This is a genomic window from Streptomyces sp. LS-MS-L19, assembly GCF_058382285.1.
Map to the genome: position 1 here is coordinate 5,001,269 of NZ_JBYCLL010000001.1, position 454,635 is coordinate 5,455,903.

General features: G+C 70.7%; 407 protein-coding genes, 5 tRNA genes, 3 pseudogenes and 1 riboswitch (2 of these 416 only partly in view). Of the genes and pseudogenes, 219 read left to right on the top strand and 196 right to left on the bottom strand.

Going from position 1 to position 454,635, the window contains the following annotated elements:
* Both AC2XR2_RS22405 and fxsT read left to right on the top strand, forming a co-directional pair.
* A protein-coding gene (locus AC2XR2_RS22405) for an FxsB family cyclophane-forming radical SAM/SPASM peptide maturase (RefSeq protein WP_491516118.1) crosses the window boundary here: on the top strand, positions 1–2,114 show its 3' portion. 292 nt of this gene lie to the left of the window's left edge; 2,114 of the gene's 2,406 nt are visible here — the last part of the coding sequence; the start codon falls outside the window, past its left edge; its stop codon occupies positions 2,112–2,114.
* Between the two features lie 73 nt (positions 2,115–2,187).
* Complete coding sequence (gene fxsT, locus AC2XR2_RS22410; protein WP_491516119.1) at positions 2,188–6,153, top strand: FxSxx-COOH system tetratricopeptide repeat protein; 3,966 nt, start codon at positions 2,188–2,190, stop codon at positions 6,151–6,153.
* A 72-nt stretch (positions 6,154–6,225) separates the two neighbouring features.
* Here fxsT and AC2XR2_RS22415 read toward each other — a convergent pair whose 3' ends face one another.
* Both AC2XR2_RS22415 and AC2XR2_RS22420 read right to left on the bottom strand, forming a co-directional pair.
* Complete coding sequence (locus tag AC2XR2_RS22415; RefSeq protein WP_491516120.1) at positions 6,226–7,104, bottom strand: alpha/beta fold hydrolase; 879 nt, start codon at positions 7,102–7,104, stop codon at positions 6,226–6,228.
* Positions 7,105–7,222: 118 nt separating this feature from the next.
* A complete protein-coding gene (locus tag AC2XR2_RS22420) occupies positions 7,223–7,669 on the bottom strand; it encodes an ATP-binding protein (RefSeq protein ID WP_330265797.1) in 447 nt (148 codons plus the stop codon).
* Between the two features lie 230 nt (positions 7,670–7,899).
* On the opposite strand from AC2XR2_RS22420, the gene AC2XR2_RS22425 reads away from it, so the two are divergent.
* The 9 genes from AC2XR2_RS22425 to AC2XR2_RS22465 all read left to right on the top strand — a co-directional run bounded on the left by AC2XR2_RS22425 (position 7,900) and on the right by AC2XR2_RS22465 (position 17,862).
* Positions 7,900–8,742: a hypothetical protein gene (locus tag AC2XR2_RS22425; RefSeq protein WP_491516121.1), complete on the top strand. Its 843-nt coding sequence runs from the start codon at positions 7,900–7,902 to the stop codon at positions 8,740–8,742.
* Positions 8,743–8,866: 124 nt separating this feature from the next.
* Positions 8,867–9,604 (top strand): YcnI family copper-binding membrane protein, encoded by a 738-nt coding sequence (locus tag AC2XR2_RS22430; RefSeq protein ID WP_491516122.1) that lies wholly within the window; start codon positions 8,867–8,869, stop codon positions 9,602–9,604.
* Between the two features lie 78 nt (positions 9,605–9,682).
* Positions 9,683–10,339, top strand: coding sequence for an SCO family protein (locus AC2XR2_RS22435; RefSeq protein ID WP_491516123.1), 657 nt, complete (start codon positions 9,683–9,685; stop codon positions 10,337–10,339).
* Positions 10,340–10,350: 11 nt separating this feature from the next.
* Complete coding sequence (locus AC2XR2_RS22440) at positions 10,351–10,809, top strand: copper chaperone PCu(A)C (RefSeq protein WP_381300329.1); 459 nt, start codon at positions 10,351–10,353, stop codon at positions 10,807–10,809.
* A 13-nt stretch (positions 10,810–10,822) separates the two neighbouring features.
* Entirely contained in the window at positions 10,823–12,784 is a 1,962-nt protein-coding gene (locus AC2XR2_RS22445) for a copper resistance CopC/CopD family protein (RefSeq protein WP_381300328.1), read from the top strand.
* A gap of 8 nt (positions 12,785–12,792) precedes the next feature.
* Complete coding sequence (gene efeB / locus AC2XR2_RS22450) at positions 12,793–14,076, top strand: iron uptake transporter deferrochelatase/peroxidase subunit (protein WP_491516124.1); 1,284 nt, start codon at positions 12,793–12,795, stop codon at positions 14,074–14,076.
* Between the two features lie 262 nt (positions 14,077–14,338).
* Positions 14,339–15,271 (top strand): prephenate dehydratase, encoded by a 933-nt coding sequence (gene pheA, locus AC2XR2_RS22455; RefSeq protein WP_381300326.1) that lies wholly within the window; start codon positions 14,339–14,341, stop codon positions 15,269–15,271.
* Between the two features lie 519 nt (positions 15,272–15,790).
* Entirely contained in the window at positions 15,791–17,068 is a 1,278-nt protein-coding gene (gene serS, locus AC2XR2_RS22460) for a serine--tRNA ligase (RefSeq protein WP_330265790.1), read from the top strand.
* Positions 17,065–17,862, top strand: coding sequence for an HAD family hydrolase (locus AC2XR2_RS22465; protein WP_491516125.1), 798 nt, complete (start codon positions 17,065–17,067; stop codon positions 17,860–17,862). The genes serS and AC2XR2_RS22465 overlap by 4 nt, the downstream gene beginning before the upstream one ends.
* Positions 17,863–17,972: 110 nt before the next feature.
* Here the strand turns inward: AC2XR2_RS22465 and AC2XR2_RS22470 are convergent.
* The 6 genes from AC2XR2_RS22470 to AC2XR2_RS22495 form a co-directional block, all read right to left on the bottom strand.
* Positions 17,973–18,060 (bottom strand) — tRNA-Ser (locus AC2XR2_RS22470).
* 242 nt (positions 18,061–18,302) lie between these two features.
* On the bottom strand, positions 18,303–18,500 hold the full coding sequence (locus tag AC2XR2_RS22475; RefSeq protein WP_330265788.1) for an SGM_3592 family protein: 198 nt from the start codon (positions 18,498–18,500) through the stop codon (positions 18,303–18,305).
* Between the two features lie 102 nt (positions 18,501–18,602).
* Positions 18,603–19,322: an ABC transporter permease subunit gene (locus AC2XR2_RS22480; RefSeq protein ID WP_020134090.1), complete on the bottom strand. Its 720-nt coding sequence runs from the start codon at positions 19,320–19,322 to the stop codon at positions 18,603–18,605.
* Between the two features lie 10 nt (positions 19,323–19,332).
* On the bottom strand, positions 19,333–20,244 hold the full coding sequence (locus AC2XR2_RS22485; protein ID WP_381300323.1) for an ABC transporter ATP-binding protein: 912 nt from the start codon (positions 20,242–20,244) through the stop codon (positions 19,333–19,335).
* Positions 20,241–21,149 carry an ABC transporter permease subunit gene (locus AC2XR2_RS22490; RefSeq protein WP_123761843.1) on the bottom strand — a complete coding sequence of 303 codons (909 nt, stop codon included), beginning with the start codon at positions 21,147–21,149 and terminating at the stop codon, positions 20,241–20,243. The genes AC2XR2_RS22485 and AC2XR2_RS22490 overlap by 4 nt, the downstream gene beginning before the upstream one ends.
* Positions 21,139–22,116, bottom strand: a complete 978-nt coding sequence (locus tag AC2XR2_RS22495; RefSeq protein WP_123765067.1) for an ABC transporter ATP-binding protein — start codon at positions 22,114–22,116, stop codon at positions 21,139–21,141. Before AC2XR2_RS22495 ends, AC2XR2_RS22490 begins: the two co-directional genes overlap by 11 nt.
* Positions 22,117–22,363: 247 nt before the next feature.
* Between AC2XR2_RS22495 and AC2XR2_RS22500 the strand changes: the two genes are divergently transcribed.
* From AC2XR2_RS22500 to AC2XR2_RS22535, 8 genes are all read left to right on the top strand, one after another.
* Positions 22,364–23,206: a M24 family metallopeptidase gene (locus AC2XR2_RS22500; protein WP_491516126.1), complete on the top strand. Its 843-nt coding sequence runs from the start codon at positions 22,364–22,366 to the stop codon at positions 23,204–23,206.
* Positions 23,203–24,960, top strand: a complete 1,758-nt coding sequence (locus AC2XR2_RS22505; RefSeq protein WP_491516127.1) for an SDR family oxidoreductase — start codon at positions 23,203–23,205, stop codon at positions 24,958–24,960. Before AC2XR2_RS22500 ends, AC2XR2_RS22505 begins: the two co-directional genes overlap by 4 nt.
* Positions 24,957–25,826, top strand: coding sequence for a metal-dependent hydrolase (locus AC2XR2_RS22510; protein WP_491516128.1), 870 nt, complete (start codon positions 24,957–24,959; stop codon positions 25,824–25,826). Before AC2XR2_RS22505 ends, AC2XR2_RS22510 begins: the two co-directional genes overlap by 4 nt.
* Positions 25,823–26,761: a MerR family transcriptional regulator gene (locus tag AC2XR2_RS22515; protein WP_381300319.1), complete on the top strand. Its 939-nt coding sequence runs from the start codon at positions 25,823–25,825 to the stop codon at positions 26,759–26,761. Before AC2XR2_RS22510 ends, AC2XR2_RS22515 begins: the two co-directional genes overlap by 4 nt.
* A 122-nt stretch (positions 26,762–26,883) precedes the next feature.
* Positions 26,884–27,432: an RNA 2'-phosphotransferase gene (locus AC2XR2_RS22520; RefSeq protein ID WP_330265781.1), complete on the top strand. Its 549-nt coding sequence runs from the start codon at positions 26,884–26,886 to the stop codon at positions 27,430–27,432.
* A gap of 25 nt (positions 27,433–27,457) precedes the next feature.
* On the top strand, positions 27,458–27,901 hold the full coding sequence (locus tag AC2XR2_RS22525) for a hypothetical protein (protein ID WP_491516129.1): 444 nt from the start codon (positions 27,458–27,460) through the stop codon (positions 27,899–27,901).
* A gap of 52 nt (positions 27,902–27,953) precedes the next feature.
* Positions 27,954–28,856, top strand: a complete 903-nt coding sequence (locus AC2XR2_RS22530) for an LLM class flavin-dependent oxidoreductase (protein ID WP_491516130.1) — start codon at positions 27,954–27,956, stop codon at positions 28,854–28,856.
* A gap of 117 nt (positions 28,857–28,973) precedes the next feature.
* On the top strand, positions 28,974–29,858 hold the full coding sequence (locus AC2XR2_RS22535; protein ID WP_185092913.1) for a Cof-type HAD-IIB family hydrolase: 885 nt from the start codon (positions 28,974–28,976) through the stop codon (positions 29,856–29,858).
* A 38-nt stretch (positions 29,859–29,896) separates the two neighbouring features.
* On the opposite strand, the gene AC2XR2_RS22540 is transcribed toward AC2XR2_RS22535, so the two are convergent.
* From AC2XR2_RS22540 to hisC, 5 genes are all read right to left on the bottom strand, one after another.
* Positions 29,897–30,961, bottom strand: coding sequence for a M23 family metallopeptidase (locus AC2XR2_RS22540; RefSeq protein WP_491516131.1), 1,065 nt, complete (start codon positions 30,959–30,961; stop codon positions 29,897–29,899).
* Between the two features lie 110 nt (positions 30,962–31,071).
* Entirely contained in the window at positions 31,072–34,563 is a 3,492-nt protein-coding gene (gene cydD, locus AC2XR2_RS22545) for a thiol reductant ABC exporter subunit CydD (protein WP_491516132.1), read from the bottom strand.
* A 12-nt stretch (positions 34,564–34,575) separates the two neighbouring features.
* Complete coding sequence (gene cydB, locus AC2XR2_RS22550) at positions 34,576–35,583, bottom strand: cytochrome d ubiquinol oxidase subunit II (protein WP_491516133.1); 1,008 nt, start codon at positions 35,581–35,583, stop codon at positions 34,576–34,578.
* 31 nt (positions 35,584–35,614) lie between these two features.
* Positions 35,615–37,123, bottom strand: coding sequence for a cytochrome ubiquinol oxidase subunit I (locus AC2XR2_RS22555; RefSeq protein ID WP_330265775.1), 1,509 nt, complete (start codon positions 37,121–37,123; stop codon positions 35,615–35,617).
* A 150-nt stretch (positions 37,124–37,273) separates the two neighbouring features.
* Complete coding sequence (gene hisC / locus AC2XR2_RS22560) at positions 37,274–38,353, bottom strand: histidinol-phosphate transaminase (protein WP_381300313.1); 1,080 nt, start codon at positions 38,351–38,353, stop codon at positions 37,274–37,276.
* A gap of 467 nt (positions 38,354–38,820) precedes the next feature.
* On the opposite strand from hisC, the gene AC2XR2_RS22565 reads away from it, so the two are divergent.
* From AC2XR2_RS22565 to AC2XR2_RS22575, 3 genes are all read left to right on the top strand, one after another.
* Positions 38,821–39,933 (top strand): LacI family DNA-binding transcriptional regulator, encoded by a 1,113-nt coding sequence (locus tag AC2XR2_RS22565; RefSeq protein WP_141205882.1) that lies wholly within the window; start codon positions 38,821–38,823, stop codon positions 39,931–39,933.
* A 295-nt stretch (positions 39,934–40,228) separates the two neighbouring features.
* Entirely contained in the window at positions 40,229–41,284 is a 1,056-nt protein-coding gene (locus tag AC2XR2_RS22570) for a metallophosphoesterase (protein ID WP_381300312.1), read from the top strand.
* 193 nt (positions 41,285–41,477) lie between these two features.
* Positions 41,478–42,338, top strand: coding sequence for a hypothetical protein (locus tag AC2XR2_RS22575; RefSeq protein WP_330265772.1), 861 nt, complete (start codon positions 41,478–41,480; stop codon positions 42,336–42,338).
* A gap of 147 nt (positions 42,339–42,485) precedes the next feature.
* On the opposite strand, the gene AC2XR2_RS22580 is transcribed toward AC2XR2_RS22575, so the two are convergent.
* Positions 42,486–42,656: a DUF4241 domain-containing protein gene (locus tag AC2XR2_RS22580; RefSeq protein WP_491516134.1), complete on the bottom strand. Its 171-nt coding sequence runs from the start codon at positions 42,654–42,656 to the stop codon at positions 42,486–42,488.
* A 51-nt stretch (positions 42,657–42,707) separates the two neighbouring features.
* The gene (gene thiC / locus AC2XR2_RS22585; RefSeq protein ID WP_491516135.1) at positions 42,708–44,543 is read right to left on the bottom strand and encodes a phosphomethylpyrimidine synthase ThiC; all 1,836 of its coding nucleotides are present in this window, start codon (positions 44,541–44,543) and stop codon (positions 42,708–42,710) included.
* A gap of 589 nt (positions 44,544–45,132) precedes the next feature.
* Here thiC and AC2XR2_RS22590 point away from each other — a divergent pair.
* The gene (locus tag AC2XR2_RS22590) at positions 45,133–46,788 is read left to right on the top strand and encodes a YibE/F family protein (protein WP_491518482.1); all 1,656 of its coding nucleotides are present in this window, start codon (positions 45,133–45,135) and stop codon (positions 46,786–46,788) included.
* A gap of 279 nt (positions 46,789–47,067) precedes the next feature.
* Here AC2XR2_RS22590 and AC2XR2_RS22595 read toward each other — a convergent pair whose 3' ends face one another.
* The 4 genes from AC2XR2_RS22595 to AC2XR2_RS22610 all read right to left on the bottom strand — a co-directional run bounded on the left by AC2XR2_RS22595 (position 47,068) and on the right by AC2XR2_RS22610 (position 49,457).
* Entirely contained in the window at positions 47,068–47,505 is a 438-nt protein-coding gene (locus tag AC2XR2_RS22595; RefSeq protein WP_330265768.1) for an SsgA family sporulation/cell division regulator, read from the bottom strand.
* 99 nt (positions 47,506–47,604) lie between these two features.
* Positions 47,605–48,339, bottom strand: a complete 735-nt coding sequence (locus AC2XR2_RS22600; protein ID WP_491518483.1) for an IclR family transcriptional regulator — start codon at positions 48,337–48,339, stop codon at positions 47,605–47,607.
* Positions 48,340–48,767: 428 nt separating this feature from the next.
* Entirely contained in the window at positions 48,768–48,980 is a 213-nt protein-coding gene (locus AC2XR2_RS22605; RefSeq protein WP_020119530.1) for a DUF5326 family protein, read from the bottom strand.
* A 159-nt stretch (positions 48,981–49,139) separates the two neighbouring features.
* The gene (locus AC2XR2_RS22610; protein ID WP_330265767.1) at positions 49,140–49,457 is read right to left on the bottom strand and encodes a cupin domain-containing protein; all 318 of its coding nucleotides are present in this window, start codon (positions 49,455–49,457) and stop codon (positions 49,140–49,142) included.
* A 57-nt stretch (positions 49,458–49,514) separates the two neighbouring features.
* On the opposite strand from AC2XR2_RS22610, the gene AC2XR2_RS22615 reads away from it, so the two are divergent.
* From AC2XR2_RS22615 to AC2XR2_RS22635, 5 genes are all read left to right on the top strand, one after another.
* The gene (locus AC2XR2_RS22615; RefSeq protein WP_330265766.1) at positions 49,515–49,892 is read left to right on the top strand and encodes a phage holin family protein; all 378 of its coding nucleotides are present in this window, start codon (positions 49,515–49,517) and stop codon (positions 49,890–49,892) included.
* 6 nt (positions 49,893–49,898) lie between these two features.
* Positions 49,899–50,390, top strand: a complete 492-nt coding sequence (locus tag AC2XR2_RS22620) for a low molecular weight protein-tyrosine-phosphatase (RefSeq protein WP_491516136.1) — start codon at positions 49,899–49,901, stop codon at positions 50,388–50,390.
* Positions 50,387–51,526, top strand: coding sequence for a cystathionine gamma-lyase (locus AC2XR2_RS22625; RefSeq protein ID WP_491516137.1), 1,140 nt, complete (start codon positions 50,387–50,389; stop codon positions 51,524–51,526). Before AC2XR2_RS22620 ends, AC2XR2_RS22625 begins: the two co-directional genes overlap by 4 nt.
* A 238-nt stretch (positions 51,527–51,764) precedes the next feature.
* A complete protein-coding gene (locus AC2XR2_RS22630) occupies positions 51,765–52,685 on the top strand; it encodes a LysR family transcriptional regulator (protein ID WP_381300307.1) in 921 nt (306 codons plus the stop codon).
* An 88-nt stretch (positions 52,686–52,773) separates the two neighbouring features.
* Positions 52,774–53,256 (top strand): NUDIX hydrolase, encoded by a 483-nt coding sequence (locus AC2XR2_RS22635; protein ID WP_330265762.1) that lies wholly within the window; start codon positions 52,774–52,776, stop codon positions 53,254–53,256.
* Between the two features lie 14 nt (positions 53,257–53,270).
* Here AC2XR2_RS22635 and AC2XR2_RS22640 read toward each other — a convergent pair whose 3' ends face one another.
* On the bottom strand, positions 53,271–54,665 hold the full coding sequence (locus tag AC2XR2_RS22640; protein WP_381300306.1) for a globin domain-containing protein: 1,395 nt from the start codon (positions 54,663–54,665) through the stop codon (positions 53,271–53,273).
* A gap of 216 nt (positions 54,666–54,881) precedes the next feature.
* Positions 54,882–55,514: an HAD family hydrolase gene (locus AC2XR2_RS22645; RefSeq protein ID WP_381300305.1), complete on the bottom strand. Its 633-nt coding sequence runs from the start codon at positions 55,512–55,514 to the stop codon at positions 54,882–54,884.
* A gap of 230 nt (positions 55,515–55,744) precedes the next feature.
* Between AC2XR2_RS22645 and AC2XR2_RS22650 the strand changes: the two genes are divergently transcribed.
* Positions 55,745–56,611, top strand: a complete 867-nt coding sequence (locus tag AC2XR2_RS22650) for a GNAT family N-acetyltransferase (RefSeq protein WP_491516138.1) — start codon at positions 55,745–55,747, stop codon at positions 56,609–56,611.
* Positions 56,612–56,684: 73 nt separating this feature from the next.
* Here the strand turns inward: AC2XR2_RS22650 and AC2XR2_RS22655 are convergent, their stop codons facing one another.
* A complete protein-coding gene (locus AC2XR2_RS22655) occupies positions 56,685–57,893 on the bottom strand; it encodes an MFS transporter (protein ID WP_491516139.1) in 1,209 nt (402 codons plus the stop codon).
* A gap of 130 nt (positions 57,894–58,023) precedes the next feature.
* On the opposite strand from AC2XR2_RS22655, the gene AC2XR2_RS22660 reads away from it, so the two are divergent.
* Positions 58,024–58,476 carry a GNAT family N-acetyltransferase gene (locus AC2XR2_RS22660; protein ID WP_381300301.1) on the top strand — a complete coding sequence of 151 codons (453 nt, stop codon included), beginning with the start codon at positions 58,024–58,026 and terminating at the stop codon, positions 58,474–58,476.
* A 12-nt stretch (positions 58,477–58,488) separates the two neighbouring features.
* Here the strand turns inward: AC2XR2_RS22660 and AC2XR2_RS22665 are convergent, their stop codons facing one another.
* Together AC2XR2_RS22665 and dnaB are read right to left on the bottom strand one after the other, a co-directional pair.
* On the bottom strand, positions 58,489–59,874 hold the full coding sequence (locus AC2XR2_RS22665) for a serine hydrolase domain-containing protein (protein ID WP_491516140.1): 1,386 nt from the start codon (positions 59,872–59,874) through the stop codon (positions 58,489–58,491).
* A gap of 85 nt (positions 59,875–59,959) precedes the next feature.
* Positions 59,960–61,435: a replicative DNA helicase gene (gene dnaB / locus AC2XR2_RS22670; protein ID WP_330265755.1), complete on the bottom strand. Its 1,476-nt coding sequence runs from the start codon at positions 61,433–61,435 to the stop codon at positions 59,960–59,962.
* Positions 61,436–61,895: 460 nt separating this feature from the next.
* Between dnaB and AC2XR2_RS22675 the strand changes: the two genes are divergently transcribed.
* Complete coding sequence (locus AC2XR2_RS22675) at positions 61,896–63,233, top strand: MATE family efflux transporter (RefSeq protein WP_491516141.1); 1,338 nt, start codon at positions 61,896–61,898, stop codon at positions 63,231–63,233.
* Between the two features lie 159 nt (positions 63,234–63,392).
* Here the strand turns inward: AC2XR2_RS22675 and rplI are convergent, their stop codons facing one another.
* The 4 genes from rplI to rpsF all read right to left on the bottom strand — a co-directional run bounded on the left by rplI (position 63,393) and on the right by rpsF (position 65,114).
* Entirely contained in the window at positions 63,393–63,839 is a 447-nt protein-coding gene (gene rplI / locus AC2XR2_RS22680) for a 50S ribosomal protein L9 (RefSeq protein ID WP_020134131.1), read from the bottom strand.
* Between the two features lie 18 nt (positions 63,840–63,857).
* Positions 63,858–64,094, bottom strand: a complete 237-nt coding sequence (gene rpsR, locus AC2XR2_RS22685) for a 30S ribosomal protein S18 (RefSeq protein WP_003949403.1) — start codon at positions 64,092–64,094, stop codon at positions 63,858–63,860.
* A 57-nt stretch (positions 64,095–64,151) separates the two neighbouring features.
* Entirely contained in the window at positions 64,152–64,748 is a 597-nt protein-coding gene (locus tag AC2XR2_RS22690; protein WP_381300296.1) for a single-stranded DNA-binding protein, read from the bottom strand.
* A 75-nt stretch (positions 64,749–64,823) separates the two neighbouring features.
* Positions 64,824–65,114, bottom strand: coding sequence for a 30S ribosomal protein S6 (gene rpsF / locus AC2XR2_RS22695; RefSeq protein ID WP_007383258.1), 291 nt, complete (start codon positions 65,112–65,114; stop codon positions 64,824–64,826).
* A 263-nt stretch (positions 65,115–65,377) separates the two neighbouring features.
* Between rpsF and AC2XR2_RS22700 the strand changes: the two genes are divergently transcribed.
* From AC2XR2_RS22700 to AC2XR2_RS22710, 3 genes are all read left to right on the top strand, one after another.
* Complete coding sequence (locus tag AC2XR2_RS22700; protein WP_037707238.1) at positions 65,378–65,692, top strand: hypothetical protein; 315 nt, start codon at positions 65,378–65,380, stop codon at positions 65,690–65,692.
* Positions 65,693–65,871: 179 nt separating this feature from the next.
* Positions 65,872–66,993 (top strand): peptidoglycan bridge formation glycyltransferase FemX, encoded by a 1,122-nt coding sequence (femX, locus tag AC2XR2_RS22705; protein ID WP_020134135.1) that lies wholly within the window; start codon positions 65,872–65,874, stop codon positions 66,991–66,993.
* Between the two features lie 74 nt (positions 66,994–67,067).
* Complete coding sequence (locus tag AC2XR2_RS22710) at positions 67,068–68,099, top strand: alanine racemase (RefSeq protein ID WP_330265752.1); 1,032 nt, start codon at positions 67,068–67,070, stop codon at positions 68,097–68,099.
* 79 nt (positions 68,100–68,178) lie between these two features.
* Here AC2XR2_RS22710 and AC2XR2_RS22715 read toward each other — a convergent pair whose 3' ends face one another.
* Entirely contained in the window at positions 68,179–69,681 is a 1,503-nt protein-coding gene (locus AC2XR2_RS22715; RefSeq protein WP_491516142.1) for a glycosyltransferase family 87 protein, read from the bottom strand.
* Positions 69,682–69,789: 108 nt separating this feature from the next.
* Positions 69,790–72,471, bottom strand: a complete 2,682-nt coding sequence (locus tag AC2XR2_RS22720; RefSeq protein WP_381300294.1) for a transglycosylase domain-containing protein — start codon at positions 72,469–72,471, stop codon at positions 69,790–69,792.
* Positions 72,472–72,822: 351 nt separating this feature from the next.
* Here AC2XR2_RS22720 and AC2XR2_RS22725 point away from each other — a divergent pair, with 351 nt between their 5' ends.
* From AC2XR2_RS22725 to AC2XR2_RS22735, 3 genes are all read left to right on the top strand, one after another.
* The gene (locus AC2XR2_RS22725; RefSeq protein ID WP_132835713.1) at positions 72,823–73,503 is read left to right on the top strand and encodes a PadR family transcriptional regulator; all 681 of its coding nucleotides are present in this window, start codon (positions 72,823–72,825) and stop codon (positions 73,501–73,503) included.
* Between the two features lie 44 nt (positions 73,504–73,547).
* Positions 73,548–74,630 carry an inositol-3-phosphate synthase gene (locus AC2XR2_RS22730; RefSeq protein ID WP_123761884.1) on the top strand — a complete coding sequence of 361 codons (1,083 nt, stop codon included), beginning with the start codon at positions 73,548–73,550 and terminating at the stop codon, positions 74,628–74,630.
* 88 nt (positions 74,631–74,718) lie between these two features.
* Positions 74,719–75,993, top strand: a complete 1,275-nt coding sequence (locus AC2XR2_RS22735; protein WP_491516143.1) for an MFS transporter — start codon at positions 74,719–74,721, stop codon at positions 75,991–75,993.
* Between the two features lie 104 nt (positions 75,994–76,097).
* Here the strand turns inward: AC2XR2_RS22735 and AC2XR2_RS22740 are convergent, their stop codons facing one another.
* Entirely contained in the window at positions 76,098–77,540 is a 1,443-nt protein-coding gene (locus tag AC2XR2_RS22740) for a CCA tRNA nucleotidyltransferase (RefSeq protein ID WP_381300291.1), read from the bottom strand.
* Between the two features lie 257 nt (positions 77,541–77,797).
* Between AC2XR2_RS22740 and AC2XR2_RS22745 the strand changes: the two genes are divergently transcribed.
* The 7 genes from AC2XR2_RS22745 to trxA all read left to right on the top strand — a co-directional run bounded on the left by AC2XR2_RS22745 (position 77,798) and on the right by trxA (position 87,472).
* A complete protein-coding gene (locus AC2XR2_RS22745) occupies positions 77,798–80,170 on the top strand; it encodes a DUF6049 family protein (protein WP_491516144.1) in 2,373 nt (790 codons plus the stop codon).
* 44 nt (positions 80,171–80,214) lie between these two features.
* The gene (gene murJ, locus AC2XR2_RS22750; RefSeq protein WP_491516145.1) at positions 80,215–82,512 is read left to right on the top strand and encodes a murein biosynthesis integral membrane protein MurJ; all 2,298 of its coding nucleotides are present in this window, start codon (positions 80,215–80,217) and stop codon (positions 82,510–82,512) included.
* Positions 82,513–82,631: 119 nt separating this feature from the next.
* Complete coding sequence (locus tag AC2XR2_RS22755) at positions 82,632–84,329, top strand: protein kinase family protein (protein ID WP_381300288.1); 1,698 nt, start codon at positions 82,632–82,634, stop codon at positions 84,327–84,329.
* Between the two features lie 22 nt (positions 84,330–84,351).
* Positions 84,352–85,077 (top strand): RNA polymerase sigma factor SigM, encoded by a 726-nt coding sequence (gene sigM, locus AC2XR2_RS22760; protein WP_491516146.1) that lies wholly within the window; start codon positions 84,352–84,354, stop codon positions 85,075–85,077.
* Entirely contained in the window at positions 85,074–85,958 is an 885-nt protein-coding gene (locus AC2XR2_RS22765; RefSeq protein WP_491516147.1) for an anti-sigma factor family protein, read from the top strand. The genes sigM and AC2XR2_RS22765 overlap by 4 nt, the downstream gene beginning before the upstream one ends.
* A gap of 168 nt (positions 85,959–86,126) precedes the next feature.
* Positions 86,127–87,095, top strand: a complete 969-nt coding sequence (gene trxB / locus AC2XR2_RS22770; RefSeq protein WP_123761892.1) for a thioredoxin-disulfide reductase — start codon at positions 86,127–86,129, stop codon at positions 87,093–87,095.
* A 44-nt stretch (positions 87,096–87,139) separates the two neighbouring features.
* Entirely contained in the window at positions 87,140–87,472 is a 333-nt protein-coding gene (gene trxA / locus AC2XR2_RS22775; RefSeq protein WP_003991504.1) for a thioredoxin, read from the top strand.
* 80 nt (positions 87,473–87,552) lie between these two features.
* On the opposite strand, the gene AC2XR2_RS22780 is transcribed toward trxA, so the two are convergent.
* From AC2XR2_RS22780 to rpmH, 9 genes are all read right to left on the bottom strand, one after another.
* Complete coding sequence (locus tag AC2XR2_RS22780) at positions 87,553–88,170, bottom strand: GNAT family N-acetyltransferase (protein ID WP_330265742.1); 618 nt, start codon at positions 88,168–88,170, stop codon at positions 87,553–87,555.
* Positions 88,171–88,496: 326 nt separating this feature from the next.
* Entirely contained in the window at positions 88,497–89,597 is a 1,101-nt protein-coding gene (locus AC2XR2_RS22785; RefSeq protein ID WP_491516148.1) for a ParB/RepB/Spo0J family partition protein, read from the bottom strand.
* Positions 89,594–90,667: a ParA family protein gene (locus AC2XR2_RS22790; RefSeq protein ID WP_330269670.1), complete on the bottom strand. Its 1,074-nt coding sequence runs from the start codon at positions 90,665–90,667 to the stop codon at positions 89,594–89,596. Before AC2XR2_RS22790 ends, AC2XR2_RS22785 begins: the two co-directional genes overlap by 4 nt.
* A gap of 265 nt (positions 90,668–90,932) precedes the next feature.
* Positions 90,933–91,649 carry a 16S rRNA (guanine(527)-N(7))-methyltransferase RsmG gene (gene rsmG, locus AC2XR2_RS22795; RefSeq protein ID WP_330265740.1) on the bottom strand — a complete coding sequence of 239 codons (717 nt, stop codon included), beginning with the start codon at positions 91,647–91,649 and terminating at the stop codon, positions 90,933–90,935.
* Between the two features lie 118 nt (positions 91,650–91,767).
* Positions 91,768–92,280, bottom strand: a complete 513-nt coding sequence (locus tag AC2XR2_RS22800; RefSeq protein ID WP_330265739.1) for a Jag family protein — start codon at positions 92,278–92,280, stop codon at positions 91,768–91,770.
* Positions 92,281–92,296: 16 nt separating this feature from the next.
* A complete protein-coding gene (yidC, locus tag AC2XR2_RS22805; RefSeq protein ID WP_491516149.1) occupies positions 92,297–93,598 on the bottom strand; it encodes a membrane protein insertase YidC in 1,302 nt (433 codons plus the stop codon).
* Positions 93,599–93,601: 3 nt separating this feature from the next.
* Entirely contained in the window at positions 93,602–93,955 is a 354-nt protein-coding gene (gene yidD / locus AC2XR2_RS22810) for a membrane protein insertion efficiency factor YidD (protein ID WP_030319557.1), read from the bottom strand.
* The gene (gene rnpA / locus AC2XR2_RS22815; protein ID WP_164433043.1) at positions 93,952–94,323 is read right to left on the bottom strand and encodes a ribonuclease P protein component; all 372 of its coding nucleotides are present in this window, start codon (positions 94,321–94,323) and stop codon (positions 93,952–93,954) included. The genes yidD and rnpA overlap by 4 nt, the downstream gene beginning before the upstream one ends.
* A 20-nt stretch (positions 94,324–94,343) precedes the next feature.
* The gene (rpmH, locus tag AC2XR2_RS22820; RefSeq protein WP_005482975.1) at positions 94,344–94,481 is read right to left on the bottom strand and encodes a 50S ribosomal protein L34; all 138 of its coding nucleotides are present in this window, start codon (positions 94,479–94,481) and stop codon (positions 94,344–94,346) included.
* Positions 94,482–94,865: 384 nt separating this feature from the next.
* Between rpmH and dnaA the strand changes: the two genes are divergently transcribed.
* The 9 genes from dnaA to AC2XR2_RS22865 all read left to right on the top strand — a co-directional run bounded on the left by dnaA (position 94,866) and on the right by AC2XR2_RS22865 (position 107,822).
* Complete coding sequence (gene dnaA / locus AC2XR2_RS22825) at positions 94,866–96,893, top strand: chromosomal replication initiator protein DnaA (protein ID WP_491516150.1); 2,028 nt, start codon at positions 94,866–94,868, stop codon at positions 96,891–96,893.
* Between the two features lie 880 nt (positions 96,894–97,773).
* Entirely contained in the window at positions 97,774–98,904 is a 1,131-nt protein-coding gene (gene dnaN, locus AC2XR2_RS22830) for a DNA polymerase III subunit beta (protein ID WP_053847949.1), read from the top strand.
* Between the two features lie 138 nt (positions 98,905–99,042).
* Positions 99,043–99,918 carry a phosphogluconate dehydrogenase (NAD(+)-dependent, decarboxylating) gene (gene gnd / locus AC2XR2_RS22835; protein ID WP_381299805.1) on the top strand — a complete coding sequence of 292 codons (876 nt, stop codon included), beginning with the start codon at positions 99,043–99,045 and terminating at the stop codon, positions 99,916–99,918.
* A gap of 52 nt (positions 99,919–99,970) precedes the next feature.
* Positions 99,971–101,092: a DNA replication/repair protein RecF gene (gene recF / locus AC2XR2_RS22840; protein WP_381299804.1), complete on the top strand. Its 1,122-nt coding sequence runs from the start codon at positions 99,971–99,973 to the stop codon at positions 101,090–101,092.
* The gene (locus tag AC2XR2_RS22845; RefSeq protein ID WP_449348734.1) at positions 101,089–101,676 is read left to right on the top strand and encodes a DciA family protein; all 588 of its coding nucleotides are present in this window, start codon (positions 101,089–101,091) and stop codon (positions 101,674–101,676) included. The genes recF and AC2XR2_RS22845 overlap by 4 nt, the downstream gene beginning before the upstream one ends.
* Before the next feature lie 351 nt (positions 101,677–102,027).
* Positions 102,028–104,100: a DNA topoisomerase (ATP-hydrolyzing) subunit B gene (gene gyrB, locus AC2XR2_RS22850; protein WP_330265733.1), complete on the top strand. Its 2,073-nt coding sequence runs from the start codon at positions 102,028–102,030 to the stop codon at positions 104,098–104,100.
* 42 nt (positions 104,101–104,142) lie between these two features.
* Positions 104,143–106,740 (top strand): DNA gyrase subunit A, encoded by a 2,598-nt coding sequence (gene gyrA, locus AC2XR2_RS22855; RefSeq protein WP_491516151.1) that lies wholly within the window; start codon positions 104,143–104,145, stop codon positions 106,738–106,740.
* A gap of 18 nt (positions 106,741–106,758) precedes the next feature.
* Positions 106,759–107,622, top strand: a complete 864-nt coding sequence (locus AC2XR2_RS22860) for a DUF3566 domain-containing protein (RefSeq protein ID WP_330265731.1) — start codon at positions 106,759–106,761, stop codon at positions 107,620–107,622.
* Positions 107,623–107,745: 123 nt separating this feature from the next.
* Positions 107,746–107,822, top strand: a tRNA-Ile gene (locus AC2XR2_RS22865).
* A 109-nt stretch (positions 107,823–107,931) separates the two neighbouring features.
* Here the strand turns inward: AC2XR2_RS22865 and AC2XR2_RS22870 are convergent.
* On the bottom strand, positions 107,932–108,249 hold the full coding sequence (locus AC2XR2_RS22870; protein ID WP_381299800.1) for a DUF6344 domain-containing protein: 318 nt from the start codon (positions 108,247–108,249) through the stop codon (positions 107,932–107,934).
* A gap of 340 nt (positions 108,250–108,589) precedes the next feature.
* Between AC2XR2_RS22870 and AC2XR2_RS22875 the strand changes: the two genes are divergently transcribed.
* Positions 108,590–108,718: a DLW-39 family protein gene (locus AC2XR2_RS22875; RefSeq protein WP_003999697.1), complete on the top strand. Its 129-nt coding sequence runs from the start codon at positions 108,590–108,592 to the stop codon at positions 108,716–108,718.
* 294 nt (positions 108,719–109,012) lie between these two features.
* Complete coding sequence (locus tag AC2XR2_RS22880) at positions 109,013–110,419, top strand: hypothetical protein (protein WP_491516152.1); 1,407 nt, start codon at positions 109,013–109,015, stop codon at positions 110,417–110,419.
* A 1,807-nt stretch (positions 110,420–112,226) separates the two neighbouring features.
* Here AC2XR2_RS22880 and AC2XR2_RS22885 read toward each other — a convergent pair.
* Both AC2XR2_RS22885 and AC2XR2_RS22890 read right to left on the bottom strand, forming a co-directional pair.
* Positions 112,227–113,127, bottom strand: a pseudogene (locus AC2XR2_RS22885) (serine/threonine-protein kinase); the annotation flags it as partial.
* A 239-nt stretch (positions 113,128–113,366) separates the two neighbouring features.
* Positions 113,367–113,915: a helix-turn-helix domain-containing protein gene (locus AC2XR2_RS22890; protein ID WP_031036313.1), complete on the bottom strand. Its 549-nt coding sequence runs from the start codon at positions 113,913–113,915 to the stop codon at positions 113,367–113,369.
* 183 nt (positions 113,916–114,098) lie between these two features.
* On the opposite strand from AC2XR2_RS22890, the gene AC2XR2_RS22895 reads away from it, so the two are divergent.
* A tRNA-Ala gene (locus tag AC2XR2_RS22895) sits at positions 114,099–114,171 on the top strand.
* Positions 114,172–114,255: 84 nt separating this feature from the next.
* Here AC2XR2_RS22895 and AC2XR2_RS22900 read toward each other — a convergent pair.
* The gene (locus AC2XR2_RS22900) at positions 114,256–115,224 is read right to left on the bottom strand and encodes a glycoside hydrolase family 26 protein (RefSeq protein WP_491516153.1); all 969 of its coding nucleotides are present in this window, start codon (positions 115,222–115,224) and stop codon (positions 114,256–114,258) included.
* A gap of 174 nt (positions 115,225–115,398) precedes the next feature.
* Positions 115,399–116,100, bottom strand: coding sequence for a DUF5324 family protein (locus tag AC2XR2_RS22905; RefSeq protein ID WP_381299797.1), 702 nt, complete (start codon positions 116,098–116,100; stop codon positions 115,399–115,401).
* A gap of 243 nt (positions 116,101–116,343) precedes the next feature.
* On the opposite strand from AC2XR2_RS22905, the gene AC2XR2_RS22910 reads away from it, so the two are divergent.
* Positions 116,344–116,871, top strand: a complete 528-nt coding sequence (locus tag AC2XR2_RS22910; RefSeq protein WP_330265726.1) for a peptidylprolyl isomerase — start codon at positions 116,344–116,346, stop codon at positions 116,869–116,871.
* Between the two features lie 177 nt (positions 116,872–117,048).
* On the top strand, positions 117,049–117,933 hold the full coding sequence (locus tag AC2XR2_RS22915; RefSeq protein ID WP_381299796.1) for a rhomboid family intramembrane serine protease: 885 nt from the start codon (positions 117,049–117,051) through the stop codon (positions 117,931–117,933).
* Between the two features lie 242 nt (positions 117,934–118,175).
* Here AC2XR2_RS22915 and crgA read toward each other — a convergent pair whose 3' ends face one another.
* The gene (crgA, locus tag AC2XR2_RS22920) at positions 118,176–118,430 is read right to left on the bottom strand and encodes a cell division protein CrgA (RefSeq protein WP_007383302.1); all 255 of its coding nucleotides are present in this window, start codon (positions 118,428–118,430) and stop codon (positions 118,176–118,178) included.
* 140 nt (positions 118,431–118,570) lie between these two features.
* On the opposite strand from crgA, the gene AC2XR2_RS22925 reads away from it, so the two are divergent.
* Genes AC2XR2_RS22925 through AC2XR2_RS22950 form a run of 6 tightly spaced genes read left to right on the top strand, consistent with a single transcriptional unit; the run spans position 118,571 to position 122,749 of the window.
* Positions 118,571–119,350, top strand: coding sequence for a DUF881 domain-containing protein (locus AC2XR2_RS22925; RefSeq protein WP_381299795.1), 780 nt, complete (start codon positions 118,571–118,573; stop codon positions 119,348–119,350).
* Positions 119,351–119,368: 18 nt separating this feature from the next.
* The gene (locus AC2XR2_RS22930; protein ID WP_491516154.1) at positions 119,369–120,076 is read left to right on the top strand and encodes a class E sortase; all 708 of its coding nucleotides are present in this window, start codon (positions 119,369–119,371) and stop codon (positions 120,074–120,076) included.
* A 16-nt stretch (positions 120,077–120,092) separates the two neighbouring features.
* Positions 120,093–120,290, top strand: a complete 198-nt coding sequence (locus AC2XR2_RS22935; protein WP_185093296.1) for a hypothetical protein — start codon at positions 120,093–120,095, stop codon at positions 120,288–120,290.
* The gene (locus AC2XR2_RS22940; RefSeq protein ID WP_491516155.1) at positions 120,287–120,925 is read left to right on the top strand and encodes an aminodeoxychorismate/anthranilate synthase component II; all 639 of its coding nucleotides are present in this window, start codon (positions 120,287–120,289) and stop codon (positions 120,923–120,925) included. Before AC2XR2_RS22935 ends, AC2XR2_RS22940 begins: the two co-directional genes overlap by 4 nt.
* Positions 120,922–121,995 (top strand): class E sortase, encoded by a 1,074-nt coding sequence (locus tag AC2XR2_RS22945; RefSeq protein ID WP_491516156.1) that lies wholly within the window; start codon positions 120,922–120,924, stop codon positions 121,993–121,995. The genes AC2XR2_RS22940 and AC2XR2_RS22945 overlap by 4 nt, the downstream gene beginning before the upstream one ends.
* A gap of 13 nt (positions 121,996–122,008) precedes the next feature.
* A complete protein-coding gene (locus tag AC2XR2_RS22950; RefSeq protein WP_381299793.1) occupies positions 122,009–122,749 on the top strand; it encodes a class E sortase in 741 nt (246 codons plus the stop codon).
* A gap of 76 nt (positions 122,750–122,825) precedes the next feature.
* On the opposite strand, the gene pknB is transcribed toward AC2XR2_RS22950, so the two are convergent.
* The 6 genes from pknB to AC2XR2_RS22980 form a co-directional block, all read right to left on the bottom strand.
* Entirely contained in the window at positions 122,826–124,820 is a 1,995-nt protein-coding gene (pknB, locus tag AC2XR2_RS22955) for a Stk1 family PASTA domain-containing Ser/Thr kinase (protein WP_491516157.1), read from the bottom strand.
* Positions 124,821–124,989: 169 nt separating this feature from the next.
* A complete protein-coding gene (locus AC2XR2_RS22960) occupies positions 124,990–126,462 on the bottom strand; it encodes a peptidoglycan D,D-transpeptidase FtsI family protein (RefSeq protein WP_381299791.1) in 1,473 nt (490 codons plus the stop codon).
* Positions 126,459–127,913 carry an FtsW/RodA/SpoVE family cell cycle protein gene (locus AC2XR2_RS22965; RefSeq protein ID WP_330265718.1) on the bottom strand — a complete coding sequence of 485 codons (1,455 nt, stop codon included), beginning with the start codon at positions 127,911–127,913 and terminating at the stop codon, positions 126,459–126,461. The genes AC2XR2_RS22960 and AC2XR2_RS22965 overlap by 4 nt, the downstream gene beginning before the upstream one ends.
* Before the next feature lie 27 nt (positions 127,914–127,940).
* Positions 127,941–129,506 (bottom strand): Stp1/IreP family PP2C-type Ser/Thr phosphatase, encoded by a 1,566-nt coding sequence (locus AC2XR2_RS22970; RefSeq protein WP_449348910.1) that lies wholly within the window; start codon positions 129,504–129,506, stop codon positions 127,941–127,943.
* A 98-nt stretch (positions 129,507–129,604) separates the two neighbouring features.
* A complete protein-coding gene (locus AC2XR2_RS22975) occupies positions 129,605–130,117 on the bottom strand; it encodes an FHA domain-containing protein FhaB/FipA (RefSeq protein ID WP_020134183.1) in 513 nt (170 codons plus the stop codon).
* Positions 130,118–130,127: 10 nt separating this feature from the next.
* The gene (locus AC2XR2_RS22980) at positions 130,128–131,003 is read right to left on the bottom strand and encodes an FHA domain-containing protein (RefSeq protein WP_330265717.1); all 876 of its coding nucleotides are present in this window, start codon (positions 131,001–131,003) and stop codon (positions 130,128–130,130) included.
* Positions 131,004–131,470: 467 nt separating this feature from the next.
* On the opposite strand from AC2XR2_RS22980, the gene AC2XR2_RS22985 reads away from it, so the two are divergent.
* Positions 131,471–131,554 (top strand) — tRNA-Leu (locus AC2XR2_RS22985).
* Positions 131,555–131,829: 275 nt separating this feature from the next.
* Here the strand turns inward: AC2XR2_RS22985 and AC2XR2_RS22990 are convergent.
* Both AC2XR2_RS22990 and AC2XR2_RS22995 read right to left on the bottom strand, forming a co-directional pair.
* Positions 131,830–134,271 (bottom strand): FtsX-like permease family protein, encoded by a 2,442-nt coding sequence (locus AC2XR2_RS22990; protein WP_491516158.1) that lies wholly within the window; start codon positions 134,269–134,271, stop codon positions 131,830–131,832.
* Positions 134,265–135,002 (bottom strand): ABC transporter ATP-binding protein, encoded by a 738-nt coding sequence (locus AC2XR2_RS22995; RefSeq protein WP_491516159.1) that lies wholly within the window; start codon positions 135,000–135,002, stop codon positions 134,265–134,267. The genes AC2XR2_RS22990 and AC2XR2_RS22995 overlap by 7 nt, the downstream gene beginning before the upstream one ends.
* Positions 135,003–135,604: 602 nt before the next feature.
* Between AC2XR2_RS22995 and AC2XR2_RS23000 the strand changes: the two genes are divergently transcribed.
* From AC2XR2_RS23000 to AC2XR2_RS23010, 3 genes are all read left to right on the top strand, one after another.
* Entirely contained in the window at positions 135,605–137,056 is a 1,452-nt protein-coding gene (locus tag AC2XR2_RS23000) for a DUF2252 domain-containing protein (RefSeq protein WP_449348740.1), read from the top strand.
* 208 nt (positions 137,057–137,264) lie between these two features.
* The gene (locus tag AC2XR2_RS23005) at positions 137,265–138,074 is read left to right on the top strand and encodes a J domain-containing protein (protein ID WP_330265714.1); all 810 of its coding nucleotides are present in this window, start codon (positions 137,265–137,267) and stop codon (positions 138,072–138,074) included.
* Positions 138,075–138,130: 56 nt separating this feature from the next.
* Positions 138,131–138,460 (top strand): rhodanese-like domain-containing protein, encoded by a 330-nt coding sequence (locus AC2XR2_RS23010; protein ID WP_449348911.1) that lies wholly within the window; start codon positions 138,131–138,133, stop codon positions 138,458–138,460.
* A gap of 193 nt (positions 138,461–138,653) precedes the next feature.
* Here AC2XR2_RS23010 and AC2XR2_RS23015 read toward each other — a convergent pair whose 3' ends face one another.
* Positions 138,654–138,836: a hypothetical protein gene (locus AC2XR2_RS23015; RefSeq protein ID WP_123762029.1), complete on the bottom strand. Its 183-nt coding sequence runs from the start codon at positions 138,834–138,836 to the stop codon at positions 138,654–138,656.
* Positions 138,837–138,906: 70 nt separating this feature from the next.
* Positions 138,907–140,049, bottom strand: a complete 1,143-nt coding sequence (locus tag AC2XR2_RS23020; protein ID WP_491516160.1) for an acyl-CoA dehydrogenase family protein — start codon at positions 140,047–140,049, stop codon at positions 138,907–138,909.
* 411 nt (positions 140,050–140,460) lie between these two features.
* Between AC2XR2_RS23020 and AC2XR2_RS23025 the strand changes: the two genes are divergently transcribed.
* Genes AC2XR2_RS23025 through AC2XR2_RS23035 form a run of 3 tightly spaced genes read left to right on the top strand, consistent with a single transcriptional unit; the run spans position 140,461 to position 143,281 of the window.
* On the top strand, positions 140,461–141,276 hold the full coding sequence (locus AC2XR2_RS23025; RefSeq protein WP_491516161.1) for a DUF5819 family protein: 816 nt from the start codon (positions 140,461–140,463) through the stop codon (positions 141,274–141,276).
* Entirely contained in the window at positions 141,273–142,526 is a 1,254-nt protein-coding gene (locus AC2XR2_RS23030; RefSeq protein WP_491516162.1) for an HTTM domain-containing protein, read from the top strand. The genes AC2XR2_RS23025 and AC2XR2_RS23030 overlap by 4 nt, the downstream gene beginning before the upstream one ends.
* Positions 142,523–143,281, top strand: a complete 759-nt coding sequence (locus AC2XR2_RS23035; RefSeq protein WP_491516163.1) for a TrmH family RNA methyltransferase — start codon at positions 142,523–142,525, stop codon at positions 143,279–143,281. Before AC2XR2_RS23030 ends, AC2XR2_RS23035 begins: the two co-directional genes overlap by 4 nt.
* On the opposite strand, the gene paaN is transcribed toward AC2XR2_RS23035, so the two are convergent.
* Positions 143,278–144,969: a phenylacetic acid degradation protein PaaN gene (paaN, locus tag AC2XR2_RS23040; protein ID WP_381299783.1), complete on the bottom strand. Its 1,692-nt coding sequence runs from the start codon at positions 144,967–144,969 to the stop codon at positions 143,278–143,280. The two genes, AC2XR2_RS23035 and paaN, sit on opposite strands and share 4 nt — an antisense overlap.
* Before the next feature lie 159 nt (positions 144,970–145,128).
* Here paaN and AC2XR2_RS23045 point away from each other — a divergent pair, with 159 nt between their 5' ends.
* Both AC2XR2_RS23045 and AC2XR2_RS23050 read left to right on the top strand, forming a co-directional pair.
* Positions 145,129–146,646: a 3-hydroxyacyl-CoA dehydrogenase gene (locus AC2XR2_RS23045; RefSeq protein ID WP_491516164.1), complete on the top strand. Its 1,518-nt coding sequence runs from the start codon at positions 145,129–145,131 to the stop codon at positions 146,644–146,646.
* Positions 146,643–147,233, top strand: a complete 591-nt coding sequence (locus AC2XR2_RS23050; RefSeq protein WP_330265706.1) for a TetR/AcrR family transcriptional regulator — start codon at positions 146,643–146,645, stop codon at positions 147,231–147,233. Before AC2XR2_RS23045 ends, AC2XR2_RS23050 begins: the two co-directional genes overlap by 4 nt.
* Positions 147,234–147,263: 30 nt before the next feature.
* Here AC2XR2_RS23050 and AC2XR2_RS23055 read toward each other — a convergent pair whose 3' ends face one another.
* A complete protein-coding gene (locus AC2XR2_RS23055; protein WP_330269666.1) occupies positions 147,264–147,749 on the bottom strand; it encodes an Lrp/AsnC family transcriptional regulator in 486 nt (161 codons plus the stop codon).
* Between the two features lie 190 nt (positions 147,750–147,939).
* Here AC2XR2_RS23055 and pdhA (AC2XR2_RS23060) point away from each other — a divergent pair, with 190 nt between their 5' ends.
* The 6 genes from pdhA (AC2XR2_RS23060) to AC2XR2_RS23085 all read left to right on the top strand — a co-directional run bounded on the left by pdhA (AC2XR2_RS23060) (position 147,940) and on the right by AC2XR2_RS23085 (position 155,170).
* The gene (pdhA, locus tag AC2XR2_RS23060) at positions 147,940–149,085 is read left to right on the top strand and encodes a pyruvate dehydrogenase (acetyl-transferring) E1 component subunit alpha (RefSeq protein WP_491516165.1); all 1,146 of its coding nucleotides are present in this window, start codon (positions 147,940–147,942) and stop codon (positions 149,083–149,085) included.
* A complete protein-coding gene (locus AC2XR2_RS23065) occupies positions 149,082–150,086 on the top strand; it encodes an alpha-ketoacid dehydrogenase subunit beta (RefSeq protein WP_449348743.1) in 1,005 nt (334 codons plus the stop codon). Before pdhA (AC2XR2_RS23060) ends, AC2XR2_RS23065 begins: the two co-directional genes overlap by 4 nt.
* Positions 150,086–151,465, top strand: a complete 1,380-nt coding sequence (locus AC2XR2_RS23070) for a dihydrolipoamide acetyltransferase family protein (RefSeq protein WP_491516166.1) — start codon at positions 150,086–150,088, stop codon at positions 151,463–151,465. Before AC2XR2_RS23065 ends, AC2XR2_RS23070 begins: the two co-directional genes overlap by 1 nt.
* A gap of 182 nt (positions 151,466–151,647) precedes the next feature.
* Entirely contained in the window at positions 151,648–152,616 is a 969-nt protein-coding gene (locus AC2XR2_RS23075) for an NTP transferase domain-containing protein (RefSeq protein WP_491516167.1), read from the top strand.
* The gene (locus tag AC2XR2_RS23080; protein ID WP_491516168.1) at positions 152,613–154,067 is read left to right on the top strand and encodes a molybdopterin molybdotransferase MoeA; all 1,455 of its coding nucleotides are present in this window, start codon (positions 152,613–152,615) and stop codon (positions 154,065–154,067) included. The genes AC2XR2_RS23075 and AC2XR2_RS23080 overlap by 4 nt, the downstream gene beginning before the upstream one ends.
* Entirely contained in the window at positions 154,064–155,170 is a 1,107-nt protein-coding gene (locus AC2XR2_RS23085; RefSeq protein WP_491516169.1) for a potassium channel family protein, read from the top strand. The genes AC2XR2_RS23080 and AC2XR2_RS23085 overlap by 4 nt, the downstream gene beginning before the upstream one ends.
* 29 nt (positions 155,171–155,199) lie before the next feature.
* Here the strand turns inward: AC2XR2_RS23085 and AC2XR2_RS23090 are convergent, their stop codons facing one another.
* Together AC2XR2_RS23090 and AC2XR2_RS23095 are read right to left on the bottom strand one after the other, a co-directional pair.
* Positions 155,200–156,048 (bottom strand): ABC transporter permease, encoded by an 849-nt coding sequence (locus tag AC2XR2_RS23090; RefSeq protein ID WP_491516170.1) that lies wholly within the window; start codon positions 156,046–156,048, stop codon positions 155,200–155,202.
* On the bottom strand, positions 156,045–157,043 hold the full coding sequence (locus tag AC2XR2_RS23095; RefSeq protein WP_491516171.1) for an ATP-binding cassette domain-containing protein: 999 nt from the start codon (positions 157,041–157,043) through the stop codon (positions 156,045–156,047). The genes AC2XR2_RS23090 and AC2XR2_RS23095 overlap by 4 nt, the downstream gene beginning before the upstream one ends.
* A 139-nt stretch (positions 157,044–157,182) precedes the next feature.
* Between AC2XR2_RS23095 and AC2XR2_RS23100 the strand changes: the two genes are divergently transcribed.
* Positions 157,183–158,163, top strand: coding sequence for an NAD(P)H-quinone oxidoreductase (locus AC2XR2_RS23100; protein WP_381299773.1), 981 nt, complete (start codon positions 157,183–157,185; stop codon positions 158,161–158,163).
* Here the strand turns inward: AC2XR2_RS23100 and AC2XR2_RS23105 are convergent.
* A complete protein-coding gene (locus tag AC2XR2_RS23105; RefSeq protein ID WP_491516172.1) occupies positions 158,160–158,888 on the bottom strand; it encodes a hypothetical protein in 729 nt (242 codons plus the stop codon). The two genes, AC2XR2_RS23100 and AC2XR2_RS23105, sit on opposite strands and share 4 nt — an antisense overlap.
* A gap of 136 nt (positions 158,889–159,024) precedes the next feature.
* On the opposite strand from AC2XR2_RS23105, the gene AC2XR2_RS23110 reads away from it, so the two are divergent.
* Positions 159,025–159,567: a bacterial proteasome activator family protein gene (locus AC2XR2_RS23110; RefSeq protein ID WP_330265697.1), complete on the top strand. Its 543-nt coding sequence runs from the start codon at positions 159,025–159,027 to the stop codon at positions 159,565–159,567.
* Between the two features lie 373 nt (positions 159,568–159,940).
* The gene (locus AC2XR2_RS23115) at positions 159,941–161,503 is read left to right on the top strand and encodes a protein kinase domain-containing protein (RefSeq protein ID WP_491516173.1); all 1,563 of its coding nucleotides are present in this window, start codon (positions 159,941–159,943) and stop codon (positions 161,501–161,503) included.
* Positions 161,504–161,579: 76 nt separating this feature from the next.
* Here AC2XR2_RS23115 and AC2XR2_RS23120 read toward each other — a convergent pair whose 3' ends face one another.
* Positions 161,580–162,806: a phosphotransferase gene (locus AC2XR2_RS23120; RefSeq protein WP_491516174.1), complete on the bottom strand. Its 1,227-nt coding sequence runs from the start codon at positions 162,804–162,806 to the stop codon at positions 161,580–161,582.
* Positions 162,807–163,324: 518 nt separating this feature from the next.
* Between AC2XR2_RS23120 and pdhA (AC2XR2_RS23125) the strand changes: the two genes are divergently transcribed.
* The 3 genes from pdhA (AC2XR2_RS23125) to AC2XR2_RS23135 are packed head-to-tail and all read left to right on the top strand — an operon-like array spanning position 163,325 to position 166,891.
* Positions 163,325–164,473, top strand: coding sequence for a pyruvate dehydrogenase (acetyl-transferring) E1 component subunit alpha (pdhA, locus tag AC2XR2_RS23125; RefSeq protein WP_381299770.1), 1,149 nt, complete (start codon positions 163,325–163,327; stop codon positions 164,471–164,473).
* A 2-nt stretch (positions 164,474–164,475) separates the two neighbouring features.
* Positions 164,476–165,456: an alpha-ketoacid dehydrogenase subunit beta gene (locus AC2XR2_RS23130; protein ID WP_330265693.1), complete on the top strand. Its 981-nt coding sequence runs from the start codon at positions 164,476–164,478 to the stop codon at positions 165,454–165,456.
* 10 nt (positions 165,457–165,466) lie between these two features.
* Positions 165,467–166,891 carry a dihydrolipoamide acetyltransferase family protein gene (locus AC2XR2_RS23135; RefSeq protein ID WP_491516175.1) on the top strand — a complete coding sequence of 475 codons (1,425 nt, stop codon included), beginning with the start codon at positions 165,467–165,469 and terminating at the stop codon, positions 166,889–166,891.
* 569 nt (positions 166,892–167,460) lie between these two features.
* Here the strand turns inward: AC2XR2_RS23135 and AC2XR2_RS23140 are convergent.
* The gene (locus tag AC2XR2_RS23140; protein ID WP_381299767.1) at positions 167,461–168,360 is read right to left on the bottom strand and encodes a D-alanyl-D-alanine carboxypeptidase family protein; all 900 of its coding nucleotides are present in this window, start codon (positions 168,358–168,360) and stop codon (positions 167,461–167,463) included.
* Positions 168,361–168,567: 207 nt separating this feature from the next.
* Between AC2XR2_RS23140 and AC2XR2_RS23145 the strand changes: the two genes are divergently transcribed.
* Together AC2XR2_RS23145 and AC2XR2_RS23150 are read left to right on the top strand one after the other, a co-directional pair.
* Complete coding sequence (locus AC2XR2_RS23145; RefSeq protein ID WP_330265689.1) at positions 168,568–169,218, top strand: GntR family transcriptional regulator; 651 nt, start codon at positions 168,568–168,570, stop codon at positions 169,216–169,218.
* On the top strand, positions 169,215–170,513 hold the full coding sequence (locus AC2XR2_RS23150; protein WP_381299765.1) for an MFS transporter: 1,299 nt from the start codon (positions 169,215–169,217) through the stop codon (positions 170,511–170,513). Before AC2XR2_RS23145 ends, AC2XR2_RS23150 begins: the two co-directional genes overlap by 4 nt.
* Positions 170,514–170,546: 33 nt before the next feature.
* Here the strand turns inward: AC2XR2_RS23150 and AC2XR2_RS23155 are convergent, their stop codons facing one another.
* Positions 170,547–171,371 (bottom strand): maleylpyruvate isomerase family mycothiol-dependent enzyme, encoded by an 825-nt coding sequence (locus AC2XR2_RS23155; protein WP_330265687.1) that lies wholly within the window; start codon positions 171,369–171,371, stop codon positions 170,547–170,549.
* A 182-nt stretch (positions 171,372–171,553) separates the two neighbouring features.
* Here AC2XR2_RS23155 and AC2XR2_RS23160 point away from each other — a divergent pair, with 182 nt between their 5' ends.
* Positions 171,554–172,327 carry a carbon-nitrogen family hydrolase gene (locus AC2XR2_RS23160; protein WP_449348751.1) on the top strand — a complete coding sequence of 258 codons (774 nt, stop codon included), beginning with the start codon at positions 171,554–171,556 and terminating at the stop codon, positions 172,325–172,327.
* Between the two features lie 12 nt (positions 172,328–172,339).
* Here the strand turns inward: AC2XR2_RS23160 and AC2XR2_RS23165 are convergent, their stop codons facing one another.
* Positions 172,340–172,837 carry an LURP-one-related/scramblase family protein gene (locus AC2XR2_RS23165; RefSeq protein ID WP_381299763.1) on the bottom strand — a complete coding sequence of 166 codons (498 nt, stop codon included), beginning with the start codon at positions 172,835–172,837 and terminating at the stop codon, positions 172,340–172,342.
* On the bottom strand, positions 172,834–173,817 hold the full coding sequence (locus AC2XR2_RS23170; RefSeq protein WP_491516176.1) for a GlxA family transcriptional regulator: 984 nt from the start codon (positions 173,815–173,817) through the stop codon (positions 172,834–172,836). The genes AC2XR2_RS23165 and AC2XR2_RS23170 overlap by 4 nt, the downstream gene beginning before the upstream one ends.
* Positions 173,818–173,869: 52 nt before the next feature.
* On the opposite strand from AC2XR2_RS23170, the gene AC2XR2_RS23175 reads away from it, so the two are divergent.
* A complete protein-coding gene (locus tag AC2XR2_RS23175; protein WP_381299761.1) occupies positions 173,870–174,265 on the top strand; it encodes a cupin domain-containing protein in 396 nt (131 codons plus the stop codon).
* 12 nt (positions 174,266–174,277) lie between these two features.
* On the opposite strand, the gene AC2XR2_RS23180 is transcribed toward AC2XR2_RS23175, so the two are convergent.
* The 6 genes from AC2XR2_RS23180 to AC2XR2_RS23205 all read right to left on the bottom strand — a co-directional run bounded on the left by AC2XR2_RS23180 (position 174,278) and on the right by AC2XR2_RS23205 (position 180,771).
* Positions 174,278–174,436, bottom strand: coding sequence for a hypothetical protein (locus AC2XR2_RS23180; RefSeq protein ID WP_330265683.1), 159 nt, complete (start codon positions 174,434–174,436; stop codon positions 174,278–174,280).
* Positions 174,437–174,467: 31 nt separating this feature from the next.
* A complete protein-coding gene (locus AC2XR2_RS23185; protein ID WP_449348912.1) occupies positions 174,468–175,508 on the bottom strand; it encodes a glycosyltransferase family 2 protein in 1,041 nt (346 codons plus the stop codon).
* A gap of 326 nt (positions 175,509–175,834) precedes the next feature.
* On the bottom strand, positions 175,835–176,083 hold the full coding sequence (locus AC2XR2_RS23190) for a DUF6458 family protein (RefSeq protein WP_391195593.1): 249 nt from the start codon (positions 176,081–176,083) through the stop codon (positions 175,835–175,837).
* 88 nt (positions 176,084–176,171) lie between these two features.
* Complete coding sequence (locus tag AC2XR2_RS23195) at positions 176,172–177,467, bottom strand: M18 family aminopeptidase (RefSeq protein WP_491516177.1); 1,296 nt, start codon at positions 177,465–177,467, stop codon at positions 176,172–176,174.
* A gap of 499 nt (positions 177,468–177,966) precedes the next feature.
* Complete coding sequence (locus AC2XR2_RS23200; RefSeq protein ID WP_491516178.1) at positions 177,967–179,793, bottom strand: acyl-CoA dehydrogenase; 1,827 nt, start codon at positions 179,791–179,793, stop codon at positions 177,967–177,969.
* Positions 179,794–179,922: 129 nt separating this feature from the next.
* A complete protein-coding gene (locus AC2XR2_RS23205) occupies positions 179,923–180,771 on the bottom strand; it encodes an intradiol ring-cleavage dioxygenase (protein ID WP_491516179.1) in 849 nt (282 codons plus the stop codon).
* Between the two features lie 139 nt (positions 180,772–180,910).
* Between AC2XR2_RS23205 and AC2XR2_RS23210 the strand changes: the two genes are divergently transcribed.
* Positions 180,911–181,387, top strand: a complete 477-nt coding sequence (locus AC2XR2_RS23210; RefSeq protein WP_330265677.1) for an SseB family protein — start codon at positions 180,911–180,913, stop codon at positions 181,385–181,387.
* A 75-nt stretch (positions 181,388–181,462) separates the two neighbouring features.
* Here AC2XR2_RS23210 and AC2XR2_RS23215 read toward each other — a convergent pair whose 3' ends face one another.
* Positions 181,463–182,200, bottom strand: a complete 738-nt coding sequence (locus tag AC2XR2_RS23215; protein WP_381299756.1) for a TetR/AcrR family transcriptional regulator C-terminal domain-containing protein — start codon at positions 182,198–182,200, stop codon at positions 181,463–181,465.
* Between the two features lie 238 nt (positions 182,201–182,438).
* Here AC2XR2_RS23215 and AC2XR2_RS23220 point away from each other — a divergent pair, with 238 nt between their 5' ends.
* Positions 182,439–183,929 (top strand): MFS transporter, encoded by a 1,491-nt coding sequence (locus tag AC2XR2_RS23220; protein WP_491516180.1) that lies wholly within the window; start codon positions 182,439–182,441, stop codon positions 183,927–183,929.
* Positions 183,930–184,048: 119 nt separating this feature from the next.
* Complete coding sequence (locus AC2XR2_RS23225; protein WP_391195601.1) at positions 184,049–185,020, top strand: pirin family protein; 972 nt, start codon at positions 184,049–184,051, stop codon at positions 185,018–185,020.
* Between the two features lie 16 nt (positions 185,021–185,036).
* On the opposite strand, the gene AC2XR2_RS23230 is transcribed toward AC2XR2_RS23225, so the two are convergent.
* Positions 185,037–185,768 carry a hypothetical protein gene (locus AC2XR2_RS23230; RefSeq protein ID WP_491516181.1) on the bottom strand — a complete coding sequence of 244 codons (732 nt, stop codon included), beginning with the start codon at positions 185,766–185,768 and terminating at the stop codon, positions 185,037–185,039.
* 140 nt (positions 185,769–185,908) lie between these two features.
* Positions 185,909–188,143: a SpoIIE family protein phosphatase gene (locus tag AC2XR2_RS23235; protein WP_491516182.1), complete on the bottom strand. Its 2,235-nt coding sequence runs from the start codon at positions 188,141–188,143 to the stop codon at positions 185,909–185,911.
* Positions 188,144–188,287: 144 nt separating this feature from the next.
* Here AC2XR2_RS23235 and aspS point away from each other — a divergent pair, with 144 nt between their 5' ends.
* From aspS to AC2XR2_RS23250, 3 genes are all read left to right on the top strand, one after another.
* Positions 188,288–190,051 (top strand): aspartate--tRNA ligase, encoded by a 1,764-nt coding sequence (gene aspS / locus AC2XR2_RS23240; RefSeq protein ID WP_491516183.1) that lies wholly within the window; start codon positions 188,288–188,290, stop codon positions 190,049–190,051.
* Positions 190,052–190,170: 119 nt separating this feature from the next.
* Positions 190,171–191,115, top strand: coding sequence for an intradiol ring-cleavage dioxygenase (locus AC2XR2_RS23245; RefSeq protein WP_381299750.1), 945 nt, complete (start codon positions 190,171–190,173; stop codon positions 191,113–191,115).
* A gap of 184 nt (positions 191,116–191,299) precedes the next feature.
* Complete coding sequence (locus tag AC2XR2_RS23250; RefSeq protein WP_491516184.1) at positions 191,300–192,649, top strand: pectate lyase family protein; 1,350 nt, start codon at positions 191,300–191,302, stop codon at positions 192,647–192,649.
* Between the two features lie 60 nt (positions 192,650–192,709).
* Here the strand turns inward: AC2XR2_RS23250 and AC2XR2_RS23255 are convergent, their stop codons facing one another.
* The 4 genes from AC2XR2_RS23255 to AC2XR2_RS23270 all read right to left on the bottom strand — a co-directional run bounded on the left by AC2XR2_RS23255 (position 192,710) and on the right by AC2XR2_RS23270 (position 198,398).
* A complete protein-coding gene (locus AC2XR2_RS23255; RefSeq protein ID WP_330265666.1) occupies positions 192,710–193,186 on the bottom strand; it encodes a hypothetical protein in 477 nt (158 codons plus the stop codon).
* 83 nt (positions 193,187–193,269) lie between these two features.
* Positions 193,270–194,985: a methionine--tRNA ligase gene (gene metG, locus AC2XR2_RS23260; protein WP_330265665.1), complete on the bottom strand. Its 1,716-nt coding sequence runs from the start codon at positions 194,983–194,985 to the stop codon at positions 193,270–193,272.
* A gap of 141 nt (positions 194,986–195,126) precedes the next feature.
* Entirely contained in the window at positions 195,127–196,386 is a 1,260-nt protein-coding gene (locus tag AC2XR2_RS23265) for a VWA domain-containing protein (protein WP_491516185.1), read from the bottom strand.
* Between the two features lie 446 nt (positions 196,387–196,832).
* Positions 196,833–198,398 (bottom strand): IS200/IS605 family accessory protein TnpB-related protein, encoded by a 1,566-nt coding sequence (locus tag AC2XR2_RS23270; RefSeq protein WP_491518484.1) that lies wholly within the window; start codon positions 198,396–198,398, stop codon positions 196,833–196,835.
* A 267-nt stretch (positions 198,399–198,665) separates the two neighbouring features.
* On the opposite strand from AC2XR2_RS23270, the gene AC2XR2_RS23275 reads away from it, so the two are divergent.
* Positions 198,666–200,711 (top strand): PhoX family protein, encoded by a 2,046-nt coding sequence (locus AC2XR2_RS23275; protein WP_491516186.1) that lies wholly within the window; start codon positions 198,666–198,668, stop codon positions 200,709–200,711.
* Between the two features lie 11 nt (positions 200,712–200,722).
* Here the strand turns inward: AC2XR2_RS23275 and AC2XR2_RS23280 are convergent, their stop codons facing one another.
* Positions 200,723–201,673, bottom strand: a complete 951-nt coding sequence (locus AC2XR2_RS23280) for a LysR family transcriptional regulator (protein ID WP_330265662.1) — start codon at positions 201,671–201,673, stop codon at positions 200,723–200,725.
* 147 nt (positions 201,674–201,820) lie between these two features.
* On the opposite strand from AC2XR2_RS23280, the gene snpA reads away from it, so the two are divergent.
* Positions 201,821–202,504, top strand: coding sequence for a snapalysin (gene snpA, locus AC2XR2_RS23285; RefSeq protein ID WP_381299746.1), 684 nt, complete (start codon positions 201,821–201,823; stop codon positions 202,502–202,504).
* A gap of 80 nt (positions 202,505–202,584) precedes the next feature.
* Here the strand turns inward: snpA and AC2XR2_RS23290 are convergent, their stop codons facing one another.
* Genes AC2XR2_RS23290 through AC2XR2_RS23300 form a run of 3 tightly spaced genes read right to left on the bottom strand, consistent with a single transcriptional unit; the run spans position 202,585 to position 206,237 of the window.
* Positions 202,585–204,510 (bottom strand): FUSC family protein, encoded by a 1,926-nt coding sequence (locus AC2XR2_RS23290; protein ID WP_449348765.1) that lies wholly within the window; start codon positions 204,508–204,510, stop codon positions 202,585–202,587.
* A gap of 22 nt (positions 204,511–204,532) precedes the next feature.
* The gene (locus AC2XR2_RS23295) at positions 204,533–205,480 is read right to left on the bottom strand and encodes an endonuclease/exonuclease/phosphatase family protein (RefSeq protein ID WP_491516187.1); all 948 of its coding nucleotides are present in this window, start codon (positions 205,478–205,480) and stop codon (positions 204,533–204,535) included.
* 10 nt (positions 205,481–205,490) lie between these two features.
* Positions 205,491–206,237: an alpha/beta fold hydrolase gene (locus tag AC2XR2_RS23300; protein ID WP_491516188.1), complete on the bottom strand. Its 747-nt coding sequence runs from the start codon at positions 206,235–206,237 to the stop codon at positions 205,491–205,493.
* Between the two features lie 75 nt (positions 206,238–206,312).
* On the opposite strand from AC2XR2_RS23300, the gene AC2XR2_RS23305 reads away from it, so the two are divergent.
* Positions 206,313–207,641 (top strand): aminotransferase-like domain-containing protein, encoded by a 1,329-nt coding sequence (locus tag AC2XR2_RS23305; protein WP_449348768.1) that lies wholly within the window; start codon positions 206,313–206,315, stop codon positions 207,639–207,641.
* On the opposite strand, the gene AC2XR2_RS23310 is transcribed toward AC2XR2_RS23305, so the two are convergent.
* Positions 207,550–208,377, bottom strand: coding sequence for a hypothetical protein (locus AC2XR2_RS23310; RefSeq protein ID WP_491516189.1), 828 nt, complete (start codon positions 208,375–208,377; stop codon positions 207,550–207,552). The two genes, AC2XR2_RS23305 and AC2XR2_RS23310, sit on opposite strands and share 92 nt — an antisense overlap.
* A 129-nt stretch (positions 208,378–208,506) precedes the next feature.
* Here AC2XR2_RS23310 and AC2XR2_RS23315 point away from each other — a divergent pair, with 129 nt between their 5' ends.
* Positions 208,507–209,025, top strand: coding sequence for an SH3 domain-containing protein (locus tag AC2XR2_RS23315; RefSeq protein WP_330265655.1), 519 nt, complete (start codon positions 208,507–208,509; stop codon positions 209,023–209,025).
* 71 nt (positions 209,026–209,096) lie between these two features.
* On the opposite strand, the gene AC2XR2_RS23320 is transcribed toward AC2XR2_RS23315, so the two are convergent.
* Entirely contained in the window at positions 209,097–209,528 is a 432-nt protein-coding gene (locus AC2XR2_RS23320) for a hypothetical protein (protein WP_330265654.1), read from the bottom strand.
* A 676-nt stretch (positions 209,529–210,204) separates the two neighbouring features.
* Here AC2XR2_RS23320 and AC2XR2_RS23325 point away from each other — a divergent pair.
* The gene (locus AC2XR2_RS23325; protein WP_491516190.1) at positions 210,205–211,392 is read left to right on the top strand and encodes a hypothetical protein; all 1,188 of its coding nucleotides are present in this window, start codon (positions 210,205–210,207) and stop codon (positions 211,390–211,392) included.
* A 48-nt stretch (positions 211,393–211,440) separates the two neighbouring features.
* On the opposite strand, the gene AC2XR2_RS23330 is transcribed toward AC2XR2_RS23325, so the two are convergent.
* The gene (locus AC2XR2_RS23330) at positions 211,441–212,676 is read right to left on the bottom strand and encodes an amidohydrolase (RefSeq protein ID WP_491516191.1); all 1,236 of its coding nucleotides are present in this window, start codon (positions 212,674–212,676) and stop codon (positions 211,441–211,443) included.
* Positions 212,677–213,313: 637 nt separating this feature from the next.
* On the opposite strand from AC2XR2_RS23330, the gene AC2XR2_RS23335 reads away from it, so the two are divergent.
* Positions 213,314–213,862, top strand: a complete 549-nt coding sequence (locus AC2XR2_RS23335) for a tellurite resistance TerB family protein (protein WP_330265650.1) — start codon at positions 213,314–213,316, stop codon at positions 213,860–213,862.
* A gap of 216 nt (positions 213,863–214,078) precedes the next feature.
* On the opposite strand, the gene AC2XR2_RS23340 is transcribed toward AC2XR2_RS23335, so the two are convergent.
* Positions 214,079–214,285, bottom strand: a complete 207-nt coding sequence (locus tag AC2XR2_RS23340; RefSeq protein ID WP_330269860.1) for a hypothetical protein — start codon at positions 214,283–214,285, stop codon at positions 214,079–214,081.
* Between the two features lie 90 nt (positions 214,286–214,375).
* Here AC2XR2_RS23340 and AC2XR2_RS23345 point away from each other — a divergent pair, with 90 nt between their 5' ends.
* From AC2XR2_RS23345 to AC2XR2_RS23365, 5 genes are all read left to right on the top strand, one after another.
* Positions 214,376–215,722: a helix-turn-helix domain-containing protein gene (locus AC2XR2_RS23345; RefSeq protein ID WP_491516192.1), complete on the top strand. Its 1,347-nt coding sequence runs from the start codon at positions 214,376–214,378 to the stop codon at positions 215,720–215,722.
* Positions 215,723–215,855: 133 nt separating this feature from the next.
* On the top strand, positions 215,856–216,869 hold the full coding sequence (locus AC2XR2_RS23350) for a permease (RefSeq protein WP_491516193.1): 1,014 nt from the start codon (positions 215,856–215,858) through the stop codon (positions 216,867–216,869).
* Positions 216,866–217,639: a TIGR03943 family putative permease subunit gene (locus AC2XR2_RS23355; RefSeq protein WP_491518485.1), complete on the top strand. Its 774-nt coding sequence runs from the start codon at positions 216,866–216,868 to the stop codon at positions 217,637–217,639. The genes AC2XR2_RS23350 and AC2XR2_RS23355 overlap by 4 nt, the downstream gene beginning before the upstream one ends.
* Before the next feature lie 548 nt (positions 217,640–218,187).
* Positions 218,188–219,102 carry a GAF and ANTAR domain-containing protein gene (locus tag AC2XR2_RS23360; protein WP_491516194.1) on the top strand — a complete coding sequence of 305 codons (915 nt, stop codon included), beginning with the start codon at positions 218,188–218,190 and terminating at the stop codon, positions 219,100–219,102.
* 57 nt (positions 219,103–219,159) lie between these two features.
* On the top strand, positions 219,160–219,897 hold the full coding sequence (locus tag AC2XR2_RS23365) for a GAF and ANTAR domain-containing protein (RefSeq protein ID WP_491516195.1): 738 nt from the start codon (positions 219,160–219,162) through the stop codon (positions 219,895–219,897).
* Between the two features lie 138 nt (positions 219,898–220,035).
* On the opposite strand, the gene AC2XR2_RS23370 is transcribed toward AC2XR2_RS23365, so the two are convergent.
* Together AC2XR2_RS23370 and AC2XR2_RS23375 are read right to left on the bottom strand one after the other, a co-directional pair.
* Positions 220,036–220,809, bottom strand: coding sequence for a hypothetical protein (locus tag AC2XR2_RS23370; protein ID WP_381303913.1), 774 nt, complete (start codon positions 220,807–220,809; stop codon positions 220,036–220,038).
* 84 nt (positions 220,810–220,893) lie between these two features.
* Entirely contained in the window at positions 220,894–221,439 is a 546-nt protein-coding gene (locus tag AC2XR2_RS23375) for a TetR/AcrR family transcriptional regulator (RefSeq protein ID WP_491518486.1), read from the bottom strand.
* Positions 221,440–221,553: 114 nt separating this feature from the next.
* Between AC2XR2_RS23375 and AC2XR2_RS23380 the strand changes: the two genes are divergently transcribed.
* Complete coding sequence (locus AC2XR2_RS23380) at positions 221,554–222,471, top strand: DMT family transporter (protein WP_491516196.1); 918 nt, start codon at positions 221,554–221,556, stop codon at positions 222,469–222,471.
* A gap of 121 nt (positions 222,472–222,592) precedes the next feature.
* Here the strand turns inward: AC2XR2_RS23380 and AC2XR2_RS23385 are convergent, their stop codons facing one another.
* Entirely contained in the window at positions 222,593–223,048 is a 456-nt protein-coding gene (locus tag AC2XR2_RS23385; RefSeq protein ID WP_491516197.1) for a hypothetical protein, read from the bottom strand.
* A gap of 142 nt (positions 223,049–223,190) precedes the next feature.
* Here AC2XR2_RS23385 and AC2XR2_RS23390 point away from each other — a divergent pair, with 142 nt between their 5' ends.
* Positions 223,191–223,424, top strand: a complete 234-nt coding sequence (locus AC2XR2_RS23390) for an Imm53 family immunity protein (RefSeq protein WP_491516198.1) — start codon at positions 223,191–223,193, stop codon at positions 223,422–223,424.
* Positions 223,425–223,474: 50 nt separating this feature from the next.
* On the opposite strand, the gene AC2XR2_RS23395 is transcribed toward AC2XR2_RS23390, so the two are convergent.
* On the bottom strand, positions 223,475–223,909 hold the full coding sequence (locus AC2XR2_RS23395; RefSeq protein WP_491516199.1) for an ATP-binding protein: 435 nt from the start codon (positions 223,907–223,909) through the stop codon (positions 223,475–223,477).
* Positions 223,910–224,135: 226 nt separating this feature from the next.
* Between AC2XR2_RS23395 and AC2XR2_RS23400 the strand changes: the two genes are divergently transcribed.
* The 3 genes from AC2XR2_RS23400 to AC2XR2_RS23410 all read left to right on the top strand — a co-directional run bounded on the left by AC2XR2_RS23400 (position 224,136) and on the right by AC2XR2_RS23410 (position 225,556).
* Positions 224,136–225,017, top strand: a complete 882-nt coding sequence (locus AC2XR2_RS23400) for a DUF5753 domain-containing protein (RefSeq protein WP_491516200.1) — start codon at positions 224,136–224,138, stop codon at positions 225,015–225,017.
* A 3-nt stretch (positions 225,018–225,020) separates the two neighbouring features.
* Entirely contained in the window at positions 225,021–225,209 is a 189-nt protein-coding gene (locus tag AC2XR2_RS23405; RefSeq protein WP_491516201.1) for a DUF397 domain-containing protein, read from the top strand.
* A 68-nt stretch (positions 225,210–225,277) separates the two neighbouring features.
* Complete coding sequence (locus tag AC2XR2_RS23410; RefSeq protein ID WP_491516202.1) at positions 225,278–225,556, top strand: type II toxin-antitoxin system VapB family antitoxin; 279 nt, start codon at positions 225,278–225,280, stop codon at positions 225,554–225,556.
* Positions 225,557–225,602: 46 nt separating this feature from the next.
* On the opposite strand, the gene AC2XR2_RS23415 is transcribed toward AC2XR2_RS23410, so the two are convergent.
* Positions 225,603–225,950 carry an ArsR/SmtB family transcription factor gene (locus AC2XR2_RS23415; protein ID WP_330265641.1) on the bottom strand — a complete coding sequence of 116 codons (348 nt, stop codon included), beginning with the start codon at positions 225,948–225,950 and terminating at the stop codon, positions 225,603–225,605.
* 81 nt (positions 225,951–226,031) lie between these two features.
* A riboswitch (cobalamin riboswitch) is annotated at positions 226,032–226,219 on the top strand.
* Between the two features lie 27 nt (positions 226,220–226,246).
* On the opposite strand from AC2XR2_RS23415, the gene nicT reads away from it, so the two are divergent.
* The gene (nicT, locus tag AC2XR2_RS23420) at positions 226,247–227,365 is read left to right on the top strand and encodes a Nickel transporter NicT (RefSeq protein WP_449348787.1); all 1,119 of its coding nucleotides are present in this window, start codon (positions 226,247–226,249) and stop codon (positions 227,363–227,365) included.
* Here nicT and AC2XR2_RS23425 read toward each other — a convergent pair.
* From AC2XR2_RS23425 to AC2XR2_RS23470, 10 genes are all read right to left on the bottom strand, one after another.
* On the bottom strand, positions 227,352–227,846 hold the full coding sequence (locus AC2XR2_RS23425; RefSeq protein WP_491516203.1) for a hypothetical protein: 495 nt from the start codon (positions 227,844–227,846) through the stop codon (positions 227,352–227,354). The genes nicT and AC2XR2_RS23425 overlap by 14 nt on opposite strands.
* A 111-nt stretch (positions 227,847–227,957) precedes the next feature.
* Positions 227,958–228,950: an ArsR/SmtB family transcription factor gene (locus tag AC2XR2_RS23430; RefSeq protein WP_491516204.1), complete on the bottom strand. Its 993-nt coding sequence runs from the start codon at positions 228,948–228,950 to the stop codon at positions 227,958–227,960.
* Positions 228,951–229,075: 125 nt separating this feature from the next.
* Positions 229,076–230,038, bottom strand: coding sequence for a nucleoside hydrolase (locus AC2XR2_RS23435; RefSeq protein WP_449348789.1), 963 nt, complete (start codon positions 230,036–230,038; stop codon positions 229,076–229,078).
* 37 nt (positions 230,039–230,075) lie between these two features.
* On the bottom strand, positions 230,076–231,308 hold the full coding sequence (gene thrS / locus AC2XR2_RS23440; RefSeq protein ID WP_491516205.1) for a threonine--tRNA ligase: 1,233 nt from the start codon (positions 231,306–231,308) through the stop codon (positions 230,076–230,078).
* Positions 231,309–231,526: 218 nt separating this feature from the next.
* Positions 231,527–232,231, bottom strand: a complete 705-nt coding sequence (locus tag AC2XR2_RS23445) for a TetR/AcrR family transcriptional regulator (RefSeq protein WP_491516206.1) — start codon at positions 232,229–232,231, stop codon at positions 231,527–231,529.
* Between the two features lie 65 nt (positions 232,232–232,296).
* On the bottom strand, positions 232,297–233,058 hold the full coding sequence (locus tag AC2XR2_RS23450; protein WP_449348792.1) for an SDR family oxidoreductase: 762 nt from the start codon (positions 233,056–233,058) through the stop codon (positions 232,297–232,299).
* 177 nt (positions 233,059–233,235) lie between these two features.
* A complete protein-coding gene (locus tag AC2XR2_RS23455; RefSeq protein ID WP_491516207.1) occupies positions 233,236–235,476 on the bottom strand; it encodes an RICIN domain-containing protein in 2,241 nt (746 codons plus the stop codon).
* A 326-nt stretch (positions 235,477–235,802) separates the two neighbouring features.
* Positions 235,803–236,246, bottom strand: coding sequence for a PH domain-containing protein (locus tag AC2XR2_RS23460; protein WP_491516208.1), 444 nt, complete (start codon positions 236,244–236,246; stop codon positions 235,803–235,805).
* Positions 236,247–236,277: 31 nt separating this feature from the next.
* Positions 236,278–236,496, bottom strand: a complete 219-nt coding sequence (locus AC2XR2_RS23465; RefSeq protein WP_381303943.1) for a hypothetical protein — start codon at positions 236,494–236,496, stop codon at positions 236,278–236,280.
* A 44-nt stretch (positions 236,497–236,540) separates the two neighbouring features.
* On the bottom strand, positions 236,541–236,789 hold the full coding sequence (locus tag AC2XR2_RS23470; protein WP_449348795.1) for a DUF8825 domain-containing protein: 249 nt from the start codon (positions 236,787–236,789) through the stop codon (positions 236,541–236,543).
* Positions 236,790–236,900: 111 nt separating this feature from the next.
* Here AC2XR2_RS23470 and AC2XR2_RS23475 point away from each other — a divergent pair, with 111 nt between their 5' ends.
* A complete protein-coding gene (locus AC2XR2_RS23475; protein WP_449348796.1) occupies positions 236,901–237,476 on the top strand; it encodes a dihydrofolate reductase family protein in 576 nt (191 codons plus the stop codon).
* A gap of 85 nt (positions 237,477–237,561) precedes the next feature.
* Here the strand turns inward: AC2XR2_RS23475 and AC2XR2_RS23480 are convergent, their stop codons facing one another.
* The gene (locus AC2XR2_RS23480; protein WP_449348797.1) at positions 237,562–238,506 is read right to left on the bottom strand and encodes an LAETG motif-containing sortase-dependent surface protein; all 945 of its coding nucleotides are present in this window, start codon (positions 238,504–238,506) and stop codon (positions 237,562–237,564) included.
* A gap of 91 nt (positions 238,507–238,597) precedes the next feature.
* On the opposite strand from AC2XR2_RS23480, the gene AC2XR2_RS23485 reads away from it, so the two are divergent.
* Together AC2XR2_RS23485 and AC2XR2_RS23490 are read left to right on the top strand one after the other, a co-directional pair.
* Positions 238,598–238,774: a hypothetical protein gene (locus AC2XR2_RS23485; protein WP_449348798.1), complete on the top strand. Its 177-nt coding sequence runs from the start codon at positions 238,598–238,600 to the stop codon at positions 238,772–238,774.
* 21 nt (positions 238,775–238,795) lie between these two features.
* Positions 238,796–240,457, top strand: a complete 1,662-nt coding sequence (locus AC2XR2_RS23490; RefSeq protein WP_491516209.1) for a glycoside hydrolase family 13 protein — start codon at positions 238,796–238,798, stop codon at positions 240,455–240,457.
* A gap of 22 nt (positions 240,458–240,479) precedes the next feature.
* Here AC2XR2_RS23490 and AC2XR2_RS23495 read toward each other — a convergent pair whose 3' ends face one another.
* A complete protein-coding gene (locus AC2XR2_RS23495; RefSeq protein WP_449353405.1) occupies positions 240,480–241,244 on the bottom strand; it encodes a DUF4142 domain-containing protein in 765 nt (254 codons plus the stop codon).
* Positions 241,245–241,444: 200 nt separating this feature from the next.
* Here AC2XR2_RS23495 and AC2XR2_RS23500 point away from each other — a divergent pair, with 200 nt between their 5' ends.
* Positions 241,445–242,119 carry a DUF6445 family protein gene (locus AC2XR2_RS23500; protein ID WP_449353403.1) on the top strand — a complete coding sequence of 225 codons (675 nt, stop codon included), beginning with the start codon at positions 241,445–241,447 and terminating at the stop codon, positions 242,117–242,119.
* A 32-nt stretch (positions 242,120–242,151) separates the two neighbouring features.
* On the opposite strand, the gene AC2XR2_RS23505 is transcribed toward AC2XR2_RS23500, so the two are convergent.
* Positions 242,152–242,610: a hypothetical protein gene (locus AC2XR2_RS23505; RefSeq protein ID WP_491516210.1), complete on the bottom strand. Its 459-nt coding sequence runs from the start codon at positions 242,608–242,610 to the stop codon at positions 242,152–242,154.
* Between the two features lie 184 nt (positions 242,611–242,794).
* Here AC2XR2_RS23505 and AC2XR2_RS23510 point away from each other — a divergent pair, with 184 nt between their 5' ends.
* On the top strand, positions 242,795–243,280 hold the full coding sequence (locus tag AC2XR2_RS23510) for a DUF7144 family membrane protein (protein ID WP_330265621.1): 486 nt from the start codon (positions 242,795–242,797) through the stop codon (positions 243,278–243,280).
* Between the two features lie 73 nt (positions 243,281–243,353).
* On the opposite strand, the gene AC2XR2_RS23515 is transcribed toward AC2XR2_RS23510, so the two are convergent.
* Together AC2XR2_RS23515 and AC2XR2_RS23520 are read right to left on the bottom strand one after the other, a co-directional pair.
* Positions 243,354–243,725, bottom strand: a complete 372-nt coding sequence (locus tag AC2XR2_RS23515; RefSeq protein WP_330265620.1) for a DUF6479 family protein — start codon at positions 243,723–243,725, stop codon at positions 243,354–243,356.
* 79 nt (positions 243,726–243,804) lie between these two features.
* The gene (locus AC2XR2_RS23520; RefSeq protein WP_491516211.1) at positions 243,805–244,584 is read right to left on the bottom strand and encodes a class I SAM-dependent methyltransferase; all 780 of its coding nucleotides are present in this window, start codon (positions 244,582–244,584) and stop codon (positions 243,805–243,807) included.
* A gap of 132 nt (positions 244,585–244,716) precedes the next feature.
* Between AC2XR2_RS23520 and AC2XR2_RS23525 the strand changes: the two genes are divergently transcribed.
* Both AC2XR2_RS23525 and AC2XR2_RS23530 read left to right on the top strand, forming a co-directional pair.
* Positions 244,717–245,367 carry a DUF4328 domain-containing protein gene (locus tag AC2XR2_RS23525; RefSeq protein ID WP_491516212.1) on the top strand — a complete coding sequence of 217 codons (651 nt, stop codon included), beginning with the start codon at positions 244,717–244,719 and terminating at the stop codon, positions 245,365–245,367.
* 110 nt (positions 245,368–245,477) lie between these two features.
* Entirely contained in the window at positions 245,478–246,572 is a 1,095-nt protein-coding gene (locus AC2XR2_RS23530) for a sugar ABC transporter substrate-binding protein (RefSeq protein ID WP_381303961.1), read from the top strand.
* 23 nt (positions 246,573–246,595) lie between these two features.
* Here AC2XR2_RS23530 and AC2XR2_RS23535 read toward each other — a convergent pair whose 3' ends face one another.
* Positions 246,596–246,754: a hypothetical protein gene (locus tag AC2XR2_RS23535; RefSeq protein WP_020134337.1), complete on the bottom strand. Its 159-nt coding sequence runs from the start codon at positions 246,752–246,754 to the stop codon at positions 246,596–246,598.
* A 201-nt stretch (positions 246,755–246,955) separates the two neighbouring features.
* Between AC2XR2_RS23535 and AC2XR2_RS23540 the strand changes: the two are divergent.
* From AC2XR2_RS23540 to AC2XR2_RS23550, 3 genes and pseudogenes are all read left to right on the top strand, one after another.
* A pseudogene (locus tag AC2XR2_RS23540) lies at positions 246,956–248,160 on the top strand (sensor histidine kinase).
* Positions 248,161–248,227: 67 nt separating this feature from the next.
* Positions 248,228–248,887, top strand: coding sequence for a response regulator transcription factor (locus tag AC2XR2_RS23545; RefSeq protein WP_381303965.1), 660 nt, complete (start codon positions 248,228–248,230; stop codon positions 248,885–248,887).
* Positions 248,888–248,992: 105 nt separating this feature from the next.
* On the top strand, positions 248,993–249,895 hold the full coding sequence (locus AC2XR2_RS23550; protein WP_330265615.1) for a CPBP family intramembrane glutamic endopeptidase: 903 nt from the start codon (positions 248,993–248,995) through the stop codon (positions 249,893–249,895).
* A 129-nt stretch (positions 249,896–250,024) separates the two neighbouring features.
* Here the strand turns inward: AC2XR2_RS23550 and AC2XR2_RS23555 are convergent, their stop codons facing one another.
* Positions 250,025–250,372 carry a hypothetical protein gene (locus AC2XR2_RS23555; RefSeq protein ID WP_381303967.1) on the bottom strand — a complete coding sequence of 116 codons (348 nt, stop codon included), beginning with the start codon at positions 250,370–250,372 and terminating at the stop codon, positions 250,025–250,027.
* A gap of 85 nt (positions 250,373–250,457) precedes the next feature.
* On the opposite strand from AC2XR2_RS23555, the gene AC2XR2_RS23560 reads away from it, so the two are divergent.
* The 3 genes from AC2XR2_RS23560 to AC2XR2_RS23570 are packed head-to-tail and all read left to right on the top strand — an operon-like array spanning position 250,458 to position 252,429.
* Positions 250,458–251,093 (top strand): RNA polymerase sigma factor, encoded by a 636-nt coding sequence (locus tag AC2XR2_RS23560; RefSeq protein ID WP_381303969.1) that lies wholly within the window; start codon positions 250,458–250,460, stop codon positions 251,091–251,093.
* A complete protein-coding gene (locus AC2XR2_RS23565; RefSeq protein WP_491516213.1) occupies positions 251,090–252,076 on the top strand; it encodes a CU044_5270 family protein in 987 nt (328 codons plus the stop codon). Before AC2XR2_RS23560 ends, AC2XR2_RS23565 begins: the two co-directional genes overlap by 4 nt.
* 35 nt (positions 252,077–252,111) lie before the next feature.
* Positions 252,112–252,429, top strand: coding sequence for an antibiotic biosynthesis monooxygenase family protein (locus tag AC2XR2_RS23570; RefSeq protein ID WP_491516214.1), 318 nt, complete (start codon positions 252,112–252,114; stop codon positions 252,427–252,429).
* A gap of 54 nt (positions 252,430–252,483) precedes the next feature.
* Here AC2XR2_RS23570 and AC2XR2_RS23575 read toward each other — a convergent pair whose 3' ends face one another.
* Positions 252,484–254,055 (bottom strand): right-handed parallel beta-helix repeat-containing protein, encoded by a 1,572-nt coding sequence (locus tag AC2XR2_RS23575; RefSeq protein WP_491516215.1) that lies wholly within the window; start codon positions 254,053–254,055, stop codon positions 252,484–252,486.
* Positions 254,056–254,182: 127 nt separating this feature from the next.
* On the opposite strand from AC2XR2_RS23575, the gene AC2XR2_RS23580 reads away from it, so the two are divergent.
* Positions 254,183–254,797 carry a phosphoribosylanthranilate isomerase gene (locus AC2XR2_RS23580; protein WP_381303977.1) on the top strand — a complete coding sequence of 205 codons (615 nt, stop codon included), beginning with the start codon at positions 254,183–254,185 and terminating at the stop codon, positions 254,795–254,797.
* Positions 254,798–255,031: 234 nt separating this feature from the next.
* On the opposite strand, the gene AC2XR2_RS23585 is transcribed toward AC2XR2_RS23580, so the two are convergent.
* Positions 255,032–257,893, bottom strand: coding sequence for a golvesin C-terminal-like domain-containing protein (locus AC2XR2_RS23585; protein ID WP_491516216.1), 2,862 nt, complete (start codon positions 257,891–257,893; stop codon positions 255,032–255,034).
* A 229-nt stretch (positions 257,894–258,122) separates the two neighbouring features.
* On the opposite strand from AC2XR2_RS23585, the gene AC2XR2_RS23590 reads away from it, so the two are divergent.
* Positions 258,123–258,626, top strand: a complete 504-nt coding sequence (locus tag AC2XR2_RS23590) for a signal peptide protein (RefSeq protein ID WP_491516217.1) — start codon at positions 258,123–258,125, stop codon at positions 258,624–258,626.
* Positions 258,627–258,727: 101 nt separating this feature from the next.
* On the opposite strand, the gene AC2XR2_RS23595 is transcribed toward AC2XR2_RS23590, so the two are convergent.
* Complete coding sequence (locus tag AC2XR2_RS23595) at positions 258,728–260,347, bottom strand: alpha/beta hydrolase (RefSeq protein WP_491516218.1); 1,620 nt, start codon at positions 260,345–260,347, stop codon at positions 258,728–258,730.
* Between the two features lie 238 nt (positions 260,348–260,585).
* Between AC2XR2_RS23595 and AC2XR2_RS23600 the strand changes: the two genes are divergently transcribed.
* The 4 genes from AC2XR2_RS23600 to AC2XR2_RS23615 all read left to right on the top strand — a co-directional run bounded on the left by AC2XR2_RS23600 (position 260,586) and on the right by AC2XR2_RS23615 (position 265,690).
* Entirely contained in the window at positions 260,586–262,787 is a 2,202-nt protein-coding gene (locus AC2XR2_RS23600; RefSeq protein ID WP_491516219.1) for an MMPL family transporter, read from the top strand.
* Between the two features lie 93 nt (positions 262,788–262,880).
* Positions 262,881–264,110 carry a sensor histidine kinase gene (locus tag AC2XR2_RS23605; protein ID WP_491516220.1) on the top strand — a complete coding sequence of 410 codons (1,230 nt, stop codon included), beginning with the start codon at positions 262,881–262,883 and terminating at the stop codon, positions 264,108–264,110.
* Positions 264,111–264,224: 114 nt separating this feature from the next.
* The gene (locus AC2XR2_RS23610) at positions 264,225–265,040 is read left to right on the top strand and encodes an inositol monophosphatase family protein (RefSeq protein WP_491516221.1); all 816 of its coding nucleotides are present in this window, start codon (positions 264,225–264,227) and stop codon (positions 265,038–265,040) included.
* A 119-nt stretch (positions 265,041–265,159) separates the two neighbouring features.
* On the top strand, positions 265,160–265,690 hold the full coding sequence (locus AC2XR2_RS23615) for a TerD family protein (protein WP_381305610.1): 531 nt from the start codon (positions 265,160–265,162) through the stop codon (positions 265,688–265,690).
* Positions 265,691–265,735: 45 nt separating this feature from the next.
* On the opposite strand, the gene AC2XR2_RS23620 is transcribed toward AC2XR2_RS23615, so the two are convergent.
* A complete protein-coding gene (locus tag AC2XR2_RS23620) occupies positions 265,736–267,103 on the bottom strand; it encodes a COG1361 family protein (RefSeq protein ID WP_449348812.1) in 1,368 nt (455 codons plus the stop codon).
* Positions 267,104–267,271: 168 nt separating this feature from the next.
* Here AC2XR2_RS23620 and AC2XR2_RS23625 point away from each other — a divergent pair, with 168 nt between their 5' ends.
* Both AC2XR2_RS23625 and AC2XR2_RS23630 read left to right on the top strand, forming a co-directional pair.
* Positions 267,272–268,144, top strand: coding sequence for a DUF2182 domain-containing protein (locus AC2XR2_RS23625; RefSeq protein ID WP_491516222.1), 873 nt, complete (start codon positions 267,272–267,274; stop codon positions 268,142–268,144).
* 144 nt (positions 268,145–268,288) lie between these two features.
* Positions 268,289–268,945: a DUF1326 domain-containing protein gene (locus AC2XR2_RS23630; RefSeq protein WP_381305619.1), complete on the top strand. Its 657-nt coding sequence runs from the start codon at positions 268,289–268,291 to the stop codon at positions 268,943–268,945.
* Between the two features lie 45 nt (positions 268,946–268,990).
* Here AC2XR2_RS23630 and AC2XR2_RS23635 read toward each other — a convergent pair whose 3' ends face one another.
* From AC2XR2_RS23635 to AC2XR2_RS23665, 7 genes are all read right to left on the bottom strand, one after another.
* Positions 268,991–270,238: an acyltransferase family protein gene (locus AC2XR2_RS23635; RefSeq protein WP_491516223.1), complete on the bottom strand. Its 1,248-nt coding sequence runs from the start codon at positions 270,236–270,238 to the stop codon at positions 268,991–268,993.
* A gap of 545 nt (positions 270,239–270,783) precedes the next feature.
* Positions 270,784–271,005, bottom strand: coding sequence for a hypothetical protein (locus AC2XR2_RS23640; protein WP_330265597.1), 222 nt, complete (start codon positions 271,003–271,005; stop codon positions 270,784–270,786).
* Positions 271,006–271,297: 292 nt separating this feature from the next.
* On the bottom strand, positions 271,298–272,254 hold the full coding sequence (locus AC2XR2_RS23645; RefSeq protein ID WP_491516224.1) for a hypothetical protein: 957 nt from the start codon (positions 272,252–272,254) through the stop codon (positions 271,298–271,300).
* A 43-nt stretch (positions 272,255–272,297) separates the two neighbouring features.
* A complete protein-coding gene (locus AC2XR2_RS23650) occupies positions 272,298–273,062 on the bottom strand; it encodes a polysaccharide deacetylase family protein (RefSeq protein ID WP_381305629.1) in 765 nt (254 codons plus the stop codon).
* Positions 273,063–273,267: 205 nt separating this feature from the next.
* Complete coding sequence (locus AC2XR2_RS23655) at positions 273,268–274,386, bottom strand: ABC transporter permease (protein WP_381305632.1); 1,119 nt, start codon at positions 274,384–274,386, stop codon at positions 273,268–273,270.
* Between the two features lie 185 nt (positions 274,387–274,571).
* Complete coding sequence (locus AC2XR2_RS23660) at positions 274,572–277,010, bottom strand: SpoIIE family protein phosphatase (RefSeq protein ID WP_491516225.1); 2,439 nt, start codon at positions 277,008–277,010, stop codon at positions 274,572–274,574.
* Between the two features lie 183 nt (positions 277,011–277,193).
* The gene (locus AC2XR2_RS23665) at positions 277,194–278,762 is read right to left on the bottom strand and encodes an XRE family transcriptional regulator (protein WP_491516226.1); all 1,569 of its coding nucleotides are present in this window, start codon (positions 278,760–278,762) and stop codon (positions 277,194–277,196) included.
* A gap of 205 nt (positions 278,763–278,967) precedes the next feature.
* On the opposite strand from AC2XR2_RS23665, the gene AC2XR2_RS23670 reads away from it, so the two are divergent.
* From AC2XR2_RS23670 to AC2XR2_RS23680, 3 genes are read left to right on the top strand one after another with little or no spacing between them, the layout of a single operon-like run.
* The gene (locus AC2XR2_RS23670; RefSeq protein ID WP_381305639.1) at positions 278,968–279,273 is read left to right on the top strand and encodes a hypothetical protein; all 306 of its coding nucleotides are present in this window, start codon (positions 278,968–278,970) and stop codon (positions 279,271–279,273) included.
* A gap of 13 nt (positions 279,274–279,286) precedes the next feature.
* On the top strand, positions 279,287–279,469 hold the full coding sequence (locus AC2XR2_RS23675; RefSeq protein WP_030319908.1) for a hypothetical protein: 183 nt from the start codon (positions 279,287–279,289) through the stop codon (positions 279,467–279,469).
* A gap of 12 nt (positions 279,470–279,481) precedes the next feature.
* Entirely contained in the window at positions 279,482–280,249 is a 768-nt protein-coding gene (locus AC2XR2_RS23680) for a hypothetical protein (RefSeq protein WP_491516227.1), read from the top strand.
* 82 nt (positions 280,250–280,331) lie between these two features.
* On the opposite strand, the gene AC2XR2_RS23685 is transcribed toward AC2XR2_RS23680, so the two are convergent.
* From AC2XR2_RS23685 to AC2XR2_RS23700, 4 genes are all read right to left on the bottom strand, one after another.
* Positions 280,332–280,634, bottom strand: a complete 303-nt coding sequence (locus AC2XR2_RS23685; RefSeq protein ID WP_123762070.1) for an SCO5918 family protein — start codon at positions 280,632–280,634, stop codon at positions 280,332–280,334.
* A gap of 90 nt (positions 280,635–280,724) precedes the next feature.
* Positions 280,725–282,173, bottom strand: a complete 1,449-nt coding sequence (locus AC2XR2_RS23690) for a DEAD/DEAH box helicase (RefSeq protein WP_449348820.1) — start codon at positions 282,171–282,173, stop codon at positions 280,725–280,727.
* A 178-nt stretch (positions 282,174–282,351) separates the two neighbouring features.
* Positions 282,352–282,555 (bottom strand): cold-shock protein, encoded by a 204-nt coding sequence (locus AC2XR2_RS23695; protein ID WP_007383480.1) that lies wholly within the window; start codon positions 282,553–282,555, stop codon positions 282,352–282,354.
* Positions 282,556–282,805: 250 nt separating this feature from the next.
* Positions 282,806–283,126, bottom strand: a complete 321-nt coding sequence (locus AC2XR2_RS23700) for a MerR family transcriptional regulator (RefSeq protein WP_381305647.1) — start codon at positions 283,124–283,126, stop codon at positions 282,806–282,808.
* A 711-nt stretch (positions 283,127–283,837) separates the two neighbouring features.
* Here AC2XR2_RS23700 and AC2XR2_RS23705 point away from each other — a divergent pair.
* A complete protein-coding gene (locus tag AC2XR2_RS23705; RefSeq protein WP_449348915.1) occupies positions 283,838–285,154 on the top strand; it encodes a phosphatase PAP2 family protein in 1,317 nt (438 codons plus the stop codon).
* Between the two features lie 12 nt (positions 285,155–285,166).
* Here AC2XR2_RS23705 and AC2XR2_RS23710 read toward each other — a convergent pair whose 3' ends face one another.
* Positions 285,167–286,459 (bottom strand): helix-turn-helix domain-containing protein, encoded by a 1,293-nt coding sequence (locus AC2XR2_RS23710; RefSeq protein ID WP_491516228.1) that lies wholly within the window; start codon positions 286,457–286,459, stop codon positions 285,167–285,169.
* A gap of 186 nt (positions 286,460–286,645) precedes the next feature.
* Here AC2XR2_RS23710 and AC2XR2_RS23715 point away from each other — a divergent pair, with 186 nt between their 5' ends.
* Positions 286,646–287,383 (top strand): DUF4232 domain-containing protein, encoded by a 738-nt coding sequence (locus tag AC2XR2_RS23715; protein ID WP_491516229.1) that lies wholly within the window; start codon positions 286,646–286,648, stop codon positions 287,381–287,383.
* Positions 287,384–287,388: 5 nt separating this feature from the next.
* Here AC2XR2_RS23715 and AC2XR2_RS23720 read toward each other — a convergent pair whose 3' ends face one another.
* Positions 287,389–288,327 carry a LysR family transcriptional regulator gene (locus AC2XR2_RS23720; RefSeq protein WP_381305656.1) on the bottom strand — a complete coding sequence of 313 codons (939 nt, stop codon included), beginning with the start codon at positions 288,325–288,327 and terminating at the stop codon, positions 287,389–287,391.
* Between the two features lie 134 nt (positions 288,328–288,461).
* Between AC2XR2_RS23720 and AC2XR2_RS23725 the strand changes: the two genes are divergently transcribed.
* Positions 288,462–289,706, top strand: coding sequence for an MFS transporter (locus AC2XR2_RS23725; RefSeq protein ID WP_491516230.1), 1,245 nt, complete (start codon positions 288,462–288,464; stop codon positions 289,704–289,706).
* 263 nt (positions 289,707–289,969) lie between these two features.
* Here the strand turns inward: AC2XR2_RS23725 and AC2XR2_RS23730 are convergent, their stop codons facing one another.
* Positions 289,970–290,623, bottom strand: a complete 654-nt coding sequence (locus tag AC2XR2_RS23730) for a TetR/AcrR family transcriptional regulator (protein WP_491516231.1) — start codon at positions 290,621–290,623, stop codon at positions 289,970–289,972.
* Positions 290,624–290,719: 96 nt separating this feature from the next.
* Here AC2XR2_RS23730 and AC2XR2_RS23735 point away from each other — a divergent pair, with 96 nt between their 5' ends.
* The 3 genes from AC2XR2_RS23735 to AC2XR2_RS23745 all read left to right on the top strand — a co-directional run bounded on the left by AC2XR2_RS23735 (position 290,720) and on the right by AC2XR2_RS23745 (position 293,993).
* Positions 290,720–291,751, top strand: coding sequence for a medium chain dehydrogenase/reductase family protein (locus AC2XR2_RS23735; RefSeq protein WP_491516232.1), 1,032 nt, complete (start codon positions 290,720–290,722; stop codon positions 291,749–291,751).
* 73 nt (positions 291,752–291,824) lie between these two features.
* Positions 291,825–292,886, top strand: coding sequence for a right-handed parallel beta-helix repeat-containing protein (locus AC2XR2_RS23740; RefSeq protein ID WP_449348825.1), 1,062 nt, complete (start codon positions 291,825–291,827; stop codon positions 292,884–292,886).
* 78 nt (positions 292,887–292,964) lie between these two features.
* The gene (locus tag AC2XR2_RS23745) at positions 292,965–293,993 is read left to right on the top strand and encodes a methyltransferase (RefSeq protein ID WP_381305669.1); all 1,029 of its coding nucleotides are present in this window, start codon (positions 292,965–292,967) and stop codon (positions 293,991–293,993) included.
* Between the two features lie 77 nt (positions 293,994–294,070).
* Here AC2XR2_RS23745 and AC2XR2_RS23750 read toward each other — a convergent pair whose 3' ends face one another.
* The 14 genes from AC2XR2_RS23750 to AC2XR2_RS23815 form a co-directional block, all read right to left on the bottom strand.
* The gene (locus AC2XR2_RS23750; protein WP_330265573.1) at positions 294,071–294,406 is read right to left on the bottom strand and encodes a TcmI family type II polyketide cyclase; all 336 of its coding nucleotides are present in this window, start codon (positions 294,404–294,406) and stop codon (positions 294,071–294,073) included.
* Positions 294,407–294,425: 19 nt separating this feature from the next.
* Positions 294,426–294,905: an SRPBCC family protein gene (locus tag AC2XR2_RS23755; protein WP_491516233.1), complete on the bottom strand. Its 480-nt coding sequence runs from the start codon at positions 294,903–294,905 to the stop codon at positions 294,426–294,428.
* Between the two features lies 1 nt (position 294,906).
* A complete protein-coding gene (locus tag AC2XR2_RS23760) occupies positions 294,907–295,164 on the bottom strand; it encodes an acyl carrier protein (protein ID WP_449348828.1) in 258 nt (85 codons plus the stop codon).
* A gap of 44 nt (positions 295,165–295,208) precedes the next feature.
* Positions 295,209–296,459 (bottom strand): ketosynthase chain-length factor, encoded by a 1,251-nt coding sequence (locus AC2XR2_RS23765; protein WP_491516234.1) that lies wholly within the window; start codon positions 296,457–296,459, stop codon positions 295,209–295,211.
* On the bottom strand, positions 296,456–297,724 hold the full coding sequence (locus tag AC2XR2_RS23770) for a beta-ketoacyl-[acyl-carrier-protein] synthase family protein (RefSeq protein WP_491516235.1): 1,269 nt from the start codon (positions 297,722–297,724) through the stop codon (positions 296,456–296,458). Before AC2XR2_RS23770 ends, AC2XR2_RS23765 begins: the two co-directional genes overlap by 4 nt.
* On the bottom strand, positions 297,721–298,170 hold the full coding sequence (locus AC2XR2_RS23775; protein WP_330265568.1) for a cupin domain-containing protein: 450 nt from the start codon (positions 298,168–298,170) through the stop codon (positions 297,721–297,723). The genes AC2XR2_RS23770 and AC2XR2_RS23775 overlap by 4 nt, the downstream gene beginning before the upstream one ends.
* 346 nt (positions 298,171–298,516) lie before the next feature.
* Positions 298,517–299,593 carry a SchA/CurD-like domain-containing protein gene (locus tag AC2XR2_RS23780; protein WP_381302806.1) on the bottom strand — a complete coding sequence of 359 codons (1,077 nt, stop codon included), beginning with the start codon at positions 299,591–299,593 and terminating at the stop codon, positions 298,517–298,519.
* 148 nt (positions 299,594–299,741) lie between these two features.
* Positions 299,742–300,473: a class F sortase gene (locus tag AC2XR2_RS23785; RefSeq protein WP_491516236.1), complete on the bottom strand. Its 732-nt coding sequence runs from the start codon at positions 300,471–300,473 to the stop codon at positions 299,742–299,744.
* A gap of 163 nt (positions 300,474–300,636) precedes the next feature.
* Complete coding sequence (locus AC2XR2_RS23790) at positions 300,637–301,140, bottom strand: hypothetical protein (protein WP_381302807.1); 504 nt, start codon at positions 301,138–301,140, stop codon at positions 300,637–300,639.
* Between the two features lie 237 nt (positions 301,141–301,377).
* Entirely contained in the window at positions 301,378–303,033 is a 1,656-nt protein-coding gene (locus AC2XR2_RS23795) for an FAD-dependent oxidoreductase (protein ID WP_491516237.1), read from the bottom strand.
* A 187-nt stretch (positions 303,034–303,220) separates the two neighbouring features.
* Positions 303,221–303,898, bottom strand: a complete 678-nt coding sequence (locus tag AC2XR2_RS23800; protein WP_381302809.1) for a response regulator — start codon at positions 303,896–303,898, stop codon at positions 303,221–303,223.
* A 223-nt stretch (positions 303,899–304,121) separates the two neighbouring features.
* Entirely contained in the window at positions 304,122–305,300 is a 1,179-nt protein-coding gene (locus AC2XR2_RS23805) for a sensor histidine kinase (RefSeq protein WP_491516238.1), read from the bottom strand.
* Between the two features lie 31 nt (positions 305,301–305,331).
* Positions 305,332–307,524, bottom strand: coding sequence for an MMPL family transporter (locus AC2XR2_RS23810; RefSeq protein ID WP_491516239.1), 2,193 nt, complete (start codon positions 307,522–307,524; stop codon positions 305,332–305,334).
* 135 nt (positions 307,525–307,659) lie between these two features.
* On the bottom strand, positions 307,660–312,081 hold the full coding sequence (locus AC2XR2_RS23815) for an Ig-like domain-containing protein (RefSeq protein ID WP_491516240.1): 4,422 nt from the start codon (positions 312,079–312,081) through the stop codon (positions 307,660–307,662).
* 184 nt (positions 312,082–312,265) lie between these two features.
* Between AC2XR2_RS23815 and AC2XR2_RS23820 the strand changes: the two genes are divergently transcribed.
* The 3 genes from AC2XR2_RS23820 (at position 312,266) to AC2XR2_RS23830 (ending at position 314,719) form a co-directional block, all read left to right on the top strand.
* Positions 312,266–313,177 (top strand): LysR family transcriptional regulator, encoded by a 912-nt coding sequence (locus tag AC2XR2_RS23820; protein WP_491516241.1) that lies wholly within the window; start codon positions 312,266–312,268, stop codon positions 313,175–313,177.
* Between the two features lie 123 nt (positions 313,178–313,300).
* The gene (locus AC2XR2_RS23825) at positions 313,301–314,002 is read left to right on the top strand and encodes an SDR family oxidoreductase (protein ID WP_381302814.1); all 702 of its coding nucleotides are present in this window, start codon (positions 313,301–313,303) and stop codon (positions 314,000–314,002) included.
* A gap of 90 nt (positions 314,003–314,092) precedes the next feature.
* Positions 314,093–314,719, top strand: coding sequence for a hypothetical protein (locus tag AC2XR2_RS23830; protein ID WP_491516242.1), 627 nt, complete (start codon positions 314,093–314,095; stop codon positions 314,717–314,719).
* Positions 314,720–314,741: 22 nt separating this feature from the next.
* On the opposite strand, the gene AC2XR2_RS23835 is transcribed toward AC2XR2_RS23830, so the two are convergent.
* The 3 genes from AC2XR2_RS23835 to AC2XR2_RS23845 all read right to left on the bottom strand — a co-directional run bounded on the left by AC2XR2_RS23835 (position 314,742) and on the right by AC2XR2_RS23845 (position 318,959).
* The gene (locus tag AC2XR2_RS23835) at positions 314,742–315,233 is read right to left on the bottom strand and encodes a hypothetical protein (RefSeq protein ID WP_491516243.1); all 492 of its coding nucleotides are present in this window, start codon (positions 315,231–315,233) and stop codon (positions 314,742–314,744) included.
* A 292-nt stretch (positions 315,234–315,525) separates the two neighbouring features.
* The gene (locus tag AC2XR2_RS23840; RefSeq protein WP_491516244.1) at positions 315,526–318,411 is read right to left on the bottom strand and encodes a PKD domain-containing protein; all 2,886 of its coding nucleotides are present in this window, start codon (positions 318,409–318,411) and stop codon (positions 315,526–315,528) included.
* Positions 318,412–318,605: 194 nt separating this feature from the next.
* Complete coding sequence (locus AC2XR2_RS23845) at positions 318,606–318,959, bottom strand: helix-turn-helix domain-containing protein (RefSeq protein WP_381302821.1); 354 nt, start codon at positions 318,957–318,959, stop codon at positions 318,606–318,608.
* A gap of 889 nt (positions 318,960–319,848) precedes the next feature.
* Here AC2XR2_RS23845 and AC2XR2_RS23850 point away from each other — a divergent pair.
* The 3 genes from AC2XR2_RS23850 to AC2XR2_RS23860 all read left to right on the top strand — a co-directional run bounded on the left by AC2XR2_RS23850 (position 319,849) and on the right by AC2XR2_RS23860 (position 322,110).
* Complete coding sequence (locus tag AC2XR2_RS23850; RefSeq protein WP_491516245.1) at positions 319,849–320,970, top strand: FAD-dependent oxidoreductase; 1,122 nt, start codon at positions 319,849–319,851, stop codon at positions 320,968–320,970.
* 433 nt (positions 320,971–321,403) lie between these two features.
* Positions 321,404–321,670, top strand: a complete 267-nt coding sequence (locus AC2XR2_RS23855; RefSeq protein WP_491516246.1) for a ribbon-helix-helix domain-containing protein — start codon at positions 321,404–321,406, stop codon at positions 321,668–321,670.
* A complete protein-coding gene (locus AC2XR2_RS23860; protein WP_381302824.1) occupies positions 321,667–322,110 on the top strand; it encodes a PIN domain-containing protein in 444 nt (147 codons plus the stop codon). The genes AC2XR2_RS23855 and AC2XR2_RS23860 overlap by 4 nt, the downstream gene beginning before the upstream one ends.
* Before the next feature lie 219 nt (positions 322,111–322,329).
* On the opposite strand, the gene AC2XR2_RS23865 is transcribed toward AC2XR2_RS23860, so the two are convergent.
* The 3 genes from AC2XR2_RS23865 to AC2XR2_RS23875 all read right to left on the bottom strand — a co-directional run bounded on the left by AC2XR2_RS23865 (position 322,330) and on the right by AC2XR2_RS23875 (position 324,709).
* Entirely contained in the window at positions 322,330–323,208 is an 879-nt protein-coding gene (locus AC2XR2_RS23865) for a LysR family transcriptional regulator (protein WP_491516247.1), read from the bottom strand.
* A 215-nt stretch (positions 323,209–323,423) separates the two neighbouring features.
* Entirely contained in the window at positions 323,424–324,362 is a 939-nt protein-coding gene (locus tag AC2XR2_RS23870) for a catalase family protein (protein ID WP_491516248.1), read from the bottom strand.
* Positions 324,263–324,709, bottom strand: coding sequence for a hypothetical protein (locus tag AC2XR2_RS23875; RefSeq protein ID WP_491516249.1), 447 nt, complete (start codon positions 324,707–324,709; stop codon positions 324,263–324,265). Before AC2XR2_RS23875 ends, AC2XR2_RS23870 begins: the two co-directional genes overlap by 100 nt.
* Before the next feature lie 489 nt (positions 324,710–325,198).
* On the opposite strand from AC2XR2_RS23875, the gene AC2XR2_RS23880 reads away from it, so the two are divergent.
* The gene (locus AC2XR2_RS23880; protein ID WP_491516250.1) at positions 325,199–326,044 is read left to right on the top strand and encodes an alpha/beta hydrolase; all 846 of its coding nucleotides are present in this window, start codon (positions 325,199–325,201) and stop codon (positions 326,042–326,044) included.
* 76 nt (positions 326,045–326,120) lie between these two features.
* Here the strand turns inward: AC2XR2_RS23880 and AC2XR2_RS23885 are convergent, their stop codons facing one another.
* Together AC2XR2_RS23885 and AC2XR2_RS23890 are read right to left on the bottom strand one after the other, a co-directional pair.
* A complete protein-coding gene (locus tag AC2XR2_RS23885) occupies positions 326,121–329,417 on the bottom strand; it encodes an FG-GAP-like repeat-containing protein (protein ID WP_491516251.1) in 3,297 nt (1,098 codons plus the stop codon).
* A 365-nt stretch (positions 329,418–329,782) separates the two neighbouring features.
* On the bottom strand, positions 329,783–330,844 hold the full coding sequence (locus AC2XR2_RS23890) for a 3'-5' exonuclease family protein (protein ID WP_491516252.1): 1,062 nt from the start codon (positions 330,842–330,844) through the stop codon (positions 329,783–329,785).
* Positions 330,845–331,062: 218 nt separating this feature from the next.
* Here AC2XR2_RS23890 and AC2XR2_RS23895 point away from each other — a divergent pair, with 218 nt between their 5' ends.
* The 5 genes from AC2XR2_RS23895 (at position 331,063) to AC2XR2_RS23915 (ending at position 337,362) form a co-directional block, all read left to right on the top strand.
* On the top strand, positions 331,063–331,614 hold the full coding sequence (locus tag AC2XR2_RS23895; protein ID WP_491516253.1) for a Uma2 family endonuclease: 552 nt from the start codon (positions 331,063–331,065) through the stop codon (positions 331,612–331,614).
* Between the two features lie 491 nt (positions 331,615–332,105).
* Positions 332,106–332,810, top strand: a complete 705-nt coding sequence (locus AC2XR2_RS23900) for a hypothetical protein (protein WP_491516254.1) — start codon at positions 332,106–332,108, stop codon at positions 332,808–332,810.
* A gap of 66 nt (positions 332,811–332,876) precedes the next feature.
* Positions 332,877–333,554 (top strand): PadR family transcriptional regulator, encoded by a 678-nt coding sequence (locus AC2XR2_RS23905; protein ID WP_491516255.1) that lies wholly within the window; start codon positions 332,877–332,879, stop codon positions 333,552–333,554.
* A 212-nt stretch (positions 333,555–333,766) separates the two neighbouring features.
* A complete protein-coding gene (locus AC2XR2_RS23910) occupies positions 333,767–334,507 on the top strand; it encodes an ABC transporter ATP-binding protein (RefSeq protein WP_381302833.1) in 741 nt (246 codons plus the stop codon).
* Positions 334,504–337,362, top strand: a complete 2,859-nt coding sequence (locus tag AC2XR2_RS23915) for an ABC transporter permease family protein (protein WP_491516256.1) — start codon at positions 334,504–334,506, stop codon at positions 337,360–337,362. Before AC2XR2_RS23910 ends, AC2XR2_RS23915 begins: the two co-directional genes overlap by 4 nt.
* Before the next feature lie 755 nt (positions 337,363–338,117).
* On the opposite strand, the gene AC2XR2_RS23920 is transcribed toward AC2XR2_RS23915, so the two are convergent.
* Both AC2XR2_RS23920 and AC2XR2_RS23925 read right to left on the bottom strand, forming a co-directional pair.
* Positions 338,118–339,638 (bottom strand): TerD family protein, encoded by a 1,521-nt coding sequence (locus tag AC2XR2_RS23920; RefSeq protein WP_381302835.1) that lies wholly within the window; start codon positions 339,636–339,638, stop codon positions 338,118–338,120.
* A 456-nt stretch (positions 339,639–340,094) separates the two neighbouring features.
* Positions 340,095–341,501 (bottom strand): restriction endonuclease, encoded by a 1,407-nt coding sequence (locus AC2XR2_RS23925; protein ID WP_381302836.1) that lies wholly within the window; start codon positions 341,499–341,501, stop codon positions 340,095–340,097.
* Positions 341,502–341,986: 485 nt separating this feature from the next.
* On the opposite strand from AC2XR2_RS23925, the gene AC2XR2_RS23930 reads away from it, so the two are divergent.
* Both AC2XR2_RS23930 and AC2XR2_RS23935 read left to right on the top strand, forming a co-directional pair.
* Positions 341,987–342,208 carry a type II toxin-antitoxin system VapB family antitoxin gene (locus AC2XR2_RS23930; protein ID WP_203615001.1) on the top strand — a complete coding sequence of 74 codons (222 nt, stop codon included), beginning with the start codon at positions 341,987–341,989 and terminating at the stop codon, positions 342,206–342,208.
* Complete coding sequence (locus tag AC2XR2_RS23935) at positions 342,205–342,615, top strand: PIN domain-containing protein (protein ID WP_381302837.1); 411 nt, start codon at positions 342,205–342,207, stop codon at positions 342,613–342,615. The genes AC2XR2_RS23930 and AC2XR2_RS23935 overlap by 4 nt, the downstream gene beginning before the upstream one ends.
* A 340-nt stretch (positions 342,616–342,955) precedes the next feature.
* Here the strand turns inward: AC2XR2_RS23935 and AC2XR2_RS23940 are convergent.
* Positions 342,956–343,026, bottom strand: a tRNA-Gly gene (locus AC2XR2_RS23940).
* A gap of 511 nt (positions 343,027–343,537) precedes the next feature.
* Between AC2XR2_RS23940 and dcd the strand changes: the two genes are divergently transcribed.
* Together dcd and AC2XR2_RS23950 are read left to right on the top strand one after the other, a co-directional pair.
* Entirely contained in the window at positions 343,538–344,113 is a 576-nt protein-coding gene (gene dcd / locus AC2XR2_RS23945) for a dCTP deaminase (protein WP_330265552.1), read from the top strand.
* A complete protein-coding gene (locus AC2XR2_RS23950; protein WP_491516257.1) occupies positions 344,110–344,625 on the top strand; it encodes a phosphoribosyltransferase in 516 nt (171 codons plus the stop codon). The genes dcd and AC2XR2_RS23950 overlap by 4 nt, the downstream gene beginning before the upstream one ends.
* A gap of 32 nt (positions 344,626–344,657) precedes the next feature.
* Here AC2XR2_RS23950 and AC2XR2_RS23955 read toward each other — a convergent pair whose 3' ends face one another.
* From AC2XR2_RS23955 to AC2XR2_RS23990, 8 genes are all read right to left on the bottom strand, one after another.
* The gene (locus AC2XR2_RS23955) at positions 344,658–345,098 is read right to left on the bottom strand and encodes a hypothetical protein (RefSeq protein ID WP_491516258.1); all 441 of its coding nucleotides are present in this window, start codon (positions 345,096–345,098) and stop codon (positions 344,658–344,660) included.
* A gap of 639 nt (positions 345,099–345,737) precedes the next feature.
* Positions 345,738–346,685, bottom strand: a complete 948-nt coding sequence (locus AC2XR2_RS23960; protein ID WP_381302839.1) for a YIP1 family protein — start codon at positions 346,683–346,685, stop codon at positions 345,738–345,740.
* A 59-nt stretch (positions 346,686–346,744) separates the two neighbouring features.
* Positions 346,745–348,160: an FG-GAP and VCBS repeat-containing protein gene (locus AC2XR2_RS23965; RefSeq protein ID WP_491516259.1), complete on the bottom strand. Its 1,416-nt coding sequence runs from the start codon at positions 348,158–348,160 to the stop codon at positions 346,745–346,747.
* A gap of 109 nt (positions 348,161–348,269) precedes the next feature.
* Positions 348,270–349,559 (bottom strand): FG-GAP repeat domain-containing protein, encoded by a 1,290-nt coding sequence (locus AC2XR2_RS23970; RefSeq protein ID WP_491516260.1) that lies wholly within the window; start codon positions 349,557–349,559, stop codon positions 348,270–348,272.
* Positions 349,560–349,806: 247 nt separating this feature from the next.
* On the bottom strand, positions 349,807–350,601 hold the full coding sequence (locus AC2XR2_RS23975; protein WP_491516261.1) for a WecB/TagA/CpsF family glycosyltransferase: 795 nt from the start codon (positions 350,599–350,601) through the stop codon (positions 349,807–349,809).
* On the bottom strand, positions 350,598–351,671 hold the full coding sequence (locus AC2XR2_RS23980; protein WP_491516262.1) for an NAD-dependent epimerase/dehydratase family protein: 1,074 nt from the start codon (positions 351,669–351,671) through the stop codon (positions 350,598–350,600). The genes AC2XR2_RS23975 and AC2XR2_RS23980 overlap by 4 nt, the downstream gene beginning before the upstream one ends.
* Complete coding sequence (locus tag AC2XR2_RS23985) at positions 351,668–352,993, bottom strand: O-antigen ligase family protein (protein ID WP_491516263.1); 1,326 nt, start codon at positions 352,991–352,993, stop codon at positions 351,668–351,670. Before AC2XR2_RS23985 ends, AC2XR2_RS23980 begins: the two co-directional genes overlap by 4 nt.
* Positions 352,994–353,008: 15 nt before the next feature.
* Positions 353,009–354,169, bottom strand: a complete 1,161-nt coding sequence (locus AC2XR2_RS23990) for a glycosyltransferase family 4 protein (protein ID WP_491516264.1) — start codon at positions 354,167–354,169, stop codon at positions 353,009–353,011.
* A 444-nt stretch (positions 354,170–354,613) separates the two neighbouring features.
* Here AC2XR2_RS23990 and AC2XR2_RS23995 point away from each other — a divergent pair, with 444 nt between their 5' ends.
* Positions 354,614–355,951 carry a sugar transferase gene (locus AC2XR2_RS23995; RefSeq protein ID WP_381302846.1) on the top strand — a complete coding sequence of 446 codons (1,338 nt, stop codon included), beginning with the start codon at positions 354,614–354,616 and terminating at the stop codon, positions 355,949–355,951.
* Here the strand turns inward: AC2XR2_RS23995 and AC2XR2_RS24000 are convergent.
* Positions 355,945–357,432 carry an oligosaccharide flippase family protein gene (locus AC2XR2_RS24000; RefSeq protein WP_491516265.1) on the bottom strand — a complete coding sequence of 496 codons (1,488 nt, stop codon included), beginning with the start codon at positions 357,430–357,432 and terminating at the stop codon, positions 355,945–355,947. The genes AC2XR2_RS23995 and AC2XR2_RS24000 overlap by 7 nt on opposite strands.
* Positions 357,433–357,675: 243 nt before the next feature.
* Between AC2XR2_RS24000 and AC2XR2_RS24005 the strand changes: the two genes are divergently transcribed.
* From AC2XR2_RS24005 to AC2XR2_RS24015, 3 genes are read left to right on the top strand one after another with little or no spacing between them, the layout of a single operon-like run.
* The gene (locus AC2XR2_RS24005; protein WP_491516266.1) at positions 357,676–358,626 is read left to right on the top strand and encodes a UDP-glucuronic acid decarboxylase family protein; all 951 of its coding nucleotides are present in this window, start codon (positions 357,676–357,678) and stop codon (positions 358,624–358,626) included.
* 3 nt (positions 358,627–358,629) lie between these two features.
* Complete coding sequence (gene galE, locus AC2XR2_RS24010; RefSeq protein ID WP_381302849.1) at positions 358,630–359,661, top strand: UDP-glucose 4-epimerase GalE; 1,032 nt, start codon at positions 358,630–358,632, stop codon at positions 359,659–359,661.
* Positions 359,662–359,681: 20 nt separating this feature from the next.
* Complete coding sequence (locus tag AC2XR2_RS24015) at positions 359,682–361,067, top strand: UDP-glucose dehydrogenase family protein (protein WP_491516267.1); 1,386 nt, start codon at positions 359,682–359,684, stop codon at positions 361,065–361,067.
* Positions 361,068–361,088: 21 nt separating this feature from the next.
* Here AC2XR2_RS24015 and AC2XR2_RS24020 read toward each other — a convergent pair whose 3' ends face one another.
* On the bottom strand, positions 361,089–362,042 hold the full coding sequence (locus tag AC2XR2_RS24020) for a glycosyltransferase (protein ID WP_491516268.1): 954 nt from the start codon (positions 362,040–362,042) through the stop codon (positions 361,089–361,091).
* On the bottom strand, positions 362,027–363,337 hold the full coding sequence (locus tag AC2XR2_RS24025; protein WP_381302852.1) for a glycosyltransferase family 4 protein: 1,311 nt from the start codon (positions 363,335–363,337) through the stop codon (positions 362,027–362,029). The genes AC2XR2_RS24020 and AC2XR2_RS24025 overlap by 16 nt, the downstream gene beginning before the upstream one ends.
* 145 nt (positions 363,338–363,482) lie before the next feature.
* On the opposite strand from AC2XR2_RS24025, the gene AC2XR2_RS24030 reads away from it, so the two are divergent.
* Both AC2XR2_RS24030 and AC2XR2_RS24035 read left to right on the top strand, forming a co-directional pair.
* Positions 363,483–364,946, top strand: a complete 1,464-nt coding sequence (locus AC2XR2_RS24030) for a tyrosine-protein kinase domain-containing protein (RefSeq protein WP_491516269.1) — start codon at positions 363,483–363,485, stop codon at positions 364,944–364,946.
* An 8-nt stretch (positions 364,947–364,954) separates the two neighbouring features.
* Positions 364,955–365,551: an arsenate reductase/protein-tyrosine-phosphatase family protein gene (locus tag AC2XR2_RS24035; protein ID WP_491516270.1), complete on the top strand. Its 597-nt coding sequence runs from the start codon at positions 364,955–364,957 to the stop codon at positions 365,549–365,551.
* 77 nt (positions 365,552–365,628) lie between these two features.
* Here the strand turns inward: AC2XR2_RS24035 and AC2XR2_RS24040 are convergent, their stop codons facing one another.
* From AC2XR2_RS24040 to AC2XR2_RS24050, 3 genes are all read right to left on the bottom strand, one after another.
* Entirely contained in the window at positions 365,629–367,527 is a 1,899-nt protein-coding gene (locus tag AC2XR2_RS24040) for a DUF4012 domain-containing protein (protein ID WP_491516271.1), read from the bottom strand.
* Positions 367,524–367,982: an LPXTG cell wall anchor domain-containing protein gene (locus AC2XR2_RS24045; protein ID WP_491516272.1), complete on the bottom strand. Its 459-nt coding sequence runs from the start codon at positions 367,980–367,982 to the stop codon at positions 367,524–367,526. Before AC2XR2_RS24045 ends, AC2XR2_RS24040 begins: the two co-directional genes overlap by 4 nt.
* 195 nt (positions 367,983–368,177) lie before the next feature.
* A complete protein-coding gene (locus AC2XR2_RS24050; protein WP_491516273.1) occupies positions 368,178–370,460 on the bottom strand; it encodes a (Fe-S)-binding protein in 2,283 nt (760 codons plus the stop codon).
* Between the two features lie 195 nt (positions 370,461–370,655).
* Here AC2XR2_RS24050 and AC2XR2_RS24055 point away from each other — a divergent pair, with 195 nt between their 5' ends.
* The 5 genes from AC2XR2_RS24055 (at position 370,656) to AC2XR2_RS24075 (ending at position 375,949) form a co-directional block, all read left to right on the top strand.
* The gene (locus AC2XR2_RS24055) at positions 370,656–371,699 is read left to right on the top strand and encodes an MraY family glycosyltransferase (protein WP_381299041.1); all 1,044 of its coding nucleotides are present in this window, start codon (positions 370,656–370,658) and stop codon (positions 371,697–371,699) included.
* 94 nt (positions 371,700–371,793) lie between these two features.
* A complete protein-coding gene (gene dnaK / locus AC2XR2_RS24060) occupies positions 371,794–373,635 on the top strand; it encodes a molecular chaperone DnaK (RefSeq protein ID WP_123762112.1) in 1,842 nt (613 codons plus the stop codon).
* The gene (gene grpE, locus AC2XR2_RS24065; RefSeq protein WP_330265530.1) at positions 373,632–374,279 is read left to right on the top strand and encodes a nucleotide exchange factor GrpE; all 648 of its coding nucleotides are present in this window, start codon (positions 373,632–373,634) and stop codon (positions 374,277–374,279) included. The genes dnaK and grpE overlap by 4 nt, the downstream gene beginning before the upstream one ends.
* Positions 374,280–374,315: 36 nt before the next feature.
* Entirely contained in the window at positions 374,316–375,497 is a 1,182-nt protein-coding gene (dnaJ, locus tag AC2XR2_RS24070; protein ID WP_356463722.1) for a molecular chaperone DnaJ, read from the top strand.
* A 5-nt stretch (positions 375,498–375,502) separates the two neighbouring features.
* Positions 375,503–375,949, top strand: a complete 447-nt coding sequence (locus AC2XR2_RS24075) for a heat shock protein transcriptional repressor HspR (protein ID WP_449348917.1) — start codon at positions 375,503–375,505, stop codon at positions 375,947–375,949.
* Between the two features lie 55 nt (positions 375,950–376,004).
* Here AC2XR2_RS24075 and AC2XR2_RS24080 read toward each other — a convergent pair whose 3' ends face one another.
* On the bottom strand, positions 376,005–378,434 hold the full coding sequence (locus tag AC2XR2_RS24080) for a PA14 domain-containing protein (protein WP_491516274.1): 2,430 nt from the start codon (positions 378,432–378,434) through the stop codon (positions 376,005–376,007).
* A 240-nt stretch (positions 378,435–378,674) separates the two neighbouring features.
* Between AC2XR2_RS24080 and AC2XR2_RS24085 the strand changes: the two genes are divergently transcribed.
* The gene (locus AC2XR2_RS24085; protein WP_330265527.1) at positions 378,675–379,778 is read left to right on the top strand and encodes a sugar ABC transporter substrate-binding protein; all 1,104 of its coding nucleotides are present in this window, start codon (positions 378,675–378,677) and stop codon (positions 379,776–379,778) included.
* 52 nt (positions 379,779–379,830) lie between these two features.
* Here the strand turns inward: AC2XR2_RS24085 and AC2XR2_RS24090 are convergent, their stop codons facing one another.
* From AC2XR2_RS24090 to AC2XR2_RS24100, 3 genes are read right to left on the bottom strand one after another with little or no spacing between them, the layout of a single operon-like run.
* Positions 379,831–380,673, bottom strand: a complete 843-nt coding sequence (locus AC2XR2_RS24090) for a transglutaminase family protein (protein ID WP_381299045.1) — start codon at positions 380,671–380,673, stop codon at positions 379,831–379,833.
* Positions 380,670–381,608, bottom strand: a complete 939-nt coding sequence (locus AC2XR2_RS24095) for an alpha-E domain-containing protein (RefSeq protein WP_381299046.1) — start codon at positions 381,606–381,608, stop codon at positions 380,670–380,672. The genes AC2XR2_RS24090 and AC2XR2_RS24095 overlap by 4 nt, the downstream gene beginning before the upstream one ends.
* Complete coding sequence (locus AC2XR2_RS24100) at positions 381,605–383,146, bottom strand: circularly permuted type 2 ATP-grasp protein (protein ID WP_491516275.1); 1,542 nt, start codon at positions 383,144–383,146, stop codon at positions 381,605–381,607. The genes AC2XR2_RS24095 and AC2XR2_RS24100 overlap by 4 nt, the downstream gene beginning before the upstream one ends.
* 381 nt (positions 383,147–383,527) lie before the next feature.
* On the opposite strand from AC2XR2_RS24100, the gene AC2XR2_RS24105 reads away from it, so the two are divergent.
* A complete protein-coding gene (locus AC2XR2_RS24105) occupies positions 383,528–384,598 on the top strand; it encodes a helix-turn-helix transcriptional regulator (protein ID WP_491516276.1) in 1,071 nt (356 codons plus the stop codon).
* On the opposite strand, the gene AC2XR2_RS24110 is transcribed toward AC2XR2_RS24105, so the two are convergent.
* Genes AC2XR2_RS24110 through AC2XR2_RS24125 form a run of 4 tightly spaced genes read right to left on the bottom strand, consistent with a single transcriptional unit; the run spans position 384,561 to position 388,628 of the window.
* Positions 384,561–385,616, bottom strand: a complete 1,056-nt coding sequence (locus tag AC2XR2_RS24110; RefSeq protein ID WP_381299049.1) for a helix-turn-helix transcriptional regulator — start codon at positions 385,614–385,616, stop codon at positions 384,561–384,563. The two genes, AC2XR2_RS24105 and AC2XR2_RS24110, sit on opposite strands and share 38 nt — an antisense overlap.
* Positions 385,613–386,608 carry a helix-turn-helix transcriptional regulator gene (locus AC2XR2_RS24115; RefSeq protein ID WP_381299050.1) on the bottom strand — a complete coding sequence of 332 codons (996 nt, stop codon included), beginning with the start codon at positions 386,606–386,608 and terminating at the stop codon, positions 385,613–385,615. Before AC2XR2_RS24115 ends, AC2XR2_RS24110 begins: the two co-directional genes overlap by 4 nt.
* A complete protein-coding gene (locus tag AC2XR2_RS24120; protein ID WP_491516277.1) occupies positions 386,605–387,591 on the bottom strand; it encodes a LuxR C-terminal-related transcriptional regulator in 987 nt (328 codons plus the stop codon). Before AC2XR2_RS24120 ends, AC2XR2_RS24115 begins: the two co-directional genes overlap by 4 nt.
* On the bottom strand, positions 387,588–388,628 hold the full coding sequence (locus AC2XR2_RS24125) for a helix-turn-helix transcriptional regulator (RefSeq protein WP_381299052.1): 1,041 nt from the start codon (positions 388,626–388,628) through the stop codon (positions 387,588–387,590). The genes AC2XR2_RS24120 and AC2XR2_RS24125 overlap by 4 nt, the downstream gene beginning before the upstream one ends.
* A 128-nt stretch (positions 388,629–388,756) precedes the next feature.
* On the opposite strand from AC2XR2_RS24125, the gene AC2XR2_RS24130 reads away from it, so the two are divergent.
* Entirely contained in the window at positions 388,757–388,918 is a 162-nt protein-coding gene (locus tag AC2XR2_RS24130; protein WP_381299053.1) for a hypothetical protein, read from the top strand.
* A gap of 5 nt (positions 388,919–388,923) precedes the next feature.
* Positions 388,924–389,259: a Rieske (2Fe-2S) protein gene (locus AC2XR2_RS24135; RefSeq protein ID WP_028809089.1), complete on the top strand. Its 336-nt coding sequence runs from the start codon at positions 388,924–388,926 to the stop codon at positions 389,257–389,259.
* 129 nt (positions 389,260–389,388) lie between these two features.
* Here AC2XR2_RS24135 and AC2XR2_RS24140 read toward each other — a convergent pair whose 3' ends face one another.
* Complete coding sequence (locus tag AC2XR2_RS24140; RefSeq protein WP_491516278.1) at positions 389,389–389,802, bottom strand: pyridoxamine 5'-phosphate oxidase family protein; 414 nt, start codon at positions 389,800–389,802, stop codon at positions 389,389–389,391.
* 126 nt (positions 389,803–389,928) lie between these two features.
* Here AC2XR2_RS24140 and clpB point away from each other — a divergent pair, with 126 nt between their 5' ends.
* Positions 389,929–392,526 (top strand): ATP-dependent chaperone ClpB, encoded by a 2,598-nt coding sequence (clpB, locus tag AC2XR2_RS24145; RefSeq protein ID WP_381299055.1) that lies wholly within the window; start codon positions 389,929–389,931, stop codon positions 392,524–392,526.
* A 71-nt stretch (positions 392,527–392,597) separates the two neighbouring features.
* On the opposite strand, the gene AC2XR2_RS24150 is transcribed toward clpB, so the two are convergent.
* Positions 392,598–393,086, bottom strand: a complete 489-nt coding sequence (locus tag AC2XR2_RS24150) for a hypothetical protein (protein ID WP_381299058.1) — start codon at positions 393,084–393,086, stop codon at positions 392,598–392,600.
* Positions 393,087–393,227: 141 nt separating this feature from the next.
* Here AC2XR2_RS24150 and AC2XR2_RS24155 point away from each other — a divergent pair, with 141 nt between their 5' ends.
* On the top strand, positions 393,228–393,758 hold the full coding sequence (locus AC2XR2_RS24155) for a YbjN domain-containing protein (RefSeq protein ID WP_381299059.1): 531 nt from the start codon (positions 393,228–393,230) through the stop codon (positions 393,756–393,758).
* A gap of 271 nt (positions 393,759–394,029) precedes the next feature.
* On the opposite strand, the gene AC2XR2_RS24160 is transcribed toward AC2XR2_RS24155, so the two are convergent.
* The gene (locus tag AC2XR2_RS24160; RefSeq protein ID WP_491516279.1) at positions 394,030–394,947 is read right to left on the bottom strand and encodes an alpha/beta fold hydrolase; all 918 of its coding nucleotides are present in this window, start codon (positions 394,945–394,947) and stop codon (positions 394,030–394,032) included.
* 115 nt (positions 394,948–395,062) lie between these two features.
* Here AC2XR2_RS24160 and AC2XR2_RS24165 point away from each other — a divergent pair, with 115 nt between their 5' ends.
* Positions 395,063–395,683 (top strand): TetR/AcrR family transcriptional regulator, encoded by a 621-nt coding sequence (locus AC2XR2_RS24165; protein ID WP_449348855.1) that lies wholly within the window; start codon positions 395,063–395,065, stop codon positions 395,681–395,683.
* Positions 395,680–396,231, top strand: a complete 552-nt coding sequence (locus AC2XR2_RS24170) for a GNAT family N-acetyltransferase (protein WP_491516280.1) — start codon at positions 395,680–395,682, stop codon at positions 396,229–396,231. The genes AC2XR2_RS24165 and AC2XR2_RS24170 overlap by 4 nt, the downstream gene beginning before the upstream one ends.
* A gap of 19 nt (positions 396,232–396,250) precedes the next feature.
* Here AC2XR2_RS24170 and AC2XR2_RS24175 read toward each other — a convergent pair whose 3' ends face one another.
* Positions 396,251–396,718, bottom strand: a complete 468-nt coding sequence (locus AC2XR2_RS24175) for an ATP-binding protein (protein WP_491516281.1) — start codon at positions 396,716–396,718, stop codon at positions 396,251–396,253.
* Positions 396,719–396,897: 179 nt separating this feature from the next.
* On the opposite strand from AC2XR2_RS24175, the gene AC2XR2_RS24180 reads away from it, so the two are divergent.
* Together AC2XR2_RS24180 and AC2XR2_RS24185 are read left to right on the top strand one after the other, a co-directional pair.
* Positions 396,898–397,815, top strand: a complete 918-nt coding sequence (locus tag AC2XR2_RS24180; RefSeq protein ID WP_491518487.1) for a helix-turn-helix domain-containing protein — start codon at positions 396,898–396,900, stop codon at positions 397,813–397,815.
* Entirely contained in the window at positions 397,769–397,909 is a 141-nt protein-coding gene (locus tag AC2XR2_RS24185) for a DUF397 domain-containing protein (RefSeq protein WP_491516282.1), read from the top strand. The genes AC2XR2_RS24180 and AC2XR2_RS24185 overlap by 47 nt, the downstream gene beginning before the upstream one ends.
* A 33-nt stretch (positions 397,910–397,942) precedes the next feature.
* On the opposite strand, the gene AC2XR2_RS24190 is transcribed toward AC2XR2_RS24185, so the two are convergent.
* Both AC2XR2_RS24190 and AC2XR2_RS24195 read right to left on the bottom strand, forming a co-directional pair.
* Positions 397,943–399,943 carry an RHS repeat domain-containing protein gene (locus AC2XR2_RS24190; RefSeq protein WP_491516283.1) on the bottom strand — a complete coding sequence of 667 codons (2,001 nt, stop codon included), beginning with the start codon at positions 399,941–399,943 and terminating at the stop codon, positions 397,943–397,945.
* A gap of 233 nt (positions 399,944–400,176) precedes the next feature.
* On the bottom strand, positions 400,177–401,367 hold the full coding sequence (locus AC2XR2_RS24195) for a pyridoxal phosphate-dependent aminotransferase (RefSeq protein WP_381299065.1): 1,191 nt from the start codon (positions 401,365–401,367) through the stop codon (positions 400,177–400,179).
* A gap of 251 nt (positions 401,368–401,618) precedes the next feature.
* On the opposite strand from AC2XR2_RS24195, the gene AC2XR2_RS24200 reads away from it, so the two are divergent.
* Both AC2XR2_RS24200 and AC2XR2_RS24205 read left to right on the top strand, forming a co-directional pair.
* Positions 401,619–402,389 (top strand): hypothetical protein, encoded by a 771-nt coding sequence (locus AC2XR2_RS24200; protein WP_491516284.1) that lies wholly within the window; start codon positions 401,619–401,621, stop codon positions 402,387–402,389.
* A 157-nt stretch (positions 402,390–402,546) separates the two neighbouring features.
* Positions 402,547–403,272: a hypothetical protein gene (locus AC2XR2_RS24205; RefSeq protein WP_491516285.1), complete on the top strand. Its 726-nt coding sequence runs from the start codon at positions 402,547–402,549 to the stop codon at positions 403,270–403,272.
* A gap of 1,697 nt (positions 403,273–404,969) precedes the next feature.
* Here AC2XR2_RS24205 and AC2XR2_RS24210 read toward each other — a convergent pair.
* Both AC2XR2_RS24210 and AC2XR2_RS24215 read right to left on the bottom strand, forming a co-directional pair.
* Positions 404,970–405,698, bottom strand: coding sequence for a hypothetical protein (locus tag AC2XR2_RS24210; protein ID WP_491516286.1), 729 nt, complete (start codon positions 405,696–405,698; stop codon positions 404,970–404,972).
* Positions 405,699–405,778: 80 nt separating this feature from the next.
* The gene (locus AC2XR2_RS24215; protein WP_491516287.1) at positions 405,779–406,612 is read right to left on the bottom strand and encodes a sigma factor-like helix-turn-helix DNA-binding protein; all 834 of its coding nucleotides are present in this window, start codon (positions 406,610–406,612) and stop codon (positions 405,779–405,781) included.
* 2 nt (positions 406,613–406,614) lie between these two features.
* On the opposite strand from AC2XR2_RS24215, the pseudogene AC2XR2_RS24220 reads away from it, so the two are divergent.
* The 18 genes and pseudogenes from AC2XR2_RS24220 to AC2XR2_RS24305 form a co-directional block, all read left to right on the top strand.
* Positions 406,615–407,664: pseudogene (locus AC2XR2_RS24220) on the top strand (tyrosine-type recombinase/integrase); the annotation flags it as partial.
* Positions 407,665–408,714: 1,050 nt separating this feature from the next.
* Positions 408,715–409,239, top strand: a complete 525-nt coding sequence (locus AC2XR2_RS24225) for a DUF2617 family protein (RefSeq protein ID WP_330265494.1) — start codon at positions 408,715–408,717, stop codon at positions 409,237–409,239.
* 88 nt (positions 409,240–409,327) lie between these two features.
* Complete coding sequence (locus AC2XR2_RS24230; protein WP_491516288.1) at positions 409,328–410,992, top strand: polyamine aminopropyltransferase; 1,665 nt, start codon at positions 409,328–409,330, stop codon at positions 410,990–410,992.
* Between the two features lie 116 nt (positions 410,993–411,108).
* Positions 411,109–411,987, top strand: a complete 879-nt coding sequence (locus tag AC2XR2_RS24235; RefSeq protein WP_491516289.1) for an SRPBCC domain-containing protein — start codon at positions 411,109–411,111, stop codon at positions 411,985–411,987.
* A 13-nt stretch (positions 411,988–412,000) separates the two neighbouring features.
* Entirely contained in the window at positions 412,001–412,792 is a 792-nt protein-coding gene (locus AC2XR2_RS24240) for an aldose epimerase family protein (protein ID WP_491516290.1), read from the top strand.
* Positions 412,793–412,802: 10 nt separating this feature from the next.
* The gene (pyrE, locus tag AC2XR2_RS24245) at positions 412,803–413,351 is read left to right on the top strand and encodes an orotate phosphoribosyltransferase (RefSeq protein ID WP_123762135.1); all 549 of its coding nucleotides are present in this window, start codon (positions 412,803–412,805) and stop codon (positions 413,349–413,351) included.
* 147 nt (positions 413,352–413,498) lie between these two features.
* The gene (gene fbaA, locus AC2XR2_RS24250; RefSeq protein ID WP_123762136.1) at positions 413,499–414,530 is read left to right on the top strand and encodes a class II fructose-bisphosphate aldolase; all 1,032 of its coding nucleotides are present in this window, start codon (positions 413,499–413,501) and stop codon (positions 414,528–414,530) included.
* Between the two features lie 58 nt (positions 414,531–414,588).
* A complete protein-coding gene (locus AC2XR2_RS24255) occupies positions 414,589–416,055 on the top strand; it encodes an MFS transporter (protein ID WP_381299069.1) in 1,467 nt (488 codons plus the stop codon).
* 169 nt (positions 416,056–416,224) lie between these two features.
* A complete protein-coding gene (locus tag AC2XR2_RS24260) occupies positions 416,225–416,638 on the top strand; it encodes a DUF3151 domain-containing protein (RefSeq protein ID WP_381299070.1) in 414 nt (137 codons plus the stop codon).
* Positions 416,639–416,813: 175 nt separating this feature from the next.
* On the top strand, positions 416,814–417,656 hold the full coding sequence (locus AC2XR2_RS24265) for a tryptophan 2,3-dioxygenase family protein (protein ID WP_381299071.1): 843 nt from the start codon (positions 416,814–416,816) through the stop codon (positions 417,654–417,656).
* Positions 417,649–418,884, top strand: coding sequence for a kynureninase (kynU, locus tag AC2XR2_RS24270; protein WP_491516291.1), 1,236 nt, complete (start codon positions 417,649–417,651; stop codon positions 418,882–418,884). Before AC2XR2_RS24265 ends, kynU begins: the two co-directional genes overlap by 8 nt.
* Positions 418,885–419,035: 151 nt before the next feature.
* A complete protein-coding gene (locus AC2XR2_RS24275) occupies positions 419,036–419,995 on the top strand; it encodes an alpha/beta hydrolase (RefSeq protein WP_491516292.1) in 960 nt (319 codons plus the stop codon).
* Between the two features lie 203 nt (positions 419,996–420,198).
* Positions 420,199–421,344 carry an alpha/beta hydrolase gene (locus AC2XR2_RS24280; RefSeq protein ID WP_491516293.1) on the top strand — a complete coding sequence of 382 codons (1,146 nt, stop codon included), beginning with the start codon at positions 420,199–420,201 and terminating at the stop codon, positions 421,342–421,344.
* A 40-nt stretch (positions 421,345–421,384) separates the two neighbouring features.
* On the top strand, positions 421,385–422,605 hold the full coding sequence (locus AC2XR2_RS24285; RefSeq protein ID WP_491518488.1) for an acyltransferase family protein: 1,221 nt from the start codon (positions 421,385–421,387) through the stop codon (positions 422,603–422,605).
* Entirely contained in the window at positions 422,598–424,043 is a 1,446-nt protein-coding gene (locus tag AC2XR2_RS24290; RefSeq protein ID WP_381299075.1) for a sensor histidine kinase, read from the top strand. Before AC2XR2_RS24285 ends, AC2XR2_RS24290 begins: the two co-directional genes overlap by 8 nt.
* Positions 424,040–424,759, top strand: a complete 720-nt coding sequence (locus AC2XR2_RS24295) for a response regulator (RefSeq protein WP_491516294.1) — start codon at positions 424,040–424,042, stop codon at positions 424,757–424,759. The genes AC2XR2_RS24290 and AC2XR2_RS24295 overlap by 4 nt, the downstream gene beginning before the upstream one ends.
* 122 nt (positions 424,760–424,881) lie before the next feature.
* Entirely contained in the window at positions 424,882–426,258 is a 1,377-nt protein-coding gene (locus tag AC2XR2_RS24300) for a sensor histidine kinase (protein ID WP_491516295.1), read from the top strand.
* Entirely contained in the window at positions 426,255–426,920 is a 666-nt protein-coding gene (locus AC2XR2_RS24305) for a response regulator transcription factor (protein WP_123762148.1), read from the top strand. Before AC2XR2_RS24300 ends, AC2XR2_RS24305 begins: the two co-directional genes overlap by 4 nt.
* 162 nt (positions 426,921–427,082) lie before the next feature.
* Here AC2XR2_RS24305 and AC2XR2_RS24310 read toward each other — a convergent pair whose 3' ends face one another.
* Positions 427,083–427,487 (bottom strand): ATP-binding protein, encoded by a 405-nt coding sequence (locus AC2XR2_RS24310; RefSeq protein ID WP_491516296.1) that lies wholly within the window; start codon positions 427,485–427,487, stop codon positions 427,083–427,085.
* 190 nt (positions 427,488–427,677) lie between these two features.
* On the opposite strand from AC2XR2_RS24310, the gene AC2XR2_RS24315 reads away from it, so the two are divergent.
* The 4 genes from AC2XR2_RS24315 (at position 427,678) to AC2XR2_RS24330 (ending at position 430,573) form a co-directional block, all read left to right on the top strand.
* Positions 427,678–428,556 carry a helix-turn-helix domain-containing protein gene (locus AC2XR2_RS24315; protein WP_491516297.1) on the top strand — a complete coding sequence of 293 codons (879 nt, stop codon included), beginning with the start codon at positions 427,678–427,680 and terminating at the stop codon, positions 428,554–428,556.
* Positions 428,556–428,768, top strand: a complete 213-nt coding sequence (locus tag AC2XR2_RS24320; RefSeq protein ID WP_381299080.1) for a DUF397 domain-containing protein — start codon at positions 428,556–428,558, stop codon at positions 428,766–428,768. Before AC2XR2_RS24315 ends, AC2XR2_RS24320 begins: the two co-directional genes overlap by 1 nt.
* Positions 428,765–429,973: a cytochrome P450 gene (locus AC2XR2_RS24325; protein WP_491516298.1), complete on the top strand. Its 1,209-nt coding sequence runs from the start codon at positions 428,765–428,767 to the stop codon at positions 429,971–429,973. The genes AC2XR2_RS24320 and AC2XR2_RS24325 overlap by 4 nt, the downstream gene beginning before the upstream one ends.
* 147 nt (positions 429,974–430,120) lie before the next feature.
* Positions 430,121–430,573 carry a DUF5707 domain-containing protein gene (locus AC2XR2_RS24330; protein ID WP_449348866.1) on the top strand — a complete coding sequence of 151 codons (453 nt, stop codon included), beginning with the start codon at positions 430,121–430,123 and terminating at the stop codon, positions 430,571–430,573.
* Between the two features lie 10 nt (positions 430,574–430,583).
* On the opposite strand, the gene AC2XR2_RS24335 is transcribed toward AC2XR2_RS24330, so the two are convergent.
* The 3 genes from AC2XR2_RS24335 to AC2XR2_RS24345 are packed head-to-tail and all read right to left on the bottom strand — an operon-like array spanning position 430,584 to position 433,326.
* Positions 430,584–430,841: a hypothetical protein gene (locus tag AC2XR2_RS24335; RefSeq protein WP_491516299.1), complete on the bottom strand. Its 258-nt coding sequence runs from the start codon at positions 430,839–430,841 to the stop codon at positions 430,584–430,586.
* A gap of 32 nt (positions 430,842–430,873) precedes the next feature.
* Positions 430,874–432,442, bottom strand: coding sequence for an ABC transporter permease (locus AC2XR2_RS24340; protein WP_491516300.1), 1,569 nt, complete (start codon positions 432,440–432,442; stop codon positions 430,874–430,876).
* Positions 432,439–433,326: an ABC transporter ATP-binding protein gene (locus AC2XR2_RS24345; RefSeq protein ID WP_491516301.1), complete on the bottom strand. Its 888-nt coding sequence runs from the start codon at positions 433,324–433,326 to the stop codon at positions 432,439–432,441. Before AC2XR2_RS24345 ends, AC2XR2_RS24340 begins: the two co-directional genes overlap by 4 nt.
* Positions 433,327–433,400: 74 nt before the next feature.
* Here AC2XR2_RS24345 and AC2XR2_RS24350 point away from each other — a divergent pair, with 74 nt between their 5' ends.
* Positions 433,401–433,892, top strand: coding sequence for a GbsR/MarR family transcriptional regulator (locus AC2XR2_RS24350; RefSeq protein WP_330265472.1), 492 nt, complete (start codon positions 433,401–433,403; stop codon positions 433,890–433,892).
* Here AC2XR2_RS24350 and AC2XR2_RS24355 read toward each other — a convergent pair.
* Positions 433,889–435,397, bottom strand: coding sequence for an APC family permease (locus tag AC2XR2_RS24355; RefSeq protein ID WP_491516302.1), 1,509 nt, complete (start codon positions 435,395–435,397; stop codon positions 433,889–433,891). The genes AC2XR2_RS24350 and AC2XR2_RS24355 overlap by 4 nt on opposite strands.
* 148 nt (positions 435,398–435,545) lie before the next feature.
* On the opposite strand from AC2XR2_RS24355, the gene AC2XR2_RS24360 reads away from it, so the two are divergent.
* Positions 435,546–436,931: an ethanolamine ammonia-lyase subunit EutB gene (locus AC2XR2_RS24360; protein ID WP_491516303.1), complete on the top strand. Its 1,386-nt coding sequence runs from the start codon at positions 435,546–435,548 to the stop codon at positions 436,929–436,931.
* Positions 436,928–437,728, top strand: coding sequence for an ethanolamine ammonia-lyase subunit EutC (gene eutC / locus AC2XR2_RS24365; protein ID WP_381299088.1), 801 nt, complete (start codon positions 436,928–436,930; stop codon positions 437,726–437,728). Before AC2XR2_RS24360 ends, eutC begins: the two co-directional genes overlap by 4 nt.
* A 123-nt stretch (positions 437,729–437,851) precedes the next feature.
* Here the strand turns inward: eutC and AC2XR2_RS24370 are convergent, their stop codons facing one another.
* Positions 437,852–438,700 (bottom strand): diacylglycerol kinase family protein, encoded by an 849-nt coding sequence (locus AC2XR2_RS24370; protein ID WP_381299089.1) that lies wholly within the window; start codon positions 438,698–438,700, stop codon positions 437,852–437,854.
* Between the two features lie 188 nt (positions 438,701–438,888).
* On the opposite strand from AC2XR2_RS24370, the gene AC2XR2_RS24375 reads away from it, so the two are divergent.
* From AC2XR2_RS24375 to AC2XR2_RS24385, 3 genes are all read left to right on the top strand, one after another.
* Positions 438,889–440,172: an adenylosuccinate synthase gene (locus tag AC2XR2_RS24375; RefSeq protein ID WP_330265467.1), complete on the top strand. Its 1,284-nt coding sequence runs from the start codon at positions 438,889–438,891 to the stop codon at positions 440,170–440,172.
* 139 nt (positions 440,173–440,311) lie between these two features.
* Entirely contained in the window at positions 440,312–440,881 is a 570-nt protein-coding gene (locus AC2XR2_RS24380) for a DUF4328 domain-containing protein (protein ID WP_491516304.1), read from the top strand.
* A gap of 128 nt (positions 440,882–441,009) precedes the next feature.
* The gene (locus AC2XR2_RS24385) at positions 441,010–442,818 is read left to right on the top strand and encodes a bifunctional metallophosphatase/5'-nucleotidase (protein WP_491516305.1); all 1,809 of its coding nucleotides are present in this window, start codon (positions 441,010–441,012) and stop codon (positions 442,816–442,818) included.
* 31 nt (positions 442,819–442,849) lie between these two features.
* On the opposite strand, the gene AC2XR2_RS24390 is transcribed toward AC2XR2_RS24385, so the two are convergent.
* Together AC2XR2_RS24390 and AC2XR2_RS24395 are read right to left on the bottom strand one after the other, a co-directional pair.
* Entirely contained in the window at positions 442,850–443,221 is a 372-nt protein-coding gene (locus tag AC2XR2_RS24390) for a peptidase inhibitor family I36 protein (RefSeq protein ID WP_381299092.1), read from the bottom strand.
* Positions 443,218–443,739, bottom strand: coding sequence for a hypothetical protein (locus tag AC2XR2_RS24395; protein WP_330265463.1), 522 nt, complete (start codon positions 443,737–443,739; stop codon positions 443,218–443,220). Before AC2XR2_RS24395 ends, AC2XR2_RS24390 begins: the two co-directional genes overlap by 4 nt.
* A gap of 257 nt (positions 443,740–443,996) precedes the next feature.
* Between AC2XR2_RS24395 and AC2XR2_RS24400 the strand changes: the two genes are divergently transcribed.
* Positions 443,997–444,290 carry a hypothetical protein gene (locus tag AC2XR2_RS24400; protein ID WP_381299094.1) on the top strand — a complete coding sequence of 98 codons (294 nt, stop codon included), beginning with the start codon at positions 443,997–443,999 and terminating at the stop codon, positions 444,288–444,290.
* Positions 444,291–444,311: 21 nt separating this feature from the next.
* On the opposite strand, the gene AC2XR2_RS24405 is transcribed toward AC2XR2_RS24400, so the two are convergent.
* The 3 genes from AC2XR2_RS24405 to AC2XR2_RS24415 all read right to left on the bottom strand — a co-directional run bounded on the left by AC2XR2_RS24405 (position 444,312) and on the right by AC2XR2_RS24415 (position 447,245).
* Positions 444,312–444,962: a putative DNA-mimic protein gene (locus AC2XR2_RS24405; protein WP_030319710.1), complete on the bottom strand. Its 651-nt coding sequence runs from the start codon at positions 444,960–444,962 to the stop codon at positions 444,312–444,314.
* 130 nt (positions 444,963–445,092) lie between these two features.
* Complete coding sequence (locus tag AC2XR2_RS24410) at positions 445,093–445,797, bottom strand: GntR family transcriptional regulator (protein WP_491516306.1); 705 nt, start codon at positions 445,795–445,797, stop codon at positions 445,093–445,095.
* A 92-nt stretch (positions 445,798–445,889) separates the two neighbouring features.
* Positions 445,890–447,245, bottom strand: coding sequence for an aspartate aminotransferase family protein (locus AC2XR2_RS24415; RefSeq protein ID WP_381299096.1), 1,356 nt, complete (start codon positions 447,243–447,245; stop codon positions 445,890–445,892).
* A 129-nt stretch (positions 447,246–447,374) separates the two neighbouring features.
* On the opposite strand from AC2XR2_RS24415, the gene AC2XR2_RS24420 reads away from it, so the two are divergent.
* From AC2XR2_RS24420 to AC2XR2_RS24430, 3 genes are read left to right on the top strand one after another with little or no spacing between them, the layout of a single operon-like run.
* Positions 447,375–447,980 carry a type 1 glutamine amidotransferase family protein gene (locus AC2XR2_RS24420; protein ID WP_491516307.1) on the top strand — a complete coding sequence of 202 codons (606 nt, stop codon included), beginning with the start codon at positions 447,375–447,377 and terminating at the stop codon, positions 447,978–447,980.
* A complete protein-coding gene (locus AC2XR2_RS24425) occupies positions 447,977–448,435 on the top strand; it encodes a MarR family winged helix-turn-helix transcriptional regulator (protein ID WP_330265458.1) in 459 nt (152 codons plus the stop codon). The genes AC2XR2_RS24420 and AC2XR2_RS24425 overlap by 4 nt, the downstream gene beginning before the upstream one ends.
* 58 nt (positions 448,436–448,493) lie before the next feature.
* Positions 448,494–448,754: a hypothetical protein gene (locus AC2XR2_RS24430; RefSeq protein WP_330265457.1), complete on the top strand. Its 261-nt coding sequence runs from the start codon at positions 448,494–448,496 to the stop codon at positions 448,752–448,754.
* A gap of 7 nt (positions 448,755–448,761) precedes the next feature.
* Here AC2XR2_RS24430 and AC2XR2_RS24435 read toward each other — a convergent pair whose 3' ends face one another.
* Positions 448,762–449,487, bottom strand: a complete 726-nt coding sequence (locus tag AC2XR2_RS24435) for an SLATT domain-containing protein (protein ID WP_381299098.1) — start codon at positions 449,485–449,487, stop codon at positions 448,762–448,764.
* 252 nt (positions 449,488–449,739) lie between these two features.
* Between AC2XR2_RS24435 and AC2XR2_RS24440 the strand changes: the two genes are divergently transcribed.
* The 4 genes from AC2XR2_RS24440 (at position 449,740) to AC2XR2_RS24455 (ending at position 452,010) form a co-directional block, all read left to right on the top strand.
* Entirely contained in the window at positions 449,740–450,087 is a 348-nt protein-coding gene (locus AC2XR2_RS24440; protein ID WP_330265455.1) for a YbaB/EbfC family nucleoid-associated protein, read from the top strand.
* A gap of 98 nt (positions 450,088–450,185) precedes the next feature.
* A complete protein-coding gene (gene recR / locus AC2XR2_RS24445; protein WP_381299099.1) occupies positions 450,186–450,785 on the top strand; it encodes a recombination mediator RecR in 600 nt (199 codons plus the stop codon).
* The gene (locus tag AC2XR2_RS24450) at positions 450,778–451,443 is read left to right on the top strand and encodes a DUF5063 domain-containing protein (protein WP_330265454.1); all 666 of its coding nucleotides are present in this window, start codon (positions 450,778–450,780) and stop codon (positions 451,441–451,443) included. The genes recR and AC2XR2_RS24450 overlap by 8 nt, the downstream gene beginning before the upstream one ends.
* Before the next feature lie 150 nt (positions 451,444–451,593).
* Entirely contained in the window at positions 451,594–452,010 is a 417-nt protein-coding gene (locus AC2XR2_RS24455; RefSeq protein WP_330265453.1) for an SsgA family sporulation/cell division regulator, read from the top strand.
* 27 nt (positions 452,011–452,037) lie between these two features.
* On the opposite strand, the gene AC2XR2_RS24460 is transcribed toward AC2XR2_RS24455, so the two are convergent.
* The gene (locus tag AC2XR2_RS24460) at positions 452,038–452,757 is read right to left on the bottom strand and encodes a TSUP family transporter (protein ID WP_381299101.1); all 720 of its coding nucleotides are present in this window, start codon (positions 452,755–452,757) and stop codon (positions 452,038–452,040) included.
* 116 nt (positions 452,758–452,873) lie between these two features.
* On the opposite strand from AC2XR2_RS24460, the gene AC2XR2_RS24465 reads away from it, so the two are divergent.
* On the top strand, positions 452,874–453,065 hold the full coding sequence (locus AC2XR2_RS24465) for a hypothetical protein (RefSeq protein WP_356462351.1): 192 nt from the start codon (positions 452,874–452,876) through the stop codon (positions 453,063–453,065).
* Between the two features lie 109 nt (positions 453,066–453,174).
* A complete protein-coding gene (locus AC2XR2_RS24470; RefSeq protein WP_330265450.1) occupies positions 453,175–453,675 on the top strand; it encodes an SgcJ/EcaC family oxidoreductase in 501 nt (166 codons plus the stop codon).
* Here AC2XR2_RS24470 and AC2XR2_RS24475 read toward each other — a convergent pair.
* A protein-coding gene (locus tag AC2XR2_RS24475; protein WP_491516308.1) for a sensor histidine kinase crosses the window boundary here: on the bottom strand, positions 453,641–454,635 show its 3' portion. The gene runs 346 nt beyond the window's last position; 995 of the gene's 1,341 nt are visible here — the last part of the coding sequence; its start codon lies off the right edge, out of view; it ends in the stop codon at positions 453,641–453,643. The genes AC2XR2_RS24470 and AC2XR2_RS24475 overlap by 35 nt on opposite strands.

The window sequence follows — 454,635 nt, forward strand, 5'->3', positions numbered from 1 at the left end:
TCTGCGCCCTCGACCTGCGCGTCCACACCAACGGCGTCACCCTCGACGAGCAGTTCTGCGAGCTGTTCGCGGAGTTCGACATCAAGGTCGGCGTCTCCCTCGACGGCGACCGCGCCGCCAACGACCTGCACCGCCGCTACCGCAACGGCCACAGCAGTCACCCCCAGGTCCTGCGCGCGATCGACCTGCTGCGCGGCCCCCGCTACCGGCACCTCTACGCCGGACTGCTCTGCACGGTCGACCTGCGCAACGACCCCGTCACCGTCTACGACGCCCTCGCCGCCCTCGCGCCGCCCCGCATCGACTTCCTGCTCCCCCACGCCACCTGGGACGAGCCCCCGCCCCGCCCCGGCAACTCGGCCACCCCGTACGGCGACTGGCTGCTGCGCGTCCACGACCGCTGGACCGCCGCCGGCCGGCCCATGGGCGTCCGGGTCCTCGACTCCGTGCTGCGCACCCTGCGCGGCGCGAGCAGCCTCACCGAGTCCCTCGGGCTGGCCCCGGTGGAACTCGCGGTCATCGAGACCGACGGCGCGCTCGAACAGGCGGACTCGCTGAAGACCGCCTACGACGGGGCGCCCGGCACCGGCATGAACGTGACGGCCAACTCCCTGGACGAGATGGCCGTCCACCCCGGCATCCAGGCCCGGCAGCAGGGCCTGGAGGGGCTGTGCGAGACGTGCCGGGGCTGCCCGGTCGTGCGCTCGTGCGGCGGCGGGCTGTACGCGCACCGCTACCACTCGGCGAACGGCGGCAGCGGGTTCATGAATCCGTCGGTCTACTGCGCCGACCTGAAACAGCTCGTCACCGGGATCCGCGACCGGGAGGAGCAGAGGACACCGATGCCCGAACTCCACCTGGAAGACAACCACTTCGACGAGATCGCCGCCGGTCTCGGCGGCACCGACGCGGTGGCCCAGCTGACCCGGCACGAGCTGACCGTCAACCGTGAGCTCCTCGCCGCCGTCTGGCACGAGAGCACGCACAGCGCGACCGGCGCGGCGGCCTGGGAGACCCTCGCGGCCCTCGACAGCGGGGCCCCCGAATCGGTGGACACGGTCCTGGCCCACCCCTATCTGCGCCCGTGGGCCCAGCGCGTCCTGCGCGGCGGCGAGAAGGCCGCGCGGATCGCGATGCGCGGGGTGGCGGAGCTCGCCGCGGCCGCCCTGCTGCGGGCCGGACGTGCGGGCACCGTGACCGTACCGACCCACGCGGGGGTGCTGCGGCTGCCGACCCTGGGCGCGGTGGCCGTGGACGAGGCGACGGAGGCGCGGGTCACCGGGAACGGCGACGGGAGCTTCACGGTCCGGGTCCAGGGGCGCGAGCACGTCGTGGGCCCCGGGTCCGCTGCGGACCAAGCCTGGCTGGCCCTGCGCCGGTTCGAACTGCCGGGCTGGTCCGTCGCCCTGGAGGACACGGACCCCTGGAGGGACCAGCACGGCTATCCGGTGACGGGGCGGCTGACCGACTCGGTGGCCGAGACCTGGCACCAGGACCTCGCCGGCGCGTGGGAGTGGATCCAGCGTGAACTGCCCGCGTACGCGCCCGGACTCGCCGCGGGACTGAGCGTCGTCACCCCGCTGCGGGACTCCGCCGCGGGAGCGGACATCAGCTCGGCGGCCCGGGACGCCTTCGGCGCGGTCGCCATCGCCCGGCCCGGCACGCCGGAAACCCTGGCGTGTCTGCTGGTCCACGAGTTCCAGCACGTCAAGCTGGGCGCCGTGTTCGATCGCGCGGACCTCTACGACCCGGCCTGCGAGCAGCTGTTCTACGCCCCCTGGCGCCCCGACCCGCGGCCGCTGGAGGGCCTGTTGCAGGGGACGTACGCGCACATCGCCGTCGTCGACTACTGGCGCGCGCGCCACCGCACCGCGCACGGCGACGAGGCGTACGACGCGGAGGTCCGCTTCGCCCGTTGGCGCGAGCAAACCGCGGAAGCGGTGGACACCCTGCTCGCCTCCGGCGCCCTGACCCCGCTGGGCGAGCGCTTCGTGACGGCCATGGGCGAGACCGTCACGGCCCGGCTCAGCGACCCGGTGAGCCCGGACGCCTCGGCCGCGGCCCGGGAAACGGCGGCGGACCACAAGGAGCGCGCGGCCGCACAACGGCCGTGACCGGCTTCGCCGCATTCCTCCCGCCTTGAGGCGATGGTTCCTACACTGAAGCCCCGATACGGCGGAGGGCTCCATGACCGGGAACCGCAAGGGTTCAGTGATCACCTTCTACTCGTACAAGGGCGGTACCGGCCGGACGATGGCGCTCGCCAACGTGGCCTGGATCCTGGCCGCCAACGGACATCGGGTGCTCGCCGTCGACTGGGACCTGGAGGCCCCGGGACTGCACAGGTTCTTCCACCCGTTCCTGAGGCCCTCCTTGCTGCAGGCCACCCCTGGCCTGGTCAACCTGATAGACGACTACCGCCGTGAGGCGCTGCGCGACCTTCCCGACCGCGAGCCGGACTGGCACCGCGCCCACGCCCGGGTCCGCCCCCACGCCCTCGCCCTGGACTGGGCCTTCCCCGAGCCCGGCTGCCTGGACTTCCTGTCGGCCGGGATGCGGCACCGCGACTACCCGCTCGTCGGCAACATGGACTGGGACCGCTTCTACAGCGACTACGGCGGCGGGCAGTTCTTCGACGCGATGCGTGAGGACATGGAGCGGCACTACGACTTCACCCTGATCGACAGCCGCACCGGCCACAGCGACCTCGCCGACATCTGCACCGTGCAGATGCCCGGCACCCTGGTCGTCTGCTACACCCTCAGCGACCAGAGCATCGAGGGCGCCGCCGCCGTCGCCCGGCACATCGAGGAGCTCTACGGCGACAAGGGCATCCGCGTCCTGCCGGTCGCCATGCGCATCGACGACGGCGAGCGGGACAAGGCCGACGCGGGCCGGGCCCTCGCGCGCGAGCGCTTCGACGGCCTCCCCCACGGCATGGACGCCGACGAACTCACCGCCTACTGGGGGTCGGTGGAGATCCCGTACCGCCCCTACTACGCCTACGAGGAGATCCTCGCCCCGTTCGGTGACCCGCCCCAGGTCGCCGGCTCCATGCTGAGCGCCTGCGAGCGGCTGACCTCCGTCGTCACCGGGGGCCGGGTGACCGCCCTGCCGCCCCTGGACGAAGCCAGGCGCAACCAGTACCTCTCGGCGTACACCCGGCGCCGCCCCCTGCCGCCGTCGAAGCTGCTGCTGCGGTACGTCTCCGAGGACCGGATGTGGGTGGAGTGGCTGGAGGTGGTGCTGCGCGAGGCGGGGTTCGAGGTGGTCTCCCAGGACGTACGGTCGACGACCACCCTGGAGGTCGGCGCCGAGTCGTTGCCGGGCGGCCGGCACCGGGTGCTCGCCGTGGTCTCCCCCGCGTTCCTCGGCTCCCGCACCGCGCAGGCCGCCTGGGAGGCCGCCGTGCACTCGGGCGGCTCGGCCGAGCACCAGCCCGTGGCGCTGCGGGTCGGGGACGTGCAGCAGATTCCGTACGCCGGCCGGGGCAGCGCCATCGACCTGGTGCGCCTGGACGAGGACACCGCCGCCAGCACGCTGCTGACCGGGCTGGGCCGTCCCGGTACACCGCAGCCGACGCCTCGCCCGCACGGTGTGCGCTTCCCCAACACCAGCACGAGCGTCTCCAACGTCCAGCCCCGCTACCCGTACTTCACCGGCCGTTCGACGATCCTGGAGCAGGTGCGCCGGCAGTTCGTCTCCGGGCCCGGCGGCATGCGGTTGCCGCAGGTGCTGCACGGTCTCGGGGGCGTCGGCAAGACACAGCTGGCGCGGGAGTACGCCAACCGTTTCAAGGCCGACTACGACCTGGTGTGGTGGGTCGACGCCGAACAGCCCGACCTGGTCCCGCCCAAGCTCGCCGACCTCGGCCGGCGGCTCGACCCGGGCATCGGCGACGACGTCAACGAGGCCGCCCTGGCCGCGTTACAGGCACTCCGGGCCGGACGGCCGTACAAGAGGTGGCTGCTGGTCTTCGACAACGTGGAGGACCTGGACCTGATCCTGAACCGGTTCGCCGAGGAGACCGCGCCGGTTCCGGACGAGGTCTACGGGCATCTGCTGGTCACCACCCGCACCAAGCCCGCCTCGACCCGGGTGCAGCCGGTGGAGGTGGAGGTGTTCACGCGGGAGGAGAGCGTCGAGCACCTCACCGGACGGGTGCCGGGACTGGGAGAGGCGGACGCCACTCTGGTCGCCGAGGCCGTCGGCGATCTGCCGCTGGCCATCGAGGTCGCGGCGGCCTGGCTGGAGGCGACGGCGACGCCCGTCGGCGAGTACATCGAGCAGCTGCGGGAGCAGAGCACCCGGGTGCTGTCGGTGAAGGCCGCCGTCGACGCGGTGGAGTACCCGTCGTCCGTGGGTGCCACCTGGAACATCTCGGTGACCCGGCTGCGCCACGAGTCCCCTGCGGCGGCCCGGCTGCTGGAGCTGTGCGGTTTTCTGTCCGCCGAACCGATCTCGATGACCCTGATCGGCTCCGACGCCATGATCAGGGCCCTGCTGCCGTACGACAAGGACCTGCGCGCCCGCTACATGCTCGGCAAGGTCACCCAGGCGCTGAACCGGTTCGCGCTGGCCAAGGTCGACTCCACCGACAACTCCCTCCAGGTGCACCGGCTGGTGCAGGCCGCGGTGCGCGACGGCATGGATGCGCGGGTGGCCGAGGAGACCCGCCATGAGGTGCACCGTGTCCTCGCCGCCGTACGGCCGCCCGAGGACGCGGTGGACGACCCCGCCAAGTGGCCCGAGTTCGAGGTGATCTGGCCGCACCTCGTGCCCTCCGGCATCCATGCGTGCGCGGAGGAGGAGCCGCGGCAGCTGATGGTGGACCGCGTCCGCTACCTGTGGAAGCGCGGTGAACTGCACCTCGCCCGCACGCTGGGCACCCGGATCCACGAGTTCTGGAGCACCGAGTTCGCGGACTCCGACGACCGGCAGATCCTCAGCCTGCGGTTGGAGCTGGCCAACGTCCTGCGCTCGCAGGGCGATTACCGGGCCGCGCGGGAGTTGGACGAGGACACGCTCGCCCGGCAGCGGAGGTTCCTCGACGAGGGCCACCCGTCCCTGCTGATCACCTCCGGCAGTGTGGCCGCGGACCTGCGGGCGCTCGGCCGCTTCGACGAGGCACTGCGGCTGGACCAGCGCATCCACCGCGGACTCCGCGAGATCTTCGGCGAGGACCACTCGCGGACCCTGAGCTCCGCCGACAACCTCGCCGTCGACCACCGCCTCACCGGGGACAGCGAGGCCGCCCGGCGGCTCGACGAGGACACGGCGTGCCGTCGTACCGCACTGTTGGGCCCGTTGCATCCGCACACCCTCATCAGCCGCAGCCACTACGCCCGCGACCTGCGCGAACTCGGCGAGTACGAGGATTCGGCGGAGATCCTGCGGGAGGTCCGGGAGCTGTTCGGGCAGGTGCTCCACCCGTATGTGCCGGAGGTGCTGCGGGTCGACAAGAGCCTCGCGGTGTCGCTGCGCAAGGCGGGGCGGCTCGCGGAGGCGCTGCACCTGAGCGAGCGGACCTGGGAGATCCACAGGCGCCACCGGGACCGGTACGGCCGCTCCCTTCCCGAGGAGCTGGCCTGCGGTCTCAATCTCGCCGCCGACCTTCTCGCGACCGATCCCGAGCAGGGGGCGCGGCGGGCGGTACGGCAGGTCACCGAGGTGCTGGAGGGGTACCGGAACTCCTTCGGGCCGGATCATCCGTTCACGATGTTCTGCGTCCACAACCTGGCGATCTGTCACCGGGCGCTCGGTGAGACCGGGACGGCCGCCGAGCTGGCGGAACAGGCCCGCACCGCCCTCGCCCAAGCCCTCGGCAACGACCATCCGGCCACCCTCGGCGCGGGGACCAGCCTGGCCAACGCCCTCGCCGACCTCGGTCGACTCGAAGAAGCCGAGCGCGGGGAGCGCCTCGCCGTGGCGGGGTTGCGCAGGCGGCTCGGGCCCACCCATCCCGACACCCTCGCCGCCATGGCCAACCTCGCGATCACCCTCCGCGCCCTGGGCCACGACGAGGAGGCCACCGAGCTCCACCAGGACGCGGAGACCGAACTGGTCCGGCGGCTGGGCGAGACGCATCCCCTGTGCGAGGCGACGACGGAGTGGCTCCGCATCGACCGGGATCTGGAGCCGCAGCAGGTGTGAGGTCCGGTGGGCGAGCCGGCGGGCCGCGGTGAGTGCCGCCGGTGTTCCGGCCGCCGGTCGGGGCGACCGTCGTCAGCCCTCCTCGTCCTGGTGCGCGGCCCAGCCGATGAACCGGGTCATGACGCGGAGGGCGCCGAAGTGGGCCGCGCCGGGTTCGACCTCGACGAGGGCGCCGGGGATGGTGCGGCCGAGCCAGCGGGTGTGTTCGACCGGGGCGAAGATGTCCTCCTCGCCGTGCCACAGGACGACGGGGGCGGCGATGCCCGAGAGGTCGAAACCCCAGCCCGTGCTGAACGCCATCACGTCGTCCACCCAGCCGTCCGCGGACCTGCGCAGCCCCTCGGCGAAGTTGCGCTCCAGCATGGCCTGGATGCCGGCGTCCGCGACGATCCGGCGGTCGGACTCCGGCAGCACGCCGCGCATCTCGGCGACGGTGGCCGCGGGATCGGCGCGGATCGTCAGCGAGCGCCGGCCCAGCGCGGCGGTCAGCCGGTGCCGGCCCGCGGCCGCGCTCAGGTAGGCGCGGACGTTCGCCTCCGTCATGCCGGCGAACCAGTCGAGATCGGCGGCGTCCGGAGGGGCGAGCCCGACCAGCGCCGCGGTCCGCGCCGTGCGCTCCGGGAGCAGTGCCGCGCAGGCCAGCGCGTGCGGGGCGCCCCCGGAGCGGCCCACCACCCCGAACCTGCCGATCCCGAGCGCGTCGGCGATCAGACGTACGTCCTCGGCGGCCGCGCCGACCCTGCGGCCCACGCTGCGGTCCGAGCCGCCGTATCCGGGACGGTCGAACGTGATCAACCGGACGCCCATGCGATAGAGGACGGACGGCCGGGGGGCGGGGCCGAGCCGGCTCCCCGGGGTGCCGTGCAGCAGGAACACCGGGCGGCCCGCGGGGTCCCCCCGCTCCTCGACCGACAGCCGCCGGCCGTCCTTCGCGCACACCGTCAACGACATCGGCGGTCCCCCAGGGCCCGGCGTTCCGATGACTGAGGCGACAGAGCGGGCGGTCCGGTCGGTGCGACCGGCACCGGGCGGTACGCGGACCCGGCCGGCCCTGAGCCGTGACGTCGGGTCACACCGCCATCAGCGGGGCGTCCTTCTTCCACTTCAGGATCTTGTCGAAGCTGACCACGGCCCCGCGGCGGCCCGGCTTGTTGCCGATGTGGACGTGGTCGGCGAGTTCCTGGATGAGACACAGGCCCCGGCCGTTCTCGGCCTCGCCGGGGACGGGGCGCAGCGGCTGGACCGGCTGGGGGCGGGCGAATCCGGGGCCGGAGTCGGTGACTTCGATGCGGCACTTCTCGCCGTCGAGGTAGGCGGTGACCCGGTACGCCGTCGAGGAGTCCTGCTGTCCGCCGTGCTCCACCGCGTTGGCACAGGCCTCGCTGAGGGCGAGGGAGAGGTCGTAGGAGACGTCCGGGTCGACGCCCGCGGTCTCCATGGTGCCGAGCAGCAGGCGCCGGGCGAGCGGCACGCTCGCAGCCTCGCGCCGCAGATGGAGTGACCACCAGATGCTCATGCTGCTGCCTCCTGGCCGCGGCTCGACATACCGTTACGTATTGCCGCGTGCGCCCGGGTGTAAGCGCATCGTGGACGTGATGCCGCCCATATGGGCGATGCGCGGGGCGCGATGGACGGTGTATGTGGGGCAGCGCGCACCAGAAGTGACCTTCCGGTCGTATGCCCCGTACGTCATCTTGTGGACCTGCCGTATGGCGCCGGTGAGCCCAGTGCGATGATGAGCCCGCCATGACTGCCCCCCACGCGCGTTCCGGAGCGGGTCTCCGGGTTCTGCGGGCCGCGGTGTTCGCCGCGGTCTGCGTCGTGCTGGCCGCGGCCGGTCACGCGATCGCCTCCTGCGCCACGGTCCCGCTGTGGACGCTCGGTGCCGGGTTCGTGGGGGCCGTTCTGGTCGTGGCACCGCTCGCCGGGCGGGAGCGCTCGCTCGGCGGCATCGCGACCCTGCTCGCGGCCGGACAGACCGTGCTGCACGTGCTGTTCGGGATGGGGCAGCACGGTACGGCCACGATGACGATGTCGTCGATGCCGCGGACCTCCGACGCCGCGCTGGTCCAGCAGGCCGCACGGCTGCTGTGCGGAACCACCGCGGCGGCGATCAGCCCGGCCCAGGCACAGCGGCTCCTCGTCGAGGCCCGGCTGTATCCCGCGCCGGGGACCGGTGTCAGGACGAGTACCGGGACGGGGGCCGGCGCGGCGCACGCCATGACCGGGTCCTCCGAATCATCCGCCCTCGCGCTGCTGCCGTCCCTCCCGATGATCCTCGGCCACGTCCTCGCGGCCGTCGCCGCCGGCTGGCTGCTGCGGCGCGGAGACCTGGCGCTGCTCCGCCTCGCCGAGTTGTCCGCGTACTCGGCGCATTCGGTGGCGGAAGGGGCGCTCGTACGGTCCCTGCGCGCGGCGTTCGCGCTGGTGCGCGCCCTGCGTGCCGGGCTGCCGGGGGCGCCCGAGGCCGGGCCGCGTGCGCCGCTGACGGCGTCCTTCGCTCCGCCCCGACCGCGCACCACGGCACTCCAGCACACGGTGATCCGCCGCGGGCCGCCCACCGCCGCCGGCCTCGTTCTCGCCGCCTGACGCGACGCGACCACCACTCCACTTCCCGAGGGACGTGACAGAGGGGCCGCCGTCGTGCGGCCCGCGCGTGCGCGCACGCGCATCTCCTCTCACCGGAACCCCTTTCGAACCGGAGTGCCCTTCCATGAAGGTTTCTCGTCTCGCCGTCACCGGCGCCGTAGCCGCCACCGCCGTGGTCGTCCTGTCCTCGCCCGCCTTCGCGCACGTCAGCGTGCAGGCCGAGGGGACCGCCGCCAAGGGCGGCTACGCGGTCGTGGACTTCAAGGTCCCCAACGAGCGCGACAACGCCTCCACCACCAAGCTCGAGGTCACCTTCCCGACCGACCACCCGCTGGCCTCGGTGATGCCGGAGCCGATGGCGGGCTGGAAGATCGAGGTCACCAAGTCCAAGCTCGCCAAGCCCCTCGAGCTGCACGGCGAGCAGATCACCGAGGCCGTCTCCAAGGTCACCTGGACCGCCACCGGCAAGGACGGCGGCATCCAGCCCGGCTACTTCGAGAAGTTCCCCGTCTCCATCGGCGCCCTGCCCGAGGACGCCGACGAACTGGTCTTCAAGGCGATCCAGACGTACTCCAACAAGGAGGTCGTGCGCTGGATCGAGGTCCAGGAGGACGGCGCGGAGGAGCCCGAGACGCCGGCTCCCGTCCTCGCCCTGTCCGCGGCCTCCGAGGACGGACACCACGGCTCGACGGCCGCCGAGGAGGCGGACGCCAAGACCGAGAACGCCGCCGCGACCACCGAGGCCGCCGACGGTGACAGCAGTGACACCACCGCCCGCGTCCTCGGCGTGGTCGGCATCGTCGTCGGCGCCCTGGGCGTGGCGTACGGCGTGCTCGCCGGCCGTCGGCGCAGCGACGCCTGACCTGTTCTCGCGGGATCCGCGCCGGGGTCGCACCGACCCCGGCGCACCCTGAAAAACTTACATCTGGGACATTTTGATATGCGCAAGAAGATGTTCGCCGCGGCCTCCCTGGTCGCAGCCGCCACCCTGACCCTCTCCGCCTGCGGCAGCGGTGACGACAGCGCCTCGCCCGTCTCCGTGGTCTCCGAAGAGGCCGGCTCGGACAAGGCCGCCACCGTCCTCGACCAGCCCTTCGAGAAGCCGGACCTGGTCCTCACCGACACCCAGGGCAAGAAGTACGACCTGCGGGCCGCGACCAAGGGCAGGCCCACCCTGATCTACTTCGGCTACACCCACTGCCCCGACATCTGCCCGCTGACGATGAACAACATCGCCGTCGCGAAGAAGCAGCTGCCCAAGGCGGAGCAGGACCAGCTGAGCGTCGTGTTCGTCACCACCGACCCGGCCCGCGACACCCCCACCGAGCTCGGCAAGTGGCTCAAGGGCATCGACCCCCGGTTCGTCGGCCTGACCGGTGACTTCGCCACCATCCAGGCGGCCGCCCGCACCCTCGGCATCTCCATCGAGCCGACCCACAAGGACAAGAAGACCGGCAAGACCGTCTCGGTGCACGGCACCCAGGTCGTCGCCTTCTCCCCGAAGACCGACGCGGGTTACGTCCTCTACGGCGAGGACGCCACCGTCGACGACTACACCAAGGACCTGCCCAAGATCATCAAGGGGCAGAACCCGTGAGGCGTACGGCGATGTCGGCAGCCGCCCTGTCCGGGGCCGGGGCCCTGGCCCTGGTCGGAGCCCTCGTCCTGGTCGGCTGCTCCGGCTCCGACGCCTCCGCCGACGACCTCACCGTCTCCGGCGCCTACATCCCGCAGCCCGTCTCCGCCGACATGGCCGCCGGCTTCCTGACCATCTCCAACCCCGGCTCGTCACAGGACGAACTGACCTCGGTCACCAGCGACGACGGCGACATCACGATGCACGAGACCAACGGCGGCACGATGGAGGAGGTCTCCCGCCTGCCCGTCCCGGCCCACGGTCAACTCGTGTTCAAAAGCGGCGCCAACCACCTGATGTTCGACAAGCTGAAGCGCAAGCCCGAACAGGGCCAGACGATCACCGTCGAACTGCACTTCGCCCAGTCCGACCCCGTCGTCGTGAAGATGCCGGTGAAGTCGGCGACGTACGTCCCCAAGACCGGACACTGAGGGAGGGACCACCTTGACGCAGACCATCGCCCCCCGCGTCCGGACCCTGGTGCTGCTGCTCCTGGCCACGGCCGGCCTGCTGCTGACCACGGCCGGACCCGCTTCCGCGCACGCCGCGCTCACCGGCAGCGACCCCCAGCAGGGGGTGGTGGTCGACAAGGCACCCGACCAGGTCTCCCTGACCTTCTCCGAGCAGGTCGCCCTGTCCAGCGACTCGCTGCGGGTCCTCGACCCCAAGGGCAAGGCCGTCCAACAGGGCAAGCCGTTCGAGGTCGGCGGCACCACCTACGGCGTAAAGGTCCACAGCGGCCTGCCCGACGGCACCTACACCGTCACCTACCAGGTCGTCTCCGCCGACAGCCACCCCGTCTCCGGCGCCTTCACCTTCTCCGTCGGCGCCCCCTCCACCACTTCCGTCTCGGTCTCCGGGGAGACCGCGGGCGGCGGGGTCGTCGGCTGGCTTTACGGCTTCGGCCGGTACCTGTCGTACGCCGGCTTCATCGTGCTGGTCGGCGGCGCCGCCTTCGTGCTCGCCTGCTGGCAGCGCGGCGCCGGAGTGCGGCCCATGCAGCGGTTCGTCGTCGGCGGCTGGCTGACGCTCACCGCGGCCACACTGCTGCTGCTCCTGCTGCGCGGCTCCTACACCAGCTCCGGGAAGGTCGGGGACGTCTTCGACCTGGACCTGCTCGGGAACGTGCTCCAGACCAAGTCGGGCGCGGCCCTCGTCTCCCGGCTGCTGCTGCTCGCGGCGGCGGCGCTGTTCATCTCCGTGCTCTTCGGCGCCTACGACAAGCGCGAGGACGAGGAGAAGCGGGACCTCACCTTCGGTCTCGCGATCGGCGGGACCGTCGTCGCGGCCGGACTCGCGGCCAGCTGGGCGATGGCCGAACACGCCTCGGTCGGCCTCCAGACGGGCATCGCCATGCCCGTCGACGTCCTCCATCTGCTCGCCGTCGCCACCTGGCTCGGCGGACTGACCGCGCTGCTCGTCGCGCTGTACCGCTCCGACGCACCGATCGAGTCGGCCGCCGTACGCCGGTTCTCCCAGGTCGCCTTCGGCAGCGTGGTCACGCTGGTGGCGACCGGCGTCTACCAGTCCTGGCGGCAGCTCGGCTCCTGGTCGGCGTTCACCGAGACCCGGTACGGACAGCTGCTGCTGGTCAAGATCGGGCTGGTGGCGGTCCTGGTCGGCATCGCCTTCATCTCACGGCGCTGGACGGCCCAGCTGGCCGACACCGTCGTACGACAGGGCAAGCGGGCACCTCAGAAGGAGCGGGTGGCCGCGAGTGCCTCCGGCTCCGCCAAGTCGGCCAAGGAGGCAGGCGGGGCGAAGGACTCCGGTGCCGCGAAGAAGGGCACCGGCGCGAAGGGCGACGGGTCCAAGCGGGCCGCTCAGCTCGCCCGGCAGCAGGCCGCGATGGACACCGCCCGGCAGAAGCGCACCCGGGACGCCGATCCGCACCGGTTCGGACTGCGCCGCTCGGTGCTCGCCGAGGCGGGGGTCGCGGTCGTACTGCTGGCCGTCACGACCGTGCTGACGCAGACCGAGCCCGGCCGTACCGAGGAGGACGCCAAGGCGGCCAAGGCGGCCGCCTCCTCGTCCTCTTCCTCGTCATCGGGAGAGGCCGGGTCCGGGGCGGTGACCCTGGACATGTCCTTCGACACCGGCGGCACGGACGGCAAGGGTGTCGTGACGGTCGACGTCGACCCCGCCCGCGTGGGCGGCAACGAGATGCACGTCTACGTCCAGCGGCCCAACGGCCGCGCCTTCGACATCCCCGAGGTGAAGGTCGCACTCACCCTGGAGGCCAAGAAGATCGGGCCGCTGGCCATCACCCCCGACCACATCACCACCGGCCACTGGTCGGCGAGCAACGTGCAGATCCCCATGGCCGGCGACTGGAAGATCGCCGTCACCGTGCGGACCTCCGACATCGACCAGACGACCGTCTCCAAGAACGCGCAGATCGGCTGACCCGCACCATGGCTGAACAGTCCCTCCCCGTCGCCGACCACAGCGCCTCGGCGGACGAGAGCACCTCGTCGGGACCGGGCATCTCTCGGCGTGCCCTGCTCGGCACCGCCGGCGCCACCGGGCTCGTGCTCGGCGCGGCCGGCGGGGCCGTGGGCTATGCGGCTGCTCCCGCCGCGGCCACTCCGCTGACCTCGGTGGGCAGCAGCGAGGTGATGTTCCACGTGAAACATCAGCCCGGTATCACCGAGGGCCTCCAGGCACGCGGCCACCTCGTCGCCTTCGACCTCACGCCCGGCGCGGGCCGCAAGGAAGCCGCGGCACTGTTGCGCCGCTGGTCGGAGACGGCTCGCAGGCTCATGGCGGGGGAGCCTTCCGGATCCGACGACACGGATGTCGCCCGCGACGCCGGACCGTCGTCCCTCACGGTGACCTTCGGCTTCGGGCACAGCTTCTTCTCCCGGACCGGACTGGAGAAGCAGCGTCCGGTCGCCCTCGACCCGCTGCCCGACTTCTCCTCCGACCAGCTCGACAAGGCCCGCAGCGACGGCGACCTGTGGGTGCAGATCGGTGCGAACGACGCCCTGGTCGCCTTCCACGCCCTGCGCGCGATCCAGAAGGACGCGGGCAGCGCGGCGCGAGTCCGCTGGCAGATGAACGGCTTCAACCGCACCCCGGGCGCCACGGACCGTCCCATGACGGCCCGCAACCTCATGGGCCAGCTGGACGGCACCCGCAACCCCAAACCGAGCGAGCCCGACTTCGACGAGCGGATCTTCGTCCCGGCGTCCGGCTCGAAGGACCCGGCGTGGATGGCGAACGGCTCCTACGCCGTCGTACGACGGATCCGGATGCTGCTCGACGACTGGGAGAAGCTGTCACTCGGAGCCCAGGAGGCCGTCATCGGGCGCCGGAAGGCGAACGGGGCGGCGCTGTCCGGGGGCACCGAGACGACCGCGATGGACTTGGAGAAGACGGACGCCAAGGGCGATCTGGTGGTGCCGATCAACGCACACGCCCGCATCACCCGGCCCGACCAGAACGGGGGCGCGGCCATACTCCGCCGCCCGTTCTCCTTCCACGACGGCATCGACGCGGACGGGGTGCCGGACGCCGGGCTCCTGTTCGTCTGCTGGCAGGCCGACCCACTGCGCGGCTTCGTCCCGGTCCAGCGCAAGCTCGACCGGGGTGACGCGCTCTCCCAGTTCATCCGCCACGAGTCGAGCGGACTGTTCGCGGTACCGGGCGGGGCGGCGAAGGGGGAGTACGTGGGGCAGCGGCTGCTGGAGGGGTGAGGTCTTGGGGGTGGGGTCTAGTGGGGTGGGGTTTAGTGGGGTAGCGGGCTGCCGGCGGGGTGAGGTCAGGCGGGGCGGCGGCGGGCTGCCGGCGGGCTCATGCCGGTCGCGGCTGCCGGTGGGACGAGACCACGCCGGTCGCGGCACCCCGGCCGGGCGAGGTCACGCCGGTCGCGGCACCCCCGGCCGGGCGAGGTCACGCCGGTTCACCCGGTCGTGAGACGGGCGGGCTCCGTTCCACAAGGGCCATTAGGGTGAGGTCATGCCAGCCAGCTATGCCTATCTCGGCCCTGAGGGCACCTTCACGGAAGTCGCGCTGCGGACGCTTCCCGAGGCGGCGACCCGGGAGCTGATCCCGTACGTGTCGGTGCAGTCCGCGCTGGACGCGGTGCGCGCGGGTGAGGCCGAGGCGGCGTTCGTGCCGATCGAGAACTCCGTCGAGGGCGGCATCACCACCACCCTCGACGAACTGGTCGCCGGCGCCCCGCTGATGATCTACCGCGAGGTGCTGCTGTCGATCACCTTCGCGCTGCTGGTCAGGCCGGGCACCGAGCTCACGGACATCAAGACGGTCTCCGCGCACCCGGCCGCCCAGCCGCAGGTGCGCAACTGGCTGAAGAACAACCTCCCCGACGTCCACTGGGAGTCGGCCGCCTCGAACGCGGACGCGGCCCGGCTGGTCCAGGAGGGCCAGTACGACGCGGCCTTCGCCGGTGAGTTCGCGGCCGCCCGCTACGGCCTCCAGGCGCTGGAGACCGGGATCCACGACGCCGAGAACGCCCAGACCCGGTTCGTGCTGGTCGGCCGTCCGGCCCGGCCCGCCGCTCCGAGCGGCGCCGACAAGACGTCCGTGGTGCTGTGGCAGCGCGACGACCACCCCGGTGGCCTGCGCGACCTGCTGGGCGAGTTCGCCACCCGCGGCATCAACCTGATGCTGTTGCAGTCCCGGCCCACGGGCGCCGGTATCGGCAACTACTGCTTCTGCATCGACGCCGAGGGCCACATCACCGACCGCCGGGTGGCGGAGGCGCTGATGGGGCTGAAGCGGATCTGCCGTGAGGTGCGGTTCCTCGGTTCGTACCCGCGTGCGGACAAGGAGCGGGAAGACCTGCTGGCACCGCTGCCGGGCACCTCGGACCAGGAGTTCATGGCGGCAGCCGACTGGGTGGCGCGGTGCCAGGACGGGCGATTCTGACCTGTCTTACCTGCAGATTTTAGTTATCCACAGGAGTTATCCACAGGCGAGCTTCTCGACCTGGGGACAAGTCGACACAGTATGGCCACCTTGTCGACAAATCGGCCTCCGAGCCCCATCCTCGTCCACCGGCGCGCACATCACCCTTCGTCCACTGTTTTCCCTTGCGCAATCCTTTGGGGCGACCACTTTCCACTCGAAAGTAGGGGTAAGCAGTGGTTTGATCCGTGAATCCGCAGCATGATCCCCAGGTTTCGGAGTGATCAATTCCGAAATCCACAGTTCCACCGCACACCCTGTGGATAACTCTTCGGAGGGTGTGGATCCCTGTGGACAACCGCGGCCCAAATCCCGGTCCACACAAGGGAGTCGAGTCAACCCGCCGCCCGCATCATGACCCGTCCCGGGGGTGGGCGCCCTTTTATTGACACAGTGAGCAATTGCCGCATAACGGTACGTAAACCGTGTCCGGTAATAGTGAGTCGTGGGCCCTGTCCCCGCACCGGTAGCCTTGACCGCGTGATTGACCTTCGCCTGCTCCGTGAGGACCCCGACCGAGTGCGCGCCTCCCAGCGCGCCCGTGGAGAGGACGTCGCCCTCGTCGACGCCCTCCTGTCTGCCGACGAGCGGCGCAGGTCGTCCGGCGTCCGCTTCGACGAGCTGCGTTCCGAGCAGAAGTCGCTCGGCAAGCTCATCCCCAGGGCCTCCGGCGACGAGAAGGCCGAACTGCTGGCCAAGGCCGGTCAGCTGGCCGCCGACGTCAAGGCGGCGGACGCCGAGCAGAACGAGGCCGACGAGGAGACCAAGCGCCTCCTGCTCCAGCTCGGCAACCTCGTCCACCCCGACGTCCCGGTCGGCGGCGAGGAGGACTTCGTCGTCCTGGAGACGCACGGCACCATCCGCGACTTCGGCGCCGAGGGCTTCGAGCCCAAGGACCACCTGGAGCTCGGCGAGGCGCTGGGCGCCATCGACGTCGAGCGCGGCGCCAAGGTGTCCGGCTCGCGCTTCTACTACCTGACCGGTGTCGGCGCCCTCCTCGAGCTGGCGCTCGTCAACGCGGCGATCGCGCAGGCCACCGAGGCCGGCTTCACACCGATGCTCACCCCCGCGCTGGTCCGCCCGCGCGCCATGGAGGGCACCGGCTTCCTCGGCCAGGCCGCGGAGAACGTCTACCACCTGGAGAAGGACGACTACTACCTGGTCGGCACCTCCGAGGTCCCGCTCGCCGCGTACCACATGGACGAGATCCTGGACGCCGACCAGCTGCCGCTGCGCTACGCAGGCTTCTCGCCGTGCTTCCGCCGCGAGGCCGGCACCTACGGCAAGGACACCCGCGGCATCTTCCGCGTGCACCAGTTCGACAAGGTCGAGATGTTCTCCTACGTCGCCCCCGAGGACGCGGAGAACGAGCACAAGCGGCTCCTGGAGTGGGAGAAGCAGTGGCTGACCGGCCTCGAGCTGCCCTTCCAGGTCATCGACGTGGCCTCGGGCGACCTGGGTGCCTCCGCCTCCCGCAAGTACGACTGCGAGGCGTGGATCCCGACCCAGGGCAAGTACCGCGAGCTGACCTCGGCCTCCAACTGCGACGGCTTCCAGGCCCGCCGCCTGTCCGTCCGCATGCGCGACGGCAAGAAGGTCCAGCCGCTGGCGACGCTCAACGGCACGCTGTGCGCCGTACCGCGCACCATCGTGGCGATCCTGGAGAACCACCAGCTGGCCGACGGGTCCGTCCGGGTCCCCGAGGTGCTGCGGCCGTACCTGGGCGGGCGGGAGCTGCTGGAGCCGGTCGCCAAGTGACCTTTCCCTACCGACTGATCGCGACCGACCTCGACGGGACGCTGCTGCGTTCCGACGAGTCGGTCTCACAGCGCACCCGGGACGCCCTCGCCGCGGCCACCGCCGAGGGCGCCGCCCACATCGTCGTCACGGGACGCGGCGTCCGCTGGACGCGGCACATCCTCGACGACCTCGGTTACCAGGGCCTCGCGGTCTGCGGACAGGGCTCGCAGGTGTACGACGCCGGGGAGCACCGTCTGCTGACCTCGGTGACGTTGGACCGGCAGCTGGCCGCGGTGGCCCTCGCGAAGATCGAGGCGGAGATCGGCCCGCTGTTCCTGGCGGCGAGCCGCAGCGGCCTCGACGGAGACGTGCTGGTCGGGCCGGGGTACGCGGTGACGGGCGCACTGCCGTCGGTGCCGTTCACGGACGCGTCCGACCTGTGGGCGGCCCCGCTGAGCAAGATCTACATTCAGCATCCGGAACTGTCGGACGACGAGCTGGCCAAGGCCTCTGTACGGGCCGCGGGCGGCTTCGTCACGGTCGCGCTGGCCGGCCCCGGCATCGTCGAACTGCTCCCGCTGGGCCTGTCGAAGGCGACCGGCCTGTCCCTGGCCGCCCGCCGCCTGGGCCTGAAGGCCGCGGACACGATCGCCTTCGGCGACATGCCGAACGACGTGCCGATGTTCCGGTGGGCGTCGTACGGGGTGGCGATGGCGGACGCCCACGAGGAGCTCAAGGCGGTCGCCGACGAGGTGACGTCCTCCAACGAAGAGGACGGGATCGCGGTCGTGCTGGAGCGGTTGCTGGGCTGACGCCCGAGGGGGGTCCGGCCGGGCCGGGAGCCCGTCGAAGGCCGCCGGAAGCGCCCTCTCGGGTCGGCCTCGGCCGACGAACCCGGCCGAGTCCCAGTGACGACGTCTCGCGGAGGATGCACGAATCGAACGTGCGCGGGCTTTCCAGGCCCGACCTTGGCTTAGCAAGCCAGTGCCTTACCACTCGGCCAATCCTCCGGGTGGGCGGCCTCACGCGAGAGCGACATCGCGTGCTCGAAGCGGCCGCCCCGGGCAGGTCCTGCGGTGGACTCGACGGTGGCGTAACTACACCGGAGTCCTCCGTCGGCTGCCCCGACGGGAGCTGGACGTACTGTCGTGCATGGACATCGTCCTGCTCCTCTCCCAGCTCGTGGTGAACACAACCATCGTGCCCGTACGCCGAGTTGGGCGCCACCGAATTAATGGGCCGGGTGTTCGAACTACCGGCGTCCCCAGCGCCTGCGGCGCTTGCTGAAGAACCACCCTGCGGGCGGCTCGTCGGAGCGCCAGGGCTGCGGCTCGGGGGACTCCTGGCGCCAGCGCGCGGCGAGCATACGGGCGCGGGCAGACGGCTCCGAGGTCTCGGCGGAGCGTATGAAGTCCTCGTCCAGCACGAGGTCGTCCCAGTCGTCTGCCATGCCCGTTCCCTTCAACTCGCAGCCGGACATTCCCCTTTGTCCAGTGTGCCCGGACAAAGGTGAAGTCCCTGTCAATAAGCCCGGCATCAGGGGCCGCGCCCGTTACTCCTCGCCCGCCAGCGTCAGCGAGCGCAGCTTCTGGCCCGCGTACCAGGTGGCGAGGACGGTCACCACGACCAGCAGCACCGTGGCCGTCGGCAGTCCGACGTCCGAGGTGACCAGGTCCCCGCCCGCGACCTTGTGGGCCACGGCCAGCGACCACTGCTGGACGCTCAGGGTGCGCGCCCCGGCGACCAGGGAGCCGAACAGGGCCTCCCAGACCAGCGCGTAGACGAGCCCGAAGACCACCGCGTGCCGGGACACCGTGCCCAGCAGCAGGAAGAGCGCGGCGTAGGCGATCGAGGAGACCAGCGCGGCCACGGTGTAGGCGACGGCGATCTGCTGGCCGTTGCCGTTGAGGATCAGGCCGGCGATGAAGGTGGGCAGCGCCGAGAACACCATCGTGACGGCGATCGCCACGATCAGCTTGGTGAAGATGATCGTCGGCCGCTTGATGGGCTTGGACAGCAGGTACACCACCGAGCCGTCGTCGATCTCCGGTCCGATCGCGCCGGTGCCCGCGATGACGCCGATGATCGGCACCATGGTGGCGAGCGCGAGCCCGCCCAGCAGGTCGGAGGCGGTCTGGTCGTCGGCGCCGACCAGGGCGCGCACGATCACGGAGATCACGATCAGCAGCAGGGGCAACGCCCCCAGGATGAGGGCCCGGCGGCGGCCGAGCAGGGCCCGGTAGGTGAGTCGGGCGACTGTGGGGTCGTACATCTTCGGCCTCCTACGCCGCGACGAGATACGAGAAGACGGACTCGAGGGACTCGTCGGACGGCGAGACCGTGAGCAGCCGGATGCCGTGGTCGCGGGCGACCCTGGGCAACAGCGCGGTGAAGCGGCCGAAGTCCACGGCCTGGATGTGCAACGCGCCCTCGGCCAGGTCGACTTCGATGCCGGACGTGGACGGGTCCGCGATCAGCGCGGCGGCGAGGGCACGGTCGTCGCTGGAGCGCACCAGGTAGCGGTGCGGGCGGTCCGTCATCAGGCGGCGGATCTTGCGGAAGTCACCGCTGGCCGCGTGCCGTCCGGCCACGACCACCTCGATGTGCCAGGCGAGCTGCTCGACCTCTTCGAGGATGTGGGAGGAGAACAGGACCGTGCGGCCCTCGTTGCCCATCCGCCTCAGCAGCTCCATGAGCTGCATGCGCTGACGGGGGTCCATGCCGTTGAACGGCTCGTCGAGCAGCAGCAGCGACGGCTCGTGGACCAGGGCGGACGCCATCTTCACGCGCTGGCGCATGCCCTTGGAGTACGTGGAGATCTTGCGGTCCTGCGCGTACTCCATCTCGACCGTGGCCAGCGCCTGCTGGGCCGCCTTGGCGCCGAGGCCGTGCAACTCCGCGTTGGCGACGACGAATTCGCGGCCGGTGAGGAAGTCGTACATCGCCTCGCGCTCGGGGACGATGCCGATGTGCCGGTAGATCTCCTCGTTGCGCCACACCTGCTGTCCGTCGAGGGTGACGGTGCCGGTGGAGGGGGCGAGGAAGCCGCCCATCATGTTGATGAGGGTGGACTTCCCGGCGCCGTTGGGGCCGAGCAGGCCGGTGACGCCGGGGCCGATCGTCATGGTGATGTCGTTGACGGCGACCACGTTGCCGAACCAGCGGGAGACATGGTCGATCTGGAGCGTGGTCACAGTCCCACCTTCTTGTAGCGGCGCAGCAGGAGGCCGTAGCTCGCGGCGATCAGACCGAGGACGGCGAGGACGTAGACGACCCCTTCGCCGTTGCTCGGGCCCACCGCGCCGGGGAACGCCGAGCTCGCGCCGAGGAACGCGGACTGGAGTCCGTCGATGAGCGTGACCGGGGAGAACAGGCCGATCCACGGGATGGCGGAGGTGCTGCCCTGGGCGTCGGCGATGGCCTGGAGGGTGGAGACCGCGCCGTAGGAGATGGTCATCACGGCGATCACGGCCGCGATGCCGAAGCCGCGCCGGGGGGTGACGGAGGCGATGACCAGGCCGATGCCGGCGAAGAGCAGCGAGAGCAGCGCCACGGAGACGAGTCCCTGCCCGAAGCCCTTGGTCTGGTCGGCGAAGTCGAGTTTGGCCAGCAGGGCGCCCACATAGAGCACGATCAGCGGGGCCGCGGTGAGGATGAACATGGCCGAGGCCAGCGCCGCGTACTTGGCGCGCACGTAGTCGGCGGTCTCGATGGGCCGCGAGAAGTACAGCGGCACGGTCTTGAAGCGCAGGTCGCGCGAGACGGACTGGGGTGCCTGCGAGGCAACGTACAGGCTGATGACGGCCTGCATGATGATCGCGTAGCGGGTGTAGTCGACGGGCAGGTCGTTGGCCTTCGTGGCGACCGCGACGGCGACCATGATGGCCGCGGGCACGCACATCACGACGAACAGCAGCATCGGCAGCACCTTGGACTTCACCGAGCGGCCGAGGCCGTAGGCGCCGCGCAGGGACTGCGAGTAGAGCGAACGGGTGGCGTAGGAGCGGCCGAGACGGGGGCCGTCGTAGCTGCGGTAGCCGATGTTGTGGATGCGGGTCTGGTCGCCCGAGGGGGCGGTGACCGGGTGCTCAACCGCCATGGCCGACGGCCTCCTTCCGCTTCTGGTCGTCGCTCGTGTCCTCGCTGGTGAAGACCTCCGAGATGTGGTGCCTGCGCTGCTCCATGCGCACCAGGCCGAGACCGAGGTCGGCGACGACGTCCCGCACGACGTCGTAGGTCTCCTCGCCCTGCGCGGTCAGCAGCAGGATGTGCCCGGCGCCCGGCAGACCGCTCGTGGAGTCGAGGACCTCCACCCCGCGCGCGTGCAGTGCCTCGCGCACCGCGCGGGTGCCGTCCGGGTGCTCGTCGCTGTCGGTGACCTCGAGGGCGAGGGTCGTCGTGGTCTGGGTGAAGTCGGTGGTGGAGCTGGACCGCAGCAGCTTGCCGCCGTCGATGACGACCACGTGGTCGCAGGTGCGCTCCAGCTCGCCCAGCAGGTGCGAGGTGACCAGGACCGAGATGCCGAAGTCGGTGTAGATGCGCCGGATCAGGCCCAGCATGTCGTCGCGGCCGACCGGGTCGAGGCCGTTGGTCGGCTCGTCCAGGAAGACCAGCTGCGGGTCGTGCACCAGGGCCTGCGCGAGCTTCACGCGCTGCTTCATGCCGGTCGAGTAGCCGCCGATGGGACGGTAGCGCTCCTCGTACAGGCCGACATGGCGCAGGGTGTCCGCGGTGCGCTCGCGGGCCGCGGTGGGCGGCAGGCCGGACATCCGGGCCATGTGCACGACGAACTCGGTCGCCGAGACGTCCGGCGGCAGGCAGTCGTGCTCCGGCATGTAGCCGACCCGCTCGCGGATGGCGGCGCCCTTGGTCGCGACGTCGAGCCCGAGCACTTCGGCACGGCCCTCGGAGGCGGGGGACAGACCCAGCAGGATCTTGATCATGGTGGACTTGCCGGCTCCGTTGGCGCCGACGAGTCCGGTCACACCGGGTCCGACGTCCAAGGAGAGCCGGTCAAGCGCGGTCACCCGGGGGAACCGCTTGCTCAGGCTTTCGGTCGCGATCACAGTCACGACATCGACAGTAGTGACGCGGACCACTCCGGTCGTCACCCCGCAGAGCTGCATCGGCATCAGACTCCAGACGTACGGGCACCTAGGGGTCACCCTGAGGTCGAACAACGCGGCCCGGGTTTTCCACATCGGCAGGCTTTTCCACAGCCCGATCCGGCCCTATTGACGCAGCCTCTGACAACTGTCACATTCGCCAGTGTCAAGTTACGGACACGTACCGCGGTCGACGGGACGGGGCGGCATGGCGACGGCAGTGAACAGCGGACTCTCCGTACGACTGCGGGGATTCAGGCGGGTCCAGCGGCTCGCGTACGAGTGCGCGGAGGCGGTCGCGGCCCGTCTGGAGCCCGGCGTGACCGAGCGGCAGGCCGCCCGGATGCAGCGCGTGTGGCTGCGCGAGCGGGGCGTACGGGACTGGTTCCACCTGCCCTTCGCCTGGTTCGGGGACCGCACCGCCTTCACCGGCTTCCGCGTTCCGCTGCAGTTCTTCCCCACCGACCGCCGGCTGGAGCCCGGGATGCCGTTCATCCTGGACATGGCCCCCGTGTACGAGGGCTTCACCGCCGACATCGGCTACTCCGGCGCGCTCGGCGTCAACCCCGTCCAGGACCGGCTGATGGCCGACCTGGAGGCGCATCGCGGGCTGATCCTGCGCGAGGTCCGCGAGCGGCGGCCGCTGCGCGAGATCTACGAGGACGTGGACCGGCTCATGGTCCGCCAGGGCTACGCCAACCGGCACCGCGCCTACCCCTTCGGCGTGATCGCCCACAAGGTCGACCAGGTCAAGCAGCGCCGCTGGTCACCGCACCTCTTCGGGTTCGGCACCCAGTCCCTCAAGGGCCTCGCGGCCGACGCCCTGCACGGCCACCGCGAGGGCTGGTCGCCCCTGTGGTCGCCGTACCGCTTCTCCGACCACCCGCCGCGGCCGGGCCTGTGGGCGGTCGAACCCCACCTCGGATTCCGGGGCACCGGCGCGAAGTTCGAGGAGATCCTGGTCGTCACCGACTCCTCGGACCCCGAACAGAGCGCCTTCTGGCTGGACGACGATCTGCCGCACGTGCGGCGCTGGGCGGAGGAGAAGTGACCTTGCTGCAAGGAGCGCGCGTGCGCCGGGTACGGACCGGCGGCATCGAGCTGTGCGTGGCCGAACTGGGAGACCCGCGGCAGCCGACCGTCGTCCTGGTGCACGGCTACCCGGACAGCAAGGAGGTCTGGTCCGAGGTCGCCACCCGCCTCGCCGACCGTTTCCACGTCGTCCTCTACGACGTCCGCGGCCACGGCCGCTCCACGGCGCCGAAGCCACTGCGCGGCGGATTCACCCTGGAGAAGCTCACGGACGACTTCCTGGCCGTCGCGGACGCCGTCAGCCCGGGCCGGCCGGTGCACCTGGTCGGGCACGACTGGGGTTCCGTGCAGGCCTGGGAGTTCGTCACCGTCGCACGCGCCGAGGGCCGGATCGCCTCCTTCACGTCGATGTCCGGCCCCTGTCTCGACCACTTCGGGCACTGGATCGACACCCGCGTGAAGCGCCCCACCCCGCGCCGGATCGGCCAGCTCCTCGGCCAGGGCGCCAAGTCCTGGTACGTGTACGCGCTGCACACCCCCGCCCTGCCCGAACTGGCCTGGCGCGGCCCCCTGGGCAAGGCCTGGCCACGCCTCCTGGAGCGCGCCGAGAAGGTCCCCGCCGACGGCTACCCGACCCCCTCGCTGCCCACCGACGCGGCCCACGGGGCCTGGCTGTACCGGGACAACATCCGCTCCCGGCTGCGCCGCCCGCGCTCCGACGCCTACGCACACGCGCCCGTGCAGCTCATCACGCCCCTGGGCGACGCCTTCCTCTCCGAGCGGCTCTACGACGGCCTGGACCAGTGGGTGCCCCAGCTGACCCGGCGCACCCTCCCCGCCAAGCACTGGATCCCCCGCTCCCGCCCCGACCAACTGGCCTCGTGGATCACCGAGTTCGTGACCTCCGTCGAGGGTGGCCGGACACCCGTGAAGGCGACCGGCAAGTACGCCGACCGGTTCGGCGGACAGCTCGTCCTCGTCACCGGCGCGGGCAGCGGCATCGGACGGGCCACCGCGTTCGCCTTCGCCGAGGCCGGCGCGCGCGTGGTGGCCGTCGACCGGGACGCCGAGGCCGCCGCCCGCACCGCCGAACTGTCCCGGCTCATCGGCGCCCCCGAGGCCTGGGCGGAGACCGTCGACGTCTCCGACGAAGCGGCCATGGAGAAACTCGCCGACAAGGTCGCCGCCGAGTACGGCGTGGTGGACGTCCTGGTCAACAACGCCGGGATCGGCCTCGGCGGCTCCTTCCTCGACACCAGCGTCGAGGACTGGAAGAACGTCCTCGACGTCAACCTGTGGGGCGTCATCCACGGCTGCCGGCTCTTCGGCCGGCAGATGGCCGACCGCGGACAGGGCGGCCACATTGTCAACATCGCCTCCGCGGCCGCCTTCCAGCCCTCCAGAGCACTGTCCGCCTACGGCACCTCCAAGGCGGCCGTCCTCATGCTCAGCGAGAGCCTGCGCGCCGAACTCGCGGGCCGGGGCATCGGCGTGAGCGCCATCTGCCCCGGCTTCGTCAACACCAACATCACCTCCACCGCGCGCTTCGCGGGCGTCGACGCCGACGAGGAGAAACGCCGCCAGAAACGCACGGCCCGCCTCTACGGACTGCGCAACTACCCACCGGAGAAGGTCGCCGACGCGATCCTGCGCGCCGTCGTGCGCAACCAGGCCGTCGTACCGGTCACCCCCGAGGCCCGCGGCGCGCACGCCCTCGCGCGCTTGGCGCCGAAAGCGCTCAGGGCGCTCGCCCGGCTGGAGCCGCCGCGGTGAGCCACGAGATCGCTCCGCGCCGGGTGTCCTTCGACTGGTCCCGCACACCCCTGCACTGGATCCCCGGCGAGCCCACCGCCACCCACGTCATCAACGTGCTGCACCTGCTGCTGCCCGCGGGGGAGCGCTGGTTCGTGAAGGTCTTCAAGGAAGGCCTGCCCCTGGTCCGCGACCCCGGGCTCCGCGCCGACGTCAAGGGGTTCATGGGCCAGGAGGCCACCCACAGCGTCCAGCACGCGCACGTACTGGACCACCTGGCCGCGCAGCGGCTCGACACCGCCGACTTCACCCGGCACGTCGACTTCCTCTTCGAGCGGCTCCTCGGCGAGCACCCGCCCCTCCACGCTCCCGTCCCCGCGCGTGAATGGCTGCGTTTCCGGCTCGCCGTCGTCGCCGCCATCGAACAGTTCACCGCCGTGCTCGGCGACTGGGTACTGGCCGCCGACGGCCTCGACCGGGCCGACGCCGACGAGGTCATGCTCGACCTGCTCCGCTGGCACGGCGCCGAGGAGGTCGAACACCGCGCGGTCGCCTTCGACATGTACCAGCACTGCGGCGGCACCGGCACCACCCGCTACGCCCGCCGGATCGCCGGCATGGCGGTGACCGCCCCGGTGATGCTGTACCTGTGGGTATGGGGCACGGCCTACCTGATGCGCCACGACCCCCAGCTCGCCGGGCAGCCCGGCTACTCCCTCAAGGAGCACGAAAAGGCCGTACGCAAAGGCCTGCTGCCGGCCTGGCGGGACCTCGGCGCGGCGATACCGCGGTACCTCCGGCGGTCCTACCACCCCTCGCGCGAAGGGTCGTTGAGCCGGGCCGTGGAGTACCTGAAGCGGTCACCGGCGGCGAGGGGGGCCGCGTGAGCGACACCGCCGCCTACCGCATCGAGGACCTCGCGCACCGCAGCGGCGCCACCGTCCGCACCATCCGCGCCTACCAGGACCGTGGCCTGCTCCCCCGCCCGGAGCGCCGCGGCCGCGCCAACATCTACACCGACACCCACCTCGCCCGGCTGCGACAGATCGCCGACCTCCTCGACCGCGGGTACGGCCTGGCCTCCATCAAGGAGCTCCTGGAGGCCTACGACTCCGGCCGGGGCCTGCGCGGGGTGCTCGGCCTGGTCGCCGAGGTCGACGGCCCGTGGACCGACGAGGAGGCCGGCCGGATCTCCCGCGCCGAGCTCGACGCGCGCTTCGGCGGCGTCCCCGACGAGGCCGCGGTCGCCGAGGCGGTGGAGCTCGGCGTCCTGGAACCGGTGCCCGGCGACGAGGACTCGTTCCTCGTGCCGAGCCCCCAAGAACTCGCGGTGGCCGTCGAGTTGCACGCCGCCGGGGTCCCGCTCTCCGCGATCTCGGGCCATCTGCGGGAGTTGAGGGGTCAGGTCGAGCACATCGCCGCCCGTTTCCTGGAGTTCACCACCGAGCATGTCTTCGCCCGCTACTTGCAGGATCCCCACGGTCCCACCGACGCCGAGGCGGCCGAAGCCGCCGCTCTCGTCCGACGGCTGCGGCCGCTCGCCCAGCAGACGGTGGACGCGGAACTCGCGCGCGCGATGCGGCTGTTGGCGGTACGACAGCTGCGGCAGCACCTGGGCTCCGGGGAAGGGGCCGGGGAGCGCTCTGCGTCACGTTCCGTGGCCGTGCCCGAGGAGACGATGCGGGCGGTGGAAGGGCTGGTTGGGGCGGAGAGGGCGGCGGAGTTCTTCGCGCTGGCGGCTGAACGGGAGGTGCGGGCAAGGGCGTTGGATGCGCTCACGTCAAATGAGGTGCCCCCAGTCGATCTTGACGAAGGGGGCTGACATGACAGGGAGTTGTCCACAGAAACGCCAAGTAGCCTGTGGATAACTACAGTTGGTTGTGGATCAAACATCCGGGTCAAAATCATTCGCGTGATTCACGTCTCTCCCAGCACCCTGATGCCATGGATGAAAGACGCACCGTGAAGGTGTCCAAGTACCTCTCGAAACACCTGCGGCACCAACCCGAGCGGATCGGGCTCACGCTCGACGAGGCCGGCTGGGTCGAGATCGACGCCCTGCTCGCCGCGACCGCCGCGCACAACTTCCGCATCACCCGGGAAGAGTTGGACCACGTCGTCGCCGCGAACGACAAGCAGCGCTTCGCCGTCGAGGGCACCCGCATCCGCGCCAGCCAGGGCCACAGCGTCGAGGTCGACCTCGGCCTCGCCCCGGCGACCCCGCCGCCGTACCTCTACCACGGCACCGTGGCCCGCAGCCTGGACGCGATCCGCGCCGAGGGGCTGCGCCCCATGAACCGGCACGACGTCCATCTGTCGCCCGACCGCGAGACCGCGACCCGGGTCGGGGCCCGCCGTGGCCGCCCCGTCGTGCTGTCCGTGGACGCCGCGGCCATGCACCGCGACGGCCATGTCTTCCAGGTCAGCGCCAACGGGGTCTGGCTGACCCGGGCCGTGCCGCCGCGCTATCTGCGGTTTCCCGCCTCGCACTGACCCCCTCCCCGGCATGATCAGTGGTATGGACCACTTGCCCACCACCGAGGCCGCCGTCACCGCGCTCCGCGCTCTCGCCGCCGAGTACCAGCTCGCGATCGAGGTGACCCACGACATCGGCGCCGACCAGACCTCACGCCGCAGCGCAGCGGGCGTCGGCGTCACCACCGACCCGGACGGCACCCTGCCCCACGAGGCCTACGTCGAACTCGGCGGCCGGCCCCGGGTGGAGGTGCGGCTGTTCCCCGACGACGACGCCCTGATCACCGTGGACGGAGTCGAGTGCCCCGACGTCGACCGCGACGACGTCCCCGCCTTCCTCCGCGCCCTCTACGACGGCCACGCCTGGGTGAAAGCGCGCCGCTTCCCGCCCAGCCACTTCCTGATGGTGCCGCTGCCGGGCGACCGCGTGCACAAGGAGTTCATCCCGGTGGGCCTCAGCCCCTGGCTCAGCGGCCGCACACAGTGACCGGGAGTCACGGTTTCACGTGAAACACTGCCGGGCGCATACGCTCGGTTCCATGAGTCTGCGCCTGAGCACCGTGATCCTCCCGTACCGCCGCTGGAACGAAGGGGGCCGCGAGGCATGGCAGCGCGCGGAGCAGCTCGGTTTCCACACCGGATACACCTATGACCACCTGTCGTGGCGCACCTTCCGTGACGGCCCCTGGTTCGGTGCCGTGCCGACCCTGACCGGCGCCGCTGGCGTCACCGACCGGCTGCGGCTGGGCACCCTGGTGACCTCGCCGAACTTCCGGCACCCCGTCACCCTCGCCAAGGAGCTGATCACCCTCGACGACATCTCCGGCGGCCGGGTCACCCTCGGGATCGGCGCGGGCGGTACCGGCTTCGACGCCACCGCGCTCGGCCAGGACCCATGGACCCCGCGCGAGCGCGCCGACCGGCTCGCCGAGTTCGTGCCGCTGCTGGACCGACTGCTCCGCGAGGACTCGGTGTCCTACGAGGGCGACTACTACTCGGCACACGAGGCCCGCAACATTCCCGGCTGCGTCCAGCGGCCCCGGCTGCCCTTCGCGGTGGCCGCCACCGGCCCGCGCGGCCTGAAGCTGGCCGCCCGCCACGGCCAGGCCTGGGTGACCACCGGCAACCCCAAGCTGTACGAGAACGGCACGCCCGAGCAGTCCCGCCAGGCCCTGCGCGGGCAGATCGACCGGCTCGGCGACGCCTGCGCGGCACTCGGCCGGGACACCAACGAGCTGGACAAGATCCTGCTCACCGGCTTCACCCCGGACCGCAACCGCCCGCTGGAGTCCCTCGACGCCTTCGTCGACTTCGCCGGCCGGCACCGGGAGCTGGGCTTCACGGAGATCGTGCTCCACTGGCCGATCCCCGACTCGGACTTCGCCGCCGACGAGAAGGTCTTCGAGCAGATCGCCATGGAGGCACCGGCACAGCTGGGCTGAGACAGCGGCACCGGGACGGGTGGGGCCGCCCACCCGTCGCCTATGTCGCACCCGTGCGGGCGCCCACGCGTCGTCTATGTCTCACCTGTGCGGGCGCCCGCACGGTCGTGCACGCATATGCGGGAGAATGAGCGGGTGACCTCAGCTACTCGACAGCCCGAGACCCCGGCCGCCGACATACCGCCGCGCCTGATCGCCACCGATCTCGACGGCACCCTGCTGCGCGACGACAAGTCGGTGTCGCCGCGCACGGTCGCGGCCCTCGCCGCCGCCGAGGAGGCCGGCATCGAGGTCTTCTTCGTCACCGGGCGCCCGGCCCGCTGGATGGACGTCGTCAGCGACCACGTCCACGGCCACGGACTCGCCATCTGCGGAAACGGCGCGGCGGTGGTCGACCTGCACGGCGGCCCCGGCGCCCACCGGTTCGTGAAGGTGCGCGAACTGGCCAGGGAGAACGCGCTGGACGCCGTACGCCTGCTGCGCGAGGCGGCGCCCGGCACGGTCTACGCGGTCGAGCAGACGTACGGCTTCCACCAGGAGCCGGACTACCCCAAGCTGCACATGGAGATCCCGGACCACCTCGCCCCGGCCGAGGAGCTGCTCGCCGAGGACGGTCCCGGTGCCGATGAGCCGGTGCTGAAGATCCTCGCCTACCACCCCTCCATCGACCCGGACGCCTTCCTCACCCTCTCCCGCCTCGCCATCGGCGACCGGGCCAACGTCACCCGCTCCAGCCCCAGCGCCCTGCTGGAGATCAGCGGCCCCGACGTCTCCAAGGCCAGCACCCTCGCCCTGTGCTGCGCCGAGCGCGGTATCTCGCACGAGGAAGTGGTCGCCTTCGGGGACATGCCCAACGACCTCGAGATGCTGACCTGGGCAGGACAGTCGTACGCGATGGGCAACGCCCACCCGGACGTGATCGCCGCGGCCTCGGGCCGGACCGTCGCCAACAACGACGACGGGGTGGCGGTCGTGATCGAGCGGATGCTGGAGCGGAGGTAGCCGCGGTCGTTCCACGGGAGCCGGCACGCGGCCCGGAGTCAGCCGAGCGGCACCCCGCGGGCCGCCAGCCACGGCACCGGGTCCACCGCCGAGCCCATCTCCGGCGTGACCCGCACCTCGAAGTGCAGGTGCGGGCCGGTCGAGTTGCCGCTCGTGCCCGACTGACCGATCCACTGCCCCGGGGCGACGCCGTCCCCCTGGTCGACGGTGACGGCGGCGAGGTGGGCGTACTGCGTGTAGTAGCCGCCGGGGTGCTCGATCACGACCTCGATGCCGAAGGCACCTCCGCAGGACACCTTCACCACCCGGCCCGCTCCCACCGCCCGCACCGGCGTCCCGATCGGCACCGCGAAGTCCTGGCCGGTGTGCCCGTTCGCCCAGCGTGAACCGCCGCTGCCGAACCCCGCCGACAGCTCGTACACCGCCACCGGCGTGACCCACGCACCCGCCTGCGCCTGCCGCGGTTGGTCCAGGCGTACGGCACCCCGGCAGGCGCCGGCCGCGACGGACACGTCGGCCAGCCCCTGGAGCCGCCACCGGGCCTCTTCGAGCTTCTGCTCGATGTCCTGCTTCAGCGCGGCGAGTTCGGCGCTGCGCTGCTCCAGCCTCTGCCGGACCGCCGTGGCCTTCGCCTCGTCCGCCGCGAGCCGGGCCTCGGCCCGACGGCTCTTGTCGACCGCGTTGTTGAGAGCCACCGTCGTCCGGGAGAAGACATGCTGACCGCGCATCAGCTCATCGAAGTCGTCCGCGAGGATGATCTGCGCGGTGAGCGGAAGACCACCGCCGTCGCGGTACTGGGACCGGGCGATCCGGCCGAGATCCTGGTGCAGGACGGCGATCTCCCGCCGCTCCCGGTCCAGGAGCTCCTCGAACCGCCGGGCCCGCGCCCGCTGCACCTCCGCCGCCTGGCGCCCGGCCTCGTACCGCCGGGTCGCCAGCGCCGCGTCCTCGTACAGCCGCGCCACCTGCGTGCTGACCTCCGTGTCACCGTCCGCACGGCGGCCCGCACCGTCGTCGGCCGCGTCCGTGGGCCGGGCCGCCCCCACGGCGAGCGCGCACAGCAACGCCGGAACGAGCAGCAGGCGGAGGCGAGGTGATCGCATGTCAGCGATCCTGTCCCGGCCTGCGGGCCGCGGTCCTGTTCAAGTCGTACGGCTGGGGGACACGCTGCTGCGGACGGGTCAGTGCCGGATGCTGATGCCCTCCGGGCCGCCTACCGCGCTCCGACCAGCAGCTCCGACTCCGCCTCCCGCTCGGCCATCCCCCGCAGCGGGCCCTCCACCGCGGCCAACTCCGCGTAGGAACCCCGCTGCACGATCCGCCCTGCATCGAGTACGACCACCTCGTCCACCGCTTCCAGCCCGGCCAGCCGGTGCGTGATGAGGAGCGTCGTACGGCCCTCGGTGGCGGCCAGCAGATCGGCGGTGAGGGCGTCCGCGGTGGGCAGGTCGAGATGCTCGGCCGGCTCGTCCAGGACGAGGACGGGGAAGTCGGCGAGCAGGGCCCGGGCCAGCGCGAGCCGCTGGCGCTGGCCGCCGGACAGCCAGGCACCGTGTTCGCCGACCAGGGTGTCGAGGCCGTCGGGCAGGCTCTCGGCCCAGTCGAGCAGCCGGGCCCGCCGCAGCGCGTCCCGCAGCTCGTCCTCGGTCGCGTCCCTCTTCGCGAGGAGCAGGTTCTCCCGCACCGAGCTGTCGAAGAGGTGCGCGTCCTGCGCGCACAGCCCCACCAGCCGCCGTACGTCGTCGCCGGACAGCCCGTAGGCGTCCACGCCGCCCAGGGTGTAGGTGCCGGCGTCTGCGTCCAGGAAGCGCAGCAGCACCTGCGCGAGCGTCGTCTTGCCGGAGCCGGACGCGCCGACCACGGCGATCCTCCGGCCCTCCGTCAGGGTGAGGTCGAGGCCGGTGAGGGCGTCCCGGTCCTGGCCCTCGTACCGGGCGGCGAGACCGTTGACGACCACCGGGAAGGGCGAGGCGGGCGCCTGCCGTCCGTGTTCCGGTTCCCGTACCGGCTCGGGCGCGTCCAGCACCTCGTACACGCGTTCCGCGCTCCTGCGCACCCGCTGGCGGTACTGCACCGCGAGCGGCAGCCCGAGAACCGCCTCGAAGGCGGCCAGCGGAGTGAGCACCACGACGGCCATCACGACCCCGCCCAGCCGTCCCGCCGCGACCGCCTGCGCGCCCACCGCAGCGGTGGCCGTGACGGTCAGGCCGCAGATCAGGGCGGTGAGTCCGGCCCCGAGGGCGGTGGCGGTGGCGGTCCGGGAGGCGATCCGGGTGAGGACTCCGTCGGCCCGCCGTGCCTCGGCGGTGCGGGCGGGCAGGGCGCCGGCGACGGTCAGCTCGGCGGTGCCGGTGAGCAGATCGGTCACGCGGGTCGACAGCTCCCCGCGGGCAGGGGCCAGCCTGCGCTCGGCGCGGTGGGCCACGGCACCCGTGAGGAGCGGGACACCGACACCGGCGGCCAGCAGACCCACGGCGAGTGCGGCACCAGCCTCGGGCAGCAGCCAGGCCGTGAAGCCCACGGAGGCCGCCGACACCAGGGCCGCGGCACCGGCGGGCAGCAGCCAGCGCAGCCAGTAGTCCTGCAACGCGTCCACGTCGGAGACGAGCCGCGAGAGCAGATCACCCCGGCGGGCCGTCCGCAGCCCGGCGGGCGCCAACCGCTCCAGCCGCCGGTACACGGCCACCCGGGTGTCGGCGAGCATCCGCAGCACGGCGTCGTGCGACACCAGCCGCTCCGCGTACCGGAACACGGCCCGGCCGATCCCGAAAGCCCGGGTCGCCGTCACGGCCACCATCAGATACAGCACGGGCGGCTGCTGCGAGGCCCGCGAGATCAGCCACCCCGAGGTGGCCATCAGCCCCACGGCACTGCCGAGAGCGAGGCTGCCGAGGAGCAGCGCGAGGGCGAGCCGACCGCGCCGGGGGCCGGACATGGCGCGGACCCGGGCGAGTACGGAGCCCTTCACGGTCAGTACTTCGCTCGCCTCGGAACCGCCGACGGCGGCGGCACCGGCCTCGACGACAGCCGCCTCGGGCGCTGTGCCGAGCGTGGCCCGCACGGGCACGTGAGCCGCCGGCTCCGTCAGCCGCACCACCCGGTCGGCCACCCCGAGCAACGCCGGGCGGTGCACCACCAGCAGGACGGTCCGGCCGGCCGCGAGCCGCCGTACCGCCGCGACGACCTCCGCCTCGGTGGCCCCGTCGAGCGCCGCCGTCGGTTCGTCGAGGAGCAGCACGGGCCGGTCCGCGAGGAACGCGCGGGCCAGCGCCAGCCGTTGCCGCTGTCCGGCGGAGAGCCCGGTCCCGTCCTCGCCGAGCACGGTGTCGGCCCCCAGGGGCAACGTGTCCACGAACTCCCGCGCCCCCGCGTCCGCCAACGCCTGCCGTACGGCCGTGTCGTCCGCGTCGGGACGGGCCAGCCGGACGTTCTCGGCGATCGTGCCGGCGAACAGCTGCGGCCGCTGCGGCACCCACGCGATACGTGACCGCCACTGCGCCACGTCGACCTCGGCGAGATCGGCTCCCCCGATCCGCACCCGCCCCTCGGTGGGCGGGACGAATCCCAGCAGGACGTTCAGCAGTGTCGACTTGCCCGCGCCGCTCGGCCCGACCAGGGCCACTGTCTCCCCGGGCGCGACCTCGAAGGACACGTCCGTGACGGCGTCCGCGACCCGCCCGGGGTAGCGGACGGTGACCTGCTCGAAGGCGAGCGCGCCCGCGGGGACGGGATCATTGCCCGACGCGGGAACCGGTGTCTCCAGGACCGCGAAGATCTCCTCGGCGGCGGCCAGGCCCTCGGCCGCCGCGTGGTACTGCGTGCCGACCTGGCGCAGGGGCAGATACGCCTCGGGAGCCAGGATGAGGATGACGAGACCGTCGTACAGCTGCATCTCGCCGTGGACGAGCCGCATGCCGATCGTCACGGCGACCAGGGCCACCGACAGGGTCGACAGCAACTCCAGGGCGAAGGAGGAGATGAAGGCGATCCGCAGGGTCCGCATGGTCGCCTGCCGGTACTCGCCGGTGATGCGCCGGATCGACTCGGCCTGCGCCTTGGCCCGGCCGAACACCTTGAGGGTCGGCAGTCCCGCGACCACGTCCAGGAAGTGCCCCGACAGCCGGGACAGCAGCTGCCACTGACGGTCCATCCGGGACTGGGTGGCCCAGCCGATCAGCACCATGAAGACGGGGATGAGGGGCAGGGTCCCGACGATGATGGCCGCCGACACCCAGTCCTCGGTCACGATCCGCGCCAGCACCGCCACCGGGACGACCACCGCGAGCCCCAGCTGCGGGAGATAGCGCGAGAAGTAGTCGTCGAGGGCGTCGACTCCCCTGGTGGCGAGGGCGACCAGCGATCCGGTCCGCTGCCCGCTCAGCCACCCGGGGCCGAGCGCGGTGGCCCGCTCCAGCAAGCGCCCCCGCAGCTCGGACTTCACCGCGGCGCTCGCCCGGTGGGCGGCGAGTTCGGTGAGCCAGGAGACGAGCCCGCGGCCCACGGCGACGGCCACCAACAGCAGCAGGGGAGTGCGGAGTCCGGAGACGGACAGACCGTGCTGGAACGCGCCGACCACGATCTCGGCGATGAGCATCGCCTGGGCGATGACCAGCAGGGCTCCGAGGCCGCCCAGGCCGACCACGGCCACCAGGAAGAGGCGGGTGGCCCGGGCGTAGCGGAGCAGACGTGGATCGATTGGTTTCACGTGAAACACACCTCAGTGCGCGATGTCGGCGGCGATGTGCTGTGTACCGATGCGCTTGCGGAAGACCCAGTAGGTCCAGCCCTGGTAGAGCATGACCACGGGCGTGGCGATCACCGCCAGCCAGGTCATGATCTTCAGGGTGTACGGGCTCGACGAGGCGTTGGTGACCGTCAGGCTCCAGTCCGCGTTGAGCGAGGACGGCATGACGTTCGGGAAGAGCGTCAGGAAGAGCATCGCCACGGCGGCCACGATGGTGACTCCGGACAGCGCGAACGACCAGCCCTCACGCCCGGCCTGGTTGGCCACCAGAGCCGCGACCAGGGCGCCCACGGCGATCACCATGGCGACCAGGCTCTTGCCGTCGCCGCTGTCGACCTGGGTCCACAGCAGGAAGATCAGTGCCAGCGCGGCCGTGACGAGACCGACCTTGAGGGCCAGCTTCCGCGCCCGCTCCCGGATCTCGCCGACGGTCTTGAGGGCCGTGAACACCGTGCCGTGGAAGGTGAACAGGGTGAGCGTCACCAGTCCGCCGAGGAGGGCGTACGGGTTGAGCAGGTCCCAGAGACCGCCGACGTACTCGAAGTTCCGGTCGATCTTCACTCCGTGCGCGATGTTGCCGAAGGCGACGCCCCACAGGAACGCGGGGATGAGCGAGGTCCAGAAGATCGCCGTCTCCCAGTTGCGCTGCCAGTTCTCCTCGGGCCGCTTGGCGCGGTACTCGAAGGCGACACCGCGCACGATCAGGCAGACCAGGATGACCAGGAGCGGCAGGTAGAAGCCGGAGAAGAGCGTGGCGTACCACTCGGGGAAGGCGGCGAAGGTCGCGCCGCCCGCCGTGAGCAGCCACACCTCGTTGCCGTCCCAGACGGGACCGATGGTGTTGATCAGGACGCGCTTCTCGACCCGGTCGCGGGCGAGGAGCTTGGTGAGGACGCCGACCCCGAAGTCGAAGCCCTCCAGGAAGAAGTAGCCGGTCCACAGGACGGCGATGAGCACGAACCAGACGTCGTGAAGTTCCATGACTTGAGCTCCCTTGGCCTAGCAGCGAGGCCTAGTACGAGAAGGCCATCGGCTTGTCGGCGTCACGCGCTTCGCCGCCGATCTTCGTGGGCGGGTTGAGGTCGGCCTCGGTGAGCTCGGGCGGGCCCGCCTTGATGTACTTCGCGAGCAGCTTGACCTCGACGACCGCGAGGATCGCGTACAGCGTGGTGAAGGTGATCATCGAGATGAGGACCTCGGCCTGCGAGACGCCGGGGGAGACCGCGTGCCGGGTCTGCAGGACGCCGTAGACGACCCACGGCTGGCGGCCCATCTCGGTGAAGATCCAGCCCCAGGAGTTGGCGATCAGCGGGAAGCCCAGGGTCCAGATCGCCACCAGCCAGTAGAGCCGGCCGAGCTTGGGGCTGAGGGCCTTGTTCCTGAAGAGGACCAGGTTCGGCACCTCGTCCTCGCCGACCCGCAGGTGCTGCGGGAGCAGGAACTTCTTGCGGGTCAGCCAGAGTCCGGCGATGCCGATGGCGAAGGACGCCATCCCGAAGCCGATCATCCAGCGGAACGCCCAGAAGGCGACGGGGATGTTGGGCCGGTAGTCGCCGGGACCGTACTTCTCCTGCTCGGCCTTGTTGGTGTCGTTGATGCCGGGCACGTACGAGCTGAAGTCGTCGTCGGCGAGGAAGGACAGCACGCCGGGGACGGACAGCTCGACGGTGTTGTGGCCCTTGCTGACATCGCCGTAGGCGAAGATCGAGAAGGGGGCCGAGTTCTGGCCGTCCCACAGGGCTTCTGCGGCGGCCATCTTCATCGGCTGCTGCTTGAACATGACCTTGCCGAGGGTGTCGCCGCTGATCGCGGTGAGCATGCCGGCGACGACCACAGTGATCAGGCCGAGCCGCAGCGAGGTCTTCATCACGGTGATGTGCTTCTTGCGGAACAGGTGGAAGGCCGCGATGCCCACCATGAACGCGCCGCCGGTGAGGAAGGACGCGCTGAGCGTGTGGAAGGCCTGGGCCAGCGCCGTGTTCTGGGTCAGCACCAGCCAGAAGTCGGTGAGCTCAGCCCGGCCCTTCGCCTCGTTGATCCGGTAGCCGACCGGGTGCTGCATCCACGAGTTGGCCGCGAGGATGAAGTACGCCGACAGGATCGTGCCGATCGAGACCATCCAGATGCAGGCCAGGTGGATCTTCTTGGGCAGCTTGTCCCAGCCGAAGATCCACAGGCCGATGAAGGTGGACTCGAAGAAGAAGGCGATCAGGGCCTCGAAGGCGAGCGGGGCGCCGAAGACGTCACCGACGAAGCGCGAGTAGTCGGACCAGTTCATGCCGAACTGGAACTCCTGCACGATGCCGGTGACCACGCCCATCGCGATGTTGATCAGGAACAGCTTGCCCCAGAACTTGGTCGCCCTGAGGTACTTCTCCTTCTCCGTACGCACCCAGGCGGTCTGCAGCCCGGCCGTCAGGGCGGCGAGCGAGATCGTCAGCGGGACGAAGAGGAAGTGGTAGACGGTGGTGATGCCGAACTGCCATCGCGCCAGGGTCTCCGGCGCCAGAGCCAGGTCCACGGCCGCTCCTTACTACGCGCTTGTGAAAGCGTTCACATTCACAAGCTAGTATGCCGCACCTCTTTTCGACAGTCGAAGGGGGGTCCCGATTACCACCGGAACCCCCCTGTGATCCTGACCCTGACCAGCGCGAACGGGCGCCGGTGTGAGCTAGAGCTCCTTTCGGAAGCCCTCCGCCACCTTCAGGAAGATGTCGTTCGCCTCGGTCTCCCCGACCGTCACCCGCACACCTTCGCCCGGGAACGGCCGTACGACCACCCCGTGCTGCTCGCAGGCCGCCGCGAAGTCGACCGTGCGCTCCCCCAGCCTCAGCCACACGAAGTTCGCCTGGGTCTCGGGCACCGTCCAGCCCTGGGCGCGCAGGCCCTCCATCACGCGCTTGCGCTCGCAGACCAGCGAGCCGACCCGGCCAAGCAGTTCGTCCTCGGCCCGCAGCGAGGCGATCGCCGCCTCCTGTGCGACCTGGCTGACGCCGAAGGGCACCGCCGTCTTGCGCAGCGCCGCCGCCACCGGCTCATGGGCGATCGCGAAGCCCACCCGCAGGCCCGCGAGACCGTACGCCTTGGAGAAGGTGCGCAGCACACAGACGTTCGGCCGGGTGCGGTACAGCTCCACGCCGTCCGGGACCTCGGGGTCGCGGATGAACTCGCGGTAGGCCTCGTCGAGGACCACCAGGACATCGCTGGGCACCCGGTCGAGGAACCGTTCCAGCTCGGCCCGCTTCACGACCGTGCCCGTCGGGTTGTTGGGGTTGCAGACGAAGATCAGCCGGGTCCGGTCGGTGATCGCGTCGGCCATCGCGTCCAGGTCGTGCACATCGCCGTCGGTCAGCGGCACCTTCACCGAGGTGGCACCACTGATCTGCGTGATGATCGGGTACGCCTCGAAGGACCGCCAGGCGTAGATCACCTCGTCGCCGGGTCCCGAGGTCGCCTGGATCAGCTGCTGGGCGACGCCGACCGAGCCGGTGCCGGTGGCGAGGTGGGAGAGCGGGACGCCGAAGCGGTCGGACAGCTCGTTCATCAGGGCCGTGCAGGCCATGTCCGGGTAGCGGTTGAACGAGGAGACCGCTGCCGTCACGGTCTCCAGCACACCTGGCAGCGGCGGATAGGGGTTCTCGTTGGAGGACAGCTTGTAGGCCACCGGACCGTCGGCCGCGGCGGGCTTGCCCGGCTTGTAGGTGGGGATACCCTCCAGCTCGGCGCGCAGCTTGGGGCTCGTCTCGCTCACCGCAGTCCTCCTCGTGACCAGCGACTCGATGGCGGCCGACTCCGTCAGCGGCCTCCAATACTGCTCACCTTATGAGGATTGGGCGCCGCTGCGTACAGGTGAGCGTCGCCGCGTGGAAGTGAGAGCCGCCGAGCAGAGGTGGGGGGGCTCGACCTCATCAGTCCCACTGGCATCAGGGGCATCACCATACGAAGCCAGACGAATCGGGGGGCGCGGTCACATATATCTATGCGCCGGTGGCTCACGCCCTGGCGCGCGTCACCCGTGAAGGTGAGTTGAGACCTCTTCGAAACATCGGGGACTTGGCAGGCCCATGCGTGCCGACAAGTTACGTAGTGCCATTGGATCGTTTAACTGACTTTGTTTCACAGGCAGTTGACGGTTGATGACCTTGCAGAAACGTGCCTGTCAACGCGTGCATATGCGTCCGCCCTACCCCACCGCATGAGCCCTACTATCGGCTCGCCATGACAGCAGCAGGGAAGCACCAGGTGAGCCGCGCGGAAACCTCACGTCGAGGCAGCCGGCCGGGTCGGGCGGGCATCAGAGACGTGGCCGCCGCCGCCGGAGTCTCCATCACGACCGTCTCGGACGCCCTGAACGGCAAGGGCAGGCTCCCGGACGCCACCCGCCGCCATGTCAGGGAGGTCGCCGACCGGCTGGGCTACCGGCCCTCCGCCGCGGCCAGAACCCTCCGTACCGGCAAGTCGGGACTCATCGGCCTGACCGTGACGACGTACGGGGATGAACCTTTCACCTTCACGGAGTTCGCGTACTTCGCGGAGATGGCGCGGGCCGCCACCTCCGCCGCGCTCGCCCGCGGCTACGCCCTCGTCATCCTGCCCGCGACCTCGCGGCACGACGTGTGGTCGAACGTCGCCCTGGACGGCACCGTGGTCATCGACCCGTCCGACCAGGACCCGGTCGTCAGCGAACTGGTCCGGCAGGGGCTGCCGGTGGTCTCCGACGGCCGCCCGGCCGGCGCGCTGCCGGTCACCGCGTGGGTCGACAACGACCACGAGGCCGCCGTACTCGGGATCCTCGACCACCTGGCCGACGCCGGCGCCCGCCGCATCGGCCTGCTGACCGGTACGACGACCGACACCTACACCCATCTGTCGACCACCGCGTATCTGCACTGGTGCGAGCGGGTGGGCCAGGATCCGGTCTACGAGGCCTACCCGGCGCACGATCCGTGCGCGGGCGCCGTCGCCGCCGACCGGCTGCTCGCCCGGCCCGACCGCCCCGACGCCGTCTACGGCCTGTTCGACCCGAACGGCACCGACCTGCTCGCCGCGGCCCGCCGCTACGGGCTGCGCGTCCCGGACGACCTGCTGATCGTCTGCTGCTCCGAGTCCACGGTGTACGCCAGCACCGAGCCGCCGGTCACCACGCTCTCCCTCAAGCCGCGCCGCATCGGCACGGCCGTGGTCCAGCTGCTCATCGACGCCATCGAGGGAGTCGAGTCGGACCAGCCGGTCGAGCAGGTGATACCGACCGAACTGATCGTGCGCACCTCGTCCCAGCGACGCGCACCGCGCACGACGGTCAGCCCGCCGCGGTCGCCTGAGAAGGGGTAGGGCGGGGGAGCCGAGGGGATCGGGCTGGGCGCTGCGACGCGGGAAGGTTCGCGTCGGTGGCCCGGCGTCCGGTGCACTCGTGGTCTCGACTGTGCTGCGCGAGGTCGGGCGGGGGACGAAGCCCGGCGCAATCGGGGCGAATGCCACGGTGAACAGGAGTCTTGCTCCGATTCACCACCCCTGGGTCATCACATGGCGCGATCCGCATTCCTATGATGGGCCCACGACACCGCGGGGCCGCTGCGACCAGGCAGTCCGAAGCGGTGCAGATGCGGCGCGATGGTGGAGGGGTCTGATGACTCAGGGGGCCGGTCAGGGACCCGAGGTGGAGCGCGGTGCGGTGCTGCGCGACTTCCGGGTGCCCGCGTACGTCAACGAGACCGGTCCGTACGGCCACAGCAGCGACGTCGTCCCTGCCCACGAGGAGGCCTACCCGGAGGGGTACACCCCCACCGAGCAGGACCTGCCCGTGATCCAGCACGCCGACGGGCTCCAGGCCGCCGCCGAACACGAGGGGCTCGCGGCGGACGGCCCGGGTCCGCTGTTCGTCGTCGGCGACGTCCACGGCTACCTCGACGAACTGATGGCCGCACTCCAGGAGAAGGGCCTCGTCGACGCGGCCGGCAACTGGTGCGCCGGTACCGCCCGGCTGTGGTTCCTCGGCGACTTCACCGACCGCGGCCCCGACGGCATCGGCGTCATCGACCTCGTGATGCGGCTGTCCGCGGAGGCCGCCGCGGCCGGCGGCTACTGCAAGGCCCTCATGGGCAACCACGAGCTGCTGCTCCTCGGCGCCAAGCGGTTCGGCGACACCCCCGTCAACTCCGGCGCGGGCACCGCCACCTTCCAGGCCGCCTGGCTGCTCAACGGCGGCCAGAAGACCGACATGGACCGCCTCCAGGACCACCACCTCCAGTGGATGTCCCGCCTCGACGCGGTCGAGGAGGTCGACGGCCATCTGCTCGTCCACTCCGACACCACCGCCTACCTCGACTACGGCGACTCGATCGAGGCGGTCAACGACACCGTCCGCGAGACGATCACCCGCAACGACGCGGACGAGGTGTGGGACCTGTTCCGCAAGTTCACCAAGCGCTTCTCCTTCCGCGACGAGGGCGGCGCCGACCATGTGCGCTCGCTGCTCGACACGTACGGCGGCGTCCGCATCGTCCACGGCCACAGCCCGATCCCCTATCTGCTCGGCGAAGTGGGCTCCGAGGACGGCGAGGACGATTCCGGTCCGGTGGTCGAGGGACCGCACGTCTACGCCGACGGGCTGGCCATCGCGATGGACGGCGGGGTGACCATGGCCGGAAAACTGCTGGTCCAGCAACTTCCCCTGGATATCTGACGGTTCACGGGGCAGACGTCCCCGCATGCTGAACTGACCGGAGACCGCGCAGGCCAGCGGCCAATTTCTGGAAACCCCCTGTCACCCTGTGCCGTCGCCGCTCTACCATCTGGTTATCCGTAGCAGGCTCCCCTCCGTTTCTGCCCGACGGCTCGTTGGCATGCGAGCCCCAAGCCCTACGGAGCATCGGGGGATGCACATGAACAGCGTTCCGCAGCACCTGCACAGCGAGGACCGCCAGGAGTACGAGCGGATCCTCGATGAGGCGCTGCGCTCCGCACCACACCGTCCCGAACTGGCCGCTGTCGGACAGCGGCTGAATCCCGAACAGCTGCGCACCATGGCGCTCAACGCCACCGCGATCATCACGGCGGCCGCGGCGACCGAGTACCAGCACTACGTGAAGGTCCGCGAGGAACAGCGCCGTCCGGCGCCGTCCACCCTGTCGTCCGTGCACGAACCCGGTCCCGCCGACTCGGGCACGGGTGCGATGGGGCTCGCCACCACCATGGGAGAGGTCGCCGAGACCGCCGGTGCGGGCGCCGTCGCCGTCGCCGCCGTTCTGACGCCTGTCCTCGCCGGGATCGCCGCGGCGATCTTCCTGCTCGTGGGCTACATCCTCCAGATGCTCAGCCCACCGCCGGCGTTCGCCCACGCCATGATCACCATCGGATGGGTGTTCGGCGCCCTGACCGCGGCCGCGATCCTGGTCGCCGCGGGCGGCCTGCTGCTCACCGCCCTGCGCAACCGCCCCTCGCCGGACACGGCGTACGGCGAACTCAGCGGGGAGGTGGCCCGGGCCAAGGACGCCTGGCGCGAAGCCCTGCTGGAACGCGGGATCCTCCCCTTCCTCAGGGAGGCCCTGGCGGATCCCGGCACCGCCGCACTGCACCACACGGCACCGCCGGCCCCGACCAGCCGCATGCCCAGCCTGGGCTACGACCGCCCGGGCTTCAGCAGCCCTGACGACGGAGCCTCCGGTGCCCGCCCGAGCTTCACCAGCCCGGACTACACCAGCCCGGACTTCGGGGGGCCGGAACACCAGCCGGAGTGACGCGTCCGGCTGAGCCCCTCGGCTTGCGTTCCCGTACGGGGAGCGCAAGCCGGATGTGGGACGGGGCGAGACTGCTCAGTGGGTGGAGCGTGGGTTCTCAGTGGGCGGGTCGCAGAATGCGCGGGTCGGGAAGACAGCCGGAGCTGATCACCACGGAGACCAGCTTCCCGGACTCCGAGCGACCGCAGCGCCGTCCGTGGCGAACCCGAAGGACTCGTCGTCCCGCAGCACCCTGACGTCATCCCCCTCCTCGAGCGCCAGCTCCCAGGCGGCCGCCGGTTCGGCGTCCGGCAGCAGCCGTATCGCCACCTCCGCCACCAGATCCTGGTGCTCCCCCGAACCCGCATCGGGGAAGCACCGCAGGCCCGGTCAGTCGGCGAGCGGTAGGTACACCCGGTTCCCGCTGGCCGCGAACTCCTTCGACTTCTGCAGCATTCCCTCCGCGACCTCCTCGGGTGACGCCCCTTCGGCCGCCGCGCCCCCGAACCGCTCCGTGATGCTCTGGCTGATCTTCATCGAGCAGAACTTCGGCCCGCACATGGAACAGAAGTGGGCCGTCTTGGCCGGCTCAGCGGGGAGGGTCTCGTCGTGGAACTCGCGGGCCGTGTCCGGGTCCAGGGCGAGGTTGAACTGGTCCTCCCAGCGGAACTCGAAGCGGGCGTCGGACAGGGCGTCGTCCCAGTCCTGTGCTCCGGGGTGGCCCTTGGCGAGGTCCGCCGCGTGGGCGGCGATCTTGTAGGTGATGACACCGGTCTTGACGTCGTCCCGGTTGGGCAGCCCCAGGTGCTCCTTGGGCGTGACGTAGCAGAGCATCGCGGTGCCCCACCAGGCGATCATCGCGGCACCGATGCCGGAGGTGATGTGGTCGTAGGCCGGAGCGACGTCGGTGGTCAGCGGGCCGAGCGTATAGAACGGAGCTTCATCGCAGATCTCCTGCTGAAGGTCGATGTTCTCCTTGATCTTGTGCATCGGGACATGTCCCGGGCCCTCGATCATGGTCTGTACGTTGAAACGCTTGGCGACCGTGTTGAGTTCCCCGAGCGTGCGCAACTCCGCGAACTGCGCCTCGTCGTTGGCGTCGGCGATCGACCCGGGCCGCAGGCCGTCGCCGAGCGAGTACGTGACGTCGTAGGCGGCGAGGATCTCGCACAGTTCCTCGAAGTTCTCGTAGAGGAACGACTCCTTGTGGTGCGCGAGGCACCAGGCCGCCATGATCGAGCCGCCGCGCGAGACGATCCCGGTCTTGCGGTTCGCCGTCAGCGGTACGTACGGCAGGCGCACGCCCGCGTGGACCGTCATGTAGTCCACGCCCTGCTCGGCCTGCTCGATGACCGTGTCCTTGTAGATCTCCCAGGTCAGCTCCTCGGCCCGGCCGTCGACCTTCTCCAGCGCCTGGTAGAGCGGCACCGTGCCGATGGGAACGGGGGAGTTGCGCAGCACCCACTCGCGGGTGGTGTGGATGTTGCGGCCGGTGGACAGGTCCATGACCGTGTCGGCGCCCCAACGGGTCGCCCAGGTCATCTTCTCTACCTCCTCCTCGATGGAGGAGGTCACCGCGGAGTTGCCGATGTTGGCGTTGACCTTCACCAGGAACCGCTTACCGATGATCATCGGCTCGATCTCCGGGTGATTGACGTTCGCGGGCAGCACCGCACGCCCCGCCGCGATCTCCTCACGGACCACCTCGGGTTCGACGTTCTCCCGGATGGCCACGTACTCCATCTCCGGGGTGATCTCCCCCCGGCGCGCGTACGCGAGTTGGGTGACCGCGCTGCCGTCGCGGCTACGACGGGGAAGGCGAGGCCGGCCCGGGAACACCGCGTCGAGGTTGCGCAGGTTGCCACCGCGCGGAGAGGTGTGCTTGATCCCGTCGTCCTCGGGGCGGACGGGACGTCCCGCGTACTCCTCGGTGTCGCCGCGGCCGACGATCCAGTTCTCCCTGAGCGGGGGGAGCCCTCGGCGGACGTCGGTCTCGGCGAGCGGATCGGTGTACGGGCCCGAGGTGTCGTAGAGCGTGACCGACTGCCCGTTGGTGAGGTGCACCTGGCGGACCGGCACGCGCAGGTCGGGGCGCGAGCCCTCGACGTACGCCTTGTGCCAGCCGATGGACTTCCCGGCCTCCGTGGGGTGTTGCGTGGGGTTTTCCCCCTGAATGGACTGTTCGTCCTGGCTGGAGGCAGGCGTGCGTGCGTCCTTGATGGTCATGAGACCTACTCCCTACGCCGGCATTACCCGGTAACAGGTTCGGCGGTCGACGCAGCGGCTTCCGTCTGCCGACGTTTCGTGGGGAACGTCACTCTCGTGTGATGACGTTCCACGTGAAACATCGCTGGGACGGAGGTCAGCGCCCTCTCAGCCCGGTGCTCCGAGCTCCCGCGTGTACAAAGGTGCCACCACGCTAGCGTCAATTCGGGCGCGGTGAACAGGGGGCCCCATTCGTTCTTGCGATGATCGGTCGGTGACCACGACGCATCAGCCCCCGTACCCGCCTCCCGAGCCTCCGCGCCGCCCGGGCTCCGGAAACGGCCCCGCAGGCGGCAACGGGCGTGCGGGCGAGCCCGATTCCGGGGGCTGGGACGCTTTCGGGCACGGTCGCCCACCGGGACCCGGCCCCGGCCCCGGACGGGAACAGGGGTCGGGACAGGTGCCCGGGCCCTGGCAGGAGCAGGGGCCTGGGCGGGAGCAGGGGCCTCGGCGAGAGCAGGGGCCTGGGCGGGAGCAGGGGCCTGGGCGGGGACCTGGCGCGTCGCGGGAGCAAGGGCCCAGGCCGGAGCAGGTTTCCGGGCAGGGGCGCCTGTCCGGGCAGGAGCAGGGGCCGGGGCATGGTCAGGGGTACCCGCACGCGTACGGAGCGGGAGCCGGTGGTCAAGGGCCCGGGGCCGGGTATGGCTCCGCCCCTCAGCGGGAGTCCTTCGGTGGTGGTTCCGGTCATGACGACGGCCCTGGCCCTGGCCCTGGCCAGGGCCAGGGCCAGGGTCCGCGTGACGGGCACGGGCACGGTCCCCATGGCGGGCATGGCCAAGGGCACGGATCCGGCGACGGCCCCGATCTCGGAGGCAGTGGCGGCGGTAGCGGTGGCGGTGGTCACTCGCACGGCCACAGTCACAGCCACGGCCCGGCGACTCCCGTCTCCAAGCATCTGCGGAAGGTCATCGCGGCGATCCTGATCCCCTTCGCCGGGGCCGTCGTCATCGGGCTCGCCGTGCTCTGGCCCGGGGGCGCGCCGGCGCACGAACGCACCGGGGTCGGTTTCGACCGGCAGACCCAGCAGGCCACGGTCACCAAGGTCGTGAGCGTCAGCTGCAAGTCGGTGAACGCCGGAGGGGAGACCCCGACCGGGGACACCTCGACCGCCGAGGGCTCCTCGGCCCAGCAGCAGGCGAACGGCACCTGCAAGAAGGCGACGATCCGGGTCGACACCGGCGACGACAAGGGCCGCACCTTCACGGAGATCGTCCAGCCGGACCAGTCACGACAGCTGCACGAGGGCGAGAAGGTCGTGGTCGCGTACGAGCCCTCGGCGCCCAGGGACCTCCAGTACTCGGTCACCGACGTCAACCGCAGGTTCCCGATGGGGCTGCTCGCCGGCATCTTCGCACTGGCCGTCGTGATCGTCGGGCGGCTGCGCGGAGTCATGGCCCTGGTCGCGCTGGCCGTCAGCTTCCTGCTGCTGAACTTCTTCGTCCTGCCCGCGATCCTGCAGGGCTCGAACCCCCTGCTCGTGGCGGTGGTCGGGTCCAGCGCCATCATGCTGATCGCCCTCTACATGTGCCACGGCCTGTCGGCCCGTACCTCCGTGGCCGTACTGGGCACGCTGATCTCCCTGCTCCTGATCGGTGTCCTGGGCTCGCAGTTCATCGGATGGGCCGCGCTGACGGGCAACACGGACGACAACACCGGCCTGATCCACGGGCTGTATCCGTCGATCGACATGAGCGGTCTGCTGCTCGCCGGCGTCATCATCGGCTCGCTCGGTGTCCTCGACGACGTGACGGTCACACAGACGTCAGCGGTGTGGGAGCTGCACGAGGCCAACCCGACCATGGGCTGGCGGGGGCTGTACCGCGCCGGTATCCGTATCGGCCGCGACCACATCGCCTCCGTCGTCAACACGCTTGTGCTCGCCTACGCGGGCGCCGCGCTGCCCCTGCTGCTGCTCTTCTCGATCGCCCAGTCCAGCGTGGGCACGGTCGCCAACAGCGAATTGGTGGCGGAGGAGATCGTGCGCACCCTGGTCGGCTCGATCGGCCTGGTCGCCTCGGTACCGGTCACCACGGCCCTCGCGGCCCTGGTGGTCTCGGCCGACCGGCCGGGGACGGAGCCGGTGGCGGCGGGGGCAGAAGGACCTGCGGCCGCGTCAGCGACACCGGCGACAAGCGTGAGCGCGGGAACGGCCGACACCCGGCCGACCCCGGCCCGGGGCGGAAAGGGCCGCCGCCGCAGGCGCTGACACGTCCTCCCGACCAGATACAGCGTGCTGAGCCGGGGCTCCCGGGTCCCGTCAGCGGGCGTGCCGCTTCACGCCGTACCGCCGCAACGTCGGCGTACTCGCCGACGGCACGCCTCCTCGCCCAGGGCACGCACCTGGTCATCGGCGGCCCACGCGGCAGTGACACGGCGCCCGAGGCGTACGGCGGCCCCAACTCACCGGCCACCGCCCTCGGCAGAAGCGTTCCTTCGCCCTCCCACCCGAAGACGAAGCGTTCCGCCACCTCACCACCGCCGCGCGTCAGCCCGCGCTCTGCTCCTCCGCCAGGATCCGGTCCAGCGCCTCGTCGAGATGCGCGTCGAAGTCGGCCATCGCGGTCTCCTGCCCCAGCGGCACCAACTTGTCGGTGCGGTCGAGGAAGGCGATGACCGGCGCCGTCGACGAGCGGAACAACGCCTGGTCGCCACCCACCTGAAGCCTGATCAGCACATCGCCCAGCAGGTCGGGACCGGCGGGCGAGACCCGTACGTCACCCTCCCCGCAGGGCCGCCCCACTCCGTCGATCAGCAGCTCGCGCCCGAAAGCCCAGGTCACCGGGGCGTCACCCGGCAAATGGAAGGTCAGCCGGACGGCATAGGGATCATCCGTCTCGTAGCGCAGCTCCACCGGGATGCGGAAGGAGAGCTCCTCCGACACCAGAAAGCTCATCATGACCTCTGCCTGTACGGACTCGCGCATCGCCTACCCCGTCATCTGCCTTCGTATGGCCGGGAATGATCCCTCTGACACTGGTGGAATCTTGCTGAACGTGCACGACAGATCACAAGGAGTGAGTTTTCAGATACTGATAGAGATGGCGAGCGACCCCATCAAGCGGCCGATTTCTTCTTGCAATTGCTGGGTGGCGACCAGCAACCGGTCGGCCTGATGGGCGGGCAGGGAGATGGCCATCGTTGCCGCAGCGTTACCCAACGTGATCGGAATCGCCGCGCACATCGTCCCCAGCGCGTACTCCTGACGTTCGATCACCGGCTCCATCCGCCCGGTCCGTTCGAGCCGTCGCAGCAGGCTGTGGTGGTCGCGCACGGTGTACGGGGTGATGGACCGGACGGGATAGCGGTCGAGGTGGTCCCGTCGGGCCTCCTCGTCGAGCTGGGCCAGCAGGCACTGCCCGATGGCGTGCGCGTGCCCGGTCTCGCGGAAGTCGGCCCATTCCTCGACCGCCGGATTGCCCGGGGTGTCGGAGACGCAGAGAACCTCGATCTCGCCGTCCCGGTACTGCGCGTAGTAGACCGGCACTCCGATCAGATCGCGCCAGTGCGCGAGTGCCTCGACGACGGTGCTGCGACGTTTCTGCTGGGCACCGCTGCTGCTCAGCCGCTCGGCCGCCTCGCCCAGGAAGAACAGGCCCTTGTCGCGGCGCAGATAGCCCTCGTGCACGAGGGTGCGCAACAGGTGGTACGCCGTGGGGAGCGCCAGTCCGGTCTCGCGGGCGAGCTGTTTGGCGGGGGCCCCGTGTTCGTGCTCCGCGACGGATTCGAGCAGACGCATCGCCCGCTGGACCGACCCGATGAGGGTCGCGGAGTGGGCCTGTTCGGCCTGCTCGGCGGGGGGCGCGGCGCGCCGCTGTACGGGAGCTGACGGCCGTACAGAAGTGGACGGCCGTACCGGAGCCGCCGGATGGGCCGGGGCGGTCGGCGGGGCCGGGGCGGTCGGCCGTACCGGAACCGTTGTCGGCCGGTCGTCGAACTGGGCGGGTGAGGTGGCGACCTGTGCGGGTGCGGTGTCAACCGTGGCCAAGGGGCACTCCCGGAGCGCGAGGGGGCAGCCCGTGCGGGGGAACACGGGAGGGGGTGTACGCCGCTCGCGGGGGTCGTCCCCGCGTCGAATTCCGGACTTTAACGGTCCGCCACCGCACGTATACGGCCCGCCCGGGAAACTTCCCTCGCCCGAGGGAACAGGCGATTCCCGTTACCGCTCGCCCCGCCCGCTCCGGACCCTCACCAGTCGCTGCGCGACGAGGAGCTCGACATGAACTTCCGTACGACGTAGACCAGTCCGCCGACCAGGGCCACGAAGACCAGGAGCTTGAAGAGCAGGCCGATGACGAAGCCGACGACCGTGGCTATCAGGCCGCCGAACACGACCAGGGCGATGACCGGCACCGCGATCCACTTCACCCACCACGGCATCCCCGCGAAGATCTCTCCCATCGCACTCAACCTCTCTGCAGTCCGGCACCGTCCGGCCCCTCTGGTACCGGATCCACCAATGTCCTGCACTCGATGCTAGGGCCGGCAGGGGCACCGGCGGGGGCCTCGCACCCCTTGTCCTCCCCTGACTGATCCCCTAGGGAACCCCGAGGTCCGAGGTCAACTCTCCGGGGGAGAGAACACCACCATCACCCTGAGGTCCTCGCTGATGTGGTGGAACTTGTGGGCGACGCCGGCCGGGACGTACACCACACTGCCGCGCGCGACCTGCGTGGTCTCCATGCCCACGGTGATCGAGGCCCGGCCGCTGACCACGAAGTAGACCTCGTCCTGGCGGTGCGGCTGCTGCGGGTCCTGCGCGCCCGCGTCGAGTGCGTACAGGCCGACCGACATGTTCCGCTCCCGCAGGAACTGCAGGTAGGCGCCGTCATGTGCGGCGCGCTCCGCCTCCAGCTCATCCAACCGGAATGCCTTCATCGACTTAGTCCGCCCTCGTCGTACCCGTAACCGATCTCGTCTGCCACGATCAGACACATGAAGAATTTCCTAGTCAAGACGATCGCCAACGCGGGTGCTCTGGCGGTCGCCGTCTGGCTGCTCGACAAGATCACCCTGACCGGTGACAGCACCGGCAAGAAGGTCTGGACGCTGATCCTCGTCGCCCTGGTCTTCGGCCTGGTGAACTGGCTGGTCAAGCCGGTCGTGAAGGTCCTGACCTTCCCCCTGTTCATCCTGACGCTTGGCCTGTTCACGCTGGTCGTCAACGCACTGATGCTGCTGCTGACCTCGTGGCTCTCCGACGTGCTCAACCTGAGCTTCCACGTCGAGGGGTTCTGGACCGCCGTCCTGGGCGGCCTGATCATCTCGATCGTCTCCTGGGCCCTCCACATCGTCCTGCCCGACGAGGACTGAGGAGGCATGACCTACCGAGTCTGTTTCGTCTGCACCGGCAACATCTGCCGTTCCCCGATGGCGGAGTCGGTCTTCCGCGCCCGCGTGGCGGAGGCCGGCCTGGACGACCTGGTCGAGGTCGACAGCGCCGGAACCGGCGGCTGGCACGAGGGCGACGGCGCCGACCCGCGCACCGTGTCCGTCCTGGAGGAGCACGGATACGACGGTGCCCACACGGCCCGCCAGTTCCGGTCGTCCTGGTTCTCCCGCCTCGACCTCGTCATCGCCCTCGACGCCGGCCACCTCAAGACCCTGCGGCTCCTCGCCCCCACCCCGGAGGACGCCGCGAAGGTGCGGCTGCTGCGCTCGTACGACCCCGCCGCGGGCGACGACCTCGACGTTCCGGACCCGTACTACGGGGGCCTGGACGACTTCGAGGAGTGCCTTGAGATGGTGGAGGCGGCGAGCGAGGGTCTGCTCACCGAGGTGCGCGAGCGGACGAAGGGACAGGTGGCATGAGCGACAGGGCTGCGGACAGGGGAGAAGGCACCCGCGCGGTGCGTGCCGGACTGCCCGAGGCGGTCAAGAACGAACCGACCCTGCCCGGTCCGGCCTTCGCCGCCCACTTCCATCTGCCGGGGGAGGTCGACGGCCCGTACACCTACGGCCGCGACACGAATCCGAGCTGGAGCCTGCTGGAGCGCGCCATCGGCGAGCTGGAGGCACCCGGGCAGGACGGCGTGGAGACACTGGTCTTCGCTTCGGGCATGGCCGCCATCTCCGCCGTCCTCTTCTCCCAGCTGCGCGCCGGGGACACGGTCGTGCTGCCGAGCGACGGCTACCAGGTGCTGCCTCTCGTCCGCGCGCAACTGGAGGCGTACGGCATCGAGGTGCGCACCGCCCCGACCGGCGGCGACGCCCAACTGGACGTCCTCGACGGCGCGCGGCTGCTGTGGATCGAGAGCCCGTCCAACCCGGGGCTCGACGTGTGCGACATCCGGCGGCTCGTCGAGGCGGCACACGCGCGTGGAGCCCTTGTCGCCGTGGACAACACACTCGCCACACCGCTCGGACAGCGCCCGCTGGAGCTCGGCGCGGACTTCTCCGTGGCCAGCGGCACCAAGCAGCTCACGGGGCACGGGGACGTCCTGCTGGGGTACGTCACCGGCCGCGAGGGCGAGGCCATGGACGCCGTACGCCGCTGGCGGAAGATCGTCGGGGCGATCGCGGGGCCGATGGAGGCCTGGCTCGCGCACCGTTCGATCGCCACGCTCCAGATGCGGGTCGACCGGCAGAACGCGAGCGCGCTCGTGCTCGCCCGGGCACTGCGGGACCGGCCCGAGGTGACGGGACTGCGCTACCCGGGGCTGCCCGACGATCCCTCGCACAAGATCGCCTCGCAGCAGATGCGCCGCTACGGGTGCGTGGTGTCCTTCACGCTGCCCACGCGCGCGCGTGCCGACCGTTTCCTCGACGCGCTGCGGCTCGTCGACGACGCGACGAGCTTCGGTGGGGTGCGCTCCACCGCTGAGCGGCGTCGGCGCTGGGGCGGGGACGACGTGCCGGAGGGCTTCATCCGCTTCTCTGTCGGGGCCGAGGATCCCGAGGACCTGGTGGCGGATGTGCTGCGGGCGCTGGACGAGTCGGCCGGCTGACGGTCCGCACGGCTTCCTCACGGACGTCCGTCCACGTCCGGCTACGTACAACGGGCGGTCCGAGCCTCCCCCCTCGTGGCTCGGACCGCCCCGGTTCCACGCGCGAAGAACCGCGCGAACAAGGCTAGTTGACTCTCTGTCAGTGTCCAATCACAGTAGCGACAGAGACCTATCGACATATTTATAGTTGGGCCCTGCCTCAAGGCCGGGAGAAGGGCAGGGAAGAGGAGGCGTCGCCATGGATCTGGCCTTGCTGCGCACCTTTGTGACGGTGCACCGGGCCGGTTCCTTCACCCGCGCCGCCGCGCTGCTGGGGCTGTCCCAGCCGGCCGTCACCTCGCAGATCCGCACCCTGGAGCGGCAGTTGGGCCGCCCCCTGTTCTTACGGCAGGCCCGCGGCGTGACTCCGACGACCATCGGGGACGAGCTGGCCCACAAGGCCGCCCCGCATCTCGACGCCCTGGTGGAGATCACCGAGACCGGTCTCGACGACGAGTCCTCCCTGCGCACCCTGCATCTCGCGGGCCCTCCCGAGTTCACCGCCGAGCGCGCGCTGCCCGCGCTCACCGAGCTGACCGGCGAGGACGGCCAGGGCTTCGCCCTGCGGGCGTCCTTCGGGAACGCCGAGGAGACCCTGGAAGGTCTTGCCGCCGGGCATCACGATCTGGCCATCTGCACGGCCCGTCCGCGAGGCGCGCTGCTCACCGCCAGCACGCTCTGCGACGAGGAGCACGTCCTGGTCGCCGCCCCGGGCTGGGACGGTCAGCTCAGCTCAGAGGAGGCAGCGGAGAGCGTTCCCGCTGACAAACGGGCGCCCGCCTTCGAGAACATCCCCGTGATCGAGGTGCACGAGTCGCTCCCCTTCGTCTCGCGCTACTGGGCCGCCGTCTTCGACTCCCGCCCGGCCGCCCCGGGCACCGTGGTCGTGCCCGACCTGCGCGCGGTGCTCGCCTGTGCGGTCGCGGGCGCCGGGCTCGCGGTGCTGCCCCGCTATCTGTGCGCGCCCGCCCTGGAACGCGGTGACGTCGTCGCGCTGCATGAGCCCGCCGTGCCGCCGCTGCGGACGTACTTCCTGGTGGTGCGCACCGGGACCCTGGCCATGCCGCATATCGCGCGGGCGCACGAATGGCTGCTCCGGGCAGCTGCCGACTGGTGCTGACCAGGCATTTCGCGCTGTTCACCCAGTGAGCCCGGCTGGTGACCGGATGCGATGTTTCACGTGGAACCATCCGGGCCACATTCCACCCATGACCGTCCGACCCGTGGTCAAGCGCACCGCACGTGCCGTCCTGCTCGATGGTGACGACCTGATCCTGATCAAGCGCACCAAGCCCGGCATGGATCCCTACTGGCTGACCCCCGGCGGTGGGGTCGAGCCCACCGACACGACCGTCGTCGACGCCCTGCACCGCGAGGTGTACGAGGAACTCGGCGCCAAGATCACCGACGTCGTCCCCTGCTTCGTGGACACCGTCGAACACATCGGCGAAGGCGGCAGCGCGACCGGCGTGAAGGTGCAGCACTTCTTCGTCTGCCACCTGGAGTCGATGGACCCTTCCCTGCGCCACGGGCCCGAAGTGGACGAGCCCATCGGGGAGTACGAGATCGTAAGGGTGCCGTTCACCCGGGTCGGGATCGCCTCCGTGCACCTCGTCCCGCTCTCCCTGCGGCACTATCTGGACGGCAACATCGAGGGCGTACGGGCCATGCACGCACCGGACCTGGGCTGACCCCTTTCCGGGTCTCACTGCGCCAGGACGAGTTCCTCCACGGAGTCATGGCGTATGCGTTCGGACGGGATCCCGATGGACCTGAGCGTGTCCACACCGCTGCGGATCATCCCGGGCGGCCCCGAGAGGTAGGCGTCGTACTCGTGCCAGGGGCCGTACTCGCGGACGGCGTCCGGGAACTGGAGACGGGCCTGCCGGTCGACTATCGCGCGGACCGACAGCCAGGGGTGGGACTGCTGGAGCCTGAGCATCGTGTCGATGTCGTACAGGTCGTGGTCGGTGCGGGCGCCGTAGAACACCGCGACCGACCGCCGTGCGCCGTGTTCGGCCACGTCCTCGACCAGCGCCTTGATCGGGGCTATGCCGGTGCCGCCGCCCAGGCACAGCAGTCCGCTGTCGGTGGTGTGGTCCACGGTCATCGATCCGGTCGGCGGACCGAGCCGGATGATGTCGCCGGGCCGTGCGCGGTGCACCAGGGCGCCTGAGACCCAGCCCGCGGGGACGGCCTTCACGTGGAACGACAGCAGCCCGTCGGAGCGGGGTGCCGAGGCGAAGGAGTAGTGCCGCCATATGCGCGGCCACCACGGCGTCTCCAGGCTCGTGTACTGGCCGGCGAGGAAGGGATAGGGCTGGTCGGGCCGGACGGTGACCACGGCGACGTCCGGGGTCCTCAGGTCGTGCGCCACGATCTCCGCGAACCACCAGGCCGGGGCGCGCAGTTCGTCTGCGGCCGCCGCGTCGATCATCACCTGCGAGATCGTCGTGTACGCCCGCACCCAGGCCGCTTCCGTCTCCGCGTTCCAGACACCGGGGGTGTACTTGCTCAGCGCGCCGATGAGGCATTCACCGACGGCCGGGTAGTGCTCGGGGCGGGTGCCGTACTTGCGGTGGCCCCGGCCCAGGTTCTGGAGGTAGTCGACGAGCACCGGGGTGTTGTCGATGTGCTCCGCGGCGGTCAGCAGCGCCTTGAGCAGGCGGTCCCGCTGGGCGTCCATGGCGGCGGGGAACAAGGGGCGCAGATCGGGGTGGCGTACGAAGAGCAGCGCGTAGAAGTACGAGGTGACCTTGTCGGCCACGTCGGCGATCCCTGCCATGGTCCGGCGGATGAGGACGGCGTCCGGGGATGGCGGTTGATCGCTCTGGGGCAGGTGGGCGTAGTGCCGGAAGGAGGGCCTGTGCGTCTGAGCCCCGAGTGCCCGCGCCGGGGCTTGTGTCCCGCCTAACGGCGCCGGGCCGGGCTCGTCCTGCCGGCTCGTCGGGGCTGCTTCGGCGTCCGCCGCGGCCTCCGGTCCCGTCTGTGGAGTGAACCAGCCACTCCCGCCCTCGGAGCTGCCGCTGCCACCCTCGGAAGTGCCGTTGTCGCCCGACATGGCGGTCGGAGCGTCCATGGTGTGCCTCGCCTCGAACATCTTCCGGTCGGTCTGCGCACTTCCTCGTACTCTCACCGCAGCGTCCCACCGCGTACGGATGCGTGGCCTCATAACGGCAAATGCGGGTCTTCGATCTCTCCGCCCCGTTAGGCTGCATTGCCCCGTTCTCGGCCACGCGGCGATGCCGCCCCCCTGCACGGACAAGAACCGGAGTCGACCCTACCGGTCTTCGCTTCGCACACAAGTCCCCCGTAATTAACGGGCCTTGCGCACCAATTCATAGGCTTCCCACAGATCCATACCGGTGTAGGAGTGGGTCGACATCTCGGACAGATGATGGTCGGCATTGACCGCCACGGAAACCGGCACAGCACCGAACAGGTCCTTGTCGGAGGCTGAGTCGCCATACGCGATGCAGTCCGCCCGCGTCACCCCGAACTCCGCACACAACCGGTCGGCGATAAGGACTTTGGCCGCGGCGCTGAGCACTCCGGCCGGATCCATGGGTTCGACGAACGGAACAGCCGGAAAGCGGGAGCCGTATGCGGCATGGGCTCCCCAGCCGGTGAGCCGCTCCACGAAGAAGGACGGGGAGAGCGAGATCACCGCGCAGTAGTCGCCCTGTCCCCTGATTTCCGCCCAGACGTCACGGATACGCGCCAGCCACGGGGCGCTTTCGAAGGCCGCGACCACATGTGCTTCGGTCAGGGCCGCCCACAGTGCGTACACCTGCTGCGCGTACTCGGGCGGGCCGATCAGCCCGGCTCCGATCGCCTGGTCGAGCGCCACTGCCTCGGCTTCGAGTCCGAGTTGCCGTGAGATCTCCACAGGCGCGGTGGTCCCGTGCAGCAACGTGCCGTCGAGGTCGAATAGATGAAGTCTCGCCACAGCCCCGAGGCTAATGGCACATGCACCCTGGCCCAGCGGCAGTGGCACATGAGTACGGTGAGACGCGAGAACGCAGGTGATCGCCGGATGGTCGTCGTTCTCCGATGTTTCACGTGAAACACCCGGCGTCTGTTCGCATGTGTGCGCTTGGCTACGACATGGCCAAAAGCTCGTACGTCCCCTCGGAAACAGGTGGACGCCGAGTGCGCCCGTCGGACAGCCTGACCTGCGTGCCGACTCCTTCTCTCGCCGCTCTGCCCATCCGCCGTCTGACGCTCCGCGACCTCACCGCCTGCGCCGACCTGTCCCAGGACCGGGGGTGGCCGCGTGAGGAACACAAGTGGGGCTTCCTCCTCACCGCCGGTAAGGGCTATGGCATCGACGACCCCGAGGGAGGTCTCGTCACCGCGTGCGTGGTCACGGAGTACGGCCCGTACGGCCAACCCGACCTGGGGGCGATCGGGATGGTGTTGGTCGCCGAACGGCACGCCCGGCAGGGCATCGGACGTCGGCTCATGCAGCACGTCCTCTCCTTGATGGGCACCACCCCACTGACCCTGCACGCGACGCCGTATGGACGTCCGCTGTACGAGGAGTTGGGCTTCAAGGTCGCCGGTCGGGCGGAGATGCTGAGGGGGCACTTCACGCCGGGCCGCCCCACACCCCTGGTGAGCACACGTGCGGCCACGGCCGAGGACCTCGCCGCCATCCTCCGGCTCGACGAGGAGGTACTCGGCACTGATCGCACGCATCTCATCACCCGACTGCCCGCCTTCGCCGACCAGCTGCACGTCGCCGAGGAGCACGGCCGGATCATCGGATTCGCGTCCGCCTGGCCGAACATGGACACCCATGTCGTGGGGCCGCTGGTCGCCCGTGACACCGCCACAGCTCAGGCGCTCCTCGCGTCCCTGGCCACCGGCACCGATCGTCCACTGCGCACGGACATCGACGTACGGCACGAAGAGCTGCGCGCGTGGGCCAAGGAGCGGGGTCTGGCTCCCGTCGCCTACAACGCGGTGATGACGTACGGGATCCCGGAGCTGCCGGGCGACTGGAGCCGGCGGTTCGCCCCGCTGACGGTGGCGGCGGTCTGAGTCCCAGTCGTACGACGGCGCCGGTCCCCCGAGTCGGGGAACCGGCGCCGTCGTCTGTGGCCTGCCAGGCAGCTCAGTGGTGCACGGCGGTGCGTTGTCCAGCGGGCGTCGCCCCCGCCACCACAGCGCTGGGAGCACTTTCCCTGCGCTCCAGCGCGGCCGAAAGGAGGGCGAGCAGCAGTGCTGCCGCGGCCAGGGCGGCGCCCACCCAGTTGGGGGCGGTGTAGCCGAACCCGGCCGCGATGACCAGTCCGCCGAGCCACGCGGAGAGGGCGTTGCCGAGGTTGAAGGCGCCGATGTTGACGGCCGAGGCGAGCGTGGGGGCGGCGTGCGCCTGGTCGAGGACCCGCTTCTGCAGTGGGGGCACGGCGGCGAAGCCGAGGGCCCCGATGAGCGCGATGGTGATGCCGGCCAGGACCTTGTGGTGCGCGGTGAGCGTGAAGAGCGCGAGCACGACGGCCAGGGCGCCCAGGGAGACGTACAGCAGGGGCATCAGCGCACGGTCGGCGTACCTGCCGCCGACGAGGTTGCCGCCGACCATGCCGAGCCCGAAGAGGACCAGCAGCCAGGTGACCGAGCCGTCGGCGAATCCGGCGACGTGGGTCATCATCGGCGCGATGTAGGTGATGGCGGCGAAGACACCGCCGAAGCCGAGGACGGTCATAGCCATGGCGAGCAGGACCTGGACGTTCTTGAAGGCGGCCAGTTCGTGGCGCAGGCGCACACCCTCCGGCCGGGGCATCTCGGGGACGAGCCTGACGATGCCCAGAAGGCCGACCACGCCGAGGGCCGCGACGATCATGAAGGTGAGGCGCCAGCCGGCGGTCTGGCCGATCAGCGTGCCCAGCGGGACACCGACGACATTGGCGACGGTCAGGCCGGTGAACATCATCGAGATGGCTCCGGCCTTCTTGTCCGGGGCGACGAGGTCGGCGGCGACGACCGAGCCGATGCCGAAGAAGGCTCCGTGGGCGAGGGAGGCGACGACACGGCCGATCAGCATGACGCTGAAGGCGGGGGCGAGGGCGGAGAGCAGGTTGCCGACGATGAAGAGCCCCATCAGGAGCATCAGCATCCGCTTGCGGGAGATCCGGGTGCCCAGCGCGGTCATCACCGGGGCGCCGAGCATGACGCCGAGCGCGTAGCCCGTGACCAGGAACCCGGCGGTGGGGATGGAGACCCCGAAGTCGTCCGCGACCTCGGGCAGCAGGCCCATGATCACGAACTCGGTCGTGCCGATTCCGAAGGCCCCGATGGCGAGAGCCAGAAGCGCGAGCGGCATGGGGGGTGACACCTTCCCAGACGATTGCAGGAGCATGTTGCGCTCATACACAATAATTGCAGACGCGCTATATATGCAAACGATGGCTACTCTGTCGGCTCCTGCTTCGGCTCCCGCATAGGCTGCGACCATGGCAGATCTGGAAATTCGGCCCGCGGCAACGGACGACGTCCCCGCGATCGTGGCGATGCTCGCCGACGACCCCCTCGGCGCCGAGCGCGAGTCACCGGGCGACCTGACCCCCTACCTGGCCGCGCTGGAGCGCCTCACCTCGGACCCGAACCAGCACCTGGTCGTCGCCGTGCGAGAGGGCCGCGTGGTCGGCACGCTTCAGCTCACGGTCGTCCCAGGGCTGTCCCGGCGCGGTGCCACCCGGTCGATCATCGAGGGGGTACGCATCCACGCCGACGAGCGCGGCAGCGGTCTCGGGACCCGGCTCATCGAATGGGCGATCGAGGAATCCCGGAACCAACACTGCCAACTGGTGCAGTTGACGTCCGACAACACCCGCACGGACGCCCACCGCTTCTACGAACGGCTCGGCTTCACGGCCTCGCACGTGGGGTTCAAGCTCGCCCTGTAAGCCCCCGGGCAACTATCCGATGCCCCGCCACCCCTGCGGGTCCACTCCACCCGGCACGGAAGCCTCCTCGTCGTACGGCTGCCGGGTGAACACGAAGGAACCGAGGTCGAGGTGGTCTACGGCCCCGTCGGGCCGTCGTACGCCTTTCAGGAGCTCTCCCTGGAAGTAGCCCTCCAGTCCCGTCCAGGTGCCGTCACCGTTGGCCCGGAACCGCGAACGACGGCCGGTACCCGCCAGGGGCTCCAGCGAGGCGAGTCCGTCCGCCGTCAGCCGCAGGGCGAACCCGTGCGTTCCCCAGTACCACTGCCCCGCCAACTCCAGCGCGGGCGAGTCGGCTTCGCGCATCGGACGCCAGGGCTCGGGGATCCTGGGCTCGGCTTCGGCGACGATCCGTACGAGGTCGGCACCGACCACGGACAGCAGCGGGCCGGAGGTGCAGTTGGCGAGCACCACCGCGGCGACGTCGTCCGCCACCCCGATCGTCAGGTTCGCCAGGAAGCCCGGCAGCGAGCCCGAATGGCCCACCAGCAACCGGCCCTCCCGGTGCTGGACCTGCAACCCGAGCCCGTACGAGGCCCCGTCGGCCAGATCGCCGGTCCCCGCCGGAGCCGCGGGCGTACGCATCTCCCGCACGGTCTCCGCGCTCAGCACCCGGTCGTCACCGTTCGCCAGGAAGACCGCGAAGCGGGCCAGGTCGGCCGTGGTGGACCAGAGTTGACCCGCGGGAGCCATCCGCCCGAGATCCTCGGCGGGTTCCGGCAGCATCACATCGGCCCACGGATGGACGGCCCAACCGCCGGCATGCGGCGCTTCGGGATCAACGCTCGTGCGGTGGAGCCCCAGAGGCACGAGCACTTCACGGCGCAGGACCTCCTCCCACGGAGCCCCGCGCAGCTTCTCGACGAGCGCCCCCAGCACGGTGTAGCCCGGGTTCGAATAGTGGAAGCGGCGCCCCACCGGATGCAGGAAGGGCTGCTCGCCCAGCACGTCGGCGAGCTCCGGACGCAGTGAGCCGGAGGTGCGTTCCCACCAGGGCGCCGGAGACTCGGCCGCCAGTCCACTGGTGTGGGCGAGCAGTTCGGCAACCGTGGCCTCCCCCGCCCCGGTGCCGGGCAGATGCTTCTCGAGCGGGTCACCGAGGTCGAGCAGCCCCTCGTCGCGCAGCCGCAGGACGAGAACGGCGGTGAAGGTCTTCGTGATCGACCCGATGCGGTACTGCACGTTCTCGTCCGGGCCGTGCCCGTCCACCGAGGTACGCGACCCGTGCCACACGGTCCGTCCGCCCCGCACGACCGCCGCGACCAGCGACGGCGCCCGCCCCTCGGCCTGGGCCACGGCGATCCGATGCAGCAGCGCCCTGCGGGTGCTGGGAAGCAGCTCTACTTGAGATGACGTCATGCCCCCAGTCCATCCCGCGGGGGCCTCGGCCGTCGACTTGATTCAGCGCGGGGCGTACGGGCCTCAAATCACCTTCTCGGAGTCGTCAGGTCTGTGCCATGTCCACGAAGCGGGAGTAGTGGCCCTGGAAGGCGACCGTGATCGTCGCCGTCGGGCCGTTACGGTGCTTGCCGACGATGATGTCCGCCTCGCCCGCGCGCGGTGACTCCTTCTCGTAGGCATCCTCTCGGTGCAGCAGGATCACCATGTCCGCGTCCTGCTCGATGGAGCCGGACTCACGCAGGTCGGACACCATCGGCTTCTTGTCCGTGCGCTGCTCGGGGCCACGGTTGAGCTGGGAGAGCGCGATCACCGGGACCTCGAGCTCCTTGGCCAGGAGCTTGAGGTTACGGGACATGTCCGAGACCTCCTGCTGACGGCTCTCCTGCCGCTTGGAGCCACCGGCCTGCATCAGCTGGAGGTAGTCGATGATCACGAGCTTGATGTCATTGCGCTGCTTCAGGCGCCGGCACTTCGCCCGGATCTCCATCATCGACAGGTTCGGGGAGTCGTCGATGTAGAGCGGCGCGGAGGACACCTCGGGCATCCGCCGGGCCAGCCGCGTCCAGTCCTCGTCGGTCATCGTGCCCGAACGCATGTGGTGCAGGGCCACTCTCGCCTCGGCCGACAGCAGCCGCATCGCGATCTCGTTGCGCCCCATTTCGAGGGAGAAGATGACGCTGGCCAGGTTGTTCTTGATGGAGGCCGCACGCGCGAAGTCCAGCGCCAGGGTGGACTTTCCCATCGCGGGACGGGCCGCGATGACGATCATCTGGCCCGGGTGCAGGCCGTTGGTGAGCGAGTCGAGGTCCGTGAACCCGGTGGGCACACCGGTCATCTCTCCGCTGCGCGAGCCGATCGCCTCGATCTCGTCGAGCGCGCCCTCCATGATGTCGCCGAGCGGCAGGTAGTCCTCGCTGGTGCGCTGCTCGGTGACCGCGTAGATCTCGGCCTGGGCTCGGTTGACGATCTCGTCCACGTCGTCGTCGGCCGCGTATCCCATCTGCGTGATGCGCGTACCGGCCTCGACCAGACGGCGCAGCACAGCGCGCTCATGGACGATCTCGGCGTAGTACTCGGCGTTGGCCGCCGTCGGGACGGTCTGGACCAGGGTGTGCAGATACGATGCACCACCCACCTTGTTGATCTCGCCGCGCTTGGTGAGCTCGGCGGCGATCGTGATGGGGTCGGCCGGCTCGCCCCTGGCGTAGACGTCCAGGATCGACTGGAAGATGGTCTCGTGGGCGGGCTTGTAGAAGTCATGGCCCTTGATGACCTCGACGACGTCCGCGATGGCGTCCTTGGACAGCAACATGCCGCCGAGGACGGACTGTTCGGCGTCCAGGTCCTGGGGCGGGACCCGCTCGAAGGCCGTGCCTCCGCCGTCCCACTCGCTGTCCCTGCCGCGGTCGTGCTGCTCGTCCCGCCCCCGGCCCCCGTCGCCACGGCGGCGCGAGGACGGCAGACGATCACTGGGCCCGCTGTCGGCCCACGGGTCGTCCAAGGGCTCGGAAATACTCACCGAGCCACCTCCTCCCGTCCGCCGAGCGGACCCTCGCCGTGCTTCTCATTTCTACGGCACGGCACTGACAAATGAGATGCCCAACTCCGGTTCTGGCGCGTCGGGTTTGTGATGATTTCCGGGCCGACAGACGGAGCGGGCGCCGGACCACCGTAGGCCCGCGGGCACCGTCAGCCAATCTGGTTATCCACAGGCCATGTGGACGACGGCCCGGATGCTGTGGAGAACTCCGCAAAACCTGTGCACGACCCGGTGGACAGGCCTGTGAACAAGCTCCGCCCTCTCCCCGAAGAGGCCTTCTGACCTGCACATTCGCCGTCCACCGGCTGTGCAGAAGAAAAACTTCCCCGGTCGGCTCAAGATCAGTTCGAACTGTTCACAGTGCCGCACGCCGCGCGAACACAAGTAAGGGTCTAATGAGCATTGCATCTCTTACCTGTGGACGATTAGATTGGTGCACATGACACAGGCGTCCGCGACCCCCAAGGCCACTCGTCGACAGCACGATCGTGAGATCGTCGCACTCGCCGTTCCGGCCTTCGGCGCGCTCGTCGCCGAACCCCTCTTCGTGATGGCCGACAGCGCGATCGTCGGCCATCTGGGGACCGCGCAACTCGCCGGCCTCGGCATCGCCTCGGCCCTCCTCATGACGGCTGTCAGTGTCTTCGTCTTCCTCGCCTACGCCACCACGGCCGCCGTCGCCCGGCGCGTGGGAGCGGGGGACCTCCAGGCCGCCATCCGCCAGGGCATGGACGGCATTTGGCTCGCGCTCCTGCTCGGCGCCGCGGTCATCGCGGTCGTCCTTCCCACCGCACCGTCGATCGTGGAACTCTTCGGCGCATCCGACACCGCGGCTCCCTACGCCACCACCTATCTGCGGATCTCGGCACTCGGCATCCCGGCCATGCTGGTGGTGCTCGCCTCGACCGGAGTGCTTCGCGGACTGCAGGACACCAAGACCCCTCTCTATGTGGCGGTCGCGGGTTTCGTCGCCAACGCCGTCCTCAACGCGGGTCTCGTCTACGGCGCCGATCTCGGCATCGCGGGCTCCGCCTGGGGCACGGTCATCGCCCAGTGCGGCATGGCGGCCGCCTATCTCGTGGTCGTCGTCCGCGGCGCTCGCAGACACGGAGCCTCCCTGCGTCCCGACGCCGCCGGTATCCGGGCCTCCGCACAGGCCGGCGTCCCCTTGCTGGTCCGCACGCTCTCCCTGAGAGCGATCCTGATGATCGCCACTGCTGTAGCGGCCCGCTTGGGTGACGCCGACATCGCCGCCCACCAGATCATCCTGTCCCTGTGGAGCCTGCTCGCGTTCGCCCTGGACGCCATCGCCATTGCCGGACAGGCCATCATCGGCCGCTACTTGGGCGCCGGTGACACGGACGGTGCCCGCCAGGCATGTCGTCGGATGGTGGAGTGGGGCATCGCGGTAGGTGTCGCTCTCGGCGTCCTGGTCGTGCTCGCCCGGCCTTTGCTCTTGCCCCTGTTCACCGGTGACGGCACGGTCAAGGACGCCGCCCTGCCCGCACTGGTGATCGTGGCTCTCTCCCAGCCGATCTGCGGTGTGGTCTTCGTGCTGGACGGGGTGTTGATGGGCGCGGGCGACGGACCGTACCTCGCCTGGGCCATGGTGGTCACTCTCGCCGTCTTCACCCCGGTCGCTCTGCTCGTCCCGGTGCTGGGCGGCGGCCTCACGGCCGTGTGGGCGGCGATGACGCTGATGATGGCAGTCCGCATGCTGACGCTCTGGTGGCGAACCCGCTCAGGGCGCTGGATCGTCACGGGCGCAACTCGCTGACCGTTTCACGTGAAACATCGCGGCCCGTCACGTTTCACGTGAAACACCGCGTGTTCCACGGTCGGTTCGGGCGCGAAAGGCCACCTCGAGAGCGTGCGAAAGGGGCCGCACCGGTGAAGGTGCAGGCCCCTTTCCAACTGCTCTAGCCAAACGCAGCGATCAGGCCGCGACGACCTCGATGTTGACCTTGGCGGCAACCTCGGGGTGCAGACGCACGGACGTCTCGTGGGCGCCCAGGGTCTTGATCGGCGAGCCCAGCTCGATGCGGCGCTTGTCGACCTCGGGGCCACCGGAAGCCTTGATCGCGGAAGCGATGTCGGCCGGGGTGACGGAACCGAAGAGACGACCGGCGTCGCCGGAGCGGACGGCCAGGCGGACCTTGACGCCCTCGAGCTGGGCCTTCACCTGGTTGGCCTGCTCGATGGTCTGGATCTCGTGGATCTTGCGAGCACGACGGATCTGCTCGACGTCCTTCTCGCCGCCCTTGGTCCAGCGGATCGCGAAGTTCCGCGGGATCAGGTAGTTGCGAGCGTAACCGTCCTTGACGTCGACGACGTCGCCCGCGGCACCGAGGCCGGAGACCTCGTGGGTGAGGATGATCTTCATGTGTCGGTCACCCTTCCCTTATCGCGCGGTGGACGTGTAGGGCAGCAGCGCCATCTCACGGCTGTTCTTGACGGCCGTGGCGACGTCACGCTGGTGCTGCGTGCAGTTGCCGGTCACGCGGCGGGCACGGATCTTGCCGCGGTCGGAAATGAACTTCCGCAGCATGTTCGTGTCCTTGTAGTCCACGTACGTGACCTTGTCCTTGCAGAAAGCGCAGACCTTCTTCTTAGGCTTGCGCACAGGCGGCTTCGCCATGGTGTTTCTCCTGTGTGATCAAGAAGTGTGGGTACGACCCACCCCTCGGCCCGAGGCCTAGAAGGGGGGCTCGTCCGAGTAGCCGCCGCCACCGCCGCCGGAGTTTCCACCCCAGCCGCCGCCACCGCCGCCCTGGTTGCCACCGGCGGGAGCGCCGGTGGCCCACGGGTCGTCGGCGGGAGCGCCGCCGCCCTGCTGACCGCCGCCGGAGCCACCGCCCCAGCCGCCGCCACCCTGGCCGCCACCGCCACCGCCGCCGTAACCGCCCTGGCCACCGCGGCCGGCACCGCCGGCGGTCTTGGTGACCTTGGCCGTGGCACTGCGCAGGCTGGCGCCGACTTCCTCGACGTCCAGCTCGTAGACCGTGCGCTTGACGCCCTCACGGTCCTCGTAGGACCGCTGCTTCAGCCGGCCCTGCACGATGACGCGCATGCCTCGCTGGAGCGACTCGGCGACGTTCTCCGCCGCCTGACGCCAGACCGAGCAGGTCAGGAACAGGCTCTCGCCGTCCTTCCACTCATTGGTCTGACGGTCGAAGGTGCGGGGGGTGGACGCGACACGGAACTTCGCGACCGCCGCACCGGAAGGGGTGAAGCGCAGCTCGGGGTCGTCGACAAGATTGCCGACGACCGTGATGACGGTCTCGCCTGCCATGGGGAACCTCTCGGCGGGTTTGCTCTGGCTGCTTGGTTGCTGCTACTCGGATCCCGAGATCGACTGAGCGGAAGCTCAGTGGGTCTCGGGGCGGAGGACCTTGGTCCGGAGGACCGACTCGTTCAGGTTCAGCTGGCGGTCGAGCTCCTTGACGACCGCAGGCTCGGCCTGCAGGTCGATGACCGAGTAGATGCCCTCGGGCTTCTTCTTGATCTCGTACGAGAGCCGACGACGGCCCCAGGTATCGACCTTCTCCACCTTGCCGTTGCCCTCACGGACGACGGAGAGGAAGTTCTCGATCAGGGGGGCGACAGCGCGCTCCTCCAGATCGGGGTCGAGGATGACCATCACCTCGTAGTGACGCATGTGGAACCCACCTCCTTTGGACTCAGCGGCCACGGTCGTTCCGTGGCAGGAGGGTTGTGATGCGTACGCAACGGTATCGGCCGCCACTGACAATCGGGGCTCCCTCGCGGTAGACCCGGTCGTGACATGGGCAGACACCTTGCAGACGGTACAGACTACCCGCACACCGGCTTCCGGTTGAAATCCGGCCTCGGGGACCGTCACTCTGTACACATCGGGTGTGTATGGCGCTACGATGCGCCGCCTTCCGCAGGAGGTGCCCTATGGCACAGGCAATGCGACCCAACACCGCCGGAGGCCTTTTCGCCACGGACGGAAAGCCCCACCCCCTCCAGGACACGCTGCTCGCGGTGACCCTGGTGCTGGGCATCACGGCGTTCGTCTCGGCGATGTTCCACAACCTGCACCTGCTCAGCTCCTGGACCGGCCTGGTGGGCATCCTCACCGGCGCGTACGGCCAGTGGATCTCGGAGACGACCAGGGAGCGCTTCGGACTGATCCTCGGTCTCGGCGCAGCCGCGGTCGGCTTCTTCCTCGGCATGGCGCACGGCGGCCTCTTCGGCGGGGTCATCAACTGACGCCACGGGCACCGTCCCCTCAACACCACCCAAAGCACCGCGGAACGCCTCGGCGGCCTCTGAGCCGGGGCGCAGGTTCCGTACGCCCAGTCAGGGCGCTCGCCAGGCGCAGTAGGCTTCGGCGCGAGAGCCGGAGCCCCTGTACCCATGGGGACACACCAGCCCGAGGAGCGCCCCGAATGAGCCTGACCCTGAGGACGATCAGTCGCGAGCAGCATCTGGCATACATCCAGAGCCTGCCGTCGGCGAGCCACATGCAGGTTCCGGCCTGGGCAGACGTCAAGGCGGAGTGGCGCTCCGAGAGCCTCGGCTGGTTCGACGAGAAGACCGGCGAACTGGTCGGCGCGGGTCTCGTCCTCTACCGTCAGCTGCCCAAGATCAAGCGCTACCTCGCCTATCTGCCCGAGGGCCCGGTCATCAACTGGTTCGCGCCGAATCTGACCGAGTGGCTGGAACCGATGCTCGCGCATCTCAAGCACCAGGGCGCCTTCTCCGTGAAGATGGGCCCGCCGGTGATCATCCGGCGCTGGGAGGCCACCTCCATCAAGGCGGGCATCCAGAACCCGGACGTGAAGCGGCTGCGGGACATCGAGGCCGACTTCATCGAGCCGCGCGCCTTCGAGGTCGCCGACAAGCTCCGCCGGATGGGCTGGCAGCAGGGCGAGGACGGGGGAGCCGGCTTCGGTGACGTCCAGCCGCGCTACGTCTACCAGGTGCCCCTCGCCAACCGCTCCCTGGAAGAGGTCCACAAGAACTTCAACCAGCTGTGGCGCCGCAACATCAAGAAGGCCGAGAAGGCCGGCGTCGAGGTCGTCCAGGGCGGCTACCAGGACCTCGAGGAATGGCAGCGGCTGTACGAGATCACGGCGGTCCGTGACCACTTCCGGCCCCGCCCGCTGTCGTACTTCCAGCGGATGTGGACGGCCCTCAACACCGAGGACCCGAACCGGATGCGGCTGTACTTCGCCCGGCACGAGGGCGTGAACCTGTCGGCCGCGACCATGCTGATCGTCGGCGGGCACGTCTGGTACTCCTACGGCGCCTCCGACAACATCGGGCGTGAGGTCCGGCCCTCGAACGCGATGCAGTGGCGGATGCTGCGCGACGCCTACGCGCTCGGCGCCACCGTCTACGACCTGCGCGGCATCTCCGACTCGCTGGACGAGACCGACCACCTCTTCGGCCTGATCCAGTTCAAGGTGGGCACGGGCGGCCAGGCGGCCGAGTACCTCGGCGAGTGGGACTTCCCGCTCAACAAGCTGCTCCACAAGGCGCTCGACATCTACATGTCGCGCCGCTGACGTCGCGTTCTTCGCTTCAATTGCTTCCACACCTCTGATACACCGCAGCCACTAGAAAGGTTCCGGGTCCGGCCATGGCGCTCACGCTCTACGTCGACACCGCGCGCTGGCGGGCGCACCACAAGCACGTGCAGGAGCAGTTCCCGGGGCTCGTCCCGGTCTGCAAGGGCAACGGCTACGGCTTCGGGCACGAGCGGCTGGCGGAGGAGGCGACCCGGCTGGGCTCGGACGTCCTCGCCGTCGGCACGACCTACGAGGCCGCGCGGATCAAGGACTGGTTCGGCGGTGACCTGCTGGTGCTGACGCCGTACCGGCGGGGCGAGGAGCCCGTGCCGCTGCCCGACCGGGTGATCCGCTCGGTGTCGTCGATCGACGGGGTCTACGGCCTGGTGGGCGCCCGCGTGGTCATCGAGGTGATGTCCTCGATGAAGCGGCACGGCATCAGCGAGCAGGACCTGCCGCAGCTGCACTCCGCCATAGAGAACGTCCGCCTCGAGGGCTTCGCGATCCACCTGCCGCTGGACCGCACCGACGGCTCGGACGCCGTCGAGGAGGTCATCGGCTGGATGGACCGGCTGCGCGCGGCCCGGCTGCCGCTGCACACCATGTTCGTCAGCCACCTCAAGGCCGAGGACCTGGCCCGGCTCCAGCAGCAGTTCCCGCAGACCCGCTTCCGTGCCCGCATCGGAACCCGGCTGTGGCTCGGGGACCACGACTCCACCGAGTACCGCGGCGCGGTCCTGGACGTCACCCGGGTCTCCAAGGGGGACCGCTTCGGCTACCGGCAGCAGAAGGCGGCCTCCGACGGCTTCCTGGTCGTCGTGGCGGGCGGTACCTCGCACGGGGTGGGCCTGGAGGCCCCGAAGGCCCTGCACGGCGTCATGCCGCGCGCCAAGGGCGTCGCCCGCGCCGGCCTGGCCACGGTCAACCGGAACCTTTCTCCGTTCGTCTGGGGCGGCAAGCAGCGCTGGTTCGCGGAGCCGCCGCACATGCAGGTCTCCATCCTCTTCGTCCCGTCCGACGCCCCTGAGCCGAAGGTCGGCGAAGAACTGGTGGCCCATCTCCGGCACACCACCACGCAGTTCGACCGCATCGTCGACCGCTGAGACGCCGTAGAAGAAGCAGAAAGGCCGTACAGGGACTGCCCTGTACGGCCTTTCGTGTGTGACACCAGGGGGTGTTCGCTCAGAGCGAACGGTCAGTGGGCCCCGGATCGCTGCCCCACTCCACCTGTGGTCCGTCGAAGTGCGCGGCGTGCCGGGGCGGATGGGCGGCGGCGCCGAGGACGAAGACGTCCTCCGCGCCGTCGAGCACACCGCCCGATGGGTCGTCGTCACCGGCCAGCCGCACCACGTCCCGCTCCGGCATGAGGATGTCGCGCAGGACCATCGCGCACAGGTACGCCGTGCCCAGCAGGTGCAGTCCGATGGCCCAGTGGTAGCCGTCCGTCGGCAGGCCCTTGTGGGCGTTGCCGCTGGTCGTGTAGGCGAGGTACATCCAGATACCCAGGAAGTACGCCACCTCGCAGGCCTGCCAGATCAGGAAGTCCCGCCACTTGGGCCGGGCCAGCACGGCCAGCGGCACCAACCACAGGACGTACTGCGGCGAGTAGACCTTGTTGGTGAGGATGAACGCGGCGACGATCAGGAACGCGAGCTGCGCGAAACGCGGTCGGCGCGGGGCGGTCAGGGTGAGCACGGCGATGCCCACGCAGGACAGCAGCACCAGCAGTGTGGCGAGCGTGTTGACGGTTTCGGTGCTCATCGGGTCGCTCGAGTTCTGGGCCAGGATCAGCCAGAAGGAACCGAAGTCCACGCCCCGCTCCTGGCTGAACGTGTAGAACTTCGACCAGCCGTCGAAGGCGAAGAGCATCACCGGCAGGTTCACCACGAGCCAGGAGACGACGGCGCCGCCCAGAGCCTTGCCGAAGTCCCGCCACTTGCCCGCCCGCCAGCACAGCACGAACAGCGGGCCGAGCAGGAAGACGGGATAGAGCTTGGCGGCCGTGGCGAGCCCCAGGAGGACTCCGAAGGCGAGCGAGCGACCCCGCGCCCACATCAGCATCGCGGAGGCCGTGAGAGCGACCGCCAGCAGGTCCCAGTTGATGGTGGCGGTCAACGCGAAAGCGGGCGCCAGCGCGACCAGCAGACCGTCCCAGGGGCGACGGGCGTGCGTACGGCTCACGCAGACGACGATGACGGCCGCGCAGACCATCAGCATCCCGGCGTTGACCATCCAGTACCACTGCTCCTGGTCCTGGATGCTGCCGCTGCCGGGTGTCAGCCAGGCGGCGACCTCCATGAACACGCCGGTCAGCACCGGGTATTCGAGGTACTGCATGTCGCCGGGGAGCTTGTCGAAGTAGGGGACGAGTCCGTCGGCGAAACCGCGGCCCTGGTACAGGTGCGGGATGTCCGAGTAGCACGCGTGGGTGTACTGGGAGCTGGCGCCGAAGAACCAGCCGCCGTCGTAGCAGGGAGCCTTCTGGACCAGGCCCAGCGCGAACACCCCGATGGCCACGAGAGCGATGACCCGGACAGGGTTCCACCAGGACGTCCCCAGCAGAGCGCGGCGCCCGAGAGGGCCACCGATCAACTCGCTGCCACTCCTGGCGACCTCGTCGTCCTTGGTCGGACGCACTAGGTCCGACTCGTGCACGCTCGCTGGCGTCGATTCAGCACTGGGCATGGCCCACATCCTGCCGTACGAGGCTGGGTGTACGCCGAGGGCCGCCGCACCTGGTGGGTGCGACGGCCCATGTTTCACGTGAAACACCCTCGACGGGGCATATGGCGGCTAACCGCCCGATCCGCTGAAGAGGCCTCCATTGCCGTTGCCCTGATTGCCGTTCTCATCCGTCGGCGTGGCCGTCGGTGTCGACGTCACCCCTCCGTCGGTGCCTCCGTTGTCCGTGCCACCCGAGTCGTCGCACTGCCACGAGAACCGGCAGCTCTCGCTCGCCGTGGGCGTCGGAGTGATGAAGGACTGGCTGGGCGTCGGGGTCGGAGTCGGAGTGGCCGACTCGGTCTCGCTGGGCGTCGGAGTGGGCGTCGGGCTCGGTTCCTCGTTGACGATCTGACCGATGGGCTCCGGCGTCGGGAAGTCGATCGCCTTCTGGCCCTTCAGCGCCTGTTCCATGTAGTCGTGCCAGATCTCGGACGGGAACGAGGCACCGTGGATCTTCTCCTGGCCGCCCGTGCCGTACATCTCCAGGAACGTGCGGTTCTTCTTGGTCTCGTCGTCGTCCAAGCGGAACATGGTGATCGCCGTGGACAGCTGCGGGGTGTAGCCGACGAACCAGGCGGACTTGTTGCCGTCGGTGGTACCGGTCTTGCCGGCCACGTCACGCCCGGTCAGCTTGGCGTTGGTACCCGTGCCCTTGTCGACCACGGTCTTGAGGACGTCGGTGACGTTGTCGGCGACCTTCTTCTCGAAGGCCTGCTCGGGCTTCGCCTTGTGGGTGAAGACCTCCCCGTCCTTGCTGGTCACCCTCTCGACCGAGTACGGCTCGTTCTGCTTGCCGCTGGCCGCGAAGGTGGCGTAGGCGCCCGCCATCCGGATCGCACTGGGGTCGGAGATGCCGATGGAGAAGGACGGGAAGTTGGTGCCGGCCAGGCTGTTCTCCTTGAGGCCCGCGTCCATGGCCGCTTCCTTCACCTTGTCCAGGCCGACATCCATGCCGAGCTGCACGAAGGCGGAGTTCACCGACTCCCGCATCGCCTCACGAAGGTCGATCTGGTACTTCGGCGGAGTGCCGTAGGACTGCTTGCCGTCGTTCTCCTGGAGCCACTCCTTGCCCTCCTCGTTCTTCCAGACCGAGCCGTCGTAGTTCTTGATCTTGAGGTCGTTCTTGCCGCTGAACAGGCTCTTCGCGTTGACGACCGTGCGCTCGTCCTGCGCCTGGCTCTCGCCGAGATCGGGATCGCGGACGCCCCACTTCATCGCCGCGGCGAGCACGAAGGTCTTGAACGTCGAACCGACCTGGGCACCGGTGGAGTCGCAGTTGTTGGTGAAGTGGGTGGTCGCGTCCTCACCGCCGTAGCAGGCCCGGATCGCACCGGTGGACGGCTCGACCGACGCCCCGCCGAACTGGACGAAGGTGTCCTTCGCCGGCCGCTTCTTGGGGTCGATGTTCTCCTTGCGGACCTTCTTGACCGCTGCCTCGAGCTCATTGACCTTCTTCTTGTCGAAGGTCGTGTAGATCGAGTAGCCGCCCTGCTGGAGCTGGTCCGCGCTGATGATCTTGTTGTTGATCAGGTAGGCCTTGGCGAGGTCGACCAGATAGCCGATCTGCCCCTTGAGCTGGGTGTTGGACCGCGGGTTCTGCCATTTCGGCAGTGTGGTGTACCTCGCCCGCTCCGCCGCGCTCAGGTGGCCGTACTCGACCATCTTGTCGAGGGTGTCCTGCATTTGCCGAAGGGCGCGCCTCTGGTTGGCCTGAGGCGTGGCTTGCGTCGCGTCGATGGACGTCGCGCCCGCCGGGTCGTAGTACGTGGCGCCCTTCAGCATGGCGGCCAGGAACGCGCACTCACCGGGGTTCAGGTCCTGGGCGTCCTTGTTGAAGTACGCGCGCGCCGCCGCCTGGATGCCGTAGGCGTTGCGGCCGTAATAGGCAGAGTTCAGGTAGCCCGCCATGATCTCGTCCTTGTCGACCGTGGCACCCACCTTGATGGAGATGAAGATCTCCTTGAACTTGCGGGTGACGGTCTGGGACTGGTCGTCCAGACGCGCGTTCTTGACGTACTGCTGGGTGATGGTGGAGCCACCCTGGGTGTTGCCGCCCCTGGCCATGTTGAACACCGCGCGGGCGATGCCCTTGGGGTCGATGCCGCTGTCGGTGTAGAAGGTCTTGTTCTCCTGCGAGACGACGGCGTACTGCATCGCCTTCGGGATCTGCGCGAGGTTGACGATCTGGCGGTTGGTCTCGCCACCCGTGGAGACCATCTCGGTGTCGTCGGACCAGTAGTAGACGTTGTTCTGCGACGTCGCGGTCTCGGCGACGTTGGGAACGCTCACCAGCGCGTAGCCCACGCCGGCGATCGCGACCAGGCCTCCGATGAAGCCGATGAACAGGCCCGTCACCAGCTTCCAGGACGGCACCCAGCGCGCCACGCCGTACTTGCCCGCGCGCGGATAGTCGATGAACCGCTTCTTGCCGGCCTCGGACGCGCGACCCCTACCGGTCGGCGCGCCACGCCGGCCTCCGGGGCCCGGCTCCGCCCCTCTGCGGCGACCACCGCCGCCCGTGCTTCTCTGGGCCGCACGGCGGGCCTCGGCACGGCCGCCGTACTGACGTTCCTCGCCTCCGGGACCGTACGAAGCCGACTCCTGGGAGCTGGTCCCATAGGAGTCGGCAAGAGACCCGGTGGCGCCTCGCGGAGCCGCGCGGCGGCCGGAGGACGAGCCGGACTGGCCGCGTCGGGCCGCGGCACGTCCGCCTCCCTGCGGCTGCGGCGGTTTGCGACGGTGCTCGCTCATCGAACGACTACTCCTCGGGCAGGCGCACCCTTGCGCGCCTGGAAACGGCGGCTGGTTTCCGGTCCCCCCGAAGTACGGATGCGGTCGGTCGCGCATTCATCCGTACTGCACCGGGACAGCAACGCCCCCCAGGCGTCACTCGCTTCCCGGTGGTGTGCATGCCGCACAGACTACGCACCGTCAAAACCCGCCGAGCCCCGAAGTTCACCCCAAATCAGGCAACTTGGTTCACATGAATCATTGATGTGATCCCGTTCACCGTCCCCCCACTTGTCGCTTCCGGAAGGCCGTTCTATCGTCTTGATGTATCGAGTCGATACATCGGGGCGAGACAGTGACGAGGAGGCGACGATGAGCCGGCGTTCCGGGATCCTCGAATTCGCCGTGCTCGGCCTGCTCCGTGAGTCCCCGATGCACGGCTACGAGCTGCGCAAACGCCTCAACACGTCACTGGGTGTGTTCCGTGCCTTCAGTTACGGCACGCTCTACCCCTGCCTCAAGACGCTGGTCGCCAACGGCTGGTTGATCGAGGAGCCGGGGCACACCACCGAGGACGCCCTCGCCGCACCACTCGCAGGGCGTCGGGCCAAGATCGTCTACCGGTTGACGGCGGAAGGTAAGGAACACTTCGAGGAGCTGCTCTCGCAGACGGGTCCCGACGCGTACGAGGACGAGCACTTCGCGGCTCGTTTCGCCTTCTTCGGGCAGACCTCGCGCGACGTCCGCATGCGAGTCCTCGAAGGCCGGCGCAGCCGGCTGGAGGAGCGCCTGGAGAAGATGAGTGCCTCGCTGGCACGCACCCGGGAGCGCCTCGACGACTACACGCTTGAGCTCCAGCGCCATGGGATGGAGTCCGTGGAGCGCGAAGTGCGCTGGCTGAACGAGCTCATCGAAAGCGAGCGGGCAGGCCGGGACCTCAAGGGTCCCGGCCATGGAGAAACCGCTCGCGACACCACAGAGGGAGCGCCGGGCGTCCTGCCCCGGCCCGGGGACACCCCCGGTCCGGATACGCCCGGCGACACCGCCACGTGAGGTCCCTGCCAGGGCCTCACTCGTACACACAGGGAGCAACCGGAATGGGTTCGGTTCGCGTAGCCGTCGTCGGCGTGGGCAACTGCGCCGCGTCGCTGGTTCAGGGAGTCGAGTACTACAAGGACGCCGACCCGGCGTCGAAGGTCCCCGGGCTGATGCATGTCCAGTTCGGCGACTACCACGTCCGTGACGTCGAGTTCGTCGCGGCGTTCGACGTCGACGCGAAGAAGGTCGGTCTCGACCTCGCCGACGCCATCGGCGCCTCCGAGAACAACACCATCAAGATCTGCGACGTCCCGAACACCGGCGTGACCGTCCAGCGCGGCCACACCCTCGACGGCCTCGGCAAGTACTACCGGGAGACCATCGAGGAGTCCGCCGAGGCCCCGGTCGACGTCGTCCAGGTCCTCAAGGACAAGCAGGTCGACGTCCTCGTCTGCTACCTCCCCGTCGGCTCCGAGGACGCGGCGAAGTTCTACGCCCAGTGCGCCATCGACGCCAAGGTCGCCTTCGTCAACGCCCTCCCGGTCTTCATCGCCGGCACCAAGGAGTGGGCGGACAAGTTCACCGAGGCGGGCGTCCCGATCGTCGGTGACGACATCAAGTCCCAGGTCGGCGCCACCATCACGCACCGCGTCATGGCGAAGCTGTTCGAGGACCGCGGTGTCGTCCTGGACCGCACGATGCAGCTGAACGTCGGCGGCAACATGGACTTCAAGAACATGCTCGAGCGCGACCGTCTCGAGTCGAAGAAGATCTCCAAGACGCAGGCCGTCACCTCCCAGATCCCCGACCGGGACCTCGGCGAGAAGAACGTCCACATCGGCCCGTCCGACTACGTCGCCTGGCTCGACGACCGCAAGTGGGCCTACGTCCGCCTTGAGGGCCGCGCCTTCGGTGACGTCCCGCTGAACCTGGAGTACAAGCTCGAGGTCTGGGACTCCCCGAACTCCGCCGGTGTCATCATCGACGCCCTGCGCGCCGCGAAGATCGCCAAGGACCGCGGCATCGGTGGCCCGATCCTCTCGGCCTCCAGCTACTTCATGAAGTCCCCGCCGGTCCAGTACTTCGACGACGAGGCCCGCGAGAACGTCGAGAAGTTCATCAAGGGTGAGGTCGAGCGCTAAGGCTCACTCAAAACGCTCCTGCCAGGGCTACAGAGGGTCCCCGGGTGGTATCGCCCGGGGACCCTCGCCGTATGTGAGGCTGTGCCCCATGCCCGTCGTCCGCGATCTGCGTGTCCTTCTCCGCTTCCGGGACTTCCGGCGCCTGCTCACCGTGCGCCTGCTCTCCCAGGGCGCGGACGGCGTCTACCAGATCGCCCTCGCCGCGTACGTCGTCTTCTCCCCCGAGAAGCAGACCTCGGCCACCGCGATCGCCTCCGCCATGGCGGTCCTGCTACTCCCCTACTCCTTGGTGGGCCCCTTCGCCGGTGTCCTCCTGGACCGCTGGCGCCGCCGCCAGGTCTTCCTCTACGGCAACCTCGTGCGCGCCCTGCTGGCTTCGGCGACGGCCGTCCTGATCCTCAGCGACGTCCCGGACTGGCTCTTCTACGTCTCCGCGCTGTGCGTCACCGCGGTCAACCGCTTCGTCCTGTCGGGCCTCTCCGCGGCACTGCCCCGTGTCGTCGACGAGGAGCGGCTGGTGATCGCCAACTCCCTTTCCCCGACCGCCGGAACGCTCGCCGCGACCGCGGGCGGAGGCCTTGCCTTCGTCGTACGGCTCCTGGTCGGCGACTCCGACGCGGCGGTGGTGCTGCTCGGCGCCGGGCTCTATCTGTGCGGTGCCCTCGCCGCGCTGCGCATGCCCCCGGACCTACTGGGACCCGACCGTGAGTTGATCCAGCCGCGTCTCGGCACGGCGCTGGCCGGCACCGCCCGCGACCTGGTCGCCGGTGTACGGCATCTGGCGGCACCCTCACGCAGGTCCGCCGCCCGGGCTCTCGGCGCGATGTCGCTCATGCGGTTCTGCTACGGCGCTCTGCTCGTCATGGTGCTGATGCTCTGCCGGTACGCCCTGACGTCCGATCCGGACGACGGGCTCGCCCTGCTGGGCCTGGCGCTGGGGATCTCCGGCGCCGGTTTCTTCGCTGCCGCCGTCATCACGCCCTGGGCGGTGGGGAGACTCGGCCCCGAGCGCTGGATCGTCGCGTGCGCGACCGTCGCCGCAGTGCTGGAGCCCGTCCTCGGACTCCCCTTCGCCACCGCCCCCATGCTCATCGCCGCGTTCGTCCTGGGCCTCGTCACCCAGGGCGCGAAGATCTCCACCGACACGATCGTGCAGTCCTCCGTCGACGACGGATTCCGGGGCCGGATCTTCTCCGTCTACGACGTGCTGTTCAACATCGCTTTCGTGGGGGCCGCCGCCGTGGCCGCGCTGATCCTGCCGCCGGACGGGCGCTCGGTAACTCTCGTGATCGCTGTCGCCGTCATCTACGGAGCAGTGGCTGCGGCGATGGCGAAAGAGCGACGGATGGCCACGGAACGATGAAAGGCGATGTTTCACGTGAAACACCGCCCGGGTCGCTGCCATGGGGGTCATGTTTCACGTGAAACATGACCCCGTTTCACGGCCTGAGCCCTGCTCGGCCCACCTCAGCCCTGCTCGGCCCACCACGCCTTGAGCGCGGCCACCGCCTCGTCGTGCTCCATCGGTCCGTTCTCCAGCCGAAGTTCCAGCATGTGCTTGTAGGCACGTCCCACCTCGGGGCCGGGGCGCACAGCAAGGATCTCCATGATCTGGTTGCCGTCCAGGTCGGGCCTGATCGAGTCCAGCTCCTCCTGCTCCTGAAGCTGAGAGATCCGCTCCTCCAGCCCGTCATACGCACGGGACAGCGCGGCCGCCTTGCGTTTGTTCCGAGTCGTGCAGTCCGAGCGGGTCAGCTTGTGGAGCCGGTCGAGCAACGGGCCGGCGTCACGCACATACCGGCGAACCGCCGAGTCCGTCCACTCTCCGGTGCCGTACCCGTGGAAGCGCAGATGGAGTTCGACGAGCCGGGAGACGTCCTTCACCAGTTCGTTGGAGTACTTGAGCGCAGTCATCCGCTTCTTGGTCATCTTCGCTCCGACCACCTCGTGGTGGTGGAACGAGACCCGGCCGTCCTTCTCGAAGCGGCGAGTGCGCGGCTTGCCGATGTCGTGGAGCAGTGCGGCCAGGCGGAGGGTGAGGTCGGGCCCCTCCTTCTCCAGTGCGATGGCCTGCTCCAGGACGATCAACGTGTGCTCGTAGACGTCCTTGTGCCGGTGGTGCTCGTCGCTCTCCAGCCGCAGGGCGGGCAACTCGGGCAGCACGTGGTCGGCCAGGCCGGTGTCGACGAGCAGTGCCAAGCCCTTGCGCGGGTTGGCGGAGAGGATGAGCTTGTTCAGCTCGTCCCGGACCCGCTCGGCGGAGACGATCTCGATGCGCCCTGCCATCTCCTTCATGGCGGCCACGACCTCGGGGGCCACCTCGAAGTCGAGCTGAGCCGCGAAGCGGGCCGCGCGCATCATCCTGAGCGGATCGTCGGAGAAGGACTCCTCGGGGGTGCCCGGCGTACGCAGCACTCGTGCCGCGAGGTCTTCGAGACCGCCGTGCGGATCGATGAACTTCATCTCCGCGAGGGCGAAGGCCATCGCGTTCACCGTGAAGTCCCGCCGGACGAGGTCCTGCTCGATGGAGTCTCCGTACGACACCTCGGGCTTGCGTGAGGTCCGGTCGTAGGCCTCGGACCGGTAGGTGGTGACCTCTACCTGGTAGCCGTCCTTCTGTGCCCCGACCGTGCCGAAGGCGATCCCCACCTCCCACACGGCGTCCGCCCACTTCTTGAGGATCTTCAGCACATCCTGCGGGCGGGCGTCGGTCGTGAAGTCGAGATCGTTGTCCGGCCGGCCCAGCAACGCGTCCCGGACCGGCCCTCCGACCAGCGCCAGGGAAAAACCGGCGTCCTGGAAGCGGCGAGCGAGGTCGGCAGCGACGGGAGGGAACCGCAGCAGTTCTTTCACCGTGCTGCGATGCTCCTGGCTGAGGACACTGAGATGGGTTTCGTCGGCGTTCGGCACAACAAAAGAGGGTACGTGGCGAGGGCGGCCCGGAGCGCCTCCATTAAACGTGCACAGACTCGCCGTCCGGACCTGCACAAGGTCTGCTCCGAAGACTCACGGGGGCACTCCTCTTTATACGTGCACATTCAGGACAGCGCAGCGGTGTCTCCCGATCTTGTGGAGCAGTCCGCGGCACTTCCCCTCAGCGCGCATCGTTACCATGCGTGGACGCACATTCCGACGACCACTGACGACGACGAGGGACGGGCGAGCGCGTGGCCGAGGCGGCAGACTTCCAGGGGACCAGTCCCTCACCTGCCCGCCGCTGGCTGCGGCGCACCGGGGCCCTGCTGGCGGGGGTGCCGCTCCTGGCCGGCCTCTGCCAGCTGCCCGCCGCCGCACCGGCCCAGGCCGCCGACGACTCCGGCTCGGTGTCCGTCGCCGTCGACACCCTCAGCCCCAGCGTGCCTACGGACGGTGACACCCTCACCGTCTCGGGCACGGTGACCAACAACGGCAAGCAGCCCGTCACGGCCGCGCAGGTGGGACTGGGGGTAGGCCCCGAGCTGTCCACCCGCTCGTCCATCGACCAGGCCACCGAGGACAGCGACTCCCTCCAGGGCCCGACGGGATCCGAGGTCGGCGGCAAGTACGTCGCGAAGTTCCCGAAGCTGACCCCGGGAGTCGCCCAGCCCTTCTCCCTCTCCGTCCCGGTCGACGAGCTGGACCTCGGCGATGCCGGCGTCTACCAGCTCACCGTCTCCCTTTCGGGCAGGACGGCCGCTCAGCCCTGGGACCGGGTGCTCGGCGTCCAACGGACGTTCCTGCCCTGGCACGACGACGAGGCGGACCCGAAGACGAAAACGACCTTCCTGTGGCCGCTGATCTCCAGCGTCCACATGACGGCGGAGACCGGGTCGAACGCCCAGCAGACGCCGGTCTTCCTCAGTGACGACCTCGCCGAGGAGATCTCGGCGGGCGGCCGGCTGGACCAGATGCTGTCCCTGGGCGAGGACCTCGACGTCACCTGGGTGATCGACCCGGACCTGCTGGCCTCTGTCGACGCGATGACCCGCAGCTACCGGGTGCAGGGTGCGGGCGACACCACCGCGCCCGGCACCCACCAGGCGGTCGCCAAGCAGTGGCTGGCGAGACTCCAGAAAGCGGTGGAGGGGCAGGAGGTCGTCGCACTGCCCTTCGCCGACCCCGACCTCGCCTCCCTCGCCCACAACGGCACGAGCGTCACCGGCTCGCTCAGCCACCTCGACGAGGCCACCGACGTCGCGGTCACCACGGTGAGGACCGTGCTCCACGTGACACCGAGCAGCGACTTCGCCTGGCCCGTGAACGGCGCCGTGGACCCGTCGATCGTCAAGGTCGCCACCTCCGCGGGCGCCGACAAGGTGATCGCGCGCAGCGACAGCCTCCAGGAGACCGGCGGCCTGTCGTACACGCCCTCCGCGGCCCGCCCCATCGGCGGCGGCACCACGGCGGTCGTCGCGGACGCCCGGCTGTCGACGGCGTTCCAGGGCGATCTGACGAGGGCGTCCGCCTCGACGCTCGCCGTCCAGCGGTTCCTCGCGCAGAGCCTCGCTCTCGGACTCCAGACGAACAAGCAGCGCAGCATCGTCGTCGCCCCGCAGCGCACGCCCACGGCGAGCCAGGCCGCCGCCATGGCCGAGGCGATCAACGCGCTGCAGAGCGGGAACTGGTCCGAGCCCCAGAAGCTCACCGCGGCCGCCGCGGCCAAGCCCGATCCCGGCGCCACCACCAAGGTGCCCCCGGCGTCCGCCTATCCCGCCTCGCTGCGCAAGCAGGAGCTGCCGAAGGCGGCCTTCCAGCAGATCGCGAGCACCCAGGGCAAGCTCGACAACCTCAAGGTGATCCTCTCCGACCAGTCCCGCGTCGTGACCCCCTTCGGGCGGGCCATGAACCGCGAGATGTCCACATCGTGGCGGGGCCGTCCCGGCGAGGCGAGCAGTTTCCGCGACGATGTCGAGTCCTACCTCGACGGACTGACCTCCCAGGTCAGCCTGATCGACAAGTCGGAGACCAAGCTTTCCGGCCGCAGCGCCACGATCCCCGTGACGGTCCAGAACAACCTGGTGCAGGGTGTGGAGCACCTGAGGCTGCGACTGACCTCGCTGAGCCCGAACCGGCTCGAGATCGGCGGCTCCTCCTACTACGAGCAGCCGGTCGAGGTCTCGGGCGGCCACAGCCAGACGGTGAAGTTCACCACCACGGCCAACGCCAACGGGCAGGCCTCGGTGGTGGCCCAGCTGTACACGGAGGACGGCCAGCCGTACGGCGACGCGGTCAGGTTCGACGTGAAGGTCACGGAGTTCACGGCCACGGTGATGCTGGTCATCGGCGGCGGTGTCCTGCTGCTGGTGCTGGCAGGATTCCGGATGTACACCCAGCGCAAGCGCGCGGCCGCCCGTGCGGCCGAGCAGACCGGCCCCGACGACGAGACGGCCGAGACCGTGGACGGCCCGGAGAACTCCGAGGGCCCCGAGGACCGTCTCACCAATGAGTCCGGCACCGCCGGGCCCGGGGCGGAGGGCCCCGAGCAGCCGAGTGACCTGACAGCGGACACCGCAGCGGAAAGCGCCGACCCGTCCGGCACGGGTGAGAGAGTGGACCGTTGAGGATGTCGTGGCCGGTGGGCCCGGGACGATGAGGTGGGGTAACCATGAACGCGCCGTACGAGGGTGACAGCCAGGGCGCGGGCAGCTCGGGTCGCCCCGAGGGCCCGCCGCCCGAGCACGGCCAAGTGCCGCCGCAGTCGCCCGCGGACATGTACCTCCAGGACGCCTACGACCAGGACCCCTACCGGGGACAGGACCTCCACGCCCAGGACCCGGTCGCCGAGGCCCTCTACGACCGTGCCGCGCACCCCCCGCCACCGCCCGGCACCTACCCGCCCCAGCAGCCCCTGTACTCCCAGCCGCCCCAGTCCCCGTACGCCCCCGACCCGCAGGTCTGGGCACAGACCCCGGCTCCCGAGCCGGAGGGGCCCACGCAGTACCTGCCGTACGGCGACAACCCGCGCACCACCCAGTTCGTGGGCGTCGACGACCTGGTCACCCAGGCCGGCGAGGAGCGCCACGAGCCGGACGCCTTCGCGCACCTCTTCCGCGACCAGCAGCAGGGCGGCGGCCGCCCGACGGACCCCCCGTCGGTGCCCGGACCGGCGCCGGCTCCTGGCGGACCGTCACAGGCCCCCCAGTTCCAGGCACCCGTGGCTCCGGCGCCCTCGGCCGACGAGACCATGAACCTCGGCACGGCGCCGGCCCTGGCACAGACGGCCTCCGAGGCCCCGGCGGCTCCCGCCGCTCCCGCCGCTCCCGCCAAGAAGGGCGGGAAGGCGGGCGGCCTGCTGAAGTCGAGCGCCGTGATGGCGGCCGGCACGATGGTCTCCCGGCTCACCGGCTTCGTCCGCTCGGCGCTGATCGTGTCGGCGCTCGGCACCGCCTTCCTGGGCGACTCCTTCCAGGTGGCCTACCAACTGCCGACCATGATCTACATCCTCACCGTCGGCGGCGGCCTGAACTCCGTCTTCGTGCCGCAGCTCGTACGCGCCATGAAGGAGGACGACGACGGCGGTGAGGCGTTCGCGAACCGGCTCCTGACGCTCGTCATGGTGGCCCTCGCCGCGCTCACCGCCATCACGATGTTCGCGGCGCCGCTCCTGGTGCGTGCGCTCTCGAACTCGGTGGCGTCCAATCCCGCGGCCAACGACGTCGCCATCACCTTCACCCGCTACTTCCTGCCCTCCATCTTCTTCATGGGCATCCATGTGGTGATGGGACAGGTCCTCAACGCACGCGGCAAGTTCGGCGCGATGATGTGGACTCCGGTCCTCAACAACGTCGTCATCATCGTGACGCTCGCGATGTTCCTGTGGGTGTACGGCACCGCAGAGCACTCCGGCATGAGCGTCACGAACATCCCGCCGCAGGGGCAGCGGCTGCTCGGCGTGGGCATCCTGCTCGGTCTCGTGGTGCAGGCCCTCGCGATGATCCCGTATCTGCGCGAGACCGGATTCCGGCTGCGGCTGCGCTTCGACTGGAAGGGCCACGGCCTGGGCAAGGCCGCGATGCTCGCCAAGTGGACCATCCTGTTCGTCCTCGCCAACCAGGCGGGCGCGCTCGTGGTCACCCAGCTCGCCACCGCCGCCGTCGCCGACACCAAGATCCCTGGCACCGGTTTCAGCGCCTACGCCAACGCCCAGCTGATCTGGGGGCTCCCGCAGGCCATCATCACCGTCTCGCTGATGGCCGCGTTGCTGCCGCGCATCTCGCGCTCGGCCGCCGAGGACGACGCCGGTGCGGTGCGCGACGACATCTCCCAGGGTCTGCGCACGACAGCGGTCGCGATCGTGCCGATCGCCTTCGGCTTCCTGTCCCTCGGCATCCCCATGTGCACGCTCATCTTCGGCTCGTCGGGCACCAGCGCGGCCACGAACATGGGGTACATGCTGATGGCCTTCGGCCTCGGCCTGATCCCGTACTCGGTCCAGTACGTCGTCCTGCGCGCCTTCTACGCCTACGAGGACACCCGGACGCCCTTCTACAACACCGTGATCGTGGCAGCGGTCAACGCCGCTGCCTCCGCGGTCTGTTACGCGGTTCTTCCGCCTCGCTGGGCCGTGGCCGGCATGGCCGCCGCCTATGGTCTGGCGTACGCGATCGGCGTCGGCGTGGCCTGGCGCCGCCTGCGCAAGCGCCTCGGCGGTGACCTGGACGGCAAGCGGGTCCTGCGGACCTACGCCCGGCTCTGCATCGCCTCGGTACCGGCGGCTCTGCTCAGCGGGGCGGCCTGTTACGGCATCGGCCACACCCTCGGTCAGGGCGTGGTCGGTTCGTTCGCCGCGCTGATCGCGGGCGGAGCGGTCCTGCTCGGGATCTTCTTCGTCGCCGCTCGCAAGATGCGCATCGAGGAGTTGAACTCACTGGTCGGCATGGTCCGGGGGCGTCTGGGGCGCTGAGCCGGGGGTACGCGCACAACCATCGTCCGCCACCGTGTGTCGTGCATAGCGGCGGACTGTGGGCACAATTGGATTCTGCGTCGCACGGCGCGCAATGAATGGGGAGGCAGGGAACGACGGTGGCGGAACGGAGCACGGCTGCCGTCGACGTGGCAGACACCAGCGGTGACGAACCGCTGACCGCCAAGGCGGACCAGTCCACGGCCGACGGCGTGGCCAAGAACCGGGAGCGGGACACGGAAGACGTCGAGGCACAGGGGCAGGGGAGTGGCGGGACCGAGGGTTCTGGCAAGGCGTCACCGCCGGAGTTGCACAGCGGCCACAAACTCGCCAGACGCTACCGTCTCGAGGAGTGCGTCACCCGTCTGGACGGGTTCAGCAGCTGGCGTGCCGTAGACGAGAAACTCCGTCGGGCCGTGGGCGTGCACATCCTGCCCGCGGACCATGCGCGGGCGCGTTCCGTGCTGGCCGCGGCCCGTTCCTCAGCGCTGCTCGGCGACCCCCGGTTCGTCCAGGTCCTGGACGCCGTCGAGGAGAACGACCTCGTCTACGTCGTCCACGAGTGGCTGCCGGACGCGACCGAGCTGACCACACTCCTCGCCCCCGGCCCGCTGGAGGTGTACGACGCCTACCAGATGGTCAGTCAGGTGGCCTCCGCGATGGCCGCGGCCCACCGTGAGGGCCTCGCGCACCTGAGGCTGAACCCGAACGCGGTGCTGCGTACGTCGAGCGGACAGTGGCGCATCCGGGGGCTGGCCGTGAACGCCGCGCTGCGCGGCGTCAGTTCGGAGACCCCGCAGCGCGCGGACACCGAGGCGATCGGTGCCCTTCTGTACGCGGCGCTGACCCAGCGCTGGCCGTACGAGAGCGACGCCTACGGGCTGGCCGGCCTGCCCAAGGACGTCGGTCTGATCGCACCCGACCAGGTGCGGGCGGGTGTCCACCGTGGACTGTCCGAGCTGTCGATGCGGGCGCTCGCCAACGACGGTGCCACTGCCTCCCGGCACGAGTCGGCGTGCACGACGCCCGAGGAACTGGTCAAGGCGATCGGGGAGATGCCCCGCATCCGCCCGCCGGAGCCGACGTTCACGGCACCGCCGGAGTACCAGCGCACGACGTACCAGCAGGGCACGTACGGCCGTCCGGCGCCGCACCCCGGCGTCACCCAGGCGATCGCGCCCCCACCCCCACCGCTCCAGAGCCGTACCGGCCGAGCCCTGAAGTGGGCCGTCTCGGCCCTCCTCATCGCCGCGCTGGGCCTGGGCAGTTGGCAACTCGCGGACGCGCTGATGGAACGGGGTGGCACGTCCGACGAGACGAACCAGACCCAGACGACGGACGACGGCGACAAGAGCCCGACGAAGGCGGCCAGCGCGCCGATCACCATCGTCAAGGGGTTCGACTTCGACCCGTTCGGCGACGGCTCCGAGAAGCCGGCCGATATAGGGAAGGCCTTCGACAGCGACCCCTCGTCGTACTGGCAGACGGACTACTACCAGGGCGCCAAGTTCGGCAACCTCAAGCCGGGCCTCGGGATAATTCTCGACCTCGGCAAGGTCCAGGAGGTCGGCAAGGTCACCGTCACATTCATGGGTGACACGTCCGTCGAACTGCGCGCCGCCTCCAGCGACGCGGCTTCCAGGCCGACGAGTTTCGACGCCTACTCGAAGGTCGCGTCCGGTTCCGGTACGGGTGTCCCGCTCACGCCGGACAAGGCAGTGAAGACCCGCTACCTTCTGGTCTGGCTGACCAAGCTGCCGCTGACGGAGGACGGCACGTACCGCGGCCGGGTGGCAGACATCAAGATCGCCAGTTGAAGCTGAGGGGGGAGGGGGTCCGATGGCAGATGACACCGTGTATGGCGGTACCAGCGATCAGGACCTCCTGGCCCTTCACGTGGACGGCGATCCCGACGCCTTCGGTGAGCTCGTACGCCGTCATCGGGACCGTCTCTGGGCTGTCGCCCTGAGGACGCTCGGGGACCGGGAGGAAGCCGCTGACGCCGTTCAGGACGCCCTCGTGTCCGCCTACCGGGCCGCCCACACCTTCCGGGGACAGTCGGCCGTCACGACTTGGCTGCACCGGATCACGGTGAACGCCTGCCTGGACCGCGCCAGAAAGGCCGCCTCGCGCAAGACGTCCCCGGTGGACGACACCGAGCGCCTGGAGCAACTCCTGGAGCCGCACGAGTCCGCCTCGGCGCCCGCGGAGCGCAACGACCTCCACCGCCAGCTCCTGGAAGCGCTCGGCACGCTCCCGCCCGACCAGCGGGCCGCCCTCATCCTGGTGGACATGCAGGGCTACCCCGTCGCCGAAGCCGCCCGCATGCTCGACGTGCCGACCGGCACGGTGAAGAGCCGCTGCGCCCGAGGAAGAGCCAGACTCCTCCCCCTTCTCTCTCACCTGCGGCCGGAAAAGGCCGGAGAGGACCGAGAAGGGCACGCAGGACGGAACCGCGCGCAGGGGACATCCGTCCCACCCGCAGCGGCACCTCCGTCAGGAGGCCGGCCGGACTCGGGACCAGGCGATTCAGCTGTAGTGAAGGGCGGAGGTGGGCGAGTGTGACTTCCTCGACAGACACTGCCGGGCACCCGGATGTCGCGGAGATCTCCGACCTCACCGAAGGCCTCCTCCCCGACTCCAGGACCGCGGACGTACGTCGGCATCTGGACGAGTGTGAACTCTGCGCCGATGTACACGCGTCGCTGGAGGAGATCCGCGGACTGCTCGGAACACTGCCGGGCCCGCCTCGCATGCCCGCTGACGTCGCCGGCCGGATCGACGCCGCGCTCGCGGCAGAAGCTCTCCTGCAAGCCACGGCTCCCGACGCGGTGAACGCCCCGGCGCCGGTGGAGAGCGCGCATGTTTCACGTGAAACATCGCCCACTGCCGATCGCCCCTCGGGCCACGCCCGGTCCGCCACCACCGGCCCCGGCCGCAAGGACAGGCAGAGGAACACCCGACGCAGGAAAGCCGTTCTGGGTGCCGTCTTCGCGGTCGCCGCTCTGGGATTCGGCTCTGTGCTGCTGACGTCGCTGGACGACGGCAAGACGTCCGACGAAGCTCAGGTCTCCCCGGCCGACACCTTCTCCGACAGCACCCTCAAGAAGCAGGTCTCCCAACTCCTCACCCCGGACCGGTCCGCCACGGGCGGCTCCCGCTCTCCGGACAGCATGGGCGTGGCGACGGCTCCTGACCGCGAGCAGCCCTTCATCAAGAAGCAGCCCGTGGTTCCTCCGTGTATCCAGAAGGGCATCACCACCAACGGCACGGCCCTCGCGACCGAGAACGGCGTCTACAAGGGCAAGGACGCGCTTCTCGTGGTGCTGCGTGACCCCTCCGACAGCAGCCGGGTCACCGCCTACATCATGGACGCGTCCTGCGTGAAGAACGCCCCCACCAGCACCGCGCAGATCCTGTTGAAGCAGTCCTACGCTCGCTCCTGAACGCTGACGCTTCGTCTCCGCCCTCCGTGGTATTTCGTACGGTGTGGCCTCTCCGTGTGCCCGGACACACCGGGAATGCGCGCCCCTTAGGATCCGTTGGGTGGGGTGAGAGTTCTGAGAGGGGCTCCACCGGTCCGACGACGCAGTCCAGAGACGAGGAACCAAGCCGTGAGCGACGTCCGTAACGTGATCATCATCGGCTCCGGGCCCGCCGGCTACACGGCGGCGCTCTACACCGCGCGCGCGTCGCTGAAGCCGCTGGTGTTCGAGGGCGCCGTCACCGCTGGTGGCGCCCTGATGAACACCACGGAGGTGGAGAACTTCCCCGGCTTCCAGGACGGCATCATGGGCCCCGAGCTCATGGACAACATGCGCGCCCAGGCCGAGCGTTTCGGCGCCGAGCTCGTCCCGGACGACATCGTCAGTGTCGACCTGACCGGCGAGATCAAGACCGTCACCGACACCTCGGGCACCGTCCACCGGGCGAAGGCCGTGATCGTCACCACCGGATCGCAGCACCGCAAGCTCGGCCTGCCGAACGAGGACGCCCTCTCCGGCCGCGGTGTCTCGTGGTGTGCCACCTGTGACGGCTTCTTCTTCAAGGACCAGGACATCGCCGTGATCGGCGGCGGCGACACCGCGATGGAGGAAGCGACCTTCCTCTCCCGCTTCGCCAAGTCCGTGACGATCGTCCACCGCCGGGACACCCTGCGCGCCTCCAAGGCGATGCAGGAGCGCGCCTTCGCCGACCCGAAGATCAAGTTCGTGTGGGACAGCGAAGTCGCCGAGATCCAGGGCGACCCGAAGCTGTCCGGTCTCAAGCTGCGCAACCTCAAGACCGGCGAGCTGAGCGACCTCGCGGTCACCGGCCTGTTCATCGCCATCGGCCACGACCCGCGCACCGAGCTCTTCAAGGGCCAGCTCGACCTGGACGGCGAGGGCTACCTGAAGGTGGAGGCGCCCTCGACGCGCACCAACCTGACGGGTGTCTTCGGTGCCGGTGACGTGGTCGACCACACCTACCGCCAGGCGATCACCGCGGCCGGTACCGGCTGCTCCGCCGCTCTCGACGCCGAGCGCTTCCTCGCCGCCCTCGCGGACGAGGAGAAGGCCGAGCCCGAGAAGACCGCTGTCTGACCACCATCCCCGCCCCACCGCACCAACCAGTTAAGGAGCCCGCCGTGGCCGGCACCCTGAAGAACGTGACCGACGATTCCTTCGAGCAGGACGTCCTCAAGAGCGACAAGCCCGTCCTGGTGGACTTCTGGGCGGCCTGGTGCGGTCCGTGCCGCCAGATCGCGCCGTCCCTCGAGGCGATCGCCGCCGAGTACGGCGACAAGATCGAGGTCGTCAAGCTGAACATCGACGAGAACCCGGGTACGGCCGCCAAGTACGGCGTCATGTCCATCCCGACCCTGAACGTCTACCAGGGCGGCGAGGTCGCCAAGACCATCGTCGGCGCCAAGCCGAAGGCCGCGATCGTCCGTGACCTCGAGGACTTCATCGCCGAGTGACGTTTCACGTGAAACACGGTTTCACGTGAAACACAGTGAGGGGCCGGTCCACCAGGACCGGCCCCTCACTCGTGTGTCCGTCACAGCGGCCGCAGGGCCGGCTCCTTCTGTACCGCCCCCAGAAGGCGGTCCAGCGCCATCTCCACGTCTTCCTTCCAGGAGAGCGTGGTACGCAGCTCCAGCCTCAGCCGCGGGTACGCCGGATGCGGCCTGACCGTCTTGAAGCCCACCGCCAGGAGATGATCCGCGGGAAGCAGACAGGCGGGCTCCTTCCAGCGGGCGTCACCAAAGGCCTCGATCGCTCTGAAGCCCCGCCGCAGCAGATCCTTGGCCACGGTCTGCACCATCACCCGGCCCAGCCCCTGTCCCTGGTAGCCCGGCATGATGAACGACGTGATCAGCTGAACGGCATCCGGAGAGACGGGGCTCGTGGGAAAGGCTGTCGACCGGGGGACGTACGCCGGAGGCGCGTAGAGGACGAAGCCGACCGGAACATCGTCGACGTAGACGACCCGGCCACAGGATCCCCAGTCCAGGAGGACGGCCGAGATCCAGGCCTCTTTCTCCAGGGCCGGGGTGCCTGCCTTTACCGCGGCTTCTCCACTGACCGGGTCCAACTCCCAGAAGACGCAGGATCGGCAGCGCTTGGGGAGGTCCGGAAGGTTGTCCAGCGTGAGCGGTACGAGCCGACGCCCCATGAAGGCTGTTCCTCGCTTCCTTCGCCCGCTGCATCGCGGGCTGCCGTCAGTGCGCTCCGTTCCCTGAGCAGGCTGCCGACGAAGCCGCCGACCGCCCCCAGTCCCAGGCCTGCGCTCACCAGTCCGCTTCGGCTCATCGTTCGCATGGCCCCTGCCTCCCCTCAGAGGTACTGCCGGGTGGATGTGCCGCACCCAATCGCATCGTATCCACACACCGATTCCATCGATACCGCCTGAAAGCAAAGAGCGGGCCGTGTCCGGTACACACCGGACACGGCCCGCTCTTCTTGCTCCGCCTCAGCAGCATCACCTCGGCGAAGCCCGGCTCAGTCTTCCGTCTCCTCGGCGTCGTCGCCCAGCAGGCTCTTCTGGAGGACCGGACCCTCTCCAGGGGCGAGGCTGCTGAGGATGCGCTCGAGGTCCTCCATGGAGGCGAACTCGACCGTGATCTTGCCCTTCTTCTGCCCCAGGTCGACCTTCACCCGCGTCTCGAAGCGATCCGAGAGACGGGTGGCGAGGTCGGTGAGCGCCGGGGAGACGCGGGCTCCGGCGCGCGGCCCCTTGGAGCGCTGGGCGGTCTGCGGACGCGACCCCATGAGGGTCACGATCTCCTCGACGGCACGCACCGACAGGCCCTCGGCCACGATCCGGTGAGCCAGCCGGTCCTGCTCCTCCGAGTCCTCGACAGAGAGCAGCGCGCGGGCGTGTCCGGCGGAGAGGACTCCGGCGGCCACCCTGCGCTGGACCGCCGGGGAGAGCTTCAGCAGACGCAGGGTGTTGGAGACCTGCGGACGGGACCGGCCGATGCGGTCCGCCAGCTGGTCGTGCGTGCAGTTGAAGTCCTTCAGCAACTGGTCGTAGGCGGCTGCCTCTTCCAGCGGGTTGAGCTGGGCGCGGTGCAGGTTCTCCAGAAGGGCGTCCAGGAGAAGTTTGTCGTCGTCCGTGGCCCGCACGATCGCCGGGATCGCGTCCAGGCCGGCCTCACGGCTGGCCCTCCAGCGCCGCTCGCCCATGATGAGCTCGTAGCGCGCGGGACCGACCTGCCGTACGACGACCGGCTGGAGGAGTCCGACCTCCTGGATGGAGGTGACCAGTTCGTGCAGCGCGTCCTCGTCGAAGACCTCACGCGGCTGGCGCGGGTTCGGCGTGATGGAGTCAAGGGGGAGCTCAGCGAAGTGGGCGCCCATGGGAGGCGCGGGAGTCTCCGCGTAGCCGTTGACCGACGGCTCCTCGGTTTCCTGTGAAACAGGCGGCAGTGTGGCCACCTTCGCCGCGGCCACCCCACGGTCGCTCGTCAGCACCGGTACGGTAGCCGGGGACGCGGAACCGGCGCCGCCCATTGCCGCCGGTGTCGGCGTCTTCTCCGTTGGGGCAGCAGGGATCAGTGCGCCGAGCCCACGGCCCAAACCCCTCCGTCGCTCGCTCACTGGATCCCCTCCACCATGCTCGGGTTGCTCTGTGCGCCGATGTGCGCCTGCGTCGGGTCATAGCTGACGCCGACGCCCTTCAGCGCGATCTCTCGCGCCGCCTCAAGGTAGGACAGGGCGCCGCTCGATCCGGGATCGTAGGTCAGCACCGTCTGTCCGTAGCTCGGTGCCTCGGAGATACGGACCGAGCGGGGAATACTCGTCCGCAGCACCTCGTCACCGAAGTGGGTGCGCACCTCGTCGGCGACCTGTGACGCGAGGCGCGTCCGGCCGTCGTACATGGTGAGCAGGATCGTCGATACGTGCAAGGTGGGGTTGAGGTGACCCCGCACCAGATCGACGTTGCGCAGCAGCTGCCCCAGGCCTTCCAGCGCGTAGTACTCGCACTGGATCGGGATGAGGACCTCCGCGCCGGCCACCAGCGCATTGACCGTCAGCAGGCCGAGCGAGGGCGGGCAGTCGATGAGGATGTAGTCGAGGGGCTGCTCGTAGGCCTGAATGGCTCGCTGCAGTCGGCTCTCACGTGCCACCAGGGACACCAGCTCGATCTCCGCACCGGCGAGATCGATCGTGGCGGGAGCACAGAAGAGGCCTTCGACATCAGGCACCGGCTGGACGACTTCGGCCAGCGGCCTGCTGTCGACCAGGACGTCGTAGATGGAAGGAACTTCAGCGTGGTGGTCGATCCCCAGGGCAGTGGACGCATTGCCCTGGGGGTCAAGGTCGACCACCAGGACACGGCCACCGTGCAGAGCCAGCGAAGCGGCAAGATTGACGGTTGTCGTCGTCTTGCCCACTCCGCCCTTCTGATTGGCGACGACCATGATCCGGGTCTGCTCGGGCCGCGGCAGGCCCTCGCCGGCGCGGCCCAGAGCCTCTACCGCCAGTTGGGCAGCACGACCGATCGGAGTGTCGTCCATCGGGGGCGGTGTTTCACGTGAAACATCGTCCCCCATCGACTCGGTTCGGGGACCGGGGACCGGATCGGTCATCGGTCCCGCGATGTTGGCGTCGGACCGCAAGGATTCACTCTCCTCGACTTCAGGCTCGCAATGAACAGAGCCTCCCATGTCTTCGGGGGTGTGAACCAGTGAGGCCTGTTGTTCTGTGGAGAAATCCACCTCTGTGGACAACTCCGTTACCTCTCCGAGTGACCCGAGAGGCTTTCGGTCACGGGGTTCGGCCGCGGCGCGGCCCCGGCTGATGATGCCGTGCAGCAGTGAGCGACGTTTCACGTGAAACACGATGCAGGGGGGCCGTGCCCGTTCTGCCGCGACACTCCGGCATGCGTAGGTTTGGCAGCTTGTGTGGAGTACGTCTCGTCGTCAGGACGGATCAGCGGCGCCGACGGGCACGTCCCGTGCGAGCCGCCTTGGCACGCTTGGCGGCGAACCGCACACCACCGGGGCTCTCCCCCACCTCGACCCGCACCACCGTGGACAGTGGATCGACCACTCCCTCACCCACATGCAGGATGGAGGTCTCCACGGCACCGAGCTTGCTCAATGCCGTGGACGCGGCCTTGAGTTCCTCCTCCGCGGTGTCTCCCTTGAGCGCGAGCATCTCCCCGTAGGGACGCAGCAGCGGAACCCCCCAGGTCGCCAGCCGGTCCAACGGGGCCACGGCCCGCGCCGTCACCACATGGACTGGGGTGAGCTTGCCCATGACCTCCTCGGCACGCCCGCGGACGACCGTCACGTGGTCCAGGCCCAGCAGCTCCACGACCTCCGTCAGGAAGGTCGTACGCCGCAGCAGAGGCTCCAGCAGCGTGATCTTCAGGTCCTCACGGACGAGGGCCAGGGGAATGCCGGGAAGCCCGGCTCCCGAGCCGACGTCGCACACGGTCACGCCCTCGGGAACGACTTCCGAGAGCACCGCGCAGTTCAGCAGATGCCGCTCCCACAGGCGGGGCACTTCGCGCGGGCCGATGAGACCGCGCTGCACACCCGCCTCGGCGAGCAGCTCGGCGTAGCGGACCGCGTCCTCGAAGCGATCGCCGAACACCTCACGCGCCTGCTCGGGCGCGGGGGGAAGCTCCGCTGCCTCCGTCACGGGGAACCGTCCTTCCGTACCGCATCGACGCACCGGGCGCCGACCACCAGAACTATCAGGCTGACAAAGTTCGGCCCCGCCTGCTCTACAGACGGGGCCGGAGGAACCTAGGAACCGATCAGGCGGGAAGCACGACGACGAAGCGCTGCGGCTCCTCGCCCTCGGACTCGCTGCGCAGGCCGGCTGCCTTGACCGCGTCGTGCACGACCTTGCGCTCGAACGGCGTCATCGGCTTGAGCTTCACGGACTCGCCGGTGTTCTTGACCTCGGCGGCGGCCTTGGCGCCCAGCTCGGAGAGCTCGGCACGCTTCTTGGCCCGGTAACCGGCGATGTCCAGCATCAGACGGCTGCGGTCCCCGGTCTCCCGGTGCACGGCCAGGCGGGTGAGCTCCTGAAGGGCTTCCAGTACCTCACCGTCACGGCCGACCAGCTTCTGCAGGTCGCGGCCGCCCGCGTCGCTGATGATCGAGACAGCGGCGCGGTCGGCCTCGACATCCATGTCGATGTCGCCGTCGAGATCGGCGATGTCGAGCAGACCCTCGAGGTAGTCCGCCGCGATCTCGCCCTCCTGCTCCAGGCGGGTCAGGGTGTCTGCACCCTCGGCAGCGGCGGAGGTGGTGCCTTCCGTCACGGGATGGGCTCCTTCGTTACTTCTTGGACGGGGACTTGGGCCGCTGCGGACCCTTGCGCTGTCCGGACTGGGCCTTGCTGCGGTTACCGGAACCGGGCTGCTTCTTGGCCGAAGCGGCCGGCTTGGCGTCCTCGGGCGTTGCGTCCTGGGGCTCCTCGGACTTGCTCAGCGAGGTCGGCGTCGACGACTGGTCTTCGCCGGCCGCCTTCGTGCCACTCGCGGCCGCACCCGACTGCCGCTGCGACTTGCTCTGCCGCTTGGGCTGCTGACGCTTGGGAGTGGCCGCGCTCGCCGGCGAACCGTCCTCGGTCTGGACCGCGGCCTGGGACTCGCTCTGGACCACGGTGCCGTCGGCCTGGGCCGCGAGACCGGCCTTGTTCAGGCCGTTGATGAACTTGCGCTCGAACTCGTTGCGGTCCCGGCCCTTGGCGACGATCGCCTTGATGATGGTGCGCTCGCTGCGCTTGCGGGCCTTGCCGTGGTTCAGGACGTGCTTGGTGAGGCGCTCCAGGTAGGCGGCCTGGGCCTTGGAACCCGGGGTCGGGTTGTTGTGGATGACGTACATCTGCTGGCCCATGGTCCACACGTTGGTGGTCAGCCAGTAGACGAGGACACCGACCGGGAAGTTGATGCCGAAGACGGCGAACATGACCGGGAAGACGTACATCAGCATCTTCTGCTGCTGCATGAACGGCGTCTTGACCGTGGTGTCGACGTTCTTCGTCATCAGCTGGCGCTGCGTGTAGAACTGCGACGCCGACATCAGGATGATCATGACTGCGGTGACGACCCGCACATCGGTGACCGTGGCGCCCAGGGCCTCGACGGTGGCGGAGCCGTCCTTGAACTTCGCGGCGAGCGGGGCCCCGAAGATGTGCGCCTTACGGGCGCTGGCCAGCAGCGACTCGTTGATGACACCGATGGTGTCGCCCGTCGCGATGCCGTTGAGCACGTGGTACAGGGCGAAGAAGAACGGCGACTGCGCCAGGATGGGAAGGCACGAGGAGAGCGGGTTGGTGCCCGTCTCCTTGTACAGCTTCATCATCTCTTCGGACTGACGCTGTTTGTCGTTCTTGTAGCGCTCCTGGATCTTCTTCATCTCGGGCTGGAGCGTCTGCATGGCCCGCGTCGACTTGATCTGCTTCACGAAGAGCGGGATCAGGCAGATACGGATCAGGATCACGAGGGACACGATCGACAGGCCCCAGGCCCACCCGGTGTCGGGGCCGAAGATGGCGCCGTACACCTTGTGGAACTGGACGATGACCCAGGAGACGGGTGTCGTGATGAAGCTGAAAAGACTGGCAATCGTGTCCACTAATCATGCTCCTTGGGCATGGGACGGAGTCTCTGCGGCCGGGCTCGAAGGAGTATGTCCCTCGGTGGCCGAGTCGGCGGCGGAGGGCCCGCCCCTGCGTGCACGCCAGGCGTTACGCAGCATTTCGTGCCACCGCGGGCGCTTGCGCGGCGGGACATGGTCCACACCGCCCAGCGACCACGGATTGCACCGCAGGATGCGCCAGGCGGTGAGTGCCGTTCCCTTGATCGCACCGTGCCGGTCGATGGCCTGGAAGCCGTAGTGGGAACACGACGGGTAGTACTTGCAGACCGGCCCCAGCAGTGGACTGATGGTCCACTGGTACAGCTTGATCAGCGCCAGCAGTGGGTACTTCATCGCGCGCCCCCTCCCAGCAGCCGCTGTAGGGCGGCATCCAGGTCTCGGGCCAGTTGTTCATGGTCGGCGTCGCCGGCCTCGGGCAACGCTCGTACGACTACCAGGCTACCGGGGGGCAACAGGGAGACCCGGTCACGCATCAGATGGCGAAGTCTGCGCTTCACCTTGTTGCGTACGACGGCGCCGCCCACGGCCTTGCTCACGACGAAACCCGCACGCGTCGGGGGAGCGCTCTCCCCAGGCGCGTGCGGGTCCGTGGCACCGCTACGTAGATGAACGACGAGGGACGGGCGGCCTGCCCGGCGACCCCGTCGTACCGCGGTCGCGAAGTCCTCGCGCCGCCTCAGCCGATGCTCGGTAGGCAGCACGACGTCATGACCTGATCAGATCAGGCGGACAGGCTGGCGCGACCCTTGCTGCGGCGGTTCGCGAGAATCGCGCGGCCGGCACGGGTACGCATCCGCAGGCGGAAGCCGTGGGTCTTCGCGCGGCGACGGTTGTTCGGCTGGAAGGTGCGCTTGCTCACTCGGGGGCTCCAGAAATAAATCGGTGGTGGCGGGTGCCGTCCTGGCTGTCACCGTGCGCCCACGAGTAGCTCGCAGTAACGCCCGAGTGCACCGCTTCCCGATCACCCGAAGCGATCTGTGCCCATCGGAGGCAGGCGGCAGCAGCCATCGACAACTCGACCTGGTTACGGTACGCGCGGCTACGCCATCCGGTCAAACCAGTGGTCACCGGGAGACACTATCCACAGGCTGGGGACAACAACTTGAACCGCACCCGTCGCCCTGACTACCGTGGCTGAACTCCGATTCGTTCCCTTGACCCCCTGTGTTTCGGCTCCACCCCATTTGAATCCCGACTCGTCCCACGACCACACGTTCGTGGGACCCGTGAGAGAGCGTGCCCTGTGGCTGACGTACCTGCCGATCTTGCCGCAGTGTGGCCACGCGTACTCGAGCAACTCCTCGGTGAGGGCCGCGTCCAGGGTGTGGAGGCGAAGGACGAGCACTGGATCCGTCGCTGCCAGCCCCTCGCGCTGGTCGCCGACACCGCCCTGCTCGCCGTACCGAACGAATTTGCGAAGGGCGTACTGGAGGGCAGGCTGGCCCCGGCCGTCAGCGAGACGCTGAGCCGCGAGTGCGGCCGCCCCATCCGTATCGCCATCACCGTCGACGACTCCGCGGGCGAGCCCCCCTCGCCGCCCGCACCCCCGGCCCCCCGGTCCCAGCCGCGCTACGAGGAGCCCGAGCTCCCCTCCGGCCAGTACGACGGGCCGTACGACAACACGTACGACAACACGTACGACAACCAGTACGACGGCTACGGCCGCCACCGCGCCGACGACTCGGGCCGTGGCGAGCAGCGCCCCGGCCCCCAGGGCGACCGCACCTCCCGCTCGGACCAGCTCCCCACCGCCCGACCCGCGTACCCCTCGGAGTACCAGCGCCCCGAACCCGGCGCCTGGCCCCGACCCGCGCAGGACGAGTACAGCTGGCAGCAGCAGCGGCTCGGCTTCCCGGAGCGCGACCCTTACGCGTCGCCGTCGCAGGAGCCGTACCAGCAAGAGACGTATCCACAGGAGCCGTACCAGAAGGAGCCCTACCCGCAGGACTCCTACGGCGCCCCCTCCCAGGACTACCGCCCCCAGCCCATGGAGCGGCCGTCCTACGACAGCCCGCGCCCCGACTACGACCAGCGGCCGGACTACGACAAGCCCCGCCCCGACTACGACAAGCCGCGCTCGGAGTACGACCAGCGGGACGTGCGCCGGGATCTCCCCGAGCCCCCGTCCGCCTCCGGGCATGTGCACCGCGGCGGGCCGGTCGGCTCCAATCTGCCCACCACCGGCGCCCCCGGCCCGCTCGCCGCGCAGCCCGCGCCCGCGACCGGTCCCGGTGAGCCCACCGCGCGGCTGAACCCGAAGTACCTCTTCGACACCTTCGTCATCGGCGCCTCCAACCGCTTCGCCCACGCGGCCGCGGTCGCCGTCGCCGAGGCGCCGGCCAAGGCCTACAACCCCCTCTTCATCTACGGGGAGTCCGGCCTCGGCAAGACGCACCTGCTGCACGCGATCGGCCACTACGCGCGCAGCCTGTACCCCGGCACGCGCGTGCGGTACGTGAGCTCGGAGGAGTTCACCAACGAGTTCATCAACTCCATCCGCGACGGCAAGGGCGACAGCTTCCGCAAGCGGTACCGCGAGATGGACATCCTGCTCGTCGACGACATCCAGTTCCTCGCGGACAAGGAGTCGACACAGGAGGAGTTCTTCCACACCTTCAACACGCTCCACAACGCCAACAAGCAGATCGTGCTCTCCAGCGACCGGCCGCCCAAGCAGCTGGTCACGCTCGAGGACCGGCTGCGGAACCGTTTCGAGTGGGGCCTGATCACCGACGTCCAGCCGCCCGAGCTGGAGACTCGCATCGCGATCCTGCGCAAGAAGGCGGTCCAGGAACAGCTCAACGCCCCGCCGGAGGTCCTGGAGTTCATCGCCTCCCGCATCTCGCGCAACATCCGCGAGCTGGAGGGCGCGCTGATCCGCGTGACGGCGTTCGCGTCGCTCAACCGGCAGCCGGTCGACCTGGGCCTGACCGAGATCGTCCTCAAGGACCTGATCCCCGGCGGCGAGGACTCGGCCCCGGAGATCACCTCCACGGCGATCATGAGCGCCACGGCCGACTACTTCGGCCTGACCGTCGAGGACCTGTGCGGCACCTCGCGCGGCCGCGCCCTCGTCACCGCCCGCCAGATCGCCATGTACCTGTGCCGCGAGCTCACCGACCTCTCGCTGCCCAAGATCGGCGCCCTGTTCGGCGGCCGCGACCACACGACCGTGATGCACGCGGACCGCAAGATCCGCAATCTGATGGCCGAGCGGCGCTCCATCTACAACCAGGTGACCGAGCTGACGAACCGCATCAAGAACGGCTGACAGCACCGGAGTTACGACGGTTTCGACGCCGAAGGGCGCCCTGGGGACGAGATCCCGGGGCGCCCTTCGGCGTTCCCGGGGTCACGACGCCGTAGCCCTGTGTTCGATTCCCCGCCGGGTTACGGCCTCTCTCCACAGATCCGGTGACTTTTTCCCGTCCACATCCTGGGGACCGCGAAGTTGTCCAGATCACGGTCCACAGGCTCCCCGTCACAAGACCATCAGCCCAGGTCACCCCCCTGTGGATTCGTGGACGAACGATCTCCACAGACTGTGGACAGCCAGGAGATCCACAGGCTGTGCATCGAGTTGTCCACCGACAACCCACAGGCTGGGGCCGGTTGTCCCCAGCGATCACCAGCTTCTCCACATCCCTGTCCACTGTTCGGCAACGCGACGCGCCTGATCACCGGGTCGAGTGAAAGGCGTCACACGAAGGTGCCGGGTTGGGCTGTGGGAAACGGGGGTAAAGCTGGGGACGGCGTTGGGGAGAAGTCGCCTCAGGCTGTGCACGGAGTGTGCAGAACTTTCTGTTCTCCACAGAGACGCCCAGTTGTCCACCGGTGTCGCCCACAGGGCCCGTGGACAAAATTTCCCCTCTGAGCTGGGAAAACGGGGTTATCCACGGTATCCACAGCCCCTACTACTACTGACAACTAGAGAGAGCTGGGAATCCGTTTCGAAGGGGGGCCTGTGCACAACTCGCTGTCCGGTGCCCGGCTGCCCCTCGTCACGACTTGACCCCGAGAGGCACCTACTGTCAGTGGGGTGCGTCAGACTGTTCCCCGGTGTCCTTCCCGTCACAGGGGCCGACGACACCGAGACAGACGACGAAGCCAGGCAGGCCGAGCAGCGCCGGCAACAGCAGGAGGCGGCAACAGTGAAGATCCGGGTGGAACGCGACGTACTCGCGGAGGCAGTTGCCTGGGCGGCGCGCAGCCTCCCGGCCCGTCCGCCGGCGCCGGTCCTCGCCGGCCTTCTCCTGAAGGCCGAGGAAGGCCAGCTGAGCCTGTCCAGCTTCGACTACGAGGTCTCCGCGCGGGTGTCCGTCGAGGCCGAGGTCGAGGAGGAGGGCACGGTGCTCGTCTCCGGCCGCCTGCTCGCCGACATCTGCCGCGCCCTGCCCAACCGCCCGGTGGAGATTTCCACAGACGGTGTACGGGCGACCGTGGTGTGCGGCTCCTCGCGATTCACACTCCACACCCTGCCTGTGGAGGAGTACCCGGCGCTGCCGCAGATGCCGAGCGCGACCGGCACCGTCCCCGGTGAGGTCTTCGCCTCCGCCGCCGCCCAGGTGGCCATCGCCGCGGGCCGCGACGACACGCTGCCGGTGCTGACCGGTGTGCGCATCGAGATCGAGGGCGACACCGTCACCCTGGCGTCCACCGACCGCTACCGCTTCGCGGTCCGTGAGTTCCTGTGGAAGCCGGAGAACCCCGAGGCGTCCGCGGTGGCCCTGGTGCCCGCCAAGACGCTCCTGGACACCGCCAAGGCCCTCACGAGCGGCGACAGCGTGATCCTGGCGCTGTCCGGTTCGGGCGCGGGCGAAGGTCTGATCGGTTTCGAGGGCGCGGGCCGCCGTACGACGACCCGTCTGCTCGAGGGCGACCTGCCGAAGTACCGCACGCTGTTCCCGACGGAGTTCAACTCGGTCGCGGTGATCGAGACCGCCCCCTTCGTGGAGGCCGTCAAGCGTGTGGCGCTGGTTGCCGAGCGCAACACCCCGGTGCGGCTGAGCTTCGAGCAGGGCGTGCTGATCCTGGAGGCCGGTTCCAGCGACGACGCACAGGCTGTGGAAAGGGTCGACGCCCAGCTGGAGGGTGACGACATCTCGATCGCCTTCAACCCGACCTTCCTGCTGGACGGCCTGAGCGCCATCGACTCCCCGGTGGCCCAGCTCTCCTTCACCACGTCCACCAAGCCCGCGCTGCTCAGCGGCAAGCCGGCCCTGGACGCCGAGGCGGACGAGGCCTACAAGTACCTGATCATGCCGGTGCGGCTGAGCGGCTGAGCGGTCGCCGACGGAAAGCCCCAGGTGAGGGCATACGTTTGAGCGCGTATGCCCACAGGTGTGCGTGAGCGTCCGGGTTTAGGCTCGTACGTGGGTACGAAGGTGCCCCACACGTCACAGCTACCTAAGGAACCACTGATGGAGCTCGGTCTCATCGGCCTCGGCAAGATGGGCGGCAACATGCGCGAGCGGATCCGCCGCGCAGGCCACACCGTGATCGGATACGACCGCAACCCGGACCTCGCCGATGTCCACAGCCTCAAGGAGCTTGTGGACGCGTTGCAGGGTCCGCGGGTCGTGTGGGTGATGGTCCCGGCCGGGGCGCCGACGCAGGCGACCATCGACGAGCTGGCCGAACTCCTTCAGCCGGGGGACGTCGTGGTGGACGGCGGGAACTCCCGCTGGACGGACGACGAGAAGCACGCCGAGGAGCTGGCGGCCAGGGGCATCGGCTTCGTCGACTGCGGTGTCTCCGGCGGTGTCTGGGGCCTGGAGAACGGCTACGCGCTGATGTACGGCGGTGACGCCGAGAACGTCGCCAAGGTGCAGCCCGTCTTCGACGCCCTCAAGCCCAAGGGCGACGCCGGTGCGGTGCACGCAGGCAAGGTCGGCGCGGGCCACTTCGCGAAGATGGTCCACAACGGCATCGAGTACGCGATGATGCAGGCCTACGCCGAGGGCTGGGAGCTCCTGGAGAAGGTGGACTCCGTGACCGACGTCCGGGAGGTCTTCCGCTCCTGGCAGGAGGGCACCGTCATCCGTTCCTGGCTCCTCGACCTCGCGGTCAACGCCCTCGACGAGGACGAGCACCTGGACAAGCTGCGCGGTTTCGCACAGGACTCCGGCGAGGGCCGGTGGACCGTGGAGGCCGCCATAGACCACGCGGTGCCGCTGCCGGCGATCACCGCGTCCCTGTTCGCGCGGTTCGCGTCCCGCCAGGACGACTCGCCGCAGATGAAGATGATCGCGGCGCTGCGCAACCAGTTCGGCGGCCACGCGGTCGAGACGAAGTAATCCACAGGGCTGTTCGCACAGTCCACAAGCTGGGGGAGGTCGGCGCCCGACCATGCACGTCACGCATCTGTCGCTGGCCGACTTCCGCTCGTACGCCCGGGTCGAGGTCCCGCTCGACCCGGGCGTCACCGCGTTCGTGGGCCCCAATGGACAGGGCAAGACGAACCTGGTCGAGGCGATCGGCTACCTCGCCACCCTCGGCAGCCACCGGGTCGCCACCGACGCCCCGCTGATCCGGATGGGCGCCGACCGCGCGATCGTCCGGGCCCAGGTCAGACAGGGCGAGCGGCAGCAGCTGGTCGAGCTGGAGCTGAACCCCGGCAAGTCGAACCGGGCGCGCATCAACAGGTCGTCGCAGGTCAGGCCGCGTGATGTGCTGGGGATCGTGCGGACCGTGCTGTTCGCCCCGGAGGACCTGGCGCTGGTCAAGGGCGACCCCGGCGAGCGGCGCCGCTTCCTGGACGAGCTGATCACCGCGCGCGCTCCGCGCATGGCCGGCGTGCGCTCCGACTACGAGCGCGTCCTCAAGCAGCGCAACACCCTGCTGAAGTCGGCCGCCCTCGCGCGCAGGCACGGCGGCCGCTCGATGGACCTGTCCACCCTCGACGTATGGGACCAGCACCTCGCGCGGGTGGGCGCCGAGCTGCTCGCCCAGCGGCTCGACCTGATCGCCGCGCTCCAGCCTCTGGCCGACAAGGCGTACGAGCAGCTGGCGCCCGGCGGCGGTCCCGTCGCGCTGGAGTACAAGCCGTCCGCGCCCGGTGAGGCGCACACGCGTGAGGATCTCTTCGAGCAGCTGATGGGGGCGCTCGCGGAGGCGCGCAAGCAGGAGATCGAGCGGGGCGTGACCCTCGTAGGGCCGCATCGGGACGATCTGCTGCTCAAACTCGGCCAGCTGCCCGCCAAGGGATACGCCTCGCACGGCGAGTCCTGGTCGTACGCGCTGGCGCTGCGGCTCGCGTCGTACGACCTCCTCAGGGCGGAGGGGAACGAGCCGGTGCTGATCCTCGACGACGTGTTCGCGGAGCTGGACACCCGGCGCCGGGAGCGGCTGGCCGAGCTGGTCGCCCCGGGTGAGCAGGTGCTGGTGACGGCCGCGGTCGACGACGACGTGCCGCATGTGCTGGCGGGGACGCGGTACGCGGTGGCGGAGGGGACGGTGGAGCGCGTATGAGCGACGAACGGCCTCCGACCGAGAACGCCGACAGCGCTGCTGGCGGCGGAAACGCAGACGGCGCCGAGAACCCCAAGCCGGCCGAGCCCTCCGGTGTCGACCTCGCGCGCGTGGCGCTTCGGGCGGCGAGGGAACAGGCACGCGCGCGTGGGGACGCGGCGCAGCAGAAGCGGCAGGCGCGGCGCGGGGGCGGGCTGCGCTCCGGCGCGCGCGCCGACGGACGCGACCCGATGGCCTTCGGTGCCGCCATCAACCGCTTGATCACTGAGCGGGGCTGGGAGGCTCCCGCCGCGGTGGGCGGTGTGATGGGGCGCTGGCCGCAGATCGTCGGGGAGAAGCTCGCCGATCACTGCACGCCCCAGAGGTACGACGAGGACGAGCGGGTCCTGGTCGTGCAGTGCGATTCGCCGGTGTGGGCGACCGAGGTGCGGCGCCTCGCCCCGAGCCTGGTCGCACGGCTCAACGAGGACCTGGGGCACGGCACGGTCCGGCTGATCAAGGTGCTCGGTCCCGGTGGCCCCGCGCGCAACTACGGCCCTCTGCGGGCCCCGGGAAGCAGCAGGTCCGGCGATCCCTACACGTGACTTACGTCACGTCTTCCCTGCGTGATCGGCGCCGTCGTAGCACTGCACGCGGATGCGAATTCCGACCTGACTCCCAAGTAGCAAAGGGTTGACAGCCGAAAGCGCTGAGTGCCGCTGTGAGCCTCTTGGAGCCCCGCTCCGTATATGGGGACCCGGAAGACGCCGGTTGAGGGCGGCACATGAGGACTCAGGTACCGGCAAACCCCCATCACTGTCGGCGCTACCGGTAGACTGGAAGCCAATCCCGCCCCAAACGTGGGGACCGCCCGGGAAACGCTGAGCAACGCTGATCAAGGCTTACCAACGCAACATGCCGCAGCCGCTCCGGCAACCCGCCGACGAGCCCGGCTCGTGCTGTGCCAGAAAGGGCGCTTCGTGGCCGATTCCGGCAACCCCAACGAGAACATCCCGTCCACCGACGCCGAGGCGACCTCGTCGAACGGCGAGGTCACCGCCTCGTACGACGCCAGCGCCATCACCGTCCTCGAGGGTCTGGACGCGGTCCGCAAGCGACCCGGTATGTACATCGGCTCGACCGGCGAGCGCGGCCTGCACCACCTGGTGCAGGAGGTCGTCGACAACTCCGTCGACGAGGCGCTGGCGGGCCACGCGGACACCATCGACGTCACGATCCTCCCCGACGGCGGCGTCCGGGTCGTCGACAACGGCCGTGGCATCCCGGTCGGCATCGTCCCCTCCGAGGGCAAGCCGGCCGTCGAGGTCGTGCTGACCGTGCTGCACGCGGGCGGCAAGTTCGGCGGCGGCGGCTACGCGGTCTCCGGCGGTCTGCACGGCGTGGGCGTGTCCGTGGTGAACGCCCTGTCGACCAAGGTGGCCGTCGAGGTCAAGACGGACGGCTACCGCTGGACGCAGGACTACAAGCTCGGCGTCCCGACGGCCCCGCTGGCCAAGCACGAGGCCACGGAGGAGCACGGCACCTCGGTGACCTTCTGGGCCGACCCGGACATCTTCGAGACCACCGACTACTCCTTCGAGACGCTCTCGCGGCGCTTCCAGGAGATGGCGTTCCTCAACAAGGGTTTGAGGATCAAACTCACCGACGAGCGTGAGTCGGCCAAGGCGACGTCCGGCGCGGACGAGGCGGGCGCGGACGAGAGCGCCGAGGTCAAGTCGGTCGACTACCACTACGAGGGCGGCATCGTCGACTTCGTGAAGTACCTCAACTCCCGCAAGGGAGACGTGGTGCACCCGACCATCGTCGACCTGGAGGCCGAGGACAAGGACAAGAACCTGTCCGTCGAGCTCGCCATGCAGTGGAACAGCAGTTACACCGAGGGCGTCTACTCCTTCGCCAACATCATCCACACGCATGAGGGCGGCACCCACGAAGAGGGCTTCCGCGCGGCGCTGACCTCGCTGATCAACAAGTACGCGCGCGACAAGAAGCTGCTGCGCGACAAGGACGACAACCTCACGGGTGACGACATCCGCGAGGGTCTGACCGCGATCATCTCGGTGAAGCTGAGCGAGCCGCAGTTCGAGGGCCAGACCAAGACCAAGCTGGGCAACACCGAGGTGAAGACCTTCGTCCAGAAGGTCGTCTACGAGCACCTCACCGACTGGCTGGACCGCAACCCCGTCGAGGCCGCGGACATCATCCGCAAGTCCATCCAGGCGGCCACCGCGCGCGTGGCGGCCCGCAAGGCCCGCGACCTGACCCGCCGCAAGGGCCTGCTGGAGACCGCGTCCCTGCCGGGCAAGCTCTCCGACTGCCAGTCCAACGACCCCACCAAGTGCGAGATCTTCATCGTCGAGGGTGACTCCGCCGGCGGCTCGGCCAAGTCCGGCCGCAACCCGGAGTACCAGGCGATCCTCCCGATCCGCGGCAAGATCCTGAACGTCGAGAAGGCCCGGATCGACAAGATCCTGCAGAACCAGGAGATCCAGGCGCTGATCTCGGCCTTCGGCACCGGAGTCCACGAGGACTTCGACATCGAGAAGCTGCGCTATCACAAGATCATCCTGATGGCGGACGCCGACGTCGACGGCCAGCACATCTCCACCCTGCTGCTGACCTTCCTGTTCCGCTTCATGCGGCCGCTGGTCGAGGCCGGGCACGTGTACCTGTCCCGTCCCCCGCTCTACAAGATCAAGTGGGGCCGGGACGACACCGAGTACGCGTACTCCGACCGCGAGCGCGACGCGCTGATCGAGATGGGCCGCCAGCGCGGCAAGCGCATCCGCGAGGACTCCATCCAGCGCTTCAAGGGCCTCGGCGAGATGAACGCCGAGGAACTGCGCGTGACCACCATGGACCAGGAGCACCGCGTCCTCGGCCAGGTCACCCTCGACGACGCCGCCCAGGCCGACGACCTGTTCTCGGTCCTCATGGGCGAGGACGTGGAGGCCCGCCGGCAGTTCATCCAGCGCAACGCCAAGGACGTCCGCTTCCTCGACATCTGAGTCGGTCTCAGCTGACCGCACCAGGAAGGATCTTCACCCGCAATGACCGACGAGAACACGCCCGTCACCTCTGAAGAGGGCGGCGTCATCGCCCAGCGTGTCGAGCCCGTCGGGCTCGAGACGGAGATGCAGCGCTCGTACCTGGACTACGCGATGTCCGTCATCGTGTCCCGTGCGCTGCCGGACGTCCGGGACGGTCTCAAGCCCGTCCACCGCCGCGTCCTGTACGCGATGTACGACGGCGGCTACCGCCCCGAGCGCGGCTTCTACAAGTGCGCGCGCGTGGTCGGCGACGTCATGGGCAACTACCACCCCCACGGCGACTCCTCGATCTACGACGCCCTGGTCCGCCTCGCCCAGCCCTGGTCGATGCGGATGCCGCTGGTGGACTCCAACGGCAACTTCGGCTCCCCGGGCAACGACCCCGCGGCCGCCATGCGGTACACCGAGTGCAAGATGGCGCCGCTGTCGATGGAGATGGTCCGTGACATCGACGAGGAGACCGTCGACTTCACGGACAACTACGACGGCCGCTCCCAGGAGCCGACCGTCCTGCCGGCCCGCTTCCCGAACCTGCTGATCAACGGCTCGGCCGGTATCGCGGTCGGCATGGCCACCAATATCCCGCCGCACAACCTGCGCGAGGTCGCGGCCGGCGCCCAGTGGTACCTGGAGAACCCGGAGGCCTCGCACGAGGAGCTCCTGGACGCCCTCATCGAGCGCATCAAGGGCCCCGACTTCCCGACCGGCGCCCTGGTCGTCGGCCGCAAGGGCATCGAGGAGGCGTACCGCACCGGTCGCGGCTCGATCACCATGCGCGCGGTCGTCGAGGTCGAGGAGATCCAGAACCGCCAGTGCCTGGTGGTCACGGAACTGCCGTACCAGACCAACCCCGACAACCTCGCGCAGAAGATCGCCGACCTGGTGAAGGACGGCAAGGTCGGCGGCATCGCGGACGTCCGGGACGAGACCTCCTCGCGCACGGGCCAGCGACTCGTGATCGTGCTCAAGCGGGACGCGGTCGCCAAGGTCGTCCTGAACAACCTCTACAAGCACACGGACCTGCAGACGAACTTCGGCGCCAACATGCTGGCGCTCGTCGACGGCGTGCCGAGGACCCTCTCCCTGGACGCGTTCATCCGGCACTGGGTGGCGCACCAGATCGAGGTCATCGTCCGCCGTACGCGCTTCAGGCTGCGCAAGGCCGAGGAGCGGGCGCACATCCTGCGCGGCCTGCTGAAGGCCCTGGACGCCATCGACGAGGTCATCGCCCTGATCCGGGCCAGCGACACGGTCGACATCGCGCGTACGGGCTTGATGGATCTCCTCCAGATCGACGAGATCCAGGCCAACGCCATCCTCGAGATGCAGCTGCGCCGGCTCGCCGCCCTGGAGCGCCAGAAGATCATCCAGGAGCACGACGAACTCCAGGCGAAGATCACCGAGTACAACGAGATCCTGGCCTCGCCGGTCCGCCAGCGCGGCATCGTGAGCGCCGAACTCGCCGCGATCGTCGAGAAGTACGGCGACGACCGCAAGACCATGCTGGTGCCCTACGACGGTGACATGTCCATCGAGGACCTCATCGCCGAGGAGGACATCGTCGTCACGGTCTCGCGCGGCGGTTACGTCAAGCGCACCAAGACCGTCGACTACCGCGCCCAGAAGCGCGGCGGCAAGGGCGTGCGCGGCACGAAGCTCAAGGAAGACGACATCGTCGACCACTTCTTCGTGTCCACCACGCACCACTGGCTGCTGTTCTTCACCAACAAGGGCCGCGTGTACCGGGCGAAGGCGTACGAACTGCCGGACGCCGGCCGGGACGCGCGCGGACAGCACGTCGCCAACCTGCTGGCCTTCCAGCCGGACGAGGCGATCGCCGAGATCCTCGCGATCCGCGACTACAACGCGGCGCCCTACCTGGTGCTCGCCACCAAGGCGGGTCTGGTCAAGAAGACGTCACTGAAGGATTACGACTCTCCGCGTTCCGGAGGCGTCATCGCCATCAACCTGCGGGAGCGCGAGGACGGTTCGGACGACGAACTGATCGGCGCCGAACTCGTATCGGCGGACGACGATCTGCTTCTGATCAGCAAGAAGGCACAGTCGATCAGGTTCACGGCCTCGGACGACACACTGCGTCCCATGGGTCGCGCCACCTCGGGTGTCAAGGGCATGAGCTTCCGCGAGGGCGACGAGCTGCTCTCGATGAATGTTGTTCGACCCGGTACGTTCGTGTTCACTGCTACGGACGGCGGGTATGCGAAGCGGACCGCCGTCGACGAGTACCGCGTCCAGGGTCGCGGCGGCCTCGGCATCAAGGCTGCCAAGATCGTGGAGGACCGCGGATCGCTCGTCGGCGCGCTGGTGGTCGAGGAGACCGACGAGATCCTCGCCATCACGCTGTCCGGCGGTGTGATTCGTACGCGAGTCAACGAGGTCAGGGAGACGGGCCGTGACACCATGGGCGTCCAACTGATCAACCTGGGCAAGCGCGATGCCGTGGTCGGCATCGCTCGTAACGCCGAGGCGGGACGCGAGGCGGAGGAGGTCGACGGCGATGTGGCCGACGACGAGACCGCCGAGGGTGCCGCCGAGACCATCGGCACGGACGAGGGTGAGTCGCCCTCGGCCGAGTAGCACGAGGAGTGAGTCATCGTGAGCGGAGCCACGGGCGCCGGATCGACCGGAACCTCTAGGGGGTCCTCCCCCGGCACGGAGGCGGACGGCGGCGGCCGTGGCTCTGCCGCGCGTGCGGCAGACGCGCGGGGGACGGATGCGCGCGGTACGGACACGCGTGGCACGGCCCCGCGTCCGGCGGAACAGCACCCGACGGATACGCACACGACTCAACTCAAGGCGATCAAGCCGCCCGCGACCCAGTCGCGCTCGCCCGAGACTCATGGATCCCAGGGGGGACCTGTGACGGACACCCAGCCGCCGGCCCAGCCGACGGCGCCCGCCGCACCGCCCAAGGCGGCGGCCCAGCCGCAGCCCCAGCCCGCGGCACAGCCTTCACCTTCTCCGCTGCCGGGGGAACGGCAGCCGCAGCAGCAGCCCGGTCCGTATCACCCGCCGCAGGCCTACCCGACACAGGCCACCCCGGCCGGTGCCGTACGGCGCCCGCGGACGGGGGCGCGCACCGTGCCCCGTACGCGCAAAGCACGTCTGCGGGTGGCCAAGGCCGACCCGTGGTCCGTCATGAAAGTCAGCTTCCTGCTCTCCATCGCACTCGGCATCTGCACGATCGTCGCGGCCGCCGTGCTCTGGATGGTCATGGACGCGATGGGCGTCTTCTCGACGGTCGGCGGGACGATCTCCGAGGCGACCGGTTCGAACGAGTCGAACGGCTTCGACCTCCAGGCATTTCTCTCCCTGCCGAACGTCCTGATGTTCACGTCGATCATCGCGGTCATCGACGTCGTCCTGGCGACGGCTCTCGCGACCCTCGGCGCGTTCATCTACAACCTCTCCGCGGGCTTCGTCGGCGGCGTCGAGCTGACGCTGGCCGAGGACGAGTGACCCGGCTTCAAACCTGGCTTCAAACCTGTGGGGGCGGTCCTGAAGGAACCGATTTTGGGACTGCCCACGTCGTGCGCTAATCTTCAGGAGTCAGCGCGCGGGACACACCCCGCAGAGCGCGGCGGGGCTATAGCTCAGTTGGTTAGAGCGCATCCCTGATAAGGATGAGGCCACAGGTTCAAATCCTGTTAGCCCCACCAGACTCGAAGACCTTCAGCCGGTTCCGGTTGGGGGTCTTCGGCGTTTGGGGGTGCACTTCTGTTCGGCGCTTACGGACGTGTTCTACGGCTGGGCTGTACGGGCGTGGTGTCAGACACAGTCAGCCGGCTCGAGCGGTTCCGTCCCGGCTTCCGTGTCGGCGGGGGAGCGGTGGCGGCAGCTGGGGGTCTTGCCGTGGGCCTCGGCGCGGATGCGCTGCTTCATCGTGGGCGGCAGGGCTTTGACGTAGGACCAGAGCCCGTGGGACACCGCCGGGGCCTCCGGGTGCGCCACGGCGCTGTTGCGGGCCGGCTGGGTCTGCGGTACGGCCGCGGCGGCGGTCGTGGTGATGAGTCCGAGCGCCGTGAACAGCGCGAGGAAGGCGGTGATGACGGCGGTCCACAGGTTCATGACCTTGTTCTGGGCCATGGTCCCTCACTTTCGGGCTGGGGCGATTTGCGTACTTTCCTCATGATGTGTATGGGGGCCGCGAAATCACGGACCGGAGCCTGTGGCGCGTCGATCTTCAGATGAACACCACACGGATGGGTGCAAGGTGGTCGAAAAATAGAAGAATGAGGGCGAGAGGTGCCGAAGTGACCCTGCGTGGAGATGTGATCACCCTCTGATCGGAGGTGCGTGCTCCGCTTCTACTGAGCTGTCCCGGGCGGGAGTTGAGGCCCCGGACGCAGGTCACCGATCGGTATCGGTCGGTGTGTATAGTCGGGCGCCAGAGGTCCCCTACGTCAACGAAAGACGAGGTCGCGCGGTGAAGAAGCTTCTCCTGGTCGCACTGGCCGCCATCGGCGGGCTCCTCGTGTACCGCCAGATCCAGGCGGATCGCGCCGAGCAGGATCTGTGGACGGAGGCGACTGACTCCGTGCCCACGGGTTCGTGAGTACCGAGATTCGATTCTGAGCAGACCCCGGCCGTGGTTGCGGTCGGGGTTTTGTGTTGTCCGGGAGCGGGAGCGGGAGCGGCTGCTGCGGAGGCCGAGGCCTGTTGCCGGGGCGTTTCGGACGGGCGTACGGATTGCGGGGGTGGGCGGCGGCGCTGCGGGGCAGGATGGGCTGCGGTCGGTCGGTGGGGCGGTTCGTCGGCGGGTCAGCAGGTTGGCTGGTCGGCAGGTCGCAAAGGCGATCGCTGGGCCGGTCATGGGAGCTCGGGCGCAGGCACGGAGGGGTGGCGCGGGATGGGGCGGCGGCGTAGGGCGTGGTGGCGGGTGGCCGTCGTAGGGGCGGTGCTGGGCGCCGTGGCCGGGGCGCCCGGGGCTCCGGTTCTCGCCGCCTCAGGTGCCCCCGTCCAGTCCCCCTCCCCCTCTTCCTCCGCCTCTCCGTCTTCTTCTCCCCCTTCCTCCACTACGGCCTCCTCGTACGCCTTCGTGGCAGGCGCCCCGTCGGTCACGGGCACGGTGAGCACCGGGGCCGCCGAACTCCTCGAACCCGGCACGACGTACCGGAGTTCGCTCCCGAGCGAGGGCAAGGTCTACTACCGCCTCGACCTCGACGGCACATCGACCGTGTACGTCGCCGCTACCGCCGTTCCCCCGGCGGATGCCCCCGTCGCCGCGACGGAAGGCGTCAGAGTGACCGTGCAGGACGCCGACGGCCGTGCCTGCTCCGCGCCGGACACCGCCACCATCGGCGCCGGTCGCAGTACGCGCCCCCTCACCGCGTGGGGCGCCCGGGCGCTCCCGTCGAAGCGGTCGCTGTGCCGGGGCGCCGGGACGTACTACGTCGCCGTCGAACGGGTGCTGCGCACCGAGTCCGTGCCGGGCGACTGGGACCTGGAGCTGGCGCCCGTGCTGGAACCGCGGCTGCGGCAGGCCGGGCCGAGCAGCGCGCCCGAGTCCTGGGACTCCGCCACGCCCTCGCCTCCCGTTGGCGGGGCTGTGCGGGTGCGGGGCGGTGGGGGGTTCGGCTCGGCGACCGCGCTGGAGCAGGGGGTCTGGCGGGATGACGTACGGCCCGGACAGACGCTGTTCTACAAGGTGCCGGTCGGCTGGGGGCAGCAGGTGTACGCCACCGCCGAGCTCGGCAGTGCGAAGGCGGGTGGGGCCAGCGGGGGGAGCGGGAACGGCCTGGTGCCGGGGGCTGTGAATCTGGCGCTGTACAACCCCGTGCGCGGCCTCGTCGACGACACCAGCATCAGTTACAGCGGCAGCCAGCGGTCCGGTGCGCTCGCCGCCGTACCGCCGGTGGGGTACGACAACCGGTACGCCGTTTCCGGGCGGGTGAGCGGGATGCGGTTCGCCGGGGCGTATTACCTCGTGGTGCATCTCGCTGCGCGGGTCGGCGAGGAGTTCGGAGACGGGCCGCTCGGGCTGACGTTGCGGGTGCGGGTGAAGGGAGAGGCGGGGGGTGGGCCGGGCTATGCGGGGGAGTCCGAGCCGGCGGGGCTTTTCCAGGCGGGGCTTGGTGGGCTTGGCTCGTCGTCGGGGGACGGGGTGGTCGCGGGCGCCGGGGACGGTGGCGCCAGTGGTGGCGGGGGCGCCGGGATGAAGGCGGTGGCCTTCGGGGGGATCGGGGCGGGGACCTTGGTGTTGGTGGTTCTCGGGGTGTGGGTTGTGGTGGGGCGGCGGCGAGCTGCGGGGGTGTGAGGCGGAGGAGGAGACGGGGGGCGCGCCTTTCCGACTTGTGGGTGGCTCACGGTCGCAGGTGATGCCGAAGCGCGGGTGGATCAGGTGCGGCCGTTCGGTACGTGTGGCGCTGACCGATCCCTGCGTGCGGCGTCGGCCCGTCCGGGCTTGGGCTGCCGGGCTGTCTCCTGCGCTGACGGTTCTCAGATCTGGGTGAGGGCCCAGAAACCGACTGCGTAGCAGGCCAGGGCCAGAAGCAGGAGGGGGATCGCCACCTTGGCGGGTGGGCCGCTTCGGCGTGCGCGGGAAATCGTCCGAGCGGGAGGCGGAACCTGCGGGGTCTGAGCGGTGTACGAAGCAGTAGAGGCATCAGCGCGGGGCTGGTGCTGGGGGGAGGGCAGGACGTGAGTGGGGGGCGTCGGGTCGTGGGGGAAGGCGTAGGCGGAGTGGGCCTGTGCTTGTGGGCGGGGCTGGTGTCGGTGTTCCTGGGGCTGTGGATGGAATGGCGGCGGCGGAGGGAAGCTGCCGGGTTCCGACGTCGAGGGCGGCCCTGCGGGAGCGGGTGGGGTGTGGGGTGCGGACCAGTAGGCCCCGCTACCCGTGCCTGGCTCGTGGGTTGGGAAGGGCGCGCCGGTTTGTGGGTGGCCGGCTTCCGCGTGGCTGCTCGGAGGGGCGGCCGGGGTGTTGGCGCCTGGGGTGGAGGGCACGGCACCTGGAGGGGGTGGTGGGTTCGTTTCGCCGGGCCAGGAGGGCGGGGTGCTCTGCTCGGGCCAGGACCCTGGGTTCGCTTGCCCCTCCTCGTGCCAGGACGCGTCGCCTCGCGAGGCGGACCGGGAGGCGGCCCCGCCCGTCCCGTCGGGTCGGAAAGAGGCGGGCCCATGTCCGTTGCCGGGCCACGAGGAGGCACCGCCCGCTGCCCCAGGAGGCTGCGGGGACACGCCGTTGCCCTCCCCGAACCAGGAGGCCGCCCGGTCCGACTCTCCGGGCCGGGAAGCGGACCCGTGCGGGTGGCTGGGCCAGGAAGCGGCCCCATCGACCGCACCACCGGAATCAGCACCAGCACCGGCACCGTGACCGGGCCAGGCGGCGGCCCCCTCACCTCCACCTGCGCCGAAAGCCCCAGCGCTTCCTCCATCACCCCCGGAGTACACCCCGTTCTGCCGGCCGCCTCCGGAATCAGCCCTGCCGCCAGGCGCCGCCCAGTTCTCGGGCGGTACACCGGCCCCGGGCACGCCCTCGCCTTTCGAAGGAGCCCCGCTCCCGGAAGTCGCTCCGCTTCCGGACGGCGCCCACCCCTTGAGCGACCCTTCGTTCCCGAGCCCCACCACACTCTCGGACGACGGCCAGTTCTCGGGCGTCCCTCCGCTCCCGCGCGCCCCGTCGGCCGTGGAGTGGACTCCACGGCCGGAGTGCGAGTCACTGCCGGACGGCGCCCAGTTCTCGGGCGGCTTCCCGCTTTCGGAGGGCACTCCACCCCTGGATGGCGAGTCGCCGGCGGACGGCGACCAGTTCTCGGACGGTCCCCTGCTCCCGTGCGCCCCCGCACCCTCGGAGGGCGCCCCGCCTCCGGAGCGCTGCTCGCCGGCGGACGGCGGCCGGCTCTCAGGCGGTCTCCCGCTCCAGGGCGCCCCCGCGCCTCCAGAGGACAGCCCGCTTCCGTAAGGCGCTCCAGCTCCAGGCGCCGCCCAGTTCTCGGATGGCCCCCCGCCCGCGGGCGCAGCCTCGCCGCCGACCGATCCCGCGCCCCCTGCCGCCCCCGCACCCCCGTCTCCCGCCCGGAACCGCGCTCCTCCCTCCGCCCCGGTCCCCCCGTGGTGAGTCCTTCTCGGATCCACTCCTGGGGCTTGTTTCAGGGGGCCCTCCGGGCCGAACCCCGGCGGCAGGGGGCCGAGTTGGTCGAAGATTTCGATCGACTCGTCTTCGGGGCCCGGCTCCGGGAGGAGTTCTCGGGCGGCGGCGAGGGCTTTGCGGGCCCCCGTGGCGGTGCGGAAGCGGGCCTGGGGGTCCGGTTGGAGGAGGGAGGCTACGACCTGCCAGAGAGGGTCAGGGACGCTCTGGGGCGCGCTCGGCGTCCCGTGGGCGGCGAAGTACTGGATGAGCGCCTTGGCGTCGGGCTTGGCGCCCTCGAGGAGGTACAGCGCGACCAGGCCGACGGCGAACAGGTCGGCCGGAAAGTCCGGTTCCGCGCCCATCATCTGCTCGGGGGCGAGATAGCCCGGCGTCCCCACGACGAGGTTGGTCTCGGTCAGCCGCGGCTCGCCCAGCCGCATCGCGATGCCGAAGTCGGACAGGCGCAGCCGGGGGCGCCCGGTACCGGTCGCTTCGAGCAGGATGTTGGCGGGCTTGATGTCACGGTGGACGACGTCCTCCGCGTGGACCGCGGCCAGCCCCGCGAGGAGCTGGTCGAGGAGGGTGCAGACGAACGAGGGCGGCAGCGGGCCGTAGTCCCCGATCAGGTGGACCAGCGAACCGCCGGAGACCAGGTCCATGGTGAACAGGACCTTGTCGTCGTCGGCGGCCCAGCTGGCCGGCGCGAGGACATGGGGGTGGTCGATCCGCAAAGCCTGTTCGCGGACGAAGCGCAGCAGGGAGTGCGCGTCGCTCTGCAGCAGGACCTTCGCGGCCACATAGCGGCGGCGCCGGTGGTCCCAGGCACGCCAGACGGCGCCGACGCCTCCGCGTCCGATCGGGTCGGCCAGTTCGTACCGGCCGGCGAACACCTCACCCATGACTGCGCGTCGCTCCTCCCCCTGCGGTTACCTCCGTTGCTTCCCCCCTGATGAGCGATACGACCCCCTCGTGGCCTCCCGGATGAGAGATACGGCCCCGCGTTCCTCGTCTCCTCGGCGGCTGACACACCCCCGTGTGCCACCCCCGGTGAGGAGCGCGACCCCCTCGCGCTCCTCCGTCCTGCCCCAACGGCCCCCGGCCCGGCTGCCGAACCCCCTTCGGCGGCCGGGCGGGCGGCTCAGTTCTGGTGGGACTGGTAGTGCGTGACGGCGTCGGAGGTCCGGCCGGCGCCGTAGACCCGGAGGAACTCTGCCAGCTCCGGGTGGGTCGGGGCGAGAGTGTCGGCCGCGTCGATGATGTCTCCGGCGGCGGCCACCGAGCGCAGCAGCGACTGGATCTCGCGGACGACCCGCTTGACCGTCGGCGCACCCGAACTGCTGGTCGTGGTCGTGGTGTTGCTGAGCACCGAGCCCCCCTGCGACTTCTTGATCTCGTCCATCCGCTCGGTCGCCTCGGCGGCGCTCACGCTGCCGTCGGCGACCTGCCCCGCCAGGTCCTGGAGCAACTGCACCCGCTGGACCACCGCAGGATTGCCGATCTTCGCCCGCTGACCGCTCATCAGCTGGGACAGCATCGGCGCGGACAGTCCCAGTACCCCCGCGAGACGAGCCTGGTTGAGGCCGAGGTCGTCTATGAGCTTACGAAAGAGCGCCCCCAGCGGCTCCCCGTACCAGTTCCGCTGAAGCTCCCGCGCTCTTGCGGTCGCTTCCTGCTGTGCGGCGTCCATGTGCGTCTCCCCATCGCTTCCCCAAAAAACCGTGGTTCGCGACAGCGAACCACGCCGAGCATCTTACGGAGAGTGGTCGTTCGCGGGGACCCCCAATCTTTTTGCGGAATACCGGGGATGACCCGGTACTCTGGTCTGCGGCGCCACCGGTAAGCGGTTCTTCCGGCGGACGTCCCTCATCCCGGGGCCTTAGCTCAGTTGGTAGAGCGCTGTCTTTGCATGGCAGATGTCAGGGGTTCGACTCCCCTAGGCTCCACTCCCAAAATCCCCTCCGACCTGCGGAAACGCGGGCGGAGGGGATTTGCGTACGGGCGACCGGCCGGACGCCCGCCTCCACGCCCTACGACCCGTCGGCGCCCATCAACCCCCGGTACACCGCCGCCGACTTCGGATGCGAGCGGCAGCCCCACACGCCGTGCGGGCAATAGTCGCTGATCGACTGGTACAAGGGGCGCTGCTCGGCGAACCAGGTGAGCATGCCGCGCATGTACGCCGGGTTGTCGCCGTTCTCGTACAGGCCCCATTCCTGGTACGAGAACGGCTTGCGGTGGGCGCGGGCGAAGCGGACATGGGCCCGCAGACCGTACGGCTCGTCGAGCTGGCCGGTAAAACTCAGGCCGCGCGGGGCGTCGTAGGCGTCCATACCGATGATGTCGACGACCTGGTCGCCCGGATAGCACCGCGGCCACGGGATCGCGTCGCGGCCCCGGGTGGGCGTGAACTCGAAGCGGAAGCGCTGACCGGGCACCGAACGCATCGCGCGCACGATCCTCGCCCAGTACGTCTTCCAGGCGGTCGGGTCCGGGGCGCAGCGGTGGGTGTAGGTGGTGCCGTTCATCTCCCAGCCGAGGACGACGACCGTGTCCGGGACACCGAGAGCCGTGAGCCTGCGGGCCAGGGCACGGAAATGGGCGTCGTAGGCGCCACTCGCCCCGCGCCGGAGTTCCGCCACCACCGCGCTGTCGGGGAGGTGGGCCTCGGTGCGTTCCAGCATCGGCACGTTCAGGACGAACATCCGCCGGGCGTCGGCTCGCCGCCAGGCCGCCCAGGACTCCAGATAGCCCGGGGCGCCCTCGATGTTGCTCCAGCGGTCGCCGGGCAGATACACGTGGCCCACGCGGGGCGCCGGCCCGCCCAGCCAGCTGCCGAACGCTCTCAGACGGGCCGTGTCGGAGGGCTCGTAGCCGACATAGGCGCCGTACACGGCGGAGGCGGCGGGCTCAGGGGCCGGGGTGCGCGCGGTGCAGGCCGACGCCACCAGCAGCAGTACGGCGGCCAGGGCGAGCAGCCCGCGGCGCGAGGGCATCATGACGGCGGCGGTCCATCCGGTCAGGAGACCGCCACAGGACGGTCAAGAGACATGTCCCCGCGACTGTGGCGCACCCGAGCACCACCCCACCGGTCCGGCCACCCCGTCGGGTGAACATGACGGTGGGGCGGAAGACTGTCCGCCCCACCCCTGGTACACGCCGTCCAGACGGCGTCAGCGCCCTTCGTCGTGCCTCGCCGCGTCCTCCTCGGCCTCCTTCGCCTGGACCTCCGGGTCCAGGTCGGACTGACCGGTGCCGTCCACGGACGTCAGCCGGCCGGACTCGGGCACCTCGGTCGCGGCGGGAGGCTCGACCAGCCAGTCCGGGTTGGCCTGCTTGTCCCACCACTTCCACGCGGCGAACGCGCCCCCGGCCACCAGGCCCGCGACCGCCAACGCCTTGGCGAGCCGTCCTGCGCGAGCCCGCCGTTCGTGCTTGCGGACCAGCTTCCGGACCTCCTTGGGCGAGACCTGGCCGCGCAGAGCGGCCAGTGCGGCCGCGCTCCGTGCCGTGGCCTCCCCGGCGACCGGACCGGCCGCGGCGACGGCCAGCTCGATCTTCGGACGGGAGTAGTCAGCGGCCTGACGGGCCGCCTTGCGGGTGCGTACGGCTGCCTCGTGGGCGGCCTGGTCGACCTTCGGCGGAACATGAGTACGGGCCTGCTCCAGGCGTGGCGCGACGTGGGCGCCGTACTGGACACGAGCCTGCTCGGCGGCCTGGGAGACCTTCGGCGCGAGTCGTACACGCGCCTCGGTCGCGTACTGCGAAGCCTTGTCCTTGGCCGTGTCGGCGTAGGGCGCCACCACTTCCGCGGCGTGCAGCACGCTGTCCTTCGCCGAGCCGGTCGCGGCGCGCACGCTGTCGATGCGGGTCACGGGATCCTCCTCCTCGGTGGCGTACGGTAATTCGACTTTCCACCCTTTTACGGATCATGCCTGCCGGAGTGCAGCCCGGCACCTGAGGGCGGGCTATCCGGATCAATAGCGGATGAATACGTGGCAACAGGAGCTTGTCGACGACAATGCCACGGATCGCCGCCCCGCGCCCCCGCCCGGACCCTCCTCGGCCGGATCCGTGCGAGGATCGGTGGGGCACAACAAGTCAACGGAAGGCAGATCGTGGCCGAGCAGCTTTACGCCACCCTCAAGACGAACCACGGCGACATCGAAGTCCGGCTCCTGCCGAACCACGCCCCGAAGACCGTCAAGAACTTCGTCGAACTCGCCCAGGGCGAGCGCGAGTGGACCCACCCCGGCACCGGCGAGAAGTCCACCAAGCGCCTCTACGACGGCACGATCTTCCACCGTGTCATCAGCGGCTTCATGATCCAGGGCGGCGACCCGCTGGGCACCGGCATCGGCGGCCCCGGCTACGAGTTCGAGGACGAGTTCCACCCCGACCTCGGCTTCAACAAGCCCTACCTGCTCGCCATGGCCAACGCCGGCCCGGGCACCAACGGCTCGCAGTTCTTCATCACCGTCTCCCCGACGGCCTGGCTGAACCGCAAGCACACCATCTTCGGCGAGGTCACCGACCCGGCCAGCCAGAAGGTCGTCGACGCCATCGCCGGCGTCAAGACCAGCCGCCCCAACGACCGGCCGGTCAACGACGTCGTCATCGAGTCGGTCGTCGTCGAGACCCGCTGAGGCCGCGCCGCCGCCCACGCGCAGGAATCAGCGGACATCGCGCCGCAGGAAGCAGCGGACACCGCGCCGCGAGAACCAGCGGAACCCGCGCGAAGGGAACCAAACGCCCCGCTCAACCGTAAGGATGAGCGGGGCGGCGCACGTGCCACGACGACTCAGGGCGACTTAGGGGATGTCATGAACCAGGAGGCGGGCAGTTCACCGCAGGCCCACAGCCTGCCCGGCTGCTACCGGCACCCGGACCGCGAGACCGGCATCCGCTGCACCCGCTGCGAGCGCCCCATCTGCCCCGAGTGCATGGTCAGCGCCTCCGTCGGCTTCCAGTGCCCCGAGTGCGTACGCGACGGCGGCGGCAGCGGACCCGCCCCGGCCGCGGCCAGGCCCCGCACCATCGCCGGCGGCAGCGTCACCGCCGACCCCCGGCTGTTCACCAAGATCCTGATCGGGATCAACCTCGCGGTGTTCATCGCCATCCAGGCCAACGCCTCCCTGGCGACGGACCTCAGCCTCATCGGCGCCTATCCGCCGCCGCCCTTCCAGGTCACCGAGGGAGTCGCGGACGGGCAGTACTACCGCCTGGTGACCTCGATGTTCGCGCACCAGGAGATCTGGCACATCGGCTTCAACATGCTGAGCCTGTGGTGGCTCGGCGGCCCCCTCGAAGCCGCCCTCGGCCGCGCCCGGTACCTCGCCGTCTACTTCGTCTCCGGGCTCACCGGCAGCGCCCTCGCCTACCTGCTGGCCGGCCCGGCCACCCAGACACTCGGCGCCTCCGGAGCCATCTTCGGTCTCTTCGGCGCCACCGCCGTCCTGATGCGGCGGCTCAACTACGACCTGCGGCCGATCATCGCGCTCCTGGTGATCAACCTGATCTTCACCTTCGGCTGGAGCAGCATCTCCTGGCAGGCCCACATCGGCGGTCTCGTCGCCGGGCTCATCACGGGCTACGGCATGATCCACGCGCCACGCGAGCGGCGGGCGCTGGTGCAGTACGGCACCTGTGCGCTGGTCCTGCTGGTCGTCGTGGTCATGACCGTGATCCGGACCGCACAGCTGACCTGAGCAGGCCTTTGTCCACAGCGAGTGGCGGATCTTGTGCATACAGTGCGGGAACAGCTGTGCCCCCTGTCGCCGACCCGTGTTTGTGCAGGTCAGGCAGGGGGCGAACAGGCTTGCGGGGGCTGGTGTGATGGTCGCACCGGCGTCAACGCCCGATGAGTTATCCACAGATCGTAGTCTTTTCCCCAGGCCCTGTGGAAATTGCTACAGGCTGTGGATAACTCAGCGGATACCCGTGGGCAGAGCTACTTCCACTGGGTGGAGACGGCGAACCCGGCGGCGATGAAGCCGAAGCCCACCACGATGTTCCAGTTGTCCAGGGCGTCGATGGGCAGCGAGCCGTCGGTCACATAGAAGACGACGATCCAGGCAAGCCCGATGAGGAACATGGCCAGCATCACGGGGGCGACCCAGGCGCGGCTGTTCAGCTTGATGGCGGTCGCCTGCTTCGCCGGGGGCGGCGTGTAGTCGGCCTTCTTGCGGATACGTGACTTCGGCACGAGGGTCTCTCCTGTCGATGCGCTGCGTGGCCGCGCAGGTAACTGGTCGGGCTCCGGGCAGCGTACAAGGGGACACTGAGCGCTCCCCCGGGCGTCCGTTAGCGTAGTGCTTCCGCGGCGCCGAAGGAGATAAGGGTACGTTGAGCAATTCTGCCGACTCCCCCCAGTCCGGATCCAGCCCTGTCCGGGGTCGGGGTTTCCGGCCGGTGAGAGTGCTCACGGTGGGCGTCTTCGCTCTCGCGGGCCTCATCTTCTTCACGAGTTTCAACACGGCCAAGGGTACGGACATCCGTACGGACGCCTCGCTGCTGAAGCTCTCGGATCTCATCCAGGAGCGCAGTCACAAGAACGGCGAGCTCGACGAGGCGAACGGCTCGCTGCGCCGGGACGTCGAGTCGCTGGCCGAGCGTGACGACGGCAGCACCCAGGCCGAGGACGACAAGCTCGCGGCTCTGGAGGACAGGGCGGGCACCCAGAAGATCAAGGGCAAGGCGGTCACGGTCACGCTCGACGACGCCCCGCCGAACGCCACCGCCAAGCTCCCCGGCTATCCCGAGCCGCAGCCGGACTACCTGGTCATCCACCAGCAGGACCTCCAGGCCGTGGTCAACGCCCTGTGGAAGGGCGGCGCCAAGGGGATCAAGGTCATGGACCAGCGGCTGATCTCCACCAGCGCGGTGCGCTGTGTCGGCAACACCCTGATCCTTCAGGGCCGGGTCTACTCGCCGCCGTACAAGATCCAGGCGGTCGGTGATCCCGGGAAGCTGAAGCAGGCGCTCGCGGATTCGAAGGCGATCCAGAACTACATGGTCTACGTCAATGTCTACGGCCTTGGCTGGAATGTCGCCGATGACGGCACGGTGACTCTTCCCGGCTACTCGGGCACAGTGGATCTGCAGTACGCCAAGCCAGTGGAGTAGGTCCCGGGGGAGCTGCCGGTGCGAGTCGTCGTCAGGACCGTCAGCGAGCTGTGCATCACTGCCGGTGCCCTGATCGTGTTGTTCGTCGTCTATGTGCTGTTCTGGACCGGTGTGAAGGCGGACACCGTCATGGACGACCAGATCGACCAGCTGCAGAGCCAGTGGTCCAAGGGGACGGTGCGGCAGCCGGAGGGGGCGGCCGGTGCCTCCGCGTCTCCCGGTGCGTCCGTGTCTCCGGCCGAGCCGGCGCCGTACCGAAGTGGCCGGCCTTTCGCGATCATGTACATCCCGCGGCTTGGTTTCACGTGGAACAAGCCCGTTCTGGAGGGCACCGCGGTCGGCACCCTGAAAAAGGGGCTCGGGCATTACGCGAACACCGCGCAGCTCGGGCAGGAAGGCAACTTCTCGGTCGCGGGGCACCGGCGGACGTACGGCGATCCGTTCAAGGACTTCCCTGAGCTGCGTCGGGGGGACGCGGTCGTGCTGACGGACGGGACGACCTGGTTCACGTATCGGATCGACAAAGGGCCCTACAAAACCGTTCCCACGGACATTGAGGTGATCGATCCTGTGCCACGTACTTCGGGGTACACGCGGCCCGGCCGCTATCTCACGCTGACCACGTGCGATCCGGAGTGGGGACACAGTCACCGGCTGATCGTGTGGGCTCATCTGGACTCCACCCAGCCTGTGGAGGACGGCAAGCCTGTTGCGCTGCGCCGTTAGTCTGGTGCGGTACGGCGTGAGTGTGGTGCCGTGGTGCGACGGAAGGGACGGCATGTACGGCTGGATCTGGCGGCATCTGCCGGGGAACGCATGGGTGAAGGCGCTGCTCTCACTCGTGCTGGTCGTTGCTGTGGTCTACGTCCTGTTCCAGTACGTCTTCCCGTGGGCCGAACCGCTGCTGCCCTTCAACGATGTGACGGTGGACAACCAGTGAGCGCGCGCATTCTCGTCGTCGACAACTACGACAGCTTCGTCTTCAACCTGGTCCAGTACCTGTACCAGCTGGGCGCCGAGTGCGAGGTGCTGCGCAACGACGAGGTGTCGACGGCGCACGCCCAGGACGGCTTCGACGGGGTGCTGCTGTCGCCGGGCCCGGGGACGCCCGAGGAGGCCGGCGTCTGCATCGAGATGGTGCGGCACTGCGCGGCCACCGGGGTTCCGGTCTTCGGCGTCTGTCTGGGCATGCAGTCGATGCAGGTGGCGTACGGCGGTGTCGTGGACCGCGCGCCCGAGCTGCTGCACGGCAAGACGTCCCTGGTCGAACACGAGGGGCGCGGGGTCTTCGCCGGGCTGCCGACACCCTTCACGGCGACCCGGTACCACTCGCTGGCGGCCGAGCCGGCGACGGTCCCGGCCGAGCTGGAGGTCACCGCGCGGACGCACGACGGGATCGTCATGGGGCTGCGGCACCGTGAACTCCCGGTCGAGGGCGTGCAGTTCCACCCCGAGTCGGTGCTGACGGAGCACGGTCACCTGATGCTGGCCAACTGGCTGGTGGAGTGCGGGGACCAGGGCGCGGTGGCGAGGTCGGCGGGGCTCGCCCCGGTGGTGGGCAGGGTCACGGCGTGACGGCGCTGCGCCCCGAGCGCGAGGACTTGTACGGCGACGCGTCGTACGAGTCCTACGGCGGTGATGCCTACGGGGGCGACGCCTATGGGGCCGAGCCCTATGAGGTGAGGCCTTCTGACGGGGCGTCGGTGCCGTATGTGCCGCCCGCCGACGACGAGACGGTGGCGTTGCGGATACCGGATCCGCCGCCGCCCTCCATATCCGCTTCTGCGGCCTCTTCCGTCACATCCGCCACTGGATCCCCACAGGGCGGGCGGGCGGCCCGCAGAAAGGCCGCCAAACGCCGTCACGGGCGTCATGGTGGTGCCGCCGCGCCCGAGGTGCAGCCGGAGCAGGAGTCACCGGACGGGAAGCCGCTCTCGCGGATGGAGGCCCGGCGGCAGGCGAAGGCGCGCAAACCGGGCGCGGCGGTCGTCGCGAGCCGGGCGATCGGTGAGGTGTTCATCACCACCGGCGTGCTGATGCTGCTGTTCGTCAGCTACCAGCTGTGGTGGACCAATGTCCGGGCGCACGCGGCGGCCGACAAGGAAGCGAGCAGCCTCCAGAACGACTGGGCGAGCGGCAAGGGCGCCCCGGGCACCTTCGAGCCGGGGCAGGGCTTCGCACTGCTGCACATCCCCAAGCTGGACGTGGTGGTGCCGATCGCCGAGGGCGTCAGCAACAAGAAGGTGCTCGACAAGGGCATGGTCGGGCACTACGGCGAGGGCGCCCTGAAGACCGCGATGCCGGACGCCAAGACCGGGAACTTCGCGCTCGCCGGGCACCGCAACACGCATGGCGAGCCCTTCCGTTACATCAACAAGCTCAGCCCGGGTGACGCGATCATCGTGGAGACGCAGGACGAGTACTACGTCTACAAGATGACCTCGACGCTTCCGGTGACCTCTCCGAGCAACACGAGCGTGATCGACCCCATCCCGAAGGGTTCCGGTTTCACCACGGCCGGCCGGTACATCACCCTCACCACCTGCACGCCGGAGTTCACCAGCAAGTACCGGTTGATCGTCTGGGGCAAGATGGTCGAGGAACGGCCGCGCAGCAAGGGCAAGCCGGATGCGCTCGTCCAGTAAGGGCAGATGACTAGTGGCAGCGACCACCGAGCAGCAAGAGCAGCACTCCGGCACGTCCGCGCCGCGCCGCCGTGGCCCCGGGCGGATCGCCATGGCGGTGAGTGTCTTCGGTGAACTCCTCATCACGGCGGGCCTGGTGCTGGGTCTGTTCGTCGTGTACTCGCTGTGGTGGACGAATGTCGTCGCCGACCGGCAGGCCGACAAACAGGCCGACAAGGTGCGGGACAGCTGGATGGAGGGCCGGGACACCGGGCCGGGCGCGCTGGACACCAAGAACGGCATCGGCTTCCTGCACGTGCCCGCGATGAAGAACGGCGAGGTCCTGGTCGAGAAGGGCACCTCGACGAAGATCCTCAACGACGGTGTGGCCGGCTACTACACCGACCCCGTCAAGGCCACGCTTCCCACCAGCGGCAAGACCGGCAACTTCTCCCTCGCCGCCCACCGCGACGGGCACGGGGCGAAGTTCCACAACATCGACAAGCTCAAGAAGGGCGACCCGATCGTCTTCGAGACCAAGGACGAGTGGTACGTCTACAAGGTCTACGCCGTCCTGTCCGAGACCTCGAAGTACAACGTCAAGGTCCTCGGCCAGATCCCCAAGGAGTCCGGCAAGAAGAAGGCCGGCCACTACATCACGCTGACGACGTGCACGCCGGTCTACACCTCGCGCTACCGCTACGTCGTGTGGGGCGAACTGGTCCGCACGGAGAAGGTGGACAGCGAGCGGACGCTGCCGAAGGAACTGCGCTGATTCCAGCGCGGTTGTGCGCAAAGGGCAGGGCCCCGGAACCTGGTGGTTCCGGGGCCCTGTCGTTCGTGTTGTGCGGCTAGCCGTTTCCGCCTCCGAAGAAGCCTCCACCGCCGTTGTTGCCGCCGTTGTTGCCGCCTCCGACGCTCACCGTGGCCAGGGTGATCTGGGTGGCGCCGGGGTCGTTGACCTCGTTGCCGCCGCCCGGGTCCTGCTGGGCCACCACGGCGGTGTCGCTCTGGTCGCTGCCGTTGGCGAACTGGATGTTCGTGAAGCCGGCGGCATTGAGGATCTGGCGGGCCTGCGCGACCGTGCGGCCCCTGACGTCCGGGACCTCGGTCTTGTCCGCCGGCTTGCCGATCTGGATGTTGACCGACGAGTTCTTGTCGACCTGGGTGCCGGCCTGCGGCGAGGTCGCGATGACCTTGCCGATCTGGTTGGTGTCCTCGGTCTCCACCTGGGTGCAGTTGCCGACGAGGTTGTTCGCCTGCATCTGTGCCTTGGCGTCGTCACAGGACTGGCCCGTGACGTCCGGGACCGTGGACTTCTCCTCGGCCTTGGCGATGGTGAGGGTGATGGTGGAGCCCTTCTCCACCTCCTCGCCGAGGGAGGGGTTCTGCTTCAGGACCGTGCCCGGTTCCTCGGCCGACTCCTCCTGCTTGGTCTTGACGACGAACCCGTACTTGTCGCCCTCAAGCGTCTCCGTGGCCTTGTCGACGTCCTGACCGAGGACACTGGGGACGGCCACCTTCGGCGCCCCCGTGGACACCACGATGTCGACGGCGGTGTTCTTGTCGACCTTGGTGCCGGCTGTCGGGTTCTGCTCGCAGATGTTGCCCTTGGCCGCGTCCTCACAGGCCTTCTGCGTGATCTGGCCGACCTTCAGGTCGATGTTGGTCAGCTGTCTGGTCGCGTCTTCCTGGGACTGGTTGACGATGTTGGGCACGTCCACCTGGTCGTTGCCAGCCCCACCGCCGCTGAAGATCCACTTGCCGATCAGGATCGCGCCGACGAGCACCAGGATGCCGGCCACCACCAGCAGGATCGTCGAGGTGTTCGACTTCTTCTGGCGGCGCCGGTCGGGGCGGTCGTCGTAGCCGTAACCCGCGTCGTCCGGGTTCATCGGCGGCAGCATGGTGGTGGCGCCCGCGTCGGAGCGCAGGGCCGTGGTCGGCTGGTCGTCGGGGTAGCCGCCGTAGCCCACCGAGCCCATCGCCGCGGTGGCCGCGACCGGCTGGCCGTCGAGGCAGGCCTCGATGTCGACGCGCATCTCGTCGGCCGACTGGTAGCGGTAGTTGGGGTCCTTGACCAGGGCCCGCAGCACGATCGCGTCCATCTCGGGCGTGATCTCGGGGTCGAAGACCGACGGCGGCTGGGCCTCCTCGCGCACGTGCTGGTACGCGACGGCGACCGGGGAGTCGCCCACGAAGGGCGGCCGTACCGTCAGCAGCTCGTACAGGAGACAGCCGGTCGAGTAGAGGTCGGACCGCGCGTCGACCTGCTCGCCCTTCGCCTGCTCCGGGGAGAGGTACTGGGCGGTGCCGATCACGGCGGACGTCTGGGTCATGGTCATGCCGGAGTCGCCCATGGCGCGGGCGATGCCGAAGTCCATGACCTTGACCTGGCCGTTGCGCGTCAGCATGACGTTGGCCGGCTTGATGTCCCGGTGCACGATCCCGCTGCGGTGGGAGTACTCCAGCGCCTGGAGGATCCCGATGGTCATCTCCAGCGAGCGCTCCGGCAGCAGCTTGCGGCCGGAGTGGAGCAGCTCACGGAGCGTGGAGCCGTCGACGTACTCCATGACGATGTACGGGATCGAGACCCCGTCGATGTAGTCCTCGCCCGTGTCGTAGACCGCCACGATCGCGGGATGGTTGAGCGAGGCGGCCGACTGGGCCTCCCGGCGGAACCGGGCCTGGAAGGACGGGTCGCGCGCGAGGTCCGCGCGCAGCGTCTTCACCGCCACCGTGCGGCCGAGGCGCGTGTCCATGGCGAGGTAGACCTCCGCCATGCCACCACGGCCGAGCACCTGGCCCAGCTCGTACCGGCCGCCGAGGCGACGCGGCTCTTCCATAGCTTCCTACCAGCCCTCTCCGTCGGTCCCGACCGGCACGTGTGTGCCGTCGGAGGCTGCACTCCGGGCCTACCGTACCCGGCTTGCTTTGTGTGACCTGGCCAAGTGCGTCACCCGATACAGGACCGGTATCGCAACGTGCACCGATGTGGAGGTGACGTGATCGGGGTCACTTCTTGGACTTGATGACCGCCTCCATGACGCTCTTGGCGATGGGCGCCGCGAGACCGCTGCCGGAGATGTTCTCGCGGACCGCGTTGTCGTCCTGGACGACCACGGCGACGGCGACCGGCGCGCTGTCGCCGACCTTGGCGTACGAGATGAACCAGGCGTACGGGTTCTTGCTGTTGTTCTCACCGTGCTGGGCGGTACCGGTCTTGCCGCCGACGGTGACGCCGTCGATCTTGGCAGTGGTGCCGGTGCCCTTGTCGACGACCGTCTCCATCATCGACTGGAGGATCTGGGCGTTCTCCGGGGACAGCGGCTCGCTCATCTTCTCCGGCTCCGTCTTCTCGAGGGTGTCGAGGTTCGGGGCCTGGAGGGAGTCGACCATGTACGGCTTCATGAGGGTGCCGTTGTTGGCGACGGCCGAGGCGACCATGGCCATCTGGAGCGGGGTCGCGGCCGTGTTGAACTGGCCGATCGAGGACAGCGCGGTCTCCGAGGGGTTCATGTCGTCGGAGAAGACCGAGGCGCTGGAGCGCACGGGGACGAACTGCTGCTCGTCGAAGCCGAACTTCTTGGCCTCTTCCAGCATCTTCTCGTTGCCGAGGTCGGAGCCGATCTTGCCGAAGACGGTGTTGCAGGAGTACTGGAGCGCGACCCGCATGGTGGCGTTCTCGCAGGGGATGTTGCCCTCGTTCTTCAGCGGGGTCGTGGTGCCCGGCATGGTCCACGGCAGCGGCGACTTGGTCTTCTCGTCCGCCTCGGTGTACAGGCCGTTCTCCAGGGCGGCCGCCGCGGTGACGACCTTGAAGGTGGAGCCGGGCGGGTAGACCTCGCGCAGCGCCCGGTTGAGCGACGGGTCGTCGGGGTTGTTCTTCTTGTCGAGCTTCTTCCAGGCCTCGGCGTCGGCGTCGCTGCCACCGGCGATCGTGGAGGGGTCGTACGACGGGTAGGTGGCGAGCGCCAGGATCTTGCCGGTGGAGGGCTCGATGGCGGCGACGGCACCCTTGCCGCCCTGCTTCTTCAGACCGTCGTAGGCGGCCTTCTGGGCGGCGGCGCTGAGGGTGGTGACGACATTGCCGCCCTCCTTCGGCTTGCCGGTGAGCATGTCGAGGGTGTTGCGGAAGAACAGCCGGTCGTCGTTGCCGGTGAGGATGCCGTCCTCGATGGACTCCAGCTGGGTGGCGCCGTAGGACTGCGAGACGAAGCCGGTGACGGGCGCCCACATGGCGCCGTCCTTGTAGGTGCGCTTGTACTTGAAGTCGCCGGAGGTGGTCTCGGCGTGCCCGGTGATGGACTTGCCGTCGACGATGATGTCGCCGCGGGGTGTGGCGTACCGCGCGATCAGCACCCGGCGGTTGTCGGGGTCCTCCCGGAGCGCGTCGGCCTTGACGTACTGGAGCCAGTTGTCGCGGATGAGCAGGGCGAGGACCAGGAGGCCGCAGAAGATCGCGATCCGGCGCAGGGGCTTGTTCATGACGGGCGGACCACCTGGGTCATCTCGGCGTCGGGGTTCGGGGCGGGGGCGGGCGCCGGGCGGCGTGCGGTGTCGCTGATTCTGATCAGGATGCCGATCAGGGCCCAGTTGGCGATGACGGAGGAACCGCCGTACGCGAGGAAGGGCATCGTCATACCGGTCAGCGGGATCAGGCCCATGACACCGCCGGCCACCACGAAGACCTGGAGCGCGAAGGCGCCGGACAGGCCGATCGCGAGGAGCTTGCCGAAGGGGTCGCGGGCGGCGAGGGCGGTGCGCACGCCGCGCTCCACGATCAGGCCGTAGATCAGCAGGATCGCCATGAGGCCGGCCAGGCCGAGTTCCTCGCCGAAGGTGGCGAGGATGAAGTCGGAGTTGGCGGCGAACCGGATGAGCTCGGAGTGGCCCTGTCCCCAGCCGGTGCCGAGGGTGCCGCCGGAGCCGAAGGCCCACAGGGCCTGCATGGCCTGCTCGGAGTGGACCATGCCGTCGCCGTTCGGGGTGCGGCTCAGCGTGTACTCGCGCATCGGGTTGAGCCAGGCCTGGACGCGGGTCTGCACGTGCGGTTCGAAGCTGGCCACGCCGACGGCGCCGGCCGCGGACATCAGCAGACCGAAGACGATCCAGCTGGTCCGCTCGGTGGCGACGTACAGCATGATGATGAACATTCCGAAGAACAGCAGCGAGGTACCGAGGTCGGTCTCGAACACCAGGATGAGGATCGACATCATCCAGACGACGATGATCGGACCGAGGTCGCGGCCGCGCGGCAGGTACAGGCCCATGAAGCGGCGGCTGGCGAGGGCGAGCGCGTCCCGCTTCACCATGAGGTAGCCGGCGAAGAAGATCGCCAGGACGATCTTGGCGAACTCGCCGGGCTGGATGGTGAAGCTGCCGACCTTGATCCAGATCTTGGCGCCGTAGGTGATGTTGGCGCCGAGGCCCGGGACGAGCGGGAGGAGCAGCAGGACCAGCGCGCCGACCATGGAGATGTAGGTGTAGCGCTGCAGGACCCGGTGGTCCTTGAGGAAGACCAGGACGACGGCGAACAGGGCGATGCCCATCGCCGTGTAGATCAGCTGGTTGGTGGCCTTGCCGCCGGCCTGGCCGATCTGCTGGAGCAGCTTGGACTGGTCCAGGCGCCAGATCGCGACGAGCCCGAGGCCGTTGAGCAGGGTGGCCAGCGGCAGCATCAGCGGGTCTGCGTACGGCGCGAACTTGCGGATGACGAGGTGGGCGACGCCGGCCAGCAGGCCGAGGCCCAGTCCGTAGCTCAGCAGTCCCGACGGGACCTGGTCGTCGATGGCCAGGCCCACGTTGGCGTACGCGAAGACCGGGATGAGCACGGCGAACACCAGCAGGGCCAGCTCGGTGTTGCGGCGGCTCGGTGCGCCGATCGCGCCGATCGTGGACGTGTGGTGCGTCGAGGTGTTCGAAGTACTGCTACTCATCGTGTGACAGGGCCTCTCACGGCTTGCCTACTGCGTACCGCAGTTCCCGACGACCTGCTTCTCCTCGTCCGAGAGGGTGGGGCCGGGGGTGGGAGTGGGCGCGGTCGGGGATGCGGAAGCGTTCGGGGACGGGGAGGACGTGCTCGTCGGGGTCGGTGTGGCCTTGGACGCGAGGGAGGACTGGGTGGTTCCCGTGGTGCCGCCGGCCTCGCCCTGACCCGTCTTGGAGTTCTTCCCGCTCTCCGCGGCCTCGGCCGCGGCCTCCTTCTTGCACGCGGAGGCCTGGACGCCGAGTTCGTCGATCTTCTTCTGGGCGGTCTTCAGGTCGCCCTCGGCGATCGTGCCCTCGACCGACTTCTGCTGGTACGGCGGCAGGTACTTGAGTTCGATCTCGGGGTGGTCCTTGGACACCTTCGAGAGCGACACCCAGGCCAGGTCCTGGCTGATGCCGCGGTACAGCGCCACGTGCTCGCCGTTGACGCCGACGTAGTACTGGGTCTGGGTCCAGCGCCAACCGCCGTACAGGCCACCGCCGATGACAGCCAGCGCGAGCACCGTGTAGAAGGATCTCTTCAGCCACCTGCCGCCCTTGCGGGGCTTGACGAAGTCGTCGTCGGTGTAGTCGCCGAAGCTGCCCGTCTGGACGTAGCCGGTGGTGTCGCCGGAGCCGGGCGCGCCGTACTCGCCGCCGCCCTGACCCGGCACCTGGCGGCCGAGTCCGGAGGCGCGGCCGGCGGGGGTCTGCATGATGCCGTTGTCGTGCAGCTGGTGCTGGTTCTCGGCGACCGCGCCGACCACGACCGGGGTGTCGGAGAGCTGCCCGGCGAGGGTGTCCCCGGTGTCCAGGTCGAGGACGTCGGCGACGATGACCGTGATGTTGTCGGGGCCGCCGCCGCGCAGTGCGAGCTGGATCAGCTCCTGCACGGTCTCCTGGGGGCCCTGGTAGCTGGCGAGGGTGTCCTCGAGGGTCTGGTGGGAGACCACGCCGGACAGGCCGTCGGAGCAGATCAGGTAGCGGTCGCCGGCCCGGACCTCACGGATCGACAGGTCGGGCTCGACGTGTTCGCCGCTGCCCAACGCCCGCATCAGCAGGGAGCGTTGGGGGTGGGTGGTGGCTTCTTCCTCGGTGATGCGGCCCTCGTCGACCAGGCGCTGCACCCAGGTGTGGTCCTGGGTGATCTGGGTGAGGACGCCGTCACGCAGCAGGTACGCGCGCGAGTCACCGACGTGCACGAGGCCGAGGCGCTGGCCGGTCCACAGCAGGGCGGTGAGCGTGGTGCCCATGCCCTCCAGCTGGGGGTCCTCCTCGACCATGGAGCGCAGCTGGTCGTTGGCGCGCTGTACGGCGTGGCCGAGCGAGGTGAGGACGTCGGAGCCGGGGACGTCGTCGTCGAGGGCGACGATGGTGGAGATGGCCTCGGAGGAGGCGACCTCGCCGGCGGCGGCGCCGCCCATGCCGTCGGCGATGGCGAGCAGGCGGGGCCCGGCGTATCCGGAGTCCTCGTTGCCCTCCCGGATCATGCCTTTGTGCGATCCGGCGGCGAAGCGCAGTGACAGACTCATGCGCACCTCGCCCGTCGGCTCCGGATACATCCGCACGGTGCCCACCCTCCGGTCGGGAGCGCGCCGGGGCCCGGGGTGGGGGCCCACGCCGCGTGCTCGCTCCGCTCACGCCTATTCATGATGTAGCACTACTTCCGCAGCTCGATGACGGTCTTGCCGATACGGATCGGCGCGCCCAGCGGAATCGGTGTGGGAGTCGTCAGCCGGCTCCGGTCGAGGTATGTGCCGTTGGTCGAGCCCAGGTCCTCGACGATCCAGTTGCCGTCGCGGTCCGGGTAGATCCTGGCATGCCGGCTGGAGGCGTAGTCGTCGTCCAGCACGATGGTGCTGTCGTGCGCCCGGCCCAGCGTGATGGTCTGGCCCTGGAGCGCGACGGTGGTGCCGGTGAGGGTGCCCTCGGACACGACGAGCTTGGTGGGGGCGTTACGGCGCTGGCGGCCCCCGGCGGCCGGCTGCTGGCGCTGCTGCGGGGGCGCCTGCCGCTGGGCCTGCTGGGCCCGGCCTGCCTCCCGGCGCGAGCCGCGCTGGGTGACGCGCGTACCGAACAGGTCGCTGCGGATGACCTGCACGGCCACGATCACGAACAGCCACAGTACGGCCAGGAAACCCAGCCGCATGACCGTGAGGGTCAGCTCTGACATTGCCCCCGCTTCACCCTTCGGCTTGCCGGTAAATGATGGTGGTGCTGCCCACGACGATCCGCGAGCCGTCGCGGAGCGTAGCGCGGGTGGTGTGCTGCCCGTCCACCACGATGCCGTTGGTGGACCCGAGATCCTGGATCGTCGAGGGCGTTCCGGTCCGGATCTCGCAGTGCCGGCGCGAGACGCCGGGGTCGTCGATCCGCACGTCGGCTTCGGTGCTGCGGCCCAGCACCAGCGTGGCGCGGGAGATCTGGTGGCGGGTGCCGTTGATCTCGATCCAGTGGCGGGTGCGGGAGCCCGGGGCGGGCGCGCCGACCGGGCCGCCGGCGCCGGGGCGCTGTGCCGCCGCGGCGGGCGGGTAGCCGTACCCGCCGCGGCCGCCGGGCGGCGGTGGGGCGGACGGCATGGGCGGGGCACCTGCCGGAGCGGCCGACGGCGGGTAGCCGTAACCGCCGGCACCCGGGCCGGGGCGGCCGGCCGGGGCCGCGGCGCCGGGGGCCTGCTGGTCGGTGGATCCGGCGAGCGTACGGCTGCGCACCCGGTACAGGCCGGTGTCGAGGTCGTCCGCCTTCTCGAGGTTGACCTTGATCGGGCCCATGAAGGTGTAGCGCTGCTGCTTGGCGTAGTCCTTCACCATGCCGGCGAGCTCGTCACCGAGCTGGCCCGAGTAGGGGCTGAGCCGCTCGAAGTCGGGTGTGCTCAGCTCCACGATGAAGTCATTGGGTACGACCGTGCGGTCGCGGTTCCAGATGGTCGCGTTGTTGTCGCACTCACGCTGGAGCGCGCCCGCGATCTCCACGGGCTGGACCTCGGACTTGAACACCTTGGCGAAGGTGCCGTTGACCAGACCTTCGAGACGCTGCTCGAACTTCTTCAGGACTCCCATGAGGCACCTCCTCCGTCCTTGCCGCCCTGGGTACTGCGCCGGCTGCTGCTTACCTGGTACTGCTTACTGATCGTATCCACGCGCCGGTGAATCGGCTGGTTCCCCCTGTCGGCACGGTCGACGGGTGTCGACGCCTCCGAAGTTCCCTGTGGAGCTCGTCTTCGAACTCCGCTGTCGAACTCCTCTGTCAAGGATCGTAGAGGCGGCCGCAGACCAGTGTCCCGCACCTGACTGTGGACCCCGACCGGCTCCTGGGCGGACGGGGGCTACCGGTACGAGGTTGATACGTGAACCGGCACAGGTTGATACGTGGCCGGCGGCACCCCGGTTCGGCGGGCGCACGCGTACCCGCTGGTGGGCGGCTGCCCACGGATAAGCGATGTGAACCCACCCCCTCCAGCGTGCTAATGTTCTGCGTGTCGGAAGGCGCCGGACCGCAAGGCGAGGGGCCCGAGGACACACCCAATGCGCGGGTGGCGGAATAGGCAGACGCGCTGGATTCAGGTTCCAGTGCCCGCAAGGGCGTGGGGGTTCAACTCCCCCCTCGCGCACAGCGAAGAACCGACGGAACGGGTCTTCACCGGTGACGAAAGTCACAGGTGGGGGCCCGTTCCTCGTTGCGTGATGGCTATGGCTCGGACGGTGGCATGGCAGGGTCCCGGCGGTGAGGTATCTCACGACCGGGGCCCTTCTTTGTTGGGCTGCGGCAGCGATTTCTTTCGCTGTTTCACGTGAAACATTCGCTGTACGGCCTTGGCGGGCAAGCGAGTTGATGCTTCACGTCGGCCGGGGCGGGGGGGAGGTGCCGACCGGCGCCGTCGTGGGGTCACTCGCGGATGCCGGCCAGCTCCACCGCCCGGCGCCGCATGGCCAGCCCGGCCGGGGCGACGGAGAACACCACGGCGAGTACCGCACACGCACCCACGGTCGCCCCGAGCTCCGCCCACGGCAGCCGGACCGGGCTCCCCACCGACAGCAGACCGAGCGCGCTCCACATGCCCGCCAGGTTGAGCCCGGCGACCAGGAGGCCGAGTACTCCGCCCACCGCGACGACCATCAGCGCCTCACCGGCGACCAGCCGCAGCACCTGCCACGGGGTGGCCCCGGCCAGTCGGAGGACGGCCAGGTCGCGCACCCGGTCGGAGGTCGCCATGACCATGGTGTTGGCCAGGGAGATCCCGGTGTAGAGCAGGGCGATACCGAGGACCAGCAGGAAGCCGTACCGGGTGGTCCGGCTGGTCTCGGGATAACTGGCCCGCACCCACTGGTCCTTGGTGAAGACCCGCCCGCCGGTCCTGGCGAGTGCGGTGGCCACGGCGGACGCGTCGGCCCCCTCGGTCAGGGAGACGTCCACCCGGTCGACGCTCGCGCCGGGGGCGTTGGCGGGGGTGACGTAGGCGCCGTTGTTGCCGGTGCCGGTCGTCATCACGGCGGCGATCCGCAGCGACTTCCTGGTGCCGTCCCCGAGCCACACGTCGACCCGCTGGCCGACGGTGTGCTTCTCCCACTCCTCGTTGACGATGATCGAGTCGTCGTCGAGGTCGCTCACCTTCCCGGCGGCCAGGGGCAGACGGACGGTCCTCGCCAGCGGTCCCGCGTCGGCCGCGCGGGCCTCGGACCTGATGAGGGCGACGCCCTCCTCCAGGACGTACACGGCACTCGACGAGGTCACCGAGACCTCGGCGCCCTTCACCGCTTCGAGTTCCTTCACGGTCGCCGCGTCGAACCCGGCGCCCCCGGGCGGAGTGACGACGAACGAGGCTGCCGTCTGCTCGCGCGTCTCCGTGGCCTTCGCCTCGTCGAGCGTGGCCGTGGCGCCCAGCAGCGAGCCCGCGAGGGCGACCGTGACGAGTACGGGTGCCGCGATGGCCGCCGTACGGCGGATGCCCGCGGCCGCGTTCTCCCGCACCAGCATCCCGCCCGCGCCGGGCAGCTGGGCCGGAAGCCAGGCGATCAACCGGGTGAGCGGACGCACCAGGACCGGCGTGAGCAACGCGATCGCGGTGATCAGCAGCATCGGACGGCTCACATAGGTCTTGCGGTGCAGCAGCTCGCCGGGGTCGGAGACCAGCGCGAGGCCGAGTGTCACGGCGGCGGTCAGCAGCAGGCCCGCCCCGAACAACCAGCGGCCCCAGGTCATCGCCTTGGTGTCCACGGACGCCTCGCGCAGCGCCTGAGTCGGCCCGGTGCGTCCGGCACGCCAGGACGCGGCGATCACTCCGAGCAGCGCGACGAGCAGACCGGTCCAGAAGGCCATGTGGTACGGCCAGGTGTAGTCGCCGATGGTGAACCAGCCGGGTGCGAGTCCGCCGTCGACCACCCACGCGGCGAGCTTCGGGGCGCCGTACGCGCCGAGCACACAGCCGGTCGCCGACGCCAGTACGCCCACCACCAGGGCCTCCGCGAACACCATCCGCCGGACCTGGCCGGGCGTGGCCCCCGCGGTGCGCAGCAGGCCGAACTCCCGGCGCCGCTGGGCGACCGCGAAGGCGAACGTGGACGCCACCACGAACACCGACACGAACGCGGTGACCCCGCCCGCGGTGCCGAACATGGCGTTCATCGCGGTCAGGGCTTCGCGGTCGCGGTCCGGGTCGGCGTCGGCGAGGCGGCGGTCGGTGCCGGTGAGGACCCGGAGGTCCTGGTCGCCGACGGCCGCCCGCACCTCGGACGCGTCCGCCCGCACCACCAACTGGGTGCTCCTCGACGCCAGTTCGGCGGCACGGGCGTCGGTGTAGAAGACGGCGTTCTCGAAGCCGCGCGAGGCGACGGTGCCGACGACCGTGAGGGGCCCGCGGTCGGTCGTGACCCGCTCACCGGGCCGCGCCCAGTCGCCGGTGACGACGACCTCGCCGGCGGCGCGGGGAGCACGGCCCGCGTCGATCTCGTACGGCGCGAAGGCGGCCGTGGACCAGGGGTGGCCGACGAGATCGCCGGGACCCTCGGCGGCCCGCACGGGGAACGAACGGTCCTCGACGACCGTGCCGAGCCGGCGCAGCTTCGCCACGGTCGCCTCCGGTACCTCGCGCGGGTGGGCGAGTTTCCGGGTGCGGTCGCCGATCGGGGTCGGCACGGACAGGGTGTCCTGTCCCCGGACGACGACCGGTGCCGCGGCGAACCGTTCCGGCTGCCGTTCGGGCGCGTCCAGGGAGGAGGCGAGGGCCAGGCCCATCACGGCGAGCAGCGCGACGCCCAGCGAGAGCGCGACGAAGCTGCCGACGAAGGTGACCCAGCGGGTGCGCAGGGTGCACAGGGCGACGCTCAGCACGGCACGGCCTCCAGCTTGGTCATACGGGCCGCGATGTCGTCCGCGCTCGCGCCGGTCAGCTCCCCGTTGACGCGGCCGTCCACGAGGAAGACCACGCGGTCGGCGTAGGAGGCGGCCACCGGGTCGTGGGTGACCATGATGACCGTCTGGCCCTCGCGGTCGACCATGGAGCGCAGCAGGGTCAGCACCTCGCGGCTGGTCCGCGAGTCCAGGGCACCGGTCGGCTCGTCGCCGAAGAGCACCTCGGGGCGGGTGATCAGGGCACGGGCCAGGGCGACGCGCTGCTGCTGGCCGCCGGACATCTCGGTGGGGCGGTGCCGGGCGCGGTCACCGAGGCCGACCTGCTGGAGCACCTCACGGACCCGGGCCCTGGCGACCCGCCGGCCGGCCAGCCGGAGCGGCAGGGCGACGTTCTGCTCGGCGGTCAGCGCGGGCAGCAGGTTGAACGCCTGGAACACGAAGCCGATGCGCTCGCGCCGCAGCAGAGTCAGCTTGGTCTCGCTGAGCCCGGTCAGCTCCGTACTGCCCACCGAGACCGAGCCCGAGGTGGGGCGGTCCAGGCCGGCGGCGCACTGCAGGAGGGTCGACTTGCCGGAGCCGGAGGGGCCCATGACGGCGGTGAAGGTGCCGCGGGGGAAGGAGAGGGAGACCTGGTCCAGGGCGGTGACGGTGCTGTCGCCCGACCTGTAGCTCCTGCTGACGGAGCGCAACTGGATGGCGTCGTTGTTCATCTGTCCCTACTCGTTCGGTGTCGGTCTTCCCGCGGGTCTGGGCGGGGCGGAGGGTTTGGGGGGTTCGGGGAGGGGGTGCTGGGTCAGGCGTGGCGGGGTGGCGGGGTGGCGGGGTTCACGGATCACAGACGCCGACGTCGCCGTGCGCCGCGCCCGCTGCTCCGCCGGCCAAGCCGTCATCCGGGTGCCGCCTCTCTCGTCTCCTCGGTGGCTCCACCAAACCGGCTGAGGGCACCCGGGAGCAGTGCGGCAGGGACGAGACTTGGGGTAGGGCTGGGCATACCCACGGTGCTCGGGCGGGCTCACCGGGCCGTCCGGGGACACCGCTGTGCTCCTGATGGCGGCAAGCAGCGACGCGTACGGCCGCCCTCGCTACCTGTGCCACACCTGTGCCACGCGCTCGTGCGCCTGAAGAAGACGTCGTGCGACGCGACCGTGTGGACGTGGATCAGGCTGTGGACAAGTCGGGCCGGCGGATCGGAGTTGTCCACAGGGTCTGACGCGTTTCGGCTGGTGGTTGTACGGTCGGCACGAGTTGATGATCCTGATGCGCGGACCGGACAGCGGACCGGCGCGGAGCCAGTTACGGGGAGGCGGTCGATGTGACCGAGACCGGTGTGGGGGCCCAGGCCGGGGCGGCGGCGGAGTCCGTCGGGAGTGCGGCACGGCGGCCCGTCGTGCGCGGCTTCGCCCGGTGGCCCGAGGGCTCGCACCAGGACTCGCCCAAGAAGCAGGGCAAGGCGCTGCGCGAGAGCGTTCCGCGCAGTGCCCATGCCGCGCTCGACCTGGACATCTCCCGTCCCGGCGCGGTCGACGCCGTCGAGGAGTCGAGCCGCGGCCGCATCCCCGAACTCACCCCGCTGCGGGTGGGACGGATGGCGGCCACTCCGTTCGCCTTCCTGCGCGGCTCCGCGGGCCTCATGGCGTACGACCTGGCCCGCACCCCGATGACCAGGATCCGCGCCCAGATCTGCGGTGACGCCCACGCGGCCAACTTCGGCCTGTACGGCGACGCCCGCGGCGACCTGGTCATCGACCTGAACGACTTCGACGAGACGGTGCACGGCCCTTGGGAGTGGGACCTCAAGCGGCTCGCCGCCTCCCTGGTCCTCGCCGGCCGGGAGATCGGCGCCGACGAGGACACCTGCCGCGCGGCGGCCCACGGCGCGGTGGGCGCGTACCGGCGCACCATGCGGCTGCTGGCCAAGCTGCCGGTGCTGGACGCGTGGAACGCCATCGCGGACGAGGAACTCGTCTCCCACGCCAACGCCCACGACCTCGTCGGCACGCTGGAGCGGGTCTCGGAGAAGGCGCGGGCCAACACCAGCGGGCGTTTCGCGGCCAAGTCGACGGAGCCGACCGAGGACGGTGGCCGGCGGTTCGTGGACGCCCCGCCGGTGCTGCGCCGGGTGCCGGACGCGGAGGCCGCGGCGGTGGCCGAGTCCCTGGAGCACTACCTCAGCACGCTCTCCGAGGACCGCCTGCCGCTGCTGGCCCGGCACGCGGTGCACGACGTGGCGTTCCGCGTCGTCGGCACGGGCAGCGTGGGCACCCGCTCCTATGTCGTCCTGCTGCTGGACCACCGGGGCGAACCACTGGTCCTGCAGGTCAAGGAGGCCAGGCCCTCGGCCCTGCTGCCCCACCTGGTCACCGCGGGCTTCGAGGCCCCGGAGGTCGACCACGAGGGCCGCCGGGTGGTGCTGGGCCAGAAGCGGATGCAGGTCGTCAGCGACAACCTGCTGGGCTGGACCACCGTCGAGGGCCGCCCCTTCCAGGTCCGCCAGTTCCGCAACCGCAAGGGCAGCGTCGACCCCGCCGCCCTCTCCGCCGACCAGGTGGACGACTACGGCCGCATGACCGGCGCCCTGCTGGCCCGCGCCCACTCCCACAGCGCCGACCCCCGCCTGATCTCCGGCTACTGCGGCAAGAACGACGAACTCGACGAGGCGATCGCCACATTCGCCGTCACCTACGCCGACCGCACGGAGGCGGACCACGGGGAGCTGGTGGCGGGGATCAGAGCGGGGAGGGTGGCGGCGGAGACGGGGGTGTGAGGAGGAGACGGGGGTGTGCGGAGGCGGCGGGTGTGCGGAGGCGGGGTGTGAGGAGGCGATGCCGTCTTGACGGCCGGTGCTCGCACCCACCCCCGAGGGGCGCGGGGAACCGCGCGACCAGCCGCAACCCCAGCCGTGCCTGCCCGGCCGCCTCACCTGGCAACCCCGGATGGCGTCCGCCCCACACCGGCACGGTTACGCTGTCCGGATGACGTCCCCGGAAACCGACGGCCCGGCCGCCGCAGGTACCGCGCGGCTGGAGCGGGCCGTGCGGGCCGCCGAGCAGGCGCTCATCGAGTACGAGATCGCGGTGGAGACCTTCCGCATCGAGGTGGAGAACTTCTCCCGCCTGCACCACCAGAGGCTCGGCCCCATGTACGCCCGCCTCGACGAGCTGGAGGCGCGGATCGCCGAGGCCCGGGCCGCCCGTACCGGTGATCCCGAGGACCTGCGCAAGGCGGAGGAGGCCCGCGCGCGGGTGCTGCCGATGCCCGGTGTGGAGGAGCTGTTCCACGGCTGGATGGACGGGGAGGGACTCTTCCCGGAGGCCGCCGCGATGCTCACCGACCAGCCGGTGCGGCCCCCGCAGCGGGTGCGCCCCAGCGACGAGGCCCGCAAGCTCTACCGCGAGCTCGCCCGCAAGGCCCACCCGGACCTCGCCCAGGACGACACCGAGCGGGCCCGGCGCGAGGAGTTCATCACCCGGGTCAACGCGGCCTACTCCCTGGGCGACGAGCCGCTCCTGCGGGAGCTGGCCGAGGAGTGGGCCGCCGGGCCCAAGCCCCCGGAGCAGGGCCCCACGCCCAGCGAGGAGCTGTACGCCCGCCTGGAATGGCTGTCCCAGCGCAAGGAGCTGCTGTCGGTGGTCGCGCGGGAGCTGGAGGAGAGCGCGATCGGCTCGATGCTCCGGATGGCACCGGACGACCCCGACCAGCTCCTCGAGGAGATCGCCGAGCAGCTCCTGGCCGACGTCTCCGCGCGCGAGGCGGAGCTCGCGGAGCTGCTCGCACAGGAGTGACCGGCGGCGCCCCGAGGGCTTCGGGTAGCGTCGGCACCATGAATTTCGGTGGTGGTGTGCCCACGGTCCAGGTCACGGACCTCAAGGACGACGATTTCCTGCTGGACGTCCGCGAGGACGACGAGTGGCAGGCGGGGCACGCCGAAGGGGCGCTGCACATCCCCATCAGTGAGTTCGTGGCCCGCTACGGCGAGCTGACCGAGGCCGCCCCGCAGGACGGCAGCGTGCACGTGATCTGCCGGTCCGGCGGCCGCTCGGCCCAGGTCACCATGTACCTGGCCCAGCAGGGCATCGACGCCGTGAACGTCGACGGCGGCATGCAGCTGTGGGCCGAGGTGGGCCGGCCTGTGGTGACGGACGACGGCCGGCCGGGTTTCGTGCTTTAGCCTCCGGCGGTTGTGCGGGGCTGGGGTTCTGGGGTTCCGGCGGGTCTGTGAGGCTGGGGTTCTGGGGTTCCGGCGGGTCTGTGGGGCCGTGGTTCCGCGGCTCAAGCGGTTTCGTGGGGCCGGTGATTCTGCAGCTCAGTCGGTTCTGTGCGTCCCACTGTCCTGTGCCTCCGCCGGTTCCGCGGTGAGGCGCTCAGTTGTCCTGGCCGGTCGGGTTTCGGTCGTAGCGGCTGGCGCGGCGGGCCAGTTCGCCCGTCGCGAGGGTCGCGGCCGACACCGCGCGTGTCCAGCGTGGGCCGCCCCGGGCCGCCCACCAGACGCAGACACAGCCCCCGATGGTGAGCACGAGGACGCCGGACAGGGCGAGCAGCATCATGCTCGGCCTCCTTCGGTCGGAGCGGTTCCGTCATCCTCTCAGTCGCCGATCAAGGGCCCCGCGGTTTCACCTATCCCAGAGAATGTGCCGCCAGCAGATCCCCCAACGCCTCCTCGTGCGCCGCCGCCGGGCCCAGGGACAGCTCCAGATGCTTGGCCCAGGCGTGGTAGCGGTGCAGCGGGTAGTCGACGTCGGCGCCGAAGCCGCCGTGCAGATGCTGTGCCGTCTGCACCACCCGCCGTACCCCCTCCGAGGCCCAGATCTTCGCCACGGCGACGTCCCCCGCGACCGGCAGCGCGCCGCGCGCCCCGGAGGAGAGCCGCCACGCGGCCTGCCACAGCGTGACCTCCATCGCGCGCAGGTCGATGTACCGGTCGGCGGCCTGCACGGCCACGGCCTGGAAGGTGGCGACCGGGAACCCGAACTGCTCGCGCTTGCTGGTGTATTCGCTGCTCATCCGCAGCACCCGCTCGCCCAGGCCGAGCGCCAGCGCGCACGTCCCCGTGGTCAGCAGGTCCCGCAGCCACTCCCAGGCGCCCTCGACGTCGATCACGTCCCGCGCACCGATCCGCACCGAGTCCAGCCGCAGCTCGCCCAGCCGCTCCCCGCTGGTGGAGAACTGCTCGCCGAGCGCAACCCCGTCATGGGCCCGGGGCACCAGGGCGAGGACGGTGCGGTCAGCCGCGGTGTGCGCGGGGACGACGACGAAGTCCGCGTCGTACACCCACGGCACCGCCGTGTGCACCCCGTCCAGGACCCAGTCGGCGCCCTCGCCCTCCCCCTGGCGCGCGGTGACGGCGAGTTCGGCGGGGTCGTGGCCGGTGCGGCCGCTCGCGGCGACGGTCAGCACGATCTCCCCGCGCCCGGCCCGCTCCAGCAGTTCCGCCTTCAGCTCCTGACCGCCGTAGGCCTGTACGGCTGCCAGGGCCGCGCTGTTCTCCAGCAGCGGCACCCGTGCCAGCACCTTCGCCGACTCCCGCAGCACCAGGCACAGCGCGACCGCGTCCAGGCCGGCTCCGCCGTACTCCTCCGCCGCCAGCAGGCTCAGCAGGTCCGCGTCGGCGAGCCTGGACCACAGCGCGCGGTCGAACGCGTCGGCCACGGCGCCCGTGGTGAGCGCCGGGGACGGCACCGCGTCGGGGGCGACGTCGGCGAACACTCCCCGCGCCGCCTCGGCCGCCGCCTGCTGCTCCTCGCTGAAGGTGAAGTCCACGGTCCCTGTCCTTCCGACGGGTCGGCAGATCGGGTCAGCTGATCTGACGGTCCGTCAAGATAGAACAGGTTCTAGAAGAAGGGAACGGTCGGCCGGGGGCTGACCCGGCGGGTGAAGCGGGTGCCGGATGGCGACCGATCGTTCGGTTTGTGTGGGGTTCATGGTTGCGTGCGGCGCCGTAAGGTGTCCACCGCTGTGGAAAACCCACGGCCGTCGCCTGTGGAAAACCGGGCCGGGAGTGAGAACGGCCACGGTGGGGGCTTCTCACAAGGGCTGTGCGGGGCGGTCGGGCCTGAGTACCGTGCCGGTGCGAGCCACCGCGGCGAGGCGGGTGCGGGCGCCGGTCACGGTGTCGCGGCGCCCTGCGTGCCGGGCCGGCCGCGGGACGACCGGATTCGGGAACGGGGCGGAATGGACGCGTACGACGAAGGCTCGAACGCCCGGCGAAGCCCGGACGCCCCGAGCGCCACCCCGGGCCACACCGAGCCGACCGGCGTCACCAGCCCTGCCGAACCGACAGACCCCACCCCCACCCCGATACGCCCGCCCCACCCCACCCCGCACCCGCATCCCGACCCCCGCACCGGCATAGCCGCCCTCTCCCTCCGGTACCAGATCGGTGTCGCCCTGTCGCTCGCCGTCGTCGCCGTCGTCGTCTGTGTGCATATCGGGATGGTGTTCCTGCACGTCGCGCCCCCGAACACGGTGACCAAGCAGCACGGCACGGCGGTCGACGACTGGATCTACCCGGAGTTCGAGCAGAACTGGAAGCTGTTCGCGCCGAACCCGCTGCAGCAGAACATCGCGGTGCAGGTCCGGGCCCGGATCCGCGGGGCCGACGGGGGCAGCCGTACGACGGGCTGGTACGACCTGTCCGCCCAGGACGGCAGGGCCATAGACGGCAATCCGCTGCCCAGCCACACCCAGCAGAACGAACTGCGCCGCTCCTGGGACCTCTTCGTCGCCACGCACGACGCGAACAACCGTCCGATCGGCCTGCGCGGCACCCTGTCCGAGACGTATCTGCGCCGCATCGTGGTGCTCCGCCTGGAGCGCGAGGACGCCACCGCGCGGGGTGACGTTCTCGTGAGCGTCCAGGTGCGCTCCCGGACCTCCAACGTCCCGCCGCCGAAGTGGAGCGACGAGAAGGTCTCGGTGCAGCCGGTCTACCGGGAACTGTCCTGGTGGCCCGTGACGGCCGACGACACCGAGGGGAGCGTCCGGTGAACCGCTTCGCTCTCGCGGTGTCGACCGCGATCGCCCGTGTCACCGAGGCTGCCCTCGGCCCCTACCAGAGCGCGATGATCCGCATCGGCTTCAGCGCGACCTGGCTGCTGTTCCTGCTGCGCGAGCTCCCGCACCGCCAGGAGCTCTACGGCCCCGACGGCCCCTGGAACTGGAACCTCGCCGAGCAGCTGATCTCGACCAATGGCGCGTTCACCACCCTGATGTGGTCCAGCGGACAGTTCTGGTTCGAGACCGTGTATGTGCTTGCCGTCCTGTCGAGCCTCCTGCTGCTGCTCGGCTGGCACACCCGCGCGGTGTCCGTCCTGTTCATGGTCGGGGTGCTCTCGCTCCAGAACCGCAGCGTCTTCATGGGCGACGGCGGCGACAACGTCCTGCACCTGATGTCGATCTACCTCGTCCTCACCCGCTGCGGCCAGGTCTGGTCGCTGGACGAGCGGCGGGCCCGGCGCACCCGTGAGGCACACGCGCGTGGCGAGCACGTCGTCGACCGGGCCGGCCCGGCGCTGTGGGGCGTCCTCGGGCTCGTGCTGGTGTCGGCGACCCTCCTGGGCAGACTCGACGGCGACTGGGTCGTCCCGGCCCTGTTGTGGGCCCTCTGGCTGGCGCAGGCCCTGTGGTGGGCCGTCGGACGCTTCGGCCGGTCCGGTCAGTCGCGGATCATGCTCGACGTCATCGCCAACATCGTCCACAACGGCGCGCTGCTCGTGATCATGGCCGAGGCCTGTCTGATCTACGCGACCGCGGGCTGGTACAAGATCCAGGGCTCCCGCTGGCAGGACGGCACCGCGGTCTACTACCCCCTCCACCTGGAGTCCTTCTCGCCATGGCCCGCTCTCGCCGACCTGCTGGCGGCGAACGGCCTCATGGTGATGCTGGTGACGTACGGCACGGTCGCCGTGCAGGTCGCCTTCCCGTTCACCCTGTTCAACCGGCGGGTCAAGAACGTCCTGCTGGCGGTGATGATCACCGAGCACGCGGTGATCGCGGTCGTCCTCGGCCTGCCGTTCTTCTCGCTGGCGATGATCGCCGCCGACTCGGTCTTCCTGCCGACATCGTTCCTGCGCCGCCTCGGAGACGGAGCCGCACGCGTGCGTGCCCGGCTGCGGACACGGCTCGGGGGCGGCGCGGGCACCCCGATCCCGCGGCCACCGAAGCAGCGCACTCCGAAGGAACCGGGCCGGGAGAACCCCGAGAACCCCGATCCCGCGCACGTAGGCTTCCCCGCATGACCGGCACCGATCCCCTGAGCCTGTGGCACCGGCTCGCCGACACCTCCGTCCTGCTCGACGGCTTCCACGCCCTCAAGCACGCCCTGCGCTTCGGCGCGGAGGTCCCGGTCGCGGTCACCGCCGACCGCGGCGCCACGCTCGCCCTGGCCGACGAGCTCGCACCGGACGTACGGCAGACCCTGGCGGCGCTGCTGACGGAGGTCCCGGAGCCGGCGTACCGGGCCCTCGTCGCGCGCCCGCATCCGACGGCGGTGGCGGCCCTGGCCGTACGGCCGTCCCGGGCCGCGCACCTCGAGCAGCTGGCCCGCACGCCGCGCACCGCGCCCGTGGTGGTCCTCGACCAGCCGCGCAACCTCGGCAACGCCGGTGCCGTGATCCGCCTGGCCGCGGGTTTCGGGGCGACCGGTGTGGTCACCACGGGCACACTCGACCCCTGGCACCCGACCGTCGTGCGCGGCGGGGCGGGCCTGCACTTCGCGACCGCGGTGGAGCGCCTGACGGCCGCCGAACTGCCGCCGGGACCGCTGTTCGCCCTGGACCCGGAGGGCGACGACATCCGGGGTCTGAAGCTCCCGGACGACGCCGTCCTCGCCTTCGGCTCGGAGCGCCGCGGACTGTCATCCGACGTACGCGCGCGTGCCGATCATCTGGTGGCCCTCCCGATGCGCCCCCAGGTCTCCAGCTACAACCTGGCGACGAGCGTGGCGATGACGCTCTACCACTGGAGCCTCGGGAGCCCCGGCACGACCTCCTAGGCCTCCCGGCGCACCTCGACGACCCGGAACCGGTTCGCGACGAAGGCGCCGTCGCACAGCGCGGCGTTCGCCGCCGGGTTGCCGCCCGAGCCGTGGAAGTCGGAGAACGCGGCCGTCTGGTTGACGTACACCCCGCCGACCAGGTTCAGCGACAGCTGCGCGGCCTCCTCCAGGCAGACCTCCTGGACGGCCTCCTCGACCTCCTCGTCGGTGGTGTACGCGCCGACCGTCATCGCGCCCTTCTCGCGGATCGTCCGGCGCAGCAGCTCGACGGCGTCGGAGGCCGAGTCCACCGCCACCGCGAAGGACACCGGGCCGAAGCACTCGCTCATGTAGGCGGCCTCGTCGTCCGGCTTGGCGCCGTCCAGCTTGACGAGGACGGGGGTGCGCACGACCGCGCCCGGGAACTCCGGGTTGGCGACCTCCCGCGAGGCGAGGGCGACTTCACCGAGCCCCGCCGCGGCCTCCAGGCGTGCCTTCACGTCGGGGTTGACGATCGCGCCCAGCAGGGCGTTCGCGCGCGCGTCGTCGCCGAGGAGGCCGTCGACCGCGCGGGCGAGGTCGGCGACCACCTCGTCGTAGGTCTTGGGGCCCTCGTCGGTGCGGATGCCGTCGCGGGGGATCAGCAGGTTCTGCGGGGTCGTGCACATCTGGCCGCTGTACAGGGAGAGGGAGAACGCCAGGTTGGACAGCATCCCCTTGTAGTCGCCGGCCGACTCCACGAGCACCGAGTTGACGCCGGCCTTCTCGGTGTAGACCTGCGCCTGGCGGGCGTTGGCCTCCAGCCAGTCGCCGAACTCCGTCGAGCCGGTGTAGTCGATGATCCGGATCTCCGGGCGGGTCGCCAGGGTCTTCGCGATGCCCTCGCCGGGGCGCTCGGCGGCGAGCGCGACCAGGTTCGGGTCGAAGCCGGCCGCGCTCAGGACCTCGCGCGCCACCTGGACGGTGAGCGCGAGCGGCAGCACCGCGCGCGGGTGCGGCTTGACCAGGACGGCGTTGCCGGTGGCGAGGGAGGCGAACAGGCCCGGATAGCCGTTCCACGTCGGGAAGGTGTTGCAGCCGATGACCAGGCCGATCCCGCGCGGGACCGGCGTGAACCGCTTGGTGAGCGCGAGCGGGTCGCGCTTGCCCTGCGGCTTGGTCCACTCCGCGGTGTCGGGGGTGCGGACCTGCTCCACGTACGCGTACGCCACCGCCTCCAGGCCGCGGTCCTGCGCGTGCGGGCCGCCCGCCTGGAACGCCATCATGAACGCCTGGCCGCTGGTGTGCATGACCGCATGCGCGAACTCGTGGGTCCGGTCGCTGATCCGCTTGAGGATCTCCAGACAGACCACCGCGCGGATCTCCGCGCCCGCGTCCCGCCAGGCCCGCCGGCCCGCCTTCATCGCGGGCAGCAGCACGTCCAGGTCCGCGTGCGGGTACTCGACGCCCAGCTCGATGCCGTACGGCGACACCTCGCCGCCCACCCAGTCGTCGGTGCCGGGCTGGCCGAGGTCGAGGCGGCTGCCCAGGAGGGCGTCGAAGGCGGCCTTGCCCGCGGCCATGTCGAGGCTGCCGTTCTCCCCGTAGGCCTTGGGGTGTTCGGGGTGCGGCGACCAGTACGCGCGGGTGCGGATCGCCTCCAGCGCCTGGTCGAGGGTGGGCCGGTGCTCGGCGATCAGCTCGTGGGCGGTCAGTTCGGCGGCCATGCGGGACCAACTCCTCGTCTTTCGAACTCTTCGTCGAGCTCATGACCTGGGCAGAACATGGGCAGGAACAGCCGGACAGAGCTAGAGTAACCGAACGATCGGTCGGGACAAGGGGGTCCGCCGCATCTGTGGAAAACCCCGTGCGGGAGGATCGCGCACATGACAGCACTCGACCTCAGCAGCCCCGTGGCCGTCGTCGGCACCGGCACCATGGGCCAGGGCATCGCCCAGGTCGCGCTGGTCGCCGGACACCCCGTGCGGCTCTACGACGCCGTCCCCGGCCGGGCCCGGGAGGCGGCCGACGCGATCGGCGCCCGCCTGGACCGGCTCGTCGAGAAGGACCGGCTCACCGCCGCCGACCGGGACGCCGCCCGCGCCCGCCTGACGGCCGCCGAGCACCTCACCGACCTCGCGGACTGCACCCTGGTCGTAGAGGCCGTCCTGGAGCGGCTGGACGTCAAGCAGGAGCTGTTCCGCGAGCTCGAGGACATCGTCGACGAGGACTGTCTGCTCGCCACCAACACCTCCTCCCTGTCGGTGACCGCCATCGGCGGCGCCCTGCGCAATCCGGGCCGCTTCGTGGGCCTGCACTTCTTCAACCCGGCCCCGCTGCTGCCGCTGGTCGAGGTGGTCTCCGGGTTCGCCACCGACGTCTCCTCGGCCACGCGCGCGTACGAGACGGCCCGCGCGTGGGGCAAGACGCCGGTCGCCTGCGCCGACACCCCCGGCTTCATCGTCAACCGCATCGCGCGGCCCTTCTACGCCGAGGCGTTCGCCATCCACGAGGCCCAGGGCGCCGAGCCCGCCACCATCGACGCCGTGCTGCGCGAGTGCGGCGGCTTCAAGATGGGCGCGTTCGAGCTGACCGACCTGATCGGGCAGGACGTCAACGAGTCCGTCACCCACTCCGTGTGGCGGGCGTTCTTCCAGGACGTGCGCTTCACGCCCTCCCTCGCCCAGCAGCGCCTGGTCGAGTCGGGCCGGCTCGGCCGCAAGAGCGGTCGCGGCTGGTACGACTACACGGAGGGCGCCGAGCGCGACGAGCCGCACACCGCGGAGCCCGCCCCGGCGCCCGCCTACGTCGTCGTCGAGGGCGACCTGGGCCCCGCGTCCGAACTGCTCGCCCTGATCCGCGAGGCGGGCATCCCGGTCCGCGAGGACGAGGAGGACCACGGCACCCGGCTGGTCCTGCCGAGCGGCGGCCAGCTCGCGCTCGCGGACGGGCAGACCTCGGTGGAGTTCCGGGACGTCGTCTACTTCGACCTCGCGCTGGACTACCGCAGGGCCACCCGCATCGCCCTGTCCGCCTCCCAGGACACCGCGCAGCAGACCCTTTCCGAGGCCGTGGGGCTCTTCCAGGCGCTCGGCAAGGCCGTCAGCGTCATCGGTGACGTGCCCGGCATGATCGTCGCCCGCACGGTCGCCCGGATCGTCGACCTCGCGCACGACGCGGTCGCCAAGGGCGTGGCCACCGAGGAGGACATCGACACCGCGATGCGGCTCGGGGTGAACTACCCCCTGGGCCCGTTCGAGTGGAGCCGCCGGCTCGGCCGCAACTGGGCCTACAGCCTCCTCGACGACCTGCACCTGCGCGACCCGTCGGGGCGGTACGCGCCCTCGCTCGCGCTGTACCGCCACGCCTACGCCTCCGACAAGCGGGAGGGCAGCACCTCATGACGACCGCCAAGCGGGACACGTACACCCCGGAGACGCTGCTGTCCGTCGCCGTCCAGGTCTTCATCGAGCGCGGCTACGACGGCACCTCCATGGAGCACCTCTCCAAGGCCGCCGGCATCTCCAAGTCGTCGATCTACCACCACGTGACCGGCAAGGAGGAGCTCCTGCGCCGGGCCGTCAGCCGGGCCCTCGACGGTCTCTTCGGCATCCTCGACGAGGAGCACGCGCGCGTGGGCCGCGCCTCGGACCGGCTGGAGTACGTCGTGCGGCGCATGGTCGAGGTGCTGATCGCGGAACTGCCGTACGTCACCCTGCTGCTGCGGGTGCGGGGCAACACCGGCACCGAGCGCTGGGCGCTGGAGCGGCGCCGGGACTTCGACCACCGGGTCGCCGAGCTCCTGAAGGCGGCCGCGGCGGACGGCGACGTGCGCGGGGACGTGGAGGTGCGCCTGGCGACCCGCCTGGTCTTCGGGATGATCAACTCGATCGTGGAGTGGTACCGCCCGGACGGCCGCGGCATGAACGAACGCGAAGTCGCCGACGCGGTGGCCCAGTTGATCTTCGGGGGCCTGCGCAGAGCTTCCTGAAGCCGGCCCCGGACCCCGGGGCCTCCTGACTCAGCCCTGCGGCTCCAGGTCCTCCTCCTCGAAGACCAGCAGGGTGCGGGTGCTCAGGACCTCCGGGATGGCCTGGAGACGGGTGAGGACCAGTTCGCGCAGGGATCTGTTGTCCGGGGTGTGGACGAGCAGCAGGACGTCGAAGTCGCCGCCGACCAGCGCGATGTGCGAGGCCCCGGGCAGCTGCCTGAGCTGTTCGCGGACCGTGCGCCAGGAGTTCTGCACGATCTTCAGGGTGATGTAGGCCGAGGTGCCCTGGCCCGCCCGCTCGTGGTTGACGCGGGCCCCGAAGCCGCGGATGACGCCGTCCTCGACGAGCCGGTTGATGCGCGCGTAGGCGTTGGCCCGGGAGACATGCACCCGTTCGGCGACCGACCGTATCGACGCGCGCCCGTCCGCCTGGAGCATCTGGAGGATGTCCTGATCGATGGCGTCGAGCGGACGAGGGGGCGCGAGGGGGACCCCGCCCTCCGGGCCTTCGGCCATTTGTTCAGGTGCCATGTCCCCCCGCCTCCCTACCATGGACGTACTGCGTCCATCTCAGGCTGTGGAGAACCGTTTGTCCACAGCCTGAGGGGGCCTGTAGCCAAAATGTGCCGACGACCGAACAATCGGTAGGTGAGGCGCCTCACACCCGTGGTGCGTCCGAAGCCGTCTCCCACGAGGAGGTGCCGTCATGACGGTCATGGAGCAGCGGGGCGCGTACCGGCCATCGCCGCCGCCCGCCTGGCAGCCCCGCACGGACCCCGCGCCCCTGCTGCCCGACGCGGAGCCCCGTCGCGTCCTCGGCACCGACGCGGCCGCCGAGGCCGACCCGGCCCTGCTGCGCCGCCTGCACGCCGAGCTGGTCCGCGGCCGCCGCTACAACACCCAGGCCACCGCCCTCACCAAGCAGGGCCGGCTCGCCGTCTACCCCTCCAGCACCGGCCAGGAGGCCTGCGAGGTCGCCGCCGCGCTCGCCCTGGAGGACCGCGACTGGCTCTTCCCCAGCTACCGCGACACCCTCGCCGCCGTCGCCCGGGGCCTCGACCCCGTCCAGGCGCTGACCCTGCTGCGCGGCGACTGGCACACCGGCTACGACCCGCACGAGCACCGCGTGGCCCCCCTGTGCACCCCCCTCGCCACCCAGCTCCCGCACGCCGTCGGGCTCGCCCACGCGGCCCGCCTCAAGGGCGACGACGTGGTCGCGCTCGCCATGGTCGGCGACGGCGGCACCAGCGAGGGCGACTTCCACGAGGCGCTGAACTTCGCCGCCGTCTGGCAGGCTCCGGTGGTCTTCCTGGTCCAGAACAACGGCTTCGCGATCTCCGTCCCGCTCGCCAAGCAGACCGCGGCGCCGTCGCTGGCCCACAAGGCCGTCGGCTACGGCATGCCGGGCCGGCTGGTCGACGGCAACGACGCGGTCGCCGTGCACGAGGTCCTCACCGCCGCCGTACGCCACGCCCGCGCGGGCGGCGGACCCACCCTGGTCGAGGCGATCACCTACCGCGTGGACGCCCACACCAACGCCGACGACGCGACCCGCTACCGCGGCGACGCCGAGGTCGAGACCTGGCGCGGCCACGACCCGATCGCCCTCCTGGAGCACGAACTGACCGAGCGCGGGCTGATCGACGAAGCCGGCCTCGAAGCCGTACGCCAGGACGCCGAGGCCTTCGCCGCGGCGCTGCGCGACGGCATGAACCAGGACCCGTCCCTCGACCCCATGGACCTGTTCGCCCACGTCTACGCCGAGCCCACCCCGCAACTGCGCGAGCAGCAGGCCCAGTTGCGCGCCGAGCTGGAGGCCGAGCACGACTCCCACGGGGGTGCGCACCGATGACCACCGTCGCCCTCAAGCCGGCCACCATGGCGCAGGCCCTGACGCGCGCGCTCCGCGACGCGATGGCCGCCGACCCCACCGTGCACGTCATGGGTGAGGACGTCGGCACCCTCGGCGGGGTCTTCCGGGTCACCGACGGGCTCGCGAAGGAGTTCGGCGAGGACCGCTGCACGGACACCCCGCTCGCCGAGGCCGGCATCCTCGGCACCGCGGTCGGCATGGCGATGTACGGGCTGCGCCCGGTCGTGGAGATGCAGTTCGACGCCTTCGCCTACCCGGCGTTCGAGCAGCTGATCAGCCATGTCGCCAGGATGCGCAACCGCACCCGCGGCGCGATGCCGCTCCCGATCACCATCCGGGTCCCCTACGGCGGCGGCATCGGCGGCGTCGAGCACCACAGCGACTCCTCCGAGGCGTACTACATGGCGACCCCGGGCCTCCACGTCGTCACCCCCGCGACCGTCGCCGACGCCTACGGACTGCTGCGCGCCGCCATCGCCTCCGACGACCCGGTCGTGGTCCTGGAGCCCAAGCGGCTGTACTGGTCGAAGGACACCTGGAACCCGGACGACCCGCAGGCCGTTGAACCCATAGGCCGCGCGGTGGTGCGGCGCCCCGGCCGGAGCGCCACACTCATCACGTACGGGCCGTCCGTGCCCGTGTGCCTGGAAGCCGCCGAGGCCGCGCGGGAGGAGGGGTGGGACCTGGAAGTGGTCGACCTGCGCTCCCTGGTGCCGTTCGACGACGAGACGGTCGCGGCCTCCGTACGGCGGACCGGACGCGCGGTCGTCGTGCACGAGTCGGGCGGGTTCGGCGGACCGGGCGGGGAGATCGCGGCCAGGGTCACGGAGCGCTGCTTCCACCACCTGGAGGCGCCGGTGCTCAGGGTGGCCGGGTTCGACATCCCCTACCCGCCGCCGATGCTGGAGCGTCACCACCTGCCCGGCGTGGACCGGATCCTGGACGCCGTGGGGCGTCTGCAATGGGAGGCGGAGAGCTGATGGCGCAGGTGCTGGAGTTCAGGCTGCCGGACCTCGGCGAGGGCCTGACCGAGGCGGAGATCGTCCGCTGGCTGGTCGAGGTCGGCGACGTCGTCGCGGTCGACCAGCCGGTCGTCGAGGTCGAGACGGCCAAGGCGATGGTCGACGTCCCCTGCCCCTACGCCGGCGTCGTCACGGCCCGCTACGGCGAGGAGGGCAGCGAGCTTCCCGTGGGGGCGCCGCTGATCACGGTGGCCGTGGGCGCGCCGGCCTCCGGCGGTCCGGCGCAGGCCCAGGAGGGCGTGGGCTCGCAGAGCAACGGCGCGGGCGTGGGCTCGCAAGGCAACGGCTCGGGCGGGAGCTCGCAAGGCAACGGCTCGGGCAATGTCCTGGTCGGATACGGCACGTCGGAGGCGCCCGCGCGCAGGCGCAGGGTACGGCGGGAGCAGCAGGTGCTCGTGCCGGTGGACGGCCGGCCGGCGCGACCCGAACCTCCCGAGGTGATCGAGGGGCCCGTCCCCGTGATCTCGCCGCTGGTCCGCCGCCTCGCCCGCGAGAACGGCCTGGACCTCAGGGAACTCACCGGCTCCGGCCCCGACGGACTGATCCTGCGGGCCGACGTCGAGTACGCCCTGCGTGCCGCCGTCGCACCGGCGCGTACGGCGCCCGCGCCCGCCGCCACCGTGGAGACGGCCCCCGTGGCCTCCCCCGGAGGAACCCGCGTTCCCCTCAAGGGCGTCCGGGGCGCTGTCGCCGACAAGCTCTCCCGCAGCCGGACCGAGATCCCCGACGCCACCTGCTGGGTGGACGCCGACGCGACGGAACTGATGCGGGCCCGCACCGCGATGAACGCCGCCGGGGGGCCGAAGGTCTCCCTGATCGCGCTGCTCGCCCGGATCTGCACCGCCGCCCTCGCCCGGTTCCCCGAGCTCAACTCCACCGTGGACACCGCGGCCCGGGAGATCGTGCGGCTGGACGCCGTCCACCTCGGGTTCGCCGCGCAGACCGAGCGGGGACTGGTCGTGCCCGTCGTGAAGGACGCGCACGCACGGGACGCCGAGTCGCTGTCCGCGGAGTTCGCCCGGCTCACCGAGTCGGCCCGCACCGGCACCCTCACCCCGGCGGAACTCACCGGCGGCACCTTCACGTTGAACAACTACGGCGTGTTCGGCGTCGACGGCTCCACGCCGATCATCAACCACCCCGAGGCGGCCATGCTCGGCGTCGGCCGCATCGTCCCCAAGCCATGGGTGCGCGAGGGCGAGCTGGCGGTGCGCCAGGTCGTCCAGCTGTCGCTCACCTTCGACCACCGGGTCTGCGACGGCGGCACCGCGGGCGGCTTCCTGCGGTACGTGGCGGACTGCGTCGAACAGCCGGCGGTCCTGCTCCGCACGCTGTGAGCGCGGCCCGGCTGCGCCCCCGGTGAGCGCGGCCGGCTGCGCACCTGGTGAGCGGGGCCGGCTGCGCACCTGGTGAGCGGGGCCGGCTGCGCCCCCGGTGAGCGCGGCCCCGCGGCCGTACACGCGGATCGCGACGCGGCCCGATCGTTCCCTGTGATCGCGACGGCACGCATACTCGGGGGGTGACCGCGTATGAGCCCCAGGACACCCAGGGCACACCGGGCACCCCCGGGATCGAAGCCGCGTACGACGTGGTCGTGCTCGCCGGGGGCGCCGCCCGGCGGCTCGGCGGCGCCGACAAGCCCGCGGTGCGGGTGGGCGGACGCGCCCTGCTCGACCGCGTCCTCGCCGCCTGCCCCGACGCCCGCACCACCGTCGTCGTCGCCGACCCCCGCCCCTCGGCCAGAGAGATCACCTGGGCCCGCGAGGACCCGCCCGGCGGCGGCCCGCTGGCCGCCCTGGACGCCGGTCTGCGGCACACCACGGCCCGGCACGTCCTGGTGCTCTCCGCCGACCTGCCCTTCCTCCAGGAGGGCACCGTACGGCTGCTGCTGACCGTCCTGCGCACGGGGGGCGCCGACGGCGTGCTGCTCACCGACGCCGACGGCCGTGACCAGCCGCTGGTGGCCGCGTACCGCGTGCCCTCGCTGCGCATCGAGCTCGCCGCGCTCGCGAAGCAGCACGGCACCCTCGCCGGCCTCCCCCTGCGCCGGCTGACCGGCGCGCTCGACCTCACCCGCGTCCCCGACCCCGTCGCGTCCTTCGACTGCGACACCTGGGACGACATCGCCACCGCCAGGGCACGGATCAGGGAGCATGAGCACGTGTTGGATGAATGGATTTCCGCAGTCAAGGACGAGCTGGGCATCGACCTCGACGTCGACACCGGCGTGCTGCTCGACCTCGCCCGGGACGCCGCGCACGGCGTGGCCAGGCCGGCGGCCCCGCTGACCACCTTCCTCGTCGGCTACGCGGCCGCGCGCGCGGGCGGTGATGCCCAGGCGGTCGCCGAGGCCTCCCGCAAGGCCGCGGCCCTGGCCCTGCGCTGGGCCGAGGAGGCCGAAAAGGCCGAAAAGGCCGAAGAGGACACCGACACCAAGCCCGGCGAGACGTCGGCCGCCGCCCCCGACGCCCGCCCGGACGCCGGATGACCGCCCGGTCCCTGCGCACCGGTGAGAGCGCCGGGCGGGCCGAAGACGCCGACGAGCTCGACGTCGAGGAGGCGCTGGCCCTCGTGAGGGACGACCACGACCGCACCCCCGGCGACCAGGTGCCCGCACCGGGCGGACCGGCCGCCGGGCCCGGGCCGCGGCCCACCCCTGGACACGGCTCGGCCCACTCGCCGGGACACGAGCAGCGGCCGCCGACCAGGCACCGCCCCGACGCCCACCACAAGGCCACCCCCTGGCCCGAGGCTCGCGCGACCGCCGCCCGGGCCGCCCGCGCCCTCACCCGCGGTGCCCGCCGCGCCCCCGTGTCCGTACGGCTCGACGACGCCCTCGGCCTCACCCTGGCCGCGCCCCTCGACGCCCTCACCGACCTCCCCTCCTTCGACACCTCGGCCATGGACGGCTGGGCGGTCTCCGGACCCGGCCCCTGGGCCGTACGGGACGAGGGAGTGCTGGCCGGGCACGCCGAGCCGGCCCCCCTGGCCGACGGCGAGGCGGCCCGGATCGCCACCGGCGCCCGCATCCCCCCGGACACCACCGCCGTCCTGCGCAGCGAGCACGGACAGCTGGACGAGAAGGGCCGGCTGCACGCCCTCCGCGAGGTGGCGCACGGCCAGGACATCCGCCCACGCGGCCAGGAGTGCCGCAGCGGCGACCAGCTCCTGCCGCCCGGCACCCTCGTCACCCCGGCCGTCCTGGGCCTGGCCGCGGCCGCCGGCTACGACACCCTCACCGCCGTCCCCCGCCCCCGCGTCGAAGTCCTCGTCCTCGGCGACGAGTTGCTCACCGAGGGCACCCCGCGCGACGGCCTGATCCGGGACGCCCTCGGCCCGATGCTCCCGCCCTGGCTGCGCGCGCTCGCCGCCGAGGTCACCGCCGTACGGCGGCTCGGTGACTCCGCCGAAGCCCTGCACCAGGCGGTCACCGGCTCCACGGCCGACGTGATCATCACGACCGGCGGCACGGCGGCCGGTCCCGTCGACCACGTCCACCCCGTCCTCGGGCGCATCGGCGCCGAGCTCCTCGTCGACGGGGTGAAGGTGCGCCCGGGCCACCCCATGTTGCTGGCCCGCACCAAGGAGAACCAGCACCTCGTCGGCCTGCCCGGCAACCCCCTGGCGGCCGTCTCGGGCCTGCTCACGCTCGCCGAGCCGCTGCTGCGCACCCTGGCCGCCCGCCCGGCCCCGGAGCCGTACACCCTGCCCCTGCGGGACGAGGCGCACGGCCACCCGTACGACACCCGGCTCATCCCGGTCGTCCTGCGCGGCGACAGCGCGGTCCCGCTGCACTACAACGGCCCGGCCATGCTGCGGGGCATCGCGGCCGCCGACGCCCTCGCCGTCGTACCGCCCGGGGGCGCCCGGGCCGGGCAGGAGGCCGAACTGCTCGATCTGCCCTGGGCGTCCGCCGGAATCGGGGTGTGTTTCACGTGAAACTTCCGGGCCATGACGCGATCGCCCGCCAGGCGGACGAGCATCTCGTGACCCACAAGGTGAAGCTGCCGCGCAAGGTGGTGGAGCACCCGTTCCGCCAGGTCGCCAAGCGGGTGCTGATGGCCTTGCTGGTCCTGGCGGCGACCGCACTGATCGTCTACGCCGACCACGACGGCTACAACGACAACTCCGACCGGTCCGTGGACTTCCTCGACTCCTGGTACTACGCGACGGTCACGCTCTCCACCACCGGATACGGCGACATCACCCCGGTCAGCGACGCCGCCCGGCTCACCAACATCTTCGTCATCACGCCCTTGCGTGTGCTGTTCCTGATCATCCTGGTCGGCACGACGCTGGAGGTTCTCACCGAACGCACCCGGGAGGAATGGCGACTCAACCGCTGGAGGTCCACCTTGCGCGACCACACCGTCGTGATCGGCTTCGGCACCAAGGGCCGCTCCGCGATCCAGACCGTCTGCGCGACGGGACTGAAGAAGGAGCAGGTCGTGGTGGTCGACCCCAGCGGCAAGGCGATCGAGGCCGCGACCGCCGACGGCTACGCGGGGGTCATAGGGGACGCCACGCGCAGCGAGGTGCTGAAGCGGGCCGAGGTGCACAAGGCCCGGAAGATCATCATCGCGACCCAGCGGGACGACACGGCGGTGCTCGTGACGCTGACGGCCCGGCAGCTCAACAAGGCCGCGAAGATCGTGGCCGCGGTGCGCGAGGAGGAGAACGCGCCCCTGCTCAAGCAGTCCGGCGCGGACGCGGTCATCACCAGCGCCAGTGCGGCGGGCCGCCTCCTCGGTCTCTCGGTGCTCAGTCCCGCGGCCGGCATGGTGATGGAGGACCTGATCCAGCAGGGCAGCGGGCTCGACATCGTCGAACGCCCGGTCATAAAGGCCGAGGTGGGCCGGAAGCCGCGGGAGACGGACGACCTGGTGGTGAGTGTCCTGCGCGGCCACCGGGTGCTCGGCTACGACGATCCGGCCGTCGGGACACTGGAGTTGACGGACCGGCTGATCACGATCGTGCGGGCGTCGCCGGGTACCCAGGTGGCACCCGACGCGCGCCCGCTCCCCCCGATGCCGTCGAGCTGATCACGTGCGGTGGCGGAACCGGATGCGGATCACTTGCGGTTGTAGAGCCGCATGGTGACCGGCCCGAAGACCGCGACGAACAGGCCCGCCCACCCCAGCGACCAGGCGATCTCGTCGGCGGGCCAGTCGCCCGCCATCAGCCCGCGCACCGCTGAGGACAGATGGGTGATCGGGCTGTTGTTGACGAAGGCCTGGAGCCAGCCCGGCATCGTCTTCGGGTCCACGAAGACGTTGGACAGGAAGGTCAGCGGGAAGATCACCATCATGCTGACGCCCATCACCGACTTCTCGGTGCGCAGCAGCAGCCCGAACATCGTCCAGATCCACGAGAACGCGAACGAGAAGACCACGAGAAGCGCGATCCCGGCGAGCACACCGGCGAAGCCGCCGTCCGGGCGGTAGCCGAGGATGATGCCCACGGTGAGCATCACGACCGACGCGATGGTGTAGCGCAGCGCGTCGCCGAGGAGATAGCCGACCATCGTCGACGGCCGCCAGATGGGCAGCGAACGGAACCGGTCGAAGACGCCCTTCTCGATGTCGGTGTTGACCGAGACCCCGGTGTACATCGTGATCATCACGACCGACATGACGAGGATGCCGGGCAGCAGGAACTGGATGTACTCCTTCGGGGAGCCGGCCAGGGCACCCCCGAACAGGTACGTGTACATCAGCACCATCATGATCGGGAACGCGGTGACGTCGAAGAGCTGTTCCGGCACGTGCTTGATCTTGAGGATGGCCCGCCAGCCGAAGGTCAGCGACGCCGACAGCGCGCTCGGGCGCGGCGGCCGCTCCCCGGCGACGAGCAGCGCGGCCAGCGACTCGGCACTGACGGGGGCGAGGTCCTTCGCCTCTGTCCGGGTCACGGTGCTCATGCCGCCATCTCCTCGGCGTCGGTGTCGTCGGTGGGGTGTCCGGTGAGGGCGAGGAACACCTCGTCCAGGCTGGGCTGGCCCAGCGAGAAGTTGTCGACGGTGATGCCGGTGCGGGCCAGTTCCGCGAGGGCCCGGGAGGCCTGCTCGGCCGCCGTGTCACCGGCCGCCGAGCCGAGCCGGGCCGTCAGCGCGACGGTGTCCGGTTCCAGCTGCACCTGGGCGTCCAGGGACCGTCGTAGGATCTCCGCCGCCTCGGGCCGCCGTTCGCCGTCCCGTAGCCGCAGATGTACGGTGCCGGCGCCCACGGAGGCCTTCAGCTCGCCCTTGGTGCCCTCGGCGATCACCTTGCCGTGGTCGATGACGGCGATCCGGGAGGCCAGCTGGTCGGCCTCGTCCAGGTACTGCGTGGTCAGCAGCACGGTGGTGCCCTGGGCGACGACCGCGCGCACGATGTCCCAGACCTGGTTGCGGCTGCGCGGGTCGAGCCCGGTGGTCGGCTCGTCGAGGAAGAGCAGCTCGGGGGTGTTGAGGATGGACGCGGCGATGTCGATACGGCGCCGCATGCCGCCCGAGTAGTGCTTGACCTGCTTTCCGGCGGCCTCCGTCAGTCCGAAGGCCTCCAGGAGCTGACCGGCACGCACGCGGGCCGCCTTCTTGTGGTGGCCGAGGAGACGGCCCAGCAGGACCAGGTTCTCCAGGCCCGTGAGGTCCTCGTCGACGGAGGCGTACTGGCCGGTGAGGCTGACCCGGCCGCGGACCTCGTCGGCCTCGCGGACGACGTCGTGGCCGAAGACGTGGGCCTCGCCGCCGTCGGGGCGCAGCAGGGTGGCGAGCATCTTCACGGTGGTGGTCTTGCCGGCGCCGTTCGGGCCGAGGACGCCGTAGACCGTGCCGGCCGGCACCGCCAGGTCGACTCCGTCGACGGCCCTGGTCTCACCGAACGTCTTCACGAGGCCCGCGGTCTCGATCGCCAGGGGTGACGTGTGCTGGCTCATGGGCGGGGTTCCTTCCGCGTGCTTGGGCTACGCATGGGGAGACCTTTACCGTCGCGCAAACTCATCGGTGACGCACATGAAATTCGGGCTGGGGCCGGATCGTGGGTCTGCCGCGGTGGGTGCGGGTAGCGTCCAGCCCATGTATGCGATCACGATTCCTGAACCCGGTGGGCCCGAGGCGTTGGTCTGGAGCGAGGTGCCGGATGCCGTGGCCGGTGAGGGGGAGGTGCTGGTCGACGTCGTGGCCGGGGCCGTCAACCGCGCCGACATCCTGCAGCGGCAGGGCTTCTACGACCCGCCGCCCGGCGCCTCCCCCTACCCCGGCCTGGAGTGCTCCGGACGGATCGCCGCACTCGGCCCCGGGGTCTCCGGTTGGGCCGTGGGCGACGAGGTGTGCGCGCTGCTCGGGGGTGGCGGTTACGCCGAGAAGGTCGCGGTACCGGCCGGGCAGCTGCTGCCCGTGCCCAAGGGCATCGACGTGACGCGGGCGGCCGCGCTGCCCGAGGTGGTCTGCACGGTCTGGTCGAACGTGTTCATGGTCTCCCACCTGCGCCCGGGCGAGACGCTCCTGGTGCACGGCGGCTCCAGCGGCATCGGCACGATGGCGATCCAGCTCGCGAAGGCCGTGGGGGCCAAGGTCGCGGTGACCGCGGGCACGCGGGCGAAGCTGGACCGATGTGCCGAGCTCGGCGCGGACGTCCTGATCAACTACCGCGAGCAGGATTTCGTCGAGGAGGTCAAGAAGGCGACCGACGGGGCCGGGGCCGACGTCATCCTCGACAACATGGGCGCGAAGTACCTCGACCGCAACGTCAGGGCGCTCGCCGTCAACGGGCGGCTCGCGATCATCGGCATGCAGGGCGGCGTCAAGGGCGAGCTGAACATCGCCGCGCTGCTGAACAAGCGGGCCGCGATCAGCGCGACCTCGCTGCGGGCGCGGCCGGCGGCCGAGAAGACGGCGATCGTGGCGGCCGTACGGGAGCATGTGTGGCCGCTGCTGGACGCCGGGCACATCCGTCCCGTCGTCGACCGGGAGCTGCCGATGAGCGACGCGGCCGCCGCGCACCGGGTCGTCGAGGAGAGCGGGCACATCGGCAAGGTCCTGCTGGTCACCTCCTAACCGCGGCGCAACCGCAGGGCGAACAGAGCGAGCCCGAGCCCCAGACCGATCAGCACCAGGCCGGTGCCGAGCGGCAGGATGAACACCTTGGCCGCGGTCTGCGCCGCGCGCCGCGGCGCGGAGGCGGCGGCGGTGCTGTGCGGCGGCTCCGATACGGCGGCGAGGTCACCGTCACCGGTGTCGGTACCGGTGCCTTCGGTACTGGTGGAGTCCTCGCTGGTGGAGTCGTCGTCCTCCGTCACCGGTTCGTCCCGCCGCCCCGGCCGCTCCCGCCCCTCACCGGCCCGGCTGCCGGCCCGGGAGGGGGTGGCGGCGGAGGGGGAGGGAGCCAGGGAGGGCGACGGCGAGGAGTGGCGGGGGCCGTGGGCCTGCGCGGAGTCCGAGGGGCGATCGGGTGAGGGAGGCGGCGGGCTCACGGGGGTGTGCCGTGGCCCATGGTCCGGCGCCCGGTTGGAGGGGGAGGCGCTCCGGGCCGGTGCGGCGGTGCCCCGGGGTGCAGAGCCCTGTGCCGGTCGGTGCACCGGCCCGTACGTCGGCACGGGGAGCCCCGGGGGCGGCGACGACCACAAGGCGCCCGGCGCGATCGAGGCGCTGGTGGAGCGCAGGGGCCGGGGCTCGGTGTCGTACGGCCGGATCGTGCCCGTGGGCCATTCGCCGGGCGGCAGGACGGCCGGGCTGGATCCCACCACGAGCGCCAGTACCGTCGCGTGCAGCCAGGGAGTCACGGGACAAGACTGGCATTACGGCAACAAACCGGCATTCCGGAAGAGGCGCTGGTGTCGATCTGCTCCGGGAACGGTGGATCAGCGCTCACCGGGGGCACCCCACCGGTGAGGTGTACGGGTGCGAGAGAATGGCGGCATGGAGATGCCGAGGAACGAAGGTTCGCCGGAAAGCCCCCAGATCCTGGTCGTGGGTCAGGACGGGATGGCACTGGGCGGCGGGGGTGACGAGGACTCCCGCGAGGTTCCGGTCACGGAGATGGTCGAGCAGCCCGCGAAGGTCATGCGGATCGGCAGCATGATCAAGCAGCTGCTCGAAGAGGTGCGCGCGGCTCCCCTCGACGAGGCCAGCCGGGCCCGCCTCAAGGAGATCCATTCCAGCTCGGTGAAGGAGCTGGAGGACGGGCTGGCCCCGGAGCTCGTGGAGGAGCTGGAGCGGCTCTCCCTGCCCTTCAACGACGACGCCACCCCGAGCGACGCGGAACTGCGGATCGCGCAGGCCCAGTTGGTGGGCTGGCTGGAGGGTCTCTTCCACGGGATCCAGACCACCCTGTTCGCCCAGCAGATGGCCGCGCGGGCCCAGCTGGAGTCGATGCGCCGCGCCCTCCCGCCGGGCGTCGGCGGCCACGAGGACGGCGCCGACCCGCGCGCGGGCGGCCGCTCGGGCGGACCGTACCTGTAACCCCCGATCCGACAAGGGCCCGGCAGCCGACGCTGTCGGGCCCTTCATGTCGCCTGCCCGAAGCGCTCGTTCGGGTTCTTTCTCCGTGACCTTGGACACGGATCCCCGCCCGGGGCCGTGCCGTCGAACCGTCGGACCCGGTGCCCGTTCCGTGACCGTACGCGAAAGAAGGGGCGCGCGGGCGTTACAGGCGCCCCACGGCCGGTACACAGGATTTGCACGCCGAGACGTATTACAGGTTTGATGGCCGGTCCGTCTCGGACCGGCCCCCGGGCTCATCCCGGACCGGCGGCTTGCGCGAAGGCTGTAGCGTGGCCGACGGAGACCGTAACAACACCGCGCGCACCGCGGGCAGAAACGACGGCGAGGACCGATGGCACAGCAGCAGCGCGCTCAGGGCCCGTCCGACCCCGAGGCGACTGGCGGCGGAATGTCAGATGCGCCGGAGCTGTGGGGTAACGGCGGACTGGTGGGGGACGGCCGGTACCGGCTGACCCGCAGACTCGGCCGGGGCGGTATGGCCGAGGTGTTCGCGGCCGAGGACGTACGGCTCGGACGCACCGTGGCGGTCAAGCTGCTCCGCGCCGACCTCGCCGAGGACCCGACCTCCAAGGCCCGCTTCACGCGCGAGGCCCAGTCCGTGGCCGGCCTCAACCACCACGCGATCGTCGCCGTGTACGACTCCGGCGAGGACTACGTGGGCGGCCAGTCGGTGCCGTACATCGTCATGGAGATCGTCGAGGGACGGACGATCCGCGACCTGCTGATCAACGCCGAGGCACCCGGGCCCGAGCAGGCCCTGATCATCGTCTCCGGGGTCCTGGAGGCGCTCGCCTACTCGCACCAGCACGGCATCGTGCACCGCGACATCAAGCCCGCCAACGTGATCATCACGCACAACGGCGCGGTCAAGGTGATGGACTTCGGCATCGCCCGCGCCCTGCACGGCGCGTCCACCACCATGACCCAGACCGGCATGGTCATGGGCACCCCGCAGTACCTCTCCCCCGAGCAGGCGCTCGGCAAGGCCGTCGACCACCGCTCCGACCTGTACGCGACGGGCTGTCTCCTCTACGAACTCCTCGCGCTGCGGCCCCCGTTCACCGGCGAGACCCCGCTCTCCGTCGTCTACCAGCACGTCCAGGACATCCCGACGCCTCCGTCGCAGGTCTCCGACGCGGTCCCGCCGGAGCTGGACGGCCTGGTCATGCGCTCGCTCGCCAAGGAGCCGGACGACCGCTTCCAGACCGCCGAGGAGATGCGCGGGCTCGTCCAGTACGGCCTGCAGATGCTGTACGACCAGGGCGGCCACACCGGCACCTGGAACACCGGCCCGGTCACGGTGCACGACGGCCGCGGCGCGGCCGCCGCGGGCTTCGCGAGCACCAGCGTGCTGCCGCACCCCGGCGACGCCTCCGGCACCACGCAGATCCCGCAGCCGATCCTGCCCTCCGGTTACGGCGGCGGGGACGAGGGCGGCTTCGAAGGACACGGCAACCGGGGCAGCGGCCGCGGCAAGCTGTGGATCCTGGCCGTCCTCGCGGTGATCGCGGTCGCGGCGGGAGTCGCGCTGGCGCTCAACGGTGGCGGTGGCGGGGGCGGTGGCGGCACCAAGACCTCCCCGACGGCGACCACCTCGCAGTCCACCGACGACCAGTCGGCCAGCGAGACGCCGAGCGAGACGGCGACGGACGACTCCACCGACACGTCCACCGACGACAGCGGCTCGGGCGGCTCCAACTACACGCCGTCCTACACCCCGTCGTACACGCCCTCGTACACGCCTTCTCCCACGCCCACCCAGCCGACCGAGACGGCGACACAGCCGACGGACACGGCGGAGCCGACGGACACGGCGGAGCCGACCGACACGGGGGAGCCGACCGGTGGCGGTGGCGTCATCTCGGGTCCCACTGGCGGAGACGACGACTCCTGAGCGACCGTTACGCGCGCGTGGGTCCTGAACGGGCCGCACGCGCGCGTGCCGTTTGTCGGGCCGTACGGCGCTGACGTCAGCCGGCGAACGCGTCGCACACCGCGTCGTACTCCCGCGTCCACCACACCACCAGGGCCGAGGCGGCCGGGAACTGGGGGTCGGCGCGGGTGTCGCCGCGCTCGTAGTGCCAGCGCAGCATCCAGAAGTCGTTGAGGCGCTCCCACCACACGCGGTGCACGGCCGCCGCGAGTTCCGAGGGCGTGGCCCCCGCCGTACGCCGGTACGCGCGCGCGTACGCCCGCACCTTCGGCAGGTCGAGGGTTCCCGCGGGCCGTACGAAGAAGATCGCGGCGGCGCGTACGGCCTCCTCGGCGCGGGGCTTCACGCCGAGCCGGTCCCAGTCGACGATCGCGGCGGGTGCGTCGCCCCGGTAGAGCAGGTTGAAGGGGTGGAAGTCCCCGTGCACCCACCCCACGGGGCCGCCGTGCGGAGGCCGCCGCCCCACGTGCTGTTCCAGCAGCGCCCGCCGCTCCAGCAGCCGGTGCCGGGCCAGTTCGTCGAACGAGTCGGCGGGCCGGTGCCGGCGCACGCGCGCGAGGAGGTCGTCGATGACGGCGAAGGTGACAGCGGGGTCGGCGCCGGCGTCGCCGCGGGCCGGTCCCGAGGGTGAGGTCCTGGTGCGCGGGGAGGGTCGGCTCTGGACGCCGGACCGGGCTGGGACGGGTGGGCTGGTGGTGACCGGTGGGTTGATGGTCGCGAGTGGGCCGGTGGTGACGGGTGGGTTGGTAGTGGTGAGTGGGCCCGTGGTGACGGGTGCGCCGGGGGCGTGCGGATCCTCGACGTGGGCGCCAGGGGTGCGGGACGGCGCGCGGTGGGGCGGGGTGGCGCGCCCGACCGGCATCACCCGCTCCAGACTCGCGTGCACCACCCCCAGCAGTGCGCCGAGGCGCGCGCACTGCGCGGTGGTGAGCTGGGCGCCGTGGCGGTGGCGGCCGTCGATCCACGGGTGGAGGGCGTAGGCGTGGCCGCCGATGACCGCGACCGTGCGGCCGTCGTGGGCGGGGAGCGGTGGGGCGACCGGGACGCCGAGGTCGGCCAGGCGCTGGGTGGCGCGGTGCTGGCGGGCGATCGCCTCCGGGGCGGCGGTCTCGGGGTCGAAATGGTGCTTCAGGAAATAGCGGCCGCGCGTCGTGCACAGCCGGTAGCCGCGGTTCAGGAGCCCCTGGTCGACGGGGTCGCAGGTGAGGGCGGATCCGGCGGAGTACTGACGGAGGAGAGCGCCCAGCGGGGGCGCGTGAGGCATCAGGGGTGGTACAGAAGAGCGCGGCACGCGCCAGATGCTAGGGCACGGGGCACCCCTGTGAGCTGGGCATTGTCACAGAAAGTCATATTCGTTCACGGTGTGCACGGGAAGGGACTTTCGTGCGGCGCGCGCACGCCACGCCGGACGAGCTCATGGCCGGCGAGAAGAAATACGCTGATTTCCCTCTTTGCGCACTCGGCAAGTCAAACCCGGAAACTCTTCCGGTGACCAGGGTGGACGGGATAACGTGCCGTTGCTCCGGCCTCCTGCAAGGCTGTGACCAGCACCCCTTCGACCCTTTCCCGATTTACTTGGAAATCCAAGCAAAATCGCAGGTCAAAGGGGGTTTCACAGAAATGTGGAGCACTGGGTAACGTGATTCTTGCAGGGCGCTCGCCGGGGCACCTGTCACGCCTGTTCCGGCCGAGTGGCACCCACCCCGTGCCAAGGGTGTCGGAAACAGGTGAGCCGCACTGGTACCCGGCAACCCCGGGGGCCGGACCGACGGAGGAGCACACGTGACCGTGGAGAGCACTGCCGCGCGCAAGCCGCGACGCAGCGCCGGGACGAGGAAGTCCCCGAGCACCAAGCCCGAACTGGTTCAGCTGCTGACGCCCGAGGGCAAGCGCGTCAAGAACGCCGAGTACGACAAGTACGTCGCCGACATCACCCCGGAAGAGCTCCGCGGCCTCTACCGCGACATGGTGCTCACCCGTCGCTTCGACGCCGAGGCCACCTCCCTCCAGCGCCAGGGCGAGCTGGGCCTGTGGGCCTCGCTGCTCGGCCAGGAGGCCGCCCAGATCGGCTCCGGCAGGGCGCTGCGCGACGACGACTACGTCTTCCCGACCTACCGTGAGCACGGCGTGGCCTGGTGCCGCGGGGTCGACCCGACCAACCTGCTCGGCATGTTCCGTGGGGTGAACAACGGCGGCTGGGACCCGAACAGCAACAACTTCCACCTCTACACGATCGTCATCGGCTCCCAGACGCTGCACGCCACGGGCTACGCGATGGGCGTGGCCAAGGACGGCGCCGACTCGGCGGTCATCGCCTACTTCGGCGACGGTGCCTCCAGCCAGGGCGACGTGGCCGAATCGTTCACCTTCTCCGCCGTCTACAACGCTCCGGTCGTGTTCTTCTGCCAGAACAACCAGTGGGCGATCTCCGAGCCGACCGAGAAGCAGACCCGCGTGCCGCTCTACCAGCGGGCGCAGGGCTTCGGCTTCCCGGGCGTGCGCGTGGACGGCAACGACGTGCTCGCCTCCCTGGCCGTCACCAAGTGGGCACTCGAGCGGGCCCGCAACGGCGAGGGGCCGACGCTCGTCGAGGCGTACACCTATCGCATGGGCGCCCACACCACCTCCGACGACCCGAGCAAGTACCGGGCCGACGAGGAGCGCGAGGCGTGGGAGGCGAAGGACCCGATCCTGCGCCTTCGCCGGTACCTGGAGTCCTCAAACCACGCGGACGAGGGATTCTTCGCGGAACTGGAGGCCGAGTCCGAGGCGTTGGGCAGGCGAGTGCGTGAGGCGGTGCGGGCGATGCCCGATCCGGACCGTTTCGCGATCTTCGAGCACGCGTACGCGGACGGGCATGCGCTGGTGGACGAGGAGCGGGCCGGGTTCGCCGCCTATCAGGCGTCGTTCGCGGATGGGGAAGGGGCCTGATCATGGCAGCGGAAAAGATGGCTCTGGCCAAGGCGATCAACGAGTCGCTGCGGCGTGCTCTGGACACCGACCCGAAGGTCCTGGTCATGGGCGAGGACGTCGGCAAGCTCGGCGGTGTGTTCCGGGTGACGGACGGGCTGCAGAAGGACTTCGGCGAGGAGCGGGTCATCGATACCCCGCTCGCCGAGTCGGGCATCGTGGGCACCGCGATCGGTCTGGCGCTGCGCGGTTACCGGCCGGTGGTGGAGATCCAGTTCGACGGGTTCGTGTTCCCGGCCTACGACCAGATCGTCACCCAGCTGGCGAAGATGCACGCGCGGTCGCTGGGCAAGGTCAAGATGCCGGTGGTCGTGCGGATCCCCTACGGCGGCGGCATCGGCGCGGTCGAGCACCACAGTGAGTCGCCGGAGGCGCTGTTCGCGCATGTGGCGGGCCTGAAGGTGGTCTCGCCGTCCAACGCGTCGGACGCGTACTGGATGATGCAGCAGGCCATCCAGAGCGACGACCCGGTGATCTTCTTCGAGCCCAAGCGCAGGTACTGGGACAAGGGCGAGGTCAACACCGAGGCCATTCCCGGGCCGTTGCACAAGGCGCGGGTGGTGCGCGAGGGCACCGACCTGACGCTGGTCGCCTACGGTCCGATGGTGAAGCTGTGCCGGGAGGTGGCCGACGCGGCGGCCGAGGAGGGCAGGTCGCTGGAGGTCGTGGACCTGCGCTCGGTCTCGCCGCTGGACTTCGATGCGATCCAGGCGTCGGTGGAGAAGACCCGTCGGCTGGTGGTGGTGCACGAGGCGCCGGTGTTCTTCGGTTCGGGCGCGGAGATCGCGGCCCGGATCACCGAGCGCTGCTTCTACCACCTGGAGGCGCCGGTGCTGCGGGTGGGCGGTTATCACGCCCCCTATCCGCCGGCGCGTCTGGAGGAGGAGTACCTGCCGGGCCTGGACCGGGTGCTGGACGCCGTCGACCGCGCTCTGGCGTACTGAGGAGAGGGCCGTGACGACGATGACGGATGCGTCCGTACGCGAGTTCAAGATGCCCGACGTGGGCGAGGGCCTGACCGAGGCGGAGATCCTGACCTGGTACGTCCAGGTCGGCGACACCGTCTCGGACGGGCAGGTGGTGTGCGAGGTGGAGACGGCCAAGGCGGCCGTCGAACTGCCCATCCCCTACGACGGGGTGGTACGCGAACTGCGCTTCCCGGCCGGCACCACGGTCGATGTCGGCACACCGATCATCACGGTGGACGTGTCGGGCGGCGGCGCGCCCGCCGAGGCGGAGGCGCCGGTCCCGGAGACCGTCCAGGCTCCGGTGACGCCGGTGGCGGAGGAGGAGAAGCCGACGGGCCGTCAGCCGGTCCTGGTGGGCTACGGCGTGGCCGCCTCCTCGACCAAGCGCCGCCCCCGCAAGGGCCCCGAGGTCCCCTTCCAGCAGGCCCCGGCGACCCTGGCGGTCCAGACCGAGCTGAACGGCCACGGCCCGGCCGCGACCGAGGCGAAGCCGCGCCCGCTGGCCAAGCCGCCGGTGCGCAAGCTCGCCAAGGACCTGGGCGTCGACCTGACCGCGGTGATCCCGTCCGGCCCGGACGGCATCATCACCCGCGAGGACGTCCACGCGGCGGTGGCCCCGGCCGAAGCGGCACCCGTCGTACCTGCCGTGACGGCAGCGGTTCCGGTTGCCCCGGCCGTGCCGGCGGCTCCGGCCGCCTCCTACGACGCGGCCCGCGAGACCCGTGTCCCGGTCAAGGGTGTCCGCAAGGCGACGGCCCAGGCGATGGTCGGCTCGGCGTTCACCGCCCCGCATGTCACCGAGTTCGTGACGGTGGACGTCACCCGCACCCTGAAGCTGGTCGAGGAACTCAAGCAGGACAAGGACCTCCAGGGCCTGAGGGTCAACCCGCTCCTGCTGATCGCGAAGGCCCTGCTGGTCGCGATCAAACGCAACCCGGACATCAACGCCTCCTGGGACGAGGCGAACCAGGAGATCGTCCTCAAGCACTACGTCAACCTGGGCATCGCCGCCGCGACCCCGCGCGGCCTGATCGTCCCGAACATCAAGGACGCCCACACCAAGACGCTGCCCCAGCTGGCGCAAGCCCTGGGTGAGCTGGTGTCCACGGCCAAGGAGGGCAAGACCTCCCCGGCCGCGATGCAGGGCGGCACCGTCACCATCACCAACGTCGGCGTCTTCGGCGTCGACACCGGTACGCCGATCCTGCCGCCCGGCGAGTCCGCAATCCTCGCCGTCGGCGCGATCAAACTCCAGCCGTGGGTCCACAAGGGCAAGGTGAAGCCCCGCCAGGTCACCACGCTGGCCCTCAGCTTCGACCACCGCCTGGTCGACGGCGAACTCGGCTCCAAGGTCCTCGCGGACGTGGCAGCCATCCTGGAACAACCGAAGAAACTCATCACCTGGGCGTGACCCGCGGGCAGCGGATCAGTTGTTCAACACTGAAGGGACGGCCGCAAGTTCTGATTGCGGCCGCCCCTTCATCCATGTCTGCGCGGGCGTGTCAGGCCCGATGGAGCACGTACACCGGAGCGCCGTCCTCCGAAGCACCCTGAGAGCGAATACAGGCGTGCTTCCGTCGTCGGCTGTGCGGCCAAGTCGGCGGTGTGCGAAGGCCGTTCGAGGACCAGTGAGTCGAGCCGGTCCGCGATGCGTTCCATGGCCAGGGCGATGGTCTGCTGGGCGCTGAGAGCGGCCCGCTGCGTCTCCCGGATTCCCTCCTGCTGGACGGTCTCAATCACCTCGGCGGCCCACTGCTTCAGGTCTCGTCGCCACTCTCTACCTGCGGGAACGCTGAGACCGTAACCTGCACTTAGGGTCTCGAGGATCTCTCGGTGACCTTACGGGACGTGGTCGGAGAGCGCCTTCTGCGGATTGGTGTGCCCCAACTGCCTGGACCTATTTCCCTTGCGCCCGACACCCCGACATGACGAAGGGGCCCGTCGCCCACCGGCAACGGACCCCCTTCGTGGCAGTCGGCGTCAGCTGATCTTTGCGTAGCCGTAGTTGATGAGCTTCTTCACGTCCGTCGTGCGGTTGGCCGCCGAGGAGGAGGTCATGACCGCGCCGATGACGGACTCGCCGTTCTTCGTGGCGGCGAAGACCAGGCAGTACTTGGAGTCGGTGCCCGAGCCGGTCTTGATGCCGAGCGTGCCGTTCCAGCCGAGCAGGGTGTTGGTGTTCGTCCAGGCACCCATGGTGCGGGTGCTGCCGGTCTTCGTGATCGTCTTCGCCGTGTACGACTTGGTCTTCACCACGGACTTGAAGGTCGAGTTCTTCATCACGTTGCGGGCGAGGATCGTGAGGTCCTTCGGCGTCGAGGCGTTCGAACCATTGCTTATGCCGTCGAACGAGTCGAACTTCGTGTTCGTCATGCCGAGGTTCTTCGCCGTCGTGTTCATCTTCGCGATGAACGACTTCGTGCGCGCCGAAACGGTGGAGCCGGAGCCGAACTTGTCGGCGAGAGCCATCGCGGCGTCACAGCCCGACGGCAGCATCATCCCGTAGAGCAGCTGACGGACGGTGACCTTGTCGCCCACGATCAGGTGGGCCGAGGAGGCACCCTTGGAGACGATGTAGTTGCTGTACTCCCTCTTGATCGTGACCTTGGCGTCCAGGTTCAGGTTCGACTGCGACAGGACGACCTTCGCGGTCATGATCTTCGTGGTGGAAGCGGTGAGCCGCTTCGTGTTCGGCGACTTGCTGAACAGGGTCGCCCCGGTCGCGCCGTTCATCAGGAAACCGCCCTTGGCGGTGATGGTGGGTGTCGTCAGCGCCTGCGCGGGTGCCGCGGTGAGAGCTCCGGTGGCGAGCACTGCGCCGGTCGTCAGGGCGACGGCAGCGGCTCTGCGGACTCGGAAGCCCTTGGTGGCGGAAATCAACTCAAATACCCCGAATACGTCGAATGCCCCAGTAGTGCGGCCGAGTTGGAGGGGAAGAAAGTGGGGCCGCACGTGTGTGACACGTAAGTAGCACACAAGGTTGTGCCGCGGCTGGGGCGGGTGTGTTTTCGCCGGCGGGAGTTTTCACCGGGGTCCGCATCGTGGACGGAACCCATCATGCGTACACGTTGTATCTAAGCTGTGGTCATGACCCTGGCCGTGAAACAGCCCCCCGCCGCCGACCGTGTCTACGCCCACGTCAAGCAGGGTGTACTGGACCGCCGTTACGAGGGTGGAAGTCTGCTCACCGAGGGCGAGCTCGCCGAGGCCGTCGGGGTCTCTCGTACCCCTGTGCGAGAGGCGCTGCTGCGGCTGGAGGTCGAGGGGCTGATCAAGCTTTACCCGAAAAAGGGAGCACTGGTCCTGCCCGTCTCCGCGCAGGAGATCGCGGACGTCGTCGAGACCCGCCAGCTCGTCGAGTCCCACGCCGTCCGCAAGGCCGTACCGGCGTCCCCGCAACTCCTCGCCCGCCTCGAGGAACTGCTCGCCCAGCAGAAGGCACAGGCCGCCGCCGGGGACCTGGCCGGCGCCGCCGTCACCGACCGCTGTTTCCACGCCGAGATCGTCCGCAGCGGCGGCAACGAGATCCTCAACCGGCTCTACGACCAGCTCCGCGACCGGCAGCTGCGGATGGGCGTCGCCGTGATGCACGCCCACCCGGACCGCATCACCAAGACCCTCGCCGAGCACGAGCAGATCCTGAAGGCCCTGCGCTCCGGCGACGCGGAGGCGGTCGTAGGGCTGATCCACGGGCATGTCGAGTGGTTCTCCCACCTGGCGCGGGGAGAGGTGCGATGAGCCGCGCCACGGTCCTTCCCGGCGACCCCCCGGGCGGCCGGCGCGCCATGGCCGTCTGGGGCATCGGCGTCTCCGTGTACTTCGTCGCGGTCATCTTCCGTACGTCCCTCGGGGTCGCCGGCCTCGACGCGGCCGACCGCTTCCACGTGAACGCCTCGGCCCTGTCGACCTTCTCGATCCTCCAGCTCCTCGTCTACGCGGGCATGCAGATACCGGTCGGCCTGCTCGTCGACCGGCTCGGCACCAAGAAGGTGCTGACCCTGGGCGTGGTGCTGTTCACCGCGGGACAGCTCGGCTTCGCGTTCTCCCCGTCGTACGGCACCGCCCTCGCCTCGCGTGCCCTGCTCGGCTGCGGCGACGCGATGACCTTCATCAGCGTGCTGCGCCTGGGCACCCGCTGGTTCCCGGCCCGGCGCGGACCGCTGGTCGCCCAGCTCGCCGGACTCGCCGGCATGGCGGGCAACCTGGTCTCCACGCTGGTCCTGGCCCGGCTGCTGCACGGCCTCGGCTGGACGGCGGCCTTCGCGGGCAGCGCGCTCGCCGGAGTCGTCGTCCTCGTCCTGCTGCTGCTCTTCCTCAAGGACCACCCCGAGGGCCACGAGCCGGAGCCGTTCCCGCACCGGGGTGCGGTCTACGTACGCCGTCAGATCGCCGCGTCCTGGCGGGAGCCCGGCACCCGGCTCGGCCTGTGGGTGCACTTCACGACCCAGTTCCCGGCGATGGTGTTCCTGCTGCTGTGGGGCCTGCCCTTCCTCGTCGAGGCACAGGGGCTGTCCCGGGCGGTGGCGGGCGAACTGCTCACTCTCGTCGTGCTGTCCAACATGGTCGTCGGTCTCGTCTACGGCCAGATCGTCGCCCGGCACCACGAGGCGCGGCTGCCGCTCGCGCTCGGGACGGTCGGGGCGACGGCGCTGCTGTGGGCGGCCACGCTGGCCTACCCCGGCGAGCGCGCGCCGATGTGGCTGCTGATCGTGCTGTGCGCGGTGCTCGGCTCCTGCGGACCGGCCTCGATGCTGGGCTTCGACTTCGCGCGCCCGGCGAACCCGCCGGAGCGGCAGGGCACCGCGTCCGGCATCACGAACATGGGCGGGTTCGTCGCGTCGATGACCACCCTGTTCGCCGTGGGTGTGCTGCTGGACGCGACCGACGACAACTACACGGTCGCCTTCTCCTCCGTCTTCGTGCTCCAGGCCCTCGGCGTCAGCCAGATCCTGCGGCTGCGCGGCCGGGCGGCGCGGCGGGAGCGGGAACGGCTGGTGGCGAGCCGTGTGGAGACGGTGCACGTCCCCGCGTAGCCACCGCAGCCACGCGGGTCTCCCACCGCGTTCCTACTGCGTCACCGTGAAGTTCCGCAGGATCGCCGCCGTCAGCTGCGGATCGCCCTCCGCCTTCACCCGGTCCGCCACGGACTCCGGGGTCACGCGGCCGCAGGCCAGGCGGACGTAGGTCTCCCAGTCGAGGGTGAGGGTGGCGGCCGGTCCCAGGGCGGGGGCGGTCTCCAGGGTGCCGCGGCCCTGGATGTCGACGCGTATGGTCCGCAGGAACTCGACGGGGCCGTGGACGTCGAAGACGATCGCCGAACTGCGCGGGGCCTCGGCCTTGGTGGCCACCACGTCGGGCAGCGCGTCGAGCAGGACGTCACGGGCGATGTGCGCGCCGGGGGAGTCGAGGTTGCCGGGGCGGCCGAGCGCGGTGCGCAGGTCCTGTTCGTGCACCCAGACGTCGAAGGCGTGCTGGCGCATGGCGTCCACGAGCGTCAGTTCGGTTCCCAGCGGGCCGCGCACCTTCGTGCCGGGGTCGCGGGACTCGTTCCGCAGCTGGCGGTTGCGGCGGATGATGACGTACTCCAGCTCGGAGGTCATCTCCGGCGCGGTGTGGTGGCGGCGGACGTCGACCTGCATCTCCATGTACCGCTGGTGGTCGTTGGTGACGTGGAACAGGTCGCGGGGGAGGGTGTGGATGGGACGCGGATCGCCGAGCATCTCGCAGTCCAGGCCGATGACATGGGAGACCACGTCCCGGACGGACCAGCCGGGGCAGGGGGTGCGGCGGTTCCACTCTCCCTCCACAAGCGGGGTCACCAGCTCGGATATCGCGTCGATGGAGTGGGTCCAGGCGTCGGCGTAGGGCTGGAGGGTGGGATGCAGACTCACGGAACGGGACCCCTCGGCGGTCGGAGCACGGGCTGGTGATGGCGTCGTTGCCAGTGGAGGCGGTGGCTGTCGGCGGGTGTCTTGGAACGCTAAGTTACGCTGCTGTGAGGCACCCCGGCAGTGCTTTCGTGTGACGATCGTAGGCCCGTAATGGACGGCTCGAATGCCAGGACGGTGGTAGTGTGCGCGCCTCTCTGATCCAGATCGCCGTGGATGAGGACGAATCGGTCGATTCTCGTCGAGGGCGGGTGGCCTCACTGGTGCGGGATCAGGCCGGTGCCGATCTCGTCGTGCTGCCGGAGCTGTGGAGCACGGGGGCGTTCGCCTTCGAGGAGTTCGAGCGTGAGGCCGAGCCGCTGCGGGGGCCGACGTACGAGGCCATGGCGAAGGCGGCGAGCGACACCGGCGTGTGGCTGCACGCGGGCTCGATCCCCGAGCGCGCCCCTGACGGCACCCTCTACAACACCTCCCTCGTCTTCTCCCCCTCCGGCGAACTCGCCGCCAGTTACCGCAAGATCCACCGCTTCGGCTTCGACAAGGGCGAGGCCGTGCTCATGGGCCGGGGCGAGGATCTGGTGACGGTACGGCTGCCCGCAACGACGGTCGGTGTGGCCACCTGCTACGACCTCCGTTTCCCCGAACTCTTCCGCGGTCTCGTCGACGCGGGCGCCGAGACCCTGGTGATCCCGGCGGGCTGGCCGGAGCGCCGCCGGGCGCACTGGACGCTGCTGGCCCAGGCGCGGGCGGTCGAGAACCAGGCGTTCGTGCTCGCTTGTGGAACGGCCGGGACGCACGCGGGAGTTCCGCAGGCAGGTCACTCGATCGTGGTGGATCCGTGGGGCGAGGTGCTGGCCGAGGCGGGCCCCGGCGAGGAGGTCCTCACGGTGGAGTTCGACCCCGGGAAGGTCGCCGCGACCAGGGAGCAGTTCCCGGCCCTGAAGGACCGGGTGCTCTGAGCTCCCGACGGATCAGTCGTCCTCCCGTTCCTTCTCCGCGAGGTGGATCACGCACACCGCCACCGCGATGAGCAGCGCCGGGTCCGCGTCGTCGCGGACGATGTCGACGCCGTAGGTCTCGCGGACGTGCAGCCACCGCCGTGAGACCACCGCGAGCAGTTCGCCGTCGTACTCGACGGCGAACTCCCGGTCGAGGATCTTGCCGCTGACGTCGAGTTCGGTGTTGCCGTCGGCGAGAGCGACCCGGTAGTGGTTGCGCAGCAGCGACAGGCGTTTCCGCTTGATCTTCGCCAGCGGCTCGCCGTCGCGCTCGATCACCATGGTGTCGCGCAGGGCGAACATCTTCTGGTGGATGTCGATCAGGACCCGCCCCTGGGTGTCCTTCAGCTCGAAGGTGTCCCGGACCCGCATGGCCTTGCCGTCGACGAGGAAGACCTTGTTGCCCCGGTCGTCCTCGATCCAGTAGTCGTCACCGATGCCGAGCAGCCGGTCGCGTACGAGGAATCTCATGCCGTTACCGCTTCCCCCGCGCCGGTCCCGAAACGCCGTCGATAGGCCGACGGGCTGAGTCCCGTCTCGCGCCGCACGCGCGCGCGGAGGTTCGCGGCCGTGCCCAGACCGCTCCTCGCGGCCACCACGTCCAGCCGCTCCTCCCCGCGCTCGATGAGCCGGCACGCGAGTGCCACCCGCTCCCCCGTGAGCCACGCGAGCGGAGTCGTACCGAGCTGCGACTGGAAGCGGCGGTGCAGGGTCGCGGGGGAGACGGCCGCACGGTCCGCCAGGTCGGCCACGGTCAGCGTCTCCCCCAGCCGTTCCTGCGCCCACGCGAGCAGCGGGCCGAGCGACTCGTCCCGTACGTCGGGCAGGGGGCGCTCCACGAACTGCCGTTGCCCGCCGTCGCGGTGGGCGGCGAAGACCAGCCGGCGGGAGACGTGGTTGGCGATCTCGGCCCCGTGGTCGCGTCGGACCAGGTGCAGCCCCAGGTCGAGCGCCGAGGCGCTGCCGGACGCCGTGAGGATGTCGCCGTCGTCGACGAAGAGGACGTCGGGCTCCAGCCGGACACGTGGGAAGCGGGCCCGGAACGAGTCGGTCCACATCCAGTGGCAGGCGGCCCGCCGCCCGTCCAGCAGCCCGGCCTCCGCCAGGGTGAACGCGCCCGAGCAGAAGCCGACGAGCCGGGCGCCACGCGCGTGTGCCCGGCGGACGGTGTCCAGGACGCGGGACGAGCGCGGGGTGTCGGTGTCGGGCCGGTTCGGCACGATCAGCGTGTCCGCCTCCTCCGCCGCCTCCAGGCCGGCGACTCCGGTGAGGGTGAAGAACCCGTCCCGCATACGGGTGTGCGGCTCGGCGGCGCACAGCGTGAAGTCGTACAGCTCGCGCCCGAGTTCGGGCCGCCGCAGCCCGAAGACCTCGATGGCGCAGCTCATCTCGAACGGGTTCGAGTTCTCGTCCACGACCAGGACGACGCGGTGAGAGGATCCTTGCGGCATGTGCGATTCCTAGCACTCGCACGGCCCCGGGGCCACCCCGCACGATCACTCCATGGCAACCGAACCCGTCTCCCTGCCCACCGCCCTGGCCTCCTTCACCGAGCAGTGGAGCCCCCGCATCGTCACCGCCGTCAACGACTACGACGTCCGGGTCACCCATGTCGAGGGCGAGCACCTCTGGCACGTACATGACAACACCGACGAGTTCTTCCTGGTCCTCGACGGCGAACTGCACATCTCGCTGCGCGAGCCGGCCGGTGAGCGCACGGTCGTCCTGCCGAGGCTGTCCGTCTTCACGGTCCCCCGAGGCGTCGAGCACAAGCCCTACGCGCCTGTCCCGACCGACATCCTCCTGCTCGAGCCGACCGGCACCTCCACGGTCGGCGACCGCCACGACGAGATTCCGTCCCATGTGGACGTGACGACGGGTCACGCGCTGCACCGGTGACCCGTCCGACGGCTACCGCCTGCGCGGGACCAGCTTGAACACCGCGACCCCGGCCGCCATCAACGTCGTGGCGGCCACCAGCATCGCCATGCTGTTCAGCCACATCCCGGTGGCGGCCAGCGTGGCGCCCCCGGCCCCGGTGGTCCCGGCGCCGATCACTCTTCCGTACATCGCTCTTCTCCTGTGTTGGGTTCCATGAGGGTTACGTAGCCACCCACTTCTCCTCGCTGCGGCGCAACAGCCCCCACAGCGAGGTGAAGTAGACGGCGTGCTGGAAAAGGTCGTAGAGCATCTCGGGGATCATCAGCGCCGCGACCAGCACCGCGCGCGGCCCCGCCCGCCGTACCGAGACCGTCTTCTCGACCAGGAAGATCAGCCCGATCGCGGTCCAGAAGGGCGAGAAGCCGGGCCAGCCGTACAACGTGGTGTACGTGACCATGTAGGTGAGGTAGACGAGGAAGGACAGCGCGCCGAAGCCCATGAGGAACTGCTGCATGAAGTAGCGGGCGGTGACACGTGTCCAGCCGTAGTCGCGCAGGTTCTCCAGAGCTCCGCGCTGCCACCGCAGCCGCTGGTGCCAGAGCTTGCCCAGGGTGGGCATGACCTCGGTGGTGACCTCGCAGCCGGCCGGGGACATGGCCCGGTAGCCGAGGGTCTTGACCGCCTTGGTCATCTCGTCGTCCTCGGTGAGCGAGGCGAGGCTGTAGTAGGCGTTCCCGCCGCCGAGCACCCCGTCGCGGCGGGCGGCTCGCACCTCGCGCAGGACACGGGCGCGGAACATGGTGCCGGTGCCGGTGAGCACCTGGGCCTTGCCGCCGGTGCGCTCCAGCTCCCAGGCGTAACGGTGGAACTCCATGCGCTGGAGGAGACCGAGGAGTCCGCCGCCGTCCTCGCCGTAGAAGACCCCGCCGACGGCACCGACCTTGCGGTTGAAGGTGCCGATGGCGGTCTCGCTGAACCAGGGATTGAGGACGGTGTCGGCGTCCTGCACCAACAGCAGGTCGCGGTCCTCGAGATGGGGCAGCACCCAGGCGATGGCCTGGTTGAGGGCACCGGCCTTCTTGTGGGTGTTGCCCTGGGTGGCGAAGACCTGCGCGCCGTGCGCCACGGCGATCTCGGCGGTGGCGTCGGTGCAGTTGTCGGCGACCACGACGATCAGGTCGGGACGCCGGGTCTGCCGCCACAGGCCCTGGATCGCGTCGGCGATGCGGTCCTGTTCGTTGTGGGCCGGTATCAGCACCACCAGGCGCAGCGGGCCGTCGAGTTCGTCGGGTGCGGCGTGCGCGCGGCGCGCCGCGTGCCGGTGTGGGCGCGGGGGGCTCGCGGTGGGAGCCGCGAGTGTCGTCGCAGGATGGTGCACGGGGAGCCCCCGGATGTGCTGTCGGGCCACGCCCGGCTACTGCCAACCCCCCGGGCTCTCAAGGGTCCCGAGTCTTCACTATTTCCACACAAGAGGACAAGACAACCGTGATCACGAATTGCTCACGGTTGTCTTTGGTCGCCCTGTGCGTCCTGTGCGTCCTGTGCGCCCTATGCGTCCTGTGCGTCCTTGGTTCCGCTCGATGTCCCTTACACGCCGTATCCGTCGGAGTAGCCGTCCCGACGTCCGTGCGGCTCCTCGACGACGGTCGGTGCGGTGGGCGGAACCACCACGCGCCGCCGCCGGGCGATGCTGCTGAACGTCGTCACGCCGATCAGCCCCACGATCATCAGGATGACACCGACCAGATCGAGGTTGACCCCCTGCATGTGCCAGTCGGTGGCGAACGTGAGGATTGCTCCCACGGCGATGAGGATGATGCACCCGCCGAGGCCCATGAGTGTCGCCTCCCTGTCCGGTCCGGTCGTTCCGGTCCGGAACCCCGGGTACCCCCACTTTCGGCGAATACCCGTCGGGGAGTCCGAACTACCCTTCGAGGAATGCGACTAGGGCGTTCGCCAGCAGATACGGGTCGTCCGCGCCGCACAACTCCCGCACGCTGTGCATCGAGAGGATCGCCACCCCGATGTCGACGGTCTTGATGCCGTGCCGGGCCGCGGTGATCGGGCCGATCGTCGTACCGCAGGGCATGGAGTTGTTGGAGACGAAGGACTGGAAGGGCACCCCGGCCTTCTCGCAGGCGGCGGCCCACACGGCCCGGCCCGAACCGTCCGTGGCGTAGCGGTTGTTGACGTTGACCTTGAGGATCGGGCCGCCGTTGACCCGCGGGTGGTGCGTCGGGTCGTGCCGCTCCGCGTAGTTGGGGTGCACCGCGTGCCCGGTGTCGGAGGACAGACACACCGTCCCCGCGAAGGCCCGCGCCCGGTCCTCGTAGGACCCGCCGCGCGCGAACACCGAGCGCTCCAGGACCCCGCCGAGCAGCGGCCCGTCCGCGCCGGTGTCCGACTGGGAACCGTTCTCCTCGTGGTCGAAGGCGGCGAGGACGGGGATGTACGACAGCTCCGAGCCGGACGACGCCGCGGTCAGGGCGGTCACGCCCGCGTGCACGGACAGCAGGTTGTCCATCCGCGGGCCGGCCACCAGCTCCTTGTCCCGGCCCAGGTAGGCGGGCGCCTCCACCGAGTGCGTCATCAGGTCCCAGCCGGTCACCTCGCCCGCCGTGAGCCCGAGTTCCTCCTCCAGGAAGGCGATGAGGTCGCCGTCGCGCACGTCGTCGCCGAGTCCCCAGATGGGCTGGAGGTGGCGCTGCTTGTCGAGCTTGAGGCCGTCCGAGGAGACCGCGCGGTCCAGGTGGATGGCGAGCTGGGGCACCCGCAGCAGCGGCCGGTCCACGTTCACCAGCCGCGTCGAGCCGTCTCGCAGGGTCAGCCGGCCGGCCAGCCCCAGGTCACGGTCGAGCCAGGAGTTCATCAGGGGGCCGCCGTAGATCTCGACGGCGACCTGGCGCCAGCCGTGCGCCCCGCTGTCCGGCAGCGGCTTGACGCGCAGGTTCGGGGAGTCGGTGTGCGCGCCGACGATGCGGTACGGCGTGTGGGGCGCCGCGTCCTCGGGGACGTACCAGGCGATGATCGCGCCGCCGCGCAGCACGTACTTGCCGCCGCTCGACCCCTCCCAGGCGTCCGTCTCCGAGACCTGGCGGAAGCCCGCCTTCTCCAGCCGCTCGGCGGCGTTCGCCACCGCGTGGTACGGCGTGGGGCTCGCCGCCAGGAAGGACATGAGGTCGTCGGTGTGGCCGCGATCGAGGCGGTGGGGTGCGCTCATGGGGTTCACCTTAACGACGTACGAGGGCCCACTCCCGAGCGACGGGAGCGGGCCCTCGTGAGGACTGCGACAGCTGTACGGGTGTGTCCTAGAACGCGGCCCCACGGCGGACGGGACCGGGGACTCGCGGGGCGGAACCGGTGGCTCGCGGGGCCGGGGCGCGGCCCTGCCCGGATGGGCCCGGGGCCCACACAGGGCCAGGGCGCTGTCCCGTCAGGACTGGAGCGTGTCCCCGCCGTGAACGGATCACGCCCCCGCCGGAGCCGGGCGCCGTCCCGCCAGGAGTGGAATGTGGCCCTGCGGGGACGGAACCGGTGGCTTGTGGGCTAGGACGCGACCCTGCCCGCACGGGGCCGGGGCCCTGACGGGACGGGACCGCCGCCCCGCCGGGATCAGAACGCACCCCGTCGGGACGGGAACGCGGCCGTGCCGAACTAGAGCGCGGCCCCGTCGGGACGGGAGCGCGGCCTCGTCTGGACGGGAACACCGCCCGCCAGGACTAGAACGCGGTCTCGTCCAGGTCCATCAGGTCGAGCTCGACGCCCTCGGCGACCTTGCGGGCCAGGGTCACGCCGGGGAGGACGTTGGCCGCGAAGAACTTCGCCGCCGCGATCTTGCCGGTGTAGAAGGGCTTGTCCTTGGCGGAGGCCGTCTCCAGCTTCTCGGCGGCGATCGCGGCACCCTTGAGCAGCAGGTAGCCGACGACGACGTCACCGGAGGCCATCAGCAGGCGGGTGGTGTTGAGGCCCACCTTGTAGATGTTCTTGACGTCCTGCTCGGTGGCCGCGAGGTCGGTCAGCATCAGACCGACGATCGCCTCCAGTTCGACGGCCGCCTTGGCCAGGTGCTCACGGGCGCCCGCGAGCTCCTCGCCACCGGTGCCCACCGCCAGGAACTTCTTGATGTCCTCGGCGAGCGAGTTCAGGGCCGCACCCTGGTTGCGGACGATCTTCCGGAAGAAGAAGTCCTGGCCCTGGATCGCCGTCGTGCCCTCGTACAGGGTGTCGATCTTGGCGTCCCGGATGTACTGCTCGATCGGGTACTCCTGCAGGAAGCCGGAGCCACCGAAGGTCTGCAGCGACTGGGCGAGCTGCTCGTAGCCCTTCTCCGAGCCGTAGCCCTTCACGATCGGCAGGAGCAGGTCGTTCAGCGCCTCCAGCGCCTTGACGTCCTCGCCCGCCGCCTCCTTGACCTGGATCTCGTCCTGGATGGAGGCCGTGTACAGCACCAGCGCGCGCATGCCCTCCGCGTACGCCTTCTGCGTCATCAGCGAGCGGCGCACGTCCGGGTGGTGCGTGATGGTGACCTTGGGCGCGGTCTTGTCCATGAAGTTCGCCAGGTCGGGGCCCTGGACGCGCTCCTTGGCGTACTCCAGCGCGTTCAGGTAGCCCGTCGACAGCGTGGAGATCGCCTTCGTGCCGACCATCATCCGCGCGAACTCGATGATCCGGAACATCTGGCGGATGCCGTCGTGCTTGTCGCCGATCAGCCAGCCCTTGGCGGGGTGGCGGTCGCCGAAGGTCATCTCGCAGGTGTTGGACGCCTTGAGGCCCATCTTGTGCTCGACGTTCGTCGCGTACACGCCGTTGCGCTCGCCCAGCTCGCCGGTCTCGAAGTCGAAGAGGTACTTCGGGACGAGGAAGAGGGACAGGCCCTTGGTGCCCGGACCGGCACCCTCCGGCCGCGCGAGGACGTAGTGGAGGATGTTCTCCTCCATGTCGTGCTCACCGCTGGTGATGAAGCGCTTCACGCCCTCGATGTGCCAGGAGCCGTCCTCCTGCTGGACCGCCTTGGTGCGGCCGGCGCCGACGTCGGAGCCCGCGTCGGGCTCGGTCAGCACCATGGTGGAGCCCCACTGCTTCTCCACGGCGACCTTGGCGATGTGCTTCTGGACCTCGTTGCCCTCCTCGAAGAGGATGCCGGCGAACGCGGGGCCCGAGGAGTACATCCAGACGGCCGGGTTGGCGCCCAGGATCAGCTCGGCGAAGGCCCAGATCAGGGAGCGGGGCGAGGTGGTGCCGCCGATCTCCTCGGGCAGGCCGAGCCGCCAGTACTCGGAGTCCATGAAGGCCTTGTAGCTCTTCTTGAAGGACGCCGGGACCGGCGCGGTGTTCGTCTCGGGGTCGAAGACCGGCGGGTTGCGGTCGGCGTCCGCGAAGGACTCCGCGAGCTCGTTCTCGGAGAGGCGGGTCAGCTCCTCCAGGATGCTCTTCGCGGTGTCGACGTCCATCTCGGCGAACGGACCCGTGCCGTACAGCTTGTCGCGCTCGAGTACTTCGAAGAGGTTGAACTCGATGTCGCGGAGATTGGACTTGTAGTGCCCCATGGCGATGGCTCCGTCAAGAGATCGGCGAGGCACCTGGTTCCTCGCACCCGTTCACATACCAACAAGTAGCTACGATGATGCTACCCGTCGGTAATAAGTCGCAACCCCGATCCGGCCATCTGTGAGGAGTCACACCGCGACGGTCAGCGAAGCCGCGTACCCCTCCTCCGCACTCCCCTTCACCGTCGCGAGCTGGTGGTCGTGGCCGTCCCGGAAGACCATGTCCGATTCCAGCGAGAGCCGTCGCAGATTGGTCACACTCCCCTCGTACCCCTCGGTCGCGTACACGGTGTCGCACACGTCCTTCGGGAAGGCGAGCTGCGAGGTGCTGGTGATCGCGGTGGCGCTCGTCGCGTCCTCCAGGCTGCCGTAGACCTCGAAGTGGACGTGCGGCCAGCGGCCCGGATAGCAGCCCGGGAAGACGCTGGTGAAGGTGACCCGCCCCTGGTCGTCGGTCTCCTGGACGCCCCGCAGGTAGTTCTCCTCGGTGACGCCCTCGGTGTAGAGGGAGTAGCCGCCCTCCCGGTCGCAGTGCCACACGTACACGGCGGCCCCCTTCCTCGGGGTCCCGCAGCCGGAGGCGGCGTCCACCACCGTGAGCGTCAGCGTCAGGGGCACACCCTCGGCGGTGCCGCCCGCGGAGTCGCCGAAGCTGCTGGTGATGTCGGTGCGGACGACCCCGCTCTCCTTCAGCACGTTCACGCCGTTCGAGCCGTCGCCGGGGTAGGGGCCGGCGGTCTCCTCCGGGATGGGGGCGCACGTGGTGTCCGTCTCCGTGGCCGACCTGGTGCCCGTGGCGGACGGCGACGTCCGGGCCGTAGAGGAGGAGGAGCCGTCGGCGGTGCAGCCCACCAGCGGCACCAGAGCCGCCCCCGCCCCCGCCATGAGCCGGATCATCCGCCGGCGGGCCAGCACGGGAAGGTCGTAGGAGAGCCCACGGTCGTGCTCATGCGTCTCGTCATCCTGATGTCCGCTCATGACTCGACGCTACGAGCGACCGCCGCCCGAATCCCAGAGCCGGCCGCTGTCAGGTCACTGTCGGTTTCCCGGGGGCCCCTGCACCCCTGGGTGCCGGTAGCCGCCCGCCGCCCCCACCCCCCTCGGTACGCTTACGCCCATGTACGGCTACGACCAGAACGCTGGTGCCCAACAGCAGTACGGCGTCCCACCGCAGCAGCCCATGGCCGGCGGTGTGGGCGGGTACGGCCAGCAGCCGCCGCTGTACCCCGAGCCGTCCCCACCCTCCCTCGCGGACGCGGTGCGTGCCTTCACCACCGGGCAGATGGCGGCCGAGGACTTCCAGCAGGTCTTCGCCACGTCCAAGGTCTACTGCCCGCGCGGCGACAACCCCGGGTTCCTCGCCCTGCACAACACCCAGCAGCCGGTGATCCCCATGTTCACCACGCTCAAGGAACTGCGCAGGTACGCGGGCAAGGAGTCCAAGTACTTCGTGATCACCGGCGCCGAGGTCCTCGACCTGCTGCCGACCGGGTACGGGTTCGTCCTCGACATGGAGGGGGAGCACCGGATCGTCTTCGACGCGAAGGCCGTCGAGCAGATGGTCGAGTTCGCGATGCGGCGGATGTACGGCTAGACACGCGCCCTCGGGAAGACACGCGCCCTCGGGAAGTACACGCGCCCTCGGGAAGCCGGCGGGGTGAGCCGCGGCTCAGGAAGCCGGCGCTTCGAGCCGCAGCGACAGGCCGTCCAGGACGATGTCCAGGGCGGCCTTGAACTTGGTCTCTCTGAGGGCCGCCGGGTCCGTGGTCACCGCCTCCTCCGTCTCGGCGTGGCTCCGGGACAGGTGACTGTGGGGGGCCGTGGCCTGCTGGACCGCCGGCAGGAGGCGGGCGATCAGCCCGGACTCCGACTCACCGGAGCGGGCCACCGTGGTGAGCCAGGCCGCTTCCGTGGTGCTCATGCCGATCACGTACGACAGCACCGCGTCGATCGCCGTACCGGGATCCGGGAATCCGGCGGCCGTGAACAGGGCCGCCAGCCGCTCCGAGTAGGACATCAGGTTGGGGCCGAGATAGGCGAGGCCCGCCTGGCCGAGGACCGGGGGCAGCCAAGGGTGCCGTAGCGCTGTCGTACGGAAGGAGCGGGCCGCTTCCGTGACGGCCGCGCGCCAGTCGGGGCCGTCCGCCGACGGGACGTGGATCTCCGCGGCGACCTCGTCCACCGCCAGCTCCATCAGCTCGTCCTTCGTGGCCACGTGCCGGTAGAGGGAGGCGGCGCCCGCGTTCAGCCGGGTGGCGAGCTTGCGCATGCTCAGCGCCTCGACGCCCTCCGCGTCCAGCATGACGATCGCCTCGCGCACGATCGCGGCACGGCTGAGCGCTGGCTGATCGGACTCCCGCTGGGGGCGGGCCCAGACGGAGGGGATGGGGCTCGGCCTCGTCGACATCGGTGCTCCTCCGGGGTCTCGGGCCGCCTGGTCCTCCGCCGTGGCCGACCTGATGCGTACATTGTTCGCGTCGAGCGTACATCAATCGAAGGTTGCGAACACTGTTCCGTTGTGCGTACAGTGTTCGCAACGAGGGAGCGGTGTTCACGCAGCCGTATTCGCAAAGCCGTGTCCATAAAGCCGTGTGCATAAAGCCGTGTGCATAAAGCCGTGTGCATAAAGCCGGAGGGGAACTGTCATGGATGCCCTGGAAACCCGCGATCCACGCCGCTGGTGGATCCTGGTCGTGCTCTGCCTGAGCAGCCTGGTGCTGGTCGTCGACAGCATGGCGCTGACCGTCGCGGTGCCCGTGATGACCGAGGAGATCGGCGCGAGCGCCCAGGACACCCAGTGGATCCTGGACTCCTACATCCTCGTCTTCGCCGGCCTCCTGCTCACCTCCGGCAGCCTCGGCGACCGCTTCGGCCGCCGCAGGGTCATGCTGATCGGGCTCCTGCTCTTCGGAGCCGCCTCCCTGGCCGCGACCTGGTGCACCACCCCCGGCGAGGTGATAGCCGTCCGGGTCGCGATGGGCCTCGGCGGCGCGCTGATCATGCCCTCCACGCTCTCGATCCTCATCACCGTCTTCGCCGAGGACGAACGCGGCAAGGCGATGGCCGCCTGGAGCTCGGTGGCCATGCTCGGACTGGTCGGCAGCCCCGTGCTGGGCGGCGTCCTCATCGACCACTTCTCCTGGCAGTCGATCTTCCTCCTCAACGTGCCGGTGGTCGCCCTGGCGCTCCTCGCCGGCGTGACCCTGATGCCGGAGTCGAAGGCGCCCTGGCAGAAGGCCGACCCGCTGGGCGCGCTGCTCTCCGCGGCCGGCATGACCGCCCTCGTCTGGTGGATCATCGAACTCCCCCAGCACGGCCCCTGGACCGCCGCACTTCCCGTCGCCCTCGTGTCCCTGACCGGCTTCGTGATCTGGGAGAACACCACCAGGTCCCCCATGGTCCCGCTCGTCCTCTTCAAGCACCGCGACTTCAGCGGCGGTTCGCTCTCCCTGGCCCTGGTCCAGATCGGCAACGGCGGCCTCCTGCTCGTCCTGACCCAGTACCTCCAGTTCCTGCTCGGCTACTCGCCCGTCAAGGCGGGCCTGGCCTTCCTGCCGCTCGCGGTCACGGCCCTCCTCGGCAACGGCGTCGGGGTCAAGCTCGCCGCGAAGTACGGCAACCGGTGGGTGATCCTGGCGGGCATGCTGGTGATGGCGGCCTGCTTCGCCCTGCTGACCACGGTCACGGCGGACTCCGGCTTCACCGTCCCGGCGGTGGCACTCGGCCTGCTCGGCCTCGGTGCGGGTCTGGCGATGCCGGCCGCGGTGGCCGCGCTGATGGGTACCATCCCCGAGGACAAGGCGGGAGTCGGCTCGGCCCTGAACGACACCGTCCAGCAGGCGGGCACCGCACTGGGCATCGCGATCCTCGGCTCGCTGCTGTCGAGCGGGTTCGCGGACCGGATGCCGGAGGGGACGCCGGAGCAGGCGAGGCACTCGATAGCCGGCGCGGTGGCCCTGAAGGACCCGGGTCTGGTGGCGGCGGCCCGCGAGGCCTTCACCGCCTCGATGTCCATGACCTTCACGGTCAGCGCGATCGGCGTCCTGGCGGCGGCGGTGCTGGCGGCGCTGGTGATGCGGGGCGACCGGCGCACACCGAAGGAGACGACTGATCGCGAACCGGCACTCGCCGCCTGACCTCTTCAACGGGTCGAGGACGCGGAGAAGCCTGGAGGGAATGCCCTCCGGGCTTCTGCCGTTGAGGGTGGCAGAAAGTTCAACGCTCAACTAAACTCGAACCACAAGGAGGTACCGACATGCCTGCAGTGACTGTCGACAACCCGCTGACCCTGCCGCGCGTGGCCGCGACGGCGGACGCGGTGGCCCGTCCCGTCCTCGGCGTGACGACCGCGCCGAGTGGCTTCGAGGGCGAGGGCTTCCCGGTGCGCAGGGCGTTCGCGGGGATCCATTACCGGCACCTGGATCCGTTCATCATGATGGATCAGATGGGGGAGGTCGACTACGCGCCTGGGGAGCCGAAGGGGACCCCGTGGCATCCTCACCGGGGCTTCGAGACCGTCACCTACATCATTGACGGCATCTTCGACCACCAGGACAGCCAGGGCGGCGGCGGCACCATCACCAACGGCGACACCCAGTGGATGACGGCCGGCTCGGGCCTGCTGCACATCGAGGCTCCGCCGGAGGCCCTCGTGATGTCAGGCGGTCTCTTCCACGGCCTCCAGCTGTGGGTGAACCTGCCGGCCAAGGACAAGATGATGGCGCCGCGGTACCAGGACATCCGGGGCGGCAGCGTGCAGTTGCTGTCGACTCCTGACGGTGGGGCGCTCCTGCGCGTCATCGCGGGTGAACTGGACGGACATCAGGGACCGGGCATCACCCACACCCCGATCACGATGATCCACGCGACGCTGGCGCCGGGTGCGGAGATCACGCTGCCCTGGCGGGAGGACTTCAACGGGCTGGCGTACGTGCTGGCGGGGCGCGGGAGTGTCGGTGCCGAGCGCCGGCCGATCCACCTGGGCCAGACGGCGGTCTTCGGTGCCGGTGGCTCCCTCACGGTCCGCGCGGACGAGAAGCAGGACTCCCACACGCCGGACATGGAGGTCGTGCTGCTGGGCGGACAGCCGATCCGTGAACCGATGGCGCACTACGGCCCGTTCGTCATGAACACCCGTGAGGAACTCCAGCAGGCCTTCGACGACTTCCAGAAGGGACGGCTGGGGACGGTTCCGGCGGTGCACGGGATGACCGAGGGCGGGCTGTAGGGCACGCGCTCGGGCGTCAGGCCGTGCTCTCCGGCTTTTCCCAGGTGGTGACGTCCATGGTGACCGACGACAGGCCGCCGGCGTAGTTCACGTCGTCCGCCTGCCAGCCGAGGATCGTGAGGGCGGCGACCCGGTTCTCGTCGGTGAGCACGCAGGCCGTGAGGCCCCTGCGGATGTTCTTCTGGTCGATGGTGAACCCGAAGGCGGTGGCCGCGGCGCAGCTCTCGGCGGTCGCGGTGCCGTTGACGGTGGCGAGGTCGCCGTTCTCGCCGGCGATGGTGTAGCCGTCGTCGGCGTTCGCCGGCAGGGAGAAGATGATGTCGGGGGAGCCGTTGGTGAAGTCCAGGTCCACGTTGGAGCCGGACCGCAGGACGACCTTGCGGTGTTCCCGTACCGCCGCCACCTCGGCTCCGGCTGCCTGGGGGGCATCCGGCGTGGGGGACACCGGCGGGCCGGACCTCGTCGGTGCCGTCGCGGCGGTGTCGGCCGCGCCCGCTGTCACGCTCGTGCCGGGTGTCACGCCCGTACCGCTCGGATTGCCCTGGCTCTGGCCGGACAGCGTCACGTAGGCCGCCACGCCGGCCGCGGTCAGCCCGGCGAGGGCCAGCAGGGCTATGGCCGAGCCCTTGAACGAGAAGCCGCTCTTCCCCAGCGTGATGTGGTTGGAGGGTTCGCGTTGGGCGCCTTCGTACGACAGTGAGAACGAGGACCCCTTGCCACGGTCCTTCGGGGATGCGGGCTTGCCCATGCGACGTCCTTGCTGCGGTCGGATCACGGCCAGGGCACACATCGTGCAGGCGGTGCGGCAGCCGTCGCCGCCAGTCGCCGGGTGGTCACCAGAAAGGGTGATGGCGTGGCGCGTGTTGACACCCGCGCCCTGTTCCCGTGCTAGGCGGAGGGCTCGCCGGAGGTCCCGTCCGACGGCTCGCCCGAGGTCAAGCCCGGGGTCGCGCCCGAGGTCAAGTCCGAGGTCGCGCCCGAGGTCCCGCCCGGGGTCTCGTAGAGCTCGAACCAGATGCTCTTGCCCTCGCCCCGGGGGTCCACGCCCCACAGATCCGCCAGCAGCTCGATCAGCATCAGACCGCGGCCCGAGGAGGCCAGTTCGCCCGGGCGGCGCTTGTGGGGGAGGTCGTCGCTGGTGTCGGTGACCTCGACACGCATCCGCCGGTCGCCCGGCTCGCCGCGGACCTCGGCGAGGAGCAGCGCGTCCGCGTCGGTGTGGACCAGGACGTTCGTCAGCGTCTCGGAGAGCAGCAGGACCGCCGAGTCGACCTGGTCGGCGGAGGGCCAGTCGTGCAGCAGCTCGCGCAGCTGCTGGCGGGCCACCGCGATCCGTTCCGGTTCCGCCTGGGCCACCGAGAGCATCGTGCGGCGGACGGAGGGCCGGGGGGTGGCCGGGTCGCCGCCGGTCTGCGACTGCCGGTGCAGCAGGAGGACCGCTATGTCGTCCTCGCGGCGGTCGGCGAGGGGGCCGGTGGTGTGGTGGGAGGAGGGGCCGTGGACGGCCTGGACCAGGGCGTCGGCGAGTTCCTCCATACCGCCGTCGTGGGTCTCCAGGATCGAGCGGACGCGTTTCCAGCCGGTCTCGAAGTCATGGCCGCCGGTCTCGATCAGCCCGTCCGTGCAGAGCATCAGCGTCTCGCCGGGCTGGAGGACGATCCGGGTCGTGGGGTAGTCGGCGTCCGGGTCGATGCCCAGCGGGAGGCCGCCGTTCGTGGTGCGGGCCAGGACCGTGCCGTCGGTCAGGCGGATCGCCGGCTCGGGATGGCCGGCCCGGGCCACCTCCAGGGCGCCGGTCGCCGGATCGACCTCGATGTACAGGCAGGTCGCGAACCGGGTGTCGGTGGGGTCGCCGTCGCCGCCGTACGTCATGCCGTTGAGGAAGCGGGAGGCGCGGGAGAGGACCGCGTCGGGCCGGTGGCCCTCGGAGGCGTAGGCGCGCAGGGCGATGCGGAGCTGGCCCATCAGGCCGGCCGCCCGGACGTCGTGGCCCTGGACGTCCCCGATGACCAGGGCGAAGCGGCCGCCCCCGGCGCTGGCGCGCGAGGTGCCGCCGGGCAGCGGGATCATGTCGTACCAGTCGCCGCCGACCTGGAGGCCGCCGCCGGTGGGGACGTAGCGGGCGGCGACGGTCATGCCCGGTATCTCGGGGCCGAGGCTCGGGAGCATGGAGCGCTGGAGGCCGTCGGTGAGTTCCCGTTCGGACTCGGCCACGCCCGCGCGGGACAGTGCCTGGGCCAGCATCCGGGCCACCGTCGTCAGCACGGAGCGTTCGTCGGGGGTGAAGGCGACCGGGTAGGCGAAGCCCGCCATCCACGCGCCCATGGTGCGGCCGGCCACCGTGAGCGGCAGGAACGCCCAGGACTGGCGGTCGAAGCGCTGGGCGAGCGGCCAGGTGACCGGGTAGCGGGAGCGGTAGGCGTCGGGGCTGGAGAGGTAGACGGCGCGGCCGGTGCGGACGACCTCGGCGGCCGGATAGTCGGTCTCCAGGGACATGTGGGAGAAGGGGCTCTCGTCGCCGGGTTGCTGGCCGTGGTGCCCGATGATCGTCAGCCGGTCGCCCTCGACGCCGAAGACGGCCAGGCCGTCGGGGCTGAAGCCGGGCATGGACAGGCCCGCGGCGACCCGCAGGACCTCGGCGGTGGAGCGGGCCTCGGCCAGGGCGCGGCCCGCGTCCAGCAGGAAGGCCTCGCGGGAGCGTCGCCAGTCCCCGGTGACCGCGGTGCGTCCGGCGGGGGTGCCGGGGGTCGGCTCGGTGACCTCCTGGAGGGTGCCGATCAGCCGGAACGACTTCTTCTGCCGGTCGTACGACGGCTTGGAGCGGCTGCGTACGGTACGGACCACCTCGCCCCGCTCGTTCATGATCCTGATCCGGACCTCGGCGAGGGTGTCCTCGGCGACGGCGAGCCCGACGACGCTGATGATCTCGTTCCAGTCGACGGGGTGCAGCCGGGCCCGGGCCTGGGCCTCCGTGAGGGTGGCCCGCTCGGCGGGCAGGCCGAGCAGCCGGGCGGCCTCCGCGTCGACCGTGACCAGTTCGGTGGCGGTGTCCCAGTGCCACAGGCCGGTCGCGAGGGCGGTGAGGACATCCCCCACGGCGGGCAGGGGCTCACCAGTGCGCATTGCCCCACTTTAAGAACAGGGGATCCGTGAGTGCCACTGTTGGCCGAGTCGTAATGGTGGGGAGGCGATCGCGGGGGCCCCGGTAGGCTGGGGCTCAGTTTCACGTGAAACACACCCCGATCCGCGAAGGCTGGATGAACGACGATGCATCGGTACAGGTCCCACACCTGCGGCGAGCTCCGCTCCTCTGACGTCGGCACCGACGTCCGACTGAGTGGCTGGCTGCACAATCGGCGCGACCTGGGCGGCATCCTCTTCATCGATCTGCGCGATCACTACGGCATCACGCAGCTGGTCGCCCGCCCGGGCACCGCCGCCTACGAGGCCCTGGACAAGGTCTCCAAGGAGTCCACGGTCCGCATCGACGGCAAGGTCGTCTCCCGGGGCGCGGAGAACATCAACTCCGAGCTGCCCACCGGTGAGATCGAGGTCGAGGTCGGCGAGGTGGAGCTGCTCGGTGCGGCCGCCCCGCTGCCGTTCACGATCAACACCGAGGACGGGGTCAACGAGGAGCGGCGCCTGGAGTACCGCTTCCTCGACCTGCGCCGCGAGCGGATGCACAAGAACATCATGCTGCGGTCGTCGGTGATCGCCTCGATCCGCTCGAAGATGGTCGCCCTCGGCTTCAACGAGATGGCGACGCCGATCCTGTCGGCGACCTCCCCCGAGGGCGCCCGGGACTTCGTGGTGCCCTCCCGTCTGAACCCGGGCAAGTTCTACGCCCTCCCCCAGGCGCCGCAGCAGTTCAAGCAGCTGCTGATGATCTCGGGCTTCGACCGCTACTTCCAGATCGCGCCCTGCTTCCGTGACGAGGACGCGCGCGCGGACCGTTCGCCGGGCGAGTTCTACCAGCTCGACGTCGAGATGAGCTTCGTCGAGCAGGAGGACGTCTTCCAGCCGATCGAGCAGCTCATGACCGAGCTGTTCACGGAGTTCGGCGGCGGCCGCGAGGTCACCTCGCCGTTCCCGCGGGTCCCGTTCCGCGAGGCGATGCTGAAGTACGGCTCCGACAAGCCGGACCTGCGGGCCAAGCTGGAGCTCGTCGACATCACCGACGTCTTCGAGGGCTCGGAGTTCAAGGCGTTCGCCGGCAAGCACGTGCGGGCGCTGGCGGTCCCGGACGTCTCCGCGCAGCCCCGGAAGTTCTTCGACCAGCTCGGTGACTACGCGGTCTCGCAGGGCGCCAAGGGCCTGGCCTGGGTGCGGGTGGCCGAGGACGGCTCGCTGTCCGGCCCGATCGCGAAGTTCCTCACCGAGGAGAACGTCGCCGAGCTGACCAAGCGCCTGTCGCTGGCCGCCGGGCACGCGGTGTTCTTCGGTGCGGGCGAGTTCGACGAGGTCTCGAAGATCATGGGCGCGGTCCGCGTCGAGGCCGCCAAGCGTGCCGGGCACTTCGAGGAGGGCGTGTTCCGGTTCTGCTGGATCGTCGACTTCCCGATGTACGAGAAGGACGAGGAGACCGGCGCGATCGACTTCTCGCACAACCCGTTCTCCATGCCGCAGGGCGGCCTCGAGGCCCTGGAGACCCAGGACCCGCTGGACATCCTGGGCTGGCAGTACGACATCGTCTGCAACGGCGTCGAGCTGTCCTCCGGCGCGATCCGGAACCACGAGCCGGACATCATGCTCAAGGCGTTCGAGATCGCGGGCTACGACAAGGAGACCGTCGAGGAGAAGTTCGCCGGCATGCTGCGCGCGTTCCGCTTCGGCGCCCCGCCGCACGGCGGCATCGCCCCCGGCGTCGACCGCATCGTCATGCTCCTCGCGGACGAGCCGAACATCCGCGAGACCATCTCCTTCCCGCTCAACGGCAACGCCCAGGACCTGATGATGGGCGCGCCGACGGAGCTGGAGGAGGCCCGGCTGAGGGAGCTGCACCTGTCGGTGCGCAAGCCGCAGCCGAAGTAGGACCAGGGCAGGACGAGAAGGGCTCGGAACCGGTGCCGGTTCCGGGCCCTTCCGGCATCACAGCAAGCCACAGTCCGCTCCCACGCCCATGACAGCCTTCTTACCTAACTTCCCTGTCCATGACGGGAAACCAGCCGGAACTCCAGCAGTCGGCCCCCGGGCCGAAACACAAGAAGGACCTGACGCGGCGCAAGGTGGTCGTGGCCGGAGCGGGTGCGGCCGTGGCGGTCGGTGCGGCGGGCACCCTCGCCGCGTCGGGTGCGTTCGCGGGCGAGACCACGGGCTCCGCGACCGCCTCCGCGAGCAGCACCTCCACCGCCGCCCAGGCCTGCTACAAGCTCACCTCGGAGACCACCGAGGGTCCCTACTACATCGACGCGGACAAGATCCGCCAGGACATCACCGAGGACAAGGAGGGCATCCCCCTCACCCTCCAGCTCAAGGTGATCGACTCCGAGACCTGCAAGCCCGTCGCCGACGCGGCGGTGGACATCTGGCACTGCGACGCGCTCGGCATCTACTCGGGCTACGAGAGCCTGTCGACCGGTGGCGGCGGCACCGCCCCGACCGGCGCGCCCACCGGCACCCCCACGGGCGAACCCCCGTCGGGTGCGCCCACCGGCGGCACCGGCGGCGGCGTCCACGAGGAGCCCACCGACGACGAGCGCTATCTGCGCGGCACCTGGAGGACCGACCGGCAGGGCCGGGTCACCTTCAGGACGATCTTCCCCGGCTGGTACCGGGGCCGCTGCGTGCACATCCACACCAAGGTGCACGTGGACGGCACCTGGACCGACGCCGGTTACGAGGGCGGACACACCTGCCACACCGGCCAGTTCTTCTTCGACGAGGAGTCCGTCCTGGCCTCCGCCGAGGTCGAGCCGTACTCCACCAGCACGACCGAGCGCACCACGCTCACCGAGGACACGATCTACGACCAGAGCGGCACCACGGGCGGCCTGCTCAAGCTGAAGTACAACAAGAAGAACATCGCGAAGGGCGTCATCGGCTCCATCACGATGGGCGTGGACCCGGACACGACGAACGACGGCACGTCGATCTGATCCACGCACGAACAGGCGCCCGGGACTCCGAAGTCCCGGGCGCCCTTCGTGTGTTGTCGCTGAAAAAAGTTCGCGCCCGCGGCAACCCCCTTGATCCCGGCGGCCACTTGAGGACGTGAGAAGCGCCTTCACCGGTGTTTCACGAAATGCACATGTCCCACCCCCGCTCGTAAGGAATCTCCCCGTGGCCTCTGCCTCCCACCGCCGGTCCCTCCGCAAGCGCCGTACCCTGATCGCCTCCGCCGCCGTGGTGGCCGCGGGCGTCGGTGCGGGTGCCGTCGTGATGAACGCGAACGCCGGGACAGTCGACCTGTACCACCAGACCCTCGCCGCGAAGGACGGCTGGGCCTCCTCCGGCACGGGCACCACCGGCGGCACGAAGGCCGACTCGGCGCACACCTTCACCGTCTCCACGCGCGCGCAGCTCGTGAAGGCGCTGGGCTCGGCCACCGACACCACCCCGCGGATCATCAAGGTCAAGGGCACGATCGACGCCAACACCAACGACGCCGGCAAGAAGCTGACGTGCGCCGACTACGCGTCGGGGACGGGCTACTCGCTGACGTCGTACCTGAAGGCCTTCGACCCGGCGACCTACGGCCGCTCCAAGCTGCCGTCGGGCACCCAGGAGACCGCGCGGGCCGCCGCGCAGAAGAAGCAGGCCGCGAACATCGTCTTCAAGGTGCCCGCCAACACGTCGATCGTGGGCGTGCCCGGCACCAAGGCCGGGATCACCGGCGGCATGCTCCAGATCCAGAACGTGGACAACGTCATCGTCCGCAACCTCGCCTTCGCCGCCACCGAGGACTGCTTCCCGCAGTGGGACCCGACCGACGGCGACGACGGCAACTGGAACTCCAACTACGACGCGGTGACCCTGCGCGGCGCCACCCACGTCTGGGCGGACCACAACACCTTCACGGACGCGCCCCACCTGGACTCCGCCAACCCCAAGCACTACGGCCGCGAGTACCAGATCCACGACGGGGACCTCGACATCACCAAGAGCTCGGACCTGGTGACCGTCTCCCGCAACCAGTTCACCAACCACGACAAGACGATGCTGATCGGCAGCAGCGACAGCGAGCCCAGCGGCAAGCTGCGGGTCTCGATCCACCACAACGTGTGGAAGGGCATCGTCCAGCGGGCGCCCCTGTCCCGCGTGGGCCAGATCCACATCTACAACAACTACTACGACGTCACCACGTTGAACGGCTACGCGCTCCAGTACAGCATCAACTCCCGCGCCAAGGCCCAGGTCGTCGCCGCGAACAACTACTGGAAGGTGCCGTCGACCGTGAAGGTCGCCAAGCTCCTGTCCGGCGACGGCACCGGCGCGATCGCAGGCAGCGGCAACCTCGTCAACGGCACGGTCACCGACCTCGTCGCCGCCTACAACGCCGCCTCCTCCAAGGACCTGAAGACGAGCGTCAACTGGACGCCGACCCTGACAGCGGGCCTGGAGTCCGGCGCCGCGGCGAAGAACCTGCCGACGACCCTGGCCACGACCACCGGCGCGGGCGTGCTCAAGTAGCACACAGGACACGCGAGGGCCGGGTGACCACGAGCCCCCGGCCCTCGCGTACCGGCGCACTCAGGTGTCGTAGGTCCCGTCCCACGGATCCGCGAAGGCGAGGCGGTCGGGGTAGAGCTCGGCCCACTGCTCACCCTCGTCCTCGCGGATCACCAGACCGAAGCGCACGCCCTCACGGGTGACGCTGAAGGGACGGATCGCGATGTCCGTGTAGGAACGGCGCGGAAGACTGCGGAGCAGCGTCGCCCGGTGCACCTGGGCCCGCGTCAGCGGGGAGGTGTCGCCGACCGGATCGCGCTGCTGCTCCGCCCAGGTCCCGGCGCACCAGATGTCCGAGTCGCGGTAATTGCCGTCCGCGTCGAAGGTGTGCAGGACCGCGTACAGGCGTTTCTGCTCTTCCCAGCCCTCCTCGAGGTGGAACCCCTCGGGGAAGGCATAAGTGATCGACGCCAGGAACTGACCCTCCGCATACCGCCCGATCGTCTCGGTGCGGTGCTTCGGCTCGTACGCGACAGGAATGACCCCGGGCACTGCCATGGCGCAAACCATACGGCTTGGCGGGGACACGGCGATGCCCGGGTCGGTATCCGGACGGCCTCCGAGCGGTCAGCGGTCCGGGATCACTCCGGTGCGCCGCCGAAGCGCTCCTTGTACGTCTCCAGGTCCTCGTCCGTCAGCTTGGCGAACAGGACCGGCGGGACCGTGAAGGGGACGCCCGGGGTGAGGGCCGTCAGGGCGCGGGCCTCGTCGGCGGAGACCCAGGTGGCGGTGTCGGACGGCAGCGCGAACGCCTGGCGCATGGCCGCCGAGGTCGCCGGAATGAACGGCTCCGAGACCACCGCGTACAGGTGGATCAGGTTCATCGCCGTACGCAGCGTCAGCGCCGCGCCGTCCTTGTCCGTCTTGATCTCCAGCCAGGGGGCCTTCTCCTCCAGGTAGGAGTTGCCCGCCGACCACAGCGCGCGCAGCGCGGCCGCCGCCTTGCGGAACTGGAGCGCCTCCATCTGCTGCTCGTACTCGGCCAGCAGACGGGCGATCTCCTCGCCCAGCTTCGCCTCCGCCTCGCCGGGCACACCGCCCGCCGGGACCTCCTCACCGAAGCGCTTCTTCGAGAACGACAGCACCCGGTTGACGAAGTTGCCGAGGGTGTCGGCCAGGTCCTTGTTCACCGTGGCCGTGAAGTGCTCCCAGGTGAAGGACGAGTCGTCCGACTCCGGGGCGTTGGCGATCAGGAAGTACCGCCAGTAGTCGGCCGGCAGGATGTCCAGGGCCTGGTCGGTGAAGACGCCCCGCTTCTGGGAGGTGGAGAACTTCCCGCCGTAGTACGTCAGCCAGTTGAAGGCCTTGACGTAGTCGACCTTCTTCCACGGCTCACGCACACCCAGCTCGGTCGCCGGGAACATCACCGTGTGGAACGGGACGTTGTCCTTCGCCATGAACTCCGTGTAGCGGACCTCGGTGTCGACGTCGTACCACCACGACTTCCAGTCCCGGTTCTCCGGGTCCAGATCCGACCACTCCTTCGTCGCGCCGATGTACTCGATCGGGGCGTCGAACCAGACGTAGAAGACCTTGCCCTCCGCGGCCAGCTCCGGCCACGTGTCGGCCGGGACCGGCACGCCCCAGTCCAGGTCACGGGTGATCGCACGGTCGTGCAGGCCCTCGGTCAGCCACTTGTGGGCGATGGAGGAGGCCAGCTGCGGCCAGTCCTTGTCGTGCCGGGCGACCCACTCGCGGACCTCGCTCTCCAGCTTCGACTGGAGGAGGAAGAGGTGCTTGGTCTCGCGCACCTCGAGGTCGGTGGAGCCGGAGATCGCCGAGCGCGGGTTGATGAGGTCCGTCGGGTCCAGGACCCGGGTGCAGTTCTCGCACTGGTCGCCGCGCGCCTTGTCGTAGCCGCAGTGCGGGCAGGTGCCCTCGACATAGCGGTCCGGGAGGAAACGGCCGTCGGTCGGGGAGTACACCTGGCGGATCGCCCGCTCCTCGATGAACCCGTTCTCGTTCAGGCGGCGGGCGAAGTGCTGGGTGATCTCGACGTTCTGCGGCGAGGAACTCCGGCCGAAGTAGTCGAAGGCCAGCGCGAAGCCGTCGTAGACCGCCTTCTGTGCGTCGTGCGCCTGCGCGCAGAACTCGTCGACGGGCAGCCCCTGCTCCTTCGCGGCCAGCTCGGCGGGGGTGCCGTGCTCGTCCGTCGCGCAGATGTAGAGGACGTCGTGACCGCGCTGGCGCAGGTAGCGGGAGTAGACGTCCGCCGGGAGCATGGACCCCACCATGTTGCCCAGGTGCTTGATCCCGTTGATGTAGGGAAGGGCGCTGGTGATGAGGTGTCGAGCCATCGGGGGCTGCTCCCAGGTCGGTCGTGCGGGTGAGTCGCTTCGCGAGTCTTGAAATCGTATCCGACATGGGTGGGCCGCCCGCTTCCCGTTTTACGGGGTGGGAAGCGGGCGGCCGGTGGTGAGCGTGGTGACCTTCGGGGGTTACGGGCGCCAGTTCGCCAGGATGCCCTCGTAGACCTCCGCGTCCGTGAGTTCCTTCGGGGTCTCGCCCGCGAGGAAGTGGGACGTGTTGGGGAGCTTCAGCTTGCGGAGGTAGTCGAAGGCCTTGTTCTCCGGGTCACCGAAGGCGACGAAGGAGAAGAAGACGGCGGGGTGGCTCTTCGCCGCGTCCGTGAGGGCCTGGGTGGCGGGGGTCTTCGCGTCCGGGGCGCCGTCGGTCTGGAAGACGACCAGGGCGGGGGCGTCGGGGGCGTTCTTGGTGTGCTGCGCGAGGACTTCCTCGACGGCCGCGTGATAGCTGGTACGGCCCATGCGGCCGAGCCCCGCGTGCAGGTCGTCGATCTTGTTCTCGTGCTCGGCGAGGGTGAGCTCGCCGGTGCCGTCGAGTTCGGTGGAGAAGAAGATCACGTGGACCGTGGACTCGGGGTCCAGGTGAGCGGCGAGAGCGAGCGTCTGCTCTCCGAGTGCCTGAGCGGAGCCGTCCTTGTAGTACGCCCGCATGCTCGCGGAACGGTCCAGCACGAGGTACGTCCTCGCGGTGGTGCCGGTGAGCTGGTGCGCGGCGAGGGTGGCACCGGCGGCGTCGTAGGCACTGCGGAGGGCGGCGGGCACTGCTTCTTCTTCCCCACCCGCACCACCCGTGCCGCTTGCGTCCTCGACTGCGGGCGACCCCTGTGGAGCGTCCTCGCCACCGGCGGCCACGGGGACGACCTCGGCGACGGGCTCGGGCTCGACCTCCGGTTCGTCCGTCGGCTCTACGACGGTCTCGGGCTCGGCCTCCGGCTCTACGGCGGCCTCGGGCTCCGGGTCGGGGACGAGCTCGGCGACGACCGGTTCCGGAGCAGACTCGGGCTGGGGCTCGGCGGCAGCTTCCGCTTCCGGCTCCGCCTGGGGGGCCTGCGACTCCTCTTCCTCGGCTACCTCGGGGGCCGACTCCTCAGCCACCGGCTCCTCCACGGCGGGCTCGGCCTCGGTCGCGGGTTCCTCGGAAGCCGTCTCCTCCGCGGCAGGTGCCTCTGAAGCGGTCTCCTCGGACGCGGTCCCGGCGACGGGCTCGACGGAGACGTTCTCTTCGGCGGCCGACTCCTCGGCAGACTCCTCCGTGACCACCGTCTCGGACTCGGACTTGGTCTCAGTCTCGGTGTCGGTCTCGGGTGCTGCCTCCGCCTCCGTCTTCGAGGCTGGCGCATCCCCGGCTCCGGGCTGCTCCGCAGGCTCTTCGGCGACGGGCTCCGAGTCCACGACATTCGATTCCACGGCCGCCCCCGGCTCGGCTTCGGAACGGGGCTCCACCCCCGTCTCTCTGTCGGCGGAGGGCTCCGCTTCGCTCTGCACCGTTGCCTCGGACGCTGCCCCTGCGGACGGAATCGGACCGTCCCCTATCGTCTGGGGCTCGGTCGGCGTCGTCTGCTTGGGGACCACTACGTTGTCGAAGGCAGCCGAGACCAGATCGTGTTCGTCCCCCTGCGAGGGGCGTGCCTCAGGTGCGTCGGCCTGCGACGGGACCTGCGGTTGCCGAGCCTCTTGCGAAGGTGCGGTTCCCTGCGAAGGGAGTTCCGGCTCCTGTACTACGCCCTGTGCTTCAGCCGTACGCCCCTTGCGCGATCGGCCGAACGCGTTCCGCAGGAGAGTGAGAATGCCCATGTGCGCAACCGTTCCTCATCAGTGCCCGGAAGTGAGTCTTGGCCTCACATACTGACACTGCGCGCATCCCGAACGGTGTTGGGTGCGCTGGTCCCCCGCGTTCTCGGTGTCCCCGACCGGTGACGTGCATCAAGTGCACGGTCCGTGACGGGGCGGCGAGGTTCCTCACGCTCCTGGGCAGCAGGGGCGGCCTGGACGGTCCGATGCCCGTGACGATCACTCCGGTCGTCGCGGGGCGGTGCCGTCCGTCGCCGGACCGTGTGCCCGAGAGCGCGCCTGCCGATCGCGACGGCTGCCGCGTCGTGGCGAGTCATGTATCGCTTCTCAGTGGTGAGGGGTTTCTGCCAGTGCTGCGCCCCCCATTGGGATGTGTACGCAGGGTCCACGGCCACGATGGTCAGACCGAGTTCGCAGGCCATGGCGATGAGCCGGTTCCTCAGTCTGGCTGTGGGCATGCCGGAGATCAGCTGCCGCAGCCGCCTTCTCCGACCATGATGCTCGCGCCCCTTTTTCCCTTCGAGGTCCAGGTTCTCGACGGCGATCGCCGTCGATCCGCAGCGTTTCGCCCAGTGCAACAGCCGGGTGAGGGCGTGCCTTACTTGGGCGTCCCGGTGCCGGGCGTTTCCAGACAGGTCGAAGAAGAACCGACGTGGTTCGCCGAGTGGGTTGCCATGTCGGTCGAGTCGGTAGGCGGCGAGGTGATCCGCGTTGGTGTCGACGCCCACCATGCCGTGTGCGCGTACTGACTCCAGTGGGATCGCCCTGACCGTCGGGCGCTGCCAGGACGCCGTGAAGTACCAGCGGCCCCGCTCCGGATCGAAGTGGATGCGGTACGCGACGGCCCTGTCCTGCTCGATGCGGTCGGCCCACTCCTGACCCCGGTGCTGGAACCGTACTGTGGTGGTGAGTACGTACCTGCCGTTCCGGTCGTTGGCCAGATGCGCCAGTGGGGCCGGAAGTTTGAGGGAGATCCTCCCGTCCGGCGTGACGCGGATGGTCTCGTTGCCGTATCTCTTGCCCGACTCGCCGTCGGCGGCCATGAACCACCGCTCGGCTTCCCACTGCCGGCGCCAATCCGCTTCGGTGGACTGGGCAACGTCCAGGTGGTGCCGAGTGTTCAGCAGACGACGACCGCCACGCACCACATGCACGGTTCCGCTCTCCCAGTCGACTCGGATGGCTTCCAGCCGGGCTTCCAGAGTGTGCAGTCGCCGTGACTTCCGAAACCACTCCTCGCTGTCCCGGTAGCCGCCCGGTGCTCTCTTGGTGCCCGCAGCCGCGAGGGGTTGGGACAGCCGGTGTCGCAGGGTACGGATGCCGCTTTCGAGCTTGTGGATATGTGCTGCCTGGCCACGTCTGGCGAGTGCCCACTGGTCGTGGGAGGCCTTCGTGATCGATCCGGCCCATCGTGAGGAGGATTCCGACGTCAGGGCCCGCTTGCGAGCCGCCCAGGTATCGGCAGAGTGCTCCAGGCCATCCGCGCAGCGCTGTCTGAGATCACGGGACGCCAGCCGCCCCAAGTGCTCACCCGTCAATCGCAGGACCAGTTCGTCCTCGTCGGTGAGGTGCCTCAGGCGGTCCCGGATCGAAACGCCCGCGGGGCCCGGCATGACGACGGGGGCGGTCAGTTCCCGGATCCTTCGCCCCACCTGTGCCCCCGAGCCTCGAAGCCTTCGCCGTCACCTCCTTCAACGAATGCCGTGCGGAACGGGCACGCGTTCGGTTGAAGAAATCTTGTTCAGGCGGTGCAAGCCGTCGTCAGCACCCCCAAAGATTCCCCGGGTTCATCCACCGTTCACCGCCCCGCCCCGCTCCCGCACGGACACCCCCCTACCGTCCGTCAAGCGAGATTCAAGGGGAAGCAAGGGGAAGCAAAAGTGCGCGTAGAGCTGCCGTTGATCAACGCTGTTCATGGGCGGTCTGCCCTGACCTGCCGGTTCCGGTGCGGTGACGCCTGTTTTCATCCGGTGCCGAACACCTCCGCCAACCCGTACGTCGGTGACGTGATCGCCACCGCGCTCAGCCGGCGTTCGATGATGCGGGCCGCCGCCGTCGTGACCGTCGCGGCCGCCGCCGGCAGCGCGGGGGTCGTCGTCGCCGCGCCGTCCGCCGAAGCCGCCGAGCGGGGCGGACCGAAGGGCAGGGGTGCCCGGGGTCTTCGCTTCGCCCCCGTCGCGCCCAATACCGCCGACGCCGTGACCGTCCCGGCCGGTTACGCCCAGAACGTCGTCGTCCGCTGGGGCGAGCCCATCCTGCGCGGTGCCCCGGCCTTCGACCCGGAGCGGCAGAGCGCCGCCGCCCAGGCCGGTCAGTTCGGGTACAACAACGACTTCCTCGCGCTGCTGCCGCTGCCCGGCGAGCGCGGCCGGCAGGTGCTCGTCGCCAACCACGAGTACACCGACGAGGTCCTGATGTTCCGCGGCTACGACGCCGCGAACCCCACCCGCGAGCAGGTCGAGATCGCCTGGGCCGCGCACGGTCTCGGTGTCGTCGTGGTGGAGGAGAACAAGAGGAACGGCGCGCTCACGCTCGTCCCCCGGCACCACCTCAACCGGCGCGTCACCGCCACCACCGAGTTCCGGCTGACCGGGCCCGCCGCCGGGTCCGACCTGCTGAAGACGTCCGCCGACCCGACCGGCCGCAAGGTCCTCGGCACGCTCAACAACTGCTCCGGCGGGACCACGCCCTGGGGCACCACCCTGCACGGCGAGGAGAACTTCAACCAGTACTTCGCGGGCGCCTCCCGGACTACCGACAAGCGGTACGGGATCGGGACCGGCGCCAGCGAGCGCAAGTGGGAGCGGTTCGACAAGCGGTTCGATGTCGCCCAGGAGCCCAACGAGCCGCACCGCTTCGGGTACGTCGTCGAGCTCGACCCGTACGACCCCTCCTCCACGCCCCGCAAGCACACCGCGCTCGGCCGGTTCAAGCACGAGGGGGCGACCGTACGGCTGACGCACGACGGGCGGCCGGTGGTGTACTCCGGGGACGACGAGCGGTTCGACTACTTCTACAAGTTCGTCGGCAGCAAGCGGATGAAGCACGGCAGTTCGCGGGCCGTGCGCGCGCACAACCTCTCCCTGCTCGACGAGGGGACGCTGTACGTCGCCCGGCTCACCGGTGACTCCCCCGCCATCGAGATCGACGGGACCGGGAAGCTGCCCGCGGGCGGGGAGTTCGACGGCAGCGGGGAGTGGATCCCGCTGGCCACCGCCACGGCGAAGGGTGCCGTGTCGCACGTGGAGGGCATGTCCGCCGACGAGGTGTTCGTGTTCACGCGGCTCGCCGGGGACAAGGTCGGGGCGACGAAGATGGACCGGCCCGAGGACATCGAGCCCAACCCGCGCACCGGCAAGGTGTACGTGGCCCTCACGAACAACACCAACCGCGGGGTCGGCGCGAACGCCCCGGCCGACGAGGCCAACCCCCGCAACGCCAACAAGCACGGGCACGTCCTGGAGCTCACCGAGCGGTGGAACCGGGCCGACAGCACGCGGTTCGCCTGGACGCTGTTCCTGGTCGCCGGGGACCCGGAGGACCCGGCCACCTACTTCGCCGGGTTCCCGAAGGACCACGTCAGCCCGATCTCCTGCCCGGACAACGTGGCCTTCGACCCGCACGGCAACCTGTGGATCTCCACCGACGGTAACCAGCTCGGCTCGCACGACGGCCTGTTCGGGGTCGCGACGCAGGGCGAACGGCGCGGTGAGCTGAAGCAGTTCCTGACCGTGCCGACCGGTGCGGAGACCTGCGGTCCGCTGGTGCAGGACCGGCGGGTGCTGGTGGCGGTGCAGCACCCGGGCGAGATCAGCGGGGCGACGGTCGAGAACCCGGCGAGCACCTGGCCCGACGGGCCCGGCAGGATCGTACGGCCGGCGGTCGTGGCCGTGTGGCGCAAGGACGGCGACGACATCGGCGTCTGACGCCGTCCGGTTCAGGGGATGGCCGGAACCGCCGGGCGGGGCTCCGGGCGACCGTCCGCTTCCAGCCATTCCCGGTACGCCGGTGCCTGCCGGGCCGTCTCCCAGTACGCCTCCTCCAGCGCGGGACGGACCCCGTCCAGGTCCGTCTCGGTGCGGGCCGCGAGGAGGAGGCGTACGCCGAGCGGGTCGCCGTGCAGGCGCCGTACCGCCATGTCGGGGCGGGGCACGCGGGTGGGCTGGCAGACGGTGACGACCTCGCCGGTGGCGACGAGGGCGTCGGCCGTGTGGTAATCGCCGTGCAGGACCACGGGGTTGACGCCGGCCGCGCGGAACATCCGCTGCACGGCGTCCCATTCGCCGTCGACCGTGGGGTCGATCATCCAGCGGTCCCGGGCCAGGTCGGCGAGGGTGACCACGGGTTTGGCGGTCGCCGGGTGGTCGGCGGGCAACGACACGAACTGCGGCTCGCGTTCGACCAGGACCCGCACGCACAGCTCGGGCGGGATGCGCAGCGGGCAGCCCTCCACCTCGTGCACGAAGGCCACGTCGAGCTGGCCGTCGGCGACCATGTGCAGCAGGGCGTTGGGGGAGACGTTCATGTGGAGGGTGGGGTCCTGGCCGTGGGCGCGCAGCCGGCGCAGCCAGCCGGACAGGGCCCGGCTCGCGGTGGAGCCGACGCGCAGTTGCGGGCCGCCCGTCGCGGCCGCGCGGGCGTCGGCCACCAGGGAGCGCATCTCGGCCAGCAGCGGGCGGGCGCGGCTGAGGACCAGCCGGCCCAGCGGGGTGGGGCGGCAGCCGGATCTCGCGCGCACGAACAGCGCGCCGCCCAGGGCCTGTTCGATCCGGCGCAGCTGGGTACTCAGCGACGGCTGGGCGACGCCCAGCTGACGGGCGGCCCGGTGCAGGCTGCCGGTGTCGGCTATCGCCACCACCGCGCGGAGGTGTCTCACCTCGAGGTCCATGCGATCGGAGCGTAAGGCGGGGGCCTGGGTTGCACCAGGGGTGCAAGTGCGGTGATAGGGCCGCGCTATCACCGGTTGGCATCATCACAGCCGCCGCACAGGCACCGACACTCGCATCGACGACTCACCCCCACCAAGGAGTCCTCGATGCGCAAGCACATCTGTGCCCTCACAGCGACAGCGGCCGCCCTCGGTCTGGCAACGGCCGGTCTGGCCACGGCGGTTCCCGCGGCGGCGGCCCCGGCACCCGCCCCCGCACCGCGGGCGGGCTACACCGCGACCTCGACGACGGACACCAGTGAGGCCTTCTTCCGGGCCGTCCTGGAGTCCGTGGCGGAGAAGCGGGCCGCGAACCCGAACAGTGCCGCGGCCGTCACCGTGGTCTACGACGCCTCCCGGGCGCCCACGTTCAGCAGCCAGATATCCCGCAGCGCCCAGATATGGAACAGCTCGGTGTCGAACGTCAGACTCCAGGCGGGGTCGGCGGCGAGCGCCGACTTCTCCTACCGGGAGGGCAACGACTCGCGCGGTTCGTACGCCTCGACCGACGGTCACGGCAGCGGCTACATCTTCCTGGACTACCGGCAGAACCAGCAGTACGACTCCACCCGCGTCACCGCGCACGAGACGGGCCATGTGCTCGGTCTGCCGGACCACTACTCCGGTCCGTGCAGCGAGCTGATGTCGGGCGGCGGTCCCGGCACGTCCTGCACCAACGCGATCCCGAACTCCGCGGAGCGGAACCGGGTGAACCAGCTGTGGGCCAACGGCCTGGCCGCGGCCATGGAAGAGGCCCTGGCCGGCAAGTCCCTGCACAAGTCCGCTCGTTAGCCGCCACCCCCCACCCCGGTGCGGGCCGCCCACCACGAGAGGGCGGCCCGCACCGGCATGTCCGCCCCGGCCCGCCGTGGTCAGCGTGGTGACGTGATCGCCCGGGCCGCCGCGACTTCCTGGCGCACCGGCTCCAGCACGCTGCCCGCGGGCCCGGTGAGGTCGGTGCGGACCTCGTAGAGGGTCTCCGCCTCGCGCACGCCGTCCGCCAACTCCCGCAGTTGCAGGGTCACCTGGGCCACCTCGGCGGAAGACGGGGGCTGCGCGCCGTGGCGTACGCGGACCCGCGCCGCGGTCGTGGCGTCCACGATGCGTTCCACCGCGACGACCAGCGGCCACCAGGCCGCGGCTCGCCGTCCCATGGGCGGTGGTTCGGTCAGCGCGCGCTGGAACTCGGTGCGGATGACCGAGAGGTCGCGGTAGAGGCGCCGGCGCATACGGGCACGGGCGGCCGGTTCCACCCCGCTGCCGAACGCGCCCTCCACATAGGCCGCCGTGTCGGCCACCGCGTCGGCCAGGCGGTCGCCCACCCGGGTGTGCCAGCTCTCCGGCCACAGCAGGTAGCCCGCGACCAGGGCGATCCCGCAGCCCATCAGGGAGTCGAGCAGGCGGGGCAGCAGCAGGGCGGTGCCCTGGTGGTTGAGGATGTCCGACAGCAGGAGGATCACCGGGGTGATGGCCGCCGTCTGATAGCCGTACCCGCGCGGGGTCAGGGCGGGGATGAGCGGGGCCAGCAGGAGCATCACGAGGACGTCCCACCCGCCGCGCGGCACCTGCGAGAGGACCGCGGCCGCGACCACGAGTCCGGCCACCGTGCCGAGCGCCCGCAGCAGCGCCCGGGAGAACACCGAGCCGAAGTCGGGCTTGAGGACGAACGTGATCGTCAGGGCCACCCAGTAGGAGCGCGGGACGGGGACGATCGACACCAGCGCCTGGGCCAGCCCGATGCACAGGGCGAGGCGCAGCCCGTACCGCCAGGACGCCGCCGACAGCGCCACGTTGCGGGCGGCGCGGGCGGCCCGGACGCCGAGTGCGGCCGGGCGGCCGAGGCGGTCGTCGATGCCGCGCGGGTCCACGTCCGGTACGGCGACGACCTCGGCCGCGTGCCGCAGGGCGTGGTCGACGGCCCGGCTGGTCTCCGACACCGGCACGGGCAGCTTCAGGCCGATGGGGCCGGTGTAGCCGGTCTCCACCGCCCGCGCGAGATGGCGGACCGTCTCGGGTATCTCCGGGGCCAGCGGCCGGCCGGACAGATGGGCGGCGGGGGCCGCCTCCACCACCGGGGTGATCGCGTTCAACTGGGCGAGCAGACGGGTGAGTTCGGGGCTGCGGCCGTGGTGGCGGGCGCGCCGGGCGAGGACGAGGTCGTACGACTGGTTCAGGGACTGGGTGACGGCGTGCCGGGCCTCGTCGTACTCCGCGCGGCCGCAGGCGGCCATGAGGTCGGCCACCGTCCGGTAGGTGGCCGCGACCGCCGCCCGTTCCGGCACCCCGGACCTGAGCGGCCAGGCGAGCAGGGCGAGGAGCAGGACGAGCAGGCCGCCGCCGGTCATCAGCAGCGGGGCCGTCCACCAGTCGCCGGGCATCGGAAGGCCCGCGCCGACCACGGAGTTCAGCAGCAGGAGCAGGCCCGACACGGAGGCCACCGCGCCGATGGTCGAGATCATCCCGGAGACGAGCGCGACGGCGGTGACGACCCAGACGGCGAGCCACCCCTGGCCGTACACCAGGGATCCGAGCGTCACCCCGACGGCGCCGAACAGCTGGGGGATCGCGATGTTGAGGATGCGCATGCGGTACGCGTCGGCGGTGTCGCCGATGACCCCGGACAGGGCGCCCATGGAGGCGAGGGCACCGTAGGCGACCTGGTCGACGGCGAGTCCGACGGCCAGCGGGAGGGACATCGCGACGGCGGCGCGTGCCACGGCGGCCCGGTTGACGGGGGCCTGCTGGGCTTGGAGGTTCCGGACCAGCCAGTCGGGCGGGGTGAGGCCGATGCGGGACATGTGCTCATTATGAACACCCAGGTCAACCGGGCCTGTGGAGTGCCAGGTCCACCAGCAGGGCCCGGTGGTCGGTGTCGGCCAGGTCCAGGAAACGGGCGTCGTCCGCCGAGAAGTCCCTCGACACCAGGACGTGGTCGATCTGCGCGCCGATCGCCGGGGCGGTGCGGGCCGGCCAGGTGGGGGTGCGGTCGGAGCCGGCGAGGCGGGCCGCGTCGCGCAGTCCGGTGTCGAGGATCGCGCGGAAGGCCGCGTGGTCCTGGGAGGCGTTGAAGTCGCCGGCCAGGACGGTGGGCTGTGGGGCAGAGGCAGCCGCGAAGTCCCGCAGCTTTCCCAACTCGGCTCGCCACAGGTCCAGTTGTCCCGGCAGCGGCGGCATCGGGTGCGCGAGTTGCAGTCGTACGGCATGACCGCGCACGTCGGCGACGGCCCCGGGCATGCCCATGGTCGCGGGGATGCCGGGGGCCGCCTCCAGGGGGAAGCGGCTGAGGATGACGGACCCCGTCGAGCCGGCGCCCTCCACGGACCGCCGGTAGGGGTACTCCCCGGCGAGGGTCCGGTGCAGGGTCGCCGAGCAGCCGTACTCGCACTCCTCCACGAACACCACGTCCGGTTCCTCCCGGCGCACGGTGGCGACGAGGGCGTCGGTGGCCTGTCCGAACTCCACGTTGGAGGTGAGGACTTCCAGCGAGGCGAGCACGCGTCCGGCCGGTTCGCCGCCCGTGCCGTACGGCGCGATGAACCAGGCCAGCAGGCCCAGGACCGCGGCCGCCCACAGCGCCCCCGGCCACCAGCGGGTGAGCAGGGCGAGGGCCACGCCGAGGCCCGCGGGGGCGAGCAGCCAGGGCAGGAACGCGAGGAGCTGCGGGACCGGGGTGATGCCGTCGGTGTCGGCGAGGCGGCAGCCGAGGACCGCGCTGACGGCGGCGAGGAGCAGGGCGGTGGTCCAGATGCCGAGGCGCCGGTGGGTCACCGTGCCGAGCCTACGAGCGGGCGTCGGCCTTCGCCAGGAACTCCCCGAGCGCGGTGTTGAACTCGGCCGGCCGCTCCAGGTTCGGCAGGTGCGCGGCGCCCTCGACGACGCACAGCCGGGAGTCCGGGAGCGCCGCGTGCATCGCCCGCGCGTCGGCGACCGGGGTGTAGGTGTCGTCGGCGCCCACCACCACCAGGGCCGGGACCGTGACGCGGGGCAGCAGTTCCCGGTGGTCGGAGCGGGCGGCGCGGGCGCGCAGGGCGGCCGCGGCGGCCTCGGGGCGGGTGGCCGTCATCATGCCGTGGACGTGCGCCTTGACGTCGTCCGGGGCGTACGGCGCGACCATCTTCTCCAGCACCTCGTCGGCGTACCCGGCCATGCCCTCGCGCAGCAGCCGGTCCGCCATGGCGTGCAGGACCGTCACGCCCTCGGGGGTCTCCGCGGCCGGGAAGGTGTCGGCGAGGACCAGGCCGCGGATCCGCTCGGGGAAGAGCCGGTAGCAGTCCATGACGATCTGGCCGCCCATGGACAGGCCCGCCAGCACACAGGCCGGCACGTCCTGTTCGTCCAGCAGGGCCTCGATGTCCCGGGCGAAGTCCTCGAAGTGCTCCACGGGCGGCCCGTCCGGCGAGGCGCCGTACCCGCGCAGGTCCGGGGCGAGGACGCGGCGGGAGGCGGAGAAGGCCTCGATCTGCGGGCGCCACATCGTGTGGTCGAAGGGATGGCCGTGCACCAGGACCAGGGGGATCGCCGTCATGCCGCCGACCCTAGGCAGCCCCCCTTCCTCGGTGCAATAAAATCTTTGCCTTCGGTGCAATCACAGGGGGTTCGGGTGCACGACTACCGGCGTATCGCCGACCGCATAGCCGCCGACATCACGGCCGGCCGGCTCCGCCCCGGCGAACGGCTGCCGCCGCAGCGGAAGTTCGCCCGCCGGCACGGGATCGCCGCGTCGACGGCGGAGCGGGCGTACGGCGAACTCGTCCGGCGGGGCCTGGTCGTCGGGGAGGTGGGGCGCGGCACCTTCGTGCGGGCCGGGGTGCCGGCGCGGCCCGGCAAGGGGCTCATCGAGGACGCGGGGGCGCCGGTCAACCTGGAGCTCAACTACCCGTCCGCACCGGGCCAGTCCGAGCTGCTCGCCGGCACCCTCGCGCCCCTGCTGCGCCCCGACCTGCTGACCGAGGCACTGCGTCCGGCCGCCGCCGACGGCACCCCGGCCGCCCGCGAGGCCGCGGCCGGTCTGCTGGCCACCCCGGGCTGGCGCCCGGACCCGGACCGGATCCTGTTCACCGGCAACGCCCGCCAGGCCGTGGCCGCCGCCCTCGCCTCGCTGGCGCGGCCCGGCGGCCGGGTCGGCGTGGAGGAGCTGACCTACCCCGTGGTCAAGGAGATCGCGGCCCGCCTCGGCATCACCCTGGTCCCGCTCGCCACCGACGCGGACGGCCTGCTCCCGGACGCGGTCGCCGCCGCCCACCGCGCGGCCCCCCTGTCGGCCCTCTACGTCCAGCCGACCCTGCACAATCCGACCTCGGTGACCATGAGCGCCGAACGCAGACGCCAACTCGCCCGCACGGTCACCGACTTGGACCTGCCCGTGGTCGAGGACCGCATCTGGTCGTTCCTCGCGGAGGCCGACGACCCGCTCGCGGCCCTCGCCCCCGCGCTCACCCACGTCGTCGACGGCCTCTCCAAGCGGGTCGCGCCCGGACTCACCGTCGGCTTCCTCGTCGTACCGCGCCCGCGCACGGAGGCGGTGGCCGACGCCGTCCGCTCCGGCGGCTGGAGCGCGGGGCGGTTCGCGCTGGAGGCGGGGACGGGCTGGATCGCGGACGGGACCGTGGCGCGGCTGGTCGCGGCGAAGCGGGCCGACGCGGCACACCGGCAGCGGCTGCTGGCCGAGTGCCTGCACGGGTTCGCCGTACGGTCGGATCCCCGCGCGTACTACGGCTGGTGGCAACTCCCCGCCCCCTGGCGGGCGGAGACCTTCACCGCCGCCGCCGCGGCCCTCGGCATCGCTCTCACACCCGGCCCGTCCTTCGCCGTCGGGCCCCACCGCACCCCGGACGCGGTCAGGCTCGGGCTCGCGTCGGCTCCGGTGCCGGATCTGGAACGGGCGCTGCGGGCCCTCGCCGGGCTCGCGGCGAGCCGTAGCGACCGGTGAGCCAGCAGGTCACGGCCACCGCCAGACCGACGGCCACCAGCAGCCAGGACACCGTGCGCAAGGTGGCCGTCAGCGCGTCGTAGACGGCGCCCGCGGCCGGGCGGTGCACCGGGTCCGGCAGGTCGGTGAGGGTGAAGTGGCGGCCCACGGCCACCGCGAGACCGAGGAGCGCGCCGCCGAGGGCGGTGCCGAGGGCGGTCGCGGTGAGGGCGCGGCGGCGGCAGGCCGCGACCGCGATCCCGGCGACGGCGAGGACGGCGGCCGTGACGGGCAGCCAGAAACCGGCGACTTCGAGCACGTCGTAGCCCTTCCTGAGGCGGTCGAGTTCGGCGGCCGGGAGCACGTCGATCCTGGTGCGGGGCAGGTCCAACGGCGCGTGCCCGTGGGCCAGTCGGTGCTCCACCTCGGCCAGGTCGACGGTCACCGTGCGCCGGCTGTCGTCGTGCAGCGCGCTCAACACGGCGTCGTGCACGGCCCGGTTGCCCGCGTCCCACGCGGCGGGGAAGGCCGGGGTGCGGGCGAAGTCGTGCACGAAGGGCCGCAGCGGCGCGTCGACCTCGTCCTCCATCGCGTCCCGTACGGCGGGGTCGGCGGCGAGCGGTGCCATCGCGGTGACGTACCGGCCCGGATCGGCGAGGCCGTACGCCGCCCAGGCCGCCAGCGCGCCGAAGGGCACCAGCAGACAGGCCACGGCGATCAGGGCGGCCGACAGGGCGCCACGGACACGGGAGGTCACCCCTCAAGGCAAGGCCGCCGAAGACGCCCGCGCGAGCCGTGGAGCTGCGGATTAGGCCTTCCGGTGGAGGGTTCACCCGAACGGGTGTCTCATGGATCAAGGGGGAACCGGGGAGAAGGAGGCCGATCCATGCGCACCACTACGGCCCTGCGGACCCTGGCCGTGGCCCTGCTCACCGGCGGAACGCTCGCCGTCCCGGCGGCGGGCACGTTCGCGGCGGCAGCCCCGCCCACCCACGCCGAAGGCCACGGTGGCGGCGGTCCGGTCTGGGGCACCATCGTCTCCCGCACCGCGCTCAACGTGCGGGACGCGCCCACCACCCACTCCGCGGTCGTCGACCGGCTCGCACCGGGCAGTCAGGACCGCATCGAGTGCATGGTCCGCGGACAGAGCGTCAACGGCAACCCGTACTGGTACTGGTTCACCGGTGCCGAGGGCTGGGTCAGCGCCGCGTTCGTCGACACCGCCGGACGGCATGTGCCGACCTGCGCGGACCCGTGTCCGCAATGGAAGAACGACACCTGGAACAACGCCGACTGGAACGATCCGGACTGGAGCTCCGGTTCCGACTCCTGGGCGGCCTCGGGCTCCGTGACCTTCGACTTCTCGGGCTCCTGGACGTGGACCGTGACCGGGTCCACGGGTTGAGGGAAACGGGATGAGGGAAAGGGCGGGCCCCGGCCGGGAAACCGGCCGGGGCCCGCCGCCGTCCCGGACCGTCAGCGGATCCGGTTCCCCTCGCCGTCCTCGTGCGTGTAGTAGCGGTAGAAGAACACCACGAAGATGCCCGCCGCGACCGCGAGCCCCAGGGCCACCGACCGCAGCACGCTCTCCCCGGTCTGGCTGTACAGGAACCCGACGGCCGCGCCGGCGAAGCCGGACTTGACGCCCGAGTGGAGCTCTCGCTTCAGCAGCGGGGCGAACGTCGCCACGGCGAGGCACAGCACGATGAACGCGAACGCCGTCACGAAGCCGAACAGGATGTTCCAGCCGGTGATGGGGCCGCCGTCCCTGCGGTTGGCCGCGGCCCAGTAGCCGTAGACCAGCCCCAGCACGACGGGGATGCCGTACCGGGCCGCGAGGTGGACCCGCGGGCTGAACACGTCGGGTGTCGTCCGGGCGAAGCCGCCCCTGGGTGCCGCATGAGCCATGGGAGCACTCCTCTCTCTCCACCCCCCGATACGCCCCCGCCTACCAGAGCACACCTGGACAGGGGCCCTGGCAAGTCGAATGGCGGCCCGTCCTCCCCCGTGTTTCGCCGGCCCCATGAGCGGTGTCGGCCGGGGGCAGACGCTCCGCGTCCGCGGGGGCCGCAGCATCGCCTGGTTGCCGCCCCTGGTGCTGCTCGTCGCGATCACCGTGATCGACTTCCGCACCGGCGCCGAGTTCCGGATGATCTCCTGGGTCGTGCTGGTCCCGGGCATCGCGGCGGCGATCTGCTCCGTAGCGGGAACCGCGGCCTTCTCCGTACTCGCCCTCGTCACCTACGTCGTCGCCGACGGCTCCTGGCCGGACCGCTACCGGTCCGGACTGCCCGACTTCGGAGCAGCGGGGGCGGGGCGGGAGTGGCGGGCCGGTGGGGGGGCCAGGAGCGGAGGCGGCGCGGGGGCCACGTGCCGGTGGGCGGGGTGGAGGAGTGGGGGCGGGGCGGGAGTGGCGAGTCGGTGCGGGGAGCGGAGCAGCGGGGGCGGGGCGGGAGGGATGCGTCGGTGTGCAGGGGCGACGAGCGGGCAGGAAAGGGACGTTTGCCGTCCTGAGAACTCCCCTTCGCAGCCGCAGCGGTTACCGTGCTGCCGTAAGTGATCGACGGGGGATGGGGAGGGACCGATGCCCGGGACCGTGCTGCTGCTCGCCGCCTCACCGGTGGGCAAGAGCTGTCTGGTGGACGCGGCGTCCGTGCTTCCCGTCCTCGCGGCCGTGCCGCCCGCCGTGCTCGCCGGCACCGACACCGCCACCGTCGTCGAACTCGCCGACCCCCTGGAACCGCAGGCCGTCCTGACCCGCCTGCGGGCCGTCGCGGCCACCCCGGGCCCGCTCACCGTGTTCGTCGCCGGCCAACTCGCCCTGGACCGGTGCCAGCACCTGCCCCACCTCGCGCTGGCCCGCACCACCCCCGCCACCGTCCGCTACACCGCGCTGCCCTGGCAGTGGATCCGCGAGGAGTTCCGGCTGCGGTCGCCGGGTTCGACGACGCTCTTCCTCGACCTGCACGCCGACGCCGAGGCGTGGGGCTGGCTGCGGACGCACGCGCTGGACTCCGGGCGCAACAACGCGGTCTTCGGGCGGATCGCGCCCCCGCCGTCCCGCCGCCGGGTCGCGGGACCGTCGTACATGAAGACGATCGCGACGATCCTGCGCAGCGGGTGGCGTCCGCCGGTCGAGCAGTTGCATCAGCAGGCGTTCACCAGGCTGGGCCCCGAGGCGTACGGGGACGTGGTGCTGACCGTGCCGCCCGCTCCGGTGGCCGTACCCGGGGGCTTCGCCCCCAGACCCCCGTACCGGCCCGAACGGCCTCGTCCGCACACACCGGCCGGGCCGGTGGTCGCGGACCAGGCCCCTCAAGCACCGGCCGCGAGTCCTCCCCAGCCGCAGGACCCGCACGTCCAGGTCACCGCCGCCGTGCAGGCCGGCCGGCACCAGGACGCCGACGCGCTCGCCCTGACGCACGAGCAGGCCGCCACCCGCAGCCACGGACCCGGCTCCGAGCAGGCCCTGCACTGGTCCGAGGTCCGCGCGGACCTCGCCATGTTCGCCAGGGACTCGGCGCGCAGCTGCCGGATCTGGCTCACGGTCGCAGAGACCCGGCTGGCCGCCGGGCAGGCGCCGGACTCGCCGGCCGTGGAGAAGGCGGTCGACCGGGCCCACCACCAGTGGGGCCAGGTCCGCGACAAGGCCCGCGCCCAGGAACTCGGCGTCCTGCTGGCCCAGTTGCGCGCCCGCGTCCCGGGCCGCCGTCCGGGAGCACTGGAGAACGTGCAGAAGCAGCTGCGAGAGTTGCAGGCCACGCCCTTCTAGTCGCAGCCTCCTGGTCGCAACCGGTCGCAACCTTGCAGTCACAGCCTTCTAGGCCAGGTACGCCAGCGCCCCGGACACCAGCGTCCGCACCCCCGGCGCGACCACGGACAGGTCGGGTGCGAAGTGCGGGCTGTGGTTGCTCGGGACCGCGTCGAACTTCTCCATCAGGTCCTCGCCGGGTGCCGCGTCCCACACCGCGGCCGGGGTGGAGGTCACGAACCAGTAGGAGTACGGGAGTTCGCCGAGCGCGAGCAGGGAGAAGTCCTCGCTGCCCATCGCCGGGCCGGGGTCGAAGACGGTGCCGGAGCCGAAGACCTCGCGGTGCACGGCGGCGATCCGGTGGTCGGTCTCCGGGTCGTTGACCGTGACCGGGAACGAGCCGCCGAGGGTCACCTCCGGCTCGCGCGGGCAGCCCGCCGCATGGCACTCGCCCTCGGCGATCCGGCGGATCGCGGCGAGCATCCGGTCCCGGACCGCCTCCGACTGGGTGCGCAGGTTGAGGGAGATGCGGGCCGTCGTGGGGATGATGTTCGGGGCCGTGCCCGCCTCGATCCGGCCGACGGTCAGGACGGCGGGCTCGCGCGGCTTGACCTCCCGGCTGACGACCGTCTGGAGCCGCGTGACGATGTAGGCGGCCGTGACCACCGGGTCGACGGTCGTCTCGGGGCGCGAGCCGTGACCGCCGCGGCCGTGCACCACGATCTCCACGTCCGTGGTCGCCGACATGATCAGGCCGGGCACGTGCGGGTAGAGCCCGGCCGGGCCCGGCGCCGCATGCTGGCCCAGCAGCACGTCAGGGCGCGGGACCCGGTCGTAGAGCCCGTCGGCGACCATCGCGGCCGCCCCGCCGCCGGTCTCCTCGGCGGGCTGCCCGACCAGCACCAGCGTCCCGGACCAGGCGTCCCGCCCGTCCGCGAGCGCCTTCGCCGCCCCCGCGAGCCAGGTCACGTGCAGGTCGTGCCCGCAGGCGTGCATCACCCCGGCCGTCTCGGAGGCGTACGGCAGCCCGGTGCGCTCCTCGACCGGCAGCGCGTCCATGTCGGCGCGCAGCAGCACGGTCGGCCCGTCACCGTTGCGCAGCACCCCCGCGACCCCGGTGCCGCCGAGACCCTGGACCGTCTCGAACCCGGCCGTCTCAAGCCGCTCGGTGAGCCGGGAAGCCGTGCGGTGCTCCCGGAACGACAGCTCGGGGTGCCGGTGCAGATCCCGGTAGAACTCCTCCAGACCGGGGAGCGGGAGATCGGCGGTGAGTTCCAGGGCGGCGCGGGCAGCGGGGGACGTCATGCGGGCAGCGTAGGCGGGGGCGGTGGCGTCGGTACGGCTCGGGTCGGGGGCCGCCGGACCTTGCTGGTCCTGGGCGTGGCGGCGGCTCGCGCCGGGAGGCCGCAGGGTCCTGCCGGTCCGGAGGCTCACCGGCACGGTCCGGAGGCGTCACTGGCACGGCTCGGGTAGGGACGCCGCCGGACCCGGCTGGTCCGGGCCTGGCGGCGGCCTTGGCCGTGGGCCGGCAGCACGGCGGGCCGGCGCCGGACGCATCGCTGAGACGGCCCTTCGGGTTGCCGAGCCGCACGCCGTGCGCCGACGCAGCGCCGACGCCGTGCGCCACCGACTCGTGCACCAGCGCCTCGTGTACCAGCGACGGGCGCGCTACCGACGCGCGCGCCGCCCACCCCGGCGCCAGCGACCCGAGTACCGCCGACCCGTGTGCCGCCCAGCCCTCTGCGCCGCCGCCCGGAAGCTGCTCGCACTGCCCGAGATGCGCCGTGCCCCCCTCCACGCGAGTAGCTCGCACCTGCCCCTCCAGCGCGCACGGTCCGGACGCGGCGTACTGGAGGACCGGCCGACGTCACTTGGTGGAACCTTTGCTTCGAGGTGTCCGTTGACGGGGTGAGATCACTCAACGAGTACCGAGGTGACGTCAATGGCACTGTTCGACCGGCTCAAGGACCAGGCCAAGAACCTCCAGCAGCAGGCCCAGGGGCGCGGCACGACGACCGGTGGGCAAGGGCACGGCGGCTCGCGCGGCGGTTCGCGGGCCCAGCTCGTCGGTGTGCTGAAGACCCAGCTCGGCTCCCTGAAGACCGAGTTGAAGAGCGGCGCGTACCGGGACGCCAGCATGGCGATGTGCGCGCTGGTCGCCGCCGCCGACGGGCAGGTGGACGCGTCCGAGATGCAGCAGATGGAGTCCCTGATCCTCGGCAACGAGGTGTTGCAGAACTTCCCGCCGGAGCAGCTGCGCCAGCGCTTCCACAAGCACGTGGACCAGCTGACCCGGAACTTCCCGCAGGGCAAGGCGGAGGCGCTGCAGGAGATCGCCAAGGCCGCCAAGAAGCCCACCGAGGCGCGCGCGGTGATCCAGACCGGCATCGTCATCGCCGGCGCGGACGGCCACTTCTCCCAGGCCGAGCAGGCGATCCTCAGGGAGGCCTGCGCGACCCTGGGCCTCCAGCCGGCGGAATTCCAGCTCTGACCGTCCCGCCTGCCGTTCGAACAGCTCCTGCCGCCCCACCAGCCGACCGACGGCGGTGGGGCGGCACACGGAGAAGCGCGGTTTTCCGACCCGTGCGCCGGGCCGCAAACGAACTCGGTGCCTGGAAGCTCGACACCGGTGAACTGCCGCTCCACAGCCGCAAGGACATGATGCTCGGTCCGGAGACCGACGGGGAGTGACCGGGGTAGGGCCGGGTCAGTCCTGGGTGGGGTCGGTGATGTGCTGGACCTGGTTCGCCTGCTCGGCCGGCCGCTCCCCCGACGCCTTCGCCGGCCCCGTGTTCGCCGCCAGGACGAGCGTGGCCACGGCCACGACCGCGGCGGCGAAACCCCTGGTGTAGCGCGCGGTGGTGCTGGTGCGTTCGAGCACGGCGACCTCGCAGCGGTGACGGTGAGTGTCCATGACGGTGGGAGCGTATTAAGCACGGTTAATACGCCGTTTAACCTAGGGGCTGCGGGAGCCGAACGGCAAGAGGGGCTAGGGGAGTTGGCCATGTCGGAGCGGGACGACCCGGGTGTCATCGGGCGACGGGTGCAGCAGTTGCGGGTCGAACGCGGGCTCACCCAGAAACAGCTGGCCGAACCGGCCTACACCCCGGCCTACATCTCCACCCTGGAGTCCGGCCGGGTACGCCCCTCCGACGACGCCCTCAGGCACCTCGCCGACCGCCTCGGCGTCGGCTTCGACGAACTCGCGACCGGCCGCCCGGCCCACCTCGTCACCGACCTGCGCCTGCGCCTCACCGAGGCCCAGCGCACCCTGGCCACCGGCGAGGCCGAGGAGTCCGCCGAGCAGTACGCCCGCCTCCTCACCGAGGCCGACGCACTCGGCCTCACCGAAGTGCGGGCCGCCGCCCTGCTCGGGCTCGGGGAGTGCGCCGTCGAGACCGGCGAGCTCGGCGCCGCCCGCCAGTACTTCGAGCGCGCCGAGCAGGCCCTCGGCGACGACGTCCCCCTGCCCGCCCGGGTCCCGGCCCTGCGCGGCCGCGCCCTCTCCCACTACCTCGCCGGTGAACTCCGCTACTCCGTCTACCTGTTGGAGTCCACCCTCGACGAACTCAACCGCGGCGGCCTCCACGACCCCGATGCCCTGCTCCTCCTCTACGCGAGCGTCATCGGCCCCTACATGGACATGGGCGCCCACGCCCGCGCCGCCCAGGCCGCCGAACTCGCCCTCGCGCTCGCCCCGCGGTCCGGCGACCCCGCCCTCGTCGCCCGCATGCACCGGTCCGTCGCCCGCACCCTCCTCGCCGAGGGCCGTCTCGCCGAGGCCGACGCCTCCCTCGCCAAGGCCGCCGAGCTCTACCGGCAGCTCCAGCTCCGTACCGAACTCGCCAACTGCCACTGGATGCGCGGCTACGTCTACGCCCAGAACGGCGAACTGGAGCGCGCCGAGGACGAGTTGCGGCAGGCCCTCGCCATGCACTCCGCCAAGCGGGCCGCCCTCTACTCCAGCCAGGCCGCCGTCGAACTCGCCGACGTGCTGCACCGGCGCGGCAAGTCCGAGGAGGCCGCCGCCCTGCTGCACGACGTGCTCAGCGACCTCAGCCCCGAGCGCGGCGCCCTGCACTCCGCCGCCGCCCACCGCCTCCTCGGCATCATCGCCGAGGACGCCCGCGACACCGAGGCCGCCGAGGAGCACTACGTCCGCGCCCTGAGCCTGCTGGAGCGGGCCGGCGCCGCCGGCGACCTGGCCGACCTGTGCCGCCTCCTGGGCGACCTGCTCCGCCGTACGGGCCGTATCGAGGCGGCCCTCGACGCGTACCGCACCGGCCTCGGCCACCGCACGGCCCCCGGCACCACGACCCTCGGCCCGGCCCCGGCACAGCCCCCTCTCTGAGGCCCGGCGCCGTTACCAGGTCCGTGCCCGCACAGTCCCCTCTGTGGTGATTCCGGGGTTGTGCACAGGTGTGCCCGGTTAGCCTGCGCGGGACATCGGAGGGCGGGCGGGGCGACGGGCGGGGCTGGGCGACGTGGGCAACGAGAGGACCGTCGGCGACGGGCTGCGGCTCGTCGTGCTCGGCGTACGGGTGCTCGTGTACGTCCTGCTCGGCGGGGCCGCGCTCCTCGCCGTCGTCACCGTCGCCTCGGTCCTCGGCCCCACCCTCGCGCTCGACCTCTACACCCCGCCCGTCGCCGCCTGGTGGACCGTCTTCACGGCCGTCTCCGTCCAGGGCGTGCCCTTCCTCCTGCTCGGCACGGTCGTCTCCGCGGCGATCGGCGCCTTCGTCCCGGAGCGCGTCTTCACCCGGCTCCTCCCGCGCAACCAGGCCCTCGCGGTACCGATGGCCGGCGCGGCGGGGGTCGTCCTGCCCGGGTGCGAGTGCGCGTCCGTCCCGGTGGCCGGGAGCCTGATGCGGCGCGGGGTCGCCCCGGCGGCCGCGCTCGCCTTCCTCCTGTCCGCGCCCGCGATCAACCCCGTGGTGCTGGTCGCGACCTCCATCGCCTTCCCCGGGCAGCCCGCGATGGTCCTCGGCCGACTCGTCGCCTCCCTCACCACCGCCGTGGTGATGGGCTGGCTGTGGGCCCGGTTCGGCCGCGAGGAGTGGCTGCGACCGCCGAAACGATCAAGCAGTACGTCCGACCGCGGGCTGCGGGCCTTCGGCGCCGGCCTCCAGCACGACTTCCTGCACGCGGGCGGCTTCCTCGTCCTCGGCGCGGCGGCCGCGGCCACCTTCAACATCACCGTGCCGCGCTCCGTGCTCGACCTCTTCACCGGCTCTGCCTGGCTGTCGGTGCTGCTGTCGGCCGTCCTCGCGGTCGTGCTGTGCGTGTGCAGCGAGGCCGACGCGTTCGTGGCGGCGTCGCTCAGCGGCTTCCCGCCCACCGCGCGGCTGGCGTTCATGGTCGTGGGGCCGATGGTCGACCTCAAGCTGATCGCGCTCCAGGCGGGCACCTTCGGCCGGACCTTCGCCGTCCGCTTCTCCTCCGCCACCTGGGCGGTGGCCGTACTGAGCAGCGTGCTCGTGGGGTGGTGGCTGCTGTGAGGCGCTACGGCCCCTGTCTCCTGCTCGTCCTGGTCGGCGCGGCCGTCCTGCGGATCTCCCTCTTCGGCGAGCTGTACCTGCGGTACGTACAGGCGGGGCTGCGGCCGTACCTGGTGGTGTCCGGCGGGGCGCTGGTGCTGCTGGGGGTGGCGATGGCGGTCGTACGGCGGGCCGGGTGGGAGGTGGATCAGGAAGGGAACCTCAGCGACGGGCATGACGTGGAGCACGGTGACGGCCCCGGCCCGGATCACGGGCACAGTCATGGTGTCGCCGGACCCCGGGTCGCCTGGCTGCTCACTCTCCCCGCTCTCGCCCTGCTCCTCTTCCCGCCGCCCGCCCTCGGCTCCTACAGCGCCGAACGCGAGGCGGCGCAGCGGGCCGCGCAGGGCGTCGGGACCTTTCCGGCCCTGCCCGCAGGGAACCCGGTCGAGCTCACGCTCGGGGAGTTCAGCTCGCGGGCCGTCTACGACAGCGGGCGCTCCCTGAGGGGCCGTACGGTCCGCATGACCGGGTTCGTGACCCACGGCGACGACGGCACCTGGTACCTCACCCGGCTGTTCGTCACCTGCTGCGCCGCCGACGCCACCACCAGCAAGGTCGAGGTGCGCGGCGCCGCGGACGGGGCGCCACCGGTCGACACCTGGGTCACCGTCACCGGCACCTGGCACCCCAAGGGACGACTCGGCACCGACAGCGCGTGGCCGCCGGTCGTGGACGCGAGCGCGGTCGAGCGGGTGGCGCAGCCGGCGGACCCGTACGAGAAGCGCTGAACCCGGGCGGCCGACACCTCGGTGCCGGCCGCCCGGGTGAGGACGCGCGGCTCCCCTCGCGCGGTCCTCCTCGGAGGCCCCCGGCCCGCGCGGGACGGCGGGAGACGCCCCGGTCGGCATCGCGGAACACGGGGACGGAAGCCTGGCGCCGGTCAGGGCGGCGGTGGGGTGCGGACGGGGCAGGGGGACGGGCGGGGAGGCATGCGGGGACACGGGCTGGGACATGGGCGGCTCCGGCACAGTTCGACGCTGTGCGGCCGCTCCCTGACCGTCACCGTCGACCGTAATGAACCGATGTGCGGTCTGTGAAGAGCGCAGGGCGGTAACCAGCGGCCCGGACCCCGGACCACGGACCACGGAGGACGAGGGCGTGGACCCCGTACGACCTCTGCCGCCGCCTGACTCGCCGCTGGGCGGCCTCGGTGGCGCGGCGTTTGGTCCCGGGGCCCAGGGGTAGCCGGGCGGTGCTTCTGGGCGGGCCCGTCATGAGTCGTGACACCCGCTCCGGGAGCCATGGCGGATAAGGGCCGCGCTGATCGAAGGAGGCGGTGGCCGTGCGGCCGAAGGACGACCGCGGCGACGCCCCCGGCGACGACCCCGGTCCGTTCCCCGGAGCGGGCGGCGGCCCCGATCCGTTCGCCGTACCGGGCGATGGCTCGGGTCTGTCCGCCGGACCGGACGACGGCTCCGGCTCGCATGACGGGTCCGGCGACGACCTGCGGCTGTCGGGCCAGAACGCCGACCGGGAACGGGAGAAGGACCGGGCGCGGGCGTCCGACCTGATCGCGGACGGGGTCCGGGGCGCGGACGCCAGGGAGATCCCGGGCCGGCTCTGCGAGGTCGCCGTACGTCTGCTGCCCGTGGTGGGCGCGAGCGTCTCCCTGCGCAGCGACGGCATGCCCGTCCAGCTGAGCGCCAGCAGCGCCCAGGCCGCCCGGCTCTCGGAGATCCAGGCCACCCTCGGCGACGGCCCCTGTGTGTACGCCGCGACGATCGGCGCCCCCGTGCTCGCCGACGACCTGACCAACGGCCGGGACGCCCGGCGCTGGCCGGTCTTCGCCCAGGAGGCGACGGCCGCCGGGGTACGGGCCGTCTACTCGATGCCGCTCGGCAACGACGCCGTGTGCGTGGGCACCCTCGACCTGTACCGGGACACGCCCGGCGCCCTCGCCACCGGTGACCTGCGCACCGCGCAACTTGTGGCCGGTGTCATGACGGTGGCCCTGATGGCCCTGCCCCAGGGGGAGGGGAATGGCCCCGACGGGGACGAGCCCTGGCTGAGCGGTTTGGCCACCGACTACGACGAGGTCTACCAGGCGGTCGGCATGATCATGGTGCAGCTCGACGTCGGCGCCGACGAGGCGCTGGCCCGGCTCCGCGCCCACGCCTTCGCGCAGAACCGCACCGCCGTCGAGGTGGCGCGCGACGTGGTCCGGCACAGGAAGAGGTTCGAGCGTGACTGACAAGTCCGGGGCACGACGACCGGCGCGTCGGCGCCGTGCCGACGTGAGGAGGCCTGGATGAACCGGGAACTGCGCCTCACCCGCGCCTTCGTGGACCTCGCGGACACCCTGCCGGCGAGCTTCGACCCGCTCGACCTGTTCGCCCGGCTCGGCGGGCACTGCACCGAGCTGCTGGCCGTCGACGCCGTGGGCGTGGTGATGGCCGCCTCACGGGGCGCGCTGCGCAACATGGTCGCCTCCGACGACGACCTCCTCCTGCTCGACCTGTTCCAGGTGCAGCAGGAGGAGAGGCCGTCCGTCGACTGCTTCCGCACCGGCGAGGTCGTCGCCGCGGACGATCTGCGGGAGGGGGCCCGCTGGCCCCGCTACACGGCGCAGGCGCTGGAGGCCGGCTATGTCTCGGTGCATGTGCTGCCGCTGCGGCTGGAGGGCCGGCCGATCGGCGCGGTGTCCCTCCTCAAGCGGGAGGCCGACGCCCTGCCGACCGAGGACCTCGCCGTCGCCCAGGGCATGAGCGACGTGGCCGCGCTGACCCTGACCCACTGGCCGACCGAGGCCCGCCGCCCGCACGACCTGCTCACCTCGCTCCAGGCCGCGGTCTCCGCGAAGGCGAGCGTGGAGCTGGCCAAGGGGCTGCTCGCGGAGTACGCGGGCATCTCCTTCAGCGAGGCCCTGGAACTGCTGCGCCGGCACGCGGAGCAGCAAGGCCGCTCCCTGACGGCCGTGGCGAGGGCCCTGGCCGAGGGCAGCCTGGCGCCGGATGACGTGGTGACGAGGCAGCCGCGCCTGTCCTGACCGCCGCGGGGGCGGCCTACGGGGGCCGGTGGCTCACGGGTTCCGGCCGCTCCGTACGGCTTCCGGTGTCTCACTGGTCTGGGTCGCTTGATACGGGTCGCTTGATACGGCTTCCGGTGCCTCACTGGCTCCGGCCGCTCACACCTGCACCCGCCCCTGCTTCCTGATCTCCGTCAGCCGCTGCGCGCCCAGCTGTACGGCCGTCTGCGTGGCGTCCGTGAGGACGTCCCCGAAGCCGCCGTTGGTCACGCTGATCGCGTCCTCCCCGACCCGGACCGCGGCCACGTCCAGCCGGAGCGTCACCGGTTCACCGTCCGGGGACTCGCCGGTCAGCAGGACGCGCAGCCCCTGCCGGGCGCTCCCCGTCTCCGGCACCTCCGCGTCCGACACCTGGACGCCGAAGACGGCACCCGTGACCGTGGTGGCGGCGAACTGGCCGCACTTCCGCGGAAGCCCCTTCATCCAGCCCAGGGTCTTGTCGATCTCGGCCGGCCGCCCGGTGAGCACCTGGTACCTCAGCTGCGCCCCGTTCCACTCGTCGTCCAGCCCGATGACCGCGCGCTGCTGGGCGTCGGGCCCGAACAGCTCGTCCGCGTACAGGGCGTCGAGCAACCGCTGGCAGCCCGGTCTGTCCGCCTTCGCCTTCAGTACCCCGTCGTGCCAGGTGGCGGTGCCCTGGGTGGGGGCCCAGGGCTCACCGAGGTCCGCGTCCGTGACGAGTGCGGCCTGGGCCATCTCCTCGGTGAGGGCGGAGGAGGCGGCGGACGCCTTCGGGGACGCCGGGGCCGCGCTGGTGGGCCGGGTGATCGGGGGCTTGGGAGCGGTGGGCGGGGTGGACAGCGCGGAACACGCGGTGGCGCCGAGCAGCACGGCGAGAGCGAACGCGGCGGCGGGGACACGGGACGGGGTCATGCCTCCAAGTGATCACCGGGTTCAGGGAGGTCACCAGCGGTCCGGGCCGTACGGGTTAAGGAACCGCCCGCTCCACGCCACGGGTCACTCCCGCTCCCCCTCCCGCTCGACGAGCTCCACGGCCAGGTCGCGGGCGTACTCGATCGGAGCCGGGAAGACGCGCAGGCCGTGGGCGACCATGGCGCCCTCGTGGAGCAGCATGAGCGCGCGGGCCTGTGCGGGGGCGAGGTCGGTGAAGAGCCGGAGCATCCACTGCTTCTGGCCGGTGATGACCGCGTACGCCGGATGCGTGGGGTCGCTGATCTCGGCATGGGCGTTGACCATGCCGCACCCCTTGGGGCTGTTGTCGTCCATCCACGCCCGGGAGGCGTCGAAGACGAGGCGGACCCGCTCCGCGGCCCCCACCCCCTCCAACCGCTGAAGTCGCTCTAGGAGATACGCCCGCCAGCGCTCGTCCCGGTCCGCGAGGTACTCGACGACGATCTGCTCCTTGGAGCCGAACCGGTCGTAGAGCGTCTTCTTCGTCACCCCGGCCTCGGCGGCGATCAGGTCGACGCCGACCGCGTGGATGCCGCGCTCGTAGAACAGCCGGGACGCGGCGGCGAGGGCGCGCCGCGCGCCGGGGGTCATGACGATGCGCCGGACCTGCGAAGTTTCCTCTCCCACGGCCTCAACTATACCGATCTGTATAGTGGTGGAGGCAAGGACGTATACAGATCTGTCTAGTCACGGGTGGTGACTCCCATGAACGTCCTGCTCTCCGCGGCCTTCGTCCTGTGCTGGAGCTCGGGATTCGTGGGCGCCAAGCTGGGCACGGAGGACGCCGGCGCGACGACCCTCCTGATGTGGCGCTTCCTGCCCCTGGCGGCGGTCCTGGCCGGGGCGGCCGTACACCGGCGGGGCCGGTCGGCGTGGCGCTCCCTGACCCCTGGGGACCTCACCCGCCAGGCGGTGATCGGCCTGCTCTCCCAGAGCGGCTACCTGCTCACCGTCTACTACGCCATCCAGCTGGGCGTCTCCAGCGGTACGACGGCCCTGATCGACGGCACCCAGCCCCTGGTCGCGGGAGCACTGGCCGGCCCGTTGCTGAGGGAGTACGTCTCCCCGCGCCAGTGGTTGGGCCTGTGCCTGGGCCTGGCGGGAGTCGCCCTGGTCACGACGGCGGACGCGGCCGCGACGCGGGGCGTGGCCTGGTGGACGTACGTGGTCCCGTTCGCAGGGATGCTCTCGTTGGTCGCAGCGACCTTCCTGGACCGCCGCTCCCGCATCCAGGTGACCCCGGCCGTCTCGATGACGGTCCACTGCACGACGAGCGCGCTGGTCTTCACGGCGATGGCCTTCATGACCGGCACCGCGACCCCACCGGTGTCGGCCTCCTTCTGGCTCGCCACGCTGTGGCTGATCACCCTCTCCACGTTCGGCGGCTACGGCCTCTACTGGCTCGTCCTCCAACGCTCCGGAGTCACCGAGGTCAACACCCTGATGTTCCTGATGGCCCCGGTGACGGCGGTCTGGGGAGCGGCGATGTTCGACGAGCCCTTCACGACGCAGACGGCACTGGGCTTGGGAGTCGCCTTGGTTGCGGCGGGGCTGGTGCGCGGCGCGAGTTCCCGTACGCCGAACGCCCCCAAGGACCAGACCGAAGCCACCCACTCCCGCTGAGGTCGGTCGAGCCGAACGTCACGTGTGCGGAGCCGCCCGCCACGTTGCTCTCTGTCCGTTGTACGGAGAGTGCGTCCTCAGAGATGGATACACCCAAGGGGGCACGGCTCGGGTTGGACAGTCAGGACCGGAGCTCCGACAGTTCTGGGTTGGCCGCGAGTCTGGGGTACTCCACGCTGAGCTGCGTCAGCACGTCTTCTCGGAGGGTCAGCCAGGCGTTCTTGAGATCGATGCGTTCGCAGACAGCCTGTGCTGGTGCATAGGTGCATAAGACCCGTACCTTCTCGCCTTCCGGGAAGAAGCTGATCAGCTCGGCGTTCTCCGTGAAGCCGATCGTCGTCCGTTCGCCCCGCTCCAGATGTTCGAGTGCACCCTTCATCGACCACAGGAAGTCGAAGACGGGCGTCCACGACCACGGTGGGGTCAGGTCGCTCTCGCCGATCGTGAACGTAAGGTCCGACAAGAAGTAGTACCAGCGCAGGTCAGCACGGCTGACGACGGCGAGGTCCACTTCTTCGCGGTTCTCCTGGCCTTGGTCCACGTAGGGGCCGGTCCGGCGGTATTCCATCCTGATCATTTGTCCCCTGTCATCGGTAGCGCGTAGCGCGATGCGACTGCCCATCATTCGCGACGGGTCGGCGGAGTCTCAGTGGTGGAGTTGTTTCCAGAAGTGGCTCCATGACGTACGAAGTTGATGCGGCTCGCCTTCGGGGTGGGATGTGACGATCGAGACGGTCGACAACCCGGGGTGGTTCGTCAAGATCAGCCTTGGGGAGACGGAGTTGGCCGACCGGGAGCATCCCCGTCTGCGGGTTGCTCGGGACGAGGACGACTGGGGCATGGCGTGGACGTCTGAGCAGACGTTTCACCTCACCTGCGGGCCCGGCAATCTGGCCGAGGCGCTCTCGCTGTTCCGGACCTGGGCGACCGAGGCCGTCGCGGAAGAGAGTTGATCGAAGTTCCGCACGCCGCGAGCGTGTGTCTGCCGTTCCGGCGGACGACGTCATTTCCAGTCCGGGTCCAGGTCGAGTTCCGCCCACACCGTCTTCCCGACCGTCAGCCTCTCCACCGCCCAACGCCCCGCCAGCACCCGCACGATGAGCAGCCCCCGGCCGAACTGGTCGTCAGCGTCGGGGAGTCGGGGACCGGGGAGGCGCTCACCCCTCGGGTCCGTTACCGCGATCCGGAGTGCCGTGGGGGTGAGAGACGTCTCGACTCGGAACAGGCGGTCCCGTAGGCAGCCGTGCAGCAGGGCGTTCGTGCACAACTCGCTCGCCACCAGCGCCGCGTCGCCGGCCAGGCCCGGATGGCCCCAGTCCACGGCGAGTTCGGCGACGTGTCTGCGGGCGAGGGGGATGCTGCGGGGGTACGGGGTGTAACTGACCTCGTCGTGGCGGTCGTAGGGCTTGGGCGGGCCCGGAGGGCAGGAGTCGGTCACGGGAGCGCATCTCCTTGTGCGAGGTCGACGACGGGTGGGGTGGCTCCGCCGTGCGGGCAGCACGGTGCACTTCCGCCAACCAGTGTCGCTGAGTGGCCTGTTGAGTACCGACGGTAGTGATGTTCGATCCTGACGTGCAAGCAGTCTCAGGGAAATATGTCTCCGTATGAGCTTGCGAGGCGGCTTCGGTGAGTCGCACACTGGCCGCGATCAGGAGGTGACCCACGTGTCTGCAAGCCAGTTCGCTCGCGGCAACCGCGTATCGACCGTCCTCGCGCGCAAGTTGGGCGGTGAACTGCTGCGGCTGCGGGACGTGGTCGGGCTGACCCAGCCGCAGGCTGCGGAGGCGTTGTCGGCGACCGCTGCCAAGGTGGCCAAGATGGAGCGCGGTTGGGTGCCGTTCCGCGATCCCGACATCAGGATCCTGTGCGAGCTGTACGGCGTCGCCGACGCGAAGGCCGTGCAGCGGTTGCTGGACCTGGCCAGGACCGACCGGGAGCGCCGCAAGGCCAAGGGGTGGTGGAACCAGTACCCCGAGCTGAAGTCACTCGTGGAGTACGTGGCGTTGGAAGACATCGCGACCGGTGTCCGGACGTGGCAAGGAGCCTTCGTCCCGGGCCTCCTCCAGACGCCGGACTACGCCAGGGCGCTGGCGATCGGCAACGCCGACTGGGACGAACCGGGTGAGATCGAGCGCTTCGTGGAGGCCAAGGTCGCGCGGCAGGCGAGACTGGCGGACAGCCGCCCGCTCGACCTGTGGGCCGTGGTCGGCGAAGGAGCACTGCGCCAGCTGGTCGGCGGCCGTGACGTCATGCGTGTCCAACTGGAGCGGCTGGTCGAGGCCTCCCGGCTCCCCAACGTCAAGCTTCAGGTGGTCCCGTTCCTCGCCGGTTCGCACCCCGGCATGACCAGTGCCTTCAGCGTCGTCTCCTTCGCGGAGCCGGGCGCGATGGACGTGGTCTACATGGACACGACCTCGTCTACGCTGTGGCTGGAGAGCGAGGCGGACGCCGCCCGTCACAACGTCAAGTTCGAGCGGATCGCAAGGAACGGACTCGCTCTTCGCGATTCCGTCGAGCTGATCGAACGTATCCGCAAGGAGCTGTGAGCCGTGCCGCACTTCGAGTTCGCCAAGTCCAGCCACAGCAGCGGGAACGGCGAGTGCGTCGAAGTCGCCCGCAACATACCCACCGCCGTGGCCGTCCGTGACACCAAGCACCTGGACGGTCCGGTGCTCCTGGTCACCCCCGGCGCATGGTCCCCCTTCCTGGGCTCCCTGCGGGGTGACCGGCCCGAATAGTCTGCCGGGCCCGGATCAAGGCGAGTCCTCGATACTTCAGTCCTGGCGCCGCGTCGCAGTCAGGTGAGGTGAGTACCACGGACGTTCTCTGCCCTTATGCCCACCGCTACGACCTGAGGCGCCACAGGCCCCTGACCCGGATCGACATCGACGAGGACGCCCTGGAACGCGTCATGACCCTGGCCGGGGTCATGACCGAGGACGAGGCGGTCAACCTCGCCCTGAGCTTCTACGTCGAGCAGCAGGAGCGGGCCGCGCGCATCAGTCGGAACCATGAGCGGGCGTATGAGTGGGGCGCAGTCGGGGACGCCGAGCGCCTGCACCAGGCGGAGAAGGCCGACCGATGAGCTACCTGCTCGACACGTCCGGTGTGCCGAGTTCCTCCAGACCTCGTCAGGACACCTGCTTCAGCAACCCCCGTACCGCCTCGTCCACCACCCGGTACCGCACCACCCGTCCCTCCTTCTCGCCCGCCACCACCCCCGCCGCCCGCAGCAGGCGGAGGGCCTGGGAGACGGCGGGGTCGTTCATGCCCGTTGCGATCGCGAGGTCGGAGACCGCGAGGGGGCCGGTGCGGTGCAGGGCGAGGAGGAGGGAGAGGCGGTTGGGGTCGGCGAGGAGGGCGAAGCGGTCGGACCAGGTGCGGACGTCCCCCGGGTCGCCGATCGCGGCGATGGCGTCGCACACCCGGTGTCCGTCGATGCTGCGGCGGTCGGCTCGGTCGGCCGGGACGAGGTGCATGGGGGTCATCCTCGCAGGCCGCACTATGTGATCTTCCATACCTGCGCAGGTGCGCAGCTATGCAGGGGAGGCCGGCACGCCCTACGGTGGGCGGGCCGTGGTGCTCGGGAAGCCGGTGACGACCCCTCAAGGTCCAGACCGGCGCGGCCCTCGCCACTGTGATCGGGAAGTGTCCGTGCTGTCGAAGCCACTGGTCGTACGACTGGGAAGGCAGGCGCGGACACGCACGACCCGTAAGCCAGGAGACCGGCCACGGCACGTCAGGAACTGATCCACGAGGTGTTGGAGCTGACCGTATGACCGAGCCTGCCCTGTCCAAGGCCGCCGCCCCCGCCACCGGTGCCAGTACCGCCGGAGGCTTCCGCTGGCGGCGTGAGGACACCGTCAAGACCGTCGGACTGCTCGCGGCGATCGCCGCCCTGCACGTCGTCGCCTTCGGCATTCTCTTCCTGCTCGTCGTCCCCGCCCACTACGAGGTCGGCACCAAGGCCTTCGGCGTGGGACTCGGCATCACCGCCTACACCCTCGGCATGCGGCACGCCTTCGACGCCGACCACATCGCCGCGATCGACAACACCACCCGCAAGCTGATGGCCGACGGCAAGCGGCCGGTGTCGGTGGGGTTCTGGTTCGCCCTCGGACACTCCAGCGTCGTCGTCCTGCTCGCCGCGCTCATCGCGGGCGGCACCCAGCTCGCCGGCAAGGTCATGAACGAGGGCTCCAGCACCCACCAGGTGCTCGGGTTCCTCGGTACGACGATCTCCGGCACCTTCCTCTACCTCATCGCCGCCCTCAACCTGGTCGCCCTGGTGGGCATCCTGAAGGTCTTCCGGGCGATGCGGGCGGGGTCGTACGACGAGAAGGAGCTGGAGCAGCATCTCGACTCGCGCGGGTTCATGAACCGGATCCTCGGACGCCTCACCAAGTCCATCACCCGGCCGGGGCAGATGTTCCCGCTGGGGTTCCTCTTCGGGCTCGGCTTCGACACCGCCACCGAGGTCACGCTGATGGTGATGGCCGGGTCGGGAGCGGCGGCCGGGCTGCCCTGGTACGCCATCCTGTGCCTGCCGCTGCTCTTCGCCGCCGGGATGAGCCTGTTCGACACCCTCGACGGCACCTTCATGAACTTCGCCTACCAGTGGGCCTTCTCCAACCCGGTGCGCAAGGTGTTCTACAACCTCGCCATCACCGGGCTGTCCATCGCGGTCGCCTTCTTCATCGGCACGATCGAGCTGGTCGGCGTGCTGCACGACAAGTTCGACCTCACCGACGCCCTCACCACCTGGATCGCCGAGATCGATCTCGACAACGTCGGTTACGTCATCGTCGGACTGTTCGTGGTGGTGTGGGCGGCGGCGATCGCCTACTGGCGGCTGGCGAAGGTCGAGCAGCGGTGGGGCGTCAGCAGTTCCTGATGGACCAGATCGGGCTCCAGTTGTAGTTGTTGCTGCTGCCACCGGGGCCGACCGAGGTGACGGTGCCGCCGTCCTTGCCGTTGAAGTGCGCGGTCACGCCGCCGGTCTGGGAGTTGCGGTAGGAGCCGGTGCCGACCCAGTTGGAGAGGGTGTAGGTGTCGCAGTAGTAGAAGTAGTAGACGACGTAGTCGCCGCGCGTGGCGTCCCAGGTCGCGGTGCACAGGTTGCCGCTCTCGCAGGTGATGGACTCGCGCGCGGCCACGTGCAGGATCTTGTTGGGCTTCGGCCAGGCCGTCGGCGGCTCCGCGGCGGCCCCGGCCGGCAGCGCCGAGGCGGGCGGCGCGGCCGGCATGGTCAGGACCTGCCGGAAGTCGCGGTTGTCCGGGGCCGCGCCGGCGGGTGCCGCCGTGCACACGGCCGCCAGCGCGAGTCCCAGGGCACCGATGCCCGCGAGCAGTGAAGGTCGTCGTACGTCACGCATGTGGTGTCGAACCCCCTGTGGAAAAGGACATCCCTCGTGCCCACAGGCTGACTTCGGCCCGTCGTCCCCCGCCACTCCCTGAAGCCCTGCCTTAAACGGAGCCCGTCCCTCTCAGACTGAGCCCGTCCCTTCGAGCAGCGTCCGCCCCGCCGGGGTGATGGTGTGCACGACATGCCTGCCCCGGCGCACGCTCAGCAGCAGGCCGGCCCGGCGCAGTACCGCCGTGTGCTGGCTCGCGGCCGCCCCGGAGATGCTCAGCCGCTGGGCGAGTTCGCCGGTCGTACGGCCGGTCACGGTCTCCTCGAGGATCGCCGCGCGGGTCCGGCCGACGAGCGCGGCGAGGCCCCCGCCGGACGCGGGGCGGCCGGGTGGGCGGACCCAGCCGAGGGCCGGCTGGATCGGGTAGACGAGGACCGGCGGCAGCTCCGGCGCGGCCACCGTGACCGGTCTGCGCAGGCAGAACAGGGACGGCTGGAGCAGCAACCCCCGCCCGCCGAGCCGGAGTTCACGCCTGACGGGATAGTCGGCCTCCAGCACCGGCGGCCGCCAGCGCAGCACGGGGTGGAAGCTCGCCAGCAGCCCGTCGGTCCCCCCTTCGAGCACCTCGCGGGCCCGGACGGCCCGGTCGGCGTCCACCTGGGCCCGGATGTGCGGCCAGAACGGGGCGAGCGCGTGCCGGTGGTAGCCGTGCAGGGCGGCGCCCAGGCGGCGCAGCGCCGGGGGTTCGCCGTCGGCCAGGGCACGGGCCTCGGACGGCAGCGGGCGGCTGCGGCGCGGGGAGGCGGCGAACGCGGTCAGGTCCCTGCGCAGGGCGGTGCGGGGCGTGCGCAGCACCGTGTCGACGGCGTCCTCCAGGTCGTAGCGGCCGTCGAGGTGGGGGGTGAGGAAGTCCGGTGTGTAGCCGCGCGCCGGCAGCAGGGCGGCGAGCAGCGCGTGCGCGGGGCGCAGCCGGGCGCGGACCAGCCGCCGCCAGTCGCCGAAGAGCAGCGGGGCGTCCTGCCCGGCCAGCGCCTGGAAGCTGTTGGTGATCTCCCAGAGCGGATCGGGGGCGGCGGCCACCCGCACGCGTGCGAGGTCGTCGGCGGTGAAGTGCACCCGCAGCATGGGGAGTTCTCCGATGGTGGTCGGTCATCGGGTGGACGGCGGTGCCCCCTGACACTGACCGACCCCGGGGCGCCGGGGCAAGGGGGCATTCGGTCACCCCTGCCTTCGGCACGGCCGGGGCCCGGCTAGACCCCTTCCACCGCCGTCAGCCACAGCTTCACGTACCGCTCCACGTCCACGCCCAACCCCACGTCGACGAGGGTCACTTCGCGCTCGCCCTCGTGGATCTCGGACTCACCGGGCCGCCGACGGCGGTCGACGACGGTCTGGCCGCGGGTCGGACCGGGCGCCAACGAGACCTCCACCGGCAGGAGTTCGGTGGTCAGGCCGTCCGGGTCGACGACCGCGCAGACCGCGCCCGCGTCGCCGAGGCCGCCGGTGGGGGTGGGGTCACCGGTGGTGGCCGGGTCGCGGTGGGCGAGGAGTTCACCGGCCATGCGCAGGGACGGTTCCGCACTCGCCCGCAGCCGCTGGACGTCAGCGGCCGGGACGATGACCCGCTCGAAGACGTCCAGGCCGTACATCGTGATGGGCACCCCGGCGGTGAGCAGGACGGCCGCCGCCTCCGGGTCGTGCCAGACGTTGAACTCCGCGACCGGCGTGGCGTTCCCGGTCGCCACCGCACCGCCCATGAACACGATCCGCTCGATGTTGCGCACCACCTCGGGGTGCGTACGGAGCAGCAGCGCGATGTTGGTGAGCGGCGCGGTGGGAATCAGGGTGACCGGCCGGGGCGAGGCGAGGATCTCCCGCCGGAGCAGGGTCACCGCGTCCACGTCCACCGCCACCCGGGTCGGTGCGGGCAGCCCCAGGTCGCCCATGCCGTCGAGTCCGTGCACGTGCTGCGCGGTGCGCACGGGCTCGATCAGCGGCCGCTCGGCACCCCGGGCGACCGGGATGTCCCCGGCCCCGGCCTGCTCCAGCACGGTCAGGGTGTTGCGGACCACGCCGTCGACATCGGTGTTCCCGGCGACACAGGTGACCGCGCGCAGGTCGATACCGGGATGCCGTACAGCGAACAGCAGGGCCAGGGCGTCGTCGACACCGGTGTCGCAGTCGATGATCACCGGGATGGGCTGACCGGTCACGGCGGGGTCCTTTCGTCACTGGCGTACAGGTCCGACCTTACGCAGCCGCCCACAGTTCGGCCCCGCGATCACCGGCCCTGGCGGCGATCCTTCGCAGCAGCTCCTCCACCGGTACGGCTCCCGGCCTGCGGCCGTCCCGCAGTCGTACGGCCGCACAGTCCGCGTCGGCCTCCCGCTCCCCGATCACCGCCTGGTACGGCACGAGGCGCGCGGCGCGGACACGGGCGCCGAGGGTGCCGTCGCCGGGGGCGGAGAGCTCGGCGCGGATGCCGAGCGCGAGGGCCTGCCGTACGACCTCATGAGCCCGCTCCTCCTGCCCGTCGCCGACCGGCAGCACCACGAGCTGCACGGGCGCGAGCCACACCGGGAACGCGCCGCCGTGCGCCTCGACGAGATGCGCGACCGCCCGCTCCACGCTCCCGATGATGCTGCGGTGGACCATGACCGGACGGTGTTTGCCGCCGTCGGGGCCGATGTAGTGCAGGTCGAAGCGTTCCGGCTGGTGGAAGTCGATCTGGACGGTGGAGAGGGTGGACTCGCGTCCTGCCGGGTCGGTGATCTGGACGTCGATCTTGGGGCCGTAGAAGGCGGCCTCGCCCTCGGCGGACTCGTACGCGACGCCGTCCAGTACGTCCTCGAGGAGGGCGGTGGCGCGGCGCCACAGTTCCGGGTCGGCGACGTACTTGCCGCCCGCGCCCGGCAGCGAGAGACGGTACCGGCTCGCCCGGATGCCGAGGTCGACGTAGGCGCGGCGGATGAGGGCGAGGGCGGCGCGGGCCTCGTCCACGGCCTGGTCCAGGGTGCAGAAGATGTGGGCGTCGTTGAGCTGGATGGAGCGGACGCGGGTGAGGCCGCCGAGGACACCGGACGGCTCGGAGCGGTACATGCCGCCCAACTCGGCCATCCGCAGCGGTAGTTCGCGGTAGCTGTGCGAGCGGGACCGGTAGATGAGGGCGTGGTGCGGGCAGAGGCTGGGGCGCAGCACGACCTCCTCACCGCCCAGCCGCATGGGCGGGAACATGTCGTCGCTGTAGTGGTCCCAGTGCCCGGAGATCTCGTACAGCTCCCGCTTGCCGAGGACGGGCGAGTACACGTGCCGGTACCCGGCGGCGCGCTCCACCTCCCTGACGTACTCCTCCAGCACCTGACGTACGACGGCCCCGTCGGGCAGCCAGTAGGGCAGCCCCGCGCCCATCAGGGGGTCGGTGTCGAACAGGTCGAGTTCGCGGCCGAGTCGGCGGTGGTCGTGCACGGGGTCTCCCTCGCTCATGGGGGGCGAGGAACCAGCGGGAACGACGAAGCCCCGGGGCACTCGCCCCGGGGCTTCGGACTGCGTCAGCTGTCAGCGCGCCGGGACCTGCTCCGGCGTCGTCGTGATCGACGGGAATGCGTGGGCGCGCTGCATGAGGTGAGGGTAGGGGGCGTCCTGGCAGGGGCGCGAGGGGTTTTCGCGGCCGACCGGTACGTGGTGGGCCGTCCGGCGGGGGCTCAGGTGCGGTAGCGGGCCAGCATGAGGGCTACGGCTTCGTCGACGATCGCGGCGTCCGTGGGGTTGGGTGGGACGAAGTCGGTGCGTACGAGCTGGGGCCACAGGAACTGGCTGCAGATCATGCCGAGGAACTGTTCGGCGACCTCGGCTGCCGACTGCGGCCGTCCGTCGGACGAGCGGAAGTCGAGGGTGCCGGCCTCTGCTTCGGACTCCAGGTAGTCGCGGAGCCGGTCGAAGAAGGGGCCGCGGTCGATGGCGAAGCCGGTGCCGACGATGTCGGCGAGCTCCGGCATCTGGGGGAGCTCGGTGATGATGAGGCGGCACAGCGCCGCCGTGCCGGGCCGGGCGACCAGGCAGGCGTAGTCGCGGCCGATGTGGTCCAGGCCGTACCGGGGGTCGCCGGGCGGGGGCGGGGCGGCGTACTCCGTGTCCAGTTGCCACTGTTCGGCGGTGACGGCCGCGAACAGCGCGGCCTTGGTGGGGTACCGCTTGAAGAGGGTGCCGGTGGAGACGCGGGCCTCCTTGGCGATCTGGGCCAGGGAGGTCTTGTCGTATCCCCGGGCGAGGAAGAGGTCGCGGGCGGCGCGGATGATGCGGGCGCGGTTCTCCGCCTTGATCTGCGCGTGATAGCCGGCCCTGGCCTGCGCGTGATCCCCGGCCGGGCAGGTGCCGCCACCGGTCTCCGCTCGGTCCGCCACCGACATGCCCACGCCCCTTGCCCGTCTCGGGTGCCCGTCCCCGGTGCCCGTCTGCGGCCGCGTCCTCGCTGTCAGAGGACGGTCTGGCCGCCGTCCAGGATAAGGTCCTGGCCCACCGCGAAGGCGGAGGCGTCGGAGGCCAGGTACACGACGGCCTCCGCGACCTCCTCGGGCAGACCCATGCGGCCCAGCGGGATCGTGGAGCTGATCCCCTCCACCACCGCCGCCTGCACCGCGGGGTCCTCGATCCCGAGCTTGACGGCGGAGTACAGCGGGGTGTCCACCGGTCCGGGGCTGACCGCGTTGAAGCGGATGCCGTGCGACTTGAGCAGGTCCGCGTTCCACGACCGCATCAGCGAGGAGACGGCCGCCTTCGTCGCCGCGTAGGCGTTCGAACGCCCGTAGCCGCCGTGTGCGCTGTTGGAGGCGTTGAGGATGACCGAGGACGGGTTGGCCAGCACCGGCACCAGCGCCTGGGTGAGGAAGAAGACGCTCTTGACGTTGATGTCGAAGAGCCGGTCGTAGCTGTCCTCGGTGTGCTCCTCGAACGGCCGCCAGTCCGAGACGCCGGCGTTCAGGAAGGCCACGTCGAGCTTTCCGAAGTGCTCGCTCACCTGCTCGGCCAGGGCGCGCTGGGCGTCGAGGTCGCGTGCGTCGGCCCGCACGACCGGCACCTTGTCCCCGAGGACCTCCCGCGCCCTGTCGATGCCGGCCGGGGTGACGCCGGTGACCAGCACCTCGGCCCCCTCCGCGATGAAACGCTGCGCGGTCGCCAGGCCGATCCCGCTCGTGCCGCCGGTGATGAGGGCGCGCTTGCCCGCAAGACGAGTCATGTTGTTCGTTCCTTGCCGAGTCGTAAGGTAAGTCGATGCACTTACCTCGGAAAGGTAACGCTCCCGCTTCCCGTAAGGCAAGTCGACCCACTTACCATCGGTGGCCTCGAAGGCGTGGGGTGAGAACGCCGGTGCCGCCCGGCTCGTCAGGGCCGGGCGGCACGTCATGCGGTCAGGTCAGAAGTGCCACTGCTGGTTGGTGCCGCCGTTGCAGGTCCACAGGTCGACGAGGACACCGTTGGTCTTGGTGAACTGGGGGTCGTCGAGGCACAGGCCCGTGGCCTGGTTGACGATCTCGTAGTTGCCTCCGTTGACGGGGATGAAGGACCAGTTCTGGTTGGCGCCGCCGTTGCAGGCCCACAGGTCGGCCGCCGTTCCGTTGGCCGTGCCGGACTGGTAGTCGTCCAGGCAGGTGCCGGAGTTGACGTTCTTGAGGGTGTACTGGCCGTTGCCGACGCCGGTGACGGTGAACTGCTGGAGCGTGCTGCCGGTGCACGACCACAGGTCCACGCTCGCGCCGTTGGCCGTGTTCCCCTGGTAGTCGTCCAGGCACGTGCCCGTGTTGACGTTGGTCAGGCCGCGCGCGGTGCCGGCGACGGTCCCGCCGCTCACCGCCTGGAGCTGCCATTCCTGGGAGCCGTTGCCCGTCGCGGTCTGGAGCGTGAGGTTGGCGCCGGCCGAGGCGCCGGTCAGGTAGAGGCTCGTGTTGCCCGTGGACCGGAACTGCACATTGCCGTCGGAGAGCTGGACCATGGTCCACAGGGCCGTGCCCGTGTTGTCGACCCAACTGCCGATCTGCGCGCCGGCGACCGCGTTGTTGCCCCAGATCTCCGCGGCCCGGCCGCCCGACTGGTTGAGCAGGGTGACGCCGTTCGGCTTGGTGGTGATGTGCCAGTACTGGGTCTCGGCGTTGGCCGCCGAACCGGCGTTCTCCAGGCGTACGTCGGGGCTGTCGGCGTTGCCGATGTTGGCGTCGGTGGTGTTGTTGCGGGTGCCGATGACCTGGCCGGTCAGCTTGTTGACGATCCGGTAGTAGGTGCCTTGCGAGTGACCGAGGTCGATGTCGGCGTTGATGATCGTCGAGGTGCCCTGGTTGGCCAGGATCACCACACGGCCGGTGGTGGCGTCGTAGGTGAGGTTGCGGCTGTAGGCGCCGGGGACGGTGGTCTGGTACTGGGTCCAGGTTCCGGTGCTCGTACCGCTCGAGTTCATCCAGACGCTGCCGCTGCCGGCCGCGTTGTAGAGCAGGCGGCCGTCGGGGGTGCGGATGAGGACCGGGCTGCCGCCCTGTGCCGGGGCCGCGGAGCCGGTGGTGACGGGGAGGCCCGAGACACCGGTCCCGGCGGTGCCGCCCACCGAGTAGAAGTGCAGCGGGTCCGAGGCCACCTTGTAGCGGACGTTGTCGCCGCCGCCCCAGTACTCGTAGGTGAGCATCCACTTGCCGTCGGAGGTCGGGACGACGTTCGCCATGCCCGGCCGGCCGCCGCCGATCTCCGTCTTGCCGCCGCCCATGGTGACGGTCGTCCCGGTCACGTCCACCACGGGGCTGCTCCAGGCCGCGCCGGACCCGTCCCAGGTCCGGTGGGCGATGATCTGCCCCTGCGAGTCCGTGGCCGTGTCGTTGGCGGGGTCCGTGGTCAGTGCGCCGGTGCCGCTGTCGTACGCCGTGAAGTCGTTCTCGTCGGAGTAGTACGCCACCAACTGGCCGTTGTAGACCATCAGGTACGGCTCCCAGACCGGGTCGACCTGGTGGGTGGTGTTGGCGTTGGACACGTTGGTGCCGATGTTGCCGGCGCTGCCGCCCTGCCAGCCGCCGCCGGTGATGATGTTGCGGAAGCCCCACGTGGTGCCCTGGTCGGTGCTGGAGTAGAGCGCGATCGCCAGGTCCCTGCGGTCGCCGTCACCGGAGGGGGTCCAGTTGGGGTCGGCCGCCTTGTGCTCGAGGTAGTAGGAGTCGTCGCCGGACACCACCGCGGCCATCACCAGCGTGCCCGCCGACAGCGAGCCGACGGTCCGGGGCAGGACGTACAGGTAGGGGTTCGTCCAGGCGCTGGTGTACTTCGCGTACTGCGGGTCGCTCGACAGGTAGGCCGGGGCCTTGACCTGCGAGACCAGCTGCCAGCTCGTGCCGTCGTCGGTGCTGCGGTACACCGGCAGCGTCTCGCCGGCCGCGGAACCGGACGCGGGGACCGTCGCCAGCTCGAACGAGGCGACCAGCTGACCGCCCGGCAGTTGCGCGGCCTTCGGGTAGATGGCGCAGTTCCCCCGGCCCTTCAGGCACGCCTGGTTCGAGGGGAGTTGGTAGACGGTTCCGGGGGTCGGGGAGTAGGCGCCGGCCGGCGGCGCGGCGAGGAGGGACAGGATGACGGCGCTGACTGCGGCCAGCGCCGCGCCGAACTTCTTCAGCCTGCTTCTCACGTGCATGCTCGTCCTGCTCACGGTCGGGCCGAGGCCCGGCGGACGGTGCGCGGGGGGTCTGCGGTGGGTGCGCAGGTGCTCGCGCCGTCGTGCGGGCGGGTTCGGCCGGAGGGTGGACCGCCGTCGTCCTGGCGGTCCTTCGCCACCGGAGGGTGGCGAAGTCGTTCGACCTCGTCTTTTCGTGGGGGATGTCGGCAGACGGGGTCCGGTGGTCGTGCTCGGGGCTTCGGTGGGTTCTCGCGGCGATGATCTGACCGCGCAGTCATGTCTGCGCAGTCATATGTACGCAGTCGGAGGAGGGACGTCAATAGTTTTCGGTCACTTCGTCACAACCGGGTTTCGGCCAGCCGTCGCAGCTCGGCGAAGCGGTCGTCCTGCCGTGTGCCTCCGGCCAGGTCGCTCAGGGCGTACGCCGTGAACACGAACCCGTCCGTGGTGTGGAACCGCGCGCCCCAGTTGCCCAGGCTCACCGCCGCGACGCGGGACCACGGCAGGCGCTGGGTGCCCCAGGGGTTCACCATGAGGATCTCGTCCGTCCTGAGTTCCAGGCGTACGCGCAGGAGCCCCCACCAGGCGAAGAGGCCGAAGGCGAGGGCGACGGCGGTGGCGATCGCCGCGGTGCGTGCCGACTGGGCGGACGGGTGGGTGAGGGCGTCCGGCCATGTGGAGAGCGCCCCGGCCGCCGGGGCGGCTGCCGGCAGGTAGCCCATGAGGCGGCCGGATCGACTGACCCGCCACACGCCGATGACACCGTCGCGCGTTTCGTCCACGGGGGAATGATCCACCCGCAGGGTGCCTGTCTCACCCCTCCGGGCCCCACCGGTCCGGTCCCACCCCGCGCCAGTCGATCCAGCTCGACACCGCCACCTCCGCCGCGTCGATCTCCAGTCCCGCCCGGCGGAGGAACTCGGCCACGTCGGTCAGGTTGTGGGCGAGGCCCAGGATCTCTCCGTCCACGCGTACGCGGCGGCCGCCGCTGGGGGACGGCGGGTGGACGATCACTCGGATCGGGCCGGACATGTCTTCAGGATCGTCCGCGGTGTACGGTCCCGCACTTCGGTCCGTCATCGGCCCGGCCGGTCGAGTCGGTCGGTCGCGTCCTGTGTGCGGTCCGGCCGGCCCAGGGTACGGAGTTCCCACCACTCGGCCGGGCGCGGGCGCCGGTGCTGCCAGTGGGGGTGGAAGAACAGCTCGGTCGACAGGCGGTACAGGCGTCGGCGCAGCTCGGTGCGGTGGGGGTGCTCGGCGAGCCGCCGGTACGTGGCGCTCCACTCCCGCTGTGCCCGGGCGAGGTCGTCGGGGAACGATCGCATGACCGGATTCAATCATGTGTTCGATTTTGCGGGCCATCCCGGGAGCCGGGTGGCGATGAGTTCCGGGCGCGCGAGGGGTCTGTGCAGGCAACCGACCTCAAGGAGACCGACATGACCGCCGCCTACACCTTCGACGTGTTCTCCAGCCTCGACGGGTTCAGCCACGCCGGTGGCGACTGGGCCGGGTACTGGGGCAAGCAGGGGCCCGAACTGCTCGACCACCGCCTCGCCCAGTACTCCGAGGAGCAGCGGATGGTCTTCGGGGCCGCGACCTACCGGGCCTTCGCCCGGATGCTGGCCGAGAGCACCGAGGACAGCGATGTGCGCGATCCCTGGGTGACCCGGATGCGGAACCTGCCGGCGACGGTCGTGTCCAGGACGCTGGAGGGCCCCCTCGACTGGCCGGACGCGACGCTCGTCGCCGGTGACGCCGTCGACGTGGTCGCCCGGCTCAAGAAGGAGTCCGACGTGCCGCTGCGCTCCCACGGCAGCCTGGCGATGAACCGGGCGCTGATGGCCGCGGGACTGGTCGACCGGGTGCAGGTGACGGTGTTCCCCGTCATCACCGGGCGGACCGGCCTGGGACCCGTCTTCGGGGGCGCCGCCGACTTCGACCTGGAGCTGCTGGAGCACCGGACCCTCGACGGTCACATCCAGGAGCTCGTCTACCGTCCCACCCTGCACTGAGGACCGGGCACGGAGCACGCACAAGGGGCCGCCCCACCGTGAACGGCGGGACGGCCCCTTGCGGACCTTGCCTTCAGGAACTGCGTCAGGCGCGCGAGGCCTTACGGCGACGCGTCGCCAGGACGATGCCCGCGCCACCCGCGAGCAGCACCGCCGCACCGCCCGCGATCAGCGGCGTGTTGCTGCTGGCGCCGGTCTCGGCGAGGTTGTCGCCGCCGCCACCGTTCGGGGTGGGCGCACCCGGGGTCGACGTGGACTCCGAGGCCGACGGGGTCGGGGTGCTCGTGCCCGGGGTCTCCGAGGCGGGAGGCGTGCTCTCGGAGGCCGGCGGGGTGGACTCGGACGCCGGCGGGGTCGACTCCGAGGCCGGCGGAGTGGTCTCCGAGGCCGGCGGGGTCGCCGGAGGCGTGGTCTGCGTGGTCGTGCAGTCCTTCGTGCCGCCGTTCCAGGCCGCGATCAGCTTGTCCTTGATGACCGGGTGGTCCGGGCCCTTGGGGAGGTCGCCGTGCGTGAAGCCGTCGTTGGCGTCGAGCTTGCCGTCGAACTTCGTGTTGCCGCGGTACAGGTCGACCTGGCCGTAGCAGCCCGCGTCGGGGATCGCGACGTCGAGGGTGTCCACGGCACCGGCCTTGACGGTCACGGTGTCGAAGTCGTGGAAGACCTGCTCGCCGGAGGTGGCGAACGTCGGGCCGTGCGCGAGGTAGGACGCGAGGGAGGCGGTGCACGTGGTGGCGTCGCCCGCGGCGCGCACCTTGACGTGGACCTTGCCGTCGTCGCCCGGCTTGAGGTTCTGGTCGTCGACCTTGACGGAGGCGAAGAAGTTCTTGCCGTCGAGGGAGAACTCGCAGCGGTCGGTCTCGGTCTTCGAGCCGGCGCCCGTACCCGGCTTGTAGTGGCCGCCGTCTCCCCAGCCCTTGCCGCCGGGGCAGTCGGAGGCCGAGGCGACGGAGGCGAGGGCAGCGGAGAAGGCGAGCGTCGCGGCGCCCGTCCCCAGCAGGCGCCGAACGGTGACACGTCTCGCTATGGACATACAGATCCCGTCAGGATGAGAGTGAAATGATCACAGGAAGCATCAGAAACACTGGGCCCATTGGTCACATGCGCCACGGTGTTTGCACATCGTGGATCTCCTGGCGGAATGCTGTCAACCTGCGGTGATGCAAGGTGTGTTCAGCGGCCATCACAATTTCGACACACCAGGAATGATCTACTCCGCAAAAGCCCGGGTTGATTTTCCGGTGAGGTGGACAGATATCCCCTTTGTCGCCCCCGTGGAATTCGTCGCCCGCACGGAATGAACGCACTGCAGAGGAGCCCGCGTGACCCCCCGCACCACCACGCCCGACCTCTCCGGCAAGGACCCGAACTGGTGGCGACAGGCCGTCGTCTACCAGGTCTACCCCCGCAGCTTCGCCGACGCCGACGGTGACGGCCTCGGGGACCTCAGGGGCGTCACCGAACGCCTCGGACACCTGGCCGCCCTCGGCGCCGACGCCCTGTGGCTGAGCCCCTTCTACCCCTCCGAACTCGCCGACGGCGGCTACGACGTCGCCGACTACCGGGACGTCGACCCGCGCCTGGGCACCCTCGACGACTTCGACGCCCTGGTCGCCGAGGCCCACCGGCTCGGTCTGAAAGTGATCGTCGATCTTGTCCCGAACCACACCTCCCACCAGCACGCATGGTTCCAGGAGGCCCTCGCCGCCGGCCCCGGCTCCGCCGCCCGCGCGCGGTACGTCTTCCGGGACGGCCGTGGCGCGCACGGCGAACTCCCGCCCACCGACTGGCAGTCCGTCTTCGGCGGCAGCGCCTGGCGGCGGGTGCCGGACGGGCAGTGGTACCTGCATCTGTTCGCCCCCGAGCAGCCCGACCTCGACTGGTCGAACCCCGAGGTCCGCGAGGACTTCCGCACCACCCTGCGGTTCTGGTCGGACCGCGGGGTCGACGGCTTCCGGGTGGACGTGGCGCACGCGCTGGTCAAGGACCTGACCGAGCCGCTGCGCGACCTCGGCGACCTGCCCGGCGTCGCGGAGGAGGCGCTGGACCACCTGCCGCCGGGCAGCCATCCCTACTGGGACCGGGACGAGGTCCACGAGATCTACCGCGACTGGCGCACGATCCTCGACTCCTACACCCCGCCCCGCACGGCCGTCGCCGAGGCCTGGGTGCCGGGCGCCCGCCGCGCCCTGTACGCCCGCGCCGACGAACTCGGCCAGGCCTTCAACTTCGAGTACCTCCAGACGGGATGGGACGCCGGCGAACTGCGCCAGGTCATCACCGACTCCCTCGCCACCGCCCGCGCGGCGCACGCCTCGGCGACCTGGGTGCTCTCCAACCACGACGTCGTACGGCACGCCTCCCGCCTGGTGCTGCCGCCCGGCACCGACGAGAACGCCTGGCTGCTGGCCGGCGGCCGGGCACCCGCGATCGACCTCGACAGGGGGCTGCGGCGCGCTCGCGCGGCCACGCTGCTGATGCTGGCGCTGCCGGGATCGTCGTACGTCTACCAGGGCGAGGAACTCGGGCTGCCCGAGGTCGCCGACCTGCCCTTCGAGGTGCTCCAGGACCCGATCTGGGAGCAGACCGGACGGGTGCGCAAGGGGCGCGACGGATGCCGGGTGCCGCTGCCCTGGACGACGACGGGGCCGTCGTACGGCTTCGGGGCGGGCGGTGCCTGGTTGCCGCAGCCGCAGTGGTTCGCGCGGTACGCCGTCGAGGCCCAGGACGGCACGGAGGGCTCCACGCTGGAGCTCTACCGCACCGCCCTGCGGCTGCGCCGCAAGCTCCTCCAGGGGGAGGAGCTGACCTGGACGGAGAACGGCCCGGCCGACGTGCTGGACTTCGTCCGGCACGAGGGCTGGCGGTGCGTCACCAATCTCTCGGAGAGAGCCCTCCCGCTCCCGGACGGGGAGGTGCTGCTCACCAGCGGCCCGCTGGAGAACGGGCTGCTGGGACCGGACACGACGGTCTGGCTGGGCTGAGACAGGCCTGGGACCCCCGGCCCTAGCCGATCGTCGGCGACGGGCTCGCGCCCGCGGCCGGGGTGGCCCCGCCGTTCGCGTTCTCGCCGGGGACCGCGAGCGGGGTGGACGTCGGGTTCGGCGGCGGGGTCAGCACGACCATCGGCGCGCCGGGCTGCGGGGCCGGCGGGGTCAGGTCGGTGTCGGGCAGCTTCGGCGGGGTGGTCTGCATGAACAGGGCCTGGTCGAAGTTGACGAAGCCGGTCTTCTCCATGACCGTCATGTGGTCGAGCACCGTGTCGTTGGCCATGTCGGCCAGCGACCGCACCAGTGAGTTCTTGGTGGTGGAGCGGACCTTCGAGATCGTGTTGAAGATCGAACCGTGCGTCACCCGCAGGATGTTGGCGAAGTTCGTGTCGAACTGCTGGCCGTTGCTCGACTCGATCGTGTTCACGAAGCCGACCTGCTGCGGGCTCGCCACGTTCGGGATGGTGATGTTGAGCATCGGCGCGATCTTGCGGCAGGCCGCGTCCAGGGCCGCGTGGCCGTCGATGAGGTGCCGGCCGGCCTCCTTCACCTCCGGGGTCGTCCCCTTCTGGAGGGCGACCTCGCCCAGCGGGTACTCCCACAGACCCGCCGCGCGCACCTTGACGACGAAGTCCCGGTCCAGCTCGGTCAGCGGACCCCACTGCGTCTGCGCGATGATTCTGTCCTGTGCGGTGGCCGCCTGGCTGACACCCAGCATGGACGGGTACGCGAGCGCGCCCAGGGTCAGTGTGAGGGCTCCGCCTACGAACAGCGTTCCCATCGCGTTGCGCGAGAGTGGCACCGTGCCTCCTGCCCGGTCGGGGTGCCCGCGGGTGGCGGGCCGGACGCACAGGAGTACGGACGCGGGGGCGCCGGTGTTCATCGGCCCTTCACCGGTTGACCGTTCGTTGACCGGTTCACGGGGAAGTCCGGGGCAAATCGCGGGAGAGACCTGACGGGCCCCGCACCTAGATTCGCTGCATGTCCATGCCACAACAGCGGTCGCTGCCCGTCCTCCCCTACCGCAAGCCCACCAAGGGCCGCGACTACTGGGTGATCGACGACGTGCTCCCGGACGTCGACGCCGTACGGGAACGGTGTCTCGCGAAGGACGACTGGGTGAAGGGACATCCGTACACCTCGGAGACCTGGCCCGGGCTGCGGACCATGCCGGGGCTCGAACCGGCCGAGCTGGCACGGGTGGAGGGGCTGGTGCGGAAGGCCACGGGGGCGTCGAGGCTGTGGGTGCAGCGGGCGCCCGGCGGGGGCACCCTCAACCACAACTGCGTCCAGGTGGTGGGGGAGGGGGAGAGCGAGCCCCGGCCGCACACCGACTCCCGGGCGCTGTGCCGGTACGCCGCCGTGCTGTACCTCAACCCCGGCGTCCCGAAGGACTGCGGCACCAGCTTCTACCGGCAGTCCATGCCCGGCGGGCGGCTCGGCGGCAACGTCGTGCAGGCCCCGCACAACAACCTCGTCGAGGCGCTCGGCACGCGGTTCGTCGCGCCGGACGCCTTCGAGGAGGATGTCCGGGTGCCGCACAAGTACAACCGGCTGCTGCTGTACAACGCCAACCTCGTGCACAGCGCGACCGGTTACCACGGCACGACGCTCGCGGAGAAGCGGATGACGGCGGTCTTCTTCTGGATGGCGTGACGGGCCTCTCGGCAAGGGCTCCAGAAACGGCCCTAGTAGCGGACCGCTCGCGACACCTTCGCCGTGACCTTCCCCGACAGGTCGTGCGTGCTGCGGGCGGTTCCGTTGCCGGTGCCGCCCGCCGGGACGTCGGACAGCGTCACCACGGCCACGTCCAGGAGCTTGCCGTCCTGGCCGGTGAAGTCGACCTGCACGGTGAAGGACTTCGCCGAGTCGGCGCCGTTGGTCGCGGTGATCCGCACGGTCGTACGGCCGTCGGAGGCGGTCGTGGGGGTGGCGAGCCGTACGTCGTCCCTGGCGTCGACGCCGTTCTTGATGTCGTCGAAGCGCCGGCCCGCCTCCGCCGTGGCCGACGCCACCGCGTCCCCGGCGCGGGAGGCCGCCGAGGCGACCTTGCTCGCCACGGCGGAGGGGCTGTCCTCGTCGGAGCAGGCGGTGAGGCCGGTCAGGGCCAGGGCGGCCAGCAGCGCGGCGGTCGTCCAGCGGGTCATCTCGCCTCCAGGGTGCCGCCCCTCGCAGGGGTGCCGTTCCTCGCAGGGGTGCCGTTCCTCCAGTGAAGGGCCGCGGTCGTACGGCCGCACGCCCGGGGTCACCCGGATGGCCCACCCCCGTGGTGGCCGCCCGTGCTGCGCCGGATGGTCGAAGCACATCGACCACGAAAGGTGGAACACGGCCATGACACAGCAACCGCACGCCACCCAGCCGCCCGCCGGCGAGAGGCAGCACGCGTCCGCCGGCATGTCCCCGACCTCGGCACCGGCCCCCGGGTTCACGCCCACCGAGGCCGCCTGGGCCTCCGGCGGGGTCGTCTTCGCCGGTGTGCTGATGCTGATGAACGGCGTCCTGGCGATCTTCCAGGGCATCTCCCTGCTCGCCGAGGACAACGTCTGGGCCCGGGTCGGTGACTACGTCTACAAGGTCAGCCTCACCGGGTGGGGCGTGATCCTGCTCTGCCTGGGCGCGCTCGCCGCGGTCACCGGCGCGTTCATCCTCCGGGGCGCGTCCTGGGCCCGGATGACCGGTATCTTCCTGGCCTCGCTGAGCATGATCGCCCAGTTCCTCTTCCTGCCCTACGCCCCGGTCTGGTCGGTCATCATGATCGGCATCGACTTCTTCGTCATCTGGGCCCTCGCGGTGTACCGCCCGGCGATGCGCAGCTGACCGGGAGGTGGTGGGGCCCGGCCGATCACCCCGGCCGGGCCTGGCCGGGGTGACGGCAGCCTGGCCGACCTCGTCACACGTGGCCGAGGCCGCCGCTGCCGAAGCCGCCGCTGGAGCCGGGGAGCCAGCGTTTGCGGTGCTGGTCCTTTCCTCGTCTGGTTGATGAGGGGTGGAGCTGGTAGGGCATCAGCCGTTCCTGCCCGTCCGTGACGTCCGACAGCTCGTCCGGTTCCCGCATCTCCCGGAGCTCGCGGATCGGTCCCGTCTCCGGGAGGTGGGGATGATCCTCCACACGTGGCCGCGGCAGTTCGCGGTCCTGGACCCGCATGCCGAACTGCACCGCCCACACCAGTGCACCGGCGATGAACAGGCCACCGGCAAAGGCGGCGACGACGTTGAGCACCTCGCTCGACGTGGCCGCCAGTACAAAGGTCGCCGTACTCATAGTCCGATTATCGCCGAAATGAACCGATCCGACAGCCCCCGGACACGGCTCGTCCCCTTACCCGGTCCTCCCCCGCACCTCACCCCGTCCTCCCCCGCACCGCCCACGCCCGCGCCCAGAGTGAGATCGAGCCGTCGGGGGCGGTCGGGACCGCCGTACGCAGGGCCTCTCTCAGGTCGTCCCGCGCGGTGGGGGCGAGCGCGCCGACGTAGCCCGGTGCCGGGCCCTGGCCGGCCAGGAAGGGGCCCCACAGGTCGGCGAAGTCGGCGAAGACGGTGGGGACCTCGATCGCACGGACCAGCACGTCGACCAGTCCCGCGCCCGTCCACAGGTCGTGCAGCGGCTGGGGACGGCAGTCGGGGAACCGGCGTCCCTCGTCCAACTCCGCCGCGGCCGGGTCGAGTTCGGCCGCCGTGTCCCAGAAGCGGCGCAGCAGGCCCATGCGTTCCGCGTAGTCCCACACGTATGCGGCCACCACACCGCCGTCCGGCCCGACCACGCGGACCATCTCGGCGACCGCCCCGGCGGGTTCCGGTACGAAGTTCAGGGTGAGCCCGCTGACGGCCACGTCGAAGGCGCCGGCCGGGAACGGCAGCGCCCGCGCGTCCGCCACGACCGCCGACCGGGCCGTACGGACGAAGTCGGCGGAGCGGTCGCAGCCCACCACCCGGCCGGGCCGGCAGCGCTCCCGCACCACCGACGACAGCACCCCCGTGCCGCAGCCCACGTCCAGCCAGCGCGCCCCCTGGGGACGGCCCAGCCAGGCCGTGAACTCCCGCGCGACCGACCTGCTCCAGCGGCCCATGTAGCGGTCGTAGGCGGCGCCGGAGGCCCACACGTCGTATCGCTGCTCGTCCATGGCCCCCACGATCCTCGCCCGGCCGGAATTCTTCTCGACTTCCGCACCGGCCCCGCCGAGAACATCCGCGTGAACCGTTCACGGGGTTCGCGACGATGAGGGGGCGAACCGATCTTCTTCCTGGGGGACCACATGAGTGAGAACGCCGTCCGGCCCGCCCTGCGCCCCGCGCGCGGCTCCGCCCGGCTCGCCGTCGCCGGGCTCGGGCTCGCCGGTGCCGCCTGGGCGCTGCGGGCCGTGTGGCACGTCCGGCTCGCCGTGGCGGGGGAGCCCGCCTCCGGTCCGCCGGACCAGGGCGAGGGCCGGCACCGGCCGCTGAACGCGCTGGAGAACTCGTACCACCTGGTCAGCGCGGCCGGCGATGTCCTCGTGGTGCTGTGCGCGGCCGTGTTCATCGGCTGGCTGTGGCGGATGCGGGACAACGCGCGCGCCCTGTCCGGTGAGCCGCCGCGCTACGCCGGGATCTGGGTCTACGCCTCCTGGGTCGTGCCGATCGTCAACCTGTGGTTCCCGCGCGGCATAGTCGCCGACATCCACCACCGCAGCGCCCCGGGCCACAAGCTGCCCGCCGTCGTGAACGTGTGGTGGGCGCTGTGGCTGGTCGGCCTGGTCAGCGGTCTCGGGCTGACGTACGACGACAGCACCGACGAGATCATCGCCCGCGCCTACCAGAGTGTGACCGGTCTGCTGGTCGGCGACCTCGCCATGGTCGGCGCGGCCGTCGCCGGGATCCTCATGGTGCGCACCCTCACCGACAGGCAACTTGTGCACATCGGCGACTAGTTGCGGACGCCGAGTGGTGATCCCTTGAAGGAAAGCGGCAGGCCGTTTGATCCGGGTAGGGGGCACTTACTGTTGCGGCTACGTGACAGCCCCCCACCCCCAGGATCGCCATGCGTACCGTCCCCTCCGTCATGGCCGTCTGCGTGTCGGCCCTTCTGCTCAGCTCCTGCGGAGTCGGCAGCAGTGACACCGCGGTGAGCCCCAAGAAGGGCGACGACATCACCCTGGGACTGCTGCTGCCCGACCGGGACACCAGCCGTTTCGACCGGTTCGACTACCCCCTCATCAAGAAGGAGGTGGCGACCCTCACCCACGGCAAGGGCAAGGTCAGTTACGCCAACGCCGGGGCGAGCGCGAAGCGGCAGGGCGAGCAGTTCCAGAAGATGGTCGACGACAAGGTGGACGTGATCCTGGTGGACGCGGTCGACGCCGCGGCGATCGAGCCGTCCGTCCAGAAGGCGAAGGACGCGGGCATCCCCGTCATCGCCTACGACCGGCTCGCCCAGGGCCCGATCGACGCGTACGTCTCGCACGACAACGAACTCGTCGGCGAGGTGCAGGGCCGGTCCATCGTCGAGGCGCTCGGTGACAAGGCCGAGACCAGCAAGATCGTCATGATGAACGGCTCGCCCGCCGACCCCAACACCGCCCTGTTCGAGAAGGGCGCGCACAGCGAGCTCGACGGCAAGGTCGTCATCGCCAAGCAGTACGACACCCGCGAGTGGCTGCCCTCGGTCGCCAAGGCCAACATGAAGGCGGCGATCGCCTCCGTCGGCCTGAACAACATCGCCGCCGTGTACTCGGCCAACGACGACATGGCGGGCGCGGTCATCGACGAGCTCAAGGAGTCGGGGGCGACCAGGATCCCGCCGGTGACCGGGCAGGACGCCACCCTCGCCGCCGTGCAGCGGGTGGTGTCGGGCGAGCAGTACATGACCGTGTACAAGTCGTTCCTGCTGGAGGCGACCAACGCGGCGCAGATCGCGGTCTACAAGATCCAGGGCCGTGACCTGCAGTTCGACGCGCTGATCCGCGACAAGGTGAACAGCCCCACCCAGGACGACATCCCCTCGCTGCTGGTCCCGGTGGTCGCCCTGACCAAGGACAACATCGAGCAGACGGTCGTCAAGGACGGCGTCTACACCGTCCAGCAGATCTGCACCGCCCAGTACGCGGCGGACTGTGCGGAGATCGGGCTCACGTAGTCGCCCGCCGGTTACCGAGAGCCTCAGGGACCGGTACGCACCCGCCGTACGACGAGCGCGGTCGCCGTCAGCGCGGTGACCGTGCCGAAGGCCAGGTGCACCGCGGTGTCGGCGGGGGTGAAGGACGCGATCGCGTTGCCGAGCACGCTGAGGACGAGCAGGGGCCACAGGACGAGGTTCACGGGGTACTCCAGGGACTCGGTGGTCGTCGGTGCCGACGACCGGGTGGTCGGTGCCCACGACGCTACGAGCCGGCACCCCGTCCGGCCGATCCCGCCCGCCGCCCGGTCCGGGGTACAGCAGGCTGTACTTTCCGGCTCCCGGCGGTGCGGTGAACCCCCCTTCCGCCTAGGGTCGTTGTCCTCCGGCCAGAGGGGGTTCCGATGACCACCGCCGATCTCAAGGGCCTGGTCGTGGGCACCGCGACGACCGCGGCCGCCGCGCTCGGCCAACTGGTCTCCGGACTCGGTACGGCCGCCCTCGCGCCGTTCGCGCTGCTGTGGCTGGCGCTGCCCGGCGGGGTGCGGGTGCTGCACGCCCTGGCGGACATGGAACGCGCCCGGCTCGCCCGCTGGGGCCCCGAGGTCGTCGCCCCGCCCCGGCCGCCCGCGCGGCTGCGGGCCGCCCTCACCGACCCCACCACCCGGCGCGAACTCCGCTGGCTGCTGCGGCACCTGGCCCTCGGGCTGCCGCTGGGCATGCTCGGCTTCCTGCTGCCGCTGCTCGCCGTACGGGACACCGCCTTCCCGCTGTACTGGCCGCTCGCCCCCACCGACGCGACCGCCACGTCCATCGGGATCGGCGTCGCGCACTCCTGGCCGGACGCCCTCGCCGTGGGCCTGCTCGGCGTCGGCTGGATCGCCATCATCCTGGGACTCACCCCCGCCCTCGCCCGCCTCCAGGCCGGCCCGGGACGCCGGCGCTCCTGTCGGCCGGTCCCGACGCCGACCTCTCCCTGCGGGTCGCCGAGCTGACCGCCACCCGGGCTGCCGCGCTCGACGCCCACGCCACCGAACTGCGGCGCATCGAGCGGTCGTTGCACGACGGCACCCAGAACCGGATCGTCACGGTGACCGTGCTGCTCGGGGCGGCCCGCCGCATGGTCGCCCGCGATCCGGCGGGCGCCGACGAACTCCTGGAGCGCGCCCAGTCCGCCGCCGAACAGGCACTGGCCGAACTGCGGACCGTCTCCCGCTCCATCCTGCCGCCGGTGCTCGCGGACCGGGGACTCGCGGGGGCGCTCACCGGGCTCGCCGCCGAGAGCGCGGTGCCGTGCACGGTCGACGTGGAGGTGGCGCGGCGGTGCGCGGCCTCCGTCGAGGCGACCGCGTACTTCGCCGTCGCCGAGGCGCTGACCAACATCGCCAAGCACAGCGGCGCGTCCCGGGCCACCGTCACGGTCCGCGCCCCGGGCCCGCGGTTGCTGCTGCGCGTCACGGACGACGGCCGGGGCGGCGCCGACGAGCACGGCGGCTCCGGCCTCACCGGCATCCGGCGCCGGGTGGTCGCGCACGACGGCAGCCTCCGGCTGACCAGCCCGGCCGGCGGTCCGACGGTGGTGGAGGTGGAGCTGCCGTGCGGTGCGTGAGCGGCCGCAGGGCCGTGTGCGAGGGCGCCTCGCCGGGCGCCCCTGGGACTCTGGAGGTGGACCCGTCATGCGGATCGTGATCGCCGAGGACGACGCCCTGCTGCGGGAGGGCCTCGCCCTGCTGCTGCGCGCCGAGGGACTGGACGTCGTCGCCACGGCCGGTACCGCCGACGGCGCGCTCGACGCCGTCGACACCCACAAGCCGGACGTGGCCATCCTCGACGTACGGATGCCGCCCACGCACACCGACGAAGGGGTCCGCGCGGCCGTCGAGGCCCGGCGGCGCAGGCCCGACCTCGCCGTCCTGGTGCTCTCCGCCTATGTCGAGCAGAGCTTCGCCACCGAGCTGCTGACCGGTGGCGTCGGCGGACTGGGCTATCTGCTCAAGGAACGGGTCGGCCGGGTCGAGGAGTTCCTCGACGCGCTGCACCGGGTCGCGTCCGGCGGCACCGCCATCGACCCCGAGGTCGTCGCCCAGCTGTTCACCCGCTCCCACCAGGACGCCCGGCTGGAACGGCTCAGCCCGCGCGAGAAGGACGTACTCGCCCTGATGGCCGAGGGACTGGGCAACAGCGCCATCGCGGAACGGCTGTTCGTGACCGACGGGGCCGTGCACAAGCACATCCGCAGCATCTTCGCGAAGCTCGACCTGGCGCCCACCGACCAGGTGGACCGGCGGGTGGCGGCGGTGCTGCGGTACCTGGAGGACGCGCGCCGGACCCGCTGAGTACAGCCTGCTGTACCGGGAGTCGGGGCGTGCGCGGCAATGATCCGGGGGCGCCGCGCTGGTGTGCTGGAGGCATCACATCAGCCCCCTTGGAAGGGATCCGCGGTGAGCGTCCACGCCCCCGTCAGCACCGAGACCCGACCGGTCCCGCACGAGCCCGCAGGGCTGCGCGGAAGCATCCGCCGCAACCCCCTGACCTGGTTCTTCACCCTGGCCTTCGCCCTGAGCTGGGCCGCCTGGACACCGTACGTCCTGTCCCGCAACGGCCTCGACGTCTGGCAGTTCACCTTCCCCGGCGGCCGCGCCGGCAGCCAGCTCACCGGCGTCCTGCCCGGCGCCTACCTCGGCCCGATCGCCTCGGCGCTCCTCGTCACCGCGGTCACGGAAGGACGCGCGGGCCTGCGGACCTGGCGGGGCCGGATGCTGCGGTTCAAGGTGAGTTGGCGCTGGTACCTGGTGGTGCTGCTCTCGGTACCGGCCGCCCTGACCCTCGCCTCCACCGTGCTGGCGGGCCGTGGCCCCGCGCTGCCGTCCGCGATGATCCTCGCCGCCTATCTGCCCGGACTGCTCGTCCAGATGATCACCACGGGTCTCGCGGAGGAGCCGGGCTGGCGGGAGTTCGCCATGCCGCGGATGCAGCGCCGCTACGGCCCCCTGACCGCGACCCTCGTCGTCGGCGTGCTGTGGGGCTGCTGGCACCTGCCGCTGTTCCTGACCGAGTGGGGCGGCGGACCGCACGTGTCCTGGACGGTGCCGGCGCAGTTCGTCGCGATGACGATCGCCTTCAGCTTCGTCATGACGTGGGTGTTCAACCGGTCCGGCGAGAGCATGCCGCTGGTCATGCTGCTGCACACCGGCGTCAACAACTACCTCTCGATCGCCTGGACGGACATGTTCCCCTCGCTGTCCGAGCACGACGCCGCGCGGGCCCTGCTGCTCGCGGCGACGGGCGCGGCCCTTGTCCTGCTGGCCGCGACTCGGGGACGCCTCGGGCTGCCCCGGCGGTGACCCGCACCCACGGACCGCACGAACGGGCTCCCGGCGCCTCCCTCGTCGCTCCGGGAGCCCGTTCCGGTGCATCCCCGGGGCCGTATTCGTCGCTCGCGGCGGCCCGGATGTCGTTCCGGCCCGGGAATTTCAGTCGGTCTGGCTCGCGAACTGGAGCGAGATGCGCCGCAGGACGTCCGCGGCGGAGATGTCGGTGCGGCCCTCGTCGTGCACCTCGGCCAGCTGGACGAAGGCGAAGGCGAAGCAGTTGGCGATGCTCGCGATGGCGGGCCCGAGCTCCTCGACCACGGCGTCCGCGGCCGCGTGGCCGCTCGCGTCGGCGGGAAGATGGATCTCCGGCAGCGTCTCCACGAGCAGCGCGGAGACGGCGCCGGTCAACGAAGCCTGCCGGCCGGGGTGTTCACGGACCTGCCGCCGCATCTCCAGCGCCTCGGTGAGGATGCCGACGACGTTCTGCATGACCTCGCGTTGTTCCATGACACCGCAGCGTAGGTGCTCCACGGGGCACGTCATGTGATCCACTGCACAGGAACTCGGCCCAGGGGAGCGGAGCGTTACGGGTGTGAGGGAAACAGCGGCGGTGGAGCCGTCACGCGCGCGGATCCGGGACGGCGACCGGGCGGCCTTCGGGGAGTTGTACGACCTGTACGCGCGGGCCGTCTACAACCATGCCCTGCGGCTGACCGGGAACTGGGCGGAGGCCGAGGAGGCCATGTCGGAGACGTTTCTCGCCGCCTGGCGGACCCGGGAGACGGTGGACCCGGAAGGGGGCTCGCTCAAGCCCTGGCTGCTCGGGATCGCCACGCACAAGGCGTACAACGCCAACCGGGGGCTGCGGCGGCGGCTCGCCTTCCTGGCCCGCAGCCCGGAGCCGCGGCCCGTCGAGGACTTCGCGGAGGAGACCGCGGGCCGGATCGACGACGCCCGCCGACTCGCCCTGGTGCACGCGGCGTTGGGGCGGCTCAAGCGGCAGGACCGTGAGGTGTTCGCGCTGTGCGTGTCGGCCGGCCTCGACTACCGGCAGGCCGCCGAGGCCCTGGGCGTGCCCGTCGGCACCGTGCGGTCCCGGCTGTCACGGGCCCGCGCCCGGCTCGCCCGGCTCAGCGCGGAGGCGGAGGCGGAACCCCGCACCGCCCACGGAGGGATGGAGAGTGAGGCCGCGCTCGCGGCCCTGTTCCTGAAGGAGGAGACCCGATGAGCGAGGCCGAGGACCGTCTGGCCACGGCGGAGTGGGACCTCCCGCCGGAGCGTCACCGTCACTTCAAGGACGTACTGATGCAGCAGATCGATCACGACACCCAGCGCGCCGAACAGCCTTCCGTACGACGCCGGTTCGCGCGGCCGGCCGTGCTGGTCCCGCTGGTCTCGGCGGCCCTGGCGGGAGTCCTGTTCACCACGGTCACGACCGGTGGGCACACCCCCGCCGCCGGGACCTCCGGTGCTTCCGCCACCCTCAACCGCATCGCCACGGCCGCGATGGCGAGCGACACGATCCGGGTGCGGGACGACCAGTTCGTGTACGTGCGGTCGCTGGAGCGCTCGAACACCGGGACCTTCACCGGGCCGGTCAAGCTCGGCGCGCTGCACACCGAGGAACGCTGGACCGCCCAGGACTCCGGCCGGCTGCGGATCACCGGGTGGCTCAGGTCCAGCGGCAAGGACGCGGTCATGCCGGGGCAGCTCATCCCCGTCGACGCCACCGAGCCGGTGCCGCCGGGCGCCGGCCGCCCCACCTACCGCTGGCTCGCCTCCCTGCCCACCGACCCCGACGCCCTGCTCGCCCGGCTCCGCGAGGAGGCCAGGCCCGTCGAGGGCGAGTCGACGGACCAGGCGGTGTTCTCGCTGATCGGCGATCTGATCAGCGGCACGGTCATGCCGCCCGCCAACGCCGCCGCGTTCTACCGGGCGGCCGCGAAGCTCCCCGGGGTGCGGGTCATCCCGGACGCCGTCGACGCGACCGGCCGGCACGGCATCGCCATCACCCTCGACGACACCGGTTTCGCGACCCGCGACGAGTGGATCTTCGACAAGAGGACGCTGGCCCTGCTCGGCTCCCGCTTCTACATCACCGACCCGGAGCGCGGGATCACGACCGAGACGCTGGCCGGCACCAGTGCCGTGCTGGAGACCGCGGTGGTCGACAGGAAGGGCGAGGTGCCCGCACGGGCCGCCGCCCGCTGACGTCCCCCTGATGCCGCTTGCAGCACAATTGCGGCATGAGCATCGTCAAGATCAACGTACTCACGGTCCCCGAGGAGCAGCGCGAGACGCTGGAGAAGCGGTTCGCCGCCCGCGCGGGGACCGTCGAGAACTCGGACGGCTTCGAGTGGTTCGAGCTGCTGCGGCCCGTCGAGGGCACCGACACCTACCTCGTCTACACGCGGTGGCGGGACGAGGAGTCGTTCCAGAAGTGGATGACCGGGATGTCGCAGGCCTCGCACGGGGGCGGCGGCGAGGGCGAGCGCCCCAGGCCCGCCGCCTCCGGGTCGACGCTGTGGAGCTTCGAGGTCGTCCAGCAGGCTGAGCCCAAGTAGTCGGGTGAGCGAAGGGGGTCCCGGGCTCTTGTGCCCGGGACCCCTCTCTGTGCTCTACAGCGTGACCTGCTTGCCGCCGAAGGTCACCACCAGGCTGCCGTTCGAGGCGAAGGACCAGCCGAGCGCGCCCGCATAGGTGGAGCAGCGGGAGCCGTTGGTGCCGGCCCAGAACTGGTTGGAGCTGTCCGCGTTCCCGACGTACCGGTCGTTCCCGCCGCTGTCGCACGAGGTGTTGGAGCGGAAGACCGAGGTGCCCTTCTCGAAGTTGAAGTTGCGCTCGGTGTTGGCGACGGAGACGTTGCTCGTGATGGTCATCGAGCCGGGGTTGCTGTTGTACGTGAACCCGTGGTGGCCGTTGCGGTAGGCGATCGAGTGCTGGACGACGTGGTTGACCGCGATGTCGTCGCCGCCGAGCTTGTAGCCGTTGCGGTCGCCGTTGCCGGCCTGGGAGCCGTCGCTGAGCGTGCCGTTGCCGTAGGACAGCGAGTACTCGATGGTCACCGGGCCGATCGCGCCGGTGTCGGTCTTGGTGTAGAGGTCCCAGCCGTCGTCGATGTTGTTGTGCGAGACGGCGTACCGGAAGACATTGCCGGTGCCGGTGGTGAGCTTCGCGGCGAAGCCGTCCGCGTCCTCACCGTCGGAGTCGGCGTTGTCGTGCGACTCGGCGCTCAGGATCAGGTTGTTCGCCGGCCACTGGCTCGCGGGCGTGGAGGAGGCGATCCGGCCGAGCTGGAGCCCGGTGTCCCGGTTGAAGCGGGTCACCGTGCGCTCGACGACGTTGTTGCTGCCGCCGATGTAGATGCCGTTGTCCCCGGCACGCTCCACGACCAGGCCGTAGATCTTCCAGTAGTCGGCGTTGAGCTGGAGGCCGCGGTTGGTGGAACTCTCGGTCTGCGCCGAGAAGTTGAGCACCGGAGTCTCGCCCGGGTAGGAGGAGAGCGTGGTGCGGGCGCCGGAGGTGCCGTTTTGGCCGGCCGGGATGGTCACCGTGGAGGAGTAGGCGTACGTCCCTCCCCGCATGTAGATGGTCCCGCCGGCGGTGATGCGGCTGATCGCGGAGGTGAGTGTGGTGGGCGCGGTCACGGTGCCGGCCGCGCCGTCGGTGCCGGTCGGTGACACGTACAGGGTGCTGCCGGACGGCGGCGGGGTCGTGGTGCCGGAGGTCTCGGCGTCCAGGTAGTCGACGTTGGGCAGGCCGTTCGCGGTGGTCGGGTTGAGCCGGACCGTGTTGCTGCCCGCGGTCACGGGGACGGTGAACGTCTTGGTGGTCCAGCCGGTCCAGGTGCCGGTGGACTCGAAGGACGCCGAGGAGACCGTCGAGCCGTTCACGATGATGTCCGCGGCGCGGGCCGTGGTGGTGCCGTTGGCGAAGCGGACGCTCAGGGTCGCCGTGCCCGTTGCGGGTGCGGACACGGTGAACTGGGCGTAGGCGCCGGTGGCGTTGGTGCCGTTGCAGAAACCGCTGCCGGAGTAGCCGGCGTACTCGGTCTCTACGGCTCCGGTGCAGATGGCGGGGGAGCTCTCGGCTTCGTAGCGGGTGGTGGCTGCTTGCGCGGTGGTGCCGGACAGTGCGACGAGCGTGCCGGCGAGGAGGCCGACGGAGGTGATGAGGGGTCTCAGGCGCATCGTTCGTCTCCATGGTGTGTGGTGACGGGGGCACGTATTCTTCGGACGGTAAGCGCTTGCCATGGTCGCGTCAACGGTTATGTATGTGATCATTGTTCACACATACGAATTGGATACGGTGGGCGGCATGACGCTCTTCGTGAAGATCTGCGGCCTGAGGACCGAGCAGGACGTCGACACGGCCGTCGAGGCCGGTGCCGACGCGATCGGGTTCGTGTTCTCCGACAGCCCTCGCCGCATCGACCCCGCGACGGCCGCGCGGTTGGTCGCCAGGATCCCCGAGAGCGTCCTGACGGTGGGTGTGTTCCGCCGCGAGCCCCTGGAGTACGTGCGCTCCGTGGCCGCCGAGTCGGGCATCGGGGCCGTCCAGCTGCACGGCCCCGAGGACCGCGACTACTACGCCGCCCTGGCGCCGGGCGGCTGGACCCTGATCCGCGCGGCCGCCTTCGGCGACTCGGTGCCGCGCTGCGGGGAGTTCGGCGAGGACATGCTCCTCCTGGACGCCCCGGTGCCGGGCTCCGGCATCGCGTGGGACTGGTCGAGGAAGCAGGTCGCGGGCGCGGGCGAGAAGTGGCTCCTGGCCGGCGGCCTGACCCCGGAGAACGTCCGCGAGGCCGTGGACGTCACCCGCCCCTGGGGCGTCGACGTCTCCAGCGGGGTGGAAGCGAGCCGCGGTGTCAAGGACCCGACCCTGATCACGGCGTTCGTGGAGGCGGCGCGGGCGGGGGTGGCTTTGGGGTGAGTCCCCCTCCCGGGGGACGGGTGCGGCTGAGTGGGGGCTGGTCGCGCAGTTCCCCGCGCCCCTGGGGGAGTGCCGCTGTCGTCGGCTTCTACGCGCCCAGGAGTGCGAGCACGGGAACGCCCGCCGTCAGTCGGGTGGACTGGCGACGGGCGCTCAGGTACGGCTGTCAGGGGCGCGGGGAACTGCGCGACAAGCCACGACGGCGCGGCAGACGGCAGACGACCCGGCGTGGCACTACTTCCCCTTAACGGGTACGAAAGCCACCGCGTCCCAGGCGATCGACGCATCCCCCGTCCCGTCGGCCGTCGCCGAGCTCAGTGACACCTTCGGCGTGCCCTTGAACGCGTACGAGCCCAGCGACACCCAGGCGTTCTTCCCACCCGTGTCCTGCGAGATCGTCTTCTCCACGACCGTCCCGTCACCCAGGTCGATGCGGTACGTCGCCGACGGCGTGTTCGCCTCGTGGTCCGGCAGGTGCACCATCACCTCCGCCGACCCGACCACCTTGCGGTCCGGCGTCCAGGTACCCGTGACCACCGAGTCGGTGTACGACGGCACCCGCGTGTGCGTCAGCCAGAAGTGCCCGCCGAAGCCCGCCCCCAGCTGATGGAAGTCGATCTTCGAGGGATACACGGTCGCCCCGTTCTGCTGCGCCGACCCGAACGTGAAGGTCAGCGAGCCCCGGCTGGTCCAGTTCCGCTCGCCCGCGCAGGGGTTGGCGGAGCCGACCCGGAACTTCACCGTGTTCGGCACGTCGTCCACGATCAGGGCGTTCGCCGGGAGCGTGGAGGAGCAGGCGGCCGGGTGAGGGGCCGCGACCTTCGGCTCGGGGTCGGACACGGCGTACTTCAGCACCTCCGTGCCGCAGGTCGCCGTGCAGTCCGTCCAGCTCACCGGCTCGTGCCACCAGCACATGAAGTCGTCCCGCTGGCACGGCCCCTCGGGCTGGCTGGAGCCCTCGACCTTGCGCGGCTTGGTGATGTCGCAGTCGTTGACCGCGGGCTTGCAGAACGTGTCGTGCGCGGGCTCCGCGGCCGGCGCCCCTGAGGGCCAGTCGCCGACGGTGAAGGCCCTGACGGTCGCCCCGGTCGCCGGGTCCGTCTTCTGCTGGGAGTAGGCCGCCCAGCCGAGCACCCGCTCCGGGTAGGTCCACAGGTTGGGGTTGCGGGCGTCGTCGTAGCCGGACGACAGGAACATCTTGCGGTCGGCCGGGTAGAGGCCGTTGGCCGGGTTGTTGAACCAGCCGAGGCCCCACGGGGCGCTCGCGTCGGTCGAACTGGGCAGGTTGAGACCGCTGTTGTAGGCCCACAGCGCGAGCCACCAGTTCTCCAGGTACCGCGGGTCGCCGCCGTTGACGAGCAGGCCCCTGTCGTGGAGCTGGTTCCACTTGTCCTGGAGGATCTGGAGCCCCGCCGCGATGTTGGCCGCGTAGTCCACGGTGATCGCCTGCTGCTGCTCGGCGGTGTACGTGGTGTCCGCCTCGGCCATGCCGCTGGTCACCTGCGCGATGCCGTAACCGCAGTCCGCCGCCGCCCAGTTGACGGTGTGGACGCTGCCGGCGTTGCCGTAGTAACCGCCCTGGATGAAGTTGCTGCTCTCTCCGGCCGCAGCCCGGGAGCTGGCCTGGAGCAGGTTGGACTCCTGGGAGAGCACCCCGAGCATGACCTGCGCGGGCACCCGGCCGCCGCCCTTGAGCGGGGTGGACGGGAACAGGCCCTGCGGGGTGTACGACGGGAGCTCGCTGCCGTTCCAGCCGCTGCGCCGGCGCACGTCGAGCCTGCCCTGCACGGCGAGGTCGGTCGCCCACTCGACCTGCGCGGTCGAGGGCTGGAGCGACTGGAGCGTCGGGTCGTTGCGGGTGACGGCGCAGGCGCGGTCGGGGTCGGTGGTGGAGGTCGCCGGGTCGTCGTCGGCGCTCTTCGGGTCGACGCTGTCGGTGTGCACGCCGTCGGAGAGGGCCGGGGACTGCTCGGCGCCCTGCTGGGACGTCTTCGGCTTCACCGTGAAGCCGACGCTGCTGTCGCTGCCGGGCAGCACCGCGTCGATGCCGACGGACTGGGCGACGTCCGCGGCGGCCTTCCTGCCGCCGGCGGCCTCGGTGCCGTTGCCGACGGAGGTCAGCGCGAGCGTGCCGGTGGTGGAGACCTCGGCGGAGGCCGGCACGTCCAGGGTGCGCCAGCTCTTCGGGAGCGACTTCACGGCGTTCTCGGCGGAGCTGCCGGTCACGAAGACCCGGCCGCCGTTGCCGTGCACCGCGAGGGAGCCCAGCGCGCCGGAGCCGAGGAGCTTGTCGGCGCCCGCCGAGGTGACGCGGCGGACCTGTACCCGCTTGCCGTCGGGCACCTGGTAGGCGAGCCCGCTGTGCGCGTCGGGCACCAGCCGGAACGGCGTACCGCCGGTCCTGGCGAGGGTGCTGGTGCCGCCCTTGGCGTTCACCGTGACGACCGAGCCGCCGGCGGCCGCCGCGATGCCGCCCTCGAAGGGCACGGCCGAGGTCAGCTGACCGGCCACGGTCTGCTGCCGCACCAGCTTCGCCCGCGCGGTGTCCACGGTGAGCAGTTCGGTGTCGTCGCCCTGGGGCCGGGTCAGGACGGCCTGTTCGCCGTCGCCGCAGCCGGGGTTGAAGTAGGCGAGCGAGACCAGTTCGGGCAGCTTGGTCACCTTGCCGTCGGCAAGGTCGACCACCGCCGCGAACGCGCCCTGCTGGAAGCCCTGTTGGTCGTTGACGGCCTGCCGGGGCGCGTAGACCACGACGGCACGGTCGCCGGAGCCGGTCACACAGGTCTGGCCGATCCACTGGTCGGTGTCGATGCCCGGCTCGGACAGGGTGGCCGCGGTGTGCCACCGGTAGGCGTCGGCCGCGTCGGCGACCAGGACGTGCAGTCCGGTGCCGTCACCGTCGTAGGTGACGATCCGGTCGCCGGACTTCTGCCAGCCGGACGGGAGTTGCGAGGTGTCGGTGACGCGGTCCGTCGGGGTCGGGGCCGGGGTCGAGGGGTCGGTCAGGGCCGCGGACGCGAGAGGGGCGACGAGGGCCAGGGCCACCACGGACAGGCCGGAGGACGCGAGTATTCGCCCGCGTCGGCTTTTCGGCACCCAGCGGTGCCGCCCTCCTGGATATTCACGAGTGGTACGCAAGGAATTCCGCCTGGATTCATTTGTGAAGGTCGGTTACCGGCAACGGCGTTCCCCCAGGCCGGTGCCGCGGAAGCTACCAGTCCGCTCTGGCCGGAATGGGCGCTGTGGATGGTCTACCGAGCGGTATCCACGAAATATCCACGGGAATCGACCAACGATTTTCCTTTCGTCGACGTCTCCTTGGGACATGAACAGCATTCGTCTCAAAGTGGCTCTCGTGGCCGGGGCCGTGGCCCTCGCCGGTCTGGCCGTCGCCGGCCCCGCCGCCGCGGCCACCCCGGCCGCCCCGGCCAGGGCCGCCGAGTCCGTCCAGGCCCAGCAGCCCGCCGTACCCGTCGACTTCGTTGACCTGGCCGCCACGCCCCTCGTGGCCGACGGCGCGCCGCACGACGTCACCGTCACCTACCGCAACGACACCCCGTCGGACCGGACCGTCGCCCCGCAGCTCCTCGTCGAGTCGCCGGACGCGGGACCGTTCCTGACGCCCGAGGACCTCGTGGTCGAGCAGCGCACCGCGCACGGCTGCTGGCGTCCCGTGCCGACCGCGAGCCAGACCGGCACCCTCTTCACCGACCTGACGACCGCGCAGCGCACGCTCCACCCGGGCGAGAAGCTGACGCAGGTCTACCGGATCACGGTGGTCGACGCGGACGCGCAGGGCACCGTGCAGCCCAGGATCGCGCTGTACTGAACCCGCGCGCCGGAACAGGAGAGGGCCCAGGCCTCCCCGAGACCTGGGCCCTCACGCTGTGGTCGCAGCTGTGGTCGCAGCGCACCGATCCGGTCGAGCTGTTACCGCAGTGCACCGATCCGGTCGAGCCGCTCGTTCACGCCGTCGCGGAGTTCCTTGAGGGTCGTGCCCGGCGGGGCCACCGTGGGCTCGGTGGACGGCGGCTGGGTCTCGTCCGCGCAACTCGCGCCGCGGGCGGGGACCTTCAGGTCCACGAGGTAGTCGGTGATCGCGTCCGTCGCGCAGAGGCTGCGGTTGAACGCGGTGTGCCCCTCGGCCTTGAACGTGAGCAGGCGGCCGTTGTCGAGCTCACGGGAGAGCGCCACCGCGTCCTGGTACGGGGTGTCCGGGTCACCGGTGTTGCCGATGACGAGGATCGGCGCGGAGCCCTTGGCACGGAAGTTGCCGGCGTAGCGGCTGGTGTGCTCGCCCTTCCACTGGACGCAGGCCGTGGCGTGCTGGTGGTCGTAGGTCGGCGGGCCGTACGCCATCGCCGGGCCCAGCAGTGGGGCCAGCCTGGCGTTGGTGGTGACCTCGCGCTTCAGCAGCGCCGGGTCGCTCGGGTACTTCTTGTCGACGCACTCGACCACGACGTTCGGGTTGAGGAAGTCGAAGCTCGCCGGGGACGGCGGCCGCAGCAGGAACGACGTGTTGTCGCGCAGCTGCGCCTTGCGCAGGGCCTCCCCGAACGAGGGCCAGATGACCTTGCCCTCGTTGATGTTGAACATCAGCCGGTAGACGAGGGTGTAGCCGTTGGCCTGGCCCCCGTTGGCGGTGGGCACCGGGTTGGCGTCCAGGTCGGCCTTCAGCTTCTCGAACGCCCCGCGCGGGTCCCCGTCACCGAAACCGCAGGTCGTCGGGTTCGCCTTGCACCAGTCCAGGAAGCGGCCCATCGCCCCGTCCAGGGCGAGGTACTGCGGACGGTCGTAGGCGTAGGGGCGGTTCGTGTAGTGCTCGGGGTCGTACGCCCCGTCGAGCGCGAGCGCCCGCACCCGCTTCGGGAACATCGCCGCGTAGACCGTACCGATGTAGGAGCCGAACGAGCGTCCGTAGTACGTGAGTTGCTGCTCGCCGAGGGCCTGGCGCAGCAGGTCGATGTCCCGGGCGACGTACTGGGTGCCGACGTACGGCAGCAGGTCGCCCGCGTTGTCCTGGCAGGCCTGGTCGAAGTCTGCGGCCTGCCGGAGGGCCGGTTCGTAGGCGTCGGGGCCGGGGACGCCCTTGGCGGCGGTCACGGCCCGGGTGTAGGTCGGGTCGTCCCAGCACACGACCTGGGAGCTGCGGCCCACTCCGCGCACGTCGTACCCGAAGACGTCGAAGTCGTCGCGCAGGGCGGTCGGCAGGTCGGCGTAGTTGTTGCGCACGAAGTCCACGCCGGAGTTGCCGGGGCCGCCCGGCTGGAGGAACAGCGTGCCCTTGCGCTTGGTCGGGTCGGCCGCCTTCTTGCGGATGACGGCCAGGGTGAGGGTTCTGCCCTGCGGCTCCCGGTAGTCCAGGGGCACTTGGGCGTTCGCGCACTCGAACCCGCCCTGGCAGTCGGCCCAGGCGAGGGTCGGCACGGTGGGTGCGGGCGGTGTGGTCGGGGTGGTCGGTGCGGCCGACGCCGAGGTCGCGGCCCCGGTCCAGGCCACGGCGAGCGCGCTCACCGCGGCTCCGGTGAGTCTGAGTCGTCTGAACTTCACTGTGTCTGTTCCCCCTTGGGCTGGTCAGGCCTCAGAGATTCGGTTGTCTCACAGAGGACACACAGAAAATCACGCCTGCCGGTTCCCGCTGTGCGGCGGTAGTCCTCGGGGCTGACCCCGCGGCCGTCGCCTACTGCGTACTCAGTAGCGGGGATGTCGGCAGGCGCACGACGACACGGCGGGTCTCGTCCGGCGAGCCTTGAGGGACCGTTCGGCACCAGATGTGGAGACCCCCGCCGTGGCTACTTTCCTTTACCGCCTGGGCCGCCTGGCCTTCCGGCGACGCTGGTACGTCGCCCTGGTCTGGGCGGCCGTCCTGGCCGCCGTCGGACTGGGCGCTCTGAAGGCGCCGGGCGCGTCCGACGAGGGCTTCTCGATGCCGGGCATCGAGTCCCAGAAGGCGTTCGACCTCATGGAACAGCGCTTCCCCGGCGCCACCGCCGACGGCGCGACCGCCCGGGTCGTCTTCGTCGCGCCGGACGGCGAGAAGGTCACCGCCGCCGCCCACAGGAAGGCCGTCGAGACCACCGTCGCCGAGCTGGCCGACGGCTCCCAGGTCGCCTCCGCGGTCAACCCCTTCCAGGCGAAGGCCGTGAGCAAGGACGGCACGACGGCGTACGCCACCGTCACCTACAAGGTCGCGTCCAACGACCTCACCGACGCCAGCAAAGCCCAGCTGGATAAGGCCCTCGACGCGGCCCGGGACACCGGGCTGACCGTCGACGCGGGCGGCACCGCCATGGACGACGGCGGGGGCGCGGGCGGCATGGCCGAGGTGATCGGCGTCGCGATCGCCGCGGTCGTCCTCCTCGTCACCTTCGGCTCCCTGGCCGCCGCCGGACTGCCCCTGCTGACCGCGCTCATCGGCGTCGGCGTCAGCATGGCCACGATCCTCTCCCTCTCCCACGCGCTGGGCCTGTCCACCACCACCGGCACCCTGGCGATGATGCTGGGCCTGGCCGTCGGCATCGACTACGCCCTGTTCGTCGTCTCCCGCTACCGCGAGGAACGCGCCAAGGGCCGCGCGCCCCAGGAGGCCACCGCCCTCGCGGTCGGCACGGCCGGCTCCGCGGTCGTCTTCGCCGGGCTGACCGTCGTGATCGCCCTCGCCGGGCTCGCCGTCGTCGGGATCCCGATGCTCACCAAGATGGGCCTGGCCGCGGCGGGCGCGGTCGTCGTCGCCGTACTCATCGCGCTCACCCTGGTCCCGGCGTTCCTCGGCTTCTGGCCGAACGCGGTGCTGCGCCGCAAGGACCGCAAGGAAGGCCGCGTGGCGGAGGCCGCGGACAACGGCGGCACCCGCTGGGCCAGGTTCGTGCTGCGCCGCCCGCTGCCCGTGCTGATCCTCGGCGTGGTCGGCCTCGGCGCCCTCGCCCTGCCGATGACCTCCCTCCAGCTGGGCATGCCCGGCGACGAGGCCAAGTCCACGTCCACCACCGAGCGCCGCGCCTACGACGCGCTCGCCGAGGGCTTCGGTCCGGGCTTCAACGGCCCGCTGACCGTCGTCGTGGACGCGAAGGGCGACGACGACGCGAAGGGGGCCGCGGCGGCGATCGCGAAGGACATCGGCGCCACGAAGGGCGTCGTGTCCGTGACCCCCGCGCGCTTCAACGAGGCCGGTGACACCGCCGTCTTCTCGGTGGTGCCGTCCACCGCGCCGACCGACGAGAAGACCAAGGACCTGGTGACGTCGATCCGCGACGAGCGCCCCGGCATCGAGTCCGAGACCGGCGCGACCTACGAGGTCACCGGCACCACCGCGCTGAACATCGACATCTCCGAGAAGGTGCAGGCCGCCCTCGTGCCGTACCTGATCGTGGTGGTGGGCCTCGCGATCGTGCTGCTCCTCGTGGTCTTCCGCTCGCTGCTGGTCCCGCTGAAGGCGGCCCTCGGCTTCCTGCTCTCCGTCCTGGCCTCCCTCGGCGCGGTCGTCGTGGTCTTCCAGGAGGGACACGGCGCCGGGCTGTTCGGTGTGGAGACCACCGGCCCGATCATGAGCCTGATGCCGATCTTCCTGGTGGGCATCGTCTTCGGCCTGGCCATGGACTACGAGGTCTTCCTCGTCTCCCGGATGCGTGAGGCGTACGTCCACGGCGAGACGCCCGCCCAGGCGGTGACCTCCGGATTCCGGCACAGCGCCCGGGTGGTCGTGGCCGCCGCGCTGATCATGATCGCGGTGTTCGCCGGGTTCATCGGCGAGAGCGACTCCATGATCAAGATGATCGGGTTCGGGCTCGCGTCCGCCGTCCTGCTCGACGCGTTCGTGGTCCGGATGGCCATCGTCCCGGCCGTGCTCGCCCTGCTCGGCCACCGGGCCTGGTGGCTGCCGAAGTGGCTGGACCGGATCCTGCCCCGGGTGGACGTCGAGGGCGAGGCGCTGACCCGGGGGGCCGAGTCCCTGGACGAAGCGCCCGCCGACCTGGAGACCACCCACGCCTGACCCACCCCCCACAGGGGCCGCCCGTGTCGTCGTACGACACGGGCGGCCCCCTTCGCTCACCATGGGTACCGAGCCCACCCCCCGGAGAACACGATGACCACCAGCCCGGAGCGGCGCTACACGGACCGCCTGGAGGAGTTCTCGGACCGCCATCCCTTCCTCGTCGACCTGGCGGTGGTCCTGGCGCTGCTGGGGTCCGCGACCCTCGGATCGTCGCTCACCCTGCCCGGGGCCACGCCGCCGGACGACGACAGGCTGGCGGTCGCCCTCATGAGCGTGTCCTGTCTCGCCCTGCTCAGGCACCGCACCCACCCGCGCGTCGTCGTCGTGGTCAACGCGGTCTGCGCCACGGTCGTGATCACGCAGGGGTACCTGCTCACCCCCCTGCTGCTGGGGCCGGTCATGGCGTCCCTGTACTGGCTGTCCAGCCTGACCGACCGGCGGACCATCCGCGTCTACGGCTTCGCGACCATGGTGGTGCTGACGCTCGCGGCGGCCTTCTCCGACTCCATGGACCATGTGTCGCTGCTGCTGAGGACCATCGGCCCGGCGTTCTGGCTGCTGCTGCCGCTGGCCGCCGGCACCATGACCCGGCTGCGGCGGGCCTATCTCGAGGCCACCCAGGCCCGCGCCGAGCACGCCGAGCGCACCCGCGAGGAGGAGGCCCGCCTGCGGGTCACCGAGGAACGCATGCGCATCGCCCGGGAGTTGCACGACGTGGTCGCCCACCACCTGGCCCTCGCCAACGCCCAGGCCGGCACCGCCGAACACCTCGCGCTGAGCAACCCCCCGCAGACCAAGCGGATCCTGCACGACCTCACCGGCACGACCTCCTCCGCACTGCGCGAACTCAAGGCCACACTGGGCCTGTTGCGGCAGACCGACGACGACGGTTCCGCCCCGCTGGAGCCGGCCCCCGGCCTCGCCCGGCTGCCCGAACTGGTCTCCTCGTGCGCCTCCGCCGGGATCACCGTCACCGTCACCACGGAGGGGGAGCCGCAGCCCCTGTCCCCGGGCGTGGACCTGACCGCCTTCCGGATCGTGCAGGAGGCCCTCACCAACGTCACCAAGCACGCGGCCACGCAGAGCGCGCACGTCCGGTTCGCCTACGCCGGCACCCGCCTGCTCATCACGGTCACCGACGAGGGGCCGCGCACCCCCTCCGCCGCCGAGCCCGCCAAGGGGTTCGGCGTCATGGGGATGCGCGAGCGCGCCCAGTCCGTGGGCGGCGAACTGCGGGCGGGGCCGCGCCCGGAGGGGGGCTTCGAGGTGAGCACGGCACTGCCGTTGCAGCCGTCGGTGAGCGGCGAGGAGACGGAGTGAGGGGCGGGGTCCCGTGGGTGGGGCAGGGCGCGGTCCCGTGGGTGGGGCAGGCGCCATCCGGGGTTCACCGTGAGGTCGCCGGCCGCCGGGCCCCGTGCCCTTAGTGTGGCCGGCATGGCTGACGTGGATCTGGACCGGGCGGACGTGGATCTCGACCGGGCACTGGAGGTCGCGACGGAACTCGCGGCCTGGGCGTCGGAGACGATCCGGCGGCCCCGTGACCCCGGTGCCGAGGTGCGGGAGAAGGACGGTCCCGCGGACATCGTGACCGCCACCGACGAGGCCGTGGAGACCCACGTCCGCGAGGTGCTCGGGCGGGCCTTCCCCGACCACGGGATCGTCGGCGAGGAGTACGGCACCACGGAGGGCGCCGCGGACGCCCCGCACTGGGTGGTCGACCCGGTCGACGGCACCACCAACTACGCCCACGGGCTCGGCTGGTGCTCCTTCTCGCTGGGTCTGGCCGCGGCCGACGGCACCCCGCTGCTCGGCGTGGTCGCGGACCCGTGGCGGGGCGAGACGTTCACCGCGGTCAGGGGCAGGGGGGCGTTTCTGAACGGCACCCGCACCCACGCGGCCGCCCACACCACCCTCACCGGCCATGTCTTCCTCACCGAGTGGGCGGCCCACGCCCACTGGCCCGGCATGGACACCCTGCTCGCCGAACTCGCCGACCGGCACTGCACGGTACGGGTCATGGGCTCCACGGCGCTCTCCCTGGCCCAGGTCGCGGCCGGCCGGGCGACGGCGGCGGCGATCGGCGGCTTCCACGCGATCGACGCGCTCCCGCCGTTGCTGATCGCCCTGGAGGCGGGGGCGGTGGCAGTACCCGAACGCCCGTCCCACAACCAGCCGTTGCTCCTGGTGGCCCCGGACGCGGCGGAGGAGATGACGGAGCTCTGGTACGGGTCGGGGGCGGCCGCCGTATGACGGCGTCCTGGTGGAGATCTGACCAGGAGATAACCGTCAGTGAGGTATCGACGGGCTGATCGGAGCACATACTTCAGCAAGCGGGAGGGTCCCGGGGCACTCTGACGGGGAGCGGCTTGATGGATGCCGGCGGTGCGGGTCTGGGCAAGGTCGAGGTACGGCTGAAGTGGGACCCCAGTCCCTACGGGGAGCCGGCCCGGCACCTCGACATCATCGCCGCGACCTACCGGGCGGACGATCCTCACGGCCGTCCCGAGTACGTCGTCTACCACGAGAACCGTGCCCCGGACGGCACCATCAACATGACCCGGCACAGCGAGAACGGCCTCGGCCTCGGCTATGTCGAGGTGCTCCAGCTGGAGTTCGAACGGATGGTCTCCGCCTACGGGCGGGTCGTCGTAGGGGTCGCCATCCACCAGGACGGCGGCCCCCGCACCTTCGGCGACCTGACCCACTGCGGGGTGCTCGTCGTCGAGGGCTACCGCAGACTGCTGGCCGACGACTTCGCGGGCGTCGCCGACGCCACCGCCGCCACGATCGCGGAGTTCACCAGGGACGGGGCGGGCGGCTGGCACTTCAGGGAACTGATCCGGGGCTTCGACAGCAACCCGGCGGGGTTCATGGCGGAGATGGGCAGCGTACGGGGATGAAGGGGGCCGGCCCCGGGCCGCCCCCTTCCTGGCAGCCCCTCTTGATCAGACGGACGGGTTGACGACGACCGTGGCCGAGTTGTTCTTGACCCGAGGGTCGAAGGCGAAGACCGAACTGCCGTCGTAGGGACGGACGGTGACATGGCCCGTGGCGTCGGGGACGACCTGGTCGACGCGCAGCCGGAACGGGAAGGCGACCTTCAGGTCGGGGCTGGTCCAGGTCGGCAGGGTGCAGACGTAGTGGGGGACCGCCGGTTCGCCTGCGGCGGGCGCGGCCGGCGCGGCGGTCTGGCAGGTGCGGGGCACCGACGTGGCGGTGGTGCCCGGCGGGAGGTAGTAGTCGATCGCCGGGACCGGGTCCCCGGACGCGACGTTCGCGACCCAGGCCGGACCGCGGTTGACGAAGCGGAACCCGGCGGCGACGGTGTCCCCGGCCCCGCCGCTCACCTCTGTGCCGTGCACGGCGAAGTCCGCGGTGTTGTCGGCGTCGATGTGCCAGGCGCGGCCGTTGTCGGAGGTGTCGAGATCGGTGACGTCCCCGGCAGGCTCGACCTCGTAGTCGAACCGCTCGTACAGGGCGTGGTCGGTGACGGCGAGCCGCAGCGGCTCGGGCAGCTCCACGGTGGCGCCGGGCGCGACGTCGGTGTCGAAGGAGCAGGTCACGTAGGTCATGTCCGGGTACTGGCCGCTCGGGTCGTCCGGATCGCTGTAGCTGCACTCGGGGTAGCGGGTGGCGACGTCGAGGCCGTACGTCGCCCACAGCTTCACGCTGAAGCCGTGCGCGGTCTCGTTGCCGGTGTTGGTGACGGCGAACGGCACGGTGAGGTCGGTGCCGGGCGCGACGCCGGAGACGTCCTGCGGGGCGCTGACCCCGAGGTCGGGGCCGGAGCCGACGGTGACGAAGGTCTCCGTGGAGTACTCCGGGACGGTCAGCGTGCCGTCGGGGCCGCCGGTGGCGGTCGCGGAGTACTCGACGGCACCCTGCGCGCCGACGGCGGCACCGGACGCGGCGCGCAGCTTCAGCTGGACCTGCGGGGTGTAGCGGACCGGCACGTCACCGGTGTCGCACACGGCGACGGTACCGGCGTCGTCGGGCACGCAGGTGTCGGGCCACTGCACCTCGGCGACCCCGGCGAGTCCGGAGACGTCGACGGTCAACCGCCCGTCGGTCACGGCGAAGTCGGAGTTGTAGTGCTGCAACCCGAGCGCCATGGAACGGTACTGAGCCGGGCCCCCGCCCTCGGGGGCGACGACGACCGTCTGCTCGTACGGCGCCTGGACCTCCAGCCCGTCGCTGGGATCCGAACCGTCGGCGAACGCGACCCCGCTGCCGAGCCCGGCGACCACCAAGGCCCCCACCGCACCGGCACACACCCCACGCCGCACCGCACGTCCGACGGAGACAGAACTCATGACATCCCCCAGCTGGGACAGAAGAACCCCGGCACTTCGATCAAGAACCGGCCGCGACTTGGACCCCACCCCCACCACGAAAGTTGCACGTGCCCCGGGGGTTCTTACCGACTTCTTGATCGACCAGAGCGCGGGCCGCCCGGGTCAGGTCGCGTCGAGGGCGGGGAAATGCTCTCCTGGAAGGAACTGCAGGAGAACACGCCGATGCGCCCCAGCCGGAGTTCAGCGCCCTTCGCCGGCCGGTCGGTCGCCCCGACCGGAACGGGCGGGGGGTTGCTGCCCACACGGGATCTCGCGGCCGCCTGGTCGCTCATGGTCCTGATCGCGGTGCCCGCCTGGCTGCTGACGATCGGCCAGGCCCGGGACATGGGAGTCGAGCCCGGCACGATGGGGATGGCACTGCCGCTGTTCCTGCTGTTGTGGGCGACGATGATGGCGGCCATGATGCTGCCGTCCATGGCACCGGTGGCCATCACCTGGGTCCGAGGCATCGGCCGGCAGTCCTCGGGCTGGACCCGGACCGCCCGGACCGTCGAGTTCGTCGCCGGATACCTGCTGGTGTGGACGGCGTCCGGGCTGCTCACCTATGCGGCGCTGGCCCTGACCGGCAGCCTTCTGGACGACCATGCCACGGCCGGTCGCTGGATCGGCTCGGCCGCCTTCCTGCTCGCGGGCCTGTACCAGCTGGGCCCCCTGAAGTCCGTCTGCCTGCGGCACTGCCGTGACCCCCTGGGCCACCTGGTGCACTACTCCGGCTACCGAGGACCCGCCCGCGACCTGCGGGTGGGCCTCCACCACGGCGCCTACTGCGTCGGCTGCTGCGCCGGCCTGATGGTCGTCCTCGTTCCGCTGGGCGTGATGAACGTGGCGGCGATGGCGGGGCTTGCCGTGGTGATCTTCCTGGAGAAGCTGTGGTCCCGGGGCCCGCTGCTGGCCCGCGCCACGGGCGTCGTGTTCCTCGTCCTGGCGGTGCTGGCGCCCTTCCAGGACTGGCTGCTTCCCGGGCTGCGGGACTCCATGCCGTCGATGAACGACATGTGATCCCGCGCCGGTACCGGCTTCCGCACCGGGGAAAGGGGGTGCAAGCTGGAAGGGAGACCGTCTCCCGATCCCGGGGCCGGGCTCGGCACACCCGGTCTCGCCACTCCGAGTGAGCCTCCTGGGGCTCGGCAGGAGGGAAGCGAGATGACAGAACAGGCCACCACCGCCACGCGCTGGCATCTGACCGGCGACTGGTTCGATGTGTGCAAGTGCGCCATACCCTGTCCGTGTACGTTCGCGCAGCCTCCGACGTACGGCGACTGCGAAGGCGTCCTGGTCTGGCACATCAGGGAGGGCAGCTATGGCGACGTGCGTCTGGACGACCTCAACGTCCTGATGCTCGGCTCCTTCACGGGCAACGTCTGGAGCGGCGAGCACAGCGCCCCCTACGCCGCCGTCTTCCTCGACGAACGCGCCGACGAACAGCAGCGCGGTGCTCTCGGGGCCGTCTTCGGCGGCGAGGCGGGCGGCTGGCCGGCGCGCTTCGGGGAGATGCTCCACCCCGAGATCCGCGGCATGGACGTCGCACCCATCCACGTCGAGCTGGACGACGACCTCGCCACCTGGCGGGCCGAGATCCCCGGCCGTGTCACGGCGGCCGCCGAGGCGCTCACCGGCCCGACCACCGTGGACGGCGCGCGCGTCCGGCTCCACAACGCCCCGGGTGCCGAAGTCGGACCGGGCCAGGTCGCCACCTGGGGCCGGGCCACCGTCGACCGCGCGGACGCGTTCGGCTTCTCCTGGGACCGCTCCGGCAAGTCGAGCAAGCACTTTCCCTTCGACTGGACGGGCCCCGACTGACCCACCTGCGCCCGCACGAGTGCCGCGTCCGGGCCTCGTCCCGCCTCAGGTCGCCGCCGCCAGTGCCGGCCGCGGGGCCCGCGCCCGGTGTGCCCTCCTCAGGAACGGTTTCTCGATGGCGTAGTAGGAGAGAAGCGCCATCAGCAGGGTCAGCACCACCGTCGCCGCCAGCCGGCCCTCCGTGACGCCGAGGGAGGCGAGGAGCCGTACGACCGGGTAGTGCCAGAGATAGATGCCGTAGCTGAGGTTGCGGCCCACCCAGGCCAGGGGGGTCAGGGCCAGCAGACGGGACAGGCGGGTCTCCGGGCGCAGTTCGAGGGCGGCGACCAGGATGGCGGAGAGCGCCGCCACCGCGAGGAAGCCGACCGTGTACCACGCGGCCGTCCAGACGCCGAGGTCCTCGGTCACCGGCACCTGCCAGGCGACCAGGCCCAGCAGGGCCAGGGCCGGCCACGCGAGCCGGCCGGACCACGTGCGCAGCAGGGCCAGGCGGGGGTCGTCGGACCGCAGCCGCGCCAGGGCTACGGCGACCAGGGCGCCGGCGAGCAGCTGGTCGGCGCGGGTGTCGGTGCCGTTGTAGATGCGGTGGGCCGCGTCCGGGTTCCACAGGACGCAGCGCCAGAGGAGGGGGAGCACGCACAGGGCCGCCGTGCACAGCAGGACCGTGCGGGCCCGCACCCGGCGGAGGAGAAGGAGCAGCAGCAGGGGCCACAGGAAGTAGAACTGCTCCTCCACGCCCAGCGACCAGGTGTGCGCGAGCGGGCTGGTGAGGTCGGAGTAGGGGCCGGACTCGGTGGCCCGTACGACATTGGTGAGGAAGGTCGCCGACAGGGCGGCGGCCTGGAGCGAACCGTCGAAGCCCCACAGGTCGGTGGTCGACGCCAGCAGCGCGCAGAACGCGCACAGGGCGAGGAGCGCGGGGACGAGCCGGAGCCAGCGGCGCCGGTAGAAGGACATCAGGGAGATGCCGCCGCGGCGGACGTACTCGGCGAGCAGCAGGCGGGTGATGACGAAGCCGCTGATGGTGAAGAAGACGTCCACGGCGACCGCGCCGCCGGGCAGGGCGTCGGGCTCCACGTGGTGGACGATGACCAGCGCGACCGCGAGGGTGCGCAGTCCGTCGAGGCCGCTCACCCGGCCGGTGCGGGACACCGCGGACGGAAAACCCCGGCTCGCACGGGGTGCGACCGGGGCTGGGGGTCTGGCGGCGCCGACCGCCGTATCCGCTCCGTCCTGCGTGCTGCCTTCGCGCTCCGCTTCCGCCACGGCCGTCGAGTCCGGTGCCTTCGCCATGAAAGAGATCTCTTCTCACCTGCCCGCTGAATCGAGTAATCCCGGTGCGCCTAACCGGAAATCACGCTCGCATGCCTCGCTGGGCGTCAGCTGTGCCGAATCACCGGCGGACGCACAGGTCAGGCACAGGGTGGGCTCGCTCACACGCGCGGCGGTCGCCGTGGGCCGGCCGTTTGCGGAATGGGCCGGGGGCGCGGAAACCCTGAGGGCAGAGCAGGGCAGGGCAGGGCGGGGCAAAGCTAGGCAAGGCGGACGCGGCGAAGGTACGACCGGTGGAGATCCGCGCGCATCTGTGTGACACGCACGTCAGTACGCCGAGCGGCGGCAACGGCTGTATGCGGGCCGCGTCGGCGGGAGTGGGGTGAGCGGCGGGGTGAGGGAGCTAGGCCGCTTCGGGGCGCGGGAAGGTCTCGTCCTCGTCGTCCCCGTAGTCCGGCGCGCGGAAGGGGTCGGTGGTGAGGGGCGGGAGGGCCGCGGGGGTGCGCTGGGACTGCCCTTCGGGGGCGGAGAACAGCGAGGTCAGATCGATGGGAGGAGGTCCTTTCCTAGAGCTTGGTCATCTTCGGGTACGGACTCAGGATCCGCATCTGCGACGAGCCGAAATCCACGAGCACCGCGATTCCGTCCTCGACGCCGAGCACGCGGCCGAGACCGTACATGTCGTGGGTGACCTGGTCGCCCACGGCGAAGTGCTTGGGCACGGGTGCGACCGGAGCCTTGAAGGGGCTGGTGGGCAGATGGCGCTTCTGTGCGGCAGGTTTAGTCATCCTCCTCAGTATGCGCCTACGACGGCCCGGCCCGCGCCGCCTGTCCAGGACCGTTGCGAAGACGGGATGCACGGGAGGCCGTGCCGTGCCACTACTCCGCGCGCTGAAGGGTCAGGTCACTGCGGAGGGGCTGGGCCTGCCAGAGGGCGGCGAGCCCCAGTCCCACCGACACCACTGCACGAGGAAGCCGTCGTCGTCGGGTTCGACTCCGCGCCGCCTCGAGATCCGCGCGAACGAATCGGCGCCGGCCTGCCAGGGGATGGGCATGCGGGATGCTGTCGCCGCCGCCTCGCTAGTGGTGACCCCGCCACCACGGCACGTCCAGGCTGCCGGCCGGGATCACCTCGGGCAGGTCGTGCAGCACGGTTCCGAGGTGACCGCGGAAGTCGATGCCGTAGCAGCCACACGCGGCACTGCTCCTTCGGTGGTCGGTCATGAGGGGCACGGTACGGAACGACATGTTCGGTGACCACCGCGTTTCACTGACCGAAGCCCGCCGTGGCCCCGGCAGGTCGAGGAGGTCGGTCAAGGTCCACAGGCCGTCAGCAGACCGGGGACCGCCTCCGTGTGGGGGCTGTGCGTGCCGGGAAGCCAGGGGCACTACCTGGTGGGCCGGGTCGGGCAGGTAGGTCAGCCCCACTACCCCGAAGCGGGCGCGGGCGGCGGATCGGGCCGCTGGTAGGTCTGCCAGCTGGGCCATGGTGGGCGGAGTGGTGAAGGAACCGGCGTAGAACTCGATCACCGGGAACTCGTTCGCGCCGTGCAACTCGTGGACGTAGGCGCCGTGGAAGCGGTCGGCGAGTTGGACGGAGACGACGTCGCCGGGGCGCAGGAAGGTGACCGTTCTCGGACTTCGGGGGCGGCGCGTCGGCGGTGCCGGCGTCGACCGCAGCAAGGCCTTGATCGCCGGGGACTGTCTCGCGAACGCGTCGGAGAGGACGACGTGCCGGTTGAGCTCGTCGACCGAGGTGAGGGCCCGCGCGGTGAGGGCGCCGTCATGGAAGCCGTGCTTGTGCAGCACGGTGGCCAGCGCCACCCACCCCACGTTCCTGTCCGCCGCCGGGGCGTCACCTGCGTCCAGCAGGCAGCGCCAGCGGGCGAGGACCGGCGGTATCACCGCCTGCTCGACCTCCGCATGGGACCGGCCGCGGTATGACATCTGCCCGGCGGTCCACCGGGCGACGTCCTCAGTCATCGCCTGGACGATTCCCCGAGCAGCGAGCTTGTCCAGGATCTGCTGATGCCTCATGCCTCGAAGCATGACAGAGGGTAATGGTGTCAGGATCTGCTTCTCAGCGCACCGGGAAGCCGAAGACGTAACCCTGGTCGCGGAGTCGGGGCAGGAGCCGGCGCAGGGCCTCCACCGTTTCGGCGCGGTCGCCGCCCGCGTCGTGGAAGAGGATCGTCGGGCCGTTCGGGAGTTCGTGCTCGACGGTGGCGATGATGGCGGCCGTGCCGGGGAGTTCGAAGTCCTTGGAGTCGACGTTCCAGCCCAGCGGGCGCATGCCCCGGGAGGCGGCGAGCTTGCGGCTGTACGGCGTGAAGGCGCCGCCCGGGGCCCGGTAGTACAGGGGGCGCACGCCGCCCGACGCCTCGGTGATCATGCGTTCGGCGTCGAGGATCTGCTGGGACTGGTAGGCCTCGGACTTCTTGTCCATGGTGGTGTCGTGGGACACCGAGTGGTCGCACAGCCGGTGTCCGTCCGCGACGACCTGCTTCACCAGGTCCGGGTGGGCCTGCGCCTGCGTGCCGACCATGCAGAACGTCGCCTTGACCCCGTACTGGCGCAGTACTTCCAGGACTTGGGGGGTCCATCGCGGGTCGGGGCCGTCGTCGATGGTGATGTTGACGCCGCGCGCGCCCTTGTCCGAGGCGTGCGCGATGGTCACGTCGACCGGCTTCACCGCGGCCGGCTTCGCCGACGTGGCCGCCTTCGGGGACGAGCCCACGGCACCGGCCTGCGCGGTCCACACCGAGGCGCCGGCGGCGAGCAACGTCACCCCGAGCGCCGCCCCGAGCACCTTGCCGTACCAGCCACGTCCGCCGTGCCGCGCCATGTCCGCCCCACTCTCCCGCAGTTCCGCCGATCAGCCGGCCGCGTTGTCTCCTTGCGACCAACGCGACCAACTGGCAGGACGAGTGGGGACGGTCATGGGATGCGTCCGTTACCGATCAAGGACAATCCCGGGGTGGTTCCCGGACAACCGGGCGGACCGGGCGAGCAACCGGGCGGACGACCGAGCGAGCAACCGGGGCTGTCCGTCAGGCCGTCGCCGCATCCGCCGCGTCCGCCGAGGGCACCGCGGTCACCTTCCCGGCACCGGCCGCCTGCCGCTCCCGCCACCACGACGCCCCCCACGCGAGCGCCGCGCCCCCGACCGCGTACGCGACCAGCACCCACAGGGCGCCGGCCGTCGCGTGGCCGGAGAAGTACGCCGTGTTGCGGACCAGGGTCGTGCCCGCCCCCGGTGGCAGGGCCTGGCCGATCGCGCTCCAGAAGGCGGGGAGCAACGGGGCCGGGTACACACCGCCCGAACTCGGGTTGCCCAGGACCACGAACAGCAGGATGACCAGGCCCGTGCCGAGCAGTCCCAGCAGGGTCTGGAGGGCGAGCGCGGTCGCCGCCGACGCCATGACGACCAGGGCGCCGATCGCGCTCAGCGCCCAGAAGTGACCGCCGAGCGCGTCGAACACCGGGCCCACGATCACCGCTCCGGCCACGCCCGAGACCACCGCGTACAGGACGAGGGCGCCCAGACGGATCAGGGTGCGCTGACGGTTGGCCGGGCGGGAGCCCGCGGCCATGCCCATGATCGTGGCGGTCAGGTAGCCGCCGATCACCCAGCCGAGGACCAGGTAGAAGGACGTCATGCCGCGGCCGTCCCCGGAGTTGGGGGCGCGGATGTCGGTCACCGTGATGCGGCGCTTCTCGGACGCCTCGATCTTCTGGGCGATCTGGGTGGCCGTCTGGGAGACCGAGGGGCCGCCGGCCGAGGCGACCAGGAGGGTGTCCTCGGTGCCCTGCGCGTCGAAGAGGAAGGCCGCGTCCGTCCTGCGGGTCATGACCCACTCGCGGGCTTCGGCCGTGCTCGCGGCCGTCGTGGCCTTCACCGGTTCGCCGTCCAGTGCGTTGAGCTGGGCGACGATCTTCGCGGCGGCCTGCTGGGGGGCGACCACCGCGACCGGGATGCGGTGCGGGGTGGGGGAGTGGAAGGCGCCGACGTACGAGAGGACGAAGGCGAGTTGGACGAGGAGGCCGCCGAGGACCAGGCCGAAGGCCCGGAGCGTCACCGCGTCCTTGAACTCGGCCGCGAAACCAGGGGACTTGGGGGCCGGCTCCGGGGCGGGTCCGCCGGAGGAGGGGGTGGAGGGTGCGTTCACGGGCGCATCGTCGCACAAGTGGGTGAACTTGCCGTTCCGTTTGCCGTCCCGGAGGAAACGGACACCTCGGAAGACCTGACCCGGCACGCCCCGAGCCTGACCCGGCACGCCCCGAGCCTGACCCGGCACGCCGCGGGGCCTGACCCGGCATGCCCCCAAGGCCCGGCCCACCCCCGCGCGGAGCCCTAGTCCGGCAACCCCAGCTCCGCCCAGATCGTCTTCCCGGTGGCCGTCTGCCGGCTCCCCCACCGCTCCGCCATCTGCGCCACCAGCAGCAGCCCCCGCCCGCCCTCGTCGAACACCCGGGCCCGGCGCAGATGCGGGGCGGTGCTGCTGCCGTCGGACACCTCGCAGATCAGGCTGGAGTCGCGGATCAGCCGGAGGACGACCGGGTCGGCGCCGTAGCGGACCGCGTTCGTGACCAGTTCGCTGACGATCAGTTCGGCGGCGAAGGACGCGTCCCCGAGACCCCACGCCATGACCTGCTCGCTCGCCTCCTTCCTGGCCCGCGACACCGCCGCCGGATCGCGGGGCAGCTGCCAGGTGCGGACCTGAGCGGTGTCCAGGGCGGAGGTGCGGGCCAGCATCAGGACGATGTCGTCGGCCGGGCGGGCCGGCAGGGCCGTGCGCAGGACCCGTTCGCAGGTCTCCTCCAGGGGGCCCGCGTTGTCGGCCAGCGCCCCGCGCAGCAGGTCCAGTCCGACCTCGATGTCGCGGTCGGCCGCCTCGACCAGGCCGTCGGTGTAGAGGGCCAGCAGGCTGCCCTCCGCCAGCTCCACCTCGACGGACTCGAACGGCAGGCCGCCGAGGCCGAGGGGCGGGCCCGCCGGCAGGTCCAGGAAGCGGACCTCGCCGTCGGGGGTGACCACGGCCGGCGGCGGATGGCCGGCGCGGGCCATGGTGCAGCGGCGGGAGACCGGGTCGTAGACGGCGTAGACGCAGGTGGCGCCCACCTCGCCCGAGGTCGGTGCCTGGGCCGCCGGGCCGCCGCGGGTCTCCGGGCCCTCCTCCCGGTCCAGCCTGACCACCAGGTCGTCGAGCTGGGTGAGGAGTTCGTCGGGGGCGAGGTCCACGTCCGCGAGGGTGCGCACGGCCGTCCGCAGGCGGCCCATCGTCGCCGAGGCGTGGATGCCGTGGCCCACCACGTCACCGACCACCAGGGCGACCCGGGCGCCGGAGAGCGGGATGACGTCGAACCAGTCGCCGCCCACGTCCGCGCCGGAGCCCGCCGGGAGGTAGCGGTAGGCGACCTCCATCGCCGCGAGGTCCGGCGGACGGTCGGGCAGCAGGCTGCGCTGGAGGGTGAGCGCGGTGCGGCGCTCGTGGGTGTAGCGGCGGGCGTTGTCCACGCTGACCGCCGCCCGCGCGACGATCTCCTCCGCGAGCAGCAGGTCGTCCTCGGTGAACGGCTCCACCGTGCGGTGGCGCAGGAAGTGCACCAGCCCGAGGGTGACCCCGCGGGCCCGCAGCGGCACCATCATCACCGAGTGGATCAGGTACTTGGCCACCGTCTCGGCCCGGGCCCGGGACGACTCGACCCACGCCCGCATCCCCGGGTCGCCCTCGGGCGGCAGGGTGCCGCGGCCGGCGATCAGGGCGCGCATCGGGGGCGTGTCCACCGGGTAGAACGTCGTCTCGCCGGACGGCACCACCGACTCCGGGCAGCCGTCGAGGACCGAGCGCTGCGCGGTCCGCCGTACGGTGACCGGCCGGTCCGGGGGCACCGGCTCCGGTTCGTCGCCGAGCGCCACCGACTCCAGCAGGTCCACGGTGACGAAGTCCGCGAAGCCCGTCACGGCCACCTCGGCCAGCTCCTCGGCGGTCCGGACGACGTCCAGGGTGCTGCCGATGCGCAGGCTCGCGTCGTTGAGGACGGCGAGGCGGCGGCGGGCCCAGTACTGCTCGGTGGTGTCGAAGACGGCCGCGGACATGCCCAGCACCGCCCCGCCCTCGTCCTTCAGCGGTGACAGGAACATCGACCAGGCGTGGCCCCGCACCTCGCCGGGGGCCTGGCCGTAGTTCTCGTGGAAGATCGGCTCACCGGTGCTCAGGACCTGCCGCTGGAGGCGGTCGTACTCGTCGAAGGGCGGGTTCGGCTCGATCTCCCACAGGGTCAGACCGCGCATCTCGGCGAGGGTGCGGCCCATCACCCGGGTCATGACCTCGTTGGCCGTCACCAGCCGCGCCTCGGCGTCGTAGACCGCCACCGGCACGGGCAGCTGCGCGAGCGTGAGGTCCCACAGGGCCTCCGCGGTCGGCTCGGCGGGCTGGGACACGCGTTCCGGTGCGGCGGGGGTGATCAGCCACGGCCGCGCGCCGTCGCCGTCCGCGAGCGGGGTGCCCTTCAGCCGTACGACGACACGGTCGCCGTCGCGGTGCCGCAGCGCCACCTCGGTGGCCCACCGCCGGCCCTGGGCGATGTGGCGGCGCGCGGACTCGGGGAGGTCGGCCGCGAGCAGGTCGGCCGCCGGACGCCCCACGACCTCCGCGGCCTCGTGGCCGAGCAGCCGCCGCGCCCCGGAGCTCCACACTGTGACCGTCCCGCCGGCGTCGACCACGACCGCCAGGTCCTCGGGTACGGGTCCCTCCACGGTGCCTCCGGATGTGCCGCGCCTGCCGTCCATGCTCCCAGCGTCCCGCCGCGCAGCTCTCCGCTCAAGCGATGACAGAAGGCATACGGCGACCCTGCCGTGCGGAGCCGCAGTCTTGCACGGCGCGCCGGGCGGGCGGAACGGAACGGAAGGATCTCGGGGCCGGTGGTGTCGGTTCCGGCGGCCGCTGGTGCGCTCCGGTCGCGGGCGAGGTCGTCACAGCAGGGCGCTGGTGCGGTGGTGGGCCGGGATGTTCAGCCACCAGGACGCGGCCGCGCGGGTGGTGGGCAGGAAGTCGGGGTTCGTGCGGATCGCGGTGAGCACGTCGTCGCGGGCGGCCATGCCGAGGGCGTAGACGAGGCTCTCCAGGGTGGCCGCGGTCACCGGGTCCCGGCCGGCCCGCCACGCGGTGTGGTGGTGGGTGAGGGCGGAGCGCAGGAAGTCGCCGGTGGAGCGGTCGGCGGCGACATGGCCGAGGCCGCGGACCGCGGCGTACGCGGTGGTGCGCGGTACGCCCGGTGTCACCGCGAGCCATTGCAGCAGCCCGCGGTGGCGGTGGTCGCCGACGACCCGCAGCGCGTCCAGGAGCGGGACCGCGAGGTCCTCCTGCCGGGTGGCGAGGGGCCGTACCAGTTCCGCCGCGAGCGCGTCCGCCAGCACCGGGCGGTACGGGGTGGCCGCGAGCAGGAACGCGGCGTACAGCCGGACGTCGAAGAGCGGGCTGGCCAGCGCCTCGCCGACCAGCGCGGTCGGCACGGCGGAGTCGCCCACCCGGCCGGGCTCCAGCGCCCCCAGGCGCGCGGTCACCCTGCGCACCGCCGCCGCGGCCGGATCGGACACCCGCCGCCCCGGCAGCGGGGCCGGCGGGCGGCGGCCGAGGAGCGCGCGGGCGTGCTCGGGGTGCGCGGCGGACAGATGGGTGCGCAGCGGTGCGACCTGGTCGCCGAACGGGCCGTCGTCGGCGCAGTCCCGCACCGCCCGCACCAGCCTGGTCAGCTGCGGCTCGTCGAACTGCCGGTAGTTCACCTTGCGGAAGCACGCCATGACCGCGCCCCGATGCGCCAACGGCCCGCTGGGCCGGGCCAGTTCACGCAGGACCCGGTCGGCCGCGTCCGGGTGGGCGGAGTTGTCCAGGGCGCAGACGATCTCGGTCGCCGTCAGCCGGGCCCGCCCCGCCGCCATCGCACCGCACACCGCGACGACCGTACGGCCGCCCCTGCGGTGGTTGAGGAGCCGGTTGAGCGACTCGAAGCGCAGCATCCACGGAAGGTCGTCGGCGATCACCATCTCCTCGACGAGCCGCTCGGCGAGCCGGGCCCACGTGCCCGACGGCATCAGCACCACGTCGGGCCGCGCGCACAGTCCGTCGACCAGCTGGTCCCAGTGGTCACCGGTCATCACGTCCCCGGACACCGCCTGCTCCAGCAGGTCCTCCAGGTCCCGGCCGGCCGGGGCGACCGGGTCGACGTCCAGGACGGGACCGGGCGCCCAGTAGCGCCACACCGTGCGCGCGGTGGCGGTGAGCCGGTTGCGGGGCAGCCCGAGCAGCTCCTCGTAGCGGCGAACCGCCTGCCAGGGGACGGGAGTCCGGGCGGTCTCCCAGCGCGAGACGGTGCTGACGCTGACCTCGCGGTCGTAGCTCCCGCCGTGGAAGGCCGCCGCGAACGCGGGCAGCGATCTGAGCGGTTTCTCCTCGGCCAGCAGCCGGTTGACCCGTAACAGCCATGCGACACGGGCCCGCCGCCCCAGCCCGGCCCCCGCGCCGTCCGCGGCACGCGCGTTCATACGGTCAGTGTGGCAGGAGTCGGGCCATCCGGCCCCGGCCGAGACAATTCCCTCTGACATACCCGATTTCCCACCGCCCCGCGCCGCGCCTTGCAGCGCCCGGCGAGCTGTGCAACGCGCGGTGGACCGGGCCCCCGACGGCGGTACCAACGAGTCAACCGGCCCGTACGGACGGCCGGTCGAGGTGATGTCGGGGGAGGCATCGATGGGAACGGCACTGGCACTCGGGCATGTGATCGGCGTGGTGATCGCGCTGTGGACGTTCAACGCGCGGGCGGGCGGCTCCTTCTGGCACGGCGTCTCGCCGTGGCTGCTGCTGATCAGCCCGGAGTGGTTCCTGGTCAGCGTGGTCAAGGCGGTCGGCTGGGAGATCACGCTCGCCGTCTGGCTGCTGAGAGGGCAGCCCGCCTCGCCGTGGGGCGTACGGCCGCGCAGCCGCTCGGGCCGGATCACCCGGCTGAGCCCGGCCGAACGCGCCGCCCGTGAGCGTGAGTTGCAGAGCACCAGGTGAGGGAGGGATCCGCGTGCGGTACACCGGCGACAAGGACGTCCACTGCGGGGACCGGGCCTGCCGCAAGAGGGTGCGGGCCGTCCGCTGCCCGCGCTGCCAGGGTCGGGTCGGCCCGATGACCACGTGCAGGCGGTGCGGCAACACCGGCTACGTCTGCCCGAACTCGCGCGACGAGCACCACGCCAAGGTCGGCTGAGGGGAGGACGGGATGGAGATCCTGCACAGGCTGCTCGGGCCGCGTCGGCTGCCGGCCGGCCGACACGGCTACCAGGCACCGCCGGACGCCCTGGCCGAGGGCTGGGAGTGCGACAACCCGGACTGCGGAGAGGGCGGGTACTTCGCCAGTCCGCGGCCCGGGATCCCACGCCGCTGCGACGCCTGCGGCAGCGGCACCTACCCGCGCCACGCCTGGCCCTGGCAGCACGGCGAGCGCCGGGCCGAACTCGACGCCCTGCTGGCCGAGGCGGAGCGGGACGGGGATCGCTACCTCGCCCTGCTGGTCCGCTTCCACCTGCTGACCTGGACCTTCGAGGACCACCTGATGAACGGCCACCGGCACGACGCCCTGCTGACCCTGCGCGACACCGACGCGGGACTGCGGGCGACGATGCGCGAGGACCCCCTGTTCACGGAGGGCTCCTACCGCTACGCCCTGGTCCTCGGCGCCCTGCGCAGCGGCGACCCGGACATCGCGCTGCGGATCCTCGAACCCTGGGTGGCGCTGGCCCGCGAACGGGGCCCGGGCTACGGCACCGACCTGGCCTCGGACAACGCGAGCCGCACCGACTACCGCTGTCTGGTGAGCGCCTGCTTCGCGTGGCTGCGGGACGAGCGGACCCCGGCCCATCGCCGCTACGACACGGTCGTGCGCTGGGTGCTGGACACGGCCCGCGCCCCGCATGTGCGGAACTGGCTGACCGGCGACCACGACGCGGCGCTCACCGTCCTCGACCCCTACTGGCAGTCCGGGCGCTGAGGGCCCGGGCACCGGAGCCGGGTGCGTGGCCGCGAACCCGTACGGGGGTCGGAATCGCGGCCACGGGCCTGCCCGGGTGAGGTCAGCCCAGCGGGGTGTCGGCCCACGGGAGGGACGCCGACGGGTCGTTGAAGGCCTCCGGGCGCGGCGGCCGCACCTCGTGGCAGGTGAAGCCGAGCCGGGTCAGGGCCCGGCTCACCTCGTTGGCGGTGAAGTCCCGGCGGTCCTGCCGGGTGATCACCTGACCGACCTGCTTGACCGGGTACACCTGGGAGCCGACGGTCACGCACGGTCCGGTGGCGGGTTCGGGCTCGACGCCCTCCATCGACCTCTCGACCTCGCTCATGGTCAGGTCGAAGGGAAAACGTGCGATGACGATGCGCATGGCGCCTCCACGGGGAGCGGTCGGAACGGGGACGGTGAGAACGCCCAGGGTGCGGCCCTGTTCGTCTCCTTCTCGGAGTGGGTCGTACGGCTATCGGGGGGTGCGGGCGGAGCGGCGGCGGCCCCGCGCGGAGCGGCTGCCGCGGCCGCGTCCGGCGGCCCCGGTGCGCTGCGCGGGCTCGGCGGCGGCCGGGGCGGGGAGCGTGACGGGCACGCCGGAGGGGGTGCGGGCGCCGGTGATGCGGTTCAGCTCGGCCTCGCCCGGGCGGACCCGGGTGATCCGGGCGGAGATGCCGGCGTCGGACATCAGACGGTCCACCGCGCGCCGCTGGTGCGGCAGGACCAGGGTGACGACGGTGCCGGACTCGCCGGCGCGTGCCGTACGGCCGCCGCGGTGCAGGTAGTCCTTGTGGTCGGCGGGCGGGTCGAAGTTGACGACGAGGTCGACGTCGTCGACGTGGATCCCGCGGGCCGCGACATTGGTGGCGACCAGCACGCTGACCTGGCCGTCCTTGAACTGGCCGAGGGTGCGGGTGCGCTGCGGCTGGGACTTGCCGCCGTGCAGCGCCGAGGCCCGCACGCCCACCGACAGCAGGTGCTTGGCCAGCCGCTCCGCCGCGTGCTTGGTGTCCAGGAACATGATCACGCGGCCGTCGCGGGCGGCGATCTCGGTGGCGGTGGCGCGCTTGTCGTCGTCGACCACGTGCAGCAGGTGGTGCTCCATGGTGGTGACGGCGCCCGCGGACGGGTCGACCGAGTGCACCACCGGGTCGTGCAGGTAGCGGCGCACCAGGAGGTCGATGTTGCGGTCGAGGGTGGCCGAGAACAGCATCGTCTGGCCGTCCGGACGCACCTGGTCGAGCAGATGGGTGACCTGCGGCATGAAGCCCATGTCGGTCATCTGGTCGGCCTCGTCCAGGACGGTCATGGCCACCTGGCCGAGCTCGCAGTCACCGCGTTCGATGAGGTCCTTGAGCCGTCCCGGTGTCGCCACCAGGAGCTCGGCGCCGGACCGCAGCGCGGATGCCTGGCGGCCGATCGACATGCCGCCGACGACGGTGGCCGCGCGCAGGCGCAGCGCCTTGGCGTAGGGGGTGAGGGCGTCGGTGACCTGCTGGGCCAGCTCGCGGGTCGGGACCAGGACCAGGGCGAGGGGGCGGCGGGGCTCGGCGCGCTGTCCGTCCAGACGGGCCAGCAGGGGCAGGCCGAAGGCGAGGGTCTTGCCGGAGCCGGTGCGTCCGCGGCCCAGGACGTCCCGTCCGGCCAGCGAGTTCGGCAGGGTGGCCGCCTGGATCGGGAAGGGCTCGGTCACGCCCTCGGCGCGCAGCGCGGCCTGGAGCCGCTCGGGCAGGTCGAGGTCGGTGAACGCCTCCACCGCCGGCAGGGCCTCGGTGATCGTGGTGGGCAGGGTGAACTCGCCGCGGGGTGCGGCGGCGGCACGGGGGCGCTGGTGGCTCGCGGCCCGGGAACGGACACGGGACGCGTTGTTCCTGCTGGTCCCGTTGTTTCCGTTGTTTCCGGTACGGCGGGTGCGGTTCATGGGTGGGGAACCTTCCTCGATGCGTGCGGCACGTGTCGAGGAATTCCTCCGGGGCGCGGCGAAACCGCACGAGAATTCGCAAGAAAGAGCCGGGGAGAAAGCGAAGCAAACAGTTGCGGGCAATGGGCTGGGGCCCGCACCCAAGAGTGCGGGCCCCAGCCGTAAAACTGCGTCAGCGTCAGGCGGGAACGATGTTCTCGGCCTGCGGGCCCTTCTGGCCCTGCGTGACGTCGAAGGTAACCTTCTGGCCTTCCTGAAGCTCGCGGAAGCCGGAGGTGGCGATGTTCGAGTAGTGCGCGAACACGTCGGCGCCGCCGCCGTCCTGCTCGATGAAGCCGAAGCCCTTTTCCGCGTTGAACCACTTCACGGTGCCAGATGCCATATTGAATCTCCCTAAGGGGCAGTGCCGGGATCCGCACTTTACGGATTCCGAGTCGCCGCGATGATCACCCCTCCGGTAAGACCCGGAAAGACGCGGAGACCTTCTTGAAGAATCTCCGGAAACCAAAACTGCAACTCTTATCACGGTAACACACCGTAGATGCGCGGATCCACGCTCCCGGTAATTCTGGGCCCGTCCCTTCCGGAAATCTCGTCGCGCCCCGTGTGTGATTCTGTTGTGGCTGCGACAGTTATTCGTCCAGCCGGCGGCGCAGCTCCTCGTTCTGCCGGAGGGCTTCGTCGAGCCGGTCCTCCAGGTCGATGATGCGGCAGGCCGCCTCGATCGGGGTGCCCTGGTCGACGAGCTCGCGGGCCCGGGCGGCGATGCGCAACTGGCCGCGGGAGTACCGGCGGTGGCCGCCCTCCGAACGCAGCGGGGTGATCAGTTTCGCCTCGCCGACGGCCCGCAGGAAGGCAGGGGTGATACCGAGGATGGCGGCGGCCCGGCCCATGGTGTAGGCCGGGTAGTCGTCGTCGTCCAGGCGGCCGGCGGGGGAGGTCTCGGCGGGCATGGCACCTTCGTTTCGGGGGCGCGGCGTGGGCCCGACGGCCCGGACACCGACCCAGTAGTGCCCGGATGGTCACAACCCTAACGTCGCCCCACCCGGATATGTGGCGCCGCCCCGACAGATTTCCACCACCGGAAGGACCTCGCGCCCCAGCACCCCAACAGCCCCCACACGGACCAGCAACCCCCGCCCGCCACCCTCACACCTCACGGCCCCCGCCCGAGCGGCGCCCGCCGGATCTCCGACGCACGCACCGTGCGTCTGCTGCCGCGCCGGATGTGCGCGCGCCGGGTTCTGGCTGTGCCTGCCTCGGGTCCCTGGCTGCGCGCGGCGGGCCTGCCTTACTGTGCCCGCCACGTGCGTGTCCCCACCGTGCCTGCCCGGGTCCCTTCCTCCCCCGCGGACGAGCCGGACATCACAGTGTCCGATTGTCCCCGCCATGCCATACGCTGCACCTTCGGCGGCGTCCACAGTGCATCCACAGCCGGTGCCAGGGGGGAACCGTCGCCGGTCACTTTCCACCCGGTGGGCGCCGGGCTTCTCATGTAGGGGGGGCACATCACTGTGCGCATGCTCGGGCGGCCGGAACCCGGACCGTGATCCTTCCCTCTTCCCCTTTCGGGCAGGCGGTTCTTTGAACGACATCTAGCGAAGTGGCCGAAATTGAGACAGATACTCCAGCGAATCGACGCACGGGCGGGACTGTGGGCCGTGATGGGCGCCGTGGCCCTCGGTTCCTTCGTCGCGCTGGAGCTCGCCGCCCGCGGTTACGGTCTGCCGGGGCCGCTGACCACCCTGGCGCGCGAGACCGTCGGCCCGCCGAAGTCGGGGCCCCTGCTGTACGCCGGCCTGGCGCTGACGATGGTCGTGCTGACCTGGCGGCAACGCTTCATCGCGCTCGGCGCCGCGATAGCCATCGACCTCGGCTTCCTCGTGGTCCGGACGGCGTGCGGCATCGAGGTGACCCACGGCCACCCCTTCGGCAACGGCGCGCTCTGGGTGACCCTGGGCTGCGGCGTCCTCGCCCTCACCCGCCGCACCGGCGCGGAACGGACCCTGCTGCTGAAGGGCGTCGGTCTGGGCCTGGTCCTGGTCGCCGGCCGCAAACTGGGCGACACCTGGCTGATCATCACCGCGAAGAGCCGCCCGCAGGTGCTCGACCCGTACCTCGCGGCCGCCGACCACGCCCTGGGCAACCCGTCCTGGCTGATGGGCCGGCTCGTCACGGCGACCGGCGCGATCGGCTTCAACTTCCTCGACACCATCTACGGCCAGCTCGCGGTGGCCGCCGTGGTCGTGGCGCTCTACCAGCTGCGCAACGTGGCCGCCGAGCGCCGCTTCCCGCGCCACCACCTGGTGCGCACCTTCCTGCTGATCGGCCTCCTCGGCCCGGCCATCTACATGATCTTCCCGGTGGTCGGCCCGGTCTTCGCCTACGGCACCGGCACCGACCACTGGGCGTCGATCGCCCTGTGGTCGCCGCAGATACCGAGCGACGGACACTGGGCGGTGGCCGACCTGTGGCCACAGACCCCGCCCCCGATAACCGCCCCGCACTCCATACCCTTCGACACGGTCACCCCCCGCAACTGCATGCCCAGCCTGCACACGGCCTGGGCCACCGCGATCTTCATCCACTCCCGCAAGGGCCCGCGCCTGCTGCGCGTCGCGGGCACGTTCTGGCTGATCGCCACACTCTGCGCCACGCTCGGCTTCGGCTACCACTACGGCGTCGACCTCATCGCCGGTGTGGTGTTCACCCTCACCATCGAGATGGCCGTACGCACGTACGACCGCGGCTGGGACCGCGCGGGGCTCCGGCTGACGGCGTACGGTACGGCGGTCTTCGTGGCGCTCCTGCTGTCGTACGCCCTGCTGCCGGTCCAGATGGGCGAGCACCCCTGGCTGGCCGGCCCGCTGCTCGTGCTGGCGATGCTCTCCGTGATCTACGGCTATGTCCGCACCGTCACCCGCTGGGAGGCGGCGCCGGTGCCGGTCCGGGAGCCGGAGCCGCACCCCGAACCTGCCTGAACCGCGCCCGGATCAGCCCCCGACCCGCTCGATCCACTCGCTGCCGCCCAGCGGATAGTCGTAGCCGGGGCGGTCCACATTCGCGCTGGTCCGGAACGGGCTGCCGTCGTTGTCGATGTGCACGGTCCCGCTGCGGTCGCCGCTGGACCAGTCCAGGGTGAGGTCCCAGCGGACGTCGTGCGCCGCGGTGTGGGCGGTGACGTAGAAGACCTCCGGGTCGGACTCGCTGACCTTGTACGGGAAGTCGCGCTGCCCGTTCTTCCCGGTGACCGCGGGGCTGCCCTGGTCGAGGGCGATGTCGAACGACTTGGTGCCGACCCCGCCGCCGCAGCCGACGCCCATCGAGTAGTCGTTCCAGGCGAGCGGGGCGCCCCTGGACAGGATCCGTACGTGCAGCGCGTTGAGGACGACGGTCTCCGCGCCGGTGCCCTGCACGGTGAGCGCGATCTCCTGTTCGCCCGAGGAGACCGCCCCGTACGCGGCGGCCCAGCGCGGGGCGTCCTGCTCGCTCGCCGGCGGGCCGACCTGCGCGGGCTCGCTGTCGACGAGGAAGTGCTGGCTGCACGGGCTGTCGTAGACGTAGGGGCGGGTGGCGACGGCGAGCGGGACGCCGGTGGCGGGCTGCCGGGTGGCGGGCTTGTCGTCGCCGCTCGGATCGCCGGACGCGGCGCTCCCGGCGCCCGCCGTGCCGGTGGGGGAGACGGAGGCCGACGCGGACGGTCCGCGGTCGGCGGACGCGCGGGCCGAGGGTTCCCGGGCGGGGCCGGCGTCCTGGCTGCCGGTGATCGTCGGCGCCGTGCTGTCCCCGGCGCGCTCGGAGGTCGGGCGCAGGGCGTACGCGACGGCGCCGAGCGCGGCGACCACGGCGACGGAGGCGATCAGCGCGGTACGGCGGCGGTGGGGCCAGGGGGAGCGACGGGGTGAGGTGACCTCGGCTGCCGGGTCGATGACGACCGGCTCACCGGGGTCGTCGTCGCCCGTGTTCTCGCCGGGGCTCGTGTTCTCGGCGGCCCCCGTGTCCTCGCTCGCGGCCTCCGTCCTGCGGCCGCGGGCCGCGTCCGCCAGGATCCAGCGGCGGTGCAGTTCCACCAGTTCCTGCGGAGTGGCCCGGCAGACCCGGGCGAGGCGCTCCACCGGCGCGTACTCGACCGGCACCGCGGTGCCGTTGCAGTAGCGGTGCAGTGTCGACGTGCTCATGTGCAGGCGTTTGGCGAGCACGCCGTAGCTCAGTCCCGAGCGGTCCTTGAGCTCCCGCAACAGCGCTGCGAACGCCTCCGACTCGGCCGTCCCCGTCGCCCCTGACACCCGTACCCCTCACCCCGGCATCCCGGGAACGCATTCCAAGGGCGCCGCATTCTTCCTGGTCAAAGCCCGTTTCGGCGTTCCAGTGTCCCCAACTGCCCGCTGGGCGTGGCGGTTGGGACGGATCGCCTCACAAGCTTCGGTCATCCAATCACCACCGCAACGCCAACTCCCAAGGGGCACAGCGACATGCCGAACCTCCGCACCTCCCGCATCCGTCTCGCCGCCGCCGCGGCCACCACCGTCCTCGCGGCGCTCTCCCTGACCGCGTGCGACAACGGCACGGGCACCAAGGACGAGGGCGCCGCGACGGCGAGCACCTCCGCCACCCCGGGTGCGGAGGCCGGCTCCGGGACCACCCCCGAGAGCCCGTCGACCCGCACGGACGCCAGCGGCACCGGCACCGGGACCGCCGCCGACGCGAAGCCCACGTCCGCCGCCGCCTCGAAGGCGCCCGCCGCCTCCCGCACCTCCTCCGCCGGCTCGTCCTCGGCCGCGACACCGGTCACGTGCGAGGGGTCCACCACGAAGACGGTGGCGGCCCCGCTGACCCGTCCCGTGAACCACCTGCTGCTCACCGTCACCAACACGGGCAGCAGGACCTGCTTCCTCTACGGATCTCCGGCCGTCCGGTTCGGTGAGGCGCAGTCGGTGCCGCCGACCATCGAGGACTCCCAGCCGCAGGCGGTGGTCACGCTCGAGCCGGGCCAGTCCGGCTACGCCTCCGTGAACCTGTCCGCCACCGACGGCAGCGCCGCGAACGGGCACACGGCGAAGTCCCTGACCGTCCACTTCCAGGGCCGCTCCCTCGCCGGGAGCGTCGGCAAGGCCGCGGCCCCTGCCCTGCCGGCGAAGGGCGTCTACGTCGACGACTCCCTCAAGGTGACCTACTGGCAGCAGGACATGAACGACGCCCTGTCCTGGTGACCCGGTCACCGGCGCGGCAGCACCCAGCCCGGTACCCAGGTTCCGGCGGCGTCCCGGGCGGCCGTCCCGGCGGTGAGGTGGGCGCGGAGGGTGGCCAGGGCCGGGTGCGGGTTGTCGCGGTGCCAGAGGAGCGAGTGCGGGTAGACCGGCGTCGGGTCGGTCACCGGGATGCGGCGCAGGCCGTGGTCGGCGGGCCAGATGAGACGGGTGTGCTCGCCCATGAAGGTGGCCAGGGCCGGGGTGTCGGAGACGGTGTCGAGGAGCGCGTCGGAGCCGAAGTTGGGGCCGGTCACCTCGATGGTGAGGCCGAACTCGGCGACCAGGTCGTCGTAGTAGGCGCCCCACTCGGTACCGGGGGCGATGCCGGGCATCCAGATCCGGTGCCCGACGAGCTCGGCGAGGGTCACCGACCGGGCGCTCGCCAGGGCGTGCTCGGGGCCGGTGAGGAGCTGGAGCGGCTCGTCGAGGACCCGGACGGACTCGATGTCCTCGGGGAGGGGGCGGCCGGGCGCGGCCACGGCCCGGAAGGACGCGTCGATCGCACCGGAGCGCAGGGCGGTGACGGCCGTCTCGATGTCGAACAGCATCATCACGTCGAGCTCGATCCCGGGATGCGCCCGGTGGAAGTCGCGCATCAGGCTCGACTGCGCGCTGCGGGAGGCGATCACGTCGACGCGCAGCGGACGGCGGCCGGGGCGCACGGACGCGGACGCCCGTTCGGCGACCCGCAGCAGCTCGCGGGCGTGGGGCAGGAAGGCCCGGCCGTCGATGGTGAGCTCGGCCCCGCGCGGGGCACGGGTGAACAGCCGCACGCCGAGAGTGCGTTCCAGCGCCGCGACGCGTTTGGAGACGGCCTGCTGGGTGATCGACAGGTCGTCGGCGGCCCTCTGGAACCGGCCCGCGTCCGCGACGGCGACGAAGGTGCGCACGGTTTCGAGGTCCACGCCGACCCACCTTAGGGAACAACCCATGGTTGTGGACTGCCGCCAGGTCGGTTGTTTGACCTGCTGTTGTCCTGCCCGCTTGGCTCTCATCGGTCAACGCCGATTTGTGCGGACGGGTTCTCGAGGGGCGGGGCGTGGTGGGCAGGAGACGGCTGGGCCGGCCGTTCGGCTGGCTGTGGGCGTCGTACGCGGTGAGCGCGTACGGGTCGGGGCTGGGGTTCGGGGCGTTGCCGTTGATCGCCGTGCTGGTGCTGCGTGCCGGGCCCGCCGAGGTGTCCGCGCTGTCGGCGGTGGGGCCTGCCGTGGGTGCGCTGATCGCGGTGCCGCTCGCGCCGTGGGTGGAGTTCCGGCGCAAGCGTCCGGTCATGATCATGATGGATCTGGTCCGGTTCGCGGCCATGGCGACGATCCCGCTCGGCTACGCCCTCGGCCGGCTGGGCTTCGTCCAGTTGCTCGTGGTCTCGGCCGTGGTCGCCGCGGCCAAGATCGCGTTCAACGCGGCCAGTGGCGCCTACCTCAAGAGCCTGGTCCGTCCGGAGGACCTGCTCGTGGCCAACGCGCGGTTCGAGTCCACGAACTGGAGCTCCATCGCGGTCGGGCCACCGCTGGGCGGGGCGGCGATCGGCCTGTTCGGGCCGGTGACCACCGTGGTGGCCGACGCGCTCAGCTACCTGCTCTCCGCGCTGGGCATCACCGCGATCCGCGGCCGGGAGGAAGCGCCGCGGACGACCGGGAAGAGCCCGGGGATCCGGGCGGCCGGGCTGCTCGACGGCTGGCGGCACATCCTGGGCCACCCCGTTCTACGGCCGCTCTACCTCAACCAGTTGCTCGTCGCCGGTCTGATCATGGCCACCGAACCGGTGCTGGCCGTGCTGCTGCTGCGCCGGCTCGGCTTCCCGCCCTGGCAGTACGGCCTCGCCTTCGCCCTGCCCTGTCTGGGCGGACTCATCGGCTCGCGGCTGGCCGGCCGGGTCGTGGCCCGCTTCGGCCGGGACCGGGTCTTCCGGACCGTCGGCACGCTGCGCTCGGTCTGGCTGATCGGCCTGGCCTTCGTCCGCCCCGGTGTCGTCGGACTCGTCACCGTGATGGTCGTCGAGCTGGCGATCATCATCAACATGAGCCTGTACACCCCGGTCCTCGCCACCTACCGGCTCGAACAGACCCCGGGGCACCTCGTGGCCCGCACCCTGACGGCCTGGTCGATCGGCTCCCAGGCCTCCATCGCCACCCTCACCGCACTCGTCGGCCTCCTCGCCGACGCCACCACCCCCCGCACCGCCCTCACCATCACGGGCCTGCTCATCCTGACCACCCCCCTCCTGCTCCCCCACCCGAACCGAACCCGGCACCCGGAACCGGAGCCTTCCCGCAGCCACTGAGGCCCGCGGAGCCCTCACCGACGCACACGCGCACGGCGGCACCATCCCCTGCCGGGAACCCGACCGGGACGGCGCCCGCGGTGGCCGGTCACGAGGGGCTCCGGTGCGCCCACCGGGGCGGGGCGTCGTGGAGCCGTACCGGCCGGTCTCCGCCGGGCAGCGCCGGTACCTCCGTCGCCTGCGACCTCGACCGGGGCGACGGGCGGGCGTCCCGCGTGGACCGGGTGGGCGAGCCGTTCACGCCGCCCCTGGACACCGGCCCCTCACTCCAGGGTGCCGGTCAGTTCCCCGAGTTCCGTGCTGAAGAAGCGGGCCGGGTCGAAGCCCATTCCCGTGAAGTGGCCGGACAGTTCCAGGGAGAGCACGCCGTGCAGGCGGGTCCAGAAGGTCAGGGCCCGGTGCAGGGTGGCGGTCGGGGCGGGGTGGCCGGCCGCCCAGGCGCGGTGGTCCTCGAGGTGTTCGTCGAACGCGCTCGCCGGGCGGTCCTCGGGCAGCCGGGCGCAGGCGTCCAGGAGCGCCGCCATGATCTCCCGCGCGATCGCGGTGACGTCGTCGGGCGCGTGATAGCCGGGGACGGGGGTGCCGTAGACGAGGAAGTAGCGCTGGGGGTCGGCCAGGGCCCAGGCGCGCAGGGCGTGGGCCAGCGCGGTGGCGTCGGCGCCGGTCCGCACGGCCGCCCCGAAGGTGTCGGCGAGACTGCGGTACGCGTCCCGGACCAGCTCGGTGATCAGCTCGTCCCGTCCGGCGAAGTACCGGTACAGCGCGGGCCCGCTCATGCCCATCTGCTTGGCGATCGCGTTGAGCGAGAGCGCCGACGCGCCCGCCGTGGCGATCTGCTCCCACGCCCGTTCCTTGATCTCCGTCCGCACCTGGGCGCGGTACCGCTCGCGCGGGGTCTTCGCTTCCGAGTTCACCATAGTTAGAGGCTATCACTGAAGTTATTGACACTTCCGAGCAGGTGGTTATAGCTTCTAACCAACGCGAAGCCAGCTAACCCTTCGGAGGGTGTCACCATGAACGCCGAGGAACTCGTCGAGGTCGTCCTGCCGGGCAAGGTCGAGCCGGAAGGGCTCCGGATCCGGCGCGGGGCGGTGCCCACCGCGGGCCCCGGCCAGGTCGTGATCCGCATGGAGGCGACCGGCGTCTCCTTCGCCGAACAGCAGATGCGGCGCGGCCGCTACTACGACCAGCCGCCGTTCCCCTTCGTGCCCGGCTACGACCTCGTCGGCACCGTCCTCGCGACCGGCGAGGGCGTCGAGCCGGAGCTGGCCGGCACCCGGGTCGCCGCGCTGGTCAAGGTCGGCGGCTGGGCCAGCCACGTCGTGGTCGAGGCGGCGGACACGGTGCTGGTGCCCGACGGGATCGGCGCGGCCGAGGCGGAGACCCTCGTGGTCAACGGCATCACCGCCTGGCAGATGCTGCACCGCAAGGCCCGGGTGCGGGCCGGCCGGACCGTCGTCGTGCACGGCGCCAACGGCGGTGTCGGCTCGGTCCTGGTCCAGCTCGCCCGGGCCGCGGGCGCCCACGTGATCGGTACGGCCTCCGAGCGCCACCACGACGCGCTGCGGGAGCGCGGAGTCGTCCCCGTCGACTACCGCGCCGCCGACCTGCCCGCCCGCATCCGCGCACTCGCCCCGCGGGGTGTGCACGCCGTTTTCGACCATGTCGGCGGCCGCGGCATCGTCGACTCCTGGCGCCTGCTGGCCCCCGGCGGCACCCTCGTCTCCTACGGCAGCGCCGCCACCCGGGACGCCGAGGGCTCCAAGCAGTGGCCCGTGCTCAAGCTCCTCGGCCGGGTGTGGCTGTGGAACGCCCTGCCCAACCGCCGCCGCGCGTACTTCTTCAACGTGTGGGCCGGCAAGGCCCTGGCCAGGAACCGGTTCCGGGCCCGGCTGCGCGCCGACCTCACCCAGGTCTTCGCCGCCCTCCAGCGCGGTGAGATCACCGCCCGGGTCGCCGCCCGACTGCCGCTCGCCCAGGTCGCCGAGGCCGTACGGCTGGCCGAGTCCGGCACCGTCGCCGGCAAGGTCGTCCTCACGCCGTAGTTCCGTTCCGTGACACGCCCCCAGGTGGTCTATCGGGACCGTTCCGGAGCATTCACCCCATAACGTACCGAATATGATGAGATTTCATATCTCCTACCTGACCTGCGCCGTGGCGATCATCGGAGCGGCCCTCACGGCCGCCCCCTCCGCCGCCGCCCACCAGACCACCCACCTGGTCTTCCCGGGACAGTCGATCCAGCGGGCGGTGGACACCGCCCAGCCGGGCGACACCGTCCTCGTGACCCCCGGCACCTACCGCGAGAGCGTCAAGGTGACCACCCCCGGCCTCACCCTGCGCGGCACGGGCCGCGAGACCGTCATCGAGCCGGCCACGACGAAGGCCGCCAACGCCTGTGCCGAGCGCGGCAACGGCATCTGCGTGATCGGGGCGAAGGACCGCGACCTCGAGGGCGTCACCGTCGCCTCCCTCACCGTGCGGAACTTCCCCGGCACCGGCGTGTTCGCCATGGCGACCGACGGACTGACCGTGCGGAACGTGACCGCGGTGAAGAACGGCGTGTGGGGGATCGCCCAGGAGGGGTCGGTCCGCGGGGTGTTCCGGAAGAACACCGCCCGGGACAACGGCGACGCCGGCCTGTTCCTCGCGAACACCATCACGAGGGAAGCGGGCGCCGCCGACACCGAGGGGACCGTCGTCGAGCGCAACCGCCTGGAGGGCAACCGGATCGGCATCACCGTCCGGCGCCTCCGGAACCTCACCGTCGCCGACAACCACCTCACCGGCAACTGCGCGGGCGTCTTCGTCGTCGGCGACGAGAACAAGCCGCGGGCCGGCGCCCTCACCGTGCGCGGCAACACCGTCGAGCGGAACAACAAGTCCTGCCCCAAGACCGCGCGGCTGGAGGCGCTCCAGGGCTCCGGCATCGTGCTCACCGGCACCGAGGACACCCTGGTGACGGGCAACCGCGTCACCGGCAACGTCGGCACCTCCTCGTTGTCGGGCGGCATCGTCCTGTTCAAGAGCTTCGTGGGCACCACCAGCGAGCGGAACCGGATCACCGACAACACGCTGGACGGCAACGCCCCGGCGGACCTCGTCGACACGGTCGCCGGCAAGGACAACGCCTTCGCGGGCAACACCTGCCGGGCCTCCAGGCCCGCGGGACTGTGCTGACCGGCCATGGCCATCCAGGACACCGAACAACGCGAAGACCGTGAAGAACTCGAAGAACTCGAAGAAGGAGGACGGCCCATGACGGCCGTACAGACCGCCGCGCCGCCGTCCATGCGGCTCAGGGAGCTCGTGTTCGGGGCGGCGTGCGCGGCCGCCCTGCGCGCGGCCGCCCGCCTGGGTGTCGCCGACGCCCTCGACGACACCCCCCTGGCCGTCGAGGACCTCGCGGCCGAGGTCAAGACCGAACCGAGGACGCTACGGCGGCTGCTGCGCGCCCTGTCCTGCTACGGCGTCTTCGCCGAGCAGCCGGACGGCAGGTTCGCGCACACCGACATGTCCCGGCTGCTGCGCGAGGACGACCCGCACAGCCTGCGCGCCATCGCGCTGTGGTGCACCGAACCGTGGACCTGGCAGGCGTGGCCGCTGCTCGACGAGGCCGTGCGCTCGGGCCGCAGCGTGGTGAAGGACCTGTTCGGCAAGGAGTTCTTCACCTACCTCAACGAGGACGCCCCGGAGTCGGCCGACGTCTTCAACCGGGCCATGACGACCTCCAGCGTGCAGTCCGCGCGGGACGTGGCGCAGCTGCTCGACCTGTCGGGCAGCACCTCGGTCGCCGACATCGGCGGCGGCCAGGGGCACGTGGTGGCGAGCCTGCTGGAGAAGTACCCCGCGCTCCACGGCACCCTGCTCGACCTGCCGCGCGTGGTGGCCAACGCCGATCCGCGGCTGCGCGAGGGAGGTGCCCTCGCGGACCGGATGCGGCTGGTGCCCGGCGACTGCCGGGAGGCCGTCCCGGTCAAGGCGGACGTCTATGTCATCAAGAACATCCTGGAGTGGGACGACGACAGCACGACCCGCACCCTGCGCAACGTCATCGAGGCGGGCGGGCCGGGAGCGCGGGTCGTGGTCATCGAGAACCTCGTCGACGACTCGCCCTCGCTGCGGTTCAGCACCGCCATGGACCTGCTGCTGCTCCTGAACGTCGGAGGGGCCAAGCACACCACCGAGTCCCTGACCGGCAGGCTGACCGACGCGGGCCTGGTCATCGACGACATCCGCCCGGTCAACCCGTACCTGCACGCCTTCGACTGCACGGTCCCGCGCTGACCGAGCCGCCGGCACGGATTCCGGGGAACGCCGCTCGCCGGGCACACGACAGCGTGTGCCCGGCGAGCGGCGGTGGTTCAGGAGCGGACGGCGTCCCGCTCCCAGGTGTAGAAGCAGCGCGCCATCGCGTCCTTCGGCGAGCGCCAGGTCGCCGGGTCGTACGCGCTGACGTACGCCGACAGCCGTTCGCTGACGTCCCGGAACTCCGGGTGCCCGGCCGCCTTGGCGATGGCGGGCCCGGGGTCCCGCTCGGACTCGATGAGGTGCAGGTACACCTCGCCGAACTGGAAGAGGCTGCGCCGCGCGACCCCCACCAGGTGGGGGAGTTCACCCCGGTCCGACTCCTCGAACACCTTGGCGATGTCGAGGGCGGACTCCGGGGCCATGCGGGCGACGATCAGGGACTGGTGCATCGTCGGGTCTCCGTCCCGGTCAGTCGGACAGCACCGAGACGGGCCGGCGTTCTCCGGCCTCCTTCTCGATGCGGTCCCGGATCAGAGCCATCTGGATCTTGGAGTTCCGGTTGATGTTGTCCGTCATCCAGTCGTCGTCCACCGGGGCGTCCGGCCGCATCGCGAAGTCCTGCGTCCAGACCATCCGGGTGCCCTCGGGCACCTTCTCGTACTGCCACACGATGTTCATGTAGGCGAAGGGCCCGGTCTCGACCCGGCGGGCGCGCACGGTGAGGGTGTCGCGGTCCGCCTCCCGCTCCGAGACCCAGCTCCACACCTTGCCGTTGTCGTCGGGGTGCATGGTGAGCCGGAAGGTGGTCCGGTTCCCCTCCTGGGAGAGGATCTCGGCGGAGGCGTACTCGCTGAACAGGTTCGGCCAGTCCGCCACGTCGTTGGTCATGTCCCAGACCAGGTCCAGCGGGGCCGCGATGGTGACCTCGTTCTGTGTGTGTCCGGTCATCTCAGGCTCCCGCGAGAAGCGTGCTGTTGACGAGGTCGAGGAACTGCCGAGGCGTCCTGCTCTTCTCGGCGTCGGGGGGCATCGGCGTGCCGTAGCGGTTCTCCAGCTCGCCGACGATGCCCAGCAGACCGAGCGAGTCGAGGCCGAAGGCGTCGAAGCCGGAGTCGGCCATCTGCTCGAGGTCCTGCGGGGCGACGGTGATCCCGGCGGCCTTCTTCATGAGCCCGGCCAGCTCTTCCACGGTGATGCGGTCGCTCATACGGTTGTTCTCCTTGCCTGGTGATGTGAGTTCGCGAGGCCCCGCTACGAGGCGTCGCCGGCACCGCGCCGGAGCACCAGCGCCGAGTTCGACCCCATGAGTCCCCGGCTGAGGACCAGCGCCGTGCGCGTCTCGGTGGCCCGCGCGCGGCCGGTGACGAGGTCGAGGTCGTGGCAGATGTCGAAGACGTTCGGGGTGGGTGGTACCAACCCCTGCTCCATGGCCAGCACCGCCGCCGCGACGTCCAGTACGGGCGCCGCGGCCAGACCCCGGCCGACGCCGGTCTTCGGCGCCGTGACCGGCACCCGCCCGGCGTGCGGGCCCAGGGCGTCGGCGAGCGCCAGCACTTCGGCGCGGTCCGCCGCCGGCACCCCGAGGGCGTCGGCGAAGACCACGTCGATCTCCTCGGGCGCGCACCCGGCCTCCTCCAGGGCGCCCCGGATCGCCCGGGCCAGCCCCTCCCGGGACTGCTCCCAGCGGGAGGCGCCGGTGAACGTCGCCGCGTGCCCGGCGACGACGGCCCGCAGCGGCGCACCCCGGTCGCGGGCCGACTCCTCGGCCTCCACGACGAACATGGCGCCCCCTTCGGCGGGGACGAAACCGCAGGCCGCCGTGGTGAACGGCCGGTAGGCGCGGTCCGGTTCGGCGACGGTGCTCAGCTCCTCGTACCCGAGCTGGCACACCATCGAGTAGGGGGCCAGCGGCGCCTCGGTCGCACCGGCCACGATCACGTCGGTGCCGCGTCGCACGGCCCGCGCCGCGTGCGCCAGGGCGTCCAGGCCGCCCGCCTCGTCGGCGGCGATCACCCCGCAGGGGCCCTTGAAGCCGCCCCGGATGGAGATCTGGCCGGTGCTCGCCGCGTAGAACCAGGCGATCGACTGGTACGGCCCGACGAAACGACTGCCCTTGCCCCACAGCTGCTGGAGCTCGCGCTGTCCGAACTCGCCGCCGCCGGAACCGGCCGCGGTGACCACGCCCACCGAGAACGGCGCGGCGTCGGTGTCGGCCCGGCCGAGCCCGGCCTCCTCCAGGGCGAGGTCGGCCGCGGCCATCGCGAAGTGCGTGAACCGGTCGGTCTGGACGAGGTAGCGCTCCTCGATCGCCGACGGCGGGTCGAAGTCGCGCACCTGGCCGGCCACCCGCAGCGGCATGTTCTCGCAGCCCTCGCGGGTGATGATGTCCAGGGCGCTGACACCTTCCCTGGTGGCCTTCCAGAAGGCGTCGGTGCTGATTCCGTTGGGCGCGACCACGCCGATTCCGGTGACGGCCGCGCGCCGGGCGTTCGAGGCGCTCATAGGGTCCTCTCCCTCGGCAGGGTCATGACCACCGCGGACTGGAAGCCGCCGAACCCGCTGCCCACCGAGAGCACGTTGCGCAGCCGGCGCTCACGGGCGACACGCGGTACGTAGTCCAGGTCGCACTCGGGGTCGGGGGTCTCGTAGTTCGCGGTGGGCGGCACCACCTGGTGGGCCAGGGCCAGCGCGCAGGCGACGACTTCGATCGCCCCGATCGCGCCGAGGGAATGGCCCACCATGGACTTGATGGAGCTCATGGGCGTGTCGTAGGCGTGCGGGCCCAGAGCGCGTTTGACCGCGGCCGTCTCGTGCCGGTCGTTCTGCAGGGTGCCCGAGCCGTGCGCGTTGACGTAGTCGATCGCGGTGCCGTCGAGGCGGGCCTGGCCGAGGGCGTCCTCGATCGCCCGGGCCATCTCCAGGCCCTCGGCGGTCAGACCGGTCATGTGGTAGGCGTTGCCGAAGGTGGCGTAGCCGCCGATCTCGCAGTACACGTGCGCGCCGCGGGCCCGGGCGTGTTCCAGTTCCTCCAGGACCAGCACCGCGCCGCCCTCACCCATGACGAACCCGTTGCGGTCGGCGTCGAAGGGGCGGGAGGCGTGCGCGGGGTCGTCGTTGCTCGGCGAGGTCGCCTTGATGGCGTCGAAGCAGGCCATGGTGATGGGGGAGATCGGCGAGTCCGAGGCGCCCGCGATGCACACGTCGGCCCGGCCCTCCTCGATCGTGTGGAAGGCGTACCCGACGGCGTCAAGACCCGAGGTGCAGCCGGTGGAGACGGTCTGCACCGGCCCGCGCGCCTCGAACCGCTCCGCCACCGCTGAGGCCAGGGTGCTGGGCGCGAACGCCCGGTGCAGATGCGGGCCGGCCTCCCGGTGGTCCACGTCCCAGCGCTGCCCGCCATGGCTGACCAGGACGTAGTCGTGCTCGAGCCGGGTGGTCCCGCCGACCGCGGTGCCCAGCGACACCCCGACCCGCCAGGGGTTCTCCGCGGCCAGGTCGAGGCCGGAGTCGGCTATCGCCTCCTCGCCGGCGACCAGGGCGAACTGGATGTACCGGTCGGCGCGGGCGATCTGCTCCGCGTCCAGTCCGTGGGCCGCCGGGTCGAAGTCGCACTCGGCGGCGATCCGCGAGCGCAGTCCGGACGGATCGAAGAACGTGATGCCGCGGGTCGCCGTACGGCCGCTGGTCAGCAGGTCCCAGAACGCCGGGACCCCGATGCCGCCCGGGGCGACGATTCCTATGCCGGTGACCGCCACGCGCCTGGTCATGAGCGGACCTGTGCTCGCTCGGCCCCGACCGCGGACGGCTCCACCGGGATCGGCACGCCGTTCGCGTCCTCGGTGTCGACGTGCCCGAGCGGCGGGCTCGGGGCCAGCGGGCCGAGGTGGAAGACCAGCCGGGCCTCCACCCTGCCCACGTTGCGGAAGCGGTGCCGCATGTGGGCGGGGATCAGCAGGCCCTGCTCGGGCTGGAGCGGGTGGGGCTCACCGTCGAGGTCCACCTCCAGCTGCCCGCAGACGACGTAGATGAACTCCTCCGAGTACGGGTGGTAGTGCTCGGCGATGCGGTCCCCTGGCTGGACGATGGCCACGCCCATGAAACCGCTGGTCGAGCCGACCGTGGTGGGGGTGAGCATGGCGCGCAGGTCGCCACCGCGCCGGGTGTTGGGCTCGACCTCGCTGAGGTCCACGATTCCGGGATGACGATTGATCACGACGTTCCTCCGAACATGTGCTGTGACGACATGTGCTGCACCTGCGTGTGCCGCACCTGCATGAGGGCGTGGCCGGCACGGGGGGCGTCCCGCCGGGTGGTACGGCAGCGCGAGCCGCCGGTGGTAGGGGGAGCGCGAGCCGCCGGTCGTGACCCCGACCGCTCGGAGCCCGCGGCCCGCGCGGGGAGGTCACGACCCCTGCGCCATGCGCCCCGCACGGGGAGGTCACGACCCGCGGGCACCTGCGACCCCGCACCGGGAGGTCACGGCCCGGTGGGACATCTGGCCCGCCCGGCCGTGTCGTCCGGTGGGACGCCACCACCGGCACCGTCCCGGGCGACGGTGATCAGGCGTCGGGCGAGCGGCGGTCGGTGACGAGTTCCATGCAGGAGACCGCCCCGCCGTCGAGGAGCGCCGTCAGCTCGGCGTCCTGACCGGCGTCGGTGTCGAGCCCGCCGCGCACGTCGACCAGGCGCACCACGATGTCGTCGCGCTGGAAGATCGTGCTGCGCAGCACCGGCCCCTGCGGGTCGTCCGCCGCCGCCTCGTCCTGCCGGGCGAGCAGCTCGGCCAGCCGCATGCCCTGACCCTCGCGGGCCGGGTAGTACAACGCGTGCCGCACCGCGTCCGGGCTCTCCTGACCGGCCGTCACATGGTGTACGGCGGGCAGCGCGGCGCGGGTGAAGAAGACCCGCGCGGACTCGGGGTCGTCGAGGTCCCGGTCCTGCTCCAGGTAGGGGTTGATGGCCTCCTCGACGGCCCGTACCGCGGGCTGCCGGGCCACGTACCGGAGTGCGGCGAGCAGGTCGCCGCGCACCTCGATGGCCCGCACGACCCGGTTGCCGTGCATGAACAGGGAGGTGCGGCACAGCCGGGTGGTGTCGTCGACCCGGGGCTCCGGGGAGGCGTAGTCGGCGAGGATCTTCGCCACGGCCTCCTCGCTGCCCGGCTTGACGGTGAAGGTGAGCGCGTGCCGGATCAGGCCGTCGCCGATGCGGGGGGAGGCCTGGAGCCGGCGCTTGCCCGCCTTGGCGTCCACCGCCGGTCCGCCGGTCTCGCGGACGATGTGGAAGCGCAGCGACCTGGTGTCCCGGACGCACGAGTGCAGCGGCTCCACCATGTGCACGTGTTCCTCGCTGTTCACCCAGGTCAGGAAGGGCGGGGCGCTCTCCCACTCGCTGGTGATCAGCCACTGGGAGGGGTTCTCGATGGACTGGCACAGCTGGTCGCTGACATGCCCGGGGACCGAGGCGACCTGGTTGCACAACTGCTCGTAGGCCTCCAGGAACTGCTGCTGGGCACCGTCGTAGACATCGACCAGCAGGACGACACGGAGCCTCGAACCGTCGAACACGGACTGGGAGACACGCTGCGACGCCTGTTGTGCAAGCGGTTTCGTGACACGTTCGGACGTGGTGGTCATGCTGCGCACAACTCCTTGGTGGGGGACGGACGGACGTCGGCCACACGTGGGGTGACGTCGGCGTGCCTCGATCCTGTGCCCGCGCTGTGAAGGGCGCGACTCGTATGCACCGAGCGGGTGATCGACCGGCCGGACGGCCGGAAACGGCTCAGGTGAGGTGGGCGAAGACCACGAGGTTGTCGGTGTAGTCCTTGACCGAGTGGTCGTAGTCGCCCGCGCAGGTGATGAGCCGGACCTGGGCCTGGGCGGTGTCGCCGTACACCCGCTGACTGGGGAAGTCGTCCTTGGCGAAGGTCTCCGCGCTGTCGACCGTGAAGCTCGCCCGGCTTCCGTCGGCCCGGTCGACGTGGAAGACGTCTCCCTTGCGCAGCTCCCCGAGCCGCGCGAAGACGGCGGCCGAGGTCGCCGTGTCGACGTGCCCGGCGATGATCGACGTACCCGTCTCACCGGGGGAGGCGCCGTCGGCGTACCAGCCGACGAGGTTGGTGTTGGCGGCCGGCGGGGGCTGGAGCTGCCCCGTGGGGCCGATCGCCAGCTGGGTGAAGGGGGCGTCGACCGAGATCTTGGGGATGAGCAGGCGCACGGGCGCCGAGCGCGGCAGATGCCTGCCCTCGGCCGCGGTCGGCGCCGGGCCGTCCGCCGGGTTGCCCGCCGCCGGGGCCGACGCGGAGACGGGGGCCGCCTGCGGCGGGCGGGACGGATCGTCGGGCGACGAGTCGTTGCCGCCGAACAGGCTCACGGCCACGACGAGGACCGCTACGGCGGCCAGCACCATCCTGCTGCTGGATCCCCGCCCGTTCGGGGCCGGTGCGGCGCCGCCCAGACTGTCGAGCGGGTGGTTGCCGGGGCTGTCTGCGGGGGAAGAGGGTCGAACTGCCAACGGAATCAACCTCACCGGGGCACGGTGGCGGATCGGACGGGGGGCGGGGACCGGCGGGGCGACGGCCCGCACGGGGGGCGGGACGGTGCCCCGGTGCGGCCGGCCGGGCCGCCACGCGGCGCGCACGCGTGGCGGCCTCAGCGGCTATCGCATCCGGCATGGGTCAGGCCAGGCTTCCGGCGGTCTTCTTACGACGCGCCGCGTACAGCCCGGTTCCGGCGACCGCCAGGACGGCGAGGCCGCCCGCGGTCATGCCCGGCGAGGCGAGCGCGCCGCCACCGGTGTGCATGCCGCCGCTGGGCTTCTCGTGGCTGCCGCTCCAGCCGCCGCCGCCCTCCTCCTGCTTGCCGCTCCAGCCGCCGGACTCCTTGCTCTGGTCGTCCTTGTCCTTGTAGGTCTCCGGGTCGTGCTTGGGGTCCTTCGCGGTGCCCCAGTCGTCCGCGTTGACCGCGGTCAGCGCACCGCCACCGGTGTGCATGCCACCGTGCGGCCGGTCGTGGTCGCTGCCCTTGCCGTGCTCCTTGCCGTGCTCCTTGTCCTGCTCCTTGCTGTAGGAGGAGTCCGTCTGGTCCCAGTCGTCGCCGGCCGCCGCGTAGGCGCCGGGGGCACCGAGAGCGAGGACGGTCGAAGCGGCCGCGGTGGCCAGAATCATGCGAGCAGAGCGCATCTGACGTTCCTTCCGTCGGCGGCCGGGCAGCTGGTGCTTCGTCAGCTGATGTGGCCCGCCTCCGACGTGATCCACCGTCATCCAGCGGCCCGTCCCCCACCACTCAAGGCGATCACACGGGTGAATCCGGCCGCCCGCCCGGCGCCCCCGCGGCACCACGCGCACACCTGACGCAACGTCTGACGCCACGCCCGGCACCCTGCCTGACGTGGCGTCCGATCGACGAACGGGCGGAGGTCAGCCCAGGGACAGCACCGCCCCGAGGACCTCCCGCAGCACGGTCTCGGCGTCCGGGACCGGGCCCTGTGCCCGCCAGGCCACGAACCCGTCGGGCCGCACGAGGACGGCGCCCCCGGACGTCGTACCGTGCGCCGCCGCCCAGTCGGTGCCGCCCTCGGGCGTCAGCTCGGCCTCGGCCCCCTCGCCGATCCGGTACGAGTCCAGGGGGACGGGCGTGTCCGCGGCGAGACGTACGGCGGCCTCGTGCCAGCCGCCCGCGTCGCCGGCCCCGCTGAGCAGCACGAACGACCGCTCGTAGAGGTCCAGCGTGGAGATCCGCTCCCCCCGGTGCCGTACCGCCAGGTGGGGTGCCCTGCTGCCGGGTTCCCCGGACAGGTCGAGGCGGTCCGGTACGACCGGGGTCGCGGGGTCGGTGCCGGCGACCGCGCCCACCGGATAGCGGTAGCCGAGGGCCACGTTGAGGATGCCGCGCTGCGGGCCGCCGCCGGTGCCGGGCGGTGGGGCGTAGCCGGGGTGGCTGTGCTCGGCCGACCGGGCGGCGGCACGGGCGCTGGTCGCCTCCGCGACCGGGCGGCGCTCGGCGTCGTACGAGTCCAGCAGACCCTCACCGGCCCAGCCGCCGAGCACCGCGGCGAGCTTCCAGGCGAGGTTGTGGGCGTCCTGGATACCGGTGTTGGAGCCGAACGCCCCGGTGGGGGACATCTCGTGGGCCGAGTCGCCGGCCAGGAACACACGGCCCGCGCGATACCTCGTGGCGACCCGCTGGGCGGCGTGCCAGGGGGCCCGCCCGGTGATCTCCACGTCGAGGTCGGGGACGCCGACCGCGCGGCGGATGTGGTCCGTGCAGCGCTCGTCGGTGAACTCCTCCAGCGTCTCGCCGCGTTCGGGGTGCCAGGGGGCGTGGAAGACCCAGTTCTCCCGGTTGTCCACGGGCAGCAGGGCGCCGTCGGCGTCCGGGTCGGTGAGGTAGCAGACGATGAAGCGGCGCTCGCCCACCACGTCGGCGAGCCGGCGGGAGCGGAAGGTGATGCTGACGTTGCTGAACAGGTCACCGGGACCGCTCTGGCCGATGCCGAGCTGCTCGCGGGCGGGGCTGCGGGGGCCGTCGGCGGCCACCAGGTAGTCCGCGAGGAACGTGGTGTGCTCGCCGGTCTCGCGGCTCTTGACCACCGCGGTGACACCGTCGGGCCCGCTGTCGAAGGACATCAGCTCGGTCGCGTAGCGCAGGTCGCCGCCCAGCCGCCTGGCGTGGTCCAGCAGCACCGGTTCCAGGTCGTTCTGGCTGCACAGGCACCAGGAACTCGGGCTGAAGCGGGCCAGGCCGCCGCCCGCGTCGATCTCCTTGAAGAGCCACTCGCCCGCGTCGCCGACCAGGGTCGGGGTCTGGAGGATCCCGTGGTTGTCGGCCAGCGTGGCGGCCGCCTGACGGATCATCGGCTCGACACCGGCCGTGCGGAACAGCTCCATCGTGCGGACGTTGTTGCCGCGGCCGCGGGGGTGGATGGAGGTGCCGGAATGGCGCTCCACCAGGGTGTGCCGCACCCCCAGCCGGCCCAGGAACACCGAGGTCGACAGGCCGACCAGGGAACCGCCGACGATGAGGACCGGGACCCGGTGGATGGTGGGGTCGGCTTGTTCGGCTCTGTGGTTCATCGCTCGCCTCCAGCGCGTCGTGTCCACCGACTCGTCCGGATACGGCCGGGAGCCTCATCCATGCCCCACGCCACGACCCCGGCCACAGGCTTCACCCGCTTAACGCGTTCGTTTCGCCGAGTCGGCGGGCATACGGCGGCGCCCCGGGGCGTGGCGCGCCCGGGCGCCGGTCCGCCGCCGCGAGGTGTCAGGGCCGGGTCTCCCCGGCGCGGACCAGGCCGCTCTCGTAGGCGATGACGACGAGTTGAGCCCGGTCGCGGGCGCCGAGCTTGGCCATGGCCCGGTTGGCGTGGGTCTTGACGGTGACCGGGGTGACGAAGAGGCGTTCGGCGATCTCGGCGTTGGACAGCCCGCTGGCGACGAGGGTCATCACCTCCCGCTCCCGGGGTGTCAGCGTCGCGAGCCGGCCGGGGTCGGAGAGCGCCCCGGGGGACGGCTGGGCGAGGAAGCGGGCGATGAGCCTCTTGGTCGCGGTCGGTGAGAGCAGCGCCTCGTCGGCCGCGACGAGCCGGACGGCGTCGAGGAGTTGGGCGGGTTCGACGCCCTTGCCGAGGAATCCGCTGGCCCCGGCCCGGAGCGCCTCGACGACGAACTCGTCGACCTCGAAGGTGGTCAGGACGAGCACCTTCACCCCGGCCAGGTCCTCGTCCCGGCCGATCAGCCGGGTCGCCTCGATGCCGTCGACGCCGGGCATCCGGATGTCCATCACCACGACATCGGCTCGCTCGGACCGTGCGAGCCGTACGGCCTCGGCCCCGTCGGAGGCCTCGGCGACCACCTCCATGTCCGGCTGCGCGTCGATGAGCAGCCGGAAGGTCCCGCGCAGCAGGGCCTGGTCGTCGGCGAGGAGGACACGGATCGTCATGGCGGGGGTTCCCTGGTGTGTCGGGTCGGTCATGGGGGTGCGGCGGGGGTCCGGTTTCTCGGGGGCGGTCACCAGGTTGCCCCGGGGGCCCGGCTTCTCGGGGGCGGCGACCAGGCTGCCTCGGGGGTCCGGTTTCTCGGGTCGGTCACCAGGTTGCCCCGGGGGTCCGGTTTCTCGGGGTCGGTCACCGGCGTGCGGTGAGGGTCTGACGTCCCGGGCTCGGTCACAAGGCTGCGGGGGTGAGGGAGAGCGGCAGTTCGGCGGCGACCCGGAAGCCGCCCTCGGGACGCGGTCCCGTGGTGACCGTGCCGCCGACCGCGGTGGCGCGCTCGCGCATGCCGATCAGGCCGTGTCCGGTGCCGGGTCCCCGGGCCGGGTGCGGTGGGCCGTCGTCGGTGACGGTGACGTGCAGGGCGCTCGCCCCGTAGTCCAGCGTCACCTCGGCATGCGCCCCGCGGGAGTGCTTGTGGGTGTTGGTGAGCGCTTCCTGGACGATGCGGTACGCCGTGAGTTCGATGGAGGGCGCGAGGGGACGGGGGGTGCCGCGGCGGGTCACCGTCACGTCGAGGCCGCCACCGCGGACACCGCCGATCAGCGTGTCGAGGTCGGTCAGCCGGGGGAGCGGGGCCCGGGAGTCGGGAGCGTCGTCGGACTGGCGCAACAGGCCGACGGTGGCCCGCAGTTCGTCGAGCGCGGTCCGGCTGTTGTCCTTGATGTGAGCCAGCGCCTGGTGCGCCCGGACCGGATCGGTGCGCATCAGGTGGTGGGCGACTCCCGCCTGGGCGTTGACCAGGGTGATGTGGTGGGCGACGACGTCGTGGAGTTCGCGGGCGATGCGTACGCGTTCCTCGGTGACCCGGCGCCGGGCCTCCTGGTCCCGGGTGCGCTCGGCGTTCTCCGCGCGTGCCTCGGCCTCGGCGAGATGCCGGCGGCGGCTGCGGACGGCATCGCCCAGGGCGGTGGCCGCGATCGCGAAGTCGAACCGCAGCAGGCTGGTCCCCACCAGGAGCGGTTCGTGGTGGGCGGCGGCGTAGACCCCGGCGATCGCGACGGAGGCGGTGAGGCCGGTGATCCAGGCCGTCCGCCGGGTGCTGCGGGTGGCCAGCGTGTACAGGGCGACGAGGCACGCCGCGGGTGTCCCGACGCTGTCCGGGTACAGCGTCATGCCGGTCAGGTCGACGGCCAGGGTGAGCAGGACGACGGGCAGCGGCCACCGACTGCGGAAGACGAGGGGCACGCAGGCCAGCGCCGTCCAGGCCACCGCCCCGACCCGGGGCGCGTGCCACCCGGAGGGCCCGGCGGCCGTGGCCGCCACCGCGACGAAGACCACCACGGCCGCGGGCACCGCGTCCCGCACCCGCTCGTGCCGCCCCAGCCACTGCCTCACCACGGTCACCTGCATGTCCTCAATGTACGAGCGGGGCGGGCGGGGATCAGCCGGTCGGGGCCGCGGTCCGGCGCTCGGGGACCGGGTGCGGCAGCGGGTGCGGCCGGTGCCCGGGGCCTTCCACCGAGACGTTCGGCAGGGCCCGGTCCAGACGCCGGGGCAGCCACCAGTTGGCCCGGCCGCACAGGTGCATGAGGGCGGGGACGACGACCATGCGGATGAGCAGCGCGTCGAGGGCGACGGCGACGGCGAGGCTCACGCCGAACTCGGAGATCACCCGCATGCCGCCGAACACGAAGGAACCGAAGACGCAGAACATGATGGCGGCGGCGACCGCGATCACCCTGCCCGTCTCGGCCTGCCCGACCCGCACCGCGCGGTGGCTGTCCCCGGTGCGGGCCCACTCCTCGCGCATCCGGCTGACCAGGAAGACCTGGTAGTCCATGGACAGTCCGAACATGATGCCGACGACCAGGATCGGCACGAACGACTCGATCGGTCCGGCGGCCCCGAGCCCGAGGAGCGAGGCGCCGTGGCCGTACTGGAAGACGACGACGATCGCGCCGAACGCCACCCCGATGCTGAGGAGGTTCAGTACGGCCCCCACGGCCGGGATGAGCAGGCTGCGGAAGGCGACGGTCAGCAGGAGGAAGCCGAGCGCGGCGATCACCAGCACGAACAGCGGGAGCTTGCCCATCAGCACGGACGCGAAGTCGTCGTTGCTGGCGGTGGGGCCGCCCACGTAGACCTTCATCGACGTGCCCTGCTCGGCCCGCGGGATCACGTCGGCCCGCAGGCGGTCGATCAAATCCGAGGTGGCCGCCGACTGCGGGGACGTGGTCGGGACGACGGAGACCACGCCGACGCGCTGCCCGTCCTTCATGGGCGCGGCGCCGGCACTCGCGACCCCGTCGACCCGCCGGAGCGCGGTGACGAGTTTCGCCTGGGCGGCCCGGTCGGCCGCGGTGGGGGCCTGGACCGCGAGGACGAGCGGGCCGTTGAAACCTGGCCCGAAACCGTCCGCGATCATGTCGTAGGCCTGCCGGTTCGTCGAGGTCGTGGGCAGGTTGCCGTCGTCGGAGGCGCCCAGGCGCAGCGACAGGGTCGGCAGGGCGAGTGCCGCCAGCACGGCCAGCGCGAGCAGACCGAACGCCTTGGGACGGGCCTGCACCCGCTCCGCCCAGCGGCCCCACCAGCCGGTGCCGCCCGCGGCCCCCCGCACCCCGGCGGCGACCGCCCGTCGCTCGCGACGGCCGAGGATCCGGGGGCCGATCATGCCGAGCAGCGCGGGCAGCAGGGTGAGGGCGGCCAGGACGGTCAGGACGACGGTGACGGCCGCGCCGACGGCCATGCCGTTGATGATGCCGACGTTCAGGGTGAGCATGCCGAGCAGCGCCACCACGACGGTCAGCCCGGCGAACACCACGGCCCGGCCGGAGGTGTTGAGGGCCTCGGCGATCGACTCGGCCACGCCCGTGCCCGCCTTCAGCTGGGCGCGGTGCCGGTTGACGACGAACAGGGCGTAGTCGATGCCCACGCCCAGGCCGATGAGCGAACCGAGGGTCAGCGTGGTGCTCGACAGCGAGATGACATGGCTGAGCAGGATCACCGCGACCGCGGAGGTGCCGACGCCGACGATCGCCGTGACGATCGGCAGCACCGCCACCCACACCGCCCGGAAGACGAACAGCAGCACCACGAAGGCGAGCGCGATGCCCATGGCGTCGGCGACCGGGTTCGGTTCGGGGTTGACGGTGAACGCCTGCCCGTTGAGCGCGATGTGCAGACTCCCCGACTCCGGGGCGGTCGCGAGTTCCTGGACGTGCTCGACCTGCGCGTCCTGGACGTCCCGGTCGAACGCGACCGTGGCGTACGCCGTCCGGCCGTCCTTGCTGACCTGCGCCGCGCCCTGTGCCGTGTAGGGGCCGCCGACCGCGGCGACCCCGGGCGCGCGGGAGACGCGGTCCAGGGCGGCGGTCATCGCCTTCGCCACGGCGGGTGCGGTCACCTTGCCGCCCTCGGCCTGCCAGACGATCCGGCCGCTCTTGCCCGCCGCGCTGTTCGAGGCTCCCTGGAGCAGTGCGCCGGCCCTGGCGGAGTCGGTGTTCTGCGAGGTCGGGGAGTTGCCGAACGCGCTGCCTGCCGCGCCGGCCCCGGCCCCCAGACCGATCAGCAGGCCCACCCAGATCAGGAGGACGGCGAGCCGGTGCCGGTGGCACCAGCGGGCGAGAGAGGACATCGACGGGCCTTTCCAGGGACGCACCACATGAGGGTGGGCCGGGAATCCCGGCCCACCCTCACGCTCGCATCGCCTCGCCCTCCCGTCGTCGGGCGATCGAAGACACTTGCCCCTACTGCGCTCGCAGCAGGCGGCTCACCGCCTGACGGTGAAGTACTGCCAGGCCCCCCAGGTGCTGATGTTGGTGTTGTCCCGGCTGCTGGGCACGTACTGCGCGGCCACCCGGTACCTGTTGTTGACACCGTTGATGAGGGACATCTGCTGGCGGCCGGTGCTGCTGGAGCTGAGGGCCGCGCAGGCCGAGGTGCTCTGCGTGTGCCAGGCACCGCTGTAGTACCGCTGCACCCGGTACTTGACGCACTGGCCGGCCTTGTTGGGCGAGACGGTGACGTCGAGCCGCTCCTTGGCGGTGCTGTGGTATACGCGGTAGACGGTGCTGCCGACGGTCATGCTCGTGTAGTAGCCGGACAGCTTCTCGGAGACCCCCGCGTAGGTGTGCACCGCACGGGAGACGGTCTTCGGGGCGTACCGGTAGTCACCCGTGAACACCGCGCTGAACGTGGTGTTGCGGGTGAGCTTGTACGACGCCGTCAGATTGCCGTGCGAGTCCACCTTGGCGGACTTCACGAGGACCTTGGTGCCGCTGTACGGCTGGGCGTAGATCGCCACCGTACGGCTGTTGTAGGTGGTGCCGAGGTGCGCGGTGACCTTCGCGCTCTGGCCGTACTTGTACGTCCCGTGGTCGGTGGCGACCGTCAGGGACGTCGCCGCCCGGGAGACCTGCACGGTGGCCGTGCGGCTGCCGTCCTTGTGGGAGACGTCGCCGCCGAAGGACACCTTGTAGGTGTTGGCGCCGCCGACCTGCGGGGTGTCCTTGAACGTGAACGACCCGTCGGCGGCGACCTGGGCGTCGGCGAGTGCGACCCCGGAGGAATGAGCGAGGTCGGTCTTGGTCACCTTGACGACCGTGCCGGAGGCGAAGGGCGAGCCGGAGAGCCGGCCGGTCACGGTCAGCGTCTTGGCACGGGTGGCCGTGGCCGGCGCCGACAGCGTCACCGAGGTGGGCAGCTTGGCGACCTGGACGAGGCCCGAGGAGCTCGCCGCCTCGTGGGTGGCGTCGCCGGCGTAGCTCGCCGCGTAGGTGTACGTGCCCTCCGCCGACGGGGTGTCGGTGAACGTGAAGGAGCCGTTCGCCGCCGTCGTCACCTCGCGCAGGGCGGTGCCGTTGCGCGTCACCCGGACGACCTGGCCCGCGGGGAGCGCCGCGGTGGAGGTCAGGGTGCCGTTGACGGTCAGGGACCGGCCCGGGACCGCCGTGGCCGGGGCGGTGAGCTGGAGCGAGGTCGCCGCCTTGGGATTCTGGACCAGGGGTGCCTCGCTGACGACCGGTCCGCTGATCGTCTGCACGTCGGGAGTGTCAGCGGTGCCGCCGGAGAAGGCGAGGAGCGCGCTGGGCGGCAGCGTCACCGTCTGGTCCAGCACCTGCGTCCCGTCGATCCGGACGTACACGTGACCGGCGTCGATCTGCACGTCGACCTGGTGCGTGCCCTGGCGCAGGGAGGTGCCGAGCTTGACGAGCGGCTGGTAGCCGATCACCGACGAGCCGGCCGAACTGCGGCCCACCGCCACGAAGTTCTGGGCCTGGAGGGTGTTGTTCCAGCCGGTGGCGAACGCGATCACGGTGCCCGGCCGGCCCGCGATGCCGAGGCCGTCGCCGCTCGCGCCGAGCGCCGAAGCGGAGTTCTGGTCCGGGTCGAGCAGGGCGAGCGTCATGCCCTTCCCGCCGCCGCCGGGGCCGAACTTGGCGGTGAAGGTGGCCCGCAGGCCGTCGGTGCGCAGCGGCTTGCCGTACACCGCGGTACCCGCCTGGTTGGCGGTGGCCGGGGTCAGCTGGACACCGCCGCCGTCGGCGGGCACCGCCGAGCCGTTGGTCCGCCACTGCCCGTCGGCGGCCGAGGTGGTCGTGGCGGTACCGGTGCCGGTGCCCTTGATCGGCACGTACATGGCGCCCTGGGCGTTGCCGTTCGCGTCGGTCCCGGTGCCGGTGACCTCGTAGGAGGCGTTCAGGTCGGCCGCCGAGCGCGGGGTGAACGTCACGGTCTGCACGGCGGTCTGCTCGGGGCCGATGACCAGGCCCTCGGACAGCTGTACCGGGCTGTTGAAGTCACCGGTGGGCGCCTTGGCCTTGGTGACGGTCACCGGGATGTTGCCGGTGTTGGTGAGCGTGAACGACAGCGACTTCGAGCTGCCGATCGGGACCTGCCCGAAGTCCAGCGAGGCGGTGGAGAACTCCAGGTGCCCCTGTCCGGTGATGGCCGTCGCGGTGACCGGCACGCTCAGGGTGTGCGTGGCGCCGCCGCCGCTGCTGCTGACCACGAGCGAGGCGCTGTCGTCCTGGTCGCCCTGCGGCGCGTAGGTGACCGAGAGCACGAACGAACCGCCGGCCGGTACGACCGTGCCCGCGGCCGGCAGCCCCGAGGCGGTGAAGGGGCCGCCGGGCGCGGCGACCGAGTCGATGGTCTCCGGTCCGGTACCGGTGTTGGTGACCTGGAGGTTGAGCGTCGAGGTGCTGCCGGTGGGCACCTCCCCGAAGTCCAGGGCGCCGGGTGCTGCCCCGAGACCGGGCCGGGTGCCGACGCCGTGCAGCGCGAAGACGAGCTTCTGGCCGTCCGACAGGTTCGCGGTCAGGGTGCCGTTGATGCCGCCGGTGGTCGTCGGGGCGAAGGTGATCGGCACGTCCAGGGTGGCGTCCTGCGCCAGCGCCCTGGGCCGGTCGGGGGTGGGCACGGCGGACGGGTCGACCGAGAACGCGCCGGAGGCCTTGAGTCCGGTGATGCTGACGTCCTGGGTGGCCGTCAGCTTCATCGGGGCCGAGCCGCTGCTGCCCGTGGCGACCTGCCCGAAGTCCAGCGCGGCCGCGGTCAGGGCGGTCCTGGCCGGGCTGCCGAAGCCGTAGAGGACACCGTCGCGGGTGCCGACGTACACCTTGCCGTGGGCGGCCGTCGGGGTGCTGAACTTCGTGGCCGTGCCGATCGGCGCGGACCACAGCAGCTGGAGCAGGCCGTTGCCGTCGGGGGTGGGGCTGTAGGCGCGCAGGGTGCCGTCGGCGCCGGAGGCGTTGCTCGCGGAGGTCATCCACACCAGGGCGCTGGACTCGTCGTCGCCGTCGGAGGTGACCAGGGGGGAGCCGCTGGTGTAGCCGAAGGTGTCCTGGCTCTGGCCGGTGAGGGTGAGTGCGGGCGTACCGCCGTTGCGCACGCCGTACTTGAGGGCGCGCAGCGGGCCCTGGTTGCCGACGACGTAGACGTAGCCGCCGTCGCCGCCCCAGAAGGCGGGGTGTCCCCACATGCCCTGGTAGGGGCCGGACACGCTCAGCGCGGCGTCGCCGCCCTGGGGCCCCTGGCCCATGCCGCCGAGGTTGTCGCGGTCGAGCAGGAACACCCGCCCGTCCTTGCCCTGCTGGACCAGCAGATGCGGGTGCTCGGCGGTGCCGAAGCCGTCCGGCAGCGCCATCGGGGCGCCCGAGGAGATGTCCTGGTCGGTCAGGTCCAGGGTCGCGGCGTCGCTGGGGCTGAAGAAGTCGGCGGTGTTGAGGCTGCCGTCCGCGCCCACCTGGAGGCGTACGACGGACTCGGCGAGGGTGCCCTGAACGGTCTTGCCCGGTCCGGGCGCCGGGCTGATGCCGTTGCCGGTGCTGAAGAAGATCCGGCCGGAGCCGTCCGAGACCAGGCCGCCGCCGGACTGCCAGATGCCGGCGCCGCCCGTGCTGGCGCCGGTCACCGAGGCCCACATCGAGGTGATGCTGTGCGCCGTGGTGCTCACGCCGACCACATAGCCGCGGTACGGCCAGGCGTCGCAGTGACCGCCGAAGCCCGCGTAGACGACCCCGTCCATCAACAGCAGGCCGGGGCGCTGCTGTTCGTAGTAGGCGTCGAAGGTGTTGCCCGGGGCGTTGGCGGGGCTGCCCGCGATGGTGACCGGCCATCCCGCGCGTTCGGCGCCGGAGGCCGGGTCCACCGCGTGCATCAGCCACTTCGGGTGACGGTGCGTGGCGGTGCCGTCGTCGACCTTGGTGGTGAAGTAGAGGGAGTTGGTCGCCGGGTCGTAGACGGGCGTCGCGGTCGCGCCCACGTTTGGCACCAGGTCCCCGCAGCCGATCGCCGAGGCCGGCCACGCCGGTCCGTAGTTCTTGCTCCACTCGATCGCACCGGTCGTACGGTCGAGGCCGTACAGGGTGTTGCTCTCGGTGACCGCGATCACCTGGTCGCCCAGCACCAGCGGCTGGGCGTATATCTGCCCGTCCAGCTTGGTGGCGAAGAGCTGTCCGAAGGCGGAGGACTGGACGACCGCGGGGGACAGTCCGGCCTGGCTCCGGTCCCAGTTGGTGCGCAGGTTGTCGACGCCCTGGGTGGTCTGGTCGGCCTGGGCCGACGGCGACAGCAGGCCGATCGTCGCCCCGATCAGGGCGGCGCCCGCGAGGGCCGCGACCGCCATCAGACGGGGGCGGCGCCGGTCGCGGTGGCGGCCACGGCGCACGGGCACGAGAAACCCGGACAAACCGGGACCTCCTCTGGTCATCGCTCCCGGAGCGGTCACAGGTGCGGGGAAAACCTGAAGACTGAGCGGTTTTTCCTATCATCAACTGACGCGTTTCTGCACATGTTGCGCACACTTCTTTTCAGTAACGTCATCTCCGGGCGCACCCGCGGAGGTTGATCGGCACGCTGGCTAGGGTGGGGCCGTGGAGCTCCTGCACCTGCGCTATTTCGTCGCCGTCGCCCAAGAACTCAACTTCTCCACCGCGGCCCGCAGACTGCACATGGCGGCCTCTCCGCTGAGCCGTCGGATCAAGGATCTGGAACGGGAGCTCGGGCACCGGCTGTTCGACCGGGACACCCACCATGTGCGGCTCACTCCCGCCGGCAGCGCGCTGCTGCCGATCGCGCGCGGTGTCCTGGAGCAGGTCGACTCCATCGGCTGGCGGCTGGACGAGGCGGTCCGCCCCCGGCGCACCACCCTGCTGCTCGGGGTCCCCAGCGGGGTCCACCCGGATCTGCGGGAGCGGATGGACACCCTGGCGGCACGGGTCGACGACCGGTTCGAGATCAAGCGCTGGCCGGGCGGCACCGAGCGCCTGGTCGACGCGGTGTGCGACGGCAGGCTGGCGCTCACCCTGGCCCGCCTGCCGGTGGTGGGCGACCCGGCGCTGGAGCAGTTGCCGGTGATGTCGGAGCGCCTGGGCGCGGTCGTGCCGGGGGAGCGGTTCGCGGGCCGGGAGTCGATCGCCCTGGCGGAACTGACCGAACTCGCCTACGCGGGCTCCCCGTCGGCCGTGACCAACGCCTACTTCCGCGGACTGGACCGGCAGTTGCACGAACTCGGCATCCGCAAGCGCGTCGAGCTGGGCAGCGCGACGTTCGAGGGGGTCGCCGAGATAGTGGCCGGCGGACTCGCCTTCGCCATTTCCATGCTGGACGCGCGCAGCCCCATGCGGAACCACCTGGTCGGGGATGTCGCGGTCCTGCCCTTCTCGGACTTCCATCCCCGCCTGGAGACCGGGCTGCTGTGGCGCAAGGACCGCACACGGGCCGGGGACCTGGGTGACGTCATCGACCTGGCCCGCGAGGTCTTCGCCGAGCCGCTCTCCGCGTGACCTCCGGTCGGCCCCCGGCCCTCGGGGCCCACCGCCCCGGCGCCGGCGGTCAGGCTTGCGTTTGAGAAACCGATCGGTTTACGGTGGTGGAACCGATCGGTTTACCATTCTGTGGAGGTAGTCATGACCGCTCTGAAGGGCGCCAACGTCTTCGTCACCGGCGGCAGCCGCGGCATCGGCAAGGCCCTGGTGGAGGAGCTGTACGCACGCGGAGCCGCCAAGGTCTACGCCACGGCCCGCGACCCGCGCACCGTCACCCACCCCGACGCCGTCCCGGTGGCGCTGGAGGTCACCGACCCGGCCTCGGTGGCCGCGGCCGCCGCACAGGCCGACGACGTCACCGTGCTGATCAACAACGCCGGCGCCTCGGTCGGTGCGTCCTTCCTCGACTCCTCCGTCGACGACATACGCCGGGAGTTCGAGACCAACTTCTACGGCCCGCTCCTCGTGGCCCGTGCCTTCGTGCCGGTCATCGAGCGCAACGGCGGCGGCCACCTCCTCAATGTGCACTCCGTCCTGTCCTGGCTCGCCCTCGGCGGCTCCTACAGCGCCTCCAAGGCCGCCCTGTGGTCGCAGACCAACTCCCTGCGCCTGGAACTCCAGCCGCGCGGCATCGCGGTGACCGGCCTGCACGTCGGCTACGTCGACACCGACCTGGCCTCCGGCGTCGACGCCCCCAAGTCCGACCCCCGCGACGTGGCCCGCCTCGCACTGGACGGCGTCGAGACCGGCGCGTACGAGGTCCTCGCCGACGACATCTCCCGCCAGGTCAAGGCGGGCCTGGCGGGCGACCTGGCGGGGCTGTACGGGCAGTTGGCCAAGTAGCCTTCGACTCTGCACGTTCGACGACCCGTCGGCGCCGGCACCCGACCCAGTGGACGACATGCCCAGCCCGGCCGGAAGGAGCCCGTTCGGATGCCGGTGCCGGAAGAGCGGAAGCACGGTCTGGAGTCGGACACCCCGCCGGCGCCGTACGCGACCGACGGAACGGACTACCGGGGCGCGTTGCGGTACCACTACCGGGCCGCCCTGCAGAACTTCATCAAGTTCTTCCCGGTGTTCCTGCTGCTGTGGATCCAGATCTTCTTCACTCGGATCGACTGGCTGCTGCCGGTGGCCATCGTCGGCATGCTCGGCACGGTGTGGACGCTCTTCCTTCTCGCCGGCCGCGTGAGCTCGACCCGGAGGTGCGCGAAAGCGTTCCGCACCTACCCGCTCGCATTCCGCACCCCCGTCGAGAAGATCGGCATGGAGTCCACCCACACGCTCTACCTGCGCTTCGGCGACCAGCAGGGCACCCCCTTCACCCTGCGCGCGAAGGACGCCCTGGGGCGTGGCCGGTGGCCTGTCGGCATCACCGACGGCGTCTGGTTCGCCGGCGACGAGCCCTTCGGCGGCGCGATGATCGTGCCGGGCGGCGGCGAACTCCTCTTCCTCCAGCCCAGGGACTGGACCGCGAGGGAAGAGGACCGGGCCGGCGCCGGACCGGAGCGGATCGAGCAGGCGAAGCGGGCGGGCATCCATCGCCCCGCGCGCAGGTAGCGCACCTGGCGAGACAGCCGCGTCACAGGCTCACCAGAATCTGCGGCGAGAGCTCCTTGACCATGGTGTTGGTCCAGCGCATCTGCCGTAGCGTCTGCGGGTGGCAGGCGGAGGCGAGGGCGAGGAGCCCGTCGTCCCTGGTGGCCTGAGCGGCCTGGGCGAGCATCTCCCAGTGCAGGGAGTTCCGCGCGGCGTCGAGGTGGAGGTCCCGCAGGTCACGCAGGAGCAGCAGACCGGGCTCGGGGCGCCGGCCCAGTGCCTCGGCCGTCTTCTCCCTGAGCGCCGAGAGCAGACCGTACGAGGAGTCCCTGGGCGGATCGCCGAGGTCGAGGCCGTGGTGGTGGCCCGCGTCGGCCAGCAGCCGGACGTGCTCGGCGGACCAGCGGGCGAGGTCGGTGGCGACATGGTGGATCTCATGCTCCGTCCGGTGCCGCTCCGCCACCGCCGTCAGCTCCTCGGCCAGATGCCGCTCACCGTGGTGGAGCGCACGGAGGGTGAGCTCGATTCCGGTCATGGGGTGCCCTCCTCACGAGTGCCGATACGGCCCCGGCATCCCTCGGGACGCCGGCCATGAACCTGTCCGACCCCGCCGTCCGGGCGTCACACGCCGGGCGCCCGGGCACCCCCGCCACCTCCGATGCGGTTGGCTGGTGGGTCGGTGCTGAGCTGCGAGTACCCATATCGGTCGAATGACGCCTCGAATGCGCCGCCCGCCGTCCACGGCCTCGCACCGGTCGGCCGTCACCGCTCACATCGCCGGGTGAGGCCAGGACGTCGTACGACCACTGCGTCGGGGCGCCTCTGCCTCAGCCGTAGTAGCCCTCCAGGTCGGCGACGACATCGACCGAGCCGAGCGCGTTGTGGATCCGGATGGAGCCGTCGGCCCCGACCGGGACCACGGCGAGGACCGGGCGGGTCCGGCCCGCGGTGAGGTTGTCGTTCGACACGGTCGGCAGCGTGCCGTCGCCGTAGGCGGTCAGGTGGGTGCCCGCGGTCGGGGCCACGCCCGTGAGGTTGACCAGTACGGCACCGGCTCCCGCGGGGACCTTGGCGAGCTTCACGGTGAGGGTGCCGCCCGCGCCCAGCGGCTTCGCGGCCGCGCCCAGGCCCGTGCGGGTGTCGAGGAAACGGGTCGGCGCGGTCGGCACGAACGGCCCGCCCGGGGGCGCCAGCGAGTCGGCGTCCGTCTCCGCCTCCTGGTTGGTGAACAGCCCCTGGAGGTCGGCGATCAGCTGGACGTGCCCGGCGCTGTTGTAGAGGCGCACCTTGCCGGCGCTCACACAGGACACGGCGAGGTTGGAGGCGGTCTGCCCGGCCCGGTAGTTGAGGGTCGAGGTGGGCGGCTGACCGGGGCCGCCGCAGTACACGGTGACGTAGCCGCTGCTGGTGCCCCCGGTCACGGTGACGTTGAGGACCGCGCCGACGGTCGCCCAGCCGCGTGCGTACGTCGGCAGGGTGAGGGTCGTGGTGCTGCGCGGCCCGACCGCGCCCTTGGCGGCGCCGGTGCCGTTGCGGGTGTCCAGCACCCGGGTCGGGGGCAGTGTGGCCAGGTCCGACAGGGACAGGTCGCCGTCGTCGGCCTGGGTGGTGTAGTAGCCCTCCAGGTCCGCGACGAGGTTCACCGTGCCGTGCGCGTTGTAGAGGTCGACGTAGCCGTCGACACCCACCCGGACGGTGACCAGGTTCGGATTGTCCTGCCCTGCGCCGAAGTTGAGGTTCGACGCGCTCGGGCGGGCGGTGCCGTCCGGGTAGACCGACACATAACTGGACGCCGTCGCGCCCGTGTCGGTGACGTTGAGGGTCACCGCCGTCACTCCGGACGCCGGGACGTATCCCTCGCCGAGGACCTTCAGCCGGACCACACCACCGGCACCGACGGGCCGCTTCGGCGCACCGGTCCCATACCGGGTGTCCAGCATCCGCACGGAACCGGCGGAGACGAAGGCCGCGCCGACCGTGGCCCTGCCGGTCGCGGTGGCGGTCCGCCCGTCCGAGTCGGTGACCGTCTGCGTGACGGTGTACGTGCCGGGCGCCTTGTAGGTGTGCTGGATCTGGCCGTCGCGGGAGGTGCCGGCGACCGCCGCCGAGCCGTCGCCGAAGGTGATCCGGTCGCCGGTGACCGGATAGGGGTCGACGCCGGTGTCGTACGTGCACCGGGCGGTGTCCGGCAGCGAGGGACCGGCACCGCCACAGCCGATCGTCGGGGCGAGATCCGGCACCGGCTCGACCTGTACCCAGTAGGTGGCGACACCGACCCGTGTGCCGTCGGCCCTGTTCACCACCACCGCGGCCTCGATGCCGCTGCCCGACGTGACCTGCGTGTAGGTGTGGCCGGCCGAGTCGGTGGTGGAGGTGACGGTCGTACCGTCCCCGAAGTCGAAGGTGTACGTGAAACGGTCGAGCGGGTCCGACCACGGGTTGCCGAGCACTGCGGTGGCCGTGCCCGGGACGCCGACGTATCCGGCGCTCAGCTTGAGGCCCTTCACCGCGAAGGGGTCCTGGAACTCGGTGGCGCCCCGGTCGTCGTGGCCGGTGCCGGTGTCGGCGACGAGGGGGTCGTCGACCCGGGGATGTCCGTGGACGTCCGTGGACAGCTCGCCGGGGGCGTCGGAGTCGGCCGAGTCGATGAGCGGTGAGTGCTCGGTGGGCAGTCCGCCCGCGGGGATCGTCAGATCCGTCTGGTCCAGGTCGTGGGCGCCCTGGCCGGTGCCCGCTCGGAAGGCCGGTGCGGTGGCGTAGGCGGTGCCGGCCCAGTCGTAGTCCGTGCCGGCCGACGGCGGGTTGAGCGCGTTGTAGTCCGCGCTGACCTGGGGGGCGGAGGTGGCGTCCACCGTGAGCTCGGCCGTGTCGGCGGCGCAGGCGGTCGTGCCGTAGGGCAGGGCCACGGTGTTCTCCACCGACCCGGAACTGCCGTCGGCCAGACGGATCGCGCCGCAGACCGTCCAGAACGTGTCCCCCGCGAAGTCGATGCCGGTGGTGCCCGAGGCCGAGACGCCACCGCCCTCGAAGGTGTCGCCGGCCAGCGTGATGTTCCGTGCTCCGGCGGCGCTGGTGACGTCCGGTCCGGTGGACTGGTCGACGTCGAGGCGGGTGAGGGAGATGTCGGAGGAGGAGCCGTCGACCGCGATCACCGCGGTGGAGCCGTCCATGAGGGTGCTCAGCGCGGAGGCGGCGCCGAAGCCGATGTGCTGTGAGTCGTCGACGGCCAGGGCGGTCGCCCCGGCGGCCCTGACACGGATCCCGGTCATGTCGACGTACCGGGCACCGGAGAAGGTGATGCCCGTGGCCGGGCGCGGGCCCCCGACGGTGACGAGCGAACCGTCGCCGGTCGCCGCGGCGGAGAAGGTGACGGGTGCGTCGGCGGTGCCGACGGATCTGATGGTCACGGGCGCGTAGGCCGTGCTGTTGCCCGCGATGCGTACGGTGTCCCCGGGCGCGGCGGCGTCCGCGGCCGGCTGGATCTGGCAGAAGGGCTCCGCAGCCGAACCGGGACCGGTGTCGGCACAGTCGGGGGCTTCGTCGTTGACGTAGAACGTCGTACCGGTATCGGTACCGCTACCGGTGTCCGCGTGGGCGGTGCTCACGCCGAGGCAGCCGACGAACAGGGCCGTGAGGGCGGCGGACGCCACCCCTGATCGTCTCCAGCCCTTGTTCGAGCCCATGGTGACGTCCCCCTCCGGACCTCGCTGCAACTGGCGGGAGCGTAGGTCAGGCCGGGGACGGCGGATGGGGGCGAGGCGCCCTTTTTGCTCCTGATCCCGAAAGTTTGCTCGGAGTTGGCTGGAGCGGGAATGACGCAGACCAGCGCATCAGCAGGCTTTGAAGATCGCGCCTCACTGATGACGCTTCACTGGTCGCGCTTCACGGGGGAGGGAGGCGCTCGGGATCAGCTGGACCCGGGGACGGGACTGTCGGTCGCTTCGTGCCCGGCACGGCTGCGGTACTCGGCGTTGATGCGCTGAGCTTCCTCGAGCTGGTCCTCGAGGATGACGATGCGACAGGCGGCCTCGATCGGGGTGCCCCTGTCGACGAGCTCGCGGGCCCGCGCCGCGATCCGGAGCTGGTAGCGGGAGTACCGGCGGTGTCCGCCCTCCGAGCGCAGCGGAGTGATCAGACGAGCCTCACCGATGGCTCGGAGAAAGGCCGGAGTGGTGCCGAGCATCTCGGCGGCCCGCCCCATCGTGTACGCGGGGTAGTCGTCGTCGTCCAGACGATCGCTGAGGGGGATATCTGCTGTCATGTCACCTCGTTGTGCAACGCGTCGAGGGGCCCTGGTGCCGTACGGCACCAGGGCCCCGAAGGAAATTCAACACCATCTGTCGGCCCTACTGCTGTGCCGACCTTCTGTTTCCGCTACCAGCCCTGCAGAGAGGGGGGTGCGGGGATCGCGGCTGCGTGACCGGGGACCACCTTCCAATCCGGGGTCTTGCGGTACCCGGGGCGAGTGCTTCTCGGACCGGGCGATCCTGATGGCGTCTGCTCCTCCGTTCTTCCTCTGAGCCAACTTCTTGGAACTGGTACTGCGGGTACTGCTCGGTGTTGCTCTTGGCGGCCCCTGGACCTGCGAGCCGCCCAGTGCGGTCCCCAGCCTCGTCACCGTCCTGCGAAAACCGTGGCTTCGGGACTCCAGAACCGCACTGACCTGCGAACTTCCTGTACTGCAACCCGCCAGTTCGTGTCTGCCGGGTTCTGCTTGACCGGTGTCTACGAGAAAAATGCTAACCACGGCAGAGCCCAATGTCTACTCTGACAACAGCAGATTTAAGCCCTATGGGGGACCAGATAACCTGCGACCTGCGACGACGGGGTGAGGCGAGGCCGCTCGGGACGCGGCTCGGGACGCCGTTCGGGATGCCGTTCGGCGTGAGACCGGCGCGGGTTCGAGTTCAGGCGAAGGCCAAGGAGCGAACTCGTCCGGACGCGGGTGGACGGTTCGCGACACCATGCCGAAGCCCCCGCCCGCCGCGAGCTGGATGCCGGGCTATAGTCACCGGGTCGCGAAAAACGATGTCCCGCGGGTCCGCCCGCCCGGCATCGCACATACATCGATGCAGATGGTTCTGATCGGTGAGCGTCTCCTGCCGAGACCGGACACCCCGTCCACTCTCGGCGCTACAGAGGAGCGCAGCATGCAGAAGACCATCGCGATTGTCGGAGCGGGACTGGGCGGACTGACGCTCGCCCGGGTGCTCCAGGCTCACGGCGTCGCCGCGACGATCTACGAGACCGAGGCTTCGGCGACCACCCGCGCGCAGGGCGGCCTGCTCGACATCCACGAGGAGACCGGACAGGTCGCGCTGCGCGCAGCTGGTCTCTACGACGAGTTCCTCACTCTGGTCCGCCCGGGCGAGGACGCCAAGCGTGTGGTCGACCGCCACGGCACGATCCTGCTCGACAAGCCCGCGGACCCCGACTCAGCCCGTCCTGAGGTGGACCGTGGCGAACTCAGGCGCCTGCTCATCGACTCGCTGGCGCCCGGGACGATCAGGTGGGGTCACAAACTCACCTCGGTCCGGCGCCGTCCGGAGGGCGGCCACGTCCTCACCTTCGCGGAAGGTTCCGCGACCCACGCCGACATCGTCGTAGGCGCGGACGGCGCCTGGTCGAAGGTGCGTCCCCTGCTCACCCCCGCCGAGCCTGTCTTCAGCGGAACCTGCTTCATCGAGATCGCCCTCACCTCGGGCGCCCAGAACTCTCGGGCGAGCGTGGCCTCGATCGGCAGCGGCACGCTGATGGCGGTCGCGCCGGGCAAAGGCATCATCGCCCACCGCTACGCCGACGGGCACGTGCGCGGATACGTGGCGCTGAACAAGCCCGAGACCTGGCTGAGGTCGATCGACTTCGGCAACCCGTCAGCGGGCCTCCGCCGACTCGCCGACGAGTTCGACGGCTGGTCACCGCTGCTCACCGCCTTCGTGACGGAGAGCGAAACGGAACCGTGGCTCCGCCCCGTCTACGCCCTCCCCGTCGGGCTCGAATGGGACCGGGTCCCCGGAGCCACGCTCCTCGGCGACGCCGCGCACCTGATGTCCCCCTTCGCCGGCGAGGGCGCGAACCTCGCCATGCACGACGGCGCGGACCTGGCCGGCGAGCTGGTCCAGCAACCCGACATCGAGCTCGCGCTCGCCACCTACGAAAAGCGACTGTTCCTGCGCAGCAGCGCCGCCGCAGCCCGCTCGGCGCAGAACCTACAGACCTTCTTCGGCCGGGAAGCCCCGCAGAGCGCAGTCACGTTGTTCGATCACTCCTGACACCCTTGCAGGCCACGCTCTCAGCTCGGCAAGCCAAGGGCCTCCGCGCTCCCGCTTGGTGAGGTTCTTCAGCGTCGGGCGTCCGCCGGGCGTGAGCGCAGGCGTCTGACCGGGCATGGAGTCGAGGTCCTGTTGGCGCACGACGACGGACAGCACCGAGCCGTCCACGCCTGCGGCACAGCGGGCGGCCGGGTTGTCCGAGAAGGCGGTGTTCACCGCTTCGCATCTCCGCGCGGACCAGCCGCCCAATGCCCTGAAGGTGGAACGTCCGGGCTTCGGCGAGCGCGCTGTGAACGCTGGTCATCTGCCGCCTCAGTCGCGGCTGAGGGGGCGACCGAGAGCGTGTCGTACGCCGTGTACTCGTGGTCGACGTCCTGGCGCGACCGGAGGTGAGTCAGATACATCAATCCAGTACATGGACTACCTTTGGTACATGTCCATGAAGCGCACGAACGTCTACGCGGACCCCGAGGACCTGGCGATCATCAAGGAGGCCGCCAAGCGCCGGGGCATAAGCGAGGCCGAGATCATCCGCCAGGGCATCCATCTCGCGGCCATGGCGAACCGGGTCTGGGACGAGCCACTGTTCTCCCGCACCTTCGAGGGGCCGGGGCGCAAGCTGCCCAAGTCGGAGGTCCGCGACACGGTCGCCGATGCCGTCCGGCGTGAGGCCGGCTCGGAGCCCGGGTCCGGCTCGTGATCATTGTCATCGCCGATACGTCCGGCCTGCTGGCAGCGCTGGACTCGGCTCACCCGGAACACCGGGCGGCGAATGAGGCCATCATGGCGGCGGGCCTGCTGGTCATGTCCCCGCTCCTGCTGGCCGAACTGGATCACGTGGCGACGCGTGAGCTCGGCAGGGAGGCTGCCCTCAGTGCGGTCGACGACCTTCGGCGCTGGATGAGCCGGGGGCGTGTCGTCGTTCCGGAGATCACGGAGGACCACCTGGGCGCCGCCCAGTCCGTCCGCGTCCGCTACCGCGCGCTGGACCTCGACCTCGCCGACGCGGTGAACGTGGCGCTCGCCGCCGACTACGACACGGACGCGATTCTCACCCTGGACCGGCGAGACTTCCGGGCCGTACGCCCGCTGGGCCGCTACAAGGCGTTCCGCGTACTCCCTGACGACCTCCCGCTCTGACGCAGCACCCGAAGCGGTCAAGTGCCCGCGTAGAGCCCGGCAGTCTCCCGGTCAGCAGGTCGTAGGTGAGTACGCCCAGGCCGTAGACGTCGGCCCGCTCGTCGACACTGACCAGGCGGTCCTCCGGGACCTGCTCCGGAGCCATGCAGCCGGGTGATCCCACGCCCTGTGTCAGTCCCGAGGCGGGTTCACCGGTCCGCCAAGCGCTGTTGTCGGAGGTCAGTCCGGGCCCGGGCCGAGCACGCGGCGCGAGAGTTCGGCGAACTGGAGGAGTTCGGGCATGGTCCGGTGCTTGGAGTAGGCCAGAGCGACCATGCGCGGTGCGACGCCCTCCAGCGTCAGGTAGACGACGTCGTCACGACGGTAGAAGTCGGCCATGCCGGCCGGCATGACATAGCACCCGGACCCGAGGGCGACGGTCTGCAGGCATTCCTCGATCGTCGCCGGGAACCGTCCGGCGTCTCCAGGTGGCGCCACCGGGTCGAGCGGGACACGTCCGCGCCATTCCGGTACGTCCCGTGGATCCTGCAGCAGGGTCATGTCCCGCAGGTCCTCGACGTGCACCGCCTTGAGATCCGCGAACGGATGCTCGCTGGACAGTGCGACCACGCGGGGCTCCGGGAAGAGCGGGACCACCTCGAACATGCCCTCGGGCAGGGGCAGTCGGACGTAGCAGACGTCGACCCGTCCATCGAGCAGGAAGGCGACCTGATCGGTGATCGAGGTGTGGACGACATCGATGTCCAGTTGCGGTGCCATCCGGGCGAACTCCCGCACGATGGGAGTGACGATGACACCGGGCATGAAGCCGATGGTGAACTGGTTCGCCTCCCGGCTCGCCATCCGGGCCCGCTGCTGCACGGCCTGCGCCATCGCCAGCATCGGCCGGGCGTCCTCCAGCAACTGGTGCCCCGCCCGCGTCAGTACGGTGCCCTGCCGGTCCCGCAGGAAGAGGACCGTGCCCAGGTCCTCTTCCAGCGCACGGACCTGACGGCTGAGCGCCGGCTGTGTCATGTAGAGACGACTCGCCGCCCGCACGAAGCTGCACTCCTCGGCCACTGCCACGAAGTAGCGCACCCGGCGTAGGTCGAGATCCATGCGGCTCATCGTAGCCACGGCCATCACGGCATATGAACGTCCGCTGCTGTAAAAGGAGTTGTGTACGACGCCTGGCTCGCTGGGACATCCGGCCACCGTCGTGAGCCGGGGACGCACACCGCCGGTCGGGAGCGGCCGCAGGGGCCGGTTGGTCAAGGCCCGCGCCGCACGGCCCCAGCGCATTCCGGAGACATCGCCCCGCCGTCACGACCCTGTCAGGGAGCGACATCCCGGTTGCGCCAGCTGAGCGCATAGGCGGCTCGGCGAGCACGCATCAATTCTCCGAGAGGGCGATGCTCCATGGCCGCGATCCAGGGGTTGAAGCTGCTCTTCTCGACGGTCTCGGCCAGTTCCTCGTCCGGTGCTTGCCGAGGTATGCGCAGTCGCGCCACGGTGAGCCACGGCGCGTCCCAGCGGACCGAGGAGTCTTCGATCGGCGTTCGACTCTCGTCCTCGAAGAACTGCGCTTGGAAAAGGAACTCCAGGTCGTCGTCGGCGAGTCGCGCGTAGATGTCGGCGGACAGATTCTTGCGGGCTGCCTTGTTGATCGTCGTCGAAGCGGCGCAGAGCTTCAACCGGGCCGCGTATTCGCCGAACGTGATGGGCATGATGCTGAAGAAGTCATGCGTGGCGAATCCGCTGAACGGCTGCACCATGTCCCGCGCGTTCGCGACAGCACTGCGCGTGAGTCGCGGCCTCACAGCGGCCTTACGAAGCGCTGCGGTCGGCGCGCTCGTGGAGAGCTCGACGATTCCGACGACGTCCGCACTGCCGCTGACCTTCAGGGTCTCCTGACTGACCAGGGTGAAGTTCTGCTCGACATCGGCGGACGACGGTGTCGAGGCCCCGAGCAGCTTGATCGCGAAACCGCGGATGTCAGGAGCCCGGTCGGCGGCGAAGTTGCCGTTGGACAGCCGAACACGCGCTTCGAAGACGGCGGGAGCGGCGAAAATCCCTTGCCTCGCATAGTCAGGAAGGTTTTCTTCCACCGCCAGGGCGGCTTTCAGGGCTGCCACTTGATTGCGGTGCAGCGCTCTGCCGTGGCCATGTTTCTTCAGGCGCTTACGTTGCAGTTCGCTGAAAACGTGCGCCTGTTCCGTATGCTGAATGTCCTCGTCGGGCAGAAAAACTTCACGCCATTGAGTGCTCGGCATGGGAAAACCTTCTCGATGTCCGGGCCCGCCGTACGGGCGTTCAGAGTTGTTTTGACGTCGCATCGGATGTTGTCGGCAGCCCGTTCGGCGACGGCCAGGACGGTCGCGTTGACCCCGGTGTTGTGGTGGTGTTGCCGCTCTGCCTCGAAGACCACAGGGCACTGCAGGTGATCGTGCAGATTGGCGCCGACTCGGGGGAGATCGGCCATCACCTGGATTCGCGCCGAATGACTGCCCGAGCGCCGGGCGGTCTCCACGAGAAGCACCTCGGCCTCCAGGTCTTCGGACAGACGGGCCGCCAGAACACAACAGGCAGTCATCTCCGTCCCGCCCACCAGTCCGCCCACCGGCCGGTCACCACGGGAGACCTCCGGCTCTGTCGCGCTGCGGCGCAGGACCGGGACCCATGGACATCCGCCCGGCACCCTGCACAGGCAAGCCGTGGTGACACATCGCCAAAACCTTTTCCTTCAAACCGAGTTCCGTCTGCCGACGAGCTTTGCGACCCACGGTTCGTCACGCCAATGCCGATTGCCCGAACCGTCATGCCGATCGGACATGACGCCTGGCCGGCGCGGTTCTGCGCGGCGTAGCCGCCGTTGCCGTAGGCGGGATGGTGCGGTGCATGGAATACGAAGAAAGACGGGAGAGTCCACTGACTCATGCCGGATCGACATGGAAAGAAGCAGGATCGGCATTGGCCTTCCGTCGATGCGGCCGCCATATTCGATTCTGCGAAGCGCCGCCGGCCGCAACACATACGGTTTCCGTGCCCCTGCGGACCGCTCCGCCTTTTCTGCCGATCAGGCTCGACAACGTGAGAGGAACAACTCCCCATGAAGTTCACCGCTCGAATGAAGGCGCTGACGGCTGCCGGGCTCGTGAGTGGCGCGGTCGTGGTCTCGCTGGCCGTGACGAACGCGAACGCCGTCACGACCCAGGTAAACGGTCCCGCCGTCGCCTCGCAGGCGGCGCACCGCGCGAAGCCGACGGTGGTCCTGGTCCACGGAGCGTTCGCCGACTCCTCCAGCTGGAACAGCGAGATCGGATACCTGCGACGCCACGGCTACCCGGTCCTCGCGATCGACACCCCGCTGCGCGGCCTGGCCTTCGACACCGCCTATGTCGAGGCACAGCTCAGGACGGTCAAGGGCCCGGTCGTCCTGGTCGGCCACTCCTACGCGGGAGAGATCGTGAGCCAGGCCGCCGCGGAGACGTCGAACGTCAAGGCCCTCGTGTACGTGGCGGCTCTCATCCCGAAGGTGGGAGAAACCGCCGGCTCCCTCATCGGGCAGTTCCCCGGGTCGCAGTTGATTTCGGAGAACTTCCGCACCGTTCCCCTGCCCGGCGGTGACACCGACGTGTACCTCAAGGCCGACAAGTTCGGGACCGTCTACGGAAACGGGCTGTCGAAGTCAGAGATACAGGTCGCCTCGGTGACTCAGGAGCCGGTCGCCCTTTCGGCGTTCACCGACAAGGCCACGGTGAATCCACCGGCGAAGACGCCGAAGTGGGCGGTCATCGCGACCGAGGACCACGCCGTACCGACGGCCGCCCAGAAGTTCCAGGCCAACCGTGTGGGCGCCCGCATCATCTACACGCGCTCGGGCCATGACGTTCCTTCGATCAGCCCGGGAGCGGTCGACCGTGCCATCGTCGCCGCCGCCGACACCGTGCACTGATCGACACCCGCGGTGGGGCTCCGTGAAATCCCGGTCGAGGTGAACTCGACCGGGGACGACTCCGCGTCGCCATTCCTCATACGACGGCCCTGTACCCCTGCCGACCCGTCGCGATCTTCGTGCGGCCGCCGAACGACCCCTTGCCGTCACCGCTGTTGCGGTACAGGTTGCCGCTGGTGTCGCGGGAGACGAGGTCCGTCCTGCCGTCGCCGGTGATGTCCCCGACTCCGACGACCGCGTTGTAGGAAGCGCCCCAGTTCGAGAACACCTTCACGCGGGCCTTGAAAGTGCCGCTGCCGGTGCCGTCGTACCGGTACAGGTTGTTCGACGTGTCCTGGGCGAGGAGGTCGCCGATGCCGTCGCCGTTCAGGTCACCGGCCCCGACGACCTTCTTGTACGGCTTCCAGTTGTCGTACAGTTTCACGCGCGCCGACAGCTTGCCCGTACTGGTGCCCTTGTACAGGTAGACCGTCCCGGTCGAGGCGTTGCGGGCGATCAGGTCCGGGCGGCCGTCCTTGGTCACGTCACCCGGCGCGGTCAGCACGTCGTACTGGTTCCAGCCGGAGGTGCCGAGTGTGGTGTACGGCGTCGAGGGCGTCGCCGCCTTGCCGCACGCGGGGCGGTAGGCGCGGAGAGCGCCGCTGCTCAGCCGGACCAGGAGGTCGTTGCACCGGTCACCGCTGAGGTCGCCGAACGGCACGAACTTCGCGGTGGTCGGCCAGCCGGTACCGGAGACCTGGCTGCCCAGCGTGCCCGTGCCGGTGCCCCGCTGGATGGTGAGGGTGCCGGAGGAGCTGAGGGTGAGGAGGTCGCCCACGCCGTCGTTGCCCGCGTAGTCGCGCGGTGCCGCCGCTCCGGCCGTCACCGCGAGGGTGCCGGAGAGGCTGAGGGCGGCGCCCTGGCCGTCGGCGGGTTGGGCGGTGAGTGTCCAGGTGTAGGTGCCGTTGAGGACGAGGCGGCCCGCGGAGTCCTTGCCGTCCCAGGCGGCCGTCAGCAGACCACGGGCGGCGGAGCCGGACACGGTACGCACGGTGGCGCCGGACGCCTTGTGGCGGACGGTCACCTTCCAGGACGCGGCGGGCTTCGACAGCCACCAGGTGCCGGACCAGCTCGCGGCACCGGCGGTGACCGTGGAGTCGATGGCCGACAGTGCGGACGCCGGAACGCCGGTCTTCACGAGGTGGACGCGCTGCTCGTCGTCGGCATACGCGACACCGCCGCCGAAGCGGTCCACGGTCCAGGTCGTGCCCACCCCGTCGTTGTCCTTGCCGAGGTCGGTCCAGTCGGCGAGCTTGCGGCTCGCCAGATCCGTGTAACTGCCGCTGGCCGGAAGCCCGTTGTGCAGATCGATGAGCTTCAGCCCGCTGTCCGACTGGATGCCGCCGACGCGCTCGACGAGATAGCCGTCGCCGAGGAGGACCCTGCCGGCCGGGGCGGTGGCGGTGCGCTTGGTCGTACGGTCGTAGACACCCGAGCCCCGGTCGTCGCCCCAGGCGTCCTCGCAGGTCCAGTACACCCAGCGGCCCACGGCCTGGAGGACCGACGGGGTGCAGCCGTTGCGGGTGGTGAAGGACTCCACGGCGGTGCCGGACGGGAGCCGGGTGGCCGTGACCTTGCCTCCCGTGGCCGCGCCGCTCCACAGGGTGTTGCCCCAGACGGCCGCGGCGACCCGGTCGCGCTTCTGTACGACCTTGCCCGCCGAGGTGTCGGTGAACTCGCCGATGTACTGGGTGCCGGAGGAGGCGCCGTCGACGACCGCGTACCGTCCGGAGAGGTCCTTGAGCCGCGGGCTGTCGTCCCCCGTGTCGAGGGTGGGGCCCCAGGTGGTGGCACCGTTGGTGCGCAGCATGGTCAGACCGGACTCGGTGGCGTCGCGGCGGCCGTGGTGGCCGGTCCCGTCGGCGAACATCGGGATACAGCGGGTGGCGTCGCCGGAGCAGTCGCCGTCCCATCCGCTGACCAGCCCGTCCACGGTGGTTCTGGCGACGCTCGGGGTGCCGCTCGTGGTGAGCCAGGTGCTGCGATAGGCGCCGAGAATGGTGTGGGGCTCGTACAACGTGCTGTTGTCGGCCGTGGTGAGGATGGAGCTGCCGAGCGAGAGGCCGTTGATCTGCGCGGGCATCGGCTGCACGGCGGTCACGCGGCTGCGGGTGACCGAGCCGTCGGTGGCCGGGGCGATCCGGTACACGCCCCAGTCGAGGTCGCCCTGCTCGACGTACTGCGCGGCGCCCGCCACGAGGACGGAGCCGTCCGGCGCCTGGACGATCTGATGGGCGGCCGGGTCCATGACCCTGGTCAGGTCGGTGTCCGTGCCGTCGGAGGTGAGGGCCCACAGCGGCTGGCCCCGGTACTTGTTGTCGCCGGGCGACACCGGCTCGACACCGAGCAGCTTGTCGCCGACGATCCCGTACGCGGCCTGGTAGGTCAGGGCGCCGGTGTCGAAGGTACGGGGCGCGGCGGACAGGTCGTCGCGGTCGTACACGTCCGCCTTGCCGCGCCCGCTGCGCAGCCGCACCACCGAGTCGGCACCGAGCCGGAAGCCGGTCACCTCCCAGCCCTCCTCCGGGTCGACCCGGTCGGGCAGCGCGCTGAACGCGCCGGTGGCGAGGTCGACCATGCCCCAGTGGCCCCAGCCTTCCTCGCTGTCGCCGGTGGTGTAGCGGAGGATGACGGACCGGGCGTCGCCGTCCTCGACCACCACGTTGGACGCGCCCTCCGGCAGCCCGGTCACGGGCGTCTCGGCGACCCCGCCCCCGTCCTGGACGCGCCACAGCTGGTAGGCGTCCGGGTTTCCGCTGATGCCGCTGGTGCTGGTGAGGACGGTGCTGCCGAAGGTGCCCCGGTAGGTGTGGTAGTCGGGCACGGGTACCACCGCGGTGCTGCCCGAGGTGCCCGCGCCCTGGAGGAGGGTGACGTGGGAGTCCTCCTCCGAGTAGAGGGCGACGGTGTCGGACCCGTCCCCGTAGTAGCCGGGCTGGAAGGACGGGGCCTCACGGAAGTAGCCGCTGTCGATGTCGTACTGCACCGGGACGTCGAGCCGCTTCTCCAGTGCGGTGGTGGTGCGGGTGGCGTAGTCCGTCCACAGGAACCGGTCGTCGCCCTCCTGGACCCAGAGGAATCCGCTGGTCCCCGCGTTGAGGATGTGCGTGGCCCTGGGGACGGCGCGCGGGGCGGCAGGCAGCACGACCTCGTCGGCCGCGGCCGACGACAGCGGAGCGGCTTGCGCCGGGGACGGTACGGCGGCGATCGGAAGGCCGAGACTCAGTGCCGTCGCCAGGACGGCGGCGGTACGTGTCGCCGATGTGCCGAGGCGAGCTGAGCGCGAACCATGAGCCAGGCCGTGTCTGTGTCGGCGTCGGCCGAGTCGAGCCACCGTTCCTCCTGTAAAGGCAAGAAGAAGGCATGACGGGACGTACGGCAGCACCTTGACGCTTCCCCGGCCCCCCGGCCGCTCCCCCCACGCGCGTGCCGGGAGCTTAACAGCATGTCCATGACCGACCTTACGAAGTCAACCTGGGGTTCAACGTCCAGGTCACTCGTCAGTCCGGCGGCTGCACGTCGGTGTACCGCGAGCCCTCGCTGTTGACCGCAGTTTCCCGCCCTTATGGGCACGCGAAGGGCACGAAGCCTCTGTGAGTAGAAACAGGCGCCGCTGACCCTTCGATCGGGCAGTGGTTTGCCTCGACCCGTGCTCAGCCGTGGAAGCGCCAGTACGGCCGCACGGTCGTGGCCCGGGAGTCAGAGCACTGAAGTCGGGCGCCAGGAAGGCTCGTGTTCCTGCCAGTCCAGCACCTGAACCTTCTCCAGGGGCCACTTACGGTCCACGCTCCTGTCGGGGTGTTTGCTCTCGGCTTCCTGCACGGACTGCTGGTGCCAGCGCACCTGTTCCCGGTGGAGGGCGGGACGGGACAGACGTCCGACGGCGGGGTGGCAGGCCGCGATCACCTGGGCGAGGACGAGAGCAGTTGCGGCGTCGCTGGACGGATGGCCGGGGCGTTCGTGCGGGATGCCGTACCACTCGGCGACGGTTTCCAGGGCCCGCCCGCCGGAGCGGAAGGGTTCGGCGTGGCGGTCCAGGACGAGGGGGTCGCAGACCGGTGACAGGCCGCCCGCCAGACGGTCGGACAGCGGTGTGAGCCCGTGTCGGAGCAGTTCGGTCTCCAGGGTGGTGAGGACGAACGGGGCGTACCACACCACCAGCGGCTCCTTGGTCGCCAGATGATCGGCGAGCAGGGCCGCCAGTTCCTCAAGCACCTGCGCGGCGGACTCCTCATGGGCCCGCGCGTCCTCCATCGAGATGCCGTGGTTCTTGCCGGGCGCCACGGACATCGGACCGGGACCGGGATCGACGAGCCAGAAACGGGCCGTGCCGTCGGCGATGTGTACCGCAGCACCGAGGACGCGGTCCACGCCGTAGCGGTTGCCGGTGGTCGCGATGTCCAGGGACATCAGGCGGCGGCGATGCCAGCCCGGGTGGTGACGGCGGGGCGGCGGCGCGGGTTCGCGGACATGCTCGCGGTGGTACACGTCCCAGCCACCGAAGCCGGTGCTGACGAGCACCCCGACCCCCGCCGGAACGGTCGCGCCGCAGACCTCGCACTCACCGTCCCGCTGGTTGGAGCGCAGTGCGGAGGCGTCCGACGTGGTGCCGTCCGGGTCGGGAGTCGGGGCGTGAGCGGGGTGGTAGACCACCCAGCCGCCCCACGCGCTGCGGAGCAGCACGCCGGCCTCGGCGCCGACGTCCGCGCCGCACCGGGCACAGGTGCCCGAGAACTGGTTGCTGCGTAAGGGGCTGCTCACTGCCTCGCCTCCATGAGGGGCCGATGCATCGGAAGAAACGCACGCGGGATCAGACTCTCAGAGCCATCCGTTGCCTTTGAAGCCCGGCCCAGGAGACCGAGGATTACTCAGCAACGGCGGACGACGGCCCTGGGCGGCAAGGAGGTGGTCATGGGTCCGAAGTGGCCGCTGGCCGGGGCGCCGACCGTATTCTGGGAGCTGATGGGAAGGAGCCGCTGATGAGCGTCGATGCGATCATGCACACCGAGTTCCCCGAGGGATACACGGTCTTCTTCGGTGTTGACGGGAAGGTGATCATGACCCCGCAGAGCTTCGAGCACTCCAGCACGATCAAATCGATGCAGATCGACTCGCTCGCTCTCGGCAGGCATGCGAAGACCGCTTCCGACGTCTACCTCGACTTCCCGGCGGACGAGAACTCCGCCCCTGACTTCGCCATCCTGCGTGAGGACGCCCAGCTGCAGGGCAAGCGCTACAGCTTCGAGGACGTGCTGCTGATCGCCGAGGTGGTGTCGGTCTCCTCCGCACGCAAGGACTACGACGACTGCACCGCCAAGTACGGCCGCTACGGCATCCCCGTCTACCTGGTGGTGGACCCGTACGCAGGGGAGGTTGTCGCCCACACCGAGCCCACCGGTACCGGTTACATCACTGCACGCACCCATAAGTACGGGACGGGCAAGCTTCCGATCGAGTTGGCCGACGGGCGTACCTTCACGCTCGACCTGGATGAACTGCCCAGGCCGGAAGCGGAGACCGGCGATCGTTGATCTGCAGGGAGGGGAGTCCCCGTCAGGCGCAACTCCAGCTTTGCTGAGGCGACTTCGGGGGGGCCTGCACTTAGGGCACGCGAAGGGCACGGAACCCTCAAAGTGGTCTAGACAACAAAGAACCCCCAAGCCCATGGCCTGGGGGTTCATGCTGGAGCGGGTGACGAGAATCGAACTCGCGCTCTCAGCTTGGGAAGCGACGGCGCTTGCGTAGAGGTAGGGCCTCTGACCTGGGAAAACTTGTTGTCAGGCGGCAGATGCGAGGGGCTGGTTGCACCGTTGTTGACCGTGGTTGTCCGCTCTGAAGGGCACGCCATGGGCATGTGGCAGAGATGGGGGAGAGCAGGGCTTCCGGCTGGTCCCCAGTGACCGGGAGTGGCTCCGCCTGGAACGGCAGTCGAGTGAGACCGTCGCGGCTGCACACATGGCGTCTTCAAGGATGCGGTGGCCCGCATCAAGGGGCCTGCTGCGGGTCAAGGACCCCCTGGGCCTTGCCGACGAACGAGAGAGGGGCGTCGGCGACGTCGCCGACGACCCGTAGGAGAACTCCCTTTCCGGAGACCCTCCGGGCCGCCCACCATCCCGTCCGTCCCGCGCCCGCCGGCCCCCTCGTGCCCGGCCACGGCGACGGCCTTCGCCGCACCGCCCGCTCACGCCCCGCTCTGAACGGTTCCGCGGCCACGACCGCCGCACCCACCCCGCCCGATCGCCCGTCCGCCCTGTCGGCGTCGCCCTCCTCCGGATCCGCCGGACCCGCCCGTCCGGCGGTTCCCGAGCCGTCGGGGCCGCCCGACGCGCACCCGCCGAGCGACTCCGCCTCCCTCGCGGGGCGGTCGGCGGGGGAAGGCCGGGAGTGGCCCGGCCGACCGGCCGACCCCTCCGGCTCGCCGTTCTCCACGAGCCCGGTGGAGCCCGCTCGTACTAAAACGGCAACAGAGGAGGAGCCCGCCGAGGAGCCGGACGAGGGAGTCGTGGTGGTACCCGAGACGGACGCCCCGGCCGCCGAGAGCCGGCCCGCGGAGCTGTCGGCGGCCGCTCACCGGACCGGCACCGAGGCCCCCCTCGATCTCTCCGACCGGCGGATTCCCGTGCTCACACTGGGCGTGGGGCTGGCTCTGGTGGGCCTCGGCATCGGCTTCCTCGGGGTGCGGACGCGCCGCCGTCGAGCGGCTCGCGACGGCCCGGGTCCCCCTTGAGTAGGACCTCCGGGGTCCGCCTCAGGACGCTTGTCCATGCGGACTTACTCGGTATACATACTCGGTATGTCCATCCGCCACGGGCTTCTCGCCCTCCTCGAACGCGGCCCGCGCTACGGCTCACAGCTCCGTACGGAGTTCGAGTCCCGTACCTGCTCCACCTGGCCGCTCAACGTGGGTCAGGTCTACACGACGCTCAGTCGGCTCGAACGCGACGGCATGGTCGTGCAGGACGGCGAGGACGAGGCCGGCCACCCGCTCTACACGATCACCGACAGCGGTCGCGTCGAACTGCGCAGCTGGTTCGAGAAGCCCGTCGACCGCACCAGCCCGGCCCGTGACGAGCTGGCCATCAAGCTGGCCATGGCCGTTGGGGCGCCCGGGGTCGACATCCGTGACGTCATCCAGTCCCAGCGCCGGCACACCGTGAAGGCCATGCAGGACTACACCCGGCTGAAGGCGCAGGCCCTCGCCGCCGTGGAGAAGAACGGGGCCCGGGAGCGGGACGACATCGCCTGGCTCCTCGTTCTGGAGCAGCTGATCTTCCAGACCGAGGCCGAGGCGCGCTGGCTCGACCACTGCGAGTCCCGGCTGATCCGTCTCTCGTCGACCGCCCCGGCGGTGGGGCCGGAGCCGGCCTCGCCGGGGGCGGGTAGCGGGAGCGGTGGGGATGGGAGCGCGGGCGGGGGCAGAGGAGGCCGCACAACACCGCCCGTGACGTCCGCCCTTCACGACCGGCCCTGACCACCCGAACGACCGGATCCACAAGGCCGACCGGATCCACAAGGCCGCCCGAGTACACAGGGGCGACCGAGTCCACCGGGTTCACCCGACCACCCGACCCACATGAAGACTCCGAACCACCCGACCAGACCCATACCGTACGCACACGTCACCCACGACCGTCCGTCGCACCGACGTCCGGCCGTTCGCCGGCGTACGCCCGAGGGGGAACCATGTCCACACAACAACAGCAGCCCGTGCTGAGTCTGCGGAACCTGACCCGCGTCCACGGCTCCGGCGCCACCGAGGTGCACGCCCTGCGCGGCATCGACCTCGACGTCCACCCCGGTGAACTCGTCGCCGTCATGGGCCCGTCGGGCTCCGGCAAGTCCACCCTTCTCACCATCGCCGGCGGCCTCGACAACCCCACCTCCGGGCAGGTCTTCGTCGAGGGCACCGACATCACCGCCCTCGGCATCAAGGGGCTCGCCGCCCTGCGCCGCCGCAGCATCGGCTACGTCTTCCAGGACTACAACCTCATCCCGGCCCTCACCGCCGCCGAGAACGTGGCCCTGCCCCGCGAACTGGACGGCATATCGGCCCGCAAGGCCCGCACCGAGGCCCTCGCCGCCCTCGCCGAGATGGACCTCGGCCAACTCGCCGACCGGTTCCCCGACGAGATGTCCGGCGGCCAGCAGCAGCGCGTGGCCATCGCCCGCGCCCTCGTCGGCGACCGCCGGCTCGTCCTCGCCGACGAGCCCACCGGCGCCCTCGACTCCGAGACCGGCGAGTCCGTGCTGGCCTTGCTGCGCTCCCGCTGCGACGCCGGAGCCGCGGGCATCATGGTCACCCACGAGCCGCGGTTCGCCGCCTGGGCCGACCGGGTCGTCTTCCTGCGGGACGGCGATGTCGTCGACCAGACCCTACGCAGCGACGCCGACTCGCTCCTGACCGGCCGGGCGGCCCAGCGGTGACGACCTGGTTCCACTCCTGGCGGGCCGCGGTCCGCATCGCCCGCCGTGACGCCTGGCGCTCCAAGGGCCGCAGCTTCCTCGTCCTCGCCATGATCGCGCTGCCGATCCTGGGCGTGAGCGCCCTGGACCTGACCCTGCGCAGCGCCGAACTCACCCCCGCGCAGCGGATGGAGCGCACTCTGGGTGCCGCCGACGCTCGCTTCTCCGACGCCCGAACGGCCGGCGTGGCCATCCTGCAGGACCCCAGCGGTGAGCAGAACACCCCGGCCGGGGACTACGACTCGCCGGGCAAGTCCTGGCCCGACGGCCCGACCGATGTCACCAAGACCATCCCGGCCGGTTCGACGGTGCTGACCGACAGCAGCGGCAGCGCCAAGCTGACCACCAGGCACGGTCTGCTCCGGGCCGAGGTACGTGAGCTGGCCGCCGCCGATCCCGTCGCCCGGGGCATCATGCGGCTGCAGGAGGGCCGCTTCCCCGAGAAGAACGACGAGATCGCCGCGACCACCCGGTTCCTGGAGAGCAGCGGGCTGTCCGTCGGCTCCACCCTCACCGCCCGCGGCTTCGACCGCACCTATGTGATCAGCGGCTCGTACGAGCTGCCCAGCGACCTCGCGGCACAGCAGGTCAACGCCCTGCCGGGGGCCTTCCTCGCGCCGTACGCCAAGGCGGTCGAGAGGGCCGGACTGCCCAAGCCCGACGTCTCCACCACCTACCTGGTGAAGAAGTCCGGTGGTTTCACGTGGAACACGGTCCAGGCGATCAACGCCAAGGGCGTCCTGGTCACCTCGCGCGCCGTGGCCCTCGACCCGCCCGCCGACTCCGAGGTGCCGCTCTACCAGAAGGCAGGCTGGGCCAACTACGAGAGCAGCGACGCCGCCGCGCTGGCTGCCGTGGGCACGGTCGTCGGCCTGGCGATACTGGAGATCTGCCTGCTCGCCGGTCCCGCCTTCGCCGTCGGTGCCCGTCGTTCCCGCCGCCAGCTGGGCCTCGTCGGCGCCAACGGCGGTGCCCGCAGCCACATCCGGGCCATCATGCTGAGCGGCGGCCTCGTCATCGGCGTCGCGGCGGCCCTGGTCGGCATGGTCCTCGCCCTGATCCTGACCTTCGCCCTCCGGCCGGTCCTCGAGGACTACATGGGACAGCGGTTCGGCGGCTTCACCGTCAGGCCGCTGGAACTGCTCGCCATCGCCGCGCTCGCCGTCCTCACCGGCCTGCTCTCCGCGATCGTCCCGGCCGTCACCGCCTCCCGGCAGACCGTCCTGGCCTCCCTCACCGGCCGTCGCGGCGTGCGCCGCAGCAACCGCGTGCTGCCGTTGATCGGCTTGGGCGCCGTCCTGCTCGGCGCGGCCATCGCTCTGTACGGCTCGGTCGTCTCCGACCAGTTCGTCCTGGTCGCGGGTGGCTCGGCCATCGCCGAGCTCGGTGTGGTCGCCATGACGCCCGCCCTGGTCGGCCTGTTCGGCCGGGCCAGCCGCTGGCTGCCGCTCTCGCCGCGCCTCGCCCTGCGGGACGCCGTCCGCAACCGGGGCCGTACGGCACCCGCTGTCGCCGCCGTCCTGGCCGCCGTCGCGGGCACCGTCGCCGTCTCGACGTACGCCGCGAGCAGCGACGCCCAGAGTCTGGCCGAGTACAAGGCCAGCCTGCCGTACGGGGCCGTCGCCGCGCTCGTCACCGAGGAGGGCGGCCGGGACGTCCCCGAGGTCCGCGACGCCGTGCAGCGGACGCTGCCCGTCGACGTCCGCGCCGACGTGTTCCGGATCGCCGTCGGCAAGCCCGGCTGCGCCCCGTATGGCGAGGGCGAGGGCTGTGGCCGCTTCGAGGTCGTCATCCCGCCGGCCAACGAGTGCCCGCTGTGGGTCAGCACCCCCGACGGCTCCGACCCTGCGGAGAAGTACAGCAAGGAGCAGCGGCGCGCGCTCGCCAAGGACTGGCGCTGCCTCTCGCCCGACGGCAACGGCATATACGTCGAGGGCGGTCTCCTCATCGCCGACGCCCCGCTCCTGAAGGTCCTCGGCATCGACGACCCGGGCGCGGCCAAGGCCCTCGCCGACGGAAAGCTCCTCAGCTTCCACAAGCCCCAGATCGACAGGAACGGCACCGTCGGCATCAAGCTGATCACCGACCCGAAGGCCGCCGACCGCGCCGCCGAGCAGAACAAGCCGGTCCCGGGCGAGCTGAAGTCATTCCCCGCCTACCAGGTGGCCGGCTCGCCCGGCTCCTACGGAGTGGAGAGCGTGCTCAGCCCCGCCGCCGCCAAGGCCGCCGGGCTGACCACCGTCCCCCTCGGCGCCTTCTTCAGCACCGACCGGATCCCCAGCACCGAGGAGCGGCAGAAGCTCGACGCCGAGATCACCAAGCTCGGCAGCAACGTCGAGCTGACCGTGGAGCAGGGCTGGGTCGACAAGAACGGGCTCGTCCTGCTCGCGCTGACCGTCTTCGCCGGCCTGGTCACCATCGGTGCGGCCGGCATCGCCACCGGTCTCGCCCAGGCCGACGCGGAGGCCGATCTCAAGACGCTCGCCGCGGTCGGAGCCCCGCCTTCGGTGCGCCGCATGCTCAGCGGCTTCCAGTGCGGTGTGGTCGCCGCGATGGGTGTGGTCCTCGGCTCGGCGGCCGGTGTCCTGCCCGCGGTCGGGCTGCGGCTCACCGAGGAGCGCGAGCAGATGCGCTCCTACCAGGAGGCTCTCGACAACGGCTGGGGCGGCGCCGGTGACGCCCCGCCGTACGTGCCGATCATCGTCCCCTGGGAGACACTCGCTGCCCTCCTGGTGGTCGTGCCCCTCGGCGCCGCCCTGCTGGCCGCGCTGGTGACCCGCTCGCGTGGGGCGCTGGCCCGCCGCGCCGCGCACTGAGCCTCCGTTGCCGGACCGTGCCCCTGGACGAGGGTGAATCACCCTCGTCCAGGGGCAGGAGGTAGTCCCCGTCCGAAGGAATCTGCTCGAAGCCGGCCGGCGCTTCCGGGCCATCTCTACCTCTGGGCGCGACGACCGTCGTTGCGCGGGGCTCAGGCGGAGGAAGCATCCACCCACTTTGCCAACGGGCAGAGACGCCCGATTCTGTGGTCAGGCTGGTGCGGGAGGCAGATGGAGCGGGGGCACTCCTCATCACCACAGTCGAGAGCTACTGGCCGGTGAGGGGCTCCTGAGCGCGACGACCGCGTGAGCAGCGGCACTGGCCCACCTGACAACTGCTGCTTTGCTTAAAGGCCCTTCTGTACGTTACTCGGCCGCGACCTAGGAAACGAGGAGGGCGGGGAGCCACCAAAATGGTCTAGATAATAAGCGAGCCCCAGGCCGCTGACCTGGGGCTTCAAGAAGAGCGGGTGACGAGAATCGAACTCGCGCTCTCAGCTTGGGAAGCGACGGCGCTTGGGCGGCCGCATGGCAGTTGAACTGCGCAGATACGTTCGTGGCTGGTAGGCGTGACGACGTGGTGGCACCGCTGTTGACCCTGGGTTTCCGCTCTGAAGGGCACGCTATGGGCACGGTCGTTGGAGCCGCACGTCTCTGAGCGGCTGGTTGACCCTCCTGGGCGGTCAACTACAGGGGCGTCGCGGCCGATCGGGATATGTGTTCACTGATGTGTATGCCGCGCTGAAAGCCGATCGTTACTCGACGTCGACTCCATGGGCGCGGGCCAGGCCGTCGAGGCCGTCTGCCCAGCCCTGGCCGACGGCGCGGAGTTTCCAGGCGGGGCGGCCGTTGATGGTGTGCCGGTACAGCTCGGCGACGACCATGGCCCGGACGTTCGAGTCAGCGGGCGGCTGGAATGTCCAGCCGGTGCCTGTCACGCAGTCCATGTGCAGGGCGGAGTATGTGAGGGAACCGCAGGTCAGACCTGTGTCGACGTCCATATTGATGGCGATGGCCACCCGCCGGACCTGTTCGGGCAGCGCGGACAAGTGGATCGTGGCGCGTTCGACGGTGTGCGGTCCCTCGGGTCGTTTGCCGAGCAAGCGCACCGCGCCGTCGGCGGCGGATGGCTGGTGGTAGAAAACGAAGTCCTCGTCGACGGCGACGCGACCGTCCTCTCCGGTGAGGAAGAGGGTGAGGTCGGCGTCCGCTCCGGCGAATCGGAAGGTGACGTGGAGGCCGTGCCAGGCTTCCTCGGGCAGCGCGACGGTCTGACCGGGGATCAGGGTGGCAGGGGCTGCCGGTGGCAGGGTCGGTATCGGGGGCGGTGCTGCCGATGTCTCTTGTCTCCACTCGGCGAAGGGTTTGATCCGGTACGGATCGACGACCGGGGTTGCGCCCTCGGGCGGGGTGTTGGCGCCGAGGCTGATGTCGAGGTCGGCGAGCGACGGCTCGCCTGCGTCGGACTCGTCCTGGGCGTGATCCAGCAGATCCTGGAGACCCGGCACACGAGTCGTGTCCAGTGGCTTGATCGTGTTGGACAGATTGCCCGATGCGGTGGTGGTGACCGAGCAGGAGACGTCCTGGCCGATGTCGAGGAAGCGCAGGGCGTCCTCGGCGGTGCGCCAGGGCGTGGACTCGACTGCCTGTCGTGTCCAGCGGCCGTAGGCGACGAAGCCGAGACGCTGGGTGTCCGGCAGGCGGGTCAGTACGGCGAGGTCGATCGCGGTGACGCCAGGGGCTGCGGCGAAGCCTTCCTTGATCGTGGCGACGAGGTTGGAGCCCATGGCGGTGAGCCACCACAGCAGCCGGTCGCGCTTGGTGAGGTTCTTGAGTGTCGGGCGCCCGCTGGGCGTCAGCCCGGCTGTCTGAGTGGGCAGGGAGTCGAGGTCCTGCTGCCGCATCACCACGGACAGAACCGAGCCGTCCATTCCTACGGCACAGCCCGCGGCGGGGTTGTCGGAGAAGGCCGTATTCACCGCCTCGCAGACCGTCGCCTCGTCGTTGGAGACGAGGGCCTGCCACCACTCCTGCGCCTCCATGGACACCCGTCGGCGCACCGCCTCCATGCGTGCCGACTCCGCGGCCAGGTATGCCGGCGCGTCATGTTGCGCGCGCTGCTTCGCTGCGGCCCGCTCTGCCAGGGCTAGTCGGCCCACCCCGCGCAGATGAAACGTCTGCGCCTCGGCGAGCGCCCAGGGCAGGCCCAACGCGGGTACCGCTGGGATCTCCGGCGGGTGCGCTGTGGGAAACGACTGCAGGTGCACGCTCGTCATCTGCTGCCGCAGCTCCCGTAGCCGGGTGATGGCCGCATCGCGCTCGGCCTCCTGCTGCGCACGCTCCGCCTGACGCCGGACCCGGTCCAGCTGAGCAGCGGACGGGACGACAGTGCGGGGACCCGAGGCCCGCCGCGTAGTCGTTCGCCGTCGGTTTCCGCTCAAGGAACTAGACGCGTAGAAGGGGCCGAGCCCCGACGACATCCGGGCTCCGCCGGTGCCCACGCTCAGTCTTGCCGCACGCGGACCTACCGATGTCCGGACCCCGCGCGTCGAGACCCGCACACTCATCCCAGGAACCCCGACTCGGAACCCGAACCCCATGGCACGCCCCTCTCCCCACGGTCAGTCTGGCACCGTGAGCGCCCGAAAGCGGCCGTGATGGCCGGACTCACCGCGATGTGCGGTTCCCGGCAATTCAGTGGCAGGGGGCAGCGAGGCCGACGCCCGTGGCGCTTACCGAGGGCGCCGCTTCGGTGGCGTCGGGCCCGGGATGACGTCGAGGTCCATGTGCTCCTTGAACAGGTGGACCAGGTTGGCGCCGTCGAGGAGTTCGAGCCTCCCGTGCTCGTTGGCGAACGCCTCGCTCGCCCGGCCGAACCACGAAGTCGTCACCAGGATGCCCTTGGCCGCACGCTTGTGTTCCACGACGCCTGCGAGGGCGGAGACGGTCTCGAACGGCACCACATTCTTGGTGCGTTTGGCCTGGATGATGCATAGCCCTTTCATGACCGGGTCCGTGTTCATCGCGACCGCGTCCACACCTTCGTCCTTCGACGGCTGTGTGTTCACGCTGTCCAAGCCGATGGCCTCGAACAGTTGCCGGATGAGGTGCTCGAACTCTGTGGGGGTCAGGTCCATCAGTACAGGGCGGCTGTCCAGGCCGGCCACGACATCCAGGCTGTCCATGAGGCGGAACTTGGACAGGTCGAACGTGACCAACGGCCTTACCGGCTCCAGCTCGTACGGGTTGGGCGAGATCAGTGAACGCAGCCGCTTCAGGCAGGCTCGCGGGTCCACCTGTGTCAGGACCAGCTCGCCGAACTCGGCCCGGTCGGCCTGGAGCGTGATCAGGCACGGATGGACGTTGCGCCCTGTGGCGCGGTCGATCGTGGCCACATGCCCGTTCAAGGCGACGGACCGGACTACGCCTTCGGTGTCGGCGGCGAAGAGTTCGTGGACAGTACGCAAGGCCGTCTGGGCCAGGACTGACGCGTAGAGTTCCTTGCGCTCTTTGTCCGGCTTCGGAACGGCTGTGATCTCGTCACGGGTCTTTACGTACCGGTACGCGCGGGCTAAAGGCACCACGTCTTCCAGGGGCAGGTCGATCTCGACCAGCAAGTCACCGGTGTCCGCCTGAAACGAGACCTGGTGGCTCTTCGGGAAACCGTGCGGATATACGGAGGCTGCCAGGACCTGGTCGACGAACCATTCGACAGCCTCGACATCCCTGTCCTGGTATGCGTTGTGGCGCCCCTCAAGAGTGGCGTTCCACGCTTCGACCCTGGCAGCTTCTTCCTGGTTTCCCTTCTCGTGCTCTGCGCGGGCCTTCTGCAACTTCTCCACGCGCTTCTTCTCGTCGCGCGCGTGTTCCCGCAGCGCCCTGTCGAACTGCTTGCGAGCGGCTTCGACCTCCGCGTCGTACCCTTTGCGTCCGAATCCGAGAGCACCCAGCAAGCCCCGTGGCGGCGCTGGCTCGTACTCCTCCCACCTGGGCAAAGGCGCGGCTTTGGCACGGCCCGTGGGCGGTGTGAACGGTGTGGGACTGAACTTCTGCTTCAGTCGCTCGAACGTCAGCGCACGCCCGTCCACGACGGACGTACGCAGCAGGCGGGAAAGCTGCTCGGCATCGTGCTCGGCCACGCTCGTACGGTCGGCAGCCTCTTGGGCGCGGGCCGCTTCGTACGCCAGCTTTTCTTCGCGAGCCTTCCGCTTGGCCGCGGCCTCTGCGGCCTTACGAGCCTTCTCCCGCTCTCTGGCCTGCCTCGCGAGTTCCCGCGCGTAAGGATCGTTCCCGCCCGCCACTGTTCGCCCCCAGCTCAGTGCATGATCGTCACTCCGCAACGTTCCGCAGTATCTCGTACCACGTCGATGGCGTCAGCAGGCACTCACCCAAGGGGTCTTCTGGCGTGCACTGGCTCAGCACGGAGAGCGAGAGCCCAGCCCGGTAGGCACGGGTGGTGATCAGCGAGAAGGGCGTCTGCTGCCTGGCCGACGACAACGGTCTCTGCGCTGGTGAACCGAGGCTACCCAGGCCGTGGGTGGTGCACTGGTAGAGGCCGTGGACGTGCGAATGTTGGTGACATATTCTTCTATGTACATCACCAACATAGTGTGAGAGGCGCCGTATGTCTGTGACCCAGATCGACATCGATGACGATGCCCTGGAACGCGCCATGGTCCTGTCCAAGGTCAGGACCAAGAAGGAGGCGGTCAATCTCGCCCTGCGCTTCTACGCCGAACAGCAGGAGCGCGCGGCGCGCATCAGCCGTCACTTCGAGCGTGGGCGTGAGTGGGGTGCTGTTGAGGACGCGGAGCGACTGCATCGGGCGGAGAAGGGCGGCCGGTGATCTATCTGCTCGACACGTCGGGCCTGGTCCGACTGCTCCGTGACCCCAAACTGCAATCGGCCTGGTACGACACCATCGACGCCGGGGCCATCGCATCCTGCTACGTGCAGCGCGCCGAATTCCTCCACAGCGCCCGGAACGGACGCGAGTACGACGAGATCACGGAGATGTTCACCGACCTGTACGCCGATGTGTCGGTACCGAAGAACGCGGGGCGCTGGATCAGCGCAGTACAACACCGGATGGCTCGGGCCGGTGAGCATCGCAGCGCTTCAGCCGTGGACCTCGTCATCGCCGCGACCGCAGCCCATCACGGACTGGCCGTTCTGCACGACGACGCCGACTACCGCACCATTGCCCGGCACGCATCCGACCTGACCGAGCACAGCATCCACGACATCGCCTGAGGGGTGGCCGCAACGCTCGCGTCCACCGTTGCGGGCTCGTTGAAACGCCGTCCACCAGGCAGGAGTTGGGCAATCAACAGTGCTGCGCGGCGTCTGCACGCGCCATCCGTCTCTCCAGTGGGACGGGCAGGCTGAGGGCTCGCAGGTGCGACCGTTGTGGTTGATGTGGCGAAACTGCAGGTCAGAGGAGCTGTTCGCGGTGAGATCCGGTGGGTCTGCCATGACCCTGAGAACTTGTGCCCTCCGCGTGCCCAATCTTCGTGTACCGGGTGGCCGGTTCCTGCGGAGAAATCCTCGCCAACAAAGAAGCCCCAGGCCGTTGACCTGGGGCTTTAATAAGAGCGGGTGACGAGAATCGAACTCGCGCTCTCAGCTTGGGAAGCTGATGTTCTACCATTAAACTACACCCGCGTGAGACGCCGGACGGAACCGGTGTCGAACGCAACGTTACCTTACCTCATGCCAGGCCCCCGGCGCTGAAGCCGCGGGGCCTGAGTGCGTTTCAGGGGTGGGACTGGGCTGCGGGGGGCGCGAGTTGGGGCGTACGGTGTGGGTGTGGAAGAGGGTCCGGGCGGGACCGGAGTGCCGCCTGGAGGGCCGTCCCGAGCATCCCGTAATGTGGCATTTGTCGTCAGGTGAGCAGTAGCCCGACGCGGCTCTTGGGGAAGGGACTCTAGGACTTGATGGAGCGCACCGTCGTCCGTTGTGCCGATGGGCACGTGTTCAGCACCGCTTCGTTCCCGATGCAGCAGGCCGAGCGCCTCGGCCCCGGACGACTCGTCCGGTGTCCTCGCTGTGCCCGGCTTCGAAGCGTCGTTCCGGTGGCCTTGGAGAAGCACTAGAAGGAAGCGCGGTAAGCAGGTACCAGGCGCGCGGACCGTCCGGTGGTGGTCGGTCCGCGCGCTTTGCGTATCCTCGGGGCGTGCTTCTCTCAGACAAGGACATCCGGGCCGAGATCGACGCCGGGCGCGTGCGGATCGATCCCTACGACGAATCCATGGTGCAGCCGTCCAGCATCGACGTACGGCTGGACCGGTACTTCCGGGTGTTCGAGAACCACCGGTACCCGCACATCGACCCCTCCATCGAGCAGAGCGACCTCACGCGGCTCGTGGAGCCGGAGGGCGACGAGCCGTTCATCCTGCACCCCGGGGAGTTCGTCCTCGCTTCGACGTACGAGGTCATCACGCTGCCGGACGACCTCGCCTCCCGCCTGGAGGGCAAGAGCTCGCTGGGGCGGCTCGGGCTGGTCACCCACTCCACGGCCGGGTTCATCGACCCCGGCTTCTCCGGGCACGTGACCCTCGAGCTCTCCAACCTCGCCACGCTCCCCATCAAGCTCTGGCCCGGCATGAAGATCGGCCAGCTGTGCATGTTCCGGCTCTCCTCGCCGGCCGAGTTCCCCTACGGCAGCGAGCGCTACGGCTCCCGCTACCAGGGCCAGCGCGGCCCCACCGCCTCCCGCTCCTTCCTCAACTTCCACCGGACCCAGGTATGAGCGCCGACGACGCACGGGAGAACCTCACCTACGAGGCGTTCGGCACCGCGGTCCGCGAGCTCGCGCAGACCATCGCCGACGACGGCTACGAGCCCGACATCGTCCTGTCAATCGCCCGCGGCGGCGTCTTCGTAGCGGGCGGGCTGGCGTACGCCCTCGACTGCAAGAACATCCACCTGGTGAACGTCGAGTTCTACACCGGCGTGGGGACCACCCTCGACATGCCCGTCATGCTCGCCCCCGTCCCCAACGCCATCGACTTCTCCTCCAAGAAGGTCCTGATCACCGACGACGTCGCCGACACCGGCAAGACGCTCAAGCTGGTCCGCGACTTCTGCCTGGACACCGTCGCCGAGGTCCGCTCCGCGGTCATCTACGAGAAGACCCAGTCCCTGGTGAAGTGCGAGTACGTCTGGAAGCGCACGGACGACTGGATCAACTTTCCGTGGAGCGTCCTGCCTCCGGTGAGCAAGTCGGGCGAGGCGCCCAAGGAGAACCGGGAAGCGGTCTGAGCCGCGGGTCCTCGCGGATCGCTGAGGAGGCCCTACCGGCGGGTCGGCCTTGGCCTGCGGGGGCGTAGCCAGCGGCGAAGTGCCTCTGTGTTCCGCTCCTTGGCGGCCGTCGTCCGGGTCGGCTCCCCAGAGCTCGTGTGGAAGGCCCACAGGGGTGACCAGTGTCCGCGCCCACGGGAATCGGTCCAGCGGACCGCGGGGAACCCGGTGATCTCCGTGATGCTGCCGCGGGGGATGGTCCGCGTCCACAGGTATCCGCGAACCGTCAGCTCGGCGTCCCCGCACGAGACGCCGAGCCGGTACCCGCGTACGGCGATGACCACGCAGACGAGCAGCACCGTGCAGCCCGCCAGGCGCGGGTACCCATCGGGGGCCTGGGCCGTGTAGACGAGGCTTCCGGCAGCGGGGACCAGGCCCAGACCGCTGTTGGCCAGGCGGCCCCACGGCACCAGCTCCACGGCGGCTCCTCCCATCCGGTGATCCAATCCTCTACTGGCAAGGTGGCTGTCAGGCCGAGGAGGGCGTAGGCGACGTTCTTGCGGAACTCGGCCTCACCCACCGCTCGGTCGAACTCGTTGAACAGGTCGTAGCCGGCGATCAGCAGCTTGGTGCGCAGCTGCCGTGTCTCACCGAGGATGTCCCGTACCGCCAGGCCGACCACGAGGCGTTCGCCGCGCTCGCGCTCCGGGGTCACGGCCGCGCCGTCCTCGGGTACCGGGCGGGGCAACCGGGCCCGGTCCTGGAGAAAGCGGGTCGTCGTAAGGCGCCGGACGCGAGCACTCCGGCAGGGTGTATCAGGTCTCCGAGGCGATGCAGGGACGCCAAGACGCCGTGGGACCGCCGGGGCGTCGGAACGCGGTCCTCCAGGATCAGCCACAGCGTCAGGAGCCAGATGCAGCCTGCCGAGAGAGGTGCTCGCACGTCGCGAAGGCCCGGCAGCAGATTCGCCGGCACATTGTCCCCCTGATCCGTGTGCCGCCCCGAAGCCGGCGGCCTCTGCGGCGTCCCGAGTATCCGAGAAACGGCTCCGACCGCGCATCCCCACCGGGCTCACGCATAGCGAAGGGCCCCCGGTGACCGCGCACCGCGAGCCCTTCCACGCGCCGGGGAGGCTAGAACGTGCCCAGCTTCACGATCGACAGCAGGGCGATCAGCTGGATCGCCGAGGCGCCCAGGGCCTTCGGCCAGGGGAGGTCGTGGGACTTGGAGACCATCAGGGTGAGGAGCGCGCCGGCCGCCACCCAGGTGGCCCAGCCGAGGAGCTGGACGAAGCCCGCGTCGCCGCCGAAGAACATGGCCACGATCAGGCGGGGGGCGTCCGTGAGGGACATGATCAGCATGGAGAGGCCGACCGTGGGCTGCCACGCGCCGTCGCCGCCGAGCTGGCGGGCCAGGGCGTGGGTGACGACGCCCAGCACGAAGGCGGACAGGACCATCGCGACGGCGGTCGTGAGGACGATCGGGACCGCGTTCGACAGGGTCGCGTTGATCGCGTCCTTGCGGGCCTCCTCGAAGCCGAAGACCGCGAGCAGGCCGTAGAGGAACGTCACGATGAGGGCGGGGCCCCACATGGCGTAGTCCCGCATCTGGAGGAAGGTCTGCTGGGGCGCCAGGACGATGCCCTTCAGCAGCTCCTTCCAGTGCAGACGGGGGCCCACGGGCGCGGGGGCCGAGCCGGCGCGGTAGGTGCCGCCCTGGTTGTAGGGGTCCTCGTCGATCGAGAACGCCTGGGTGTGGCCGGGGTTGTTCGCCGCGTACGGGTCATGGCCGCCCTGCGGCTGCGGGGCGCCGTTGCCGAAGTACTCCGGCTCGTCGTAGCCCCCACCGCCGCCCTGGGTCCACTGCCCCGGGTGGGGCTGCGGCGCGGGGGGATAGCCGTACGGCTGTCCCTGGGGCGCCTGCTGCCCGTACGGAGGTTGTTGCGGTCGCGTATGAGGAGCGCCGTTGTCCCGGCCGCGTCCGATCCTGAATCCAGCCACGTCTTCGAACGTACCTGGTCCTGGAGAGTGGTGTACGCGGCCGGGCATTCCGGGGACGGCTTTGCTGCCGAGCTGTGACATCCCCTAAGGGGGTTCTCAGCGGTCCCCTACGGGCCTCCCGCGCCCCGGGTCGAGGCTCCTCAGTCGGCCAGCGCGGCGCCGAAGAAGGCACGGTTGCCCAGGCCCAGGCCGCTCACGGTCCGCGTGACCGAACCCGTGCCGGTCGGGCCGGAGGCGGTGCCGGGGAAGAGGTGCAGACGGCCGATGTCCGGTGCGGAGACGACGAGCTCGGCGCGGCCGTCGCGGTTGTGGTCGCGCAGCAGGACCGAGGTGCCGAACCAGGAGTCGCTCTCGTCGGCCGGGCGTTGGAAGCCGGGCGTGGTGTAGTCGATCTGGCGGGCGTTCGTGCCGGTGATCCCGGACTTCCCGCCGCGCAGGACGGTGACGGCGCCGGCGCGCCAGAACTCGCTGCCGAGCGTCTCGTTCGGGGCCCCCACCGCGAGGTCCGGGTAGCCGTCACCGTTGGTGTCCCCGGCTGTGACGTCGAAACCGAAGTCGTCGCCGGTCTCGCGCACCCCCGGCACGCCCGCGGTGTTCTGGGTGATCGACCTGACCGAGCTGCTGAAGCCGGTGGCGGTGCCGTTGAGGAGGTGGACCGCCTCGCCGTTGCCCGCGCGGGCCGCTCCGACGGCCAGGTCGCCGTATCCGTTCCTGTCGAAGTCGGCGATGGTGGCGGACGCGGCGTAGGAGAGGTCGGCATCGCCGGGGAGCGGCAGGTTGTACTTCTTGGGCGGTGCGACGGGGCCGTTCCCGCCGCCGCGGTAGAACCAGACGCGCTGGTGGTTGCTCCAGTCGTTGCCGATCACCGCGAAGTCGGCGGTGCCGTCCTTGGTGACCTTGCCCGAGACGACCAGTGCGGGCCTGATGTCCTCGCCGTCGACCGGGTCGAGGTTGGTGGCCTTGCCACGGGAGCCGGACCTGGTGAACGGGCCGCGCAGGAACCAGACGTAGTTGTCGCCCACCGAGACCACGTCGACCTTGCCGTCCGCGTTGAAGTCGCCCACGGCCACGTCCTTGGCGAAGCTGTCCGTGCCCCCCGGGATCGCGTAGTCGCTGCCGCCGCTCAGGCCGGTCTTCGAGCCCCACAGGATGGTGAAGGTGCCGCGGTGGGAGGAACCGACGCTCTCGTTGGGGGCGGTGGCGACCACGTCGGCGTAACCGTCCTTGTTCACGTCGGCCGTGGTGACCTTGGTGCCGAAGAAGTCCTTGGCCTCCGCCGCGCCCTCGACGCCGGAACTGTTCTGGGTGACGACCGTGCGTTGGGTGAAGTCCAGCCCCTTCGACGTGCCCCACACGACCACCACCGCGCCCGCCTGCTTCTTCCCGCCGACCGTGGCGGTGCTGTCGCCGACGGCGAGGTCGGGGTAGCCGTCGCCGTTGAAGTCGTCGGCGTACTTCGAGGCCGCCGCGCCCGCCGGGGCGGCGAGGACGAGCGGACTCAGGCCGGTGGCGAGGAGGGCGGCGGCCAGGAGGAAGGGGCGGGTGCGGGTGGTCAAGGGGGCTCCATGGGCGTTCGGTGATCCTGGGATCGCGCGGTGTCGCGATCAGGAGACCCTCGGCAAGGGGCTTGGGTTGTACGGAAGTCGGGTCCCGCCCGTGGAGGTGTCAGGAACCGAGGAACGCGGACGTCGAGAACGTGACGACCGGCTCCGCGCTCACGAGGCCCTTCCTCGCGCCCGGGTAGACCGCGACGATGTCCTTCGTCTCGCTCCGGTACGTCCGCACCGCCAGGTCGGCCCGTCCGTCGCCGTCGAAGTCGGCGACCGCGAGGACCCGGGTGGTGCCGGTGGCGGGGGGTTCGACGGTCACCGTCGTCTGACGGGACAGCCCGGTCGTACGGCCTTGCAGGATCCGGAGCCGGGAGCCGCTGGAGACCAGTTCGGACCGGCCGTCGCCGTCGAAGTCGGCCGCGTCCAGGACCGAGCCGGGCACGTCCAGGGTCGCGCGTATGGCGGCGGGGAGGTCGTAGCGCAGAGACGTTCCGCCCATGGCCCCGACCGCCGCGTCCAGGGCCTTGCCGTGCCCGAAGTCGCCGAGGGCCACGTCGATTCCGGTCGGCAGGGCGGTGCCGGTGCGGGTGGGGCCCGCCGGGCCGCCGAGGACCACGGCGGAGGGGCCGGTGCCCTCGGTCGTACGGACGATCAGGTCGTCGTAGCCGTCGCGGTTCACGTCGGCCGCCGGGCCCGTGGGGACCTCGCCGGGCGACGCGAGCGGGGCCCCGGCCGTGCGGGGGGCGCCCTTGCGGGTGAACGGGCCGCGCAGGTAGCTGAGTCGGCCGCCGGTGGCGTGCAGGACCAGGTCCTTGGCGTCGTCGCCGTCGAAGTCCCCGCAGACGGGCTGGTCGGGCCAGTCGTTTCCGGCGCGGGCCGCGGCCGGCACGGTGAGGTGAACGGCCTTGCCGCTCAGGCCCGTCGGGGAGCCGAAGAGGATCTGGAGCGGGACCGGGGGGCGGCCCTGACCGTCGTAGGGCGGGTCGGTGGAGACGACGAGGTCCGTGAAGCCGTCGTCGTCCAGGTCACAGGTGGCCTCCGCGTCGAAGAGGGCGGGGAGTTGGCCGTCGGTCGCCGCGCCCTGCCGACCGGGGGCGATCAACTGCCGTGCGCCCGGCACGAGTCCGCGCGCGCTGCCGTACACGATGCCGATGCCCGGGTCGTCCGCGTGCGCCTGCTCCTTGACCAGGTCACCGAGGACGAGGTCGCGGTGTCCGTCGCCGTTGAAGTCGTCGGGGGTGGTGCTGCCCTTGCCTCGGGGGACGGGGAGTCGGGCGGGGGTGTCGGCGTTGCGTACGGGGGTGGGGGCGGCGGAACCGGTGTGCTGGGCCGGGCCGCAGGCGGCCAGCAGGAGCAGACACCCGAGCGCCGACACCGCGACCGTCCCGCTTCTCCGCCCGCGCACCGCTCACCCCGTCAGCCCCATCGACAACGACCCGGCAATCATGCACCTGTTCGATGCACGGAGACACCCCCGGGAGGCCCCCGCCCGTGACACGGCGCGCGGAGCGGGCCCCGAGGGGGGTCGCACGGGGAACTCGGCGTGCACGGACCGCCCCGAGGGGGCTCGCACAGGGAAGGCCGCGTGCACAGACCGCCCCGAGGAGGGCGCTCGCACGGGGAACTCGGCGTGCGAGGAGCGCCCCGGGAGATCACATCGGGAACTCGGTCGGTCTGTCCGTCACCGGAGCGGGCGGGGCGGCCGGTCGCAGCCGGAGCCGCTGCGCGGCGAGCAGCAGCAGGTAGTACGGGTTGAGGAAGAGGTAGCGCCGCCACAGCCGACGGGGTTCCAGCGCCAGCCGCCCCAGCCACTCCCAGCCGTGCTTCTGCATCCACACGGGAGGCCGACGCAGCATCCCGGCGTGGAAGTCGAACGCGGCACCGACCGCGAGCAGCGGCATTGGCAGCAGCGGACGCATCGCGTGCACGAAGACCTCCTGGCGCGGACAGCCGAGCCCGACCAGGAGGATCCGCGCCCCGGACCCGGTGATCCGGGCGGCGAGCTTCGCGTCCTCACCGGGACGCGCCGTGCGGAACCTGGAGGCCTCGCGACCGACGATCTTCAGGGCGGGGAGCGTGTTCTGCAGGTTCAGGACCAGTCGGTCGAGCGTCTCCTCCGTCGAGCCGTACAGGTACACCGGGAGGCCCTCGTCGGCGGCCGCACGCAGCACCCGCTCCGTCAGGACCGGCCCGCACACCCGGTCGGTGAGCCCCGTGCCGTGCAGCAGGTTCAGGGCCCAGCGCACCGGCTGACCGTCGGGGGTCACCAAGTCGTACGAGTTGAGCCGGGCGCCGTGCTCCCGGTCCAGCACGCCGGTCATCACCCCGTGGACGGCCAGTGCGGTGACCGCGAACGGGCGGCGGTTCCGGGCTGCGGTGAGCACGGCGTCCAGCGCCTGCTCGTAGGTCGTCGCGTCGACGAGGACGCCGAGAACATTCTTTTTCACCGCGCCGGAAGCCACCTGTCCGCGTTGGCCTCGTGGATCTCGTTCATGATCAGGGGCACGTCGTACGTCAACCGCCACTCGGGATAGTGCTGTTCGAACCGGGCGTTGGAGCTGATCCACCAGATGTGGTCGCCGGCCCGGGCCGTGTCCACGTGCTCGACGGTCATCGCGTTCCCGGAGATCCTCTCGGCCAGCGCGATCGCCTCCAGGTTGGAGACGTTGGCGTGCCGGCCACCGCCCAGGTTGTAGACCTCGCCGCTGCGGGGCGCGCGGAAGAACGCCTCGAACGCGGCCACCACGTCGTGGCTGTGGATGGCGTCCCGCACCTGCTTGCCCTTGTGGCCGATGAGCCGGTACGTGCGCCGTTCCATCGCGCAGCGCATCACGTAGGCGAGGAAGCCGTGCAGTTCGGTGGCGGAGTGGCCTGGCCCGGTGAGCGTGCCGCCGCGGAAGCAGGCCGTCCTGAGCCCGAAGTAGCGCCCGTACTCCTGGACCATGACGTCGGCGGCCACCTTCGACGCGCCGAAGACCGAGTGCAGACAGGCGTCGATGGACATGTCCTCGGAGATGCCCGCGCGGTAGCGGTGACCCCGGGCGATCTCCCAGCGGGTCTCCTCCTCCACCATCGGCAGGGAGTTGGGGCGGTCGCCGTAGACCTTGTTGGTCGAGCAGTGGATCAGCGGGGCGTCGGCGCAGTGCTCGCGGACGTTCTGCAGGACGTTGAGCGTCCCCCCGGCGTTGATGTCGAAGTCCGTGTACGGATCGCGGGCCGCCCAGTCGTGGGACGGCTGGGCCGCGGTGTGGATGACGACGGCGATGTCCCGGCCGTACTTGCGGAACACGGCCTCCAGGGCGTCCCGGTCGCGGATGTCGACGTCCTGGTGCGTGTAGGACCTGCCGAGGTCGGCGGACAGCCGGTCCACGTTCCACGCGGTGGACGCCTCCGGCCCGAAGAACCGGGCGCGCATGTCGTTGTCGACGCCGACCACGTCGAGGCCCAGGCCCGCGAAGTGCCGTACCGCCTCCGACCCGATGAGACCGGCTGAGCCGGTCACCACTGCGACGCTCAAACCAACACCTCCTGAGGAGAGCTGACATGGGTTCCGGGCTGCGCTTCCCGCCGGAGCCGGGCCCGCCGTGCCCGGTCGCCCCCGAGCAGGATTCCGGCCGCCCAGAAGAAGGGGGTGGCGCCGAAGGGTGATTCGAGGATCACGCCCAGCAGTGCCGCGATGAGCAGGGAGAGCACCAGCAGCACGCACAGCGACGTCAGTTCGTCCGGCGGGCCGCCGCGGATGATCCGGAGCGTGACGGTCAGGAGCCTGACCAGGAGGGCGACGACGAGGGCGAGCCCGACGATGCCCAGCCGGGCGAAGCATGTGACCAGGTAGTTGTGGGGGGAGCGCACGCCGATGCCCCGGCCGATGGGAAGGTCGCCGTTGGACAGCTGGAGGAAGTCCGGTCCGAAGCCGACGCCGACCGTCGTGCGTTCCGGGTCGTCCAGGGTGTACCTCACGACCTGTTGCCATGCGATCAGGCGTGCGCGCTTGGTGCCTTGCGCGTTCTCCACGATCTCCGAGGACGACGCGGACGTGGCGTTGAGCGCGAGGAGGCGCTGACCGGCCGGGGACATCGGCAGGACCACCGCCACGGCGAGGACGGCGGTCGCTCCCAGCAGCACGGCGCGGGCGGTGAGCCGGCCGTTGCCGCTGGCCCTGAACACCACGGCCACCAGGACGCAGGCGGCGCAGGAGAGCAGACCTGCCCGGTTGACCTGGGCCAGGCCGGTGACGAGCGCCGCGACCGCCACCGATCCGTGCAGCCAGAGGCGTCCCCGTCGGATCCTCAGGATCGACAGGCCGGCCAGCACTCCGAGCACCGCCACGTCGAAATCGGTGCGGATCTCGAAGACGCGCGTGTTGCCCACCTCGGGCAGGGTCGCGACGAACCGCGGTGCGAGTGTCGCCACGACCATCCAGGCGAGGTGCAGCAGCAGTCCGCCGTGGATCATCCGGACGGTTCGCCGTCCGCCCGCCTCGCCCACCCTCTGGTACGCGCTCGCGGACAGATGGGCGATCGCGGCGTAGGCGAACGGCGCCGCGTCACGGGCGGCCGTCCGCACGTCGTCCTCGGTGCCCAGCAGCCGTAGCGCGGTGACGACCAGCAGCAGACCGACCAGGACCCCCGGGCCGTACACGCGGTCGGGGCGTTTCCCGGACAGCGCTCTCAAGGTGACGGCGTGCAGGAAGGCCGCGCCCAGCAGCAGGTCACCGATGTACAGCGGGCCCACTCGCATGTGCGAGACCCAGCGGCCGCCGGTGAGCAGAACGGCGACCACCACCACACCGGCGACGAGACGGTGATCGTTCGTGGGTTCCCGGCCCGATGACGCCATGTGCACCCCCGTCCCCTACGCGAGCGCCGTGGCGCGGTCCCCGGCGACGCGGGTCGCCTCCTCGTACACCCCGGCGATGCGGGCGAGCCAGGCCCGCTCGGTGAAGCGGTCGGTGTACACCTGCCGGCAGTGGGCGCGCAGCGACGGGAAGCGGTCGGCCGCCTCCGCCAGGACCCGGGCGAGCGGCTGGTCCCACCGGGTGACCAGGCCGGTGCCGTGTTCGCGTACCGCCTCGGCCACCGACGAGCCCTCGAACGCCAGCGTCGGCAGCCCGGCCGCCAGCGCCTCGACCTGCACGCACGGCTGGACCTCGTACCAGCGGCTGGGGAAGACCAGGCCGCGGTATGCGGGCATCCGACGGCACAGTTCGGCGCGGTCGAGCCGGCCCAGGAACCGGACGGAGGAAGGAGCGGCGGCCCGGCACTCGGCGAGTAGCTCGCCGTCGCCGAACACGTCCAGCGGTGCGTCGGCCGGCCACTGGCGCAGCAGTTCCAGGACGCCCTTCTCGGCCGACAGGCGCGCGGCGACGAGCCAGCGCCCCGTGGTGTCGTCCGGTGCCTCCTCCGACACCGGCGCGTCGACGAAGTTGGGGACGAGGGACAGTCGCCCGGCGGGCACACCGGCCTGGCGGTACGTCTCCTCGCTCAGCCGGGAGTTCACCACCAGCCGGTCGGCGCGGGCCAGCAGGGGATCCCGGGCCGGGCCGTGCCGTCCGGCCCAGGCAAGCGGCAGGGTCGCGGCCCGGGAACCGCGGTAGCAGCCGAAGCGCAGGGCCGCCCACGGGTCGCCGCTCGGGCAGCGGGTGCAGACGGCACCCGCGCGGTAGAGCGTCGCGGCGGCGCACATGGGGCGGTAGTTGTGCAGGGTCGCGACGAGCGGGCCGGCCCACTGCCGGACCCAGGAGCGGCCGAAGTTGGGGAACAGGTTGTGGACGTGCACGAGGTCGGGGGCGAAGTCGCGCAGGCGCGCGAGCGGGTTGTTGCCCCGGCCCGACGCCACGCGTGCCGCCGCCCGCAGCGGGTAGAGCGGGTCCCGGGCCAGTTCGTCGGTGTGCGCGGCGAACAGCTCCACGGTGTGGCCCGCCGTGTCCAGTGCCCGCACCTGGTCGCGTACGAGTGCGTTCTCCCCGCTGGGTTTCCCGGCGGTGTAGAAGCTGTGTACTACCGCGATTCTCATACAGGGCGCCTTCGGTCGTCGTCAGCGGAGCCCGCACGCTCTTCGGGCAAGAGCCAAAATCGCTCAACAGGTGAGCGGTACCGGTGCTTTGGGGAGGCGGTCCCGGCAAGCCCACCCGTCTGGCGGAGCCCGGACACCGCTCCGGCCGCGGGACGCACCCGAGTCGGCCTCCTCGCCCGGATGCTGCTTATCGGGTGATCGCTCTGCGCGGACAAGCGTCGTCACCGGGTCCGCCGTGCACCCGTCGGACACACTCGGTGGCGTCCTCGGAGACGGCTGGAGAGGGTGACCTTGACTGTTCGGGGAGACGTACCTTATGTACCCCTGCCGGGGCGCGCGCCGGAGCAGTTCGACCGGGAGCCGACCCGTCACGGGCGAAGACGCCTGAGCAAACCCGCCTGGTACCGGCCGATCACGGTGGCCGCCGACGCGGTGGGAGCGGGCGTGCCCGCCTACGCCGCCTTCCGCCTGGCCGGCGAGACGCTCGCGCTGTGGTCCGCGGCGGTCGCGGCGCTGGCGTGGGTGTGCGTACGGGCCTCACGCGGCCGCTACACCTGGCGGGACCTCGGGGAGCGGGGCCCCGACCCCGTGCTGCGGGACTGGCTGATCCTCGTGGGGCTGCTCGTGCTGGCGAGAGCGGCGACCGGCGTGGAACCCCCGCGCCAGGTCGCGCTGGCCGGCCTGGTCGCCTGTCTCCCGGTCACGCTGATCTGCCGAGGGCTGACGCACCGGCATCTGCGGGCCCGGCGCCGGTCCGGGCGGGCGGTACGCCGGGCCCTGGTGATCGGGGAGGCGGGCGCGCTCGACGCCCTGGCTCAGCATCTGGCGCGGCGCACCGATCACGAGTTCATCGTGGTCGGGGCGTGCGCGATCGGCGACGGGGCCCCCGGCGCGGTGGCTCCGGTCGTGGCACGGCTGAACGCGTCGGCGCCGGAGCGGCCCTCCGACGACTCCCTGCCCGTGCTGACCGCGGCCCGGAGACTGGACGTGGACCTGGTCCTCGTCGTGTCCGGGCCGAGCATGGCGGGAGAGCGGCTGCGCCGACTGTCCTGGGCCGTCCACGAGTACGGTCGTCCGCTCGTCGTCGTGCCCGGCGTGACCGAGGTGGCGCAACGCCGGGTCAGTGTCTCGTCCGTGGCGGGCCTGACGATGCTGCACGTCGCGCCTCCCGTGCGCCGCGGCGCGGCCGCGCTGCTGAAGGAGGTGACGGACCGGGTGGGCGCTGCTGTGCTGCTCGTGCTGCTGGCCCCGGTGTTCCTCGCCGTGGCGATCGCCGTACGGCTGGATTCGCCGGGCACGGTCCTGCACCGCCAGCTCCGCGTCGGACAGGGCGGCCGTCCGTTCAGCATGGCGAAGTTCCGCACCATGGTCGCGGACGCCGAGCGGCTCAGGGACGAGCTCACCAGGACCAACGAGCACGACGGGCTGATGTTCAAGATGCGCAGCGATCCCCGGATCACGCGGGTGGGCCGGGTGCTGCGGCGCTCGTCGCTGGACGAACTCCCCCAGCTGTTCAACGTGTTGTGCGGGCACATGTCGTTGGTGGGGCCGAGGCCACCGCTGCCCGACGAGGTGGCGGAGTACAACGAGGTGGAGCTGCGACGGCTGAGCGTCAAACCGGGGCTCACCGGTCTGTGGCAGGTCAGCGGGCGCTCCAACCTGTCCTGGGACGAGACGATCGCCCTGGATCTGCGCTACGTCGACAACTGGTCTCCCACCGTCGATCTCGGCATCCTCGGCCGGACCCTGCGCGCCGTCGTCGAGGGCAACGGCGCCTACTGAGCGCGCATGCCGGCCCGCCACAGCGCGGCGGGCAGCAAGCCCCGCTCCCGGGCGACCCGCACACCGTGCAGTCCCGCCCCGTACCGTGCACAGCACAACGCCAGCACGGCCGCCGCCGTCAGCTTGGCCGCGAGGACCACCGGCCCGGGGCAGCTGTCCGCGAGTGCCTGCTGAACGGTCCACAGGGCACCCCAGATCAGGCCGGAGAGCGCGACGGCCTGGGCGTACCCCTGGGCGACCGGCCGGCGGGTGGAGGGGAAGAGCCGGTTCAACCACAGGGAGAACAGGGTCTGTTTGGTGAGCTGGCTCACCAGCAGGGCCGCCAGCAGTCCGTGGACTTTGAAGCCCAGGTACAGGGCGACGGCCATGCCGGCGACGAGAACCGTCACCTGCACCAGATGGATGACCATCTTGGGTCCCACCGAGCCGATGGCCTCCATGAGCGTGCCCGAGAACTGTGCGACCAGGCCGAGCACGCTGACCAGGCCCAGCATCGGGACCAGCGCCGCGCTGCCCCGCCACTGAGGGCCGAGCAGCAGGGCCACCAACTGGTCGCCGCTCGCGCCGATCACCGCCCACAGGGCGAAGAGGACGAGCGCGGTCAGAGACGTGGAGTCGGCGTAGAAGGCGGCGAGCCGGCCGGTCTCGTGCTGGATGCGGCTGAGGGCGGGCAGGAGCACCTTGCTCGCCGCCTGCTGGATCTGCTGCAGCGGGTACGAGGCCAGCAGAGCGGCGCGGTCGTAGAGCCCGGCGGTGGCGACCCCCAGGTAGCGGCCGATGGCCAGCTTGGGCAGATCGCTCGTGAGGTACTCCAGGAAGCCGTTGACCGAGACCTTCCCGCCGAAGCGCATCACGTCCCGCATGGCCCGCACGTCGAACAGCGGACGGAGCGGGTGCCGGACCAGGAGGTAGGACAGCAGGCTCTGCAGCAGGTTCCAGCCGAGCGTGCCGTAGACCAGGCTCCACACACCCGCGCCGAGCAGGGCGGACGCGAGGGAGACCACGCAGTAGCCGACGACGAAGGAGAAGAAGTCGGTGCAGGCGACCGCCCGGTAGCGCATGCCGCGGCTCAGCAGCCCCGTGGCGGGGGCGCCCAGGGCCGCGATCAGCAGACACAGGGCGAGCGCCCGGATCATGCCGGTCAGGTCGGCCGGACCGCGGACCAGTTCGGTGCCGTACGGCGCGAGCCACCAGACCGCCGCGGAGCAGCAGCCGCCGACGGTGAGGGCCAGGGCGAGGATCACGCGTACGTCGCGAGGGGTGAGGGTGGGGCGCTGGATCACCGCGGAGCTCAGGCCGCCCTGCGCGAAGTGGTGGGCGAACCGCGGCACCACGAAGGCCAGGGCCATCAGGCCGAAGTCCTCAGGGGTGAGCAGCCGGGCCATCACCGCCGCGTACGGGATCTGCAACGCGGCGGAGGCCGCGCCGGCGAGGGAGGTCCAGCGCATTCCCCGGACTGTGGCGGACGTCAGCTGCGTCATGGCGACAGGATCCTCCAGCCGTCGTACCGCGCGGTGAAATGCGCGACGCGCGGTATGCGCATTCACACGTGAGAGTGATCGCGCTTTTCCAGTTGACGTCTGTGTGCGCCGCTGAGCTCCGCTCGGGTACCGGCCAAACAGTGCATGACCGCCGCTGCGTTCCGTGGCGGGTCAAGAATCCGCTCATATCCTTTTCAAGGTTTTTGCAGCATCTCCACCCTCCCTGAATTCATGGAGAAAGCCATGCGTGTTGCCGTGACCGGTGGGGGCGGTTTTCTGGGCTCGCACCTGTGTGAGGCACTGCTGCGACGCGGAGACGCGGTGGTGTGCCTCGACAATCTGAGTACGGGACGGCCCGAGAACATCGCGCACTTGCGGAAATACCCCGCCTTCGAATTCATCCATACCGACGTGAGCGTGAGCGCGGAAATCCCCGGTTCCGTCGACGCGGTCGCCCATCTCGCGAGCCCCGCGTCACCGCCGGACTATCTGCGGCTGCCGCTGGAGACCCTCGCCGTGGGCAGCCGGGGCACCGAGAACGCCCTCGAACTCGCCAGGCGCCACAGCGCCCGGTTCCTGCTCGCCTCCACGAGCGAGGTCTACGGCGATCCGCTGGTCCATCCCCAGGTCGAGGACTACTGGGGGAACGTCAACCCGGTCGGACCGCGCAGCGTGTACGACGAGGCCAAACGGTACGCCGAGGCCGTCTCGCTCGCCTACCGCCGCACTCACGGCGTCGACGTGGGAATCGTCCGGATCTTCAACACCTACGGTCCGCGCATGCGCCCGCAGGACGGCCGGGTCGTCTCCAGCTTCATCGCCCAGGCCCTCGCCGGGGAACCGCTGACCATCTACGGCGACGGCAAGCAGACCCGCAGCTTCTGCTACGTGAGCGACCTGATCCGCGGACTGGTCGGGATGCTGGACTCGTCCGAGACCGGTCCGTTCAATCTCGGGAACCCGGAGGAGTGGCTGGTCTGCGACCTCGCCGAGCTGGTGCTGGACCTCACGGGTTCGGGCTCGCGGATCCAGTACCACCCGCTGCCCACCGACGACCCGGTGCGCCGCCGCCCGGACATCACCCGGATCCGCGAACACCTCGGCTGGCACCCGGAAGTACCGGTCGCGGACGGAGTGCGGCGGACGGTGGAGTGGTTCGCCGACCGCGCGTACGACACCGCCGGAGCGTGGTGACCCATGCCCGCTCGCACCACCGTCCTGGTGACCGGCGGCGCCGGATTCATCGGCAGCCACACCTGCGTCGAACTCCTGGACCACGGCTATGACGTGGTGGTGGTCGACGACTACTCCAACAGCGTGCCCGGCGCCCTGGAACGCGTGGCGAAGATCGCCACTCGCCCGCCGGTCGCCGTGCACGAGATCGACCTGCTCGACCGGCGGGCGCTGTTCCGGGTCTTCGACGAGCACCGCGTCGACGCCGTCATCCACTTCGCCGCGCGGAAGGCCGTCGGTGAGTCCGTGGAACTGCCCGTCGAGTACTACGACACCAACGTCGGCGGCACCACGGCACTCCTGCACGCCATGCGCGACCACGGAGTACGCCGCCTGGTGTTCTCCTCGTCCTGCTCGATCTACGGCGATGCCACCAAGGTGCCGCTCACCGAGGCGGATCCGGCCCGCCCCACCAACCCCTACGCCGCCTCGAAGTGGCTGTGCGAGCAGGTGCTCGCCGACATCTGCCGGCACCTGGCCGGGTTCTCCGTACTGGCCCTGCGTTATTTCAACCCGGTCGGCGCGCACCCCAGCGGACTGCTCGGCGAAGTCCCCCGCACAGCCGTGCCCAACAACGTGATGCCCTACCTCGCCCGGGTCGCCGCCGGCCGCCTCCCGAGGCTCAGCGTCTTCGGCGGTGACTATCCCACCGCCGACGGCACCGGCGTGCGCGACTACATCCATGTGATGGACGTCGCCGAAGGCCACCGGCTCGCACTGGAACACCTCGACGACGAGGTCGGCATGCGGGTCTTCAACCTCGGTACAGGACGCGGGACTTCGGTGCTCGAACTCCTCGCGGCCTTCCAGCGCGCCTGCGGCAGACCGATCCCGTACGAGGTCACCGACCGCCGGCCCGGCGACGTGCCGGCTCTCGTCGCCGACCCCGGTGCCGTGGCCCGGGCGTGGAACTGGAGCACGGCACGGGATCTCGACGCCATGTGCCGGGACGCATGGCGATTCCAGGAGCTCAACCCGTCCGGCTACCCGAACTGACACAGAAAGCGGCGAGTGAGATGCGACTGACCGTCATCGGAACGGGATACCTCGGCGCCGTGCACGCCGCGTGCATGGCCGACATCGGCCACGAGGTGCTGGGCGTCGACATCGACGCGGAGAAGATCGCCGCCCTCGCCGAGGGCCGGGTCCCCTTCTTCGAGCCCGGGTTGCAGGAGGTGCTCGGCAGAACCGTCGGATCCGGGCGACTGCGCTTCACCACCTCGCTCGACGAGGCGGCCGACTTCGGCGAGGTGCACTTCGTCTGTGTGAACACCCCGCAGCGCCGGGACTCCCCGGCCTGCGACCTGCGGGCGGTGGACGCCGTGATCGACACACTGGCGCCACGGCTGAGCCGCGCCTGTCTGATCGTGGGCAAGTCCACGGTGCCCGCGGGAACGACGGCCCGGCTCACGGCGCGAGTCCAGGAACTGGTCCCACCGGGCAGCGACGTGGAGGTCGCCTGGAACCCGGAGTTCCTCCGCGAGGGCTTCGCCGTCCAGGACACGCTCCGTCCGGAGCGGCTGGTGGCCGGGGTCCTGTCCGGGCGGGCCGACCAGACCCTGCGCGAGGTGTACGCACCGATGCTGCGGGCAGGCGTGCCCTACATCAGCACGGATCCGGCCACCGCCGAACTGGTGAAGGTCGCAGCGAACTCGTTCCTCGCCACCAAGATCTCGTTCATCAACGCCATGGCCGAGGTCTGCGACGCCACGGGCGCGGATGTCACCACCCTGGCCGATGCCCTCGGGCATGACACCCGCATCGGCCGTCGCTTCCTCTCCGCGGGCCTCGGGTTCGGGGGCGGCTGCCTCCCGAAGGACATCAGGGCGTTCACGGCCCGCGCCGACGAACTCGGCGTCGGCGGCGCGGTGTCGTTCCTGCGCGAGATCGACGAGATCAACACACGGCAGCGGCGACGCACCGTCGACATCGCCCGGGACATGGTGGGCGGGGAGTTCACCGGCCGCCGTGTCGCCGTTCTCGGTGCCACGTTCAAGCCCGACAGCGACGACGTCCGCGACTCCCCGGCCCTGGCGGTCGCGGCCGCGATCCACCGGGAGGGCGCGGAGGTGCGGCTCCACGATCCGGAGGGGATGGACAACGCGCGTGCCGTGCTCCCCGTGCTCGGCTACGCCGCCGATGTCACCAAGGCGTGCGAGGGCGCAGACCTGGTGCTGCACCTGACCGAGTGGAGCGACTACCGCCGGATCGACCCGGCCGCCCTAGCCGCCGTGGCACCGGCACGCAGGATCCTCGACGCGCGCAACGCCCTCGATCCGGCGTCGTGGCGCGCGGCCGGCTGGACCCTGCGGGCGCTCGGCCGGCCGCTCCCGCCTCCGCTGCCGAACCAGCAGAGCGCCGCCGACCATGAGCCGGCCGTCTGCTCCGCCGAGGTGGGCTGAGCGGGCCCACCACCCGATGCCTCAACTGTCGCCCACAGCAAGCCTGTTGTGGGCGACAGTCGCCGTACGGCCGACCGGGAGCCGCATCGCGATGCGGCGGAGTGTGTACGACGGCCGGACGACCAGGGCCGCCACGCACAGCACGGCCGCCCTGACGTACCGTCGCTCCATCAGCGCCAGGCCGGCGTCACGGAACCGGCGCGCCGCGCGGTCCCGTCGCCGCTGCGCCCGCGTGAGGCGGTACGAGGACACGAACGACTCGAGGACGGGCGCGGGCCGCCCTTCGAGCCGGGCCACGGCCCGCTCTTCCACGAAGCGCACGAGCATCATCATCTCGGCGGGTTCACGGGCCGACATGGAGTCGCCGTGCACCCGGTAGGCGCCGAGCGGCCGCATCACCGTGGCGACCCGTCCCGCGAGGGCCAGCCGAGCCATGAGGTCGAGATCGGCGACCGGCGGTAGCGACTCGTCGAACCCTCCCGCGGCCCGCACGGCGTCGGTGCGGGCGATCAGGGAGGAGATCGGGAACGGCATCAGCCCGCCCCGCCGCATGCGCTCCTGGGAGGCGGCGTCCCGGGCGTCCTGACCCGCTCGGCCGAACCGGCGGCCGTTCTCCGACAGATACTGGAAGACCGCGCCGACCGCGACGACCTCGTGGTCGCCCCGCAGGACGCCGATCTGCTCGGCCAGTTTCTCCGGATACCAGAGGTCGTCGGCGTCGAGGAAGGCCACCGCCTCACCCCTGGCGAGGGCGAGACCGCGGTTGCGGGCGGCGCCGACTCCGCCGTTCGCGATCCGTTCGACCCGGACCCGCTCGTCGGCGACGCGTTCGGCGATCGCCGCGCCGCCGTCGGTGGACCCGTCGTCCACCACGATGACGTCGAGCTCTCGGTGGGTCTGGGCGAGGACGGACGCGAGACAGGCGCCGATGTACTTCTCTGTGTTGTACAGCGGGATGATCACTGATACGAGCATGGTTGCCTCTCGGACAGAACGGCGCGATAAAGCTCCTCGGCGGTCTCGGCCTTCGCCGCCCAGGTGTGTTTCCGCGCCCACGCCGGCGCGGCCCGCTCCATGCAGCGGCGGATGTGCTGGTCCTCCAGTACGCCGCTCAGCGCGCAGGCGAGGCGCTGGGGCAGATCGGCGGGATCGCCGAGCGGCACCGACACCGCCCCGCCCGGCGCCGAGAAGTCACTGATGCCGTGGTGGCCCAGATGGACGACGGGCAGACCCCGGGCCCACGCCTCCAGGGTCTGGGTGCTGGAGGAGTCCCGCAGGCTCGTCATCAGGAACACGTCCGCCTCGTCGCAGGCGGCGAAAACCTGCTCCCGCGGCAACAGGCCCCGGAACTCGACGGATTCCCCCACTCCGAGGCGTACCGCGAGCTGTTCCAGGGACGGTCGCAGTGGTCCGTCGCCGAGGATCACGAGGCGCACGCCCGGGATCTCCGACCGCAGCCGGGCGATCGCCCGGACGGCCAGCTCAGGGGTCTTGCGCGGGTGCAGTCTGCCGACCCAGAGCACGGTGGGCGGGCGGTCCGGCCGGGTCGGCGGCGCCTCGGCCGGTTGCCGTACGACCGACTCCTGGATGCCGTCGGCCAGCATCAGCCGGGTAGCGGTACGGCTCAGGCCCTGGGCCAGTCGCTCGGTGTCCCGGTTGGTGGCCAGCAGCAGCGCGGCATCGCGAAGCGTCGCGCGACAGGCGGGGCGACGGCTCAGACAGCGGACCCACAGCCAGGTCCGCAACGCCTCCTGCCGGTAGGCGGCGCCCAGGTAGCGCCGGTGACTGTGGGGCGCGACCTGGCCACCGCCGACGGGACCGAACACCAGGGGCGGCCCGAGGCGGTGCAGCGCGGAGCCGCCCTGGAGGGATCCGTAGGAGACGTGGTGCACGAGGTCGGCCTTGTCGAGCCCCTGGTCGCGGGCGTACTCCAGAGCGCGGCGCTGCCAGCCGTCGTAGCGCTTGACCTCCGCCGCCATGTCGCTCAGCGGGCCCGGCAGGAGCCGGGTCCACCGGGGCTCCCGGGGTTCCGCGATGATGTGCGGGCGGATGCGCTCGCCCACGTCCCCCAGTTCCTCGATCCGGTGCTTGATGTGGCGCACGTTGTCGGACTCGGGGTGCGTCAGGACCTCCACGGTGTGCCCCCGGCCCGCGAGCGCCTCCGCCCAGCCCCACCCGATGCCCGGTTCGCTGCCGCGGGTCGGGTCGCAGGCGAACGAGACCAGCACGATCCGCAGTCCGCGGGACCGCGGTGCGATTTTCCTATCCACGAACACCTGTCCATCCATGGTGGGGCCCTCGGGCCCTCTCCCGCGAGGCATGTCGGGCATACCGCCCATTTCTCCTATTCTCAGCACGAGATTAAGTGGCTGATGAGGAAAAAGAGGACATCTCCAGTCCGGTGAGAGGCGCGCGTTGGACCTTCGTGGATATCTCAAAGTCTTGGCCAGACGCTGGCCGACCGTCCTGATCTGTCTGTTGCTCGGTGTAGGCGCGGCCCAGACCTTCATCGTCCTGAGCACGCCGGTCTACGCGGCTCGCACCCAGCTCTTCGTGGCGACCCGGTCCGGCGCGGACACCTCCGAACTGAACCAGGGGCAGAGTTTCTCCCAGGCGCGGGTGCAGTCGTACGCGGCGATCGTGGCGACCCGTCAGGTGACCGAGCCCGTGGTGCGCGAACTGGGGCTGACGTACACACCGGAGCAACTCGCCTTGCGGATCACCGCCGAGGCTCCGCTCAACACCGTGCTCATCGACATCACGGTGCGCGACACCGTTCCGGCGCGGGCCGCGCGTATCGCCGACGCCGTGGCGAAGCGCTTCGTCGCGGTCGTCGAGCGGCTGGAGTCGCCGAAGGAGGCCGTTCCGCCGATCGGCGGGACCGCCGAGCCCGTCGCCCAGGTCTCCCCCGTCTCCCTCGGCGTGACCGAACAGGCGAGCGTTCCCACCCGTCCCGTCTCGCCGAAGCGGCTGCTCGACCTCGCGGTCGGAGTGTTCGGTGGGCTGCTGCTCGCCGCCGCGCTGGTCGCGCTGCGTGAGGCGCTCGACACCACCGTCAAGACCAGCGAGGCGCTCGGTGAACTCACCTCGCTGCCGGTGCTCGGCCACATCCCGTACGACAGGAGCTCGGTACGGCAGCGGATCGCGATGGACTCCGCCGGCAGCTCCGTGCGTGCCGAGGCCTTCCGGAAGCTGCGGGCCAACCTGCAGTTCGCGCAGGTCGACGACCGGCCGCGAGTGATCGTCGTGACCAGCTCGGTGCCCGGTGAGGGGAAGACCACCACGGCCGTCAACCTGGCGCTCTCCCTCGCCGACGCGGGGCTGCGGACCTGTCTGGTCGACGCCGACCTGCGCCGTCCCTCCGTGGCCGGCACCTTCGGCCTCGTCCAGGACGCCGGACTGACCACGGTGCTCATCGGCCAGGCGCGCGCCGAGGACGTGGCGCAGCAGGCCGGGGGCCGGCTCACCGTGCTGACCAGCGGTGCCGTACCGCCCAACCCGACCGAACTGCTCGCCTCCGACCGGATGCGGGAGGTGCTGCGCGAACTCGCCGGCGTCTTCGACGTGGTCGTCGTGGACAGCGCCCCGCTGCTCCCGGTCGCCGACACGATCGGTCTGGCCCCGCTCGTCGACGGCGTGCTGTTCGTCGTACGGGCCTCCAAGACCGGTCGCGACCAGGTCCGCGGCGCCGCCGATTCGCTGAGCCGGACGGGTGTGCGCATCCTCGGCACGGTGTTCAGCATGGCCGCCACGTTCAAGGGCACGGGGTACGGCTACGGATACGGCTACGGTCCGGCCGAAGTCCCCGTGCCCCGCCCGGCGGTCGGGAGAGCGGGTGCCGTGGACTCCGCCGAGTGGTCTCCCGCGGGCGAGAAATGAGCGGTCCCGTGCACCCGGCGACCGCCTTCGAGGTGCTGTTCGTCTGCACCGGCAACCTGCATCGCTCGCCGGTCGCGGAGCGGCTCCTGGCCGCCGCCTTGCCGGAGCACCGGTTCCGGGTCCGCAGCGCGGGCACCGGGGCCAGGCCGGCCCCGCTGGACGGCGTGACGCGGGCCCTGATCGACGAACTCGGCGGTGACGCAAGGGAGTTCACCGCGCGGCGGCTGGACGCCGGGCAGATCGCGGGCGCGGATCTGGTGCTCGGCCTGGAGCGCTGTCACCGGGAGACCGCGGTGCGGCTCCACCCGGTGGCCTTGCGCCGCTGTTTCACCCTCCGGGAGTTCGTCCGGCTCCTGGACGGGGCGGGGCTCGGTCCCGGCACGCCGCACGAGGCGGTCCGGCTGGCGGCGTCCCGGCGGGGCCAGGTGATCCCCCCGCCGGACGAGTCGGACGGCATCGCCGACCCCTACGGCGCCGCCCCCGCCGTACACCGGGCCCGGGCCCTCGAAGTCCGCGCCGCCGTCCTCGCACTGGCCGGGATCCTGGCACCGGGCTCCTCCGGCTCAGCGTCGGCGGCGACGAGCTCCGCGACCGGGTCGGCCTGAACGAGCGGTGGGGCGCACCCCTCTCACAGGGTGCGCCCCACATGGACACGGCCCCACACGGACAGGGCTTCCGTCACTCACCCGTCGCACGGCTTCCCACGGTTCACCCTGACCTGTGTCGGCGTCACCAGCGTCTGCCGCAACACCCTCGGTTCGCCTTCCGCGTCCGGCTCGTCAAGGTGCAGCACCAGCGTGCGGCTTGACTGGCGGGGCAGTTCCAGATCGAGGGTGTACGTCGGGTGGCCCCGCTCGGTGCCGGGGATGGGGTGGATCGGGTGGCCGTCCAGGGTCGCCCCCGTCAGACGCGCTCCTGCTCCGGCGTAGTAGGTCGCGATCACCCGGTTGTCGCCCGGACGGGTCGGGTAGGACGGGAAGTCGACCCGCTGGGTGACGTACTCGGGCAGGCCCGAGGCGGGTGCCCGGTTGGTGAAGGTCATGGTCGCCGTCACCGAGCGGCCGGTGTCCGTGCAGGCCCCGGGTGTCCAGACGAGGCTGCGGTCCAGGTAGTAGTCGAGTTTGGTGCCCGCCGCGTTGTTCACCACGAGCCCGGCGAAGGGACCGGGGGCGTCGGGGAGGACGCCGGAGAACGGCCGTGACTCCAGCAGCCGTTGCTCGCTCGCGTGCGCGCTCCACACCTGGAGCCGGCCCGCCCGCTGCACGTCGCGCACGGCACTGAGCAGCGCGGGGATCCGGCTGGTGTCGTCGACCGCGGTCATCAGCCGTCCGGCGGCGGCACGCGCGGCCTCCACGAAGTACGCCTTGCGCCGGGCGACGTCGTCGAACTTGGCGTAGGCGATCCGCTCGGTGACGTCGACGGCGTTGTCCGCGGTGAGTTCGGTGCCGTCGGGCAGCCGGGCCGGGCCGGTGGCGCGGAGCAGCAGGCCGAGCGCACCGGGATCGATGGCGAAGGCGCCGTCCAGGCGCTGGCCGCTCTGGTCGTGCCAGAAGCCGGTCCAGATCCGGGCCGCGTACGGAAAGTGCGGGCTCATGTTGGAGTTGGCCCACACGCTCGCGGGCTGGTTGTTGCCGTACCCGGCGGCGAACTCGGCCCCCAGGTCCACGGCCGCCCGGCCGCTCATCTCCGTGTTGTTGCCGAAGTGCTCGAACGTCAGCCGCCCCCGTTCCGCCCGCAGCACCGCGAAGGCGCCCGGCAGACCGCCCGTGCCGCGGGCCTCGGCGGTGTTCTGGAACGCGAGGAAGTAGCGCCGCGGACCGTGCACCCCGAGCATCGCCGGCACCACCCGTGCCGCGACGGCGGCGTCGCCGGTCTGCGGGGCGAGTCGGTCGAGCTGATCCGTCAGTCGGGCGCGGGCGCGGTCGACGGGCGGCAGCCAGGTGGAGCCGGGCAGACGGTGGGCTGCTTCCCGCACCTCGGCCGCGACCCGCGCGGCGCGCGTGAACGCCGTCGCCTGCCCTTCCAGTTCGGTCAGGACGTGCGGGATGCCGCCCGTGTGCGCGCTCGCCGTGAGCTGGGGGACCGCTCGGGTCAGCGGCGGCAGGACGTCGGCGGTCAGCCGGTCGGAGAGCCGGGCGATGCCGCGCACGGTCTCCAGGGGGCCGCCGACGAAGGGCAGATGGGCCGCGGTGTACCAGGCGGGCCCGGTGGTGAGCTCGTGGGCCCGCGCCGCGTGCGCGGCCGCGGACCGCGCCAACCGCTCCTGGTCGGCCTCCGCGGGAGGCCCCGCGGAAGAGCCCTCGGAGGAGCCCGCCGACGCACCCGCAGTCGTGGCCGGGACCGTGGCCGCCGAGACCGCGTCCTTGAGCACGTTCAGATCCCCCTGTGCGGCCAGGAGCTCAGCCCGCGCCATCACCCCCGTCACCCCGATCCAGGCGGCCGCCGCCGCTGGAACAGCGGCGGCGGCGAGCAGCACGTTGCGGACCAGGGTCCTGCGGACGTGCCGCCGTGCCCCTCGGCCGTCCGGGGCGGGCCCGGGACGGCCGAGAAGGCGCAGACGTACGCGGGGAGGCACCGTCATGAGTTGCCGCGACGGCGGGCCACCAGCAGGGCACCGCCACCCAGGGCGACGAGGCCGGCTGCCACGCCTCCCAGGGCCAGCTCCATCGTGTTGTCCTCACCGGTGTGGGCGAGGTGCGGCTTGTCGGGGCGCCCGTTGTGGTGCCCGTCGTCCGAGCCACCCGGGTGGTGCCCGCCCTCGGAGCCGTTGCCGTCTCCGTGGCCGTTGCCGTGCCCTCCGTTGCCGTGCCCGTTGCCCTGGCCGTTGTCGCAGTCACCTTCCTGCTCGTCGCCGTAGTCGTCCCCGTAGCCGTGCGGCTTCGGGGGGTACGCCGTGTGCGTCGGGCACGGTGTGGGCGGGTACGGGTTGTCCACGGCGTACGCGGTCCCCGTGGCGGCCAGCGGTGCTGCGAAGAGCGCAGCAGCCGTGGCGGCCGAGGCCACGACGGACCGCCAGTGCGGCGATGTCGTCTTCATTTCCACTCTCCTCGACATAGGTAGGCCCGGCGGCGGCGTCGGCAGCGCCAAGGACCCGGATATGTCATAAGTAGGAAAATCGAAGAACAAATAACGGTATGTCGCCCAGAGTCACCTGATGGGGTAGCGCGAATGACACATCGAGGCCCCCTGCCGCTCCGGGCAGGGGGCCTCGATGTGCAGGCGCTGTGGCTGTTACTTCGCCGGCTCCGGCTCCGGCTCGCTCTCCGCCGTCTCCTCGCCCGCCGGGTCCACCGGGGTCTTGACGGACTCCAGCAGCAGCTGGGCCACGTCGACGACCTGGATGGACTCCTTGGCCTTGCGGTCGTTCTTCTTGCCGTTGACCGAGTCGGTCAGCATGACCAGGCAGAAGGGGCAGGCCGTCGAGATGATGTCGGGGTTCACCGACAGAGCCTCGTCCACGCGCTCGTTGTTGATGCGCTTGCCGATCCGCTCCTCCATCCACATCCGCGCGCCACCCGCGCCACAGCAGAAGCCGCGCTCCTTGTGGCGGTGCATCTCCTCGTTCCGGAGACCGGGGACGTTGGCGATGATCTCGCGCGGGGGCGTGTAGATCTTGTTGTGGCGGCCCAGGTAGCACGGGTCGTGGTAGGTGATGATGCCCTCGACCGGGGTGACCGGGACCAGCTTGCCCTCGTCGACGAGGTGCTGGAGCAGCTGCGTGTGGTGGATGACCTCGTAGTCGCCGCCGAGCTGCGGGTACTCGTTGCCGATGGTGTTGAGGCAGTGCGGGCAGGTCGCGACGATCTTCTTGGCGGACTTGGGCTTGGCGGACTCGGCGACCACGTTGCCGTCGTCGTCGAGCTCCTCGCCGAACGCCATGTTCAGCGCCATGACGTTCTCCATGCCGAGCTCCTGGAACAGGGGCTCGTTGCCGAGACGCCGGGCGGAGTCACCGGTGCACTTCTCGTCGCCGCCCATGATCGCGAACTTGACGCCCGCGATGTGCAGCAGCTCGGCGAAGGCCTTCGTGGTCTTCTTGGCCCGGTCCTCCAGGGCGCCCGCGCAGCCGACCCAGTACAGGTACTCGACCTCGGTGAGGTCCTCGATGTCCTGGCCGACGACCGGGACCTCGAACTCGACCTCCTTGAGCCACTCCAGGCGCTGCTTCTTCGCCAGGCCCCAGGGGTTGCCCTTCTTCTCCAGGTTCTTGAGCATGGTGCCCGCCTCGGACGGGAACGCGCTCTCGATCATCACCTGGTAGCGCCGCATGTCGACGATGTGGTCGACGTGCTCGATGTCCACCGGGCACTGCTCGACACAGGCGCCGCAGGTGGTGCAGGACCACAGGACGTCCGGGTCGATGACGCCGTTCTCCTCGACGGTCCCGATCAGCGGGCGCTCGGCCTCGGCGAGAGCGGCAGCGGGCACCCCGGCCAGCTGCTCCTCCGACGCCTTCTCCTCGCCCTCCATGGTCTTGCCGCCACCCGCGAGCAGGTACGGCGCCTTGGCGTGCGCGTGGTCCCGCAGCGACATGATCAGCAGCTTGGGGGAGAGCGGCTTTCCGGTGTTCCAGGCCGGGCACTGCGACTGGCAGCGGCCGCACTCGGTGCAGGTGGAGAAGTCCAGCAGGCCCTTCCAGGAGAACTGCTCGACCTGGGAGACGCCGAAGACGTCGTCGTCACCGGGGTCGGTGAAGTCGATCGGCTTGCCGCCCGAGGTCATCGGCTGGAGGCCGCCGAGGGCCGTACCGCCGGTCGCCTCGCGCTTGAACCAGATGTTCGGGAACGCCAGGAAGCGGTGCCAGGCCACACCCATGTTGGTGTTGAGCGAGACCACGATCATCCACACGAAGGACGTGCCGATCTTGATCATCGCGACCAGGTAGACCAGGTTCTGCAGCGCGGTCACACTCAGGCCCTTGAAGGCCAGGACCAGCGGGTACGACGCGAAGTACGACGCCTCGTAGGAGTCCACGTGGTGCAGCGCGCCCTCGAGGCCGCGCAGCACGTAGATGGCGAGGCCGATGGTGAGGATGACGTACTCGACGAAGTACGCCTGACCCGCCTTGGAGCCCGCGAAGCGGGACTTGCGGCCGGGGCGCGAGGGCAGGCTCAGCAGCCGGATGACGATCAGGGCGATGATGCCGAGCGTCGTCATCACGCCGATGAACTCGATGTACAGCTCGAACGGCAGGAACTCGCCGATGACCGGCAGTACCCAGTCGGCCTTGAAGAGCTGTCCGAAGGCCTGCGCGAGGGTCGGCGGCAGGGTCAGGAAGCCGACCGCCACGAACCAGTGGGCGAAGCCGACGATGCCCCACCGGTTCATCCGGGTGTGGCCGAGGAACTCCTTCACCAGCGTCACGCTGCGGGCGTAGGGGTTGTCGGTCCTGCTGCCGGCGGGCACGGGCTGGCCCAGCTTGAAGTACCGGACGAACTGGCCGATGGCGCGTGCGAGCAGCGCCACGCCGACCACGGTCAGTACCAGCGACACGATGATCGCGGCGAGTTGCATTTCGGGGCTCCTCGGGCCTGCGAGGTTCTGACGAGCGAGATTACTAAGCGGTAACTTATGCAGTCCGTCTGAGAGTACCCATATTCTCCGCCGCACTGTAGCCGGGCGCGGGGTGATCTGAATCGCTCAGGGTTACCTTAAAACCCGATCGTGTTATTCGTGTCGAATTGGTACATACGGCGCTAATTTGGCCTTGTGCTCTATGGGATCCTCGCCGCCAGCTCCGCCCTGCTCCTCGCCGCCGTGCTCGCCGCCCTGCTGCGGACGCCCGCCCTGCGCCTCGGCATCGTCGACCGGCGGTGGCGGCGCCCCATGCCGCTGTCCGGCGGGGTGGCGGTGGTGGCCGGCACCTGCCTGGTCGCCGCCGTGGGCGACCGGCAGGGCGCCACGCCGCTGGGCCCCGAGGCCGGGCGGCTGCTCGTCGCCGGGGCCGCCGTCGCCCTCCTCGGGCTCGTCGCCGACGTACTGCGCGTCAAGGCGCGGTTCCTCGTCGGCGGTACGGCCGCGGCGGCGGCCTGTGTGGTGCCGTACGAGGACACCGGAGTGCTCGCCGGGATCCTCGCCGTCGGCTGGATCGTCTTCGTCGCCCTCGGGTTCAAGGCGCTGGACCACGTCGACGGGCTCGCCGGGACCGTCGGGGTCCTCACCGCCTTCGGGGCGGCGGCCTGCGCGGCGGCCGAGGTGATGGACGGGCTCGCCGTACTGCTGAGCGTGCTGGCCGCCGCGCTGACCGGGTTCCTGATGCACAACTGGCATCCCGCGCGCGTGGGGCTCGGTGCCAGCGGGGCGCTCTTCACCGGCTTTCTGCTGGCCTCGGCGGCCGTGACGACCCGCGCGGGACAGGAACTCGGCGCCGGGGCCGGGGTGTTGTTCGCGCTGACGGCCCTGGTCGCCGCCGACGTGGTCCTCGTCGTCCTGGCCAGGCGGCTGTCGGGGCGGTCGCTGCTGCGCCCGGCGCCCGACCATCTCGCCCACCGGCTGCGCCGGCTCGGGCTCACCCCGCAGGGCGCGTGCGTGGTCCTCGGTGTCGTGTCCTTCGGCGGGGTACTCGTCGGGGTCCTCGTGCACCTCGGGTGGATCGCCGCGAGCGGGGCGCTCTGGGTGGCCGGCTGTGCCCTGGTGCTCGTCCTCGGACTGCTGCGGATCAAGCCCAGAGTGAAGCCCGCCGCGAGGTCCGGCGTGGTCCCGCGTCCGGCATCACCGCAGGTCACGACCCAGTTGCGTGTAAGGAACGGATAAGAGTTGAGCCCCTATGACTCAGGTCTGTTGACCCATCGGCTGACGTCATGCACACTTGAGTCCGTTCCACTCAAGTCAGCTGGAGGAAATCACCATGGCACGTGCGGTCGGCATCGACCTGGGCACGACTAACTCCGTCGTCAGCGTTCTTGAAGGCGGCGAGCCCACCGTCATCACCAACGCCGAGGGTGCCCGGACCACGCCGTCCGTCGTCGCCTTCGCGAAGAACGGCGAAGTGCTCGTCGGCGAGGTGGCCAAGCGCCAGGCGGTCACCAACGTGGACCGGACCATCCGGTCTGTGAAGCGCCACATGGGCACCGACTGGAAGATGGAGCTGGACGGGAAGCCCTTCAACCCGCAGCAGATCTCCGCGTTCATCCTCCAGAAGCTGAAGCGGGACGCCGAGTCCTACCTGGGCGAGAAGGTGACCGACGCGGTCATCACCGTCCCGGCGTACTTCAACGACTCCGAGCGCCAGGCGACGAAGGAGGCCGGCGAGATCGCGGGCCTGAACGTCCTGCGCATCGTCAACGAGCCCACCGCGGCCGCGCTCGCGTACGGCCTCGACAAGGACGACCAGACGATCCTCGTCTTCGACCTCGGTGGCGGCACCTTCGACGTGTCCCTCCTGGAGATCGGTGACGGCGTCGTCGAGGTGAAGGCCACCAACGGTGACAACCACCTCGGTGGTGACGACTGGGACCAGCGGGTCGTCGACTACCTGGTGCAGCAGTTCAAGTCCGGTCACGGCGTGGACCTCGCCAAGGACAAGATGGCCCTCCAGCGCCTCCGCGAGGCCGCCGAGAAGGCCAAGATCGAGCTGTCCTCCTCCACCGAGACCTCGATCAACCTGCCCTACATCACGGCCTCCGCCGAGGGCCCGCTGCACCTGGACGAGAAGCTCACCCGCGCCCAGTTCCAGCAGCTGACCGCGGACCTCCTGGAGCGCTGCAAGACCCCGTTCTTCAACGTCATGAAGGACGCCGGCGTCTCCATCAACGAGATCGACCACGTCGTCCTCGTCGGTGGCTCCACCCGTATGCCCGCCGTCGCCGAGCTCGTCAAGGAGCTGACCGGCGGCAAGGACGCCAACAAGGGCGTCAACCCGGACGAGGTCGTCGCCATCGGCGCGTCCCTCCAGGCCGGTGTCCTCAAGGGTGAGGTCAAGGACGTCCTGCTCCTCGACGTGACCCCGCTGTCCCTCGGCATCGAGACCAAGGGCGGCATCATGACCAAGCTCATCGAGCGCAACACCACGATCCCGACCAAGCGGTCCGAGATCTTCACCACGGCCGAGGACAACCAGCCGTCCGTGCAGATCCAGGTCTACCAGGGCGAGCGCGAGATCGCGGCGTACAACAAGAAGCTCGGGATGTTCGAGCTGACCGGTCTGCCGCCGGCCCCCCGTGGCGTGCCGCAGATCGAGGTGTCCTTCGACATCGACGCCAACGGCATCATGCACGTGACCGCCAAGGACCTGGGCACGGGCAAGGAGCAGAAGATGACCGTCACCGGCGGCTCCTCGCTGCCGAAGGACGAGGTCGACCGGATGCGCCAGGAGGCCGAGCAGTACGCGGACGAGGACCACCGCCGCCGCGAGGCCGCCGAGACCCGCAACCAGGGCGAGCAGCTCGTCTACCAGACGGAGAAGTTCCTCAAGGACAACGAGGACAAGGTCCCCGGCGAGGTCAAGACCGAGGTCGAGGCCGCCGTCGAGGAGCTGAAGGCCGCGCTCAAGGGCGAGGACACCGCCGAGATCCGCACCGCGACCGAGAAGGTCGCCGCGGTCTCCCAGAAGGTCGGCCAGGCCATGTACGCCGACGCCCAGGCCGCCCAGGCCGCCGGCGGCGACGCCGGTGCCGAGGCGCCCAAGGCGGACGACGACGTCGTGGACGCCGAGATCGTGGACGACGAGCGCAAGGACGGTGCCGCGTGACGGAGGAGACCCCGGGCTTCGACGAGAAGCCCGACGTCCCCTCCGGCGCCACCGACGACGCCGAGCCGAAGGCCGCCGCCTCCTCCTCGGAGGCGGGGGCGGCCCCGGCCGGGGACGCAAGTGCCCAGATCGCCGGCCTGACGGCCCAGCTGGACCAGTCGCGCAAGGCGCTCGACGAGCGCACCGCGGACCTCCAGCGGCTCCAGGCCGAGTTCCAGAACTACCGCCGCCGCGTGGAGCGGGACCGGATCACGGTCAAGGAGATCGCCATCGCGAACCTCCTGACCGAACTCCTGCCCGTGCTCGACGACATCGGCCGCGCGCGGGAACACGGTGAGCTGCTCGGCGGGTTCAAGTCCGTCGCGGAGTCGCTGGAGACCGTCGCGGCGAAGATGGGTCTGCAGCAGTTCGGCAAGGAGGGCGAGCCCTTCGACCCGACGATCCACGAGGCCCTGATGCACAGTTACGCGCCCGACGTCACCGAGACGACGTGCGTGGCGATTCTCCAGCCGGGGTATCGCATCGGCGAGCGCACCATCCGCCCCGCGCGGGTGGCGGTCGCCGAGCCGCAGCCCGGCGCGCAGACGGTCAAGGACGAGTCCGAGACCGGCGAGGAGAAGGACAACAGCTCTGAAGAGGGCTGAAGCCGTAGTGGGTGACCGGAAGGAGGGGCGTCGGGGATGAGCACCAAGGACTTCATCGAGAAGGACTACTACAAGGTCCTCGGCGTCCCCAAGGACGCCACCGAGGCCGAGATCAAGAAGGCGTACCGCAAGCTCGCCCGCGAGTTCCACCCGGACGCCAACAAGGGCAACGCCAAGGCCGAGGAGCGCTTCAAGGAGATCTCCGAGGCGAACGACATCCTCGGTGACCCCAAGAAGCGCAAGGAGTACGACGAGGCCCGCACCCTGTTCGGCAACGGCGGTTTCCGTCCGGGGCCGGGCGGCGCGGGCGGCTCCTTCAACTTCGACCTGGGCGACCTCTTCGGAGGCGGCGCCCAGGGCGGGGGCCAGGGAGCCGGCGGCTTCGGCGGCGGACTCGGAGACGTCTTCGGGGGCCTGTTCAACAGGGGCAGCTCGGGAACTACGCGCGTCCAGCCGCGGCGCGGGCAGGACATCGACACCGAGGTCACCCTCAGCTTCACCGAGGCGATCGAGGGAGCGACGGTCCCGCTCAGGATGTCCTCGCAGGCCCCCTGCAAGGCCTGTTCGGGCACCGGTGACGCCAACGGCAACCCGCGCGTGTGCCCGACCTGCGTCGGCACCGGCCAGGTGGCGCGGGGCTCCGGCGGAGGGTTCTCCCTCACCGACCCCTGCCCCGACTGCAAGGGCCGCGGCCTGATGGCGGAGAACCCCTGCGAGGTCTGCAAGGGCTCCGGGCGGGCCAAGTCCTCCCGGACCATGCAGGTCCGCATCCCGGCCGGGGTCTCCGACAACCAGCGGATCCGGCTGCGCGGCAAGGGCGCGCCGGGCGAGCGCGGCGGACCCGCGGGCGACCTGTACGTCACCGTGCACGTCGCCGCGCACCCCGTCTTCGGCCGCAAGGGCGACAACCTCACGGTGACGGTCCCGGTGACCTTCGCGGAGGCGGCGCTCGGCGGTGAGGTCAGGGTGCCGACGCTGGGCGGTCCCGCGGTGACGCTGAAACTGCCGCCGGGCACCCCCAACGGCCGCACCATGCGGGCCCGTGGAAAGGGCGCGGTCCGCAAGGACGGCACCCGGGGCGATCTGCTGGTCACCGTCGAGGTGAGTGTCCCGACCGAGCTGTCGGGGAAGGCTCGTGACGCGCTGGAGGCGTATCGCGAGGCGACCGTGGGTGAGGACCCACGGGCGGAGCTGTTCCAGGCCGCGAAGGGAGCATGATTCGAGTGGACGGTCGTCGACGCAACCCGTATGAACTGACCGAGGAGACCCCGGTCTACGTCATCTCGGTGGCGGCCCAACTCTCCGGCCTGCACCCGCAGACACTGCGCCAGTACGACCGCCTCGGCCTGGTCTCCCCGGACCGCACGGCCGGGCGGGGCCGGCGCTACTCGGCCCGCGACATCGAACTGCTGCGCACCGTCCAGCAGTTGTCGCAGGACGAGGGCATCAACCTCGCCGGCATCAAGCGCATCATCGAACTGGAGAACCAGGTCGCGGCGCTCCAGTCGAGGGTGGCCGAACTCCAGGCCGCCGTCGAGGGCGCGGCCGCGGCGATGCAGCAGCGCGAGGCGGCGGTGCACGCGTCGTACCGCCGCGACCTGGTGCCGTACCAGGAGGTCCAGCAGACCAGCGCGCTGGTGGTGTGGCGGCCGAAGAAGGCCAGGGACTAGGCACGCACGCACGAGAAGGGGCCCGGAGATCTCTCCGGGCCCCTTTCCCGTGCGCTCAGAGCCAGCTTTCCCAGATGCCGTACGCCTGCTGCCGCACCGCCTGCTCGGTGCCCGAGGCGTCGGTGAACACCACGCGGTAGTAGTACAGCCCCAACAGGTCCTCGTGCACGGTGTAGTCCACGTACAGCGTGGGCGTGCCGACCTTGGCGGTGTGCAGGGTGACATAGGCGGCCCGGTCCGGGTCCCAGCGCTCCACGCGGTAGTCGGTCAGCCGGGCGCAGTCGCCGAGGCCGTCCGTCTCGTCGCAGCCGACGTCCACGGTCGGGTACTGGTCCTCACGGACCGTGGTCCCGGTCCAGCCCGGCGGACGGGTGTCGGGCAGGGTGACGGAGAGCTCGGCGGGGTGGAACGCGGCGGGCCCCGCGTACGCGTCGATGAGGGGGGAGCCGTCGGTGGCGGCCACCTTGTAGGTGTGGGTGCTGCCGTCGGGCAGGATCGGGCAGAGGATCTCGGTCTTGGACAAGGAGCTGCCCGTCCAGCAGTTCTCCTTCCACTGCGTCTCGCCGGTCTCCGGGTCGGTGACGCCCTCCCAGACCCGGTAGCCCTGGACGTCGTCGTCGGCGGGCGGAGTCCAGGTCAGGCGCACACCGAGCGGGATCTGCTCGGCGGCCAGGTTCTGCACCGGGGCCGGGCGCACGGTGTCCGGCGTGGTCGCGGTGGCGGCGGGGCCGGGCTGCGACTCATGGCCGTACGGGTCGATTGTCACGACCGTGTAGTCGTACGTCGTCTCGGAGGCGCCGGAGACGTCCCAGCAGACGCCGTTGATCTGCCGGGGACCGGCGTAGTCGGGGGCGTCGCCGGTGTTCCAGGTCCAGTACGTCTTCGGGTCCGTCAGGGGCAGGTCCTGCGAGCTGTCGGGCTTGCACGCGGCCACCACGCTGCGCTCGCCGGTCACCTTGTCGGTGCGGGCGAGCCGGTAGGTGAGCAGGGGCCTGTCCTCGCCGAAGGTCCACGGGTCGGCGCTGCTCCACTCGATCATCACCCCCTCGTCGAAACGGCGGGCGGTGGTGCTGAACGGCGCGATCGCCTCGGGCCGGTCGGCCAGGGTCAGTGTGGCCTCCACCGGGGCGGCCGCGTTGCCCTTCGCGTCCACCGAGCGCACCGCGTACCGGTAGCTGTCGGCGACCGCGACCAGCTGACGCGGCACCACGTCGGTCCCCGTGGTGGTGGTCGGGGTGTCGCCGGTGGCGCCGGGCAGCGCGTCGAGCCAGCCGCCGGTCGCCGGGTCGTACTGGAGGACCTGGTACGAGGCCGCCCCGTCGACGGCCGACCAGACCACGTGCGGAACGCCCGACCGGTACTCGACGCGCGCGTCGGCGGCGGTGGCGGGCGGAGTCAGGTCGGACGTGGTGAAGGTGGTGGCCGCCGAGTACGCGGACCAGTTCCCGACGGCGTCCCGGGCCCGGCCGCGATAGGTGACCTTGCTGCCGTCGGCGGCGTAACCGGTGTCGCAGATCGCTCCCTTGGTCCCGGTGTACACGGTGGTCCAGGTGTGGGTGACGGGGTCGAGCCGCTGCATCTCGTACAGGGCGATGTCCGCCGCGTTCTCGGCGGTCGTGACGAGCTCCGGTGCCGCGTAGGGCTGGCCCACCGGGCACGAGTCCATCTCCAGGAACGGCGCCGCGGGCGGAGTCGTGTCCACGGTGGTGACGGGCTGGTCGGCGGTGCCGCCCGAGGTGTTGCCGGCCTTGTCGTAGGCGCGCACCTCGTAGTAGTAGGTGGCGCCGGTGGGCGGCGTGCTGTCGGTGTACGACGTGCCGGTCGTCGTCGCGACGGGCTTGCTGCCGAACGACGTTCCCTTGAGCCGCCGGTACAGCTTGTACCCGGCGAGGTCCATCTCCTTGTTCTTCGCCCAGGCGACCTTGGTCTTGCGGGTGGTCTTGTCGTACGACACCGAAGTGCCGGTCGGCGTGAGGGGCTTGACCTTGTCGATGTCGGCGGTGGTGCGGGGGGTGTAGGTGACCTTGACCTTGGCGGTGCCGGTCCAGTTGGCGTAGTCGACGCGCAGGGTGTGCTTGCCGGACGGGACGGTGACGTTGGCGGTCTTCTTGACCGTGGTGGAGACGTTCTTCCAGAGGTCGATCCTGCGGACGCCGTCGACGTAGACGCGGATGCCGTCCAGGCCGGTGGCGCTGAGCGCGAAGGGGCCGCCGGAGCCGAAGTCGCGGGTCACGCTCCAGCGCACGCCGAAGTTGTCCTTCGGGAGGCCGGAGGCGGGTGCGCCGCTCCAGTTCTGGTCGATCGCGCCGTCGCAGTCGGTCTTCTTCGGGGTGCCGGAGAAGGACGTGTTCGCGAAGAACTGGCGCTTGAACACCGGGGAGGCGCAGGTCGTGGCGGCCGAGGCCGGAGACGCGGTCACGGTGAACAGGGTGCCGGCGGTGGCGAGGACCACCGCGCCGGCGGTCGTGCGGCTGGCTGACTTCATTCGATCCTCTGGTCGGATACGGAACAGCAGTTGTGAGGCTGTCGTGATCACGACTCGCGAGGTGTGAAGTTGGTTGTACGGGTGTTCGCGCGAAGTCTTCACAGCATCGGCGGAGAGTGGCGTTGCGCACTCGTTAAGTGATTCCGCTTGACTCCGCGGGTCGCCGCCGCGTTGGCTTTTCAGTCACATGGGCCGCAATGCCGCGCCCGCGTCCGGAAAGCATCAGAAGTGAGCAGCCCCATGCGTCGTATCGCCATAGCCGTGGCAGCGTCCACGATGTCCCTCTCGCTGGCCGCCTGCGGGGCGCTCGGCGCCGCGAGCGGGAGCGAGGCGAGCCCGACCAAGGGCGACGACATCACCGTGGGTGTGCTGATGCCGGAGAAGACGAACACCCGCTACGAGGAGTTCGACTACCCGATCATCCAGAAGAAGGTCGCGCAGCTCACGGACAAGAAGGGCAAGACGGTCTACGCCAACGGCGAGGCCAACGCGAAGAAGCAGGCCGCGCAGATGCAGGAGATGATCGACCAGAAGGTCGACGTCATCCTGCTGGACGCGGTCGACTCGCACGCCATCGCGGGCATGGTGGAGAAGGCCAAGGACGCCGGTATCCCGGTCATCGCCTACGACCGGCTCGCCGAGGGTCCGATCGACGGGTACGTCTCCTTCGACAACGAACTCGTCGGCGAGGTCCAGGGCCGCTCCCTCGTCGAGGCGCTCGGCTCCGACATCGACACCTCCGACAAGATCGTCATGATCAACGGCTCGCCCTCCGACCCGAACGCCGGACAGTTCAAGGCGGGCGCGATGTCCGAGCTCAACGGCAAGGTGACGATCGCCGAGCAGTACGACGTCGACGGCTGGAAGCCGGAGGTCGCGCAGAAGGACATGACGCAGGCGATCAGCGCGATCGGCAAGGGCAACATCAAGGCCGTGTACTCCGCCAACGACGCCATGGCCGGCGCCGCCATCCAGGCGATGGAGGACGCGGGCATGACGAAGATCCCGCCGATCACCGGCCAGGACGCGGAGCTGGCCGCGGTGCAGCGGATCGTCTCCGGCGAGCAGTACATGAGCGTCTACAAGCCGTACCCGGACGAGGCCGAGGCCGCCGCCGAGATGGCCGTGACCAAGATCCAGGGCAAGGACATCCAGTTCGACGCCCTCGCCACGGACAGCGTCGACAGCCCCACCAACAAGGACATCCCGGCCCAGCTCGTCCAGGTCGTCGCGCTGACGAAGGACAACATCAAGAGCACGGTCGTCAAGGACGGCATCTACACCGTCAAGGACATCTGCACCTCGGAGTACAAGAGCGCCTGCGCGGCGGCGGGACTGTCCTAGCCGAAGCGCGGGGAGGGGCCGGAGGATCTCTCCTCCGGCCCCTCCCGGCCGTTCAGGCCACCCTCGTGAACTCCACCGTGACCTCCGGCGGCCCGCCCGGCACACCGCGGTAGATCCCCTTGTGCGGGGTCACGTCGTCGTAGTCGCGGCCCCGGGCCACCACCACGTGGGACTCGTCGGCGCGCACCCCGTTGGTGGGGTCGTAGCCGCACCAGTCGCCCGCCCAGTACTCGATCCAGGCATGGCTCTGCCCGGCGACGGGCCGGTGCAGTTCGGCCTCGCGTTCCGGGTGGAGGTAGCCGGAGACGTAGCGGGCCGGCAGGCCGACGGCCCGCAGCATCGCGACGGTCAGGTGGGTGATGTCCTGGCAGACGCCCGCGCCCTGCTCCCAGGCCTCCGCGGGGGAGGTGTTCACGCTGGTCGCGCCGGGCAGGTACGACACCCGGCCGGCGACCAGCGCCGACACCGCGAGCGCCGTCTCGTGCGGGTCCAGGCCCGCCGCGGCCTTGCGGGCCTTCTTGGCCAGCTTCGCCGGAACCGTCGTACGGCCCGTGGGGCTCGCGAACTCCAACAGGCGGGAGCGCGCGACGCGTTCGGCCACCTCGGCCCAGCTGGGCGCGGCCGGCAGCGGCTCCGGCGGGGTGGTCTCGACCAGGCTGGAGGCCGTGATGGTGAGCCGGCCGTGCGGGTCCATCAGGTCGAAGCCGGTGACCTGGGTGCCCCAGTAGTCCCAGTACGTCCAGGTCGGCGTGGTCGGGTTGACGGTGACCCGGGCGTCCAGGGTGGTCTGGGCCGGCAGGGTCAGCGGGGTCATCCGGACCTCGTTGTGGGACGAGGCGGCGGGCTGGGCGTACGCCACCTCGGTGACGTGCTCGATCCGGAGGCGGCGGGTCATCGTCCGGCTCCTTCCTGGGCCCACTCGACGGGCCCCTGGTACGGGAAGAACCGCTCCGCCACCGCTTCCGCGGAGGCCATGCACGCGGTCTGCAAGTCGCGGAGCAGCAGGGGGAGTTGCTCCTCCAGGGCGTGCAGGTCGAGGTATTCGAGGCGGGTCCGCATCCGGCCGATCGGGCGGCGCGCGGGGTCCTGGCGGGGGCGCCCGAGCGCGGTCAGGCACTCCTCCGCCGTCGTCAGGGCGTGCAGCGCGGAGCGCGGGAAGTCCCGGTCCAGGAGCAGGAACTCGGCCACCCGCGGGGTGTCGCCGAAGCCGCCGTACAGGCGCGCGTACGCCTCGTCGGCGCCGGACGCGCTCAGCAGGGTCGGCCAGTCGGGCGCGTGGGCCGCGTCGAGCACCCGGACCGACAGCAGCCGTACGGTCATGTCCACCCGCTCCAGACTCCGGCCGAGCACCACGAAGCGCCAGCTGTCGTCGCGGCTCATGGTGGAGTCGGCGAGCCCGAAGAAGAGGGCCGCACGCCGCCGTACGAGTTCCAGATAGGCGTAGGGGCCGGTACGGCGGGCCGCGAGCCGCTGGTCGGCGAGCGCGTGCCAGGTGGAGTTGAGGCACTCCCACATCTCCGAGGAGACGGCCTCCCGGGCGCTGCGGGCGTTCAGCCGGGCGGCGCCGAGCGCGCCCTCGATGGACGCCGTCGAACGGGCGTCGAAGGCCAGCTGGTCCAGCACCTGCTGCATGTCGACGGGTCTGCCGCCGGCGTCCATGCCGAGGATCGCGTACAACGACCGGCAGGCCGCGTCCTCGTCGCGCCAGGGGTCCTCCAGCATCCGGTGGAGGTAGGCGTCGAGGATCCGTCCGGTGGCGTCCGCCCGCTCGACATAGCGGCCGGTCCAGATGAGGGCCTCGGCTATCCGGGAGAGGATCACGTCGTTCACTGCTGCGCCCCTTCCTGTACGACGGTGCGGTGGCCGGCGGGACCGTGCTGACGTGGGGCGATGTCGAGGAGGGCGGTGCCGTTCGCGGGCGTGGGCGGCTCGGCGGGGCCCTCGGCGAGCACCCAGGTGTCCTTGGAGCCGCCGCCCTGGCTGGAGTTGACGATCAGGTTGCCCTCCTGGAGGGCGACCCGGGTCAGGCCGCCGGGCAGGACCCAGATGTCGCTGCCGTCGTTGACGGCGAAGGGGCGCAGGTCGATGTGGCGGGGCGCCATGCGTTCACCCGCGAGGGTGGGAGAGGTGGACAGGGCGACCGGGCGCTGGGCGATGAAGCCGCGGGGGTCCCTGCGGACGGCCTCACGGGTCCTCTCCAGGGTCTCGCGGTCGGCCTTGGGGCCGATGACGATGCCCTGCCCGCCGGCCCCGTCAACCGGCTTCACGACCAGCTGGTCGATCTGGTCCAGGACGGCCTCCAACTGGCCCGGCTCGTCCGGGCGGAACGACTCCACGTTGGGCAGAATCGGTTCCTCGGAGAGGTAGTAGCGGATCAGGTCCGGGACGTAGGTGTAGAGCAGCTTGTCGTCCGCGATGCCGTTGCCGACCGCGTTGGCGAGGGTGACATGGCCCGCCATGGCCGCGCCGAGGATGCCCGGGCAGCCGATCACCGAGTCGGGGCGGAAGTGCAGCGGGTCGAGGAAGTCGTCGTCCAGGCGCCGGTATACGACATGGACGGGCACCTCGCCGCGGGTCGTGCGCATCCACACCCGGTTGCCCCGGCACACCAGGTCGTGGCCCTCGACCAGCTGGACGCCCATCAGCCGGGCGAGCAGGGCGTGTTCGAAGTAGGCGGCGTTGTTGGGCCCGGGGGTCAGGACGACGACCCGGGGGTCCTGGACCCCGTCGGGGGCGGCCGCGCGCAGGGCGGCGAGCAGCTTCTGCGCGTAACCGTCGACGGGCAGCACATGCTGTTCGGCGAACAGGGACGGGAAGACACGGGTCATCGCGCGCCGGTTCTCGATCACGTACGACACCCCGCTGGGCACCCGGACGTTGTCCTCCAGGACCCGGAAGTCGCCCTGTTCGTCCCGGACGAGGTCGATGCCGGCGACATGGATGCGTACGCCGCCCACGGGCTCGATCCCCTGGGCGGCCCGGTGGAAGTGCGGGGAGTTCAGCAGCAGCCGCCAGGGCACCACCCCGTCCTCGAAGGCTCGGGCGTGTCCGTAGGCGTCGGCGAGGTAGGCCTCCAGGGCCCGGACCCGCTGGCTCACCCCGCGTTGTACGAGATCCCATTCGAGGGCGTCGAGGATCCTGGGCACGAGGTCCAGCGGCCAGGGCCGTTCCTCGCCCGCGAAGGCGTAGGTCACGCCTCTGTCGGTGAACGTCCGGGCCATCTGGTCGGCCCGGAACCTGAGTTCACTCGGTTCGATCGGCTGGAGCGCTGCCAGTACCGGCTCATAGGCGGTCCTGACCTCACCCGGCCGCTCGAACATCTCGTCCCACGCGTCGGCCAGCGCGTACGCGTCAAATATGTCCGCCATGACCTGACGTTAAGTGCGGCACGTAACGAACTGATCACTGTGCGATTTCCGGGAGTTGACGCGCGGAGCGGGTCGCTCCGCGGGCGGGCGAGTGCAGGCCGGTGGGGGCTTGTCGCGCAGTTCCCCGCGCCCCTGGGTTGGTGCAGTGGCGGCCCGTTCTGCTGTGCCCGCCTTGTCTGGGGGCGCGGGGAACTGCGCGATCAGCCCCCGCCGGCCCGCAGGCTGGGACATACCGGGTGTTCTCCCGGCCTCTCGCCCGAGGAGCCGTGTTGCGGAGCCGGTCCGGGCCGCGCATAGTTGCGGAGCCGAGGGGGCTTCGACGCCCCGATGGGGAACAGGACAAGAGGGCGGTAGACGCTGGAACCGGGGGTGGGATGGGCAATGACCGGCTACGGGGCGGACGACCATCCACACGGTGCTGACCGGCTGTGCGAGGCCGGGGACCGGGTGTACTCCCGGGCCGTACGGCGCGGCCGGGTGCCGCGCGACGACGCCGGGCCGGTGCCCTGTCTGCTGGAACTGGCCCTGCTGCACCCGGACCCCGACGACATGGACTGGCTGGTGCCGACGGCCCCGCAGGAGGTCATGACCCGGCTGCTGCGCGAGGTCCACGACGAGGTCAGCGCGAGCCAGCGCCGGGTCGGGGCCGCGGTCGCCGCCGTGGAGCGGTACGCGGGCCTGGCGCCCAGCGTCGTCGCGGGCGGTGCCGGCGAGGGGACCGCGATCCGCGTCCTCGACGGCCTCTCCCGCATCCAGGCCGCGATGGACGAGGCCACCGAGGCCTGCACCACGGAGGTCCTCACGGTCCAGCCGGGCGGCATCCGCCCCGAGCACGAGCTGACCGAGGGCCTGCACCGGGCGCTGGCGCTGCGCGGCCGGGGCGTACGGATGCGGGACCTGTACACCCATGTGGCGCGGCACGGCCAGGGCCTGCTGAACTACCTGGAGCTGATGGGCGGTTCGGTCCAGGCCCGCACCCTCGACGAGGTTATCGACCGGCTGATCCTCTTCGACCGCACGGTCGCCTTCATCCCCGCCAACGCCGACCGCACCCTCGCCCTGGAGCTACGGCACCCCGCGCTGGTGGAGTACCTGGTGACCGTCTTCGAGCGGCTGTGGCGGCTGGCGATCCCGCTGACCGCCCCGCTCCCCGACACCGGCATCGAGGGCATCTCCCACCGCGAGCAGTCCATCGCGGCCCTGCTCGCGGAGGGCCACCAGGACGCGGTGATCGCGGAACGCCTCGGCATAAGCGTGCGCACCTGCCGGGCCCACATCGCGCGCCTGTCGGAGACCCTGGGGGCGGCCAGCCGTACGCAGCTGGGCGTGCGGATAGCGCAGGTGGGCCTGGACGGCGCCGCCGGGTCCCCGTCACCGGACCCGAGCACCTCCGCCCCGGCCTCCGTCACCTCCCTCACGCTCCCCGATCAAGGATCCCGGACCGTCCGATGAGGTAGCCGAGCTGGGCGCGGCTCTCGCTGCCGAGGGTCGCGGCGAGCTTGGCGATGTGGACGCGGGCGGTGCGGATGTTCATGCCGAGCCGGTCGGCGATGACGGCGTCCGTGTGCCCCTCCACCAGCAGCCCGGCGATGGCCCGCTGACGGGGCGTGACCCCGTTCAGGCTGGGCCGGTGCACGGTCTGCGGGTACATCGGCGTGGCCTGCCACCACAGCCGGTCGAACGTGGCGGCCAGGAACTCCACCAGTGCCGGATGCCGGACCTCCAGCGCCAGCCTGCCGTCCGCGCCGGCGGGGATGAACGCCACGTCCCGGTCGACGACGATGAGCCGGTCGGTGACCTCGTCCAGGGACCGGGCCTCGGCGTCGCCGCGGAGTTGCTCGTAGCGGGCGAGGACGAGCGGCATCTGGCGCTGGGTGTGCTGGTAGAGGGTGCGGATACGGCCGCCGCGGTCCAGCAGCGCCTGGTCCCGGTCCATCGCCACCACCTGGGCGGCGGCGCCCCGGCTGTCGCTGTAGTGCAGATTGGGCTGCACACACAGGAGTTCGCGGGCGGCGCCGGTCATCGCCTCGGTGATGGCCGCGTTGATCCGGCCGGTCCCGCTGACCACCCTGACCGCCGGGTTCCGGTCGGCCGCCGGGGCGCGCCGCGCGTCGATCCGCGTCAGCGGCGCGAACGCCTCGGCGAGTCGCTCGCCGTACTGACGCTCACGCACGACGTGGTCGGTGGTGGCGCGGAGCAGGCGGTGGAGGGCGAGGGCGGGCGGTACGGGTTCCAGCCGGGCGGGGAGCGGGGCGGCGGGGGCCTCGTGGGCAGGGTCGTGCGGGTCGGGTCGGTGATGGTCGGGGGCCTCTCCGGGCGGCCGGAACAGGCCGCTCTCGGTGAGGCAGGGGACGGCCGAGGCGTCCTGGCTCCCAATACCGCCCTGGCGCAGAGCGCGTTCGTAGAGCTCGATGGCCTGGGGGCACGGGTCCAGCGGGCCGTGCGCCGGGTGGGCGGCCGCACTCGTCACTCGCCCGCCTCCTCCTGCCCGAGGATCCCGGACTGCCCGATGAGGTAGCCGAGTTGGGCGCGGCTCTCGCTGCCGAGGGTGGCGGCGAGTTTGGCGATGTGGACGCGGGCGGTGCGGATGTTCATGCCGAGGCGGTCGGCGATGACGGCGTCGGTGTGGCCCTCGACGAGGAGGGCGGCGATGGCGCGCTGGCGGGGCGTGACGCCGTTCAGGGTGGGCTGCTGGACGGCCTGCGGGTGCATGGGGGTGGCGAGGCGCCAGAGCCGGTCGAAGGCGGTGACGAAGAAGGCCACCAGGGCGGGGTGACGGACCTCCAGGGCCAGGGTGCGGTCCTTGTTGGCCGGGACGAAGGCCACGGTCCGGTCCACGATGATCAGACGCTCGGTCACCTCGTCGAGGGTGCGGGCCTCGACGTCGCCCCGGAGGCGCTCGTAGCGGGCCTGGACGCTGGGGGCGTGGCGCAGGGTGTGCTGGTAGAGGGTGCGGATCCGGCCGCCCCGGTCCAGCAGGGCCTGGTCGCGGTCGAAGGCCTCGACATGCACGAACGGGGGCGGCTGGGCGTGTCGGTCGCTGGTGTTCGGCTGGATCGACAGCAGTTCGGAACTGCCCGCCATGGCCTGGCCGATGACCCGGCTGATGAGGTCGGTCCCGCTGAGGACGCTGATCATCGAGGAGTCGTCGGCGCCGGTACGGCCGCCGTCGATCCGCAGCAGCGGCTCGAAGATCTCGGCCAGCCGGGCCTCCCGCCGCCGCTCCTCCGCGATGCGCTCCTCGGCGATCCGCAGCATGCGGTGCAGGGCGACGGCCGGGGCGACCGGCTCCAGCCGGCCGGGGTCCGTGACGGCGGGATGCAGCAGCCCGAAGTCGAGCAGACAGGGCGCTTCCTCCGCGTCGGCACCGAGCACATGCCCCTCACGCAGGGCACGCGTGTACAGCTCCGTCCCCGCCACGCACAGGTCCTCCACACCGTGCTCGGGATGCGGCGGCCTCATCGTGTGACTCCTTCCTGCTCGAGGATGCCGGACCGTCCGATGAGGTAGCCGAGTTGGGCGCGGCTCTCGCTGCCGAGGGTGGCGGCGAGTTTGGCGATGTGGACGCGGGCGGTGCGGATGTTCATGCCGAGGCGGTCGGCGATGACGGCGTCGGTGTGGCCCTCGACGAGGAGGGCGGCGATGGCGCGCTGGCGGGAGGTGACGCCGTCCGGGGAGGGCGGTTCGACGGCCCGGGGGTGCATGGGGGTGGCGAGGCGCCAGAGCCGGTCGAAGGTGGTGGCGAGGAACGCCACCAGGGCGGGGTGACGGACCTCCAGGGCGAGGGTGCGGTCCTGGTTGGCGGGGATGAAGGCGACCTGGCGGTCGATCACGATCAGCCGCGGGGTGACTTCGTCGAGGGTGCGGGCCTCTACGTCGCCCCGGAGGCGCTCGTAGCGCGCGAGGACGCTGGGGGCGTGGCGCTGGGTGTGCTGGTAGAGGGTGCGGATACGGCCACCGCGGTCGAGCAGCGCCTGATCGCGGACCAGGGCTTCGGCATACAGGGCGGGAGGGGGAGTGTGGTGGGTCTGGGGCTGGATGGCGAGCATCTCGCCCGAGGCTCCCGCCAGGGCCCGCTCGATGGCCTCGCCGATACGGCCGAGACCGCTCAGGACGCTGATCGCGGGCGGCTTCGCGAGCGCGGCGGACTGTGGGCCGATGCCGGCCAGCGACGTGAACACCGCCGCCAGCCGCTCCTCACGACGTCGCTCCTGCGCGACGCGCTCCGCCGTCCCCCGCAGCAGACGGTGGAGGGCGAGGGTCGGGTCCGCGGGGTGTAGGTGCCGTGGGTTCTCCATGGCGGGCTGCAACAGCCCGAGGTCGATCGGACAAGGCGCCCCGTCCGCGTCCCCGGCGTTCACCCGGCCCTCGTTCAGGGCGCGGGTGTACAGGTTCAGGCCCGCCTCGCACAGGTCTTCCGTGCCGTGCGGGTGCGGCCCGGTCACGGACGGCCGTCCCCCTGCGATGCCGAGTGACCCTGGTCGAGGATGCCCGACTGCGCGATGAGGAAGCCGAGCTGGGCGCGGCTGCCGCTGCCGAGGGCGGTCGCGAGCTTGGCGATGTGGGCCCGGCAGGTGCGGACGTTCATGCCCAGGCGCCGGGCGATCGCCTCGTCCACGTGCCCCTCGACGAGGAGTTTGGCGATGGAGTGCTGGATGTCGGTGATGCCGTCCGGCGCCGTCTCGTAGGGGGCGCCGGCGCTCAGCGGGACCGCCCGGCTCCACATGAACTCGAAGACCTTGACCAGGTAGCCCACCAGACCCGGGTGCCGGAGTTCCAGGGCGACCTGCCGGTCGTCCCGGACGGGGATGAAGGCCACCGTCTCGTCGCAGATGATGAGCCGCTCCACCAGCTCGTCGATGGTGCGGTACTCCACCTTCCCGTCGGCGAACTGCTCCATGTAGGCCAGCCGCTCGGGGCTGTACCGGGCGACGTGCTGGTAGAGGGTCCGGATCCGGACCCCCCGTTCGATGAGGGTCCGGTCCCGCTCCAGCCCCTCGATCAGCCGGTTCTCGGGACGCTGGCCCCGGCTCGGCTGGACGGTGAGCACCTCGGACTGGCACTGGGAGGTCGCGAGGTCGAGCGCGGTGTTGATCCGGTCGAGCCCCTCCAGGACCGTGATCGAGTGTGCCGGTGCCACCTGCTGGGCACTCAGCGCCATGAACGGCTCGAAGGCGTCGGCCAGCTCGATCGACATCCGTCTGCGCTCGGTGATCTCGTGCTCCAGCGGGTTCAGCCGCTGGGCGAGCGCGACCGACGGGGGAACCGGGAGCATCCAGTTCGCGTCGTCCGGATCGGGGTGCAGGAGGGCGAACTCCAGCAGACAGGGAACCGACTCCGCGTCCGCACGCGAGACGTGGCCTGTCCGCAGAGCGGTGGCGTAAAGACGGCCACCTTCCTCACACAACTCGGTCACCGCATGGGGATGTGTCGCCTTAGTCCCATTCGATACCAAATTTCCACCCCCCAGGGTCCTGAACATGCAGGAACATGATGCACCGTTCGTGTGGCCATGACGTGCCCGAATGAGCCATCGTCTTACTCGACGGGGGAAAAGGGGACCTTCAAGTGAGGACGAAGCCGACTATGCGTAACAGAATGCTTCGCTCGGTGCTTGTCGCCGCCTTCTCCACCGTTGTGGCTCTCGGCGCGATCGCCGGCCTCTCCGGCGCGAAGAGCGACGTTCATGGAGTGGGTGCCGCCGGGACCGCGCAAACCGTGGTCATCGGTGAGGAGGCGCAGGCATTCCCGGCGGACACGGTCTGGGACTGACTGACATGACTACTCCACCCGACGACCGCTCCTTCCGCAGGGAGATGGCCACCGCCTACCGCTCGGGCTGGCACTTCATCGACCTCGTCACCGCGATCCCCCACCCCGGTGACTCGTTGATGGTGACCGTCTTCGGCGAACCGGTGGTCGTCACGCGGGACGAGGACGAGGACGTGCGGGCGTACCGGTGTCTGCGGCGGCCTCGGGGGGCGCCGCAGCCCGTTCGGTGTGCCATTCGGTACGGAATGATCTTTGTGAACCTGGACCAACGAGACCATCGGCTGGTGGAACCGGAAACCCCCACCCCCCGGACCATCTCAGCCACCCCCCGCAGTGCCTGACGCGATTCCCCCGTCGTAACAGATCGCTCAGGTGCTTCCCCCCGCAGCGGCGTCACCGTGACCTGAACACGGTGACGCCGCTGCAGTTTCCGGGCGACATTTCCGGCTATCGGATGATCGGCCCGTGGCTCAAAAACGCCCCATCGCGCCCGTCAGTGAGATCTCGATGACCACCCGCAGGGGGTTCGGCGCCGGGGTCCGCTCATAGCGCTCGGCGTAGCGCCGCACCGCCTCCGCGACCCGCTCCGGGTCCCTGCTGACCCGCGCCCTTCCCTCCAGCGTCGCCCAGCGCGGCCCGGCCACCTGGCACACCGCCACCGCCGCGCCCTCCTCGCCGGCCGCCAGCACGTGCCGCACCTTCGCGCTCGTCTCGCTCGCGATCACCCGAGCAAGTCGGGCCTCCGGGTCGTATGTCACCCCGACGGGCACCACGTGCGGGGTGCCGTCCGGGCGCGGGGTGGTCAGTGTGCACAGATGCCGTTCCCGCCAGAAGCTGAGGTACGACGGGTCCGGGGCACCCGGATCCTGGGCGTAGGAGGTCATGCCGGGACGTTAGTCCTCCCAGTCCTCCCGAAGACCGCCTTGAGTGGAATAGACTCAACTTTATGTACGCTGACTGAGTCAGTGCAGGAGCCGGTACCGGAGCGACACCAGGAGGAGTACGGACACGTGGATGCCGAGCTGACCAACCGGAGCCGGGACGCGATCAACGCGGCCAGCAACCGGGCCGTGACCGAGGGACACCCGGACCTCACCCCCGCCCACCTGCTCCTCGCTCTGCTCCAGGGGCAGGACAACGAGAACATCGTCGATCTGCTGGCCGCCGTCGACGCCGACCAGGCCGCCGTGCGGGCGGGCGCGGAGAAGGCCCTGGCCGCGCTGCCCAGCGTGACCGGGTCCACCGTCGCGCCCCCGCAGCCCAACCGCGACCTGCTCTCCGTCATCGCCGACGCGCAGGCCCGTGCCAAGGACCTCGGTGACGAGTTCCTCTCCACCGAGCACCTGCTCATCGGTATCGCCGCCAAGGGCGGACCGGCCGCCGAGGTGCTGACCCAGCAGGGCGCCACCCAGAAGAAGCTGGTCGACGCCTTCCAGAAAGCCCGGGGAGGGCGCCGCGTGACCACCGCCGATCCCGAGGGCCAGTACAAGGCCCTGGAGAAGTTCGGAACCGACTTCACCGCCGCCGCGCGGGACGGCAAGCTCGACCCCGTCATCGGCCGCGACCAGGAGATCCGCCGGGTCGTGCAGGTGCTGTCCCGCCGTACGAAGAACAACCCCGTCCTCATCGGCGAGCCCGGCGTCGGCAAGACCGCCGTCGTCGAGGGACTCGCCCAGCGGATCGTCAAGGGCGACGTGCCCGAGTCGCTCAAGGACAAGCGGCTGGTCGCGCTGGACCTCGGGGCCATGGTCGCCGGAGCCAAGTACCGGGGTGAGTTCGAGGAGCGGCTGAAGACCGTGCTCGCGGAGATCAAGGACTCCGACGGGCAGATCATCACCTTCATCGACGAGTTGCACACCGTCGTGGGCGCGGGCGCCGGCGGCGACTCCTCGATGGACGCCGGCAACATGCTCAAGCCGATGCTGGCGCGCGGTGAGCTGCGCATGGTGGGTGCCACCACCCTCGACGAGTACCGGGAGCGGATCGAGAAGGACCCCGCCCTGGAGCGCCGCTTCCAGCAGGTGCTGGTCGCCGAGCCGACCGTCGAGGACACCATCGCCATCCTGCGCGGGCTCAAGGGCCGCTACGAGGCCCACCACAAGGTCCAGATCGCCGACAGCGCGCTGGTCGCCGCCGCCACCCTCTCCGACCGGTACATCACCTCCCGCTTCCTGCCCGACAAGGCCATCGACCTCGTCGACGAGGCGGCCTCCCGGCTCCGCATGGAGATCGACTCCTCACCCGTCGAGATCGACGAACTCCAGCGCGGGGTCGACCGGTTGAAGATGGAGGAGCTGGCGCTGGAGAAGGAGACCGACCCGGCCTCCCGCGAGCGCCTGGAGCGGCTGCGCCGCGACCTCGCCGACAAGGAGGAGGAGCTGCGGGGCCTGACCGCCCGCTGGGAGAAGGAGAAGCAGTCCCTCAACCGGGTCGGTGAACTCAAGGAGAAGCTGGACGAGTTGCGCGGCCAGGCCGAACGCGCCCAGCGCGACGGCGACTTCGACACCGCCAGCAAGCTGCTGTACGGCGAGATCCCCACCCTGGAACGGGACCTGGAGGCCGCCTCGGAGGCCGAGGAGGAGGCCGCCAGGGACACCATGGTCAAGGAGGAGGTCGGCTCCGACGACATCGCCGACACCGTCGCCGCCTGGACCGGCATCCCGGCCGGCCGCCTCCTGGAGGGCGAGACCCAGAAACTCCTGCGCATGGAGGAGGAGTTGGGCAAGCGGCTGATCGGCCAGAGCGAGGCCGTACAGGCCGTCGCCGACGCCGTACGGCGCACCCGGGCCGGCATCGCCGACCCCGACCGGCCCACCGGCTCCTTCCTCTTCCTCGGCCCCACCGGCGTCGGCAAGACCGAACTCGCCAAGGCGCTCGCCGACTTCCTCTTCGACGACGAGCGGGCGATGGTCCGCATCGACATGTCGGAGTACGGCGAGAAGCACAGCGTGGCCCGGCTGGTCGGCGCGCCTCCCGGCTACGTCGGCTACGAGGAGGGCGGCCAGCTGACCGAGGCGGTGCGCAGGCGGCCGTACAGCGTGGTGCTCCTCGACGAGGTGGAGAAGGCCCACCCCGAGGTCTTCGACGTGCTCCTCCAGGTGCTGGACGACGGGCGGCTGACGGACGGTCAGGGACGTACGGTCGACTTCCGCAACGCGATCCTGGTGCTGACGTCCAACCTGGGCAGCCAGTTCCTCGTCGACCCGATCACCAGCGAGGAGGAGAAGAAGGAGCAGGTCCTGGAGGTCGTACGGGCCTCTTTCAAGCCGGAGTTCCTCAACCGGCTGGACGACCTGGTCGTCTTCTCGGCGCTCAGCAAGGACGAGCTCGGCCGGATCGCCCGCCTCCAGATCGACCGGCTCGCCAAGCGCCTCGCCGAGCGCCGGCTCACCCTGGAGGTGACCGACGAGGCCCTGGCCTGGCTCGCCGTCGAGGGCATGGACCCGGCCTACGGCGCCCGCCCGCTGCGCCGGCTGGTCCAGACCGCGATCGGCGACCGCCTCGCCAAGGAGATCCTCTCCGGCGAGGTCAAGGACGGCGACACGGTCCGGGTGGACGCCTTCGGCGACGGCCTGATCGTGGGACCGGCGACGGGCAAGACGCTCTGATCGTGGGACCGGCGGCCGGCAAGACGCTCTGAGGGGTCGGGCGGGGGCTGGTCGGGTCCCCGCCGCACCGCTCACAGCGTGAACGCCACGAACCGCACCTCGGACCAGTTGCGGCTGTCGTGGGTGATCTCGATCTGCACGGAGGCCCGCTCCCCCGCGACCGGGCCCGCGTCCAGGCACGCGTCGATCTGGGCGTCGCCGCACTGGGTGGTGCGCAGCTTCGGCCCCAGCGGGAAGCCGGCCGCCACCCAGGCGTCGATCTCGGCGCGCGGCATCCGGAAGCGGGCCGTGTAGCGGGGCTTGGAACCGGCCTCCAGCCCGCACCAGGCGTCGTTCGCCCCCTCCGGCATCTGCATCCCCCCGAAGGCCAGGGCCTGGGCGCACGAGGTCTTCTTCACGTCGGCGGCGACCGAGTCGTCCGTGAACAGCCACGCGATCAGCAGCGCGAGCAGGGCCGCCACCACCAGCGTCGGCACGGCGAGGATCGAGAGGAAGATCCCCCATCTGGTCCTGCCCCGCCCGTCCTGTTCCGCCACCGTTTCGATGTCCGTCTGTGTCATGTGTTCCCCCAATGGTCGGACCCAGTTCTACCTGGGCTGTCCGGATCATGTCAGCCCTGGGAGGACAGGGTCTGTCGGGGCTTGCCACCCCCCTCCCCGGATGGGGGAGGATGGCGGAATCCGTACGAAGGGAAATTCACGGTGACCATCGACCCGTCCTCGATTCCGAACTTCGGGGGCCAGCCCGAGCCGCAGCCCCAAGGACCGGCGGGCCCCGTCGTCCCGGATCAGGATCTCGTGAAGCAGCTCCTCGACCAGATGGAGCTGAAGTATGTCGTCGACGACGAGGGTGACCTCGCAGCGCCGTGGGAGCAGTTCCGTACGTATTTCATGTTCCGTGGCGAGGCCGACCAGCAGGTCTTCTCGGTGCGGACGTTCTACGACCGGCCCCACAAGATCGACGAGAAGCCCCAGCTGCTGGAGTCCATCGACGACTGGAACCGGCGCACCCTGTGGCCCAAGGTCTACAGCCACACCCATGACGACGGCACCGTCCGGCTGATCGGCGAGGCGCAGATGCTGATCGGCACCGGCGTCGCCCTGGAGCACTTCGTGTCCTCCACGGTGAGCTGGGTGCGCGCCGCCATCGAGTTCGACAAGTGGCTTGTCGAACAGCTCGGCCTCGAGGAGGACGTCAACGACGCGGAGAAGCCCGAGGGCGACGACGAGTAGGCGTTCTGCCCCGTTCCACCGCTGCAGAGGCGTATGGGCGCGTACGACCAGGTACGCGCCGTAGCCGACGAGAGCCCGGCCAGGGCACCGGTCCCCACGACCGCGTGCCAGGGCCGGGCTCTCGCCGTCGGCACCAGGCTCGGCGCGAGCGCGCGCCCGTCCACAGCCTGTGGGTAACTTTTCGCTTCTCTCGAACACACCGCCCGATCCCGTACGACGCCGTGGTCCACCACGCCCCCGCCGAGCTCGGTGTCCGCTCGGGCGGCGCGTGTCAGTCGACGGAGGCCATGAAGTTCAGCATCCTGCGGTTGGTCTCCTCCGCGTGGTCGATCTGCGGCCCGTGGCCCGTGTCCGAGATGATCTCGGCTCTGGCGCCGGGGAGCAGGCGCGGCACCCGCTCCGCCTGCCTTCGCGGGTGTACGAGGAGGCTTCGCCGGCCGAGTATCAGATAGAGCGGAGTCCGGACGGTGGACAGTTCCTCCTCCGACAGGGGAAGCGGCGCCGGCCGGCGTATGCGGTAGGCGCGACCAGCCGTTCTGATCATCCTGAGCAGTTCCGGCATGACCAGGACCGGCTGGTCCAGCCATGCCGCCAGTCGCGGGCGGAGCATCTTCGGCGCGAAGGTCGCGAAGAGGCTGGCGAAGATCCAGACGAAGAAGCGAAGACCCACTTTCTCCAGGCCGCCCGGATCGAGCAGGGTGACCGAGGCGAGGCGGCCGGGCCTGCGGTGCGCCTGGTTCAGGGCGAGCCAGCCACCGTAGGAGGAGCCGACGAGGTGGACACGGTCGAGCCCGAGCCCCGCGAGTGTCTCGTCCAGCCACTGCGCCGCGTCTTCGGGCTGGTGGATGGGCTCGCGCTGCACACTGCGCCCGGGATCACCGGGGGTGTCGAGGGCGTAGACCGGCCGCTCGGCACTGAGGGCGGGGGTGTTCGGGTACCACATGGCGGAGCAGGAGCCGGCCCCGTGCACCAGGACGACAGGGGTGCGGGATCGGGCGGCCTCGTCCGTGGGGCCGTAGCGGTAGACGTGCGTGGTGCCGAACGACGTCTCCACGTCCTCTTCCGACAGCGCGGGCGCCCCCAGCGCGTGGACCGCGTCGCAGGCCGCGAAGTAGTGCTCCCTCCAGGCTTCGCTCACGTAACGGCCGACATCGGCCCGGATGCGGGTGCGGGCAGCGGTCTCGGTCATGGTCACCTCCGGCGTCCCAGTTTCGTGATACGAACGTATCACGATGTTGGTACAGCTGTATCATCAAAAGGGCCCGCCGAGGCCACAGCAGGAACGACGAGCGGAGAACCGTCCGATGCCCAAGCGCGTGGACCACGCAGAACGGCGCACCGAGATCGCCGAGGCGCTCATCCGGATCGCCGACCGACGGGGGCTGCACGCCGTGGGGATGCGTGATGTGGCAGCGGAGGCGGGCGTATCACTGCGCCTGGTGCAGTACTACTTCCAGACCAAGGAGAAGTTGCTGCTCTTCGGGCTCGAACGGCTGGCGGAGAGGTTCGGGGAGCGCGTCGCCGCCCGAGTACGGGCCGCCGGGGACAGCCCTGGTCCGCGCGCCATGGTCGAGGCCCTTCTGATGGCCGCGCTGCCGACGGACGACGAGAGCCGTACCTTCCACCACCTCTACACGTCCTACGCGGTGCTGGCCATGACCGACCGGGCGCTCGCGGCCCAGCCCTTCATCAAGAATCCCGATGCCGCCGAAGACGCCCTGACCGGACTCCTCCGGCAGGCACAGGAAGCGGCACTGCTCGAGCCCGGCGTCGACGCACGGTCCGAGGCAGCCGGCCTGCTCGCCATGTCCGCGGGACTCGGCACCGGCATCCTCGTCGGCCAGCGCAGCCCCCAGTCCGCGACCACCGTGCTGAACCACCACCTGGACCGGGTCTTCCGCACCGGCGACGAGGTCTCGGCATGAGTGACCGGAGCCCGGCTGCCGTGGAACTGCGGACCGACCGGCTGCTGCTGAGCCGCCCCACCCCAGCCGATGTCGACGCGATCCTCGCCGTCCACCGCGACCCCGAGACCTGCGCCCACAACCCGTCCGACGCACTGGCCCGGTTCGAGGAGGCGGAGGCGCTCTACCGCCGCTGGGACGCCCAGTGGCAGCAGCACGGATACGGGTACTGGGTCGTACGGCGCCACGGCTCCGCCGAGCAGCTCGGATTCTGCGGAATCAAGCCCATGGAACTGCACGGAGCCCCGGTCCTGAACCTCTTCTACCGTTTCGCCACCTCGGCCTGGGGCCAAGGCTTCGCCGGTGAAGCCGCGGCCGCGGTGGTCACCTGGGCATCCCGTCATCTGCCCGGCCTCCCGCTGATTGCCCGCGTGCGACCGGCCAACCTCGCTTCTCAGCGCGTGGCGATACGCGCCGGGCTCGACCGGGCAGAACACCTCGACACCGAGGGGTACGACGGCTTCGACTGGATCTACGTGGCCCCACCGGCGGACATCGCCGAGGCGTAGCCATTCCGGCTACGGCAACTCACGGCGACTCCTTGTCCGCAGTCGGGTGGGTGACGGGCACTTCCGCCCACACCGTCTTGCCCAGCGGGTGCCGTGACGTCCAGCCCCAGCGTGCGGCCACGGCGGCCACCAGGACCAGCCCCCTGCCCGATTCGCCCTCCGGAGCCGACGAGGCCGGAGTCACCGGGGGCCGTTTGCCGGAGGCCGCGTCCGCGACCTCGACGCGGACCAGGCCCGCCGCCGTGTCGAGGGCGACCCGGAGGCCGAAGTCGTGTCCCGGTACCCGGCCGTGGAGAACCGCGTTCGCGGCGAGTTCGGCGACCACGAGGGCGACCGCGCACGACGCGTCTGACGCCGGCGAATACCCCCGCTCCTCCAGGTGCCGTACGGCGAGCTGCCGGGCCCGTCGCGCACCCCGAGGTGAGGAGGAGAACTGTGCGACCAGGGGCGGCGGTTCGCTCTGTACGTTCGTCGTTTCTGTCAGCACGGCGTCTTCCGTCCTTGGCCGTCGGGCAGGGAGATGTGGCGTGGCGTACGCGAGTCGTCACGTTCCGCACTCAAGAGTCGTCCGGTCGCCCTACGCTCAACAGGTGACGCGGCCTTACTTTTCGACCCGTAAGGAACGGAAGTGGCGCTTTGGCCAACGGAATTGACCCCAGTACGTCGATGGCCGCGCTGTTCGGCGCGCGGGTCCGCAGACTTCGCCTCGCGGCCGGGCTGACCCAGGCCGAACTGGGCGACAAGGTGCACGTGGTGGGCACGCGGATCACGCAGATCGAGCGGGCGTCCGGGGCGAAGCCGACGCTGGAGCTGGCACGGGCGCTGGATGCGGCGCTCGGTGCGGACGATCTGCTGGTGCAGCTGTGGCCGTACGTGTACCGGGAGGCGTTTCCGGACTGGTCGCGGAGGTTCATGGAGTACGCGGAGCGGGCGGTGGGCATTCACGAGTACGCGGCGCATGTGGTGCCGGGCTTGTTGCAGACCGAGTCGTACGCGCGGGCGGTACTGAGCGTCGGCCTGACGCTCGGCAGTGAGGAGCAGTTGGAGGAGCGGGTCGCCGCTCGCATGGGGCGACAGCAACGTCTCCGCGCCCCTGACCGGCCCGAGTTGTGGGTGATCCTCGACGAGTCGGTGCTCCGGCGTCCGGTCGGCGGGCAGGCGGTGATGTGCGAGCAGTTGGAGCGACTGCTGGAAGTCCTGAAGGTCCGTCACATCACCGTGCAGGTACTGCCGTTCGACCAGGGCGAGCACGATGTGATGGGCGGTTCGCTCACTGTTCTCACCATGCCGGGCGGCTCGGAGATCGCCTACACCGAGGGCGCGCACCACGGCCGACTCATCGAGGATCCGGACGAGGTCAAGCGCTACTCGCGGGCCTACGATCGACTGCGGGCGGCAGCCCTGCCCCCGCTCATGTCACTGGGCATGATCCGATCCGTGTTGGAGGACAACCGCCGTGGCTCGCATCTCCCGTCCCGAACTGAACGGCGCCGCCTGGCGCAGGAGCAGCTACAGCAATCAGGAGGGCGGCAACTGCGTGGAGGTGGCCGACGGGGTCCAGGAGGCCGTCGTCCCCGTACGTGACAGCAAGGTCCCGCACGGCCCGGCGCTCTGCTTCGAAGCCGTCGCCTGGGACGCGTTCATAGGCGAGCTGAAGGCCGGCGACCACCGCCACTGAGGTCACCGCGTGTCGCGATGGCCGAGCGCCTCGTCAGCCGACCTTGACCGTCCAGGTCGAGGAGTACGTGTCCGTCAGAGTCGTGGTGCCCGGGCGGTGGACCCGTAGGGTCCACGTGCCGGTGTGCGAGAAGGTGATCTTCGTGGTGGCCTTGCCCGTGGTGGCGAGGGTGGCGCTCGTGAGGGTCACCCACCGGCCGTCCTTCTGCCGGGCCTGGAAGCGCAGGGCGGTCCCCTTGACGTACGGGGAGCTGAGCGCGGTGAAGGACACGGCCTTGCCGTGGACCGCCGTGGTGGCGGGCCTGCTGACGGTGAGCGCGGCCTTGACGTGTGCCGTCAGGGTCGTGCTCGTGGAGGACGTCCACGTCAGGTCCTTGGCGGCGGTGACGGCACGCCAGGCGCCGTTGGACCTGGCGGTGATGGCGTAGGAGGCCTTGCCGGTGCTGTCCGCGGTGACGGTCGCCCGGGTCTTCCAAGCGGTGGTCCCCGCCTGCTTGTACTGGAAACTGACCTTGGCGCCCGCCGCGGGCTTGCCGCCGCTCCGGGTCACGGCGGCGGTGAAGGTCGCCGTACGGCCGTAGGTGCTGGTGGCCGGGCCGGTCAGCCGGGTCGTCGTGGCGGCGACCACGCGCAGCGGCATGCTGCGGACGGTGGTGTCGCCGTACTGCGAGACGATGGTCAGCGTGACGTCGTGCACCCCGGTGGCCGCGGCCTTCCAGGTGCCGGCGGGCTGTGCGGGATAGCCGCCGGTGGCGACCGTCGTGCCGTCGACGTCGAGGGTCCAGTGCTCGGCCCGGCTGACGCCGTCGGCGGCGGACGTCGTGGCGGCGAACTTCCAGCTGCTGCCCACCACCGGGAAGTCCTGGAAGCCGTCCGTCCAGGTCGGCGTGACCTCGGACACCACCCGGACCGGCAGGTCCACCCGGCCGTGGGCGCCGCGGTTGTCGACCGAGTCGAACGTCAACGTGTGGGTGCCGTAGGGGAGTTGGTCGACGTCCGCGAGGAAGCCGTCCGTGTTCCCCAAGTAGGTGTAGGCGCCGACCGGGGTCGTCGCCTGGGGCGTGCCGTCGAGCGACACGGTGGTGCTGACCGGATAGGCGTAGGTGAGGTTGGACGGGAACGTCCTGTTGAGCGCCGGCGGGTAGGCGTACGTCACGATCACCGGCGTCTTGTCCGGGCGGATGACGCTGTCCAGCCTCGGCGTGATGGTGAAGCCGTGGTCGACCAGGGTGACGGCCCGGACCGGGGAACCCGCGCGGCCGTCCTTGTCGTAGGCCACGACGTAGAGGTCTCCGGGGTACAGGCCGGCCGGGACCGCACTCGTGTCCAGCGTGGTGGTCCACGTCGTGCCGCTCGCCGGGGCGGTCAGGTCGACGGGGGCGGGCCAGGCCCTGCTGGTGCTGAAGTAGCGGACGCGTGAGACGCCGTCGGTGCCGGTCGCGTCGGCTCGCAGGGACAAGTCACCGTCCGCGGACAGGCCCACGGGCTTGTACGTGGTCCAGGCGTCGTCGCCGGGCAGGTCGGGCAGGGTGACGGCCGGCCGCCCGTTGTCGACGGTGACGGCGGCGTCGGCCGTGACGGTCCGGGGGCGGGGGCTGTCCACCTCGATGTGGAGGGAGTTCGGGCCGTCGTTCACCAGCGGCGCGGCCACTCCGTCGGTGGCACCTCCGAACTGCCGGGTGGCGGCGGTGTCCAGGGTCGCGTGCAGGGTGCAGGAGGGCAGACAGTCCCCCGGGTGCAGGGCGAAGGTCTGCTCGACCGTGCCGGTGCCCTGGTACACGCCGCTGCCGGTGATGCTGACCACGGCCGCGGTCGGCTCGTCGTCCGGGTCCCCGTGCACGGTGAAGGTGACATCCGTCGTACCGGTGATCGTCTGTCCGGCGCTGACCGTGCCGTCGCCGCCGGTGTCCGAGGAGATGCCGTCGACCGTGATCACGGCCCCGGTGTCGTCCGCGACGGCGAGCGACACGGGCGCGACGGCGCACAGCACGGTGGCACTCGCCGCGACGGCGAGTGCTCTGACGGATCGGGACATCCCCACGTCTCTCCTCCTGGGCCTGACCTGGCTAGGCGGAGGCGCCGGACGCGGTCCGCACGCTGCGCGGACCACCCCGGGTCACGGTGCGTGGGGGAGTGGCTGACCAGTGCGGCAGCAGCGAGAAGAATCTTGAGAGGGCGCCGAACGGGTGTCAAGGATCTTGCCGACCGTCCCAAGGCGTGGATGGCCCGCCGCGGCGCTTCGGTCGGCACGCGGGCTTTCCCCGCCGCTCAGCCGGCCAGGGTCTTCAACCGCCCCACGGCCTCCTCCAGCACGCCCGCCTGCTTGCAGAACGCGAACCGTACGAAGGGAGCGCCGGCTTTCCGATGGTCGTAGAAGACGGCGTTCGGGATGGCGACCACGCCGGCCCGCTCCGGCAGGGCGCGGCAGAAGGCGAAGCCGTCGTTCTCGCCGAGGGGGCGGATGTCGGTGGTGATGAAGTAGGTGCCGGCGGGCTTGAACACCTTGAAGCCCGCGTCTGCCAGGCCCGCCGCGAGCAGGTCCCGCTTGGCCAGCATGTCCTCGCGGAACGCGGTGAAGTAGCTGTCGGGCAGGGCGAGGGCCTCGGCCACCGCGTACTGGAACGGTCCTGAGGAGACGTACGTCAGGAACTGCTTCGCCGAGCGGACCGCCGAGACCAGGCCGGGCGCCGCCGTGATCCAGCCGACCTTCCAGCCGGTGAAGGAGAACGTCTTGCCGGCGGAGCCGATCGTCACCGTGCGCTCCCGCATCCCCGGGAAGGTCGCGAGGGGGAGGTGCTCGGCCTCGTCGAAGACCAGGTGCTCGTAGACCTCGTCCGTGACCACCAGCAGATCCCGCTCCACGGCCAGTTCGGCGATCGCCGTCAGCTCCTCGCGGGTGAGGACCGTGCCGGTGGGGTTGTGCGGGGTGTTGATCAGCAGGAGGCGGGTCCGGTCGGTGACGGCGGCGCGCAGCTCGTCCAGGTCCAGGCGGAACGAGCCCTCGTGCGGGCGCAGGGTGACCGGGACCCTGGTCCCGCCCGCCATCGCGATGCAGGCCGCGTAGGAGTCGTAGTACGGCTCGAACGCGACGACCTCGTCACCCGGCTCGACCAGGGCCAGCAGGGCCGCGGCGATGGCCTCCGTGGCGCCCGCCGTGACCAGGACCTCGGTGTCGGGGTCGTAGGAGAGGCCGTAGCGGCGCTCCTGGTGTGCGGCGACCGCGGTACGCAGCTCCGGGACGCCCGGGCCCGGGGGGTACTGGTTGCCACGTCCGTCGCGCAGCGCCCGCACGGCCGCCTCCCTGACCTCCTCGGGACCGTCCGTGTCGGGGAAACCCTGGCCCAGGTTGATCGAACCGGTCCGCAGAGCCAGGGCGGACATCTCGGCGAAGATCGTCGTCCCGAACTCGGCGAGACGGCGGTTCAGCAGGGGGCGTGCGCTGGAGGTCATGCGGGTCATCCTGCGCCCAAGCTCTGGAGGTCCTCAACTCACCTTCACTGATGAGCACCTGCGGCGGCATCGACACTCCCCTCTCTGAGCAGGGGAAGGACTGTTGCCGACTGTCGTCATCTGTCGTTGGTGGCTGCCCTCGGACGGCCCACAGACGGCCCGGTTTCCGGCCCCGGTATGAGGGGGCCTGGTGCGCTATGGCACCAGGCTACGAGACGCACCATTCCGCCTGACGGTCCCTGCCGCGATGATGTCTGGTCATGAAGGAACTCGCCCTTGCTCTCGTAGCTGCGGTGTTCGGTCTGGCTGGCACAGTCGTTGGTGCGCGTGCCGCGAAGAAAGGAGCGTTGATCAGTGCGGAAGTCACCTTGCAGCAAGTTCGTGATCAAGCCAATGTCGATCACGCCCACTGGCTTAGGCAACAGCGGCTTCAGGCGTACGAGGGTTTTCTAGCAGCCTGGGACGAGTGCCTACGCATCGTTGACTCCGTCGGTTTGCCGGGGAACTCTGACTCGCCGGGAATCAACCCGCTGAAGGAAGCTACAGGCCGCATGGCAGAGCGTGCGAGGCGGATCGACATTCTCGGGCCGGCCGAGGTGGCCCGGGCAGCAGAAGAGCTTGCCGTCAGCATTCGGCGCGACGTGGACATGGCCACCAAACTCATGGAACTCGCAGAGGCGCAGAAGCCGGCAGCAGAGCGCATCACCAGCGTGACAGCACCCGCGATGGCGTCCGCTGTTGAGGCTATGGAGGAGGCGGCAAGGCAGATGCAAGAGCTTACGGCGGAGGCAGCGGAGGACGTTCGAGTGCCTCCTGGAGCGGATGCGATGTTCGAGGCCTTCGATCGGGCCGAGGAACTCGCCAACGTTGCGATCGCTCAGGCGCACGAGGGCAGTGATGATTTTGCAGTCTTCCTTGATCAAGCGAGTGCGATCCTCACTGAGCTGAGGAGCAATCAGGAAGCCCGCGAGGGTATTCGCGAGCGGTTCACGACCGCAGCGCGGCGTACGCTTGATTCCGCAACTCCTTGAGCATGGCGCCGGATACCGACTTGTGACGCATTAGCGACCAGGAGCCGGGAAGGCGCCTGCTGCGTGGCGATGGTGGGTGGCCTTGACCTGCCGTTCAGACTTCCACGAGATTCGTCCCGTCGAATGCGGGTAAAATCCCTCGCACTTGGGAGGGGCGATGGCAGATACGACGCCACAGCAGGGCTCGGAGAGTACGCCACCAGCCGGAGATGCGGAGCTTACAGTTCCGCCAGAGCCTCAAAATATGCATGAATCCAGAGAAATTAGACATTCTGGACTCAATGCCTGGGGGGCGTTCTTTGCTGGTCTCGCCGCCTTAATGACTGTGTTCACTGCGGTGGCGACTTCATATGTAGCGGTGGCTACATATCAAGATCAAAAAAAGCAGGATGCAGAGAAGGAGGAAAGTGCGGCGTCGGATTTCGCGCAAAGGGTAGAATTTGTACCAAATCATGACGGCTCGGCAACACTCGACAATCCGAACAGTTTCCCGTTGACTGATGCAACGATTAACTTTGTTGGACTTGTTCCGAAGCGCGGTGATGAATCATTAACGACGACTCTCGTGCTGTACTCGGAATGGTCGTTGCTTCCGGCGTGCAGTCGATTGCGCGTTGACTTCTCCAAAGCTCTCGCGCGTGGTCAGCAATTTGGCATTCCAACCCGCTATGCCAAAGCGAAACTCCGATCTCCGTTCGCCTACTTTTGGGATCGCAATGGCGCGACGTGGGTCTCTAATGGAGACGAAGTTTTCCATACTGGTACTTTGGCGGATATGAACTTGGCCAATCTCCCCACTACTAATACGGACCATATCAAGGTTTTCAGGATCGCAATTTCACCTCTCTGGTGGAAGGTTACGAAATCTCCCAGATGTAAGTAGAGCAGGCATTTCTAGGTCGGATCTGGGATGAGATGGAATCTTGACCCTTGTGGGTATGGAATTTCTCCTAACAGAGAACCTTGCGATGTCAGCCAGCCATCGCGATGTATTCCACACCGAAAGAGTTGTCGCGATGACTGGTTGCCAAAATCTGCGCGCAGATGCACCTTTTATGGCATCTTAATTCCATGTAATGAAAGAAGTTCCAGGAGATCGGGGGAGCCATGGGGGCGATTTCGCGAGTATGGAATTGGTATCAATTCAATGCCAGTACTCCGCAAGAGCGACTGGAAGAACGACAGAGCCGCGACGAAGAAATAAAAATTCGACGACGCATTTTGTTTACTTTACCCCATGAGCCCGCAGACAGGGAGAACCTTATCGGGGCAGCACAGAAAGCCGCCATCGGCGTATTTCTTCCTGTGTGGATGTACCGCAGAAATAGCAGGCTTGCCATCGTTGGGGCAGGAGCAGTCACAGCAGGCAGCGCGGCCCTTCTCTTGTGGTTGCTTAATGGCGGCACCATCCTAAGCTCCTTCGTGAAGCTGACACCTTCGAAAGGGTCCGGATTAGCGATTCTCAGCCAAGCGGAGGTTCTGATTATCTCAACCACGACGGGCGCCCTATGGGTTGGCCGAAGGGCGGTAATGGCTCTATTGCGCGATCGGCTCCACGCGTCCCCTGAGCCGGAAAGGAGCGGATTCGACTTATTTCTCATACTGTGTGCGGCCGCAATGGGGATAGCTATCGTGGGTATACCGTGGATCGTATTTTTCGCGTCCGCTAATTACCAAGAATGGCCTATCGGTTGGCAGGTGCTTCTGGGGGGAGGTCTGCTTTTGGGGATTGCTCTGCCCCGTTGGGCAAACATCTTTAGGAATTTTCTCGATAGGCATGCGCGCACAGTATACGAAGAGCCGATCGATCAAATTGTGTGGCAACTCCATTACCTTGCATGGACCTTGTACGTCAGAAAGCCTCAATTTCTTAAAACGCGAGTCCTGAGAGAGATTCGAGGCCATATCGGTGAAACGGCTAGGGTTATCGAGCTGAATCCCGTGCCGCTCCGAACCACACACTGGAGAGAGAGGGCGCTACGGAGGCAGATACGCCAGAACCATGCACGTATCGCAGCAGTACTTCGGGGTCTCAGTAAAGATATTGCAACCCTGCACTCTCTAGATCAATACGACCGAGTATGTGCGGCCGTCTTGGCTGGTGCCACTGCCGCCGCTCACGGTGATTGGGATGAGCTGCTTAAAAATGCGCCTGAAGTAACTCTCATATCTCGCTCGGCACGCAGTCTCCGCAAGGCGGCTCCAGCTCTAACGCTGGTGGGTGCGGCGCTCACAATCCCAGCGCTGCCCGGTGTCGGTCCTGCTTCAGATGGAATTCGCGTGCTCCTTCTGGCAACAGCCGTTCTATCTATTCTTCCAGCTGGCGATGCCACACGTGACATCGTTAGAGGCACACTAGATAAGGCGCTATTAAGGGATTCGGGAACTGGGGCGGCGAAGAGTACCTGAGACGTCGTCGACGTGACCAGGTAGGTAGGTGTAGCGACTTCGGCCGAGAGCTGCTTTGGTGCGAGTGATCATGACCCCGCCTCGTATTGGCCAGAGGATGGCCGCAGGGTGGCACAACGCGCGATTCGAAAGCCCTCGGCCCGCTCCTGCCCGACGTCGCGCGCCCGTTTTTCACCACTGGCAATAAGCCACGGTTGCATCGTCCCCAGACTTATAACGCGGCCATCGGAGGCCTGTTGGATCTGTGGCTTCGACCTTCCGCACAGTTTCAATCAGCTTGTGCGGCCCTCCGGTCTGAAGCGTGGCGAAGACATCGGACCAGGTCGCCATGCCGTATTCCGTGACCAGCCTCGACACGCCGTCCGACATCACGGCGGCGGACCGGATGCCCTTCATCGGTGTAGTACCGGTCAGGGCGTGTTGTGCCGCGTCTGGGCGGGCAGCGGCCACCCAGTAGCCCGCTGGCGTGTTTCGGAGTTGCCGTTGAGCAAGTACGAAGCGCTGTAGCGCGTCCCTGTGCTCTGGGGTGTGAGTCTGGTGACTCTCGACTTCAGCCCGCAGGTCAGGCAATACCTCGTCCACTCGCAGGTCACTGATCACGTTGTAGTAGTCGGGGCCTTCAAAGACGATCGGCGAATCGGCCAGCACTAGGTGCTCTAGAACTCCGTACTTGTGGCGCAGGATCGCAACCGTGGCCGATGGAGTCCCAGGGTCACTGAGGTCGCAGTTTGGATGCATGGCCGCTACGCGTTCGAGAGTATCGGCGAAGCCCTCCGAAAGGGGACGGTCAAGATCTGCGAGAGCGGCTAGAAGAGACCCCCCGAGGTGGGCGACGTACCACGGGACACCATGACGGCATCCTGTGGACAGTCCAGCAGTACTGAGGCCGTCCAGCACCACGGCGAGTGTGGGAGTGCCGGCTACCCAATCTTCGTTGGCGTTGGCTCCTCCACCTTACGTTTCAAAGCAGACGCGCATGATCAGCCTTCGTGTCGGTACAGCGGGGTAACGCGGCGGCTCTCCAGCACTTCCAGCGTCTCAGGGTTGTAGCGGCACGAGATCAGCGTTGAGAAGCGCCGCGTACGAACCTCCCTGTATAGCTCTGCCAAGTTGTGCTCCAAGTAGTGCACGACTCCGTTCGCCCCTATGGCGTGGATACCAGCGATGTACAAGAACGTCCCGCGCCCGTCCAAGCGTGGGAGGCGTCCGAGGTAACCGAAGTCGCCGGCGGATCCGTCCTCGTCCATCGGGGACCGGAACTCATCTCCAGTCCTCTGGTCCAGTAGGTGCCAGGCATGGTCTTTCTCAAACCGCAGGTTGTCATCCCCCTCCAGCACCTGGGCAACGATGGGCGACAGCCGAGGACCGCAGATGACCACGTGGTTGTCACGGTTGAGGTTGACGATGCCAGTCGGAGGAATCACCTCGTACTGAGCGTCAAGCTTCATGCCGCCGAGAAGCTTGCGCAGATGCTCGAAGTTGTCGAGGTCTTCCTGCACTACGACCGCACTCGGGTTCTCGTCAGGCCCCTTGCCCGCCTCAGGCTTCCCGCCCAGAGAGACGGTCACCAGATCCGTACCGAAGAACGCCCTCTCCGGGGGCGGTCCGGCGGATGCCAGCTGTCCGACTCGCCCTCGACTCACGCCCAACTTTGCGGCGATCTCTGCCTGAGTCATGCCTGACGCCTGCGCCTCTTCGATGGCCTCGCGGCGGATACGGGACAGCTCCAGCACCCACCCCTGATAGGTCGCCATCAGGTCAATCGCAGCCTTAGCCCGCTCGACCGGGACCGCAGTCTCGGCCACCCGCTTCATGCGGCCAGTACACCGACCCCAAGTCCATGCAGATCACATTCCGGCAGTACGCCGACAAGTGGTTGGACACCAGGACTTCGAGTCCGATGACGCGGAAGGAACTCGGCCGGCGCCTTCGGCTGCACGTCTACCCGGTGCTCGGCTCCCGGCCGATCGGGACGTTCCGGCCGGAGCACATCAGGGAGCTTGTCGCGGCCCTGGAAGCGAAGCCCGGCGTCAGTGCCTCCTACGCCCGGAACATCTTTGCGGACGTCCAAGCGGTCCTGTCCGCCGCTGTCGACGACACGCTGTTGTCCCGCAATCCGTGCGGTGCCCGCACCGTTCGGCGCCCCAAGCCTGATCCGCACCCCGTCATCCCGTGGGTGCCCGACCAGGTGTTCGCCGTTCGCGCGGCCCTTCTGGACCGGTACCAAGCGATGGTCAACGTCGGAGCTGGGTGCGGCCTGCGCCAGGGCGAGGTGTTCGGGCTCGCTGAGGACGCCATAGACGCCGACGGCCGCACGCTTCACGTGGTTCGGCAGATCAAGCACGTGGAAGGGCACCCGGTCTTCGCCCTCCCCAAGGGAGGCAAGAAACGGGACGTCCCCCTGCCCGACTCCGTGGCGGAAGCCCTCCGGGCGCACATGGACGCCTTCAAGCCCGTAGAGATCACGTTGCCGTGGGACGTACCGGAGGGCCCGAAGGTATCCGCTCGTCTGATCTTCACAGCGGAGCAAGGGGGCATTGTCTGGCGGAGCAACTTCAACGGCAAGGAATGGAAGCCTGCTCTCGCGGTCGCTGGACTCATCCCGTACGCGGACGATGACGGCAAGTACGACTCAGCGCGCGAGCACGGCATGCACGCCCTACGGCACTTCTACGCATCCGCGTTGCTGGACGCGGGTGAGAACATCAAGGCTGTCAGCGAGTACATGGGGCATGCCGACCCGGGGCTGACACTGCGGGTCTACGCGCACCTGATGCCCGACAGCCGCAAGCGTGCCCGCCTGGCCATCGACAAGGTGTTCCAGCGCGACTCTCAGGAAGATCACGGCCCACAGACGGCCCAGTGACCCACGGACGGCCCCTGAACTGCCTTTTTATGCAGGTCAGGGGCCATTGCCCGTAGAGAAGCCTCTGAAGTTCCTCAACTCTGCTTTGGCCCGTGAGACGGAGGGGCATCTCCAGCTCACGCAACCGGCGAGGCGCCCACGGGGGGTCGCTTCGGGGGGTAACGGAAGGAGGGTGAGCCATGGTCATCGGCATCATCCTGTTGGTTCTGGTAGGCGTGTTCCTGGTGGGTGTGGCGGCCGTCGTGTTCAACGGTTCGGTACGCCGGCGGACGCGGGTGCGGGCGGCTGGAGGCGGCGCCGCCGCGGGCGGCGACAGCTGGTGGGTCGGCGGCGGAGGCGGGTCCGACTCCGGGAGCAGCGGGCACTCCGGGGGCGGCGGCCACCACGGTGGGCACTCGTGCGGTGGTGGGCACTCCTCCTGCGGCGGCGGGTCGTCCTGTGGTGGCGGGTCGTCCTGCGGCGGCGGAGGCGGATGCGGGGGAGGCAGCTGACACGGGGCAGCTGAGCTCCTCAGGGGGAACCGCATCCGCGGACGGGGGAGCGCGGGGGCGTGGGTCCGGACCTGGGTCGGGACCTGCGCCCCCGCGTGGTGTGTCCGGGGGGCGGGATGCACGCCCCGCGTGGTGCGTGTGGGGCGGAGCTCACGGACCCCGCTTGGGTCGGCATCCGCGCGCCCCGTGTTGCACCTGGAGCGAGGTACACCACCCCCGCCCGTCGCGCCCCCGCCGGGACACACGACCCCCGCTTGTCGCACTAACTCCCCGGCGTTCCGGCGCTCCGGCGCGTGCTCCGGGCGCCGTCGTGCGCGCCGTGGTTGAACAGTTGAGCTGTGGAGCCCACGGAGGGATGGAAACCCCACGAAGTTGGGTAAAAACGCTGTGGCGGCGCCACTGTTCATGATTCCCTCTAAATCACCAACGCAGCCCCTCGGACGTCCTACGGACACGTCCTGACCTCCCGACTGGGCTGACCGGGCCGATCCCCCCACAGTCGCCCGGGCGTGCCGGAACCCCACACCACCCTTTCTTTGCGTGCTAGCGGAGCCGACCCATGCTCACGACCCTGAACACCTCGTACACCGACACGCGCGCGGCCGACCTCGCCTGGGCGCTGGGGCGCGAGCCGCTGCCCGCCCTCGCCACGCTCGACCTCGAACTCGCCGGGGCGAAGCTTCAGTTGAGACTCCTCGGCGCGTCCCACCAAGTGCTCCTTGAGGAGGAGCGGGGCACCTGCTCGGAGACCGTGGCCTGCATCGCCGGCAGCAGCACACCGCTGCCGCTGGGCGTGGCCAAGCGGATCGGCGACTGGGAGTACGAGTTCGCCGCGCGGCTGGAACGGCTGTCGCCCGGTCAGTTCGCCGGACGCGCACAGGAGTTGCTGGCGCTGGTGTCCGACCATCCGAACGGACTTGCCGGTGTCTTCCCGGGCAGCCCGCACGCGTTCACCGCGTTGCTGGCCCAGCGCTACGACGGGCAGGTGCACTGGCGGACCTGGCACGCGTACCCGCAGGACGGGCAGTTGGTGGCCACCCGGACCCGGGTGGGCGTCCGGGTCCCGGTGGGGACGTCGGGGTGAATCACGCAAACCCCTGTTTCCCGGTTCACTCCCAGTTCCACACGTGTGGGTGACGAAGCGTGCCGTGGCCGTGACGTAACGTCGCACCGTGATCGAGCCGCACGCCCCCGCCCCGCCCGGCGCTCCGCCGCCCTGGGCCGGGCCCGCGCGGCTGCCGGTCCGGCAGCGGACCGGGCGGTTCCTCGTCCTCGCGTGCGTCTTCGTCTGCGCGGCCTGCGGACTGGTGTACGAGCTCGAACTGGTCGCCCTGGCCTCGTACTTGATCGGCGACTCGGTCACCCAGGCGTCCGTCGTGCTGTCCGTCATGGTCTTCGCGATGGGCGTCGGCTCGCTCGCCGCCAAGCGGCTGCGCTGGCACGCGGCAGCCGCCTTCGGCGCGCTGGAGGCGCTCCTCGCGCTGGTCGGCGGATGCAGTGCGATGGCCCTGTACGCCGTCTTCGCCTGGACCGGCGACTGGGGCGGACCGTGGGCGAGCGGGCCGCGCTGGCTCCTGGTCGCCTTCTCCCTCGCCATCGGCCTGCTCATCGGCGCCGAAGTCCCCCTGCTGATGGAGCTGATCCAGCGCATCCGCCGCCAGGACGCGGGCGGCGCGGTCGCCGACCTGTTCGCCGCGGACTACGTCGGCGCACTGGTCGGAGGCCTCGCCTTTCCCTTCCTCCTGCTGCCCCAGCTGGGCCAGTTGACCGGCGCGATGCTCACCGGCGCGGTCAACGCGGTCGTCGGCGCCGCCCTGGTCCTCGGCCTGTTCCGGCGCGACCTGAGCCGCCGGGCCCGCCGGCTGCTGCTGGGCGCCAACCTCGCCGTACTCGGCGTCCTCGCCACCGCCACCGTCCTCGTCGACGACTTCGAACAGGCCGCGCGGGAAGCCGTCTACGGCGACGACGTCCGCGTCGTCCTCCAGACCGGCGTGCGGGAGATCGCCCTGACCGGCGGCACCGACGGCCGCCCCCTCGACCTCTACGTCGACGGCCGCCTCCGGGTCGGCGGCCGCGCCGGGGACCGCTACCACGAGGCCCTCGTCCACCCCGCGATGGACGGCCCCCACGCGCGCGTGCTCGTCCTCGGCGGCGGGGACGGCCTCGCCGCCCGCGAAGTGCTCAGGTACTCCGGGGTGCGCCGGGTGGACCTCGTGGCGCTCGACCCCGCGGTGGTGGACCTGGCCCGCCGCGACCCGGCGCTCTCCCGCCTCAACGGCCATGTGTACGGCGACGCACGCGTGCACGTCACCGTCGCGGACGCCTTCCGCAGCTTGCGGACGGGGCCGCCGGTGCCGTCGTACGACGTGGTGATCGCCGATCTGCCCGACCCCGGCAGCACCGCGAGCACCAAGCTGTACTCACAGGAGTTCTACGGCCTGGTCCGCCGCGTCCTGACCCCCGGCGGCCGGCTCGTCGTGCACGCCGGGCCGGTCTCCTCCCGTCCCCGCGCCTTCTGGACGGTGGAGGCCACACTGCGCGCGGCGGGCCTGCACACCACGCCGTACCGCCTCTCCGCCCGCGTCCCGGGCTCCCCCGTGGGTCCCGACCGCACGGCCCGCGCCGCGTCGCGGACCCCGGACGACTGGGGCTTCGTCCTGGCGTCCCCGGGCGCCCGACCTCCCCTGCTCCTCGGCGACGGGACACCGGGCTCGCGCCTGAGCCCGCGCCTGAACTCGCATCTGACGGAGGGAGACCTGCGGGCGGCCGAGCGGGCGGCGGAGGCGACGCGGGTCCGGGGGCTGACGGCTTCCACGCTGGTGCATCCGCGGTACTGAGCGGGAGGGGGCGCTGAGCGGGCGGGGTCCGGCCCGGGGCCGTCCAGGGGCCGACCCGCGGTCGGTTTCGGGCAACGGGAGTGCTGCGGGGGTCCCCCGTAGGTAGGCTCGCAGGCATGGAGCATGAGGTGTTCGTTCCGGTTCCGGTCGAGCGGCTGAGGGAGGCCCTGGGGGACCCCGCCAGGGTGGCCCGGGCGGTTCCCGGGCTCCAGCAGGACGCCGGCGCGGAGCCCGTCGCCGGGCGCCTGAAGGTGCGGGTCGGCAGCCACTCCATCACCTACCGGGGAGCGGTCCGTGTCACCGGCCGCGACGACGGTTCCTACGCCGCCGAGGGCGAGGCCACCGAGGCCCGCGGCACCGGCTCGGTCAAGCTCTCCCTCACCCTCCGCCTGCGCCCCGCGGACGACGGCACGACCCTGGCCTTCGAGGCCACGGCCACGGCGGACGGCCGCGTCACGGAACTCCCGCAGGACGCGGTGGGCTCCGCGGTCGTACGCCTGCTGAACCGTTTCGCGGAGGGGTTGGCCGAGACGGTGGAGACGCAGGAGCCGGACCAGGCGGAGGCTTCCGAGGCGCCGGACGCGCCTGAGGCCGCGACCTCCGAGGCCGTGCAGACGCCCGAGGCCGTGGAGACACCCGAGGCCGAGGAACGGCCCGAAGCCGGGGAGACGCCCGAAGCCGGGGAGTCGCCGGAAACCGAGGAGGCGCCCGAAGCCGAGGAGGCCCCAGCTTCCGCCCCCGCCCCCGCCCCCACCCCCGTCGAGGACTTCACCGAACCCGTGAACCCCCCGGCCGAGGCCGCCCACGCCCGCCGCACGATGATCGGCCGCAGTGCGGAGGAGGTCGACCACGCGCCCCCGCGGGGCCGTTACGCCCCCGTCCCCGCCCCCCAGACCGTGGCCGCCGGCGTGACCCTGCGCTGGGCGGCCCCGGCGGCGGCCGTGGTGCTGGCGTCGGCGATCGTGGTGACCCGGGTCCTGAGAAAGCGCCGTTGAGTACTGTCGTCCCGTGAGCCATGAAGACATCACGCTGACCGCGGGCGATGCGGAAGTGACCTTGCAGCCGTCAAACGGCGGACGGGTCGGGGGACTTCGGGTCGGAGGTGTCGAACTGCTGCGGCAGGGCGAGCGCTTCGGCTGTTTCCCGATGGTCCCCTGGTGCGGCCGCACCAGGGACGGCCGCTTCCGCGACGGCGCCACCCTCCACCAACTGCCGCTCAACTCCCCACCGCACGCCATCCACGGCACGGCCCGGGACGGCGCCTGGACCGTCGCCCGCAGCGGCACCGACGAGGCGGTGCTGACGTACGACCTCGTGGACCCCTGGCCCTGGCCCGGCCGTGTCACCCAGATCGCGGCGCTCACCCCGGACGCCCTGACGCTCACCATGTCCGTGGAGACGTACGACTCCTCCTTCCCGGCCCAGATCGGCTGGCACCCCTGGTTCAACCGCACCCTCGACGGCGGCGAGGGCGTGCGGCTCGACTTCACCCCCGCCTGGCAGGAGGAGCGCGGCGAGGACCACCTGCCCACCGGGAAGCGCATCGACCCGAAGCCGAGCCCCTGGGACGACTGCTTCGGCATGCCCGACGGCGTGGACGTCACCCTCGCCTGGCCCGGACAGCTGGAGCTGAAGGTCACCAGCCGCGAGGAATGGGTCGTGGTCTACGACGAGCAGGAGGCCGCCGTCTGCGTGGAGCCGCAGACCGGGCCGCCCAACGGCCTGAACACCCTGCCGCGCCTGGTCACGCCCCTGGAGCCGCTGGAGGCCTCGACGACCTGGACCTGGCGGCGCCTCTAAGCTGACAGGCATGACTGACGCGCGTGCCGCCCTGAAGCAGCAGATCCTCGACAAGGCCGTGGTGCACGGCAAGGTGACCCTGTCGTCCGGCCTGGAGGCCGACTACTACGTCGACCTGCGCCGCATCACGCTCGACGGCGAGGCGGCCCCGCTGGTCGGCCAGGTGCTCCTGGACCTGACCGCGGACCTGGAGTTCGACGCGGTCGGCGGCCTGACCATGGGCGCCGACCCGGTCGCCGGCGCCATGCTGCACGCGGCCGCCGCGCGCGGGCAGCGCCTGGACGCCTTCGTCGTCCGCAAGGCGGCCAAGGCGCACGGCATGCAGCGCCGGGTGGAGGGCCCCGACATCGCCGGCCGCCGGGTCCTGGTGGTCGAGGACACCTCCACCACCGGCGGCTCCCCGCTCACCGCGGTCGAGGCGGTCCGCGAGGCGGGCGCGGAGGTCGTCGCGGTCGCCACGATCGTCGACCGCGCGACCGGCGCCGCCGAGAAGATCGAGCAGGGCGCGGGGGTGCCGTACCGCTTCGCGTACGGCAAGGACGAGCTGGGTCTCGACTGAGTTATCCACAGGCTGAGACGGCTCGGGCGAAGCATCCGGGTGAGTCTGGAAAGATGGGGCCGACGATGACGTCGAACCCCCACACAAGGTCTAGGTCAGGGCCGTAAGTACGCAGTACGCCAACCCGCAGATACAAGGAGCGGACACATGCCGATCGCAACCCCCGAGGTCTACAACGAGATGCTCGACCGGGCGAAGGCAGGCAAGTTCGCCTACCCGGCCATCAACGTGACCTCGACCCAGACCCTGCACGCTGCGCTGCGCGGCTTCGCGGAGGCCGAGAGCGACGGCATCATCCAGATCTCGACCGGCGGTGCCGAGTTCCTGGGCGGCCAGTACAGCAAGGAGATGGTCACGGGTTCCGTGGCCCTCGCCGAGTTCGCGCACATCGTCGCCGAGAAGTACCCGGTCACCGTCGCGCTGCACACCGACCACTGCCCCAAGGACAAGCTCGACGGGTACGTACGCCCGCTGCTCGCCGTGTCCGAGGAGCGTGTGAAGGCCGGCGGCAACCCGCTGTTCCAGTCCCACATGTGGGACGGCTCGGCGGAGACCCTCGCCGACAACCTCTCCATCGCCCAGGAGCTCCTGGAGCGCGCCCGCGCCGCCAAGATCATCCTCGAGGTCGAGATCACCCCGACCGGTGGCGAGGAGGACGGCGTCTCGCACGAGATCAACGACTCGCTGTACACCACCGTCGACGACGCGATCCGTACGGCCGAGGCGCTGGGCCTGGGCGAGAAGGGCCGCTACCTGCTGGCCGCCTCGTTCGGCAACGTCCACGGTGTGTACAAGCCGGGCAACGTCGTCCTGCGCCCCGACCTGCTGAAGGAGCTGAACGACGGCGTGGCCGCCAAGTTCGGCAAGCCGGCCGGTGCCCAGCCCTTCGACTTCGTCTTCCACGGCGGCTCCGGCTCCACGGAGGAGGAGATCCGCACCGCGCTGGAGAACGGCGTCGTCAAGATGAACATCGACACCGACACCCAGTACGCCTTCACGCGCCCGGTCGCCGACCACATGTTCCGCAACTACGACGGCGTCCTGAAGGTCGACGGCGAGGTCGGCTCCAAGAAGACCTACGACCCGCGCACCTGGGGCAAGCTGGCCGAGGCGTCGATGGCCGCCCGGGTCGTCGAGGCCACGCAGAACCTGCGCTCGGCGGGCACCCGGATCAAGTAATCCCCCTGTTTGCGACGAGCCCGGTGCTACGGCACCGGGCTCGCTGTATATCTGGGTCATGCCCGACGTCCGGCTGGCCTCGCCGCAAGGCAAGTGGATCCTGCTCACCACCGTCCTCGGCTCCAGCATGGCGCTGCTGGACTCGACCGTCGTCAACGTCGCCCTGCCGCGCATCGGCCGCGACCTGGACGCCGACCTCGCCGCCCTCCAGTGGACGGTCAACGCGTACCTGCTCACCCTGGCCGGGCTGATCCTGCTCGGCGGGTCCCTCGGGGACCGGTACGGCCGCCGCAAGGTCTTCGTGGTGGGGGTCGTGTGGTTCGCGGCCGCCTCACTGCTGTGCGGCCTCGCCCCGAACGCCGGTGTCCTCGTCGCCGCCCGTGCCCTGCAAGGCGTGGGCGGCGCGCTGCTCACGCCGGGCTCGCTGGCGCTGATCCAGGCCTCCTTCCATCCCGACGACCGGGGCCGGGCGGTCGGCCTGTGGTCCGGGTTCGGCGGGATCGGGGCGGCCGTGGGGCCCTTCGTGGGCGGCTGGCTGGTGGACGGGCCGGGCTGGCGGTGGGTGTTCCTGCTCAACGTCCCGCTGGCCCTGGTGTGCGCGCCGATCGCGCTGCGGCATGTCCCCGAGTCGGGGGACGGCCGTACGCATACCCGCTTCGACGTGCTCGGCGCGGTCCTCGGCGCGCTGGCGCTCGCGCTGGTGACGTACGCGCTGATCGAGGCCCGTTCCGGCTCCCTGGTGGTCGCTGTCTCGGCGGTCGCGGGGGTGGCCGCGGGGGTGGCCTTCGTGTCCGTCGAGAAGCGGCGGCCCGACCCGATGATGCCGCTCGGGATCTTCGCGTCCCGGCAGTTCACCGCGGTCAACCTGGTCACGCTGTGCGTGTACGCGGCCTTCGGCGGGTTCTTCTTCCTGGCCGCCCTCCAGCTTCAGGTGGTGGTCGGCTGGTCGGCCCTCCAGGCGGGTACGGCCCTGCTGCCGACGACCGCGCTGATGCTGCTGTTCTCCGCGCGCTCCGGCGCCCTCGCCGACCGCATCGGGCCGCGCGTCCCGCTCACGGTCGGCCCTCTGCTGTGCGCGGCGGGGATGCTGCTGATGCTGCGGGTCGGCCCGGACGCGTCGTACCTCGTGGACGTCGTCCCGGCCCTCCTGGTCCTCGGCACCGGCATGGTCCTGCTGGTCGCCCCGCTGACGGCGACCGTGCTGGGGTCGGTGGACGCCTCGCGGGCCGGTCTCGCGAGCGGGATCAACAACGCGGCGGCGCGGGCGGCGGGTCTGATCGCGGTGGCGGCGTTGCCGCTGGTCGCGGGGATGGGGGAGGAGGCGTACCGGTCGGCTTCGGCCTTCGATGCCGCGTTCGGGCGGGCGATGGTGGTGTGTGCGGGGGTGTTGGTGGTGGGTTCGGCGGTGGCTTTCACGACGGTACGGTCGCTGCCGCCGGGGTGCCGGAAGCCGGAGTGCCGGACGCACGGGGCGGTGTTGGCACCGCCGCTGGAGGGGGAGCGGGTGCGGAAGCGGCTGTCGTAGAGCGTCCGCGGGCCGGTGGGGCTCTCGCGCAGTTCCCCGCGCCCCTGAGGGGGTGCAGTCAGCGCCTGCCCGACTGTGCCCACTGTTTTCAGGGGCGCGGGGAACTGCGCGACCAGCCACAACGAACCCGCGGACAACGGCGGATCCCGAGGCGAGGGAGACTGGACCCATGTCGATTCACGAGAACCTCCTCGGGGGCCCGCCCCCGACCCACCTCCCCGACGACCCCGAGCCCCGTGAACTGCTCGCCCAGGGGACCGCGCCCGCGGATGTCGCCGCGAAGTACCCCACCTCCTCCCTCGCCTGGGCCCAGCTCGCCGACGAGGCGTTCGAGCGGGGCAGCGTCGTGGAGTCGTACGCCTATGCCCGTACGGGCTACCACCGCGGCTTGGACTCGCTGCGCCGCAACGGCTGGAAGGGCCACGGCCCGGTCCCCTGGGAGCACGAGCCGAACCGCGGCTTCCTGCGCGCCCTGCACGCCCTGGCCCGCGCCGCGGGAGCCATCGGCGAGCAGGAGGAGTACGAGCGCTGCTCCCAGTTCCTCAAGGACTCCTCGCCGACGGCGGCCCAGACGCTGGGCTGATCCGCCGTACGTTCTCCGGGCCCGCCTGTTGATCAGGCGGGCCTTGCCTTTGTGCGCGATCAGGCGGGCCTTGCCTTTTGCGTGGACGATGGAAGAGGATGCCCGGCGGGGACCGGGGCCCCGTGTCGGTAACGGCAGGGCGGACCGCTACCCGGAGTAACAACAGGAGACAGCGATGTCGTCCCATGAGGCTCAGGAATCGCAGGAGCCCGAGACCCCGCATCTCGACTTCCAAGGCACGACGCCGTACGAGGACTACGTCAAGGCGGACGTGCTCACCCACCTCCAGCACACCCTCTCCGACGATCCCGGAGAGATGGTCTTCCTGGTCACGACCCAGGTCATGGAGCTGTGGTTCACCGTCATCGTGCACGAGTGGGAGACCGCGGCGGGCGCGCTGCGCTCCGACGACGTGCCCACGGCCGTCGCCGCGCTGAAGCGGTCCGTCCGTGAACTGGAGGCGCTGAACGCCTCCTGGAAGCCGCTCGGCCAGCTGACCCCCGCGCAGTTCAACTCCTACCGTTCGGCCCTCGGTGAGGGCTCCGGCTTCCAGTCGGCGATGTACCGGCGCATGGAGTTCCTGCTCGGCGACAAGTCCGCCTCCATGCTCGTCCCGCACCGGGGCGCGCCCCGCGTCCACGCCGAGCTGGAGAAGGCCCTGCACGAGCCGAGCCTGTACGACGAGGTGCTGCGGCTCCTCGCGCGACGCGGGCACGCCATCCCGGCCGCCGTACTGGAGCGTGACGTCTCGCTCCGGTACGAGCCGTCGGAGGAGGTCGAGGCCGCCTGGACGGCCCTCTACTCCGGCCCGGAGGACGCCGAACTGGCCCGCCTCGGCGAGGCGTTGACCGATGTCGCCGAGCTGGTGTGGCGCTGGCGCAACGACCATCTCGTCGCCACCCGCCGCGCGATGGGCTCCAAGGCCGGCACGGGCGGCTCCGCCGGGGTGGCCTGGCTGGAGAAGCGCGCACGGAAGAACGTGTTCCCGGAGCTGTGGACGGCGCGGTCCCATGTCTGAACTCGCCCTGCGCGCAGAGAAGTTGGATGCCTCCGACGAACTGGCGGGCCTGTGCGCGCAGTTCGTCCTGGACGACGTGGTGTACCTGGACGGCAACTCGCTGGGCGCGCTCCCGGCCGCCGTCCCGGGCCGCGTCGAGGACGTCGTACGCCGTCAGTGGGGGTCCTTGCGGATCCGGTCCTGGGAAGAGAGCGGCTGGTGGACGGCGCCCGAGCGGATCGGCGACCTCGTCGCTCCGCTGGTGGGGGCGGCGGCCGGGCAGATCGTGGTCGGCGACTCGACAAGTGTCAACGTGTTCAAGGCACTTGTGGGGGCCGTACGCCTCTCGGACGGGCCGGCCGCGGGGCGTGACGAGGTGGTCGTGGACGCGACCACCTTCCCCACGGACGGGTACATCGCCGAGTCCGCGGCCCGGATGACCGGCTGCACGCTGCGTGCGGTGACCCCGGCGGAGGTGCCGGGCGCGCTGAGCGACCGTACGGCCGCCGTCCTGCTCAACCACGTCGACTACCGCAGCGGCCGCCTGCACGACCTGCCCGGGCTCACGGCCGCCGTGCACGCGGCGGGCGCGATCGCGGTGTGGGACCTGTGCCACAGCGCGGGCGCCCTGCCGGTCGGGCTCGACGCGCACGGGGTCGACCTCGCGGTCGGCTGCACCTACAAGTACCTGAACGGCGGCCCCGGTTCACCGGCGTACCTCTATGTGCGCCGCGAGCACCAGGACCGCTTCGACTCCCCGCTGCCCGGATGGAACTCCCATGTGGAGCCCTTCGGGATGCGGCCGTCCTACGAACCGGCGCCGGGCGCGCTGCGGGGCCGCGTGGGCACGCCCGACATCCTCTCCATGCTCGCCCTGGAGGCGGCCCTGGAGGTCTGGGACGGGGTCTCGATCGAGGCGGTGCGCGCCAAGTCCCTCGCGCTGACGGACTTCTTCCTGGAGTGCGTCTCGTCGTACGTCGGCGAGGGGCGCGTCGAGTGCGTGACACCCCTGGCCCACGCCGAGCGGGGCAGCCAGGTCGCGCTGCGCTGCGACGACGCCGACGCGGTGATGAAACGGCTCGTGGAGCGGGGTGTGGTGGGCGACTTCCGGCACCCTGACGTGCTGCGGTTCGGCTTCACGCCGCTGTACGTGGGGTTCGCGGACGTCGAGCGGGCGGCGGGGGTGTTGGCGGAGACGCTCGGGAGCGGGGAGCGCGGGGAGAGCGGGGCTTCTGTGGGGCTGGGATGACGGCACCGCAGAACCGTTAAATCCTCACCCAGCGTGACATCCCCATGTCCGCGCACGTCACCGGCCTGATACCGTCCCGGCCAACGGCCGAATTTCCTTCCGGGATGCTTCACGGTCCGTCAAAACCGTTTCGTCGCTGAGAGGTTGGAGCATGCCGGACGACGCCGTAGGTCGTGCCACCGCGGAAGCCCGTGCCGCGGCCGAGGAGGAGTCGGCCTTCTCGCACCCGGCAGTCGACCCCGACGTCAGCCTGGCGTACGGGGACGACCCCGACCAGGTGATCGACTTCTACGCCCCGCGTGAGGCCGTGGCGCCGGGGGGCGGTCTGGTGCCCCTGGTCGTCGTCCTGCACGGCGGGGCGTGGCGGGCGCGCTACGACCGGCAACATGTGACCCCGTTCGCGGACTTCCTGGCCAGGCGCGGGTTCGCGGTGGCCAATGTGGAGTATCGGCGGGGTGCGGGCCTGTCCGGGGCTGACGGTCTTGGGGCCGGGGCCGGGGCCGGGGTTGAGGGTGCTGGTGCCGGTGATGTCGCCGGTGTCGGGCCGGTCGCCGGGCGGTGGCCGGAGACCTTCGACGACGTGGCCGCCGCGCTGGACGCGCTTCCGGCGCTCGTACGGGAGGCGCTCCCGCAGGCCGACCCGCGCCGCATGGTGGTCACCGGGCACTCCGCGGGCGGCCACCTCGCGCTGTGGGCCGCGGCGCGACACCTGCTGCCGGCCGACGCCGCCTGGCGCACCGACCGCCCGGCCCCGCTGCGCGGGGTCGTCGCCCTCGCCCCGATCGCCGACTTCACGGTCGCCGACAAGCTGGACGTGTGCGGCGGGGCGTGCCGTCAACTCCTGGGCGGGGACGAGGGGTTCGCCGAGCGGGTGCCGTACGCCGACCCCGCGCTCCTGCTGCCCACCGGTATCGCGACGACCCTCGTCCAGGGGCGGGCCGACACGGTCGTGCCGCAGGCGGTCGCCGAGGCGTACGCCGACGCGGCGGCCAAGGCGGGCGAGGTGGTGGGCCTGACGCTGCTGGAGGAGGTCGGCCACTTCCCCCTGATCGACCCGGCGGCGGACGCGTGCGCGGTGGTGGCGGAGGAGATCGCACAGCTGGCGTGGTGACAGTGAGCGCGGCGAGCTGCTGCGCGGGCTTGCCGGAGGGGGCTTCGCCGTACCCCGGGCCGCGTCGGCCCCCTCCCGGTGATACCCGTAATACCTGAGAGCTACGGCTCGGAAGAGCTCCCTGGCGTGACGCGGACGACGCCTCGCGATCCGTAACTTCCCATCCATACAAGCCCGATGGCCGGGCGGAGGGGGAGACGACCATGGGGCGGATCCTGCGCAGGGTGCGTAGCGGGTACGGGGAGTCGCGTGACGGGGGCGGCAACCGGAGCACCGGCGATGACGGGGCCGGCAGCGATGTGAGGACCGGCGGTCACGGGGTCGGCAGCAGCGAGGGGACCGGCGTTCACGAGACCGGCGGTTATGAGGGGCCCGGCACCGTCGCGGCCCGCCGCACGCACAGCTGGCGGCGAGCCCTCCTGGCCACCCTCATCGTCACCGCCGTGGTCGCGCCGCTCTCCGCCGCCGCCCGCCCGGAGATCCCCGCCCCACCCCCGGCCGCGCTCCCGAAGCTCACCGCGGCCACCCTGGACAGCGCCTACACCGCCAACCGCGCCAACGCCGAGGCGGCCGCCCGCATGGCCGCGGCCCACGGCGACACCCACCGCGCCGAGGCGGATCGGGAGCTCGCCGACCCCGCCCGTCACCTCCTCGGCTTCGACGGCCGGGGCGCCGGAAAGGCGACGGAGGTCTTCGGCGACCTCGCCCACGCCGACCATGTGGCGGTCCTGGTCCCCGGCTCCGACACCTCCCTGGACACCTACCCCCGCTTCCGGGCCACCGCCGAAGCCCTCCACCGGCAACTGAACGGCACCGCTCCCCGGGGCACCCGCACCGCGGTCGTCGCCTGGCTCGGCTACCGCACCCCGAACACGGTCAGCACCACGGTCCTGACCACGGACAGAGCGGATGAAGCGGCCCCCGGGCTGAGGGAGTTCATACGCCGACTCCACGGCATCGTCCGTCCGAGGGCCACCGTCTCCCTCGTCTGCCACTCCTACGGCTCCGTCGTCTGCGCCAGAGCCGCCGCCCACCTGGACATCGACGAGCTGGCCCTCCTCGGCAGCCCCGGCACCGGCTTGGACACCGCGTCCGGCCTGCACACCCGCGCACGGATCTGGGCGGGCCGGGGCAAGGACGACTGGGTCGGCGAAGTCCCCCATGTGAGGACCGACCTCTTCGGCGTCACCGTCGGCTTCGGCACCGACCCGGTCTCCCCGGCCTTCGGCGCGCGTGTCTTCGCCGCGGGCGAGGGCGGTCACAGCGACTACTTCACCCCGGGTTCGGTCTCCCTGACCAACCTCGCCCGGATCGTTCTCGGCGACACCGCGGAGGTGACCCGTGCCTGACCACCGCACCCACCACCCCCGGGGCGCCGCACGCGACGCCATACACCGGGCCGCACACTCCATACCCCAGGCCGCACACGGCATACGACAGGCCGCCGAGCGGATCGACGCGGTGACACCTCCCGAGCGGGACCGTGCCGTGGACGCCCTGCGCGCCTTCGCGATCCTCGGTGTGGTCCTCGGGCACTGGCTGGTGACGGCCCTGGTCTCCGACGGCGGCACCCTGCACACCGCGAGCCCGTTGCAGCGCATGCCCTGGCTGGCCCCGATCTCCTGGGTCTTCCAGACGCTGGCCGTGTTCTTCCTGGTCGGCGGCCATGTGGCGACCCGCGGCTACACCTCGGCACGCGCCCGCGGGACGACGTACCCGCAATGGCTGAAGAGCCGCCTGGCGCGGCTGTTCAAGCCGGTCGCCGCCGTCCTCGCGCTGTGGGCGGTGGCGGCGACGGCCCTGCTGCTGACGGGCGCCCCGTTCGGGACGGTCCGCACCCTGGTCAAGCTCGCCCTGTCCCCGATGTGGTTCCTCCTGGTCTTCGGCGTCCTCACGGCGGCGACCCCGCTGCTGCGGCGGCTCCACCCGCTGTGGCCCCTGGCCGTCGTCGTCCATGTGGACCTGGTGCGCTTCGGTTTCGGCGGCCCGGACTGGCTCGGCTGGGTCAATCTGGCGGCCGGCTGGCTCGTGCCCTACACCCTGGGCGCGGCCTGGACGCGGGGTGAGCTGGAGGGGCGGCGCGCGGGGTGGCTCCTGCTCGGCGGCGGTGCCGTGGTGACCGCGGTGCTGGTCGGGTGGGCCGGGTATCCGGCGTCGATGGTCGGGGTGCCGGGGGCTCAGGTCTCCAACCTGAACCCGCCGACGCTGGCCGCCGTCACCTTCGGCCTGGCCCAGTGCGGTGGCGCCCTGCTGCTGCGCGACCGACTGCGCCGCGGTATGCGCCGCCCGTCGGCCTGGGCGGCGGTGGCGCTGGTCAACCTCTCCGCGATGACGATCTTCCTCTGGCACCAGACCGCGCTGATGGCCACCACGGCCACCGGTCTCGCCGCGGGCCGGCTCCCCGGTCTGCACACCGTTCCCGACGGCCTGGGCTGGGTGGCGGCCCGGCTGGCCTGGCTGCCGGTCTTCGCCCTTGTCCTCGCGGTCTGCCGGGCGGCCTTCCGCTCGCTCGAGCAGGGGCCGCGCAGAGCCGGGGGGCGGCCGTCACGAGTGATCCAAGTCCACCGTCGTGCGACACCGGCAGCAGCGAAGGAGGTGCGTCGTGCCTAGGGTGGGCGGCGTGACGGAAACGGGGATCCGGCGGGTGGTCGTGGGCACACTGCTGCGCTGGTGGCGGGTCCTGCGCGACGACCTGTGCACGATGCGGCCCGATCCGCTGCCGCCGTCCGTCTGGCTGCGCTGGCTCCCGCACGGCCTGCTGTGCCTGGTCGCCTTCGGAGTGACGTTCGGCGGCCTGGCGGAGCTGCAGGACAGCGGCGGGGTGGGAGGCAGCATCGCCTTCGCGATCAGTCTCGCGGAGGGTTCGGCCGTCGTGCTCGCGTTGTGGCGGCCCGTCCCGGCGTGGTGGCTGTCGACCGCGGCCATGGTGGTCTGCGCTCTCGAAGTGCGCCGGCAACTGCTGGCCGGTGGCGCGCACGGCTTCACCTGGCCGTGGAGCGTCGGCGGACTCATCGCGCACCTGGCCGTACTGCTGCTGCTCGCCCTGCGGGTGCCCGCCCGGGTGGCCGTCGAGGCGCTGGCGTTGACACTGCTGCTCACCTATCTCATCGAGGGCGTGCTGGGCGCGGCCGACTTCCAGCCCACCGGGGTGCTCGCGGCGATCCTGTTCACCGTGGTGGTGGTGCTCGGCGCGGCCCTGCGGGGCCGTCGTGAGGCGAGCAGGGCACTGGTCGAGCAGACCACGCTCACCACGGAGGAGCGGGCCCGGCGCACCCTGCTGGAGGAGCGCAGCCGTATCGCCCGTGAACTGCACGACGTGGTCGCCCACCACATGTCCGTCATCTCCATCCAGGCGCAGGTCGCCCCGCACCTCGTCGAGAACCCGTCCGAGGAGCTCCGGGAGAACCTCGCCGGCATCCGGCAGAACGCGCTGGAGGCGCTGACCGAGCTCCGCCGGGTCCTGGGCGTGCTGCGGGCCGAGCACCCCGAGGCGCCGGGGCGGCCCGCCGACCCCGCCACCGGCACCGCGCCGCACGCCCCGCAGCCCACCCTGGAGCGGATCGAGGCGCTCGTGGAGAACACCCGGGCGGCGGGGCTGACGGTGGCGCTCCGGTGCAGTGGCGAGCGGTGGTCGTTGCCGTCGGGCGTGGAGCTGTCGGCGTACCGCATAGTGCAGGAGGCGCTCAGCAACGTCCTGCGGCACGCGCCGGGCGCACAGGCCCACGTCCACATCGAGTACCTGCCGATCGGCGTGGTCGTGGAGGTCGCCAACACCCGCCCGACGAGACATGCCGCGCCCTCCGAGGGCGCCGGACACGGGCTGCTCGGCATGCGGGAGCGGGCGGCGATGCTCAGCGGCGTCCTGCTGGCGGGCCCCCAGCAGGAGGGCGGTTACAAGGTGTACGCCTACCTCCCGGCGTCCCCGGCCGACAAGGACGCGCTCCCCGAGTCGCCGACCGCCACCGGCAGGACTCCCCTGGCCACGACTCCCACCGACCCGCCCTCCACCCCCTACCCGGCCGACGACCCGAAGGACGACACCGCATGACGAGCGGCATGAGCGGCACGAGTGGCACGAGCGCCATGAACGGCGCGAGCGGCAGCATCCGCGTACTGATCGCCGACGACCAGCAGATGGTCCGGCAGGGCTTCGGCGTGCTGCTGGGCGCCCAGCCCGGCATCGAGGTGATCGGGCAGGCGGTCGACGGCCTGGACGCCGTCGCCAAGGTCGCCGAACTCGTCCCGGACGTCGTCCTGATGGACATCCGCATGCCGGAGCTGGGCGGTATCGAGGCCACCCGCATCATCACCGGTGAGCGCCCGGAGATCAGGGTCCTGGTGCTGACCACCTTCGATCTCGACGAGTACGTCTACGAGGCGCTGCGGGCCGGTGCCTCCGGGTTCCTGCTGAAGGACGCCTCGGCTGAGCAACTGGCCGAGGCCGTGCGGGTGGTGGCGGCCGGGGACGCGCTTCTCGCGCCCGGTATCACCCGGCGCCTGATCGCCGAGTTCTCCCGTCTCGACGACCGGCCCCGCGCTCCGCTCAAGAGCCGGGTCGGCGAGCTGACCGAGCGGGAGACGGAGGTCCTCGCCCTGATCGCGCAGGGCCTGTCGAACGCGGAGATCGCCGGGCGGCTCGTGGTGGCCGAGCAGACGGTGAAGACCCATGTGGGCCGCATCCTGGTGAAGCTGGGCCTCAGGGACCGTACGCAGGCGGCGGTGTTCGCCTACGAGTCGGGGCTGGTGAGACCGTCGGGCTACTGACGGGTGGACGGCCGGCCCCTCCCGGACCCGAAGTACCGGACCCGTAGTACCTGAGAGGGACGCCGGAGGACCCCTCTCACTGGTGACGACGAGGACCACCGGCCCCGCCTACCGTTTCGACTGTGACCCATACGACCGAGACGCACACGACACTCCCGCAGGGCGGCAGCGGCGGACAGGACGCGTACAAGTCGCGCAGCCCGGAGTTCCGCGCCGCCGTGGACGCCCTGCGCGGCCTGCGGCACGACCTGATCACCGACGCGTTCGCCTACCGACCGCTGCCGCCGACGCCCCTCGACAAGGGGCTCTCCCGCGTGCTCTCCGGCCGGCTGCGGGAGTACGCCGTCTGGACGCCCCACGCGCTGATCACCGCGGCAGGCCTGTTCGCGATGGTCATCGGGGCGGACAACAGCGGCCGCGGCGCGACCACCAACCTGTTCGTCGGTCTGTCCGCCCTGGCCCCGATCCTGTTGACCATGGTCCGGCCCGTCATGGCCTTCTGGCTGTCGCTGGCCGCGACCGCGATCATCTATCCGGTGGCTTTCGTCAACTCCTGGCAGCAGGGCTGGCCCTGGCTGCCAGGGGGGTTCGCCTGCCACCTCGTCGTGCTCACCGTGGTCGCGGTGCGCACCAGGCCGCGTACGGCGGCCTGGATGTGGCTGCTGACGGGGGCCTACGGCCTGATATGGCAGGGCGCCCTCGGCGGCAGTCACTACTACCGCTCCAACACCGTGGAGATGCTGTTCGTCTCCGCCCTGGCCCTGCTCGCCGTGAGCGTCTGGCACATCCGCCGGGACGCCCAGCAGACGGTGACCGCCCAGCAGACGGTGACCGCCCACGAGCGCTCCCGCCGCACCCTGCTGGAGGAGCGCACGACCATCGCCCGTGAGCTGCACGACGTGGTGGCCCATCACATGTCGGTCGTCGCCATCCAGGCCGAGGCCGCCCCCTACCGGGTGGAGAACCCGCCCCCGGAGCTGGAGAAGGCCTTCGCGACCATCCGGGAGAACGCGGTGGCGGCCCTGACCGAGCTGCGCAGGGTCCTCGGGGTGGTCCGCGCCGAGGACTACGAGGCGCCGGACGCCCCGCAGCCCACCCTCGCCGACCTCGACGGGCTGATAGCCAATGTGCGGGAGGCGGGCCTGAGCGTCGACAAGGTGGTCACCGGCGCGGTGCGTGAACTCCCGCAGGGTGTCGAGCTGTCGGCGTACCGGATCGTCCAGGAGGCCCTGAGTAACACCCTGCGGCACGCCCCCGGGGCGAGCGCGCGGGTCGAGATCGGATATGTGCTGGGCGGCCTGGGCCTGCGGGTGGTCAACGGTCCGCTGCCCCATCCGGCGCTGGTGAAGCCCTCGCCGGGGGCGGGACACGGCATCACCGGTATGCGGGAGCGGGTCTCCATGCTGAACGGCGAGATGACGGCGGAGGCCACGGACGAGGGAGGGTACGAGGTGACGGTGTTCCTGCCGGTGCCGCTCAGTGGCGAGGGAGCGGCATGACGATCAGGGTCCTGGTCGCGGACGACCAGATGATGGTCCGCGAGGGCTTCTCGGTGCTGCTGAACGCGATGCCGGACATCGAGGTCGTCGGTGAGGCGGTCAACGGCCGGGAGGCGGTGGACCGGGTCCGGGAGCTGGCGCCCGACGTGGTCCTGATGGACATACGGATGCCGGAGCTGAACGGCATCGAGGCGACCCGGGAGATCGTCGCGGCGAACGGTACGTCGAAGGTGCTGGTCCTGACGACCTTCGACCTCGACGAGTACGTCTACCAGGCGCTGCGCGCGGGCGCCTCGGGCTTCCTCCTCAAGGACGCCTCGGCCCGCCAACTCGCGGACGGGGTAAGGGTGGTGGCCTCCGGCGAGGCTCTCCTCGCCCCCTCGGTCACCAGGCGCCTGATCACGGAGTTCTCCAAGCTGTCCGAGTCCCCGCGGGTCCTCGCGTCGGCCCACACGGCCTACGGTGACCTGACCGATCGTGAGACGGAGGTACTGGTCCTCATCGCACAGGGCCTGTCGAACCTGGAGATCGCCGGGCGCCTGGTGGTGGCCGAGTCGACGATCAAGACCCATGTGAGCCGGATCCTGGTGAAACTGGGCCTCAGGGACCGCACCCAGGCAGCGGTGTTCGCCTACGAGGCACGACTGGTGACCCCGGGCTGACGAGCCCGGCCGCCTCCGCCGGTTCAAAGTCCGGCGCCACCACCGGCGAAGCGTACGGGTGACACGAGCGCGATGCGGACCCTGCCGGGCGGGTGGTCATGGCGTCGGCTCCCTTTCTCCGCCACCGGCTGCGGCTTGTGCACCGCGGTCGTCGCGGCCGGCTCACGCGGCGGCCAGTTCGCACCACACGTACTTGCCGCGGTTGCCGTTCCTGGACAGTGGCTGCCAGCCCCACAGGTCGGCACAGGCGCTGACCAGGGCGAGGCCGCGGCCGGTCTCGGCGTCGCTGAGGTGATCCAACGGTGTCGGCGGCTCGGGCGGCGCGGGGTCCGCGTCCCATGCGCCGAGGCGCAGCGTTCCGGGCGGCGACCAGCGCACTCGCAGGGCCGCGGGACCCTTGGTGTGCAGTACGGCGTTGGAGATCAGTTCGGTGGCGAGCAGCTCCGCGGTGTCGACCAGGGTGATCAGGCCGTGCATCGTCAGGATGAGGCGCAGGGTTCGGCGGCTGACGGTGACGGCGCGGGGGTCGTTCGGGATGTGGAGCACGTACTCCCAGGGTTCGGGCATGCGGCAACTCCGTTCGGCTGGTGGGGGGTTGCGGTCGGCGGGCGGTGGCAGTGCCGCGCCGTCATGGCAGGACGGGGCGGTGCGCTTCCGGTACCCCGGGGTTCCGCAGCGTGTGCGTCGCGTCACTGACAGTACTTCCTAAAGTTAGGGAGCTGCAAGCTGTTGTCGTATTCTGGAACTCGAACGAGCTATGCCTACAGGGCAGTTGGGAGGTGCCGTGCCGCCGAAAAGGCATCTCACCGCTCGCAGGGTGCGGCTGGCTTCTGAGCTGCGCAAACTGCGGGAGGCCACGGGTTTGAAGGCCCGTGAGGCTGCGGAGTTGCTCGGGGCGGACTCGGTTCAGATGAGTCAGATCGAGTCAGGCGTCGCAGGGGTCAGCGCGGAGCGAGTTCGCCGCCTGGCGGCTCACTACGGCTGCGCTGACGAGGGGTTCGTCGACGCCCTGGTCGCGATGGCGGTCGACCGCACACGAGGGTGGTGGGAGGAGTACCGAGGAGTGCTGCCTCCTGTGTTCCTGGACACCGCTGAGGTCGAGTACCACGCGACATTCATTCGCGAGGTCGTGATCACGCACGTACCGGGGCTGTTGCAGACCGCCGACTACGCGCGTGCCGTGTTCGGCTACATGCGCCCCGAGCTGCCCGAGAGTGAGGTGGCGACTCGTGTGGAGCATCGGATGCGGCGGCGTGCCGTCATCGAAGGGGACGCCCCGGCCCCGTACGAAACCATCGTCCACGAGTTCGCTCTGCGGGTCCGCGTGGCTGATCGCCGGGCTTCGCTGGCTCAACTCCGGTTCATCCTGGCGAAGATCGATGCCGGGCACGCCTCGGTACGGGTCATCCCCATCGATCAGGACGGTTTCGGGGGTACCGGTGCCTCGATGATGTACCTGGGAGGGCCCGTGCCCAAGCTGGACACAGGCCTGCGTGACGCGCCGACCGGCACCGCGTTCATCGACGCTCAACCCCAGTTGGAGCATCTGCGCACACTGCTCCGTAGGGTGGAGAAGGCCTCACTGGATCCGGTGGCGTCGCGGGACTTCGTCCACCGGCTGACCAAGGAACTCTGATGAACTGGCGTAAGTCCTCCTACTCCGACGGCGGCGATGGCAACACCTGCGTCGAGATCGCGGACGTACACCCCCGAATAGCCGTCCGTGACTCCAAGGCCCCCGCCCGTGCCACCCTCACCTTCCCCGCCCCCGCCTTCACGGCGCTCGTTGATCACCTGAAGGAAGGCCCTGGTCAGAAGGCCGCGTCAGCGGTTAGCGTCCCCGTATGACCGCCTTCGATCCCTGGGACCCGGCGTTTCTCGCCGACCCGTACCCCGCGTACGCCGAGCTGCGTGCCAAGGGCCGTGTGCAGTACTTCGAGCCGACGGACCAGTGGCTCGTCCCGCACCACGCGGCCGTGTCCGCGCTGCTCAGGGACCGCAGGCTCGGGCGGACCTACCAGCACCGGTTCACGCACGAGGACTTCGGGCGGACCGCGCCCCCCGCCGAGCACGAGCCGTTCCACACGCTCAACGACCACGGGATGCTCGATCTGGAGCCGCCGGACCACACCAGGATCCGGCGCCTGGTGTCGAAGGCGTTCACACCGCGCACGGTCGAGCAGCTCAAGCCGTATGTGACCGGCCTGGCCGGTGAGCTGGTGGACCGGCTCGTCGCGGCCGGCGGCGGTGACCTGCTCACCGATGTCGCCGAGCCGCTGCCCGTCGCCGTGATCGCCGAGATGCTCGGGATCCCCGAGGAGGACCGGGCGCCGCTGCGGCCCTGGTCGGCGGACATCTGCGGGATGTACGAGCTGAACCCGTCCGAGGACGTGGCGGAGCGGGCGGTGCGGGCGTCGGTCGAGTTCTCCGAGTACCTGCGCGAGCTCATCGCCGAGCGGCGCAAGCAGCCGGGTGAGGATCTGATCTCCGGGCTCATCGCCGCGCACGACGAGGGCGACCGGCTCACCGAGCAGGAGATGATCTCCACGGCCGTACTGCTGCTCAACGCCGGTCACGAAGCCACCGTGAACTCCACGGTCAACGGCTGGTACGCCCTCTTCCGTAACCCGGAACAGCTCGCCGCACTGCGCGCCGACCACTCCCTCGTCCCGAGGGCCGTCGAAGAGCTCATGCGCTACGACACCCCCCTCCAGCTCTTCGAACGCTGGGTCCTGGACGACACCGAGATCGACGGCACGACCATTCCGCGCGGCGCCGAGATCGCCCTCCTCTTCGGCTCCGCCAACCACGACCCCGGGGTGTTCCGCGACCCCGAGCGCCTCGACCTCACCCGCGCCGACAACCCGCACATCTCCTTCAGCGCCGGCATCCACTACTGCATCGGCGCCCCCCTGGCCCGTATCGAACTGGCCGCCTCCATGACGGCCCTCCTGGAGAAGGCCCCCACGCTCGCCCTGGCGGCGGAACCGGAACGGAAGCCGAACTTCGTGATCCGGGGGCTGGAGGGGTTGCGCGTCGACGTCCTGCCGTAGGTATGTGCGGGGACGCAACGGCCGTTACTCAGGCTCCAGTTGAGTACGTGTGCTCATACCCGGTGCTCGCCGCGCGGCCAGTATGGAACCACGGCGCCACCGAGAGCGCCGATGGGTCCAACTGAGCCTGTCAGGGGAGAAGTTCTCATGTCGCGTCGTATCGCTGTGTCCGTTGCCGCCGGTGTCGTCGTCCTCGGTGGTGCCGGTGGCTTCGCCCTCGCCTACGCCGGCGACCAGTCGCCGGCGCCGGCCCACAGCACGGCCCGCTACACCGCTCCCACCGCCGACCGTGACGGCTCGCTGACCTTCACCACCGAGGTCACGGCGTCCTCCGACGTCAAGAGCGTGAAGGTGCTGGCCTGGCCGGCGAACTCGTCCTTCGCGAAGAAGGGGCTGACGGCCAAGGACATGGCCGCCGTCGAGTCGGCCGTCTGCAAGCCCTCCGGCGGGGACAGCCAGCGGTGCACCTACAAGGTCCCCGTCACCCGCGCCGACGCCGAGGGCTCCCCGCGGGGTCAGTGGCACGTGGCCGTCCTGGTCACCGCCGAGGACGGCGACACGACCCTCGACACCAAGGCGGCCGACTTCACGGTCGCCTGACCCCGCCCGGTCAGTCCGGCCGGGGCCGCCCCCGGCCCGTCAGCCGCACCAGCAGCGTGAGGGCCAGGAGGGGCAGCAACGCTCCTCCCAGCACCACGAACGGCAGCTCCGTGAGCAGGACCGTCCAGTCCATGCCCTCGTTCTCGAACCCCCCGCCCAGGTGGCGCCGGGTGCGGGGCAGGGACAGCCACAGCGAGGGTGCCCCGATCGCACCCGCCGCGGCGAGCGCGCAGCCCCCGCACGTCACTCCGTCCGCTCTCCGCTTCACGGGGACGAAGACGCGCCTGCCCGGCCCCTGGTTCAGGTCGTCAGGTCCCGGCGGCGCAGGCCCGCGAGACCTCCCGCCACCAAGGCGGCCGCCAGCGCGAGCAGGATCAGTACCGGCCCCCACTCCATCGCCCCGCCCGGCAGCTTCGGCAGGTGGCCGAAGGGGGAGAGGTCGAGCACCGCGCGCGGGGCGTCCAGCGCCGGGCCGACCCAGCCGATCAGCAGCACCGCACCGGCGACTCCCCAGGCAAGGGGCGCGAGACGGGGGGCCAGGCCGTACAGCAGGACCGTGAGGCCGCCGATCACCCACACCCCCGCCACCTGCACCAGGCACGCGCCCAGGATGGGGCCGGCCTGCTTGCCGTAGCCCACGGCGAAGCCGAGACCCGCGAGCAGCATGATGAGCACCGAGCCACCGAAGGCGATCACCAGGTGGCCGGTGGCCCAGCGCAGCCGGCCCACCGCGTTCGCCAGCACCGGTTCCGCCCGCCCCGAGGTCTCCTCGCCGTGCAGTCGCAGGACGGCGGCGACGACGAACAGCGCGGCGAGAAGTCCCAGCATCCCGGTCATCGAGGCGAGGAACGCGTCCGTGATCCCGGACCGTCCGCCCATCCGCTCGAAGATCTCGCGGGCCTGTTCGTTGTCGCCGACCAGGTCGGCCACGCCGTCCGTCAGACCGCCGTAGACCACCCCGGCCAGGAAGAAGCCGGTCGACCAGCCGAGCACACCGCCCCGCTGGAGCCGCCAGGCCAGTGCGCTCGCCGTGCCCAGCCGGCCGGAGGCAGGTCCCGGGCGCGTCGGCAGGAAGCTCATGCCCAGGTCCCGGCGGCCCGCCAGGACGTACGCCAGCGTGCCCTGGGCCGCCACCGCCGCCGCGAACAGGCCCAGCAGCCACCAGCGTTCACCGGCGAAGGGCCGCAGCTGCGACAGCCAGCCCAGCGGGGACAGCCAGGTCAGGACGGACGATCCGTCCGTGGACACCGAGTCGCCCGCCGCCCGCAGCACGAAGGCCGCGCCCAGCACCGCCGCCGTCAGGCCCCGCGCCAGTCGGGCGCTCTCCGTCAGCTGTGCGACGACCGCCGCCGCCGTCGCGAAGAGCATCCCCACCGCCCCCAGGCCCAGGCCCAACGCCAGGGCCCCGGCGGCTCCCCGGCCCGCCAGGCCCGCCGTCACCAGCAGGGCCAGGACGGCGTTCGCGGTCGCCGCCGCCAGCAGGGCCGCCGTCAGCGACGCCCGACTGCCCACCACCCCTGAGGAGAGCAGCTCCTGCCGCCCGCTCTCCTCCTCGTCGCGGGTGTGCCGTACGACGATCAGCAGGCTCGTCACGGCGGCGAGGGCGCCCGCGTAGACGCCGACGCGCCAGGCGGTGAGGGCGCCGAGGGAGTCGCCGAAGACGGGCCCGATCAGCGCGCGGAAGGAGGAGTTGGTGGCGACCTGGCGCAGCAGGTCGGCCCGCTCGGTCTCGGTGCCGTACAGGCCCTCCAGGGTGCTCGGCATCGACAGGACCATCAGGGCGTTCACCGCCACCCACACCGGGATCATCAGGCGGTCGCGGCGCAGGTTGAAGCGGAGCAGTACGCCGGTGCCCGCGAGGGAGGTCATGACACCTCCTGGTAGTGCCGCAGGAACAGCTCCTCCAGCGTCGGCGGTGTCGACGTCAGCGAGCGCACGCCCGAGTCGGTCAACTGCCTCAGCACCGCGTCGAGTTGGTCCGTGTCCACCTGGAGCCGGACCCTGCGGCCCTGGACGTCGAGGTCGTGGACGCCCGGCAGTTGCGCCAACCCGTTGGGGGCGCCCGCGAGTTCGGCCGTGACGCTGGTGCGGGTGAGGTGGCGCAGGTCGGCGAGGGAACCCGTCTCGACGGTACGGCCGGCGCGGATGATGCTGACCCGGTCGCAGAGTTCCTCCACCTCGCTCAGGATGTGCGAGGACAGCAGGACCGTACGGCCGCGCTCGCGCTCCTCCTCGACACAGCGCTGGAAGACCTCCTCCATCAGCGGGTCCAGGCCCGAGGTCGGCTCGTCCAGGATCAGCAGGTCCACGTCCGAGGCGAACGCGGCGACCAGGGCGACCTTCTGGCGGTTGCCCTTGGAGTAGGTGCGGCCCTTCTTGGTGGGGTCCAGCTCGAAGCGGTCGATCAGCTCGGCGAGCCGCGTGGGGGAGAGGCCGCCGCGCAGACGGCCGTAGAGGTCGATGACCTCGCCGCCGGAGAGGTTGCGCCACAGCGTCACGTCCCCGGGGACGTAGGCGATCCGGCGGTGCACCTCGACGGCGTCGGCCCACGGGTCGCGGCCCAGCACCTGCGCGGCGCCGGAGTCGGCGCGCAGCAGGCCGAGCAGGACGCGGATGGCGGTGGACTTCCCGGCGCCGTTGGGCCCGAGGAAGCCGTGCACCTCGCCGGTGGTCACCTCCAGGTCGAGGCCGTCGAGGGCGTGGGTGGCGCCGAACGACTTGTGGAGCCCGGAGACCGTGATTGCCTTCGTCATGCTTCAGAACGTACGCTTCTTTCAGAAATTTGTGAAGTTAAGGAAGCGTATGAAGCCCCGTTAGGGTGGTGGCCATGACGGATGCGGTGGAGCGGGACCCGGACGCGGTCTCGAAGTTCGTGGAGAGCTTCGCGGCCCAGCTCGTGGAGGCCGGGATGCAGCGCATGCCGGCCCGGGTCTTCGCCGCCCTCCTGTCCTCCGACGCGGGCACGATGACCTCCGCCGAGCTGGGGGAGCAGCTCCGGATCAGTCCGGCCGCGGTCTCCGGGGCGGTGCGCTACCTCGCCCAGACGCACATGGTCTCGCGGGAGCGGGAGCCCGGGTCGCGCCGGGAGCGCTACCGGGTGCACGGCGACCAGTGGTACGAGGCCCTGACCAACCGTGAGGCCGTCATCAAGCGGTGGGAGGGCGCCCTGCGGGAGGGTGTCGCCAGTCTGGGTGCCGACACTCCCGCCGGACGCCGCATGGCCGAGACGCTCGCCTTCTTCGAGTTCGTCGAGGGCGAGGTCGCGGCCATGATGGAGCGGTGGAGGGTGCACCGCGAGAAGCTGTTCGGGAGCCCCTAGCGTTCCCTGGTCTCCTCCAGCACCGTCCGCCCCAGCAGCAGATACCGCTCCGGCGAGCGCCGCTTCAGGTACTGGGCGTACCCGATGCCGAGCGCCGCTACCGCCGCCACCAGCCACGGGGTGGCCTTCAGCACCAGTGAGCCGGACTCCTTGCCGGCCGCCGCGCTCATGTTGGACACCAGCAGGACGACCACGGCGAGCATCGCGAGGCCGCCGACCAGCGGGGCCGTGAGGGTCCGGAACCAGTGCCGGCTCTCCGGGTGGTGCGTGCGGAAGTACGCCAGCACCGCGAAGGAGCACACGGCCTGCACGATCAGGATCGCCATGGTGCCGAGGATCGCGAGCAGCACGTACGTCCCGTCGTACGGGTCCTTGCCGGCCACCCAGAACGCCACCAGGAGTACGGCCGTCACCAGCGTCTGCACCAGGCCCGCGACGTGCGGTGAGCCGTGCCGGGGGTGGGTGCGGCCGATCGTGTTCTTCAGCGAGGGCAGGACGCCCTCGCGGCCCAGCGCGTACATGTAGCGGGCGGCGCAGTTGTGGAAGGCCATGCCGCAGGCCAGCGAGCCGGTGATCATCAGCCACTGCATGACGTCCACGGCCCAGTGGCCGACGTACTGCTCGGTGGGGCCGAAGAAGAGCCCGAGCGGGTTGGCGGTGGCGACCTCGACGGCCTTCGACTCGCCGGTGCCCGAGATGGCCATCCAGGAGACGAAGACGTAGAAGACACCGACGCCGAGGACGGAGATCATCGTCGCCTTGGGGATGATCTTCTTCGGGTTGCGGGACTCCTCGCCGTACATCGCCGTCGACTCGAAGCCGACCCACGACCAGAAGGCGAAGAAGAGGCCGAGGCCCGCGGAGGTGCCCTTGAAGGCGTTGACCGGGTTGACCGGGTCCAGGCTGAAGCCGTCGGGGCCGCCGCCGTGGAAGGCGACCGACACGGCCATCGCGGCGAGGACCGTCACCTCGGTGGCGAGCAGCACGACGAGGAGCTTCTCGGCGACCGAGACGCCGAACCAGGTGCCCATCGCGTTGACCGCGAGCATCAGTGCCGCGAACGCCCACCACGGGATGTGCAGCCCGGTCTGGTCCTTCAGCGTCCCCGTCGCGAACGACGAGAAGATGCCGATGAGCGCCGGCTCGAAGACGACGTACGCGAAGGTGGCGAGCAGTCCGGAGGCGAGACCGGCGGTGCGGCCGAGGCCGTAGGAGATGAAGCCGTAGAAGGCGCCCGTCGAGGTGATGTGCTTGGCCATCGAGGTGAAGCCAACGGAAAAGATTGCCAGGACGACCATTGCGACCAGATAGCTCGCGGGGGCGCCGATGCCGTTGCCCGCCGAGACCATGAAGGGCACGTTGCCCGTCATCGCGGTGATCGGGGCGGCGGTCGCCACGGCCATGAAGACCACGCCCAGCAACCCGATGGCGTTGGGTTTCAGTCGGTGGACCGTACCGTCGCCGTCCGTCCTCGCCGCCGGGGCGACTCCCTCGTCCACTGCCATCGGGTGGCCCCTCTCTTGCTCGTCCACTGTGTGCCGAACCGGAACTCTGTAGCCCGAATGAGTCGAGCAAGGGTCTCGGGGCGTTAAATGTTTGTCAACCAGACCTTTAGAAATCTGGTGGCAATATGCGGCTCGTAGCGTCACCGGCATGAGTTACGCGTCCGTTCTCGGCGGTCACCGCTACCGCTTCGACACCCTTGCCCGACTGCTCGCCGCCGCGAGCCCCGAGCGCTCCGGGGACCGGCTGGCGGGACTCGCGGCCGCCTCCGCACAGGAGCGGGTCGCCGCGCGCTGGGCGCTGGCGGAGGTGCCGCTCACGGACTTCCTCGCCGAGCCGCTGATCCCGTACGAGAGCGACGACGTCACCCGGCTGATCCTCGACACGCACGACCCGGTGGCGTTCGCACCGGTGGCCGCGATGACGGTGGGCGGGTTCCGGGAGTGGCTGCTGTCTCCCGGAGCCGACGCGGAGACGCTGGCCGCCGTGTCGCCCGGGCTCACGCCCGAGATGGTCGCCGCCGTCTCCAAGCTGATGGGCAACGCGGATCTGGTCGCCGTGGCCCGCAAGGTGCGGGTGGTGACGGCCTTCCGCTCCACCATCGGCCTCCCGGGCCGCCTCGCCACCCGGCTCCAGCCCAACCACCCCACCGACGACCCGGCGGGCGTGGCCGCGGCCCTGCTCGACGGGCTGCTGCTGGGCTCCGGCGACGCGGTGATCGGCATCAACCCGGCGACGGACAGCCCGAAGGCCGTACGGGACCTGCTCGAACTCCTCGACGGGGTGATCCAGCGGTACGCGATCCCCACCCAGTCCTGCGTGCTGTGCCACGTCACGACGAGCGTGGAGCTGATGGCGAAGGGCGCCCCGGTCGACCTGGTCTTCCAGTCCATCGCCGGGACCCAGGCGGCGAACGCGTCCTTCGGCGTGACGCCGGGGCTGCTCGACGAGGCGTACGAGGCGGCGCTGGCCCTCGACCGGGGCACGGCCGGGCGGAACGTCATGTACTTCGAGACCGGGCAGGGCAGCGCCCTGTCGGCGGGCGCGCACCACGGGGTGGACCAGCAGACGGTGGAGGCACGGGCGTACGCGCTCGCCCGGCGCTACGACCCGCTGCTGGTCAACACGGTCGTGGGCTTCATCGGCCCGGAGTACCTCTACGACGGCCGGGAGATCCTGCGGGCCGCCCTGGAGGACCACTTCTGCGGCAAACTCCTCGGCCTGCCCATGGGGTTGGACATCTGCTACACCAACCACGCGGACGCCGACGACGACGACATCGCCACCATGCTGACCATGCTCGGCGTGGCCGGCGCGTCCTTCGTGATCTGCACCCCGGGCGGCGACGACATCATGCTCAACTACCAGTCGGCCTCCTACCACGACGCGTTGTACCTGCGGGAGGTGCTGGGGCTGCGCCCGGCACCGGAGTTCGAGGCGTGGCTCGACTCGATCGGGCTGCTGGACGAGCGGGGCGGGATCCGCGAAGTGACCTCGCATCCGCTGACGGCGATCGGGAAGGAGCTCGCGGCGTGAGTGAAGTGACCGTGCAGACAGGGGAGTTCGCGGCGTCCGACCTGTGGTCGGCGCTGCGGCGGCGCACGCAGGCCCGGATCGGGCTCGGGCGTGCCGGTTCCGCCCTTCCCACCCGGCACCGCCTCGAACTCCAGGCGGCCCACGCGGCGGCCCGGGACGCGGTGCACTCGCCGTTCGCTCCGGACGTCATTGCGGCGGGGCTGCCCGGGACGCCGACGGTACGGGTCCGCAGTGCCGCCGCCGACCGGCTCACCTACCTCCAGCGTCCCGACCTGGGCCGTCGCCTCGACCCGGTGGACCGGGCCCATCTGCCCACGGGGGACTGGGACGTGGTGTTCGTCGTCGCCGACGGGCTGTCCAGCCGGGCGGTGCACGAGCACGCGGCGGCGGTGGTGCGCGCGACGACGGCACGGCTCGGTGACTGGCGGATCGCCCCGGTCGTCCTCGCCGAACAGGCGCGCGTGGCCCTCGGCGACGACGTGGCGGCGGCGATGGACACGGCGATGGTGGTGGTGCTGATCGGCGAACGCCCCGGGATGTCGGCGGCGGACTCGCTGGGCGCGTACCTGACGTACGGCCCGAAGCCGGGCGTGACGACCGACGCCGACCGCAACTGCCTGTCCAACATCCGCCCACCGCTGGGGCTGTCGTACGAGGGGGCGGCCGGGAAGCTGGCGGGGTTGATGGGGCGGGCGCGGGAACTGGGGCGCACCGGGGTGGAGCTCAAGGACGACCACGATCACGAGGAAACACCCGGAGCCGCCCCCGAGCGCCCCGAGGAACTCACCCGGCCGTGACGCCGAGCGCCCGGAAGAGGCTCACTCGGCGGTGACCCCGAGCGCCCCTAGGGGCTCACCCGGCCGTGACCCCGAGCGCCCGCAAGAGCTCACCCGGCGCTGACCCCGTACGCCTCGAAGGGCTCACCGCGGCACAGTGAGCCGCAACGCTCCCTCCCGTACCGTCCACGTCCGCCGTCGTACCGGTCCTCCCACTCCCGCGTCCGCCCGGTACCGGAAGTCCGCGCCCGTGACGGTCACCGTCCTGCCCGTGGCCAGCAGCGGGGACGCCTCCGCGCCCACCGACAGCCGGCGTACCTCCACCGAGGCCAGGCCGCCGCCGCCGGAGCCCGGGGTCACCGAGACCGCCTCCAGGGGCTGGTCCAGGTCCACCAGCGTCACCCCGTCGACCTCCACCCGCAGCCGCGAGGGGCCAGGAACGGCAGGCGCGCTCTCCCGGGCGGGACGGGCCGGCACCAGGGTCCGTACGAGGGACTGGCAGGTCCGCAGCCAGGGCCGCGCGGCCTCCACCGGCTCCTCCCGGGCGACCAGGGCGGGGATCCGCAGCGCCCCGAGGACCACCCCGTCGCTGTCGTCCACCAGCATGTCCAGGCGCCGCTCGGCCCCGTCCAGGACCGCCCGCGCGGCCGCCACCGCCCCCGTGGGCAGCCCCAGCGCACGGGCGACGCCGAGGGCCGGGCCCACCGGCACCACCGACAGCACACATTCGGCCAGCTCCCGCTGCCGGTGCAGCTGCACCACCGCCCGCATCAGCGCCCGGTCGTCACCGACCACCACCGGCCGCCGCGAGCCCCGCCGGGCCAGCGCCCGGGCGAACTCCTCGGGATCCTCCGGCAGACACACCTTCGTCGCCGCACCCGCGCTGAGCACGTCTTTCACGATCCGTACGGACTCGCCGTCCGTCTTCCGGGCGACCGGATCGATCACCACGAGCAGCTGATCGGAAGTCGCGGAAGTCGCCACCTCGGCCATGCCTCGCTTCCTCGGGTAGCATCTTTGTGCAAGAGCCCCTTGCGCTATTGCGCCAGGGGCTTCGTCTATTCCGGGGCATCCGGGTCCGACGGGCAGCGGCCGACGACGGCCGTTGGTGCATGCGACGGCAAACCGTACGCGTACACCCCTGACCTTGGACATGCCCCGCCCGGAAGGGGTGTACGCGCGTGCCCGCACTTGTGCTGCTCGGTGCTCAGTGGGGTGACGAAGGCAAGGGAAAGGCGACCGACCTGCTCGGTGGCTCGGTGGACTATGTGGTGCGCTACCAGGGCGGCAACAACGCCGGCCACACGGTAGTCGTGGGCGATCAGAAGTACGCCCTCCACCTCCTCCCTTCCGGAATCCTGTCTCCGGGGTGCACCCCGGTCATCGGCAACGGTGTCGTCGTCGATCCGTCGGTCCTGTTCTCCGAGCTGAACGGACTGAACGACCGCGGCGTCGACACCTCCAAGCTCCTGATCAGCGGTAACGCCCACATCATCACGCCGTACAACGTCACCGTGGACAAGGTGACGGAACGCTTCCTCGGAAAGCGCAAGATCGGCACCACCGGTCGCGGCATCGGCCCGACCTACGCCGACAAGATCAACCGCGTGGGCATCCGCATCCAGGACCTGTACGACGAGTCGATCCTGACCCAGAAGGTCGAGGCGGCCCTCGACGGCAAGAACCAGCTCCTGACCAAGGTCTTCAACCGCCGGGCCATCGAGGTCGGGCAGGTCGTCGAGGAGCTGCTGAGCTACGCGGACCGGCTGAAGCCGTACGTCGCCGACACCGTCCTGGTCCTCAACCAGGCCCTGGAGCAGGACAAGGTCGTCCTGTTCGAGGGCGGCCAGGGCACGCTCCTGGACATCGACCACGGGACCTATCCCTTCGTCACGTCCTCCAACCCCACCGCGGGTGGCGCGTGCACCGGCGCCGGCGTGGGCCCGACGAAGATCAGCCGGGTCATCGGCATCCTGAAGGCCTACACGACCCGGGTCGGCTCCGGCCCCTTCCCCACCGAACTCTTCGACGAGGACGGCGAGGCGCTGCGCCGCATCGGCGGTGAGCGGGGTGTCACCACCGGCCGTGACCGTCGCTGCGGCTGGTTCGACGCGGTGATCGCCCGCTACGCGACCCGCGTCAACGGCCTCACCGACTTCTTCCTCACCAAGCTCGACGTCCTCACCGGCTGGGAGCAGATCCCGGTCTGCGTGGCCTACGAGATCGACGGGCAGCGCGTCGAGGAACTCCCGTACTCCCAGACCGACTTCCACCACGCGAAGCCGGTCTACGAGTACCTGCCCGGCTGGAGCGAGGACATCACGAAGGCCAAGACCTTCGCCGATCTCCCGAAGAACGCCCAGGACTACGTGAAGGCGCTGGAGGAGATGTCCGGCGCCCCGATCTCCGCGATCGGCGTCGGCCCGGGCCGCGACGAGACGATCGAGATCAACTCGTTCCTCTGACCCCCGGGCCGGACTGGTCAGGCACGCTCACCGCGGAGCCGCCCCACCCGGGGCGGCTCCGTCGTCGTCGAGGCTCCTATGATCACCCTGCCCCGGCGCCCGCCGCGGCCCCGCACGCCTCCCGGACAGGCCGAAGACCATGACGGACACCGCCCGCAGAACTCCCCGGGTCCTCGCCCGCTGTGCCCAGGCGGCGCTGGCGGCGGCCGCCGTCGCGGACGCGTTCCGCGCGGTCGCCGTCCGGGACGACCACCTGCACCCCTCGGCCGCGGCCCTGCACCGGTCGGGCACCCTGTCCATGGTCTTCGTCTACACCATGACACTGGCGACCGTGCTGTTCCTCGTATGGCTCGCCCGGTCCCGGAGCAATGCCCAGGAGCTGTCCCCCGGGGCCGCGTTGCCGAGCCGGGGCTGGACGATCGGCGCGTGGTTCGTGCCGGTGGTCAACCTCTTCGTCCCGCGTCGGCTCGTCCTCGACATCGGGCGCGCGAGCTCCGCGTCCTGGGAGCGGCAGCGGGGCACGACGCTGGTGAACCTGTGGTGGGCGGCCTGGGTCGCGCACGCGGTGGTGCTCGTGGTGGCGAGCCGGGTGGCCCCCGGGTCGATGGCCCTCCTCGTGCTGGCGGAGGCGCTCATGCTCGCGGCGGCCGCGCTGCTGGGGCTCGTCATCGAGCGCGTCACGGCGGCCCCTCCCGGCCGGCCGAGCTGACTCATCCTTGAACGGGACATGGTCGATTCCTGGTTTCCCGGGCGGCCCGGCAGCCGTCACGCTCTACGCGAGTAGCCCCGCACGCCTCCATGTCTACGCGCGTCGCGCCACGTTTCCAGGAGCTCTGCATGCCCGTCAGTCCCATGAACCGCCGTGCTTTCGTGAAGAAGTCGGCCGTCACCGGTGCCGCCGTGGCCGTCGCGGGGACGGCGGGAGCGCCCGCCGCCCAGGCCGCCGAGCACAAGCCCGCCAAGGTCCCGAAGACCTGGACCTTCTCCATCCTCGGCACCACCGACCTGCACAGCCACGTCTTCGACTGGGACTACTACCTGGACGCCGCCTACAGCGACAAGGCCGGCAACTCCGTCGGTGTCGCCCGCGTCGCCACCCTCGTCAAGCAGCAGCGCGCCGCCAAGGGCGAGGAGCACGTGCTGCTCGTCGACGCCGGCGACATCATCCAGGGCACCTCCCTGGCCTACTACTTCGCCCGCGTGCAGCCCATCACCGACAAGGGCGCCGCCAAGCACCCGATGGCCGTCGCCATGAACCACATGCGCTACGACGCCGCCGCCCTCGGCAACCACGAGTTCAACTACGGCATCGAGGTGCTCAGGAAGTTCGAGAGCCAGTGCCGCTTCCCGCTGCTCGGCGCCAACGCCCTCGACGCGAAGACGCTGAGGCCCGCCTTCCAGCCGTACACCGTGAAGCGGATCTGCGTGCCGGGCGCCCCCGACATCAAGGTCGGCATCCTCGGCCTCACCAACCCCGGCATCGCCCTGTGGGACAAGGACAACGTCAGCGGGAAGATGGTCTTCCCCGGCCTGGTCGAGCAGGCGAAGAAGTACGTGCCCCGGCTCCGGGCCCTCGGCTGTGACGTCGTCTTCCTCACCGACCACTCGGGCCTGGACGGCAGTTCGTCGTACGGCGACGAGCTCCCGTACGTCGAGAACGCCTCCAACCTCGTCGCGCAGCAGGTCCCCGGCATCGACGCGATCCTGGTCGGCCACACCCACGTCGAGGTGCCGTCGTACACCGTGAAGAACGAGGAGACCGGCGAGGACGTCCTGCTCTCCGAGCCGTACTGCTGGGGCTACCGGCTGAGCGTCTTCGACTTCGAGCTGGAACTCGTGCACGGGCAGTGGAAGGTCACCAAGAAGACCGCGCAGACCCTCAACCCCAACACGGTCGACGAGGACCCGGAGATCAAGAAGCTCCTGGAGGCCGACCACGAGCTGGTCGTGAAGTACGTCAACACCCCGGTCGGCACCTGCACCGAGGACCTCTCGGCCGCCGAGTCCTGCTGGAAGGATGTCCCCATCATGGACTTCATCCACCAGGTCCAGATGGACACGGTCAAGGCGGGGCTCTCGACCGCCGACGCCGCGCTCCCGCTGATCTCGGTCGCCGCGCCCTTCTCCCGCACCGCCGACATCCCGGCCGGCAGCGTCACCATCAAGGACATCGCCGGGCTCTACATCTACGACAACACCCTCTACGGCAAGAAGCTCACCGGCGCCCAGCTCAAGGACTACCTGGAGTACGCGGCGAAGTACTACCACCAGGTCCCGGCGGGCACGAAGGTCGACACCGCGACCCTCACCAACGCCAACAGCTTCTGGGACTACATGTACGACACGGCGGCCGGTGTGTCGTACGACATCGACATCGCGGCGGCCGAGGGCTCCCGCATCAAGAACCTGTCCTACAACGGCACTTCGGTCGCCGACGACCAGGTCTTCGTCGTCGCCGTCAACAACTACCGGGCCAACGGCGGCTCCGGCTACCCGCACATCGCGGCCGCCGACATCGCCTACAGCTCCACCAACGAGATCCGCCAGCTGATGATCGACTACGTGACGGCCAAGGGCGCTCTCGACCCGAAGGACTTCGCGGTCGCCAACTGGCGGCTGACGCAGGACGGGACCCCGGTCTTCTGACCGGAGTCCCGTCGTCCGGGCGGCCGGTGGCTCAGCAGCCGGCCGCCCAGGTGTGGGAGTCGCCGCGGTCGTTGGCCACGCCGTTGTAGCCGACCTCCTGGCCGGGGGCGAGACAGATGGTCATGGGGCCGAGCCGGTTGGCGGACGCGTACACCTTGACGTGGTCCTTGATGCCGGGACCCGAGATGCCGTGGTTGGCCCAGGACGAGTCCTGGTCGGCCATGTTGCCCTCCCACCAGCCGTCGTCACCGGTCCACTCGATCTTCTGGCCCTGGAAGTCGGCGTCGGTCCAGGCGCAGAAGTTCCCCCTGCCGCAGGCCGCCGCCTGGGCCGAGGCCGAGGTGGCGAGGACGGCTCCGGTGGCGAGCAGTCCGGCGGACAGGACGGCGATGAAGCGCTTCACTGGTTTCCCTTCGGGTGGGTGGTGCTCGGTCGGGTGATGTCGCCGCCCTCCAGCAGGGCGGTCGCCTGGGTGAGGGCACGGGCGCGCAGCCGCCGCCACTCCGCGAGCTCCGCGCGGTGCGCCGCACGGACCTCGGCGAGCGGGCGGCCGGTCCTGGCGGCCTCGGGCTTCAGGTTGTTGACGACGACCGAGGCGTGGAACCAGCGGTCCTGGTCGCCGTAGAGCCGCCGTTGTGCGGCCGCGAGGCAGCCGTCGGTGTGGGCGCGGACCACGAACCCGGTGCGCAGCCGCACCGACAGCTCGGCTCTTCCGGTGCCGAACAGCGCGTCCGCGACGCGCTGCCCGTCCGACGCGGGGGACAGGCCCCGGCGGGTCAGGCAGTCGTCGGTGAGCCGGCGGGTGGCCGCCTTGACGACGTCGTCGGCGCTGGGCGCCGGGTGGGCGGCGCAGGCGGACGCGGTGAGGAGCGTGAGGAGAGCGAGGACGGCCGAAGCGGCCGCCGCCGTACGCGAACCCATGGACGCTCAGCCCACGGAGGTGATCAAGACGAGGCGCATGCGCGCTGCATGCCCAGCGGATTATGGCCGTATGCGGCGATTCACCCGTTCAGTCGATCATGGGGATCGGGAGCGCGAAAACCCGGCGGCGACCCGGCAGTTGACAGCGGGGTGACCACCGGGTGCCGACGGCGATCCACAGCCAAGGTGAAATCGGTCATACGGGCATATTCTGAGTACGTGCATCGGCGTGTGTCGATCAGGAGAAGGTGAGTGCGATGCGCGTACTGCTCAAGGTGTCCATGGACACGGAGAAGGCGAACGAGGCCATCAGCCACGGCACCCTGTCGAAGCTGATCGAGGCGTCGATGGAACAGATCAAGCCCGAAGCGGCCTACTTCACCGCCGAGAACGGTCAGCGCACCGCCTACATGGTCTTCGACATGCAGGACAGCTCGCTGATGCCGGTGATCAGCGAGCCGTTCTTCATGAACCTGGGCGCCAAGATCACCTACACCCCGGTGATGAACTACGAGGACGTCCAGAGGGGTCTGTCCCAGCTTGGGCGTTGACCCTCGGAGCGGCCGCCTCCCTCAGCTGAAGATGATCATCGAGCCCTGGGCGAGGCTCCGGGTCGCCGCCGCGTGCAGCCCCAGCCAGACATGGCGCTCGCGGGCGAACGGGCTGGGGTCGTAGGGCGCCGGGACGGCAGGCTCCTCCAGCTCCGTGGGGGCCCGCGGCGGCTCGGGCGGCGCCGGCGGGTTGGCCGGGTCGATGCCGATCACCGGGGCCACGAACTCCAGCTCCCGCAGCAGCGCCTGCGCGGAGCCCAACGGGCCGCCGCCCGCGAGGAGTTCGTCGTTGGCGAGGGGGTGCGGGAAGTCGACCGGGACGTACGCGCCCGCGTGGTCGTAGTGCCAGACCAGATGGGACTGCTGGGCCGTCGTCTCGAACATCTCCAGCAACTGCTCGTAGTCACCGCCCAGTTCGTCGACCGGGGTGACCGGGAGACCGCACACCTGGAGCAGATAGGCGCGGCGCAGGAAGTGCAGGGCGTCGTAGTCGAACCCGGCCACCGGGGCGACCTCGCCGGACAGCCCCGGCATGTACTGGTACACCGGCACCGGCGGCAGCCCGGCCTCGGCGAGCACCTTGTTGTATTGCGCGAGTTCATCGGCGAACGGGTTGTCCGGGGTGTGGCACAACACGTCGACGAGCGGCACCAGCCACAGGTCACAGGCCAAAAGACAGCTCCTCGGATACTCGCGGTGCGCGGATATCGTCACACGGTGGTCAGGGCAGGGTAGTCGCTGGAGTCCCGGGCCGGGGCCCCCTGTGCGGGTCGTGGTGGTCCCTTACCCGTGCGGGGAGCGGTCAGTCGGCGGTGAGGCCCTCGATGAGGGTCAGATAGTGGCCGTTGTAGGCGTCGAGGAGCTCGCGGGCGGTCTTGGTGTCGCGCTCGTACAGGGCGTCGGCGACCTCGGTGTGCCCGGACCACAGGCTGCCGCGCAGATCAGCGGTGGCGCGGCGCAGATGCTGGACCGTGCACACCCAGGCCTGCACCCGCAGGCGGTGCAGGAAGTCGGCGAGGTAGGGATTGCCGAACAGGACGCTCAGCTCGCGCCAGAAGCGCAGGTCGTAGCCGATCAGTACGCTCAGGTCGCCCGCGGCGGCGGCCCGCTGGGCCTCCTCGCCACGCCGCCGTACCCCCGCCACGGCCGCGGCCGTACGGGGTTCGTCGAGCTCCTGGAGGATCCGGTGGCCGGCGTCGAGCGCCTGGAACATACCGTCCGTGACCAGGCTGCGGGCCTCGATCATGCCCCGGAAGTCGTCGAGCGAGTACTCGTGGACGTGGAAGCCGCGGTGCTGGTCGGCCTCCAGGAGGCCCTGCGCGGACAGGTCCACGAGCGCCTCGCGGACCGGGGTGGCGGAGACGCCGTACTGCTCGGCGATCTCCTTCACGGTGAACTCCTGCCCCGGCTGGAGCCGCCCGGCCAGCACCTCGTCGCGCAGCGCGTCCGCGATCTGCTGCCGCAGCGTGCTGCGGGTGACGGCACCGTTACCGCTGCTGCCGGGCATCGTCGGGGCGCCTCCCTCGCGCAGGTGCACATGGCGTGCTCGTACATATGTCTACGAGCACGCCACCTTACGCGTTCGAAGGTCCGCGGGGTTTACTCCGTGTACTCGTCCGCCACGGAGAGCGCGACGTCCAGCGCGGCGAGCCCTTCCTTCAGTTCCGCCTCGCCGACATTGCACGGCGGCACGACATGCGTCCGGTTCATGTTGACGAACGGCCAGACGCCCTGCTTCTTCGCGGCCGCCGCGAACGCGGCCATCGGGGCGTTCGCCTCGCCGGCCGCGTTGTACGGCACGAGCGGCTCGCGGGTCTCCTTGTTCCTCACCAGCTCCAGGGCCCAGAACATGCCCACGCCCCGCACCTCGCCGACGCTCGGGTGGCGGGCGGCGAGCTCCGCCAGCGCCGGCTCCAGGACGGCTGTACCGAGCCGCTTGGCGTTGTCGACGACGCCCTCCTCCGCCATGACGTTGATCGTCGCGACGGCGGCGGCGCAGGCGAGCGGGTGCCCGGAGTAGGTGAGCCCGCCGGGATAGGGCCGCTTGCCGAAGGTCTCGGCGACGGCGCCGGAGATGGCGACCCCGCCGAGCGGCACGTATCCGCTGTTGACGCCCTTGGCGAAGGTCATGAGGTCGGGTGTGACGTCGAACAGGTCGGCGGCGAACCACTCACCGGTGCGCCCGAACCCGGCCATCACCTCGTCGAGGACGAAGACGATCCCGTACTTGTCGCAGATCTCCCGCACTCCGGCGAGATAGCCGGGCGGCGGCACCATGATCCCCGCGGTCCCGGGGATGGTCTCCAGGACGATCGCGGCGACGGTGGCGGGCCCCTCGAAGGCGATCGTCGTCTCCAGGTGCTCGAGCGCCCGTGCGGTCTCCTGCTCCTCGGTCTCGGCGTAGAAGCGGGACCGGTACAGGAAGGGCGCCCAGAAGTGCACGACCCCGGCGGAGGCGCTGTCGGAGGCCCAACGCCGGGGATCCCCGGTGATGTTGACGGCCTGCTGGGTGCCGCCGTGGTACGACCGGTAGGCGGAGAGCACCTTGGGCCGCCCGGTGTGCAGCCGGGCCATCCGCACGGCGTGCTCGACGGCGTCGGCCCCGCCGTTGGTGAAGAAGATCTTGTCCAGGTCGCCCGGGGTCCGCTCGGCGATCAGCCGGGCCGCCTCCGAGCGGGCCTCGACGGCGAAGGCGGGCGCGAAGGTGGTCATCCTCGCCGCCTGCTCCTGTATCGCGGCGACGACCTTCGGGTGCTGGTAGCCGATGTTGGTGTAGACGAGCCCGCTGGTGAAGTCGAGATAGCGGTTGCCGTCGTAGTCCCAGAAGTACGACCCCTCCGCACCGGCGACGGCGAGCGGGTCGATGAGCTCCTGCGCGGACCAGGAGTGGAACACATGAGCACGGTCCGCGGCCTTCACGGCGACGCCGACCTCGGGGTGTGGCTGAGGAGTCATGCGGGTGAGCGTAAATGTCCGCGATGCGGAATCGGTATCGGCGTCCTGTCTGCGGACGGCGGCTTTCCGCGACAGGTTGTCCAGCTCCGAGCCGTTGACAGCTTCCTGTCGAAATGACAGCATGTTGTCATGACTTCGAAGCCCGTGCATCTCGCCGTCTACGACACCTTCGCCGACTGGGAGACGGGCCACGCCACGGCCTACCTCGCCCGCGCCGGGTACGAGATCCGGACGGTCGGCCCGTCCCGTGAGCCGGTGACCTCCATCGGCGGCCTGCGGGTCCAGCCCGCGCGCGCCCTGGACGACGTACGGCCGTCCGACAGCTCCCTGCTGATCCTCCCGGGCGCCGACCTCTGGGACACCTCGGACGACCTCGCCCCCTTCGCCCGCAAGGCGCGGGAGTTCCTCGCCGCCGGGGTCCCGGTCGCCGCGATCTGCGGGGCCACCGCGGGACTCGCGCGCGAGGGACTGCTCGACGACCGCGCCCACACCAGCGCCGTGTCCTTCTATCTGGCGGCCACCGGGTACGGCGGCGGGGAGCGGTACGTCGACGCGGACGCCGTGACCGACGGCGGACTGATCACCGCCGGGCCCACCGAGCCCGTCGCGTTCGCCCGGGAGATCTTCCGGCTGCTGGGCGTGTACGAGGGCGAGGTGCTGGACGCCTGGTACCGGCTGTTCCACGACTCCGACCCGCAGGCCTACGCCGTGCTGGAGAAAGCGGCCGCGCGGTGAGCCGGGAACGACAGGACCTGCTCAGCCGCAGCGCGCTCGGGGTCTTCCGGCTCAACGGCCGGTTCCTGTCCGTGGCCGACGAGTTGGCGGGCCCCGCCGGGCTCACCGCCGCCTGGTGGCAGGTGCTCGGCGCGGTGCTGGGGCAGCCGCTGCCGGTCGCCGGGATCGCCCGGGAGATGGGCATCACCCGGCAGAGCGTGCAGCGGATCGCCGACCTGCTGGTGGAGCGCGGGCTGGCCGAGTACCGGCCCAACCCCGCCCACCGGCGCGCCAAGCTCCTCGCGCCGACCGAGGAGGGGCTGGCCGCCGTACGGCGGATCGACCCGGGCCACGCGGCCTTCGCCGACCGGCTCGCGGACGCCTTCGGCGAGGACGAACTCGCCGACGCCGTACGGATGTTGGAGCGGCTGAGCAAGGTGCTCGACCAGCTCTCGACGGACGGCGGACGGACGTAGACACTGGAGTCCGTCGTGCGGATGTGCGGGTGTGCGGTCTCGGGGAGGGCGGCCTGCGATGGAGGGTCGGGAGGAACACGCCACGGCCGAACCGGAACCCGAGCACGGCCCCTCACGCGAACGGCTCCCGCCCGGCACCTACCTGGCGCCGTACACCCCGGAGCCGGAGGGCGAGCCCGGGCCCCGCAGCCGCCCCGTCACGGCCGCCCTCGTGGCCGCCGCCCTGGTGGTCGTCCTGGGCGCCGGCAGCGCGGTCCACACCGTCCTGAACAGCGGCGACCCCGCACCGGCACCCCCTTCTGCGACGGCCTCGCCCTGAAGCTCCGTCAACGCGGCTCCGGTGGCCGTTGGCGGGGCATGTTCGGTCTGGCCGGGGGGCCCGGGGGGAGGGGGAAGCGGCCCTGGGCGTGGCCGGGGTCCTGGCGGCCGCCGGAGGTCACCGCGCCCTGGATGCCCATGGGCGCCGAGCCGTTGCGGAACTCCACGATCCAGTCGGCGGTCTCCACCCGGATGAGCTCCGTCACGTCCTCGGAGAAGCGCCGCAGCACCCCCAGGCACCGCTCCGTGGCCTCCGCGGCCGTGCCCTCCGTCGGCCCGAGGACCTCCCGGACGCTCTCCGACGCCCAGTCGAACTGGAGCACCTGGAGTCGCCGCTGCACGGCCTGCGCGGTGGCCACGTCCCTTATCCACCCGGACGTCACCCCGAAGTAGCGGTCGACGGCGACACAGGCCACCGCGAGCAGCAGCCCGAGATACCCCCAGGCCGCGACCCGGGTCCCGGCCACCCCGGCCAGGCCCAGCAGCGGCAGCACCGCCCCGGTCACCGCCCCCGCCGCGGCCCCGCCCCGCAGGGCCCGCGCACCACGCCGCTTCCACACCCGGTCCGCGAGATACCAGGACGCCGTCTCCAGCGCCCCGCGCTCCACCCACCGGTACAGCTCGTCGAGCCGCACGGCCGGCTCGCCCCAGTCGCCGAGCGGAAACGTCCGCCCGGCCAGATCCGCCCGCCCGTCCTGAGGCGGGCCCTCGGGCTGCATCTCCGGCTGAGCCACCCGGCGCTCCCTACTGATCGGTCACCCTGCGTGACGCCTGATGCTGATGTGCCGGACCCTTCCTACCGCCCAATGGGTGGCGAAGGGGGTGCTTTGGTCGCTTTTCCGCTCGGAAGAGGGCCTTGATCAGGTATAGGACTCCACGTCGACTCACTCGAAAGAGTGCTGGGGCGACGCCCGTCCCGACCACGTAGGCTCGTGCCAGGGAGGAAAAACCTCGCCCACACAGCCGTACCGACACAGGAGCTGATCGTGATCCCCGGTGGTGGCCAGCCCAACATGCAGCAGCTGCTCCAGCAGGCCCAGAAGATGCAGCAGGACCTGGCGAACGCGCAGGAGGAGCTCGCGAGGACCGAGGTCGACGGACAGGCGGGCGGCGGACTGGTCAAGGCCACCGTCACCGGAGCCGGCGAGCTGCGCGCGTTGAAGATCGACCCCAAGGCGGTGGACCCGGAGGACACCGAGACCCTCGCCGACCTGATCGTGGCGGCCGTACAGGCGGCCAACGAGAACGCGCAGGCGCTCCAGCAGCAGAAGCTCGGCCCGCTGGCCCAGGGCCTCGGCGCCGGCGGCAGCGGCATCCCCGGGCTGCCCTTCTAGGGAGCCGTCCCGGTCTTTCGACGGTGCCCGTCTTTCACAGCCGGGCACCGGCCAACTAGCGTACGTACTGCAAGGAACCAAGGAAGGACGGCAGTCCGTTGTACGAAGGCGTGGTCCAGGACCTCATCGACGAACTGGGGCGGCTGCCCGGCGTCGGTCCCAAGAGCGCCCAGCGGATCGCCTTCCACATCCTGCAGGCGGAACCGACGGACGTACGCCGGCTCGCGCAGTGCCTGATGGAGGTCAAGGCGAAGGTCCGCTTCTGCGCGACCTGCGGCAATGTCGCCCAGGAAGAGCTCTGCACCATCTGCCGCGACACCCGCCGCGACCCCTCCGTCATCTGTGTGGTGGAGGAGCCCAAGGACGTGGTGGCGATCGAGCGCACCCGGGAGTTCCGTGGCAAGTACCACGTCCTGGGCGGCGCGATCAGCCCGATCGAGGGTGTAGGACCCGATGATCTGCGCATACGAGAACTGTTGGCCCGCCTGGCCGACGGTACGGTCACCGAGCTGATCCTGGCCACGGACCCGAACCTGGAGGGGGAGGCCACAGCGACGTACCTCGCCCGCATGATCAAGCCCATGGGCCTCAAGGTCACCCGCCTGGCCAGCGGCCTCCCGGTGGGTGGCGACCTGGAATACGCGGACGAGGTGACCCTCGGCCGCGCCTTCGAGGGGAGACGACTCCTAGATGTCTGACGCCACACTGCACGCGAGCGCGCAGGACCCCGACGACTTCGCGGTCCAGATCGCCGACCAGGTCGAGAGTTTCCTGGTGGCCGTCATCGAGGTGGCGAAGGGCGACGAGCCCGACTCGGCCGTCCCCTTCCTCCTCCTGGAGGTCTCCCAGCTCCTGCTGGCCGGCGGCCGCCTGGGCGCCCACGAGGACATCGTCCCCGACGAGCGCTACGAGCCCGATCTGGGCCCGGAGGCCGACGTGGACGAGCTCCGCGAGAACCTCGCCCGGCTGCTGGAGCCGATCGACGTCTACTCCGAGGTCTTCGACCCCTACGAGCCCCGCAAGGCCCCGGTGCCGGCCCGTATCTCGGACGACCTGACCGACGTCATCACCGACCTGCGCCACGGCATGGCCCACTACCGCGCGGGCCGCACCACGGAGGCGCTGTGGTGGTGGCAGTTCTCCTACTTCTCCAACTGGGGCTCCACGGCGTCCGCGACGCTGCGCGCCCTCCAGTCGGTGGTCGCGCACGTCCGCCTGAACCAGCCCCTGGCGGAGCTGGACGGTCTCGACACCGACCAGGCCATCGGCGACGAGACGCTGGAGTTCGAGGCCGGCAAGGTGATGGTGGAGGAGATCGCGGGCCCGCTGGGCCTCGGGCCGTCGTCCGCCAAGTGACGGCTCCGGGCGGGACGGCTCCCGACCCGGTGTGACACGGGTCATACGAACTGGCTTCTGGATCGGCGTAATGCGCGGGCACCTGGGGTGGTCTCACTGCACGACGGCCACACCCGGCCCGTGCCCCCGCCGCCCGAATCGGAGCCCCTCATGCACGTCACCCTCCAGCAGCCGACCGGCGCCCGTCTGATCACGGCCGCGGACCAGGAGCTCGCGATCCCCGTGACCCTGCGCCACACCTCCGCGGACCCGTTGGCCGTGCACCTCGACTTCCCGCCCCATGTCACGGCCGACGGCGAGGTGACCACGTGGACCTTCGCGCGGGTGCTGCTGGGGGAGGGGCTGCGGACGGCCGCCGGGATCGGCAACGTCCGCGTCCGCCCGGCCGGTTCGACCCACACGTACGTCGAGTTCCGCGCCCCGCAGGGCCTGGCCCGGCTCCGCTTCACCACCGCCGACCTGCTGCGCTTCCTGGCCCGCACGTACACGGTCGTCGCCCCGGACGAGGAGACCGTGGGCGCCGAACTGGACCACGGGCTGGTGGAGTTGTTCGGGGGGCGGGTGTGAGGCGGGTGCGTGCCGCGTGCGTGCCGGTCACAGTCCCCACAGGCCCTTGGTCACCGCCGTGACGCCGCCGGTCAGGGCCAGCAGCAGGACGAGCAGGCGGGCCCGGTTCTCCGGTATCCGGGGCGCGAGGGTCCTGCCGATCAGGCCGCCCGCGGCCATCGCCGCGACCACCAGCACCCACTGCACCCGGTCCAACGCGGGGATCCCGTTCGACGCCACCGAGACCGCGTTCACGAGCACGCCGTAGAACATCGCGTTCGGGACGAACTCCCGTACCGGCCAGCCCGCGTTGACGGCGTAGAGGGAGAACGGCGGGCCGCCCACCCCGGCCGCGGAGTTCATGAAGCCGCCCACCGCACCCGCGGCCACCGCTCCCCGGGTGCCGCGCAGAGCCGGCACCGCGAAGCCGCGCAGCACCAGCAGGACGGCCACCGTCACCAGGCCGCCCATGACCAACAGCAGCCAGGGCTCCGGGAGTTGCCGGGTCAGCCAGGTGCCCGCCGGTACCGTGCAGGCCGCCGCCGCGCACAGCGGGACCATCGCCCGCGGCCGGACCAGCCGCCACCCTCCCGCGAGCCCCGCGCAACAGATCGCCCCGGCCGCGCAGTTGGCCAGCACGACTCCCTCGGTCGGCCCGAGCAGCAGGACCAGCGCGGGCACGGCGACCAGCGCGAAACCCATGCCGGTGAGCCACTGCACGGACGAGCCGAGCAGCACGATGCCCGCCAGCAGCACGTCTGCGATCACGGCCAAGGTGTACCGCACTACACCCCGGGTTCGGGAGCGCACCCCCTCGTGACCGTCCCCGGGGCACGGGATCGTTGATCTCGCCAGGTCAACCACCCCGTACCGAAGGAAAGACCATGAAGTCGCTGCTCTCCTCCACCCCCGTCCTGTGGTTCCTCTTCCTCTTCAACCTCGTCGTCGCGGTGGCCGCGCCCTTCGTCGTGGACGGGGCGCAGGGCATCATGACCGCCGTCGGGATGGGCGTGGTGTCGCTCGGCGCCGGCGTCTCCCTGCTGCGCGGACAGCGACCGGGCGCTCACGGGGCGTGAATTGGGCGTGTGTTGTCTCCGCCCTGTATCTCGGCTGCATGGGCCCTAACCGGTGCGAAGAGAGGCTGGAGTCAGTTCACAGCAGCACCTCACCGCACTGGAGACAGCGATGACCCGTCGTTCCATAACCAAGCGCGCAGCCATCGTCACCGCCACCGCGATCGTGGCCGTGGGAACCGTCGGCACCGTCGCCGCCACCGCCGGGACGGACAGCCCGAAGAAGCCCACCAAGAAGGAGATCGCGGGCCTGTTCACCACCTGGAACGCGGCCCTGCAGACCGGTGACGCCCACAAGGTCGCCGACCTGTACGCGAAGGACGCGGTGCTGCTGCCCACCGTCTCCAACAAGGTCAGAACCAACCACGCCGAGATCGTCGACTACTTCGAGCACTTCCTGCAGAACAAGCCGGTCGGCAAGAAGGTCCGGACGATCGTCAACGTCCTCGACACCAACTCCGCGATCGACACCGGCGTCTACGAGTTCACCCTCACCGACCCGAAGACCGGCGCCAAGCGGGTCGTCGAGGCCCGCTACACGTACGAGTACGAGAAGCGGAACGGTCAGTGGAAGATCGTCAACCACCACTCCTCGGCGATGCCCGAAGGCTGATCTCCACCGTCAGCCCGCCCCCCGGCGCGTCCGCCAGCGTCACGGTCCCGCCGTCGTCGGTCACCAACTGCTTGACGACGGCGAGACCGAGGCCGGAGCCGGAGCGCCCGGTCAGGCCCTGGCCGCGCCAGAAGCGGTCGAAGGCACGGGACTTCTCGGCGTCCGACATGCCCGGTCCCTCGTCCAGCACCGACAGCACCACCGTGTCCGCCCGGGACTCCACCTCGACGGTGATCCGCCCGCCGTCCGGCGAGACCTCCAGGGCGTTCGAGAGCACGTTGTCCAGCACCTGGTCCAGGTGACCGGGGCTGGCCAGCACAGACGGCCGGTCGTCGACAACACTCCCCCTGAGCGCGATGGTGACTCCGCGCTCGTCGGCGGCCGGCCTCCACACCGTCAGCCGTTCGTCCACGATGTCCCTCAGGGCGAGCGGCTCGGCCGCGGTCACCTTCGCCTCGGCCCGCGCCAGCACCAGCAGGCCGTTGACCAGGCGGCTCATGCGGACCACCTCCGCCGTCGCCTGCTCCACGTCCTCGCGCACGAACTCGTCGTCCACGCCGTCCGCGATGTTGTCCAGCGACAGCCGCAACGCGGTGAGCGGGGTGCGGAGTTGATGGGAGGCGTCGGCCACGAAGATGCGCTGCGAGGCGACCAGGGTGTCGAGACGTTCGGCGCCCTGGTTCAGGGTGCGGGCGAGGGTCTGCGTCTCCGGCGGGCCCGTCACGGGGGAGCGGGCGGTCAGGTCGCCGTCGCTGAACTTGCTGGCCATGGAGTTCAGTTCCCGCAGCGGCGCGGTGATGCGGCGGGCGGCGAAGGCGCCGATCGCCGCGGCCGCACCGAGGACGAGCACGGCGAGGGCGGCCCGGAAGCCCCAGATCTGCCAGAGCCGCTTGGTCATGTCGGAGGTCGAGTACACGATCCGTACGGCCGCGTCACCTTTGGCGGGGACGGTGACCGTCA

Bases quoted from the DNA above. Each gene is read 5' to 3' on its own strand.
- AC2XR2_RS23005 (WP_330265714.1), top strand. From the start codon at position 137,265: ATGACGTCCCCGGAAACCGACGGCCCGGCCGCCGCAGGTACCGCGCGG.
- AC2XR2_RS22435 (WP_491516123.1), top strand. From the start codon at position 9,683: ATGCGCAAGAAGATGTTCGCCGCGGCCTCCCTGGTCGCAGCCGCCACC.
- femX (WP_020134135.1), top strand. From the start codon at position 65,872: ATGAGCCTGACCCTGAGGACGATCAGTCGCGAGCAGCATCTGGCATAC.
- AC2XR2_RS23365 (WP_491516195.1), top strand. From the start codon at position 219,160: ATGAACCGGGAACTGCGCCTCACCCGCGCCTTCGTGGACCTCGCGGAC.
- AC2XR2_RS22535 (WP_185092913.1), top strand. From the start codon at position 28,974: ATGCGGGAGAATGAGCGGGTGACCTCAGCTACTCGACAGCCCGAGACC.
- AC2XR2_RS23750 (WP_330265573.1), bottom strand. From the start codon at position 294,406: ATGCACCAGTCCCTGATCGTCGCCCGCATGGCCCCGGAGTCCGCCCTC.
- AC2XR2_RS22720 (WP_381300294.1), bottom strand. From the start codon at position 72,471: ATGAGCGAGCACCGTCGCAAACCGCCGCAGCCGCAGGGAGGCGGACGT.
- AC2XR2_RS24160 (WP_491516279.1), bottom strand. From the start codon at position 394,947: ATGACCGAGACCGCTGCCCGCACCCGCATCCGGGCCGATGTCGGCCGT.
- AC2XR2_RS23150 (WP_381299765.1), top strand. From the start codon at position 169,215: ATGAGCCGCGCCACGGTCCTTCCCGGCGACCCCCCGGGCGGCCGGCGC.
- fxsT (WP_491516119.1), top strand. From the start codon at position 2,188: ATGACCGGGAACCGCAAGGGTTCAGTGATCACCTTCTACTCGTACAAG.
- AC2XR2_RS23445 (WP_491516206.1), bottom strand. From the start codon at position 232,231: ATGTCGGTGGCGGACCGAGCGGAGACCGGTGGCGGCACCTGCCCGGCC.
- AC2XR2_RS23645 (WP_491516224.1), bottom strand. From the start codon at position 272,254: ATGAGGCATCAGCAGATCCTGGACAAGCTCGCTGCTCGGGGAATCGTC.
- AC2XR2_RS23120 (WP_491516174.1), bottom strand. From the start codon at position 162,806: ATGCCTCACGCGCCCCCGCTGGGCGCTCTCCTCCGTCAGTACTCCGCC.
- AC2XR2_RS23525 (WP_491516212.1), top strand. From the start codon at position 244,717: ATGAGTGAGAACGCCGTCCGGCCCGCCCTGCGCCCCGCGCGCGGCTCC.
- AC2XR2_RS23210 (WP_330265677.1), top strand. From the start codon at position 180,911: ATGTACGGCTACGACCAGAACGCTGGTGCCCAACAGCAGTACGGCGTC.
- AC2XR2_RS22430 (WP_491516122.1), top strand. From the start codon at position 8,867: ATGAAGGTTTCTCGTCTCGCCGTCACCGGCGCCGTAGCCGCCACCGCC.
- AC2XR2_RS23520 (WP_491516211.1), bottom strand. From the start codon at position 244,584: ATGGACGAGCAGCGATACGACGTGTGGGCCTCCGGCGCCGCCTACGAC.
- AC2XR2_RS23300 (WP_491516188.1), bottom strand. From the start codon at position 206,237: ATGACGGCGATCCCCCTGGTCCTGGTGCACGGCCATCCCTTCGACCAC.
- paaN (WP_381299783.1), bottom strand. From the start codon at position 144,969: ATGGCCGCCGAACTGACCGCCCACGAGCTGATCGCCGAGCACCGGCCC.
- AC2XR2_RS23870 (WP_491516248.1), bottom strand. From the start codon at position 324,362: ATGCCGAGCACTCAATGGCGTGAAGTTTTTCTGCCCGACGAGGACATT.
- AC2XR2_RS23905 (WP_491516255.1), top strand. From the start codon at position 332,877: ATGTCCATCCGCCACGGGCTTCTCGCCCTCCTCGAACGCGGCCCGCGC.
- AC2XR2_RS23430 (WP_491516204.1), bottom strand. From the start codon at position 228,950: ATGCTGCGGGTGCACTTCACCGCCGACGACCTCGCACGCGTGCGGGTG.
- AC2XR2_RS23190 (WP_391195593.1), bottom strand. From the start codon at position 176,083: ATGGGCCTCGGCGGGTGCATCATCCTCATCGCCGTGGGAGCAATCCTC.
- AC2XR2_RS23340 (WP_330269860.1), bottom strand. From the start codon at position 214,285: ATGGACACTCACCGTCACCGCTGCGAGGTCGCCGTGCTCGAACGCACC.
- AC2XR2_RS22735 (WP_491516143.1), top strand. From the start codon at position 74,719: ATGCCCGTCGTCCGCGATCTGCGTGTCCTTCTCCGCTTCCGGGACTTC.
- AC2XR2_RS22975 (WP_020134183.1), bottom strand. From the start codon at position 130,117: ATGTCAGAGCTGACCCTCACGGTCATGCGGCTGGGTTTCCTGGCCGTA.
- AC2XR2_RS24420 (WP_491516307.1), top strand. From the start codon at position 447,375: ATGACTTCGAAGCCCGTGCATCTCGCCGTCTACGACACCTTCGCCGAC.
- AC2XR2_RS22995 (WP_491516159.1), bottom strand. From the start codon at position 135,002: ATGAACAACGACGCCATCCAGTTGCGCTCCGTCAGCAGGAGCTACAGG.
- AC2XR2_RS23565 (WP_491516213.1), top strand. From the start codon at position 251,090: ATGAGCGAGGCCGAGGACCGTCTGGCCACGGCGGAGTGGGACCTCCCG.
- AC2XR2_RS23280 (WP_330265662.1), bottom strand. From the start codon at position 201,673: ATGGACCTCGAGGTGAGACACCTCCGCGCGGTGGTGGCGATAGCCGAC.
- AC2XR2_RS23670 (WP_381305639.1), top strand. From the start codon at position 278,968: ATGGGAACGGCACTGGCACTCGGGCATGTGATCGGCGTGGTGATCGCG.
- AC2XR2_RS23575 (WP_491516215.1), bottom strand. From the start codon at position 254,055: ATGCGCCTGAGACCCCTCATCACCTCCGTCGGCCTCCTCGCCGGCACG.
- AC2XR2_RS24195 (WP_381299065.1), bottom strand. From the start codon at position 401,367: ATGACCCGCATGACCTCCAGCGCACGCCCCCTGCTGAACCGCCGTCTC.
- AC2XR2_RS23960 (WP_381302839.1), bottom strand. From the start codon at position 346,685: ATGTCACAGCTCGGCAGCAAAGCCGTCCCCGGAATGCCCGGCCGCGTA.
- AC2XR2_RS22980 (WP_330265717.1), bottom strand. From the start codon at position 131,003: ATGGGAGTCCTGAAGAAGTTCGAGCAGCGTCTCGAAGGTCTGGTCAAC.
- pknB (WP_491516157.1), bottom strand. From the start codon at position 124,820: ATGGAAGAGCCGCGTCGCCTCGGCGGCCGGTACGAGCTGGGCCAGGTG.
- AC2XR2_RS22595 (WP_330265768.1), bottom strand. From the start codon at position 47,505: ATGCGCGAGTCCGTACAGGCAGAGGTCATGATGAGCTTTCTGGTGTCG.
- AC2XR2_RS23590 (WP_491516217.1), top strand. From the start codon at position 258,123: ATGAACAGCATTCGTCTCAAAGTGGCTCTCGTGGCCGGGGCCGTGGCC.
- yidD (WP_030319557.1), bottom strand. From the start codon at position 93,955: ATGAAGTACCCACTGCTGGCGCTGATCAAGCTGTACCAGTGGACCATC.
- AC2XR2_RS23215 (WP_381299756.1), bottom strand. From the start codon at position 182,200: ATGTCGACGAGGCCGAGCCCCATCCCCTCCGTCTGGGCCCGCCCCCAG.
- AC2XR2_RS23715 (WP_491516229.1), top strand. From the start codon at position 286,646: ATGCCGAACCTCCGCACCTCCCGCATCCGTCTCGCCGCCGCCGCGGCC.
- AC2XR2_RS24470 (WP_330265450.1), top strand. From the start codon at position 453,175: ATGACCCGTCGTTCCATAACCAAGCGCGCAGCCATCGTCACCGCCACC.
- pyrE (WP_123762135.1), top strand. From the start codon at position 412,803: ATGACTGACGCGCGTGCCGCCCTGAAGCAGCAGATCCTCGACAAGGCC.
- AC2XR2_RS23640 (WP_330265597.1), bottom strand. From the start codon at position 271,005: ATGACTAAACCTGCCGCACAGAAGCGCCATCTGCCCACCAGCCCCTTC.
- AC2XR2_RS23450 (WP_449348792.1), bottom strand. From the start codon at position 233,058: ATGACTCGTCTTGCGGGCAAGCGCGCCCTCATCACCGGCGGCACGAGC.
- AC2XR2_RS24255 (WP_381299069.1), top strand. From the start codon at position 414,589: ATGCCCGACGTCCGGCTGGCCTCGCCGCAAGGCAAGTGGATCCTGCTC.
- AC2XR2_RS23765 (WP_491516234.1), bottom strand. From the start codon at position 296,459: ATGAGCGCCTCGAACGCCCGGCGCGCGGCCGTCACCGGAATCGGCGTG.
- AC2XR2_RS24165 (WP_449348855.1), top strand. From the start codon at position 395,063: ATGCCCAAGCGCGTGGACCACGCAGAACGGCGCACCGAGATCGCCGAG.
- AC2XR2_RS24295 (WP_491516294.1), top strand. From the start codon at position 424,040: ATGACGAGCGGCATGAGCGGCACGAGTGGCACGAGCGCCATGAACGGC.
- AC2XR2_RS24260 (WP_381299070.1), top strand. From the start codon at position 416,225: ATGTCGATTCACGAGAACCTCCTCGGGGGCCCGCCCCCGACCCACCTC.
- AC2XR2_RS23165 (WP_381299763.1), bottom strand. From the start codon at position 172,837: ATGAGATTCCTCGTACGCGACCGGCTGCTCGGCATCGGTGACGACTAC.
- galE (WP_381302849.1), top strand. From the start codon at position 358,630: ATGCCCGCTCGCACCACCGTCCTGGTGACCGGCGGCGCCGGATTCATC.
- AC2XR2_RS23070 (WP_491516166.1), top strand. From the start codon at position 150,086: ATGGCGCAGGTGCTGGAGTTCAGGCTGCCGGACCTCGGCGAGGGCCTG.
- AC2XR2_RS22605 (WP_020119530.1), bottom strand. From the start codon at position 48,980: ATGGGAGAGATCTTCGCGGGGATGCCGTGGTGGGTGAAGTGGATCGCG.
- AC2XR2_RS23665 (WP_491516226.1), bottom strand. From the start codon at position 278,762: ATGAACGCGCGTGCCGCGGACGGCGCGGGGGCCGGGCTGGGGCGGCGG.
- AC2XR2_RS23175 (WP_381299761.1), top strand. From the start codon at position 173,870: ATGGCAACCGAACCCGTCTCCCTGCCCACCGCCCTGGCCTCCTTCACC.
- AC2XR2_RS23095 (WP_491516171.1), bottom strand. From the start codon at position 157,043: ATGAGCCAGCACACGTCACCCCTGGCGATCGAGACCGCGGGCCTCGTG.
- AC2XR2_RS24090 (WP_381299045.1), bottom strand. From the start codon at position 380,673: ATGACCCGCCGCCTCCGGATCGAGCACGTCACCGAGGTGGCGTACGCC.
- AC2XR2_RS23790 (WP_381302807.1), bottom strand. From the start codon at position 301,140: ATGCGCTCTGCTCGCATGATTCTGGCCACCGCGGCCGCTTCGACCGTC.
- AC2XR2_RS23610 (WP_491516221.1), top strand. From the start codon at position 264,225: ATGGCTGACGTGGATCTGGACCGGGCGGACGTGGATCTCGACCGGGCA.
- AC2XR2_RS23695 (WP_007383480.1), bottom strand. From the start codon at position 282,555: ATGGCATCTGGCACCGTGAAGTGGTTCAACGCGGAAAAGGGCTTCGGC.
- AC2XR2_RS24115 (WP_381299050.1), bottom strand. From the start codon at position 386,608: ATGAGGCCGCCGCATCCCGAGCACGGTGTGGAGGACCTGTGCGTGGCG.
- AC2XR2_RS22500 (WP_491516126.1), top strand. From the start codon at position 22,364: ATGGCGACGGCAGTGAACAGCGGACTCTCCGTACGACTGCGGGGATTC.
- AC2XR2_RS22845 (WP_449348734.1), top strand. From the start codon at position 101,089: ATGAGCGACGAACGGCCTCCGACCGAGAACGCCGACAGCGCTGCTGGC.
- AC2XR2_RS23515 (WP_330265620.1), bottom strand. From the start codon at position 243,725: ATGAGTACGGCGACCTTTGTACTGGCGGCCACGTCGAGCGAGGTGCTC.
- AC2XR2_RS23745 (WP_381305669.1), top strand. From the start codon at position 292,965: ATGACGGCCGTACAGACCGCCGCGCCGCCGTCCATGCGGCTCAGGGAG.
- AC2XR2_RS22710 (WP_330265752.1), top strand. From the start codon at position 67,068: ATGGCGCTCACGCTCTACGTCGACACCGCGCGCTGGCGGGCGCACCAC.
- AC2XR2_RS22690 (WP_381300296.1), bottom strand. From the start codon at position 64,748: ATGGCAGGCGAGACCGTCATCACGGTCGTCGGCAATCTTGTCGACGAC.
- AC2XR2_RS24020 (WP_491516268.1), bottom strand. From the start codon at position 362,042: ATGCTCGTATCAGTGATCATCCCGCTGTACAACACAGAGAAGTACATC.
- AC2XR2_RS24045 (WP_491516272.1), bottom strand. From the start codon at position 367,982: ATGAAGACGACATCGCCGCACTGGCGGTCCGTCGTGGCCTCGGCCGCC.
- AC2XR2_RS23800 (WP_381302809.1), bottom strand. From the start codon at position 303,898: ATGACGATCCGTGTCCTCCTCGCCGACGACCAGGCCCTGCTGCGCGGG.
- AC2XR2_RS22440 (WP_381300329.1), top strand. From the start codon at position 10,351: ATGTCGGCAGCCGCCCTGTCCGGGGCCGGGGCCCTGGCCCTGGTCGGA.
- AC2XR2_RS23230 (WP_491516181.1), bottom strand. From the start codon at position 185,768: ATGGGCAAGCCCGCATCCCCGAAGGACCGTGGCAAGGGGTCCTCGTTC.
- gnd (WP_381299805.1), top strand. From the start codon at position 99,043: ATGGAGCTCGGTCTCATCGGCCTCGGCAAGATGGGCGGCAACATGCGC.
- snpA (WP_381299746.1), top strand. From the start codon at position 201,821: ATGCGCAAGCACATCTGTGCCCTCACAGCGACAGCGGCCGCCCTCGGT.
- AC2XR2_RS23865 (WP_491516247.1), bottom strand. From the start codon at position 323,208: ATGGATCTCGACCTACGCCGGGTGCGCTACTTCGTGGCAGTGGCCGAG.
- rpsR (WP_003949403.1), bottom strand. From the start codon at position 64,094: ATGGCGAAGCCGCCTGTGCGCAAGCCTAAGAAGAAGGTCTGCGCTTTC.
- AC2XR2_RS23500 (WP_449353403.1), top strand. From the start codon at position 241,445: ATGTCCATGCCACAACAGCGGTCGCTGCCCGTCCTCCCCTACCGCAAG.
- AC2XR2_RS24050 (WP_491516273.1), bottom strand. From the start codon at position 370,460: ATGCAACTCGCCGCGATCATCGTGTCGCTGGTACTGACCGTGGTCGGC.
- AC2XR2_RS23985 (WP_491516263.1), bottom strand. From the start codon at position 352,993: ATGGCGTCATCGGGCCGGGAACCCACGAACGATCACCGTCTCGTCGCC.
- AC2XR2_RS24385 (WP_491516305.1), top strand. From the start codon at position 441,010: ATGCCCGTCAGTCCCATGAACCGCCGTGCTTTCGTGAAGAAGTCGGCC.
- fbaA (WP_123762136.1), top strand. From the start codon at position 413,499: ATGCCGATCGCAACCCCCGAGGTCTACAACGAGATGCTCGACCGGGCG.
- AC2XR2_RS22965 (WP_330265718.1), bottom strand. From the start codon at position 127,913: ATGAGTAGCAGTACTTCGAACACCTCGACGCACCACACGTCCACGATC.
- AC2XR2_RS22790 (WP_330269670.1), bottom strand. From the start codon at position 90,667: ATGGGAGGCTCTGTTCATTGCGAGCCTGAAGTCGAGGAGAGTGAATCC.
- AC2XR2_RS23795 (WP_491516237.1), bottom strand. From the start codon at position 303,033: ATGAACCACAGAGCCGAACAAGCCGACCCCACCATCCACCGGGTCCCG.
- AC2XR2_RS23415 (WP_330265641.1), bottom strand. From the start codon at position 225,950: ATGCACCTCGTCCCGGCCGACCGAGCCGACCGCCGCAGCATCGACGGA.
- AC2XR2_RS23225 (WP_391195601.1), top strand. From the start codon at position 184,049: ATGCCTGCAGTGACTGTCGACAACCCGCTGACCCTGCCGCGCGTGGCC.
- AC2XR2_RS24310 (WP_491516296.1), bottom strand. From the start codon at position 427,487: ATGCCCGAACCCTGGGAGTACGTGCTCCACATCCCGAACGACCCCCGC.
- AC2XR2_RS24345 (WP_491516301.1), bottom strand. From the start codon at position 433,326: ATGACGAAGGCAATCACGGTCTCCGGGCTCCACAAGTCGTTCGGCGCC.
- AC2XR2_RS22960 (WP_381299791.1), bottom strand. From the start codon at position 126,462: ATGAACAAGCCCCTGCGCCGGATCGCGATCTTCTGCGGCCTCCTGGTC.
- AC2XR2_RS22880 (WP_491516152.1), top strand. From the start codon at position 109,013: ATGGGGCGGCGGCGTAGGGCGTGGTGGCGGGTGGCCGTCGTAGGGGCG.
- AC2XR2_RS23345 (WP_491516192.1), top strand. From the start codon at position 214,376: ATGTCGGAGCGGGACGACCCGGGTGTCATCGGGCGACGGGTGCAGCAG.
- AC2XR2_RS23510 (WP_330265621.1), top strand. From the start codon at position 242,795: ATGACACAGCAACCGCACGCCACCCAGCCGCCCGCCGGCGAGAGGCAG.
- AC2XR2_RS23740 (WP_449348825.1), top strand. From the start codon at position 291,825: ATGATGAGATTTCATATCTCCTACCTGACCTGCGCCGTGGCGATCATC.
- AC2XR2_RS23380 (WP_491516196.1), top strand. From the start codon at position 221,554: ATGAACGTCCTGCTCTCCGCGGCCTTCGTCCTGTGCTGGAGCTCGGGA.
- AC2XR2_RS22970 (WP_449348910.1), bottom strand. From the start codon at position 129,506: ATGTATCCGGAGCCGACGGGCGAGGTGCGCATGAGTCTGTCACTGCGC.
- AC2XR2_RS22780 (WP_330265742.1), bottom strand. From the start codon at position 88,170: ATGGGGCGTCGGCTCGTACCGCTCACGCTGGACAACCTTCCGGACCTC.
- AC2XR2_RS23835 (WP_491516243.1), bottom strand. From the start codon at position 315,233: ATGACCGGAATCGAGCTCACCCTCCGTGCGCTCCACCACGGTGAGCGG.
- gyrA (WP_491516151.1), top strand. From the start codon at position 104,143: ATGACCGACGAGAACACGCCCGTCACCTCTGAAGAGGGCGGCGTCATC.
- sigM (WP_491516146.1), top strand. From the start codon at position 84,352: ATGGCAGATGACACCGTGTATGGCGGTACCAGCGATCAGGACCTCCTG.
- AC2XR2_RS24135 (WP_028809089.1), top strand. From the start codon at position 388,924: ATGACTACTCCACCCGACGACCGCTCCTTCCGCAGGGAGATGGCCACC.
- AC2XR2_RS24265 (WP_381299071.1), top strand. From the start codon at position 416,814: ATGTCGTCCCATGAGGCTCAGGAATCGCAGGAGCCCGAGACCCCGCAT.
- AC2XR2_RS24380 (WP_491516304.1), top strand. From the start codon at position 440,312: ATGACGGACACCGCCCGCAGAACTCCCCGGGTCCTCGCCCGCTGTGCC.
- recF (WP_381299804.1), top strand. From the start codon at position 99,971: ATGCACGTCACGCATCTGTCGCTGGCCGACTTCCGCTCGTACGCCCGG.
- AC2XR2_RS22625 (WP_491516137.1), top strand. From the start codon at position 50,387: ATGAGCGACAGGGCTGCGGACAGGGGAGAAGGCACCCGCGCGGTGCGT.
- AC2XR2_RS22575 (WP_330265772.1), top strand. From the start codon at position 41,478: ATGCACATGAACAGCGTTCCGCAGCACCTGCACAGCGAGGACCGCCAG.
- AC2XR2_RS24355 (WP_491516302.1), bottom strand. From the start codon at position 435,397: ATGGCAGTGGACGAGGGAGTCGCCCCGGCGGCGAGGACGGACGGCGAC.
- metG (WP_330265665.1), bottom strand. From the start codon at position 194,985: ATGGCTCGACACCTCATCACCAGCGCCCTTCCCTACATCAACGGGATC.
- AC2XR2_RS24400 (WP_381299094.1), top strand. From the start codon at position 443,997: ATGCGCGTACTGCTCAAGGTGTCCATGGACACGGAGAAGGCGAACGAG.
- nicT (WP_449348787.1), top strand. From the start codon at position 226,247: ATGACCGAGCCTGCCCTGTCCAAGGCCGCCGCCCCCGCCACCGGTGCC.
- AC2XR2_RS23990 (WP_491516264.1), bottom strand. From the start codon at position 354,169: ATGAGAATCGCGGTAGTACACAGCTTCTACACCGCCGGGAAACCCAGC.
- AC2XR2_RS22620 (WP_491516136.1), top strand. From the start codon at position 49,899: ATGACCTACCGAGTCTGTTTCGTCTGCACCGGCAACATCTGCCGTTCC.
- AC2XR2_RS23015 (WP_123762029.1), bottom strand. From the start codon at position 138,836: ATGATGCTGCTCGCCCTGTCCGGCGTCCTCGTGCTCACCATCGGGGGC.
- AC2XR2_RS23760 (WP_449348828.1), bottom strand. From the start codon at position 295,164: ATGAGCGACCGCATCACCGTGGAAGAGCTGGCCGGGCTCATGAAGAAG.
- AC2XR2_RS23920 (WP_381302835.1), bottom strand. From the start codon at position 339,638: ATGACGAGCGTGCACCTGCAGTCGTTTCCCACAGCGCACCCGCCGGAG.
- AC2XR2_RS22640 (WP_381300306.1), bottom strand. From the start codon at position 54,665: ATGTTCGAGGCGAGGCACACCATGGACGCTCCGACCGCCATGTCGGGC.
- AC2XR2_RS24100 (WP_491516275.1), bottom strand. From the start codon at position 383,146: ATGGCGGACATATTTGACGCGTACGCGCTGGCCGACGCGTGGGACGAG.
- AC2XR2_RS24370 (WP_381299089.1), bottom strand. From the start codon at position 438,700: ATGGCCGAGGTGGCGACTTCCGCGACTTCCGATCAGCTGCTCGTGGTG.
- AC2XR2_RS23780 (WP_381302806.1), bottom strand. From the start codon at position 299,593: ATGACCACCACGTCCGAACGTGTCACGAAACCGCTTGCACAACAGGCG.
- AC2XR2_RS23505 (WP_491516210.1), bottom strand. From the start codon at position 242,610: ATGACCCGCTGGACGACCGCCGCGCTGCTGGCCGCCCTGGCCCTGACC.
- AC2XR2_RS23475 (WP_449348796.1), top strand. From the start codon at position 236,901: ATGACCGCCGCCTACACCTTCGACGTGTTCTCCAGCCTCGACGGGTTC.
- kynU (WP_491516291.1), top strand. From the start codon at position 417,649: ATGTCTGAACTCGCCCTGCGCGCAGAGAAGTTGGATGCCTCCGACGAA.
- AC2XR2_RS23735 (WP_491516232.1), top strand. From the start codon at position 290,720: ATGAACGCCGAGGAACTCGTCGAGGTCGTCCTGCCGGGCAAGGTCGAG.
- AC2XR2_RS24330 (WP_449348866.1), top strand. From the start codon at position 430,121: ATGTCGCGTCGTATCGCTGTGTCCGTTGCCGCCGGTGTCGTCGTCCTC.
- AC2XR2_RS23615 (WP_381305610.1), top strand. From the start codon at position 265,160: ATGGATGCCGGCGGTGCGGGTCTGGGCAAGGTCGAGGTACGGCTGAAG.
- AC2XR2_RS24170 (WP_491516280.1), top strand. From the start codon at position 395,680: ATGAGTGACCGGAGCCCGGCTGCCGTGGAACTGCGGACCGACCGGCTG.
- AC2XR2_RS23255 (WP_330265666.1), bottom strand. From the start codon at position 193,186: ATGGCAGTGCCCGGGGTCATTCCTGTCGCGTACGAGCCGAAGCACCGC.
- AC2XR2_RS23625 (WP_491516222.1), top strand. From the start codon at position 267,272: ATGCTCTCCTGGAAGGAACTGCAGGAGAACACGCCGATGCGCCCCAGC.
- AC2XR2_RS22530 (WP_491516130.1), top strand. From the start codon at position 27,954: ATGAGTCTGCGCCTGAGCACCGTGATCCTCCCGTACCGCCGCTGGAAC.
- AC2XR2_RS23650 (WP_381305629.1), bottom strand. From the start codon at position 273,062: ATGGCGCGGCACGGCGGACGTGGCTGGTACGGCAAGGTGCTCGGGGCG.
- AC2XR2_RS23530 (WP_381303961.1), top strand. From the start codon at position 245,478: ATGCGTACCGTCCCCTCCGTCATGGCCGTCTGCGTGTCGGCCCTTCTG.
- AC2XR2_RS22420 (WP_330265797.1), bottom strand. From the start codon at position 7,669: ATGAGCATCTGGTGGTCACTCCATCTGCGGCGCGAGGCTGCGAGCGTG.
- AC2XR2_RS23220 (WP_491516180.1), top strand. From the start codon at position 182,439: ATGGATGCCCTGGAAACCCGCGATCCACGCCGCTGGTGGATCCTGGTC.
- AC2XR2_RS23115 (WP_491516173.1), top strand. From the start codon at position 159,941: ATGGCACAGCAGCAGCGCGCTCAGGGCCCGTCCGACCCCGAGGCGACT.
- AC2XR2_RS24305 (WP_123762148.1), top strand. From the start codon at position 426,255: ATGACGATCAGGGTCCTGGTCGCGGACGACCAGATGATGGTCCGCGAG.
- AC2XR2_RS23465 (WP_381303943.1), bottom strand. From the start codon at position 236,496: ATGTCCGGCCCGATCCGAGTGATCGTCCACCCGCCGTCCCCCAGCGGC.
- AC2XR2_RS23065 (WP_449348743.1), top strand. From the start codon at position 149,082: ATGACCACCGTCGCCCTCAAGCCGGCCACCATGGCGCAGGCCCTGACG.
- AC2XR2_RS24430 (WP_330265457.1), top strand. From the start codon at position 448,494: ATGGAGGGTCGGGAGGAACACGCCACGGCCGAACCGGAACCCGAGCAC.
- AC2XR2_RS24350 (WP_330265472.1), top strand. From the start codon at position 433,401: ATGACGGATGCGGTGGAGCGGGACCCGGACGCGGTCTCGAAGTTCGTG.
- AC2XR2_RS22715 (WP_491516142.1), bottom strand. From the start codon at position 69,681: ATGCCCAGTGCTGAATCGACGCCAGCGAGCGTGCACGAGTCGGACCTA.
- AC2XR2_RS24200 (WP_491516284.1), top strand. From the start codon at position 401,619: ATGAAGGAACTCGCCCTTGCTCTCGTAGCTGCGGTGTTCGGTCTGGCT.
- AC2XR2_RS22490 (WP_123761843.1), bottom strand. From the start codon at position 21,149: ATGGCGGTTGAGCACCCGGTCACCGCCCCCTCGGGCGACCAGACCCGC.
- AC2XR2_RS24325 (WP_491516298.1), top strand. From the start codon at position 428,765: ATGACCGCCTTCGATCCCTGGGACCCGGCGTTTCTCGCCGACCCGTAC.
- AC2XR2_RS23955 (WP_491516258.1), bottom strand. From the start codon at position 345,098: ATGGGAGGAGCCGCCGTGGAGCTGGTGCCGTGGGGCCGCCTGGCCAAC.
- AC2XR2_RS23690 (WP_449348820.1), bottom strand. From the start codon at position 282,173: ATGAACCGCACCCGCCGTACCGGAAACAACGGAAACAACGGGACCAGC.
- AC2XR2_RS22675 (WP_491516141.1), top strand. From the start codon at position 61,896: ATGACACAGGCGTCCGCGACCCCCAAGGCCACTCGTCGACAGCACGAT.
- pheA (WP_381300326.1), top strand. From the start codon at position 14,339: ATGCCAGCCAGCTATGCCTATCTCGGCCCTGAGGGCACCTTCACGGAA.
- AC2XR2_RS23850 (WP_491516245.1), top strand. From the start codon at position 319,849: ATGCAGAAGACCATCGCGATTGTCGGAGCGGGACTGGGCGGACTGACG.
- AC2XR2_RS23335 (WP_330265650.1), top strand. From the start codon at position 213,314: ATGGCACTGTTCGACCGGCTCAAGGACCAGGCCAAGAACCTCCAGCAG.
- AC2XR2_RS22900 (WP_491516153.1), bottom strand. From the start codon at position 115,224: ATGATGCCCTCGCGCCGCGGGCTGCTCGCCCTGGCCGCCGTACTGCTG.
- AC2XR2_RS22635 (WP_330265762.1), top strand. From the start codon at position 52,774: ATGACCGTCCGACCCGTGGTCAAGCGCACCGCACGTGCCGTCCTGCTC.
- AC2XR2_RS24450 (WP_330265454.1), top strand. From the start codon at position 450,778: ATGTCTGACGCCACACTGCACGCGAGCGCGCAGGACCCCGACGACTTC.
- AC2XR2_RS24360 (WP_491516303.1), top strand. From the start codon at position 435,546: ATGAGTTACGCGTCCGTTCTCGGCGGTCACCGCTACCGCTTCGACACC.
- AC2XR2_RS23170 (WP_491516176.1), bottom strand. From the start codon at position 173,817: ATGCCGCAAGGATCCTCTCACCGCGTCGTCCTGGTCGTGGACGAGAAC.
- AC2XR2_RS24340 (WP_491516300.1), bottom strand. From the start codon at position 432,442: ATGACCTCCCTCGCGGGCACCGGCGTACTGCTCCGCTTCAACCTGCGC.
- AC2XR2_RS24275 (WP_491516292.1), top strand. From the start codon at position 419,036: ATGCCGGACGACGCCGTAGGTCGTGCCACCGCGGAAGCCCGTGCCGCG.
- AC2XR2_RS23200 (WP_491516178.1), bottom strand. From the start codon at position 179,793: ATGGGGCACTACAAGTCCAATCTCCGCGACATCGAGTTCAACCTCTTC.
- AC2XR2_RS23235 (WP_491516182.1), bottom strand. From the start codon at position 188,143: ATGCGCACTGGTGAGCCCCTGCCCGCCGTGGGGGATGTCCTCACCGCC.
- AC2XR2_RS24410 (WP_491516306.1), bottom strand. From the start codon at position 445,797: ATGCCCGGCAGCAGCGGTAACGGTGCCGTCACCCGCAGCACGCTGCGG.
- AC2XR2_RS22525 (WP_491516129.1), top strand. From the start codon at position 27,458: ATGGACCACTTGCCCACCACCGAGGCCGCCGTCACCGCGCTCCGCGCT.
- AC2XR2_RS24005 (WP_491516266.1), top strand. From the start codon at position 357,676: ATGCGTGTTGCCGTGACCGGTGGGGGCGGTTTTCTGGGCTCGCACCTG.
- AC2XR2_RS23830 (WP_491516242.1), top strand. From the start codon at position 314,093: ATGCCGGTGCCGGAAGAGCGGAAGCACGGTCTGGAGTCGGACACCCCG.
- AC2XR2_RS23320 (WP_330265654.1), bottom strand. From the start codon at position 209,528: ATGGCTCATGCGGCACCCAGGGGCGGCTTCGCCCGGACGACACCCGAC.
- AC2XR2_RS24040 (WP_491516271.1), bottom strand. From the start codon at position 367,527: ATGACGGTGCCTCCCCGCGTACGTCTGCGCCTTCTCGGCCGTCCCGGG.
- AC2XR2_RS22725 (WP_132835713.1), top strand. From the start codon at position 72,823: ATGAGCCGGCGTTCCGGGATCCTCGAATTCGCCGTGCTCGGCCTGCTC.
- AC2XR2_RS24000 (WP_491516265.1), bottom strand. From the start codon at position 357,432: ATGACGCAGCTGACGTCCGCCACAGTCCGGGGAATGCGCTGGACCTCC.
- dnaK (WP_123762112.1), top strand. From the start codon at position 371,794: ATGGCACGTGCGGTCGGCATCGACCTGGGCACGACTAACTCCGTCGTC.
- AC2XR2_RS23620 (WP_449348812.1), bottom strand. From the start codon at position 267,103: ATGAGTTCTGTCTCCGTCGGACGTGCGGTGCGGCGTGGGGTGTGTGCC.
- AC2XR2_RS23495 (WP_449353405.1), bottom strand. From the start codon at position 241,244: ATGGGAACGCTGTTCGTAGGCGGAGCCCTCACACTGACCCTGGGCGCG.
- AC2XR2_RS24105 (WP_491516276.1), top strand. From the start codon at position 383,528: ATGACCGGCTACGGGGCGGACGACCATCCACACGGTGCTGACCGGCTG.
- AC2XR2_RS23050 (WP_330265706.1), top strand. From the start codon at position 146,643: ATGACGACCGCCAAGCGGGACACGTACACCCCGGAGACGCTGCTGTCC.
- AC2XR2_RS22520 (WP_330265781.1), top strand. From the start codon at position 26,884: ATGGATGAAAGACGCACCGTGAAGGTGTCCAAGTACCTCTCGAAACAC.
- AC2XR2_RS24015 (WP_491516267.1), top strand. From the start codon at position 359,682: ATGCGACTGACCGTCATCGGAACGGGATACCTCGGCGCCGTGCACGCC.
- AC2XR2_RS23130 (WP_330265693.1), top strand. From the start codon at position 164,476: ATGGCAGCGGAAAAGATGGCTCTGGCCAAGGCGATCAACGAGTCGCTG.
- AC2XR2_RS22870 (WP_381299800.1), bottom strand. From the start codon at position 108,249: ATGGCCCAGAACAAGGTCATGAACCTGTGGACCGCCGTCATCACCGCC.
- AC2XR2_RS23950 (WP_491516257.1), top strand. From the start codon at position 344,110: ATGAGCGCCGACGACGCACGGGAGAACCTCACCTACGAGGCGTTCGGC.
- AC2XR2_RS24225 (WP_330265494.1), top strand. From the start codon at position 408,715: ATGCTCACGACCCTGAACACCTCGTACACCGACACGCGCGCGGCCGAC.
- AC2XR2_RS23375 (WP_491518486.1), bottom strand. From the start codon at position 221,439: ATGACCCCCGGCGCGCGGCGCGCCCTCGCCGCCGCGTCCCGGCTGTTC.
- dnaJ (WP_356463722.1), top strand. From the start codon at position 374,316: ATGAGCACCAAGGACTTCATCGAGAAGGACTACTACAAGGTCCTCGGC.
- AC2XR2_RS23045 (WP_491516164.1), top strand. From the start codon at position 145,129: ATGACAGCACTCGACCTCAGCAGCCCCGTGGCCGTCGTCGGCACCGGC.
- AC2XR2_RS23290 (WP_449348765.1), bottom strand. From the start codon at position 204,510: ATGTCCCGCATCGGCCTCACCCCGCCCGACTGGCTGGTCCGGAACCTC.
- AC2XR2_RS22570 (WP_381300312.1), top strand. From the start codon at position 40,229: ATGACTCAGGGGGCCGGTCAGGGACCCGAGGTGGAGCGCGGTGCGGTG.
- AC2XR2_RS23110 (WP_330265697.1), top strand. From the start codon at position 159,025: ATGGAGATGCCGAGGAACGAAGGTTCGCCGGAAAGCCCCCAGATCCTG.
- rpsF (WP_007383258.1), bottom strand. From the start codon at position 65,114: ATGCGTCACTACGAGGTGATGGTCATCCTCGACCCCGATCTGGAGGAG.
- AC2XR2_RS23035 (WP_491516163.1), top strand. From the start codon at position 142,523: ATGACCGGCACCGATCCCCTGAGCCTGTGGCACCGGCTCGCCGACACC.
- AC2XR2_RS23855 (WP_491516246.1), top strand. From the start codon at position 321,404: ATGTCCATGAAGCGCACGAACGTCTACGCGGACCCCGAGGACCTGGCG.
- AC2XR2_RS22730 (WP_123761884.1), top strand. From the start codon at position 73,548: ATGGGTTCGGTTCGCGTAGCCGTCGTCGGCGTGGGCAACTGCGCCGCG.
- AC2XR2_RS23680 (WP_491516227.1), top strand. From the start codon at position 279,482: ATGGAGATCCTGCACAGGCTGCTCGGGCCGCGTCGGCTGCCGGCCGGC.
- AC2XR2_RS22425 (WP_491516121.1), top strand. From the start codon at position 7,900: ATGACTGCCCCCCACGCGCGTTCCGGAGCGGGTCTCCGGGTTCTGCGG.
- AC2XR2_RS22890 (WP_031036313.1), bottom strand. From the start codon at position 113,915: ATGGACGCCGCACAGCAGGAAGCGACCGCAAGAGCGCGGGAGCTTCAG.
- AC2XR2_RS23825 (WP_381302814.1), top strand. From the start codon at position 313,301: ATGACCGCTCTGAAGGGCGCCAACGTCTTCGTCACCGGCGGCAGCCGC.
- AC2XR2_RS23180 (WP_330265683.1), bottom strand. From the start codon at position 174,436: ATGTACGGAAGAGTGATCGGCGCCGGGACCACCGGGGCCGGGGGCGCC.
- pdhA (WP_491516165.1), top strand. From the start codon at position 147,940: ATGACGGTCATGGAGCAGCGGGGCGCGTACCGGCCATCGCCGCCGCCC.
- AC2XR2_RS23770 (WP_491516235.1), bottom strand. From the start codon at position 297,724: ATGACCAGGCGCGTGGCGGTCACCGGCATAGGAATCGTCGCCCCGGGC.
- AC2XR2_RS23895 (WP_491516253.1), top strand. From the start codon at position 331,063: ATGAGCGTCGATGCGATCATGCACACCGAGTTCCCCGAGGGATACACG.
- AC2XR2_RS24080 (WP_491516274.1), bottom strand. From the start codon at position 378,434: ATGAAGTCAGCCAGCCGCACGACCGCCGGCGCGGTGGTCCTCGCCACC.
- AC2XR2_RS23145 (WP_330265689.1), top strand. From the start codon at position 168,568: ATGACCCTGGCCGTGAAACAGCCCCCCGCCGCCGACCGTGTCTACGCC.
- AC2XR2_RS23845 (WP_381302821.1), bottom strand. From the start codon at position 318,959: ATGACAGCAGATATCCCCCTCAGCGATCGTCTGGACGACGACGACTAC.
- AC2XR2_RS23580 (WP_381303977.1), top strand. From the start codon at position 254,183: ATGACGCTCTTCGTGAAGATCTGCGGCCTGAGGACCGAGCAGGACGTC.
- AC2XR2_RS23685 (WP_123762070.1), bottom strand. From the start codon at position 280,634: ATGCGCATCGTCATCGCACGTTTTCCCTTCGACCTGACCATGAGCGAG.
- AC2XR2_RS23545 (WP_381303965.1), top strand. From the start codon at position 248,228: ATGCGGATCGTGATCGCCGAGGACGACGCCCTGCTGCGGGAGGGCCTC.
- AC2XR2_RS23880 (WP_491516250.1), top strand. From the start codon at position 325,199: ATGAAGTTCACCGCTCGAATGAAGGCGCTGACGGCTGCCGGGCTCGTG.
- AC2XR2_RS23425 (WP_491516203.1), bottom strand. From the start codon at position 227,846: ATGCGTGACGTACGACGACCTTCACTGCTCGCGGGCATCGGTGCCCTG.
- AC2XR2_RS24215 (WP_491516287.1), bottom strand. From the start codon at position 406,612: ATGAAGCGGGTGGCCGAGACTGCGGTCCCGGTCGAGCGGGCTAAGGCT.
- AC2XR2_RS24150 (WP_381299058.1), bottom strand. From the start codon at position 393,086: ATGACACAGACGGACATCGAAACGGTGGCGGAACAGGACGGGCGGGGC.
- AC2XR2_RS24280 (WP_491516293.1), top strand. From the start codon at position 420,199: ATGGGGCGGATCCTGCGCAGGGTGCGTAGCGGGTACGGGGAGTCGCGT.
- AC2XR2_RS22660 (WP_381300301.1), top strand. From the start codon at position 58,024: ATGGCAGATCTGGAAATTCGGCCCGCGGCAACGGACGACGTCCCCGCG.
- AC2XR2_RS22915 (WP_381299796.1), top strand. From the start codon at position 117,049: ATGAACCAGGAGGCGGGCAGTTCACCGCAGGCCCACAGCCTGCCCGGC.
- murJ (WP_491516145.1), top strand. From the start codon at position 80,215: ATGAACGCGCCGTACGAGGGTGACAGCCAGGGCGCGGGCAGCTCGGGT.
- AC2XR2_RS23700 (WP_381305647.1), bottom strand. From the start codon at position 283,126: ATGCCCGCCGAGACCTCCCCCGCCGGCCGCCTGGACGACGACGACTAC.
- AC2XR2_RS23315 (WP_330265655.1), top strand. From the start codon at position 208,507: ATGCGCACCACTACGGCCCTGCGGACCCTGGCCGTGGCCCTGCTCACC.
- AC2XR2_RS22415 (WP_491516120.1), bottom strand. From the start codon at position 7,104: ATGTCGTTGACGGTGTGCGCGAAGGACGGCCGGCGGCTGTCGGTCGAG.
- AC2XR2_RS22655 (WP_491516139.1), bottom strand. From the start codon at position 57,893: ATGCCGCTCGCGCTTCTGGCTCTCGCCATCGGGGCCTTCGGAATCGGC.
- AC2XR2_RS23805 (WP_491516238.1), bottom strand. From the start codon at position 305,300: ATGCAGGTGACCGTGGTGAGGCAGTGGCTGGGGCGGCACGAGCGGGTG.
- AC2XR2_RS24415 (WP_381299096.1), bottom strand. From the start codon at position 447,245: ATGACTCCTCAGCCACACCCCGAGGTCGGCGTCGCCGTGAAGGCCGCG.
- AC2XR2_RS24395 (WP_330265463.1), bottom strand. From the start codon at position 443,739: ATGGGTTCGCGTACGGCGGCGGCCGCTTCGGCCGTCCTCGCTCTCCTC.
- AC2XR2_RS23480 (WP_449348797.1), bottom strand. From the start codon at position 238,506: ATGTCCATAGCGAGACGTGTCACCGTTCGGCGCCTGCTGGGGACGGGC.
- AC2XR2_RS23100 (WP_381299773.1), top strand. From the start codon at position 157,183: ATGTATGCGATCACGATTCCTGAACCCGGTGGGCCCGAGGCGTTGGTC.
- AC2XR2_RS23470 (WP_449348795.1), bottom strand. From the start codon at position 236,789: ATGCGATCGTTCCCCGACGACCTCGCCCGGGCACAGCGGGAGTGGAGC.
- AC2XR2_RS24465 (WP_356462351.1), top strand. From the start codon at position 452,874: ATGAAGTCGCTGCTCTCCTCCACCCCCGTCCTGTGGTTCCTCTTCCTC.
- AC2XR2_RS23730 (WP_491516231.1), bottom strand. From the start codon at position 290,623: ATGGTGAACTCGGAAGCGAAGACCCCGCGCGAGCGGTACCGCGCCCAG.
- AC2XR2_RS23385 (WP_491516197.1), bottom strand. From the start codon at position 223,048: ATGATCAGGATGGAATACCGCCGGACCGGCCCCTACGTGGACCAAGGC.
- AC2XR2_RS23090 (WP_491516170.1), bottom strand. From the start codon at position 156,048: ATGAGCACCGTGACCCGGACAGAGGCGAAGGACCTCGCCCCCGTCAGT.
- AC2XR2_RS22565 (WP_141205882.1), top strand. From the start codon at position 38,821: ATGACAGCAGCAGGGAAGCACCAGGTGAGCCGCGCGGAAACCTCACGT.
- AC2XR2_RS22630 (WP_381300307.1), top strand. From the start codon at position 51,765: ATGGATCTGGCCTTGCTGCGCACCTTTGTGACGGTGCACCGGGCCGGT.
- AC2XR2_RS23910 (WP_381302833.1), top strand. From the start codon at position 333,767: ATGTCCACACAACAACAGCAGCCCGTGCTGAGTCTGCGGAACCTGACC.
- AC2XR2_RS23195 (WP_491516177.1), bottom strand. From the start codon at position 177,467: ATGAGCGCACCCCACCGCCTCGATCGCGGCCACACCGACGACCTCATG.
- AC2XR2_RS23205 (WP_491516179.1), bottom strand. From the start codon at position 180,771: ATGAGCGGACATCAGGATGACGAGACGCATGAGCACGACCGTGGGCTC.
- AC2XR2_RS23570 (WP_491516214.1), top strand. From the start codon at position 252,112: ATGAGCATCGTCAAGATCAACGTACTCACGGTCCCCGAGGAGCAGCGC.
- AC2XR2_RS23605 (WP_491516220.1), top strand. From the start codon at position 262,881: ATGACCACCAGCCCGGAGCGGCGCTACACGGACCGCCTGGAGGAGTTC.
- AC2XR2_RS23025 (WP_491516161.1), top strand. From the start codon at position 140,461: ATGGACGCGTACGACGAAGGCTCGAACGCCCGGCGAAGCCCGGACGCC.
- AC2XR2_RS24180 (WP_491518487.1), top strand. From the start codon at position 396,898: ATGGCCGCGCTGTTCGGCGCGCGGGTCCGCAGACTTCGCCTCGCGGCC.
- AC2XR2_RS23555 (WP_381303967.1), bottom strand. From the start codon at position 250,372: ATGGAACAACGCGAGGTCATGCAGAACGTCGTCGGCATCCTCACCGAG.
- AC2XR2_RS23270 (WP_491518484.1), bottom strand. From the start codon at position 198,398: ATGCCGGGCCCCGCGGGCGTTTCGATCCGGGACCGCCTGAGGCACCTC.
- cydB (WP_491516133.1), bottom strand. From the start codon at position 35,583: ATGGAACTTCACGACGTCTGGTTCGTGCTCATCGCCGTCCTGTGGACC.
- AC2XR2_RS23635 (WP_491516223.1), bottom strand. From the start codon at position 270,238: ATGGCGAAGGCACCGGACTCGACGGCCGTGGCGGAAGCGGAGCGCGAA.
- thiC (WP_491516135.1), bottom strand. From the start codon at position 44,543: ATGACCATCAAGGACGCACGCACGCCTGCCTCCAGCCAGGACGAACAG.
- AC2XR2_RS24140 (WP_491516278.1), bottom strand. From the start codon at position 389,802: ATGACCTCCTACGCCCAGGATCCGGGTGCCCCGGACCCGTCGTACCTC.
- AC2XR2_RS23325 (WP_491516190.1), top strand. From the start codon at position 210,205: ATGCCCGGGACCGTGCTGCTGCTCGCCGCCTCACCGGTGGGCAAGAGC.
- AC2XR2_RS23755 (WP_491516233.1), bottom strand. From the start codon at position 294,905: ATGACCGGACACACACAGAACGAGGTCACCATCGCGGCCCCGCTGGAC.
- efeB (WP_491516124.1), top strand. From the start codon at position 12,793: ATGGCTGAACAGTCCCTCCCCGTCGCCGACCACAGCGCCTCGGCGGAC.
- AC2XR2_RS23370 (WP_381303913.1), bottom strand. From the start codon at position 220,809: ATGACCCCGTCCCGTGTCCCCGCCGCCGCGTTCGCTCTCGCCGTGCTG.
- AC2XR2_RS24125 (WP_381299052.1), bottom strand. From the start codon at position 388,628: ATGTTCAGGACCCTGGGGGGTGGAAATTTGGTATCGAATGGGACTAAG.
- aspS (WP_491516183.1), top strand. From the start codon at position 188,288: ATGCATCGGTACAGGTCCCACACCTGCGGCGAGCTCCGCTCCTCTGAC.
- AC2XR2_RS23705 (WP_449348915.1), top strand. From the start codon at position 283,838: ATGGGCGCCGTGGCCCTCGGTTCCTTCGTCGCGCTGGAGCTCGCCGCC.
- AC2XR2_RS24320 (WP_381299080.1), top strand. From the start codon at position 428,556: ATGAACTGGCGTAAGTCCTCCTACTCCGACGGCGGCGATGGCAACACC.
- AC2XR2_RS22665 (WP_491516140.1), bottom strand. From the start codon at position 59,874: ATGACGTCATCTCAAGTAGAGCTGCTTCCCAGCACCCGCAGGGCGCTG.
- AC2XR2_RS24235 (WP_491516289.1), top strand. From the start codon at position 411,109: ATGGAGCATGAGGTGTTCGTTCCGGTTCCGGTCGAGCGGCTGAGGGAG.
- AC2XR2_RS22475 (WP_330265788.1), bottom strand. From the start codon at position 18,500: ATGGCAGACGACTGGGACGACCTCGTGCTGGACGAGGACTTCATACGC.
- AC2XR2_RS23080 (WP_491516168.1), top strand. From the start codon at position 152,613: ATGACCGCCCGGTCCCTGCGCACCGGTGAGAGCGCCGGGCGGGCCGAA.
- AC2XR2_RS22610 (WP_330265767.1), bottom strand. From the start codon at position 49,457: ATGAAGGCATTCCGGTTGGATGAGCTGGAGGCGGAGCGCGCCGCACAT.
- AC2XR2_RS24190 (WP_491516283.1), bottom strand. From the start codon at position 399,943: ATGTCCCGATCCGTCAGAGCACTCGCCGTCGCGGCGAGTGCCACCGTG.
- AC2XR2_RS22700 (WP_037707238.1), top strand. From the start codon at position 65,378: ATGGCACAGGCAATGCGACCCAACACCGCCGGAGGCCTTTTCGCCACG.
- AC2XR2_RS23055 (WP_330269666.1), bottom strand. From the start codon at position 147,749: ATGGCCGAAGGCCCGGAGGGCGGGGTCCCCCTCGCGCCCCCTCGTCCG.
- AC2XR2_RS23930 (WP_203615001.1), top strand. From the start codon at position 341,987: ATGTCTGTGACCCAGATCGACATCGATGACGATGCCCTGGAACGCGCC.
- AC2XR2_RS22540 (WP_491516131.1), bottom strand. From the start codon at position 30,961: ATGCGATCACCTCGCCTCCGCCTGCTGCTCGTTCCGGCGTTGCTGTGC.
- AC2XR2_RS23245 (WP_381299750.1), top strand. From the start codon at position 190,171: ATGACGGGAAACCAGCCGGAACTCCAGCAGTCGGCCCCCGGGCCGAAA.
- AC2XR2_RS23810 (WP_491516239.1), bottom strand. From the start codon at position 307,524: ATGTCCTCTCTCGCCCGCTGGTGCCACCGGCACCGGCTCGCCGTCCTC.
- AC2XR2_RS22480 (WP_020134090.1), bottom strand. From the start codon at position 19,322: ATGTACGACCCCACAGTCGCCCGACTCACCTACCGGGCCCTGCTCGGC.
- AC2XR2_RS23630 (WP_381305619.1), top strand. From the start codon at position 268,289: ATGACAGAACAGGCCACCACCGCCACGCGCTGGCATCTGACCGGCGAC.
- AC2XR2_RS24455 (WP_330265453.1), top strand. From the start codon at position 451,594: ATGCACGTCACCCTCCAGCAGCCGACCGGCGCCCGTCTGATCACGGCC.
- AC2XR2_RS24315 (WP_491516297.1), top strand. From the start codon at position 427,678: ATGCCTACAGGGCAGTTGGGAGGTGCCGTGCCGCCGAAAAGGCATCTC.
- AC2XR2_RS24085 (WP_330265527.1), top strand. From the start codon at position 378,675: ATGCGTCGTATCGCCATAGCCGTGGCAGCGTCCACGATGTCCCTCTCG.
- AC2XR2_RS24205 (WP_491516285.1), top strand. From the start codon at position 402,547: ATGGCAGATACGACGCCACAGCAGGGCTCGGAGAGTACGCCACCAGCC.
- AC2XR2_RS23330 (WP_491516191.1), bottom strand. From the start codon at position 212,676: ATGACGTCCCCCGCTGCCCGCGCCGCCCTGGAACTCACCGCCGATCTC.
- AC2XR2_RS23660 (WP_491516225.1), bottom strand. From the start codon at position 277,010: ATGGACGGCAGGCGCGGCACATCCGGAGGCACCGTGGAGGGACCCGTA.
- rplI (WP_020134131.1), bottom strand. From the start codon at position 63,839: ATGAAGATCATCCTCACCCACGAGGTCTCCGGCCTCGGTGCCGCGGGC.
- AC2XR2_RS22615 (WP_330265766.1), top strand. From the start codon at position 49,515: ATGAAGAATTTCCTAGTCAAGACGATCGCCAACGCGGGTGCTCTGGCG.
- thrS (WP_491516205.1), bottom strand. From the start codon at position 231,308: ATGAGCGAGGGAGACCCCGTGCACGACCACCGCCGACTCGGCCGCGAA.